The 461,373-nt window shown below is 36.5% G+C and carries 382 protein-coding genes, 4 pseudogenes and 1 other annotated feature (2 of these 387 running past the window's edge); of the genes and pseudogenes, 48 read left to right on the top strand and 338 right to left on the bottom strand.

The genetic code is table 11. From position 1 onward, the window contains the following. A protein-coding gene (locus MKY60_RS05315) for an ATP-dependent Clp protease ATP-binding subunit (RefSeq protein ID WP_340928991.1) crosses the window boundary here: on the bottom strand, window positions 1-364 show its 5' end (the start). It extends 1,772 nt beyond the left edge of the window; 364 of the gene's 2,136 nt are visible here — the first part of the coding sequence; the start codon lies at window positions 362-364; the stop codon falls past the left edge of the window. A 183-nt stretch (window positions 365-547) separates the two neighbouring features. Between MKY60_RS05315 and MKY60_RS05310 the strand changes: the two genes are divergently transcribed. Beyond that, window positions 548-1,243 (top strand): Crp/Fnr family transcriptional regulator, encoded by a 696-nt coding sequence (locus MKY60_RS05310; protein WP_090563589.1) that lies wholly within the window; start codon window positions 548-550, stop codon window positions 1,241-1,243. Window positions 1,244-1,427: 184 nt separating this feature from the next. Here MKY60_RS05310 and MKY60_RS05305 read toward each other — a convergent pair whose 3' ends face one another. Beyond that, window positions 1,428-1,748, bottom strand: coding sequence for a metal-sulfur cluster assembly factor (locus tag MKY60_RS05305; RefSeq protein ID WP_090563238.1), 321 nt, complete (start codon window positions 1,746-1,748; stop codon window positions 1,428-1,430). A 241-nt stretch (window positions 1,749-1,989) separates the two neighbouring features. After that, window positions 1,990-2,748 carry a prolyl oligopeptidase family serine peptidase gene (locus MKY60_RS05300; protein ID WP_340928989.1) on the bottom strand — a complete coding sequence of 253 codons (759 nt, stop codon included), beginning with the start codon at window positions 2,746-2,748 and terminating at the stop codon, window positions 1,990-1,992. Between the two features lie 131 nt (window positions 2,749-2,879). Between MKY60_RS05300 and MKY60_RS05295 the strand changes: the two genes are divergently transcribed. The 3 genes from MKY60_RS05295 to MKY60_RS05285 all read left to right on the top strand — a co-directional run bounded on the left by MKY60_RS05295 (window position 2,880) and on the right by MKY60_RS05285 (window position 5,227). Next, window positions 2,880-3,692, top strand: coding sequence for a Cof-type HAD-IIB family hydrolase (locus MKY60_RS05295; RefSeq protein ID WP_340928988.1), 813 nt, complete (start codon window positions 2,880-2,882; stop codon window positions 3,690-3,692). 22 nt (window positions 3,693-3,714) lie between these two features. Next, on the top strand, window positions 3,715-4,566 hold the full coding sequence (locus MKY60_RS05290) for a DegV family protein (protein WP_340928987.1): 852 nt from the start codon (window positions 3,715-3,717) through the stop codon (window positions 4,564-4,566). A gap of 151 nt (window positions 4,567-4,717) precedes the next feature. Next, window positions 4,718-5,227, top strand: a complete 510-nt coding sequence (locus tag MKY60_RS05285; RefSeq protein WP_093494268.1) for a DUF3231 family protein — start codon at window positions 4,718-4,720, stop codon at window positions 5,225-5,227. A gap of 302 nt (window positions 5,228-5,529) precedes the next feature. On the opposite strand, the gene MKY60_RS05280 is transcribed toward MKY60_RS05285, so the two are convergent. Next, a complete protein-coding gene (locus MKY60_RS05280) occupies window positions 5,530-6,264 on the bottom strand; it encodes a YqcI/YcgG family protein (RefSeq protein WP_241596303.1) in 735 nt (244 codons plus the stop codon). A 168-nt stretch (window positions 6,265-6,432) separates the two neighbouring features. Here MKY60_RS05280 and MKY60_RS05275 point away from each other — a divergent pair, with 168 nt between their 5' ends. Beyond that, a complete protein-coding gene (locus tag MKY60_RS05275; protein ID WP_093494564.1) occupies window positions 6,433-7,287 on the top strand; it encodes a dimethylarginine dimethylaminohydrolase family protein in 855 nt (284 codons plus the stop codon). A gap of 138 nt (window positions 7,288-7,425) precedes the next feature. Here MKY60_RS05275 and MKY60_RS05270 read toward each other — a convergent pair whose 3' ends face one another. The 9 genes from MKY60_RS05270 to MKY60_RS05230 all read right to left on the bottom strand — a co-directional run bounded on the left by MKY60_RS05270 (window position 7,426) and on the right by MKY60_RS05230 (window position 20,950). Next, the gene (locus MKY60_RS05270; protein ID WP_340928985.1) at window positions 7,426-8,868 is read right to left on the bottom strand and encodes an alpha-amylase family glycosyl hydrolase; all 1,443 of its coding nucleotides are present in this window, start codon (window positions 8,866-8,868) and stop codon (window positions 7,426-7,428) included. A 347-nt stretch (window positions 8,869-9,215) separates the two neighbouring features. Then, a complete protein-coding gene (locus MKY60_RS05265) occupies window positions 9,216-9,377 on the bottom strand; it encodes a hypothetical protein (RefSeq protein WP_241596309.1) in 162 nt (53 codons plus the stop codon). A gap of 90 nt (window positions 9,378-9,467) precedes the next feature. After that, complete coding sequence (locus MKY60_RS05260; protein WP_241596312.1) at window positions 9,468-9,830, bottom strand: YisL family protein; 363 nt, start codon at window positions 9,828-9,830, stop codon at window positions 9,468-9,470. A 55-nt stretch (window positions 9,831-9,885) separates the two neighbouring features. Continuing rightward, window positions 9,886-10,782 carry a fumarylacetoacetate hydrolase family protein gene (locus MKY60_RS05255; RefSeq protein ID WP_093494264.1) on the bottom strand — a complete coding sequence of 299 codons (897 nt, stop codon included), beginning with the start codon at window positions 10,780-10,782 and terminating at the stop codon, window positions 9,886-9,888. A gap of 45 nt (window positions 10,783-10,827) precedes the next feature. Continuing rightward, window positions 10,828-12,024 (bottom strand): DUF418 domain-containing protein, encoded by a 1,197-nt coding sequence (locus MKY60_RS05250; RefSeq protein WP_340928981.1) that lies wholly within the window; start codon window positions 12,022-12,024, stop codon window positions 10,828-10,830. 11 nt (window positions 12,025-12,035) lie between these two features. Further along, entirely contained in the window at window positions 12,036-15,749 is a 3,714-nt protein-coding gene (addA, locus tag MKY60_RS05245) for a helicase-exonuclease AddAB subunit AddA (RefSeq protein WP_340928980.1), read from the bottom strand. After that, window positions 15,736-19,230: a helicase-exonuclease AddAB subunit AddB gene (addB, locus tag MKY60_RS05240; RefSeq protein WP_340928978.1), complete on the bottom strand. Its 3,495-nt coding sequence runs from the start codon at window positions 19,228-19,230 to the stop codon at window positions 15,736-15,738. The genes addA and addB overlap by 14 nt, the downstream gene beginning before the upstream one ends. Before the next feature lie 534 nt (window positions 19,231-19,764). Next, a complete protein-coding gene (gene lepB / locus MKY60_RS05235) occupies window positions 19,765-20,316 on the bottom strand; it encodes a signal peptidase I (protein ID WP_340928976.1) in 552 nt (183 codons plus the stop codon). After that, on the bottom strand, window positions 20,309-20,950 hold the full coding sequence (locus MKY60_RS05230; protein ID WP_093494260.1) for a TVP38/TMEM64 family protein: 642 nt from the start codon (window positions 20,948-20,950) through the stop codon (window positions 20,309-20,311). The genes lepB and MKY60_RS05230 overlap by 8 nt, the downstream gene beginning before the upstream one ends. Before the next feature lie 86 nt (window positions 20,951-21,036). Here MKY60_RS05230 and MKY60_RS05225 point away from each other — a divergent pair, with 86 nt between their 5' ends. Beyond that, window positions 21,037-21,768 carry an AzlC family ABC transporter permease gene (locus MKY60_RS05225; RefSeq protein WP_445677999.1) on the top strand — a complete coding sequence of 244 codons (732 nt, stop codon included), beginning with the start codon at window positions 21,037-21,039 and terminating at the stop codon, window positions 21,766-21,768. A gap of 3 nt (window positions 21,769-21,771) precedes the next feature. After that, window positions 21,772-22,080, top strand: a complete 309-nt coding sequence (locus MKY60_RS05220) for an AzlD domain-containing protein (protein WP_093494258.1) — start codon at window positions 21,772-21,774, stop codon at window positions 22,078-22,080. A gap of 639 nt (window positions 22,081-22,719) precedes the next feature. Here MKY60_RS05220 and MKY60_RS05215 read toward each other — a convergent pair. From MKY60_RS05215 to MKY60_RS05140, 16 genes are all read right to left on the bottom strand, one after another. Next, entirely contained in the window at window positions 22,720-22,977 is a 258-nt protein-coding gene (locus MKY60_RS05215) for a CsbA family protein (RefSeq protein ID WP_090563280.1), read from the bottom strand. A gap of 8 nt (window positions 22,978-22,985) precedes the next feature. Beyond that, on the bottom strand, window positions 22,986-24,155 hold the full coding sequence (locus MKY60_RS05210; RefSeq protein WP_093494257.1) for a PDZ domain-containing protein: 1,170 nt from the start codon (window positions 24,153-24,155) through the stop codon (window positions 22,986-22,988). A gap of 86 nt (window positions 24,156-24,241) precedes the next feature. After that, window positions 24,242-25,657, bottom strand: a complete 1,416-nt coding sequence (locus MKY60_RS05205) for a S41 family peptidase (RefSeq protein WP_090563284.1) — start codon at window positions 25,655-25,657, stop codon at window positions 24,242-24,244. Between the two features lie 71 nt (window positions 25,658-25,728). Continuing rightward, window positions 25,729-26,307 carry a peroxiredoxin family protein gene (locus MKY60_RS05200; protein WP_340928972.1) on the bottom strand — a complete coding sequence of 193 codons (579 nt, stop codon included), beginning with the start codon at window positions 26,305-26,307 and terminating at the stop codon, window positions 25,729-25,731. A gap of 1,885 nt (window positions 26,308-28,192) precedes the next feature. Next, window positions 28,193-29,506: a murein hydrolase activator EnvC family protein gene (locus MKY60_RS05195; protein WP_340928971.1), complete on the bottom strand. Its 1,314-nt coding sequence runs from the start codon at window positions 29,504-29,506 to the stop codon at window positions 28,193-28,195. A gap of 22 nt (window positions 29,507-29,528) precedes the next feature. Continuing rightward, window positions 29,529-30,416, bottom strand: coding sequence for a permease-like cell division protein FtsX (gene ftsX, locus MKY60_RS05190; RefSeq protein WP_340928969.1), 888 nt, complete (start codon window positions 30,414-30,416; stop codon window positions 29,529-29,531). Then, complete coding sequence (ftsE, locus tag MKY60_RS05185; protein ID WP_090563293.1) at window positions 30,406-31,092, bottom strand: cell division ATP-binding protein FtsE; 687 nt, start codon at window positions 31,090-31,092, stop codon at window positions 30,406-30,408. The genes ftsX and ftsE overlap by 11 nt, the downstream gene beginning before the upstream one ends. 288 nt (window positions 31,093-31,380) lie before the next feature. Continuing rightward, the gene (cccB, locus tag MKY60_RS05180) at window positions 31,381-31,731 is read right to left on the bottom strand and encodes a cytochrome c551 (RefSeq protein WP_340928968.1); all 351 of its coding nucleotides are present in this window, start codon (window positions 31,729-31,731) and stop codon (window positions 31,381-31,383) included. 50 nt (window positions 31,732-31,781) lie between these two features. Continuing rightward, the gene (locus MKY60_RS05175) at window positions 31,782-32,657 is read right to left on the bottom strand and encodes a YitT family protein (RefSeq protein WP_090563299.1); all 876 of its coding nucleotides are present in this window, start codon (window positions 32,655-32,657) and stop codon (window positions 31,782-31,784) included. 202 nt (window positions 32,658-32,859) lie between these two features. Then, window positions 32,860-34,326, bottom strand: a complete 1,467-nt coding sequence (locus MKY60_RS05170) for a methyl-accepting chemotaxis protein (protein ID WP_340928966.1) — start codon at window positions 34,324-34,326, stop codon at window positions 32,860-32,862. An 82-nt stretch (window positions 34,327-34,408) separates the two neighbouring features. Then, a protein-coding gene (gene prfB / locus MKY60_RS05165) for a peptide chain release factor 2 (protein ID WP_418939770.1) occupies window positions 34,409-35,513 on the bottom strand; the annotation gives its coding sequence in 2 pieces (ribosomal slippage) (window positions 34,409-35,446 and window positions 35,448-35,513; 1,104 coding nt in all). Between the two features lie 246 nt (window positions 35,514-35,759). Then, window positions 35,760-38,270: a preprotein translocase subunit SecA gene (gene secA / locus MKY60_RS05160; RefSeq protein WP_241595631.1), complete on the bottom strand. Its 2,511-nt coding sequence runs from the start codon at window positions 38,268-38,270 to the stop codon at window positions 35,760-35,762. A gap of 230 nt (window positions 38,271-38,500) precedes the next feature. Continuing rightward, on the bottom strand, window positions 38,501-39,058 hold the full coding sequence (hpf, locus tag MKY60_RS05155) for a ribosome hibernation-promoting factor, HPF/YfiA family (protein ID WP_093494251.1): 558 nt from the start codon (window positions 39,056-39,058) through the stop codon (window positions 38,501-38,503). A 114-nt stretch (window positions 39,059-39,172) separates the two neighbouring features. Further along, complete coding sequence (locus MKY60_RS05150) at window positions 39,173-39,550, bottom strand: PilZ domain-containing protein (protein WP_093494250.1); 378 nt, start codon at window positions 39,548-39,550, stop codon at window positions 39,173-39,175. Between the two features lie 143 nt (window positions 39,551-39,693). Then, window positions 39,694-40,188, bottom strand: coding sequence for a C40 family peptidase (locus MKY60_RS05145; RefSeq protein ID WP_093494249.1), 495 nt, complete (start codon window positions 40,186-40,188; stop codon window positions 39,694-39,696). Between the two features lie 178 nt (window positions 40,189-40,366). Then, a complete protein-coding gene (locus MKY60_RS05140; RefSeq protein WP_241595628.1) occupies window positions 40,367-42,055 on the bottom strand; it encodes a methyl-accepting chemotaxis protein in 1,689 nt (562 codons plus the stop codon). Between the two features lie 202 nt (window positions 42,056-42,257). On the opposite strand from MKY60_RS05140, the gene MKY60_RS05135 reads away from it, so the two are divergent. Further along, window positions 42,258-42,398 (top strand): hypothetical protein, encoded by a 141-nt coding sequence (locus tag MKY60_RS05135; RefSeq protein WP_340928960.1) that lies wholly within the window; start codon window positions 42,258-42,260, stop codon window positions 42,396-42,398. Between the two features lie 770 nt (window positions 42,399-43,168). Here the strand turns inward: MKY60_RS05135 and MKY60_RS05130 are convergent. The 15 genes and pseudogenes from MKY60_RS05130 to MKY60_RS05060 form a co-directional block, all read right to left on the bottom strand. After that, window positions 43,169-44,017, bottom strand: coding sequence for a VOC family protein (locus tag MKY60_RS05130; protein ID WP_340928958.1), 849 nt, complete (start codon window positions 44,015-44,017; stop codon window positions 43,169-43,171). A 350-nt stretch (window positions 44,018-44,367) separates the two neighbouring features. Continuing rightward, a pseudogene (locus tag MKY60_RS05125) lies at window positions 44,368-45,279 on the bottom strand (threonine/serine dehydratase); the annotation flags it as partial. 83 nt (window positions 45,280-45,362) lie between these two features. Continuing rightward, the gene (gene leuD / locus MKY60_RS05120; protein ID WP_090563320.1) at window positions 45,363-45,944 is read right to left on the bottom strand and encodes a 3-isopropylmalate dehydratase small subunit; all 582 of its coding nucleotides are present in this window, start codon (window positions 45,942-45,944) and stop codon (window positions 45,363-45,365) included. A gap of 264 nt (window positions 45,945-46,208) precedes the next feature. Further along, window positions 46,209-47,624 carry a 3-isopropylmalate dehydratase large subunit gene (gene leuC, locus MKY60_RS05115; protein ID WP_340928956.1) on the bottom strand — a complete coding sequence of 472 codons (1,416 nt, stop codon included), beginning with the start codon at window positions 47,622-47,624 and terminating at the stop codon, window positions 46,209-46,211. Between the two features lie 19 nt (window positions 47,625-47,643). Further along, the gene (gene leuB, locus MKY60_RS05110; protein WP_340928954.1) at window positions 47,644-48,744 is read right to left on the bottom strand and encodes a 3-isopropylmalate dehydrogenase; all 1,101 of its coding nucleotides are present in this window, start codon (window positions 48,742-48,744) and stop codon (window positions 47,644-47,646) included. A 212-nt stretch (window positions 48,745-48,956) separates the two neighbouring features. Beyond that, on the bottom strand, window positions 48,957-50,498 hold the full coding sequence (locus tag MKY60_RS05105) for a 2-isopropylmalate synthase (protein WP_340928952.1): 1,542 nt from the start codon (window positions 50,496-50,498) through the stop codon (window positions 48,957-48,959). Continuing rightward, complete coding sequence (gene ilvC, locus MKY60_RS05100) at window positions 50,485-51,516, bottom strand: ketol-acid reductoisomerase (protein ID WP_269920480.1); 1,032 nt, start codon at window positions 51,514-51,516, stop codon at window positions 50,485-50,487. Before ilvC ends, MKY60_RS05105 begins: the two co-directional genes overlap by 14 nt. A gap of 144 nt (window positions 51,517-51,660) precedes the next feature. Further along, window positions 51,661-52,176, bottom strand: a complete 516-nt coding sequence (ilvN, locus tag MKY60_RS05095; protein WP_090563328.1) for an acetolactate synthase small subunit — start codon at window positions 52,174-52,176, stop codon at window positions 51,661-51,663. Next, window positions 52,173-53,927, bottom strand: a complete 1,755-nt coding sequence (gene ilvB, locus MKY60_RS05090) for an acetolactate synthase large subunit (protein ID WP_445677982.1) — start codon at window positions 53,925-53,927, stop codon at window positions 52,173-52,175. The genes ilvN and ilvB overlap by 4 nt, the downstream gene beginning before the upstream one ends. Window positions 53,928-54,058: 131 nt before the next feature. Then, window positions 54,059-54,310 (bottom strand) — a binding site (T-box leader). A 114-nt stretch (window positions 54,311-54,424) separates the two neighbouring features. After that, complete coding sequence (ilvD, locus tag MKY60_RS05085) at window positions 54,425-56,092, bottom strand: dihydroxy-acid dehydratase (RefSeq protein ID WP_090563332.1); 1,668 nt, start codon at window positions 56,090-56,092, stop codon at window positions 54,425-54,427. 1,546 nt (window positions 56,093-57,638) lie between these two features. Further along, complete coding sequence (locus MKY60_RS05080) at window positions 57,639-58,070, bottom strand: hypothetical protein (RefSeq protein ID WP_340928949.1); 432 nt, start codon at window positions 58,068-58,070, stop codon at window positions 57,639-57,641. Window positions 58,071-58,384: 314 nt separating this feature from the next. Next, window positions 58,385-60,067 carry a methyl-accepting chemotaxis protein gene (locus MKY60_RS05075; RefSeq protein ID WP_340928947.1) on the bottom strand — a complete coding sequence of 561 codons (1,683 nt, stop codon included), beginning with the start codon at window positions 60,065-60,067 and terminating at the stop codon, window positions 58,385-58,387. 89 nt (window positions 60,068-60,156) lie between these two features. Beyond that, on the bottom strand, window positions 60,157-61,839 hold the full coding sequence (locus MKY60_RS05070) for a methyl-accepting chemotaxis protein (RefSeq protein WP_340928945.1): 1,683 nt from the start codon (window positions 61,837-61,839) through the stop codon (window positions 60,157-60,159). Between the two features lie 153 nt (window positions 61,840-61,992). Continuing rightward, entirely contained in the window at window positions 61,993-63,681 is a 1,689-nt protein-coding gene (locus tag MKY60_RS05065) for a methyl-accepting chemotaxis protein (RefSeq protein ID WP_340928943.1), read from the bottom strand. A gap of 19 nt (window positions 63,682-63,700) precedes the next feature. After that, complete coding sequence (locus MKY60_RS05060; RefSeq protein ID WP_340928941.1) at window positions 63,701-64,453, bottom strand: C40 family peptidase; 753 nt, start codon at window positions 64,451-64,453, stop codon at window positions 63,701-63,703. Between the two features lie 504 nt (window positions 64,454-64,957). On the opposite strand from MKY60_RS05060, the gene MKY60_RS05055 reads away from it, so the two are divergent. After that, on the top strand, window positions 64,958-65,296 hold the full coding sequence (locus MKY60_RS05055) for an SCP2 sterol-binding domain-containing protein (protein ID WP_340928939.1): 339 nt from the start codon (window positions 64,958-64,960) through the stop codon (window positions 65,294-65,296). A 94-nt stretch (window positions 65,297-65,390) separates the two neighbouring features. Here the strand turns inward: MKY60_RS05055 and MKY60_RS05050 are convergent, their stop codons facing one another. The 4 genes from MKY60_RS05050 to MKY60_RS05035 are packed head-to-tail and all read right to left on the bottom strand — an operon-like array spanning window position 65,391 to window position 68,065. After that, on the bottom strand, window positions 65,391-65,741 hold the full coding sequence (locus MKY60_RS05050) for a flagellar protein FliT (RefSeq protein WP_340928937.1): 351 nt from the start codon (window positions 65,739-65,741) through the stop codon (window positions 65,391-65,393). Next, window positions 65,741-66,139: a flagellar export chaperone FliS gene (gene fliS, locus MKY60_RS05045; RefSeq protein WP_090563347.1), complete on the bottom strand. Its 399-nt coding sequence runs from the start codon at window positions 66,137-66,139 to the stop codon at window positions 65,741-65,743. Before fliS ends, MKY60_RS05050 begins: the two co-directional genes overlap by 1 nt. A 36-nt stretch (window positions 66,140-66,175) precedes the next feature. Next, window positions 66,176-67,666 (bottom strand): flagellar hook-associated protein 2, encoded by a 1,491-nt coding sequence (locus MKY60_RS05040; protein ID WP_340928935.1) that lies wholly within the window; start codon window positions 67,664-67,666, stop codon window positions 66,176-66,178. Between the two features lie 18 nt (window positions 67,667-67,684). Further along, window positions 67,685-68,065 (bottom strand): flagellar protein FlaG, encoded by a 381-nt coding sequence (locus MKY60_RS05035; RefSeq protein ID WP_340928933.1) that lies wholly within the window; start codon window positions 68,063-68,065, stop codon window positions 67,685-67,687. A 142-nt stretch (window positions 68,066-68,207) separates the two neighbouring features. On the opposite strand from MKY60_RS05035, the gene MKY60_RS05030 reads away from it, so the two are divergent. Beyond that, a complete protein-coding gene (locus MKY60_RS05030) occupies window positions 68,208-69,017 on the top strand; it encodes a flagellin N-terminal helical domain-containing protein (protein WP_340928931.1) in 810 nt (269 codons plus the stop codon). Window positions 69,018-69,164: 147 nt separating this feature from the next. Here MKY60_RS05030 and pseC read toward each other — a convergent pair whose 3' ends face one another. The 40 genes from pseC to MKY60_RS04830 form a co-directional block, all read right to left on the bottom strand. After that, on the bottom strand, window positions 69,165-70,310 hold the full coding sequence (pseC, locus tag MKY60_RS05025) for a UDP-4-amino-4,6-dideoxy-N-acetyl-beta-L-altrosamine transaminase (RefSeq protein WP_340928929.1): 1,146 nt from the start codon (window positions 70,308-70,310) through the stop codon (window positions 69,165-69,167). Window positions 70,311-70,314: 4 nt separating this feature from the next. After that, on the bottom strand, window positions 70,315-71,121 hold the full coding sequence (locus MKY60_RS05020) for a formyltransferase family protein (protein ID WP_340928926.1): 807 nt from the start codon (window positions 71,119-71,121) through the stop codon (window positions 70,315-70,317). Further along, window positions 71,118-72,461, bottom strand: a complete 1,344-nt coding sequence (locus MKY60_RS05015) for a DUF4910 domain-containing protein (RefSeq protein WP_340928924.1) — start codon at window positions 72,459-72,461, stop codon at window positions 71,118-71,120. The genes MKY60_RS05020 and MKY60_RS05015 overlap by 4 nt, the downstream gene beginning before the upstream one ends. Continuing rightward, entirely contained in the window at window positions 72,458-73,504 is a 1,047-nt protein-coding gene (gene pseI, locus MKY60_RS05010) for a pseudaminic acid synthase (protein WP_340928923.1), read from the bottom strand. Before pseI ends, MKY60_RS05015 begins: the two co-directional genes overlap by 4 nt. Next, window positions 73,501-74,487: a UDP-2,4-diacetamido-2,4,6-trideoxy-beta-L-altropyranose hydrolase gene (gene pseG, locus MKY60_RS05005; protein ID WP_340928921.1), complete on the bottom strand. Its 987-nt coding sequence runs from the start codon at window positions 74,485-74,487 to the stop codon at window positions 73,501-73,503. The genes pseI and pseG overlap by 4 nt, the downstream gene beginning before the upstream one ends. 1 nt (window position 74,488) lies before the next feature. Next, complete coding sequence (locus tag MKY60_RS05000) at window positions 74,489-75,211, bottom strand: glycosyltransferase family protein (RefSeq protein ID WP_340931067.1); 723 nt, start codon at window positions 75,209-75,211, stop codon at window positions 74,489-74,491. A gap of 16 nt (window positions 75,212-75,227) precedes the next feature. Continuing rightward, entirely contained in the window at window positions 75,228-75,953 is a 726-nt protein-coding gene (locus MKY60_RS04995) for an SDR family NAD(P)-dependent oxidoreductase (protein ID WP_340928919.1), read from the bottom strand. Then, entirely contained in the window at window positions 75,950-77,197 is a 1,248-nt protein-coding gene (locus tag MKY60_RS04990) for an ANL family adenylate-forming protein (protein WP_340928918.1), read from the bottom strand. The genes MKY60_RS04995 and MKY60_RS04990 overlap by 4 nt, the downstream gene beginning before the upstream one ends. 1 nt (window position 77,198) lies before the next feature. Continuing rightward, window positions 77,199-77,423 carry an acyl carrier protein gene (locus MKY60_RS04985; RefSeq protein WP_340928916.1) on the bottom strand — a complete coding sequence of 75 codons (225 nt, stop codon included), beginning with the start codon at window positions 77,421-77,423 and terminating at the stop codon, window positions 77,199-77,201. 17 nt (window positions 77,424-77,440) lie between these two features. Then, a complete protein-coding gene (gene pseH / locus MKY60_RS04980) occupies window positions 77,441-77,977 on the bottom strand; it encodes a UDP-4-amino-4,6-dideoxy-N-acetyl-beta-L-altrosamine N-acetyltransferase (RefSeq protein ID WP_340928915.1) in 537 nt (178 codons plus the stop codon). A 203-nt stretch (window positions 77,978-78,180) separates the two neighbouring features. Beyond that, window positions 78,181-78,513 carry a hypothetical protein gene (locus MKY60_RS04975; RefSeq protein WP_340928913.1) on the bottom strand — a complete coding sequence of 111 codons (333 nt, stop codon included), beginning with the start codon at window positions 78,511-78,513 and terminating at the stop codon, window positions 78,181-78,183. Window positions 78,514-78,781: 268 nt separating this feature from the next. Beyond that, complete coding sequence (locus MKY60_RS04970; protein WP_340928911.1) at window positions 78,782-80,980, bottom strand: hypothetical protein; 2,199 nt, start codon at window positions 80,978-80,980, stop codon at window positions 78,782-78,784. Between the two features lie 144 nt (window positions 80,981-81,124). Beyond that, the gene (locus MKY60_RS04965; RefSeq protein ID WP_340928910.1) at window positions 81,125-81,799 is read right to left on the bottom strand and encodes an acylneuraminate cytidylyltransferase family protein; all 675 of its coding nucleotides are present in this window, start codon (window positions 81,797-81,799) and stop codon (window positions 81,125-81,127) included. Between the two features lie 12 nt (window positions 81,800-81,811). Then, window positions 81,812-82,783 carry a sugar phosphate nucleotidyltransferase gene (locus MKY60_RS04960; RefSeq protein ID WP_340928909.1) on the bottom strand — a complete coding sequence of 324 codons (972 nt, stop codon included), beginning with the start codon at window positions 82,781-82,783 and terminating at the stop codon, window positions 81,812-81,814. Window positions 82,784-82,801: 18 nt separating this feature from the next. Next, on the bottom strand, window positions 82,802-83,815 hold the full coding sequence (gmd, locus tag MKY60_RS04955; RefSeq protein ID WP_269915642.1) for a GDP-mannose 4,6-dehydratase: 1,014 nt from the start codon (window positions 83,813-83,815) through the stop codon (window positions 82,802-82,804). Continuing rightward, window positions 83,815-84,930 carry a DegT/DnrJ/EryC1/StrS family aminotransferase gene (locus MKY60_RS04950; RefSeq protein WP_093494219.1) on the bottom strand — a complete coding sequence of 372 codons (1,116 nt, stop codon included), beginning with the start codon at window positions 84,928-84,930 and terminating at the stop codon, window positions 83,815-83,817. The genes gmd and MKY60_RS04950 overlap by 1 nt, the downstream gene beginning before the upstream one ends. Window positions 84,931-84,936: 6 nt before the next feature. After that, the gene (locus MKY60_RS04945; protein WP_093494218.1) at window positions 84,937-85,797 is read right to left on the bottom strand and encodes a sugar phosphate isomerase/epimerase family protein; all 861 of its coding nucleotides are present in this window, start codon (window positions 85,795-85,797) and stop codon (window positions 84,937-84,939) included. Then, window positions 85,794-86,441, bottom strand: coding sequence for a NeuD/PglB/VioB family sugar acetyltransferase (locus tag MKY60_RS04940; RefSeq protein ID WP_093494217.1), 648 nt, complete (start codon window positions 86,439-86,441; stop codon window positions 85,794-85,796). The genes MKY60_RS04945 and MKY60_RS04940 overlap by 4 nt, the downstream gene beginning before the upstream one ends. Continuing rightward, entirely contained in the window at window positions 86,431-87,492 is a 1,062-nt protein-coding gene (locus tag MKY60_RS04935) for an N-acetylneuraminate synthase family protein (RefSeq protein WP_093494216.1), read from the bottom strand. The genes MKY60_RS04940 and MKY60_RS04935 overlap by 11 nt, the downstream gene beginning before the upstream one ends. A 14-nt stretch (window positions 87,493-87,506) precedes the next feature. Beyond that, window positions 87,507-88,256 carry a CBS domain-containing protein gene (locus MKY60_RS04930; RefSeq protein WP_340928905.1) on the bottom strand — a complete coding sequence of 250 codons (750 nt, stop codon included), beginning with the start codon at window positions 88,254-88,256 and terminating at the stop codon, window positions 87,507-87,509. 31 nt (window positions 88,257-88,287) lie between these two features. After that, complete coding sequence (locus MKY60_RS04925; protein WP_340928903.1) at window positions 88,288-89,175, bottom strand: methyltransferase domain-containing protein; 888 nt, start codon at window positions 89,173-89,175, stop codon at window positions 88,288-88,290. Between the two features lie 27 nt (window positions 89,176-89,202). Next, window positions 89,203-90,459, bottom strand: coding sequence for a glycosyltransferase (locus MKY60_RS04920; protein WP_093494213.1), 1,257 nt, complete (start codon window positions 90,457-90,459; stop codon window positions 89,203-89,205). Between the two features lie 65 nt (window positions 90,460-90,524). Beyond that, on the bottom strand, window positions 90,525-91,685 hold the full coding sequence (locus tag MKY60_RS04915) for a glycosyltransferase (protein WP_340928901.1): 1,161 nt from the start codon (window positions 91,683-91,685) through the stop codon (window positions 90,525-90,527). A gap of 53 nt (window positions 91,686-91,738) precedes the next feature. After that, window positions 91,739-92,716: a UDP-N-acetylglucosamine 4,6-dehydratase (inverting) gene (gene pseB, locus MKY60_RS04910; RefSeq protein WP_340928899.1), complete on the bottom strand. Its 978-nt coding sequence runs from the start codon at window positions 92,714-92,716 to the stop codon at window positions 91,739-91,741. 164 nt (window positions 92,717-92,880) lie between these two features. Continuing rightward, entirely contained in the window at window positions 92,881-94,080 is a 1,200-nt protein-coding gene (locus MKY60_RS04905) for a motility associated factor glycosyltransferase family protein (protein ID WP_340928897.1), read from the bottom strand. Further along, the gene (locus MKY60_RS04900; RefSeq protein WP_340928895.1) at window positions 94,077-94,427 is read right to left on the bottom strand and encodes a hypothetical protein; all 351 of its coding nucleotides are present in this window, start codon (window positions 94,425-94,427) and stop codon (window positions 94,077-94,079) included. The genes MKY60_RS04905 and MKY60_RS04900 overlap by 4 nt, the downstream gene beginning before the upstream one ends. Next, a complete protein-coding gene (locus MKY60_RS04895; RefSeq protein WP_340928893.1) occupies window positions 94,428-96,146 on the bottom strand; it encodes a motility associated factor glycosyltransferase family protein in 1,719 nt (572 codons plus the stop codon). Window positions 96,147-96,235: 89 nt separating this feature from the next. Beyond that, entirely contained in the window at window positions 96,236-97,066 is an 831-nt protein-coding gene (hag, locus tag MKY60_RS04890) for a flagellin Hag (RefSeq protein ID WP_340928891.1), read from the bottom strand. 134 nt (window positions 97,067-97,200) lie between these two features. Then, window positions 97,201-97,425 carry a carbon storage regulator CsrA gene (csrA, locus tag MKY60_RS04885; RefSeq protein ID WP_090563391.1) on the bottom strand — a complete coding sequence of 75 codons (225 nt, stop codon included), beginning with the start codon at window positions 97,423-97,425 and terminating at the stop codon, window positions 97,201-97,203. Then, window positions 97,426-97,857 (bottom strand): flagellar assembly protein FliW, encoded by a 432-nt coding sequence (gene fliW / locus MKY60_RS04880; RefSeq protein WP_340928889.1) that lies wholly within the window; start codon window positions 97,855-97,857, stop codon window positions 97,426-97,428. A gap of 12 nt (window positions 97,858-97,869) precedes the next feature. After that, window positions 97,870-98,424 carry a DUF6470 family protein gene (locus MKY60_RS04875; protein WP_340928887.1) on the bottom strand — a complete coding sequence of 185 codons (555 nt, stop codon included), beginning with the start codon at window positions 98,422-98,424 and terminating at the stop codon, window positions 97,870-97,872. Window positions 98,425-98,475: 51 nt separating this feature from the next. Then, on the bottom strand, window positions 98,476-99,363 hold the full coding sequence (gene flgL / locus MKY60_RS04870; protein ID WP_269920530.1) for a flagellar hook-associated protein FlgL: 888 nt from the start codon (window positions 99,361-99,363) through the stop codon (window positions 98,476-98,478). A gap of 15 nt (window positions 99,364-99,378) precedes the next feature. After that, window positions 99,379-100,908, bottom strand: coding sequence for a flagellar hook-associated protein FlgK (gene flgK / locus MKY60_RS04865; protein WP_340928885.1), 1,530 nt, complete (start codon window positions 100,906-100,908; stop codon window positions 99,379-99,381). A gap of 12 nt (window positions 100,909-100,920) precedes the next feature. Beyond that, a complete protein-coding gene (locus MKY60_RS04860) occupies window positions 100,921-101,415 on the bottom strand; it encodes a flagellar protein FlgN (RefSeq protein WP_340928883.1) in 495 nt (164 codons plus the stop codon). A 78-nt stretch (window positions 101,416-101,493) separates the two neighbouring features. Further along, on the bottom strand, window positions 101,494-101,757 hold the full coding sequence (gene flgM / locus MKY60_RS04855; protein ID WP_340928881.1) for a flagellar biosynthesis anti-sigma factor FlgM: 264 nt from the start codon (window positions 101,755-101,757) through the stop codon (window positions 101,494-101,496). Window positions 101,758-102,080: 323 nt separating this feature from the next. Beyond that, window positions 102,081-102,497 (bottom strand): TIGR03826 family flagellar region protein, encoded by a 417-nt coding sequence (locus tag MKY60_RS04850; RefSeq protein WP_340928879.1) that lies wholly within the window; start codon window positions 102,495-102,497, stop codon window positions 102,081-102,083. 45 nt (window positions 102,498-102,542) lie between these two features. Continuing rightward, window positions 102,543-103,166 carry a ComF family protein gene (locus MKY60_RS04845; protein WP_340928877.1) on the bottom strand — a complete coding sequence of 208 codons (624 nt, stop codon included), beginning with the start codon at window positions 103,164-103,166 and terminating at the stop codon, window positions 102,543-102,545. After that, window positions 103,163-104,152 (bottom strand): DEAD/DEAH box helicase, encoded by a 990-nt coding sequence (locus tag MKY60_RS04840; RefSeq protein WP_340928875.1) that lies wholly within the window; start codon window positions 104,150-104,152, stop codon window positions 103,163-103,165. Before MKY60_RS04840 ends, MKY60_RS04845 begins: the two co-directional genes overlap by 4 nt. Window positions 104,153-104,505: 353 nt before the next feature. Next, window positions 104,506-105,348: a DegV family protein gene (locus MKY60_RS04835; protein ID WP_340928873.1), complete on the bottom strand. Its 843-nt coding sequence runs from the start codon at window positions 105,346-105,348 to the stop codon at window positions 104,506-104,508. A gap of 108 nt (window positions 105,349-105,456) precedes the next feature. Next, complete coding sequence (locus MKY60_RS04830) at window positions 105,457-106,044, bottom strand: nuclear transport factor 2 family protein (RefSeq protein ID WP_340928871.1); 588 nt, start codon at window positions 106,042-106,044, stop codon at window positions 105,457-105,459. 130 nt (window positions 106,045-106,174) lie between these two features. Between MKY60_RS04830 and MKY60_RS04825 the strand changes: the two genes are divergently transcribed. Then, the gene (locus tag MKY60_RS04825) at window positions 106,175-107,035 is read left to right on the top strand and encodes a nuclease-related domain-containing protein (protein WP_340928870.1); all 861 of its coding nucleotides are present in this window, start codon (window positions 106,175-106,177) and stop codon (window positions 107,033-107,035) included. Window positions 107,036-107,748: 713 nt separating this feature from the next. Here MKY60_RS04825 and MKY60_RS04820 read toward each other — a convergent pair. Continuing rightward, on the bottom strand, window positions 107,749-108,423 hold the full coding sequence (locus MKY60_RS04820; RefSeq protein WP_090563421.1) for a response regulator transcription factor: 675 nt from the start codon (window positions 108,421-108,423) through the stop codon (window positions 107,749-107,751). A gap of 35 nt (window positions 108,424-108,458) precedes the next feature. After that, entirely contained in the window at window positions 108,459-109,604 is a 1,146-nt protein-coding gene (locus MKY60_RS04815) for a sensor histidine kinase (RefSeq protein WP_340879226.1), read from the bottom strand. 140 nt (window positions 109,605-109,744) lie between these two features. Between MKY60_RS04815 and MKY60_RS04810 the strand changes: the two genes are divergently transcribed. Together MKY60_RS04810 and MKY60_RS04805 are read left to right on the top strand one after the other, a co-directional pair. Beyond that, window positions 109,745-110,380: a YigZ family protein gene (locus MKY60_RS04810; protein WP_340928868.1), complete on the top strand. Its 636-nt coding sequence runs from the start codon at window positions 109,745-109,747 to the stop codon at window positions 110,378-110,380. A gap of 30 nt (window positions 110,381-110,410) precedes the next feature. Continuing rightward, a complete protein-coding gene (locus tag MKY60_RS04805) occupies window positions 110,411-111,580 on the top strand; it encodes a CAP domain-containing protein (RefSeq protein WP_340928866.1) in 1,170 nt (389 codons plus the stop codon). Window positions 111,581-111,974: 394 nt separating this feature from the next. Here the strand turns inward: MKY60_RS04805 and MKY60_RS04800 are convergent, their stop codons facing one another. The 21 genes from MKY60_RS04800 to MKY60_RS04700 all read right to left on the bottom strand — a co-directional run bounded on the left by MKY60_RS04800 (window position 111,975) and on the right by MKY60_RS04700 (window position 141,615). Continuing rightward, entirely contained in the window at window positions 111,975-113,510 is a 1,536-nt protein-coding gene (locus MKY60_RS04800) for a SpoIID/LytB domain-containing protein (protein ID WP_340928864.1), read from the bottom strand. Continuing rightward, entirely contained in the window at window positions 113,511-114,206 is a 696-nt protein-coding gene (locus MKY60_RS04795; protein WP_340928862.1) for an SH3 domain-containing protein, read from the bottom strand. An 18-nt stretch (window positions 114,207-114,224) separates the two neighbouring features. Further along, window positions 114,225-116,780: an N-acetylmuramoyl-L-alanine amidase gene (locus MKY60_RS04790; RefSeq protein WP_340928860.1), complete on the bottom strand. Its 2,556-nt coding sequence runs from the start codon at window positions 116,778-116,780 to the stop codon at window positions 114,225-114,227. Window positions 116,781-118,339: 1,559 nt separating this feature from the next. Further along, window positions 118,340-119,377: an LCP family protein gene (locus MKY60_RS04785; protein WP_090563435.1), complete on the bottom strand. Its 1,038-nt coding sequence runs from the start codon at window positions 119,375-119,377 to the stop codon at window positions 118,340-118,342. A gap of 80 nt (window positions 119,378-119,457) precedes the next feature. Beyond that, window positions 119,458-120,678 (bottom strand): glycosyltransferase family 4 protein, encoded by a 1,221-nt coding sequence (locus MKY60_RS04780; RefSeq protein ID WP_269920547.1) that lies wholly within the window; start codon window positions 120,676-120,678, stop codon window positions 119,458-119,460. Window positions 120,679-120,691: 13 nt separating this feature from the next. After that, window positions 120,692-121,555, bottom strand: a complete 864-nt coding sequence (galU, locus tag MKY60_RS04775; protein WP_090563440.1) for a UTP--glucose-1-phosphate uridylyltransferase GalU — start codon at window positions 121,553-121,555, stop codon at window positions 120,692-120,694. Between the two features lie 27 nt (window positions 121,556-121,582). Then, window positions 121,583-122,650 (bottom strand): glycosyltransferase, encoded by a 1,068-nt coding sequence (locus tag MKY60_RS04770; RefSeq protein WP_340879219.1) that lies wholly within the window; start codon window positions 122,648-122,650, stop codon window positions 121,583-121,585. Next, a complete protein-coding gene (locus MKY60_RS04765) occupies window positions 122,647-123,762 on the bottom strand; it encodes a glycosyltransferase (RefSeq protein ID WP_093496597.1) in 1,116 nt (371 codons plus the stop codon). Before MKY60_RS04765 ends, MKY60_RS04770 begins: the two co-directional genes overlap by 4 nt. After that, window positions 123,759-125,057, bottom strand: a complete 1,299-nt coding sequence (locus MKY60_RS04760) for an oligosaccharide repeat unit polymerase (protein ID WP_241595474.1) — start codon at window positions 125,055-125,057, stop codon at window positions 123,759-123,761. The genes MKY60_RS04765 and MKY60_RS04760 overlap by 4 nt, the downstream gene beginning before the upstream one ends. 168 nt (window positions 125,058-125,225) lie before the next feature. Next, a complete protein-coding gene (gene wecB / locus MKY60_RS04755; protein ID WP_093496598.1) occupies window positions 125,226-126,290 on the bottom strand; it encodes a non-hydrolyzing UDP-N-acetylglucosamine 2-epimerase in 1,065 nt (354 codons plus the stop codon). After that, a complete protein-coding gene (locus tag MKY60_RS04750) occupies window positions 126,287-127,885 on the bottom strand; it encodes an asparagine synthase C-terminal domain-containing protein (protein ID WP_340879216.1) in 1,599 nt (532 codons plus the stop codon). Before MKY60_RS04750 ends, wecB begins: the two co-directional genes overlap by 4 nt. A 13-nt stretch (window positions 127,886-127,898) precedes the next feature. Continuing rightward, a complete protein-coding gene (locus MKY60_RS04745; RefSeq protein ID WP_340879215.1) occupies window positions 127,899-129,308 on the bottom strand; it encodes a lipopolysaccharide biosynthesis protein in 1,410 nt (469 codons plus the stop codon). Beyond that, a complete protein-coding gene (locus MKY60_RS04740; RefSeq protein WP_340928857.1) occupies window positions 129,309-130,040 on the bottom strand; it encodes an acyltransferase in 732 nt (243 codons plus the stop codon). Window positions 130,041-130,053: 13 nt separating this feature from the next. Continuing rightward, window positions 130,054-131,370 (bottom strand): nucleotide sugar dehydrogenase, encoded by a 1,317-nt coding sequence (locus MKY60_RS04735; protein WP_093496601.1) that lies wholly within the window; start codon window positions 131,368-131,370, stop codon window positions 130,054-130,056. Between the two features lie 18 nt (window positions 131,371-131,388). Further along, window positions 131,389-132,402, bottom strand: a complete 1,014-nt coding sequence (locus tag MKY60_RS04730) for a Gfo/Idh/MocA family protein (protein ID WP_340928854.1) — start codon at window positions 132,400-132,402, stop codon at window positions 131,389-131,391. Continuing rightward, on the bottom strand, window positions 132,399-133,139 hold the full coding sequence (locus MKY60_RS04725) for a hypothetical protein (RefSeq protein ID WP_340879213.1): 741 nt from the start codon (window positions 133,137-133,139) through the stop codon (window positions 132,399-132,401). Before MKY60_RS04725 ends, MKY60_RS04730 begins: the two co-directional genes overlap by 4 nt. 79 nt (window positions 133,140-133,218) lie before the next feature. Further along, window positions 133,219-134,334, bottom strand: coding sequence for a DegT/DnrJ/EryC1/StrS family aminotransferase (locus MKY60_RS04720; protein WP_269920558.1), 1,116 nt, complete (start codon window positions 134,332-134,334; stop codon window positions 133,219-133,221). A 73-nt stretch (window positions 134,335-134,407) separates the two neighbouring features. Then, entirely contained in the window at window positions 134,408-135,472 is a 1,065-nt protein-coding gene (locus MKY60_RS04715) for a glycosyltransferase family 4 protein (protein ID WP_090563465.1), read from the bottom strand. A gap of 762 nt (window positions 135,473-136,234) precedes the next feature. Continuing rightward, the gene (locus MKY60_RS04710; RefSeq protein ID WP_340879212.1) at window positions 136,235-136,639 is read right to left on the bottom strand and encodes a hypothetical protein; all 405 of its coding nucleotides are present in this window, start codon (window positions 136,637-136,639) and stop codon (window positions 136,235-136,237) included. 90 nt (window positions 136,640-136,729) lie between these two features. Further along, window positions 136,730-139,231, bottom strand: coding sequence for a phosphodiester glycosidase family protein (locus MKY60_RS04705; protein WP_340879211.1), 2,502 nt, complete (start codon window positions 139,229-139,231; stop codon window positions 136,730-136,732). Window positions 139,232-139,266: 35 nt separating this feature from the next. Further along, window positions 139,267-141,615, bottom strand: a complete 2,349-nt coding sequence (locus MKY60_RS04700) for a hypothetical protein (RefSeq protein WP_340928852.1) — start codon at window positions 141,613-141,615, stop codon at window positions 139,267-139,269. Between the two features lie 166 nt (window positions 141,616-141,781). On the opposite strand from MKY60_RS04700, the gene secA (MKY60_RS04695) reads away from it, so the two are divergent. Continuing rightward, the gene (secA, locus tag MKY60_RS04695; RefSeq protein ID WP_340928851.1) at window positions 141,782-144,151 is read left to right on the top strand and encodes a preprotein translocase subunit SecA; all 2,370 of its coding nucleotides are present in this window, start codon (window positions 141,782-141,784) and stop codon (window positions 144,149-144,151) included. Between the two features lie 142 nt (window positions 144,152-144,293). On the opposite strand, the gene MKY60_RS04690 is transcribed toward secA (MKY60_RS04695), so the two are convergent. Then, window positions 144,294-146,024: a methyl-accepting chemotaxis protein gene (locus MKY60_RS04690; protein WP_340879208.1), complete on the bottom strand. Its 1,731-nt coding sequence runs from the start codon at window positions 146,022-146,024 to the stop codon at window positions 144,294-144,296. 279 nt (window positions 146,025-146,303) lie between these two features. Here MKY60_RS04690 and MKY60_RS04685 point away from each other — a divergent pair, with 279 nt between their 5' ends. Next, window positions 146,304-147,209, top strand: a complete 906-nt coding sequence (locus tag MKY60_RS04685) for an LCP family glycopolymer transferase (RefSeq protein WP_340879207.1) — start codon at window positions 146,304-146,306, stop codon at window positions 147,207-147,209. Window positions 147,210-147,756: 547 nt separating this feature from the next. On the opposite strand, the gene MKY60_RS04680 is transcribed toward MKY60_RS04685, so the two are convergent. The 4 genes from MKY60_RS04680 to MKY60_RS04665 all read right to left on the bottom strand — a co-directional run bounded on the left by MKY60_RS04680 (window position 147,757) and on the right by MKY60_RS04665 (window position 151,001). Continuing rightward, on the bottom strand, window positions 147,757-148,917 hold the full coding sequence (locus tag MKY60_RS04680) for an aminotransferase class I/II-fold pyridoxal phosphate-dependent enzyme (RefSeq protein ID WP_340928849.1): 1,161 nt from the start codon (window positions 148,915-148,917) through the stop codon (window positions 147,757-147,759). A gap of 263 nt (window positions 148,918-149,180) precedes the next feature. Further along, entirely contained in the window at window positions 149,181-149,609 is a 429-nt protein-coding gene (locus tag MKY60_RS04675) for a VOC family protein (RefSeq protein WP_340879206.1), read from the bottom strand. Between the two features lie 93 nt (window positions 149,610-149,702). Beyond that, entirely contained in the window at window positions 149,703-150,686 is a 984-nt protein-coding gene (guaC, locus tag MKY60_RS04670) for a GMP reductase (RefSeq protein ID WP_093496612.1), read from the bottom strand. Window positions 150,687-150,803: 117 nt separating this feature from the next. After that, complete coding sequence (locus MKY60_RS04665) at window positions 150,804-151,001, bottom strand: hypothetical protein (protein ID WP_340928847.1); 198 nt, start codon at window positions 150,999-151,001, stop codon at window positions 150,804-150,806. Between the two features lie 204 nt (window positions 151,002-151,205). Between MKY60_RS04665 and MKY60_RS04660 the strand changes: the two genes are divergently transcribed. Both MKY60_RS04660 and menC read left to right on the top strand, forming a co-directional pair. Then, window positions 151,206-151,361 (top strand): hypothetical protein, encoded by a 156-nt coding sequence (locus MKY60_RS04660; RefSeq protein WP_269915875.1) that lies wholly within the window; start codon window positions 151,206-151,208, stop codon window positions 151,359-151,361. A 93-nt stretch (window positions 151,362-151,454) separates the two neighbouring features. Then, a complete protein-coding gene (gene menC, locus MKY60_RS04655) occupies window positions 151,455-152,561 on the top strand; it encodes an o-succinylbenzoate synthase (RefSeq protein WP_340928846.1) in 1,107 nt (368 codons plus the stop codon). Window positions 152,562-152,773: 212 nt separating this feature from the next. Here menC and MKY60_RS04650 read toward each other — a convergent pair whose 3' ends face one another. Beyond that, window positions 152,774-155,086, bottom strand: a complete 2,313-nt coding sequence (locus tag MKY60_RS04650) for a 5'-nucleotidase C-terminal domain-containing protein (protein WP_340928845.1) — start codon at window positions 155,084-155,086, stop codon at window positions 152,774-152,776. Window positions 155,087-155,355: 269 nt separating this feature from the next. Here MKY60_RS04650 and MKY60_RS04645 point away from each other — a divergent pair, with 269 nt between their 5' ends. Next, window positions 155,356-156,333 carry a proline dehydrogenase family protein gene (locus MKY60_RS04645; RefSeq protein WP_340879202.1) on the top strand — a complete coding sequence of 326 codons (978 nt, stop codon included), beginning with the start codon at window positions 155,356-155,358 and terminating at the stop codon, window positions 156,331-156,333. Between the two features lie 534 nt (window positions 156,334-156,867). On the opposite strand, the gene MKY60_RS04640 is transcribed toward MKY60_RS04645, so the two are convergent. The 3 genes from MKY60_RS04640 to MKY60_RS04630 are packed head-to-tail and all read right to left on the bottom strand — an operon-like array spanning window position 156,868 to window position 160,141. Then, the gene (locus MKY60_RS04640) at window positions 156,868-158,043 is read right to left on the bottom strand and encodes a PepSY domain-containing protein (RefSeq protein ID WP_340928844.1); all 1,176 of its coding nucleotides are present in this window, start codon (window positions 158,041-158,043) and stop codon (window positions 156,868-156,870) included. Between the two features lie 39 nt (window positions 158,044-158,082). Next, window positions 158,083-159,444, bottom strand: coding sequence for a sensor histidine kinase (locus MKY60_RS04635; RefSeq protein ID WP_340928843.1), 1,362 nt, complete (start codon window positions 159,442-159,444; stop codon window positions 158,083-158,085). Then, complete coding sequence (locus tag MKY60_RS04630; RefSeq protein WP_093496619.1) at window positions 159,434-160,141, bottom strand: response regulator transcription factor; 708 nt, start codon at window positions 160,139-160,141, stop codon at window positions 159,434-159,436. The genes MKY60_RS04635 and MKY60_RS04630 overlap by 11 nt, the downstream gene beginning before the upstream one ends. Window positions 160,142-160,483: 342 nt before the next feature. Here MKY60_RS04630 and MKY60_RS04625 point away from each other — a divergent pair, with 342 nt between their 5' ends. Further along, window positions 160,484-161,083, top strand: a complete 600-nt coding sequence (locus MKY60_RS04625) for a transposase (protein WP_340928842.1) — start codon at window positions 160,484-160,486, stop codon at window positions 161,081-161,083. Between the two features lie 23 nt (window positions 161,084-161,106). Here MKY60_RS04625 and MKY60_RS04620 read toward each other — a convergent pair whose 3' ends face one another. Together MKY60_RS04620 and MKY60_RS04615 are read right to left on the bottom strand one after the other, a co-directional pair. Then, a complete protein-coding gene (locus MKY60_RS04620) occupies window positions 161,107-161,904 on the bottom strand; it encodes a gamma-glutamyl-gamma-aminobutyrate hydrolase family protein (RefSeq protein WP_340928841.1) in 798 nt (265 codons plus the stop codon). A gap of 64 nt (window positions 161,905-161,968) precedes the next feature. Then, a complete protein-coding gene (locus tag MKY60_RS04615; protein WP_090565226.1) occupies window positions 161,969-163,045 on the bottom strand; it encodes a branched-chain amino acid aminotransferase in 1,077 nt (358 codons plus the stop codon). Between the two features lie 314 nt (window positions 163,046-163,359). Here MKY60_RS04615 and MKY60_RS04610 point away from each other — a divergent pair, with 314 nt between their 5' ends. Together MKY60_RS04610 and MKY60_RS04605 are read left to right on the top strand one after the other, a co-directional pair. Beyond that, a complete protein-coding gene (locus tag MKY60_RS04610) occupies window positions 163,360-164,985 on the top strand; it encodes a hypothetical protein (RefSeq protein WP_340928840.1) in 1,626 nt (541 codons plus the stop codon). Window positions 164,986-165,210: 225 nt separating this feature from the next. Next, window positions 165,211-166,662, top strand: coding sequence for an S-layer homology domain-containing protein (locus tag MKY60_RS04605; protein WP_340928839.1), 1,452 nt, complete (start codon window positions 165,211-165,213; stop codon window positions 166,660-166,662). A 209-nt stretch (window positions 166,663-166,871) separates the two neighbouring features. Here MKY60_RS04605 and MKY60_RS04600 read toward each other — a convergent pair whose 3' ends face one another. Both MKY60_RS04600 and MKY60_RS04595 read right to left on the bottom strand, forming a co-directional pair. Continuing rightward, the gene (locus MKY60_RS04600) at window positions 166,872-168,014 is read right to left on the bottom strand and encodes a glycerate kinase (protein WP_340928838.1); all 1,143 of its coding nucleotides are present in this window, start codon (window positions 168,012-168,014) and stop codon (window positions 166,872-166,874) included. 189 nt (window positions 168,015-168,203) lie between these two features. Continuing rightward, on the bottom strand, window positions 168,204-168,644 hold the full coding sequence (locus MKY60_RS04595; protein WP_340928837.1) for a C40 family peptidase: 441 nt from the start codon (window positions 168,642-168,644) through the stop codon (window positions 168,204-168,206). Window positions 168,645-168,994: 350 nt separating this feature from the next. On the opposite strand from MKY60_RS04595, the gene MKY60_RS04590 reads away from it, so the two are divergent. Further along, the gene (locus tag MKY60_RS04590; RefSeq protein WP_340928835.1) at window positions 168,995-170,695 is read left to right on the top strand and encodes a methyl-accepting chemotaxis protein; all 1,701 of its coding nucleotides are present in this window, start codon (window positions 168,995-168,997) and stop codon (window positions 170,693-170,695) included. A gap of 297 nt (window positions 170,696-170,992) precedes the next feature. Here the strand turns inward: MKY60_RS04590 and gdhA are convergent, their stop codons facing one another. The 4 genes from gdhA to MKY60_RS04570 all read right to left on the bottom strand — a co-directional run bounded on the left by gdhA (window position 170,993) and on the right by MKY60_RS04570 (window position 176,715). Next, window positions 170,993-172,375 (bottom strand): NADP-specific glutamate dehydrogenase, encoded by a 1,383-nt coding sequence (gdhA, locus tag MKY60_RS04585; RefSeq protein WP_340928833.1) that lies wholly within the window; start codon window positions 172,373-172,375, stop codon window positions 170,993-170,995. A gap of 219 nt (window positions 172,376-172,594) precedes the next feature. Beyond that, window positions 172,595-173,566, bottom strand: coding sequence for an LCP family protein (locus tag MKY60_RS04580; protein ID WP_340928831.1), 972 nt, complete (start codon window positions 173,564-173,566; stop codon window positions 172,595-172,597). Between the two features lie 568 nt (window positions 173,567-174,134). Next, entirely contained in the window at window positions 174,135-175,733 is a 1,599-nt protein-coding gene (locus MKY60_RS04575; protein ID WP_340928829.1) for a M20/M25/M40 family metallo-hydrolase, read from the bottom strand. Between the two features lie 544 nt (window positions 175,734-176,277). Beyond that, window positions 176,278-176,715 carry a HEAT repeat domain-containing protein gene (locus tag MKY60_RS04570; protein WP_090565236.1) on the bottom strand — a complete coding sequence of 146 codons (438 nt, stop codon included), beginning with the start codon at window positions 176,713-176,715 and terminating at the stop codon, window positions 176,278-176,280. 202 nt (window positions 176,716-176,917) lie between these two features. Between MKY60_RS04570 and MKY60_RS04565 the strand changes: the two genes are divergently transcribed. Further along, window positions 176,918-177,118, top strand: coding sequence for a hypothetical protein (locus MKY60_RS04565; RefSeq protein WP_340928828.1), 201 nt, complete (start codon window positions 176,918-176,920; stop codon window positions 177,116-177,118). A gap of 78 nt (window positions 177,119-177,196) precedes the next feature. Here the strand turns inward: MKY60_RS04565 and MKY60_RS04560 are convergent, their stop codons facing one another. The 12 genes from MKY60_RS04560 to MKY60_RS04505 form a co-directional block, all read right to left on the bottom strand. Further along, window positions 177,197-177,991, bottom strand: a complete 795-nt coding sequence (locus tag MKY60_RS04560; protein WP_340928826.1) for a hypothetical protein — start codon at window positions 177,989-177,991, stop codon at window positions 177,197-177,199. Between the two features lie 204 nt (window positions 177,992-178,195). Beyond that, the gene (locus MKY60_RS04555) at window positions 178,196-178,381 is read right to left on the bottom strand and encodes a hypothetical protein (RefSeq protein ID WP_340928824.1); all 186 of its coding nucleotides are present in this window, start codon (window positions 178,379-178,381) and stop codon (window positions 178,196-178,198) included. 24 nt (window positions 178,382-178,405) lie between these two features. After that, window positions 178,406-179,047 (bottom strand): hypothetical protein, encoded by a 642-nt coding sequence (locus MKY60_RS04550; protein ID WP_340928823.1) that lies wholly within the window; start codon window positions 179,045-179,047, stop codon window positions 178,406-178,408. A gap of 109 nt (window positions 179,048-179,156) precedes the next feature. Then, window positions 179,157-180,608 carry a ribonuclease YeeF family protein gene (locus tag MKY60_RS04545; protein ID WP_340928821.1) on the bottom strand — a complete coding sequence of 484 codons (1,452 nt, stop codon included), beginning with the start codon at window positions 180,606-180,608 and terminating at the stop codon, window positions 179,157-179,159. Next, window positions 180,605-180,907 (bottom strand): YwqI/YxiC family protein, encoded by a 303-nt coding sequence (locus tag MKY60_RS04540; protein ID WP_090565249.1) that lies wholly within the window; start codon window positions 180,905-180,907, stop codon window positions 180,605-180,607. The genes MKY60_RS04545 and MKY60_RS04540 overlap by 4 nt, the downstream gene beginning before the upstream one ends. A 21-nt stretch (window positions 180,908-180,928) precedes the next feature. Beyond that, window positions 180,929-181,288, bottom strand: coding sequence for a YwqH-like family protein (locus tag MKY60_RS04535; RefSeq protein ID WP_340928819.1), 360 nt, complete (start codon window positions 181,286-181,288; stop codon window positions 180,929-180,931). Window positions 181,289-181,307: 19 nt separating this feature from the next. After that, window positions 181,308-181,817, bottom strand: coding sequence for a type VII secretion EssA family protein (locus MKY60_RS04530; protein WP_340928818.1), 510 nt, complete (start codon window positions 181,815-181,817; stop codon window positions 181,308-181,310). Continuing rightward, window positions 181,807-184,656 carry a type VII secretion protein EsaA gene (esaA, locus tag MKY60_RS04525; protein ID WP_340928816.1) on the bottom strand — a complete coding sequence of 950 codons (2,850 nt, stop codon included), beginning with the start codon at window positions 184,654-184,656 and terminating at the stop codon, window positions 181,807-181,809. Before esaA ends, MKY60_RS04530 begins: the two co-directional genes overlap by 11 nt. Further along, a complete protein-coding gene (gene essC / locus MKY60_RS04520) occupies window positions 184,653-189,155 on the bottom strand; it encodes a type VII secretion protein EssC (protein WP_445677981.1) in 4,503 nt (1,500 codons plus the stop codon). Before essC ends, esaA begins: the two co-directional genes overlap by 4 nt. Before the next feature lie 33 nt (window positions 189,156-189,188). Then, on the bottom strand, window positions 189,189-190,562 hold the full coding sequence (gene essB / locus MKY60_RS04515; protein WP_340928813.1) for a type VII secretion protein EssB: 1,374 nt from the start codon (window positions 190,560-190,562) through the stop codon (window positions 189,189-189,191). Continuing rightward, window positions 190,549-190,788 (bottom strand): EsaB/YukD family protein, encoded by a 240-nt coding sequence (locus tag MKY60_RS04510; RefSeq protein ID WP_093494092.1) that lies wholly within the window; start codon window positions 190,786-190,788, stop codon window positions 190,549-190,551. Before MKY60_RS04510 ends, essB begins: the two co-directional genes overlap by 14 nt. Window positions 190,789-190,862: 74 nt before the next feature. Next, window positions 190,863-191,156 (bottom strand): WXG100 family type VII secretion target, encoded by a 294-nt coding sequence (locus MKY60_RS04505; protein WP_090565261.1) that lies wholly within the window; start codon window positions 191,154-191,156, stop codon window positions 190,863-190,865. A gap of 1,239 nt (window positions 191,157-192,395) precedes the next feature. Between MKY60_RS04505 and MKY60_RS04500 the strand changes: the two genes are divergently transcribed. The 3 genes from MKY60_RS04500 to MKY60_RS04490 are packed head-to-tail and all read left to right on the top strand — an operon-like array spanning window position 192,396 to window position 195,995. Then, entirely contained in the window at window positions 192,396-193,148 is a 753-nt protein-coding gene (locus MKY60_RS04500) for a DeoR/GlpR family DNA-binding transcription regulator (RefSeq protein WP_340928812.1), read from the top strand. Continuing rightward, window positions 193,145-194,056 carry a 1-phosphofructokinase gene (pfkB, locus tag MKY60_RS04495; protein WP_340928811.1) on the top strand — a complete coding sequence of 304 codons (912 nt, stop codon included), beginning with the start codon at window positions 193,145-193,147 and terminating at the stop codon, window positions 194,054-194,056. Before MKY60_RS04500 ends, pfkB begins: the two co-directional genes overlap by 4 nt. Window positions 194,057-194,072: 16 nt before the next feature. Then, the gene (locus MKY60_RS04490) at window positions 194,073-195,995 is read left to right on the top strand and encodes a PTS fructose transporter subunit IIABC (protein WP_340928810.1); all 1,923 of its coding nucleotides are present in this window, start codon (window positions 194,073-194,075) and stop codon (window positions 195,993-195,995) included. A 120-nt stretch (window positions 195,996-196,115) separates the two neighbouring features. On the opposite strand, the pseudogene MKY60_RS04485 reads toward MKY60_RS04490, so the two are convergent. The 9 genes and pseudogenes from MKY60_RS04485 to ytxJ form a co-directional block, all read right to left on the bottom strand. Further along, window positions 196,116-196,930 (bottom strand): annotated as a pseudogene (locus MKY60_RS04485) (undecaprenyl-diphosphate phosphatase). A gap of 62 nt (window positions 196,931-196,992) precedes the next feature. Next, window positions 196,993-197,730 carry an ABC transporter permease gene (locus MKY60_RS04480; RefSeq protein ID WP_340928809.1) on the bottom strand — a complete coding sequence of 246 codons (738 nt, stop codon included), beginning with the start codon at window positions 197,728-197,730 and terminating at the stop codon, window positions 196,993-196,995. Further along, window positions 197,723-198,643 (bottom strand): ABC transporter ATP-binding protein, encoded by a 921-nt coding sequence (locus tag MKY60_RS04475; protein ID WP_340928808.1) that lies wholly within the window; start codon window positions 198,641-198,643, stop codon window positions 197,723-197,725. Before MKY60_RS04475 ends, MKY60_RS04480 begins: the two co-directional genes overlap by 8 nt. 76 nt (window positions 198,644-198,719) lie before the next feature. Continuing rightward, a complete protein-coding gene (locus MKY60_RS04470) occupies window positions 198,720-199,757 on the bottom strand; it encodes a sensor histidine kinase (RefSeq protein ID WP_340928806.1) in 1,038 nt (345 codons plus the stop codon). Further along, window positions 199,754-200,460 (bottom strand): annotated as a pseudogene (locus MKY60_RS04465) (response regulator transcription factor). Before MKY60_RS04465 ends, MKY60_RS04470 begins: the two are co-directional and overlap by 4 nt. Window positions 200,461-201,363: 903 nt before the next feature. Next, on the bottom strand, window positions 201,364-202,857 hold the full coding sequence (locus MKY60_RS04460) for a class I adenylate-forming enzyme family protein (RefSeq protein ID WP_340928803.1): 1,494 nt from the start codon (window positions 202,855-202,857) through the stop codon (window positions 201,364-201,366). A gap of 207 nt (window positions 202,858-203,064) precedes the next feature. Continuing rightward, window positions 203,065-204,816, bottom strand: coding sequence for a mechanosensitive ion channel (locus MKY60_RS04455; RefSeq protein WP_340879173.1), 1,752 nt, complete (start codon window positions 204,814-204,816; stop codon window positions 203,065-203,067). Window positions 204,817-204,948: 132 nt separating this feature from the next. Next, window positions 204,949-205,764: an STAS domain-containing protein gene (locus MKY60_RS04450; protein ID WP_340879172.1), complete on the bottom strand. Its 816-nt coding sequence runs from the start codon at window positions 205,762-205,764 to the stop codon at window positions 204,949-204,951. 23 nt (window positions 205,765-205,787) lie between these two features. Further along, window positions 205,788-206,120: a bacillithiol system redox-active protein YtxJ gene (ytxJ, locus tag MKY60_RS04445; RefSeq protein WP_340879171.1), complete on the bottom strand. Its 333-nt coding sequence runs from the start codon at window positions 206,118-206,120 to the stop codon at window positions 205,788-205,790. Window positions 206,121-206,281: 161 nt separating this feature from the next. Here ytxJ and MKY60_RS04440 point away from each other — a divergent pair, with 161 nt between their 5' ends. Both MKY60_RS04440 and MKY60_RS04435 read left to right on the top strand, forming a co-directional pair. Beyond that, window positions 206,282-206,788 (top strand): YusW family protein, encoded by a 507-nt coding sequence (locus MKY60_RS04440; protein ID WP_241595386.1) that lies wholly within the window; start codon window positions 206,282-206,284, stop codon window positions 206,786-206,788. Between the two features lie 69 nt (window positions 206,789-206,857). Further along, window positions 206,858-207,331 (top strand): YusW family protein, encoded by a 474-nt coding sequence (locus tag MKY60_RS04435; RefSeq protein WP_340928801.1) that lies wholly within the window; start codon window positions 206,858-206,860, stop codon window positions 207,329-207,331. Window positions 207,332-207,589: 258 nt separating this feature from the next. On the opposite strand, the gene MKY60_RS04430 is transcribed toward MKY60_RS04435, so the two are convergent. Both MKY60_RS04430 and MKY60_RS04425 read right to left on the bottom strand, forming a co-directional pair. Then, window positions 207,590-208,054, bottom strand: a complete 465-nt coding sequence (locus tag MKY60_RS04430; RefSeq protein ID WP_090565297.1) for a divergent PAP2 family protein — start codon at window positions 208,052-208,054, stop codon at window positions 207,590-207,592. 79 nt (window positions 208,055-208,133) lie between these two features. Then, entirely contained in the window at window positions 208,134-208,799 is a 666-nt protein-coding gene (locus MKY60_RS04425; RefSeq protein ID WP_340928800.1) for a Dph6-related ATP pyrophosphatase, read from the bottom strand. A 117-nt stretch (window positions 208,800-208,916) separates the two neighbouring features. Here MKY60_RS04425 and MKY60_RS04420 point away from each other — a divergent pair, with 117 nt between their 5' ends. Beyond that, window positions 208,917-209,252, top strand: a complete 336-nt coding sequence (locus tag MKY60_RS04420) for a DUF5658 family protein (protein ID WP_093494059.1) — start codon at window positions 208,917-208,919, stop codon at window positions 209,250-209,252. 166 nt (window positions 209,253-209,418) lie between these two features. On the opposite strand, the gene MKY60_RS04415 is transcribed toward MKY60_RS04420, so the two are convergent. From MKY60_RS04415 to MKY60_RS04400, 4 genes are all read right to left on the bottom strand, one after another. Next, window positions 209,419-210,450 (bottom strand): M23 family metallopeptidase, encoded by a 1,032-nt coding sequence (locus MKY60_RS04415; RefSeq protein WP_093494056.1) that lies wholly within the window; start codon window positions 210,448-210,450, stop codon window positions 209,419-209,421. Window positions 210,451-210,720: 270 nt separating this feature from the next. Continuing rightward, window positions 210,721-211,422, bottom strand: coding sequence for a gamma-glutamyl-gamma-aminobutyrate hydrolase family protein (locus MKY60_RS04410; protein WP_093494054.1), 702 nt, complete (start codon window positions 211,420-211,422; stop codon window positions 210,721-210,723). A gap of 96 nt (window positions 211,423-211,518) precedes the next feature. Further along, a complete protein-coding gene (locus tag MKY60_RS04405; protein WP_340928798.1) occupies window positions 211,519-212,412 on the bottom strand; it encodes an NAD-dependent epimerase/dehydratase family protein in 894 nt (297 codons plus the stop codon). Window positions 212,413-212,637: 225 nt separating this feature from the next. Next, window positions 212,638-213,117 (bottom strand): metal-dependent hydrolase, encoded by a 480-nt coding sequence (locus MKY60_RS04400; RefSeq protein ID WP_340928797.1) that lies wholly within the window; start codon window positions 213,115-213,117, stop codon window positions 212,638-212,640. 162 nt (window positions 213,118-213,279) lie between these two features. On the opposite strand from MKY60_RS04400, the gene MKY60_RS04395 reads away from it, so the two are divergent. Beyond that, complete coding sequence (locus MKY60_RS04395; protein WP_090565310.1) at window positions 213,280-213,681, top strand: hypothetical protein; 402 nt, start codon at window positions 213,280-213,282, stop codon at window positions 213,679-213,681. 98 nt (window positions 213,682-213,779) lie between these two features. Here the strand turns inward: MKY60_RS04395 and MKY60_RS04390 are convergent, their stop codons facing one another. Next, window positions 213,780-214,442, bottom strand: coding sequence for a ribonuclease H family protein (locus MKY60_RS04390; RefSeq protein WP_340928795.1), 663 nt, complete (start codon window positions 214,440-214,442; stop codon window positions 213,780-213,782). 334 nt (window positions 214,443-214,776) lie between these two features. Next, window positions 214,777-215,814 (bottom strand): helix-turn-helix domain-containing protein, encoded by a 1,038-nt coding sequence (locus MKY60_RS04385; RefSeq protein ID WP_093494045.1) that lies wholly within the window; start codon window positions 215,812-215,814, stop codon window positions 214,777-214,779. A 93-nt stretch (window positions 215,815-215,907) separates the two neighbouring features. Here MKY60_RS04385 and MKY60_RS04380 point away from each other — a divergent pair, with 93 nt between their 5' ends. Continuing rightward, entirely contained in the window at window positions 215,908-216,843 is a 936-nt protein-coding gene (locus tag MKY60_RS04380) for a putative bifunctional diguanylate cyclase/phosphodiesterase (protein WP_340928793.1), read from the top strand. Window positions 216,844-217,244: 401 nt separating this feature from the next. Here MKY60_RS04380 and MKY60_RS04375 read toward each other — a convergent pair whose 3' ends face one another. From MKY60_RS04375 to MKY60_RS04340, 8 genes are all read right to left on the bottom strand, one after another. Next, window positions 217,245-221,132, bottom strand: coding sequence for a S8 family serine peptidase (locus MKY60_RS04375; RefSeq protein WP_340928791.1), 3,888 nt, complete (start codon window positions 221,130-221,132; stop codon window positions 217,245-217,247). 774 nt (window positions 221,133-221,906) lie between these two features. Further along, window positions 221,907-222,758, bottom strand: a complete 852-nt coding sequence (locus tag MKY60_RS04370; RefSeq protein WP_093494040.1) for an STAS domain-containing protein — start codon at window positions 222,756-222,758, stop codon at window positions 221,907-221,909. Between the two features lie 120 nt (window positions 222,759-222,878). Continuing rightward, on the bottom strand, window positions 222,879-223,478 hold the full coding sequence (locus MKY60_RS04365; RefSeq protein ID WP_340928790.1) for a transposase: 600 nt from the start codon (window positions 223,476-223,478) through the stop codon (window positions 222,879-222,881). Window positions 223,479-223,697: 219 nt separating this feature from the next. Next, window positions 223,698-224,627: a transketolase family protein gene (locus MKY60_RS04360; RefSeq protein ID WP_340928789.1), complete on the bottom strand. Its 930-nt coding sequence runs from the start codon at window positions 224,625-224,627 to the stop codon at window positions 223,698-223,700. Between the two features lie 5 nt (window positions 224,628-224,632). Continuing rightward, window positions 224,633-225,466 carry a transketolase gene (locus MKY60_RS04355; RefSeq protein ID WP_340928788.1) on the bottom strand — a complete coding sequence of 278 codons (834 nt, stop codon included), beginning with the start codon at window positions 225,464-225,466 and terminating at the stop codon, window positions 224,633-224,635. 384 nt (window positions 225,467-225,850) lie between these two features. After that, on the bottom strand, window positions 225,851-227,116 hold the full coding sequence (locus MKY60_RS04350) for a PTS ascorbate transporter subunit IIC (RefSeq protein WP_340928787.1): 1,266 nt from the start codon (window positions 227,114-227,116) through the stop codon (window positions 225,851-225,853). 12 nt (window positions 227,117-227,128) lie between these two features. After that, window positions 227,129-227,398 carry a PTS sugar transporter subunit IIB gene (locus MKY60_RS04345; RefSeq protein WP_090565328.1) on the bottom strand — a complete coding sequence of 90 codons (270 nt, stop codon included), beginning with the start codon at window positions 227,396-227,398 and terminating at the stop codon, window positions 227,129-227,131. Between the two features lie 2 nt (window positions 227,399-227,400). After that, window positions 227,401-227,847, bottom strand: a complete 447-nt coding sequence (locus tag MKY60_RS04340; protein WP_340928785.1) for a PTS sugar transporter subunit IIA — start codon at window positions 227,845-227,847, stop codon at window positions 227,401-227,403. 323 nt (window positions 227,848-228,170) lie between these two features. On the opposite strand from MKY60_RS04340, the gene MKY60_RS04335 reads away from it, so the two are divergent. Genes MKY60_RS04335 through MKY60_RS04320 form a run of 4 tightly spaced genes read left to right on the top strand, consistent with a single transcriptional unit; the run spans window position 228,171 to window position 232,713 of the window. Next, window positions 228,171-229,667, top strand: a complete 1,497-nt coding sequence (locus tag MKY60_RS04335; protein ID WP_090565332.1) for a DUF6583 family protein — start codon at window positions 228,171-228,173, stop codon at window positions 229,665-229,667. 34 nt (window positions 229,668-229,701) lie between these two features. Then, window positions 229,702-230,922 carry an ABC transporter permease gene (locus MKY60_RS04330; RefSeq protein ID WP_340928783.1) on the top strand — a complete coding sequence of 407 codons (1,221 nt, stop codon included), beginning with the start codon at window positions 229,702-229,704 and terminating at the stop codon, window positions 230,920-230,922. After that, a complete protein-coding gene (locus MKY60_RS04325) occupies window positions 230,919-232,076 on the top strand; it encodes an ABC transporter permease (RefSeq protein WP_340928781.1) in 1,158 nt (385 codons plus the stop codon). The genes MKY60_RS04330 and MKY60_RS04325 overlap by 4 nt, the downstream gene beginning before the upstream one ends. Next, window positions 232,039-232,713 (top strand): ABC transporter ATP-binding protein, encoded by a 675-nt coding sequence (locus MKY60_RS04320; RefSeq protein ID WP_340928780.1) that lies wholly within the window; start codon window positions 232,039-232,041, stop codon window positions 232,711-232,713. Before MKY60_RS04325 ends, MKY60_RS04320 begins: the two co-directional genes overlap by 38 nt. 329 nt (window positions 232,714-233,042) lie before the next feature. On the opposite strand, the gene MKY60_RS04315 is transcribed toward MKY60_RS04320, so the two are convergent. The 41 genes from MKY60_RS04315 to MKY60_RS04115 all read right to left on the bottom strand — a co-directional run bounded on the left by MKY60_RS04315 (window position 233,043) and on the right by MKY60_RS04115 (window position 284,202). Then, window positions 233,043-233,735: a FadR/GntR family transcriptional regulator gene (locus MKY60_RS04315; RefSeq protein WP_090565340.1), complete on the bottom strand. Its 693-nt coding sequence runs from the start codon at window positions 233,733-233,735 to the stop codon at window positions 233,043-233,045. A gap of 148 nt (window positions 233,736-233,883) precedes the next feature. Continuing rightward, window positions 233,884-235,191: a TRAP transporter large permease gene (locus tag MKY60_RS04310; RefSeq protein WP_090565342.1), complete on the bottom strand. Its 1,308-nt coding sequence runs from the start codon at window positions 235,189-235,191 to the stop codon at window positions 233,884-233,886. Then, entirely contained in the window at window positions 235,188-235,682 is a 495-nt protein-coding gene (locus tag MKY60_RS04305; protein WP_340928778.1) for a TRAP transporter small permease, read from the bottom strand. Before MKY60_RS04305 ends, MKY60_RS04310 begins: the two co-directional genes overlap by 4 nt. 14 nt (window positions 235,683-235,696) lie before the next feature. Beyond that, on the bottom strand, window positions 235,697-236,707 hold the full coding sequence (locus tag MKY60_RS04300) for a TRAP transporter substrate-binding protein (protein WP_090565346.1): 1,011 nt from the start codon (window positions 236,705-236,707) through the stop codon (window positions 235,697-235,699). 143 nt (window positions 236,708-236,850) lie between these two features. Further along, on the bottom strand, window positions 236,851-237,822 hold the full coding sequence (locus MKY60_RS04295; RefSeq protein ID WP_090565348.1) for an aminopeptidase: 972 nt from the start codon (window positions 237,820-237,822) through the stop codon (window positions 236,851-236,853). Between the two features lie 43 nt (window positions 237,823-237,865). Further along, window positions 237,866-238,318, bottom strand: coding sequence for a RidA family protein (locus MKY60_RS04290; RefSeq protein ID WP_340928777.1), 453 nt, complete (start codon window positions 238,316-238,318; stop codon window positions 237,866-237,868). 29 nt (window positions 238,319-238,347) lie between these two features. Next, window positions 238,348-239,808, bottom strand: coding sequence for an alpha-ketoglutaric semialdehyde dehydrogenase GucD (gene gucD / locus MKY60_RS04285; protein ID WP_093494014.1), 1,461 nt, complete (start codon window positions 239,806-239,808; stop codon window positions 238,348-238,350). A gap of 16 nt (window positions 239,809-239,824) precedes the next feature. Then, window positions 239,825-240,754 carry a 5-dehydro-4-deoxyglucarate dehydratase gene (gene kdgD / locus MKY60_RS04280; protein WP_090565354.1) on the bottom strand — a complete coding sequence of 310 codons (930 nt, stop codon included), beginning with the start codon at window positions 240,752-240,754 and terminating at the stop codon, window positions 239,825-239,827. Between the two features lie 498 nt (window positions 240,755-241,252). Then, window positions 241,253-242,683, bottom strand: a complete 1,431-nt coding sequence (locus MKY60_RS04275; RefSeq protein ID WP_269920628.1) for an amidohydrolase family protein — start codon at window positions 242,681-242,683, stop codon at window positions 241,253-241,255. A gap of 26 nt (window positions 242,684-242,709) precedes the next feature. After that, the gene (locus tag MKY60_RS04270) at window positions 242,710-244,266 is read right to left on the bottom strand and encodes a Na+/H+ antiporter NhaC family protein (RefSeq protein ID WP_340928776.1); all 1,557 of its coding nucleotides are present in this window, start codon (window positions 244,264-244,266) and stop codon (window positions 242,710-242,712) included. Between the two features lie 25 nt (window positions 244,267-244,291). Continuing rightward, on the bottom strand, window positions 244,292-245,023 hold the full coding sequence (locus tag MKY60_RS04265; RefSeq protein ID WP_340928775.1) for an FCD domain-containing protein: 732 nt from the start codon (window positions 245,021-245,023) through the stop codon (window positions 244,292-244,294). Between the two features lie 870 nt (window positions 245,024-245,893). Next, window positions 245,894-246,835, bottom strand: a complete 942-nt coding sequence (locus tag MKY60_RS04260; RefSeq protein WP_445677980.1) for a bile acid:sodium symporter family protein — start codon at window positions 246,833-246,835, stop codon at window positions 245,894-245,896. A gap of 156 nt (window positions 246,836-246,991) precedes the next feature. Next, a complete protein-coding gene (locus MKY60_RS04255; protein ID WP_090565362.1) occupies window positions 246,992-247,291 on the bottom strand; it encodes a Zn-ribbon domain-containing OB-fold protein in 300 nt (99 codons plus the stop codon). 4 nt (window positions 247,292-247,295) lie between these two features. After that, entirely contained in the window at window positions 247,296-248,429 is a 1,134-nt protein-coding gene (locus tag MKY60_RS04250) for a thiolase C-terminal domain-containing protein (RefSeq protein WP_090565364.1), read from the bottom strand. Window positions 248,430-248,431: 2 nt separating this feature from the next. Further along, window positions 248,432-249,907, bottom strand: coding sequence for a class I adenylate-forming enzyme family protein (locus MKY60_RS04245; RefSeq protein WP_340928771.1), 1,476 nt, complete (start codon window positions 249,905-249,907; stop codon window positions 248,432-248,434). After that, a complete protein-coding gene (locus MKY60_RS04240; protein ID WP_241595343.1) occupies window positions 249,891-250,391 on the bottom strand; it encodes a PPC domain-containing DNA-binding protein in 501 nt (166 codons plus the stop codon). The genes MKY60_RS04245 and MKY60_RS04240 overlap by 17 nt, the downstream gene beginning before the upstream one ends. Beyond that, window positions 250,384-251,130 carry an SDR family NAD(P)-dependent oxidoreductase gene (locus tag MKY60_RS04235; RefSeq protein ID WP_093494000.1) on the bottom strand — a complete coding sequence of 249 codons (747 nt, stop codon included), beginning with the start codon at window positions 251,128-251,130 and terminating at the stop codon, window positions 250,384-250,386. The genes MKY60_RS04240 and MKY60_RS04235 overlap by 8 nt, the downstream gene beginning before the upstream one ends. A 15-nt stretch (window positions 251,131-251,145) precedes the next feature. Next, window positions 251,146-252,468 carry a TRAP transporter large permease gene (locus MKY60_RS04230; protein ID WP_340928768.1) on the bottom strand — a complete coding sequence of 441 codons (1,323 nt, stop codon included), beginning with the start codon at window positions 252,466-252,468 and terminating at the stop codon, window positions 251,146-251,148. Further along, entirely contained in the window at window positions 252,465-252,959 is a 495-nt protein-coding gene (locus tag MKY60_RS04225) for a TRAP transporter small permease (RefSeq protein WP_093493996.1), read from the bottom strand. The genes MKY60_RS04230 and MKY60_RS04225 overlap by 4 nt, the downstream gene beginning before the upstream one ends. 12 nt (window positions 252,960-252,971) lie before the next feature. Beyond that, window positions 252,972-253,985, bottom strand: coding sequence for a DctP family TRAP transporter solute-binding subunit (locus MKY60_RS04220; protein ID WP_090565375.1), 1,014 nt, complete (start codon window positions 253,983-253,985; stop codon window positions 252,972-252,974). Between the two features lie 4 nt (window positions 253,986-253,989). Continuing rightward, the gene (locus tag MKY60_RS04215; RefSeq protein ID WP_340928765.1) at window positions 253,990-255,297 is read right to left on the bottom strand and encodes a (Fe-S)-binding protein; all 1,308 of its coding nucleotides are present in this window, start codon (window positions 255,295-255,297) and stop codon (window positions 253,990-253,992) included. Then, on the bottom strand, window positions 255,290-256,699 hold the full coding sequence (locus MKY60_RS04210) for an FAD-binding oxidoreductase (RefSeq protein WP_241595337.1): 1,410 nt from the start codon (window positions 256,697-256,699) through the stop codon (window positions 255,290-255,292). Before MKY60_RS04210 ends, MKY60_RS04215 begins: the two co-directional genes overlap by 8 nt. A 300-nt stretch (window positions 256,700-256,999) precedes the next feature. Continuing rightward, window positions 257,000-258,082 carry a CdaR family transcriptional regulator gene (locus tag MKY60_RS04205; RefSeq protein ID WP_090565382.1) on the bottom strand — a complete coding sequence of 361 codons (1,083 nt, stop codon included), beginning with the start codon at window positions 258,080-258,082 and terminating at the stop codon, window positions 257,000-257,002. Between the two features lie 233 nt (window positions 258,083-258,315). Further along, entirely contained in the window at window positions 258,316-259,188 is an 873-nt protein-coding gene (locus MKY60_RS04200) for a Gfo/Idh/MocA family oxidoreductase (protein WP_340928762.1), read from the bottom strand. Continuing rightward, complete coding sequence (locus tag MKY60_RS04195) at window positions 259,185-260,507, bottom strand: hypothetical protein (protein WP_340928760.1); 1,323 nt, start codon at window positions 260,505-260,507, stop codon at window positions 259,185-259,187. Before MKY60_RS04195 ends, MKY60_RS04200 begins: the two co-directional genes overlap by 4 nt. A gap of 59 nt (window positions 260,508-260,566) precedes the next feature. Then, a complete protein-coding gene (locus MKY60_RS04190; protein ID WP_340928758.1) occupies window positions 260,567-261,625 on the bottom strand; it encodes a dihydrodipicolinate synthase family protein in 1,059 nt (352 codons plus the stop codon). Continuing rightward, window positions 261,626-262,642 (bottom strand): NAD-dependent epimerase/dehydratase family protein, encoded by a 1,017-nt coding sequence (locus MKY60_RS04185; protein ID WP_340928756.1) that lies wholly within the window; start codon window positions 262,640-262,642, stop codon window positions 261,626-261,628. An 18-nt stretch (window positions 262,643-262,660) separates the two neighbouring features. Then, window positions 262,661-263,905 (bottom strand): Nramp family divalent metal transporter, encoded by a 1,245-nt coding sequence (locus MKY60_RS04180; RefSeq protein WP_340928754.1) that lies wholly within the window; start codon window positions 263,903-263,905, stop codon window positions 262,661-262,663. A 382-nt stretch (window positions 263,906-264,287) separates the two neighbouring features. Continuing rightward, window positions 264,288-265,907 carry an extracellular solute-binding protein gene (locus MKY60_RS04175; protein WP_241595327.1) on the bottom strand — a complete coding sequence of 540 codons (1,620 nt, stop codon included), beginning with the start codon at window positions 265,905-265,907 and terminating at the stop codon, window positions 264,288-264,290. A 64-nt stretch (window positions 265,908-265,971) separates the two neighbouring features. Then, window positions 265,972-266,847, bottom strand: coding sequence for a carbohydrate ABC transporter permease (locus tag MKY60_RS04170; protein WP_269920637.1), 876 nt, complete (start codon window positions 266,845-266,847; stop codon window positions 265,972-265,974). Window positions 266,848-267,066: 219 nt separating this feature from the next. Further along, complete coding sequence (locus tag MKY60_RS04165; protein WP_340928753.1) at window positions 267,067-268,020, bottom strand: ABC transporter permease; 954 nt, start codon at window positions 268,018-268,020, stop codon at window positions 267,067-267,069. A gap of 343 nt (window positions 268,021-268,363) precedes the next feature. Beyond that, complete coding sequence (locus MKY60_RS04160) at window positions 268,364-269,005, bottom strand: YesL family protein (RefSeq protein WP_340879122.1); 642 nt, start codon at window positions 269,003-269,005, stop codon at window positions 268,364-268,366. 67 nt (window positions 269,006-269,072) lie between these two features. Further along, entirely contained in the window at window positions 269,073-271,343 is a 2,271-nt protein-coding gene (locus MKY60_RS04155; protein WP_340928751.1) for a heparinase II/III domain-containing protein, read from the bottom strand. Window positions 271,344-271,369: 26 nt separating this feature from the next. Continuing rightward, complete coding sequence (locus tag MKY60_RS04150) at window positions 271,370-272,800, bottom strand: extracellular solute-binding protein (RefSeq protein ID WP_090565400.1); 1,431 nt, start codon at window positions 272,798-272,800, stop codon at window positions 271,370-271,372. Window positions 272,801-272,880: 80 nt separating this feature from the next. Beyond that, window positions 272,881-273,942: an alpha/beta hydrolase family protein gene (locus tag MKY60_RS04145; RefSeq protein WP_340928749.1), complete on the bottom strand. Its 1,062-nt coding sequence runs from the start codon at window positions 273,940-273,942 to the stop codon at window positions 272,881-272,883. Between the two features lie 5 nt (window positions 273,943-273,947). Further along, the gene (locus tag MKY60_RS04140) at window positions 273,948-275,765 is read right to left on the bottom strand and encodes a hypothetical protein (RefSeq protein WP_340928747.1); all 1,818 of its coding nucleotides are present in this window, start codon (window positions 275,763-275,765) and stop codon (window positions 273,948-273,950) included. Window positions 275,766-276,322: 557 nt separating this feature from the next. Then, the gene (locus MKY60_RS04135) at window positions 276,323-277,567 is read right to left on the bottom strand and encodes a DegT/DnrJ/EryC1/StrS family aminotransferase (RefSeq protein ID WP_340928745.1); all 1,245 of its coding nucleotides are present in this window, start codon (window positions 277,565-277,567) and stop codon (window positions 276,323-276,325) included. A gap of 15 nt (window positions 277,568-277,582) precedes the next feature. Then, the gene (locus MKY60_RS04130; RefSeq protein ID WP_340928743.1) at window positions 277,583-279,265 is read right to left on the bottom strand and encodes a hypothetical protein; all 1,683 of its coding nucleotides are present in this window, start codon (window positions 279,263-279,265) and stop codon (window positions 277,583-277,585) included. Window positions 279,266-279,835: 570 nt separating this feature from the next. Next, entirely contained in the window at window positions 279,836-282,484 is a 2,649-nt protein-coding gene (locus tag MKY60_RS04125) for a bifunctional 2',3'-cyclic-nucleotide 2'-phosphodiesterase/3'-nucleotidase (RefSeq protein WP_340928741.1), read from the bottom strand. Window positions 282,485-283,007: 523 nt separating this feature from the next. Beyond that, window positions 283,008-283,475 carry a competence protein ComK gene (locus MKY60_RS04120; protein ID WP_340928739.1) on the bottom strand — a complete coding sequence of 156 codons (468 nt, stop codon included), beginning with the start codon at window positions 283,473-283,475 and terminating at the stop codon, window positions 283,008-283,010. Window positions 283,476-283,722: 247 nt separating this feature from the next. Further along, window positions 283,723-284,202, bottom strand: coding sequence for a sigma-70 family RNA polymerase sigma factor (locus tag MKY60_RS04115; protein ID WP_340879114.1), 480 nt, complete (start codon window positions 284,200-284,202; stop codon window positions 283,723-283,725). A gap of 575 nt (window positions 284,203-284,777) precedes the next feature. Here MKY60_RS04115 and MKY60_RS04110 point away from each other — a divergent pair. From MKY60_RS04110 to MKY60_RS04100, 3 genes are read left to right on the top strand one after another with little or no spacing between them, the layout of a single operon-like run. Beyond that, window positions 284,778-287,003: an EAL domain-containing protein gene (locus MKY60_RS04110; RefSeq protein ID WP_340879113.1), complete on the top strand. Its 2,226-nt coding sequence runs from the start codon at window positions 284,778-284,780 to the stop codon at window positions 287,001-287,003. A gap of 19 nt (window positions 287,004-287,022) precedes the next feature. Next, a complete protein-coding gene (locus MKY60_RS04105) occupies window positions 287,023-288,657 on the top strand; it encodes a thiamine pyrophosphate-binding protein (RefSeq protein ID WP_340928737.1) in 1,635 nt (544 codons plus the stop codon). 1 nt (window position 288,658) lies between these two features. Beyond that, complete coding sequence (locus MKY60_RS04100) at window positions 288,659-289,030, top strand: carboxymuconolactone decarboxylase family protein (protein WP_340879111.1); 372 nt, start codon at window positions 288,659-288,661, stop codon at window positions 289,028-289,030. 376 nt (window positions 289,031-289,406) lie between these two features. Here MKY60_RS04100 and MKY60_RS04095 read toward each other — a convergent pair whose 3' ends face one another. The 10 genes from MKY60_RS04095 to kduI form a co-directional block, all read right to left on the bottom strand. Then, complete coding sequence (locus tag MKY60_RS04095) at window positions 289,407-290,030, bottom strand: bifunctional 4-hydroxy-2-oxoglutarate aldolase/2-dehydro-3-deoxy-phosphogluconate aldolase (RefSeq protein ID WP_340928735.1); 624 nt, start codon at window positions 290,028-290,030, stop codon at window positions 289,407-289,409. A gap of 32 nt (window positions 290,031-290,062) precedes the next feature. Then, on the bottom strand, window positions 290,063-291,010 hold the full coding sequence (locus tag MKY60_RS04090; protein ID WP_340928733.1) for a sugar kinase: 948 nt from the start codon (window positions 291,008-291,010) through the stop codon (window positions 290,063-290,065). Between the two features lie 29 nt (window positions 291,011-291,039). Then, window positions 291,040-291,804, bottom strand: a complete 765-nt coding sequence (gene kduD / locus MKY60_RS04085; RefSeq protein ID WP_093493955.1) for a 2-dehydro-3-deoxy-D-gluconate 5-dehydrogenase KduD — start codon at window positions 291,802-291,804, stop codon at window positions 291,040-291,042. 22 nt (window positions 291,805-291,826) lie between these two features. Further along, entirely contained in the window at window positions 291,827-292,591 is a 765-nt protein-coding gene (gene kduD, locus MKY60_RS04080; RefSeq protein ID WP_340928731.1) for a 2-dehydro-3-deoxy-D-gluconate 5-dehydrogenase KduD, read from the bottom strand. Then, a complete protein-coding gene (locus MKY60_RS04075; protein WP_340928729.1) occupies window positions 292,566-293,603 on the bottom strand; it encodes a zinc-dependent alcohol dehydrogenase in 1,038 nt (345 codons plus the stop codon). The genes kduD (MKY60_RS04080) and MKY60_RS04075 overlap by 26 nt, the downstream gene beginning before the upstream one ends. Before the next feature lie 101 nt (window positions 293,604-293,704). Further along, entirely contained in the window at window positions 293,705-295,012 is a 1,308-nt protein-coding gene (locus tag MKY60_RS04070) for a TRAP transporter large permease (protein WP_340928727.1), read from the bottom strand. 1 nt (window position 295,013) lies between these two features. After that, entirely contained in the window at window positions 295,014-295,547 is a 534-nt protein-coding gene (locus MKY60_RS04065) for a TRAP transporter small permease (RefSeq protein WP_340928725.1), read from the bottom strand. A 14-nt stretch (window positions 295,548-295,561) separates the two neighbouring features. Next, complete coding sequence (locus tag MKY60_RS04060; protein WP_340928722.1) at window positions 295,562-296,587, bottom strand: TRAP transporter substrate-binding protein; 1,026 nt, start codon at window positions 296,585-296,587, stop codon at window positions 295,562-295,564. 18 nt (window positions 296,588-296,605) lie between these two features. After that, window positions 296,606-297,574 (bottom strand): C-terminal binding protein, encoded by a 969-nt coding sequence (locus MKY60_RS04055; RefSeq protein ID WP_340928720.1) that lies wholly within the window; start codon window positions 297,572-297,574, stop codon window positions 296,606-296,608. Window positions 297,575-297,607: 33 nt separating this feature from the next. Next, entirely contained in the window at window positions 297,608-298,438 is an 831-nt protein-coding gene (kduI, locus tag MKY60_RS04050; protein ID WP_090565434.1) for a 5-dehydro-4-deoxy-D-glucuronate isomerase, read from the bottom strand. 210 nt (window positions 298,439-298,648) lie between these two features. On the opposite strand from kduI, the gene MKY60_RS04045 reads away from it, so the two are divergent. After that, window positions 298,649-299,416 (top strand): IclR family transcriptional regulator, encoded by a 768-nt coding sequence (locus MKY60_RS04045; protein ID WP_090565435.1) that lies wholly within the window; start codon window positions 298,649-298,651, stop codon window positions 299,414-299,416. Between the two features lie 225 nt (window positions 299,417-299,641). Here MKY60_RS04045 and MKY60_RS04040 read toward each other — a convergent pair whose 3' ends face one another. Further along, window positions 299,642-300,058: a hypothetical protein gene (locus tag MKY60_RS04040; protein ID WP_340928714.1), complete on the bottom strand. Its 417-nt coding sequence runs from the start codon at window positions 300,056-300,058 to the stop codon at window positions 299,642-299,644. A 163-nt stretch (window positions 300,059-300,221) separates the two neighbouring features. Here MKY60_RS04040 and MKY60_RS04035 point away from each other — a divergent pair, with 163 nt between their 5' ends. Beyond that, entirely contained in the window at window positions 300,222-301,904 is a 1,683-nt protein-coding gene (locus tag MKY60_RS04035; RefSeq protein WP_340928712.1) for an Ig-like domain-containing protein, read from the top strand. Window positions 301,905-302,029: 125 nt separating this feature from the next. On the opposite strand, the gene MKY60_RS04030 is transcribed toward MKY60_RS04035, so the two are convergent. The 11 genes and pseudogenes from MKY60_RS04030 to MKY60_RS03985 form a co-directional block, all read right to left on the bottom strand. Continuing rightward, window positions 302,030-303,154: a DUF5050 domain-containing protein gene (locus MKY60_RS04030; RefSeq protein WP_340928710.1), complete on the bottom strand. Its 1,125-nt coding sequence runs from the start codon at window positions 303,152-303,154 to the stop codon at window positions 302,030-302,032. A gap of 219 nt (window positions 303,155-303,373) precedes the next feature. Next, the gene (locus MKY60_RS04025) at window positions 303,374-308,317 is read right to left on the bottom strand and encodes a SpaA isopeptide-forming pilin-related protein (protein WP_340928708.1); all 4,944 of its coding nucleotides are present in this window, start codon (window positions 308,315-308,317) and stop codon (window positions 303,374-303,376) included. Window positions 308,318-308,329: 12 nt separating this feature from the next. Further along, on the bottom strand, window positions 308,330-308,935 hold the full coding sequence (locus MKY60_RS04020) for a class D sortase (RefSeq protein ID WP_340928705.1): 606 nt from the start codon (window positions 308,933-308,935) through the stop codon (window positions 308,330-308,332). Window positions 308,936-309,141: 206 nt separating this feature from the next. Beyond that, window positions 309,142-310,245 (bottom strand): response regulator, encoded by a 1,104-nt coding sequence (locus MKY60_RS04015; protein WP_340928703.1) that lies wholly within the window; start codon window positions 310,243-310,245, stop codon window positions 309,142-309,144. Continuing rightward, a complete protein-coding gene (locus MKY60_RS04010) occupies window positions 310,226-313,336 on the bottom strand; it encodes an ATP-binding protein (protein WP_340928701.1) in 3,111 nt (1,036 codons plus the stop codon). The genes MKY60_RS04015 and MKY60_RS04010 overlap by 20 nt, the downstream gene beginning before the upstream one ends. A gap of 233 nt (window positions 313,337-313,569) precedes the next feature. Continuing rightward, the gene (locus tag MKY60_RS04005; RefSeq protein WP_340928699.1) at window positions 313,570-318,945 is read right to left on the bottom strand and encodes a S8 family serine peptidase; all 5,376 of its coding nucleotides are present in this window, start codon (window positions 318,943-318,945) and stop codon (window positions 313,570-313,572) included. Between the two features lie 238 nt (window positions 318,946-319,183). Further along, on the bottom strand, window positions 319,184-320,431 hold the full coding sequence (locus MKY60_RS04000; RefSeq protein ID WP_445677979.1) for a DUF2628 domain-containing protein: 1,248 nt from the start codon (window positions 320,429-320,431) through the stop codon (window positions 319,184-319,186). 147 nt (window positions 320,432-320,578) lie between these two features. Further along, window positions 320,579-320,641 (bottom strand): annotated as a pseudogene (locus MKY60_RS21170) (zinc-ribbon domain-containing protein); the annotation flags it as partial. 160 nt (window positions 320,642-320,801) lie between these two features. Continuing rightward, complete coding sequence (locus MKY60_RS03995; protein WP_340928696.1) at window positions 320,802-324,833, bottom strand: choice-of-anchor I family protein; 4,032 nt, start codon at window positions 324,831-324,833, stop codon at window positions 320,802-320,804. A gap of 350 nt (window positions 324,834-325,183) precedes the next feature. Further along, window positions 325,184-329,899, bottom strand: a complete 4,716-nt coding sequence (locus MKY60_RS03990; protein WP_241595271.1) for an endonuclease — start codon at window positions 329,897-329,899, stop codon at window positions 325,184-325,186. Between the two features lie 21 nt (window positions 329,900-329,920). Next, on the bottom strand, window positions 329,921-332,614 hold the full coding sequence (locus tag MKY60_RS03985; RefSeq protein ID WP_340928693.1) for a 5'-nucleotidase C-terminal domain-containing protein: 2,694 nt from the start codon (window positions 332,612-332,614) through the stop codon (window positions 329,921-329,923). A 356-nt stretch (window positions 332,615-332,970) separates the two neighbouring features. On the opposite strand from MKY60_RS03985, the gene MKY60_RS03980 reads away from it, so the two are divergent. Next, window positions 332,971-333,642 carry a hypothetical protein gene (locus MKY60_RS03980; RefSeq protein ID WP_340928691.1) on the top strand — a complete coding sequence of 224 codons (672 nt, stop codon included), beginning with the start codon at window positions 332,971-332,973 and terminating at the stop codon, window positions 333,640-333,642. 258 nt (window positions 333,643-333,900) lie between these two features. Here MKY60_RS03980 and MKY60_RS03975 read toward each other — a convergent pair whose 3' ends face one another. Both MKY60_RS03975 and MKY60_RS03970 read right to left on the bottom strand, forming a co-directional pair. Next, entirely contained in the window at window positions 333,901-335,055 is a 1,155-nt protein-coding gene (locus MKY60_RS03975; RefSeq protein WP_340928688.1) for a hypothetical protein, read from the bottom strand. A gap of 44 nt (window positions 335,056-335,099) precedes the next feature. After that, window positions 335,100-336,152 (bottom strand): hypothetical protein, encoded by a 1,053-nt coding sequence (locus MKY60_RS03970; protein ID WP_340928686.1) that lies wholly within the window; start codon window positions 336,150-336,152, stop codon window positions 335,100-335,102. A gap of 185 nt (window positions 336,153-336,337) precedes the next feature. On the opposite strand from MKY60_RS03970, the gene MKY60_RS03965 reads away from it, so the two are divergent. After that, window positions 336,338-337,159 (top strand): SLAP domain-containing protein, encoded by an 822-nt coding sequence (locus tag MKY60_RS03965; RefSeq protein WP_340928684.1) that lies wholly within the window; start codon window positions 336,338-336,340, stop codon window positions 337,157-337,159. Window positions 337,160-337,996: 837 nt separating this feature from the next. Here the strand turns inward: MKY60_RS03965 and MKY60_RS03960 are convergent. The 37 genes from MKY60_RS03960 to MKY60_RS03780 form a co-directional block, all read right to left on the bottom strand. After that, window positions 337,997-339,136 carry an aminotransferase class I/II-fold pyridoxal phosphate-dependent enzyme gene (locus MKY60_RS03960; protein WP_340928682.1) on the bottom strand — a complete coding sequence of 380 codons (1,140 nt, stop codon included), beginning with the start codon at window positions 339,134-339,136 and terminating at the stop codon, window positions 337,997-337,999. Window position 339,137: 1 nt separating this feature from the next. After that, the gene (locus tag MKY60_RS03955) at window positions 339,138-339,770 is read right to left on the bottom strand and encodes an acetyltransferase (protein WP_340928680.1); all 633 of its coding nucleotides are present in this window, start codon (window positions 339,768-339,770) and stop codon (window positions 339,138-339,140) included. Between the two features lie 16 nt (window positions 339,771-339,786). Next, window positions 339,787-340,380: a sugar transferase gene (locus tag MKY60_RS03950; protein ID WP_340928678.1), complete on the bottom strand. Its 594-nt coding sequence runs from the start codon at window positions 340,378-340,380 to the stop codon at window positions 339,787-339,789. 59 nt (window positions 340,381-340,439) lie between these two features. Beyond that, window positions 340,440-341,441, bottom strand: a complete 1,002-nt coding sequence (gene galE / locus MKY60_RS03945) for a UDP-glucose 4-epimerase GalE (RefSeq protein ID WP_340928676.1) — start codon at window positions 341,439-341,441, stop codon at window positions 340,440-340,442. A 7-nt stretch (window positions 341,442-341,448) separates the two neighbouring features. Then, on the bottom strand, window positions 341,449-342,573 hold the full coding sequence (locus tag MKY60_RS03940; protein WP_340928674.1) for a glycosyltransferase family 4 protein: 1,125 nt from the start codon (window positions 342,571-342,573) through the stop codon (window positions 341,449-341,451). Next, window positions 342,570-343,775, bottom strand: coding sequence for a hypothetical protein (locus tag MKY60_RS03935; protein WP_340928672.1), 1,206 nt, complete (start codon window positions 343,773-343,775; stop codon window positions 342,570-342,572). The genes MKY60_RS03940 and MKY60_RS03935 overlap by 4 nt, the downstream gene beginning before the upstream one ends. 37 nt (window positions 343,776-343,812) lie before the next feature. Then, on the bottom strand, window positions 343,813-344,895 hold the full coding sequence (locus MKY60_RS03930) for a glycosyltransferase family 4 protein (RefSeq protein ID WP_340931065.1): 1,083 nt from the start codon (window positions 344,893-344,895) through the stop codon (window positions 343,813-343,815). Window positions 344,896-344,928: 33 nt separating this feature from the next. Then, complete coding sequence (locus MKY60_RS03925) at window positions 344,929-346,026, bottom strand: glycosyltransferase family 1 protein (protein ID WP_340928670.1); 1,098 nt, start codon at window positions 346,024-346,026, stop codon at window positions 344,929-344,931. Continuing rightward, on the bottom strand, window positions 346,023-346,997 hold the full coding sequence (locus MKY60_RS03920) for a glycosyltransferase family 2 protein (RefSeq protein ID WP_340928668.1): 975 nt from the start codon (window positions 346,995-346,997) through the stop codon (window positions 346,023-346,025). The genes MKY60_RS03925 and MKY60_RS03920 overlap by 4 nt, the downstream gene beginning before the upstream one ends. Then, window positions 346,990-348,258, bottom strand: a complete 1,269-nt coding sequence (locus MKY60_RS03915) for an O-antigen translocase (protein ID WP_340928666.1) — start codon at window positions 348,256-348,258, stop codon at window positions 346,990-346,992. Before MKY60_RS03915 ends, MKY60_RS03920 begins: the two co-directional genes overlap by 8 nt. Before the next feature lie 11 nt (window positions 348,259-348,269). Beyond that, entirely contained in the window at window positions 348,270-349,361 is a 1,092-nt protein-coding gene (locus MKY60_RS03910; RefSeq protein WP_340928664.1) for a DegT/DnrJ/EryC1/StrS family aminotransferase, read from the bottom strand. A gap of 24 nt (window positions 349,362-349,385) precedes the next feature. Further along, a complete protein-coding gene (locus MKY60_RS03905) occupies window positions 349,386-350,501 on the bottom strand; it encodes an acyltransferase family protein (RefSeq protein ID WP_340928662.1) in 1,116 nt (371 codons plus the stop codon). Between the two features lie 25 nt (window positions 350,502-350,526). After that, the gene (locus MKY60_RS03900; protein WP_340928660.1) at window positions 350,527-351,477 is read right to left on the bottom strand and encodes a WxcM-like domain-containing protein; all 951 of its coding nucleotides are present in this window, start codon (window positions 351,475-351,477) and stop codon (window positions 350,527-350,529) included. A gap of 2 nt (window positions 351,478-351,479) precedes the next feature. Continuing rightward, entirely contained in the window at window positions 351,480-352,499 is a 1,020-nt protein-coding gene (rfbB, locus tag MKY60_RS03895; protein WP_340928658.1) for a dTDP-glucose 4,6-dehydratase, read from the bottom strand. Window positions 352,500-352,502: 3 nt separating this feature from the next. Then, on the bottom strand, window positions 352,503-353,405 hold the full coding sequence (rfbA, locus tag MKY60_RS03890; RefSeq protein WP_340928656.1) for a glucose-1-phosphate thymidylyltransferase RfbA: 903 nt from the start codon (window positions 353,403-353,405) through the stop codon (window positions 352,503-352,505). A gap of 34 nt (window positions 353,406-353,439) precedes the next feature. Further along, the gene (locus tag MKY60_RS03885) at window positions 353,440-355,269 is read right to left on the bottom strand and encodes a polysaccharide biosynthesis protein (RefSeq protein WP_445677978.1); all 1,830 of its coding nucleotides are present in this window, start codon (window positions 355,267-355,269) and stop codon (window positions 353,440-353,442) included. 28 nt (window positions 355,270-355,297) lie between these two features. Further along, window positions 355,298-356,200 carry a Wzz/FepE/Etk N-terminal domain-containing protein gene (locus MKY60_RS03880; protein WP_340928653.1) on the bottom strand — a complete coding sequence of 301 codons (903 nt, stop codon included), beginning with the start codon at window positions 356,198-356,200 and terminating at the stop codon, window positions 355,298-355,300. Next, window positions 356,197-357,744: an O-antigen ligase family protein gene (locus tag MKY60_RS03875; protein ID WP_340928651.1), complete on the bottom strand. Its 1,548-nt coding sequence runs from the start codon at window positions 357,742-357,744 to the stop codon at window positions 356,197-356,199. Before MKY60_RS03875 ends, MKY60_RS03880 begins: the two co-directional genes overlap by 4 nt. A gap of 13 nt (window positions 357,745-357,757) precedes the next feature. Then, on the bottom strand, window positions 357,758-358,264 hold the full coding sequence (locus MKY60_RS03870) for a tetratricopeptide repeat protein (protein WP_340928650.1): 507 nt from the start codon (window positions 358,262-358,264) through the stop codon (window positions 357,758-357,760). Window positions 358,265-358,432: 168 nt separating this feature from the next. Beyond that, window positions 358,433-360,727 (bottom strand): hypothetical protein, encoded by a 2,295-nt coding sequence (locus MKY60_RS03865; RefSeq protein ID WP_340928648.1) that lies wholly within the window; start codon window positions 360,725-360,727, stop codon window positions 358,433-358,435. A 943-nt stretch (window positions 360,728-361,670) separates the two neighbouring features. Continuing rightward, window positions 361,671-362,291, bottom strand: a complete 621-nt coding sequence (locus tag MKY60_RS03860; protein WP_340928646.1) for a LutC/YkgG family protein — start codon at window positions 362,289-362,291, stop codon at window positions 361,671-361,673. Continuing rightward, window positions 362,284-363,714, bottom strand: a complete 1,431-nt coding sequence (locus tag MKY60_RS03855; RefSeq protein WP_340928644.1) for a LutB/LldF family L-lactate oxidation iron-sulfur protein — start codon at window positions 363,712-363,714, stop codon at window positions 362,284-362,286. Before MKY60_RS03855 ends, MKY60_RS03860 begins: the two co-directional genes overlap by 8 nt. Before the next feature lies 1 nt (window position 363,715). Further along, window positions 363,716-364,447 carry a (Fe-S)-binding protein gene (locus MKY60_RS03850; protein ID WP_445677977.1) on the bottom strand — a complete coding sequence of 244 codons (732 nt, stop codon included), beginning with the start codon at window positions 364,445-364,447 and terminating at the stop codon, window positions 363,716-363,718. A 379-nt stretch (window positions 364,448-364,826) separates the two neighbouring features. After that, entirely contained in the window at window positions 364,827-366,875 is a 2,049-nt protein-coding gene (locus tag MKY60_RS03845; protein WP_340928642.1) for a bifunctional aldolase/short-chain dehydrogenase, read from the bottom strand. Then, on the bottom strand, window positions 366,844-368,466 hold the full coding sequence (locus MKY60_RS03840) for a ribulokinase (protein WP_340928640.1): 1,623 nt from the start codon (window positions 368,464-368,466) through the stop codon (window positions 366,844-366,846). The genes MKY60_RS03845 and MKY60_RS03840 overlap by 32 nt, the downstream gene beginning before the upstream one ends. A 352-nt stretch (window positions 368,467-368,818) precedes the next feature. Next, window positions 368,819-370,603 (bottom strand): L-fucose isomerase, encoded by a 1,785-nt coding sequence (locus tag MKY60_RS03835; RefSeq protein WP_340928637.1) that lies wholly within the window; start codon window positions 370,601-370,603, stop codon window positions 368,819-368,821. Between the two features lie 14 nt (window positions 370,604-370,617). After that, window positions 370,618-372,054, bottom strand: a complete 1,437-nt coding sequence (locus MKY60_RS03830) for a rhamnulokinase (RefSeq protein ID WP_340928635.1) — start codon at window positions 372,052-372,054, stop codon at window positions 370,618-370,620. Window positions 372,055-372,066: 12 nt separating this feature from the next. Then, window positions 372,067-372,708 carry a class II aldolase/adducin family protein gene (locus MKY60_RS03825; RefSeq protein WP_340928633.1) on the bottom strand — a complete coding sequence of 214 codons (642 nt, stop codon included), beginning with the start codon at window positions 372,706-372,708 and terminating at the stop codon, window positions 372,067-372,069. 18 nt (window positions 372,709-372,726) lie between these two features. Next, on the bottom strand, window positions 372,727-373,689 hold the full coding sequence (locus MKY60_RS03820) for a Gfo/Idh/MocA family protein (RefSeq protein WP_340928631.1): 963 nt from the start codon (window positions 373,687-373,689) through the stop codon (window positions 372,727-372,729). Window positions 373,690-373,776: 87 nt separating this feature from the next. Beyond that, window positions 373,777-374,757 (bottom strand): ABC transporter substrate-binding protein, encoded by a 981-nt coding sequence (locus MKY60_RS03815; RefSeq protein ID WP_090565521.1) that lies wholly within the window; start codon window positions 374,755-374,757, stop codon window positions 373,777-373,779. 55 nt (window positions 374,758-374,812) lie between these two features. Then, on the bottom strand, window positions 374,813-375,805 hold the full coding sequence (locus tag MKY60_RS03810; RefSeq protein WP_090565523.1) for an ABC transporter permease: 993 nt from the start codon (window positions 375,803-375,805) through the stop codon (window positions 374,813-374,815). Between the two features lie 17 nt (window positions 375,806-375,822). Then, entirely contained in the window at window positions 375,823-377,301 is a 1,479-nt protein-coding gene (locus tag MKY60_RS03805) for a sugar ABC transporter ATP-binding protein (protein ID WP_445677998.1), read from the bottom strand. A 174-nt stretch (window positions 377,302-377,475) separates the two neighbouring features. Continuing rightward, a complete protein-coding gene (locus MKY60_RS03800; RefSeq protein ID WP_090565527.1) occupies window positions 377,476-378,243 on the bottom strand; it encodes a DeoR/GlpR family DNA-binding transcription regulator in 768 nt (255 codons plus the stop codon). Window positions 378,244-378,262: 19 nt separating this feature from the next. Next, window positions 378,263-378,688: an RbsD/FucU family protein gene (locus MKY60_RS03795; RefSeq protein ID WP_340928627.1), complete on the bottom strand. Its 426-nt coding sequence runs from the start codon at window positions 378,686-378,688 to the stop codon at window positions 378,263-378,265. 145 nt (window positions 378,689-378,833) lie between these two features. After that, window positions 378,834-379,562, bottom strand: a complete 729-nt coding sequence (locus MKY60_RS03790) for an amino acid ABC transporter ATP-binding protein (protein ID WP_340928625.1) — start codon at window positions 379,560-379,562, stop codon at window positions 378,834-378,836. Window positions 379,563-379,583: 21 nt separating this feature from the next. After that, window positions 379,584-380,243, bottom strand: a complete 660-nt coding sequence (locus MKY60_RS03785; protein WP_340928624.1) for an amino acid ABC transporter permease — start codon at window positions 380,241-380,243, stop codon at window positions 379,584-379,586. Window positions 380,244-380,325: 82 nt separating this feature from the next. Further along, entirely contained in the window at window positions 380,326-381,147 is an 822-nt protein-coding gene (locus MKY60_RS03780) for a transporter substrate-binding domain-containing protein (protein WP_340928622.1), read from the bottom strand. A gap of 256 nt (window positions 381,148-381,403) precedes the next feature. On the opposite strand from MKY60_RS03780, the gene MKY60_RS03775 reads away from it, so the two are divergent. Continuing rightward, window positions 381,404-381,967, top strand: a complete 564-nt coding sequence (locus MKY60_RS03775) for a helix-turn-helix domain-containing protein (protein ID WP_340928620.1) — start codon at window positions 381,404-381,406, stop codon at window positions 381,965-381,967. Window positions 381,968-382,453: 486 nt separating this feature from the next. Here the strand turns inward: MKY60_RS03775 and MKY60_RS03770 are convergent, their stop codons facing one another. The 18 genes from MKY60_RS03770 to MKY60_RS03685 form a co-directional block, all read right to left on the bottom strand. Continuing rightward, the gene (locus MKY60_RS03770; protein WP_340928617.1) at window positions 382,454-383,407 is read right to left on the bottom strand and encodes a nuclease-related domain-containing protein; all 954 of its coding nucleotides are present in this window, start codon (window positions 383,405-383,407) and stop codon (window positions 382,454-382,456) included. Window positions 383,408-384,545: 1,138 nt separating this feature from the next. Beyond that, window positions 384,546-385,670 carry an acetylornithine transaminase gene (locus MKY60_RS03765; protein ID WP_340928615.1) on the bottom strand — a complete coding sequence of 375 codons (1,125 nt, stop codon included), beginning with the start codon at window positions 385,668-385,670 and terminating at the stop codon, window positions 384,546-384,548. Continuing rightward, the gene (gene argB, locus MKY60_RS03760) at window positions 385,667-386,446 is read right to left on the bottom strand and encodes an acetylglutamate kinase (protein ID WP_340928613.1); all 780 of its coding nucleotides are present in this window, start codon (window positions 386,444-386,446) and stop codon (window positions 385,667-385,669) included. Before argB ends, MKY60_RS03765 begins: the two co-directional genes overlap by 4 nt. After that, a complete protein-coding gene (gene argJ, locus MKY60_RS03755) occupies window positions 386,409-387,635 on the bottom strand; it encodes a bifunctional ornithine acetyltransferase/N-acetylglutamate synthase (protein WP_340928611.1) in 1,227 nt (408 codons plus the stop codon). The genes argB and argJ overlap by 38 nt, the downstream gene beginning before the upstream one ends. A gap of 18 nt (window positions 387,636-387,653) precedes the next feature. After that, window positions 387,654-388,688, bottom strand: coding sequence for an N-acetyl-gamma-glutamyl-phosphate reductase (gene argC / locus MKY60_RS03750; protein WP_340928609.1), 1,035 nt, complete (start codon window positions 388,686-388,688; stop codon window positions 387,654-387,656). A gap of 143 nt (window positions 388,689-388,831) precedes the next feature. Continuing rightward, the gene (locus MKY60_RS03745; protein ID WP_340928608.1) at window positions 388,832-389,710 is read right to left on the bottom strand and encodes an anti-sigma factor domain-containing protein; all 879 of its coding nucleotides are present in this window, start codon (window positions 389,708-389,710) and stop codon (window positions 388,832-388,834) included. Then, window positions 389,707-390,456, bottom strand: a complete 750-nt coding sequence (gene sigI, locus MKY60_RS03740; protein ID WP_340928605.1) for an RNA polymerase sigma-I factor — start codon at window positions 390,454-390,456, stop codon at window positions 389,707-389,709. Before sigI ends, MKY60_RS03745 begins: the two co-directional genes overlap by 4 nt. A gap of 184 nt (window positions 390,457-390,640) precedes the next feature. Further along, a complete protein-coding gene (locus MKY60_RS03735; protein WP_340879052.1) occupies window positions 390,641-391,315 on the bottom strand; it encodes a hypothetical protein in 675 nt (224 codons plus the stop codon). Between the two features lie 445 nt (window positions 391,316-391,760). After that, on the bottom strand, window positions 391,761-392,135 hold the full coding sequence (locus MKY60_RS03730; RefSeq protein WP_340928603.1) for a hypothetical protein: 375 nt from the start codon (window positions 392,133-392,135) through the stop codon (window positions 391,761-391,763). A gap of 185 nt (window positions 392,136-392,320) precedes the next feature. Next, window positions 392,321-393,223 carry a DMT family transporter gene (locus MKY60_RS03725; protein WP_340928601.1) on the bottom strand — a complete coding sequence of 301 codons (903 nt, stop codon included), beginning with the start codon at window positions 393,221-393,223 and terminating at the stop codon, window positions 392,321-392,323. 15 nt (window positions 393,224-393,238) lie between these two features. Further along, window positions 393,239-394,687, bottom strand: a complete 1,449-nt coding sequence (gene panF / locus MKY60_RS03720) for a sodium/pantothenate symporter (RefSeq protein ID WP_241595183.1) — start codon at window positions 394,685-394,687, stop codon at window positions 393,239-393,241. Then, a complete protein-coding gene (locus MKY60_RS03715; protein ID WP_340928599.1) occupies window positions 394,687-394,944 on the bottom strand; it encodes a YhdT family protein in 258 nt (85 codons plus the stop codon). Before MKY60_RS03715 ends, panF begins: the two co-directional genes overlap by 1 nt. Before the next feature lie 604 nt (window positions 394,945-395,548). Then, window positions 395,549-396,808 (bottom strand): efflux RND transporter periplasmic adaptor subunit, encoded by a 1,260-nt coding sequence (locus MKY60_RS03710; RefSeq protein ID WP_241595181.1) that lies wholly within the window; start codon window positions 396,806-396,808, stop codon window positions 395,549-395,551. Then, window positions 396,805-397,485 carry a hypothetical protein gene (locus tag MKY60_RS03705; protein WP_241595179.1) on the bottom strand — a complete coding sequence of 227 codons (681 nt, stop codon included), beginning with the start codon at window positions 397,483-397,485 and terminating at the stop codon, window positions 396,805-396,807. Before MKY60_RS03705 ends, MKY60_RS03710 begins: the two co-directional genes overlap by 4 nt. Window positions 397,486-397,501: 16 nt before the next feature. Then, window positions 397,502-398,875 (bottom strand): S41 family peptidase, encoded by a 1,374-nt coding sequence (locus MKY60_RS03700; protein ID WP_241595177.1) that lies wholly within the window; start codon window positions 398,873-398,875, stop codon window positions 397,502-397,504. Window positions 398,876-398,991: 116 nt separating this feature from the next. Beyond that, window positions 398,992-399,804: a flagellin N-terminal helical domain-containing protein gene (locus MKY60_RS03695; protein ID WP_241595174.1), complete on the bottom strand. Its 813-nt coding sequence runs from the start codon at window positions 399,802-399,804 to the stop codon at window positions 398,992-398,994. A 628-nt stretch (window positions 399,805-400,432) separates the two neighbouring features. Beyond that, a complete protein-coding gene (locus MKY60_RS03690; protein WP_093493867.1) occupies window positions 400,433-400,873 on the bottom strand; it encodes a transcriptional regulator in 441 nt (146 codons plus the stop codon). A 242-nt stretch (window positions 400,874-401,115) separates the two neighbouring features. Next, complete coding sequence (locus MKY60_RS03685) at window positions 401,116-401,496, bottom strand: hypothetical protein (RefSeq protein WP_340928596.1); 381 nt, start codon at window positions 401,494-401,496, stop codon at window positions 401,116-401,118. A 159-nt stretch (window positions 401,497-401,655) separates the two neighbouring features. On the opposite strand from MKY60_RS03685, the gene MKY60_RS03680 reads away from it, so the two are divergent. From MKY60_RS03680 to MKY60_RS03670, 3 genes are all read left to right on the top strand, one after another. Further along, window positions 401,656-402,054, top strand: a complete 399-nt coding sequence (locus MKY60_RS03680) for a helix-turn-helix domain-containing protein (RefSeq protein ID WP_241595169.1) — start codon at window positions 401,656-401,658, stop codon at window positions 402,052-402,054. A gap of 141 nt (window positions 402,055-402,195) precedes the next feature. Continuing rightward, window positions 402,196-403,776: a hypothetical protein gene (locus tag MKY60_RS03675; protein WP_241595167.1), complete on the top strand. Its 1,581-nt coding sequence runs from the start codon at window positions 402,196-402,198 to the stop codon at window positions 403,774-403,776. Further along, window positions 403,773-406,484, top strand: a complete 2,712-nt coding sequence (locus MKY60_RS03670) for a DEAD/DEAH box helicase (protein ID WP_241595165.1) — start codon at window positions 403,773-403,775, stop codon at window positions 406,482-406,484. The genes MKY60_RS03675 and MKY60_RS03670 overlap by 4 nt, the downstream gene beginning before the upstream one ends. A gap of 88 nt (window positions 406,485-406,572) precedes the next feature. On the opposite strand, the gene MKY60_RS03665 is transcribed toward MKY60_RS03670, so the two are convergent. Further along, window positions 406,573-406,971, bottom strand: coding sequence for a single-stranded DNA-binding protein (locus MKY60_RS03665; RefSeq protein WP_241595163.1), 399 nt, complete (start codon window positions 406,969-406,971; stop codon window positions 406,573-406,575). A gap of 257 nt (window positions 406,972-407,228) precedes the next feature. Between MKY60_RS03665 and MKY60_RS03660 the strand changes: the two genes are divergently transcribed. Beyond that, window positions 407,229-407,657, top strand: a complete 429-nt coding sequence (locus tag MKY60_RS03660; RefSeq protein ID WP_093493856.1) for a YwpF family protein — start codon at window positions 407,229-407,231, stop codon at window positions 407,655-407,657. A 609-nt stretch (window positions 407,658-408,266) separates the two neighbouring features. On the opposite strand, the gene MKY60_RS03655 is transcribed toward MKY60_RS03660, so the two are convergent. From MKY60_RS03655 to MKY60_RS03465, 39 genes are all read right to left on the bottom strand, one after another. After that, window positions 408,267-408,674 carry a hypothetical protein gene (locus MKY60_RS03655; RefSeq protein ID WP_093493854.1) on the bottom strand — a complete coding sequence of 136 codons (408 nt, stop codon included), beginning with the start codon at window positions 408,672-408,674 and terminating at the stop codon, window positions 408,267-408,269. Between the two features lie 152 nt (window positions 408,675-408,826). Then, a complete protein-coding gene (gene fabZ / locus MKY60_RS03650) occupies window positions 408,827-409,267 on the bottom strand; it encodes a 3-hydroxyacyl-ACP dehydratase FabZ (RefSeq protein ID WP_090565592.1) in 441 nt (146 codons plus the stop codon). 25 nt (window positions 409,268-409,292) lie between these two features. Next, window positions 409,293-409,571: a DNA-directed RNA polymerase subunit beta gene (locus MKY60_RS03645; RefSeq protein WP_241595161.1), complete on the bottom strand. Its 279-nt coding sequence runs from the start codon at window positions 409,569-409,571 to the stop codon at window positions 409,293-409,295. A gap of 24 nt (window positions 409,572-409,595) precedes the next feature. Further along, a complete protein-coding gene (locus MKY60_RS03640) occupies window positions 409,596-410,435 on the bottom strand; it encodes a flagellar hook-basal body protein (RefSeq protein WP_241595159.1) in 840 nt (279 codons plus the stop codon). Between the two features lie 44 nt (window positions 410,436-410,479). Further along, a complete protein-coding gene (locus MKY60_RS03635) occupies window positions 410,480-411,319 on the bottom strand; it encodes a flagellar hook-basal body protein (protein WP_241595157.1) in 840 nt (279 codons plus the stop codon). A gap of 74 nt (window positions 411,320-411,393) precedes the next feature. Then, window positions 411,394-412,386: a rod shape-determining protein gene (locus MKY60_RS03630; RefSeq protein WP_093493847.1), complete on the bottom strand. Its 993-nt coding sequence runs from the start codon at window positions 412,384-412,386 to the stop codon at window positions 411,394-411,396. A 205-nt stretch (window positions 412,387-412,591) separates the two neighbouring features. After that, window positions 412,592-412,864, bottom strand: coding sequence for a sporulation transcriptional regulator SpoIIID (locus MKY60_RS03625; protein WP_090565602.1), 273 nt, complete (start codon window positions 412,862-412,864; stop codon window positions 412,592-412,594). Between the two features lie 68 nt (window positions 412,865-412,932). Further along, on the bottom strand, window positions 412,933-413,595 hold the full coding sequence (locus MKY60_RS03620) for a M23 family metallopeptidase (RefSeq protein WP_090565604.1): 663 nt from the start codon (window positions 413,593-413,595) through the stop codon (window positions 412,933-412,935). A 31-nt stretch (window positions 413,596-413,626) separates the two neighbouring features. Beyond that, window positions 413,627-414,571, bottom strand: a complete 945-nt coding sequence (spoIID, locus tag MKY60_RS03615; protein WP_241595153.1) for a stage II sporulation protein D — start codon at window positions 414,569-414,571, stop codon at window positions 413,627-413,629. A gap of 523 nt (window positions 414,572-415,094) precedes the next feature. Beyond that, window positions 415,095-416,390 carry a UDP-N-acetylglucosamine 1-carboxyvinyltransferase gene (gene murA / locus MKY60_RS03610; RefSeq protein WP_090565608.1) on the bottom strand — a complete coding sequence of 432 codons (1,296 nt, stop codon included), beginning with the start codon at window positions 416,388-416,390 and terminating at the stop codon, window positions 415,095-415,097. A 319-nt stretch (window positions 416,391-416,709) separates the two neighbouring features. After that, the gene (locus tag MKY60_RS03605; RefSeq protein WP_090565609.1) at window positions 416,710-416,946 is read right to left on the bottom strand and encodes a DUF1146 family protein; all 237 of its coding nucleotides are present in this window, start codon (window positions 416,944-416,946) and stop codon (window positions 416,710-416,712) included. 243 nt (window positions 416,947-417,189) lie between these two features. Next, window positions 417,190-417,594, bottom strand: coding sequence for a F0F1 ATP synthase subunit epsilon (locus tag MKY60_RS03600; RefSeq protein ID WP_093493840.1), 405 nt, complete (start codon window positions 417,592-417,594; stop codon window positions 417,190-417,192). A 24-nt stretch (window positions 417,595-417,618) separates the two neighbouring features. Then, complete coding sequence (gene atpD / locus MKY60_RS03595; RefSeq protein WP_090565613.1) at window positions 417,619-419,034, bottom strand: F0F1 ATP synthase subunit beta; 1,416 nt, start codon at window positions 419,032-419,034, stop codon at window positions 417,619-417,621. Window positions 419,035-419,068: 34 nt separating this feature from the next. After that, window positions 419,069-419,929 (bottom strand): F0F1 ATP synthase subunit gamma, encoded by an 861-nt coding sequence (locus MKY60_RS03590; protein WP_090565615.1) that lies wholly within the window; start codon window positions 419,927-419,929, stop codon window positions 419,069-419,071. A gap of 44 nt (window positions 419,930-419,973) precedes the next feature. Further along, on the bottom strand, window positions 419,974-421,482 hold the full coding sequence (gene atpA, locus MKY60_RS03585) for a F0F1 ATP synthase subunit alpha (protein WP_090565617.1): 1,509 nt from the start codon (window positions 421,480-421,482) through the stop codon (window positions 419,974-419,976). Between the two features lie 27 nt (window positions 421,483-421,509). After that, entirely contained in the window at window positions 421,510-422,046 is a 537-nt protein-coding gene (locus tag MKY60_RS03580; protein ID WP_090565619.1) for a F0F1 ATP synthase subunit delta, read from the bottom strand. After that, the gene (atpF, locus tag MKY60_RS03575; protein ID WP_241595151.1) at window positions 422,043-422,570 is read right to left on the bottom strand and encodes a F0F1 ATP synthase subunit B; all 528 of its coding nucleotides are present in this window, start codon (window positions 422,568-422,570) and stop codon (window positions 422,043-422,045) included. The genes MKY60_RS03580 and atpF overlap by 4 nt, the downstream gene beginning before the upstream one ends. A 143-nt stretch (window positions 422,571-422,713) precedes the next feature. Continuing rightward, entirely contained in the window at window positions 422,714-422,938 is a 225-nt protein-coding gene (gene atpE, locus MKY60_RS03570; RefSeq protein WP_090565623.1) for a F0F1 ATP synthase subunit C, read from the bottom strand. Between the two features lie 64 nt (window positions 422,939-423,002). Beyond that, complete coding sequence (gene atpB / locus MKY60_RS03565) at window positions 423,003-423,719, bottom strand: F0F1 ATP synthase subunit A (RefSeq protein WP_090565625.1); 717 nt, start codon at window positions 423,717-423,719, stop codon at window positions 423,003-423,005. A 26-nt stretch (window positions 423,720-423,745) separates the two neighbouring features. Beyond that, window positions 423,746-424,120 (bottom strand): ATP synthase subunit I, encoded by a 375-nt coding sequence (locus tag MKY60_RS03560; RefSeq protein WP_241595149.1) that lies wholly within the window; start codon window positions 424,118-424,120, stop codon window positions 423,746-423,748. Between the two features lie 450 nt (window positions 424,121-424,570). Beyond that, window positions 424,571-425,200: a uracil phosphoribosyltransferase gene (gene upp, locus MKY60_RS03555; RefSeq protein WP_090565628.1), complete on the bottom strand. Its 630-nt coding sequence runs from the start codon at window positions 425,198-425,200 to the stop codon at window positions 424,571-424,573. Between the two features lie 1,035 nt (window positions 425,201-426,235). Next, entirely contained in the window at window positions 426,236-427,495 is a 1,260-nt protein-coding gene (gene glyA, locus MKY60_RS03550; RefSeq protein ID WP_245402334.1) for a serine hydroxymethyltransferase, read from the bottom strand. Beyond that, entirely contained in the window at window positions 427,492-428,037 is a 546-nt protein-coding gene (locus tag MKY60_RS03545; RefSeq protein WP_241595147.1) for a TIGR01440 family protein, read from the bottom strand. Before MKY60_RS03545 ends, glyA begins: the two co-directional genes overlap by 4 nt. Window positions 428,038-428,052: 15 nt before the next feature. Next, window positions 428,053-428,493, bottom strand: a complete 441-nt coding sequence (rpiB, locus tag MKY60_RS03540) for a ribose 5-phosphate isomerase B (RefSeq protein ID WP_090565634.1) — start codon at window positions 428,491-428,493, stop codon at window positions 428,053-428,055. A gap of 380 nt (window positions 428,494-428,873) precedes the next feature. Further along, the gene (locus MKY60_RS03535; protein WP_090565635.1) at window positions 428,874-430,178 is read right to left on the bottom strand and encodes a methyl-accepting chemotaxis protein; all 1,305 of its coding nucleotides are present in this window, start codon (window positions 430,176-430,178) and stop codon (window positions 428,874-428,876) included. After that, entirely contained in the window at window positions 430,175-430,621 is a 447-nt protein-coding gene (locus tag MKY60_RS03530; RefSeq protein ID WP_090565637.1) for a low molecular weight protein arginine phosphatase, read from the bottom strand. Before MKY60_RS03530 ends, MKY60_RS03535 begins: the two co-directional genes overlap by 4 nt. A gap of 59 nt (window positions 430,622-430,680) precedes the next feature. Next, window positions 430,681-431,184, bottom strand: coding sequence for a manganese efflux pump (locus MKY60_RS03525; RefSeq protein WP_241595145.1), 504 nt, complete (start codon window positions 431,182-431,184; stop codon window positions 430,681-430,683). Between the two features lie 63 nt (window positions 431,185-431,247). Beyond that, complete coding sequence (locus tag MKY60_RS03520) at window positions 431,248-432,276, bottom strand: L-threonylcarbamoyladenylate synthase (protein ID WP_241595143.1); 1,029 nt, start codon at window positions 432,274-432,276, stop codon at window positions 431,248-431,250. A 68-nt stretch (window positions 432,277-432,344) separates the two neighbouring features. Then, window positions 432,345-432,875, bottom strand: coding sequence for a stage II sporulation protein R (locus MKY60_RS03515; RefSeq protein WP_241595141.1), 531 nt, complete (start codon window positions 432,873-432,875; stop codon window positions 432,345-432,347). A 318-nt stretch (window positions 432,876-433,193) separates the two neighbouring features. Continuing rightward, window positions 433,194-434,057, bottom strand: coding sequence for a peptide chain release factor N(5)-glutamine methyltransferase (prmC, locus tag MKY60_RS03510; RefSeq protein WP_241595139.1), 864 nt, complete (start codon window positions 434,055-434,057; stop codon window positions 433,194-433,196). Then, window positions 434,050-435,129: a peptide chain release factor 1 gene (gene prfA, locus MKY60_RS03505; RefSeq protein ID WP_090565648.1), complete on the bottom strand. Its 1,080-nt coding sequence runs from the start codon at window positions 435,127-435,129 to the stop codon at window positions 434,050-434,052. The genes prmC and prfA overlap by 8 nt, the downstream gene beginning before the upstream one ends. Window positions 435,130-435,982: 853 nt before the next feature. Continuing rightward, window positions 435,983-436,555 carry a thymidine kinase gene (locus MKY60_RS03500; RefSeq protein WP_241595137.1) on the bottom strand — a complete coding sequence of 191 codons (573 nt, stop codon included), beginning with the start codon at window positions 436,553-436,555 and terminating at the stop codon, window positions 435,983-435,985. 128 nt (window positions 436,556-436,683) lie between these two features. Continuing rightward, the gene (gene rpmE, locus MKY60_RS03495; protein ID WP_090565653.1) at window positions 436,684-436,902 is read right to left on the bottom strand and encodes a 50S ribosomal protein L31; all 219 of its coding nucleotides are present in this window, start codon (window positions 436,900-436,902) and stop codon (window positions 436,684-436,686) included. Between the two features lie 158 nt (window positions 436,903-437,060). Beyond that, window positions 437,061-438,344: a transcription termination factor Rho gene (gene rho / locus MKY60_RS03490; RefSeq protein ID WP_090565655.1), complete on the bottom strand. Its 1,284-nt coding sequence runs from the start codon at window positions 438,342-438,344 to the stop codon at window positions 437,061-437,063. A 791-nt stretch (window positions 438,345-439,135) separates the two neighbouring features. Next, complete coding sequence (gene glpX / locus MKY60_RS03485; RefSeq protein WP_090565657.1) at window positions 439,136-440,098, bottom strand: class II fructose-bisphosphatase; 963 nt, start codon at window positions 440,096-440,098, stop codon at window positions 439,136-439,138. A gap of 271 nt (window positions 440,099-440,369) precedes the next feature. After that, window positions 440,370-441,647, bottom strand: coding sequence for a UDP-N-acetylglucosamine 1-carboxyvinyltransferase (locus tag MKY60_RS03480; protein ID WP_090565659.1), 1,278 nt, complete (start codon window positions 441,645-441,647; stop codon window positions 440,370-440,372). Between the two features lie 19 nt (window positions 441,648-441,666). Next, window positions 441,667-442,314, bottom strand: coding sequence for a fructose-6-phosphate aldolase (gene fsa, locus MKY60_RS03475; RefSeq protein ID WP_090565661.1), 648 nt, complete (start codon window positions 442,312-442,314; stop codon window positions 441,667-441,669). Between the two features lie 85 nt (window positions 442,315-442,399). Continuing rightward, window positions 442,400-443,257, bottom strand: a complete 858-nt coding sequence (locus tag MKY60_RS03470; RefSeq protein WP_090565664.1) for a class II fructose-bisphosphate aldolase — start codon at window positions 443,255-443,257, stop codon at window positions 442,400-442,402. Between the two features lie 207 nt (window positions 443,258-443,464). Continuing rightward, window positions 443,465-443,821: a response regulator gene (locus tag MKY60_RS03465; protein ID WP_090565666.1), complete on the bottom strand. Its 357-nt coding sequence runs from the start codon at window positions 443,819-443,821 to the stop codon at window positions 443,465-443,467. A 172-nt stretch (window positions 443,822-443,993) separates the two neighbouring features. On the opposite strand from MKY60_RS03465, the gene MKY60_RS03460 reads away from it, so the two are divergent. After that, the gene (locus tag MKY60_RS03460) at window positions 443,994-444,509 is read left to right on the top strand and encodes a DUF2529 family protein (RefSeq protein ID WP_241595133.1); all 516 of its coding nucleotides are present in this window, start codon (window positions 443,994-443,996) and stop codon (window positions 444,507-444,509) included. 1,062 nt (window positions 444,510-445,571) lie between these two features. On the opposite strand, the gene MKY60_RS03455 is transcribed toward MKY60_RS03460, so the two are convergent. From MKY60_RS03455 to MKY60_RS03395, 13 genes are all read right to left on the bottom strand, one after another. Next, window positions 445,572-447,167 carry a CTP synthase gene (locus MKY60_RS03455; protein WP_090565671.1) on the bottom strand — a complete coding sequence of 532 codons (1,596 nt, stop codon included), beginning with the start codon at window positions 447,165-447,167 and terminating at the stop codon, window positions 445,572-445,574. 218 nt (window positions 447,168-447,385) lie between these two features. After that, window positions 447,386-447,919, bottom strand: coding sequence for a DNA-directed RNA polymerase subunit delta (gene rpoE / locus MKY60_RS03450; RefSeq protein ID WP_241595131.1), 534 nt, complete (start codon window positions 447,917-447,919; stop codon window positions 447,386-447,388). 337 nt (window positions 447,920-448,256) lie between these two features. Continuing rightward, window positions 448,257-451,514: a fused isobutyryl-CoA mutase/GTPase IcmF gene (icmF, locus tag MKY60_RS03445; protein WP_340928585.1), complete on the bottom strand. Its 3,258-nt coding sequence runs from the start codon at window positions 451,512-451,514 to the stop codon at window positions 448,257-448,259. A 39-nt stretch (window positions 451,515-451,553) separates the two neighbouring features. Then, window positions 451,554-452,171 carry a TetR/AcrR family transcriptional regulator gene (locus MKY60_RS03440; protein WP_093493806.1) on the bottom strand — a complete coding sequence of 206 codons (618 nt, stop codon included), beginning with the start codon at window positions 452,169-452,171 and terminating at the stop codon, window positions 451,554-451,556. A gap of 9 nt (window positions 452,172-452,180) precedes the next feature. After that, complete coding sequence (locus MKY60_RS03435) at window positions 452,181-453,320, bottom strand: acyl-CoA dehydrogenase (RefSeq protein ID WP_340928584.1); 1,140 nt, start codon at window positions 453,318-453,320, stop codon at window positions 452,181-452,183. Between the two features lie 126 nt (window positions 453,321-453,446). Next, complete coding sequence (locus tag MKY60_RS03430) at window positions 453,447-454,583, bottom strand: acyl-CoA dehydrogenase (protein ID WP_340928583.1); 1,137 nt, start codon at window positions 454,581-454,583, stop codon at window positions 453,447-453,449. 14 nt (window positions 454,584-454,597) lie between these two features. After that, window positions 454,598-455,449 carry a 3-hydroxybutyryl-CoA dehydrogenase gene (locus MKY60_RS03425; RefSeq protein ID WP_340928582.1) on the bottom strand — a complete coding sequence of 284 codons (852 nt, stop codon included), beginning with the start codon at window positions 455,447-455,449 and terminating at the stop codon, window positions 454,598-454,600. Next, window positions 455,446-456,654 carry an acetyl-CoA C-acetyltransferase gene (locus MKY60_RS03420; protein WP_340928581.1) on the bottom strand — a complete coding sequence of 403 codons (1,209 nt, stop codon included), beginning with the start codon at window positions 456,652-456,654 and terminating at the stop codon, window positions 455,446-455,448. The genes MKY60_RS03425 and MKY60_RS03420 overlap by 4 nt, the downstream gene beginning before the upstream one ends. Window positions 456,655-456,811: 157 nt before the next feature. Further along, on the bottom strand, window positions 456,812-458,968 hold the full coding sequence (locus MKY60_RS03415; RefSeq protein WP_340928580.1) for a (Fe-S)-binding protein: 2,157 nt from the start codon (window positions 458,966-458,968) through the stop codon (window positions 456,812-456,814). A 459-nt stretch (window positions 458,969-459,427) separates the two neighbouring features. Further along, a complete protein-coding gene (locus MKY60_RS03410; protein ID WP_340928579.1) occupies window positions 459,428-460,090 on the bottom strand; it encodes a hypothetical protein in 663 nt (220 codons plus the stop codon). Then, window positions 460,083-460,565, bottom strand: a complete 483-nt coding sequence (locus tag MKY60_RS03405; protein WP_241595121.1) for an ECF transporter S component — start codon at window positions 460,563-460,565, stop codon at window positions 460,083-460,085. Before MKY60_RS03405 ends, MKY60_RS03410 begins: the two co-directional genes overlap by 8 nt. A 6-nt stretch (window positions 460,566-460,571) precedes the next feature. Continuing rightward, a complete protein-coding gene (locus MKY60_RS03400) occupies window positions 460,572-461,162 on the bottom strand; it encodes a cob(I)yrinic acid a,c-diamide adenosyltransferase (RefSeq protein ID WP_340928577.1) in 591 nt (196 codons plus the stop codon). Beyond that, window positions 461,146-461,373, bottom strand: partial view of a bifunctional adenosylcobinamide kinase/adenosylcobinamide-phosphate guanylyltransferase gene (locus MKY60_RS03395; protein ID WP_340928575.1) — the 3' portion only. 174 nt of this gene lie beyond the right edge of the window; only the last 228 of its 402 coding nucleotides appear in the window; its start codon lies off the right edge, out of view; the stop codon is at window positions 461,146-461,148. Before MKY60_RS03395 ends, MKY60_RS03400 begins: the two co-directional genes overlap by 17 nt.

The following is a 461,373-nucleotide window of genomic DNA, read 5'->3' as shown; positions in this document are numbered from 1 at the left end:
CTTCACTATCTTTCACTTGCTTTAATACCGCTTGAAGACGTTCTTCAAATTCCCCTCGATATTTTGCACCGGCGATTAAGGAACTCATATCAAGCTCAAAGATTTCCTTCTCTTTCAATCCTTCTGGTACATCTTTACGCACAATTCGCTGTGCCAAACCTTCTACAATAGCTGTTTTCCCTACCCCTGGTTCTCCAATTAGTACAGGATTATTTTTCGTTTTTCTTGAAAGGATACGAATAACATCTCTAATTTCTTGATCGCGACCAATAACAGGATCCATTTTCCCCTCTTTAATTGCAGTTACTAGATTTCTACCGTACGTTTCTAAAGGACTTTTTTCATCTTGTTGTTTCATTTGCATATGCAAACCTCTCCTTATGAAATTAGTTTGACCTTCTTTGACTATTATAAGTATAAGTCCTTAATAATAACTTTGTAAAGAAATATGGCCAATAGTATTTCTCTAATATATCTTCTAAATATGCTATTATATAAGAAAGTGCACATGAAAACGAATGTGAATGAAGGAAAGGAAGTAATATTTATGAATGAACATAGCTCCAATTCACAGGGTATACATGCACTGTTCGAACAATTTGGAACCAACTTAAAAGTAGATAAGGATCGTCCTGTTTTCTTAGAAGGTGAAAGTGCAGAAGATGTCTACCTCATCAAAACAGGTACAGTACGCATTAGTAAGGATACTGAGAGCGGTAAGATGTTGACTTTACGAATTACAGGAAATAATACATTTATCGGAGAAACATCTATTTTCTGCGAAACTATTTATCATTCTGTCTCAGCTAATGCGATAGAAACAACTCAATTATTAGTATTACCACGCACAACGTTGGAAAAATACTTATCAGATTGTTCGTCTCTCATGATGGAATGGATTCAAGTAATGCAAATGCATAGTTTGAAAAACGAGACTCGCTTTAGAGACTTGTTGCTTCATGGGAAAAAGGGTGCTTTATTATCCACATTAATACGATTAACAAATACTTATGGGATCAAACGGGAGGATGGAAGCATTCTCATTGACTATGCTATGACCAATCAGGAGTTAGCCAACTTCTGTGCGACAAGTAGAGAGGTCGTAAACCGAATTTTAAATGATCTAAAGAAAAAAGATGTGCTATCTTTAGACAAGGGAATGATTACGATTCATGATTTACAGTTTTTACGAACGGAAGTAGAATGTGATAACTGCCCACTTCATATTTGTCGGATTGACTAGTATACGAAGCTGCTGAAATATTTCAGTGGCTTTTTTTATTGGTAAGATTTTATTTGGTTGAGTTCGGAATGGGTTGGGTTTACTTCAAGTTGCTGTGGGAGGTAATCAGTTTAGATTTAGTTGAACTCCATATTAAAAGTCGAATCTTGGATGATTCGACTTTTAATATATACTGTATATTTTATTACCTTACCCCAAGAGCTATTTTAGCGTAGCGGGACATATTGTCTTTTGACCATGGTGGGTTGAAGACAATATTTACATCTGTATCTTTTACTTCAGGTAGTTCACCAAGAGCAGTTTTTACTTGATCGACAATCTGTGGACCCATTGGGCATCCGATGGATGTTAATGTCATTGTAACTTTTGCAATATCTTCATCTGCTAATTGTACATCATATACTAAACCTAAATTGACAATATCAATACCTAGTTCAGGGTCGATAACATTCTCAAGAGCGGCCATCATACTATCCTTCATATCTTGCTCTGTATCTTGACTCATTTTGAAAACCTCCTCTATTCTATTCCGGTTTAACAGGCGGAAATACTACCACCTCAACTTTTCAAAAGAAAATCAGAGGAAATGGTGATAATAAACAGCCTGTAATTCGCCGATTGGTTCGGACCAACAAGATGTTGGTCACTCAGGAATTGCCTGAGTTCTTTTTTCCATTAATGGGGATGAAAAAATTCCCAATAATAGAAGTTTCACTTTATATCTTAATCATATCAAACTCGTCAGTTTATGCCAAACTGTTTGCAAGCCACTGCATAGAAGTTAGCATTCCTTTTCGTGATACTGCATGTCCTGCGGATTTTTCATTCATTAGGACTATATTCTGTTTATCATATTGTTTTCTGAGAGCGGCAATGAATTGGGAAGTTGGTTCATATGGTACAACAGGATCCTTTTCTCCATGCCAGAAAAATAGTGGTGTTTCAATAAGGTTATCCGAATGAATTGATGCATCAAAATTCGATAAGGTGTCGAACATATTCTTCTTCTCTTCTGCATTTAATGGTACTTTGAATCCTTTTTGCTCTACCGATGCAATTTGCGCTTTGGCAAGTTCTACATAACCAGGTGTTCCCATCATAATAGCAGCAGCATCAATCCAAGGATATGCCGTTAAACAACCTAAAGTAGTAATCCCACCCATAGAAGTTCCACCGATACCAATTTTTTGTCCGTTGAAATAGCCACGCTTTTCTAATTCATGCTTAATATGTCCAACTTCTTCAATGGAAGTTAAAACAATTTCCCAAAAACGTAAGCTGATTTCTACATCATCTAATTTCTCGTCTCGTTCTCCATGCAAATGTGCATCTGGTAGAATGACACGACAACCTTGTTGAACAAGCTGATATGCATAATGTAGGTTATGCTCTTTTCCACTTTCAAATCCGTGTAAAAAGATGACAATTGAAGCATCTTTTTTTGTATCTTCTTTATAAATATGTAATAAAGGAATGTTTCCCCATGCCTCGGTTGTTACTATCATTTATATCCCACCTTTCTTCTATTATTATTCTACCAAAGTAATCTAGAGAGTACAAAGAGGCTGATTTTACATTTTGACGTTATTCGTTGAAAACGATACACTTTAACATAAGATAGAAGGGAGTTTTTTTAATGAAACAGCATTTAATCGTGTTAGATTTAGATGGAACTTTATTGACCGATGAAAAAGTAATTTCAGCAAAAACTAAAAACATACTTCAACAGGCAAAAAATGAGGGACATGAAGTTATGATTGCCACTGGTAGACCATATAGATCCAGTGAAATGTATTATAAAGAACTTGGTTTAAGTACACCAATTGTTAACTTTAATGGTGCATTTGTTCATCATCCTAGAAATTCTTCGTGGAAAACTTTACATACTCCGATTGATTTAAAAGTTGTAAAGCAAGTAGTAGAGGCTGTAGAAAGTTATTCCATCAAAAATATGCTAGCTGAGGTACTTGATGATGTGTATTTACATTATCACGATGAAAAAATACTTTCTGCATTTTCATTAGGAAATCCACAGGTTACAACTGGAGACTTAAAGTCTCTTTTGAAAACTGACCCTACAAGTTTACTAATCCATGCCGAAGAAGATTCAGTTGATTTAGTTCGTCAGCATTTAAGAGATGTACATGCGGAAGTAATTGACCATCGTCGTTGGGGTGCCCCATGGGATGTCATTGAGATTGTAAAGCATGGTTTAAATAAAGCCGTTGGATTATCACATGTATCCGAGTATTTGAATATTCCACAAGAACGTATTATTGCATTTGGTGATGAAGATAATGATTTAGAAATGATTGAGTATGCTGGTGTTGGGGTAGCAATGGGAAATGCTATAAGGCCCCTTAAAACTATCGCCAACGAAGTTACTTTATCAAATAACGAAGATGGTATTGCAGAATTATTAATAGAAAGATTAAACTTAACTAAATAATAGAGATACAGGAGGATGGGAAATGAGAATATTTGCTGATAGCGCTACAGATTTACCAAGAGAATTTTTTGAAGATAACAACGTTCTATTAGCTCCACTTAGAGTTCATATTGATGAAGATGAGTATGAAGACATTATTGGTATTGATTCATCTGAAGTTTACGCAGCAATACGGGCAGGAAAGCATCCAAAAACTTCACAAGTTTCACCAGAATTATTTTTACGACTATTTGAGGATCTTGCTAAATCTGGAGAAGAAGGATTATATATAGCCTTTTCGTCGGCTCTATCCGGAACCTATAGTACGGCTATGATGATGCGCGAACAATTATTAGAATCGTACCCAGATCTGAAACTAACGATCATCGATTCACAATGTGCATCACTCGGATATGGTTTAGTATTAAAAGAAGCAGTTAAATTACGTGATGCAGGAATGGACAATGCTCAAATTATTGAAAAAGTACGTTTCCATGCAGAGCATATGGAGCATTTATTCACCGTAGAAGATTTAGATTACCTAGCACGCGGTGGGAGAGTTTCTAAAGCAAGTGCATTTGTTGGTGGATTACTTAATATTAAACCACTTCTTCATGTGGAGGACGGCAAGCTAGTCCCTCTAGAAAAAATTCGCGGACGCAAAAAAGTTTTGAAGCGAATGATTGATATGATGGACGAACGTGGTGATACGATTAGTGAACAGTCAATCGCCCTTTGCCATAGTGATGATGAACCTACAGCACTAGATTTAAAACAAATGATCGAGGATAGATTTCATCCGAAGAGTATTGAAATACATTCCATTGGTTCAACTGTAGGAGCACATGTCGGTCCCGGAACAATGGGTTTATTCTTTTTAAATAAATTATCATAAGAAATGCGAAAGCGCATATGTTTATTTATAAATTGAGGTCTATATTATATGTAGATCCTCTTTTTTTATTGAATGAATACTTTCTCATAAGCTCCACATACTACCATTTACATGGATAATTTCTGTGAAAATGAAAGCAAGGAGTGAAATAATGGGTATCTTAAGTGGAAATCCTAAGGAAGAACCTCTGCATTATGGTGAAGTATTTGCTATTTGGACAAATTTAATAATGAATAACGGGCTAATTGCTGCATACCAGACCTTTTATAATCATGCTGGTGATGACGAGTTGAAAGGGTTAATTGAAGAGTGCGTTAAATCTATGGAAGAAGAAAATAAACAAATTGAGAAAATACTTAAGGTAAATGCTGTTGGATTACCACCCGCCCCTCCTGCTCGACCAGATGCTCGTCTTGAAGATATTCCGGTTGGAGCACGATTTAATGATCCAGAAATTGGCGCAGCATTGGCTAAAGATTCAGCAGCTGGTTTAGTAGCTTGTAGTAAAGTCATGGGTGAAAGTATACGTGAAGATATCGCTATGCTCTATGGCCAGTTCCATACTGCTAAAGTACAGATTGGTGCCAAAATACTTCGCTTAAACAAAAGTAAGGGCTGGTTAGTACCACCTCCTCTTCATCATTTCCCTGGTAAAGGATAGGAATATATGTATTGCTCGTTAGCTAAAAATTAGTTTGAGTTCCGAGTAATAATTCCAGTAGTGCTTTACTGCATAATTTACAAGAAATATATAAAGGCGGGTAATGATTTTTATCACGACCCGCCACTCTATTTTCAATAATCTTGGGTTGTCTAGTAGGACAATTCCGATTACCATCTGTTGCTCCCATTCATCAGCGTTTATGACAGAATGGTATTATCTATAATACTAACTTAAGCTTCATACCTCTATCCTCTTGTTTTTTTCCACAAATATTGCTATATGAAAGCATAGAATAGTTTTTAAACTTGTGATTTATGGTGGAATGGACATTTGCCTTGAATCGGTACAATATCATCACCAATAAAGGATTGCTTCCATTCGTTATGCGTTGGGTCGCCGAAATGGCCGATATCTGGATGCTTAGGTAGCTGATCCCATGCTTCTACACGTTTACGAACTTTTTCACGTGACATAATACCACCTTTTTCAGTACCTTCTAATCCTTCAAATATTTTCCGTGGTTGAAATCCAAGAACCATCGCATTTCCTAGATGACGTGTCTTTCGCTTCTTATATGCTGGAGCATTTCCAAATACAAAAATCGGCTCTCCATTGAATCGGAAATCCCACAAATAGTGATCAGGGTCACGAGGACTGTCTTCTGGCCATTCTACTTCATCAACTTCATGTAAGTATTGAAGGATATCCCAAAATTGCTTTCGGTAATCTTCGATAGAACCTTCTGACTCAAAAGGTTCTACAAATACAAAAAGACCGTGTCTCTTGTAGTTTGGTAATTTAAATAAATCTAGAAATCCTTCTACCGCAGAAGGTAAATTACTCCAGTCGTCTTGATTGATAAAAGCGTAACGGAGTTCACCTTTCAACTCACCATTCATTCCAAAAAAACATGGAAACGTTTTATCCGTTACCGTGTTATGAAAAGTTTCGTATTCTTTATAGAGCCAACTCGGTAAGTCTTTTCTATTATGAAAATCTTCTTTTGTCAATAAAGCTTGTTCCTTTGTAATCATACAATCTCCTCCACTATCTATATCTACATATTCTATACCTAGCCTTTACCCCATGTTAAATTTTCTGAAACAACATTGTTCAAATGAAAATAAATTTCACAAATAGGTTATGAAATGAAAAATCAAGGGAATAGAAAAGGAATGAACCAAGAAAGTGGAGGTAGCCTAATGGTAAAAATATTCAAAGATCAATCTCAAATACAATGTCAAAGTGAATATGGTGAACTTCAAAAAGTCATCCTATGTGAACCTCAGTACATGGAAATTAAAGAAGTGATTAATGACGTTCAGAAAAAATATATAAATAGCAGTATTGATCGTTCACTTGCGATTTCACAGCATCAGATATTTGAACAAACTTTACGAAATGCGGGTGTGGAAGTGATTAAACTACCACCAAGTAAAGATCATCCAGAACAAGTCTTTACTAGAGATATTGGTTTTACTTTAGGTAATTGCTTGTTTATTTCCGAAATGGCAAATCCGATTCGCCAAGGTGAAGAAAAGGTATTAGCAGAGTGGATGAATGAACATGATATTTCTTATAAAAAACTCTCCACACATTCCATCGAAGGTGGCGATGTAATCGTTGACGGCCACCGTGTATTTGTTGGAATTAGCCATCGGACAAGTAAGAAAGCCATTCAAGATTTACAAGAAGAATTACCAGACTTTGAAATTTTCCCTATTCCTTTTAACCCAAAATATTTACATCTTGACTGTGTGTTCAATATCCTCTCTTCCAAGGATGCCTTGATTTACCCTGATGCAATCGACCCGGAAATCGTCGACAATTTGTCCAGTATGTATAATTTAATCGAGGTGAGTGAAAGTGAGCAGTTCTCAATGGGGACGAATGTATTGTCTATCGGGAATAATCGAGTACTTAGTTTACCATTAAATTCTGACGTCAATCATCAGCTTAGAAAGCACGGATATCAAGTAATTGAGGTTGATTTCTCGGAAATCATTAAATCAGGCGGATCATTCCGATGCTGTTCAATGCCAATTGTACGTCAATAACAAAGGATAACATTTTAATTCGGGAAGAATCCGCCCGAAGCAGAAATCATAGCGCTGCTAGTTCACGGAACATTTTTCTTTCTGCTTAATCTAAAAAAACTGTCCACCTTATTTTGTGTGGGGGACAGTTTTTTGCATTTATTTATTCTCTTCATCCATTCTTCTTTGCTTTCCTTTTTTCCAAACTATAATGAGAAATAACATAAACAATAAGTAAGCGATGATCATTGCTGCGATGTAGGCGCTATTTAGACCTTTATCTTCTTTAACTTGATACACTTCGGCTATTTCTCTATCCAGTACTAAACGATAGGAACCATCATCGGAAGCACGTACTGTATCCAACTCAAATAACCCACGTAGTTCTTTATTTTCGCCTATTTCCTCACTCGAAATGTCAATTCTTTTTGTCTCACTAGTGTTATTGATGACAACGATAAATGTTTCTTCATCAGAATATCGTTTGTACACAGCATACCCATCTTTATTTTCTAACAGTTCCATTTTACCTGTTCGCATCGTTTCTGATTTTGTACGAATGGATGCCATGTCTTTTAAATATTCAATTAGCTCTTCATCTACACGGAAATTCATGATTTGATGGCTATCTTGTGCATTTTGACCATTCATCGCTATTTCCGTTCCGTATGTCATATAAGGTACACCTGGTAAGGTAAGAATAGTTCCGATTGCCATTTTAATACGAGTAGGTGGGAACATATTCTCCAAGGCACTATGATACGTAATTCTTTCAGCCAACAAATGATCCACCATTAATAGATTATTTTCATTAGCTAAAGAAATAGATTCTGAAGGTCGATCTGTATTTTTGAAAGTATCCCGGAAACCTAGCATTAGCTTTTCCGAATACGTTAAGTCAAAATCAGCTTCTGACTCCTCGAGAGCAATGACATACATTGGATCGCGAATTTCTTTTACTGCCGCAATTAAATCATTTATAAATGGAGTTGGTGCACCATCTAGCTCAGACAATTTAAATCCATCAATTTTATAGGTTGCTGCAAAATTTACAATTGTCTCAGTAAGAGCCTGTTGTACTTCAGGATTAGTCAAGTCAAGATGCAGTTGACCATTTTCTTTTGATAGTATCCAATTACTTTTCTTGTTATCAGTAGCCCAAGTATGGTTCTCACTATAATTATTTAGAGGAAATTCAACCATAATCTTTAAATCTTGTTCGTGCGACTTGTCTAATAGCTCGTTAAATTCTTCTGGTGTCCCGAATTGTTTTTCTAATTCATCGAAATTTAAAATTCGCTTTCCATCATAAGATTCTGTTGCAAAAACTGGACCTATGGAGATAGTAGTGAATCCCATATCTTTAATGTGAGCCATTTTTTCCATAACACCAAGAAAATCTCCACCAGCGAATGCATTTGGATCTTTGGGATTGACCTTATAATCGTTTGTTCCTAATTTATTGAAGTAACGATCTACATATAGATCGTAAATACTTTCGTTATGTATAGAGTTATTCGTTTCTGCATTACTCTCTTGAGATGTAGTTAAGTATAGGCTACTCATCAGCAATCCAGTTATAATCCATTTTGTTAACTTCAAGGTAAATCCTCCTTTGACGCATATACATATTATTTTATCAAAGCAATGTTTTAATCGCTATCGTTTCGCAATTAAAGCAATAAATATCTATAATATTTAGTCCAAACTGTGACAGGTTTCAAAGTAATCATAAAATCTACTATTTAGGCGATTACTTGCTTTAGGCGAGATTAAAATTGCCCTTAAACGTTTACGGATAGCCCATAAATCATAAATAGAAGCTTATAAAATTCGATATAGCCCTTAAATTCTCCACTTTAGCCCAAAAGTGTAACGAAATAGCCCATAACATCGAACATATAGCTCAATAACATCAATATTCTCTTGCCATAACAAAAAACCACCGATCATTTCGGTGGCTTTTGTGTTTTATGGAATTCTTGAAGGATATGTGATTGGAGTTCAATTTGAGAATCTGGTTTATTTTTTTGTAGATTGCCAATGACAAATGATGCGCCTACAAATGCAATCATAAGTACAATGAGTAATATTAGCAATGTTATTCCCACTTGCCACTCCTCCTCTCTTCTTACCTATCAAAATAGCATAATATTAATAAATTGAAAAGAAGCTTCCACTAAGTGAAAGCTTCCCAAAACTTAAGCTAAGAAGTTGATACCCATTGGTAATTTGAAACCAAGGAAAAGAGCAATAAAGAAGAAAACAAACATTAACACTAAGAAAGTTGTAAATGGTTTTCCTTTTGCCTTTTTCACTAAAGTCATTTCCATCATACCAATTACTAATATGCCTGCTAGGAATTTTAATCCGTAAAGCATTCCTTCACCGAAGTCCATACCTTTGATGAACAAAGCAACTCCAGTAATGATAATTAGGATGTAGAACAAACGTAAAATCATGTGAACTACTTTCGGTTTTGCAATCGCTAATGCTACAAAAAATAGGATTAGTGCGACTACCCAAGTGGTAATGTGTAAATGTGTTGATGCTAAGAAATCCATTTTTTCCACCTCAATTATACTTGTAGTTTACTACTATCCTATTTAGTGTACCATGTTACTCGAATTTGTTCACTAATGTACCTATTCCTTCAATAGAAATTTTGACTATATCTCCTGACTTTAGGAAGCGTGGTGGATTAAACCCTTTCCCTACACCTGCAGGAGTTCCTGTTAATATAACATCTCCTGGTTCTAGGATAACCGACTTTGAAATTTCAGCAATAATTCGTTCAACCGAAAATACCATGTCAGAAGTTTTTCCGTTTTGACGAATTTCATCATTTACTTTAGTGACAACTGCAAGTTCCTGTGGATTTGGTAACTCATCCTTTGTTACTAAGTATGGTCCCATAGGGCAAGACCCTTCAAGACTTTTGCCTAAGAAGTATTGCTGATGCTTCGTTTGTAGGTCACGCGCAGTTAAATCATTGGCAATTGTGTATCCAAAAATATAATCATAAGCTAACTTTTCCGGAATATTTTTTCCTTGTTTACCAATTACGATTGCTAGCTCTCCTTCGTAATCGTAGGAGTTTGTTACATCTGCATGTAGTGAAAGAGTTTGTTCATCAGCTGCAATGGAAGTTGGAGACTTCGTAAAGACAACAAAACTACTTGCAACGCCACCCATTTCTTTCGCATGATCAGCATAGTTTTTACCTACAGCCATAATATTTTTGGGAGTACGCGGAATTGGTGACAGCCATTCGATTTCAGCGAAAGAGCGTTTAAACTCATTTGGATTCTCTGCCTTCAATGCTGCTTCTACTAATTTACGAATTTGTTCGACAAAATCCATCCCTAAATGAACACCTTCTACGATTGTAGTAGGAAATTGGGGTAATACTTGGAGCGTCTCTTGAATTTGTAAAACATCCCATACTGCCTCTTCTTTTTTGACTTTAGGTCCGAAGTAAATTTTGTCATGTAAACGGTAGGATAACAGTTTCATCTTTTGGACACTCCTTTAATAGTTTTGAATCTATCTATTAGTCTATTACAAATTAGTTTCTTTTTCACCTATTTTAGATAAACTATTCGAATAAGTCAGTTTTCTCCACAATAACTCTACTGGACCTTGCTTAAATTTCATAAACCAAAATTCTGCAAACACTATTTGTAACGCGAAAATGCCAACTGCCATCCATGTACCAGTACTTATATCGATTTTTCCGTATAACCCGAATCCGTAGGAATAAAAAATAGTCGTTGCAATAATCGATTGCATTAAATATATTGTCATGGACATCCTACCAGCCTTCGAAATTGGAGATAGTATTTTTGCACCGATTGGAATTGAACAAACCATGGCAATTACGCCTGCGTATGCAATTGCTTGTAGTGGTCCTCCAAAAGTATCTTGAACGCTCATAGTGAACAAGTTCGCTTCTGTTAAGTAAGGAAGCCATTTGATAGCTGTACCTGCTATTAAAGTTACTAACACCGTAATAATCCAAAACAACTTTAACTCTCTTGCCCTCTCAATAAGCTTCCACTTTGCTGCTGCTGCACCTAATAGAAGAAATGGAACGATTGTAAACAGCATGCTTATGATGATTAGACCATTTCCACTCATATATAACCAATCAGCTAATCGTTGAGAGAAAATATCACCCCATGATCCTTGGCCGTATGCAACAATAGATGCTTCAATTTCCTGTATTCCAGTATAAATAACCATGGCATCTGGCTCTATTAGAGAGCCCAAGTAGACTAAACCATTTAATAAACCATTTGGTATTAAGAATAAGAAAATACTTATGAGAAGCAACCAAATTGGCTTTAATCTAATGATGAGTATTAAAACAAATCCCGCTAATGCATAGGTTATCAAGATGTCTCCTGCCCATATAAGAAATGCATGAATACATCCAATTATTAGTAAAACAGACAATCGCCGTACTGCAAATTTGGAAAATGGACTACCATTTGCTTCAGACTTCATATACTGCATTGCCAAACCATATCCAAATAACATGGAGAATAATGGATACACACTTCCTTGTACGAAAATGTCAATCATTTTAAATGTCTCATAATCACTTGGGTTTTGATACCAAGTATATGGATTTATATAAATATATGGAGTATGAAAAAATAGCATATTCACGACAAATATCCCTAGTAAAGCGAACCCTCTCATTACATCTATCGAGATGATGCGCTCATTTACTCCTGTTGGTTTGATTAGCAAGCTTTTTCCCCCTAAAATGACACTGTTCTATTTATGTCAAACAAGTATAATACTTTCTCTTTAATCTCTACTTGTAAAATTGCTTCAATTGCCTGTGTATAAAGTGACAATTGAAGTTGATAACGTTTTTGCATTTCTTGCTGTAATAACGACTCGTTACTAACTAAATGTTTAACTTTATCCGTTTTATAATCCAATAAAACCCAACGTCCATCATCCTCTAAAAATAAGCAATCGACGACTCCTTGAATAATTTGTTTGTCGCCATCATTATCCTCGAGTGCATACGTAAAAGGAAATTCTCTCATAACTTCTTTTGCATTTCGTAAACGTTTTGCTATTTCTGAGCTGAAGAAAGGTACCATTTTGTTTGGATTAATCGCAGCTTGTTCAGCTTTCGTTAAAATTTCCCTTTCAGCCAGTCTTTCTGCAAATAGCAGAACCTGCTCCTCATTTTTTTCTTCGTGAAGATCAACGTTTTGCATAAAAGCATGTACCGCAGTACCTGCTTCTGCCCCTGTCAATTTTGCTTCTTGCTGAAGGAAAAATGGACGCTTCGCAATCTTTTTCAGACTAGTAGGACTAGACATTTGAAAATAGTCATCATCTGATTGGTCCATAAGTTGCTGTATTCTTTTCATCTCACTTACCGTTTGCTTTGATCGTTTAAGAGTAGTTATTTCATGCACGTATGGTGTATCAAAACGTTCCTGAATCTTCTTTAAATATATATTTTGTGTTGGATCAATCAACTGGTCCAATTTAACAGCCTCTTTTTCTTCCTCTTGTACAATATGCTTTAAATCATTTACACATTTAGCGACAATTCTCCAATTCGATTCACTATCCACTATATTCGCTTCATTTACATCCGATAACTGGCGGAAATTTGTATGTCTTGATAAGGCTGGACCAATCCAATCTAAATATCCTTTTGCTTTTGCACGCATATAGTCCGGCAGCATTTCATCACTTAATACGTTTTGGGCATCTTGCCATTTTGCCAATGTTTTTGCTAAATCTTTTATAGATCCAATGAGGTATAAATGCTCTTTTGCACGCGTCATGGCCACATATAAAACCCGCATTTCCTCCGCCTTCAACTCCATCTGCTTTTTTTCTTTCATAGATAAAAATGGCAATGAAGTAAATGAAATACGCTTTTCCGGATCAATTGCTTTAACAGCAAGACCAAACGATTGGTCAAACAAGTAGGACTCATTAAAATCCATTTGGTTAAAAGGTCTACCCATTCCAGCTAAAAAAACAACTGGAAATTCTAGCCCTTTGGATGAGTGGATAGTCATTAAACGAACAACATTCTCCTTTTCACCAATTGCTCGTGCAGCACCTAAATCATCCCCTCTTTTACGCATACGATCGATAAAACGTAAAAAACGGAACAGTCCTCGGAAGGAAGTTTTCTCATAATCGATTGCACGGTCATGAAGAATACGAAGGTTTGCTTGTCTTTGTTTACCATTTGGCATAGCACCTACTATTTCGTAGTAATGTGTATCCAAGTATATTTGCCATATTAAATCCGCAAGTGAACCTCTTCTACTTAAATCGCGCCAATCCTCATATTGAAGTAAGAACCTTTGTAGTTTCTCAGCAGTATCTGCAGACAGTCCCGGCCCTCCGGTAGATACAAAAGTTTTTAATGCATCGTAGAAAGGCTCTTTTGGAGCAGATAAACGGATAAGTGCGAGCTCTGACTCTGTAAGTCCTACAAATGGCGACCTGAGAACGGATGCAAGTGATATATCCTGATAGGGATTATCTATTGCACGAAGCGTATGAAGCATTATAAGAACTTCAATTGCTTCAAAATATCCCTTCGAAAGTTCGGCGTACAAAGGAATACCAGCTTCTTTAAATTGCTCTGTAACCTCTCCTGACCAAGTCATCGAGCGCATCAATATAACGATGTCACTGTACTCGACGGGACGATGAGCTTTTTTCCATGGATCATAGACAGTTTGTTTAGAGTGAATCATCTCGTTTATTTTTGAAATAATATAACGTGCTTCGGCTTGCGATTTTTTTAACTCTTCTTCAGCAATTGCTTCTATCGTTTCTTCCTCTTCCTCTAACGGTTCTGCACTGCCATCTTCTACTTCATATAATAGAGCAAGCTCAACAGGCGTTTCAGTTTCTTCATAGGGTGCTCCTGGCTTTAACGATGCTGCTTCATCATACACAATTTCTCCTACTGATTCACCCATAATTTGACTGAAAATATAGTTGGTTGCATGCAACACTTCCTTTCTACTGCGGAAGTTAGCATTTAAATCTATTTTGATGCCTGAATTAATCGGAAGATCATTGAATGCAAGATATTTCCCTAAAAATAGCATTGGTTCTGCTAAACGGAATCGATAGATGGACTGCTTCACGTCGCCTACCATGAACATATTCCCTGTATTTTCATCGCCACTTTTCACAAACTGTAAAATGGTCTCTTGTAGTAGATTAGTATCCTGATATTCATCTACAAGTACTTCTTTAAAACGGGACTTATATTCCTTCGCAATTTCTGATGGTATAAGTTCACCATTTTCATCCTGCTCGGATAGAATGTCTAGTGCATAATGCTCCAAATCTGAAAAGTCGACTAACCCCTTTTCATTTTTAGCTGCAGTATACCTTTCTCCATAAACTATAGTCAGTTCTACTAGTTTTTGTAGCTGAGGTGCCATTAAACGCATTTCCTCCAAGAGCCGTTCTGGAGTTCGTGTAAAATAATTATCCTTTAAGTCATTAACAATTTTCTTCACTTTAGTCCGTTTGTCTGTCGCTTGATTTTTCATTCCTTCATCACAGGAATCTTTTTTTATGGCTGCTGCTCTTCCCCATTTAATGCCTTGGAAGTAATGAAAAACACTTTGCCACGAGCTATTCTTCATCAAATCTACTGCCTCTTGAATCATTTGCTGATCGATCATAGCAGTTTCTGCAAGTGGTGCTGGCCCATTTGGTTCATTTGCAAGTCTACGAATCTCCTCGGTTACAGCGATCGCTTCTTCTAAATGATGGATGATTGCAAGCTTCAACTGCCCCATAAACGATAGTTCGTCTATAGTCATATCTACTGGCAGATCATAAGCTTCTGGAATTGCCAACAACCATTTTTGGGGCTCTGGATGAACGCGCGAATAGGAATATAGTTTTTCAATCATCACTTCAATTGATTGATCGTCACGATCGGAGGTGAAACTATCAGACAATCGGTACATCGCCTCCGGATTGTCAACATGATAAGCTTCTTCTAATACTTCTGCTAACATATCGTCACGCATGATTGCTGCTTCTGTTTCATTTGCAATACGGAAACCTGGGTCTATCGTTAGCATATATGCATATTGCCGTACAATGTTTAAACAAAATGAATGCAGTGTAGAAATTTGTGCTTTATTTATCAAACTTAGTTGTTTTCGTAAATGATTTGATGTTGGATCGTTTGCTATAGCCTTTTCTAACGCCTCTGCCATTCGGTGACGCATTTCTGCAGCGGAAGCATTGGTAAATGTAACGACTAATAACTCGTCAACATTGATAGGTTGTTCTTTCGCAATAACCTTTTGAATGAGTCGGTCGATGAGGACAGCTGTTTTTCCAGATCCTGCAGCTGCGGAAACGAGCACATCTGAACCCGTAGCCCAAATTGCCTTCCATTGTGCAGCTGTCCATGTTAGCTCTGCTGGCATATTAGGAATGTTCATTTGAACCCATCTCCTCTCGTATTTTTTCTGCTACTATTTCTGGTTGCTCCACTTTCAATACACGTACTTGTTGAGCTGGATCTCCGGGGTCGAATTGGCAAACACTACGATAAGAGCAATAGTTACAAGGCATTTTATCTTTTATTCGGTAAGGTAGAACGCGAGTATCCCCAGCATTCATGCCATTTCCTGCTTGCTCATGCTTTTTACGAACAAAGGATTGTAGCAATCTCATTTGCTCTGGCTCAACTACCTTGGAGGATGATTTCGACAAGTTTCCATCTTTGTTCATACGTACAGGAATCACTTTCGAAAATCCTGAAATCTGGTCGTCCATTTCCATAATTACTTCTGGATCATCGAGTAGTAGACCATTCATTTTGTATGATTTATAAATCGCATCCTCTAATTCTGCATCTTCCATTTCTTTTTGGGACTGAATAAATGGATTATGCATATGCACATATAATACTCCTGCTGGATCAGCATCCTCATGTAGCCATATATCGGCATTTTCAACAGCAACATCTAAATAAGTTAACATTTGAAGAGAAATACCATGATAAACCTCGTTCAAATCAATTCCTTTTTTAGATGATTTATAATCGACAATCCGTACAAACATATTGCCGTTAATGTTAGCTGCATCCACTCGGTCGATTCGACCACGCAATTGCATTTTACGATTACGCTTCAGTGGAATTTCCAAGGCAGGCAGCGCCTCACCAGGACCGAAACCAGCTTCAATAGCAATTGGAACAAAGCTGGATCCTTTAGAATGCTGGCTTAAGGCAATCAATGTATTGGCAACGATTTGCTCCAATTTCCGTTGGATATATCGATATCGATTTGTACTTAATAATAATTGGTGTACAAAAACTGGCACAATATAATCGACTGCTTGTCTAGCAAGTTGGTAGCATTGTGGGCGAGTTAACTGAGACCACTGTAAATCTAAACGCTTCGTTTCATCAGCAATCCATTTTAACGCCGCATGGAATAAGTCTCCCATTTGTGGTGCTTCTAATCTATATTCTGCACGTTCTTCTAGCTTCAGGCCATAAGATGCGTAGTGTGCAAACGGGCAGCTATAATATTTTTCTACACGAGATACACTGGAAATAATCGTTTCCCCATATAGAGCTTCAGTCATCTCTTCATTTAATTTCTCTGTTTTATTGCCATGTATTAAGGGCTTTGTAATTCTTTTTACTAGCTTCGACCAATAAGGATCCATTAAATAATACTGATAAACCGAATGCCACACTTCTGGTAATTCCCCTGTTTCTAGAGCACTTCGAAGCTGCGTAATAACATAAGGCAAAGTAGGTCGTGGGTGACTAATAGAAGTCAGATCTAATTTATCTGTTAGCATATCGCTCGGATCGACTACAGCTACTTCAACAGGCAAATCACTTACCATTTGATGTAGCTTTTTAATATACATGGAAGGTAATAGTGCTTTCCCTTCGTTGTCTGCCATTGGATAAGATACGTATAAGAAATGTGAAGCTGTTACAAATGCTTTATAGATTAAATAATTTTCATCCATCAAGCGCACTTTCGACGTTGGTGCAAGTTCAAATCCAATTTGCATGAACCATTCACGCTCTGTATCAGTTAGTATCCCTTCATGATCCATCCGCTTTGGATAAGCTCCATCATTAACCCCTAGTACAAATGCCGCTTTTATATTCGTTAGACGAATGATATCAACATTACCAACAATCACTTGATCAATAGTAGGTGGAATGCTAGAAAAATCAAGCTGATCATATCCCTCATCTAAAATTTTGGCTACTTCTTCCAAGGACATTTCCTTCTCGCCAAACATCAATACAAATTGGTCGATTACATTTACCCACTCATTCCATACTTGCTCATGTTCGGAAGCGAGGAGTAATTGGCCGTTTTCTTCTTCAGTTTGCTTCAAGCTTTGCAGTTTTTCATATACATTTAGTGCTTCTATAAATGTATAGATAGCTATTGCATAATCTTTCCCTGTTTTACTTTGTTTCAACTGATCGGAAAGGTCTTTGATTGGTTCAACGATCAAATCTCTTATTGTATGGATATCTGCTTGGATACTTTTTTCTTCATCGGTTTGCACTTTGGAATAAAATTCTAAACCACGATATTTTTTATAAACCCAACGTCTTTCATCCCACCATCTATCACCATAGATTCCAAATGCCAGTACAAAATTTTCTAAACGATCCGCACGCTCTCTCCACGTTTTTTTAGGGGCATCTAACGGAAAAAACAAATCCGTCTTCACTGCGCGAAACACTGGTTCATACTTCCAGTCTGTTCGAATTATTTCTAAAATGGTCCGGCTAAGTTCGATTAGTGGATGATGTAACATCGGTTTCTTTTTACTAATGAAAACTGGAATATCGTACTGTGGGAAAATAGTCTCGATCAACCCTTCATACGTATCTGCATCTCTATGCAAGATAGCCATTTCGTTATAACGAACACTTTTTTGTTGCATCAATTCTCGTATTTGCCTTGCTACTGCATGCATTTCTGCACGACGATTGGCAGCTTCTGTTATTCGAATATTCCCTTCTGATTTTGTTTGCAAGGGAGGAAGCTGATCCAGATTTTCCTCAATATGAGCAATTTCTTTTGACATAAAGCGTTTCTGTTCATGCAGATGTACTGCTTTTTCGATTTCAACTTGTTCGGTTTGTGCTATTTCTAATAACCTAGCACATGTATTTGCTGGTTGATAGAATAGCGATTGTTCATCTACAGCATCCTGCAATGATTCAATTGGAAGAGCAATTGTAATACGCTTTACCTGTTTCATTAATTCCGCGATAATCTCTAATTCTCTTGTTGTGAATGAAGTGAAACCATCGATGTATATATCTGTTTTTGCAAGTAGTGTAGAGTCTTTTATTTTGGTTGCTAGTAATGTTAAGTAACCTTCACCGTCAATATAGCTAACTCCTAGTTTTTGTTCCATCTTTTCAAGCATCAGCATTATATCGGAGGATTTATCTATAAGCGTTTTTGGGGCATTAACATTTTCTAAATTGTTTAGGGCATTTGCCATGGTAGAGTAATCCATGCAGTATCTACTAAACTCTTTAAGTAATACTTCGATTTGATCGGTGAATCCTCTTTTTGTTGCTGCTCGCTTAAATAGCGTAAATTCGTCTTTGTGATTTTCAAGCAGACTCCGAATAAGCATACGGTAACCAAAGCCACTTATTTCTTCTTTGGCAATTCCACCTGTTTCTTGAAGAACACGCCACGCTAATCGTTTAAATGTCGTTACCTGTGCTCTAATTAGTCCTGGAAGTCCCGATTCTGCTGCAAGGTCATACTCACTGGAAAATGACATTTGGTCGGGAACTATGTAGAATATCGGGTCTCCTATAGGAGCTCTTTGTAGTTCTGTGATTATTTCTTGGTGGATAAAGGTTGTTTTTCCATAGCCTGATCGGCCACTAACTATTCGTAGCGACAATATTTTCAATCTCCTTTCGGAAGAAATTTTCTTTTGGTTATATGTAAAATAATTATAGGTTGTGATTTTGTTTCAGGTTGACGCATTCCGCGGGCGTTGCCTCAGTCTCCTCGCTGGAAAACATATGCTCCTGCGGTTACTCGGCGCAAAGACATTGCCCAAACAAAGTTTGGCCAATGTCTTCGCTGCGGGATCTTCACCTAACGAAGTTACTCCATTCAATTAGAGAGTAGTTATAAACTATAAGATTGAGCAGAATAAATTTTATAATAACGATAATTGAAAAGGTTAAATAGAGAGAGACATCAAAACCTAAACTTTCACATGTTACTTGCGATGTCATGTTGATTACTTGCGTTCCTAAGGATTTTACTTGCTTTACTATATTAATTACTTGCGCTTACTGTCTGTTTACTTGCTCTCGATGCTAATTTACTTGCGGAACGGGAAATTTATTCAAAATTTGATATAGTAATAAAAAAAACCGAATAATCTCCTATCTCTATTGTACAAAACATACTACAGAGAGGGAAATTATTCGGTAGTGAATTGAGTCGTTGACTGCGAAATCGGCCAGTAACGTGCTTGCACCTCACCAACAATTTTTTCAATATCTACAAAGTGAAAATATCGACTATCCATGCTAGAAATACGATTATCTCCTAAAACAAACAATTTATCAGGTGGAACCCGGTTACTTCCGGTCATTTCCTCTAATTCAAAATTTCCTGTGAAGTTATCATTTGGATTTTCATATGCACTATAAGATTCTAGAAAAGGCTCTTCTACTTTTTTATTGTTAATAAACAACTCATCGTTCTCATAGCTAATCTTATCACCTGGTAGACCAATGACACGCTTTACATAATCTTCACCCTGATCTCCATGGAAAATCACAATATCCATATGCTCGATTTTGGAAAGTTTTGTCACAATCACTTTATCTTTATTATGCAATGTTGGCATCATCGACTGACCCACTACCTCATAATTTGTCACAATGAACATTCTGACGAACATCACGATTAAGATACCTATTACTAATGCCATTAACCATTCCAGCATTTCTTTTTTTACATTATTCAAGACTTTCTCCTCTTTTGTTTTTTCTTTCGCCGCTGATTAAACGAAAATCAGCTTCTACTTTTTTATTTATTCTTTTTTCAATTGCTTTACCAACAAACCATAGAATAGCAATTAGCAAAATGACAATAGCTGTTCTAATAGGTTGAGTGATCAATGCCTTAATGTCTGAACCAATAAAACTGACAACAAAAATCATAATGAGTTTACCTAATGCCAGCGTCCAGAAATACGTATTTTTTTTCATATCTGAAAGTCCCGCAACAATATTGACTAAAGCAGAAGGTGTGAACGGGAAGCAAACGAGTAAAAAGAGTGGTCCAAATCCATTTCTCTCTACCCATTTTATAAGTTTTTGAATTCTCACATGCCTCGTTATAAAACCTAGGACACGAGCTCGTCCATATTTTCGAATCACTAAGAATACTGCATAGGAACCGGCAACCGATCCTATCCAGGATATAAGAAAACCAATCAGTAGACCATATGCATTGACGTTAGCAACTATAAAAACGACTAATGGTAAAAATGGGAGAAAGGCCTCCAAAAACGGCAAGAGGATACCAATTAGTGGTCCTAGTGCTCGATAATCATGTGTTAAATCTGTTAATGTCTCTATTGAAAACCAGTCCGGCATTTGGCTCTCCTCCAAATATGTATATTTATACTATTCCCAATATTACTGTACATAAAACTCACTTCTTATAGTATAATTTGTTGATTATGTATTCAGGTGGTGAACGTTTTGTGAATAATAGATCATTTCTTTCAGGATTAAAGGCTGGAATCAGTATTGCAATTGGTTATTTTCCAGTTGCCCTAACATTTGGCTTGCTTGCTAAAACGACTGGTCTTTCAATTTGGGAAGCCACAGCTATGAGTATCTTCGTTTATGCAGGAGCAGCGCAATATATGTCCCTCACACTCATTTCAAAAGGTGTTGACCCTATTTTAATCGTTTTAAATACGTTTGTCGTTAATATTCGTCACTTCTTAATGACGGCTGCACTGAACGAAAAGATGCAAAGTGAAAAAAGGTGGATCAAAGGTATTTATGCTTTTGGAATCACAGATGAAAGTTTTTCTGTACTAGCTACACAAAAGGATAAGAAAATAGCTACACCTTTTGCATTTGGGGTAGCATTAATAGCTTATAGTAGCTGGGTTGTTTTTACCGCAGTTGGTCATGTCATCGGCGCAAATCTCCCAGCGTTTTTACAAGCAGCTATGTCCATTGCTTTGTATGCCATGTTTGTCGGACTACTTGTACCCTCTATGAGAGGAAATAGAAAAGTAGTAATGCTTGCTCTTTTAGCAGCTATGATTAATGGGTTCTTTTACTGGACTCAGCTATTATCCACTGGTTGGTCCATATTAGTTGCTACACTGGCTTCTTCTATTTTTATTGAAATAATTTATGCAAAACGTGGAAAAAATTTACCGAAAGGGGTATAACAAATGGGTATGTGGTATTGGTGGACATTGCTTGGAATGGCTCTTGTTACATATATTCCGCGAGCGTTTCCTCTCACCTTTTTAGAGGGAAAAGAATTGCCTCCAGTCGTATCAGGTGTATTACGTAATATTCCTTTTGCGGTCTTAGGTGCTTTAATCTTTCCAGCTATTTTATATGTACAACAGGATAATCTATTATTTGGTTTAATAGGAACGGTTGTGGCATTTGGCTTAGCTTTTCTATTTTCAAATGTGATGGTTGTTGTACTTGGTACAATCGGAGTTTTAGCTGTATATAGTTTGATATTTTAATCGTACATAAAATTTATGCCTTTGATTTCCGCTCCGAGCGGACGCTTTCCGTGGGCACGGCTTCAGCCGCTTCCTTTGCTCCTGCGCAAGCTCGTCGCAAAAAAGATTTTCGCTACGCTAAGTCCAGGGTCTTCAGCTCGTGCTGTTCCCACTGGAGTCGCCGCTCTGCGCTCCAATCAACTAGGTCCACTTTATATAAACGGATAAATGGATATAAAACCACATAAATATAGTTTTTTTATCTTATAAGAGTAATGATCAAGTTGACTCTTATAAATAAACTTACCTTCTTCTTTTATTATAAAATAGTATTCCTAATAGGGCAGACAGGTTTTATCCCTATAAAATTTTTATTGATGACTCTTAATATCTCAGCGATATACTTTGCTAATTCTTATAGTTTAGTACTACACATTATATTGATTGGAGTGTAAGGTGGCGACTCCAGCGGGATAGCTTTAGCTGAAGACCCCACAGGGAGCGTAGCGAACGAGGAGGCTAAAGCCAAGCCCGCGGAAAGCGTCCGCCTGGAGCATAAATCAACTTTGTTTGGGTTTTTCTATTAATTACCACTTGTGAAATTGACTAATTTTAATATTTTAATCGCACATAATTTTTAGAACAAAAAATCCGCTCTCGTCAAAGAGGCGGATTTTTTTTATTTTTACTAGTTTTCATATGAGTACTATACCAGAAGCCGATTGTAAGTGATGCAGCGTCGATCATATAAATCCACCATCTATGTGTGTAGCCTGCATAGACTGATGCGGCGAATAATGCAACGGTTAATATTAACGCAACATAATGATTGAATGTTATGCGTGTAAATAATACAACGAGTGCTGCAGGAGCAAAAATAGCCAATATTATTTGAGTTGTGAGTGATAGTGATTCCATAGTTTCTCCTATCTAACTAAGATTAGACCTAGTCGATAATGATCATGTCTAAATAATATGTGCTGACGAAGACGTAATTCTCCATTTGAATCTAATACTTCAAGCCGACAATGCGCGGCATTTATTTGAACTGCTTCATACAATTCCTGTTCATTTTCAACTTTTTGTCCGTTCACTTTTACAATACGTTCTCCTATTAACAGCCCCATTTTCTCTGCTGGAGAACCGGACAGGACACCCGCAATCATAACACCATTCGATTGTGGTGAGACAGCATAATTCCCTGTTTTTTCTTGTTGATACTTTATGATTGTTATAAGCAATCTTGCTATTACTCCAACTAGTAGAGCAATTGCACTAACTAATGGCTCAAAATAACCGAAAGCCGCGATTATCGTTATAACAATCCCTAATTGCCAAACAATTTTTCCGTATCCTGCGAAAAAATGAATGGGTAGAGAATGTTGAGATTTTTGTTGGAAGCCAATTACAAATGGAAATAAAACCAAAGAAAAGGTCGTTTCACCAAGCGAAAACTGCGGCCAATAAGGTAAATAAGTCGGAATGACATCACCAGGAATTATAAGTAATATAGGCAATAGCCATAATCTTTTTACATGATAAACGATTGCTTCTACACCTCTAGCAGTCATCACTAGTTTTGGAGAAGCTTGTGAAGCACCATGTTTTTGAATAAGAACACCTTCAACAATAAGAAGAAGACCCGCTATTATAGCTATTGGAACAATCCCATTTTGTAAAATATCCAAACCAGAAATAGTCCATGAAAATAAGTCTAATGACCAGCCATATGTATACATGGCATAGATTGTTGCCGTACCTAATGCAATTGCGTATACCGCAGAACCAAACTGATACGTAAATAATAATATAAATAATATCATCCACGCGCTATATACCCATAGCCAAGAATTAGGAATAACTAATCCCACAACTACACTGACAACAGAAATAATTAACGCCCAAATTAATCCATCCAACAAGAATTTCTTAGTTTCTGTCCATCCCCATAGTAATCTTGTGCGAAACTGCCTTCTTTCTCTTTTTACTCGAACATATCCGATCAATATCGAGAAGAGAAGCGTAATATATACTGAAGGATGAAGGAAAAAACGTCCAATTCCTTTAACCAATTCGATTAAAATTTCTTGCACCATACGCATCCCCCTCACTTGCAACTATACTTCCTATTATTGTAACAAACAGAGAGGGCTTTGCGTATAGGATTTTCGTATTTACTTTGTTATTTTATATCATGAAGTAAATAACTAATGCCCATTTGGAACTGCTTATCATTTTCTCTACTAGTTTTATAATCCAGAATAGTTTTTGTTAATGACTGAAAAAGTGCATCATCTATCTCATTGAATTTATCCAAGCTTCTCTCCTCTCGATATTTTTCAACTGCTGCTCCCGTATCTTCATCAAAGTATCCATCTTGGCGACTTATATTATAACCAAGTGCACCTAATACTTGTTGAACATACTTTACCTCTTCCCCAAAGTCACCTACACGAAAATTACCTTGATAATATTTTGTATCCATTGTATATAATTCATCAGGTTCGACTTGTAAGTCTGCTTGAATGCCTTTATGATGAATCCACTCTTGTTTTGGAGTAAGCCATTTATGAGTAGAGATTTTAAGCTTTCCACCATTCTTCAGTGGACGTGTTTCCTGAACAGTCCCTTTACCAAAACTTGTTTCTCCGACAATCATCGCACGCTGGTTATCCTTCAATGCTCCAGCTAGCACTTCACTTGCGGAAGCACTTCCACCATTTTGTAATAGCACTACTGGAAGCTTGTTTAGATACTGATTATCCTGTGTTTCAGTATTAAGCATTTCCAAAACACCTTTTGCATCTTGCATATAGGCGAAAGTGGAGCCATTCGGCAATAAAGTACCGATAATAGTAGATACACTAAATAAATAGCCGCCAGGGTTCCCTCTTACATCAATTACAAGCCCATCTATCCCTCGTTCCACTAATGCCTTCGTTTGTTTCTCCCACTCTTCTCCAGTCTTCTCACCAAATAAAGTGATATTCACAATACCAATTGAATAGTCTTCTACTTCATAAATATCACTGGAAACCGTATGCATCGCAATCGTATCACGTTTCATATGTAATTCTACATGGCGATTCTCACTAGCTCGATACACCGTCATTTTCAAGTTAGATCCTTTTTTACCACTTAACAGCTGTATTAACTCTGCCATTGACTTGCCTTCTACTCTTTCTTCGTTCACACGAACAATTTCATCCTGAGATTTTAAGCCAGCTTTAAAAGCAGGCGAATCCTTTAAAGGTGCCACCACGACAAATTTCCCTGCCGAGAGCATAATCTCCGCTCCAATTCCAACTCTTTCTTCTGCAAGTGAAGCCTCTTGATTCGCAGCTTCTTCCTTAGTTAAATACGTACTATGTGGATCTTCTAACGCATCTGCCATTCCACGAATTGCACCTTCAACGAGCAGATTTTCATTTTTAGAGAATACCGCCTCTTTTTTTATTAATTTGAACGCTTCATCAATGACTTGACTATTGCTCACACTTTTTTGTTCTGTAGCTGAAGGTTTCATCAACCACATATACCCGATACCTAAAATAACAACGACTAACAAACCATAAAGAAAAAACCGACTTTTGCGCAAGTTCAACCTCCTACTTTTCCACTAATATATGTGTGAAAACAGGAGTTTAATACTTGCTCAAAAATCGGTTGTTATTTTAAATTACTCACATAGTCTGTCAGCATTTGCTCGTCCATCGGTCCAACAATCTTATTTTGAATGGTTCCCGTAGTATCTATCATATAAGTAGTTGGTATTGTAATCGCTTGATATGTTTCCCCAACTACACCTTCCTCATCTAGAGGTATAGGAAAGCTAAGTGCATAATCTTCTTGAAACGCTTTGACTTTGTCCAGACCAGTATCAGTACTTGTCAAATTGACCGCTAAAATTTCCACATTTTCTTTCTCTGCCATATCTTCATAATAGTTTTGCATATGTGGCATCTCTGCTTTACAAGGAGGACACCAGGTTGCCCAAAAATTTAATACAACTTTCTTCCCTTTATAATCTGCGAGTGTGACTTCCTCACCTGCTAGTGTAGTCAGTGTAAAATTAGGTGCTGCATTTCCTTTTCCTAAGCCCTCGTTTGCAGCATTGTTCGCTAAATCTGTCCCCATTTGTTCGCCCGCAAATGCTTCTTGTTCATCAATATTATCTCTTACAAAGGATATTGTTGCGATTGCTACTAATGCAGCTATAACTACTAGTCCAATAACTTTTTTCTTCATATTATACCTCCTACTGGTACGATAATATTTCACTGCCCTTATTATATGTTATCTGTTGCGTTAAATACGAATTAAATGAGCTCAAATGTGACTATGTAGTGACTTGAATCTTCCATATAGAAACCTTCTAAACTTACGTGCGCTGCCGCACGCTACGCATGAGCCTTCAAGGATGGTCGCTTACGCTCCTTCATCCTTTTTGAAGTCTCATTCTTTTCGCTCATGCGGTTTGGAAGGCACACATCCTATTTTTCACTGATGAAATAGAGTTGAATTTCTAAAGGAACGGATTATCACATTAGTAGTATAAAGATTCCCATCAATAAAAGGATAATTATTCCTTTTCGCAAGTAAAATGCATTTAGAGCAAGTAAATTATCCATACATGCAAGTATTATCTACATGACCGCAAGTATTCAACCTACCTAAGCAAGTAACTTATCATCAGGTAGAAGTTATATCATTAAGAAACTTTCTATCCGGATGTGTGCTTGCCGCACGCTTCGCATGAGCCTTCAAGGATGGTCGCTTACGCTCCTTCATCCTTTTTGAAGTCTCATTCTTCGCGCTCATGCGACTTGTGAAGGCACACATCCTATTTTCCGCCGATGAAATAGAATGGATTTCTAAAGGACGAATTGTCACATTAGAAATATAAGATTCCGTTTATAAATGGATATTTATTCCTTTTCGCAAGTAAATTTGCATCTAGAACAAGTAAACGATCCATATATGCAAGTATTATCTACATGACCACAAGTATTATTCATTCGAACGCAAGTATCCAACCTACCAAAGCAAGTAACTAATCATCAGGTAGAAATTTTATCATTAAGAAAATTTCTATACGGATGTGTGCTTGCCGCACGCTACGCATGAGCCTTCAAGGATGGTCGCTTACGCTCCTTCACCCTTTCTGAAGTCTCATTCTTCGCGCTCATGCGGCTTGGAAGGCACACATCCTATTTTTCACCGATGAAATAGAGTTGAATTTCTAAAGGAACGGATTATCACATTAGTAGTATAAAGATTTCCATCAATAAAAGGATAATTATTCCTTTTCACAAGTAAAACGCATTTAGAGCAAGTAAATTATCCATATATGCAAGTATTATTCATTCGACCGCAAGTATTCAACCTACCTAAGCAAGTAACTAATCATCAGGTATAAATTTTATCATTAAGAAAATTTCTATACTGATGTGTGCTTGCCGCACGCTACGCATGAGCCTTCAAGGATGGTCGCTTACGCTCCTTCATCCTTTTTGAAGTCTCATTCTTCGCGCTCATGCGGCCTGGAAGGCACACATCCTATTTTTCACTGATGATATAAAGTTGAATTTCTAAAGGAAAGAATTAATAAAAGATAACAAATAAATGGATAAAATCCCTATCACTTATGTGAATCTACATCGAGTGCAAGTAAACAATCAATATACACAAGTATCTTGAAGTATAATGCAAGTATTGATCACATGAGAGCAAGTATCCAAATTACCAAAGAAAGTAACAGAGATTTCTCCATGTAAAAGTAAAAATCCTAACTATATGAATGAGCACTGCTGTTCTCTCTTTTATCAACTTAATCTAATTATTGTTTTATAGTACTAATTCGGTTCAATTATAAAGTAATAGCTACTCACTTATTGATTGGAGTGTAACGTGGAGACTCCAGCGGGAATTGCGTGTCCAGGCGAGACTCCATAGGAGGCTCACGGACCGCCCGCGGAAAGCGTCCGCGTGAAACGGAAATCATAGTATTCCCTGTTTACCGTTATCTAGAACTTTTATGAGAATTGTAGTAGAAATACTCTATTAAATTCTAAGACTTTTTAATTCTAAAAAAACAACGCCTCTCCATGAATGGAGAAGCGTTGTTTAAATATTATAAGGAAATATATCTTAATGGGTTAACAGAGTTTTTCGCCATACCTTCCCAGTTTCCTAAATGAATTTCAAAATGCAAATGAGGTCCAGTAGAGTTACCAGTAGTACCAATTCCACCGATAATCTGCCCTTTCGACACAACTTGTCCTTTACTTACTTTAATACTGCTTAAATGCGCATATAGCGAAGTAAAAATTTGACCGTCAATGGAATGAGTTACCATAATTACATTTCCATATGTGCTGAGCGGAGAAGCATAAGAAACAACTCCATCTGCAGCCGATACTACTGGAGTACCAGTACTGTTTGCAATATCAATACCATAGTGAGTTTTTACTACACCATGTATCGGGTGTGTTCGACTACCATATCCAGAAGTGAAGCGTCCAGATGCAGGTCTAGTCCAAGAACCAGCAGAGACATTTGGAATGGCTGAAGAAGAACCGCCACTCGCTGCTTGCTGACGTTTTCTTTCTTCAGCTTCTTTACGTTTCTTTTCTTCAGCTGCTTTTCTTGCAATTTCTGCTATTCTTTTTTGTTCAGCAACAATTTTATTTTGCGTTTCTTGGCTTAAGTTTAGAATCTCATCATATTCTGTTTCTAATACTTCTTTTTCTTCATGTAATTTAGCCTGTTCTACTTCTAACTGATCTACTAAATTACCTTTTGAAGCCTTTTGATTGTCTAGAGATGCCTTTAAACTTACAAGCTCATTTTTACTATCTTCCTGTTGTTGTAGCTTTTTCTCTAGGCTTGCCTGTTGCTCTTCTAATTGTGCTTTATCATCTGCCTGTTCTTTTAAGATGGTACGGTCTGCATCCATCAACGTATTGACTGCAGAAAAGCGGTCAATAAAATCGATGAAACTATTTGCTCCTAGCAATACATCTAGGTAACTAACAGACCCTCCACTTACTTGAACTGCACGGATTCGCTCTTTTAATAGTTCATCACGCTCTTCAATTTTTCTTTCAAGCTCTTTAATTGAAGCATGTAATTTTTCAATCTCAGTTGTCGTTAATTTAATTTGGTTTAGCACTTCAGCAATCTGAGATTCCGTACTAATAATCTTAGTATCCAACTCTTTTATTTGAGCCAAAATTTGATCTATTTTTGATACGTTTTGGTCAATCTTGCCTTCTGTATCTTTAATATTTGAGTCAATACTATTTTTCTTTTGTTCTAATTGTTTTTGTTCGTTTTTTAAATCATCTAGAGTATTAGCTAAAGCACTTGGTGTTGTTATTAAAAGTGCACCTGTAGTAGCTATCGTCATAATTCTTAGCATCCATTTAGACTGTTTTCTCAACACTTCTTGCTCCCTTCAATTTACACTACACACGTAGAAACTTACGGACTGACATAAAACTTCCCCAAACGCCTATGAGTACGCCCATTAATAAGATCAAGCCGTTTACTTGATAAATAAATGGCGAGAAATCTAGCAGTTCAAATAATTTTCCTTGTTTCAATTTTGGTGCTAGCAAGTTAGAAATATTATAGTAGAGTACTGTTACTAACGTGATAGGAACAATAGACCCTAAAATTCCAAGCCACATACCTTCTAAGATGAATGGAATACGTATAAACCAATTCGTTGCTCCAACCAATTTCATAATTTCAATATCTCTTCTTCTTGCAACGATAGTAATACGAATCGTGTTAGAAATTAGGAACATTGCTGTAAATAGCAATGCTAGAATTAGTACTAACCCAACGTTTCTACCCGTGTTCAAGAACGAGAATAAATTTTCTATCTTTCCTTCTCCATACTTCACCTCAAACGTATTATCGAGACGATCTAATTTCTTTGCGACTGTTTCGGTTTCTTGAGGATTTGTAGCTTTAGCATAAAATACATTATGTAATGGATTCTGTTGGTCATATAATCGTAAATCTTCTCCAAAATCTACTACTAATTTACTTAATTCATCACCTTTTGGAGAATATTTTACTTCTGCTACTCCAGCTGTCTCTTTAATCTCTTGCTCTAGTTTTGTTATAGAAGCTTCATCTGCTGTTAACTCAACATAGACTTTAATCTCTACGTCTTTCTCCAAATCATCTGCTATTTTGTTTAAGTTCATCATGATCATGACGAACACTCCAACAAGTAACAATGTAACTGTTACTGCACTTACGGAAGCAAATGTCATCCACCCGTTGCGACTGATGCTCTTTAAACTTTCTCTGAAGTGTCTTCCTAATGTTCTACCCTTCATAACCGTATTCTCCTCCGTATTCGTCTCGAGTGATTAATCCACCCTCAACTGCTATAACACGGTGTCTAATAGTATTAACAATTTCTCTATTATGAGTTGCCATAATAATCGTTGTTCCTCGAGCATTTATTTCTTCAAATATATTCATAATTTCCCATGAAGTTTCTGGATCTAAATTTCCTGTCGGTTCATCTGCAATTACTAGCTGTGGAGTATTCACAATTGAACGAGCAATCGACACACGTTGCTGTTCTCCTCCTGAAAGCTCTGTAGGGAACATTCTTGCTTTATGTTTCAAACCTACTAACTCTAACACATCCATAACTTTTTTGCGTATTACTTTTGGTGTTTCTTCAATAACTTCTAATGCAAACGCCACATTTTCATAAACATTCAAACGGGGTAATAACTTAAAGTCTTGGAATACTACACCAATTTGACGTCTTAAATATGGTACTTTACTGTTTTTGAGACTTGCTAAATTTGTACCATTGATCAAAATATCTCCAGAGGTCGGGCGTTCTTCTCTATACATCATTTTGATGAATGTCGATTTTCCTGCTCCACTTGGTCCTACTACATAGACAAAATCACCTTGTTCAATCTTTACATCAATACCGTTAGCGGCAACAATACCATTTGGGTATTTTTTGTAGACATTTATCATTTCTATCATTATAAACCACCTAATTAGATTCGTCATAAAATGCAACACGCCTATTATAACATTAGAAGAGCTTTTGTTTGTTACAAATAGATTTCAATTTGTAGGTAAATATAGGTAGTTTTTTTGAAAACAAACCTACGTTTTAGCCTAAATAGTAAATTTCTCTTACCTACTTTATACCCTTCTTCAACATACATTCTACACCAATCGTGGAGATTCCTTCTTTTATAGCAATAAAAAAATCAGCTACTCAATAAGAGCAGCTGATTCCATATTTAGGTTTGATTTTCACTATAATTACTTCTTAGCAGCTAACCACTCTGCTACTGCTTGAGCGTCATCACCAGAAATAATTCCACCAGGCATAGCACCTCTACCGTTTTCAATAACGTTCAAAATTTCATCTTCTGATAAGCGTGAACCTACATTATTTAGAGCTGGGAAGTTACCTTGCCCTTCTAAATTCTGGCCATGACAGCTAATACATTTTGCACTAACTATCTTTTCTGCATCTACAGAGGCTGTTTCAGTTGTTGTACCTGAGTCTGTTGATTTATCCGTATCTTTATCGGCATTATCATCACCGCCACCACATGCTACTAGTACTAACCCTGCTCCTAATATTAAAGCTAAAAGTTTCTTGTTCATGTTACTACCTCCCTAAATCGAATTTAGTTTGCATAAATATTATACCTTAGTTAAGATCTTTTGAAACCTTCTCCCAGTACCTCATAGGCGTCCGAAACTATGACAAAAGCAGCAGGGTCAATAGTTTTAATGACATGTTTCAACTTTGTGAACTCTGTCTGATATGCCACAACCATTAAAATTGGTCTTTCTATATTCGTGTACCCACCATAAGCTGGAAGTTTTGTTACACCGCGATCTATCTCGGTATATATAGCATCTCTAATTTCATCTTGTTTATTCGTAATAATATAAATCATTTTGGATTGACTAAACCCTAATTGAACAAGATCAATCGTTTTTGTCGTAACAAACAATGCTATTAGCGCATAAAGAGCCTTCTCAATGTCGAAAACGACTGCTGCACTAAGTACTATTAATCCATCTAATAAGAGGACACTTGTCCCAAGAGAAAATCCTGTATATTTTGTAATTATTTGAGCAGCTAAATCGGTTCCACCTGTGGACGCACCGCCTCTAAAAACTAGGCCTAAACCAAGGCCAACAGTAATTCCGCCAAATAACGCGCCAAGTAATGGATTCATCGTCCATGGTTCCCAATTAGCAGACACTAACACCACTGCTGGCAGCACTAATGTTCCAACTAAGGATTTAATACCAAATTTTGCTCCCAAAAAGATAAGTCCTGATATAAACAAAGGAATATTAAAAGCATACTGCACAAGTCCTGGCTCCCAACCAAAAACTCCTTTTAAAATTGTACTGATCCCACTAACTCCACCTGAAGCGATTTGGTTTGGTAATAAAAAGACGTTAAATGCTAAAGCAATAATAGCTGCGCCAACAATTACATAAACATAATCTTTTGAATTTTTTATGAGGGGATGTGGTTCTTTATATTGTCTACGATTATAATTAGTTTCCATTTCTTATCCTCTTTCACTTAAATACTTGTATTTGCCTGCACTAGTATAACAAGTGAGAAGTAATTTGTGAACTTCAACAAGATAGCGTGTTGACTAGGTAAAGTGAATGAAGTAGAGGATTTTGGATTATATATATGTTATCTCTCAACATTAGTAATTTATACATGAGCAATAATGTATCTCTACATGCTTTTAGTAGCAGCTATATTTTATTAATGCTCTGTGCTTCTTTGTAGGTTTGATCGATATATTTGGCATTTGCCTGTTGATCTTCGGTTATCTGAACAAGTGTTGCGTTGAACTCTTCTACAGTGGCTGTGCTTTCTTCTATAATTGCGGCGAACTCATTGGTACTAATATTAATGGATTCTGTATTATTTGAAATGACATCCACATCGTGTAAGAATTTAGCTAACTCGTTTTGTAAATTCTTCATTGTTTCATGAAGTATGTTAAATGACTTATTCGATTTATCAGCTGTTGCTACTTGAGCGTATATCTGGTTCACTCCATTTTCTAGCTTATTAAGAGCTTCTTGATTGAATTTATTTAATTGATTCAAATTATCATCTATTTTTTCCAGTGACTGATCGGTTACTCCTGCAAGTTTACGGATTTCTTCTGCAACGACAGCAAATCCTTTGCCTAGTTCTCCGGCTCTTGCAGCTTCTATTGAGGCGTTTAGGGCTAGAAGATTAGTTTGTGAAGTAATTTGGCGAATATCACTTGCAAAATTATTTGTTTCATTAATTTTTTCAGAAAGTCCATTAAACGTTTTATTTAATTCTACAAAAAAGACTGTAAATTGATCAATTTCATATTTCATCTTCTCCATCACCGCAGAACCATCCGAAGCATTCCGTTCTGCTAATTCTGCTTGTTTAACAATTTCATGCAAATGTCCGGCCATTTCTTTAACAGAATCAGAAGTTGCCTCTGTATTTTTTACAATTTCAACTACGTGGTCTGCTTGTTTTTGAGAACCAATACTAACTTCTCCAACAGCAACAAGCATTTCTGCCTGCGCATTATTGGTATTAAATGTATTAGTGCGAATTTGCTCTAAATTAGTCGTAATAACAGATACAGCGGTTTCTAATTTTTGATGTAAGGAAGCATCTTCAACTGACTTCACCTTAGCATCTTCTATTAGCTTTTCGACATTAGAGAATAACTTTTTACTTTGTCTTACTTGTAGGAAAATCCCAAGTGCCATAACGAACTGTATAAGAAAAATATTGACGATTCTACCTTCAAATATACCTGAGTTGTCCATTATTACATTATTAATCATAGCTATTACCGACAAAATATAACCGAATATAAAAATACTCTGTTTAGAATGCAAACTACTTAAAATTAGGATAAATAAAGCTAATACAATTGTGGCAACACTCACGACATTAAAAAAACTCATACTTAATGCTGTAATTGCTCCTGCGAGGATAACAAAATAGGGAAAAATAAGTGCAATAGCTGATGCTTTCCTTGCAAATAAATACATGATGACTGATATTATAAATGGAATTGCAAGTGATACAATAATCACGGTTTTCTCTTGAATAATAATTTGTACTAATAAAGCTAACCCAGAAGCCAATCCATAGGCTAAAAATAAAATGAAGTTTTTTCTCCTTAAATCTTCGTTTTTCAACTCATTAATATTCATTTCTACTTCCCCTATCCTTAATATTCTGAAAAATAAAAAAACCGATATTATATAATTATAACATCGGTGTTTAAAACGTCTATTAATTTATTTTTGAACGTAGGTAAGCGTGAATAAACGGATCAATTTCACCATCTACAACTGCATGAACATTACCACTTTCTTCATTTGTACGGTGATCTTTTACCATCGAATATGGATGGAATACATAAGAACGTATTTGACTTCCCCAGCCGATTTCTTTTTGTTCTCCACGGATTTCCAATAATTGCGCTTCTTGTTCTTCGATTTTCAGCTGATAAAGTTTAGATTTTAATAATTTCATCGCATGCTCACGGTTTTTAATCTGTGAACGCTCTGATTGACAAGTAACAACTGTATTTGTAGGTAAATGTGTAATACGAACTGCTGAGTCAGTCGTATTAATATGCTGACCACCAGCACCAGTTGCACGATACGTGTCAATTTTCAAATCTTCAGTACGAATATCAATTTCGATTTCATCTGTGAACTCAGGCATTACTTCACATGAAACAAACGAAGTATGACGACGTCCTGAAGAGTCAAAAGGAGAAATACGAACAAGACGATGAACGCCTTTTTCCGCTTTTAAATAGCCATATGCATTATGCCCTTTGATGAGTAAAGTTACCGACTTAATACCAGCTTCATCTCCAGGTAAATAATCGATTGTTTCCACTTTAAAGCCACGTTTATCTGCCCATCGTTGGTACATACGTAACAATATAGATCCCCAGTCTTGAGACTCCGTACCACCAGCACCAGGGTGCAATTCTAAAATTGCATTATGTTTATCGTATTCCTCGCTAAGTAACATTTGCAATTCAAAATCACTAAGCTTGTTTGTAAAATCTTTTAATTCGTTACCAAGGTCTTCCTGCAGCTCTTCATCAGGCATTTCCTTTATTAATTCCAAAGTCATCTCTAAGTCTTCTTGAGTGGATTCAAGATTACGATACTCTTCTACAATAGCTTTTAATGCATTTGTCTCATTAATCACTTTTTGAGCTCCCTGTGCATCGTCCCAGAAATCAGGAAATGTCATTAGCTCTTCTAATTCTTGAATTCGGACCTCTTTGTTTTCTAAGTCAAAGAGACCCCCTAAAGTCTTTTAACTTGCCTGAAGTTCTATCTAATTCATTACGTACTGTTGCAATTTCTATCATTTGTTGTTCCTCCGACTTTCTTGATTTCATACCAATATTGTACTGTAGCATTAGCATGAGTGTTCGTGTTTATGCAGTGAGACTACTTTATGACTAATGGCATACTATATAAATTAAAATATGACATTAGCTGCATCCCTTTCCAATCTTAACGAAGACCCACATTATGTGGGTCTTTCAGAGGTTGATACAGGATTCCACGAACTTAGACTGTATCTCTTTGCATAGACGCTTCACTTTACTTTATTATTGCACTGCTCCATGACAGTTTTTGAATTTTTCACCGCTTCCACATGGACATGGATCGTTACGTCCGACAGAAACTTGTTTGCGTACTGGTTTTTTCTTCACAGGACCGCTTTCTTCTTTCGGATTTACAGCTTGCCCTTTTGCTACTTCTTCGCGTTCTAGGTTATTCCGAATTTCAGCTTTCATCGCATATTTTGCAACGTCTTCCTGGATGGAATCGACCATTGCTTCGAACATGGCAAATCCTTCACTTTGATATTCACGAAGTGGGTCTGTTTGCCCGTATGCACGTAAGTGGATTCCTTGGCGAAGTTGATCCATTGCATCAATATGATCAATCCACTTGGAGTCAATTGAACGAAGTAATACTACTTTTTCAAACTCACGCATACGTTCAGCAGTCATTTCTTCTTCCTTCGCATCGTAGAATCGAATTACTTCTTCTTTGATTTTTTCGATCATTTCTTCAGAAGATAAATTTTCTAATACCGATTGTGTTATTACACCTTCAGGCAATAAGTTCGCTTGAATATGATCTTCAATTCCTTTCAAACTCCAATCAGCCTTATTCTCAGAGCTTGTATGGGAAGAAACTAAACGCTCAATTGCACCGAATAACATTGACTCAACAAGTGCACGCATATTTTCTGTTTCTAATACTTCATTACGTTCTTTATAAATAATTTCACGTTGTTGACGTAGTACATCATCATATTGTAATAAACGCTTACGTGAATCGAAGTTATTTCCTTCTACCCGTTTTTGCGCTGATTCTACTGCACGGGATACCATCTTCGATTGAATTGGTTGAGTGTCATCCATACCTAGCTTCGACATCATGGCACGCATGTTATCAGAGCCAAACCTGCGCATTAATTCATCTTCCATTGATAAATAGAATTGAGTAACCCCAGGATCTCCTTGACGACCAGAACGTCCACGTAGTTGGTTATCTATACGACGAGATTCATGTCGTTCCGTCCCAATTACTGCTAAACCACCAACTTCAACTACTCCATCGCCTAGTTTAATATCTGTCCCACGACCAGCCATATTTGTTGCAATCGTAACAGATCCTAGATGACCAGCAGTTGCAATAATTTCCGCTTCATGTTCATGATTTTTGGCATTTAATACATTATGCTTAATACCATGTTTGGTTAATAAATTAGAAATAATTTCAGAGGTTTCAATAGCAACAGTACCAATTAGAACTGGTTGACCGCTTTTGTTGCGCTCTGCAATATCAGCAGCTGCTGCTTCGTATTTACCATTCATGGATGCATAGATTAAATCTGCGCGGTCATCCCTTGCAATTGGACGGTTTGTTGGAATCGCAATAACATTCATGTTGTATATATTGCGGAACTCCTCTTCTTCCGTTTTTGCTGTACCAGTCATTCCCGACAGCTTATCGTACATACGGAAAAAGTTTTGGAAAGTAATCGTAGCCATTGTCATCGATTCGTTTTGGATTTCTAAGCCTTCTTTTGCTTCAATCGCTTGATGAAGACCATCACTATAACGACGACCTTTCATTAGACGACCAGTGAATGAATCGACTATTACAACATCGCCCTCTTGAACGACATAGTCGACATCCAAATGCATGGAAGCATGGGCTTTTAATGATTGATTAACAGCATGATTTAAACGAACATGAGTCAAATCAAACAAATTATCTATATTGAAAGCTTTTTCTACTTTTTCTACACCAGTATCAGTTAGTGTTACACCTTTTGTGGATTCTTCATAAGAAAAATCTACTTCTTTTGTTAATGTACGCACAAATGCATTTGCTTGTTTATAAAGAAGTGCTGCTTTGTTGGCTTGTCCTGAAATGATTAAAGGTGTTCTCGCTTCATCTATTAAGATGGAATCAACTTCATCGATTACTGCATAGTGAAGAGGACGTTGAACTTTATCTTCTTTATACAACACCATATTATCTCGTAAATAATCGAACCCAAGCTCATTGTTTGTAGAATATGTAACATCCGCCGCATAAGCTTCACGCTTTTCTTCTTTAGACAATGAATTTAAGTTCAATCCAACACTTAATCCTAGGAAATTATACAATTGTCCCATCTCAGCAGCATCACGGCTAGATAAGTATTCATTGACCGTCACAACATGCGCACCGAGACCAGTAATCGCATTTAAATAAATAGACATAGTTGAAGTTAGTGTTTTACCTTCCCCTGTTTTCATCTCCGCAATATTACCCTCGTGAAGAGCAGCCGCCCCCATAATTTGAACACGGAAAGGGAACATTCCAAGAACACGTTTAGATCCTTCGCGTGCTACTGCAAATGCCTCTGGCAATAAACTATCTAAGCTTTCTCCTTTTGAATGGCGACCACGGAACTCTTCTGTTTTCGCTCGTAACTCTTCATCAGACAATGCTTCCATTTTACTTTCTAATGCTTCTACTTTATCCGCAATTTTCTCTAGGCGTTTTAGTTCACGTTTATTTAAATCGAACACTTTATTTAATACTCCAAGCATCTATTTTCACTTCCCATTTAGTCTTACTCTCCATTTTACCATTCGTTCTAAAGGCACGCAAATAAGGTACACTATTATTTTGAATGCATTTGGAGACTTATATGCATAATGCATAAGTAAAAAGTGGTTCTGATTACTTAGACCACCCATCATTTTACTCGCTAATATCCCATGTAAACGATAAAAACTCTCCTCGTAATGAGGAGAGTTCGGTTTTTGGTTTTAGACGCTTAGTTTGTTTCGATCAAACCATATTTTCCATCGCTACGCTTATAAACAATATGTGTCCCATTAGATTCTGCATCTGTGAAGATGAAGAAATTATGACCAAGCATATTCATTTGAAGTACTGCTTCTTCTTGATCCATCGGTTTTAGGTCAAACTGTTTAGTACGAACGATATTATATTCATCTTCTTCAGTATGATCTGTTACAGCATCTGGTGGATCAATTGTTGCAAAAAATGTTGCTACACCTTCACGTTCACGGAACTTACGATTTACTTTTGTTTTATATTTTCTAATTTGACGCTCTAATTTATCAACGATTAAATCGATTGCAGCGTACATATCTGCATTGCGTTCTTCTGCTCGCAGTGTTAAATTTTTCATAGGAATTGTTACTTCTACCTTTGTTTGCTTGTCGTTATACACTTTTAAGTTAACGTTTGCAGTTGCTTGAATTTCTTCGTTGAAGTAACGGTCTACTTTCTCAATCTTCCCTTCAACGTATTCACGTATTGCAGGAGTCACCTCAATGTTTTCTCCACGAATGTTAAAGTTTAGCATGTAAACTCCTCCTTTAATTTAACTCTATATATATATTTCAACACCACCTTTAAAATATCCTTCTTATTTTAAAGTTTTTATTTATTTTTTGTCGAAACTTGTAATAATTTTTACTTACCTGAGTTCCATCTCTTTACGTCTCCGGTTTTTTAGCTCTCCAATAATCATTTTTTCACTCTCACTATCCCCAACTAACTTTATGCCATATTCATGACCATCTGCTTTTCGGTGGGACCAAACAAATTCTCCTACCATAGAAATAGGATTTGTATCTAAAGTGAAATGTAATTCAACATGATGTAATTGATCGATGGAAATAAATAATTCACTAAACATCTTCAAGCCATTTGGACTGATATCTATAATTTTGCAAATACCTTTGTTTGATAATTCCACTCCATTACTGCCTTCAGTTTGTTTTATTAAACGAAATGTTGCATCGCAAGGTTCTTCAAATGTATAACGAAAATACTCGTTACGGTTATACTTCAAATTCCTTCCTCCTTCCGATGGGTACTTATAATATATTTTTCATTATGCAGAATTAACAAAGAATTATCAAACGATAAGAAGATGTTGGGAACAAAAAAAAAGTTCTACCGTAGATTATACGATAGAACAGATATGTATATGTTTTATTTGTTTACCGCTACTGTTACATCAGCAATTCGTTTAGCTCCCACGTAACGATCTCCCCAATAATATGGATCACTTAATTTATCGATTTTCACACCTTTTGAAGTGGATGAATGGATAAATTTGCCATCTCCGATATAAATACCAACATGTGAGACGCCTCTACCAGAAGTATTGAAGAATACTAAGTCACCAGAAGATAAATCACTTTTATCTATTTTAGATCCTGAAGCGTACATTCCTGAAGAAGTTCTTGGAAGACTTACTCCTAAATCATTGTACACATAGCTTACAAATCCTGAACAATCAAATCCTGCTTTTGTTGTACCGCCACCACGATATTTTGTTCCAATTAAATCCTTAGCTGTTGCTACTAATTCAGATGAATTAACAGAGCTTGCTGCTTCCGTATTTCCTGCGAATGTTGATATAACTAAGAGAACGGATAATGCTAATATAGCCATGACTTTTTGCGACATAGATTTTAAATTCATCGTGTTCCCCCAAGGTTTAAAGTTTTCTGATTATTTCTCTAAACTCATCTTACCACTCTTTAAACCTTTTTAATTTTACAGTTATGTAACAATTGTGTTACAACGAAAACTCAGTGTTTTCAACGGATTACACAAAAAAACCTAACAAGTATAGAAATAATTACTTGTTAGGACTAATTTATATGACAAATCTAGTGCTTGATTTCTCCAAAATAATTGCCTGTTCACTTACATTATTTATCAATTTAGAAAGCATTTCGATTGTCTGAACATTAGATAAAAGCATGTCCTCAGTGTGCTCCATTTGCGCTGTGTTAGATTCGATTGATTCTATTAATGCAAATATGAGTTTCTCAGAAGTATTCTTTTCTTCTTCAATCGTTAAAATAGAATCTTTCATATAATCATTTTGATTTTTGGAATCTCGTATATAGGAAACTATTTTATCCATTTTATGATGCAGCATCTCAAACGTTGCCGCGTTATTTTTGGATGTAGCCAATCCATCAGCAAAAACGCTTGCCATCTGAGTCCCTTGTTGAGTAATAGAATTAGATATCTGATGAATTGTGGAAGCTGTACCAGACACTTCATCTGCAAGTTTTTTTACTTCTTCCGCTACAACTGCAAATCCTTTACCATGTACACCCGACCTGGCAGCCTCTATTCCAGCGTTTAATGCCAATAAGTTAGTTTGCTTGGAAATCGTTTGGACGATTGTAGTCATTCGTGCTATTTCCTCAGTCCGCTCTTGCAGTATTTTTCTCTCTGCATCAGCTTCTTTAAATAATGTTCGTAATTTTGCCGATTCACCAGCAGCATTTTTCAATGCCGATGCACTTTCATCAGCCATTTGTACAGCAATTGTGGAATACTCGGTCAATTCAATTACTTTTTCTGTTACTTCGCCAAAAGTCTGTGAAAACTCCTCTAAAAAGGAACGGATACTTATAGAACTTTCCTTTTGCTTTAGCATACTTCCACTCGTTTCATGAATAGCTAATTTGACGATATTTGTGCTATCTACTGTATTAGTGGAGTATTCTTTTAACTCTGCGCTATTTCCACTCAATTTCTCTGCAGTATATTTAATAGTTTTTACGATATCTATAAGATTTCCTCGCATCTCATTCATCGCTTTCGATACTTCACCAATTTCATCGTTCGCTAAAACTTGTAATGGTTGGCTATTTAAATTTCCTTCAGATATATCTTTTGCAGATAAAACTACTTGTGCTAGCTGGGTTTTAATTTGTCTATTTGTTATTAAAACTAAAGCAAGTGATAGTAAACCTGCTATAAGAAAAGCAGTAACTACAATAACAATGGTATTTTTCTGACTTTTGGACATTTCCTCTATTGAAAGCTGTCGTTTGTCAGATTCATGTTGTCTAGTTTCTTCTAATATCAAAGTCAGGCTAGTGTATTTTTCATTTATAGATTGAAGCTGTCTTCGTTTTGCAACATTTTCTTTATTGACAACCGATTCCTTTAAATTATTCTCGTATGTAGTTTGAATTGATTGTAACGTTTCTAAAAAAGCCTTCCAATCTACATTAGGCATTTGCTTACTAGCTACATTTAGTTGACTTGCTAAACTCTCTTTTGTCAAATTATAATCTTGATCGAACTCTTCCAATGGATCTCCTGCGAAATTGGATATAGCAATGTATAAACTCGCAACCTCCGATCGCATAATATCTATACTTTCCACACTATGTGACGAAGTTTCCATATCGTCAGCTAATTCTTGATTGTGAATTACTTGGATGATTAATAAAACAGCCATCACCCCGAATAAGATAAAGGAACTAAAAATTGCAATTAAATACTTCATTCGCAGTGGAATAACAGACCATTTTTTCATAGGTATTCCGACCTCCCCAGTTGAAATATAGCATAATCCATTAAAGAAATGATTGTGTTTTCTGAAACTTAACATGAACTTTACAAAGTTGATTTTTAAAACTTGGTGTACGTTTAGAGCGATTTTCCGAAATACGTCAATATTTCTCATCATTCACAGACAGTCTAATTCTGTCGAATCTATTCCAACTAGGGCTGGTCGATTGTCGAATGCGCGCGCAAGAAACTACATAATTATCAATATAGCTGGTCTAAGTCGAATTCAAGTAAATTGTGTCAGAGAGGTAGAACAAATAGTTGCTGACCAAAGAGAAGAATCTATAGAGGAAGAAGAGAAAGATTAGAATAAGTAATTTCGAGTGAATTTATTGCGAAGCGGCTGAATTCCAGTAAAAAATCACATTTCTTTGCTCCCAAGTAAACACATAGATTTTAATAATCGGTGGCGGTATGCTGAAGAAATTATAAATGAGGGAGAAGACATAAAATGACTCCGATAGCTCAGAGTCATTACGGACTGTAGACAAACTTAAATTTTGGTGCATAGAGTTGTATACTAAAATCGGCAAGGACCACCACTTCGCTTTCCGTGGGCTTGGCCTCAGCCTCCTCGTCACTGCGAAAACATATGCTCCAGCGGTTACTCGTCGCAAAGAATTGGTCAAACAAAGTTCGACCAATGCCTTTCCTGCGGGGCATTCTGCTAAAGCTGTTCCCACAGGACTCTTCGTGGTGGCCCTTGCCTTATAAACAACTCCTTAAAAGTTTCCACTATATATACTTTTATTTAGAGAAAGAAACTTCTTTAAAGATATTTATTATTACTTATAGCAGTTTATAAAAATACTTTTGTCGTCAAGCTGAAAGAGGCTGGGACAGAAGTAGAAATTTTATTGGATTAGGAGAAAACTTTACTAAATAATGGATATTTAATAAAATTGATTGGAATGGAGGGGCGACTCCTACGGGAATAGCGTGACGCCTGAGACTACAGGCTCAGGCCACGCCCGTGGAAAGCGTCCCTGGAATGGAAATCAATTTTGTGCACAGCAAAAAACAGCATTTTTCTCACAGAGAAAAATGCTGTTTTGGGGTTCTGTCCCAGCCTCTTGCTTTATTTTAAAATTAATTTAATTTTATTTTGGGAAGGATCTTGCACAACAAATACTCCATTTTCTTCCACAATATCTGAACCAATTTCTATGACATTAGTAATTGCAGCTTGTAGCTCTTCGTTTGTTGGAAAAACTACTGAGAATGTCTTTAAACCAACTACGTTCTCTGGTGTAGGAGGAGCGCCAACTCCAGCCCAAGTATTTAAACCAATATGGTGATGATATTTGCCTGATCCCATAAATAATGCTCCAGGATAATTAGGTGTCATAACATCAAAGCCTAATGCGGTATAAAATTTCTTTGATGCATCAAGTTCAGAAACATGCAAATGAATATGTCCCATTACAGTTCCTTGAGGTAGCCCATTCCATTCTGTGTTTGCACCTTCCGCTAAGATACTTTGCGCATTAATTTGTAATGTAGCCATCTCGACGTATTCATTCTCCCATTTCCAGTCAGAATCTGGACGATCACTGTAAATCTCAATTCCATTTCCGTCTGGATCATTCAAGTAAAGTGCTTCACTAACTAAGTGGTCTCCCGCTCCAATGCGAATATTACTCTCTGCAAAGTGTCTTAAAACTGCCCCTAGATCTGCACGTGTCGGTAACAATAGAGCGAAGTGATATAACCCAGTTGTTTTTTGCTGTGTTGGCATTATACCCGAAGGTTGTTCAATAGAAAGCAGTGCATTCTTCCCATCAGCAGTAAGTAAAATTTTGTCGGCCTGTTGCTCTAGTACTTTAAAGCCTATAATATTTTCATAAAATTCTAGTGAACGTTGAAGATCCACTACTTTTAGCTCTACTAAATCTACAAATGTGTGCGGTTTATTATGGTATTTCATTTGAAATCCTCCAGTAAATTTGTTAGTTTTTTAGTTACTTTTCGTAAGTAATTATATTTTTGTTACCTAGTGAAGTCAAGTGATGAGTTTAGGTTAAGTCGATAGAAGAGTGAATCACAAGTTCATGGGGCAGAATCGCAAGATAGTTAGCGAGAATCGCAAAATCTGCGCACCAAATCGCAAATTAACAGGATAGAATCGAAATATAGGGCATGCAAATCGCAAGTTCGGTCTAATGGGGACTGAGTTTTGTTTTGCTGTCGAATATTTTAGTTATTCCCTATATGGATTTGGTTAATCTACAGTATTAAAACACCACTAGCTCAATGGCTAGTGGTGTTCGAGAGTCGTTATTTAGCTAATGGCATACTCGTAGATAGCTGTTGGCATTCGACTAGTTTACTGACATCGATATTGCCACCGCTGACGATTATGCCCACATTTTGGGAGGATTCTGGAATGCGGTTATTCAATACTGCCGCTACAGCTGCAGCTGCCGCACCTTCAATGAGCGTTTTTTCACGTTCAAGCGTGAAGAGAATGGCAGATGCTATTTCTTGTTCGCTCACGGTGATTACATCGTCCACGAGTGCTTGAATAATGTTCATAGTCAAATTGCCTGGTGTTTTCACGTTAATACCTTCAGCGATTGATTTGCCTAAAAATGGTAGCAGACCGTTTCCTTTATAAGCAAAGGCGATTGCAGAAGCGTTTCTGGATTGGACTCCGATAACTCGGATATCAGGACTGATGGATTTCACTGCAAGAAGGGTACCAGCTAGTAAGCCTCCTCCGCCTGCTGGCACAACAATCGTATCTAGCTCTGGACGCTGCTGAAGCATTTCCATCGCTACGGTTGCTTGCCCCTCGATAACTGCCATATCGTCAAAAGGATGGATGAATGTTGCTCCTGTTCGAAGTTGTTCCTCACGAGCAGCAATATACGCTTCATCAAAATTTTGACCGATTAGTTTGACTGTTGCTCCATACCCTTTCGTAGCATTTACTTTCGAAACGGGTGTTCCAAGCGGCATGAAAATCGTGACTGGCACATTTCGTGCTTTACCAGAGAAGGCGACACCTTGTGCGTGGTTACCAGCAGAGGCTGCGATTAATCCTTTGGCACACTCTGCTTCGCTTAGCTGCGATACTTTATTCATAGCGCCTCTAATTTTAAATGACCCAGTTTTTTGCAGGTTTTCTAATTTCAAAAACACATTTTTCTCGGTAATTTTATTGAATGTCGTCGATTTTTTACACGGTGTGCGATGCGCAAACTCCGCTACTTTCTCAGATGCTAGATATAAACCTACAGTGTCGTATGAATTCCCAACAAAACCATCTCCTAATTAGCTATTTTTTTATCTTCGTAAGCTTTTATTTTATCTTCATATTGGAAGGTTAACGAAATTTCATCCCATCCATTTAGAAGCATTTTCTTTTGGTATGGATCAATGTCAAATGAATACACAATACCGTCCGCACCTGTTACCGTTTGCTCTTCTAAATTTACTACTACGTTATACACTTCTTTACTTAACAATGCTTCCACTTCATCCACCGATAACTTTATCGGTAAAATCCCGTTTTTCATGCAGTTATTATAGAAGATATCCGCAAAGCTTGGTGCAATGACTACTCGAAAGCCATAATCCAAAATAGACCATGGTGCATGCTCACGGGAGGAGCCACAACCAAAATTGTCATGTGCTATTAATATAGTAGAATCTTTATATCGTTCATCGTTTAATACGAAGTCTTTAATTGGCTCATCATTTGCATCGAATCGCCAGTGATAAAATAGGTATTTACCGAAACCAGTACGTTCAATGCGTTTTAGAAATTCTTTCGAAATTATTTGGTCAGTGTCTACATTTTTTTGATTCAAAGGTGTTATGACACTTATTATTTCATTGATAGGCTCCATTGGTTTTCCTCCTTATGCATTTACTAGATCAATTTCGCCTTGGAGTAATTGCTTCCAGATCAAGAGTTGAAGTTAACATAAATTGGTCGCATCCTTGCGACAACGGTTAACTGACCTGCATCACGCAGGCCCCACCTTGATCAATTTACTCCTTTAAAAAATCTGTGACATCCGCCGGAGACTTAAGCCAGCAGGGTGTTGGTCACACAGGCGTTGCTGCAGGACGCGGCGATTTTAGCCAGAGTTCCTTTAATACAGTAAGGGTTAAACCCCTGCTGTATTAAGTTGAAATTTGCGAATGTCTACAATATGTCCTTCGATTGCTGCTGCTGCTGCCATTGCTGGACTCATCAGGTGCGTTCTGGAACCAGCTCCTTGACGACCTTCAAAGTTGCGGTTGGATGTAGAGGCGCAGTGTTCCCCTGCTGGCACGACATCTTCATTCATCGCAAGGCACATACTGCAGCCCGACTCACGCCATTCGAATCCTGCATCAAGGAATACTTGATCGATCCCTTCTTGCTCTGCTTGTTTTTTTACCGTTTGGGATCCCGGAACGACAATGGCTGTTACGTTTGGATGCACTTTACGACCAGCAATTACGTTGGCTGCTGTACGAAGATCACTTAAACGTGCATTTGTACAGGACCCGATAAATACATTCGAAATAGCTATATCCTCTAGAGGCATTCCCTGTTCTAGACCCATGTAAGCTAGTGCTTTTTCATGTGCTTGTTGATCACTTGTCTCCATGAAATCAGATGTGAACGGAATATTTTGCGATACACCAGAACCCATAGAAGGATTTGTACCCCATGTTACAAATGGTTCAATCTCATCTGTAGAAATTTCTACAGTTTTATCGTAAATAGCACCCTCATCAGTCGCTAAAGCTAACCAACGAGCAGCTTCTTTCTCAAATGCTTCACCTGAAGGAACATGCTCACGACCTCTAAGGAATTCAACCGTTGTCTCATCCGGGCTAATCAATCCAGCTCGTGCTCCTGCTTCAATGGACATATTACAAATGGTCATGCGCTCTTCCATTGATAGCTTACGAATCGCTTCACCAGTATATTCCACGATGTAACCTGTTCCCATATCAATTCCAAACTTTGAAATAATCGCTAAAATAATATCTTTTGCAGCAACACCATACCCAAGGTCACCCGTTACTTTAATTTGCATCGTTTTTGGTTTAGCCTGCCATAGTGTCTGAGTAGAAAGAACATGCTCTACTTCACTAGTACCTATACCAAAAGCAATTGCCCCGAATGCACCATGTGTAGATGTATGACTGTCTCCACAAACAATTGTTTTACCAGGCTGTGTTAAACCAAGCTCTGGTCCAATAATGTGCACAATCCCTTGGTCAGGATGATCCATATTGGCAAGTGGAACCCCAAATTCTTCACAGTTTTGTTGAAGAGTAGTGATTTGTTTACGAGCGATAACGTCTTTGATCTGTTCTCTATTCCGAGTAGGTACGTTATGATCCATTGTTGCATAGCATAGATCTGGCCGACGAACCTTACGTTTATTTAGTCGTAACCCTTCAAAAGCCTGCGGAGATGTCACCTCATGGAGTAAGTGTAAATCGATATAGAGAAGGTCTGGTTTACCTTCTTCCTCATACACAATATGTTCATCCCAAATTTTCTCAATAATCGTTTTTACCATTTAGTTCCACTCCTTTTGGTTAGACATAAGAAAACATAATACTATCTGATACAAATTCTGAGTCTAATTCTTCTATAACCTTTAAGGTCCATTCCGTTGTAGACAGCACTCGTTTCCCTTTTATTTGAAGGTCACTTGTGAAATTACCGTCATTCAATACATTAAATACCGCCTCTTCAATAGCCGCTGCTTCCGTTTCCATTTGGAATGCTTCACGTAGCATCATTGCAGTTGAAAGAATTGTTGCTGCTGGGTTTGCTTTATTTTGCCCCGCAATATCAGGCGCAGAGCCATGGACTGGTTCATATAAACCAAATCCATCCTCACTCGTACTTGCTGACGGTAACATGCCTAAGGAACCGGTGATTACGGAAGCCTCATCACTTAAAATATCACCAAACATATTTTCCGTAACAATTACGTCAAATGAATCTGGCTTCGTGATCAACTTCATCGCAGTTGAGTCCACAAGCATATGCTCTACTTCTACATCAGGATAGCCTTGTTTTTTCTCTTCGACGATTTCACGCCATAATTTACTAGAATCTAATACATTTGCTTTATCTACAGATGCAAGCTTGCCACGACGGCTCCTTGCTAATTGGAAAGCAGTATCCACAATTCGTTCAATTTCACTGCGTGTATAAACTAAAGTGTCGACTGCGTAATCATTAGTTTTCTTACGTGGCTCTGCAAAATATAAACCACCTGTCAATTCACGTACAATTACTAAATCTACCGCCTCTGCCACTTCCTTTTTAAGAGGAGAGGCTTCAAGTAATGCGGGAATCGCTTTTACAGGACGAATATTCGCATACAATCCAAAATGCTTCCGAATAGCTAGCAGTCCTTTTTCCGGGCGTAAATGAGATGGATTTTGATCCCACTTTGGCCCACCTACTGCGCCTAAAAGGATGGCATCACTTTTACTGCATACGTTTATCGTTTCTTGTGGTAGGGGATTTTCACAAGCATCAATTGCTGCCCCACCGATCAATCCGTATTGCAAGTTAAACGTATGGTTAAAACGTTTTGCAATTGCATGAAGCACCTTTACTGCTGCTTCTGTCACTTCTGGACCGATTCCATCTCCCGGTAATACCGTTATCGTTTTTTCCATCCCATTCACTCCCATTTTTAGATTTAAGTCAAATTCATATGAAAACACGAATATCTATGTGATCTTATCCAATTAGCTTAAGGATTTCGTTGATTGTAGCGCAAGGCGGCGACTCCAGCGGGAACAGCGCGAGCTGAAAGCACCGCAGGAACGCAGTGACGAGGAGATTGAAGCCGTGCCCGCGGAAAGCGTCCGCCTGGAGCGGGTATCAACTATTGTCCTACCGCGGCTTGCTCTTTTATTTGAACGTTTACTAATTGACGATTAATAGCATTGATGTATGCTCTAGCAGATGCTTTCAATACATCCTGAGAAGCATTTCGACCAGTTGTCGTTAAGCCGTTATATGTTAAATTAACAACTGCCTCTCCAAGTGCATCCCGCCCTTTGGAGACAGAAGATACACGATAGTCTAAAATACGAACCTCGCCTTTGACAAGTTTTTCAAGTGTATTGAAAATAGCTTCCACCGCACCTGATCCTGCACAAGTTTCCATTACACTTTCACCAGACGGAACTTTTACTGTAATCGTAGAGGTTGGAACATTGTTCTCATATTGAATGATGAGTTCCTCTAATTCATACACTTCCACTTCTCCACTTTTCACCTGCTGGTCTGTCAATAAAACAAATAAATCTTCCTCACTTATTTCTTTTTTACGATCAGCTAATTTCTTAAATGCTACAAATGCTGCATTTAGCTTCTCTTCACTTAATTGGAAGCCCATTTCCACTGCTCTGCTAAAGAATGCGTGACGTCCTGAGTGTTTTCCAAGCACAAGCTCAGTTGCCACATCCCCAATCAAATCTGGTGTAATAATTTCATACGTTTCCGGATTTTTAAGCATGCCATCTTGGTGAATACCAGATTCATGGGCAAATGCATTTTTTCCGACAACCGCTTTATTTGGTTGAATAACAACACCTGTCAGCTGGCTAACTAGCTGACTAGTACGTTTCGTTTCTTTCAATAAAATCCCGGAATCGGCTTGGTAATAATTATTGCGGATATGTAATGCAACAGCTACTTCCTCCAGTGCCGCATTACCCGCACGTTCACCGATACCGTTAATAGTACCTTCTACTTGAGTCGCCCCATTTTCAATAGCTGCTAAAGTATTGGCAACAGCCATTCCTAAATCATCATGACAATGAGCGGATAATTTCACTTTTTCGATACCTGTTACGTTTTCACTTAAGTATTTGAATAAAGCACCGTATTCAATAGGAGTTGCAAAGCCTACTGTATCTGGAATATTAATCGTTGTTGCGCCTGCTTTAATCACTTCATTCATAATCCGTACAAGGAAATCCTTGTCTGAGCGGGTTGCATCCTCTGCCGACCATTGTACAAGTGGAAAATATTTTTTCGCTAGCTTCACAGATTCAACAGCAATCTCAATTACTTGCTCAGGTGTTTTATTTAGCTTATATTGCATATGGATTGGGGAAGTTGCGATAAATGTATGCAGATGTGGTTGCACGCCACCTTTTAGCGCTTCCCAGGATGTCTCGATATCACTCTTAATCGAACGTGCCAAACCAGTAACAACTGAATTTTTCACTGTATCCGCAATTAGTTTAACTGCTTCGAAGTCTCCAGGTGATGAAGCAGGAAACCCTGCTTCAATAATGGAAACACCGTACTTTTCAAGCTGACGAGCAATTTCTAACTTTTCTTTTGTATTTAGATTAATACCAGCTGATTGTTCGCCATCACGTAGAGTTGTGTCAAAGAATTCAATTTTGCGCACTGGTCACCACTTCTTTCTTGACTTTTTTTCCTTCATTGATGAAAGGCATCATTTCGCGAAGTTTTGCTCCAACCACTTCGATTTGGTGCTCAGATTCTGCTTGTTTAATAGCATTATATTTTGGACGATCTGTTTCGTTTTCTTTAATCCATTCTCTTGCAAAAGTACCGTCTTGAATGTCTGTTAGGACGTCCTTCATACGATCTTTTACGGATGAGTCGATGATGCGTGGACCTGAGACGAAATCTCCCCACTCCGCAGTGTCTGAAATAGAAGAACGCATTGTAGCCATTCCTCCTTCATACATTAGGTCAACGATAAGTTTTAGTTCGTGTAATGTTTCAAAGTAAGCAAGCTCTGGTTGGTAACCTGCTTCTACCAATGTTTCGAAACCAGCTTTTACGATAGCTGTTGTACTACCACAAAGTACTGCTTGCTCTCCAAATAGATCTGTCTCTGTTTCTTCTTTGAATGTTGTTTCTAAAACGCCTGCACGAGCAGCTCCGATGCCTTTAGCATAGGCAAGTGCTAGGTCTTTTGCCACTCCAGTTGCATCTTGATAAACTGCGAATAATCCAGGTACTCCTGCTCCTGCTTCGAATGTTCTACGTACTAGATGACCAGGACCTTTTGGTGCTACTAAGAATACATCCACATCTGATGGAGGAACGATTTGACCGAAATGTACGTTGAAGCCATGGGCGAATACTAGTGTTTTGCCAGCTTTTAATGAAGGTTGAATTTCAGCTTCATAGACAGCTTTTTGTCTTTCATCTGGTAATAAAATCATGATAACATCCGCTTTTTCAGCCGCTTCTTTTACGGAATATACTTCTAAACCATCCTCTTTTGCTTGATCGAATGATTTACCTTCACGAATACCTACAACTACATCAAATCCTGAATCCTTTAAGTTTTGTGCGTGTGCATGACCTTGTGATCCGTACCCAATGATTGCGATTTTTTTGTCCTGTAAAAGTCCTTCGTTGATATCTCCGTTATAATACATTTTAGCCATTGTTATTTCCTCCTCGAATTTGGGTTTTTTATATTATTTTGACTCATTAATCACATCTGCTGATTTACGCGGTCTGTGAGCCCTCTCACTGGAGTCTCCGCCTATAAAGTTTCTAAATACCAAAACTAAAATATTCCAAAGTCATTATTTTAAAATAGATAACTGTGGTGCATTTACTTTTTGTGTCTCTCGAACAAAAGCAGTTACGCCTGTTCTTGTCAGCTCTTTTATGCCATAAGGCTTTAACAAATCAATAAATGCATCAATTTTCTCAGGGCTACCTGTGACTTGGAATGTGACAACATTTTTTCCAGTATCAATAATAGAAGCTCGGAAAGGTTCAATGATACTATTAATCTCTGCTCTTACAGCTGGTGGCGATACGACTTTCAAGAGTGCCAACTCTCTTACAACAATTTGTTTTTCTGTAATATCATTCACTTTTAGCACATCTACTTGTTTTTGCAGCTGTTTTAATAGTTGTTCAAGCTTTTGTTCGTCCTCCACATTTACGACAAATGTCATTTTGGATATTTCAGGATTTTCTGTATGCCCAACAGTGATGCTTTCTATGTTGAACTGCCGCTTCATGAGTAGACCTGTAACACGATTGAGAACTCCGCTTTGATTGATCACGGTTACTGTTATGATTCGTTTCATTCTGGCTTCACTCCAATCATTTCATGTAACCCTTTACCTGGAGCAACCATTGGATAGACACTTTCTTTTTGTACTACTCGACAATCAATTAATACTGGCTCATCGGATTCTAGCGCTTCTTTTAATAGCACCTTCGCATCTTCAAACTTTTCAATTTTATAACCTTTAATATCATAGGCCTCCGCTAACTTCACGAAATCTGGTTGAACCGGAATAAGTGATTGCGAAAATCTTTCCCCATGGAATGTCTCTTGCCATTGGCGAACCATTCCAAGAGCTTGGTTGTTTAAAATAATAACTTTTACTGGAATTCTTAGCTCCTGTAAAAGTGATAGCTCCTGTAACGTCATTTGAAAACCTGCATCACCAACGATTGAAACTACTTTCGCGTTCGGTTTAGCTAGCTGTGCTCCAATTGCTGCTGGGAAACCAAAACCCATTGTTCCAAGTCCACCAGATGTTACCCAGTTATGCGGCTGAGTGAATTTATAGTACTGCGCTGTCCACATTTGATGTTGCCCAACGTCTGTTGTGACAACAGCATCTCCGTTTGTATACTCATGGACTAGCTCTAAAACTTGCTGTGGAAGTAATCCACGTTCCTCACTCGCTTGATAATGAAATGGGTATTGCTCTTTGGAAATATTCAAGCTTTCTAGCCATGCCGCTGTGTTCCCGTTCGGTGAACCTTGCGCAAGTAATGCTTCTAAAGCTTCTTTTGCATCCGCTACGATTGGAATTTCTGTAGGAACATTTTTACCGATTTCCGCTGGATCTATGTCTATATGAACTACTTTTGCGTTTGGTGCAAAGTAGTTTAAATTTCCTGTTAGACGGTCATCGAATCTTGCACCAACATTTATGAGTAAATCACAGGTTTGGATTGCCATATTCGCTGTATACGTTCCATGCATTCCCGCCATTCCTAGGAAAAGTGAATGATTTCCTTCGATACCACCTAACCCTAAAAGCGTGTTCGTTATCGGTATTTGATATTTTTCTGCAAATACAGCTAGTTCATCGGTTGCTTTTGCGAATAATACGCCTGCACCCGCAAGAATTAACGGCTGCTTTGCAGTAGAAATAGCTTGCGCTGCTTTTTGAATTTGTAAAAAATTTGGTTTTGTCGTTGGCTGGTATCCTGGAAGATTCACTTCCTGTGAGTTTTCCTCCGGCGTTACGAACAAACTCGTAGCCATATTCTTAGGTATATCTACGACAACTGGTCCTGGACGACCTGTAGAAGCAATATGAAAAGCTTCGTTAATGATTCTTGGAAAATCTGCTACATCTTTAACTTGGTAATTATGTTTGGTAATAGGCTGTGTTATACCGATAATATCTGCCTCTTGGAAAGCATCTGTACCAATCACGGTTGTAGCAACCTGCCCTGTAAACACAACCAGTGGAATTGAATCCATCATCGCATCGGCAATACCAGTTACTAAATTCGTTGCACCAGGTCCAGAAGTGGCAATCACTACTCCAACTTTTCCTGAAACTCTTGCATACCCTTCTGCTGCATGAATAGCTCCCTGTTCATGTCTGGCAAGAATGTGCTTAATCGGATTTTTGTACAATGCATCATAAATAGGTAAAACCGCTCCACCTGGATAACCGAATATTACTTCTACCTGATGTTTCTTTAACGTTTCAATAAAAATATCCGCACCATTCAATTGTCTAGGAGCCTTTGTGGTTATCGGCTCATCATAAACTTGCTCAGCTTCCTCAACGGTCAACTTCATCATTAATTCCTCCTTTTTATCAAATCGTCCAGTTTACTTAGAAAAGCTTTTCGACTTTGCGCTTTAAATTGCTGAAGTCTAATTTATAAAAAAGAAAAGAATTTCACCCCACACAAATAAACCTTCGTTTTTTGTATAGGGATGAAATTCTTTTCATGGTACCACCCTAGTTCGTAGCGCAACCGCTACCTCGCAGATAGCAGACAAACGCCCACCATCCATTTATAACGAGAGTAGCTAAACTACACCCGGAAGTATCTATTAGGTTTCCCATTCAACACTTCACTCCGAGGGGATGTCGCTAAAGGTTGTACTGTCGGTTCCCACCACACCGACTCTCTGTAAATACAAGATTCCTTTAACTTTTGCCTCATCAATGATTTAAATATTAGATTTAATCAAATTCGCCTTAGCTTATTTGCGTTCTCGAATAAGTTCGATAAAAATTCTTTAATGCAGAACTAAATTAATTCATCAAACCAATTATTTGCTTAACTAAATTAGATTTTCATTACTCCACCAGTGCTTGCTGATGTTACTAATTTTGAATATCTTGCTAAATAACCTTTTTTAATCTTTGGTTCAAATGGTTGTAAGTTTGCTTGTCTGGTAGCTAATTCCACATCGCTAACTTTCAAATCTATTGTTCTATTTGTTAAATCAATAGCGATCACATCATCATTTTGCACTAAAGCAATCGGACCCCCATCTGCAGCTTCAGGAGAAATATGTCCAATGGAAATTCCTCGAGATGCTCCGGAAAAACGACCGTCTGTTATAAGTGCTACCTGAGTTCCTAATCCACGTCCTTGAATGGCGGAGGTCGGAGCAAGCATTTCTGGCATCCCTGGTCCACCTTTTGGACCTTCATAGCGGATAACCACTACATGACCTGCCTGAACGATACCGTCATCAATAGCTTCTTGTGCAGCTTCCTGTGAATCAAATACAATTGCTTTACCAGTAAACTCTTTAATAGAAGGGTCCACTGCACCTACTTTAATAACTCCGCCTTCAGGAGCGATATTTCCGAATAATACGGATAAGCCACCTACAGGACTATATGGATTTTCTTTTCGGCGTATGACTTGATCATTCGTAATTTCTGCTTCTTTCACATTTTCATAGAGTGACTTACCAGTAATCGTTAGCCGATCTGGATGAACCGCTCCAGGAATTTCGCAAAGCTCTTTTATAATGGCACTAACCCCTCCTGCAAGATGAACATCATGCATGGAGTAATCAGATGCAGGCATAATTTTCGATAAATAAGGAATACGCTTAGCAACTTCATTGATCTCTCTCACGTCGTATTCGATTTCAGCTTCGTGTGCAATTGCTAATGTGTGGAGGACAGTGTTTGTTGAACCTCCCATTGCCATATCGAGTGCAAATGCATCATCGATTGTTTCTTTTGTTATCAAATCTCTTGGTTTTACATCTTCTTTAACCATACGTACAAGATGATGTGCCGCCTCTTTTATGAGGCGATGACGTTCATCCGATGTTGCAATAATTGTTCCATTACCCGGTGGTGTCATTCCTAACATTTCCATTAAAGAGTTCATGGAGTTAGCTGTGAACATCCCTGAACATGAACCACATGTTGGACATGCATTTTGTTCAATATCAAGTAGTTGTTCCGCTGTCATGCCACCAGATTTATAAGACCCTACCCCTTCAAACACAGATGTGAGTGAAAGTTGTTTCCCATCAGCTGAAGTACCAGCTTCCATCGGACCACCTGAAACAAATACAGATGGGACATTCGTTCTTACCGCTGCCATAAGCATTCCCGGCGTAATTTTGTCACAATTTGGAATGTAGAACACTCCGTCGAACCAGTGCGCATTAATCACTGTTTCAGCAGAATCTGCAATAAGCTCACGGCTCGGAAGTGAATATCTCATCCCTATGTGACCCATTGCAATCCCATCGTCTACACCAATCGTGTTGAACTCAAATGGAATTCCTCCAGCTTCCCGAATTGCTTCTTTCACGACCTCTGCAAATTTGTTTAAATGCATATGTCCTGGAATAATATCAATATAGGAGTTACAAACACCGATAAACGGTTTATCTAAATCTTTCGTCTTGACCCCAGTAGCGTAAAGTAAGCTTCTATGTGGGGCGCGATCGACGCCTTTTTTTATCATGTCACTTCTCAATTCAATCGCTCCTATACTTTCCGCTTATGTAGCGTTTAGCTTTGCAGCTCTGAATATTAATTCATTGTGAATTTTCTCACAATATTTAATATATTGTTGATATCATATCGCCTTTGAAATGCCGCGTCAACACCCTTTTTTATAATTGTCAGTTATTTTTGAATATTCTTTTTGTTTGTAATCGCTTACATCTGCGATATATCGCATTTCGCAAGAATGAAAAATAATTGTGAACTTTTTTTTAAAATGACGGGAGTATGGAAGATTTTGTTGTTGTCGATGAGCGTGGACAGATGAATTTTATTTTGGGAATTGATATTATATCTGTAGATGGCGAATCGCAAGTTGAATGAGGTAAATCGCAAATCAAACGGGCAAATCGCAAGTTTGGCTTTGTGAATCGCAAATTGCGAGAGGATTTACGGGCAGCGGTTGGAGAATCGCAAGTTGTATGGAGTAAATCGCAAAACAGACGTGGCAAATCGCAAGTTCGGCTCTGAGAATCGCAAATTGCGAGAGGGTTTAGGGACTGCGGACGGAGAATCGCAAGTTGTATCGGGTAAAACGCAAATCAAACAGGGCAAACCGCAAGTTCGGCTTTGCGAATCGCAAATTGCGAGAGGATTTAGGGAATGCGGACGGAGAATCGCAAGTTGTATGGAGTAAATCGCAAATCAATTGGGGCAAACCGCAAGTTCGGCTTTGTGAATCGCAAATTGCGAGAGGATTTAGGACTGCGGAAAGTGAATCGCAAGTTGTATGGGGTAAATCGCAAATTAAACAGGGTAAATCGCAAGTTCGGCTTTGTGAATCGCAAGTTGCGAGAGGATTTACGGACTGCGGACGGAGAATCGCAAGTTGTATGGAGTAAATCGCAAATCAATTGGGGCAAATCACAAGTTTGGCTTTGAGAATCGCAAATTGCGAGAGGGTTTAGGGACTGCGGACGGAGAATCGCAAGTTGTATGCAGTAAATCGCAAATCAATTGGGGCAAACCGCAAGATCAGCTTTGGGAATCGCAATTTGCGAGAGGGTTTAGGGACTGCGGACGGAGAATCGCAAGTTGTATTGGGTAAATCGCAAATCAAACGGGGCAAATCGCAAGTTCGGCTCTGCGAATCTCAAGTTAATAAAAAAACCTTTCTCAACAAAGAGAAAGGTTCAGACTGTAGAGAAACTCAATTTTTGGTGCATAGAGTTGTATACTAAAATCGGCAAGGGCCACCACTTCGCTTTCCGTGGGCTTGGCTTCAGCCTCCTCGTCACTGCGAAAACATATGCTCCTGCGGTTACTCGTCGCAAAGACATTGGTCAAACAAAGTTCGACCAATGTCCTTCCTGCGGGGTCTTCTGCTCAAGCTGTTCCCACAGGAGTCTTCGTGGTCGTCCTTGCCTTATAAACAACTCCTTAAAGGTTTCCACTATATATACTTTTATTTAGATAAAGCAACTTCTTTAAAGATATTTATTATTACTCATAGCAGTTTATAAAAATACTTTTGTCGTCAAGCTAAACCTTTCTCAACAAAGAGAAAGGTTTTTCCGTTACCATAAATTAGGTTTTGCAACCATGAACCATAGCATGATTAGTAATAATAAAATATATTTCCACACGTTAGAGTTTAATTTTTTTATGAGTGTATCAAGATCAATCGTTCCTGCTTGGAATTCACGAATATTAGGCTTAAATGCTTTAGCCAGAAATAATATGGAACTTGCCATAACTAGAATTGTCATAATCACCCATGATGTCGTCCACGGCCAATTTCCCCGCCAAACAAGGAGAATGCCTGAACCAACAAGCACATGACCAGCGTGTTTCACTAGACGAATCGCCGCTTGAAACACCTCTAATGATGTATCTAACATTTCTTTATTTTTACCTTTCATCCTATTTAATAAAGGAAATAGAACAAAAAATGGTCCAATTGATAAAACTGCACTAATCACATGTATGAATATAATAAATGTATACATTTCTAAACAACTCCCTACTGCAAGTATACTTTATTTTCATCGAATCTTTTGTGACGAGTTCAAGAATATTAAAAGATAATTTAGACATAAATAGGGGTGCTCCCTAGTTTTAATATATATTCGATATGGTGTTCCCTAACAATTTGTGATTATCTTTTGTGTAAATTTGCAGGGATATTTTTGCGCAATGTTTTCATTTTGGCACAACGATTTATGCCATTTACTCAACATATAAAGCCCTTCTCGCAACATTCCCCTTCCTTTATGCAAAAAACGACACCTATTGCTAGTACAAATAGGTGTCGTTTCTTGTTTTATATTCTAAAATGACTTACTTCATTTTGTAGTTTTTCTGCTAAATCTGCTAAAGATTGTGCACTTGAAGAAATTTCTTCGTTTGCTGCTAGTTGTTGTTCGGTTGCAGCGCTTGTGTCGCTTGCTCCGTCCGCAGCGTGTGTTGCTAGTGTTTGAACTTGTTGGACACTGTCTGTTACGGAACTTGCTATTTCTGAAATGTGACTTATTGCCATTGTAACGGATTCTACTTTTTGGACTACATCATCTACACTTGCTTCAATTTGTTGGAAGACATTTAATGATTCTGTTGTTTTCGTTATGCCTTCTTCAACTTTTTCTCCCCCAGTAGTAATTGCTTTTACTGCGGAGCCAGAAGCTGATTGGATTAGCTGTACCATTGATGCTATTTCAGAAGCAGAGTTTTTGGATTGCTCTGCTAATTTACGTACTTCTTCTGCAACTACTGCAAAGCCTTTTCCGTATTCTCCAGCACGAGCTGCTTCAATTGCTGCATTTAATGCAAGTAGATTCGTTTGATCAGAAATGTCTGTTATAAGCGATGTAATATTTTGAATCTCGTTGGAATGTTTCGCCATGTTTTTCATGATTTCTGTAGTTTCATTGAAAGTCTCATGAATGGTATTCATTTGGCTAGCAACATTTGTAACTACAGAAGATCCTTGTGTTACTAGTGATCGTACACCATCGGTTGCTTTTAACATGTCACCATTACTAGAAGCAATTTGGGAAACCCCTTCTTGTAAGTCTGTCATGGAGTGCATAGAGGCATTCATTTGCCCAACTTGTTCTTCACTTGCGACCATTTGCGCTTCGGCAGATTTTGCAACCATTTGGGAGGAAGCTAGACTTTCTTCAGAGCTCGCTGATAGTTCTTCCGCATTTGCTGCTAGCTGCATCGACGAATCGCGGACACCAGATACAATTCGTTGTAGATCATTCGACATTTTATTGAACTTTGATGCCATCTCGCCTACTTCATCTCTATTCTTAATAACAATAGGCTCAATCGTTAAATTACCTTCTGCTATTTCCGCGAGACCGTTTGTTACTTTCTTAATAGGTCTAGCTATACTTCTACTGATGAAGTGAGATACAAGGATTCCAATTACAACACTAAGAATAGTAAGTAATAATGTAATAATATTTGACATTGTCACATATGTATCCAATTCTTCTCTTGTTTGACTCGCACTTTTTTCCTCAATTGTTTTTAATTCAACTAATGCTTCACTAATTTCTAGGTTAAGCTGAGTAGATTGAGATGCTGCCTTTTGATACATACCGTTGACCTTTTTCAGCTCAATCATTTCAGTATTTGCTTCATATAACTGTTTGGATTGATCCTGTAACTTTTCTACTATTTCTATTGCAGCTTTATTATTAAGATCTTTAGATAAAGAAGTTATAATCTCCATAACTTGTTTATAATCGGCTTCTAGTTTCTCTACAGACGAAAGCTTACTGAACATTAGATACTCTAACACTGATGTGGACATTTCCTTTTGAATTACTTCCACTTTCTCGACTAGAGACACACGTTCCATTTCTTCATCGATTAGTGAATCATATCTAGTCGACACATCATTTGTTGTCCACATAGACATGACACTCGCTATTATTAATAAAACCAATACTGCTGAAAATCCACCCCATAATTTCTTAGAAATTGTTAGCTTCATATTATCCCCTTTTCTTCTAATAACAATTTATATTTTTTATTAGCGATAAAAGACTCTAAATCCAACTGACGATTTAGAGTCATTGAAAATTATAGTTTAAAATGACTTACTTCATTTTGTAGTTTCTCTGCTAAATCTGCTAGAGATTGTGCATTGGAAGATATTTCTTCGTTTGCAGCTAATTGTTGTTCAGTCGCCGCACTTGTATCACTAGCCCCATCCGCAGCCTGTGTAGCAAGTGTTTGTACTTTCCCGGCACTCTCTGTAACAGAATTAGCCATTTCCTGAATTTGTCCAATTGCAGTCGACACTAGTTCTACTTTTTGAACAACATCCCCTACACTAGTTTCAATTTCATTGAATACATTTAGAGATTCTGTAGTTTTTGCAAGACCTTGCTCTACCTTATCTCCACCAGTTGTTATTGCTTTAACAGCAGATCCAGAGGCAGAGTGAATCAACTGAACCATCGACTCAATTTCAGACGCAGATTTTTTCGATTGCTCTGCAAGTTTACGAACTTCTTCTGCTACAACAGCAAATCCTTTACCGTATTCTCCAGCACGTGCTGCTTCAATTGCAGCATTTAATGCAAGAAGGTTCGTTTGTTCCGAAATATCCGTAATCAGTGATGTAATGTTTTGTATTTCGTCCGAGTGTTTAGCCATGTTTTTCATAATTTCAGTTGTTTCAGTGAACGTAGTATGAATTGTTTCCATTTGATCAGCTACTTCAGAAACAACAGAGGAACCTTTTGTTACTAGTATTTTCACGCCATCTGTTGCTTGTAGCATTTCATCATTACTATATGCGATTTCTGATACGCCTTGTTGGAGTGCTCCCATTGAACTCATGGATGACTCCATATGATTTACCTGTTGTTCACTTGCAACCATTTGCTCTTCAGCAGATTTCGCTACCATTTGAGAGGACGCAAGACTCTCTTCAGAGCTTGCAGAAAGTTCTTCTGCATTCGCCGCTAATTGCATAGAAGAATCGCGGACACTTGATACGATTTGTTGTAAATCTTTCGACATTTTGTTAAAGGTAGTCGCCATTACACCGACTTCATCTCTGTTTTTAATAATGATTGGCTCAATCGCTAAGTTACCCTTTGCAATTTCCTCAAGACCAGCTGTAACCTTTTGAATTGGTTTAGAAATGGATCTACCTATAAAGTATGATATTAAAATACCAACAACAATTGCTAATACAGTTATAATATTAAGTGCTATCGCTGTTTTATCTTCATAATCCTCTAACTCTGTTCTTGTATCTGCCATACTGTCTTCTTGAATTTTTTTTATTTCAGCTAAAATAACAAGTACACCTGCATTTAGTTCAGAAGATTTTGCTGTATACTCTTCAAATGGTTTATTTGCAGATTTTAGCTCAATAATTTTATTATTGTTTTCAAATAACTTTTCTGTTTCTGTTTGAAGATCTTTCATCAACTTAACCGATTCTGCATCAGTAGCTTTTTCAATTAAAGTTCTAGCTGCAGTCATACCTTTTTCTATCTCAGCATCAAACTTATCTACAGCATCTCTCTTACCTAACATAACAAACTCTAAAACGGCTGTTGACATGTCTTTTTGTATAACTATAATTTCCTCTACTAGATTAATTTTAGTTATATCATCATCGAGTAAATCCTTATATCTATCTGTTAATTTTGTTGTTCCACTTTGAGTAAGAATACTAGTTATTACTAATAATACTAAAACCGCACAAAAACCAAACCACATTTTCCTTGAAATCGTTAACTTCATATATATCCCCTTTTTCCTATACAACTACATTATATAAATCCAAGTAACTATACTATTATACATAAATTAAGGGTATTTGGACATATACATTTTGAATCATTTCAGCAAAATATCCTATGCCGTATTAAACGACATAGGATATAAAAACTTAAGCTATATTTTAAAGTGACTAACATTATTTTGTAACGCTTCTGCAAGATCTGCAAGTGCCTGCGCATTGGACGAAATTTCTTCATTTGCAGCAATTTGTTGCTCCGTTGCGGCACTCGTATCATTAGCACCATCTGCTGCAAGTTTTGCGAGTTTCTGTACTTCTATAGCCCCCTGAGAAACTGACTCTGCCATTGCCTGAATTTGTTCAATAGCTGCAGAAACAGATCCCACTTTGTAACCAACCTCTCCTACTGCTTCTTCAATATTTTGGAATACCGTTAAAGATTCCGTTGTTTTAGCGATGCCGGCTTCCACTTTCTTGCCGCCATCAATAATAGCACGTACAGCATCACCAGAAGCACTTTGAATCAGTTGAACCATTGAAGCTATTTCCGTCGCAGAGTTTTTAGACTGCTCTGCAAGTTTACGTACCTCATCCGCTACAACAGCAAAGCCTTTGCCATATTCACCAGCCCTAGCTGCTTCAATAGCTGCGTTTAAGGCAAGGAGATTGGTCTGTTCTGATATATCCGTTATTAAAGAAGTGACGGTTTGTATATCATTGGAATGCTTCTCCATATTTTGCATAATAGTCGTCGTATCATTAAAAGTAGAGTGGATTGTATCCATTTGTTTAGCAACTTCCGATACAACATTAGAACCTTTTTGGACTAGATTTTGTACATCATTTGCAGCATGTAACATTTCTTCGTTACTAACACTAATTTGACCGATGCCTTGGGATAGCTCTGTCAACGACTGGACCGAAGTATCCATATGCTGCACTTGTTCATCACTCGAAACCATTTGAGCTTCGGCAGATTTCGCTACCATTTGTGAGGATGCCAAACTTTCTTCTGAGCTCGCCGAAAGTTCCTCTGCATTAGCAGCAAGCTGCATAGAAGAATCCCGAACTCCAGAAACTATTTGACGCAGGTCTTTAGACATCATATTGAAGGCTGTCGCCATTTCGCCTACTTCATCTTTATTTTTAATCACTATAGGTTCTACGGTTAAGTTACCAGTTGCAATTTCTGTAAGACCTGCGGTAACACGTTTCACTGGTTTTGAAATACTTCTGCTGATAAAATACGCTAAAAGAACCCCTAGTATAACTCCCAATATAGCTAAACAGCTCATAAATATTTTAGCTGAAACCTCATAACCTGAAAGCTCTTCTCTTGTTTTATCCATATCAGCCTGTAAAAACTGCTCAATTTCGCCCAAAATGGATAGCGCATCTGTATTCAGCGTTTTCGATGTTCCAGTTAGTTTATTAACTGTTGATGTATCTTTATTTGTTTGTGCTGTTATTACATCTACATTAATAGCGGCAAACATATCATTTTTCTTATCAAACTCTGTCATCATTTCTAACGCCTCAGGGGAAAACAAATTGTTTCGCAACTCAGCAGTCAATTCAGTAGTTCTTTGCTGATGTACATCGACGTTTTGTCTTGCTGCATCAGTATTAGATACTAAATAATCCAATACTGCACTAGCAGTGTCTTTTTGCGAAATCTCAATTTCTTTCACAAGATTTACCTTAACCGCTCGATCATCCAATAAAAATTGATACTTTTCACTACTGTCGATTATCGTCATAATCGATAAAACCGACACAGTGATTAATAATACTAAAATAGCAACAAAACCAAGCCACATTTTCCTAGCAATAGTCCATTTCATGCATATTCCCCCTTGCTACTTATCTGACAGTTAACGAATTGAATCGATTGAATGAAACAAAATGTTCTTTCCAATATGAGGATTCTAAACTCGCCACTTCTACACCTTTTGACCCCGCATGGATAAATTTATTTTCTCCTAAGTAAACTCCCATATGAGAGATTCCTTGTTTATATGTATTTTCGAAAAACACCAAATCCCCTATAACCGGGACCGCCACATTAGCAGTTTGTGTAAAATAACTATCGCTACTTTGTCTTGTAATATCCAACCCTGCCTGCGAATGAATAAAATAAATAAAACCACTACAGTCAAATCCAGCCATCGTATTACCAGCGTATAAATATGGAATGCCCTCTAAATGTTTTGCAAAATCTACTATAAAAGAGTATATAGCTTGTCCTTCAGTTGATAATTTCATTGCTTGCACAGCATACGGAGCAATAATTAGTTGTTCATCTTTCACCTGAACAGGCGGAACTACCGTTTCCTGTTTAGGCTTTGTAGTCTCTATTGTTTTTGGGTTATTAGAGACTACATTTGTTGTTGTTTTAGTAGCAACTGTTGTTTTTTTCACGATCAATTTCTGTTTAACGTAAATACTATCTTTCTTTAGTTTATTCCACGTTCGAAGGTCATTAACCGCTACTTTATTTATCTTAGCTATTTTTGTTAATGTGTCCCCTTTTTTAACTTCATATAAGGTATTGGCACTAGCAGATGATGCAAATGTCACTAATAAAACCGTTACTATAAGCACTTTCTTGAACATAAAGACCCTCCTTCTATTTAACTATTAACTTCATCATACCATTTCTATTAAATAATCACATTATAATTTTTATTAAATTAAGTCAATTTCATAATGAAGTAATTAGTAGTGAAATCTAAACAAAGTTGATTTCCACTCCAGGCGGACGCTTTCCGCGGGCACGGCTTCAATCTCCTCGTCACTACGAAAACATATGCTCCTGCGGTTACTCGTCGCAAAGACATTGGTCAAACAAAGTTCGGCCAATGTCTTTCCTGCGGGGCTTTCAGCTCGCGCTGTTCCCGCTGGAGTCGCCACCTTACGCTCCAATCAGCGAAGTACACATAAAATAAGCGGATGGATAATTGAATATAATATCACATTAGTATTCTTTTTTTATATTGAAATTAGTAATTATGAAATCGACCAATTTCCCAGGAAATATTAGCTCGTCAATAAGAGGGAAATATGAGAAAATAAATACATGAATGAATATTCACTCACAAATTAGGAGGATGAGTACAAATGAATGAAACATGGCAATTAATTGAAACTACTATGAATGAGAACCCAACACCAATTCAAAACGAAAGTGTACGTTATGAATTCAACTTAACAGGAGATAATCCAAGTGTGAAACAGCTAATCTTAGCAAGTGGAACTGCAGAGGTAACAGATGATACTTCAACAAAAGCAGATTGCAAGTTAACATTGAGCTCGAAAGACTTTATGAAACTACTAGTGGGTGATTTGAATAGCACTACTGCATTTATGTTTGGGAAGTTGAAAGTCGATGGGAGTATTGGGCTGGCGTTGAAGTTGGAGGGGTTGTTGAAGGAATATAAGTTTGAAATTAAAAATTGATGCAATGCACAAATACTATGGAATTAGGTAATGAAATAATTAGTACAAGCATAATAAAACACCGACTTTCATTGATTCGAAAGTCGGTGTATTGTTATTTTTTATTATCGAAATACATACCATCTAAAGTTTGTGTAGCTGCATAAGGGTTTGTGTATGAGGTTTCATGTCGTTTCTTCTGTTGAAGATCTTTAAGGTCTCCTTTTACGACATTCATCACTTTTTCCAATCGCTCATTTATACCTTTATCTAACTCCAGTAAATGATTGTACGAAGCATGTGTAGAAATAGTAGTTTCATCTAATCTCTTGATTGCCTCTTCTCGAGCATCTAGTAAAACATTTATCTGATCGATAAACTCTGTTCGTTCATCATCAGACGGAATTGTAGCTAAATGGGAGAATAAGTCTTCAGATGCGGCTAAAAATTGTTCTACCTCGCCCATTATGCTTGATCTCCAGTAAATTGTTTTTGACGATTTAACTGAATGACCTGTTTCCAAGTGTCCCTAAACTCTAATGTATAACTTTCTACTTCCTCAATAGCTTGTAAATCATTCTTTAAATTGGCCTCAATTAAACGGTGATTCATGTATTCATACATTTGCATCATTGACTTTGAAATTTCAACATTCATATTTAAGGTCACCATAAGCTCTTGAATAATTTTTTGTGCCTTCTGCAAATTAACGTTTTTTTCTTGAATATTTTGTTCAGTAATTGCAACTTTTGCTTTTCCTAAAAACTTTAAGCATCCATTATAAAGCATTAACGTCAATTCCCCTGGTGAAGCAGTACTAACACTATTATTTTTATATGCTTGGTGAACCGATTGTGCAGACAATATGATACAACTCCTTTAATTTAACTCTTTTTAAAATCAGTTTGCTCCAAATTGTGATAAATACGACGACTGAGAGTTAGCTTTATTAATTGCCGACTCCATAGCAGTAAATTGTTTCCAATAACGCGCCTCAACATCCTCTAAACGACGTTGAAATTTTGAAATCCTTTCATTCATATCAATTAAGCTTTTGCCCAATGTATATTGTTGATCCGTTACAGTAGCTTTACCCGCCTTCGCTTCTATACTTTTAGTAAAATCAGAAATAGATGCACGTAAACGCTTCACTATACCCCGTGTATCTTCTACTGCCGTTTTTTCTCCTGGATTGGTAATTGTTTTTACAACTTGATCAGGATTTTCAGTTAATGCCTTACGTAGCTTCTCTTCATCTATAACTAACTTACCTCCATCAGAGTATGCACTCGATGTGGTAATTCCTATCTCGGCTAAAGTATCTATAATATTAGATTCGTTACCAACACGACCATAGATAGAATTTCGCATACCTGATAATCCATTACTTACAATCGAATCGCTTCTTAATAAACCACTTTTTGCTTTTTCATCCCAAAGTTTCTGCTCTTCTTCCGACATATCTTTTCGTTGTTCATCCGTTAACGGAGGAAAATCTCTATATTTCTTTTCCTTTAATTGTCCATTCATACCACTTATTACATCGTTATATTTTTCTACGAATTCTTTTACTTTATCCACCATTGCATCTACATCAGTAGTAGAAGTAAGAGTAGTGTTTGTTGTAGATGTAGCTTTTAGTGTAAAAGTCATTCCGAGTTCTGTAAAAGTATTTGAATTTCTTTCAATTTCAGCTCCGTTTAATGTTAGCTTTGCATTCTTACCATTATCGGCTAGTGCATTACTAGTAAAACCAAATGCAGTTTGGAAAAAGGTACTTCCATCAGTGACTTCGATTTCACCGCCCGCTTTATTCTCCCCAGATGCTTTAGCACTTAATGACATCTGACCTGTTTTTTCATCATAAAAAGCTGATACTCCAGCGTTTGATCCATTAATTTTTGTAACCACATCTGATATTTTATCAGTCGCTTTGAAGTTAAAAGATGTTTCTTTCATAGTCCCATCTGCTTGCAATACATTTAATTTTACTGTTTGATCAGCTACTCCTAAATCAGCCATTGTTGTAGTTTTCGATCGTTTAGATGCATCAGCAATTGTACCCACTCCATAAGCTGCAGAAGCCAACTGATCAATTTTATTGATAGTTACATTACCTTCTGATTTACCAGTTGCTGTTACCGCACCCTCATTAGAGCTAGCAACCTTCTTCATATTAAAGCTACTTGATAATAAGAAGTTATCACTTAAATAATCATCAAATGCTTTTAGTTTCGTATTTACCGCACGATACGAATCACGTTGCCACTCAGTTGTTGTTTTCTTTTGTGTTAATTTATCTAATGGTATACGTTCCGCCTTCATTAATTTCTCTACGATACTGTCGATATCCATTCCTGAAGCTAGTCCACCAATTCTTATACCTGCCATTTCAATTACCTCCTAGGTTTAAATCTTTTCGTCTACAATCATTCCTAAAAATTTCTGCATAGTGTAGAATGCATCTAATAGTTTACGAGGTGGTACTTCCCGAATAACTTCATCTGTTTCCGCATCTACCACTTCTACATAATAGCGGTCTAAACCGTCATGCATGACAAATTTAGAACTACGATTTTGTACTGTCATAAACTCATTCAATGCATCTACCGCTTTTTTTACTTTTTCTTTTGGTATAGAATCTTTTTCATTTGCTTGTTGTTCAGCTTGCATTAGTTGTTTTAAAGAACTTTCTGTATCATTGACTTTCGTCGTTTTCTCTACTGCCTTTGGTATTGATAGAGAAGCTATTGCAAGATCCTTTGTTTGTGCCTGTGCAGATATACGCATACTCGGCTTTCCTCCCATGCTCACTACATTCTTATATATATTATCGGCACTAAATTAGAAAATTTCAGTTTCTAGCAAAATTTTCATATAATATGCCGATAATAACTTTGTAAATAAAATATTACACATGGAGGTGAATTGAATGAAAATACAAAATCAGGCAGGGATCGCCTTTTCTACAAACAGATATCAAAAAAACCAAACCTCTATTACGAAAACGTTAGAAAAACTTTCAGGTGGAGATAAGTTAACACGTGCTGCTGATAACGCATCAGGTCTATCAATTTCAGAAACGATGCGTGGACAAATTAGAGGGCTTTCTCGTGCTCAGCTTAATATGCAAGATGGCCTCTCTGTTCTTGAAACAACTGATGCTGGGCTTCAACATGTAAGCAGCGTACTACAGCGCGTCCGAGAACTAGCTGTGCAATCGTCCACTGACACAATGACCGAAGAAGACCGTGGGGTAGCTCAAGCAGAGCTTGATCAGCTTCTGCAATCAATTGACGACACTGCTGATAAGATGGAGTTTAATACTCAAAATATATTAGGTGATGTACGACCGCTTTACATACATGTAGGTGCCAATACAGGTCAAACTCTTCGCATCGATACAGTAAACGTTAGTACCGCTTCTCTTGGACTAGAAATTGCTAAACTATCCACAAGAGAAGAAGCTGAAGATTTAATAACAAAAGTGGATAATGCCCAATCAATTATTTCAAAACATCTAACAAATACCGGATCTGATTATGAGTCTTTAACACATCATAAAGACAACGTATCGAATATAGAGATTAGTCTTCAAAAATCAGAATCTTTAATCCGAGATCCAGAAATGGCACTTGAAATGATGGACTTCGTTAAGCAAGGTATTCGTCAAAAAGGCGATGAAATGCTTATAAAACAAACGAATGAAAATGTTAGTGATGTATTAAGACTATTTACTTAAATGAACATAAAAAACCAGACAATTTAGTAACAAATAATTGTCTGGTTTTTAAATGTGTATAACTTTCCTTAGGCAAAGAGAATAAGAGAATATCTTTTTTTATCAATATGTTTCTTTTTATTTATGTATTGTTCAGTTCAAATAAACTTACTTAATAACTGCCTGTAGGACCTTAACGACATCCGCTACATCTTCATTTGTCATTTTCGGAAAAATAGGCAGAGTTAGTGCTTGCTCGTACCATTCCTCTGCTTTGGGACAAATGCCTTTTTTGTATCCTAAGTCTTTATAATATGGATGCCAATATACAGGGATATAATGTACATGTACCCCAATATTTTGAGCTCTTATTTCTTCAAATATTTTTTTACGAGATTTTGTTAATACCTCATTATCTAACTGAATGGAATATAAATGCCAACCGGCATCAGTATTTGTAAATTGAAATGGGGTTATTACTCCAGGTATATCCTTTAATAATTCTTCATATAGTGCAGCAATCTCTCTTCTACGTTCGATAAAACTATCTATCTTTTTCATTTGTGATATACCAAGGGCAGCTTGTAGGTCTGTCATACGATAGTTATACCCTAATCCTATCATCTCATAATACCATTCACCCTGTTCCAAAGAATATGGTGTTGTACTAATGCCATGACTTCTAAATAGTTTTAATTTCTCATAATACTCTTCAGAATTAGTTGTGATGACTCCACCTTCTGCTGTTGTGACTGGTTTAACTGGGTGAAAACTAAACATCGTCATATGAGCTTGGGTACCAACCTTATGTCCTTTGTAGTCAGCCCCTAAAGAATGTGCCCCATCTTCAATAACAATCAAATTGTACTTATTTGCAATTTCCATAATAATGTCCATTTCTGCAGGTTGCCCTGTAAAATCTACTGGAATAATTGCTTTCGTCTTCTTAGTTATTTTTCGCTCAATCTCAGTTGGATCAATATTGTAAGTTTTTGAATCTATGTCCGCAAATACTACTGTCCCCCCCATATAACGTACACAATTTGCACTTGCTGCAAATGTTATGGGTGTTGTAATAACTTCATCACCTTCACTAATACCAGCAGCAAAACATGCTCCATGAAGCGCTGCAGTGCCATTTGCAAAAGCTACAGCATACTTTGCCCCTACATAATCAGCGACCGATTTTTCAAACTGTGCAATATTGGGACCTGTAGTTAAATAAGGTGATTTTAATATGTCAACGACTGCTTGTATATCATCTTCATTAATCCATTGTTGGCCATATGGTAAAATTCTATCTCTTTTGTCCATGTAATTATTCTCCTTTACTAAAAGCAGAAACTAACGGAGGATCAATTTTAGTAAGTTTCCCATCTAAAAATTGGTCAACTATATCATTATTATAAGTATTATATACAAACCTTAAATGTTGAGGCATCCAGTCGGTCCCTATCCATAGCTTTCCATTTCCCTTTTGAGGTATATAATTAATTTCTTCCAGCTTTAGTGTGGTTATAATTTTAGTAAGATCATTTGCTACTTGTATTACCGCTTTGCATGCAACGTCATGTAACCCATCACCATATGCCAGCTGTGGAACCGAATGGTGTACAATTTCTCCTGCATCTAGTCGGGATGATAATCTATGTATAGTCATTCCCGCCCAATTTGGTCTTAGCATATAAAACGGCCAAAATAGTGTGGTATTTCCTTTATACCAAGGGGATAACCCACCATGAATATTCCACGCATTTCCACCTAAAGCTTCTAGTAGTTCATCACTTAATTTATGAACTCCATAACTTATGGCCAAATCGAATTGTTGACTTTTTACCCATTCAATCGTTTCTGCGCTGTTTAACTGTTGCATTGTTACATCTAGTGTAGGCAATTCAACTGAAACCATGTCATTACCTTCAAAATGTCGATACTCTGCATCGTCACGATCCTTAAAATGGCTGATAAAGTTTACACGGTCTACAGATTCTAATTCAGCAGGTGGTTGAGGCAAAAATTCTTCTCTCTTTTCCATCAAATGGGCCATTACAAAACCTGTTTTCACTAGTTCATTGACTAAAAATAAATGTCTTGGATGAGAACCTGTTAATAATAATATTTTCATTTTAGAATTTCTCCTTTTTTAAAAAAAGGTCCTTCTAGTAAACTATGCTTCTCTAAAACATCAATTGAAATTGCATAATCCTCTAAGGAATAACCTAAGGTTTTCGCTAAATCTGTTAATCGGTGTTCCCCATCCGAGTAATTAAGTAAAGTTAGAATTTGGTTTAGCTGCTGTCTATTATCGAGTACTTTATTACTTGAGCGTCCTCTTAGAGCTGGTGCATTAATATCTGGATATAAATCATATTTTCCAAGCTTTGGTTCTCCAAAAGGTTTTTTATTGATATAATAACCATTTAGCTCTTGAAGCTTTAGAATATATTCAATTTCATTTAAACTATCTAGTAATGCTTCAATTGTCATCATTTCTTTCGTATCTAATGAATTATGATAACCTGCATACGCACCGTATATCATTTTAGAAAATTGACCAACTGGTAAATTAAATCCAGGTGAGCAATATTGCCTCTCATCAGATCCATAAAGTGGGGTAAATGGACGAATTTGAAATTCTTTTTTGTCATTGTTCACTAGATGATCCATTAGTTCATTTAATGGTGCATTCTGATTTCGTGATTTTTTAAAGCTAATCGGCTTGTCCTTACCACCTAGACATGTTAGTACAGCACCGGAATATAACTTTTCTTTCAGTTCTTCTCCATGTTGATGAAGATACGTAACAGCTCCAATTGTTTCAGGAATAAAAACAAAGCGATATGTAAATTCACGATTCTTCCATTTCTTTATTCTGTTATATAAAAATGTAGCTACAATTGGCCCACTCAATTCATTATTCGCCATAGAGGGATGACATATATATGTACTAATTAAAATCTCTTTCTCCGACTTTCCAGGTAAAATAGCATGGGCATAATTAAGTTCTCCATCAATCTTTTCACTATCAATAAAAACATGATAATTCCCTTCTACTAAACTATCCAATTGATTTTGAGACATGCAAAATCCCCATCTCTCCTTATAATAAGAAATTACATAAGGGATAGCTTCTGGCAAGGTAGGAATCGTATGAATATTTGTTTTCATTTCATCTAGTGAAAGCACAGTATTAACAGGTTCACTATAATTTACAATATGTAGATTAGAGTTTTTCATATTAATAATTTCATTACCATGCTCATCCTTGATCCACGCTTCACGAATAATCCACTCTTTTGGTATTTCCCAGTCAAACACTTCTGTACCGGTCTGTACCCCATGCATTGTAAGAGGTATATACTTTCCTAAAATCTCAATGGTTTCTCGTACACCATCACCAGTAATGCTCCGACATATCGGAAAGAGTCTATCAAACAATTCATCCATTTCGCTTAATTCGTTCATATTAATAACTCCCAACTCAAAGGAGTTCCCTTTTTCACATCATGTTTAATCGTTTTTCCAAGAACTATATCAAAATACTTGGTCGACAAACCAAGTCCAGGTCGCACGTTACGAAGATTTGCAGTAGTTAATATTTCGCCAGACTTCATATCTTCTCCAATGTAAAGTGAACGACGATGTTTAAGAGATGGTTTTTCAGCTTCAGTTGGTCCATATTGTATATGCCCTAAGCTTTGCCAAGCACGCTCTGTTTCCTCTACAAGCATTTTTAGCTCATGTGGCTCCATCGAGAAAGATGAATCTACGCCGCCTTCAGCACGGGAAATAGTAAAATGCTTTTCAATAACTGTTGCACCAAGCGTCACCGCAGCAACTGGTACACCAACACCCATCGTATGATCAGACAGCCCGATTTCAGTATTAAAAAGCTCTCGCATATGTGCTATAGTAGCCAAATTGGAGTTTGCTGGGGTAGCAGGGTATGTACTTGTACATTTTAATAGTATAATTTGGTCATTTCCTTCATGTAGAGCAGCACGAACTGCTTCATCAAGCTCAGCCGCAGTTGCCATCCCAGTTGAAATAATCATTGGCTTACCCGTTCGCGCTACTTTTTTGATAAGAGGAATATCCACATTTTCAAATGATGCAATTTTATATGCTGGTACATCTAATGTTTCTAAAAAATCAACAGCAGTCTCATCAAACGGAGAACTAAAGGCTAATAAACCAAGCTCTTTTGCACGATTAAAAATTGCTTCATGCCATTCCCACGGCGTGTACGCTTCTTTATATAAATTATAAAGAGACTGCCCTTTCCACAAATTCTGATCGGAAGATATAAAAAATTCTTCAGTGTGCACTTCTAGTGTTATTGTGTCCGGTGTGTATGTCTGCAATTTCAATGCATCGACTCCTGCTTCAGCAGCAAGCTCTACTAAATGCAATGCACGCTCTAGTGATTGATTATGATTTCCTGACATCTCTGCAATAATGAAAGGCTTTGTATGGCGACCTATTTCTTTGTTTCCAATTTGTATCATATTATCATCTCCAATATTTCTTGTAGCCATGGATTAGGCTGTCCAACGCCCTCCGTTAACTTTAGACCTCTATCACTTATCTTCATTAAGTTAGTAGATTCTTTCGAAAGTTTATTTAATAAATCAACATATGAAAAAACTGTAACTTCTTCGTACCAACCAATATTTATTACGGCACCTAATGTGGCAGCATATTCCGTTGTAATTCGCTGATTTTCCGCAACCATTGTACTAGAAGAAGGCAGGCCCACATAACAGCGTTCCCAAGTTGTACTACCTCCAGCACCTATTGAAAAATCGACTTGTAACATGAGTTCTGCCATATAATCAATTTGACAATGGAAGTGAAAACCACGCTGTTCACAAGTCATTTGAATTTGTTCCTTATTTATATTACCGTCTCCAGCAACTACGTGTATATTATTAAAGGTTACTTTTGTTTTTTGAAGTGCCGCTAAAATTTTTATTGTTTCATTCGTTGGATCGGTTCCACCCATAAATATAAGTAAATTCTCAACTTTTCCTGTCCTAGTAGGCATATTTTGTCGGGCTTTTATAAACTCATCACGCATAATCAAATAACAAGGCCCAAGTATTTTCTTACACTGAACAGGAACAAGTCCATTATAGCGTTTTTCAAATTGTGGCACGACATTTTGATCTAGCAGTAAATCACAGTCATGCTTACGATTTGCTAAATCGTCTATTACCATTATATTTTTGGTATAAGCACGTAACTTTTGCTCCCAAACTTCATCGATACTATAGTGATCAATAATATATAAATCCGCATACTCCAATAAAGCCACATTTTTAAAACCTTGATTTTCCACAAAGTCAATTAAATTTCCCGGAAGTTCTTTCATCATAAATCGTACATCTACACCATGCTTCGTCAGTTGATGAGCAATTGTCAAACAACGCATTACATGACCACTACCGATTTTTGTTGATGCATCTGTACGAATAATTACTTTTTTCATATTAATTCACCGGCTTTTGTTCAATATGCGCATTCAGTTTCGCCAATTGTGGATTACTTCTCAAAAAATTAATTACTTCAACACTTGAAATAAGTGGATCGTTGAAGTGCTCTGCTACCGCTTGAATTAGTGCATAATCATCATCTGTATCAAGTGTAATTCGAAACTCAGGTGCTTGACGATTATCTGGAACTTTATATGTTATTCCTTTAAACTGGTCTGCAAATTCATAAGCATAATACGTCACATGCTCACGATGACGAGATTCATGTCCTGCTTCATCTATTTTTAGTAAAGATGCATAAGAAATTAACTCTACTGCTAATCCCCGTGGTAATTTTCCTTCTAATAGCACAATATCTTTAGGATTATTCCCCAGTAAAGTAACTATTTCAGATGCCATTTCATAGTCTACAAATGGGCAATCCGATGTTACTCGCATCACATAATCAGGCTCATATTGTTTCACACACTCTACATAACGTGACAACACGTCGTCTTCGGAGCCGCGAAAACAAGTAACGTTATGCTCATCACACCATTCTTCAATTACATCATCTTGTGGCAATGTAGATGTTGCAACAATTACCTGTTCGACACCAACTATTTGCTTACAACGGCATGTCACATAAGTCAGCACATCTAAATGTCCAAGGGGCTTTAAAATTTTCTCAGGAAGCCTAGTTGAGCCAATTCTAGCCTGTATAATAGCAATTATTTTCAAGTAATCACAACCAATCTTATATTGTTCCATTATCTACGTGTACCACTGTTCCAGTAATAGACTTTGCTTTATCCGAAAGTAGAAAAAGAACAGTGCTCGCTACACTTTCAATATCTGTTTCTTTTTTCAAAGAAGTTCTTTGATAAATTCGATTTTTTTGTTCACCCGTTAATGTTGAACTAATAGATGTTTCCATAAATCCCGGCACTACACAATTAGAACGGATTCCTTTGCTTCCCCATTCTCTAGCAGTATTTTTAGAGAATGCTTCCATTGCACCCTTTGTTGCTGCATACATGCTTAAACCTTTGTATCCTGTATGCGCACTAATGGATGATATATGGACAATCGAACCTTGCGTTTTATGCAATATCATATCTCTGATTGCATATTTGGATAAATGCATTGCGGAAAAAACATTTACTTGGAACATCATCTCTAGCTCATCAATATTTAAATTAGAAATAATATCGTCATATGCCATCGCTGAATTATTAACAAGTCCATAAATAGGACCTATTTTGCGAATCTTATCCCGATATAACTGTTTTACACCTTCTACATTTGCTAAATCATAAGATAAAGCTCTAAAACGATCAGGGTATTTTACAAGAAGTTCATCTGCCGACTCTTCGCTTGTTCGACTAATTCCAATTACGCCGAAATCCGTTTCATTTAGTATTTGATAAGCAATTTCTCTCCCGACTCCTCTTGAATCCCCAGTCACAATAATCCACTTCATTTTCTGACCTTCTTTCCAGTTCTTGTACTAGGAAGTTCATCTACAAACTTAATAATTCGAGGAACTTTCCACTCTTGTAGATGAGCAGCTGCATATTTTTTTATAGCTATCTTTAACTCTTTTCCGTCTATTTTACTATCTTTCACAACATCAGCTACAAGTAGTTCACCAGTAACGCTATTCTTTTTAGATTTCACAAGAATATCGTTAACACCTGGTAATTGAATTAGTAAGTCCTCCACTTCAAATGGATTCACTTTATATCCCCCAACATTAATCATATCCGATTGGCGTGACAAAAATTTAAAATGATTTTGATCGACCATTTCGACTAAATCACCTGTATGAAACCATTCATTCTTTTCTTGTACATGAAGTGAAACTCCAAGCAAGGAATAATGAATGCATAATTCATTTTCCGCAGAAATCTTGATCAGTTGTTGATATTCCGCTTTAATCTCAAATTCATCGCCCTTGGCAGCGAATAAACTTCCAGCTTCTGTCGATGCATACACGTTTGTCATTTTTGCATTTGGAAAAATACTATTCAATTTCATTACTAATGCGGCATCAAATTTTTCTCCACCAAATGTTACTCTTTTAATTATAGAATATATATCGTCTTGGAGATAAGGAAGAACATTTCTATAGAATGTTGATGTCGCTGAAATATTCGTCACTTGATATTTTTTTATTAAAGTCGGTATATTTTTCAATGACTCACCGAAAATATAAATCAACGTATTTTGGTTGAGTAATGCTTGAAAAAACACTTGTAATCCCGCCATATGAGTAGGATTATATGCAAAGGCCCATACATCATTTTCAAGTTTATTATGTTTTTTTACGTTTCTTGTGAACGAATGAAAAGTGTGACTTACTTTTTTAGGACGACCAGTCGTACCTGATGTATATAAAGTTAAATGCCATTCTTCTATTGCTTGAATCTGTTGTATAACCTCGTCAAAATGTAAGAAATGACTACTTTCTGTAATCTTACTTGTCATTAATACATTCCCAACATTAAGACCTAATTCGTTAATCTCCTTTTCAGAAAAATCTCCGTCTAATATTTCGATAGGATAATCATATAATAAACTATGAATAATCGATAAAAAGATTTCATATGGATTGTTATCTTGGACATATATATAAGTGGAATAGATTTCCTTATTATTTAAATCATCTAGTAGATTTTCATACGTGTAAATGATATCGTTATGTACTAAAAAAGTTTGTTTCATATTATTTACCATTTATTTTAATCAAAATATCACCTATTGTTTGAATAATTCCATCCTCAAAAATATCAATATCGAACTCATCTTCTAAACGAACTGTTAGTTCCGCCAACATAAGCGAATCCAATTCTAAATCATCTCTCAAATCCATAGAAGGTTCCAATTTCTCAATAGTGTTTTTTCCAGCTTCTTCTCTCATTTCATTTACTATATCTAACAACTCTTGCATTACTATCTCTCCCATTCTTATTCTTCAAATTCGCATATATTTTTTTTAAACTTACCTGCTTTTAACCAATCATCCTTCAAAAGTTCTAACAGATTCATATCGAAAAAAGAACCATTTTTAAAAATATGGTCTTTATACACTCCTACCAACCTGTATCCATGCATTAAATTTAGCTTAACTACATTATCATTTCCGCCCATTACTGCAGCAGTTATTTTATGAAAACCGTATTTTGAAAATATATAATTATAAAAATAAGTCGGTATAATCCCACCATATATTCTATACTTTTCTTCACCTATATAATAACCCCAGCTAGCTCTTTTATTAACAGTGTCAATATCATTTAAACTTATTAAACCTACTAAAACTCCTTTTATTTCGATGATCCAGTATTTATCTGTCTCGGAAATCGATACTCTGTTAAACCATTCTTTCTGCTTGTCAAAGTCCTTTTCTATATCTGTATTCATGAATCTTGTCACATCAGCTTGTGTTCTCCACTCGAGAACTTGAGTGAGATGTTCTACCTTCAGTTTAAGAAAGTGAATCATTATATAACCTCCGCAAACATTTATATTAAGTATATTGCTTTTATCGGTTAAATAATCTTTTTTTTCATGTTAATTCTTTTTAACAAAAAGAGGAAACCATCTATACTTGATAGTTTCCACCTTATTCTGATGTATCTTTTCATGGGTATATATAATTAAATCCATTTACAAAAATCATATTTAATCAACTAAAATTCACATGATTAACTATTTTTTTGCAACCAAATACTTGAACCAGATTTCCCTTCAAACGTATCTCCAAATATCTCTTTATGTTCTAAGATTAAATAATTATTCCACAAATCAATTATAAAATCCTGATTATATTGTAAGAAAGCTCTGAGTAAGTATGCCTCATTCCAAAACCTTCCTTCAAAAATCCATTTTTCAGGATATTCAAAAGGATAAAATATGTCATGAAAATGGATCCTTACCCCGGGTTTCAATTTCGGTAATATTTCAAAGATAATGTAATTTACATCACTTCCAATTTTACTAACATGATAGCTATCAATAAATAAAATATCTCCTTCCATAAGATTAGAAAAAACTCAAAATCTACAAATTGTACTTTTTCATTAAAAATTGTAACTTGCTCATAATCATCTTTCTCAAGTAATGATTCAAGTCGTTCGGGAAAAGGTTCTATAAAAGTGAGTTCCAAATCATCAAGTTGATACGCTTTTTTTATATCAAGCATTAATGCAGAGCTAAAACCTGAAATTTATCCATATAAAAAATCTCCATTCTGCAATTTTACTAATACCAAAAACTATAATGAAGTAATACTTTTTAATATTAAACTTATGAGAGAGTTGTATTCATATTCTTAAGTTTAAGTAGATGTTCTTTTGCTCCTTCATGACTGTCATTTGAAAGTTCTATACATTGGAGGAATCTACTGCTAGCTTCTTCATAACAATTTAGTTTAAAAAATCCCACCCCTATGTAATATAGTACTGAAATCTTATATTCTTTAGTAAAAGTTCTTTGTGTATGTAATTCATCATTACTATCAAAGACATTCAGGAATCTATTCATTACTTCAATGCCTTTTTCTATTTCACTGTTGTCAATTAATATTCTACCTACATAGAAAAGAGTATCTAAATTGTGTTCTACTTTATCAATCCAAATCTTCAATTCTTTAAAATCATTACTTAAAAATAATATTCTAAATAAGTATGTTTTCTTCGACTCAAACTTTCTTATTAAATTTCTTATAAAATTCTCAACTTCAATTTTATTCTTCTCACTTGATTTTTTTTCAAAAAACTGTTTTAGATATAAAAGTTCTCGTATAGATATTTTATCTTCATCGAGGTAATCTTTTAAATACTTCCAATAGGATTCATATAATTGAGTTGCCTCTAATATATTCCCTTTTGCTTCGAATGCTTTTCCTACAACAAAGCTATCTTTCAATTCCCTTTTTATCGATGAATTTCCGACAATTTTATTATATCTTTTATCTGCAAGGTAACATTCTTTTTCGATTAAAGGTTTTATTGGAGAAAACTTCGGATCTACCTCATTATTTAACAATATTCCTAATCCTTTAGCTAAGCCAATTGAGTCAGATTTGTACAATGGTAATTTGTTTTCATTTTTTCTTTTAAATTGTTGTTGTATGTACTTTATTAGCTGTTTCGTATTTCGAGCTTCTATTACCCATGTTGAGTTTATTTCTTCTTTGTGGTAAATCCTTGCACTATCATGTAAAGTTACGGAAGGGACTCCTATGTGCTTAGCTTCAATTATAGACGATGAAAACGGTGTAACATGTACATCCATTTTTCTTAATATAGCCATAAGTGGTTCCTGTGTAGCAAAGGTTGTTTCTACCTTTCCATCTTTTATTAAATTAGAAAGTAACTCTTCACATTGCACCATTTCATTTAAATATTTTCCTTCCATCGCAGGATGGTATCGAATATACCATTTCCACTTTTCGGGTGAATTTTTTATTGTTGCAAATAACCAATGTGGAATATTATCATCCCAACCAATTAGCCCGTATTTCGGTTGTAAAGTTAATAGTATATTAACCTTTCCTTCTTCCATGATCTCTTCTAACTTTTTATCATAATAGCTTACAATAAATTTTTTATCTTCTTTCCATAATTCTAACCAGGGATTTCCTCCTGCGAGTGCTTTATGAACAGTAGAATTTTTAAAACCTTCATTAATTAATTGAGCTTCTCTCCCACTCCAACACCAAAAATAATTTGGCAAAATATTATATCCTTCTGAAGGAGTATAATCCCAATTGTGATAGATAAGTGGAGATTGGCTTCCATGTTGAATATCAACTGTTGGAATTCCTATGTTTCTTGCAGCTAGAATTAGAGGATAAGCAATAGGATTATAATAATTCACTATTAAAACCAACTTTGATTTCTTAATATTTAAAATATATTCATAAAATTCGCTTAATCTTTTTATTTTTGACGTTTCATAATTTATGTCTCCTATGTTAAAACAAGATAATTTGGTATTTAGATTTTCCTCTATATAATCTTTTACTTCCTTAAACATTTTCAGGTACGAAGGCTCATTTACATCTACACTATTTAAAAAGTAATTCAACTGATTTTCAATAGAAAAAGATTCATCAAAAACAGGTGTTTTTTTAACTTTATGTAAACTATATTCCATATTTGATACTTTTAATTTACTTTTTTGAATCTCCTCATGAAATGGTCCTGTTAATCTATGGTACCATTTATCATCCATTAATTTTATTCTGATGAAAGAATCTATTAATACAAAAACATCTATAATATCATTACTTTCAACAGCATCAGCTAGTTCTCTTAAAGCCCCATTTTCTCTCTCAGATGCTTGTGTATGGGCGCTTTGAACTGCATTAGGTAATAGTTCAAAATTTAATTTCATTCTAATCCATGGCCATACATCTACACCATTCATCCTCCACGAACTTACAGGAAAAAGTTCCTCGATTTTGCTGATAATCTCCAGATCATTTTTTGTATTCACCATAGAATCGCATCCTAATTTTAATTATTTCGTATTTCAAAATTATATTCTTATATCAAGTGAGTTCAGTTCTAACAATAGGTTACAGCACCCTATTCCGCCAATATGAAATGTTCCATTCTTACTATCACTGCTTCCTTATTTCCTTTACTTCTTTAATAATATCTCACATAATCTAAAATCATTCATATCATCAATATCTAAAGAACGTTCTTTAGGCATTACAAAACTGTGCGTATCTTCAGTAAAAAATGTTTTTACATCTAAGAACTTGGATACTTTTGCTACGTATATCGCACCATTTAATACATACGATATTGGAAGCTCCTGTCTTCTCAAGATCATTTGTTTTTGTGATAATATAGGAGTCAATTTTTCATCCTTAATCCAATACATCCAAAATGGAGATTTATCTGACTCTGTCACACTTACGCAAATATCCATATTCTTTTCAAGTACATACTTTATACAAGTATCTATATCCTCTACATTTCTTAAAGGGGATGTTGGTTGTAACAAAACTACATAATCAAATCCTTCTAAGTATTCTAGAGCATGTAATACTACATCTATACTTGTAGAATCGTCTTGTGCTAATGAGGCAGGTCTAGTAAAAGGAACTTCGCACCGCATCCTTTTAGCTACTTCTATTATTTCTTCATCGTCAGAGGAAAGAATGACTTTTGATATATACTTACTTTGTTGAGCAGCTTCGATAGTCCATCCAATTAGTGGTTTTCCATTCAAATTTAATACATTCTTTCTTGGCAATCCCTTAGATCCCCCACGTGCTGGGATTACTGCAAGTATTTTAGGTTTCATTAAATTCACCTTCTAATCTAATATCTCTTTTAATCGTGAACTTTCATATTTATCACTTATTAGTATTCCATTTTTTGTTGCAATTACAATCAAATTTGAAAGGCCTAATAATTTTATGGGGATTTCTAACTCATTTTGTGCAAAGACATCATTACAGTCTTGCGATAGTGTGACATTCCCACTAATTTTCGGCTCAATTTTTTCTAATAATATCTCCCAAGTTCCCAAATCATCCCATAATCCATCGTACTCAACAGCTACTATATTTTGTGAATTTTCTATGATTTCATAATCAAAACTTCGTTTAGGAAGGCAACTGAATTGTTTAAGAAAATCATCATAATTAGTTGATATACCTTTACACGTCAGCTCATTTAATACCGTTTTCAAGGGGAATACAAAAACACCACTGTTCCATAAAGCGCCTTTTTTTATCAGGTCTTTTGCAAAATTAAATTCTGGTTTTTCAATAAATCTATCGATTTCTTGTAAATTTCCCGAAATTTTTGGTATCATGTATCCAAATTTAGAAGTAGGACTAGTCGGTTTAATGCCTACTAACCCCATACCGTAATGTTTATTTTTTATTATTTCGGACAGAGATATTACTTTTTCATAAAATGAATAATCAACATATGCATCTGCTGAAACTACCGCTACTACTTCATTTATAGTGGCATCAGTATTGGATATAATGTAGGAACAGCCAAGAGCAATCGCAGCAAATGTATCTCTTCCTTCTGGTTCTTTAATAACTGTTATATCTGGCACTTGATTTGATACTAATTCATATTGTTTTTCAGTTGTAGCAATAATTATATCTTCTTTGTTTACAATGGTTGTAATTTGTCTTATAACTCTCTGTAACATGGATTCTTTCTTATCTTCATGTACAAATAGCTGAAGTAAATGTTTTGGTGTTTGATCAGTAGACATTGGCCATAATCTTTTTCCAGATCCGCCTGATAATACAATGATTTTCATTTACTCACCTCAATATTCTCACTTTTTCAAATCTGATTGAACCATCATTTTCACTAACTCTTCAAATGTTGTTTTAGGTTCCCAACCTAGCACTGACCTTGCTTTAGAATAATCCCCTAAAAGTAAATCTACTTCTGTTGGTCTAAAGAATTTCGGGTCGATTGCTAGTATTACTTTTTTGGTTGCACTATCAATACCTACTTCATCTACTCCGTTACCTTGCCATTCAATATTAATATCTATCTCTTCAAAAGTTTTTTCAACAAATTCCCGTACCGTACGTGTTTTACCTGTTGCAATAACAAAATCTTCAGGATGATCCTGTTGAAGCATTAACCACATTGCTTCAACGAAATCTCCAGCAAATCCCCAATCACGTTTAGCATCTAAGTTTCCAAGATATAAACAATCTTGCAAACCTTTTTTAATTTTAGTAGCAGCAATTGTAATTTTTCTAGTAACAAATGATTCACCACGCAAAGGGGATTCATGATTAAAAAGTATACCATTGCATGCAAACATATTATAAGCTTCTCGATAGTTTACAGTAATCCAATAACCATATATTTTTGCAGCAGCGTAAGGGCTTCTAGGATAAAAAGGCGTTTTTTCTGTTTGTGGTGTTTCTACAACCTTTCCAAACAATTCACTAGTTGAAGCTTGATAAAATTTTGTTTTCTTTTCTAAACCTAATATTCGAATAGCTTCTAAAATACGTAATGTCCCAATACCATCTGTATTTGCTGTGTATTCAGGAGTTTCAAATGATACTTGTACATGACTCTGTGCTGCTAAATTATATATTTCATCGGGCTGAATTTCAGAAATTAATCGTATTAAATTGGTGGAATCCGATAAATCACCATAATGTAAAATAAAATTTGAATTCAAAATTAAATTTTCTATTCTATCAAACTTCTCCAATGAAGAACGTCGAATAAGCCCATGAACAATATAATTTTTTTTCAATAAAAATTCTGATAAGTAAGCTCCATCTTGTCCATTTACTCCTGTAATAAATGCCACTTTCATTATTCACACCTAATTTCATATAATATACTTTGAATAGCTTTTACAATCTCATAAATGTCTTCCTCTGTTAAACCAATATAAGTAGGAAGGTTAAACCCCTTTAGAGAAACCTCTAAGCTTTCACTAATGTCCTTAGCATACTCTTTGTATATTGGCATACTAGATAATGGGTAGAAAAATGCTCTGCTATCAATACCATGTTCTTTTAATTTTTCCAACAACGTATCTCTATAACATGCTTCAATTGTTAATGGAAACAACCAGTTCACATTTGTTCCCTCTTTACATGCTAGTTGTGTCGATATTTCCTCAACATCCTTAAGATAAGTTTTATATAATCTAGAGATTGTATCTCTTTCTGAAAGAATTTGTTCAATTCTATCTAGTTGAGCTACTCCTATAGCCGCTTGAATGTTAGTCATACGATAGTTATAACCAATTTCTTCATGGAAATACTTTTTTTCTTTGCTCATCCCATGATCGCGTAAAATGCGTAACTTTTTCATGATGTTTTCATCGCTAGTCACACACATTCCGCCTTCACCAGTTGTAATAATCTTATTAGCAAAGAAAGAAAAACATCCAATATGCCCAATGGATCCAACTTTCTTTCCTTTATAGCTTGCACCGTGAGCCTCTGCACAATCTTCAATTACATACAAACCATACTTTTTAGATATATCCATAATTCTATCCATCTCACATGGCATACCATATAAATGAACAGGAATAATTGCTTTAGTTTTACTCGTAATCGCTTTTTCAATACTTTCCGGGCTAATACAACAATTTTCTTTATTAATATCAACTATTACTGGTTTAGCGCCTGCATGTAATACTGCATTAATTGTTGCAGCAAAAGTTAAATCAGGTACAATCACCTCATCATCTTTGCCAATATTTAAAACTTCTAAAGCTATATGAATTGCGGTTGTACCATTTGACATTGCTATACCAAATTTAGAACCTATATAGTCAGAAAATTTTTGTTCAAATAGATCAATATACTCTCCAGTACTTGAAATCCAGGAAGAATCATATGCGTCTATCACATTTTGACGCTCAAATTCTGTCAAATAGGGTCTAGATATTGGGTATTTAATTTGTTGTACCAATTTAGCTCACCCTTTCGATAAAAAAGTTTTAATTGTATTGTATTGTTCTAAAATTGATTCAGGTGAATTATTCATGGACTCCAAAACGATAATTGTTTCCTTATTAATATTCTTTAAATAATTTAATTCCTTCATTGTAGGCTGCAAATGCTGGTCATCCGAACCATCATTATGATGAATATGAATTTGCAAAATATTATTTTTAAATTCTGAAATAAATGTGTTGATATCTTCTTTTTCATATAAATGTGTTGCAAGGTTATAATGACCAATATCTAGTAGTATTCCAAAATTGTCATCGTTAACTTCTGTTATCAACTTTCTAAATTCCATAATTTTTGTCATTAACAAATACTTAAACTTTTTTGGATGTCCCCCAGATGTTTCTATTGCAAATTTCACTCCGCATCTCTTAGCGTATAGATTAATTTCTTTGCAAGAAGCAATCAAATGCAAAAATGCTGAATTATATTTATCTTCATCAAATTGTTCCTCAGTGAAAGCAAATCCTTCAAAAAACTTAATCTCATTAGGATCAGCTAACATTCCTGCATGCATTGAATAAATTGGAGCATTTAATTTAACACATAAGTCTATAGCATTTTTTGCCATATTTATTGAAGTATTTCTTATCTCTGTATTTTTAGATGCAATATTTAAAGCTATCGGTTCTAGTAGTGGAGGGAAATAATTGTGAATAACATATTTGTTTTCTTTAAACTTTTCTAATAAGCATTCTAAATCTTCAATATACTGATGCGATGATCCTAATTCTATATTAGTAATATTTAGTTGATTAAATTTCTCTAAAACTTCCTTTAAATCAAAAGGATTTCTAATAGCTGAGGTGGAAACATATATATTCATTTTGAATCCAACTTTCTAATTATTTTTGCTGGTACTCCCGCCACAATTGAATTGCTTGGAATATTTTTTGTAACTACTGCACCTGCTCCTACTATTACATTATCACCTATGACAATATTTTCTTTTACAACAGCACCTATACCTATAAAAACGCTTTCTCCAATTGTTACCCTACCTGCAATTTTTGCTCCTGGAGCAATATGAGAATGTGGCCCTATTACAGTTTCATGCTCAATAATTACCCCAGAGTTTACAATTATATTTTCATTTAAAACAACAAGAGGTCCTACTATTGAAAGAGGACCTATTAAAGTACTATTGTGAACTTTAGAACCAATACCTAAAATAACAGAATTGTGAAATATGCCAATGATTACTTTATTATGGTGTAATAAATGTTCATATAATTGTTTTCTTAAATTATTGTCTCCAATAGCTAACAAACATGCTTCTGTTTTAATTCCATGTAAATTTATCCATTCTTTTTGAATAATAGTATGATTGAAAATTTCTTCATCATTTTTTTTTTTATTTTTATCAACAAAAAAAAGTTCTAAATAACTTATATTTGATTGCTCTAACCAACTATAGACAGATCTTGCATGCCCACCTGCACCTATTATTGCTAAAGTTTTATAATTCATAGATATCGTCTTCTTTTAAAATATGATTTATCGAAAGGCTTGTTTTTACTCTTTTTCCGATATAATTAAAAACCTTATTAGCAGGAATTCCTATATCACTACGCTTTGCAGTTAAAAAATCTTCCGTAAGAATTTCACTTTCATTTATTTCTTTAGCAAGAACTAGCTTTTTTTGCATATTATTTTTCGTAACTTTTTCACTACTAGTAGGTTTTTTAATACCGTCACCTAAGCTTGCCTCAACGAATCTAATTGTCTCAACTAGTGATATTAATTCATTTTTGTCTAATGATGCTAAATGATCTGGCCCTTCCATTGTTTTGTCCAAAGTAAAGTGTTTCTCAATCACTTTAACTCCTAATGGTACTGTAAATGGAGCTATACCTACTCCTTCTGTATGATCAGAATAACCCATTATGATTTGAAAATCTTCAGCCAGATTAGGGATCACTTTCATGTTCACTTCATCAATTGGCGTTGGGTAATTTGAAGTACAATGAAGTAATATCACATCCGTATTTCCTTCACTCCTAATTACATGTAACGCCTCAGTTATCTCTTCAGATGTACACATACCTGTAGACAGCAAAATAGGTTTTCCTAATCTAGCTACTTTTTTTAAGAATAATAAGTTTGTCGTATCAGTCGAACTAATTTTAAAAGCATCAATATCCATTTTTTCTAAATCGTAAAGGCTTTTTTCTTCAAATGGTGTTGATAAAAAAATTAATCCTTTTGTTTCTACATAAGATTTTAATTCCACCATTTCATCTACTGTTAGCATTAGGTTCTCTAACATTTCAAGCTGACTTTCCTTTTTATTCGTAGTTCGTAATTGATAAGGTGCTTTAGAGGCATTGTAAATAAGTAGCTCTTCTGGATAAAAAGACTGAAACTTCACAGCATCTACTTTAGCCTCTGAAGCTTCATCTATCATTCTTTTAGCTAAGTCAATGTTTCCATTATGATTAACTCCAATTTCTGCTATGATAAATACAGGAGATTGGGAGTCTATAACCCTATCAGAAATTCTTATTGATTTATTAAACATAATAACTCTCCTTCTTAAACTCTCCCATAAATATCGGAATATCTAATAATATCATCTTCTCCAAAATAACTCCCTAATTGCACTTCTGAAATAAATAGATTTTCTTCATCTGAAATATTTTCTATTGAATGTTTACAACTTTTAGGAACAAAGATATAATCTCCACTCGTCATACTTTTTATACTTTCGCCAAGTGTTAATTCACCTTTCCCTTTAACAATCACCCAATGTTCTTCCCTATATTTATGTTCTTGTATGCTTAATTTACCTTTTGGATAAACACAAATAATCTTTGCTCTTGTAAAATCGCTTAAAAAAACAGTTTTATAATATCCCCATGGACGATTATAAATTTCTTGTTCCAACTTCTCATCATCTAATAAACTAAAATCTCTATTAGGCTGCCATTTAGAATCTTCTAACAATATTATATGTAATTGTTTTTTTGTCACTACATTTAACAACACTTTTTCCTCGTTAATTATTGGTAAAAATTCTATCTTTGAATCTTTAAAAATATTCACTACTGTTTCAAATTCATCATTTTCTCTTATACTTTTAAAGTTACTATTAACTACTTCCGAAACTTTTGACGACAATGAAATCCCCTCTATTAAAGCCCTTCGAATATCACCATCCGTTAAAGTTCCTATTACTTTATTATATGTATCTGTAACAACAACAAAACCTTTTTGATTTCTATCAATAATAGTTAGAGCATCAAGAATTGTGGCTTGCTCTTCTGCTATATAATTTTTATACACAAAATGCCTCCAATAACTTAAATTATATTTTTTAACCATGTGATTCTCTTCTATTTTTAGTCTTTAAATCGTTACTATCTCTATAGAAATTTACTTCTTCCAAATGTAAGTCATATACATTCTTAATCTCCCTATTTTCATTTAAACTCGAAGATTTTTTAACTACAATTAATAACTCTCCATTTCCTTTTTCGTGTATTTTCATCATATTCCATCCTGTCATTTCTAATAAATCTAAAATATTTTGTTTATGAAAATATGACAAGTGTACTATTCTAAACCAATAATCCTCTAGTGCAGAATGGTACGAATATTTTTTTTGATCAATAGCACTTAAAGACGGAATAGCAATATATATTATCGCTTCATCAGAAGTTTCTTCCCACAATTTTTTTAATACTTTTTTAGGATTATAGAAGTGCTCTAATATATGAGAAAGTATGATTAAATCATATTCCTTTATATTTAAAGGTTCTTCATCATAAAACTCACCTAAAACATTTATTTTACCTGATAACAAGCTTCTGTTACTACTACCTCCAGGTTCAACTGCTGCTAGATAGTTCGTATTAATCTTTTCGGATAATCCTAATAAGTTACCTCCACCACCTGCTCCAATCTCAAGAATCTTATTAACAGTTGAGGTAAACTCTTTTATAAATTCATATATTTCATATCCACGTTTTTTATAACTAAGATCCGTTATTTCTACTGGAACCCCGTAATACTTCTCATATTCATAAGTATAAAAATTATTTAGTTCTTTTTTAACGGGGATAGGATTTAAATAAATGAATCCACATTCCCGACATATTACTGTTCGATAAGGCATTTCAAATTGAACTTTATCTGCTATAATAGAATATCTATTAGAGTTACAAATAGAACAGTTTGTATCTTCAACTTTTGAATAGTCCATTTTTACCTCCGGATTCAACATAGTCAATTACTTTTCCTGCATATTCCCAGAATTTAAAACTTGAATAAAAAAGCTCTCTAGTTTATAAGTATTATATTCTCTATCATATTCTTTATATCTCTCTAACACTTCTTCACTATCTAAATAAAGATCTGTTTTGTCTAATTCTAGTATTTCTATTATTGATTCATTAATTTTTTCTTCAGAAGATTCTAATGGCAAAACAGTTTTATAAGGATAGTCTTCTAAAAAATCACGAATAAATTCATTCTCTTTATTTACAAGAGAAAATATATATCGGTTTGCTAAAAGTAAATTATAAAATTTACTACCTGCAGACGTGCTTAGTATATCCACTACTAGATTAATGTCCGCATTACTTATCAAATCTAACGATTCTTCGAAGGGTACTCCTCCTAAATAATTCACAAAATCATAACTCTTTAATTCATCTAAGAACTTTGAATTTTGCACATCTCCAGCTATTATAAATTCGATGTTCATATTATGTTCAACCAGACTTGCTATAGCTTGAAGTATTTTTTTCAAGTATGTTTCATATGCAGTGTAAATAAAGCCACAGCAAACAATTGTATATTTATTAGTAGTTGCATTCTTGATATTAGTTCTATTAATGCTATTCAAATCATCAGTATCATATCCATTTGGAATAATAGACATAGGTATGTTACTAGTATTCTTTAAAATAATTTCCCCTAATTTTTCATCCACTGTAATAATTCCATCCACCGATTTTAACATTTCTGATTCAAAGTAAGAATTTAACATTACTCCTTCTTTGGAGCGATATTTATTAATATCATTGCCTGTAGCCCAACCGTCTCTATAGTCTACAACAAGCGGTACGCCTGTAACATTCTTCAAAATTGTTCCAACAGTTCCCAATGTAAATGGTGGAATTGTACAATAAATTAAATCTATTTTTTGAGAGTTAATAATTTCCAAACCTTTTATTACAAAATGCATTAACGATCCAATCTCTGCATCAGGAATATGTACTTCATGATAAAATTTCCTAAAATTCTCATCACTTTTTTCATTAGGCTGAATAGAATTTACATAATAAATCTCTAAGTCACTTGGAATATCATTTAGCAAGTTCTGATTAATATTTGGTTGTTTATGCAATTCGGGATTTAATGTAAGAACGATTGGATTCCAGTTCCCATGCTTACTTAAATATTTCACAAATTTAGTAGGTCGAAAAACCCCACTGCTAAATGCAGGTGGGAAAAAATATGTAATAAATAAAACATTTTTCATTCAACAAAACCCCTTCTTCAATTTCTCCATAAGGCTTCTCACTTTTTTTAAAGAGCTTATTCTAATTATTCACTATAAGACAATAAAACTTTCCTTAACTCTCTTTTTGTAAAACTATATTCTTCTATCGTGTATAAACCTGAATTTAATAAGTTTAGATTCTTTCTTGCATCAATATAATTTGAATGTAGATGCAATGCTTTATTAAAGTATTCCTTTGCAAGTTCAAATTCATTTTTACTCACGTAAATAACACCTAAATTATTTAAACTAGCTCCATGATCAGGACTAACAGTCAAGATTTCTTGTATTACTTTTTCTACTTCATTATGTTCTTTTACAAAAATATAATACAAAGATTTTAGAAATAAATAAGATACATATGAAGTATTTGTTTTTGAAATAGAAATACTATCTAAAAGTCTCTTAGCATCTTCCCATTTATCATATCTTATTAGCAATGTAACTAAATCTAGTTTATTTTGATGTGTTGTGCTATCAAGACTTTTAAATTTCTCTTCAATATATATTAAATTATATTTATTTAAAATTATTTTTTCAGCATTATGTGATTTTTCCATGTTGGAAGTTGTATTATTTCGATGTCTTCTTATAAAAGTTAATGGTGATTCCACATGATTTATTTGGTAGCCGGAATCTAATATTCGAAGCCATAAATCTACATCCTCATTCATTTTCATTGATGTATCAAAACCTTTTAATTCAAGTAAGACCTTTCTTTTTATCAATAATCCTGATGGAGAAACTATTGGATTTCTAATTAGTACTTTACAAAAACCCTCGGTACTTATTAAACTTTTTCCTGTAATAGAGTCAGATACTACCTTAGAGCTCTCATCGATTTGGTAGTATCCTGAATAGATGGACTCGAATGAATCTGTTCGCATTTTGTTTAAATAAGTATCTAACAATTGTTCTGAACACTCATCATCTGCATCTAAAAATAATATCCACTCACTTGTTGCTTCTTGAATTCCTAAGTTTCTTGCAACAGATACTCCTTGATTACTACTCTGTTCAATCACTCTAATATTCTTGTATTGATTTGCTAACAAGTTAATAACCTTAAGTGTGTTATCTGTGCTTCCATCATCAATAATTATTATCTCATCTAGCTTTATCTTCTGATTAACTAAGCTCATAACGGCATTTCTTATATACTTTTCTGTATTAAAAGCTGGTATTACCGCAGAAACTTTTACCATAAAATCACCTTCAACCTAATATACTAAAAAATTTAACCAATTGTGATGGAAATTTATCTATCTAAACTTTCAATAACTTCCTTTAACTTGTTTACTGAATACCAGTCCTCATTATTATCGCTAGTATAAGCAAAGCCTTCTGCTAGTGGCTTACCACCTTCTGCAAAACTCTTTGACCACCAAGGAAATTCTGGTTGTATGATATAATAATCATCAAATTCAACTGTTTGACGAGAATCATCCTCCATAATCATAGCTTCGTGTAACTTTTCACCAGGACGAATACCTACAATTTCAATATTACATTCAGGTGCTATTGCTTTTGCTAAGTCCATTACTCTCATGCTTGGAATTTTCGGCACAAAAATTTCACCGCCATGCATACGTTCTAAATTATCTAATACGAATTGTACCCCTTGATCTAACGTTATCCAAAAACGGGTCATTCGTTCATCCGTCACAGGGACTGTACCTGTTTCCTTAACCTTTTGAAAAAATGGTACAACACTTCCTCGACTACCAACTACATTTCCATAGCGAACAACGGAGAAACTCGTTTTCTTCTCTCCTGCATAGGAGTTCCCTGCGACAAATAATTTATCGGAAGCGAGCTTCGTTGCACCGTATAGATTAACTGGGCTACATGCCTTGTCCGTGGATAGCGCTATAACTTTCTCTACTCCGCGATCTATCGCTGCTTCTATTATATTTTGAGCACCATGAATATTCGTTTTCACTGCTTCAAAAGGATTATATTCACATGCATCCACATGCTTCATTGCCGCAGCGTGAATGACAATATCAACACCATCAAATGCTCTCACCAATCGTTCTTTATCCCGTACATCACCAATAAAAAAACGAACCCGTGGATCAGTAAATTCCTGTTTCATTTCATATTGTTTTAGTTCGTCACGACTAAAAACAATTACTTTTTTTACGTCTTGTTCCAGTGCTTTTTTTATGAACTTTTTCCCAAAAGACCCTGTTCCACCAGTAACAAGTATTGTTTTATTTATTAAAACTTCCATAGTCATTATTTCTCCAATCTAATTTTTATCAAAAAAATGCAGTTCTTATTGTTTTTACATTATTTACTCTATCTATATATCGGTCTAAATTCATAATAATAAAGAAAATCCCGCTCTAAATTAAGAGAGGGAAATTTCTTATCATTTAAAATATTTTATTATTATCAAAAAACAAGTTTATTCTTTAAACTGGCTGCATCTAAATAAGGAATTCCCTTTATTTTAGCACCCTCCCAAGATGTATTATATAACTCAACACTCGTTTCGTTCACTTTTCTTTCGAACCATCGTAGGTATGCACTTAAATTTGCTGTTGTATGAATATATTCACCATTATTAGCCAAAACTCTTCGAAATGAAATACCATTAATTACTTTATTTCCTGAAGAAGATGAGATCGAATGGGTGTTATAATCTTTAAAACCTAAGTCTTGACCAAATAGAATAACCTTCTGAAAGCCCATATACTCTAATAAAGAAAACGCAGTAGTTGCCACAGATCCACCCGTCTCTAGTACATCTTCGTTCCTTGCCTTTGCCTCATTCTCTGAAAGTAAATAGCCTTCTTGATAAATAATTACTTTTTGCCCTTTATGGACTCGAGTCATTTCATGATTAGCAGTTGCTAAATAAAAAAGTAATCCTTTATATCCCTTATTCTCTAATTGGTTCACAACATTTATTTGAGTATCTGTAATAATAACTGCATTAGGTTCAATATCGTGCCTCAATAGTGTATTTAAGGCCGATCCAACTGCCAAAATAAAACATTTTTCTTTTGTTTCCTTTAACAATTCAATCGTGTTATCAAGTGAGGGACCAGCTGAGACTAAATAGGCTGATTTTTCTTTAAACATATCTGCAAACTTACTAATAGAATGATCATTATTTTTACTATTGGCTTGAAAATTCTTTTCTAGTTCCGTAGCCAATGCAACATAACTCATTTGTCTGATTTTAATATCTTCCAACACATCGTGAAGTCTATGTTCATGGCCAATTGCTTTCATCCATGGGTTTGGGATAATAACCTTATATTGACTTAAATCCACATTAGACTCTAATCTTATAATTACATTAACGTTTTTATACTGTTCCATTTGAGAGATAAATGGACAAATCTTTAATTCTTTATGTTCCAAAGCTAGTACGATTATAGGTTTCCCTTTATCCAATTCAAGTAATGCCTCTAAATGATACCCTAATCCTAGTCCTACTAAAAAATAGCCTTTTGCATTTTCATCATATTCATTAGCAATAAATTTACGTGCATCCATTCGGGGATTATATTTACTATAAATATAAATATCATTAAGTAGTAATGTAGGTTCTCCATTTTTTGCAGTTTCAATTTGGTAGTTCACTGCCCCTCACTAATTTCATATAAACTACATTCTTCAAAATATGGTCTGATTTCGTATTCAAACATATCAGCAATGATTATAAAGTCTTGAATTCCTAATCCATTATTTACTTCTTGTAAAAACTCATGGATTTTTTCAGGTTCTAAAAGATTTTCTATCCCGTTTACAGCAATAAGGTGGTTTGCATCTATTATCCAACCCATCCCCTCACTAAATTGTAAAATTCTTTTTGTAGCTTCAACAATTTTATCTTCTCTAAGTAAATCCGCAATTTCCTGACAGCCTAGTGGTAAGGCGGTAATATATTCGTTGTAGCTTTGCATTGTCTCTCTTACTAAATCAGTCATTTATTCACTCATCTCCAATTTTTCTTGTAATTGTTTTATTAAATCAGTAGTGTATTGTTGTGTTATATTAGTTACTTTTAGGAGTCTCTTATATAACGTTGTGTTTTGTTCATAAACTCTATTAAATTTCTCCATATCAGTTTCATCCGCTGTCGGAGAGTATTTTTTCATTACATCCATTGTTATAGGAGCAAGTATACTAGAAAGTGGAACAATCTTATATAGTTTATCAAGTTTAACATCATTTTTATCAATTTTTTTTAAAACATCTTTGGAAAAACTGATGTTATTTTTATTTTTTATGAGAGCACTCAGTGAATCATTCAACAGTATCTTTATCTTATCGTAAGTTTTAACTTCTTCCTTTATTTGATCAATGAATAGTTCAACTGAAGTTTTTTGTGGAATTTCTACACTATTTATCTCTGTGTTCTTTAAGTAGTTTTGATCAATATATGTTGTACAAAACTCCTTAAAAGGTATTTGAGTAAATCCATCTAAAAATATTCCACCTTCTGTGCTATTAAATATTAACCCTTGAAGACCATTAGATTTGATCATACCCTCGAAATCTTCTTTCATTGTATAAAAAGCATAATCAGTTAAAACATCCTCACCAGAATATCCCTTCGCGAAAAATAAATCTCTTTTCTTTATGTAAGCATCATCTACAAGAGAGAATGATTTATTATGCTCTGCGTGAGTTTTTTTGTCTGTGTATGCCAAATCTTGTCCAATAAACGTTATCGGTCCCTGTGTAATATACAGACCTATAGCTAGAGCATAATTTGCTACAGATCCTCCACCAGTTATTATAGGAAAATCAGTTTTTAACACACTTTTCATATGACTACTTAAATTATTAGCATCCGCTGATAAAAAATAAAAAGATGGATTATTAAAACTCTCACGTATTTGATGATGATTATACATACTATAAATAAGCTTACTATCTTTAAAAAATAATCCTTTAAAGTGATTATAATTAGGTACACCACCATCGATAGAAATTACATAATCAGGAACAATATTAAAATTTAATAGAGTATTGATTGTAGATCCTGCTGCTATAATAATTACTTTATCTAGAACAAGTCTGAGTTGTTCAATTTGTTTGGTTAAAGATGGTCCTCCAGATACAATCACTACAGGACAGGAATATTTTTTATATAAATTAGATAAGCTTTGATCTATAAATGCGTTTCCCAGGTTAAATATATAATTCTTTTGCCAATCACTTGCATATCTCCTCATAGTATTCTCCATAATTCTATTAATACTAACTCTTTCTTTAATCATAGTTAAGAGTTCCAAATACAGTTCTGGAAATAAATTATTGTAATTTGGCGAACAAATAATATTTATATTACTATATATGTTTAGTTCTTCTATTAATAATGATTTGATAGCTTCTTCATTTGTATCTTGAATATAAACATAATCTATTGACTTCTCTGTCTCTTCAGCATTTGGTATTTTTAAAGGCTCTATTACAATTACTTTTTCCTTTGTTTCCTTTCTATCCATTAGTGCTTTAGCAAAATATCCTTTACCATATCCGAATAAAATAGTTATATGATTTGGTTTATAATATTTATCTACAAATTGCCTTGCTTCTTTTTCTGGATCATATTTACTATGTAAAAAATAACCATTTACTTTTAAAGTAAAATTATGTTGTTTTGTTTCTAACTCTAGAATTTCAAATTTAGGAATCATTTTTGTCACCTCTTTCTTATTATCGGCATTACATTACAAAAATAAAGAAAACCCCTTCTCCAAAGGAGAAGGGGTTTTCAAAATTTCAATTATTGAAGTAATTGAAGAACACCTTGTGGTTGTTGGTTAGCTTGAGCAAGCATAGATTGAGCAGCTTGAGTCAAGATGTTATTTTTAGTGAATGCCATCATTTCTTTAGCCATATCTACGTCACGAATACGAGATTCAGCAGCAGTTAAGTTTTCAGAAGTAGCACCAAGGTTGTTGATAGTGTGTTCTAAACGGTTTTGAACAGCACCAAGTTTTGAACGCTCTGTAGAAACAGTTGCAATCGCATCATTGATAGTAGTAATTGCAGTATTTGCAGAAGTTTGTGAACTAATTGAAATACCCTCTCCAGCAGCTGCACCATTAACACTTAAGCTAGTTGCAGTCATTGAATCAATGGATAAGTTGATTGATTGTCCAGCATTTGCACCAATATGGAATGTTTTACCTGAGAATCCACCACTTAATAATTTTTGAGTATTGAACTCAGTATTATTAGCAATACGTGTAATTTCTTCAGACAGAGCATTAACTTCTTGTTGAAGAGCTGTACGATCAGAAGATACATTAGTATCATTTGAAGATTGTACTGCTAATTCACGCATACGTTGTAGGATAGCGTGAGTTTCGTTAAGAGCACCCTCAGCAGTTTGAATTAAAGAAATTGAATCTTGAGCGTTTTTAGAAGCCATATCTAAACCGCGGATTTGTCCACGCATTTTTTCAGAAATAGCAAGACCAGCAGCGTCGTCTCCAGCGCGGTTGATTTTGTAACCTGAAGATAATTTCTCTAGGTTTTTAGAAGATTGTGATTGGTTAGCTGTTAAGTTTCTGTGTGTGTTTAAAGCAGAAATATTGTGTTGAATTCTCATTGTGAGATTCCTCCTTGAATTTGTTTTATTTAGTTCCACATCCATGTGGAATATGCTTGGTAGAATAAGGTCGGCCGCCCGATTTCTACCTTACAATAGTATTATCGTACTCGATTCAGAATGTTTAATAGTTTTTAAATATTTTTTTTTGAAATTTGTTTAATTAATTCAGGAGAGATATTCAATGATTCTTTATTTTGTTCTTGGATACTCAAATAAACTTCTGACCGATAAACTTTAACATTTTTGGGAGCTATAATTCCTAACTTAACTTGGTCCCCTTCTACGCTAAGTATTTTTAACTCTATTTGATCCCCAATCATGATAGATTCATCTTTTTTCCGTGAAAGGACAAGCATTTAAAGTTTACCCCCTTCAATGGGATATCTTAGTTGGTAGCTGTTTTCGTGCAACACAAGTTGTTTAGCAACTTTTCTTTTATGGTTTATAATGACTGGTGCCTGTAAATTTATTGTTGAATTATTAAACGGCTCTTTTAAAGTCACAATAGAATAAGTGAGAATATCTCCAACTGCTTCAATTTGTAGCTCTTCTTTATCCTCCTCAGATATATCAAATGCATAATCTTCTTTAAAAAGAAATGGTAACGCAATAACGAAACCAATTTCTTTTTGCTTAATAGATTGAAGAATGGCAAAAGGTGAGTCTTTCTCTAAAGGAAGAATAACAAATTCTTTGTTTTCCTCAAAACCAGGTAATCCATTTGAAAAGTGTATAATTTCTGTTTCTTCTATTGTTAATTGGCCAAGAAATTTTGTTTCGATATTCATAGCTAGCTCCTTCTAGACAATAAAGTCTATTTCTATCGATGAATCTTGTAGCATAAACCCGGATACTTTACCAGGAGTAAATTCATGTGTTGGTTTATTGACCTGTGCACTAATTGTTGGTTTTTGGGTTTGTACATTAATATCCAGCTTAGCAGGTATGTAATCTAATTTTACTGATTCAACAGATGGGATGAAGTCTATCCCTAATTTCGCTTTAACTGGGAAGGTATTTTTCTTTGCAATGGAAGCAATCGCATTTGAATTGTGTGCAATATCCATCATTTGTCTACCTTCACTTGCACGCCTTGCAATTCCTTGCATTCCTTTTTGACGACCTTCCGAAGCAAATTTAGATATAGATTCTAATGGTCCTATCATTCCAACATCTCTTCTAGCCTGAGAAGAATCTATTTTCATAACCCCTCTAGTTGTATTCATCTCCACTATTGCAGCTGGTTGTTCAATATGTTGAGTCGCTTTTGGTTGTCGAATAACTTGATTTGGTTTTTCAATATTTAAACCTAATTTAGCAGCTGTTGTTCGAACTTGTAATTGGGGAAAGTTCACTTATCTCACCTCTAAAGAAAGCGTTTGAACTAGGTGTCCAAACGCTTTTAATTATCTTATAAAGTCTACTAATGTTGCTTGAATGATTTTAGCACCAACTGAAAGAGCAGCTTGGTGGATCGATTCTTGAGTAATCATTTCTGTAATAACTTTTTCATAGTCAATATCTTCATTGTTAGATAGTTGTTTAGTCACAATGACTTCTTGTGCTCCGAGTCTGTTTTCCATCATTTCTACACGATTCTGACGTGCTCCTATGTCTGCACGTGCAGCTAAAACAGCCTCTTCGTTATCACTTTTCAATGTTAAATACTTGTCGAAGTCCTTACCTGACTTACTTGGGTCTTTCAAGTCCGTCTCTAACCCGGTAATCATAGCATCTATATTTTGAAATAAATCGAGCCCTTTTGTGTTTACAGTAATTTCTACGCCATCATAAACTTCTATGTTCACATCTTTATTTACACCTGGTGCAGTTGCTGTTGTTAAAAAGTTTGTTCCGTCATGTAATGGTGAATTAGTATTTGTTCCTGAGAAAATGTATTTCCCCCCTACTTTTGTATTCCCCATATCACGTATTTGCTCTTTAATTTGTGTAATTTCTTTTTCAACTTTTGTGCGGTCATCTGGTGTTAACGTATCACTTGATGCTTGTGTAACAAGTTCTTGAACACGATGAAGTGCGATTCCAACTTTATCAAGGGCATCATCTGAGCTATCTAACCAGTTGTTTACTTCTCCTAGGTTACGTTGATACTGTTCTACCTTGTTTAAATCCGTACGATAGCCAATTCCTTTTATAGCTACTACTGGATCTTGTGATGGACGTGTTATTTTTTTACCTGAGTTAATTTGTTCTTGTAGTGTCGCCATTTTGTTATAGCTACCTGACAGGTTACGTAGCATATTATTTGAAAGCATTGATTGTGTTACGCGCATGTGATTGACCTCCTATTATAATCCTACTCGGCCCATGCCGTTGATGATTTTATCTAATGTTTCATCTACTACTGTAATCATTCTTGCAGAAGCGTTGTATGCTTGTTGGAATATAATCATATTCGTCATCTCTTCATCTAAAGAAACTGAGCTGACAGACGCACGATTATTTTCTACAGTTAACTTGATAGTCGCTGAATTATAAGCAAGTCTGACTGCTTGTTCACCGTCTACACCAAGTTCTCCAATCATCGATTGATAAAATGATTGAACAGTTGCATTATCTAGGCCAGCAAGTATTTCTGACTTCATGTTTGCAAGAAGTATCGCATTTGCTCCGTTCCCTTCTTCTTTATCTGTTGAGGAAGAGGCAGCTACTAATGATGAATCACTTTTAAATATAGAATCTACAGAAATATTCCCCGCTGAAATGGTAGCACCTGCTTTTGGCACAAAAAAGTTATTACCTGTATCGCCATTTAAATCGGTACCACCGCGGTGGATTTCATTGAATTTCTCAGCAAAAGCCAAAGCCATTTTATCTAATTTCGCTAACATTTCGGGATAGTAGCCCTCAGCATTTGTCGCATTTGTACCATGACCATACGAATTTATCAATGACAACATTTTGCCTTTATTTAGTTCCATGTCATCGTATGATAATGGACCACCAACTACTGCCCCGCTTCCGTCTACCGTAAAGCCATTGAAAGGTTCAAAGTTATCATTTTTGGACATTCCGGTTGGAGTGAGCTTTCCTGCGTCTTTTCCGTTAACAACTTCTATACTGCCTGTTTTAGTTTTTATCGATACTCTTACGGATCCTTCAGCAATTGCTAATGAATTACCCCCAGACTTTGTATATTCTATTTCAATTGGGAAGTATTGCGATAATTCATCAAGCAAGTTATCACGAGCGTCATATAAATCGTTTGGCATATATCCATTTGGTTCAATTGCTTGTATTTGTTCATTCATAGAAGCTATTTGCTTTAAAATAGAGTTTACATCATCTGTCGATGTAAGTATTTCATTTTTTAAGTTCCCTTGAATATCTGATAATTGTTTATGAATATTGTTGAAGGATTCCGCAACACCAATCCCACGTTGCACTACTACTTTACGAGCTGCCGCATTTTCAGGATTTGTGCTAAGGTCCTGTAGGGATTTCCAGAATTGATCGAGTGACGTGTTTAATCCGAATTCGGAAGGTTCTGCCATGATGTCTTCCATTTGAGAGATTGCATCAGAACGTGATTCCCAATATCCTAGTTTCGTTGTTTCTTGACGATACTGACGATCGATGAATTGATCACGAATTCGTTGGACAGAGTGTGTTTGCACACCTGTTCCGAGGTGACCCGGGATTTTCGGAGCGTTTAGTCCTGTTCCTGGATAACCTAAAGTGGCTTCCATATTCACTCGTTGGCGTGAATAGCCTAACGTGTTTGCGTTGGAGATATTGTGCCCTGTTGTATACAATGCGGATTGCTGCGTATAAAGCCCGCGTTTACTAGTTTCTAGTCCCATAAATGTCGATCCCATGGGTTCGCCTCCTTAAGCTTGTGAGTCGAAGTAGGTTTTGTCCTTTAATGAACCTTTTACTTCGGTTTGTGAATAGTTTATTTGATCTGGCTTTGGTCGTAACATATCGAGAGTCATGTTGACGAACTGAAGTGATTGAAATGTTAGTTTTTGGTTTAGATCGTTTTGATTTTTTAATGTTTCTAATGTTAGTAATAGATTATTGCGTGCTTTTGTTAGCTGAGCTTTTTCCTCATCTGAGTTGGTATTTTCTAAGACAAGTGCAACAGTTGGGTTGTCAGTAGGAGCAATTCCTTTTGCTCGAAGGTAATCCGTTACCTCTAATTGACGCTGTTGTTCTAGCTGTGAAATGCCTGCTACATGTGCCTGCTCGTCCTTGAGCAGTTGGTTTAGACTGTCCATGTCTCCAATTTTAATAGCTTCTGTTTTTTTGTATGCAACCTCTAGCAAGCTTTTGTGAATCATATCTAGTTTCGTCAGAGATTGCAAAATGTTACCAATGGACATGTTTGTAAGCTCCTTTTTATCAATTATGCATCGGCATTAACTTCTTTCAGTTGTCTTTTGGACGCCTACTGATAGAAGTTAGATGCGGTAATAATTTAAGATATTGGATGCTAATTGTTTTGCATCTACTTTGTATGTTCCAGCTTCGATATCTGCTTTGATGGCAGCCACTCGATCTGCTTGTTCTACTTCAATAGATGATTTTGTTTGCATGCTTTTAGCAGCGGATGAAATTTCCAATTGATCCGCCGTTGTTTTAGTTGTCTGTTGTGCTTTTTCAGCTTGTTGTTGATTGCGTTTGTATGGATTTACTTGGTTTAAACCAACGTTTGTTATTTTCATCTAAGTTCATCCTCCCCTCTTCTTGCTTAGTGTCTATATAGTATTTCGGCATTAAATATGAAGTGTTTAGAGTAATTTGAACGATTTGTAAGGAATAGGTCTTGGGAATTAAAGCAGTTAGTGGAATTGAAGGGTCTTTAGGTGGAACTAGTGCTTAGTTGGGTGAAAAAGGATTTTAATTGGGTTGAATCCATGTGCCTTTGGACGGAACTTGGGTAGTTTTTAGTGACCTCATGGCTTTTGTGTAGAACTCATATATCTTTTGAAACTAATTCTAGATTAGAGTTTTCACCTAAGTAAAAACTCCCACACAAAGTGAGAGTTTATTTTCTCTTAATATCTGCATGGTAAGTGCCATGATCCTGGTTTGCTACTTTGTCTCTGAATTCTTTTGCTGCATCAAATTGACGGAGTCCTGATTTTAAATCTTCCGTACATGTTTTACAAAGTTTGCCTTGGTTCGTGATTTTTCCACAGCTGTCGCAGGGATACCCTAAATTTGGGAACATTGCTGGTTGCAGACGGTTTTTGCGTACCCATTTGTGTAATAGTGATTCTTCAACGCCGGTTACTTCTACAATTCGCTCGACTGTTGCTGCACGATTTTCGCGCTTGCGGAGGAAGCGATATACTATTTCGTATTGTTTTTCTTCGTTCATTGCACAGTTGTTACATACTTCTCTCATTCCTGTATAGTTAAAAAACTCGCCGCACGAAGGACAATTTTTTAATTCACCCATGTTGTTACCTCCAGATATTATTCTCTCTTTCATTTTATCGGCAAGTTAGCCTTTTATTAAAGTGATTGCTTCGACTCTTTTCGCTCCTGAGTCCTTTAAAATCTTCGCAGCGTGATGAATGGTAGCACCAGTTGTATAAATATCATCGAATAAAATATAATTTGTTGCTTCGATGGTACTCATTGCCTCGAATAGATTTGTTGTTTTTAAGCGTTCCATTTTTGTTTTCTTTCCTTGTGTTTCAGATTTAGTTTTAACGAGTAATTGTTGATAGGAAACTTGCGCTGCATTTAACAGCTCGTCAACTTGTGCAAATGTACGCAATTCTAATTTTTCTGGATGCATGGGAATAGGGACGATAATTCCTTCTCTCGTCTGAAATGCCTGTTGCAGATTCCCGGCAAAGACTTTAGCTAATGCTACGTCTTGTAGAAATTTGTATTGGTGTAAATATTCTTTCATGGGTTCATTATAAGTGTATAAACAAAAGACTGAGTCGACAGCTCCTTCATAAGGTGTTCCTAGAAAATCGGTAAAATCTATGGCCGACTCTGATACTTCAAATTTCTCGAAGCATCTAGTGCAAGTGGAAGAGTCTAATTGGTTTAAAAAGAGCTTAGACCAAGTTGGTGTAGATTGATAAGGAGTGCCACAAATTAAACAAGTCATGAACGATTCCATCCTTCTATCGCATCCTGCGCTTTATCCATTTCTCTACTAATTCCATGATGAAAGAAAATTATGTCTCCGTCTGGATACTGTGCAGACCTGCCTACTCGTCCACTTATTTGAATGAGTGCACTGGAAGTGAAAATCGGTTGCTCTGCTCCCACTACGGCTACGTGTACATTTTCAATCGTTACCCCACGTTCTAATATGGTCGTTGTTAGTAAACCAGGTATTTGCTTTTCTCTTAATTGCATAACCAGTTCCTTTCTATCTGGGTGTTCAGCGTGCACTCTTGGTAATTCTTCTGGGAAGTTTTCAAGCATTTCGATAGTAGGTAGGAAGATTAGAAAAGGTGTTTTGGTTTCTATTTTTTCATTTATCCACTTTTGTAGTTTGTGTGGAATTTTACCTGTCTTCAATTGTCTGGAGTAACCCCAGAGACTATCGAATTTAGGTACTGGAAGGTCGTGGCCGTGATACCTTATTGTGAGAATGGATTGGTTGGTTGTTTTTAAAGATTTGGTAGGAGTGGCTGTTACATAGTGAATAGCTGCAAGTTGTTTAGCCGCTTTAGTAACTGCTGCTTGGAGTGTTCCGTCCGCATAATAGGGAAAGGCGTCTGCCTCGTCGACAAATACGACGTCGAAGGCATGTTCAAATCGGTAAAGTTGATGGGTAGTGGCAAGCACTAATTCAGCAAATCCTTGTTGGTCTGGTGCACCACCGTACAGTGCATGAATTTTCGTATTCTGGAAGACTTTCCGAAAGCGAGGGTATAACTCTAAAATAACATCCGTTCTTGGAGCAGCGACACAAACTCTTTTACCTGCTTGTAAACTTGCAAAAATGGCGGGAAATAGGAGCTCTGTTTTTCCTGCTCCACATACTGCGTTTAGTAGGTGGGATTGGTTTTGTTCGACACTAGCAAGTAATTCTTCACTTGCCTTTTGCTGAAGTGGGGTAAGTTCCCCGCTCCATGTAAACACATGAGAGTTCGCGCCGCGTGCATGCTGCTTCGCCCACAGGAGCAATTCTGAGCAGCTACTCACCCGCCCCATTCGGATACAGTGGCGACAATAGGTACAAATTTTGTTACAGCGTGCACAGTTGAATGTGTGAAAAAAGGATTGGTTTGTGTTGTGGCATCTATTGCAGACGCTCTTCTTTGATTGCCAAAAAAGGACAGATTCTGTTTTTGTGATGATGCCGGGCTTTAGGTGGATGTAGCCCGAGTTAATGTGGGCGTCGATGACTTCGCGGGGAAATGGGGTATGTTCGCGAAGCCATATGCGGCCGGTGAGAAATTGCTGCAATTGTTCATTCATGGGCGCTCTCCTAATTAGTTATTTTTATACCAACCGAGACCCATTGACCCTTCCCCAAGGTGTGTACCAATTACGGGACCGAAATAGCTGATCGTGAATTCTACGTTTGGCATTGTTGCTTGGAGTTCGTTTTTCCATGCGATTGCTTCGTTTTCGTTGTTTGCATGGATGATCGTTGCTTTAATGTTGAATTTGTTTGAGTCAGCCTGAAGCATGTCCGAGATACGTTTCATCGCTTTTTTTCGCGTTCGGACTTTTTCGAACGGAACAATAACTTTGTTTTCGAAGTGCAGAATCGGTTTTACTTGAAGTACAGATCCAATGACGCGCTCGAAGCCGTTTAGTCTTCCTCCACGATGGAGATGGTCTAGATTGTCGACCATGAAGTATGCTCTCATTGTTTGTTTCATGCTGTCTAGTTCTGCAATGATAGCATCTGGAGTAGCTCCAGTCATAGCCATTTCAGCTGCTTTAAGTACGTAGAAGCCTTGAACCATGCAGGAAATTTCTGTGTCGAATGTGCGTACGTCGATGTCGTTTACCATTTCTCCCGCTTGTTCTGCACCAGCAAGCGTTCCGCTGATACCACTTGAGAGATGGATGGAGATCACCGCATCGTATTCTTTTGCTAGCTGTTCATATGTTTCGATAAACTTTCCAAGTGCAGGCTGGGATGTCTTTGGTAGGGCTCCACCCTGACGGATTTTATCGTAGAATTCTGTGGTGTTAATGTCTATTTCTTCTTGGTAGGTGTCATTTCCGATGACAACGCTTAGCGGCACCATATGAATATTCAGTTGGTCACGAATTTCTTTCGGGATATATGCGGTGCTGTCGGTTACGATTGCTGTCTTCATTTTATAAATCACACTCCTAACTTTAAGTTTACTGAAGTTTTGTTAGAAATGAAAGGATAAAAAAGCCCAAAACATGATATTTGTCATATATGTTTTGGGGAAGTGTGATTATTCAGTTGATTCGCCTATATAGTAAACACTGGAAACTAGCCATTCACTGTTTTCTTTGACGAACACAGTTACTTGGCGACCATTTTGGTCTAGCTTAGCACCTGTATCCATTTGCTCTAGTGAAGTATGGATATTAGAAAATACTTGTGCTTGTGATTTGTCGTATTTAATGATAGTAATGTTTTCGGCCGTACGGATCGTGTCGAAGTCGTGGAAGGTTTCTTCGACTTTCACTTTTTCAGCGTCGTAGTTGAAGCCTTCTGGATTTTTGGAAATCGTGTTCATGTAGCGCTCAGTATCTTCTTCATTGAATGATTCCATGTATTCAGTAAAGGAGTCAATTATAGCCGTTTTTTCTTTATCTGGTACATTAGTCGCTTCTTCAATATTTCCACCAGACAATTCGAACCCTACATTTGTTTCACTTTTGTCTTGCGCACCATGGTCTGTTGTGGCTTGAGTGTTCGTTGGAGCAATGTCTCCTGCAGAATTGGTGTTTTGGTTTTGGGCTGTTTCATCATTGCTATTGCAAGCTGCCAGAGTTAGTGCAAAGGCTGCGAGTGTAATTGTTTGGATTATTTTCATTTATGTCTCCTCCTGCTGAAGGTTATTTTGTCATAATTAGGACGAAAACTCAATTAATATGTTCCTTTTATTAATAGGTAGAATATTCCGCTATTGGAATGTAAAATATAGGTAGAAAGGAGGTAAAGTATTGAATGGACATTTTGCTTTGTTGAACAGGTTGCGTGATGGATCTGGTTTAGGTGATTTTATTCGTGAGGAGATTCGGAAACAAGAAGCTGGAGTACGTGGTGAGGACCGACTTGTTGCTCGGTTGAATGAGCTGCGTTTGCACGGTGAGTTCCGAGTTTTTTCGGATGTTTGTTTGGAGCTTGTTGATTGGAAAGTACAAATCGACTGTCTAGTTGTAACCGACCGATGCTGCATCATACTCGAGTCGAAAAACATAAGTGGAAACTTGTATTTTAATGATGAGATTGATGAATTTTATAAAGAAGAAAATGGAGTAGAATCCCCCATTTCTAATCCATATTTCCAATTGATGCGACATATTCGCTTTATGAAAGAATTTCTACGTAAGACCCATCCACTAATGAAAGTGACTGGTGCTGTCATCATGACCGCTAAGTCCCACCGCATTATGCAAAAGCCTACCCATTATCCCATTTATAAGTTAGAAAGCATGATTGAGAGAGTGACTCAGTTCTACAATAGTTCTGGCGGGACTAGTTTTTCTTGTGAAGAACTAGAGCTTGTTGAAAAGCTCTTGCAGGAGAATAGATCCGATTATGAATATCCCCCACTTTGCGAACATTATCGAATTCCTCCGAGTGAAATACGGCTGGGGGTTGAGTGTCCGAGTTGTAGTGTGCTGGGGATGCGGCGTACAGGTAAAACTTGGACATGTGTCAATTGTAATAAGCGTTATAGGAACGCACATAGGAAAGCTGTTGATGACTACTTTTTGCTTATCAATAATAAGATAACGAATAGACTTCCGAAAATTTTGTATGGTCGAATCTATATATGCGGCTTCGAGAATGCTTGGTAATATGGACTTACACATGCATAAAGCTGGTGGGAAAACTTATTATACGAAGAAGTAGATTATATTGTAGTAATTGTGTTTAGGGTGAATCGCAAATTAGGTGCCTCGAATCGAAAGGTCGCTTGCGAGAATCGCAATATACTTCGGCGTAATCGCAAGGTCGGCACCACGAATCGCAAGTCGAATCCCGATTTAGAGGGATTCGCAAATTAGATGTTTCGAATCGAAAGTTCGCTCCTGAGAATCGCAATATACTTCGGCGTAATCGCAAGGTCGGCACCTCATATCGCAAAACGAATCCCGATTTAGGGTGAATCACAAATTAGATGTTTCGAATCGAAAGTTCGCTCCTGAGAATCGCAATACACTGCGACCAAATCGCAAGGTCGCCACCACGAATCGCAAGTCGAATTCCATTTTAGAATGAATCGCAAATTAGATGCTTCGAATCGAAAGTTCTCTCCTCAGAATCGCAATATACTTCGGCCTAATCGCTAGGTCGCCACCACGAATCGCAAGTCGAAGCCCGATTTAGGGTGAATCGCAAATTAGATGCTTCGAATCGAAAGTTCTCTCCTCAGAATCGCAATATACTTTGACCAAATCGCAAGGTTGGCACCACGAATCGCAAGTCGAATCCCGATTTACACCAAATCGCAAATTCTTCTCAACAGAAAATCCCACTCCAAAAGCTGGAGTGGGATTCATTATGTGTGTTATCGAACTTCAACCCAACCGTTTTTGATGCCAGTTACTACGGCTTGGGTACGGTCGTTTACGTTCATTTTTTGAAGTATGCTTGATACGTGATTTTTCACGGTTTTTTCGGAGATGAATAGTGTTTCTCCGATTGTGCGGTTGCTTTGGCCATCTGTTAGTAATTGTAGTACTTCGCATTCACGTTTAGTTAGTAAATGGAATGGACGACGAATTTCTGTTTGATGGAAGTTTCCTTTGTTTTCACGTTCGCTTAGGCGACGGAATTCTGCAACTAGGTTACGTGTTACTTTTGGATGTAAGTATGACCCGCCTTTTGCTACTACTTTGATGGCTGAGACGATTGCATTGGCATCCATTTCTTTTAGCATGTATCCAAGTGCACCTGTTTTAAGTGCATGTGATACATAGGACTCATCGTCATGGATAGATAGGATGATTACTTTAGCTTCTGGGTATTTTTCTAGTAATTCTCCTGTTGCTTCTACTCCATTTTTAGTAGGCATATTGATGTCCATTAGTACTACGTCTGGTTGATGCTTATCATAAAGACCAAGAACATCATTACCGTCGTCACCTTCTGCTATTACTTCGAAAGAGTCTTCAAAATCTAAAATACGTTTTACTCCCTCGCGAAATAGTTGGTGATCATCTATGATTATTATTTTTGTCATGTTCATTTCCTCCTATAATTAAAACGCCGTATTTACTATTCCTCATTTAATGGAATGCTAAACAATATCGTAGTACCTTTGCCTGGAGATGAAATAATTTTCATCGTTCCCTCTAACAAATCCACTCGTTCTTTCATACCGATTAAACCAAAGGATTTTTCTTTAGCAACCTCCGGATCAAATCCAGCCCCATTATCTTTGACGATAATATTTATTTTTTGTTTCAACCATTCTACTTTCACCGTTGCTTCTGTAAATTTTCCATGTTTAGTTCCATTTGTTAAACACTCTTGGACTATGCGGAAAATGGCTACTTCAAAATTGGTTTCTAGTCGTTTCTCTTCTCCAAAAGTTTGGAAATCAATCTTTCCTTTTGGATTGTATTCTTCGATTGTTGTTATATACTTTCGAAGCGTTGGTATTAATCCTAAATCGTCTAATGCCATTGGTCGTAGGTCGTAAATGATACGACGTACTTCTGATAGGGCATTACGAACCATTGTTTTTAGGTCAATAATTTCTTTCATCGCTTCGTCTCCGCCACGCTGCTGATATGTAAGATTGATTAAATCTGTTCTTAGTAGTACATTCGCTAGCATTTGAGCGGGGCCATCGTGAATTTCCCTTGAAAGTCTTTTGCGTTCTTCTTCTTGTGCTTCGATAATTTTCAAGGTGAAATCTTGTTTAATTTTTGCATTTTCAAGTGCTGCACCTACATTTTTCAAATCGGATGTTAAGTAATTCATGACTATATTCACTTGATTGACCAGATGATCTGCACGTTCAATCATCTCTAACAAGCCCTGTAACCTGCGTTCTAATTCGTCTCTTCGAAGTCTTAGCTGTCGTTCTTCACTACGTTTGATTAGAAGATTTATTTGAATTTCATTTGCAGTTTCGTAGGCTTGGCGAACTTGTGGTTCATCGTATGAGTCAAAATTTTTAGAGACTTCTGCTAAGCGGTTTCTGGAAAGCTTCGATTTCGCTTCAAGCATGTCCCCTTCAATAATAACCGTCTCGATATTTCCACGAATAATTTCTAACTCTACTTTCATTTCTTCAAAGCTTTGTCGACTTTGTTCGCTTATAATGAATATATCCTTTTTCGAATGATCCATCACTTCGACCATTCGATCGAAAATAACATCTAACGATTGTAATTCACTATGCTTATTCGTCATCTGTTTTTTCTCCTTTATGTGCCCAAATGAGTCTTCATTCACTAATGATGACAAGTCCTATTATAGCACTAAGTGACTAAAAATAAATTAAAATTACTTTACAACTATGTTTCAATAGAATCAGGAGGAGAAATATATCTATGAGAAAAGATTACCATACTATTCAAGGCTACGGAGAAAGCGAGATCATTATTCAAAAATCACGTTTTATTACTTACGTGAATCGAGCTGAAACTGAAGAACAAGCACAAGAATTTATTAATAATATTAAAGAAAAGCATAAAAGTGCTAATCATAACTGCTCTGCATACATTATTGGGGAGCATGACAATATACAAAAGGCAAACGATGACGGCGAACCAAGTGGCACTGCGGGAGTCCCAATGCTTGAGGTGCTCAAAAAACAAGGACTTCAGGATACAGTTGTTGTCGTAACTCGTTATTTTGGAGGTATCAAACTCGGTGGCGGTGGACTTATCCGTGCATACGGGAAAGCAACTACGGAAGGAATCGATGTTGCAAAAGTGGTGGAACGTAAGCTGCATCATCTCATGAAAGTCTCTATCGACTATACTTGGCTAGGAAAAGTGGAAAATGAAGTACGTAACTCTGCCTATCCCTTGAAAGAAATTATCTATGCAGATCAAGTCGAAGTCTTAGTATTTACAAAAGCAGATGAAGAAACAGACTTTATAAACTGGATGGCAGAAATTACTAATGGACAAGCGAAAATTGAGATTGTCGAAAAAGAGTTTTTGGAATTTACGGTGAATTGATTTATACTTTTACTATGAGGAGATGAATCTATGAAAAAACTTTCTATTGTAGTATTATTACTTTTCGCTTTAATCTCAGTTCCAACGATCTCTCAAGCAGCAGATTGTCCTTCCATTGTTTCCTGGGATGGAGTACAACTAAAGTCCGGGCAAATCGGCCGAGTTTTGATACAAAAACCAACGACTGTTTATAAAAATATCAATGGAAAATTTGTGGCTTCTAGAGCTGTAAAACCTGGTGAGAATTACAGAGTATACGCCAACAAGTCGACATACTATCATCTTGGTGGCGGGTTATTTATTCTAGACAATAAAGATATTTTGTATCAGACACCATCTAAAAGCAAACTAAGTCAGTTAAACTGTGTGAAAACCACTCCAACTTCTCTTTCAATTGGAGATAACAAAACAACTGCAATAGCAACACTAGATCCGCAAAAAGTAGCTGTTGTAAATGAATTTGGTGCGCCAACTTCCGTTTATCACGATAATTACAATGACTTTTATGCAATAAGCTATATAAAAAATAAAGTAGCATCTATTTATACGAAAGATAAAAGTTATCAAGTAAGTGGAGTTTCAGTAACTAATACTATTGAACAGTTAGAAAATAAACTGGGCACAAACTATGAAACTACGGGAAATACTTATCCAATCGAAATTATTACTTATGATTTACCTAAATATGAAGCAAACTTTTTCATAGATGTGCATAATGATAATAAAATTTCTGCTATCTATTTAATTGATCACGAGATGATTGATAATAATCCTAATTTATATCCAAAAAAATCTACGACTTTAGAAACAAGCTATGAAACTCTTTTATTCGAATTAACGAATGCCGAGCGTAAAGCGCAGGGAGTGACTGTTCTTCAAAACTCTTCGAAGGTTGCTAATGTTGCACGAGGTCATAGTGTAGACATGGGTTTAAATGATTATTTTAACCATGATAATTTAAAGGGTGAATCACCATTTGACCGCCTTTCGAACGGCAGCATACAATATAGAAATGCTGGAGAGAATATTGCAATGGGCTATACGAGTCCCTATTTTGCTCATGAAGCTTTGATGAATTCCTTAGGTCATCGTAAAAACATCATTAGCACGGCTTACACACAATTGGGTGTAGGTGTTTACTTTGCAAAATGGGTCTATGGCTCAATTCCATATTATACTGAGAACTTTATAAAACCTTGATAGATAGGAAGCAGCCCCGAATTATTGTAAAATTCTGGGCTGCCTTTTTTATTAATTTAAACGTAGCAATTTAATAATTGAGCTTTTAGTAGTTTATTTCCGCTCCAGGCAGACGCTTTCCGTGGGCACGGCTTCAGCTGCTTCCTTCGCTTAGCTCAGTCCAGGGTCTTCAGCTCGCGCTGTTCCTACTGGAGTCGCCGCCCTACGCTACAATAAACTATGTCTACTTTTCAAAAACAGACAATTGAAATCATTATTAGCTAAATAAACAAGGTTTATATGGTAAAACGTCCAGATGAAATTAACGATAGTAATTAGAAAAATTTTAGCATCTAAGCGATTCTCTAAAAAGCTAATACAAAAAGGCAACCACAAATGCGGTTGCCTTTTTGCATTAGAATTTCTCGATTGTTGTTCCTTGGTAATAATGTTTCAGAATACGATCGTATGTCCAACCAGCTTCAGCACGTGCTTTTGCACCATATTGACTCATGCCGATTCGGTGGCCATAGCCTTTTCCGTTAACTGTTACTGTTTGGATCCCTGTACTTGTTACTCCTGTTGTTGAGATAATGCCTTCGTTCGTTTGTACATTCACTGAACCATTTGGAACTGTTAGTACTCCCGAAGCTGTTTGAACTGACATTCCGTTAAGTGATGTCACCTCTGAAGAACCTTTAGCACCTTGAATAGCTAAGTTCGTTCCACCTGTTGGTTTACTGAAGGAAATGTCAAACCAGCTTGATTTTAATGATGCATTTTTAGCATCTAAAAATACATTTCTCATAACAGATTCATTGCCAGAAATGGTTTTCTCGCCGGATGAAGTAATTGCGGTTACTGCGGTTACTTCCCCGTTGGATCCACCTTTTGTTAGCTTGATATCTAGTAAAGTATCAGTTGATGCAAACCCGAATTTCTTTAAAATATTTGCCACTGGTATACTAACCGTCCAGTTTTTATAAGGTGATTGTTCAATAGAATCGTCTACAGATACAAAATGTGAAACCTGTGTACTATTCCATACTTCACCAATATTGGCGGTTTTACCACCACTTGTCGAGTAGAAATAGGCTTGAACAAGTTTGCCATTTGCTTTTACTACTAATCCATTAGTAGCTTCTACCGCAGCATTGGTATTTTTATGTTCTGATGAGTAACCTTTGTACATTTGGTCCTTCGTCGTACTGCTTAGAATACCAGCTTTACTTAATGTATAGCTTCGTGCAGCAACTGTCTGTGCTTTTAACGCTTCAATATGCCATGAGGCTGGCGATTCATTCGGAATTACACCTTTTAAGTAGTTTTCCAAATCGAGTCTATTAACGATTTGAACTGTTGCACCTGATTTAACAACATTAAAACTACCACGATATGAACTGCCATTTGATGTCTTTCCTATAGGTAATGAGGGTACATTTGCGACTCTTCCACTTGTAGCTGGAATCCAAGATGAAACACCTTGATCATCCGTAATAGAGTACCATGTTTCCCCACTGGCATTCGTAAATTCATCAACGAAGTTTGCCCCTTGGAAAGCTGTATAAGATTTAACTGTCTCATAATCAGCTGTAGCACCTTTTTTACCCTCAACATTTTTAGTAAATACAACTATTTTTTCATTTCCAGAAATTGCATGTAAAGCATAACCATTTGCCGAATACATAGCTGCTCCTGTTTGATAGATGGATACTTCCCCATTTACCTGAGAAAATGTGACTGGTGTATCTGGTAAAGCATAAAACATTTCATTTGTCGTTAAGTTTTGGAGCTTGTAAACTCCTGATAGGTTAAGAGAAGTTGTAGAGGCGTTATGTACCTCAACTTGTACCTGTTTGGAATAAGTCTCTTGTTTATATGCCAAGGCGCTATTTGTTGAAACAAGGCTAAGCACTGCTACTGATAAGATGGCGATTACTTTTTTCTTCAATTATTTCACCTCAGTCAGCGTACTTAGCACCCAACCTTTAGTACCCTTAGGAGTTTGAACATTATACCAAGTTTCCCCATTTGCATTTTTAAATGATCCTAAATAGGTTAATGTTGATCCTTTAGCTACTGTTTCAAGCGAATTATAGTTAGTAGTTGCCCCTTTGCGAACATTTGTAGCTTGTTTTGTTACAACCTTTGAAGGTATGAACTCACTTGGTTTTGTTGTAGAAACATCGTTTGAGAAGATCCAACCTTTTACAGTTGATGAAACTTCTACACGATACCATACTCCATCTGCCCCTTTATGCTGGCCGATAACAGTTAGTCCTTTGTTTGCTGCAATTGTAGATAGAACTTTATAGTTTCGCGTTGCTCCACTATGCACTTTTGCGCTTGTAGTTGTATAAACTACGGCTGGTGTTTCAGTTGAGGGTTCAGTTGTTGGCGGTGTTACTACAACATTGCCACCCTCTGCCACAGCTTTTTGTAATTGTTTAATAGTCGCATCTTGTGCTGCAAGTTGTTTTTCTAAAGATGTTACTTTTGTTTGTAGTGGGCTTAGTTGTGCTTGTACCCATTCAACGGATGCTAATAGTAAGTTTGAATTTGCTTTTGTTGAAGTTGGCGCATTGATCGTTAATAACAAACTTAGTCCTAGGACTGCACCAACCGTTGCTAATAATTTCTTTTTCATTGGTTTATCTTCCTTCCATTATTGATTGAAATAGTTTTCTAATCCTTTACGAATTCCAGCTGCCGCTTTTTTACGGAAGGAAGTAGAAGCCAATTGAGCTTCTTCCGTCGGGTTAGATATAAATGCCAGTTCCACTAGCACAGACGGAATTTTATTCATACGATTTACATAGAAGTTTTGTTGCTTAACTCCACGATTATAAGTTCCAACTGCTTTTACTAAATCAGCTTGAATACTCTTCGCAAGTGCCAAACTCTTTGGTCCATTAAAGTTAACTGTCGAATTATAATATGTTGTTGTTCCTTTTGAAGTAGAACTAAATGAATCTGCATGAATACTAATAAAAGCATCATAATCAGAACTATTTGAGATATTTGTACGCTCAACCAACTCCAAGAAAACATCACTATTACGTGTTAGCGTTACTGTTGCACCCGCAGCTTCAAGTTCAGCCTTAAGGAATTGAGCAGTTGCAAGATTGACGTCTTTTTCCTTTGTTCCATTTTTACCTACAGCTCCAGGATCCTTAGCACCATGACCAGCATCTATTACTATTTTCTTACCTGCTAAACCTTTTGGAACTACTTTAATCGTTAATTCGTTATTATAATCACGAATGGTGTATGTGTAATTAGGATCGAAAGTGATTAATAATACCGATGTACCACCGGAAACCTTCTCAACTTTCATACTCTTCACACCAGTAACCTTCGATTTAATCTCGTTAATATTTGAGAGATTACCATAAATACGAAGCACGTTTGTTGATGGTATTGAATAAGTAATGTCGAACTTGGATGGTTTAGACCAAACCATATAATTTTGGCCATTTCTAACTTCTGTTCTACCGTTCGTCAATGAAACTGGTGAAATCGGCGCAACATCTGTAAGTACAGAGGCTTGAATCCAGCCCCGTTTTTCAGTTGGTGTTTCGATATTTACCCATCCGTTAAGTGTACGTAATACTCGTACCGGTGAACTTAAATAAATTGTATCTACTTTTTTCGCGGTAGCACTTGCTCCATTATATACTGTAGACGTCTTTGTCCCATATTTAATAGGTAGGTTTGCATTTACTTCGAAGTCTGGAATCCAACCTTGCTTTCCACTTGCCTGGATGTTTAACCAAGTTGTCCCATCGGTTGAAACTAATTTGCTCAATACAGTGAATTTCGTATTCTTTGGTAAGCCTACTAAAACCGCTGAGTTATAATTACTATTTGCATACAGTAAAGCATTAGCACGTAGAATCGTACCTGTTTCCCCATTACCTGGAGTGACTACTGGAGTCTCGTCGACTTTGTCTACTACTGATACAACTGATTGATGTAACCATGCATCTCCATTAGTAGAAGTTACTTTATACCATTTTTCATTCTTACTATCTGTTGCATATTGTGCTGAAACGAATTGATCATTTAACTTCGATTGAGTTACAACATCATAAGTAATTCCAGGACCTGAACGCATATTTGCTACAGAAACGGAAACCTTCAAATTTGTTTCCTCTATAACGATATTTTCTTCTGGTTTTGGCGTTTCAGTCGATGGATTTTCGGGTACAGTAGAAACACTTTCAAATGCGGATGCGGGAATCCAGCCTTTTTTCCCAACAGCATAAGTTACTTGATACCATTTTTCTTTTGAAGCATTTGTAAACTCTTGATGGATTGCTAGTTTTACTCCCATTTGAATCGTTGCCACTGTTTTATAGTTTTTAGTAGCTCCAGAATGAACTGTCGAGGTTTTACTTACAACTTTATTGGCAATTGAGTTATCTTCAAAAGCAGTTGCAAGAATCCAACCTTTTTTCCCAGTGGCATATGTAACTTGAACCCATTTTTCATTGTAACCATTTGTAAATTCTTGATGAACTACTAATGTCGTACCCACTTTTGCTGTAGCAACAACTGTATAGTTTTTTGTAGCACCTTTATGAATTGTTGTTTGATTGATTACTTTCATCGATGTTGCTGTTTCACCAGCAGTACCGTTCAATACGAATAAGTCAGAAGATACCCAGCCTTTTTTTCCTTTGTATTCAACATTGAACCATATTTCGTTAGAGGTATTTGTAAATGCCCCTAGTATTTTAAGTGAAGTGCCAACTGGAATAGTAGCTACTACTTTATATGCAGTTGTTGCTCCACTTCTCATTTTAGAAGCACTAGTCCCTATTTTTTGAGTTGTACCTACATATGAATCTCCAGATTTAGTCGTAGACGCTTTAACTGCTGCAGTAGCTGCTGTTAAATAATCACTAATAATCCAACCTTCCGTCGAATTCAAGGAGACTTTGTACCATACTTCTCCCTTACTATTTTTCTCATTGGCAAGTACAGATACCATTTGACCGGCTTGTACAGATGTTATTTTATCGAATTCTGTACCAGCACCAGTTCTGACATTGACATTATTTTCAGTAAGCAGCGCTTTGTTGCCAACCAATTGTTGAATGTCGTCTAATATTGCAGAAGTTGAGGCTGCATATACGGATGGTGCTTCACTAGCAAGAAGGTTAAGCGGCAAAAGGACAGAAGTTGCTAAAACTGATGATGCGATTACTTTTTTCATTTGTTCCTCCTAGAACGTTTATTTCTTCCATTTTAAAACACAGAATTTCATAAAACAATCCAACGAATGTAATTAAAACCTATGTATTATAAATTTAACATATTTCATAATCTTATGGCATAAGCTAAAAATACCCATTTGTATAACAATAAGGTTACAAGTTTCGAGTTTTCTTGTAATTGAATTGTAATAAGAGAATTTTGTTTCTATGGAGAATAGTGTAAGATTCTAAATTATACTGTCTAATTTGTGAAACGTGCCTTGGCTAATCAAGAGAATAAACCTGAGGGCTTTGGACAGACATTTTGCTATATTATTACCGGGTGAGTTTTTAGTGATATTGATTGTGACTTCCCACAAACCAATATCACTTTTTTCGTTAATCTTATAGTGTTAGTCTGTCTTGCCCCCCTACAACTCTTAGAAACAGGTAAGTGCGTTTTCGGATAACTAGTAAAAGATACTTTCTCATTCATAGAATAAGCGCACGAAGATATAATTTCGTGCGCTATTTCGGTTATTTATTTAACATACATATCCTTATACTTATTGAATGGTTTTATATTAATTTCTCTTTACTTGCTCTCACTTATTGTTTACTCACTCCCGTCTAAGAGTTACTTGCTGTCGTAAAGGATTTACTTATTCTAAGCCTATATTTACTTTCGGACTATTATCTTTTACTTGCGGAAAGGATAACTCTCCCAAATTGCTTTGCTAATTCACAGCCTAAATGTGTAAAATCGAATTACTAAAAGTTGTTTTCTACTCAATAGATCGACTGAATTGGATAGTATCTTTAGATAATCTTGCAAACTCATCTTGTTTTCCATATTGGGCTTGAAATTAATCTATGTATAAACTGATTGTAGTGAAAGGCGGCAATTCCAGCGGGAACAGCGCGAACTGAAAGCCCCTCAGGAAAGACATTGGCCAAACTTTGTTTGACCGATGTCTTTGCGACGAGTAACCGCAGGAGCATATGTTTTCGTAGTGACGAGGAGATTGAAGTCGTGCCCGCGGAAAACGTCCGACTAGAGAGGAAATCAGCCCTGTTCGAATTTAACAATATAATATTCTTTATGAAATTGATTTATTTAACATACATATACTTATATTATTGAATGGTTTGATCTTAATTTATCTTTACTTGCTCTCACTTATTGTTTACTCACTCCCATCCGTGGCTTACTTGCTGTCGTAAAGGATTTACTTGCTCTAAGCCTATATTTACTTGCGGACTATTATCTTTTACTTGCGGAAAGGATAACTTTACCAAACTACTTTTCTAATTCACAGCCTAAATGTGTAAATCGAATTACTAAAAGTTGTTTTCTACTCAATAGATCGACTGAATTGGATAGTATCTATAAGTTCACGCAAATTCAACGTGTTATCCATTTTGAGCTTAATTTATGAATAGTAACTACCTACTAAATTGATTGTAGTGAAATAAATGGCGGCAACGCACGCGGAAAGTGTCCACCTGAAACGAAAATCAGCTGTCATGGTACATATAAAAAAAAGAGTAAGACGAAACGCCCCGTAGGACGCTCATCTTACTCTCCCAATGTTAAATTATTTACATTCTTCGTTTTATTTAGGTCACTTTGAGCATTTTGTCCAAAGTCATCTAGATTCAACTTCAGTTGCTGTTGAATTTCTTCAATAGATTCCTCTTCAGGTATGAAGTAGTAGATACCTCTAATTGTTGCATCATCTCCAGAGATTTGTAGCTGTTCAATTGGAGAAGATTTTAAGTTCTGATACATTTTTATCAGTCCTAAATATTGAGAGGTAGGTATATTTGTTTTCACATTATTTCCGACATCAGCAATCATATCATCGATTTTGGTAATATTACTTAGACTTGTGCCTTTATTGATGATTTCTTGAATCACGTCTTTTTGACGTAAGTTACGCCCCATATCGCCTTGAGGATCAGTTTTACGCATACGTACATAAGCAAGCGCTTCGTTTCCATTTAAATCCATTGTTCCTTCAGTGAACGTCTTCCATTTTAAACTGTCAGTTAACTGGGCTTTAAATGTAAATGGTACATCTACTTCAATACCGCCAACCGTATCAACAATATCCTCGAATCCCTGGAAGTCAGTAGAAACGTAATAGTCTATCTTTAAATCTAATAATTCTTCTACAGCATTGATCGTGTAGTTAATACCACCGTTTGCGTAGGAGTGATTTATTTTGTCTTCATATCCTAGATCAGGTATATATACTTTTGAATCTCGGGGTATACTAACCATTGAGATTTTTTCTGTTTTAGGATTGATGGTCGCTACAATAATAACGTCGGATCTACCGTAAGTAGCCCCTTCTTGGTTTTCGATACCAGCAAGTAAAAATGTGAAAGCTGAATCTTCCGCTATCGCACTTTCAAACTTACTTTTTGTTTCCTCTACTTTATCCCGTTCAAGTGGTTCATACATATTTGCTGTAGCATTTTTTGTCTGTAAAGATAGGTTAGTAGCAAAAACTATCACACCAGACAATAAAAGCATCGAAATAACTAGAACTGTATATAAAATTTTTCTTCTCGTCTTCTTTTTTCGTTTTGTGTGACGTGAAGTAGCCATAATTCTTCCCTACTTTACTGTTAAAATATAATCTAACCAATTATACAAAAATTTTTGTCAAATGTATATCGAAAATACACTTACTTCTTCGTAAGGTTAGACAACAGGTCTTTGACAATGGATACCCAACTGTATTCATTCAATGCCAATTTCCGACCACATTCTTTCATTTCTGAACGATCTGTCTCATCCATTTCTACAAATGAAAACATTGTATCTACTATAGAATCGACATTTTCTGGTTTAGCAACAAGTCCAATATTATTTTTTGTCACGATTTCGGCACTTTCCCCTTTACCGCAATATAATACAGGAACCCCTGATGAAGCCGCAGGGAAAATTTTAGATGGACGTGCTCCTTCAAACAACTGTATATCACGCAATGGGACGATACTTACATCCGTGACAGAAAATAATTTAGGCATTTCTGTCAAAGGTAAATGTCCTAAAAAAGCAATGTTGGTAAGGCCTAATTCTTCCGCTAATTGATGTAGCTTTTCTTCTTCGGGACCTGCCCCAGCAATTAAGAAAAAGGCATTTGGTACCATTTCTTGCATATTCTTTGCTGCATGCAAAATATACTCTAGACCCTGCGCATATCCTAGATTACCACCATAGGAAAAGACAAACTTGTTTTGTAGATTAAACTTTTCTACATATTCAGCATCTTTTTCTCGTGGTTGGAAGAAATTCGTATTTACTCCATTGGGAAGTACAAACACTTTATCTTCTGGCTGAGAGTGGTTAATGATATATGAACGAATACCGTCTGTTGCAGTAGCTATTTTCCATGAATGTTTATATAAAAATGACTCTAGTATTTCTGCAAGCTTTATGAAAAACTTATTTTTTACAAGTCCTAATTTCACTGCGGACTCTGGCCAAACATCGGCAACGTTAAAGACAAACTTTGCTCCTTTTAGTTTCGCACTTATCAAGCCCGTTAGTCCTAAAAATATTGGTGGTGAGTTAACTATAATAACATCTACTTTTCCAGATTTCAATAATCCATAAAATGAACTGAATGTAAATGAAAAATACGAAACTAAACGTTTATAAAAAGTCCCTTTTTTGGAAGGATATATCCAAGTACGATGGACAGGAATTCCATCCCACTTTTCAAACTCATATTTTTTCCCTTTATACTCCTCTGGAATAATTCCGTGAGGATGATGAGGAAAAGCCGTAACCACTTGAATATCATGACCTTGAGCTAAAAGTTCCTTACTTACCTCATATACCCGAATTTGCGGGGCACCCGTTTCAGGTGGGAAATGTTGACACAAATATACAATACGCATTTAAATCACCGTTTTAATCTTTCAATTTATTCTTTAAATAGGCTATTAATGGCTCTTTTAAATCGTCACGTTTTAATGCAAAGTCAAATGTCGCTTGTAAAAAACCTAATTTATCACCTACATCATAACGTTTACCTTCAAACATATATGAGTAGATAGATTCTTTAGCCAACAAGGAATCAATTGCATCCGTTAATTGGATTTCTCCTTTTGCATCTGGTTGGACTTTTTCAAGTTCTTCAAATATACCAGGTGTCAAAATATAACGACCAACAATTGCTTGGTTGGATGGTGCGTCCTGAATAGCAGGCTTTTCCACTAATCTTTTTACTGTATATAAATTATTATCTACTTCGCTATAGTCAACTATACCGTATTTATTTACATCTTCGGTCGGTACTTCATTGACTCCTAAAATACTACTTTGAGTTGACTCATACATATTAATCATTTGTTTTAATGCAGGTACTTCTGCGTCTATAATATCATCGGGTAACAAAACAGCAAAAGGTTCGTTGCCAATAAATTTTTTCGTACAAAGAATTGCATGACCTAAACCAAGAGGCTCCTTCTGACGCATATAATGTATGTCCACCAGATTAGAAATGTTCTCCACTGTTTCTAACAACTCAGTTTTTCCAGTTTTCTTTAATAGTAGTTCTAATTCGATGGATTTATCGAAATGATCTTCCATCGATTTTTTATTGCGCCCAGTTACAATAATAATATCTTCTATGCCAGAAGCAATTGCCTCTTCAATAATGTATTGTAAGTTTGGTTTATCTACAATTGGCAGCATTTCTTTAGGTAATGCTTTCGTTGCAGGTAGAAAACGAGTCCCAAACCCTGCCGCAGGAATAACAGCCTTCTTAATCATATCCAATCACCTTTCTCTTTCTAACGATTATAGATACTTTTTATATAACTCTAACATGTAATGTGCGTTATCAACCCAACTATAGTGCTCTGCTACATGTGATACTCCAGCTTGTCCCATAGCCTCTCTTAAGTCACTATTTTTAGCAAGTTTTTTGAATGCGCTTGCTAATTGTTCCGGACTTTCTTTATCCGTTACAATGCCAGTTACACCGTCTACCACTACTTCTGGAAGACCGCCTACATTAGATACGACTACCGGAACACCACAGGCCATTCCTTCTACTGCTGCCACTCCAAAGCTTTCACTATTTTCTGTAGATGGGACCGCGAAAATAGACATCTTACGGATAACATTAGGGACCTCAGTATTCGGTACTTTTCCAGTAAAGGTTGTAACTGCATCAATACCTAAATCCTTAGTTAGTTGCTCATATTCTGCTCTTTGTGGGCCATCACCTGTAATAAGGAGTTCAGAGTTTGGAAATTCTTTATAGAATAATGCAAAGCCCTTCACTAAATCAGCTATCCCGTATTTATCTTCTAACGCTTTTACAGTTCCAATAATAATTTTGTCACTTGTTTGTTCTTTAGCTGCTTCCGGATAAAAAATATTAATATCTACACCAAAAGGAGTTACTTCTACAAAACGATTCGTATATAAATTTGTTTCTTTAGCCATCACATGACTTGTAGAGAAAATAGCAGTAGCTTTACTTAACGTGAACTCTATCAATTTTTTATTAAGTTTACTCTTTTTAGGGAAATCAAAAATATCTTTTCCCCATACTGAAACAAAATACTTTTTATAATTGACCATCGCACCTAACAAACCGTAGCTAGAAACAAAATGCGAATGAAGTACATCTGGTTGCCATTCTTTCAACATTTTTTTCAATGCTGGAGCTGCCGCTAAATAAGAAGCTTTGCCAGGTAATGACTTTGGCAATACAATAGTCGGAACCAGCTTTGCGTTGTCCTCTGAATAATGATCTTTAAACGTGTACACTTTCACATCGATTCCTTGAGATTGGTAGAATAACGCCCATTTTTGTGTATGAATCGATCTGCTTGGTGCTAATAACGCAATTTTCATTGGTTACCTCCTATTAGTGCATGCGCCGCTTGTTCGGCACGTTCATTCCATGCATGCTTTTGTAAGAAAGTTTGCTGTATATTTTGTTTGTATTCAGCAAACTTTGGTTGTATCGCTTGCATTCCTTCTACAAGACTCCCTGCATCATCACCTGTTAGAACCCCGTAAGGTCCTGATCCTATGAAGTCCTCTTGTGCAGAACAATTGGTAGCAATGATTGGTAGGCCTGCTGTTAAATATTCAACAAGCTTAATTGGCACTGCAAAGTCATTGTAAACAGAACGTTTTCGAGGAATAAATGCAAAATCTACTTCTTCGTATAGTTTTTGTAGTTCTGTCCCGCTGACATGTTTCACTTCAATATACGATTTGTTTAGCTTTTCCTTTTCTAAACTAGTTAAGTCGTTATATTCATCTTCGCGACAAACAATCACTAAATTTCCTAAAACATCGTCTTTGTTTAACAAAGCATAAGCGTCTACCAGTGTAGGCAGTCCATAATCATCATTATTAATACCACCTACATAGATACCTTTGAACGGCTTTTTAATGTTGTCTGAATTAGTTTTAATATCTGCAAAACGTCCACCTGGTGGAAGAGCCATTTTGGAAGCATTTATATTCACGTATTTCCCCATAGCATCACTAGGTAAGAAAACGGTATGAACGTATTTCCCGTAAAATTTTTCTTCCATTTTATAAATAGATTGCATGATGAATTTTTTTATACCTCTTAAAGAATATAATTCATCAAACTTCCAGTATACATCTCTATAAAATACTCCAGTCGGAACTTCATGTTTCTTAAGCATCTGAAATACTTGTTTATCTATTTTCCAATCTTTCGGAATATGGCCAGCATCCGTAAGCCATAATGGAATCGTTTGATTTTCTGAATAACAAAACAATGTGTGCTCTAGTTTTTTATCCTGTAAGAATTTATTCCAAAGTAGACGACGTTCATTTGTACTACCAGAAATAACGACTAATTCAACACCATGCTTTTGCGCATAAGCTTCAAATGCTTTTATCATTTCTACAGGACGAATAGCAGATCCACTTTTGGGATTCGTTGCTATCGTAAATGGATAATATATAAGAATATTTTTCATGCTTTCACCTTTTTCCTCTTCACCTTACTCATAAGGAATGTCCAAATAACGTGAAAATACTGCTCTAATATAAATAATCCGGCAAGAACGACTGTCATCATTATCCAAATTGGATTGAAGAAAAAGTCTGCTGCTCCACCAACAAGTGTTCTTGGGATATTAATGGTAAAGTAAACTGTTAAAGCAATAACGACTGGAGTTTTTGGTAGTCTTAAGAAAGCGATATATAACAGCTGGACAACTGCAGCTACATAAATAATACAAACTATAACTCCAACATATCCAAATGATCCAAAAGCTTCTCCAATAAAAATCGTATTTAATACGCCGCCTGTCCCTTTATCTACATTTTCAGGGAACACATTTTCCATGACCATTCTTGCTGTACGCACCTGTTCAATATCGAATATACCAGCGATAAACGAAGGTAATCCTTTCATCTCCAGTAAAGCGATAGAATGTGAGTACGTATCTAAATGTAAAAAGAAAGGAGATATTTGCGCTAGAATAATTCTTCCAATTGGACCAGAATTATAGGACAAAAAGCTCTCAACTTCTGTTACTCCTTGGATAGCTACATACATGATTACTAATAATACTGTCCCTGAAATAACAAAGGCACTGATTTTCTTCCAATTTAACTTTAGTGTTTGTGTGAATACACCTGCTAACAACAACATGATGACATAAAAGAAAACGGGTGATTTTGCCAAATCGTATGTAGTTATTACTAAAGATGACATAAACAACAAAAAGAATACGATCTTCCAATATAATGCTCTAGATTGTGTTGTATATATAAAAGCAATTATTGAAAGAACCGGAGTTAAGGCGATTGCAAATATATTTCGTATATATACATCAATTCCACTAATTCCTCGTGACGCATCAATACGCATCTTCGCCAGTTCAGATGTGTTTCCTTTTAACAATTCAAATAAAGGTACAGTAGAGGTCTTCAGCATTGTATAAGCTACTGCTAGCACAGATATAGCAGTAAGTGCACCAAAGGCTAATCTAAACAAGCGTCTATTCTTATCTACACTTGTACGAACGGGTTCGTGTAGGTAGCGGTCAAACTCTATTTCCGAATTAAAACCTAATATTCTTCCTACAACCAATTGCGTTAGTGGGAATAAAATCATTAATAATGTCAACAAAATAAATCCAATGATTCGATACTCCTCATGGTCCATTCGTTTAATCATATAATAATCATCAATCCCTAATGCTATCAATAATCCGCCAATATAACTGGAGATAAGGAAAGAATAATAATATATTATGGTAATCATATTTGGCTTTACAAGAGAAAGGCTTCCAGAGACCTTTTTAAAAAGGTATGTGGAAGCCACCACAGTAAAGAGCCATATGCTAAAAATTAACAATGCTCACACCTACTTTATATTCATCAATAACGCCCAGATTTGATCTGTGGGTTTTGCTAGATTATATCAAAAAAATTAAGCTAAATATTCCTTCAGTAACGCTAGCACTTTTTCGGATGTTTTTCCATCTCCAAATACAGGTGTATAAGAAGGTGTTACTTTTTTGTTTACAGCAGCTACTATTTTGTCCGTGTCTGTACCAGTTAGAATATTTGCATCTTCTATTAATGTTTCTACCCATTCAGTTTGATCACGAACTGTTACACATGGGACTTCTGCGAAATATGCTTCTTTTTGAACGCCACCAGAATCTGTAACGATTTTTTTCGCATTAGTTTCTAACGAAAGCATATCCAGGTAACCAACTGGTTCGATAACATGTAAGTTTGGAATTTGGTCTAATTTAAATCCATAATCCTCTAACTTATGCTTCGTACGTGGATGAATTGGCCATACCTTTTTATCTGGGATTTGACTAAATGCATCTAATATAGATTTCATACGATCTACATCATCCGTGTTTTCTGCACGATGGATCGTGATTAATAAATAATCTTTTGCAGTTAGGTTTTCACGCTCTAAAATAGTCGTTGATGATGCTGCTAATTCTTTATTATACAATACTGCATCATACATTACGTCTCCTACATTATAAACGCCTTCGGATATATGTTCGTTTGTTAAATTTTGTATTGCTGTATCAGTTGGACATAGAAGTAATGTAGAAATATGATCTGTTAGTATGCGGTTTACTTCTTCTGGCATTTTCTTGTTAAAACTACGTAGCCCCGCTTCTATATGTACAATAGGTACATGAAGCTTTGCAGCTGCAAGTGCACCGGCAAGTGTTGAGTTAGTATCTCCATATACAAGTACAAAATCCGGAGTTTCAGTTAAAATTATTTCTTCAATTTTAGCTAACATTTCTCCAGTTTGTTTCCCGTGGTTTCCAGAACCAATTCCTAAATGATAATCTGGTTTTGGAATATTTAACTCTTCAAAAAAGATGTCGGACATATTTGCATCATAATGCTGTCCAGTATGAACTATTAGTTCTGTTACTTCTTCACGGATGACACGTGATACTGCAGCAGCTTTTATAAATTGGGGTCTTGCTCCTAAAATTGTAAGAACTTTCATTTTGTAATCTCCTTCATCATTTCAATCATGTCTTTTACGATAAATGAATTAATATTATATGGATGTTCATACTTCTTACCATTTCGTGTGAATTTTAACGATTTTACATATTGCTTATAAGTTGGGTAGATACCGAACCATTCCATTGGCTCATCAAAGTATTTTCGATAAAGGTTTTTCTTCCTATATAGCTTGCGCAAAATAGGATAGAGCATGCCATATTTATTTTTCAACGAATTTTCTGGACCTGGTTTTTGAGGCATTGAATAATAATCTGGATGCATTTTATGCAATGTATAATCGTATAAATATTTTTTATATTTTAAGTCTGCTGGAAGCTTACTGAAGAAATGGATTAACCGATCATCCCATAACGGAAGGGACCAGCCTTGACCAAAATACTCATAAACTCGAACAGAGTTAATGATGAACTTGGATTGTCTTTCTCTCCAGTTCCATTCATCTATTAGTGAAGACACTCGCTCATTCGTGTAATTGGAATACACTTCTATGTCTTCGATTAAACCTCTTCCTATATTCGTGTTTGCATAAGTTTTTTCTCCATTAAGTTCCCATAACCGGAAATGCTTGTTCATGATGAAGGTTTGAATTTCACTCACTTCAAATTCTTTATCAATAATCGATTCATATGGTAAATGGCCACCCGCTAGGTAATCTAGGGAATGACCTGGTAGAAACACAGCATCCTTTAAATTTTCTTCTTGTACTAAAAGCTTGGTACTCGGGAAATCTTGTAAATGTGCAACAGAGACACCATTGCTAGAATACACAACATAGTCTTTCCAGTCCTCCGACTTGTACATGTCTTCCCACATTTTCTTGTCATAAGCAAAGTACTTCCACTTAAGCCCTAACTGATCAGCTATTTGCTTACTAACAGTAGATTCCCCATTACCTGGTCTTCCATATGTAAAAGCAGTAATATTATCTTTTAATCCTCGTTCCACCAGATTTAAAGCGATTAACCTAGAATCATAGCCACCACTAAGTGGGATAACTATTTGACGTCCTTGCAAACGTGTAGCTAAATCATCAAATAATTCATGGAAAACCTGCTCCAATTCTGCAGCAAATGTATCTATAGCAGCTGATTCTTTTTCCAAAACATATGTGTAATAATAAGTTTGTTTTGCATCCTTAGCTAGTTCCACATAAGAAACAGCTGGCACTTGAAGCCAGTCAGCAAAAAGTGTTTTATCTCTAAATACAAACCCCGTTACAAGAAACTCATCTTCTGCCTCTGGCACCATTTTCATGCCTTTATAAGGTGTGATATAGTCTTGAACAATCCAATTGGATACAGAGTCTTGGGAATAGAATAATGGGATAGATCGTTTCATATCCGTCACTAAAGTAGTATTATGTTCATTTGTGAAAACTAAAGCGTACTCCCCATTCCAAGTGGAATATTCCATCGAGGAAAGCTGAGCTGCACTAAATATGCTACCAAAGTTTTCATGGGTGACATATTGATTTTCATAGTAGAAATAACCTCTAAAAAACCCTTCGTACCCTTCGCCTGTAATAGGATAAAAATCTTTATGCCTAAGGTTAATCTTACAATTTCTCGCCATGCCATATCCCCCATTACTTTCTAAAATATTTATCCATTCTAACTACTAATACTAGTACTAAAAATACAATCCATACTCCAGCTATCAACCAGTCATTTAACTCTGTTAATTGAATATACACGATACTCAATGTGGCAGCTATTAACCAAAAGATTGTCCATGCCATCTTAAATCCAGAGAAAGGCACATAGTAAAGCTTCTGACTTTTACGGAACACGATGAACAGAGCCAAACAGTATGACAAAACATAAGAAATAACGGTACCCCAAATTAAGAAAATTGGGACGAATATAAAATTCAATATAACTGAAACAACTGCCGCTATTCCAAATGCTATGGAAATATGTTTTGTCTGTTTAGAGTAAAATATCCCCGTAGAAACAATCATATAATAAAAACTTAAAAATGTTGCTATGGAAATTGGCGCTACGTATTGAAATGCTGTTCTAAAATCCTCGGGCATCACCAAAATTATCCATGGCATAAAAGTGGCTAATGCTAAAACTCCTAAACTACCTATCAATAAAAATGCTGCATATAAAGTAGAAAATAGTTTCGGACTACTTTCCTTATCTTTTAATGACATGGAAAAAGGTCTCCAAGCAAGTTGTATCCCACTAGTCAATAAAGTGATAAATGTAGCGAATTTAATAGCAGTACCATAGAGCCCAACATCACCAATAGTTCCAAACCCTCTAATGAAGTAGTTATTTGCATTAGCAATAATCCAAAACGCTAAAGAAGCAGGTACCAAAGGAGTTGCATAAACAAGTATTTTCTTTAGAATACTCCAATCAAACAAAGGTTTTAAATATATTCTTACTGGCTTTATTAATACTAAGACTATAATAGCTACACTTAATAATCGAGCCAATAGAATCCCTTCAAGTGACGTCCACACGAAAATCAAGAAAAGCAATGACACAACAGCGATTAAAAGCATTTTTGCAACAGTTGTTGCGACAACTCTTTTCGTATGAAAATCATATCTCAATATAGTTAATACGAGTGTGACTATAGTATCCAAACAAAGTGTTCCAAGTGCAATATAAAATAATTGAGATTGGCCAGGAACTTCTAATAGTAATACAGAAAGCCACTCTCCACCAATTAAAAATACAACGAATAATAAAATAACTATGGATATCCTAAAGGTCATAACGGATCGAACATACTTTTCACGTGTCTCTTTGTCTTTATACTCAAAGTAGTAATAGGCCAGAGCCGAATCTGTGCCAAAAATCACTAAGAAAGTAAGCATCGACACATTTGTATCGACGAGTTGAAGCAAACCTACTAGCGATGTATCCACTAAATAATGAGCGTATAAAGGAAAGAGGATGAAAGCTATTAGTTTCGTCCCTACATTCATAAATGCGTAAAGGAGCGAATCCGCTCCTAAACGTTTTAACTGAGAGAACACTTAGAGAAGCTCCTCTTCGGGTACATTTTTTAAGAATTTTGCCGGGAATCCTTTGATCACCGTTTTTTCTTCTGTATCTTTTGTAACAATTGCTCCTGCTGCTACAAAAGTTTCTTCTGCAATTGTGATTCCTGGAAGAATTATAGATGCTCCACCTACACGTGCTCCCTTTTTCACAATTGCTCCTTTGATTTTATCAAAACGAGCTTCAGTTCTACCCATAAAGTTATCATTCGTCGTAGTTACACACGGTGCGATAAAGACATGATCTTCTAAAGTAGAATGTGCTGTTATATATGAATTCGATTGAATTTTAGTACGTTCTCCGATGGTTACAAAGTTTTCTACCGTGACATTACGTCCGATAATAACGAATGCACCAATCTTAACATCTTCACGGACAGTTGCTAAATCAGCGATTAATGTACTCTCACCGATAATAGCTCCTCTATAAATAATCGTATTTGCTCCAACTGTACATTCTTTTCCTAATTCAAGGGGTGGGATTACTTTCGTGATTTGCATCGTGCTTGTCTTAGCTGGTTTTGGTTGCTTTCCAACAACAGCACCATCATCAATTGTTGTACCATCCCCGATAATCGTATTCGCATGAATCGTCACACGATTACCGATACGAACGTTATTGCCTATTTTGGCACCTTCTTCAATTACAGAAAAATGACCAATTGTTGTTTGTTCACCTAGTTCGGCAGTTTCATGTATAAAGTTCATATTCATGTCCCCCTTATAGTTTAATGTAACGGTTTGGAGTTTCGATTCCTTTGAATGCATTACGTGTATCAAAAATAACTTTCGATCTCTTCGCAATGTTTTCATAATCAAATCCAGTATGGTCAGTAGCTAGTACAACGATATCTGCATTATCAAGCATCTCATCAGTTAACTCTGAAGTATGAAGAACTTCACCATTTACACGATAAGATTCGACATGTGGATCTACTGTTTTGAAATCAGCACCATGATGTAATAATAACTCAACTAATTTTAGTGATGGAGATTCACGCATATCATCGATATCTTTTTTGTAAGCTACCCCTAAAAGAAGAACTTTAGCATTACGTAATGCTTTACCTTCATCATTTAAGATTTGCATAGCACGAGTAATAACGTAATCTGGCATAGAGTTATTAATTTCTCCTGCAAGTTCGATTAATCTAGTGTGGTAGTTATACTCACGAGCTTTCCAAGTTAAATAGAATGGATCGATTGGAATGCAGTGTCCGCCTAGACCAGGACCTGGATAGAATGCCATAAAACCATATGGTTTCGTTTTTGCTGCATCAATTACTTCCCAAACATCAATTCCCATTTTCTCACAAAGGATAGCCATTTCGTTCGCAAGAGCGATATTAATATGACGGAATGTATTTTCAAAGATTTTTTCCATTTCAGCGATAGCTGGGCTAGAAACTTTGTGTACATCACCTTCTAATACGCTACTATATAGTGCAGCTGCAACATTGGTACATTTTTCTGTAATACCACCAACTACTTTTGGTGTATTTTTTGTATTAAAGTCTTTATTACCTGGATCTATACGTTCTGGCGAATAAGCGATAAAGATGTCTTCACCTACAGTAAATCCTTGGTCTTCTAAAGCAGTACGAATAATTTCTTCTGTAGTACCTGGGTAAGTTGTTGACTCTAAAACAACTAATGTTCCTTTTTTCGCATATTTAGCAATTTCATTTACCGAACTCTCCACATATGAAGTATCTGGTTGTTGGTAAATATCAAGTGGTGTTGGTACACAAATAGCAACAGCATCCACTGCACTAATAGAACCATAATCAGATGAAGCTGTTAAATGACCAGAGTCTACCATCTCTTTCAAGTCGTTATCTACAACGTCACCAATATAGTTAATACCTTGATTTACTTGTTCTACTTTAGATTCTTGTACATCGAATCCGATAACTGTATATCCAGCTTTTGCTTTTTCTACTGAAAGGGGTAGTCCCACATAACCTAAACCTACAACACCGATAACTGCTGTATGGTTTTCGATTTTCGCTAATAATTCTTCATAGTAATTTGACATATATGTCTCTCCTTTAAATTAACTGAATATAATACGTTTTCCTGTCTCTGATGATTCGATAATCGCCTCAATTAGACGGACAGGGTTATAACCATCAATTCCGCCAACTTCTGGTTCACGATCTTCATTGATAGCTGCAACCATATCTTCAATAATACAGTCATGTCCTTTTTTGCCCCAAGGATCATTTTGTATTTTCGTTTTCAATGCTTTTACTTCATCTTCTGAAAAACCTTCTACATCCCATGTATCAATGAACACTGCATTTTTACCGCTAACTTTCACGCTTGCAGATTCACCGAAAATAGATAGGGATTCTTCCAGGTTTTGTGGGTACACTGTAGTTGCAGCTTCCACCACTCCTAAAGCCCCGCTTTCAAACTCAATTAAAGCAGTAGCTACATCCTCTGTTTCGATGTCGCGGAAACGTGTTGCTACCATACCTTGAACTGATTTAACTGGGCCCATAAACCATAATAACAAGTCTAGATTATGTATGGCTTGATTCATTAGCACTCCACCATCGAATTGTTTCGTACCTCTCCATGGAGCTTGGTCGTAATACTCTTGCCCTCTATTCCAACGGACAGTTGCATTAGCGTGGCTCAGCTTTCCAAATTTACCTGCATCCATTAACTCACGAACTTCCATAATTGCTGGACGGTATCGATTCGGATGTACGATGGAAAGTTTAACTCCCGCTTCTTTTGCAATCTCCATCATTTCTTTTGCATCAGCCGAGTTAAGTGCCATTGGCTTTTCAGTCACTATATGTTTGTTATACTTTGCTACAACCTTTGTTAAAGTTGCATGTAAACCAGAAGGAACACAAATATTCACTACATCAATTTGTGGATTTTCAGTCAACATTTTCTCTAAATCTGTATATTTTAATACATTTTCATCATCTAACACTAATCTATCGGGATTTGTATCACAGATAGCAAAAAGGTTAGCCCCTTCTGCATTTTGAATAGCAGCTAAATGTTTATCTGCGATGAAACCCATACCTACAATTGCAAATTGAATCATACTCTTTTACTCCCTCTAGCTTCTAATATATATTTCCATAAAGATAAAATAAGGATAGCAGCTAATATCCCAAGAATGAATCCTGCGATTGCTCCTTCTAAACCGTACGATTTTGTTTTTGCTACATAGGTAGTTGTTGCAAGTGCAGGCTTCTCAAAAGTTATAATGTCGTTTCTAACACGTTGCTCTGTAGCCAATGCATTTGTTAAGTCCATCTCTGCAGTACTTAATAATGTTGAAAAGTTGTTTATTACCGTTACGTTGTCAGTATCAGTTATAACTTCTTTATAAGACTCAATAGCCGTTTTCAAGGTTGCAATTCGCTCTGCTTGAGCCTTTGCATAAGCCTCTGTTCCTTGAATTACCTTATCATATTGAACCATTAGTCCTTCAAGTAATTGATCATTGAATTGAGTCAATTCTTCTGTGACTTGTTCTTCATTTTCCCCATAAGTTTCTAACTTGATATAACTTCTTGTCGGTACAAATACTTCTGTTTTTCCAGTAAAGTGTTGCCCGTATTTTGTTTGGATATGTTCAGGATTTGTTAAAGCTTCTAATTTTACTGATCCAGTAAATACAGTGCTTTTCCCAACATAATCTCCGCCATTAGGAATTAGCATCGAACCAAGATATCCCAACAAAGCTACTATTACAGGAATAATGATAAACCATACTTTTTTCTTCCAAAAAAATTCTAATGAATCGTACAAACGATATGTTCTATTTTCAGCCATTTCACTTCTCCTTTAAATCTCTTTAACAGGCAGTTAGAGGGAAACGTAAATAACGTCTCCCTCTACTTTTATCCATTCATTATTTACTAGCAAAAAACTCAGCGATTTTCTCTACCACATATTGTTGTTGTTCTTCTTTTAACTCTGGGAACATTGGTAAAGAAAGTGCTTCATTTGCAGCTTTTTCAGCTTTAGGGAAATCACCTTTTTTATAACCTAGGTTTTCAAAAACTGGTTGAATATGCAATGGTAGTGGGTAATAAATCATTGTAGAAACTCCATTTTCATTTAAGAAGGCTTGTAATTCATCACGACGTTCAGTCAGAATCGTATATTGATGGAATACGTGATGGAATCCTTCAACGATAACAGGCGTTTTTACATGATCTGCTACTTTTTCGTTTAGTAAATTTGTGTAGAAGTCTGCATGTTTTCTACGTTGCTCACCCCAAGTATCTAAATGTGGAAATTTCACATTTAATACAGCTGCTTGCAATTCATCTAAGCGACTGTTGTAACCAAGTACATGGTGGTAATATTTCGGTTTACTTCCGTGCACACGAATTACACGACTTTTTTCTGCAATATCATCATTATTTGTAACGACCATACCTCCGTCACCATATGCACCAAGGTTTTTCGTAGGGAAGAAGCTATAAGTTGCTGCATCTCCAAGTTCACCAACTGTAAATTCACCTTGTTTAGCACCAATTGCCTGTGCAGCATCTTCTACAACAAATAGATTATGCTTGTCCGCGATTTTACGAATACTTACCATATCTGCCATTTGTCCATATAAATGAACTGGAATAATAGCTTTTGTTTTATCTGTAATATGTTTTTCAATCTCATTAGGATCTAAGTTAAAAGAAATTGGGTCAATATCTGCATATACCGGTGTTGCACCAGTTCTAGCAATCGCTCCACCAGTCGCAAAGAATGTAAATGGAGTTGTAATAACTTCATCTCCAGGTCCAACCCCCGCAGCTTGTAACGCTATATGAATTGCATCACTACCATTCCCACAACCAATACCATGAGCAACATGACTATACGCAGCAATGTCAGCCTCAAGCTTTTTAACATTACTACCAAGAATGAATTGTGAGCTACTCATAACACCATCTAAGGCTTCTAATACTTCACTTTTTAATGATGCATATTGTTCCGATAAATCTAACATAGGTACTTTCATTTTATCAACACCAACCTATCCATGAATTAAAATCTAATATAAGTTTTAAAGCAATATGTGAAAAGCACAATTATTAATCGCGCTTATACCCAACAACCTTTTGGAATACAGAAATAATAGGTCTGTATTCTTCACTAACGAGTCCAATCTTTTCAGCAATAATTTCAAACGCAATTAATATAAACAATAAGATAAATATCGCCCATCTTAATGTTAATGTTTCAAATGTAATTGCGGCTATACTAAATATTAAACCAAAACCATATATCACCAAAACAGTATCCCGGTGCGTTAACCCTAGGGCTAATAAACGGTGATGTAAATGTGATTTATCTGCAACGGATATAGGTTTCCTATTTACTACTCTTCTTATAATCGCGAATGATGTATCGAAAATTGGTACACCTAAAATCATAATTGGTACAACAAAGCTAAATAAAGTTACACTTTTGTATAAACCAAGTAATGAAAGTATCGAAATCGCATATCCTAAAAACATTGATCCTGTATCACCCATGAAAATTTTTGCTGGGTAGAAATTATGGAACAAAAATCCAAGTGTACTCCCCAATAATATTAGGGAAAGGGTAAGAATTAACATCTTATCTGCTGAGAAAGCTAGGAAAGCAATACTTGCAAACACTATTGAAGAGATACCTGCTGACAAACCATCCAATCCATCAATTAAATTGATGGCATTCGTAATAGCTAATATCCAAAACAATGTAACTACATATGAGAAGATACCAAGCTCAAATACACCAATGAACGGAATATTTAATACATCGATCGTTAATCCACTACCCATTACTGCACAAGCCGCCAAAATCTGACCTAATAGTTTAATTTTAGCCGATATCTCATATTTATCATCTATTATTCCCAAAACGATTATGATCAATGCACCGACCATAATACCTGTAATTTTTGCTTCATACAATCCTGCCACAAAATAACCAGCAATTACTGCTATAAAAATTGCAAGACCTCCCAAACGAGGCATTACATTTTGATGTACTTTTCTTTCAGAGGGTTTATCAACCGCTCCTATTTTATGTGCTAGTTTAATAACAAGCGGGGTTACCGCTATTGCTGTCGCCATAGATATGATAAAAGCAAGAAGTAATTTTATATCCAAATATATCATCCTTGTTTTATTATTTTCAAAAATTAAAGTACAACATTCATTTAGACGTATACGCTATATGAAAGTTTCTTCAATTACTGATTATACTATAAAAATACGCTTATAACCAAATTTAGTATAAAGAAAGAAAAGACTGATTTTTCGTTTATAAATACATAGGAAATCAGTCTTAGTTTCTGGAATTTATAATCCCCACCCTAATGACCTCTTTAAAAACAAACCCCTTCTATTATAACAAGTTATATTTTCTATTCAGTTACCAAGATAATAAAATTAATCCTAAGGTAATTCCTATAAGGATGTGCACGACCTTACGCTACGTATGGACCTTTAAGGACCTGTCGGTAGCTCTCCTTCACCCTTTTTGAAGTCTCATTCTTCGCATTCTTGCGGCTTGGAAGTCGCACATCCTTGGAACCAGTGTTAATAAGTAATTCATTTTCTAAGAAACATAAACTAGAGGTGTTATGTGCATACGGATTGCGGTTTTAATACTAATTACTTCATTATGAAATCGACAAAAACTTGGAAATCGTGACGTCATCCTTAGAAGGCATCCACCTGAAATGTATAGACCTGATTGTTCAAAATACTTGAATATCCGAGTTAAAGTATAAAATTCAATACTTTCTTAGAACAAAAAAATCCTGCAAAACTCACAGGATTTACATCATAGATTATCTTCAAAAAAACAAAGGAGTGCAACAGTAGTCACACTCCTTTAACGAAAAAAATAGTTATAAAGAACTCATATTAAGAGAATTCAGGCCAATTAACTTGATACTGATCTCCATCAATTTTTTCTAGAGTTCTATATTTGAATGGTATTAACTCATCCAACTTAAACTCTTCTAACGCTCTTTCCAAGGGAAGTAATTGAAAACTTTCCTCTTCTTCAAGAATCAAATATGCTCCTACAACTTTACCGTTTTCTTCCGTATTAATACGAATAAAAGCTGGGAAGAACAGATCATTATTAGATTGAATGACAGAAGAAGCTAGTATTACATTTTTACCATCTTCGACAATGTTATCTTGTTCTATTTTATCAAATACCTTTAACGCCCACGCTTGACGCTTATAATACCCTATTATCTTTTGAACATTAGCTTCTACCGATGCGTTAAAATTCTTCGTTTCTTTTTCTTCCGAATCCATGTACTTCCCTCCACAATTAGCAAAAATCCATACAAATTACGTTATCATATATCAATATAGTTCGCAACTTCTAATACTATTTCCTTACTTTTAATCTTTATAAATAGATTGAATGTCATCTATTATGATTTCACCATTCGTTTTGTTAGCATTTTCTGTTTCCATATAACGAACAGGTAATGCCATCTTCAATGGATATGTTAGTCCAGCTGGTACTTCTGTAGAAACAAATTGCCAATCTGTCCAGTTCACATTTTTACTAAAGTCTAATTGAACTGTTTTCCCAGAGGCATCAGTTATTTGAGAGCGTAACCAATGGCCTTTGCCATCTCCTTTTACCCACATACCTATTTTCTTAGCTGGTGTGCTGATTGTTAAACTTGTTTTTGCATCAACATATGCGCCTGATGTTCCAGTAGTACCTGTAAAATCATAAGCTAGTTTAAGAGCTTTTGATCCATCGCGATCATTCGTTACTGATTGCACAGAAACAGTTTTCACTCGATCACCTGAAGCTTCATAGTTGGAGATACCTTTATTGAAAGATTCTAAAATAGTTGGTGCCACATCTCCTACAACTACTGGAATAGTTGTAGACTTAGAACCGTATGTTACAGTAATCGTTCCAATACCATCTTTGTTTGGAGCAGTAAATTTACCATTGCTTATTGTTCCAATAGTAGTCGTCCACTTGAATGCAGCAGGTGCAGTAATTACTGCTTGTCCATTATTCATTCCACTCGCTGTAAGTTGTGCTGTTTTTGCTTTAGCTACCTGTAAAGAGTTTACACTTGTTTTTATACTATCCAATGTATTTGTAACTTTAATATTGATATTTGTTGTTTTTCCATCATAAGTCACAACTCCTGCGTATGTTCCTGGCCCAGCAGTAACTGTTTGTTTACCGTTTGAACTTTTTATAATAGAAGACGTTACTGTACCATTACCAGATACTGCCACAGGATTCATATACTGATCAATACCTTTTACAGGTACAGAAAGATTAGTATAAGTTGCTCCTTGGAAAAGGTTTAAAACATCGGACGCAGGTGCTATTGTTGCAAGTGCACTTGTCTTATATTTACTTATAAATAGTAGTGTATTAGATACAGAGCGTTCTCCACCATCTGAAGGCTTATTGGCTACTGATACTTTATTGGCACCTAGCTCTCTAGCAACTAGAGTAGATGATCCACCACCATCAAATGTCATTGCATATTGTGCACCTAAATCTTTCATGAGTTTAGCAGTATTTTGAAGAGATAAACCTTTACTTGCAGTACTACGACCATCTACTACAATCGTGAAAATACTACCGTCTTTTTTAATACCAACAGCAGTACGTGGTGCGACACCTGCAACTTTAATCGTTTGTAGTGTACCATTTTTCACTAAATGATAACGTCCACTTACGGATTCACGAACATCATTCCATTCAGCTGGAGTAAATGCAGTCGTAATTTCTATTTTGTCACCCACTTGTACTTTTTCTAAAAACTGACTAGCAAAATGGTGACCAGATAGTATAATTTCACCGCTATTTAGTTTTGCATTTCCAACGTTTGTAACATTCTCTGTTACTGTACCTACTAATTTTTCAGATCCATTTAATTTACCAGATTCTACTTTTACTCTAACTTCAGTCCCTAACTCATTAGTTCCAGTAGTTGCTGAAAAGTCTTTTGTGTAGATTACTAGGTGATTTGCGGCTCTTGATCTATTAACTGAATTGATAGCGTATGATTGTCCACCATTTACCGTTACATTCATCGCAACCTTTGGAGCACCGATAATTGCTTTACCATTTGACTTAATCCCTAAAACAGCTAAATCACTCAACGCAGTTTGAGGCGTTGACACGATAGAACCGTCCATCATCATTAAATCAATCGGTTGACCATACTTATCGAAATAATCTCCATTTACTCCACCTACAACATGATAGGAATCATTTTGTACCACACTATTTGCTTGTGATGAAGTAGTTTCAAATCCTTTAATTTGATCTTTTGCTAGTTCTGTTTTCAGCTCAATATTAGACGTAACTCCATCATATTCCAGCATGAATAGTTTCTGTGAACCATTTGAGGAATCGATATCAAAGAACTTTTTACGTACGCCAGGTGCTATCTGAGTAACAGATTGGCTAGAAACCTTACCTATTGTCAAAGAAGGTGTCTTTTCCACAGGAAATAGATTAGAAGCTGTATTCCCTGGTGCCGGTGATGTACCTTGTGCATTTGCTAGTTCTTTTAATTTTGCTTTTGATGGTGTTTTGTATTCTACATAACCAGCCATTTTAGTAATGTACATACCACCACCAAGACCGTATTGTCCACCGTATAAATTATCATAACGGTAAACACGATATTGTTCGCCAGGTTTTAATATTCTTTGAAATACCAAACCATCTGAAGTGCGTTTCCAAAGGTTAATTGGTTTTACAACTTTAATTTTACCTGCTTGTCCTGGAACCATTAAAATTCCATCCCAATAAACTTTAGTTGTTTGTGCTTCTACACGTTCTGTTTGGAATAATCCGCCCATGGCTACAGCAAAAATAATAAAAAGGTATAGCAATTTTTGTTTCATTAAGTTACATTCTCCTTCGCTTCGTTGAGTTTCTCTTACTGCTCAGTTTGTTTTATCGCACGATTTTGCTCAATTGTATATCTCCATAAATTACTTCCATCGTAAAAATATAAATTACCATTTAAGTCTTTTTCTAGGCCGTAAACACCTTTATCTTTCAACCACTCTACTTCTAATGTATCTTTTGTAACTTTAAATAGTTTTCCTTCTACACTTCCATAGATATAGCCGTCTACATTTTCAATAATTTGAGCATTACGGAATCTACCAGATATTAATGGTAATAACTCAACCGTTTTAATATCAGTCCATTCATCTGTATAGACAAATAACTTTCCATCCGCCATACCCCATACTTTATTATCTTTATCTACTATTAGACTAGTAATCATACTTGCACTAAATGGTAGATGGATATACTTTTTGTCCTCCGGGGTACTTCTATTAAAATAGAATAATCTTGCTCCCCTTGGATTTACTTGTTGATTTGCATGGATAGAAGTACCACCAAATATTTGCGTTCCTCTACTAACTAAAGAAACGATACTTTGGTTATAAATATAATTCTCGTAAATATCCATTTCTTCTGTTTCAGTATCGTAGAATGCTAAAGCACCGCCTCCAACACTAGTATCTGGTAAAGTACCAAAAACGATTTCTTTACCTTTATTATAAGGTGCAACAGCAGTTGTACGTTCTTGTCCATATTGGTTCATACGAATAACTTCTTTTGGATTCCAAGTAGCCCATTCTTGTTCACGATCATAAACTAGGAGTCTCGCAAGTGGATATGCCCCAATATATAGTTTGTTATTGATATCAAACATAGATTCAATTTGACTAATGTTACGGTACAATTCTTTGTTACCTGTTTGTACATCATAAACTCCGAGTCCACCAGACATATATCCATTAGCGAAAATTTTAGTACCATCTGAGCTAGAAGCAAGTGTGTACAATTCCACTGGTTGTTCTGGTAATTCAAATTGGTGATAAGTCATTTCACCTGTTTGAGGATTATATTCAAAAATCTGCCCTAAATTATCAACCATACCAGAAAGAACAAATTCTTTTGGTTCTTCAATTGGCTCTTCTACTATTAAATCTTCATCGTTTGGAACTTCTTCCTTAACCTCTTCATCGATTGATTCTACAATAACCGGAAGAGTCTCAACAATTTGAACATCTTTTACTAATTCATTTTTCACTTGTGGAGCAATAACATCTTCTAACGATGGGTCAGTTGGAGTTGCTTCCCCCTTAGAGTCATCTCCACCTTCAGTGATTCCTTCTTTACCATTCTCTTCATCAACCATTGGAGATTCTTTTAAAATAAAGTCTAAATTAATAGCTTCCGTACCTTTCGGCAAATATACACCTAATTCTGTATGCTCTTTTGTTTCAAAATCATATTTTATTAGCTGTTGCGCTTTTGTATAATATAGCGCTTCTTCATTCGGCGAAATAGTTGAAACTGTTTTAGACTTCAATTCAAACTCATCGACAATTTTTAATGTTTTACGGTCAAATACTACTGCTAGATTCGACGGATGTAATCTTGCAACGATATAGTCTTCCGTTAGAACTAAATCCTGTGCATATTTTTCAGACATATATTTTGATGGTAAGAATGAAGTGAAATTTTTCGTATTAGGTTTTTTCACTAATAAATCCATTGGAGAACCAATCGAAACATAAATTTCATCTTTCTCTTCATCTGCTACAATTGCTTTCACAAACTCTTTTCTTTTACGAATTTGACCAAACTCTTCTATTTCTTCTGTTTCTGTATCAAAGGCAACTAGACTTCCTCCGTATGCAGAACCAGCGTATACTTTCTTTCCAGAAACGATTAAATCTTGGATAGATGTATCGCTTTTGTTTGAAAAAATAGCACCATGTTTTTCAAAATCTTCAGTGTTTGGATCATAGCTATATAGTGTGCTAGATACAGAACCACCAACCCATAACTTCCCATTTTCATCTACATCAAGACCCCATGCACTTTTTGAGTCTTCAAGAGTAAAGGTATGTAAGATCTTTTTTGTTTCATAATTGACAACTACTAAAGCTGCGGGAGAACCATGCATGATGTAATAAATGAAATACTCTCCCTTTTCATTTGCTGCAATTTTAGAAGATACAGCTGATGACTTGAAAATCATAGAACCTAAATTCTCGTAGCCTTCTAATACCACTTCTTCTTGTGGTTGTTCAACTTCAATAGTATCTTCTAACCATTCCTCAGAATCACTGTCAACCTCAATGACCTCTTCAACATTCTCTATTTGGTCTTCCGTGGCCTGTGTTTCCTCTGCATAAACTGTTGAACTAATCGGTGCAACTAACATAATGCAAATCATAGATGTGTAAATCTTTCTCATTTTATAACCCCTTTCCCTACTATTCTAACATTAACATCTATTGGTAACATTTAAAACTTATTGTTGTAATATAATTGAAATATTAGTACATTATCTTACAAATGCTCGCTTATACAATTCATGATATAATGAAGTTTGGAATTTAAAAGTAGGGAGAATGAATATTATGTTACATTCTATTAAAAAGATGATATCTGGTGAAACAATTGAATTAAAGCAACTGAATAAAATTGTTTCTAAAATAAATGCCTTAGAAGAATCGTTTTCACTTAAAACTGATAATGAGCTCCAAGCATATACACAAATTTTCCGTGACCAATTAAATAACGGAATTTCTCCAGAAGAATTGATCATTGAAGCTTTTGCTGTCGTTCGTGAGGCATCCAAACGAGTTCTTGGCTTACGTCATTATGATTCTCAGTTAATGGGTGGAGCCGTACTTACTCAGTCACAAATTGCTCAAATGCAGACTGGGGAAGGTAAAACGTTAGTAGTAACGCTGCCTGCATATGTGTTTGGCGCACACGGAAAAGGAACACATATTATTACAGCAAACGAATATTTGGCAACAAGAGACTTCCAACAAATGAAACCCTTGTTTGAATTTTTAGGTTTGACTGTCGGATTGAATATTTCCGGATTGGAAACTGATGAAAAACAAGAAGCATATAATTGTGATATTACATATGGAACGGGTACCGAATTCGGGTTTGATTACTTGCGTGATCATATGATTCAAGGTTCTGATCAGTTAGTTCAACGTCCACTATTTTATGCACTAATCGACGAAGTGGATAGCATATTAATAGATGAAGCAAGAACTCCTTTGATCATTGCTGGGAAATCTAATGCTAGCCTAAACTTATTCCCAATTATGCATATGGTAATTGAGTCTTTTAAAGATAAAGTGGAATATGATTATTATCCAGAAACCAAGCAAATCGTTTTATTGGACGAAGGTGCTGACCGTTTAGAAGAAGCGTTCGGAATTGACAATGTATATGATAGTGAACATCGTGAATTTATGCATATCGCTATGCAAAGTCTTCGTGCTAAAGTAGTAATGCGAAAAGATGTAGATTATATCGTAAAAGACGATAAAATTATGATTGTAGACCCTTATACAGGTCGTGTAATGGAAGGTAGAACATTTAGCGATGGACTACATCAAGCAATCGAGGCAAAAGAAAAAGTTTCATTAAAAGAAGAAAATAACACACAAGCATCGGTAATGATTCAGCATTACTTCCGTTTATATAAACATGTTTCCGGAATGACAGGAAGTGCTGTTCCTTCTAAAGATGAATTTTGGGAAACATACTATTTACGCGTTACAGAAATTCCTACAAACAAACCAAATCAGCGTAAGGATTTGGAGACACTTGTCTATCTAACAAGTGATGATAAAATTAAAAAAATTATAGAAGAAACAAAGAAATACCATGATATTGGTCGTCCAGTATTAATCGGAACTACTTCTATTCAACAATCTGAAAAGCTTTCTATTGCTCTAAAAGAGTTGGATTTAAAACATTCTATATTGAATGCCAAAACAGAAGAAGATGAAGCAGAAATCATTTCTAATGCAGGGCAGTTGCATAAAATTATGCTTGCAACTAACATGGCTGGTCGTGGGACTGACATTATTCTTGGTGAAGGTGTACCCGAATTAGGCGGACTTCATATTATAGGCACCGAGCTACATAGCAGTGCTCGTATTGATATGCAGTTACGTGGCCGCGGAGGTCGCCAAGGAGATCCTGGCAGCACACAATTTATTATTTCTTTGGAAGATGAACTTTTCTACTATTATGACGAAGACGAATTTGAGAAATATAAAAATAAAGTAAAAACTGATCAAACTGGTTTAATACTTGCTCCAAACCCTTCTAAATTTGTTTATAATGTGCAGAAAGTTATTGAAGGCACTCATTTCTCTAGTCGCTCTCACTTATTGAAACTAGATGATATTAATAATGATCAGCAATCAGTTATGTATAATTATCGAGAGAAAGCGTTATATGTTGAAAATATGCAGTCACTAATAATCGATGCTATGCATGAACGCAAGGAAAATCTTATCCAAGAACTTAATGAAATTAATTTGGATAATAGCGAACATGCAGCCATGTGGAATGAAATTATTGATGAGATTAAGATTCTATCAACATTAACTGCAGATACGGACAACATTATGGATTCTACCGACAAGGAAAGTAAAATCGAATTAGATTCATCATTGAAAAAGGTATATAGCCAAGCTATGGATATTGCAAGTACCGTTTCCCTTGAAGAAGACATATGGCCGAATATACAGTCCATATACTTAGAAACTTTAGACAGATCTTGGATCACACACTTAGATAATCTACATCATTTAAGAGAAGGTATTAATATCCGTGGGTATGGTCAAGAAGACCCGTATAGACTTTATGCATTTGATGCTCTTCACACTTTCAATGAAATGTTACAGGCTTTCTTCCGAGATATAATTCGGTATTTCTTACAGCTTAATGCTACAAAAATAGAAGATTAAATATAGGTTATTGAATTTATATAGAGGTCCATAGAACGTCATGGACCTCCTTCAATACTAAAGGCTAACACGACAGAGTAAATTTCATCTCCGTAATGTTAGCCTTATTTAAATTCTCCTTTTTGTTACGCATTTCGATTTCTTACTTAAATCTAGCAACTAGCTCATGCATTTTCTCAGCTTCTTCGTGAAGTTCTAATGCCGACTTCATAATTGATTGGATAGCAATGTTTTGTTCATCGATAGAAGCGTTTACTTCCTCTGTAGATGCAGCTGATTCTCCTGCTACTATAGAAATATTTGTAATTGATTGTACAACTACTTCATTACTAATGACCATTTCTTCCATATCTTCATTCAAGCTATTTAGATTATTTTTTACTTGTTGAATAGACTGAGATAAATCTACGAATGATTGCTTTGTGTCATCAACCGACTTCATTTGTTCATTGGAAATCATAAGCGTTTCGTCCATTTGCTTCTGAGCAGATTTTGTATCTACTTCAATTTCGTTTAATAATTGTTTTACACTATTAGTGGCAGTTTGCGTTCCTTCTGAAAGTTTACGAACTTCTTCGGCAACTACCGCAAAGCCTTTCCCATGTTCTCCCGCTCTTGCCGCTTCGATACTTGCATTAAGTGCCAATAAATTAGTTTGAGCTGATATATCTGTAATCGTATGAACTATTTGAGAAATTTCACTCATTCTAGTTGTGAGCTGCATAAAATCTTCTTGTAGAATGCTAATAACTCTTTGGAAATTATCTGTATTAGTTGCTAAGTATTGAACACTTGATAGTCCATCATCCTGGAGCTTATTCATATGTGCAACATCATCTAGTACGACTGTATATTGCTTATTTGTTTTTTCAATGACGGAAGATAAGCTACTTACTTTATCGATTGCCACCTCAGCTTCCTCTGCTTGAATAACCGCTCCTTTAGAAATTTCAGTAATCGCCAAGTTTACTTCATCAGCAGATGCAGTTGTTTCCTCTGTTATTGCACTTAACATTTCAGATGAATTTTTCATTTGATCGGAGGATAGTCGTGTTTGACTAACCATTTCCTCTAAACTATTTTTCATTTCATTCACATTCTGCGCTAGTTTTCCTAGTTCATCCTTTGTCTCTATTGGTATCAAACTCCCACTTAGCTTTCCTTTTGCTATTTCTGAGGTGAGAATCATAATCCTCTTAATATATGAGGTCATTTTACCCGCAAAAAACCAAAATAGTGCAATTCCTATAAGCAATGCACATACAATTGCAATCACGGATGTATTAAGTACTGCCATAGCTCCCTCATTGAAGTCCATTTCATAAGTACCCGCAGCAATAACCCAGCCCCAGTTTGGATCTTCCATACTATACGTAATTTTTGGTTCTATTTTTTCTGGGTTATTAGGAAGTGGCCAATCATAAGAAACATAGCCTCCACCATCTTTAGCAACTTCAATTACTTCTCTTATAAAATATCTACCATCATCTGTTTGATTGTCATATAAACTTTCCCCTTCTAAGCTCGGATGCACTAGTAATACTCCACTTTCATCCACTACGTAAAAGTAGAAGTTTTCTCCATACTTTGCCGGATTTTCTATGTTTCGTGTTCCATCTTCATTTAAGTTACCTAGAATTTTAGAGGCTGCTCTTTGTTGTGCCTCTTCTAATGTTATGTAACCACTTTCGTATTCTTTATTGAGTTCTTCTATCAAATCAAGAATTGCATATGTACCATTTTGCATCCCAAGTTTACCGATATTTTCTAACTCATTTTTAGACACATTGTAATTGATAATTCCTACAGCTAATAACGGTAAAAAAATTACAACTATAGCTAATAGAACTAATTTGTTTCTAACAGATCTCATTAGTGACACCCCTTTAGCCTCATTATAATAAGAATATTACGAAAAATATATAGAAAATTTAATATATTCAGATATTTTATTCTTAATTTCGACATAAATAGAGAGAATTGCTGTTATTGAGCGTTTCTATTGTCATATCCCATAATAAAATAGGATTTTTTTATTCGTTTAATAAAATCAAATTCTATACATACTAGAAGAAGTTTAGATTAATAATCTGGATCGTGTATTCATATATTTACCAAAAGCCTTTGTAGTTAAAAGAAATGAGGACCATGAATGTCGAAGAAAATAATTTGGATTACTATTATTAGTTCATTACTTATAGGCGGAACAGTCTACGCTACTAGTATTTATAAAAATGTATCTACGACACTCGAGACTATCCACGAACCCGAAATCCGAAAAGTTTCTATCCTTCGAGAAACGGAGGTGGAGCTCGTAGAAAAAGAACCAATCTCGGTATTATTACTCGGTGTAGATGAACGAGAGGCCGATGTCGGTCGTTCAGACACAATTATCGTACTCACCGTTAATCCCTCCCTTGCTTCTATAAAAGTATTGAGTATTCCTAGAGATACATATACGGAGATCATTGGATTAGACAAAATGGATAAATTAAATCACGCGTATGCATTTGGCGGGATAGATATGGCTCTACATTCTGTCGAAAGTTTACTAGATATTCCGATTGATTATGTAGTACAAGTTAATATGGAAAGTTTTTTAGAAATTGTTGATAGCGTTGGCGGTGTGACAGTCGAGAACACATCCGCTTTTGAAGAAAACGGTTATTTATTTGAAAAAGGTCCGATTCATTTAGATGGGGATAAAGCACTTAACTATGTACGTATGCGAATGAATGATCCGCTAGGTGACTTTGGCAGACAAGCTCGTCAAAAGCAAGTTCTTCTGGCCGTTTTAAAGGAAGGAGCTTCTTTTAGCAGTCTGCTCCACTATAAGAATTTGTTGGCCACATTAGCGGAAAACATCCGTACCAATATGACCTTCGATCAAATGATGGATATACAAAAAGGCTATAAGGAGGCACTGACAAATGTTGAGTCTATTTCGCTGGATAGTGGAAGTGGCAAGCGAATGAATAATATTTGGTATTACGTGCCTGAAGAAGAAGAATTGAATGAAGTGACGATGATTTTGAAGAAACATTTAGAGATTGAATAGCAGGAAGTTGATTTGGTGGATTACTTGCGTTTGATTGATCGATACTTGCGGTCATGCTTTGGTTACTTGCGAACGTGATATATATACTTGCGCACACGATTTGAATACTTGCGGTCAGTTGGCGTTTACTTGCGGAAAGGGATAATTATCCATATTCACCAACTTCAAAAGAGGCGGGGACAGAACCCCAAAACAGCATTTTTCTCTGTGAGAAAAATGCTGTTTTTTTGCTGTACCCAAAATTCCAAGACGCTTTCCACGGGCGTGGCCTGAGCCTGTAGTCTCAGGCGTCACGCTATTCCCGTAGGAGTCGCCCCTCCATTTCAATCAATTTTATTAAATATCCATTATTTAGCATAGGTTTCTCCTTATCCAATAAAATTTCTACTTCTGTCCCAGTCTCCCTTTTTTATTCCCGTAAACCATATACATGTCGGTATAACCTTTCTTAATTTACGTGGTCCCACTCCCCTGAGTATACGTACGTTAACATAAACTTAAAGTGCATTAAAAAGACACTAAACAACGTCTAGTGTCTTAGAAATTATTATTTATTTAATGAAAAGAGGAATTTTTCTAGTCTATTTAATCCTTCCTCTAGCACAGTCATGCTGTAGGCATATGAAATGCGTATATAGCCTTCTCCATATGTTGTAAATGCACTTCCGGGAACGACCGCGACTCCGCCCTCCTGTAATAGCTTAGTAGCAAAATCAAATGAATTCAATCCATACTTTTTTATCTCAGGGAAAATATAAAAAGCTCCATTTGGCTTTTCAACAGTTACCCCCATATCCGTTAAACGACTATAGACAAAGTCACGTCTTTTCACATATTCAAAGTTCATTTCAGTCGGTGTATCCTTTGCATTTGTTAATGCCTCAATTGCCGCATATTGAGCAGGTAGTGAAGCACAAATGGTGTTAAACGCATGTACCTTTACTACATGCTCCATCACATTTGTTGGACCCATCAAGAAGCCAATTCGCCAACCAGTCATCGAATGTGACTTGGATACCCCATGGATATAAAATAATTTATCTCGTATTTCCATATAGCTTGCAAAAGAATGATGCTTTCCAGAGAAAGTATTTTCGCTATATATTTCATCAGTTAGCACAAATATATTTTTCTCTTTTATAACATCAACTAATCCATCCATCGTCTCTTTTGTTAGAACAACCCCAGTTGGATTAGAAGGGTTATTGAAAAACATTGCCTTTGTTTTATCCGTAATCAAGTTCGCAAGTCTTTCAGCAGAAGGCTGAAAATTAGTGTCGGTCGTATCTAAATACACTACCTTGGCTCCGCAAAGTTCAATAACAGGCACATACCCAGAATAAGTAGGAGCCGGTAGGATAACCTCGTCCCCTTCTTCTATTATTGTTCGAAATACTGCATCTATCGCTTCGCTAGCACCGTTTGTAATAACTATTTCATTTTGGATATCATACGAGAATCCATATTTATCAGAGAAAAAAGAGTTCACAGCATTTCTTAACTCCAGAAGTCCTGCATTATGCGAATATCCAGTTAGATTTTGTTCAATCGCTCGAATACCTGCTTCTTTTACAGATAGTGGTGTTGGGAAATCTGGTTGACCAATCGTCAAATTAATCGCATCTGGATAATGAACTAATTGATTGGAGAATTGTCGGGTTCCAGGGATTTTCAAGGATTGCGCTCGAGGGTTTATTCGTATACTCATCGTATTATCTCTTCCTTCTATTATTTTTCTAGTATGTTTATATGTAAGTATACTGTAAACAGTATCGGTTTATCATTATATTTTGAATTATTTAGAAAACGAAAATGAGATATTTAGAAAGAATGGAGCCTTTTAAAGACATACTCTGTTAATATTGTTCACGGTTAGTTTTGGACATTACAGGATGCTTGTAGCAGCAGTTTTCACTTTTTTCAAAAAATGGCCATGCAACATATACTAACGTTGCATGGCCTTTTAAATTATTATTGTGGCATTTGATCAGTTTCGTGACTAAATTGCCATTCGATGCCGAATTTGTCTCTTAGGGATCCATAACATTTACTCCAAAATGTTTCTTGGAGCTCCATGCTTACTCTACCGCCCTCTTTTAGTGCGTTAAATGCAGATCTAACCATATCTTCTTCTTTACTAACAAAAGCCAAACTGATATTATTTCCTTCCATAAAAGGTGATCCTGGAAATGTATCAGAGAACATTATATTACTACCATTAATATTTAAGCGAGTGTGTAGAACTAAATCTTTTGCTTCTTCAGGCAGTACATAATCAGGGTTTTGTGGTGATTCCCCAAATGTCATAATTTCTGGTTTTTCTGTCTTAAATACTTCTGCATAAAACTCTGCAGCCTCTCGACAATTCCCGTTAAAAGTAAGATATACATCTATAGCCATTTAGAACACTCCTCTTTTCAAATAATGTTATTATTCAAATAATAAAATAACAACCTTATTGTAACATTGGACCGTCTATAATAACATAAATTTTTAGTAAACTTTATCTCCATTAAAAATAGAGTTTTTCACTATTACATAGTCTACATTACGTATCGATTCTAATTTGTTTCCACCAGAATAAGAAATAGAGGATTGTAAGTCTTGTTCCATTTCTCTTAAAGTATCTTCCAGTGGTCCTTTATACTCTACAAACATTTTCTTACCTTCAACATTTTTCTTTTCGCCTTTTTGGAATTCAGATGCAGAACCGAAATATTCTTTATACTGTTTGCCATCCTTCTCCACTGTAACACCTGGTGATTCTTCATGACCTGCAAATAGAGATCCAATCATAACCATGGAAGCCCCGAAGCGAACGGATTTTGCAATATCACCGTGTGTACGAATTCCACCGTCAGCTATTATTGGCTTGCTAGCTGCTTTTGCACACCAGCGTAGTGCCGCAAGTTGCCAACCACCAGTTCCAAATCCAGTTTTAATTTTTGTAATACACACTTTCCCTGGACCGATACCAACTTTTGTTGCATCTGCTCCAGCATTTTCTAGCTCTCTCACTGCTTCTGGAGTACCTACGTTACCAGCGATGACAAAGCTTTCCGGTAAGTGTTTTTTTAGGTGTTTAATCATATCAATTACTGCGTTGGAATGACCATGTGCAATATCTATAGTAATGAATTCAGGTATAAGTTTCTCTTCTACCAACTGTTCAACAAAAGCGTACTCTTCCTCTTTGACTCCTACACTAATAGAGGCAATTAATCCACGTGACTGCATACTCTTGATAAACGCAATACGTTTTTGTGGTTCAAAGCGATGCATAATATAAAAATACCCTTTTTCAGCTAAATAATTTGCAATATTTTCATCTATAATTGTCTGCATATTAGCAGGTACTACTGGCAATTTAAATGTATGCCCTCCAAGTGTGACTGTAGTATCACATTCAGATCTACTATTTACCACACACTTTGCCGGAATTAATTGAATATCTTCATAATCGAATACGTTATCCATCATTTACACTCCCAAATACGAATATTTATTATCAATTGAACTGAAATGTTCGTCCATTTGGTAATTTACATCATATTTAGTAGTATGTCAATCTTTATGGTGTTCATGTGTCATATTTTAATGAATCTTTTTCTGATTTTTTAAATCTATATGCATTTCGAGTACTTTGATACGATCACTTAATTCTAAAACTGCCTGTATAATTTGATGCTGATCAGCCTTTGACATATATGTATAACGTTCCATCTGATCAACCGTTGCCTCTACCTTTTGTATACTTCGATTCATTACTTGAACTAGATATTCGACAGTCATATTTTATCTTCTCCTTTCATTCTTTTATTGTAACTATCCGTTAAGATATTTCAATTATCAGAATTAACAAATAAATACAACTATGGAATTTCTATAACTTTTTCAATCAAAGAATTCGTTTTTTAGCGATTTTTGATATACAAAATAATTTTTTGATGTTTCATGTCATATTTTATTTTTGAATAATATAATAATAGAAAGGATATGAGGAGGAGATTTTCTATTAACCCAAATCCAGTTGAACAAGAAGAAATGGATTATAGAAATGACTTAGATATACAAGCGTCCCTTCATATGATTTGGGAGGGAGCACCTGTTTCACCATTAGATACGGAGAAAGAGGCGTTAGATCCACAATAATTTCCCCTACAATTGTAGGGTTTTTTTGATTTGTTTTAGTGGCTAGAACATGATAAGTTGAATGATATTAGCTTTAACTAGAGGAGTAAAAAAATGATTATAAAAAAAATGAACTTGCGCCATTTAAAAATGACAATGAAGAATCCATTCGTCACTAGCTTTGGAAGTATGCAAGAAAAAGAGTTTTTCTTATTAGAAGTATTCGACGAAAATGGCAATTCTGGTTGGGGCGAATCTGCAGCTTTCCAAGCTCCATGGTATACAGAAGAAACAGTTCAGACCACCTTACATATGATTAGAGATTTTCTTATACCACTGTTATTGAATAAAGAAATCAATCACCCCGATGAAGTTAGTGAAATTTTTTCCCCAATCCGAAAAAATAATATGGCGAAAGCTACTGTTGAAGGGGCTATTTGGGATTTATATGCCAAACGTAACAAACAGTCTCTAGCGCAAGCCCTTGGCGGAGTTGCTAAAAAAATTGAAGTTGGTATTAGCATTGGCATCCAAACAAGTACGGAGAAGCTATTAGAAGTAGTACATCATTATATTGAAGAGGGCTACAAACGCATGAAAGTGAAAATTAAACCAGGGTATGATATCGAAGTGATTCAAAAGCTTAGAAATGCATTTCCTGTTGTCCCTCTCATGGCTGATGCGAATTCGGCTTATACTCTAGAAGATATAGAGCTATTAAAAAAATTAGACGACTATCATTTACTAATGATTGAACAGCCTTTGGCAAGTGATGATATTGTTGATCATGCTAAGTTACAAAAACAGTTGGATACCCCTATTTGCTTGGATGAAAGTATACTCTCTGTAGAAGATGTACGCAAGGCGATTGAGCTTGGTAGTACGAAAGTAATTAATATTAAAATTGCTCGTGTCGGAGGTCTAACTGAAGCTAAGAAAATTCATGATTATTGTATGGAAAAAGGTATTCCTGTTTGGTGTGGTGGAATGCTAGAGGCAGGTATCGGACGTGCTCATAATATCGCTCTTACCACCCTGCCAAATTTCGCGCTACCAGGTGATACTGCAGGTTCTTCTCACTATTGGGAAGAGGATATCATTTCCCCGGAAATAGTAGTAGTGGATGGTTATATTGAAGTTCCAAAAGGATATGGCATCGGCTTCGAGCCGAATATGGAGGTAATTAAACGTTTTATGTTAAATGAGATTGTATTCGAATAGTATTCTAATCCTTGTATGGCCAAGTAAGAAGAACCGGGTAAAAGACTCCCGGCCCTTTAAGAACATGAACATATATGCCGTTGATTGTAGCGAAGGGAGGACGCTTTCCATGGGCATGGGCACGACCTGAGCTCCAATCTTTGTAATTTAATTTATATTTTCCATACTAAAAAATCCTTTCGCTACTCTAATAGCGAAAGGATTTACTTCTATTACTTTTTCACGTCCACAATACGACCTTCTGTTTTATTGTTAACTGTTTTTAACGTTTTCAACTGTTCTTGAAGGTTCTCCCAGTCTGAAAGTCCAAGGTCTGTAACACGACCCTCTTTATAAATTTTTTCAAATACATCATAGCTATCGCCGCCTTTAGCTGTAAACGCATTTGTGGCTACTACATATTTTTCACCATCTTTAATATCCACAAACGACCCATCCGCTGCTTTGTATTTGATTGATACTACACGTTCTCCAGCAGGTTTCGAAGAATCGAACTCTACTTTTGCACCAGCAACGTGTAAGAAACCACCATTCTCTTTTGGATAAGATTTAAAACTAATTTCAAATGCAGATTTTAGTTCTGCTCCAGTGATTTCCATTGTAGCTAATGTATTACCGAACGGAAGAACTGTAATTACCTCTCCAACAGTAATCGGACCTTGTCCAATTTCTGCTCGAATTCCTCCACCATTTTGTAATGCCATAATAACTTTGTTATCGTATTGTTTTGCTTTTGAAAGCATACCATCAGTAATTATATTTCCAAGAGCAGTCTCATTTTTACGAACACTTGGCTTAGTATCATCACCATCTGTACGAGGTAATTGTAATTCTTCTTCTGCAACTACACCGATTTCTGTTTTATTGATTGCATCTATTTTATCCGAATATGTTTTTAATAAAGAAGCTGCCGTAGGATCTTCTACTTGATCTTTAATCTCAATTAGTTCGCCAGCATGACCGACTACTTTACCGTCTTCATCAAAGTCAACGTCTAGTGTCCCTAAAAATTCACTATATTGTGAAGCTTGTACGATAATAGTAGGATCTTTTTCCTTACCAGTACTATCTTTTTCTACTAATACAGGCTTCTCTAATTTAGTATGACTATGTCCACCAACTATTACATCAATGCCATTAACAGCAGCAGCTAGTAACAAATCATTATCTACTGTAGGGGTGTCATCATAACCAATATGAGTAACTGCAACAACTTTATTGACACCTTGTTTCTCAAACTCATCAACCATTGTTTGAGCTGCTTTTATATAATTAGTAAAAGTTACATCTTTCGGACTAGATATATTAGCAGTTTCTGCAGTAGTTAGACCAAATAATCCAACCTTCTGGCCGTCTATCTCTTTAATAATACCACTATAAATTTGTCCATCTTTTGGTTCTGTTGATACATTTACATTAAATAGCCCTTTTAAATTAGTATCTTTTGAAAAATCAACATTCGAGCTAACGAATGGGAAGTTAGATTTCTCAATAAATTCTTTTAATGCTTTATGTCCTTCTTCGCTACTACCTAAATCAAACTCATGATTACCAAATGTCATTACATCATAATCCATTAACTTCATTAATTCTAAATCTGCTTGCCCTTCAAATTCATTGAAATATAAAGTACCTGAGAAGACATCTCCAGCGTCGATAAGTAGAGCAGAAGGTTTTTCAGCTCTCACTTCTTTAATAGCCGTTAAACGTTTAGGAGCTTGTGTTGTACGTGCATGTGTATCGTTTACATGCATTAACGATAATGTAAAGTCTGCTTTAACTTGTTCACTAATATTTTCAACATATACAAGTAATTCTTTTATAATTGGTGAAGAATCACTTGGTAATTTTTCTATTAATAGATTGATAGATTCAAGTACTTTTAAAGCTTCTTGTTCTTTATTTGCAGCTATGTAAGCTTCGGCTTCCTTCGCTTTCATAAATATAGTAACTGGTACTATTAATTCATCACGTTTTTGATTTGCTGGTTCTTTATATTGTTCTAGTAATAGATCTCGAGGAGCTTTCCCAGTAAAACGATACAAAATAGCAGTACGAGTTTTTAACTGGACAGAAAGTTTATGATACGCTTTCTCTATTTTATCCCAATCTTTACTTATTTCTGCTTGTTCAATTTCTTTCATAATTGGAGCTAAGTACTTGTCAGCATAATTATAAGCATCGATATAAGGAATAATGCCTTTAGTTACACGGTCGTGATATAGCTCATCTAAATTTTTTAGTAATAAATCTTTGTTTTTTACATTGGATTTAACAATTTCATTTCTAGCTTTTTGGTAGTTTGCTTTAGCAGTGTTCAAAGCGGGGTAAAGGTTCTTACTAGTCGCAAGTTTTCCAGCTTGCGCTGGGACTACATAGGAATAAGCTGAGTTTTTAATATCTTTCCTTGCATTGTCAACTACCTCTTGTAATGAGCTATTTGCAAATGATACGCTTGAAACAGAAAATAATGATGTTGCAATTACTGCCGCTACAGCTGATTTTTTAATCTTACTATTTCGCATGTGCTGCCCCCTAAAAATGATTTTGAATAAGTAATTATTGATAATAGAAATTACTCACTATCTCAAAGTTAACTTACTATTTTACAAATGGCAAGTTAATTTTCTGATAATTTGACAGGAGATTTCATATAGATTTATATGTATTAAATAAAAGTATCTTTCCCTTTACTTTGTTTGATAGAAATTTGTCGAACTATGGCTAAAGGAATACTATTTCCACTGTAAAATGTGTTATAATGAATCATCAAAACAGAGATAGGAGCATTACAATGTTAAAAGATTTTTTTATGGCTTTGTCTGAGAATCAAATACTAAATGGTGCGGCAAAAAAATATGGTTTAAAAATGGGTGCTCAGCATGTTGTGGCTGGAACAAACATTGAAGAAACAATAGAGAGTATTAAAAAGCTGAACGCAATGGGTATTTCTTGTACAGTCGATAATTTGGGGGAATTTGTCTTCGAAAAAGAAGAAGCATTAGCTGCTAAAGCACAAATTATCGCAGTAATCGAAGCAATCGAGGAACATCAAGTAGATGCACATATTTCTTTAAAGCCATCACAGCTTGGTTTAGATATTGATTATGACTTCGCTTTAAATAATTTAAAAGAAATTGTACAAACTGCACATAAATATAATACATTCATCAATATTGACATGGAGTCTACCAAACATTTACAACCATCTTTTGATATTTTGGATGAGCTTTCAAAAGACTACGATAACGTTGGAACTGTTATTCAAGCATACTTCTACCGTGCAGTTGAGGACATTCAAAAGTATAAAAACTTCCGTCTACGTATCGTAAAAGGAGCTTACAAGGAGCCTGTTGAATACGCATACCAAACAAAGGAAGAAATTGACAAAAACTATATAGAATTAATAGAATGGCATCTATTAAATGGTAAATTCACTTCCATCGCTACTCATGATCATAATGTGATTAACCATATTAAACAGTTTATCAAAGATAATAATATTCCTTATGATAAATTCGAATTCCAAATGTTATACGGTTTCCGCACTGAGATGCAACAACAACTTGCAAAAGAAGGCTATAACTTCTGTACGTATGTACCTTTTGGACAAGACTGGTATGGCTACTTCATGCGTCGACTAGCAGAGCGTCCTGCAAATATGAACCTTGTTGTAAAACAAGTTTTCAATAAGAACACGAATACAATGATAGGTCTAGCTGCCGGTGCATTTGCACTTGGGCGTATAACGAAACGTAATAAACGTAAATAATGAAGAAGTTGTCTCCCAGTAGAAACTACTGGGAGACATTTTTTTGTCTAATAAAAAAACCGGGCATATAGACACCCGGCCTCACAGAACATAAAACTAGACCTGTTCCTTTTACTAGTTCAGAAATTTCGGGACAGTGTCAGTAAAATGGCACCATCTGTGGAAAGCGTCCGACATGTAACGGAAATCAGTAATATTATTATCATTCAATCTTTCACGTCTTATAAACACAGTGTACACGATATATAATATATATAAAAAAACACCTCACTCTACGGGGAATTGTAGAGTGAGGTGCATTTTCCCTTGTTATCGCTCAAGGATTATATTATTACGCCGTAAATATTATTACCTTCATTCGCTTCGTTTTATCGCTTTGATCGCCGTAAGATCGTTCCCCTATTATGCTTAGTTGCCTGAACTTGTTTCCTTCAAACTCGTTCAACAACTTGAAATGCTATTCATTTGTTAATTTCATAATAAAGGAACAAAATGAGAAAACCGCTAGAGTTTTATTAGAATTTGATGAGAAAACTATTCCCAAGTCACAGAAAGTATTTTTCCAGAGATAGCATGTACCTGTATTGTTGCTTTCGTTTTCTTTTCTTTCGTGCTTTCTTTTGTTTCCTCTGTTTTCGTAGCTGTCATTACAATTAAGTAATATCCACCCTCATCTGTCTTTACAAAGGAATTACTATCTACTGTTCCTTTTTGTTGTTGCTGAGCAATCTTTAACGCTTCATCTGCAGTGATTAAAACTGTAACCGGTTTTTCAGTTACTTCTGTCTTTTTTTCATCTGTTTTCCCTACAGCAATATCACTAGTCTCAGTTTTTTGTTGTTCTTCTGCTTTCGAGCTTTCCGTTTTTACAGTCGTTTCACTTTTAGAAGTTTCTGATTTAGCCGAGTCTGTTTTTGGAGGCGCATTTGTTTTAGATGGCTCATTTTTTGCCGTGTCTGCTTTGTTTGCATCTACTTTACTTGTATCTGATTTACTAACATCTGCCTGAGCTGTATCTGTGTTAGAAATCTCTGTTTTAGTTGTATTCTCTTTTTTTGTTTCTTTTTTAGCATCTTCCTTGGAAGTCTCAACCGGTTTAGTCGTTTCAGATGCCAACACTTCTTTAATAGCATCTTTGATCACTTTTTTAATAGGTTTTTCTTCTGTTTTTACTACTTTATCAGCAGTTGTTTGTTTTGACTTTTTATTATCCGAAACATTAGGATTTTCCACAACTTTTACTTTCGCAGATGAGTCCTTAGATTTTTCAATAATAACTAATTTAGAAGTGCCATTAGATGAGATTATATTACTTTCAACTATTTCCCCTCTAGAAGAGGCTTTAGCATTTTTCGGACTTACTTCAGGACCCATATCTAATACTTCATTAACTTCTTGAGTTTTAACCGGTATTTCTTCAATTATGAACTCATCCGTGTGTTTCAAGGAACTCACATCACCAGTAGTGGCATTCATTTCGACCAAATACACTTGTCCACTTTTTGCAATTATCGCCTCATAAACATCTTTATCATCACTTTTCTTCACTTCAGCTACTTCTGCATCATACATTTGCTCGAGTTGGGTGCGTACGTTCTTTTCGGTCATAAGTAAAGAATCTGAGCCAATGTTGACTACGAATACTATTACTACGATACCGACTGTAGCGATACAAAAGATAAAAGTTCTTTTCATTTTATTAAATTCCATTCACGCACTCCCCCTCATACTCATCATAAGTGACGAACATTAAAAATCCATGAGAATTTGATTAGAAGGAAGAAAAATATGGATGGTTGTACCAAATCCTACCGTGCTTTGAATTGTTAATTTCGCACAAAGGCGATCTGCTATATCTTTGGCGATAGCCATCCCAAGTCCAGTCCCACCTGTTTTTCGATTTCGTGCTTCATCGACCCGGTAAAAACGATCAAAAATTCGATCCAAGTCTTCTTTGGGAATACCATCCCCATAATCCATGATTGAGATAGTCGTTCCTTCCTCGCTTTCTGAAATTGTTGTCTTAATATCTTTTTCGCTATATTTACGAGCATTATCCAAAATGATAAATAGTAACTGTCTTAATTGCTCTATATCAGTATTTACATAGGTTGGTCCATTAACCTTTAATAAAAAGTTTCGATCATATCCAGTTCGCATTGACTTTAAGGTTTCTTCCACTAAAACATTCACATCAATCAATTCAAAATTATGTTGTTGTTTTCCGTTACTTTTTGCCAGCACTAACATTTGCGACACCATTTCTTTCATTCTGCTCGTTTCTTTGATAATTGCCTGAACGGATTCTTCCGCAATTTCAGTATTACTGAAACCATGTCGAGACAATAGTTTAGCGTAACTTTCTATTACTGTTAATGGTGTTTTTAATTCGTGTGAGGCATCAGATACAAATTGCTCCTGCTTTTTAAAGTTTTGCTCCAGCTGCTCCATCATCTCATTAAAAGCAATCCCCATTTGAGCTATTTCGTCTTTTCCATTTGGACGAACCGCTATTTTTTCATATTTTCCTGAAATTCTACTATGAAACATTGTATTTATAAGTTTATTGATTGGCCTCGTAATTATTTTTCCTAATGTAACACTCGATGCCATCATCAGTAACATCCCAGCTACTGTTACACCAAGTAAAATAAGACGAAGGAAATCTAAATTATTCCCCACATCTATTAATTGTTTCATCGTCTGAACTTCTACAACTTCTCCATTTTGCCAAATAACAGGTTTACTTATCGTCAAAACAGGAGTACCTTCAAGACTTCCAATTGAGTACCGTTCATCCTGTTCAAAATAAGGTTGATAAGTAGTTAGCTCTTCAACTGATTGAACAACTAATTGTAGTTCTCCTTTGCCATCTAAGATCCGTATACCTCCACTAGGTGGTATATAGGTGCGCAAAATTGTGGCAGGGTCATCCTTTTCTTGCATTTTACTTAATGCAGTAATCATAGAATCTACATCCGTGTTAAGTTGATTATATTCTGAATCATAGGCCATATCTTCAAATAAAAAATATACACCTATATTCATTAAACCTATGATTAAAAGCGTCAATAAGGTAGAAAATAGATGTATTTTAGTATTAAGCTTCATTCTTTTGCTCCTTCAGCACATATCCAACACCACGGACGGTTTGTATAAAAGAAAGTAATTCGTTTTCTTCTAACTTTTTCCGAACATAACGTATATAAACATCTACAACATTCGTATCCCCATAATAATCAAATCCCCAAACAGCATCTAGTAGCTGCTCTCGCGTCAACACTTGGTTAGGATGCTTCATCATATATAATAGTAAATCATACTCACGAGGCGTTAGATTAATAGATACTCCCGAGTTAGTAATTTCACGTGTTTGTTCATTCAGAATAAGCGTCTGAAAAATATGCACATTTTCATCATGAACAGGAACTGGTGTGGATGATTTAGTAAAACGAATTGCCGAACGCACGCGAGCTAACAATTCCTCAATTTCAAATGGTTTAGTTACATAATCATTCGCTCCAAGGTCCAATCCAGCTACTTTATCTTCTGTATTGTTTTTTGCGGTTAACAAGATTACTGGCGTTTCATCTTCTGTAGCACGAATTCTTCTTAATACATCCAAACCATTTAAACCAGGAAGCATTAAATCCAGTAAAACTAAGTCCCATTGCTGCTCTCGATATTTGATCAATCCGTCTGTTCCCGTATATGCAATATCCACTGTGTATCCTTCAAACTCAAGTTCTAATTGAAGAACACGTGCAATATTTTTTTCATCTTCTACAATTAACACCCTGTCCTTCATTGGAAACACTCCTTTTTCCCTATTTTATCACACAACATAATGCAGTGCAGTTTCATAATATGCCAAGAGCGGAACCTTTACAGGTAAGAGTAAAATTCGGAAAAGGTTGTGAAACTTTGTAGAGGCTTCTCGGAACATTTGCTACTGTAAAGGAAATTTCCCGATAGCTTTAGTATAGAGAATTGATAATTTTATTTTGAGTACAATTATTGATGGAAAATTGAATTTTACTTAATTATTTTAAGTAAGATTGGAATTGTTGTTTATAATAATAAATTTTGACAATTGTAGTTTACCCTATTTTATATTATGGTGTTGTCAAATAGAGGAGGCGAAGTTTAAATGGGTAATATTCGAAAAGTATGGCAGCCCGAAATTTTTTATCATATTACTATGCGAGGAAATCGGATGCAAAATATCTTTATTAATAAAGAGGATTTCATGTTCTTTATACATACGCTATCTCAGGCTCATAAAATATATTCCTTTACAATAATTGCTTACTCTCTTATGAATAACCACTACCAACTACTTATACGTTCTCCAAAAGCTCCACTTTCAGATGTGCTAATTTTCATTAATCAACAGTACTCAAAATATTTCAAGCTTAAATATAAATACTGGGATCAGTTATATGAATCTAGATATTATACAAACATGATTTCTGAGCCCAAAGAGTTATTTAAAATAAGTAAGTATATACATCAAAATCATCTTTACATAAAAAGAACCATTTTAAAGAGTATGGCAAACAATCAGTATAGCTCCTATCAGTTTTATATAAATGAAAAAAAGCAAAAGCCATCTTATCTCGATACAAATTTACTACCAACTTTGATTAAAAAGTATCCTGAATTAAGGACGGAAAATTATAATATATACTGCGAGGATATTCAAATTGAGGAAGAAAAATCCTACCCTCGCCAATATAGTTCGACATAGGTAGGATTTCTCCAAAAGGCTTGTTAAGCTATTGTCTCTTCAGATGGAACTAGTCCAATAACTTGCGCATTCATTTTACTTGCTTCGACGAAAGCATTAAAGATTGGACGCACTGTATCAACTTGTCCTTCCATCATTTCAGGGTGCCATTGAACTGCTACAACAAATCTATTAGGCTCTTCCCATTCTATTCCTTCTATGATTCCATCAGGAGCAGTCATCGACACCTTAAAACCTTTGCCTAGCTCTTTTACAGCTTGGTGATGGAAACTATTAATTCTCAGCTCGTCATTTTGAAAAATACTATGTAATATTGAACCATTTTCAATTCGAACTGGATGAGATGCGTGATGTCTAATTGATTTTGGTACTGAGTGGTTGATCCCCTCCGGTTTTTGAGATGATAAATCCTGATACAGTTTGCCACCGGTTGCTACGGTAAGTAACTGCATTCCACGGCATATGCCAAGTACAGGAATATTCATATCCGATAAAACTTTTCGAGCTAACCTAATTTCATGGAAATCCCTTTTTGGTTCAATAGCTCCTAATCCAAATTTCGGATAATCTCCGTAAAAATATGGATCTATATCAGAACCTCCAGAAAATAATATCCCATCCAATTTTTGAAGAAGAGGAGTCAATGTTTCTAACTCTGTAGTGATAGGCAAAATAACTGGTACCCCTCCTGCTCTTTCAATAGCAACAATATAATCATCCGCAAGCAATTGCCATTCCTGATTTTTTGCACCGATTCCTGCAGCCAATCCGACTGTGTCATCTGATAAATAATTAGCGCATATACCAATTAGTGGTTTCATCGTAAAGTATCCTCCCAAAAACAAAATTAACGCCTCCCTGTGAAGAGAAGCGACTAATAAAACATTATTTTTCTAACTCAACAACCCAGCCAAATGGATCTTCGATAATGCCCCGTTGAATTCCAGTTAACGTATCATATAATTTTTGGGAAAGTTCTCCTGTTTCTCCGTTATTCACGTAGAATAACTCACCTTTCCAGCGTAATTCTCCAATTGGAGAAATAACAGCAGCAGTACCAGTTCCAAATGCTTCGTCCAGTTTACCGTTCAAATAAGCTTCACGTATTTCTTCCATTGAAACTTTACGTTCTGTAATTGGAACACCCCAGTACTTCAACAATTCAATGATAGACTTTCTGGTAATCCCGTCCAAAATACTTCCGTTTAAGGCTGGAGTAACTACTTCTCCATCAATTTTGAAAAAGACATTCATACTTCCTACTTCTTCAATGTATTTTCTCTCTAATCCATCTAACCAAAGAACCTGAGCATATCCTTCACGATCAGCTACTTCCTGAGCTTTTAAACTGGAAGCATAATTACCGGCGGTTTTTGCTGTTCCTGTTCCACCAGCAACTGCTCGAACATATTCACTTTCCACTAAAATTTTTACTGGGTGAATGCCCTCTTTGTAATAAGATCCGACTGGCGACATAATGATGATGAAGCTATATGTTTTAGAAGCCGATACACCAAGATGTGCTTCAGTTGCGATCATAAAAGGTCTAATATAAAGTGATGTTCCGGGTTCTGTAGGAATCCATTCTTTGTCTATTTCGATTAACTGTTTTAAAGCATCAATAGCTAATTCTTCTTCTATTTGTGGCATGCTTAAGCGGTCTGCCGAAATATTCATACGTTTCATGTTTTGCTCAGGGCGGAACAATCGAACAATTCCATCTTCCGAAAGATAAGCCTTCATTCCCTCAAAAACCGTTTGTCCATAATGTAATATAGAAGCAGATGGATCTAATGTAAGTGGCTGATAAGGGACGATACGATGATCATGCCAACCTGTTCCTTCTGTGTAATCAGCGATAAACATATGATCCGTAAATTTCGTTCCAAACACTAGCTGATTTGCTGGTGTTTTCTCGTTTTTCGCTCCATTTTTTGTAAAATTAATTTTTAGATTATTCATGGCATGTTTCCCCTATCAATAAAATTAGTAAATTGCAACAATTTTAAGTGTGCAATATATTATATGCAATTATACTACTTTTACGAAAATTAGAAATACCTTTTTAAAATTATTTTCTAAAAATTTGAAAACTTTTTAAACTTGCTCTCCCAATATAGTCACTGCCTGTTTTTAGTGATATAAATAATTTTAAGACTACCCCGGGTAAATAGGAACACAAATCAAACTATATTATTTATTCATTTCTATTACAAATAATTACTATTAACCGATAAAATAGGTAGGTGAAATCAAATCTTAAGGAGGGTTAAAGAGTGTTCAAATATACTACATACATAATTTTGTTTGCAATTTTATTTGTAAGTTGCTTTACAAACATATCTACTGTCCAAGCTTCTTCTACAATAAATGGACTTTTTGTCAATTTTACTTATGAAGAAGTAATTTTAGAGGATAAAACAACAGAAAAACAATTAGCAAGTATTACCTTAGTTAACAGTGAGGGTAAAACTACAACATTAAATATTGATGAATACGTCCCACTATTTGTTAACTCTACTCCAACAACCGTTGGAGCTTTTAAAGAAGGGATGAGAATAGAAGCGACAGTGAACTTTAGAAAAGTTCATGAGTTAAATGGATTTACTAGTATTGATCAAGGAGAATCTGATTCAATTGGCCGCAATTTAACTGGCACAATAAATAATATAGATAATAATGGTCAGTATATTACTATCAATTTAAAAAACCGACAACAGGCTAAGTATTACATTGATGTTGAAACGCAAATATCCAAAGATAATAAGCTTGTAGATTTAAGCGAATTATATGAAGGAGATCGTGTTAAGCTCTACCTAAGTGATGATGATTCTGATAGGCTTTCTTCTATTGAAATAATTGTAGATGGTATTAAAATCGAACAATTATATAAGGGAACAATTCAAAAGCTAGATAATAAACAAAAGAAATTAACTATAAAAGATGAAAAGGTATATGAAAATTGGCAATGGAAACTTAAATCTGCTTCCAAAGGAAATATTACGTCCAAAACTTTTACTGTTAAGACACCAATTTATCTTGGCAATAAAAAAGTTGACCCTATTGAACTTCATAAATATGTGAATAATGAGGTTTATTACGTAACCATCAATCAATCTGGTGAAGAAATAATTCAAAAAATAATTATTAAGAAATCGAATGAACGTACATATCATGCTAATTTAACTACTATTGATACCTCAAATAAAAAAATTAATCTAGCGAACAAACAAAATATTACCTATCATAATGGAACAATTATTATTCGCAACGGTCGCTTAGTGGACGCTAGTGCATTGACAACTGGAGATGCCAATATAATTACAAATGGGACTAATTCAAATCAATACGCCAACGTAATTCATATTTCTAATAGCAGCTTTAAAAGCTCTAGTTTATCCAACAAATCAGTGTATTTTGGTCAAATAAATTCAGTTGGCTCTTATCAGCTATTAGTCAATAATACAAACCAATTAACAAATAATTACTGGTATTCTACAAGTTTAAATAACTTAAACTTTAGTAATGATACTGTTGTTGTCGAGAATGGTAATGTTTTAACAACTGACTTTAATTACAGCTCTGGAAAGTATGCATATTTTTATGTAAAAGACAATCATATCGTAGCTGCTAGAATTGTTGGTTCATCATATGGCCCTGCTTCTTCATTTACAACTGGACGCTTGATTGGTTCATCGTATAATTGGCTTAATATAAATAATGTAAAGTATTGGAATGCTAGTAGTTGGCAAAATTATGCTTATAATAGTTCTTTTAATATATCAAATACTACTTTTATTAAAGAAGGTCAAGTTATCTCCTTCCATGAATTACAAGAAAATGATCGGTTATTTATTATTCATGACTCTAACTCACATGCTCAAATTATTTTAGTAGATTAAATTTAAACAATTAAATGAATCAATTTCATAAAGAATATTCTATAGTTAAATCCGAACAGCACTGTTTCCGCTGGAGTCGCGCCTGTCACTCCAATCAATGGGATTGTAAAAAAAACGAATAATATATTGCGATTTTAAGTAAACATTCGTATTTTTAAATGCAACAAGTAATTATGAAATTGACTCAAATGTAAAAACAATTTTAGAAAGTAGGAACTAAACTCAATGATTAAATATTTAAAAAAACTGTCCATCCAATTATTAGCCATTCTCTTAGTATTAACTGCTTTGATCCCAGCAGCAAATGCAAACGTTATAGAATACAGCGGAGGAGTAATGGACGAATATGAATATGAAGAAGTATTCTTCCTATATGATATACCTATTAAATTTACAGGAAAAGCAACTGTTACTGAAAAAGAAAACAAAAATCAATTGACATCAACCTATAAATTCACCTTGGCTAGCCCAGATGGTCATAAATTGACACGTAGTGTTGTATACGTTTCAGATTTAACAAAACATGAGGTAAAAGGGCAAACAACGTCAAATACAACAGTAAAAAGTTATAATGAGAAAGTAACTTTAGCTGATAAAACAACATATACATTAGCAGACTATCAATTCTCTCAAGGTTCAGTCGTCGATAACCGACCTGCTACAGACTATTACTCTGGAAATATCATAGCTAGAAAAATTTATAAAAAAAGTTACAAAGTTGACAAAAAGACTATAGAAGAAGAAATAACTGTTCGTATCACTGGGGAAAATGTTGGTTACCAAAACTTTTGGGGATCAACAGACACTCAATTAATAGATTATGAAATAGTGACCCCTTTAGGTACTGCATTTGTGACCAATAAAGTATCCGATAGTAAATCAAGAGTTTTAGAATACGAAGCTCATTCTCCTTCGCTATCTAGTTTTGTCGGGGGTAACTCTGTCATCAGTACTTCCGATATGATTTCAGAATATGAGTACGATATTCCTTATTCTCACTACGCTCGTAGCGGAACAATTAATTTAAACAAGAAAAAATCTCCAACTATTGAGCGTTTAATCGTTCCTAAATTTCGTGACATTGCGAAGCATTGGTCGAAACCTAATATAGAAAAACTATATTCTCTAGGTATTTTTGATGAATCAAGCAATTTCTTTTCACCTGATGCTGCTATGAAAAAAGATCTCTTTACAATAGGTGTCGCTAAAGCCGTTGATTTACGTGTAATGGAAGAAAAAACTAATAAGAGAAAAACATTGAAAAAGCCTTTATTTGAAGACTTAGATGTAAAAGATCCAAACTATATTTATATTGAAAGTGCTTTAAATAAAGGACTAGTTAATCCTAAGAACAAAGAGAAGTTTGGTGCAAAGGATTCAATTACTCGCGCAGAAGCTGTAACGATAATTGTCCGTTCTCTTGGATTAGAAGGACGCGCACCTACTCCTGGATATAAAACTAAATTCATTGATGACAATAAAATTCCAAATGCAGCTAAAGATAGTATTTATATAGCCAGTGAACTTGGATTAATAGACCCAGACAAGAAAAATCGTATTAATGCAAATGAAGTATTAACCAGAGGTAAAGCTTCTCAACTTCTTGTTCGTTATTTAAACTTCTTAGAATCTGATTTAAAACAAAATTATCGTGATGATATATTATACTTCGATTAAAAAAAGCTAGTGTTTCCGTGGAAAGAATAAACCTATTTGTTACCTGTTTTATTCTACTTAGACTGACTTTGTTACAACATTTCATCTTTCCTTTTCTCGGTCTTCTTATGGTATATGACTATTCGCCGATATTTACAATCTTTCTCTAAAAAAAACCCTTCATTACTAGAATCATTAGTAATAAAGGGTTTTTTAAATATATTGATAGTTTAGTTTTTACCTAAAGTTGATAAAATTAAATTCATTGTTTCACTGGTTTTAACTCTCAAGTGAGAAGTAGGATTTTTCATTGCTTTTTCTAGAGTAATCGACTGATTTACTATACTTACCAGCTTTGAAAAATAGAGAGATAAGTTCGGGATACTTAACGGTTCAATATAACCGGATATTAAAATAACTGGTACGTTATGTTTATTTGCAACTTTAGCAATACCAATAGGAGCCTTTCCAGAAAGTGTTTGAGAGTCTGATTTACCTTCACCTGTAATGATGAAATCAGCATTCTTGATATGCTCTTCAAAATTGATTGCTTCCATTACAACTTCAATACCCGGTTTCATATAAACTGGAAAAAATGCTAGAAAAGCACCACCTAGTCCACCAGCAGCACCCGCTCCTGGCAATTTATGTAGTGTAATTTGCGTGACTTCTTCTATTATATTAGCTAGATGTTCTAAATTCTTATCTAGCACCTTTACCATATTTGATGTCACTCCTTTTTGTGGACCAAAAACTTTTGTTGCACCGTTTATTCCTACGAAGGGATTATCCACATCAGAAGCCAATATAAAATGGCAATCCTTTATTCTACCATCAAAGTCTGTTGGATCAATTTCATGTAAATCTCTTAAAAATTGAGGTCCAAGAGGAATTTCTTTTCCATATTTGTTTAAAAACTTCATCCCTAAAGCACGTAACATTCCTGTTCCACCATCATTCGTTGCACTACCCCCAAGCCCTATTATGAACTTCTTGTATCCACGATTTAAAGCATGAAGTACAAGCTCTCCTGTACCAAATGTGGAGGCTTGTAAAGGATTGTTCTCCTCTTTTTGTAATAGCATAATTCCAGATGCTTTCGCCATTTCAATAACACAAGTTTCTCCATCACCAAGCACTCCATACTCCGCCTGTATTAGGCGACCTATAGGATCATAAACCTCGACATCAATAGTGCTTCCTTGAGTTGCTGTAATAAGTGCTTCGAGTGTCCCTTCTCCTCCATCTGCAACTGGTAGTAATACCGTTTCGATGTCCTGACTAATTTCTTTGATGGCTTTATTAATCTCATAAGTTGCTTCTAAAGCAGTTAAGGTACCCTTGAAGGAATCAGGACTAATAACAATTTTCATACTACCACCCTTTTAAAATCATAATAATAAATTCAAACAAACAAATGCAAGTATATGCATAAGAGATTTTGATTTCCGTCCTTAATCATATAAGATTTAAAAAACCGTTTCAGCTATAAGCTAAAACGGTAGTATATGTTCAAATTATTTTTTTGCTACTGTTACGTTCGCTACTCTCTTAGCACCAACCTATTTTTTACCCCAATAATAAGGGTCATTTAATTTATCAACACGAACACCTTTAGATGTTGAAGCATGGATAAACTTACCGCTACCTATGTACATACCCACATGAGATACGCCTCTACCAGAAGTATTGAAGAAAACCAAGTCTCCAACTGCTAGGTTTGCTTTTTTTACAGCTTTCCCACTGTTGTACATTCCCGCTGCTGTTCTTGCTAAATTAACCCCTTTGCTTTTGTAAACATATCCGATATAACCTGAACAATCAAAACCAGCCTTCGTTGTTCCACCATAACGATATTTAATTCCTACTAAACTTTTCGCACTCGATACTATTTCATTGGATGCTACAGTGCTTGCTGCTTCTGTATTTCCTGCAAATGTTCCCGCGGCTAAAACTACAGTTAAACTAAAGATTGTGATGATTTTTTTAAACAAAGAAGTCAAAACTTATGTTCCTCCAAAGATGTGTATTGAAAAATAGATTCAAAATGTTTTCTGAAAATTTCTCTATACACATATTAACACCTTTTAAACTTTATTAACTTTACAGTTGTGTAACAATAACATTACAGAGAATTATACGTTCTAAAAGGTAATCTACTAATACATTAAAAATCTTATAGTTCTATATTAGCTCTTAAGTAACATAAAAGCAGTTTAAAAAATATAACTTGGAAGTAAAATAGTCACATATTTGTGTTAATTCTAATTATAAAGGTATATCTTTTATATCTGTTTCTATGGTATAAATGTTATATAAGTTACATGGAAAGTTAGACAGGAGAGAGTTTAAAATGAAAAATACTTTAACAATGCATTTAGGGATGATTATTGTTGGAATCATTGCTTCTATGCTGTTAATCACTTCGGTTGCGACATACAATACTGCTTATGACGAACTATATAAGGCAGCTGGTATTGAAGCTTACGGGTGCGCAAACATTACTACTGGTTTGATTCAACCAGATGATGTTAAAAAGCTAATTGCTGGTGATACTTCCACCATTGACAAGGTTAGCGAGCAGCTAAATTGGACTACTGCTCATAAAGATATATTTGAAACCCAGTATATTATAGATTTAGATGGTAAACTACTCGCTGTGGATGATAATCTTAAAGAAGATGGCTTTAAAGCTGGAGATCAGTTTTATATAGATAAGGATGCTATTGCAATGTTAGTAGAAATGCAACATTCTACATATTCAGAAGCCTATGAATTTGCCGGCTTAGAAAGACTTTCTGGCTATGCCCCTATATTTGAAGATCATGATCCTTCTAAAGATATTATTGCTATTAGTGTTATTGATTTTGATGCATCTATTGTTACTGATCGTACTTGGGATGTTGTTAGTGGAGGAATACTTATTAGTTTGATTCCATTGATGTTAGCATCATTAATTACACTTTATTTAATTAGAAGAAAAACAAAGCCGCTTTCAGCACTTATTGCACATGCAGCTGAAATTGCAAAAGGTAATTTAACAGTCAAGGACACACATTTCACAAGTAAAGATGAAGTTGGAGATTTAAGTCGAACATTAAATACATTAGCTTCGAATCTACGAGATATTATAGGAACGATACAAAAAACGTCCGTTCAATTAACAGATAATGTCGAAAACAACTCTATTTCACTAAACGAAATGAGAGATGCCATACACCAAGTTTCAACTAATATGAGTGAAACTGTTGCATCAGTAAGCGACGGAACAATTACAGCCGAACAATCATCCAATATTTTACAGAACCTAGCACAAGGTTTACAAAATTCAAAGGATCGTGCAGATACAACAGTGATAAATTCTAAAACAACTATGAACACTGCCGAAGAGGGTCTAACTCGTGCAAGTGAAATTAGTCGTGACATGGATAAAATTAAATCTGCATCCATTGAAACTAGTGAAACAATCGGGCGATTAAATGAAGCAACTACAAAGATTCAACAAATTACTAGTTCTATCTCTGCAATTGCAGCACAAACTAATTTACTAGCACTAAACGCTTCAATTGAGGCCGCTCGCGCTGGTGAGCATGGAAAAGGATTTGCAGTTGTTGCGGAGGAAGTTAGAAAACTAGCTGAACAATCGAATACCGAAGTGGAGCAAGTCGAAACAATCATTAAAGATATTACCGAAAGTATTAAACTAGTAGTAGATTCTACAGAAGAAAGTACGAAGTTAATCGAAACTGGTTCTTCGACTGTTCTTCAAACATCTCAATCATTAAGTGATATTTCTACAGCCGTTGCAAAAACCGTTAAAGAAATATCCATGATTTCTGATATGACAACTACAGAAGCAGATAATTCGAAACAAGTCGTAGTGTTGATCAATCAACTTACTGAATCAATAAAAGAGATTGAACAAGTTACAACATCAATTTCAGCAGCAACTGAACAAACGACAGCTTCAATTGACGAAATTGCAAACCGTTCTAGTGAAACAAATGATATTGCACATCAGTTAAATCAGATTGTAGGTAAATTTAAGCTTTAAGTAAAAAGTAAGAAACTAGGCAAAGGACATGCCCGGTCCTTTAAGAACAGAAACGTAACTAAACTCTATATTGACAGAAGTGGAATGTGGCGACTCCAGCGAGAAAGTCGAGACCCCATAGGTAGCGTAGCGAACGAGGCTCGGCCGCACGCGGAAAGCGCCCACATGAAACAGAATTCACAGGATTATTCGTTCTTTAATGCCCCATGAATCCAGTGTTCTCAGGGCAATTTTATATACTTTCTAATCTATTAAAAAGGAGCAACTCTCTAACTAGAGAATTGCTCCTTTTCTATATTAGTGAATACCATGCGCTACCATAGCGTCCGCTACTTTAAGAAATCCTGCGATATTTGCTCCTATTACTAAATTACCTGGATGACCATAGCTTTCTGCAGCATTATAGCAGCTAGTGTATATGTTCTTCATGACTTGCTTTAATTTCTCATCTACTTCTTCAACCGTCCACGATAAGCGCATGCTATTTTGCGACATCTCCATTGCTGAAACAGCTACCCCTCCTGCATTTGCTGCTTTAGCTGGTGCAAATAAAATGCCACTTGCTTGGAAAGCAAGAATGGCATCTTCTGTGCAAGGCATATTAGCACCTTCCCCTATTGCCTTTACCCCGTTTTGGATTAATATAATCGCATCGTCTTTTGCCATTTCATTTTGTGTAGCACAAGGTAAAGCAATATCACATGCCACTGACCAAATGTCCATGCACCCCTCATGATATACAGCATTTTTATGAACCTTTGTATACTCCTTAATTCTTTTACTATCAAACTCTTTTAATTGTTTGATAGTTTCTACATCGATACCATTAGGGTCATATATATATCCATTTGAATCACTACATGCCAACACCAACGCACCAAGTTCAATTGCCTTCTCCATTGCGTAGATTGCAACGTTTCCAGATCCAGAAACAACTACTTTTTTTCCTTCAAAGCTATCATTTGCTGTTTTCAACATTTCTTCAACAAAATATACTGTGCCGTAACCTGTAGCCTCTTTACGCCCCAAGCTTCCTCCATGATTTGGATCTTTTCCTGTAAACACACCAGCCTCATAGCCGCCCCTTAAACGATTATACTGGCCGAACATATAACCTATTTCTCTCTTCCCAACTCCAATATCTCCAGCAGGTACATCCATATCAGGCCCAATATATTTACTTAACTCGGTTATAAAGCTTTGTGTAAATCGCATTATTTCACGTTCTGACTTTCCTTTCGGATTAAAATCAGAACCACCTTTACCTGCGCCAATCGGCTGCCCTGTCAACGCATTTTTAAAGGTCTGTTCAAAGGCCAAAAATTTCATAATGCTACTATTTACCGTCGGATGAAAACGAATTCCTCCTTTATAAGGCCCTAAGCTACTATTAAACTGTACTCGAAAACCACGATTGACCTGAACTTTTCCAGTGTCATCTTCCCATGCAACTCGAAATGTAATTACTCGGTCAGGCTCCGTAATCCGCTCTAGTATTCCATTATGTATATATTCAGGGTGCTTTAGAAATACAGGACGAAGTGAATCAAATATTTCACGTGTTGCCTGTAAAAACTCTTTTTCCCCTTGATTTCTGTCTTTTACTAACTGGAATACCTCATGTACATAATCATTTGCTTTGCTCTTATATTCTGTATTATTTCTTGTAGTTATTTCCATCCAATTACTCCTATCGTAAAAAATTATTAGTTTCATTATCTCCAAAATACTTTAACTATTCAACATATTTATAAACAAAAAATTATAAATATACAAAATAGTCTTTTTTATAATGTAAACAATCTTAAATTTTTTTTTGATTACTATGACAGTAATAGTTGAAAAAAAAGTAAATTAGGTAATTATGAAATTGACTCATTCGACTACCTTATCATTTTTTTAGTTCTTTCCTAGGTTTGCCTTCAAATTCTGCTTAAGTTCTTCCAGAGAAGCCTCGTTAGGGATAAAATACGACAATTCCTTATTTTCAATTTTACTGTAAATTCTTTTATCTTGTCCCTCCAAGGTTAACGGGACGATAGGAGAATCTTTAATTTCTTGGTATAGTTTTACAAATCCCAAGTAATCAGAGGTTGGCATATTTGTTCTAACATTTTCCCCAACGTTTTCTATTAAATCATCTAGTTTGGTTACACTACTAAAACGTGTAGATTCGTTTAGTATTGCTTGAATAACTTGTTTTTGACGTAGATTACGCCCTTTATCCCCCTCTGGATCTTTTTTACGCATTCGAACATATGCAAGAGCTTCATTTCCTTTTAGTAGCATAGGACCTTCCGTATAGGTTTTCCATTTGAGTGTATCTGCTAGTTGGATATCTACTGTAAACGGCACATCCACTTCAATTCCCCCTAGCGTATCGACGATATCTTCAAATCCTTGAAAATTCGTAGTAACGTAATAATCGATTGGTATTTCTAACAACTTTTCAAGCGCATTTATCGTGAAATTTATTCCACCATATGAATAAGCATGGTTTACTTTGTCTTCTCTTTCTAATTCTTCGATATATAATCTTGTATCTCGAGGAATATTCACCATCGAAATTTTTTCCGCTTTCGGATTAACAGTAACTAATAATAGCATATCCGAACGACCATATTTAGCCTCTTTCTCGTCATCCACGCCTGCTACTAATATGCTAAAAGGAGTGATTCGTAACTTCGTCTGCTCTTCTTCTTCTCTTTCTAAAGGTACATACATTTTAGAAGTTGCATTCTTTGTTTCCTGAGTAAGACTAATAGCAAAAGCGATAACTCCGACGAGCAAAAAAGAAGAAATAACAAGTGCTAACAGAATAATTTTCCTTTTTTTCTTTTGTTTTTGTTTAAACCTTCTTGAAATAGGCATTGTTCTCCTCACTTTATCGTTAGTTTGATTATTCATTCTAATTTAAATACTAACAATATATAATAAATTATAATAGAAATACATTATTATTTCCTTTATAAATGAATCAATTTCATAAAGAATATTGTATAGTTAAATCCGAACTACGCTGATTTCCGCTCTAGACGGACGCTTTCCGCGGGCACGGCTTCAATCTCCTCGTCACTACGAAAATATATGCTCCTGCGGTTACTCGTCGCAAAGATATTGGTCAAACAAAGTTCGACCAATATCTTTCCTGCGGGGCTTTCAGCTCGCGCTGTTCCCGCTGGAGTCGCCGCCTGCCACTCCAGCGGGATCGCTTTTAAAAAAACCAAGAATATATTGCGATATTAAGTAAACATTCGTATTTTTAAATGAAACAAGTAATTATGAAATTGACTCAAATAACTAGGATTAATATATACAGGATAATATGTAATGACGTACGATTTACTGGATGGGATATTAATGCGGTTTACATTAATGAAGTAATAGAGGGTTTCCGTAAAAAAAGACTCCCCTTTTTAGGAAGTCTCAATCGATATATTTAGTACAAACTTCTAATCAAAGCTTCCAACATTACAGGCATCTCTACAAATGCACTATCTACATGGAGTCGTTCAGTTTTTTGGTGAGCATCCTTACCAAATGGTCCAACATTCAAAACTGGACCTTTCAACTTCGCCATGTCGTTAAATGGAATGCTGTAGGTGTCTCCCCATACAGGTGTATTTTTTTCAAATGCCGTCCAGCCCTTACCTTCATCCTCATAATTCACATAACTTAAATCGCAAATTCCGTTGAAATAATGGATTTGATCAATTTTATTGTTAAACGATAAGCTTGATTGCTTCATCAATTCCACTGCATCTTTAATCAATGGATCATTGGAAGTGTTAACTGCTGGGTAGTAAGGTGGTGTGAATAGGATAACTGTTGCTGGTGCTAACTCCTGGCATTGGATCATCAAGTCATCTACAATACGAAGTGATTTTTCTCGGTCATCCCACTCCTCATTTGCTAGCGTTAGTTCTTTAAGATGTTCTACTTGTTCTGTTCCTAATTTTTTATATGCATATTCGAGTAATTCTTCATAGCGCAAAACCTTTACTTCCCCTATGCCCGTCACCTGCTCACGCTCACAAATCATGGAATAGTTTTCGTTCAATGCATGCATTGCCTCTTCTGCAACTTGCTCAAACAAATCCATCACTTCCGAAGCAGTACGTTTCAGTAAAAACACATTATATAATGCAACCGCACGGTAAGGTGTTTGCGTAGAATAAGACAGTTTCAGATCCTTCTGCTGCAATGAAACTGGTAGAGGCGTACTCTCCCCAAGATGCGACTCGCGGAATAGATTATTCCACTCCATCCGTTGGGTTAAAAAGGATGCGATATAATTTGCAGTCATGCCTTTCATAGGTTCTCCCACATGTGTTTCTTTCCCGTAAAACAAAGCGGCTGGCATGATTTTACCAATCGTACCTGTATATATATATTCTGCAATGTCAGTGGGATTTTGAGAAAATGAAGGTTCACTATTTAAAAATAGCTTATAGCTTAATCCGAACTCCTCACGTATACGCACTAAATGTGTAACTGCAGCACGCATACCAGCAGAATTGACTTCTTCATCTGGAACAGTAGTTAAAATAAGATTAATTGGCCACTGCTCAACACTCGCTTTTTCAATTAACTGCATATGTAGAGTAAGCCCCATCTTCATATCCATCGTGCCGCGACCAAACAAATACTTACCAGTTTCCAAATCAGTTCTAGCACCTTCAGGCAATTCTTCTGGATTCTCCATTAACTTTTTTGTTAACTCCTCTGGAAAATATGCAAGCGGCTCCAAAACACCATACTCTTCCGTTTGAACCGTATCAAAATGACTAATCAGCACTATTGTTTCAGTCGCTTCTGGGTGCTTGTATAACGCAGTTACTACTTGTCTACCAAGTCCCGCATCATGCATTTGTAATAGACTTGGATGATTTTGAAAATAGCGTAGTTCCCCTAGCTTTTTCACTAATTTTGGGGCAAACGCCCGCTCTCCCTCTGTTAACGTAATACTATCCCAGCTAACCAATTCACATAACAAAGCCCTTAGTTCCTCAGGTGTACCCCATAATTTGCCCATCATGATTTATCTCCTATCCCCTTCTATATTAACTATCTATTTAAAATATAGGGTCTACCCTATAAACTGTCAATCTATTTCGAATTTTTTATTATTGATACTTATTATTCCTTAAATTTTATATCAATAAATCGCAACTTTATGACGTCATTATTTCCATTTCAGTAGTATATATAATAAATTAGCAATAGTAATTAATCGGTATTAAATACTTACTTGAGTCAATTTCATAATTACTTGTTTCATTTAAAAATACGAATGTTTAATTAATACCACAAATATATTATTCGCTTTTTTAAAAGCGATCCCGTTGATTGAAGTGGCAGGCGGCGACTCCAGCGGGAACAGCGCGAGCTGAAAGCCCCGCAGGAGCATATGTTTTCGTGTGACGAGGAGATTGAAGCCGTGCCCTCGGAAAGCGTCCGCATAGAGCCGAAATCAGCGTTATTCGGATTTAACTATTTAATATTCTTTATGAAATTGATTCACTTTTATAAAAAAAAACAATTGTCCATGTCGACAATTGTTTTCTTTGTAATTCTATACATTATTTTAAGTTAGACCATTCTTTTTCTAACCAAGTTTTGAATTCGTCGCCTTTGTCACCTTCATACGTATCATATACATCGATACGCATTCTTTTTAACTTTGTTAAATATTCTTCAAAAGTATGATCCTTAGGTAAGCTCTTCTTAACACGAACAAACACTTTGTTTGCTCCTTTTACTAATTCAAACTTTTTACGCTTCGGTAATTGTGCTTCTTCTCCAAAATCTAAAAGACTTTGGAATGCAGCTTCTTGTACTTTGTAAACTGGATCATTTGCAAGGCGTGTTCTTAAAATGTCTTTCACCTGATTATGATTGTACATACCTAATTCAACTACTGCGTCATAGCGTGCCTTCCAGCTTGCAGTCCGATTGGCAGCTTTCTTCAGTTCCTCATAATTCTCTGGTAACTCAGTTTTAATAGTTTTTTTACTCATATGATTCAAACTCCTTTATATTCTCTAATTCAGTATTTTCAGCATCCCTTCATTATATACTACTTAAGTAGTATCACCTAATTTATTTCTATAAGAAGGTCTTCCTCATTAAGTCTCATAAACTATATACCCAATAAAACTATTTTCTATCTATTAAACTTTTTCAAGGCGAATGATATACTCCGTTAAAGGAGGGAGAATATTGCGTAATGCTGGTGAATTAAAAAAGTATAAATTTTACCTGAAGTTTAAAGGTGGTAATAATCTGATATTCGAAACGAATACAGATATCCGTACAGCTGAAAGGAACAAAGTGAATGGTGGGCTATTTGTAGATACCGAAAACAATTATACGATCAACTTAGCGCAATTGGAAAGTTTAAATGTCAAAATACTTCATTGAAAATACATAAGAATTACAATCTAACAGACTTCAAGCACATTTCGATTATTTGAAATGTGCTTGATGTTCTACTTTCATTTATTTAATCGTTGCTTTCTTAGCTTGCATCCTAACTAAAACTTCTAAAATCTCTGAAACAATGTCCAAATTTGTACTTTGTCTTCCTTCTAATAATTCCTTATTGTCCTGTCGAATCATCTTGAATGTCCAATTATTATTAGGAGATGTTAAAACATGCATACCTTCGATAACCCAATTGGCATCCTCTTTGAAAAATACCATTAGTCGATTATTATGTATCATACTTTTTAGCGCCGCATCCAATTGACTACTGATACGTTTCCAGTCTTCCCCTAAATTGATAGTTTCCAAGCTCTGCACATCTGTCACTGATCCGGCTTTCACCCAAGCATTGTATGCAGAAGGAGGAACAAAAATAGTTTCACTTACAGTGACAGAGTGCTTTTCTACACCTACTAGCATTCGAGGGTAAATGACATTATTCCAAACATGATCAGGCGCACCGTGAACGTATAACGTATATTCACTTTCTTCGTTTTCTTTACATTCCACTACATGGTCTTTGCTAAAGTAAAAATAACTTTTCTGATTTCCATCTTTCATAATCTCTACAACCATATTAGTACGCGACATGATCCATAAAGCATTACCGAAGTTTTCTTCTAATTTAATTTCCTTATCGACTAAATCAATAAGATTAAGCTCATGAAGTTTTTTATAGGTCTTCTCCCATATCCTTTCTATTTCGTATTTTGTTAGGTGTTCGAAGGGATTAGAAAAGCCTATTAAAGTTTTCGTATTTAACGTTTGCATCATTACAAAAATATCCTGTACTGTAAATGTTGGAATCATTCTTTTCCCTTCTTTCTTTTTTTCTTCTTCTTTTTCTGCTCCGTGTATCTGTCGCTTTTTGGCAATCCAAATTCAGGGAATCGATATTTTACTATATCTATATTTTTATTAATAAAGAAATATCGATGGATGTTAATCGTAAAAAAGCAGTACAAAGAGATAAAATGGAGATGCCGACTATGAATAGTATACTTAGAGCTGAATCTAAGTAGATAAAGGTATAATTGCAGCTAAGAAAAAAGGCAAAGAGAACGGCACTCCTAATATCGGTATTATTCCAACCACATAAAACAGTATTAGGAAATACCCAACTATACCACTTCTGTTTTCCTGGAGTGATTCTAGATTTAAATACGATAATTTAATGTGCTCTAATTTAGTATTATTCATATTAATCTCCCGTCTCAGGACAGATTATTTTTTTATATTCTTATTCATATTCTTCTTTTTCTTTCCCGTTCCACGTCTCTCAAGCATTGGTAACCCAAACTCTGGAAACATTCTCTTTACTATTTCCATATTTTTTTTTATGAAAAAATATCGGTGAATATTAATTGAAAGAAATGCGGTAAATAAAGATAAAATGGACAGACAAACAATGATTAATATGCTTATTCCCGAGCCTGTATAGACAACAGATAATATTATTTGCCCTAATATATAGGAAGCCCCTGCTATTGATGCCCAACCTACTGGAATAGAACTCTTTTGTTGTAACTTATAATATGTCTCATTATAAATAGCCTTCCAGTTCATCCAATTCATACCACCAATTAATAAGATGAACAATATTACATTAAATAAAAATGGAATCAAGCTATCTATTTCAAGATTTATATACAATAATTTTTGTATACTAACGAAATAGACGTAAGTATTGACGACACCATATACACCTAGAAATAAATAATAGGATTTTTCGTATTTATAAGGTGCTATTATATAAATAATTCCCCAAAATGTTATAAAAACTGTAGGAACAATAGCTACTAGGAAAAACGGAAGTGAGAATGGTAGCGCCAAAAGTGGAAGAATTCCAATTAAATATAAAAACACGAGGAAATTTCCGATAATACTCTGCTTATTTTGTTTCGGTGAGTCAAATTTCAAGTATGATGAAAAAGTATTAGTCATTCTATTATTTTCTATTGGAATTCTCTCCTAACTATTTGAACCAAGAAGATACAGAGTCGATAAGGCCTTTAGTCCCTATTTTAATAGCATCTCCAATTGAATCGTCTTTGCCATCATTATTTACATCAAAGATTTTTACCTCACTTAATAACGTAGTTACAACTACACCTGCAATTAACCCCGCTGTAGCACCAGCTACTACCCCAATTGGTCCACCAAACGCGCCGACTGTTGCACCTGCTTGTGCTCCAGCCCATGCTGATGCCGCCATTGAAGCACCTGCAACAGCAACATCCCCTGTAACATTGCCAGCTATTTGACTTGCCGATTCATCATTTTGTATACCATGTATAATGTCTCCACCCGCTGTAGCAAATACACCAATATACCCAAGCTTATTGGTAGAAAAACGAAACGTAGATTTTACACTGGTAGCTGGATCTACTCTTTTAAAAATCTTCTCATAGTTTGTAGCGCTTGCACCAGAATACGTTTTCTTTTTAACTCCAATCAATTCTGGTCTAGTAATCTTAATGACTGTTTTTGTAACATTCTGTTTTGTAGTCCGAGTAGTTCTTGTAATTCCGAAACCTTTGGAAGCCAGTCTTACATCTTTATATGTTGCATGGCCCGCTGTAGCAAACCCTAAAAAATTGGCTGCAGCATTTATAGGCTTCTTTTCCCAATCATTAATATCTAGTCCGACAGTGGTCATAATGCCTTCCCATAAATTCTTTTCTGTATAGGCAGGTGTTGATACTTCCACATTATTCTGTTCTACTCGTGGATCTGAAGCTAGCATATCTATTTGGTGCTGCAAATAGAATTGACCAATCGGTGTTGCATCCTGTACAGAATTCCAACTATCTGCCGGGAAGTTAACATCCGTTAATCCTTCTTCCATTAAATATTCAATATCTGTTAGCCATGCTTCCATATTTAACATGGCTGCCTCTATTAAAAGTAGCGCATTCGTTTGAGTCAAATCGAATTCATTTAGATCGGTAACCGTATTATCCCTAGATGTTCTTGCACTAGTTACGCCCTCCTGTACACCACTGTCATCTAAATGGGGCAGAGCAACTATATCAGAAACAGAATCCATAATGCTATTGGATTCATCTGTCAAACTAGTTGTTACTTGAGAAATTTCTGTTAAACCCTCTTCTACTTCTCCTTCCAAATACGCCTGGCGAATAAAGCCATTGGCATCTGGCTCTAATGCATCGAGTGCGGAATTCATAGTAGTAAGGGTTGTATTAAATAGAGAATTAAACGTCAAAAAGAAATGTAGAAAAGGTAAATGGCAATCATTATAGAACGATCTTATTGCATCTCCCCCCTCCCCTTTAAGCGTTTCCTCCATAGCTACTAAGCCTTGCACAGCGGTTTGGATTGCATTCATTTCTCCTTCAAGTCGAGAGAGCATATTAATATTACGCCCTATACCATCGTGAAACGGATGTACGTCTAATATTTTCATTGGGCTGCCACACTTGTTCCATTGATGGTACACTGCATAGCCGCTGATATTTTTTGATCAGACTCTTCCATAAAGTCAATTGAAGCGGAGGTAGTTTGTATATTTTGGGTTGATAATGTTTGATATTTTACAAGTAATTGGTCCAATTTTATGGATAATTCGTTGAACTTTGTAACGACATCTAGAGTATTACCCGTAATAGGCGGCTCTGCTTTTGGATTCAGCAAATCGACTGCACTAGTCATTTCTCCAATTTGATTTTCCACATCTGCATATACGATTTTAACTTCCGTAGACATAATGCTTTTCCTCCTTGCAAGTTAGTTTGCTTTCACTTGATTTTGACGTTCTTGCTCCGCTCTAAGATTTGCTATTATTTGTTCAATAGATGCAATTTCAGCAATCAATTCACTTATTTTCGCAGATATAGCACTAAACACATTAGAAAATTGACTTCCTGATATATCTACATAGCTGGTATGAATACCCGATTCTCTAATATCGTCAAACTTATCTGCATGAGTTCCCTGCCAAGTAGTGGCAGTAAGCTCTGGCTCTAAACATTTAGGTTCATTCGTATTAAATTCGGATTGTTTACCTTGCAAAGAAGACTGACATGTAGTTAATCTTTGCAGATCTTCCTTCTTTTTAGCTAATAAAGCAATATAATAACCAAGCATATACATTTCCTCCCTTTTTTCATTTGGCTGATTTAGTAGATTCAGAGGTACTAACTAATTTGGGTAAAAGGATAACAAATATTGCAATAATACCAATCCCTACTAATCCTAAAAATATAAAGGTCCTTATCTTTCCGCTAGAGGATTTCTTCTCTCCCATTGGGGAAACCGTTAACTCTGCTTGTTCAGTATCTTTAGCAGAAAACAGCTTTAACTCTGAGGACTTTGCTGTTACGGTACTTTTTTCCCCACGTTCAGCCGTTAAAAACAAGTAAGAAGTATCTCCTCTGTTAGGGAGTTTATTTCTTCCATCAAAATATATATCCACTTGCTTTTTAGGAATTGTATTTTTCATTTCAGTTTTCTTCTTATCATGCAGATAATCGGTGTTTTTCTTAAATTCTAGTTTTTGATAAATCATAGGATCCAAGTCTTCTGCTTTTTTTGGTTCTTCAGCAAGGACGATAAAAGCATTTCCAACGAGCAATAAATATAATATTGGAAACAAAAGACGTAATTTAACTTTCATACGCTTCATCTGCCACAGATGCTTTTAATCTATTATTTTTATTCATAAAATATGTGGTCGTTAGCATCGCTATTGCGATTACCGCTGTTATTACTGCACCCCATATAAAGCTGGTTTCAGGTTCATATTTGATAGACATATAAACGGTAGACAAAACATCTGGAATATTAATATCAGGTACAGCCAGTATTAATAGTGGAATAATGTATAAGCACATCAATGCCACACTAGCAAGCCAACCAACTGATTGTCCGAATTCTAATGCTACACGAATTATTGCTGCACCTGCTAGCAGTAATAAAATAGTAAAGATTGTCCATTCTAGTGCACGATGGTCATTTAAAATGTACATATAGATACTGTAGAAACTAATAATTAGACCAACAATTATGGACAATAAAGCTGTCATAGTAAGTTGAAGCCCAATTGAACCTTCTTTCATCTGATAAGAGAAATATCCGATTAACAAACTACTGATTAATAGAATGATAAACAAAATAACAGGTGGAACTTTCTCCATTTCATCAGAAACGACTGCTTCTCCTTTTACATCTAGTGGGTTCACGAAGTGATTAAATGCATATCCGTTTTCTTGACCATCTACATATGTATTGGCAAGAAATTCTTGAATATCATTATCGAATTCAGACATGACAGCCACATTCGTATCCCATTTTCCACTAAATTCATTCGAAGTGTCTTTTATATTGTCTGCTTTAACAGTTAAGTCGTTTGCATAATCTACTAAACTACTTTGTTTTTGTGATAAGGACTGAATCATTCCACTTAACGAAACTAATTGGTTCGTCACATTTTGTTGACCAGCCATTACTTCCCCTTCAGAAGTAGCTGCCATTGGCTCACCTGAAGGAATCATATTTGCTGGATTTTGGATTTGCGCGAGTAAAATATTTGCTTGCTTGTCAATAGAATTTAATTCATTGATCAACGATGCATGTTGCTGTTCTGCAGTTTCTTTATATCCCGACATAATCGCAGCAAACGTTGTACTTAAATCGGACATTCCTAGTTCAGTTTCAGGAATACTTTCCCCAACAGAAGTCCAACCCTCTAGCTCCAATTCGTTAATATCCACAACATTTTTCAGCAATGTTGTTAAAATTTCATCCTTCAACATAGCATCCTTATTCGCACTATCTCCTCCCTCATTGAGGGTGAATTCAAATTGTTCTAAAGTAGCGTAGTAGGATAACAAAGAACTTGTATCTGTTTTTGCTGCACCTTTTGCGAATAGCTCCTGCAGTCTAGCACGTTGATCGTCCGCCAAACTTGAATTAGCTAAAAGTGCCTCTTCTTTTTGTTTTATTTCCATACCTATACGAACCGTATCCGTTGGGTATGAATTGATAATTTGTTGAACTGATTCATACTCTCTGTAAATAGAGCCATAGTTTTCTAATAAACTCGCATATTCCGTAGAGGCATGTGAATAATCTGTAGTTCCTGTTTGTTTTGCACTAGCCCATGTTGCTTCTCTTTCAGCCAGTAGTGCTGGAATTGAACCCAATTCTGCTTGAAGCCTATCAATTTCACTTATAAAAGTGGAAGTTGGATCCGTTTCTGCTACTTTTGATTTTAAAGAAGTCAGTCCAGATAAAATACTATCTACCTTCGCACGTTCTTGTTCAAGGCCAAGTAAATTAGTAGAAGCTTTCTCCACTGCTTTTTGTTCTAGCTGTTCTTTAATAGAAACAAACTGATTTGGCTCTGTACCTACGGAAGCTGCTGCAAGAACTGCATTACCACTTTTCCCTGCTTCAATACCTTTTTCTAGATTAGATAAAATGGTGTTATTGTAACGATCGATCGCACTACCTTGCACTACTAGCAAGTCCGTAACTTGACGATCTACTTCATTTTTTCGAAGCTCCGATAATGCATTAAATTTTTCTTTATTGGTATCAATAATGCCATTCACTTTTTGAATTTCTTCATTTAATTGGTTATTACTATCCTCTAGCAGTTGTACAGACTGATTGAATTGCTCTGCTTGTGTTGCTGCTGCTGCGTGGATTTTAGCTAAACTATCATCTTGCACTTGCTGTAGTATTTGTCTTTGGGTATTCTGAAACTCCTTATATTGCTGTACATAGGTTATGAAATTGTTCATTTGTAATCCAAACGAATCGGCATTTTCAATACGACTAGTATGTGTATTATTTGCAGATCCGAGAGTTGTTTGCAATGATTCCATTTGATCCTTTTGTCTTAGCATTTGTTCAGCCAGTGTTTCTGATTCTGGCTTATAGTATGCTGACATAGCACTAAGAAATTCTGTTTCTTTTCCTAAAATACTTGTAAACTCTTTTTTAATATGATTCATTTCTTGTGCTATATAGCTCCAGTACAAAGTTGAAATTTTATCATTTACACGGTCTGTTGCTACTTCTATTTCATGCAAAACATGTTCCTTACGTAACCCTGTTTTCTGACGCTGCACCTGGTATGCAAACTCCGCTTTTTGGGGATTTTGTTCATCATAAGACATAATATTTCCCGAGAAATTGGAGGGAATATAAACAATTGCATCGTACTGGTTTGATTTTAAACCGTTCTCTGCTGCCCCCCGTCCCATTACTTCCCATTCATAATCCGAGTCCTCCGCCAAAATGGATACTACTTCTACACCCATTTGAACTGTTTCTGCATCCTTCGTTAAACCCATATCTTCATTTACAATAGCTATGGTACGTTTATTTGAGTTATTCAAATCGAGAATATTAACACCCATTAGTTGGAAAAAAATAATGGGAACAGCTAATATTACTAGAATTCCAGCACCGTATTTTAATAGTCTGGTATTTTTACTTGATTTCATTGTACAATCGTCCTCTCCAACTCACTTAAAGGAATCTTTACTTTTGTATCGTTCCCATTCAAAATATAATGTGCAAATCCAAGCGGAAGTTCCGCTTCTTTGCGCTCATACGCTACTGTAAACAAAGTTTGCTCCGACTTTTTCATGTACACGAGCGCCTGTCTTACAAGCTTCAACTCATTCGTGAAGGCATCATAACCTTTAGTGATTTCTGCATTATTACCAGACATAATGACATTGAAGCCTAAGTGAGCGTAACGCTTCATCAGTTTCGCTAATCTGTCCTGAAGGGTAATATCAGCTACTTGTAAGAATCTCGTATATCCATCGATGATGAAGTAAGAAAGCGTAATCTCTAAAGGATCTCCTTGTTGAATATTTTCGAGGTAAGCCTGTTCGATTTCCGAATAATATTGCTCTGTTCGTGTAATCCATTCTGCCAGATTCTCTTTCGTTTCCAGATAGTCAATTGCATCATAATCAGCAAATTTTGATAATCCTCTATCAAACGAATCAAATATAGTAATGAATCCTGTTTTTTGTTCTAACAGTGTGTGAAGCATCCAAGTTATCGTATTAGTCTTCCCTCTTTGAACCTGTCCAACAAGTAAACAATGACGATTTTTCTTAAAGTCAATGGAGATTGGTAGAACAGTATTTTCATCCAATCCAATTGGAACGATTCCATCCTTTTTCTTACCATCAAAGTAGAAGGAGAAGTTTGTAGATGTAAGCTCCAGTGGGAGCATCGGGATAGGTTTCGGATGACTATCTTCCTGGTGCTTAATTCGTAAACTTTTAACTTTTGCTTTGATGGACTCTAATACTTCATAGTCATCTGATCCACTCGCTGGTAAATAAATTTGCGCAAAATGGGTATCCTCTTTTTTCAGTATTGCTCTACCCGGGAATGGCTCTAAATCGAATGGTACTCTGCCAACTACTGTAAATGACTCTGTCGTATCCATTAAATAATGAACGATCTTCGTTTTTAAGTTATTCATTAAGGACTGTCGAACCGATTGAACTCTTGTCGCTGCCACGAACAAATAAATTCCGAGTGATTGACCATCCCGACCAAATTGAATCAGTTGTGCTTCTAGCTCTTCCATTTCTTCACGGACAATATCATAATTATCAACTACTATATACAGAAGAGGTAACGCCTGCGTTGATAACTTATTGTACATTTGGATGTTACTTACTTCTGATTTCTGGAAGGCAATTTTTCGCTTAGCAATCTCTTCTTTTATAAGCTTGACTAGTTTATCTCTTTTCAGCTCTTCATCGATTGTAAAATAATCTGCTGTATGAGGGAGCTGTCTAAGTGGTAATAATGATCCATTTCCATAATCGAGCAAGTAAAAGTTTACTTCTTCCGGAGACAGGTTTTCTGCTAGCCCCAATATTGTTGAAAGTAATGTATATGACTTCCCATAGCCCGAGGAACCGAATACTCCAAGATTTCCATCCTTTGTCCAGTTATATGCTACCGGTGACTGGCTTTGCTTATCTGGTTCATCGATCATTCCAATTGGGAATCCAGATTGACTAGTAGGAATATCTAGTTGCTTTTCAAGTCGTAAGGCTAATGGCTCTAACCAAGGACTTGCTACTTTTTGAATATTCATTTCAGCAGTTATTTCCGCAATTTTCCCTGTCACTGCCTCCATCTCCGTCATTCCACTTGAATTCTTCTTCACACTTGTAGCTATCCCAGAAAGTGGATACAATCCAAGATCAGTAACAATTGCTACATCCTCTTCTCCCTCTAACACCTCTTCCTTATAAGGGGCCCCGCTCCACGCTGACTGGAATAGTTCATACACTTCATTGTTTCCAACTTGTAAATAACCACGGCCAGTTACAGTAATAGAAGCGGCATCCCCATTCTTCAAAATTTCCTTACTATCCGATGCATCCTGTACCTTCAATGCAACTCGGAATCTCGCGTTACTCCAAATCTGTTCGTCTATAACTCCCCCAGGCTTTTGGGTAGCTAAAATAAGATGTACTCCTAAACTCCGACCGATGCGAGCTGTACTTACAAGTTCTCGTATAAATTCAGGTTCCTCACGTTTCAGCTCGGCAAATTCATCGGAAATGAGGAATAAATGAGGAAGTGGTTCCATCGCCATTCCTTCTTTATAAAGTGTCGTATAATCATCAATATGAGTAACGACGTACTGATCAAACAAACGCTGTCTTCGTTTTAGTTCACTATTTATAGAGGCAAGTGCACGCATACTAAAGTTTTTACTGCCTTCAATATTCGTAATCGTTCCCAACAAATGCGGGATATGCTTGAACGGCTGTGCCATTCCTCCACCTTTGTAGTCGATTAATAGAAAGGCTACTTCATGTGGGTGATAATGAACTGCAAGTGATAATATATACGTCTGTAGAAATTCACTTTTCCCCGAACCCGTTGTACCCGCTAACAAGCCGTGTGGACCATGTGCCTTTTCATGTAAGTTCAATGCCACAAGCTCATTTTTCCCTTTAAAACCTATTGGCACAGCAAGTGATTTTGCTGACTCGTTCATTGTCCAATTTTGTACTATTGGGACGTGCTCAATTTCTTTAACACCGAACATCTCTAGAAAACTAACCGAGTTTGGAATAGAATTTTTTATTCCTATTTGATGATTCAATGTTCGAAGCATTCGTGTAAATCTCTCGTTCGTAGCAGGATCAAATTCATCTAAGTTGAATGGGATATCTACAGCCTTGCCAGCCTCAATGAGAATATCTCCCTCGTGTTCGTTGACGTATCGAATAAGAGTGTGAACGTTTTCGGTCATTCTTTCCTGTGCCGATTCCGCGAAAATAACGGATATACCAAGGTCTTTTGTATTTTTGCTTTCTAAGTATTCCAAGATGACATGCTCAGCAAGCAATGAATAATTGGAAACGAAGAAAACTAAATGTGGCGCAAATATTGTTTTGCCCTTCTGATCATCTGTATCTCGCTCACGAATTATTTCATATAACGAAGACAATAATTGATCCCTAGTTTCCTCGTTATGTATCAATCCTCTTGCATGCATATTCGGCAGTTTAAAATGTGGTAACCATTTCATCCACTCAATTTCGGCATACTCAGCATGATTGAAAATATAAATAAATCTTGTATCATGATAGCTTTGAGAAAATGCCATTTGACCAATTATTTGCTGAAGCTCTCGCTTAATCACTGATTCTTTTCCAGTTAACCCTAAGATACCTTCGGATAATTTAGTTGTAATTGGTGCAGCAGGAATTTCTTTATAGACCTTTTCCATTCGCTGAGCTTGTTTGAGCAAATCATCTATTTCTCTATTCGCTAAATCACCTGAAGAAAGTTTAATTTCATAGCTAGATTTCACGTTTCCTGTTCCTAATCTAAACTCTAAAAAGTCATGACTATCTAAAGTTCTCTCCCAGATTCTACTAGATAAATCACTGGTCATTTGTTTCATCTCTTCAAAACTCGGGAAATGATAGTCCAACACTTTCTTTTGTTTCTCGGAAAGCTCATAAAGTTCTTCTCTCATGTTCTCTAAATACGCTTTATAGACTCGAAGGCGTTTTTCCGCATTCCGCTTATGCTTCTTTTTGTCACGGAAATATTGAACAGTAGAGGTAACTAGTACTGTTAAAAACATAGTAATAGAAATAATAACGAAAATTCCCCTAGGGATAAAAATTGCTACTAGTGCCATCACTACAAGCATCACCAGGGGTGGTGCGATAATGAGCCATAATCCTCTTCCAGAATCATCTGTTTCTTGAGTCGGAAATGTTAATGAAATTTTTTCATCTGGAAGATCATAAATCATTCTAGGCGTACGCCGATAATCAGGATACTTATGCAGAATTTCAGATTCAGGAACATCTATAATAGAAAGTTTCGTTGCAAAAGGAACAGCAGCAGTCACCTCTAGCAGGTCTTTTTGGAGTAATTTCATTTCCATAAAAGCCCACTGAAGCACATCTCCATCAGCTAGAATTGTATTAGATTCTACTATCTTGCCATTTACATATAAAGGACAGCCAAAGTCTTTCTTTATAATCCATCCATCTTTTATTTTGTTTAACGAAAAATGACCGGACTCAACTTTTGGAAAACTTGTTTTAAGTCTTTGAAATGTAGCAATTTCTAATTGGGTATCAAAGGAAACCTCATTATCAAAGTCTATATAGTATGTTTCCGAAGTTAGCGGAGTGGAGGTAATATACAAATGGAGCATTTTTTGTTTTTGTTCAATCGTAAGGCCCTCTTCATCAGTAAGCCTTCCAAATGGTTCATCTCCACTATAAACTGCTAGTCCAGCATCATCCCTTGTTAATGTAATAGGACCATTGACAAAGGGAAATGTCTGAATCGTAATATCATGTTCAATTGCTGGACCAATTGTGAAAGATGTAAAATCATTTTCAGGTACAGTTATTCGCTGATAATTTTCGGCGTAAAACAACCATAGTTGTTGCAATAGGTACACCTTCTTTCGAACCATTTTTATAATTCATCTATCCGTATTTTCTTATTTCTACTTCGGTTGTTCTGTTTGTTGTTCTTCTGCTTGTTTTTGTTCGAGTTCTTGTTGCTCTTTTTGTTTTTGTTCAAGTTCTTGTTTTTCCTTTTGTTGTTGTTCAAATTCTTGTTGTTCTTTTTGTTTTTGTTCTAATTCTTGTTTTTCCTGTTCTTTTTTCTCTAGTTCTTGCTGCTCTTGTTCTTCCATTTCTTCCATTAACTTTTCATATTCCTCTACTTCTTGATCAATTTCATTAAGTAATTCTTGCATTTCTTCACCGGTTATATCTTTATCTGCCTTCACTTCTTCTCTTCTTTTCAACAAACCATAGGTAATTAGCTCGCCATCCTCCATTGCTCTTGCGATATCAACAGCATTCTCTGCTTCTCCACGACCGAGATAAATCCAATATCTTAGATAATCTGCGTCGGTTTGTAATGTAATATTAGAAAGCACATTTTCTTTTTGTTCTTCATCCAAGCGTTCATTCGTAACAGATGAATAAGCAAGTTCGTAAAGAACGATATATGGCATAGACTTAACGCTATAAGGACTTAAAGTTGTAACTACTTGGCTGTAATTTTGACCGAGGAAGGATGCTTGACTATCGATGTATGCTTCGTTTTTTGGCTTTTCGTGTACAAAAAATATGATTGTAAATACAATTGCAGGAATAATAAGTACACCTAGCCCAACCGATAACCATTTGGTAACTTTCCATTTTTTTCGAGGAATCTTCACATTTTCTAGTTCTTTTACTTCTAAGTGCTCCATTTGCTGACTGATGAAGTCGAGTAAAGAATCACTTTCTTTCATGGCCATAATGGTAGCACCTGTTTCTTTGAGTTCGAGAATCTCCGAATACTTCAAATACTCTTCAAATGTGAAAGAGCCGTCTATTGCGGCTGCAACTACGGCTTTTGTTTCTAACCAGACGCGTTCATCATTTGCTTCAAAAGGCGGTAAACTGCCCAATACACCGTAATAAAGAAAAACAGGCTCCATTCCTCTGCTATACACAATATTTTCTGGGGACACGATTAAATTTAAACGAGGATATGGATGTGAGTTAACTTTTTCTACTAATTGGTATGCAAACATCCAACGAGACTTTTCATCCTCTTTTTGGATGTCATCAAATCGCCTAAAGGTCTCTGGGATATCAGCTTGAATAATAAGCTCGTTATCGGTTATCACTATATCTTTTTTAATTTTTGGATTAACTTCTTTTAGAAAAACAACTTCTTCTGTTCGCTTAAATCCCACTCTTTCTTTTTGAAAAACAAAAGTAGTTTTTAGGGGTTCTTCATTTATTTCTGCACCTATACGGTTTTTTAAGTATGTATGTGAATGATTGGCCATCTTTGTAGCTCCTTCAAATAATTTCAATTCGATCACCTGTCGTTATACCACAGTGGGCTAACGTCAAATGTCCAGGGAATATTTTATCTTTATTCACTACACGCACCCAATGGCCTTCGCGTGGAGTTTTAGATATAGAATTGGCCTGCCAGGCAATATCAATCATTTTTTTCATAGTATAATAATCAGAAAGTCTTAAATCTAAGACTTTTCCATCGTATTTAGAAAGATCTACTGTAATCTCTATATACACTCTCTCACCCCAATTAAGGAAAAAGCGCCTTCCTGGAGGAACGACGCTCTACTATTTGACATTCTAACGGTTGATTATCCGCGAATTTGACTAGCAACTTGTTGATCTGCATCTTGCAACGCTTGACCAGCACGGCTTAATTGAATTCCTACTTCACTTAATAATTCACGCATTTCATTGAAATGAGGTTTAAGTCTCTCATATTGCTCAGCGAAGGCTGCACTTGAAGAACCTTCCCACATTGATTGCAATTCACCAATCATGCCATCTAGACGACCAATTTGAGAAGCAACCTCCCCTGATTCATGGTTGTAGCGAGAAGCCATAGCATCTAACTCAGCTGGTGTTACGCGAATAATTCCTGACATTCCATACATCTCCCTTATCTTGAAATTTTGTGGCATTTATAAAATAACTGTGTAGTGCTTTTATAAGGACCCACAGGTACTTCCTACATTGGTAAAAATGGGTAATTGAAGTCAACTAACACCCAATACCCCAACCTCTTACTTTATAAACCTATTTCTATAAATTATTTTTATAAATTTATAAATAGTAAGATTCGTATAACACTATATGACGTAAATTCGTGTTATTAATTGAACCAACTTATTATGAAATTGAGTCTCTATAATAGGCTAAGAAACTGTTTAGAAAAGTTTTTAACTACTTAATATGGTGGAAGTACTAGAAAACTTTTCCTTTAATATAATAAATACCATTACATATTCTTATAGTCAAAAATCCTATAAAAATTTGTAAATTTCAATAGAACTATCAACTCATAGACTTTAGTCACTAAATTTTAACAATTAGATTTGCATAATGTTTTTTTGTTTTCATTTTTTAATATTAGTTTTAAATAATCAAATTATTAATATTAGAAATAAAATGAATTACTTTTTCCTCATTTTTCACAGAATATATCGTGATAATATCTCGGTACAAAGATACTCAAAACTATGCATTTCTATGTCATTGCTTTCCAATTGAAATTTTAAAGAAACATTATATCGAATAGGTATATTATTCATAGTGCACTTCAAAATTATGGAAGTCTAACCTATTTTGAGTATTAGGAAAACCAGGCAAATAGAAACCCGGTCCTTATAGTTCAAAACCTGTATCTAACTTTTTCGAAGTGCTCTGGAGACTTATTGTAATATTATTACCGAATGTTTTTAGAGCAGCTGGTCGTGACTAACTTCACGACCAGCTGCTCTTTTCTCGGTAAGCTTATGACAATTGTCTGTCAGTCTCCCTACCACTACAACTTATGGAAACAGATTAGTGCATTGTATGAACGCGACGCTTTCCTGGGCTCAGTCCGGGTGCTCTCCGCGGCTACATCCTCTTAAAGTCGCAGTTCTTCACTCATCTCCACACCAATTTTGTTACTTCAATATCTGATTATTTTTGGATTATTATTTATCTCTTCCTATATAATGCTCGTATTATGAATGTGGAGTTCGTGATTACTTGATAAATTTGTTATACAAATGATTGTTCTTGAATGAGTTTGAACGTTTTTGATTGATTATAACTATTACTTAGAGTATTATGGTTTTAACAGAAATATAACTATATTCTAGGAAGCGGGTGATGACTTGCTAACAAATGAAAGACATTCCTATATTTTAAAGAAGTTAGAAAAAAAACAAGCAGTAAAAATCCAAGATTTAGTGGATGAAACTGGTGCTTCCGAATCGACAATTCGAAGAGATTTGACTGAACTTGAAAGCCAGCAGAAGCTAGAACGCGTTTTTGGTGGTGCAATTCTGACGAGACACAATTTAATAGAACAAAGCGTAACCGATAAATCTACTCAGAATCTATCCGAAAAAATCCAAGTCGCCCAAGCAGCAGCGGAACTGATTAAAGAAGGAGACAGCGTCTTTTTGGATGCTGGTACCACGACTTTTCAAATGATTCCATTTCTGCAGAACAAAAACCTGGTAGTCGTAACGAATGGTCTGACACTCGTTGATACCTTGAATGAATATGGCATAACCACTTATTTGAACGGTGGATTATTTAAGTCGAAAACTAGTGCATTTGTCGGTTCTCAAACGGTACTGGCTATGAAAAATTATCGTTTTGACGTATGTTTTCTCGGGGTAAATGGCCTGCATGTAGAAAACGGTTATACGACACCAGATCCTGAAGAAGCGGCAGTCAAACAAGTGGCAAGTTCTTTGTCCCGAAATACCTTTGTGCTCGCTGACCATTCTAAAATCAATCAAGTCAGCTTCGCTAAAATCATGGATTTGGAAAATGCCATGTTGATTATCGACAGTATGCCTTCAGAAATACTCGATGATTTCAGAAAAAAAACTTCAGTAAAGTTGGTGCACGAATGATTTATACTTGTACGATCACACCATCAATCGATTATACCGTTTACCTGCCTGCTTTCGAAAACGGTAAACTAAACCGTTCTGAAGAAGTGTATTATTATCCCGGCGGTAAAGGCATTAATGTTTCACGCGTATTAAACAGACTGGGTGTTGAAAGCCAAGCTCTAGGATTTACTGGTGGCTTTACAGGCAGCTATATAGAAAGCTTTCTACAAAAAGAAGGTGTAGCTACTGATTTTATTGAAACTTCACAAATAACCCGGATAAATATAAAAATCAAGTCAGAAAAAGAAACGGAATTAAACGGACCAGGTCCACAATTGACAGAACAACAATTGATGATCCTTACAAATAAAGTAAAAGCCATGAAAAAAGGCGATTGGTTCATTCTTGCGGGCAGCCTTCCTGGCTCTATCCCCGAAAGCTATTTTCTCGATCTAGCTAAGATTTGCAGTGAGAATGGAGTGCGTTTTGTACTGGACACATCGGGTCCCGCACTAAAAAAACTGACAAATGTTCCATGTTTTTTAATCAAGCCAAACCTCGATGAACTGGGCGAATTATTCGATACGAAAATCACAGATATAAAGGCTGCACACTTCTATGCCAAGAGGCTTTTAGAAAACGATATTAGATATGTCATAGTGTCGATGGGCGCTGATGGGGCTTTGCTCGTTACCAAAAATCTGTCTTTAAGTGCAAAAGCACCTATCGGTACCGTCATTAATACCGTAGGATCAGGCGATTCTCTCGTTTCCGGGTTTATCGCTTCCTATTCAAAAGACGAAAATCCTGAAAAAGCTTTTCGGTACGGTGTCGCAAGTGGTAGTGCCACGGCCTTTCGTTCCGATTTATGCGATCAACAAGGCGTAGAAGCATTACTTGAACAAGTAGAGATCACCCCAATCTGACAAAGGATGTGACAGAATGAAAATTATACAATTATTGACAGAGGAAACAATTATACTGAATTTAGATGCCACTTCAAAACAACAAGTTCTGAAAGAACTGACCGGGCAATTAGAACAAGCGGGAAAACTAGTGGACCGACAAGCATTCCTACAAGATATCCTAGCACGTGAAAATCAGAGCACTACAGGTATTGGAGAGGGTATTGCTATTCCGCACGCCAAGTCATTAGCAGTGAAAACTCCAGCTATTGCATTCGGAAGATCTGAACTTGGCCTCGACTATGAATCATTGGATGGCCAACCGGCACATTTATTTTTCATGATTGCAGCCACTGAAGGTGCAAATGATGATCACCTTGAAGCCTTATCAAGACTCGCAACATTTTTAATGGATGAAAAATTCCGTTCCCGTATCCTTGCAGCCAGTTCGAAGCAGGAAGTATTAGAGGCAATTACAGATAAAGAGACGGAAGACGAAGGTACAGAACAGGCATTTGCAGAAAAAGCTGAAACACGGACCGAATCATCCGCTAAAATGATTCTGGCTGTTACAGCCTGTCCAACAGGAATTGCCCATACCTATATGGCGGCAGAGAAACTCAATGAACGTGCAAAGGAACTCGGTATTACGCTAAAAGTGGAAACGAACGGTTCGAGCGGCGTGAAAAACCGTCTGACCGATGAGGAAATTAAAGAAGCTGAAGCAATTATCGTAGCTGCGGATACAAAAGTCGATATGGCTCGCTTTGATGGCAAACCGGTCATCCAGACTGCTGTAGGCAAAGCGATATACGAAACAGACAATTTACTTAATCGTGCGGTGAATAAAGATGCACCGGTCTATAAACATGACAAATCTAAAGATGAAGCATCCTCTAATGAAGGCAAGGGTGGATTTTATAAACATTTAATGAACGGTGTATCTAATATGTTACCGTTTGTAGTTGGTGGTGGTATTTTAATTGCCATTTCGTTTTTCTGGGGTATTAATGCCTCCAATCCGGAGAGTCCCGAATATAATGAATTTGCTGCTATGCTAAATACTATTGGTGGCGGCAATGCCTTCTTCCTTATGGTGCCTGTTCTAGCCGGATTTATCGCGATGAGTATTGCCGAACGTCCGGGATTTGCACCTGGGATGGTCGGTGGACTGATTGCAATTACCGTGACAGGCGTAGAAGGAGCAAGCGGTGGTTCTGGATTCCTTGGCGGACTTATTGCAGGGTTCCTTGCTGGTTATGTGACGCTGCTAGTCAAAAAAGTATTTTCTAGGCTTCCCAATTCACTTGAAGGTTTAAACCCGGTATTATTCTTTCCAGTATTTTCAATTGCTATTACCGGCATAATTATGATGCTAGTCAATCCAGAATTGACCAATGTTTATACAGGTATTTCAAGCTTCCTTGAAAGCCTCGGTGGAACTAACCTAGTGCTAGTCGGATTACTTCTCGGAGGCATGATGGCAATTGATATGGGCGGTCCTGTCAATAAAGCCGCCTATACATTTGGTATTGCTATGCTTGATGCACAGAACTTTAATTTCATTGCTACTGTCATGGCAGCGGGTATGGTGCCGCCACTCGGCGTAGCAATTTCTACAACGCTATTTAAAAATAAATTTACAAAACCTGAACGTGAAGCCGGCAAGACTGCTTATGTGCTCGGTGCTAGTTTTATCACAGAAGGTGTCATTCCGTTTGCAGCAGCTGACCCTGCACGCGTAATCCCGGCTTCTGTTGCCGGAGCTGCGGTCACCGGTGCATTGGTTATGCTGTTTGACATCGGTTTGCGGGCTCCTCATGGTGGAATCTTCGTTATCGGTCTCGTTGATGGAGGAGCGGCAAATATTCTAATGTATGCCATCGCTATTCTCGTAGGTTCCTTTATTACTGCTATAATCCTCGGATTACTGAAAAAGAAAATCGCAGTAGCTGCATGATGCAATACCCCTTAGCTTTCGGATTTCCCCCGAAAGCTATTTTTATTTAGGTATATTTAGTTAATGGTTGATACTTACACCGTTTCTAATATAGCAACAGAGAAAAACAATTTATATCCATTAAAAGAAAATTAGTAGCAATACTCCTACGAAGAAACAATAATAGGTAAAATAAACAAGCTTTCCATTTTTCATAATTCCCATAAACCACTTCATCGCAAAATAGGTCATTAAAAGTGTTGCTATAAACGCCGCTAAATACGGAATTGCTAATTCTGCTTTATTCGGTTCATTTAGAAAATCAGAAAATCCTAATATAACCCCCCCGAGGCTAATAGGAATATACAGCATAAATGAAAATCGAAGTGCAGTATCTTGTTTCATTCCAACAGCAATCGAAGAAATAATAGTTGCACCTGAACGACTAATCCCTGGTGTTAATGCAACAGCCTGCCCTAATCCTACAAGGAAAGCATCCTTAATTTTAATATCACCCTCGCCTTTATTACTTTAATGTTGCGAATCAACCACAAGGCAATCCCAGTTACGAAGAGCATAACCGCAATCGTTGTCATGCTAACACTTTCAGCAATATAATCACTTAATAAAACCCCAAGAACACCCGCTGGAATTGTACCAATGATTATAAAGAAAACAAAACGATAGTCGTCCTTATAACTAGATTTTTTCGTTTTCAAATATAGAATTGAATTTACCGCAAGTCTTACGATATCTTTTTTGTAAATGAAAAGTATGGCAAATAGTGAAGCTGTATTTGTTAATATAGCAAAAGTAAATCCTTGTTCACCTAGTCCCAAAATTTCACTAGCAATCATTACATGCCCACTAGACGACACGGGAATTGGTTCTGTAAAGCCTTGAACTAGTCCAATAATAATCATTTTGATTATTAATAAAATATCTACTTCTCCCATTTTGGCCTCCCAATAAATTTTCATTTTTAGATCAATGCATTAAGATTTCATGTATTCATTTTTCAATGGATATCCACCTTTTTAAAGTAGACGATAGCGGAGATAAAACCAATGATAGATGTAATAAAAATAATGGTATAAGATATTTCCGCTGGGTATGTCGGTTGAAGAGTACCATTTGCGATATCTCCTGCTGCTGCCCATGGAAATAGCGCCCTATGTTCCGAATTTCCACTCATTACGTTAATCATGGTTATTACGATTGTTAGAATAATTGTTGGCACATAATTCTTCATCACAACTGCTATAAGTACAATGGGGGTAGATAGAATAAAAACAAGTATTCCCCCTGTAATAAATCTCCCTAGGTATTCAACTATCAATAAGGTACTTAGACCTTCGAACTGCCCTAATATCCCTAAAAGCAATGTTAATCCCCAAGAAACTAACGACAATAGCATAATCCACATAAATAAGATGACTAATTTACTCATTATATAGCTTATTCGTGACACTGGAATGGTTAAAAGATTTTTCAACGTGTCTTCCAAATATTCACGACCAAATAGATAAGCAGTAATCACTCCATATAAAGGAACACCTATTATTAATACAGTATACAAATTAGTTTCATAAAAAATTTCATCAAATGTAATTAGTTGAGCTGGATTTTCAGTCTTCATATGGACATAGGATGCTACTACCACCATAAAGGGGGCTACCACTGATCCTAGAATACTAATTAAAAACATCTTAGAGCGTTTTAGCTTTAAAAGTTCTGTATATAAAAGATTAACCAATCGTGCCACCCCCAACTAAATTTGTAAAATAGTCTTCTAATTTGTCTTCGCTCATCGTAATCTTAAATACTTCAATATCGTTTTGTACAAATAATTTGTTCATTTTTCCTTGTTGTCCTAAGTAAGAATAAACGCGGATATTACCATCATCATGAGCTTCATAATCATAAATATTAAAGTGCTTCTCTAGGAGCATCACTGCTTTATTGTCGTTAGATACTTGAAACTCTATATATCTACGGTTTCTTTTTCTAAGATCATCAAATGTGACCTCTTCTAAGAGCTTCCCTCCATGAATAATCCCCATCGTATCTGCCAATTGCTCTATTTCTGATAAAATATGACTTGAAATTAATATGGTTATATTTCTTTCTTCAGCCAGAGATTTAATTAGGCGTCTCATTTCCTTAATACCAATAGGATCCAACCCGTTGGTAGGTTCATCTAATATTAAGACTTCTGGATAATGGACAAGAGCTCTTGCAATCCCCAATCTTTGCTTCATTCCTAAAGAATATTTCCCTACTAACTTTTTCGTTTCATCCTGAAGTCCAACAATTTCTAATGCTTCTTCAATTGCATTTTTCTTATAAATCCCCATGATTTTGGAATTAATTAGTAAGTTTTCTTTTGCTGTAAGGTTTTCGTAAAACCCAGGCACTTCAACCATGGAACCGATCCTTCTTAAAATCTCCTTTTGGTTTTTAAACAAATTTTCTCCGAATATTTCGATTTCCCCATTGGTTGGTTTGATTAATCCTAATAACATTCTAATTGTTGTCGTTTTCCCTGCACCATTTCGTCCTAAAAAGCCATATATCTCCCCTTGCTTCACACTCATACTCAAATGATCTACTGATGTTTGGTTGCCATATACCTTCGTTAGATTAGTGGTTTTGATAATCGTACTCATTTTGTAACACCTTCTTTCTGTAATCCTAGTTACATTATAAGTAGGAATATTTAAACGCTTCTTATCTATTTCTTAACTATTTCTTAAATGTGTTCGAGTTGTTTTGTCTAGGAATCGAAAAGCCAAACGTAGTTTTTTGCCATGGAATACTTTCAACCCATATTTCTCCTTGGTTTTTTTCTACTAGTGCTTTAGCGATAGCAAGTCCTAGCCCACTTCCCGCACTAATAAGAGTCCTAGATAGATCCCCTCTATACATTCTTTCGAATACAAATTCAAGGTTCTCTTTTGGTATACCTGGTCCTTGATCCCAGATAAGCAGTTGATACTCATTTGCTTTTTCTATAAGCTCTATCCCTAATGTTTTCCCGACTTTTCCATGTTCCAATGCGTTTTGAATTATATTACGAATGACTCGCATAAGGCTTAGACGATCTGCTATGACATAGCATTTTGTTTCAGGGATACTAATATGTAGCTCTGTATGATCATTCTTCACTTTAGGTAAAAACTCAATTAACAATTCTCTAGCTATTTCAGCTAAATCCAGGGATTCTACTTTCAATGAGATTTCATCTGCATCAAGCTTTGCCATATCAAATATTTCATCGATCAATTGTTTTAAACTATCTGCTTTCTTAGAAACAATCATAAGGTACTCCTGTTTTTCTTTTTCTGAAGTTGCTATATCATCTTGGAGGGCATCAATATATCCAATAATTGAGGTAAGGGGAGTTCGAATATCATGAGAAATACTAGAGAGAAGGCTTCTTCTAGCAGTTTGGGATTTAATTGACTGGATTTGAACTTTTTCTAGTTGTTCAATTAGTTCATTAACAGAAAAAACTACTTCATCAAATAAGGAATTGTCCTGTGCTAATAATCTTGTCTTAAAGTTCCCTTTAATTGCACGTCTTAACTCTACTATCATATGTTTTAGTCTAGCTCTAGAGCGAAACCTTAATATTAAATGAATGAACGTTAAAGAAAATAGTAAAATGAATAATGTCCCTTTGAACAGTCCTATTAATTGATCATTGAGATCAATTAATAAGAGTCCAATAATCACTATAAATTGTAGGATAGTTAGCAGTAAATATTTGTCATGTTTCATATTTTTTCACCTATAAACTTATATCCAATACCCCATACAGTTTGAATAAATTGTGGGTTAGAGGGATCCATTTCTATTTTCTTTCTAAGTTTCCTAATATGAACCATCACTGTATTGTCATCTTCTATATAATTTTTGTCCCAAACATTGCGAAATAGTTGTGTTTTGGTAAATACTTGCTCTGGATGAGAAGCAAGAAACTTCAGTAGGTCAAACTCCATTGCAGTTAAAGATATTTCTTCTCCAGCTACAGTAACTGTGTATTTTTTAAAATCAATGTTTAAACCTTTAAAACTAATGAGATTTTTGTCATGGGAATTGCCACTGATACCTAATTTAGATATCTCCTCATAAGAGCCTTAATTCTTGCGATCACTTCATTAATACTAAAAGGCTTTGTAATATAATCATCTGCTCCTATGCTTAAACCTAAAATTTTATCAACTTCGTGATCCTTTGCTGTGAGCATAAGTATCGGCACATTCGTTTGAATTCTTAGTCTTCTGCATACCTCTATACCATCAATTTTTGGCATCATTAAATCTAAGATGATTAAGTTATATGTATTTATATCAAATAAAGCAAGGGCTTCTTCTCCGTTTGCTGCTACATCTACTCTATACAATTCTCTTTCTAGATATTTTTTCAGCAAATCTCGAATATCTTTGTCATCGTCTGCTAACAGTACTCGAATATCTTCCATATTTTCACCTATTTCTTATATAATTTAATCAATTTCATAAAGAATTTTATATAGTTAAATCTGAACAAAGCTGATTTCCGCTCTAGGCGGACGCTTTCCGCGGGCACGGCTTCAATCTCCTCGTCACTACGAAAACATATGCTCCTGCGGTTACTCGTCGCAAAGACATCGGTCAAACAAAGTTTGGCCAATGTCTTTGCTGCGGGCTTTCAGCTCGCGCTGTTAAAATCCACTTGATAATCAGAACAGCAAGAATTTAATTAAAAAATCAATAATAAAAGTCTTATTGTAATTTAAAAAGAAAAAAAGTTGCTGGGAACCACTATAAATCAGACAAACTAACGCTAATATTGCAAGTGACAAATTTATTATCGCACTTATTTTATTACTGTCCCATTATTCCAACATCATCTGGTGAACTCCTCTAAACATCCAAAAAGCTAGCAGTAATAACCACCCGAAGTTGTTGTTCAAAGAGTTTTTATCGAAGAAAAACTTTATAGTCCCCAAGATTAACACGATATAGATTACATTAAATATAACTCTGATTATCTTATTTTCCAATTTATCCTTTTCTGTCATTTGTCTCATAATTAATATAAATACCTCCTATGGTTCAACAACTATTGAATAAAAATTATAAATATGAATTCTTAAACCATTAATTATATCAATTCCCTATTAAATTCCTATTAAAATAATTTTGATTTATTAATAAATTAAGAAAAACTTATATATGTTGTTTCACAGAAAATAAATTGCACATAAATAAGCTCCTACGGGAATAGCGTGACGCCCGTGGAAAGCGTCCCTGGAATGGAAATCAATTTTGTGCACAGCAAAAAAACAGCATTTTTCTCACAGAGAAAAATGCTGTTTTGGGGTTCTGTTCCAGCCTCTTAGTTAGTTTCGTAATACAGTCTTTAGTACTTTCCCACTTGCATTTCGAGGTAAAACCTCTATAAATTCAACTTCAACTGGTAGTTTATATTTTGCCAATTTTTTCGAACATGTACTTAAAACCTCGTCTTGAGTTAATTGTTTTCCATCTTTTAAGACGACAAAAGCTTTAGGAACCTCTCCGTAAATACTATGTGGAACTCCAATTACTGCAGCTTCTAATACTTCAGGTATCTTATAAAGAACTTCTTCTACTTCAACTGGGAAGACATTTTCTCCACCGCGTATAATCATATCTTTCTTTCGATCCACAATATACAATAGTCCATCCTCGTCCATTCGGCCTAAATCACCGGTATATAACCATCCATTTCTAATTGCCTGACGTGTTGCTTCCTCGTTTTTCAAATACCCTTTCATTAACTGAGGGCCCTTCACAACAATTTCTCCTACTTGGCCAGAAGGGAGAGCTTTGCCATGTTCATTGACTACTTGAATCTCTGTTCCTGGAACTGGTTCTCCAACGGAACCTACTTTAACAAGTGCATAATGGTCCTTTAATGTCGTTGCAGCTGGGGAGTTTTCTGTTTGTCCATATATATTCTGGACTTTCACTTCTGGGAACATTATTTTTATTTTACGGATTAACTCAAACGGCATGGGAGACGCACCATACGTAAATAGTCTTAAATTAGATAACCTTAGCGTTTCCATTTTGGAGCTATTCAACAAAATACTATACATTGCTGGTACACCAAAGAAAACGGTGATTTTCTCTTGTTCCAATGTGTCCATCGTTTGTTCCGGAGAAAATCCCTCTTCAATAACAACAGTTCCACCAGCGTAAATAACTGGAATGCTAAACACATGACTTGCTGCACAATGAAAAAGAGGAGCTACAATTTGCATGCGATCCGTTGAATTTAGTTCAAGTGCCTCAACATATAGCTTCGCAGTTGCTCGAACATTAGCTGCCGATAGCATAACCCCTTTTGGCTTACCTGTCGTACCAGATGTATAGAAGATAACAGTAGTAGTATTTTCATCTATTTTAATTTCATCAAATAATAAACTTTCATCATTTAATACGGTGAGTAGCGTATCTTCTTCTCCTAAACATAGAAGATTATCAAAACAATTCATTGTTTCTGGAATATCGTCTAATATTGTTTGTAAACGAGTATCATATATTAATGCCTTTGCTTCTGAGTGGCTAAATATATAGTTAACTTCTGCTGCAGTTAACTTTGTATTTATCGGTAATATCGTAAAACCACCTAGCTGACATGCATAATAACACGTCAAAAAATAATCTGAGTTTATCATATAAACTGCTATGATATCCTCTTGTTTATACCCTTTCGATTGAAAATATCCTGCAAGACGTTTAGCCTGTTCGAACATATCTTCGTAGCTTGTCTCCCTACCTTTAAAAGAAGTAATTATTTTCGTAGGTTGTTCTTTTGCTAAATATGCTAACCTCTCTGCTACTAACATTCTATTCCCCCTTTTATAGTCACTCTATTTTAATATTCATAAATTACTGAATATTAAAACTTTAATACTATTATACATAAATAGTAGAGAAATCATAACTAATTTCTGTGGTAATCAATAAGAGTGCGGATAGATATATGATCGGGCAAAAACGTTCTTTTCTCAGAAAAAAACTCCAGCGAGATTATTTCTCGCTGAAGCAATTTATTATTGTTCTTCTTTTCTTTTGTCAATCGGTGGTAAGTCCTCGAACGGGTGAAGATCATCCGTCGATGGAATATTATATCCTGTGCTAGGTGAATCTTCCTCATGTGCAGGATTTACTTCATTTACATTCGCTTCTCTAATAGAACTCATTTCATCCATATGAGGACTTGCTCCTTTTAAACTTTGCTCTGTTTTTGTAGGGTCTTGATAATTTTCTTTAAATGATTCTTTCATCGATTCCTTTTCTTGTTGATATTTCTCTTTAGATACTTCTGCATCATCTAAGCTTTTTTCCATTTTCGTTAAATACTTTGTAGCATGCTCTCGACCACCAAGTCCAAATGCAAGTCCGAATGCCAATGCCACTCCTCCAAGAATAAGGATGAATGCTGCGTTAATAATTGAAGCAGCAATACCTAATTGATCTAATGCCATGAAAAACGCAAATGCTAAAATAGCATATTTTGCTACATAACGAAGGAAGTGCGGTGTTCCTGATGAATGCGTCATCACGTTGCCAACTATTTTTTCTACTAAACTAGCTAACCAGAATCCTACAGCTAAAATAATTATTGCTGCAATTACAGAAGGCAAATAAGTAAAGATACCAGTCGCCAACGTTACCATAAAGTCTAATTCTAATAGTTGAAGTGCTTCCACTACAAATAGCAAGATAATAATAACTTGTACAATCGTCCCTAGTAATATAGCAAACGATGGTGCTCCTCCACTAACAGATTTGAATCCCATTTTTCCAAAAATTGAATTCACACCTAATTTTTCTAGTAGGGATACAACTACATCCTTAACCCATTTGGCAGCAACAATACCAACTAGTACAAGAACAATTGCTACGAAAATCTTCGGAAGCATGGTCATAACATCATTCAACATTGCAATTGCCGGGCCAGAAATACCTTCTAAATCTAGAATCTCTAGTGCTGTAATCGATACTGGAATCATTATTAAAACAAATGCAATAATACCAACAATTTTCGATAAACTAGTACCTTCAACGAAAGAAGATAGTTTCCATTTATCCGCCAGTCTATCTGCTCCAGCAGATTGTAATAACTTTTCTATTATGTTTCGAACTAGTTTCGCAACAAACAAACCAATTGCAAATACAATTCCAGCTGATATTAACTTCGGTATAAAGTTGAAAAAGCTTGCAAGCATCCCTTCAAATGGCCCACTTAATCCGTTAATTCCTAATGCATTCAATACAGCGGGAATAAATAACAAGAATATTAAATAATATGCAACTTTCGCTGTAGTTTCCGTCCACTTAGCTTGGTTTTCAGGTTTTGCGTCAATTCCTGCCTTCGCCGAGTATTTATTTAAGTTGAGTTTCGATCCAGCCATTTGAATACCTTTTTTCACAACAGTAGCCAAAACCCATGCAAATAATAATATCAAAGCAGCCTTCAATATGTTCAAGAAAGCTCCAGTCAATCCTGAATACATCGAAACAAATGGTGTTGCCATCGTATTCAAATTTAAAATATTAAAGAATAATACTAATGCTAAAATCAACACAATAACAAATACAACTTTACTAATAATCTTCTCTACGGTCCATTTGGACTTCGTGTTTCCTAAACGTTCATTTACCCGAAACTTTCTCAATAACTTGTGAGTAGCATTTTCCAATACTTTTGCGACGATAAATCCAATAACAAGTACAAGTATTGCTACGATTAACTCAGGTAAATATGATAATGTATCATTCCAATAATAGCGATCTAGCATACTTTTTCCTCCTTCTATTCAACCTTATTTATGTTGTTCACATAATTCAGTTACCCCTCAAGCAGAAAAATTAAACAGGTATACTAAAAAATCCAATCCCACAAGTGAAAGGATTGGATTAACTAAAATCAATTATTTTAAACTATCTATCGCATGTTTTACACTTCCATATGTATCAAAAGAAGTAAAATCAATTCCCGCTTTAACTACTGTCATCGATAAATTAGGACGAATTCCAGAGAATAACACATGAATCCCTAATAGTCCAAGCACATTGTGAATCGTGAATATATGCTGAGCTATTTCCGTATCTATTGCTAAAATACCACTAAAGTCGATAATCAGATGGTCAACCTTTAAACTAGGAATGCTAGGAACTACATAATTTAACAAATGTTGAACACGAGTATAATCAATAGCACCTATTAACGGTAAAACTGCTACCCCGTCTTGAATAGGTACAATTGGTGCAGATAGCTCATTAATTTCCCGCTGATGATCCTTCATTAATTTATCACGATACATTTCATACGCTTGAATAGTTTCTGACATACTTACATCCATTAAATAACAGAATCTATTATTTACTTTAACAACATCTTCTGTAGTTAACCCATGTTCCATTGAAATTTGAGATATTTTTTGCAAAAATAACAACCGATTAATTGCATAAGGTTTTATAACTGCAGAAAATTGATGAAACAACCTCGCTTCTGCTTCCCCGTTCTGCTTACTCCACTCTTTCAGTACTTCTTCAGCTGACTCTTTAGAATCTTGCAGGGATTCAGACAGCAATACCAAAAACTGTACGTTTTTTTGTATAGCATGTTCAAGCTCTTCCTGCGTTAATTTAATACTCAAGTTTTCCAGTGCTGTATCGGTAATATCCCGTATAATCGTCTCTGCATTATCCACTAAATAATTGCTTACTTTTTGTATAGGTTCCATTCCTTTGCTCTAATCCCCAATCTTTATAAAGTTGCTATTACCGTATCTAATGTCTTTTTAGTAATTTTCCAGTGCGATGCATTCCACACTGCTTCTCCATTTGCTATCACAAATGCTTGAGGAGATTGATGTTGAATTCCCAGATCCATAGCTATTTCATTGGATACAGAACGGTGCTCTATCACCTTCACCAAATAGCGGTCCATCTGTTTTTCAAACGAACTGAACTCTCCATACGCATGAGCACTTACGGGACAGGTTGTACTATGCTTGAACACTAGTACTGGTTTTTCACTTGACCGTTCCAAAACTTGCTTCCATTGGTCAACAGATGTAAGTTCCGTATAATTCTCCATTCAATCATACTCCTCCTTATTAGAACGATATGTTTCTTTACCCCATAATACTAATCATAATCATTTATAACTTCAATTAATAAATATACTAAAATGTTTAAGGCATCTATTTTGGGTTATATAATACAGTAGGTTTGAACACCTCGAAAGGAGCCAACTAGATGAAAACCACAAAATTTAAAGTACTAACTTCAACATTTCTAACTTCGGCATTACTTTTAGGAGCTTGTGGAGACAACAATGATGAAGTAGAAGAAAACGAACTCAATGAAACCGAAGTACAAAAACAAGAAGAAGAAACAGCAAAAGAGGACACAACTGTAGAAACTCCAGAAGAACCAAAAGAAGTAGCATTCCAGTCGTTTAATCTACACATTGATACTGCCGATGCAAAAGATGCGGTGGTTGCACAATATACCGCAGAACCAAAAGACTCTCTTTACACTAATGAAAAAGATTCTGCGAACATAGAGGGAGAAGAAGCTAATGAACTTCTTAAATCTGTTCTTGGTGAACTACAACTAAACAAAGATATGGCCGATGAAGATGTTATTCAAAGAGTCACACTTGCTTTTGGTGTGGAGGAATATACAAACTTGAAATTAGAGATTGCTTATGATGATGAAAAAGAAGTTAAAACCTATACAGATAATAAAAATAAAAAATAAATACATTTAACCAAGTTGGACTTTCTAACTTGGTTTTATTTTTATTACGCTATGAAAGGAGTCATCATCTTGAAAACGTCTAAAATACTTAGCACTATAATATTAACCACAGCACTAACTTTAGGAGCATGTGGTGGCAACAATAATGACGAAACAGAAGAGAATGTTCCTAATGGTACAATAGTTAATCCAGAAGAGGATAATCTAGTAGATGAGAATCCCAAAAATGAATATAGCTTCACTAACTTTGACCTTCACATCGATACACCTGATAATACAGATGGTATAGTGGCTCAATACAATGTCGAATCAAAGGAAGCAATATATAGTAATATGCATGCCGCTACCAGTTTACAAGGGGATGCTGCCTATGCTGTGCTCCAACCAATTTTCTTAGAACTACAACCAATGAAAGTAATGAGTAATGAAGAAATAATCCAAAGAGTAGTATCGGCATTTGAAGTAGATGAGTATACGAAGTTTGATTTAGAAATCGAGTATCCAGATGGGGAGATTAAAACTTATAACGACGAAAACCAATAAGTTAAACCGATTTTAAGAGGCTAGCCCCTCTCAAAAGAAACCTACGCAGCGTTGTTCGGGTTTCACTATTTAATATACTTTTATGAAATTGATTAACTTTTTTATTTTTTAAGAAAACCGGGCAAAAGACGCCCGATTCTCTCTGAACAAGAACCTAGAAATGCTTTTTCCAATCACCTAATGGATTATCTTACCTTTTAGAAGAACAAAGCCAGGTTAGAATTCCTATCTAACCTAGCTTTTGAATATAACAATTGATTAATCTTCTAATTTAGCACACAAAACTCCAAAAGCAGTTCCTAATAGCGCACCAGCCATTACTTCTACCGGTTGATGACCCAGAAGTTCTTTTAACTCTCCTTCGCGTTGAACATATTCAAAGCTAGGAAAATTACCAGATAGCGCCACAATATTATCTTCCAAGTCATTTACTAATTGAGCAATCTCACCTGTATGTCTACGAATTCCCTGTGCATCATACATCACTATTACACCGAAAACAACCGCTAGAGCAGTTTCCGTATGACGAGCACCTTTATTTGTTGCGACATAAGATGCCAAAGCCGCTACACCCGCTGAATGAGAGCTTGGCATTCCTCCTGTTGTAAATGCCTGCTTTAAATCCCAGTTACCCGTTAGCTTTTTATGCGTTAAAACCTTCAAGCCTTGTGCTAATCCAATTGCCGAAAGCGCAGTAATAATTCCTCTATTCATTTTCGTCATTTGTATTCTCCACCATTTCAAAATTATATATATTTCCTTCTTTACGATACCCTTTTTCAGTACTAATAATCAAAAAGGTTTAACTTTTTCCTTCGATAGATACTGGCGAGAAAATATAATCACCTCTTACGATAGCTTCTCCAATTTTAACTGGAACCCTTTTAGAAAAAATTGGACCGTCCACAACGACCGTATGAAATTCTCCATTTTCCCCACAAGCATCAATCTCTAAAGCTTCTAGTTCTACTATTAAATCTTTCGAAAATTTTCTCCCAACAAACTCTGCTGGCATCATAGAAGTGTTAACAACTACAATCCAAGCCTCAAAACCTACGTCTAACAACTCCTCAATAATTCTTCGACGTGGCTCCTGCCACAATGGATGCACAGCAACAATACCCGATTTCTCACACGTCTTTTGTACCCATTCTAAGTGACCCTCAAGATCAATATCTCCAAATACACCATGTGTAATTCCTTGAGCTCTGCACTGATCCATTGCATCTATAAATTGACTCTCATAGGAATTCCAACTTGCTTCTTTAATGAACAATGGCACCCCTAAACTTTCTGCTTGAGCCCTCACCACTTCAAGGGGAAGTGCATGAGATTTAGAAATTCCTCCATTCTCTTCAAACATTGTCAGTAACCTTTTTGGTTTCATCGCCATTTTCATTGCACGGTAATAAGCCATTGCAGAATCCTTCCCACCACTCCAAGAACATATAAATGGAATATCTTTCAATCTTGGCACATCCTCTCTTAACTAGTTTCATTGTAATCTATTTTTATAAATACAAGAATATATTCCTCCACTTCCATCACATACTAATAGAAAAACAGGAAAGAGGATTATATCACTTTGCAATCAATTTCTTCTACTTCACCTCGAAATAAACTGATTAATATGGGCATTATCCTGTTACTACTTGCGACTTTCGATGCTCTTTTTACCGATTTTGGAATTCAAAATCATCTTATTACAGAATCCAATCCGATTATGAATACTATATATAATGTTAATGTTGCAGGCTTTTATTTTATAAAAATAGCTCTACCGGTTTTATTAATCGGAATTGTATCCAAGTTGGAATCGAAACCATTCATACTGATTTTATTAAATATAGCAATTTCCCTCTATGTAGGTGTGCTCATGCTTCATTTATTTTGGATTACTCTTGCTTTTATCGGGCTTTAACGGTCTGGTCGATTTACTACGTCCTAAACGTCTTATGATTGTCACCTTCATTAGTTAACCCAAGCAACAAAGAATAAGTGAGACTCGTTGAAGCCTGAATGTTTTATTTGAGGGATGAATTAAACATTGATAGAAGTTTCACTTTCTCGATATGTAAATCCAGCAACTAACTCGCTGCTGGATTCTTTTTAGCATTCCTTTCCTGCTGTTCCCAACGCTTCAATAATGGAAAAGGGTCGTAAGCCCACTCCGTGCGACCGTTAAATTTATACATTCCGTAATGCAGATGTGGCGGGAATTTACCCGAGGTTCCTTCACGACCGTATCCTGAGCTACCAACATAGCCAATGACCGTACCTGGTTCCAAAATATCGCCTTCTTTTAACTCCTTCGTATAACCCGACAAGTGGGCGTAATAATGATAGGTATTATTTACATCACGAATCCCAACACGCCAGCCGCCGTAATCATTCCAGCCCTTCGTTTCTACAATTCCATAAGTTGTTGACTTCACTGGTACACCATAGGAAGCGAATAAATCGGTCCCTTCATGCATACGACGACCGCCCCAACCGCGTCTGTCGCCCCAAGTACTACGGTAACTGTAATTATGCTGAAGAGCCAGTGGAAATGCACGTCCATCAAGGTCTACCGTATTATAATGCTTATAAATTTTAGCATTTGTTATGATCTGTTTAACTGCTTCATCTCGAATATAATATTCCTTCAAGGACTTTTCAAAATCTTCCTCAGTTACCACACGTTCATTCAAGTAATTAGTTAGAGTATACATCACATCTTCATCCTGTTTAAGATCAGCGAAACCATCATTATTCCCATCAAGACCTTTTCCATCAAAGAAAGTTATTGATATAAGATCGCGGTCATCTCTAATTGGATTCAATAAACCAACCCAAAAGTCAGTGGAAAATTGAAACGCCACAACACCATCTCGTTTCGGAAGATCACTTCGAACCTCTTGTAGATTTCGTTCATATTGGTCAATTGCCGCCAAGTAATACCACGGTAGCATTTCACTCGAATACTTTATATAGTAATCCATGCGCATTTCCAAAATCTGCTCCCGCGTTGGTTCCTTCTCCGCTGCTGAAACACTCGTTGAAATCAGAAATGAAAGCACACATGCATAAAAACCTCGCCTCAGCCAGCTACTCAAAGCCAATACCTCCTTATTCATGATTCAAATAGCTTTCCCCAGAAAAAACAATTCATGAATTACATTTTTTAAGTAAAAAAGAGAATAATAAAAACGACTGCAATTAAACAGTCGTTTTAAAGCATAAGCTATCAGGGATCCAATGTTCCTAATATGTTTTAGGCTGACGCTTTACACAGGAGTGATCGATGAGCAATCACCCGAAGCTTCGTTTCCGTTTACATTCTCTTTGCCTCTGACAAACCCTGGAACTCGACAGAAAACCTTTAAAAACTTGTTCTCTGTCTAACTTTATTTCTTACACTCATTTATAAATGCCTCAAATATCGCAAGCGAACTGGTATCATTTTTACTTATTAAGCTCTCTGGATGCCACTGAACCCCCATAACAAATGTGTGATATGTGCTTTCAAAAGATTCAATTACACCATCACTTGCAACACCACTGACGATAAAACCATCTGGCATATTTCGAAGTGCTTGATGATGATAGCTATTCACCTTAAATTTATCCACTCCAACAATTTTACTTAACAAAGATCCTTCTGTCACTTCAACAAAATGAGAACCATGCCAATTTGGAGCCTGCTGATCATGCTGTAATAATGAACCATCTCTTTGTGAATAAATATCCTGATACATATCCCCACCCATCGCAATACTCATAATCTGTGCACCACGACATATCCCTAAAATTGGCTTATTCAATTTCAACATCTTTTGAATAAGTGCTACTTCAAACCGGTCTCGCTCCGGCACAATATTACCCAATCCAGGCAGTGGCTCTTCACCAAACAACGTGGGATCAATATCTCCACCACCAGTTAATAACAGCCCATCGATTGTACTTGCTATTTCCTCTATACCATCCATCTCTAAATTCGGCAGCACAACTGGAACACCTCCGAACTGCGTGATTGCACGAACATTACTCAACGGAACTGATAGCAAATCTTCTTTAATGTTTGACGAAACACCAATAATAGCTCTCACTCAGATCACTCCCCCTGGTAAAACTTTCTGTTATTTAGAATATATGCTTTTTATAAAAACATATTTTAATTTATTGCACCAAACTAATTGTTGTGCCTAATTTACATCCATTTTAGCTAATGCCTCACCTATTAGCCCAGGCAAGTACTCCTTCAAATCTTTAAATTCATAACCTAGAGACTTTGCTTTTTCATTGCTAATCAACCAAGTTTCTGAAATATTGTAAGGTGATCCGCTCTCTTCATCGGTCGTTGTAACAATATTCGCATGCTTCTCAACTTTTTCTTCAATATATTCAAGCAGTTCTCCCATTCTCACGTAACCATTGGAAGTCGCATTAATAGGACCTTCAAAATCAGATTGGCCAACCCATGCTAAGAAATCACCAGCCTCCTCCTCTGATATAAAATCCATAGCAGCCTCTAGGTTGACGAAATGCACATCCTCAAGATCTCTTACTTTTCGAATATAGTAATTTAATCTCTCTGTATAATCATTAAGTCCAATTACAATTGGAAATCTTACTGCTACGACAGGAAAAGGTGAACGTCCAAAAAATGCTGTTTCAGCTTGTCTTTTTCCTTCACCGTAGGAAAAGTCTTCTTTTGAGCCTACATTTAAACTGTATTCAAATGGATTGAAATCCTCTTCAGTAAATCCTTTACCTGTGCTAACTGATTCATAGACAGATTTAGAAGATGTGAATACATACTTTTTCGTTTTCCCTTTAAAAACGTCTATTGCATCTATCGCTTCCTGGGAGGAGTAACATATTTGATCGAACACGATATCCCATTCGGTATCTACAAAATTCTTCTGCATATTGCTAACATCTAGGCGGTCGAACTTTATACGACTCACTTTATCTTTAAAAGGATCCTGCACATTCCCTCGTGAAGCAATTGTTACATCAAACCCTTGCTCCAATAATGATTCGACTAGCTGTACTCCAAAAAACCTTGTTCCGCCTAACACCAATGCTTTCCTCATATTTATAGCCCCCTTATTTGTACATCTTTCTTAACTATCCCACTTCTATTACTAAATCGTCAATTATATATTGCGAGTTTTCTATAAATTCTATTAACTTAAGAAATCTAAAACAATTATAAGTTCCATGGAAAAATTCGTTTTATTATACTAACTGATACGGCTTATTATTATAAAAAACAACTTTTCTAACAAAAAAAGCCACTCTTAAGAGTAGCTTTTTTGTTAAAAATAATTTCCGAATACACCATAGCCGAAATAGACGGTTAGTAGTGATAATACTGCAAATACGAGGTACTCAACTGTGCCACCAGTTCTGGTTGTGACGGGAAATCGAACGGTAATCTTTAGTGGGTATAGTAACTTGATACCGTTTTTCGTCGCCATATCTAATATGTAGTGACTCGCCATACCAATTAAAATTCCTAGGATGATTGAATCATTATCAATAAAAGTATTCAAAAGGACGGCCATTAATACTAAAAACAGTAAACTATGCGTGAAAGAACGGTGTCCGAAGATGGTATTGATCAAGTTTGATAGCACCTTAAATTTACGACCAATTTTACTGCCTCCATGGCAAATATCAGGTATAATTGCTCCTACCACGCCAGCGCCGACTAATAGGACGGGCTCGTAGTTTGAAACTTGAGCAAAAGCAAGACTTGCTGCAAGACCGCCAATGATGTGTGTGTTTCCTGTCATGCTTTTTTCTCCTTCTTCTTGTAAGTCGACTATTATTTTATCCTATTTTTAGTAAGAAAGTTATCGGGCATATGTACTGTTAAAACAATCAAAAAAAGTACAGATAAAAAAGGATTGAGCTTGAAAAGAAATGGGTATATATAGAGAAAGGGAGTGATGATTATGGCAAACGGAAATAAAAGATCTATGTTAATAGGAGCAGCTACAGCACTTGCAGCAGTATATTTCACAAGTAAAAACAATAAAGCACAATTAAAAACTGCAGTAAAAAATTCTAAAACGAAGATTGACTCTATGGTATCTGCTAAAAACACAAAACCAAGTCAAATGACAAAGACGGGCTTCTCAGATCCGAATGATCCAGATGACAATCGTATGGTTGAAGAGGGTGCCATGACAAGCGTTCAATATTATAATGAAAATGTACAAGATGCTAACTCAAAGGCAGAAGCAAAACAAGCTTTCCCGAAATCTCAACAGAAAAAATTAGCTAAAAAAGTAGAATCTTTACCGGAAGACAACAACGATTCACCAGCAAAACAAGAAAATGCAGCACATTTATAGAAATTATGAATATAGAGCAAAGTAAAAACACCATTGCCCCCACAGGCAATGGTGTTTTCAATATGTAGGTAGGAAATTAAATAAATAAAAAAGTAAACCTAATCCTCTACCAACTCAATTACAGCCTTAATCTCAATACCATTCAAAGCCTGTGTCGCTAAGCGATCTGCTTCTCCATTAATCTTTCTCGGCACAAGCTCATACTCAGCCTGAATACCGAAATCTTTTAATTTGGCTTCAATTCGGTCGGCCCACCCAGTTAAATCCCTCTCGATTACAGGCCATTCGCCGTTCAAATGATTGATCACTACCTGTGAATCACCTATAAATCGAACAGGCAAATGATGAACGCCTAGTAAATTCAATTCCTGTAAACCTAAATGCATTGCTGCATATTCTGCTTCATTATTCGACTCCAAACCTGTCGCGGCAGCATTTCGTCTTAATCGATATGCCTTTCCATTCTGCTCATAATAAATAACACAGCCAAGCCCAGAACTTTTCGTTTCGCGATCATATCCGCCATCGAAATACACTACCACATTATGCGGCTCCGTTTCAATACCCATCAAATACCCCTTCAATTCCTTTACTGTCCATGAACTATCGAAACGGTCAACAAAGGTCACCGTCTTTAATCTCCCAGTACGCTCTATATCTTCCACAAACAATAGCGCTTGAGCAGCAGGTACTTCCTCTGAAAAGAAATCCATCTCCGCTCCTCTCGGCGTTTTGTAAACCCACTCAATTCGCACCTTCATCAAGCATTCCTCCTTCGATAGGTATTAGTATTTCCATTGTATATCACATTATGACACTTCTACTGCAATCCAAAAAACCATAATATAAAAAATAGAGGTCGAAAATAGTTTTCGACCTCTTAAGAAAATATCCATTTATGCATATCCTACATATTTCTTTCAATAAATCTAGTATATTAGAAATGCAAAAAGTATTTAATACATCAAATAATTAAGCAATAAGTACTCTTTATTAAAATAAACAATAAGTAATGATTGAGTATATTTCTTAATTATAGAATTGGATTTATTCTATCAATAGAAACTCTATGAAAATTGAAACAAGACTCCCAGTCTACTGTAAAAATTGTTTTTTATTTTGATTAATCGCTTGAATATAAAAAGGTAATTCTTGAAATTCGAAGAAAAACAGAGCTTGTTGATACACTTCTTTGATTTCAGCTATAGGAGCAGCTTTCTTTTCTAAGCATTGGCCTTTGTAATACAAGAACTGGCCATTTAAGAACATAAAAGAACTTTCCTTAGATTTTTGAATTCCTTGGTTTGCAGCTTCAAGTGCAGCATCATAGTCTTTAATGTCATATAAGATTTTACATTTATTAAATAAAACAGTTATTAGAGTTCTATTTATTTTATAATCACTATAATTTTTGTGAATATGCTCTTTTAATATTTTATTAAAATGATATAGACATTTTTGACTTTCACCATTTTCACCATAAACATTGGCGATAGTATTATTAACTTTAATTTGCAAAAATCTAAATTGAATTGTAGTTGGATTTGAGTAATTTAAAATAGCTTTTAAATTTTCTATACACTTTTCTGGTGAAATCATTTTCAAATAGTACTTTGCGGTACTTAAAATATAGTCGAGGTATAAGTTTAACCAGATGTTGTCGTTATCTATCTCATTACTATTAATTATTGAAATTACTCTTTTATAGTTATGTTCTTTTAAGTGGTACTCAATCTCACTTATTAATCCCTCACTTTCCAGAACATTTTTATGAAACAGCATTTCAATAAAATACTCTACTGGGACTTGGAGTTTTAAAGCTATCTTCAATAAAGTATCTATTGCTGGATATACTTCCCCAGCTTCAATGCGACTAATCGTCGATTGTGTACAAATATCTTTTGCGAGCTCTTTTTGGGACATCCCCATTTCAGCTCTAAGTTTACTTATTTCTAAGCCTAAATATTTCATTTCCAAAATATCACCCCATATTATAGAAAAGGACGGTAAAAACATGAAAAAATTATCAATTATCTTATTAATTGTATTAGCAGTAGCTCTATATCCAAACGGAAGCAGTGAAGTTGCTAAATCAATTAAGCAACCTATTACTACCTTCGATTTACCTTTCATTAATTAATCCAATAAAAGTCCAATAAAATTATTTTCCATATATAGTTTTATTGGACTTCTCTTATCAAAACCATTATATAAGGAGACTAACCAATGCAGCCTACAGCAAATCTTGATATATACTCTTCATTACATAAGAATAGCGCAGATACTAAAAATAATCATCAAAAAAATATCATTTCAGATCTTAATGACATTGAAGGAACTGATTGCAATAAAGCATTTGCATCCTCTCAGACTGCACTGGATTTGGACCTTATATATGCAATAGATAAAAACCAATTTGAATTGTATTATCAACCTAAAGTAGACACAAAGAAGGGTTTAATAATTGGAGCAGAGGCACTGATCAGATGGAATCACCCAAAATTAGGGTTAATCCTTCCTAAGGATTTTATTCCATTAGCAGAAAAAACGGGTTTTATTAATACAATTGGCAGATGGGTAAAAAAAAGCGCTTGTGCACAAAACAAAGCGTGGCAGGATGCTATGTTACCTGCTATTCCGGTTTCTATCAACTTATCGGCATCCCGATTTATGGAGAAAGATTTAGTCATCAGTATTCAGGAAACCCTGAAAGAAACTCAGCTTGAATCTCAATATTTAGAAATTGAAATTACAGAAACTTCTATTTTAAAAAACGAAGAAACGGTTTTCTCTCTATTAGATGAGTTAAAAAATATAGGAATCAAAATAGCACTCGACGATTTCGGAACTGGTTATTCTTCTTTATCCCATCTGCATCATTTTAATGGGAAAATCGATATATTAAAAATTGATCGTTCGTTTATACAGGATTTAAGTCTTTCAAAACAAGAGGATGCAAACTTTATTGTACATATGATCATTCAATTATCGAACCATTTAAAAATGGATGTAATCGCAGAAGGAGTTGAAACTATGGAGCAATTGCAGGTATTACAAGACTATAATTGCAACACTGTACAAGGATATCTATATTCTAAACCGTTGCCTGCAAATCAATTTGCCGAATTATTGAAAAAGCAGAGCATAGTTCCTAGTCGTTAAAAAATCTACAAAGGGAAAATCTTTAATTTCATAATTGCCAACACAAGTTTCTCATGCCTTTGGAATAAACGAGTTTATAAATGTCTCTTCTTTCATCTCACAGTGTGCTTTAACACTCTAGTCTTCATTGAAATGGATTAACTTTATGAAAAGAATTCCTCTTTCACGAAACCATACTCCAATGCCTATAATCCAATTAACTATATGCAATTATTTATTTCACCCAAGACAGGTGGGGTGGAAAAATAATTGAAAACTACTATTAGAAGTAGCCCATTTTGGTGTATCTGCTGCTTCTATTTCTCTATGTAAACAAATATAAAACCATTCGATTCGATATTTCTATCGAATCGAATGGTTAATTGTAGTCTATTTTCAGAAATGTTCCCTACTCAGGGACACTATTTATTCCCTTTCCCAGGTTTTACAACAGTTACGTCAAAAGTCAGCGTATGCTCACCATATGTTACAGTAACAGTTGTTTGGCCAGGTCCTTTACCTTTCACGACGCCAGATTTTACAGATGCTACATTATTTTTATCAACATTGTAAGATGCTAGTTTTGTAACGTCCTTTTCTGTCGATTTGTTATCAACAGTAGTTACTTCTTTAATGGTAACTTTAACTTCTTTACCAGGTCTTGTTTCGACCTGATTTTGGTCAATAGTTAGTGTTACTATTGGATTGACAACATCAGGTGCTTTAACCGTAACTTTTACGGTTACCTCATTTCCACCATATGAAATAGTGATCGTCGTCGATCCTTCTGCTTTCGCAGTGACTAATCCATTTGTTACTGTTGCGATGCTTTCGTCTGCTACAACATATTTAGCTTCTGAAGTTACATCTTTCTCTGATGCATCACCATTAGCAAGTGTTGACGTTTCTGTAACCGCTAGTTGAGAAGTTTCACCTTTTATAACAGCTAGTTCTGTTGGGTTAACAGAAAGTGTTACTTCTGGATCCTGCGATTTTACCGTTACATTTACAGTTACATCATTTTCACCATATGACACAGTAATTGTAGTCGTGCCTTCTCCCACTGCAGTAACTAATCCATTTGTTACTGTTGCGATGCTGTCGTCTGTGACAACATAAGTAGCTTCTGAAGTTACATCTTCCTGAGTAGCATCACCTTCTACAGGTTTTGAAGTTTCTGTTACCGTAAGTTGTGCTGTTTTGCCAGATGTTAACACTAGCTCAGTTGGATCAACAGAAAGTGTTACTTCTTGAGCTTCTTTTTCGTAAATTAATGATTCGCCAACATTTCCTGCTGCGTCTTTAATAACTACTTTTACAGCTTCTGTTTCAGCTGTAACTGGGAATGAGAAGCTACCGTCTTGGTTCAAATCAAACTCAACTGCTGCCGATGCTTCACCGTTGACTGTAGCAATATATGAAGCATTTAACTTTTCATTTAAATTATAGTCTAGGCCATATAAATATAATTCTTCATTGTATTCGATATACTTGTCTGTAACTTGACCAGTCGCAACACCTTCTGCAACTGCTCCAGTAATTTCTGGTTTAGTAGTTTTCACGACAATTGGTCCAACATAATCTTGGACGGTTCCTGATGCAGCTACACCAGTGAAGTCAATTGTGTATAAACCATCTGGAATAGTTGTAGCTGGTTCACTGCTCCAAGGTTTATACTGCCCTGCAATATTCAGGTTATAGGACCCAGCACCAAGTGCCGAACCTGCGTGCAAATAACCAATATAACCGTCTCCATATTCTCCACCCTCTGGATTCATAATATCCCAAAGCTCGATATAGTTAGTAGTTACGTCCCCAGTTAATGTGAATGATAGAACAGCAGAATCTTTCACACCATCGCCATTAAATGACAAATCTGTTTCTGTAATCTTGTAATCTCTCAGTTCCGTCGCTTCAGCTCCACCAAAATCTGCAGCAAATGGCAATGAAATTTTAGAACCTTCACCTTGAACGTGAATGTAGCCAAGTATTTCATCCCCAGGTGTTGTAGTTGTTGCTGAAGCTGTTAAAGTTACATTTAAAACTTGCTCACCAGCTAAATTGAATGTAGGCTGGTCAACCGTTACCTGTGCATCACCGAATGATTTTGTGACATCAACTGTAACATTATATTCGCCACCATTACCTTTAATATCTTTTACTTTAATTTGTTTTGTTACTTCAAGATTTTCTTCCAGTGATTGTGGACCGAAAGTAACTGTTCCTTTCAAATTATCCACAATAGCACCATTAGCATCTAATACAGCAGTATCTAATGCATAAGCAAGAATTTCTGGATGTGCTGCTGCATATGCGTTTACACGACCAGCACCTTGTGAGAATACATCATATTTTGCAGTGTTCAGTATTTTTGCCGTATTTGAAAGTGCTACTTTCACATCAAATGCATTCCAAGATGGATTAGCTTGTTTCACAAGTGCTACAATACCTGCAATATGCGGTGTAGCCATCGAAGTTCCTGTTTTACGATCAAACGCTTCATCGTAAACAACTTCAGGGAAATCTGCTTTGTACATAGGAATGGTAGACATTATATTTGTACCAGGTGCACTTACATCTGGTTTAATATCAAAGTTTGGAGTAGATGGTCCTCGTGAACTAGAATCATTCACATCGTCTCCAAGTGTTTTCGTGGAAGCAAAATTACCAAAACTAACCTTTCCTGTTCCCTCTGCCAATGCTGCACGAATTGCTTCTCCGTCAGTTTGAGACATATCAAAAGTCGGAAGGAAAGCAAATGAATCACCAAGGAAAGTGCCTGATGCATTCGGTGCATTTGAACCACCAGCAAAGTTATGAATAATAGTAGCCACTGCCCCATTAGCCTTTGCATTTGCAATTTTATCGACAAATGCGATACTACCACGGGAGATCAAAGCAACTTTTCCTTCTACATCAATTCCTTCAAAATCTGCTACTTCTCCATTTCCAGGTACGGCAACTAAGTCAAACTCACCTTGAAGTTGTGTAGCTAAATCTTGTCCAAAAGTTGTACCCATCAACCCTAGTTGTTTTGTTAAGTTGTATCCACCAACTGTAACGTTAACTTCCCCGTTATACATTGTTTCGGGATTTGTAGTATTACCAACAGCAATCCCTAAACGAGCTGTAGCAGGGGTACCCATTGTTCCACGATTAGGACCCGAGTTACCAGTTGCAACTACCCCAATTGTTCCAGCAATCATTGCATTGTTAATAGCAAATGAACCTGCATCCGTTTCAGAGTTAGCTCCACCACCAAGTGATAGATTGATAACATCCATTTCTTCTAATACAGCTGTTTCAATTGCTTTGACGATACCAGAAGTAGAACCACTTCCATATGCGCCAAGTACACGGTAAGCGTATAGGTCCACTTTAGGTGCAATTCCTTTAATACCGTATTCATTCGCCCCGATTGCTGCGATTGTCCCCGCCACATGCGTGCCATGAGATGTATAGAAAGCACTACCGTTTGCATTAAATTCTGGTGTTCCCGCTGGACGTTCTACAGGAGAGGTTTCTGATGCATCATCATCTGCTCGAGTTCTCGTATAAGTGGATGAGTTCGGTATGAAATTCTTCCCGCCTTTATATATTCCAGCAAATTCAGGGTGATCAGCATCGATACCGGTATCCAGAACCGCTACTTTAATTCCTTGACCTTCAATTCCTTCGGCCCAAAGTTGTTCAATACCTAGGAATGATATACTTGTATTCATTTGAGCTTCTAATGTTTCATCTTTTTTAAGTTCTGATGATTTCGTGGTATTAATTTCTGAAGCATGAACAGTAGTATCTGGTTCGATTAATGTAATCCCTTCAACCGTAAGTAGTTTAGGAATATCATCTGCTTTTACAGTTGCAGCAAATCCGTTTAATACAGTATCAAACGTGTATCCTTGCTTAATCTGAACCTTTTTAGCAGTTAGCTCTTTTTTTACTTTTGTTTGTTGCGCTTTTACATTGCCACGAACCTGATTTGCTCGAGCATTAGAGAATTTATTGCCTTTAACCTGGCTTATCCCTTGTTCTAGTGCCACTGGTTTTTCGGATAAATGTACTATTACTGCAACATCTTGATTGCCCGATACATTTTGTAAACTTTCGTGAAGGGTTGGACCATCTTTAGACAAGCTCAATTGCTCAGCAATAGCCGCCTTCAGTTGAATCGTACTTTCGCTTTGAGTATTCTGCTTGAACGGTTTCGTTTCTTCAGCACTTGCTTGCGAGAATGGAACCAATAAAGAAAGTACCATCATCAAAGCTAGAATACTACTAAAGAACTTCATAAACTTAAACTTCTTCAAATCTCATTTCCCCTTTGTCTTTAATTTCACACTTACCAATAAAGTGTGACACTACCAACTTATCACAAGTAAACTAATACGAATATCGAAATTTCTAAAAATTAAGAAAAATTGATAAATAGTATTAGTAAACTAAAAAAATGCGCAACTTTTGAACCTGATCAAAATACGCATTTTAGTAGTTTATACTTCTAATATATAGGGTGTATGAAAAATCATTACAACTATAAACCTACTTTTAAAACTATAGTTGAATTAGTATTGTAAAACTCACAATTTTTTGCTAAGAATCGTTTACGAAGAGTTTAGACAGTCGTTTCGTTATCTTATTATCAATCTAACGTTATCGTCCTTCTATAACTCTTATAAACAGGAAAGTACGTTTCTGGATAACTGGAGAAAAGATGCTTTTCTAATCAAATAGAAGCGCCCGAAGATACAATTTCGATCGCTATAGTGAACACTATCTATTTTTCTTTATTTCCTCTAGTGTAAAAGAATATCAACTTTTCATCCTTCATTACAGATCCCTTAATCAACAGACGGTTTTATTACTATATTAACTTTGAGTACACGTTATATTGATTGCAGTGGAAGGCGGCGACTCCGAAGGGATCAGTGAGTCAAATGAACCTTCACAACGAACGCGGAGCAACGGTGAAGGTTCATCGCTCACCCCTCGGAAAGCCTCCGCCTGTAACGGAAATCAGCCGTATTAATCATTCTTTCCAGTCCCGTCAACCCTGTTTTCACGCTACATTTTTATATACTATCTTAACTTTGGACATAAACTCCAGTCCTCAACAGTGCTTGCTTTAAAGAACTAAAAGTAGAAATATTGCCAAAATCCACTCCTAACTGGATGGAAGCCTGTGCCACTTCAGGTCGAATACCAGATAGAGAAGTTTTGATGCCAAGCAATTGAAGTACATCTATTAAGTGAAACATTTCATTTGCTACCATTGTGTCCATAAACGTGACAGAAGAAATATCTATGAAAAGCTTATTTATACCAACTTCTACGCATTTATAGGGCACATCCTCCAATAAAGATCTCGCCCTAGTTGTATCAATCTCACCGATAACAGGCAATACTCCAACACCATCCAAGATTGGGATAATTGGAATACTTAATTCATTTATCAAATCTTGTTGAGCATTTAATCTATTGTTAGATAGTTCATAATACCTTGAAGAAAAGCTATGAATAAGCTGATCAAATGCTGTATTAAATAAGCGACTCCATTTTAGTATGTGGGTATTGTTTACTTCATCTAAGTGATCATTTGCAAAGTGCTCCACATATAACCATATCGTTTCACGAGTTTTATTTAGAGCCTGTATGACGTCATGAATAGGAGTATTATGTTCAATTCTACTTTTCGCTACTGTCTCTGCCCATAATAGAAGCTGCTCCTGAAAGCCATTCTCTTCCTCCAAAAAAGCATAGGCAACAGTCCTAATAGTCAAAGCATGCTGTTCCAACAATACTTGATCTATTTCTGGATTTGGATTATTAGAATAAAAAGAGCCATCAAAATCACTTTTTGCGATAAACCATTTACTCGTAATATTACCTGAGTTTTCAAGAATGTAATCATAAAGTTCTTGATCAATCGATGCCATTTTTTCCGCCAACTTTCTTTGAAATCTATTCTACTAATATTATAATTGTTTCGTTTGACTAAAAGAACTTTTTTCTTAGTATGTCCCTGTGTAAGAAACTATTCTGACATTTCTCGACAATTAAGTACTTAACGTGCCACCTGAATTGTGTAGAATTGTTTGATGCACAGGGGTCTTTTTACAAAACTCACAATACTCAGCATTTGTTTTCTTTAGGGGGTGTGGAAGATACTCCTTTAAAACATCACGTTTAAGAAACTTTGGAGCTTCTTTACTTTCTTCAAAGTAAAAGGGGTAAGAGCTATATGGGTACCACTCAAGGCGATTGACTAATGGTTGTTTGGTATTTATAGGGTTGCGGTGTATATATATACTAACAGCTAATAACCCTGAATACGATTTCACTTCTTTTGCAAAATATCTACTTTGATAAATTCGTCCGACATGATTATATCTTTTGGAATAGGATGAAGTATATCTTCGGTTGATGTGTGCCATGATTTTACTTAAAGATTCACTTTCTGTCTTCATCAACAAATGATAATGGTTGGTCATGAAACAGTAGGCTAGCAGATGAAAGGGATATTGATCGTGGGCATATTCGAAGATTCTCATGAGTTCTAACATATCTCGGTGTGAACCAAAAATAGGTAGTCGATTGTTTCCGCGCATGATGACATGATAATACGAATCCGGGTTCAAATTTCTTTTTCTTGTCAATTTTATACCTCGCTTTTCTTAGATTTATAAAGTTATGACTTGATATGTTATTGTTTTAGGGAAGGTAATCTTCGAGGGAGTGAGATTGGGTGTCTTCATACAAGTGTAATGAAAGGTAATATAATTGTCTATAGTTTTCTGAATATTACGCTGCACAGGGACATCAAAAATACCCCCTCCTGCTCAGAGACAGGAGAGAGTATTAATTGTAGTTAATTATCAGAATTGTTTGCTACACAGGGCAGTCAAAGACTTTCTAATTTCTTCCACTGAAAGTCCATTTGACTCCAGCAACTCTTCATCCGTCCCGCACCCCAAAAACCTGTCTGGAACCCCTATTCTAACAACTTTCTTAGGTAATTCTTCAGATAAAATTTCCGAAACAATGCTTCCTAGTCCACCACGTATATAATGTTCTTCCACTGTTACTACTAGTGGAACTTTTCTAGCAGCGTCTATTAACAGTTCTTTATCGAAGGGTTTTAGCGTTGGAAAGTGTAGATGGGCAATTGAAACACCTTCCATTTGTTTGATAACCTCGTTAACACGGAAGGTCGTGCTCCCGGTAGTGACTAATAAGATGTCTGTTCCTTCTGCTAGTGTTTTACCTTTTCCAATTTCAAAATCAGAATTAGGTAGAAATGAAGGAATCGTTTCATCTCTAGTTAGCCTTAAATACATAGGTCCAGCCGTTTTATGCATAGCTTTCATAGCGGAGACCGTTTCACCGGGGTCGCTCGGGGCAATTACAGTCATATTTGGAATTGTTGTCATAATGGCTATATCATCTAGAGAGTGATGTGTTTTACCAGTGTTGCTCGTCAACAATCCGCTATAACTGCCAACTAGCTTTACATCAAAATTAGTCTGGGCAACACTGACTACAATTTGGTCTAATGCTCTTTTCGTTAAGAAAGTGGCAAAGCTACACACCCACGGCTGAAATCCTACTGAGGCTAGACCAGCTGCCACACCTACCATATTTTGTTCTGCAATCCCCATTTGTAAAAAGGAATCTACTGTTTCTTTCTCTATAGAATCTAGACGAGTCGAGTTTCCAAGATCCCCATCTAAAGCAAGGACTCTAGAATCTTCTTTTGCAAGTTTCGCCAATTGCTTTCCAAATTGGTCACGTACATTTATCGACATCTGCTTTAATCTTCCCCCTCTAGTTCAGTTAAAGCCATTTGATATTCCTCATCATTAGGGGCTTTTGAATGCCAGACATAATTATTTTCCATAAAACGAACACCTTTACCTTTTGTTGTGTTTGCAATAATCGCTTTAGGAAGACCATTCACGCTACCCTTCACTTCAGTCAGCACTGCTATTAAATCCTCCATGCTATGTCCGTCTACTTCCCATGTTTCAAAGCCAAAGCCATCAAACTTTCTTTTTCCATAACGCTCTGGGTCCATTCTTTCCTTACCATTTTTCCACCCATATTGCTGCAGTCCGTTTTGATCCATAATAACAATCAGATTATCTAACTTATATTTTTCCGCGATATTTGCCGCTTCCCAAATTTGGCCCTCCTGTGATTCCCCATCTCCAATCAAACAATATACAAAGAAATCCTTTTTCAGCCTCTTCGCACCAATAGCCATACCAACCGCCGCTGATAAACCTTGTCCCAAAGAGCCTGTAGACATATCCAACGCATCTAGTTTGGTCATATCCGGATGTGCCTGTAGTCGTGACTCGTACTGATCAAAAGTTTTCAATTCTTCTTCGGAAATGTATCCTCTCAATGCAAGCGTAGCATAGAGTCCCAAAGCCGTATGACCTTTTGAAAGAACAAAACGATCCCTATCCTCCCATTTTGGACAAGAAGGATCTATAGATAATTGATGGAAAAATAGACTAACTAATATATCCGCACATGATAGCGAACCACCAACATGTCCCTGTTTTTTATAATAAGCAGTGGATAAAATCCTTTTTCTGAGCACTGTAGCTGTAAGCTTTAATTGTTCAATCGATATCAATAAGTACCTCTCCTCATAAAATAAAACTTCAATCAGCTTAGGATAATTCATCCACCGCTGACTTAAAAAATGAACTCAGGCAAATAACGCCGTATCGTGCGGCAATGCCTGAGTTATTAACATTCTGATAATCTAAGCCTCCCAGGAAGCAAGTCTCCTATATTAGGCAAGTCGCGTGGAGATTTCCGTCTAGGTTCTAGGCGAGCAGTTATCTCATAATTAAACTTGTTGCATAGTGCCATATCTTGATCTGGAAGTATTACGACGCATAGGATGTACTAGTTATTGGCGATATTGTAACAAGAAGCAGCAACATCAACCTGCAAGTTAATGCATGCCAAAATTAGCAATTCTCCCTTCCCTCAGAAGGTCACCTAGTAACTTTTAACTAAATAGACTTGTAATGAATCCAATAATAATCCCGATTACACCAAAGTCCGAATCACCAAATGTTGTGTTAGCAAAGCCGAGCTCTCCCAAAACTGGTAATAAAAATGCTGGCAAGAAGCTGATCAAAACACCATTTACAAAACCACCCGCAGCAGCACCAATTCGACCTCCAGTTGCATTACCAAATACTCCGGCACCCGCTCCTGTAAAGAAGTGAGGAACAAGACCTGGGATGATCAGAGGCAATGATAATACACCTAACAGCGCCATACTTATAAGACCACCTGCAAAACTAAAAAGGAAACCAATCATTACAGCAGTAGGAGCAAATGGGAAGACAATTGGTATATCTAGTGCAGGTTTTGCACCAGGGACAAGTTTATCTGCAATCCCTTTAAAAGCTGGCACGATTTCATTTAGAATCATACGTACACCGAGTAAAATAATACTCAAACCAGCAGCAAATGTAATACCTTGCATGATACTAAACATAATAAAATTTTGATCTCCGGAGAAACTAGATACAACATCTGAACCTGCTAAAATAGCTATTATAATGAAGATAGCTACCATTGTTAAAGCAGTAGATATTAATGAATCCTTCAGAAATGCCCATTTCTCAGAGATTTTAATATCCTCTGTGGACTTCGCTTTATTGCCAAACCATTTCCCTATTAAACCAGCAGAAATATAACCAAACGTTCCAAAGTGACCAATCGCAATATCGTCATTCCCAGTTACCTGTCTCATAAATGGTTGACCGAGCGCTGGCATTAAAACCATGAAAAAGCCAAGTAATATGGAGCCGACAAAAACTAAAGTAGCTCCTTCCATGCCAGATGTTCCTAAAACCGCAGATAATAAAGCAGCCATAAAAAATGTATGATGCCCAGTTAAAAATATATATTTCCAAGGCGTAAAGCGTGCAAATAAAATATTCGCAACGAATCCAAATCCCATAATAAGTGCTGTTTCCGTCCCAAACATTTGTTGTGCAATAGCGACAACCGCTTCATTATTCGGAATCACACCTTGAATATTAAAGGCCTCTTCAATAATTCCGCCTAAAGAATCTAAAGAACCCACAATCACTCCAGCACCTGCGCCTAAAATAAGAAAACCTATAATACTTTTAAGCGTACCTGACATTACTTTTGTAGTAGCAGCACGCTGAGCAACGAGTCCGACAAATACTATTAAACCAACTAACACAGCAGGAATGCTTAAAATTTCATTCATTAAGAATTCAAAAAAAGCCATACTCGATCCCCCTTATGTGTTTAATACCGACTCCAATGCACCTCTTATTTCATTTGCATCCGCAATATTTTTCACACTAACAACCTTTACTTTTCCGCCCTCCAATTGTTTAGCAAATTCTTCATTAGTGAAGATAAAATCTGCGTAAATACTAGAAGCAGTAGTAAAATCTGCAGTTTCTACATCTGCTGTAATGCCTTTTTCCTTTAAAATTTTTTCGATTGTCATTTTTAACATCATGCTAGATCCAAAACCCATTCCGCATACTGCTAGTATTTTCATGGCTAATGCTCCTCTTTGTCATTAAATAGCTGTAGAATTTCGTCATTCTCTGTTGCATTTTTTAATCTTTCCAGCGTATCCGCTTCGGAAATCACCTCCGCTATTTTTTGTAAAATGTAAATATGTGATTCACTATTTAAAGCGGCCAAGCCGATTAATACCTTAAACTCTCTACCGGGTGCAAAAGCAACCTCTTCTTTTAAAACAACAATACTAATTCCTTCTTGGATAACCCCATCTTCCGGACGAGCATGAGGCATGGCAACACCAGGTGCTATTAAGATATATGGCCCAAGTTCTTGAATATTACTGATCATTGCATCTACATATGTGACTTCTACTTTTCCCGTTTTTACAAGTATTTCTCCGCAAATACGTATAGCAACTTGCCAGTCCTTCGCTATAACATCTAGCAATATTCCTTCTTCTTCTAGTAGTCTACGAATCAATTTTTTTCTCCTTTGTTGCTTTTCGTATTATATGCATGTTTGAGTTTGAACATGAGAGTGGCAACCTTATCTCTTAGATAGTAAAAGATCTTCTGCACTTTTTTACCCAAGTATGCGTAGACTAGAATTGTTTGCTACACAGGGACAGAAACATACCACTTTTTTGTCGAAAAAAATAGGAATTCCCAATTTTTTTGATTTTTTTATAGATAAAAGTCCCTCAAATATATTTATCTGCTATAATTATTATCAGATACATATGATGTAAAATAATGAAAAGCAGTTATTTGCTACCATATGTGGAATTGAAAGGAAGGTTTTAAATGAAGAAAAGTATATGGATTATCGCAATTATTTCTTTTTTTGTGTTGGCTGGAGGAGCATCTGCTTTTTTCCTAGTGAGCAAAACACCTAAAGAGCAATATTTCTATTCGGAGGTTAAGACAATTCAACATATCCAAGAACTTGTCGAAACACGCTATGAAAATGAGACCGAATGGGCAAAATACGGTACAACTAAAGTTATCGATAGCACATATGATTTATCGGGTGAATATCAAGATGATACTAATCCTGAAATAGAACAAGTGGTAAATAACTCTAATATTGCAATGCGAATTGCAAGTGATCCAAATAAGAAAGAGGTAGAAGCTGAGATCAATGCAACGATTCTCGGCGTGGATGTTGACCCTATTAAAGGCTATATTACAACGGAAGAAATTATTTTAGGGCTTCCTTTTTATGATCAATTACTTCAATTGAAGGATAAAGATTATGGAAACTTAATGCGCGCTATAGATCCAAGTTATGTAGGTAGTGAAAAACTTGGTCTAGAAAATTTCTTAGGTAAAGATAACGTTTTATCCGAGGAGAATATCGAATATCTAAAAGAAGAATACATGATGTATCTATATGAATCATTACCGGAGGAATCATTTACAACATCAAAAGAAAAAATTGATGTAAATGGGAAATCGATTAAAGCAGAAAAAGTATCTATGGCGCTTTCAGAAGCTGAAGTGAAGAAGATTTTAACAGATGTACTTAAAAAAGCACAAAAAGATACAAAATTCAAAAAAATGGTTGAGGATTACTTGGAGAGTTCGTTTGAACAGTTTACTGCTACCGGTATGCCAAACGAAACATTTGAATTTGATGAAGTAATGGAAGATCTAATTAGCTCAGTAGATGAAATTGACCTACCTGATGGTATAAAATCTACTATTTGGCAAGATGCAGATTTAATCGTTAAAAGGGATATTAATATAGAAATAGCAGACCTAGGTAAATTAGAAATTGCTGGCACACAATTACTAGAAGACTCAGCACAAAATTGGAATTATACAATTAGTATGGATGATGAGCCACTACACTTTACAGGAGACCTTACCGCTACCAAAGATGGCACTTATAAGGATGAAATCTCCTTCTTAGATGATAACAAAGTTGGTCTAGTCTATAACGGTGAAGAAAAAGTATCAGGTGATGATAGAACATTCGAACGTAAATTTGCACTAGAGGATGATTACCAACCAATGGAGTTTTTATGGAGTGGAAATTCAAGCTATAAAAAAGACTCTATGCAAGCAAAGCATGAATTCTCGATTGAGTTAGATAGCAATTCAAGCGCTATTATAAATATTAGCGAAGAAAGTAAGATTATTAAAAAAGTGAATGTTCCATCAGATTCAGAGAAAATGGTGAATATCGGAACAATGGATGCCGAATCACTACAACAATTAATGATGGAAGATATTTACCCTGAATTGGAACGCTGGGGAATGAACATAACAGAACAACTCGAACAGGAATTATATTAATAATACCTAATTAAAAGAAATGAGTGGATGCATCTTGATCGATTTGAAAAAGATTGCCTTCTTTACGACTCAATATGGAAAAAGTATTCAGAAGAAGTGGAAATCACTTCTTCTGCTTTTTCTTTTCCCTATTTTTCTGCTAGTTTCAACGCTTGGAATCGTTGCCTCCCTTTTTGTACCGTCGGCTAAAGAAACTATTTCCATTGCTTTTGTGGATGAAGACCAAACTGAAGAAACGAAAATGTTACTGGAATTCATGACCCTTTCTTTAGATAAAGAAGAAGCCATTGAAATAATCTCTATGTCAAAAGAGACTGCAGATTATAAAATAGAGAACAATGAAATAAGTACATACATACTATTCCCTAAGGAGTTTACTAAAAAGCTGTATAAAGGAAAGTCTGTCTCCCTAACGATTGTAGGAAATCCTTCTCGAACAGTAGATAGCTTCATTGTAAAAGAATTAGCAGAGAGTATGACACGTTACATTTCCTCTGCTCAGGCTAATATTCTAACGGTCTATGATTATGCAAGTAATGCGTATATTCCAGAAGAAGAATTAGAAGGACTTATCTTTGAAACATTTATTGAATTTACTTTATATACATTAGGAAGCGGGCAAATATTAGACGAAGAAGTAATCACCAATATAACAACAACTTCCCCTACGAATTATTATGTAGTAGCTGGTTGGTTTATTGCATTTAGTATATGGCTATTCGGAAGCTATTCATTGTTAAGAAAAGAGACACATGTCGCCTTGAGAATACGTTGGAAGTTACTTGGAGTAACATACTGGCATACGAATGTTTCGCAAATAATTGTTGCACTCTTAGTAAGCATGTTATTTGCTACTGTTACTTTAATACCGATTGTTAAATACTTTGCGGTCGAGTTATTTATATTAGATTATTTCCGTCTATTTCTGTTTATTTTATTGTATGGATGGCTTTTATTAGTTAGTTTATCGTTAGTTGATCTATGGATTTCATCTAAAAGAGTAGGATTACTCCTTCAATTTTTCCTGATATTAATGTTGATTGTTTCAAGTGGAGCATTCATTCCTACTATTTATTTTCCTTTATTGTTGAAAAATATACTTCCATTTTTCTTTTCTTTTGAAGTCTTCCGATGGATTGTAGATATTGTGTTAGTTGGACGAAACTACGCAGACTTTACCCTACTAGGAATTCAATCGTTCGTGGGACTGATACTGTTGTGGATCTCTACACAGTGGAAGGATAGGTGGAAATGATGAAAGGTATTTTAGCGATACAAGCGATGAGGCTGCGTAAGGAATGGAAAGTTTTATTAGCCTGGCTTATACTACCTCTTGTTTTCACTGTAATGACTTTCAGTGCGGTAAATAAATTTGGCGATGAGTCAAAGGTACCAATTGGACTAGTAATAGAAGATGAATCTGTCCTTTCTGATGCTTTAGTTCAACGTATTATGAATACAGATTATTTACAAGTTAATAGACTAGACCTTCAAAAAGCTAATGATCTATTAGAAAAACATGAGCTCGATAGTGTTTTTGTCATTAAGGAAGGATACGAGAAAGATATTGTAAGTAATCGTCGTTCTCAGCTTATTGAGGCATATTCATCCAATAGGTCATTTGCTTACTTTGCTGTTGCAGAAACGATTAGCTCATATGTTCAAGAAGAAGCAACACGTACTAAAGCCTCTACGGAAATTAAAAAGTTATATGAAAAGTATGGCTCCAGTGAAGAATGGAATATAGAAGAAATTTTCAAAACGAGTAAAGAAAAACAGGAAAAGAAACAGCTAATTACGACAAGCTTTTCCTTCCAATGGACACCAACTGAAACAGAAATTGAAAGTAGCTCCCTTCTATCTGTATGGGGAATATGGGCTTTTTTCCAAATCATTGCTACATTATTTATTTTTGATTGGATAGTGAAAGCAAATAGTATACAAATAAGGGTGCGATGGACATTTACTAAAATGTCGTTAAATAGCTATATATCCTGGAATTTATTGTTCTATACGGTTTTATTATTTTTTATGGATATAGTCACTCTATCTATTCTTCACTTTCTAGATTTAGCAACTCCAAATGTACGATTAATCATTGCGCTACTTGGTTTCCGGATCACAATAAATATGCTAGCTGCTTTACTTGCTAGAAACTATACTAATAGTTTCTTCTATTATATTAGTTCCATTGCAATCTCCCTTATCCTTACAATATGTGGGGGGGCATTTATCCCAATAGATTCTATTATAAGAAGATGGCCATGGATAGATTCTTTCAGTCCGGTTTATTCATTGTTACATGGTAGCATCGCTTATGCATTTTTAACATTCATTATTGTTATAACAATAGTTAAAGGAGGTAGTCAGCGTGTTGCAAGTAAATTCCCTACAAAAAAGCTATCATAAACAAAAAATATTAAACGATGTAAACCTTATAGTGAAACCTGGTGAAGTTGTCGGGTTAGTTGGAGAAAATGGAGCAGGTAAATCAACTCTATTGGAAATTTTAGCTACTGTGCAACCACAATCTAATGGCAGTATTATATTAGAGGATAAATCTTATTCAAAAGATATTAAAAACATCCGTAAGATTATAGGTTATGTCCCTCAAGAAATTTCTTTATGGGAGGAATTCACTGTAGCAGAAAACTTCCTGTTTTTTGAAAAGCTTTCCTGGAAAAGAAGATCATTAGAAGAATGCAAACAGCTCTGCCTTGATATGCAACTAAACAAATGGGATGAACCAGTGGATTCATTATCCGGTGGAATGAAAAGAAAACTAAATCTAGCAATCAGTCTTATTCATGACCCCATTTTAATCCTTCTCGATGAGCCAACTGTAGGTATCGATATGAAATCTAAAGAAGAGATTGGAAATTATTTGGTGAACTTAGCAAAAAACGAAGGAAAAATGATAATCTATACCTCTCACGACATGAGCGAAATTACCTCTTTTTGTGATCGTATATACTGCTTAGGAAAAGATCCATTCTACGCTGATTTACTAAAATCTAGAGGCATTGCTGTGGAAGAACTGGTATAAGAGGGAGTTCCTTGTCGGGGTTCCGGAGAGTGTCCCAAAAAGTGTCCCTGTGCAAGACACAACTTCAACACTATTCTGAATTGTTTTTCACACAGGGACGAAAATGAAAATCTCCTAATTGTTTGCTACACAGGGACACTTAATAAAAAAAGTAGCCAATTTAACATTTCGGCTACAACAAGATATTTGGTCCTAAGAAACTTATACTTTTCCAGTACGAAGAATTCTATTTCTTTTTGTAGATTTAAAATATTACTAGTTTTAAGATACGTTACTTAAAAAAACCTGATATTCATCTTTTTTTATCCTAAATAAGGGTTTTATTTATATTATTTTTCTTTTTCAAAGTCATCTAATATTTTCTTCCTTACGTATTTTAAATGCTTATACATCTGAGTGAACGATTCATGAGGATCTCTTTTTTTCAACGCTTCATATATAGCTAAGTGATGCTCGATTGTAATGGACGGCTCACGGTAAGTTATCAAGCTATCCGTTTTTTCATGTGTGATAAGAAGGGAATCGATCATCCCTTCAACTACAGGATTATTCGCACTTTGCGCGATAAGCCGATGAAATTCCTTATCTAATTTTCCGTAATCACTATTTGGATTTTCTTGGATTCTGTCAATTGTTTCTTTTATTTTTTCAAGTTGATCATCAGATATTTTTTCAGCTGCAATTGTGACGAGTCCCAATTCTAGAGTCATACGTGCCTCAATAACGGCAGGGATATTATTAATAGACAATGCAAGCATTGCTTTGAACGGACTGCTTCCCACTTTATCATTTACAAATGTACCACTCCGGGGTCTTCTTGTAATAATTTCTAACGTTTCTAAGGACCCTAGAGCCTCACGTAATACTGGACGGCTTACATCAAGTTGTTCCATCAATGCCATTTCGGCTGGTAGTTTATCGCCTGGCTTCAACTGTCCGCTCGTTATCATAAAAATAATTTGTTCCAGCACCTGCTGAGACAAAGTACTCCTACGTATGGTGTTCATTGTATACTCTTTCATCAAATCCCACCTTTCTTTAAATATTTTTGAGATTTTCTATATTACAATTATACACTATAATCCCAAAGGAATTTCACATTACTATGTAAAAAGAGAGTGAAGTCGTTATACCACTACAATCTCTCTTTTATCTATTTCTTCAATTTTTTTAACTTACCCCAGCTAAAGATGGTAGGAATGTTGAAAACCATGGAATATATGTTACTAGCAAAAGGACAATAAGAATGGCTACATAAAATTTGAGCAGATGCGGCATTACTCTTTCCAATTTTACGTTTGATACTTTAATACCAGCAAAAAGAATATTCCCTACAGGTGGTGTAATAGTTCCAATACAAAGATTAAATGTAAGCATGATACCGAAATGTAAGGGGGTCATTCCTAATGCTAAACACACAGGTAGTAGTATTGGTGTGAAAATTAAAATTGCCGGTGTAAGATCCATAAATGTACCGACAAACAACAATAATATATTTATAGCTAACAAAATGATAATTGGATTATCTGAAATACCTAGTATAACGGTTGCCATCATATCTGGGATTCCAGTAAACGACATAACCCAAGCCATAATATTAGATGCTCCAATTAAAAACATAATAATAGCAGACAACTTCGAACTTTCTACCAAAATAGCATAAAATTCTTTTAAGCTAATCGTTTTATAAAATATAGTAGATAAAAGCAAACTATAGACAACTGCAATTGCAGAGCCTTCTGTAGCAGTGAAGATTCCTCCAACAATGCCAAAAACGACAATAATGATTAGTAATAAACTTGGAATTGCTTCAAATGCAACCTTTAGGAATTCATTTAAGGATATTTGCTTTTTACCAACATACCCTTTCTTTTTCGCATAAAAGAATGCTACGATCATACAACTTATTCCCCATAAGACACCAGGAATTAGCCCCCCAAGAAAAAGAGCTGCCACTGAAGTGCCTCCACTTACCAAAGCATATGTGATTAAAGCAGTACTCGGTGGTATCAATAATCCAGTAGGAGCGGTTGCTATATTTATAGCAGCTGTAAAGTTCTCATCATAGCCTTCTTTTTTTTGAATAGGACCCATTATTGACCCCATTGCTGATACGGCTGCTGTTCCAGAACCAGATACAGATCCAAATAGCATATTTGCAACTACATTTGTCTGAGCAAGTGATCCTGGTATTCTACCAGTCATAGCGGTTGCTAAGTTAATCAGTCGAACGGCTATACCACCTTTATTCATAATATTCCCTGCAAGTATGAAGAAAGGAATGGCTAATAAAGTAAAAATATTAATACCTTGAAACATTTTCAAAGCCGATGAGGGAATAGCAGCAGAAAAACCTAATACTTGTGTAATCGCTAGTATCGAGGCAACAATGAGAGTAATTCCTATTGGAATACCGATAAGTAATAGAATAACAATAGTAAAGAAAATCAGTAAACCTGCTGTTACAGCTACACTCATAGTATCCCCTCCTTTTTGCTTTCTGTGAATCGTTGGATTAATTGGATGATATTAATAACGTTATAGACAACTATCAATACGCCACTTATTGGAAGCACAACATAAATCCATTCCATAGAAATATTTAACGTTGGTGATATTTGTATAGCGCCTACTCCAACAACCTGTGTACCTCCAAATAAAAAGACAATAATTGCAATAGTCATGATGAGTAACTCGGTAAAAATAGATAATGCAAACAGCTTTATCCCTGTAAACTTATCCGAAAATATAGATAATTTCATATGGTCTTTTTGACCAAATACTAACGCTGTCCCGAGCAAAGATACCCAAACAAAGGAATAACTCAACAAATCTTCAGATATCGTACTTGGACTACTAAATACATATCGTGTAATCACTTGATAAGTAGCTAGTAGCGTCATAAAAGACAATAAAGCGGCGCAAACACCTGATAATATCTTATCCATTATGTTCTTTACTATTTCCATTAAATACACCTTCTTTAGTTTTGGATTTGTTGAATCTTGTCATAAAGTGGTTGCAAATCTGGGTTGGAGATTAATAATTCCTCTTTAACTGGTTTTTGCATTTCTTCGAATAATCCTTTATCCACAGTGATGAATTCTACACCCATTTCCGTTGCTTCTTCTGTCACTTCAGTAATCCGTTTGTCCCATGCTTCATTTGCAACTTGACTACTTAATTTAAATCCATCTTGGAAAACTTCTCTTTCCTCTGTCGAAAGCGAATCTAAAAAGTCTGTATTTGCAACAAGCATGTCAGTAAAAATCTGATGCTCTGTGCGAGAATAGTATTTTGCAACCTCCCCATGCTTCATATCAACTAGAGCCATCTCAGGATTAGTACCAGCGTCAATAACACGGTTCTGTAAAGCTGTATACACTTCCCCATAAGCCATAACAACAGCTGCCGCATCAAATCCTTGAACGAGCTTCACATTTGCTTCACTAGACTGAACACGAATCTTTAATCCCTTTAAGTCTTCTGGAGTTTCAATTTTCTTTGAAGCATAAAAATTATTTACCCCATTGGAAAACCAAGCCACACCTTGGATTCCTTTGTCAGCTGTAGAATTATAAATTATATCTGTAAATTCTTCATCGTTCATCACTTTACGAAAGCTAGCTTCATCGTTAAATAAATAGGGTAAACCAAAAATCTTATACTCATTCGCAAAAGCTTCCAAATTACTTCCACTCGTAGCAACTAAATCTAGTGATCCCATTTGTAACAATTCGAGTGCCTCCGAATTTCCACCAATTACACCATTAGTAAACAGTTTAATCTCGAATTTATCTCCCATTTCTTCTTCTACATATTCTTTAAATGCGTTTAAACCAAGATAAATTGCATGGTTCTCAGGTTGAACGGTTGCAACACTAATAATTCGTTTACTACTTACCGCTCCATTAGCTGACGCAGAACATCCAGCTAACAATATCATCAATGAAAGACCTAGTATAATAGCTGTAAATTTATTTTTCTTTTTCATTCAGCCACCCCATTCTTTATAGATTAGACATCTAGTTGTAAGCGCTTACTTTAAATACAAAATATATTTCGCAAAAGGAAACTCTTGGTATTCTAACTAGCCTATTCCTAAGTAGCACACCAAGAGTTTTTGCTCAAAATTTATTAAACTAGCAATTCTCCATCTTTCATAATATCTCGCCCATCAATATTACAGGTAACTGTTTTAATAATCATATCTAAATGCAATGGCGAATCGACATGCCCACCAAAATTTAAATTCTTTCCAATACCAATATGGATATTCCCAAATGACCCTTCATCTGGTGCCATATGTCCACACAGGAAATTTTCTTTATTGAGTCCAAGTCCAAGCTCCGCAATATTATAAACAGTTGAATCGTTGAAGTCAGCCAACATCTTACGTAATATATCTGCCTCATGTCCACCGGTTATCTCTGTAATATAGCCGTCCTTCACTGTGCATGTTATCGGTTCTTCGATTAAATTTAATAATGGGTGTGGTATACTTCCATCAAATACCAATACACCGTTTGCAGTTCCTTCAACTGGTCCTAGTGCAACTTCTGCATTCGGAGGAAATGAAGCAGAACCAGGCACGGTTGCCGTTCCATGATCCAGCACAGGTTCACGTCCTTCTATGCTACAAACCATATTAGTACCACCGGGAGCAGTGAGTGTAAATGTTTTGCCTTTATAAAATGGTGCAACTCGATTAACAACTCGTGTAACTTCATCGAAGTCTGCAGTTAGTCCACCTTTTTCGAACATATGAAGAGCATAATCTTGAAGCCCAATCCATCGTAGTCGTCCATTTTTACTTGTACTTAAGCGTGCTTTAGAATGATACAAGGAGTAAGTAGTAGCACCAAATGCAACATCACAATTATTTAATGCTGCAATAACAGCTTCTGTCGGTTCTGCACCATGTCCTTCAGTTGGAGGCATAACAATCATGGAAGTTTCAAAAAATTGTTTGGCATATTTATAAACAAATTCACCAATCTCTCTTTTATCATCATCCGTGATGACCAGTACTTTTTCCCCTTCTTTCAAGTGAGTGATACTCGTAAATAATTGTTTGACACCTAATGGTAGATCGGTCATATTTTTCATCAGTCAGACTCCTTTTGTAGTTATTTTGCGTCTAGCTCATTCATCACACTTCAACAACAATTTCAACTTCTACAGGTGTTCCTTCTGGTAGTGAAGATGTTCCAAGCGAAACCCTACTATGTTTTCCTACTTCACCAAATATCTCAATTGCCAATGCAGATACTTCATCCATCACTTTTGGTTGGTCATTGAATTCAGGAGTACTTGCCACATAACCTTTAATATTAACAATCCTTTTCATAGAATCCAAATTACCTATCATATTTTTAACTGTTGCTAAACAATTTACAAAGGCAATTTTACCAGCATCTTGTGCTTGCTCCATCGTAACTGTATCGCCTACAATCCCTTTATATTTTAATACACCTTCTACTTTCGCTGCATTACCACTAACAAAAATTAAATTTCCAGTTCTGACTCCTGCTTCAAATATTCGCTTATTTGCTTGTGTTGGAAATTTATATCCTTTGCTTTCTAATTTCTCTTCGTAATTCACCCTTACACCTCCATCTTAACGATTTCACTTTATTTAATGAATACTGTTTTAATAGCCGTGTAAAACTCTTTTGCCGCTTGTCCTTGTTCACGAGAGTGAGAACTAGACTGTTTCATCCCACCAAATGGCGCTTGTAATTCTACTCCGGCACTCTCAGCGTTAATACGCACTAACCCTGCATCCATTTCATTTATAAATGAAAGCATATTACTTATTTTTGTTGTAAAAATAGAGGCGCTTAATCCATATTCTGAGTCATTTGCCAATTCTAGTGCCTCTTCAATCGTATCTACTTTCATAAGTGCAAGAACAGGTCCAAAAATCTCTTCTCGAGCAAGTGTCATAGTAGATGATACGTCTTCAAATACCGTCGGCTCAACGTAATACCCATTCAAGCCTTCCTTTTCTACTTTATCTCCTCCAAAGAGAAGTGTAGCCCCTTCTGATTTTCCTTTTGCAATAGCTGAGAGTACTGTGTTTAACTGATTTTCGCTTGAGGAAGGGCCCATCCATGTACCTTCTTCCATGCCATCTCCAATTGTAATGTCTGCCACTTTTTGTAGTAGCTTATCTTTAAATTGTGCATAAACTTCTGATTGGACAATAACTCTGCTAGTAGCTGTACATTTTTGGCCTGAAGATCTTAATCCACCACTAATCGTTGCTTCGACTGCTAAATCTAGGTCTGCATCATTCGCAACAATTACAGGATTTTTCCCTCCCATTTCAAGTTGGTATTTAATACCTCTTGAAATTGCTGTTTGTGCTAGCTGTTTGCCTACTGCGTTGGATCCTGTAAATGTAATCGCATCTATTTCAGTATGATTAGCCATTTCTGTTCCAATTAAAGATCCAGAACCTGTCACCATGTTTAAAACTCCTGCTGGAATTCCTGCATCATGCAAACACGCTATCACTTTTGCACAAGTAACCGCAGTTTCACTTGCTGGTTTAATAACAACCGTATTACCGTAAATAAGTGCTGGTGCCATCTTCCACAGCGGTATGGCTACTGGAAAGTTCCAAGGTGTAATAACGCCAACAACACCAAGAGGTACTCTAGTTGTGAACATAAGTGCTTCGCTATCAGTAGGAGGGATTACATCGCCAATTGGTCGCATTCCTTCTCCTGCGTAATAACGTAAGATAGCTACCCCACGAGCAGTTTCTCCTTTTGCCTCTGCAAATGTCTTGCCCATTTCTTTTGTCATAGCGGTTGCTACTTCTTCTATTCGTTCTTCTAAAATAGTGGCAGCTTTTAGTAAATAATCTCCTCTTACATTTCCAGTAAGCTTGCGCCATGCTTTTTGCGCTTTCCTTGCGGAAGTAGCTGCCTGATCAAAGTCATTGGCTGAAGATAGTTGGTAAAGACCAACTACTTCATCCTTATTTGCCGGATTTTTACTCTCGGCTGTTTCTCCTGTTTCCGAAGCAATCCATTCGCCATTTATATAATTCAAGTACGTATTTTCTTTAGCTATCGTTGTCATTTTAAGGAACCTCCTATTATATAACTCTTGTTGGAGCAGGATATTTTTCCAATGCATGGTCAATAATTTTCTTCAATTCTTCATAATGTTCTTTTTCAACTGTTGCAATTGGCGCCCTAACTTTCGTTGTCACTGGTAGACCAACAATTTGCATACCCGCCTTAATAAGAGAAACTGCATAGCCCTTTTTCTGTTTACGAATCCGGTGAATAGGCAGAATAACGTCTTCATGTAACTCATGTGCAACTTCTTTATTTCCAGTTAAAAGTGCTTCGTAATACATAGCTGAAATATGTGGTATGTAGTTTGAAATTGCCGACGAATACGATGTGAAACCTAAGTTCACATAAGCAGCCATTGTTACTTCTGCTAATGGCATTCCATTAACCCACTCTAAACGATCACCTATTAAATGTGTAAATTCAGTATTAATCTCCATATTTCCTACTCCATCTTTAAACCCTACAAGTTGGGGAAGTTCACATAGTTTCTTAAGTGTCTTGGAATCTAGAATACAATTATCTCTTTGATAGACGATTGCATTCAACTCAGTGCTTTGGATAATCGTTCTTAAATAATCGTATATTCCATCCTGTGAGGGATCAATCAAGTATGGTGGTAATATTAAGTAACCTTCCACACCTAGCTCTTCGGAAATTTTTGCTTGTTCTAAGGCATTCGAGATGTTTCCCCCAACTCCTGTATAGAGTGGCACTTTCCCTTCCGTCCTATTCACAGCAACTTCCACCATACTTCTATATTCTTCATTACTGATTGCATGTAATTCACCTGCTCCACATGCAACGAATATAGAACTTAAACCACCCTCTATTAAAAACTCAATATTTTTCCCTAATGCCTCTAAATCTAGCTTCCCTTCTACATTCATTGGTGCAACCGGAAATCCTAGGATTCCTTTCGGTGCCTGTCTCCTTCTCGTCTTCATACAAATTCCACCCTTCTAATAAACTTAAGAATTATAATTTTCTATAAATTTTATTGTAAGACAATTATATTGTTATGTCAAACCCTTTTTTGAATAGTGAAATAATTCCAATGAACTCATTCTACTTTGTTACCAAAAATACCACTTCTCTATTACAGAGAAGTGGCTCTGGCTTTACTATTAAACGAAAACTTATTTTGTTGAAAAAATTCATTTAAACTAAATTATCTAACTATTATTGGAGTTAATAAGAAATCCAGTTTCTAGAAACTGTGAACAGTTATAGTAGTAACTACTACTTGGCCTGGGTTTCTTACCCCAATATTTTTTCGATAGTCTCGACAATAACTTTTAAAATCACAAAAAGCTCGTTCATCAATTTCTTGATGAACGAGCTTGGTCTTATAATGAATAAATCTAAAGAAAAGCAAATTGTAGCGTATTGTCAGAATAGTGTAGAATTGTTTCTTACACAGGGACGCTTAAATTATGCTCCTTCTACAACAATCCATCACGTACCATTTGTAAAATGTCACTATCAGCACTTAATATATCGTCTTTAGCACGAATAGAAATCTGCTCTGCTGCTGCTTGTGCTTTTCGTATTTCCTCTTTTTCATCTACTGTTAGGATTACTCGGTTTTCCATCACGATGTTTCCATCAATGATAACCGTTTCAACCTCATCCCCACGTGCCGAATACACAAGGTTTGGAACAATATTGCGAATTGGTGTTGTTAACACAGGGAAAAATGTAGGTGAGGATAAGTCTAGCAAGATAACATCTGCTTTTTTGCCTGCTTGTAACGTACCAACTTGGTCATCAATTCCCATCACTTTAGCTGCTTCGATTGTTGCCATTCGAAGTGCCTGTGTGGCGTTAAATACTCTTGGATCTTTATATTTTACTTTGTTCAAAATGGCTGCCATTTTCATCTCATTGATCATATTGTTACAATTGTTACCCGGAGCTTGGTCAGATCCTAGACAAGCCGTTCCCCCTGCGTCTAAAAACTTCTGAACGGGTGGAACCATACCATCGATAATACCGATACTACCAGCACAGTATATTAACTTTGCTCCACTTTTTGCAACCACTTCTGTTTCTTCGTCCGTTGCCTCCGTTAAATGCACAGCTATAAGACGTTCGTTTAATAGGCCATGTTCCTCTAGAAATTCAATAGTTCGTTTACCATACCGTTTTTCGATTTGAAGTACTTCACGATCGCCCTGTGCAACATGCATATGCAGTTTTGTATCTAATCTTTCTGCATGCGCTTGAATTTCTTTCAATAGCTCCAAACTCATCATATCCGGACCATGTGGACCAAGGATCACTGTTATACGTCCATTTTCAGTATTATGATGTTCTTCATATAAATCTAGATTTCGTTGCAGCTTTTCTTGACCAATTGAAGGGTCAAATGGATATAACTCTCCTACTGGCAAATCTCCAATATCATCTGGTATCTCGTTTATCAATTCGGCAAGCCTTGCACGCGCTCCGATCTTTTTATAGTTTTGTACAAGTAAGTCCATTCGACCGTCGTAATCGCAGAAAGTGGTAGTACCTGCTTTCACCCCCTCGATAATATTAACCATGGAACCAACAACGCTTTCTTCTGGACGTAAGTGTTTTTGAAAGGGCCACAGACCTTTTTGCATCCAGTTTGACATATCTTGTGCCACTCCGCGGAAAATACTGATGCCCGTATGAATATGTGCATCTATCAATCCTGGCATGATTAACTTGTTAGTAGCATCAATCATCCGTTCTGCCTTATAATTAGTTAGAATTTCTGTTGATTCCCCGACTGCCTCTATTATATTTCCTTTTATCGCTATTGCTCCATTTTCGATAAAACCAACACCTTTTCCTTCCATTGTAAGAACATGCCCATTATGAATAATCAAATCTACTTTCAACATACATTATCATTTCCTTTCCAGCTATATTAAGAGATTACTTCCTTATTAATTAATACATTTGAATCTCTTCTTTTTACCCTACGATTCAATAAATACAACGCTACTAATAGAACAATAGCCGTTACTATCAATCCAACAAATACATTCTGTGTAAGTCCTGCGGAAAGAAAACCGATTCCTGAAGCAGTCGCAATAACTAAAGCATATGGCAATTGGGTTCGAACATGTTCAATATGATCAGCAGCCGCACCAGTTGACGACATGATGGTGGTATCGGAAATCGGGGAACAATGGTCTCCAAATAAGCCACCACTAATTACAGCACCAATCGCTAGTGCTAAATTGATATCCATCGAAGCAGCCATTGGAACAGCAATTGGAATCATAATTGCAAAGACACCCCAAGAACTTCCCGTTGCAAACGCTATCAATGCTCCGATGATAAAAATAACTAATGGAACTAGGAATGCTGGCAAGTAGTTTCCAACTAATTCTGTAATATACGTACCTAATCCCATCGTAGAAGCGATAGAACCAATCGACCATGCCATAACCAAAATAAGAGGAACAATCATCAACTTTAATATACCGTTCGTTAATTCATCAAAAAGATAAATTAATGATGTTCTGTATCTCAATTTTGCATAGATAATTCCACCAACTGCACCTGCTATAAATCCACAAATGATGGACAATACAATATTAGAATTTAAAAAAGCACCACGAAATCCATTTTCAGCAATATTCCCCGTCCAAAAAATAACGGCAAAAATAGTCCCCATTAATAACCCCATTGGGATCAAAAAGCTAAAAATGTCTGCTTTTGTATTGGATACCATCATCTCTTCTTCAACAGACTCATCTATCATCAACTTATCGTCTTTTCCGTATAGTTCCCCAGTCTCTACCGCACGTATTTCAGCTTTATACATCGGTCCAATATCTAAATTTAAATTAACCACAAATAACACACCAATCATTGCAAATAGACCATATAAATTATAAGGTATCATTTGGATGAACAGTGACCATGGATTATCACTTAAACCAAGCACAGCAATCTGCGTGGCAATAAGTCCAGTAATAAAAGGTCCATAACTACTTATTGGGGACATAGCAGCTAGTGGACTTCCCATTGAATCCAAAATATATGCCAATTTAACACGGGATACTTTTAACTTATCTGCTATAGGACGAGTAACCGTTCCTAAGATTAAAACTGGCTCTGTATAAGAAAATAGGAAAGAACTACCCCATATAAAGTTCTGCGCTTTCTTGCGCGTATTCACTTTTTTTGTAGCCACTTCGGCAAAAGCACGCGCACCACCTGTAACACGTAGAATATTTACAAACCCTCCTGCTAACGTAACTAGCAATAACATTCCCGCATTCCAAGGATCCGCAATCGAAGGTATGACAACATCGGTAATCGAATTTGTAAATCCAACGAATGGATTCCAACCGCTAATTATTGTAGAACCTAACCAAACACCAATGAATAAGGATAAAATTGTCTGTCTTGTCACTATAGCTATTACAATTGCAAGAATTGGTGGTAATAACGATAAAATCCCATACTCCATTTTCTCATCCCCTTTATGAAAATATCTAAATGATAACGCTTTGAATCAGCTTTTGGATATGATCTTTTGTAAGTAAAACTGCTTTCTCCACATCTCTTGCTTTTACCGCCTCTAATATCAGTTCATGTTCGACAAGATGATGTGCATCCCTTAACTTAGTAGCAATCTCTGGAAACTTCTCCTCGAGTCTTAACTCTTCATGTATTAATAGTTTTAACACAGAGTTAAGAAAGCGATTACAAGAAAGTGTACATAACACTTGATGAAAATTAATCGGAAGTAGTTCAGAATTTTCCCCTATACTTATACAATGTTTATGTTGCTTAACCGATTCCTCTAAAAGTCCAATTTCATCATCAGATGCATACTCAATAACTGATTTTATAACCTCTGACTCAATAATCACTCGTACATTTAGTAAATCAATGATGTCTTGTGCATTCTCAGGATCAGTTGCTTTTTTCATTTCGGCTTCAATCTTAAGTCTTTCTACATCACTTTGCATTCCTTCTAATTGGCGTTGTCCTTTTACAGTAAGAATTCTCCCTTGCGAAGAAACTAACTCTGTCCATCCAAGACCGTCTAATTCCTTTAACAATCTACCTACAGATGCCAAACTAATCGAATCACCAAGGTTCTCCATCTTTTCTTTCATAATCCATGATCCAAGTGGCTTTTCTGAATCAGAAAGACATTGTAAAGCGATTAAGTAATGAAAATCTGCTTCATTAGAAAACAGCTCTTTACTCATCTTCATATTCACACCTCCTCCTCACTGATGAGTAGCTATTTGAATTATAATTTATCTTTTTAGTAAAAACAATCATTATTTTCTGAATTAATAGTTTTAATGATGTGTTTTCATAGATTGATGCGACTATTGTCAAATGATATATCACATTGTTTGCGGTTCTTTAACGGAAATTTTGAGCTTCTCCACTCCATTATGTGTTCCACCAAAATCTCATCAGGCATTTTTGACTACGTTAAGAAGCTTGAAATCAGTTTTACTGAATTAAACCTAATTTCCAAACAAGTATCAAGAAGAAAACACGAAAGAAAAAAGCGTAATCCTAATAGGACTACGCTTTCTTCCTTCCCTAATAGGGAATACACTCGGAAAATTTGTATGTTGCTTAGTTAAACCGTAACTGACAATTTTAACATTCATCTCGTCAGTGCAGTTATGTCGTCTAATAGGAATCCATCAGACATTAAAGTGCACTTCCACAAAAAACTTTTTTTCACTTTCAGGTAAAACACGTTGGATAGAAACCTAAATATATCGGTTCCCGACGAGAGTACCTTTCGTCAGTAAAGCAAATTTTCCGCCAAGGCTGTGCAAATCATCCATTGAAGTCTCTTGTAAACTCATAGTTTACCAGTCCCTTCCTACGGTAGTTCCGCCTTGTACTATTTATATACCCCGCTAAAAAGTAATTAAACATCCATTATTAAATTTTTTTTCAAACTTTTTTATGGAAGTTAAGAAAGTTTTTTCATCCATCTCCTACAGTATTATAACTTGCTTTATTAATTCGTAATGCCTCCTGTTCGGTGTGCTTACTTTTCCCTCTTATAAATAGGGCAGAACCTTTTCTCGTTAAGTCCTGAATTGTCTTAGATTTTACACAGGAACGACTTTGTGTTTCCGAGCAAAATAATTCGACATGATAGCTCCAAGCGTCAAGTTGATGACCATATTCACTACTGCTGGAACGGCTGCAAGCGAACTCACATGCTCTAAAGCCAAAGTAGCTGCCAGTGCAGTATTGCAAATTCCAGTTTGAAATAAAATTGAACGTGCCGCTGCTTCCCCTACCTTAAGCACTTTCGCTAAGTAATAGCCACCAAACATCGGAATGGATACCTGAAGTAAAACTGCAAAGGCAATGAGTGGCAGTAGATGTAAATTTTCCTCAAGGGAAGACTGTGCACTTGATATAACCGAAACAATAATTAAAAACAAGGCTAGCTGAGAGAGAATAGATGTATAAGGTTTCACCCTATTGACGCTATGGCTGAATTTCCATTGTAAAAAAACTCCTAAAAATAAGGGAATAAAAACGATATAAATAATATTTAAAAAAATTGCCCAAAACTCAATGGGAATAAGCTGACCTGCAAATAGTTGAGTTAAAGAAGGTGTTAGTACTGGAGATATTATGGTATCTAGAGTGGCCATCGTAATACTTAATGCTACATCTCCTCCTGCTATAAAAGAGAATAAATTAGCTGATGTACCACTAGGAACTGTTCCAGATAGAATAACCCCAATAGCTACTTCTGGATAGTCCCCCAAAAATAAGAAAGCCACTCCAATAGATACCCCAACCATTACAGTCCACTTTAGGATTATTCCAATAAGGGCATTTTTAGGGTGTTTAATCGCGGCGATAAGTTGTGTAGTAGCAAGTTGCATACCCATTAACAGGAAAATTGCGCCAAGACCAAATCCTGTCCAACCTCGAAACCCTCGAAAAGCATCGGGGAAAAAATATGCAATACAAGCCAGTGTCACAATCCAAAAAGGCAAAAAACGCGAAATAATCGAAGCAATAAATTTCAAAGAGTACACCACCCTATACTAAACTAACGGTTTCTCCTACAAACTGAGTATCGCTAATTCTATTATCATTACATTCCAAAAAAATTCATAAATGTGCAAGTGCCTTTGTATTTTTCTTATTCCTAAAAAACCTGTGCTATAAAAGCACAGGTTCATTTATACTTTTTTATAAAGATAAGCCCCATTTTCGACTCGATCCAATTCAACAGTATCTCCAATCGATACATCGCCCATTAAGCGGCCAGTAACCTTAGCAGTTGTATTCATCAGCTGTACCAATACCACATTATATGGAGCAATTTCTGCAAACTCAACGGGTGGAACATGGATTTTTGTGAAACTATATATTGTTCCATGGTCAGAAATCTCTTGCTCTTGTATATCTGAGGTACCACAACTCGGACAGTATATACGTTTTACAACTGTGTCATGCCCGCAGCAAGTATAAACTTTCATGTAATCACAACCTTTCCAAGATATGAACAGCTGAGTACGAGCCTGTCCCACCTAAATTTTGTGCGAGTGCAATTCTTGCACCCTTTACTTGGTTTGGAGCAGTGCCATTAAGCTGATGAACGAGCTGATAAATCTGAGAAAGCCCCGTCGCTCCAATTGGATGACCTCTAGATAACAACCCACCACTTGTATTAACTGGTTTCTTGCCTCCAGGTTTCGTATGTCCAGCTTCTACTGCTTTCCAACCTTCGAGTCTTTTGAAAAATCCTAGTTCCTCTATAGCAATGATTTCTGTCATGGAGAAACAATCATGAATTTCAATAACATCGATATCCTCAGGACCTAACCCTGCCTTTTCGTATGCACGTCTTCCCGATTCCCCAATTGCAGGAATAGATAGCAATTCTGCTGCATCCTGCATTTGGGTAGGACCTGATACAAGTGCAGAAGCTCGTACATGGATACTACTTGGTTTCCTAGAAATGACTATCGCTGCTGCCCCATCAGTCATAGGAGAACAGTCGAATAATCCTAAAGGCTCGGTAATTAGACGAGCATTCATAATTTCTTCGATGGATGTTGCTTTCTGGAATTGAGCAAGTGGATTATTAAGTGCATTTTCTCGATTTTTCAAAGCGACCATTGCTAAATGTTCCTTGGTTGCTCCAGTTTCATGGAAATATCTATGAGCAAGTACGCCGAAAAACCCTGGGAATGTAAGTCCTGCATGCTTTTCATTTGAATCGGTATCCATAGCAGCATTAATAGCCTGCGTTACATCTGGAGTATTTGCATGCTTCATTTTTTCTACGCCCGCTACTAAAACTGTATCGTATTCTCCACTCATTACCCCTAGTATTCCTTGACGTAGTGCGATACCACCTGATGCACAGGCACCCTCTACTTTTGCAGTAGGAATATAACCAAGGCCTAGGTCATTTGCGACGATTGCACCTAATATTTCCTGATTACTCATGCTACCCGCAAGAAAATTCCCTACAAACACTGCGTCAATTTTAGGTCTACCTGCTGCTTCTAGTGCCTGACGACTTGCATCTAATAACAAACTTTTTAAGGTTCTGTCCGAATGATTTCCGAATTTCGTCATCCCCACACCGTGTATATATGTTTTTGTCATCCTTACACTCCTACATGTTGTGACTTCAATTCACGTTTCAATATCTTTCCATATGAACTCTTAGGTAGCGCATCTACAATGTGTATTTCTTTTGGCTTTTTGAAACTTGCTAAATGATCCATACACAAGGCTAGCAATTCAGTTTCCTCGACTCCAACAGTACCATTTAAGACGACATAGGCAGCGATATTCTCTCCCCACTTTTCATCTTCCACACCAATTACGCATGTTTCTTTCACTCCTGGATGCAGATTTAAAACTTCTTCTACTTCACGGGGGTAAATATTAACTCCCCCCGATATAATAACGTCTTTCTTACGATCGACTATATGTAAAAATCCTAATGCATCTCTCCAACCCAAATCTCCTGTATACAGCCACCCATCTACTAGTGTCTCGTCTGTTGCTTTTTTATTGTTCCAATAACCCTTCATGACTAATGAACCTTTGCAAATAATTTCACCGACTTCTCCGTGTGCAACTTCCTCGTTTTCATCGTTGACAATTTTCATATCAACAAAGGGACCGATTTTCCCGCATGACTCGAGTCTATTCGGGAGCTCATGGCGAGGCATCATTGTGATGCACATTGGAGCCTCCACCTGTCCATAGGTTTCCACAAAAATGGTTCCTGCTTTATCCAATGCTTCCTTTAGCTTAGTCGAAGCAATAGGAGAACCGGCCATATTAATGGATTTAAGGGTTTCTAGTTTTGTTGCATCAAATGCTGGATCCTGTATCATCAGATTCACCATCGTCGGCACCATGAAGATAATACTGACTTGATCTTCTTTTAAATGATTCAAAAATTGATCTGATTCAAATTTATCGTAGACAACTTGTGTTAAACCATATAGCCAGGCAACATGACTTAGAAAATTACTGCCATGTGTCAATGGCGCAACATGTCCAATGATATCCGAATAATCTACATTACAGACTTGTGATAATGATAGGGAACCAGCGATCATATTTCGATGACTCAACATTACACCCTTAGGACTACCAGTCGTACCTGATGTATACATAATGGCAAATATATCATCTTCATCTACCTGCTCCAAAAATACTTGTCCATAATGTTCTTTAATAACCTTTTCATACTTTTCCCCTACAGTTAGCTGTGGAAGATTTCCACTAAGTGTAGACAATAGCTCCTCTTCTCCGATAAGTAGGGAAACAGTTGCATCATTTATCATATAGTCCAATTCTTTGAAATGAAGACGGTAGTTAAGAGGTACCTTTATAATTCCGGCATGTGCAAGTGCTACATCCAATTCAATATGCTCTGCTCGATTTTTCATTAATACCGCTACACGATCTCCTTTTTGGATACCTTGCGCATGAAAGTATGCAGATAAAGCTAGGGTTCTTTCTTTAAATTCCTTATAGGTGAATGAACGATCTTTGTCCTTCACTGCAACCTTATCTGGATTGGCATCTGCAGCCTTTAAAGCCAACTTACTTATTGTCTCCATTTAAAAGCCCACCTTTCGAAAATTGAAATACTGGCATTCCCCAAATCTCATCTTCTTTTCGTTGCATTACTACGTCCTCTAACGGGAAAATAATATACTCAATCGTTACAGCTACTGGATTTTCATCTTCTAAGAAATGTCCTCCACTAATAACAGAATCACAGTCTACAAATACACCATGCATGTGAATATCCGTTTTGCCCTGTTCATCATATCCGACAAAACCTGTTGCAGATAATAATTCTACAGGGGAATGCGTACACTTTTTGGCGGAATATTTAATCCGACCTTGCGTTCCATCACGCTCAACCTGAACATAAGTAGCATATTGCAATGACCCAATACATTGAAAGTGAGCAGCCTTTACTCCATGCTCCTGACAAATCTCTTTAATACCTTTGAAAAGATCTATATCTTTTGTCAGACGCCCTACGATTCTCTGAGTTGTAGTGTCATAGACGGATTGAAGGGGAACCTTAACCAATACTGTAACCTCCATCCACTTTCAATACCTGAGAAGTTGAATAGCTAGCCGCTCTGGAGGAAAAATATAATACTGCCTCTGCAATATCGTCTGGTGTTCCCATTCGATCAATAACCTGATCAGATGTATCGTAAGCAATTCCTGCAGTAATCCCTGTAGCTACAGCACCTGGTGCTACCGAATTACATGTAATACCGTACTTGCCTACTTCTTTTGCAATCCATTTCGTAAGAGCAATAACCCCTCCTTTAGAAGCAGAATATGCTGGACCAGAACGACCATTCTTTTCTCCACCAGAAACGACTCCGCCATTTATTCCAGAGATGGAGCTAATATTGACAATACGTCCATAATTGGCGTCGCGCATATGTGGATAAACACATGCTTGACTAAACAAGAAAGTTGCTTTTAAATTGGTATCTAAATCACGATCCCACATGTCGACAGTCATATCTTCTAAATCGAGTCGACTACATGTACCTGCATTATTAACCAAAATATGTATTTCACCAAATTTTTCAATCGTCCTTGCAACGGTTGCTTGGACAAAATCTTTATCTCGAATATCTCCTAAACACTCTAAGTAAACAGAATCCCCTAACTGAGCAATTGTTTTTTCACATGAATTCAAATCAACAAGAACTACATTCGCTCCTTCATTTGCAAGCTGTATAGCAACAGCCTGACCGATTCCACTAGCTGCACCAGTGATAATAGCTACTTCTTTTGAAAATTTCATCCCTTATTTCCCCCTTTATTTTACATTCATTAGATCAGGTAAAAACGTTGATATGGCTGGAACAAATGTGATTAACATTAAAACGATAATAGCCGCCACTATAAATGGTAGTACCCCTCTTGATATACCAATAATATTCGTCTTAGATATACCTGCTGCTACATATAGGTTGAGTCCTACTGGTGGTGTAAAAAGACCGATTGCCAGATTGACTGTCATGAATACACCAAACACGGTTGGATCCATATCTATGAAAAGCATGATTGGCAGTAGTATAGGAACGAATATATAATAAGCTGAAATTGCATCGATAAAAGCTCCTGCGATTAGAAGCAATACATTTATCAATAAAAGAATGACAACTGGATTACTCGAAATCGATAAAATCGTATCACTCATATCACGAGCAATTTGTTCTGTTGTGATTATGTAAGCAAATACCGATGCGGCACTAACGATAATCATAACGACTGCAGTTTGAAGCGAAGCGTCTACAAAAATACGATACATGCTCTTGAAAAGATTTTCTCTTAATACAAATAAGCCAACGATTAAGCCGTAGACTACCGCAACTACAGCTGCTTCCGTAGGAGTGAAAAATCCACCATATATTCCTCCCAAAATGATGAAAGGAATAAATAAGCCCGGCAATGCCCTAACAAATGCTTGCCATCTTTCTTTACCAGAAGCTTTTTGAACTACAGCCTCATCAGCATGAAAAATACCTTTTTTCTCTTCCTTACGACGCACGTAGAATGCAGCAACAATGAATGCAAAACCCATTAGTAATCCAGGAATTACTCCTGCTAAAAAGAGACGGTTAATCGTAATAGGAATCTGATCACCAGCCACTACAGCAAAAACGATGAATGCAATACTAGGCGGGATAATGATACCAATTGCCCCTGAGCTCGCAACCAATGCTCCAGCTGTTTCTTTGGTATAACCACTTTTAACCATTGCTGGTATGAGAATACCACCAATTGCTGCTACAGTTGCCGGACCAGATCCCGATATAGCTGCAAAGAAAACAGCCACTAACACAGTTACAAGAACAATGCCACCTTTTCTATGACCAACCATAGCCTGTGCAAATTCTATTAAACGTTTGGAAATCCCTACATGATCCATAATAACTCCAGCTAATATAAAGAATGGAATGGCCAGTAAGGTAAATTTCGCTACACTTGTGTACATAATATCCGTGACCGCTTCTAAACCGTACAACCCATTTGACGACACTAATACGATTAATGATGAGATCCCAAGTGAAATCGCAATAGGTACACGAAGGAAAATCAGTACAAAGAATGCTCCAAATAACAGTAAGGCAATCATAGTTGCTCTCCTTCCTTAGATGTAGATGCCTGGTCCTTTAGCTGCCATTCCTGCCATCCAACTTGTATTGTGCGCACGATACATAAAATTGCCCCAATTGGAAGTGACAAAGTCATCACCCATGTTGGCCATCCAAGTGCAGGTGTTTTCTGCCCCATATCCATTTGAAATAAAATCGTCTGAATTCCATACCAGAACAGGACTCCAAATAGAACTAATCCACAAATTGTTGAAATGGCAATCATACTGCGTTTCAAAACTTTTCCACCTAGATCATATAAAAGTGTAAAGCCAAGGTGTGAGTAATTACGCACACCCATGGCAGTACCTACAAAAGTAAGAAGGACAAAGAGGTTAATAGTCAATTCCTCTGTAAAAGACAGAGATATCTGAGCAAAATTTCTAGAAATAATATTAGCAAAAGCAATAATTGTCATTGCTAGTAATGCTAAGACTAGAATAATTTCTTCTACTTTATTAAGGATTTTCATCCGACAACCTCCTTATCTCTTTTGGAAAGCTTCCAGTAATTCAGCACCCCATATATCTTTGTATTTATCGTATAGTGGTTGTACCTCTTCTTTAAATGCAGCAAGCTCTTCGTCAGTCGGCTCATAGAACTGCATACCACTAGCTTTTAATTCTTCAATTTGGGTTGCTTCTTTTTCACGTGCCTGCTCAACTTGATATGCTGCCGCTTCTTTCCCTAGTCGATCAAAAAGCTCTTTGTCCGAATCACTTAACGAATCGTATAGTTTCTTGTTCATCCCAAGCACTAGTGGATCATACGAATAGTTCCACAGTGTCATGTAATCTTGTACTTCATTTAGCTTAGATGAATAAATAACGTCTATAGGATTTTCCTGACCATCAATCGTTCCTTGTTGTAATGCAGTAAATACCTCTGAGAAAGTCATCGTTACTGGGTCAGTACCAAGTTCACGGTATAAATCTGTATACATCGTAATTCCTGGTATACGAAGCTTAAGTCCTTTAATATCCTCCGGACCTTTTACTTCACGTACACTATTAGTTAGTTGACGGAAACCGTTTTCTCCATATCCTAAAGCCTGTACTCCTTTTTCAGCTAATACTTTTTTCAGTTGATCTCCACCATCTCCGTTAAATACCGCATCTGCTTCGTCTAAATTGTTAAAAAGAAATGGTGCTGAAGCGACACCGAAACGTTCATCCAAAATGGAGTAAATGATGGTTGAGTTGAAAGTTAAATCAATAGTTCCTTTTGAGAGTCCCTCTACTGCTTTACCGGAATCTCCTCCAGATAACTGTTCATTTGCAAATAGTTCTAAATTAATACGACCGTCACTTTCTTCTGCTAGATCCTTTTTTAGCTTTTCTGCTGCTTCATACCAAGTAGATGACTCGGAAACTGTTACCGACATCTTTAAGTTATACTCCTTATCCTCCGCAGAAGATTCCTCTCCGCCACATGCTCCTAAAAGTAGAACTGCTGATAACCCGATTGTCGTAAAGATGGAACGTTTTAATTTTTTCATTTCCTTACACCCCTTTTTTATAATTGATCATTGATTCGTATAAAAAATCAACGATATGTACAGCCTCCATTTGATCAGATAAACCTTCTTTTTCAATACCAACCTTCATTTGAAGTAAGCAGCCTGGATTGGAAGTCACTATTTTCATAGGTGCGACTTCTATCACCCCTTTCATCTTTTGGGTTAGAATTTTATTCGACATTTCAGGTTGCAATATATTATAAATTCCCGCGGAACCACAACAGCCTTCTGCATTTGGCATTTCCTGAAACTGATAACCAGGTGCTGCTTGTAGTAAGGCTCGTGGTTCCCTCCAAACTCCATTCACATTGCGCAAATGACAAGAGTCTTGATATGTAACAATTGCCGATAATTCATTTTTACTTTGTGGAAGCATTTCCACCATTCCTAATTTCACTAATAGAGATGAAATATCAATAATCTTTTTTGAAAATTTTACTGCATCTTCTGTACCGAGTAATTTCCCGTATTCACTTAGAAACGCTCCGCAGCCTCCAGCATTTTGAACAATATAATCATAGTCATCATGATCGAATGCTCGTATATTTTTCTCAGCATTACGCTTTGCTTTCGGCACCTCACCACTATGACCATGAAGTGCACCACAGCATTGTTGCCCAGAAGGTATCTCTACTTCCACATCTAACATATTTAAAAGTTCGATAGTTCTCTGATTAGTTTGTTGAAACATTGTATCCATGAGACAGCCTGTGAAAAATGCTACTTTTGTTGAAATAGCTGTTGTTTCTCTTTTAGGCTTTTTTAAAGAAATTTTAGGTAGGACTGCTTCCATCTCTTTAAGCTGAGTGGAGAAAAGATCCATAAATCCAATTTTACGAGCGACTTTTTGGATACCAGTTGCCTGATATAAAGCAATCAGCTTCACTGTACCTGTCATTAGCCTCTGATCTGCAAACAGGCCATCAAACGTTACTTTTCTAATTGCCTTTTCTTTCAGAGTGGTAGGTTTTGCATCTTTAATGGCATGTCTTGTCTCCTCTATTAACGTTCCATATTGCACTCCTGCTGGACAAGCCGGCTCACAAGCACGACAACCAAGACAGACATCAAAAGCTTCCTCCACTGACCCATCCCACTTCACAACACCATCTCTCACTGCCTTCATTAAAGCGATTCGACCGCGTGGGGAGTGTGTTTCATCTTGCCCAGTCATAATATAAGTAGGGCAGGCTGGTAAACAAAAACCGCAACGCATACAGTCCATTAGCAAATCCTCTTGTACGTGCTCCTGAAAGCTTTTCTGCATCCGCTCCGCGAGTGCGCTAGCCATACTGCACCACCACCCTTGGTTTTGTAGATTTAGCAAACAACTTCCCAGGATTGCATACATTATTCGGGTCAATCGCTTGTTTAATGGACTTCATGAGCGTGATACCTTCTAACCCTATCTTCCATTCCAAGTAGGGAGATTTCATCTCTCCTACACCGTGTTCTCCAGTAATCGTTCCTCCTAGTGCAATTGCAGCTTCAAATATTTCAGCAAAGGCAGCATCTACCCTTTGCATTTCTTCTTCATCTCGTATATCTGTTAAACAGGTGGGATGTAAGTTGCCATCTCCCGCATGACCAAAGGTGTAAATCTCAACATGGTGCCTTTCTGCAATTCTTTGAATCTCACGAACCATCTCAGCTAGTTCAGAGCGGGGAACCGTAGCATCCTCTAAAATCGTAGTCGGTCGTTTCCGTGCAAGTGCTGACAGTGCACTTCGTCTTCCAGCTTTTAAACGAAGAGCTTCCTCCGTGGAATTTGCAATAGCAGAAGAGGTTGCCCCATTCTTCTTTGCAATTTCAATCATTTTGGCAACATCGGAACTAACTGTCTCTGCTGCTCCATCCTGTTCCATTAATAACATCGCTTCTGCATCGGTTGGCAAGCCAAGACCCATGAATAACTCCACTGCATCCATTGTTCCTCGGTCCATAAACTCAAGCGTAGCCGGTATAATTTTTGCAGCTATAATTTCCGAAACCGTAGAAGCAGCAGCTTCTAGTGAGTGGAAGTAGGCAATCCCTGTTTTCTGTGTCTGTGGTAGTGGTATTAGTTTTAGAGTTATTTCTGTAATAACTCCTAAAGTCCCCTCTGCTCCAACAAGTAAAGAAGTCAAATCATAACCAGCTACATCCTTCGCCAATTTACCACCGGTTTTAATAATGTCTCCATTAGGTAACACAGCTTTCAGTCCCATTACGTAATCCTTCGTTACTCCATACTTGAGTCCCCGAAGACCGCCTGAATTTTCACTAACATTCCCTCCGATGGTGGAAATTTTCATACTGCTCGGATCAGGAGGATAAAATAACCCTCGTTCTTCTACATAATTACAAAGATCCAGTGTTATAATGCCTGGTTGTACATTGATGCACAAATTAGCTTCATCAAAATCTATTATTTGGTTCATTCGATTAAAGAGAAGTACAATTCCTCCATTAGTAGGCACAGTACCAGCTGCTAAATTTGTACCGGAACCACGTGGCACTATTGGAACAAGATACTTCTGGCAGACAAGCATAATTTTTTGAATTTCTTCTGTAGAAGCGGGCGATACAACAGCATCCGGTAATGACTGGAAACCAGCAGCTGCATCATAGCTATAGCTTGTAAGATGTGCAGCAGATGTCTTTATATTTGCATCTCCTACTATTCCTCGAATTTCATCTATCCACAGCAACATTTATTCCCTCCTCTGCGATATTCTTGATAGCGCTTACAAGAATTCTACAAAACTACGAGTTGTTTTAAAATGTCCAATCATCCAATAATTCAGAATATACTGATGTTTATTTTTGTCCATTTGGACAAAGAAAAATCTTCGCTACTCTGATAATTAGAGCTAGTTACTTGTTTTACGGATCGAAAAAAATTTTCGTCAGAGTCATAAAGGTAAACTACATAATTACCACAAAAAAACCATGAATCGAATTCATGGTTTTTGCATCTGTATGAAGAATTTAATCTACCTTTGTCATGGAGATTAAATTCGTTTATAAAGTCTATAAGCAGTATAGATCTCAGCTAGATGTGCTCGATTAGACAATTGCATAGAAAGCATACTTTCAATTTTGGATAACCGATATTTCAAGGTATTCTTATGTATAAATAATTTATCTGCAATTTCCTGAAGACTTCCATTATCATTAAAATAACAGTCCAGAGTATCTAAGAGCTCCAAATCCTCTAAAATGGGCTTAATCGTTCTACTCAAAAAAGTATGGATGCTTTCATCCGAAAGATCATAGTATAAAAGTTCCAATTTAAGGTCTTCCTCAAAAACGATATTTTTCTGTCGGATAGAAATGTTAATAGCGGTCTGCGCCTGTAAAAATGAGGTTTTTAAGTCTCCTTGCTGACCTACTCCAATCGGTTGAAAATCTCCGTATATCTTCATTAACCGTATCTCCATCTTCTCAAAGGATGAAATCAGATGATTTTTCTCTACCTCTGGTATAAAAAAGATTAGTTGCCCTAACCCAGACCGGACGATCATTAAATCTGGATGAATGGTTTGGTTATTCTTCATACGCTCTACTATTTCTTTATCAATATACTGACTTCCCTGCAAGATAGCTATGCGGCAAAATTTTTCGATGGGAAACCCCAATAATTTCGCTTTTTTCTTCGTCTCTGTGTCAGACAGCTCCTTTAAAAAATAATCGGAGACAAAGTACTCCAGTTCCCTGACTGATCGTTCCCTTTGTTGACGAGACAAAAAATCAGTTATAAAAAGTTCTACTACCTTCCTAACAAGCTTTGCATACTTTTCCACTGTTTTAGGTGTACCTGTTATCCCAATAACGCCAATAGCCTTATCTTCAATAACAATCGGCATAACCATACCTGGCCGAACACCTCTTAACTCTTTACTCATTTCTTCCGTCATATGTAATTGTTTAAGACTTTTAATTGATATTGAAGCCCCTTCATGAAACGAATTCAACCGCTGAGGATCTGTACTAGCTATGATGAATCCCGTGCGATCTGTGACTAAAACACTTTGGTCAATAAGCATTGAGAGTTCCTCCACAATTTGCTGCCCTAAAACCTCTAAATTAAACATCTTCAACTCCCCTTTGCGATTAAACTACCTCGCCTATATATTGCATACTACATGAATAATATAATAACACATTTTTTTCTTAATATTTATAATTGTTTGGCACACAGGGACACAAAAAAACACACCCTCCAGTTGAACCCTAGAGTGTGTGTGTTCGAGGTGCCCCTGTGTAAGACACAACTTCAACACTATTCTGAATTGTTTTTTACACAGGGACCGAATTGAGTTAACTTTCAGAATTGTTCCCTGCACAGGGACGCAATCCTTTCTATCAATTCGATAATTTGCTCCGTCTCCTCTATCGGTACTGGTGATACTCCAGTTTCAAAGAAATGCACGACTTGCTCGATTAGTCCGGCGTAGTAAGGCTTCTCTTCTTCCCATAATCGTAGGGAATGAACGCTTTCCTTTGAATGAAGGATTGCTCCAAAACGATTATGCCAGTCGTTTTCTCCTCTGATGATCACATGTTTTCCACTTGCAAATGTCATATGAATTTGTTCACAATCCGGATATGTTTCTATTTTCATGTGTTTAACTTTCGTACCAAAAATTGTTACAACCATCTCTAGTAAGTGAATTCCATACCAAAAGTATCCTGGCATTTGTTGTTGGCGAGGAGTTGGTCCAAAAAAGTAGCCACTCTCGATTTCTGTATTATTAGCTGCAGCTATGACTGATTCTGAAAATCTTAGGGATGATGAACTCATGACTGGAGTGTGATGAACTTTACTGAGATTAATCAATTCTTTCATTTCGTTGCTGCTCATAACAACTGGTTTATCTATAAAAACCGGTTTACTATAGCTAACTACTTTCTTAAACCAATCTAAGTGGTTTCTTCCATCAACTGTTCCAATGATTACTGCATCGACAACAGTCATTAGCTCTTCAACGTCTTCAACTGGTATTACTCCATATTTACTTGTGACTATTTTATAGTAATTAAGGAAGCGCTCACGACTAATAGGTAAATCCTTAGAATACGTTGGGATAGCATGAGTTATCTTAGCTCCTGCAACATAATGTGAAGCCTGAGAATCATTTAATAACTTCGTGAAAATTTCACTATGTGATGTATCCAATCCTATTAAACCTATTTTCATATACTATTCTCCTCACTATTTAATAGTTTGAAAACCTGGCGTGGTCTACCTCTTCTCGACATTTTCTCTGTTCCAATCACCTCTATTAAAGAAGCATCCAACCAAGATTGAACAATTCTATGAGCACTCCTTGGTGTAATACCCAAAACAGAAGCAAGCTCATGGGCCGTAAATTCATTTTTCTTTTTTCTTCGAATTAGAGCAATCGTCTTTTCTATATTCGCTGCATTCATACCAACTGCTTCAGATTGTTGGATTAAGAGTTGATCTGTCACCGCAAGCGGATATTTCATAGGTGCCGCTATATCAATTGGTCCAAATACACTTCTATCTTCACTAACTATATAACAGCTATCTCCGCCGTTTTCTTGTGCTTGAATAAGTGCTACTCTCGCATGAGAGCCTGCCTCTAATGCAGAAAATCCAAATCCAATACCAATGGATAAGGTTACACCTATCTTCTTCTTCAATTCATCTACAATCGGCAACACTTTATACCCTTCTGTAACTCTTTCAAATATTCCACGGTTTGTGACAAACAAATATTCTGTGCTACTTAATGCAGTCAAATAACCGCTCATTTGCTCAGCAAAATGGAGTAACATTCGATATGTAGTATGATTTCTTTTTTGTATTTGCTGCTCTGTCATAAAATCATTTGCTATAGCAGTTGAGTTTTCTATAAAGATTCTTCCTATGATAATTTGCATTTCTTTTTGCTTTCGTTGATTAGTTCCTAATAGCATTCTTTCAATAGACACAATAATATCTTCTTCTGAAGGCTTCAGCCATTCATTTGTAATATTATTATTTGTCAATAATTCACTTACTAATTTCAAGCTTGTAATTACAACCGTAGAAGAACATTTTTCCAAGTTTTCCATATGAAAATTTAGAATCTCGTCCACGTTTTCAAGAGAAACTAAGTTATTGTAGTTATCATAACTAAACGTTTCTTCTACATTTTTTTTTACAATTTCAATATAGTCACTTTGAATTCCATCAAAACTTATATGAGTGAAATTCATTTTATTTTTCATTTTATAAAGTGCTTGGTATAATCCCGCTCCTTTTAACGGTATATAAAATGCTGGAACTTCCATTGGCACCTCTTCTTTAGCGACCAAATATGGAATTCGTCCCGAATAAAATAGACAATCCACTTTATCTCTTAACTCCGCTGTGAATTCTTTTGCTCTATCTATTTCATCAGACAAACGGAAAATCGGTTGTATGGTAGGGAAAAGGTTAAAGCAGCGAACAAGCGTGTCATAAATCCAAGTCGGACCAATTACTCCTACCTTTATATGAGATTTCATATCCTCTTCCTTTCCAGTAGGAAAAGACACATGATTGCTAATGTGTCTTTTCCTACTTTTTATTGGTTTTTATCATTACGAAGAAACTCCTGTACAAATGCATCATCATTTAACTGCGGATAGGTTGCATAAACACGATCGATTTCGTTTGCCTGACCTGGACTTAAAGTTTCATGATCAGTTAAACACCAATTCCCCTGTAGAAGCCCTTGTCTACTAAGCACTTCATTAATCCCAGCAATACTTCCTTTGAATGCATTTTTTGAATCGAAGAATGCAGAGTTTGCATCTGTTACATCCTGCGCAATAGAAAACCAATGTTTATCTATGTCATTATTGAGTCTGGCCAGTTTTATTTTCTCGAATAGCTTTACAGCCTCATGTGTCCATACCGACCAATGTCCTAAAAGACCACCAACTATGCTTTTACTTTCCTTTTTACCTTCTACTTCAAACTGGTATGCTGCAAATAAATCTAAAACAATATTATCGTCATTGCCAGTGTAGAGTGCAATTTCATCTTTTCTTGGAGACGCACAAACCGCTCTTATTACATCTAAGGTTAAATATCTATCAAAAGGAGCCATTTTAATACCGACCACATTATCGACACTAGCAAACTCCTCCCAGAATTCGTAGCTAAAAATTCGTCCTCCAACAGCTGGTTGTAAATAAAACCCAAACACAGGTAATTCATTTGCAACAACTTTTGTCCGTTCAATAAGATCATCTTCTGAATACTGATGTAATCCACCATTACTTAAAAGCACCATATCATAGCCTAGTGCTTTAGCTATTTTTGTCTCTTCTAATGCCTGCTCCGTACCTCCACAAACACCCGCTATTTTTAGAAACGGACGCTGTAGCTGTGCTTTTTCGACTTCTTCCATCGCTAAACGTAAAACAATTTCATATAGATTAAACTGAGGATCTCTAATTTCAAATTGAGTCGTATGAACACCAACTGCAATACCACCTACTCCAGCCTCTATATAGTATCTAGTCAATCTCCTTTGAGCATATTCATCTAATTGTTTATCACTTGTTAATGCTAACGGATGAGCAGGGATAAAGGCACCATCTTGTAAATGTTTCTGTAGTTCTTGTGATAAAGCCATTTAGAATTGCCCCTTCCGTTCCTGAAAGTGAGTTGGTTTATTAATCGTTTCTCCATCATTTGCTACCCAGTCTGCTGTCCATTCAATCATCTCTCTTATGGAGACTCTTGGATATCCAAATAACTTATGTGCCTTACTCGCATTATTTAATAGAGCATTTTCCTTTTCTACTCCATCAAATATTGGAGTCTTCCCTAGCAATTTTCCAAATTCATTGGCAAGCCATCGAACTGGTAACGTTTCTGGACCCGTTACATTTAAAATGGTTGGAGGTGAGCTTGCTATTAATAACGATCTTATTGCATATTCATTTGCATCCCCCTGCCAAATGACATTCACATGACCCATCGATAAATCTAAAGGTACCCCGTTATTCACAGAGCGAGCAATTTCGAGTAAGACACCATATCTCATATCGATCGCATAGTTTAATCTGAATACGGTTAATGGAGTATTATCCTTATGAGAAAAATAAGTAAACACTCGTTCTCTCCCAAGGGAAGATTGACCATACTCGCCAACCGGAGCAACTTCATGCAATTCATCACAGCCACCTGAAGTCAAAGGTACTAATGGGTATACATTCCCAGTTGAGAAAGCAACAATGTTGGCGCCCTTAAAATGCTCTGCTACTCTACCTGGCAGGTATGTATTCATCGCCCAGGTAAAGTGTTCATTGCCAGTTGTACCAAATTTATTGCCCGCCATATATATGATATTTTTTTCTTTCGGGAGCAGTTTCAATTGTTCATCATCTAATAGATCTGTGGAAATTGTTTCGATTCCTGCTTTTTCTAAATCTTCTTTCAATGTTCCATTGGAAAAGCGGGATACGCCGATTACCTTCTTATCTAAACCAGCTTTATCAATAGCTCTTTTAGCCATCATTGCTAAAGTAGGTCCCATCTTACCTCCAATGCCTAATATCAATATATTACCATCTATTTTTCGCATCTCATCTACTAGTGCATCAGATGGTTCGGTCATTAAGTTTTCAAGTTCTTCAACTGTTTTCAAATGAATCCCTCCAATTTCTTATGAGAAAAAGATATTTTTTATATTATTGAATGCTAAATAGATTAAAACTATTAGTCCAATAACCCCTAGGACATTGCTTAATAATTTATTTTTAAGTTCTCCCATAATATTTTTATCATTAGCTACTACTAAAATAGCAATTGCTATAAAAGGCACAACAAATATCGTAATGGCTTGTGCAAAAACAATTAGATTCAATGGAGCAGAACCAAATACAATCCCAATGATAGAACCGAAGAGCATCACTAAAATAATTAGTAGTTTCACCTTCATATTCGACAAGTTGCTGCCAATGCCAAGACCATCCGCTAGTAATGATCCACCAATCGTTGCATTCCCCATCAGTGAAGAAAAGGATGCCCCAAACAATCCGAGCATAAAGACAATAGTAGACCAGTTACCAAAAAGTGGTTCTAACGCTAAGCCCATTTCACTTGCGTCATTAACGATAAGTCCCTGAGGCTTCAAAATAGTTGCAGCTGTAATCATTATTAGGAAAGAAATAAAACCTAGAAGAAAAATTCCTAAAAAGGATTCCTTACGACCACTTGCAGCATCTGTAATTTTCCAACCTTTTTCTTTTACCAAATAAGATTGATATACAGCTCCAACAATGGAAAAGCTTGTTGCAAATAGTGCTATGATTAACCCCATACTTCCTTCAGGTAACACCGGTAAGAATCCTTTGAAAATATCCACTAATGATGGTTGGACTACTATAACAGTGATCAAAAATGCCAGTAACATAATAACTACTAAGACCAGCATCATTTTTTCAAGAATTTGATAAAACTGTTTTGCAAATAATAATCCAATAGATATGAGAGTAAAGATGATAATCCAAATGGTAGGATCCATATTAGTAACTGTAGATATAGCTATTCCTGTACCAATTGCATTACCTGCTTGGAATGATGCGGTAACCAAAAATGCACCAACCCCTATTAATACTCCAGCGAGCAATCCCCATTTTTTCTTAATTGTTTGAATGAAACTATGATCAGCTGCTAAACCAATCCGAGTACTCATTTCTGTAAATACCATCATTAAAATTATAGCTAAAATAATGGTCCAAACTAATTGTGTGCCATATATTGCCCCAATTTTAGAAGATAGCGTAACACTTCCTGGACCTAATACTAAGGCCGAAGTGATTAAAGCCGGTCCAAGATAATTAAATATATTCTTCTTTTTTGAGATTTTACTATCCTTTTCTAATTCTGTTTTTCCCTCCACAACCACACTAATTCCCCCTCTAACAAATTATTCAGAATACTCTATAATTATATTAACTTACCGACAAAATTTATGACATGACTTTAATAAGTCTTTAATTTGGGTGGAGGAATTCTCAAAAAAGAAAAATGCAAGATCCACATATTTTCTAAAGACCCTAGGGATAATAAGGTTACATCATCCCCATCAACAAGAGCTTATAACATGAGAATGATCTCTTTCTGACCGAGCGGGTATGTGAATGTCCGACATAGCGCTCTATCCCCTCCTCATTGAGTCCTATGAGACCGGGGCAAAACCCTATACGTCCGAACAAAAAGCGTCAGCAGTTTTGCAAAATTTTTTATAAAAATGACCTGCTCGCATTAGCGAACAGGTCATTTTTATATTACTTCCATTCTCTTTCTGTATATCCTTTAGATTTGATTCCTTCGTTTGTTTCTTTAATAATCGCTTCGCCACCCTTTGCAAGGTACTCTTCAACTAGTGCGTCCCAGTCAGATATTGGTCTTTGACCAGCGATCATTTTCGATTGTTCGTTGATTACGAATTGAAATAAATCTGTACCTTTTTCTTGGTTTGTTTGTGATAGAACACCATGAGAAGGATCGACATATAACTCGCTCGTTTCAAACATTTCTTGTAATGATGCAGTCATTTCTTTCAACTCTGGTAGTGTATAGCTATCCGCATACGTAATATTTGCATCCTCTGGAACCTGTTCTCTGTTATCCAAGAAATAGGTTGATGGCGCAAGTCCTTCAGAAGAGAACGTTGGAATTTGGACAGGTAATCCATTTTCCATATTATAACCAGTTCCTTCTTTACCTAAATAGAAGTCAAAGTCCGCATTTTGAGGATTTTTTTCCTCAGCCGGGAAATAAGTTTTCCCAAAGTCTACTAACTCTAATGCTCGATATAATTTCCCTTCGTCTTCTGCAAGATTAGCATTTAAAGCAAGAATACCTGAGTTACCTGAACCCATTGTGAATCCTTTCGATTTGTCTGGTGCTTCAAATGGAGGAATTGCTACTAGCTTCGCTTCTGGATTAATAGATAATAATCCATCGAAATACTCCTGTGACATCCCAGAGACACCGCCTACGAAAATTCCAGCTTTACCGGAGTAAAACTCATTATTAGTACTCGCCCAATCAAGAACGGCAAAGTCTTTTGTCATAGCGCCTTCTTTATACAAATTAGCAAAAAATTGAACTAAGTCTTTTCTTCCATCAGAAATGATACCTGGAATAAAATCTCCATCATCATTTTGGTGATACCAAGCATTGAAGTCCCAATATGTTCCCATATTAAAGCTTGGGTTAATATTTTCTCCAATAGCTACTCCATACGTATCTGCCTTTCCATTCCCATCTGGATCTTCTTTCGTAAATGCAATAGCAACTTTCTCTAACTCTTCGTAGTTTGTTGGTACTTCCAATCCTAATTTATCGAGCCAATCCTTACGAATAATTGGTGTAACAGGATATGGGTTGGAATAACGCGGAATTCCGTATACCTTTCCATCTACTTTAAAAGAATTGTAAATATAGTCTGGAATATTCCCTAAAGTTTCGTAATGTGATAAATAGTCATCTAGGGGTAGAAATGCTCCATCTTCTGCCCATTGATAAAAACGGGTATCGCCAGCTTGGAATCCAACTAAATCTGGCATAGAACCTGATGCTACAATGGCAGAAGATTTTTCAACATAATCACCTTGAGGTATAATCTCTGGTTTATAATCTACGTTAAATCGCTCATTTATCATATCTAGACCAGGACTTTTTAATGGAGGTGGATCACCGAAACGGAATGTCATCCCCGTGATTGTATATTTCTCACTATGATCAAATGGATCAACCTGTGCATTTGGAGCTTTTTCTCCTGCAGTTTCATTATCTTTGTCGGTTGTATCTTTCTCATCTGTATTTTCATCCGTACAAGCTACTAACATAAAACTAAGGAAAAGAAGTAGAAAGCTAATCATTAGGTGCTTATTTTTCACATTAACCCCTCCATTTATCTTTTGTAAGGCTTCTTTAACAGCAGTACCGACAATTTTCTAAATACTATCCTTTTACAGATCCAAGCATCACTCCTTTTGCAAAATGTTTTTGTAAGAACGGATAAACAATAAGTATTGGTAAGGTTGCCAATAAAATAGCAGCCATTTGAACCGTTTCTGGAGGCGGTAATGCTTCTACCATTGCTGCATGACCACCTAACGCTGCATTTGGTTCATTTACAATGACAATTTGTCGCAAAATAACTTGTATCGGCCACTTCGAGGGGTCATTCAAGTAGAGAACTCCTGAGAAATAGCTATTCCAATGGCCCACTGCATAAAACAGACCAAATGCTGCCAACGCTGGCTTTGATAAAGGTAAGATCACTTTAGAAAAAATTTGGATATCATTGGCTCCATCAATAATAGCAGCCTCTGTTAGTTCCTCAGGGATCCCTTTAAAAAATTGAGTCATGATGATTAAATTAAATGGACTGATTGCCACAGGTATGATTAGTGCCCACAACGAATTCAATAAACCAGTTTCTTTTACAATAATATAAGTCGGAATCATTCCAGCTGAAAATAGAACAGTAAATAACACTAAAAACAAGATTAACCGTTGCCCAATAATATTTCTTGTTAAAGAGTAAGCCATCGTGGATGTAAAAACTAGATTAACAAATGTCCCTACCACAGTGATATAAACTGTCACCCATAGAGAACGAATAAATTGATCGGACCCTAAAATATACGTATAGGCATCTGTCACCCATTCCTTTGGCCATAAAAGGAAATCACTATTGAGTACATCGCTCACACTTGAAAATGAAACGGAAAAAATGTATAAAAAGGGAAATAGCATCGTAACAGCTATTAATAACAAGAGTATGTTATTAAAGATTTCCATTACCCTTTCGCCACCAGTAGCTTTAAACATAACCTTACCTCCTTACATAATAAGAAAAGCACAAGTGCCTATGTCACAGTCTAAGTTCGCGACATCGTGTCGCAACGACTGTATGACTCACATCGTGTGAGCCTCCGACTAACGCAGGAAGGATTTCGAGTAAAGGCATCCTTTGCCTTTACCGTAAACCTATAGCGAATCGAGGTGCTTTGCGCTAGAGCTAGACAGATAAAGATGAAATATGATTCATTAATATAAGCCATCTTCTCCAAATTTTTTCGCAAGTCTATTGGCAAGAACGACAAGTATTAAACCAATAATTCCTTTAAAAAGTCCTACAGCTGTAGCGAAACTAAAATTAGCCTGCTGAATCCCTTTAAAGTACACATAAGTGTCTAAAACATTTCCTGTTTCCATATTGAAAGGATTCAACATTAAAAAGATTTGCTCGAAACCACTATCCATTACATTTCCCAAACGAAGGATTAGTAAGATAACAATCGTACTCTTTAGTGCTGGTAAAGTTATATGCCATATCTGCCTTAAACGACTAGCTCCGTCTATTACAGCCGCCTCATATAAATGCGGACTAATTCCAGACAATGCCGCTAAAAAAAGAATTGTGCCCCAGCCCGATTCCTTCCAGATAACTTGGAAAATAACTATTGGCTTAAACAAAGCTGGATCAGTTAAAAATGGGATTGGATTGATTTCTAAAAAATTCACTAGAACATTGTTGATTAAGCCTTCACTTCTAAGAAAAATAACAGTTATCCCAACCACGACTACCCAGGATAAGAAATGAGGTAAATAAACAATAGATTGAAGAAATTTCTTATATACTTGATTTCTAATTTCATTAAGCATTAAGGCAAGTACAATAGAGATAGGGAAGGCAAAAAAGATTTGTAACATTGAGATTTGTAGTGTATTCCAAATAACTTGAATAACTTCAGCATCTTCAAAAATTAACTTAAAGTATTTTAATCCGACCCATGGACTATCTGCAAACCCTCGAAACGGGCTATAATCCTTAAATGCTAGAAGAATTCCTGCCATTGGTATATAGCGATATATAAGAAAATATAAAATTCCTGGTAAGATTAGTAGTAACAAATAGCGATCTCGCCATAATTTATTTTTTAATGACTTCTTTTTTCTGTTAGTCGGGATATTATTTGATACGGCTAATGTTGAATCCAACGTATCAATTTTTTTGTTTTTAGTTTCAATAACAAATCTCCCCTTTCTCCAAATACTTTATTGCCTATTAAACTCTTTCAATACATGTATATTACATGTATTTAATAATAATTTAAATTTTACAATAATTCAATATTTTTCTGAAATTATATTCTGTTATCTTCTGCCTTACTTTCATAAAAGTATATTAAATAGTGACTTTGAACCATTTTGATATACGCTAAGGCGGACACTTTCCGAGTGTACACCACCTTGCGCACCAATCAACAAGTTCAGCTTTCTTAACAACAGAATAAAAAATTGGGATACTTCTTAAGTATTAATCTATTAAAATGAATAATAGTTATGAAATTGACTCATGTGCCTTTTTATTTTTCTCTAAGTTCGTAAACATTTTGTTAGAAATCATCATTAACACTAGGCTTATAAGGCTACCTCCGAAAAACGGTAGTAATCCCGGAATTTTAATCATTAAATAATATGGAAAATAGAATCCTAAAACCATTAGGACAGAAAACAAGGGATTAGAAAGAACAATGAGTAAGCAGTTTCTAAAATACTGCTTTAAGGTCAGTTTATATTGAACATAAACTGGAAATGCATAAAGTAAAGCAACTATATAAATAGCACCAAGTATAAAAAAGAATAAAGAAACTATTAATGCCCAGATAGTAGGAATACCACGAAAAAACTGTAAATCCACGTACAATATTAATCCAAGTACCGCCCATGAATAGCCGTATTTATTAGACTTTAAGAATTCCCTTTTATATTCGTTTTTAAAATGAGCGAATACCTTAAGTTCATCACCTTCATCTTGTGCCCACTTTCTGAGTACAGAGAACATTGCTACGGTTGATGGAAAAAAACCTGCAATTCCAGCACCAATTACTATTCCTATCAACCAAAGAATATTTAAATATGCAAGCTTTAATGCCCAATCCATATAATGATATAATGAACCTCTCCATCCAGTAAGTTCCATGTAAACCACCTCTTTAAATGCATTTTTTATTGAAAATTCAGTTATTTAAATACAAATTTTCACTACTTTAAATGAATAGTTCTATTTCATATAATCCTTGCTCCAAATATAATTCAAGCATTTCCTGGGCAATTTGATAGTTTATCAAATGCTTTTCACTATTAACTAATAGAATTGTCGGTTGAGCAGTTTTCAGTGAAATTTGAGTATTCTTTTGAAGTTCAAGTTGTATTTTGGCTCCTATGTCGTTAAATTGAGCAGAGATATTCATTTCCTCAGACGATTGAAAGATATAATCACTTTGTACTTTCAAACAGCTTCCATTTACTACAGAAAACTTACTTAGCTTGCTGTCATCGTTCTGAAATGAAATCCAGCTCTGTTCTCCTTGAAGACCAATTTCTCCATTAGAGGATGTTTGCCACACAGAATCTCTATTTTCATTAACAAGAATATGATCCGTAATGCCTTGACGAGCTATCTCTATATGAAATTGTGACTCTACTCTATTTACTGAATAAGCAAATTCGTTTTTTGAAGCTTCAGGAACAAGCATTGTTATTAAATATTGCAGCTGTTCTTTTTCCTGTGGCACTATCTGTAGATATGAGCCATACTCCTCTGCTCCCTTATGTTGTTCTACACTTATCTTTATATCTTTTGGGTAGCAATTGTAAATGGAAGCAGAAACGTTGTTTCCAACGAATGTGATATGCGTTTCTTCTATCTTCTCTCCTGGCAGTAAATTTTTATCTCCTGCATATATTTGTGCTGTTGTATGGAAAAGAAAGCTAAGTACGCTAGCCTTATCCTCTTTAACAACTTTATCTATAACAAGATAATAGCTATTATCGATATGTACTATCTTTCGCTCCCATTGTGAAATACTCTTGCCATAAGCACCAGCTGCTTCTCCGCTAACAAAAGAATAGTATTCAGATGAATACCAGTCTACAAATTTACTTTTTCCTAATTGAGATTGTCCTTTATTGTTAACAAGCATACTGTTATGCCCTATTGTCCCAATCGTAAAATCTCTCCTTGGCCCTTCTACATAATCCTGATAACCTGGATTGGATATTAGCCATTCTCCTGCAACATGTAATATAAAATTGTTTTGATCAAAATGATTATGATTCTTTGCGGACTGGCTTGAATTGAAAGCTAATAGATGATCATGATCCTTCCACCCACTTCTTAATGAAGCCCAACCTATCGTAGAAAAAATATTGGCGCACCTATTTCCATAGTATTTTTCTGGATCTAAAGGCGCAGGTAGATTATTCGTATGAAGCAACGTTTCCAAATGACTTCCAGAGAATTTATTCATATACCAGCTTGCAATACGATTTTGGTTTTTAGATGCAAGTATCGACATAAGATAAGAAATATCCAAGCTATAAAATGAATCTGAAAAGTTTACAAAGCTCACCTTTCCACCAGTCCCAAGTGAGTAGATGAATAGATCAGGAAGAAAACTAAAATATGAATGCTGGAGAAATTCATTATTTCCAGTTGAACGATGGTACGTATCTACTGCCATTAAAATATGCCTTGCAGCAACATTTAAATACAATAGCCCTTCAATGTCCGGATCCATTAGCCTACTATTTAAGTAATTGCTTATATAAATACAGGAGTTGAAGATGAATGGTTCCACTTCGTCCTTACAATCACTATCTAAGATGGCTAGGGATCCGATAAGCATCGCTACTTGCTTCGATGCAATAATATTATGACTATCATGATTATTAAAATCTATACGGAAAGGCTGTAAACCTTTTGTCAAAATAGCATGTTTAATCATATCTTTCTCGGTGCTGGATAAAGTATGTAAAATTGCATCATATCCAATAGCTGCACCTATTGTAAAATGCGCATTACTTAAATTACCTTCCGCACCTCGTAGCGGAAATTCAAACCATCTTGTAAACGAAGATAGTGCAAGGAGGTACTCCTTTACTTTTTCAGCAAGCCTTTTATCCTTTGTTATTCCATAAGCAAAGGATAAAACACGGATTCTTTCTTCAATAGCTCGAGAATACATCGTCCAAAAAGGATAATCTATATATCCTGGTGGATCTCCAACAGGCTCTAATTGTATTAATGGCAAAGGAATAGTTAGTTGAACAGAGCAACTTGGATAGACGACCGTAAACTCTTTTTCGGCTATGTATGATTCTGCTAATTCCAGTATTTTATACCACGAATTGTTAAAATCAATGCTGCTTTCCAGTTTCCTATCTGCCACTCTTGTTTTCATTTCTTTTAGTTCCTCGTCATTAAATAAAATTCGAGGATGTGGCTTTAATCGCTTAAGATGTTGAGCAAATTTCATCACAAGTGCACCCCTTGAATAACGTTTTAAACGTTATATGTTGCTTGTTTTAAATTAAGAAGCTCTTCTATTCGTTTACATGTATCCTCTGCTTTTTCCATATTGGCCCAGAAAAATTGCATCTCTCGTTCGATTAGTTCAAACTCCTCTATTGTCAGATCAAGATCCCTAATCGTCTTGGATGTTCCCATTACTTCTTTAAAAGCATTATATTGTTCCGGATGAACTCCTGGCTGCAGAAGATTATTATCCTCTGCAACTATGCGAAGCATCGGAATAGTACATCCATTTTGCTTGAGCAAAGTTTGTGCTTCAGTACTTACCATAAAGCTAACAAGTGCTTGTGCTGCCTCTTTAATTTTGCTATTTGCACTAATACCTAAAGCACCACCCAAGAGTAGTGTTCCCGGCGTTTCATTTTGAGGAGGCGGTAAGACGTCCCATTTAATCTTATGATCTCTAAATTCATTCATAAAATAATAGGTAGTCAAAATCATTGCTGCCCCTTCTCGCATAAAAAGATTTTCTGCTAACTCATTACTCCCGTGAGAGAAGATAGGCGATACTTGATGCTTATACATTAAATCACCACAGTAATTCAGTGCTTCTATATTCTCTTTTCTGTTCATTACTGATTTAGAGCGGTCCTCTGCCATGAACAATCCTTTGTTTTGCAACAGAAACACCGGCCACCGATTTGTAGAAGATGAAAAACAAAAGCCATATTCTTTAATAATACTGTCACTTTGTAATCCCTTTGTTGTACGTGCTGATAACTCTAACAAGTCATCCCAGTTTTCCATTTTGAAGTTCTTTGAAATCCCTGCTTCTTCAAACATTCGTCGATTATAGCAGATCATCACTGGTGAAAATACAAATGGCGTAACAGGTACCGTCTGATTATATGTGAACATATCAAACACTTGCTTATAGCTATCCTTTTCTATGTCAACATGTTCTGGTAAGAATGGTTCTAGCATATCTAAAGAATTCGACTCCATTAACTCTCGAAAATGGTAATCAGATACGATAAATACATCAGGTCCATTATCATGCTTTAAGGATTGTGTCAGATTATATATATACTGACTATTAGGCAGTATTTGTAGATTTACTTTTGTGAACGGGTTGAGTTGCTCGAAACGTTTGATAATTTTTCGTATAATTTCGATCTCATAAGAATTTGAAAACCAACCAAGTGTAATAGTTTGTTTTTGTGTATCATTTGGAATAGTTACTCGATTACCTTTTCCAGGTATCTTCTCAATTAGACCTTCCTCTACGAGCTCTGCCAATGCCTTCCTAATGGAAACCCTGCTTAATTCATATACTTTACTTAATGTGTTTTCTGGAAGAATGAATTCACCAGGTTTTATCTTCCCTGAGATAATTTCTTCTTTTAATTCATGAATAAACTTGTTATAGCGATTTTCAAATACACTTTTGCGTTTTAGCAATTGTCACAACTCCCTACTAAATGATTGCTCTACTTTTAATTAGAATAGCATATTTTGCAATGTAAACTTGAAGGACTACTTTAGCTCAACCATTTATCTAGAAAAGTATAGGCGTTTTGGCGAATTTCAGATGGAAAGTCATGTCCAGAGTTCCCTATTAAAGATTGAAATTTCCCCTCTTGTTCCAGCCATTCATATAAGGAGTTAAGTTCAGAAAAGCCTTTTGCTGCCGGTTCCCAATGAGGAAATATGCTGTCATTTTGCCCCATCCACATGAATAAAGGCGTTGGAGCAACTAGAGCAGCAATTTCAGTGAACTCAAACGGGACGATACCTTCATTGATATAATCACTAATCTTAGGTATATGACTGAACCAATCTCTTCTGCCCCAGCGATGTTTCTCAGGATCTTGAGCAAAAAGTGAAAATCCACAACTACAAACTACCGCTTTAACCCTACTGTCGACTCCTGCTAGAAAGAAGCTATTATACCCGCCTAACGAATGTCCAATTGCTCCAATTTTGGAGGTGTCTACTATACTTAGGTCCTCCAACAAGCTAATCCCCTGCCTGTGATCAACAATCATCTTAGCAACTGCTGACCAATTTGGGTGACTTTTATAAAATGCTGCTGTTTGAAATGGCTGTTCATTCTTTAATACTCGATCTCCTGCAGTTATCGTATCTGGCGCTAAAACAACATATCCTCTATTAACAAGCTCCAATCCGTATTGTCTATTTTTCCTACCTGTTGCTGTACTTATGTCTTCCTTTCCACTATCACTAGTTGGATGGAGAGCAAGAACTGCCCGAAATTGCTCCCGATTAGCTGAGTTCAATAATTGAAGTACATCACTTTTGGATGCAATGTTTTCTTCTCCACTAACTTTAGGAACTAAAAGGTTCGCTGGTACCCAGTCCTTGTAAACCGTGGAATAACAGATGTTGATCAGGTAATAACCGGTATGAATTTCCCAGTAGTTTATCTTCATACTCGTTTTAACTAGTGGAGGAAGACCACCTATACAATCTAGCCAGTTCTGCATAATAGTAGATCTTTTCTCATGCCATTCTTTCATATCGCTTACATTATGCAACAATGGTGGAGGTCCATTTTTTTCGATTTCTTTTAATATATACATGGTCTTCATCCCTCCCCAATTTGAATACTGAATAAATGACTTCCACTACCATAGTAAATTCGGCTATCCTTCTGAACAATACCACTGGTAGCGTCCATTGGTAGTGTATGAACTACCTTAGGTTCTACGTAATGTTTCCCTTGTATCTCTACACTGAGTAAAGTATGACTAAGAAGACAGTAGAGCGTGTTAGTTTGTAAATCATAACTAAAACAATTTCGAACAGTTTGGCCCCAGTTGGATAAATCTATTTGGAATAGTATCTGTTCCGTATATGGATCGCAAACGAAGTAAGTACTTTGATCGGTAAGACAGTGGGCACAGTCATACTTGTCAATAAATAGTTGAGTAATTTCACGTGCACCCTCTATCGGAACAAAACTATTTTTAACTTTTTTGGTCTCCCAATTTAATATATATAAACGAGCTTCTTTTTCTCGTGATTCTGCTCCACCAGGTGTCTCGATACTCGTTCCGCCAAGGATATCTCCGGAGCTCAATTCTCCAAGGCTAATCGTACTTTGATTTTCAACTAATGTTTCATGAGTCAATAGATGGTTTTCTTCCGTTTCAATATGATAAATACCTAATGATCCGCCAATCATTCCATACCCAGGAAACCCTCCCCATACAATATGCTCATGATCCTTTAAGGCAATTGCACAGCGAGGTCTATGAATACTCTCTTCCTGTGCAACCAATTTCGGATTTACGCTCCTCCTAAATTTCTTAGTCGTATCAAAAACTAATAATTTCCCTCCTGCGTATGCTGCGCCTATAAGTAAATTCCCATAGGAGGCATAGGCAGCAATATTTCCGCCTCCTCCTTTTTCAATAACCTCTCCACCAAAATTAGTCATTTTTTTCGTGCAGCTATCAAAGCTAAAAAATTGTAGTGGGTGCATAGATGTACCATAAATATAATCATCTGGTCCGAGATAAATAGTAGACAATTTCGCTCCGTCCGAAGTATAACTAAAATGTATAGTTTTAGTTTGTGCTGTTTCTCTGTTGACTAGTTCAATAAGCCCCTTAGATAGGCTGTATCTCTCTATATGATAATTTCCATACTGATACCTATGAATCCTTTGAAATCCTGTACCAGAATAAAAAGAGGGAGATACCTTTTCAACATTTATGGATTCGAAGTCTCCATTTGAAAACTTCATCCATTGTGGAGAACTAGTTTCTCCTATATGTCCATATACAAACCCGTCTTCTCCTAAGTGGATATAGCCAGTGCCTTTTTGTCTTTGAGATTTTATTATAAGGTCTTTTTTCAAATCTCTTTCTAGATGAAAGGCTACTATATTTTTACTTTCCGTTCCAATTCCTATATATGCCCAACCTGATTGATCCACTGCCACACTCCCTGGATACTTTTCGCTATCGTCCACCCTGCCATAATCGATGATTTCTTTTGAAAGAGGCGAATAACGAAGTAAATGACAATGTGGATACGAGGTGAAATAGATATTACGCGCTCTATCTTCCGCAAAGCTAAATCCTACAATTTCTTCCCCGTTTTCAATCCTCTTGTAATAAATGAATTGCTCCAAAAAAGGGTCCAATACCATGAACATATTTGCAGCACCAGTGTAGAATAATCCATCGCTACTAAACGAGGAATAAGGATATTCATCGTTATTTTCCGGGAAAAACACTTGTTTTATATGACCATTTTCAAGATTAACAATAACAACAAACCCTTTGGCAGCAATAACAAACCTGCAGTCACCCTTCTCATTTCTACATAATGCAGCTGTTCTTTCTTCCTCTGCGGAAACTGGAATTCCATGGTCTGTAAATAGGTTTTTATGCACTGTAACCCTCCTTCCAGAATTATTTACTAACTAAATCAATTTCATAAAAACATATTTAATAGTGAAATCCCAACAACGTTGATTTCTGCTCCAACGCGTTACGAAGCTAGCGCAGCGATGCAGAAACAGGCGAACGCTTTCCACTCCAATCAACGAAATAGACTTTATAAAAAAACGAACAAAAAATTATTATATAAAATCAATGTTTGCTTTTGTAATTAAATCAATTTCATAAAGAATATTATATAGTTAAATCCGAACAACGCTGATTTCCGCTCTAGGCGGATGCTTTCCGTGGGCACGGCTTAATCTCCTCGTCACTACGAAAACATATGCTCCTGCGGTTACTCGTCGCAAAGACATTGGTCAAACAAAGCTCGACCAATTTCTTTCCTGCGGGGCTTTCAGCTCGCGCTGTTCCCGCTGGAGTCGCCGCCTGCCACTCCAATCAACGGAATCGCTTTTTATAAAAACGAATAATATATTGCGATATTAAGTAAACATTCGTATTTTTAATTGAAACAAGTAATTCTGATATTGCCTTAATAATCAAGTAATTATGAAATTGATTTGCTATAAAATGAAGCAACTTTATTAATCGCGACAATCATATCTTCTACGTCTTGATCTGTATAGAACTCACTTATATTTAATCGAATGGCCGTTTCTAAAATATTCTCTGCGTTTGGACAGCTTCCTACGGAGTAGTCATAGGTTCCTAGATTAAATGGATAATGGTTATTCAAATATGCCTGTTTCTTTTGAAATATTGGCTGCGCATATATCACCTTCGGAATATAACCCGGTTGGTTTGGAATTCCTTCTTCTGCTAAAGCTTCTGAGAATTCCTCTCTTGAGCACGTTAACTGTTCCAGATTCAGAGTGAGCATATAAAACCAATAGCTGCACCAGCCTTCGTTGGTAATTTTCATCGGATTGATTCCTTTAATAGTAGCGATTCCTTGCTTTAATCTTTCCCCTAACTCATTGCGTCTTGTACAAATCCAGTTAAGTTTTTTCAATTGTGCAATTCCAACCGCACCCTGCAGCTCTGTCATTCGATAATTCGGTGCTAAATATTCTATATCCTTCATAACAGCATCTTCTTGTCTTCGATAATTTTTATCTGCAAATGCATGCGTTGTAAAATAATCAGATTCATTTCCTGAGTTTACAGTCACCATTCCACCGTCACCAGTAGAAATATGCTTAAAATCATTAGTACTAAAGCAGCCATAATCCCCTATGGTACCTGTTAATCGACCTTTGTAAGTCGTTAAATAACTTTGAGCACAATCCTCCACGATCTTGATGTTATATTTTTTGGCAAGTTCCATAATTGGGTCCATATCGCAAGGGTTACCTGCAAGATGAACAACAATTATTGCCTTCGTCTTTGCTGTTATTTTTTCTTCGATTGATGTAGCAGTCATTGTATAGCTATGAGGATCCAAATCAGCGAAGACTGGGATAGCATTTTGGTAGAGAATACCTACCACTGTACCTTGGTCTGTAATAGGACTTGTAATAACCTCATCTCCAGCAGTAACTCCAGCTGCTCCAAGTGCGACATGAAGTGCAGCAGTTCCAGAAGAAGTAGCAACACTGTATTTTACTTGATAAAGATTATTGAAATCCTGTAAAAACTGCTTTACTTTATGACCAAAATGATAAAATAATGTATTTTGCTCTAGTGCCTCCAGTAATTCCTTTGCCTCTTCTAACCCAAAGCGTTGCCCTGTACCAAATGGTGTCGTTTTCACCTTTTCTCCACCATTTAATGCTAATATATTTCCTTCCATTATTAGTCCCCCATATTAAGTTCTTTTCATTTGAACTTGTTTACAATTAACACCAAATCGTTGCACTATTACTTCATCATCTGCTGATGCATAATCCTCAGCTATTGGTATGAGAAGCATAAAATCATTTTCGCCATCCCGGCTAGTTACTTTAATGTCTCCTGAACTCCTAATTCCATTAATTGTAAGCCCACGACGTGAACGCTCCCAATCATTAATTTGCTTACTAGTCCAGAAGGTAAATCCTTGAGTTCTAGCAGTTGTTATTAATTGAACAATGGCCTCTCGCACTTTTGGCTGATGGTAAATATGGTATTGATGGAACAGAAAATGCGCTACACCATTTACGCGCTTCACTCCATCTAAAAATGGTTGAATGACACTAACATCTGATAATGTATTGTGATTTAGATCTTGTGTTAAAAACCCAATTTCTAAAACGTCATATAGTCTATTCTTTTCATCTGCCCAAGCAATTGGAAAATAAGGATGACATGTGCCAAATAAAAAACCAATATTTCCTTTTTTACTTGGACCTCTCGACTGATCCACTTGGATTCCATTGTTTTCACACCAAGTGTATAACTCTCCCCAGCCCTCAAAGCGTGTATAGTGATTTTTATTAGATACAGTATGGTTTGTATTTGTCGTTTTTTCTAACCAGTCTAATTGTGTTTGAAAAGCTTCCGCTGACCAAACCCCTTCATCCTGCTCTAGGGCATTGTAATGAAGGGCAATTTCATGACCATCCTTTTTTATTTGGTCATATATCGAGGAACTGTAGCCGGGTGCAATCATGCACCAGGTAGATTGAACATTTTCTGCTTTCAGCGTATCTAGTGTCATTTGAGCTGATTCATCCACATTTAAATCACTATCATGGGAAATCATCGCAACATGTTGTACATTTGATGGCCAATAGTCTAAGAAGGGAAGTGTTAAACCTTTTCCTAGCACTATTTTTAACAAATGTTCCATTATTACTTCTTTCCATAAGTCAGCATATGGGTGAGGAAAATAAGGCATACCAGTTTCTGTAAATGCACGATCTTGAACCCAATCCAGTTCAAAGCCATCCTCTGCCTTTAAAATTTCCTCATCTAAATTTGCCGTACCATCCGGGGCTGGTATTCCATCCTCTATAACAGGCTTCGTTCCCTGCTGCAAACCAACGATCGTTTGAGGAATCGGTACTGACCAGCGTTCAAGTGTTCCAGAACCATACTTTATTTGCTGTAATGCAGATACTCCCTGCCATGTTTTTGCCTCATCAGCTACAGCACCAAATTCTGTTACGTTTAAATCAGTTTCACGCTTCCAAGGCTCGGCATCTAGAAAACGTAAAGGGGTATGTTGATTTAAAAAGGCAGATAAATCTGCATAACCTTTTTGAGACGCAAGCTTGTTTGAAAAACCTAGTATCTTTCGTATAGAGTCCAATCCCCCATAAGAAACGACAGTCCCACCAGCGTGTATATATTCTAATATTTTGCTGCACGCTTCTTCACTATTTCGGATGTGACTCACAATCAACACGTCAAATGAATTATACTTATCCGTTACATCTAGTTTTTCATATGGGATTCTAAAATGATCAAGAATTTCAAAAATAAAATACTCGAAAAGGTTTTTATTCTTAGACCACTTTAACTCCGCATCCATATCATCAAAAACAACACCAATTTTGGCCATTTTCATATTTCTATCACCCTTCGAAATATATTAATATACAAGTAAATTACATGTATATAAATTTATATAATTTTCATATTTATATTATTTTTATTGATATGATGTAATTAATAGTAAAACTACTAGTATTATATGAAACACCTGTATACAACATGTATTTAAAACAATTATATGTATAATTTTCTGAAAAATCAATGTTTTATTTACTCTTTATATTTTATACTCTTTTTTAGACCAGTCCTCTCTTGCTACCTACTAATTGCTTCTTTATATACAGTTCGTAGTTATTAATCCAGAGCTTTCAGAATTATTTATTCACAAAATCGCCCCTCAGCTCATATACGGGAGGGGGTGTTAATAATCGGGAAATATCAGAATTGTTTGCTACACAGGGACCCTTTATGATTAGTTCACATTAAAATCCCCCCCTTCCGCTCTTGGGCAGAAGGGGGTGTTAGGTGATTGGCAGTATTAGAATTGTTTACTACACAGGGACATAAAAAAACACACCCTCCAGCAGAAACCTAGAGAGTGTGCGAATTGTAGTTAAATATCAGAATCGTTTGTTACACAGGGTCACTTTATGGAATACTTCCCAAAACCATCCGTACCTTCGCCAACATATTTAATGTTGCCATCTGCAGGGATTACTTTTTCTGCTTGTTTGGAAGATTCAAATACGATTGTTGCGTTTGCAGGAAGTGCCGCAAATTTCCAGTTGCCGTCAGCTGATGGATCGATCGTTTGCTCAGCAAGAATATAATCAATAATTGTTTGACGGTTTTCATCTGGATAGATTTCAATTGCTGTTGCATTACGTACTCCTGGGAATGTTCCATTTGCACGGTAGTTGTTTGTTGCTACGATAAACTCTTGTTTTAAATCGATTGGCTTACCATCGAATTGTAAATTTGTAATACGAGATGATTTATCATTTACTAGATTTCCGTCTGCATCGTATTTGGCTGGTTTCGTCACATCAATTTCATATGTTACACCATCAATTACGTCATAATTGTAAGAGCGGAAGTCTGTATTAATAAGTTGTTGATCGCCAGTTTTTGTTGCATCGATTTGGTTGAATTGACCTGCAGACATTTCTAACCATTCTTTTACGTCCGCTCCATTAACTTTAACAATTGCTACTGTGTTGTCGTATAAATATAAATCAGCTACGTTCTTAATGGCTAACTCGCCTTTTGGAACATACGTGTAATATTCAGGGTCACTTCTTGTTCCTGCTTTGAATGGTGCACCAGCAGAAAGTACTGGAAGTTTTTCATTTTCTGTACCTTTTAGTTTTGCTTTTACGTACTCAGTTTGAGCATTTGTTACGATTTGGATAGATGGATCATCTTGTACTTGTGAAAAGTAGCTATGAATGTCAGCTGTTGTTGTTCCAACTGCTTGGCGTACGTATTTAATCGTTCCTTCATGTGCTTCTTTGACAGCGTTCACTATAGTTTTGTCTACATCCGTTGAATCTTTTGCAATTGTACGTACTTCTGCTTTGGAATTCGTTACAGCCCATTCGTTGCCCTTTTTCTCTAACGTTAAGTCAATTACACCTAAATGACTACCAAATTTACCTGGCATTACAACTGGAACACCGTTGATCGTACCTTTATCGATATTTACATTCGTTAAAGAAGCATCAACTTTACCAGGGAACACTTGGTGAGCATGTCCTGTAATAATTGCATCAACGCCTTCAACCTTCGTTAGTAGATATGTTACATCTTCTTCGCCAACCTCATGCTTTGTATCTCCAAGACCTGAGTGAGAAAGAACGACAACTACGTCAGCTCCAGCTTTTTTCATTTGAGGTATAACAGCTTCTACAGCTTGCACAGAATCTTGCACTTTTACTTTTCCTTCTAGATGAGATTTATCCCATTTCAGGATTTGTGGAGGAACAATTCCAGTTACTCCAACTTTGATCGTTGATTTGTCACCTTCTGCATCAACCACCTCTTGGTCAATTAACACATACGGTTTATATAATAATTTACCAGTTGCTGCGTCTTGAACATTCGCATTCACATAAGGGAAGTTTGCATCATCCATTACTTCATCTAAATAATCAAGACCGTAGTTAAATTCATGGTTACCAAAAGTTGCTCCGTCATAACCCAACAATTCCATTGCAGTTACAGATGGATGCTCTTCCCCATCTACTAATTTATCTATAGCTTGCTTGTATGAACCTAGTGGAGTTCCTTGAATAGCATCGCCGTTATCGAATAATAAAGAGTTGCTATTTTCAGTACGCGCTGTTTTAATAAGTGTTGCAGTTTTTGCAAGACCTAAACTATTAGACTCTGTATCTTTGTAGTAATCATAGTTCACAATATTCGTATGAATATCAGATGTACCTAAAATACGTAATGACACTGCATCTTTAGAGCCTGAATCCACTTCTGCTCCTGATGCTTTAATAACAGCTTCTAATTTTTTCAATAAGTCTTCTACCATTGGATACGAACTAGCGGTTGGAAGTTTATCTAGTAAAGGTGCTATCGTATCGATTACCTTTTTAGCTTCGGTTTTATTGCCAGCTGCTAATAACTTTTCAGCTTGAACAACCTTCATATAAACAGTGACAGGAACCATCAACTGATCTCGTTTCGTATTTGCTGGTTCTTTATATTGGTCTAACAATAAATCTCTCGCAGCTTTACCACTAAAACGATAGAGAATTGTTGTACGACTCTTCAACTGAACAGATAGTTTATGATATAAAGTCTCAACCTTCGCCCAATCCTTTGCAGATTCAGCTTTTTTAATGTCATTCATAATAGGAGTTAAGTATTTGTCTGCATAGTTATAAGCATCGATATAAGGAATGATTCCTTTTGTAACACGTTCATTATAAAGAGCGTTTAAATCTTTTAGTAAAACGGCTTTATTTTTAGCATTAGACTTCGTAATAGCAGCCTTTGCTTTCACATAATTATCTTTTGCTTTATTAAGTGCCGGATACAACTCTTTGCTTGTAGCAAGCTTGCCACTTTGGGCAGGAACTACATATGCATAAGCTGCATTCTTCATATCTTTTCTCGCTTGATCCACAACATCCTGCATTGAACTACTCGCAAAACTTACATTCGAACTTGCCAATAAAGATGTTGCTAATGCTGCAGCTACTACAGATTTTTTGAACGTATTCTTCTTCATCCTGTCACTCCCGTTTAATAGATTGTATTCTCCCAGCTTAATTTTCATAAGCCCCTTCCTTAAAGATAATGGAAAAAACAGCCTATTACAACAAGAATATTGTAATAATTTCGTAAATAATGACAAGTACAATGGACACACTTAAAATCCCTTCCATTATTAAATGGAACGAGATTTGTAAAAATCTTTATATAGTTCATATAAGAGAGCTGTCAAAGAAAAACTGGGTAAATAGACGCCCGATCCTTATATTTCAAAACTTGTATCTAACGTTTTCGAAGTACTCTGGAAAGACTCGTCCTTTAGGTCTTTTCTTGGTAATCTTATGGCATTTATTTGTCCTTCTCCCTACTACAACTTTAAGAAACAGGTTAGTGCATTTTACTCAGAGTTCTCAGGAAATTTTTATATAATTTCCTATCACTCAAAAAAAGCATCTGAAAAGTATCTTCAGACGCCACACGATTAAATATTTAGTTAGGAGACAATATTTTTGTACACTTCAATGCCAATTAACTAGCTTCAAGTTACATAAACAAAAGAAACCTTATACAATATGTTCCCTATGTACCTATTTTTTTCGATGGTACATACCATATATATTTAACGAGGTGTGTAGTCTTTGATGTTGTTTTAACAATACATGCTTGGAAGCATTTACAGTGACAGAGATTCCATTAAGAAAATGGATGACTGACGTCCCTTTGCTTAACTCAACCACATAAAAAGGATGATTAAATATCCAAACACACTCCAGATTCCTATAGGACATCGTTGGAAAAGCACCAAAATCATTTGGCTCTATGAGCAACGGTGTCTTTACCGAATAATTCATTAACTTTTTCGTTGCTTTCAAACGTCCCTCCAATGTAGATGCATATCTATTACATGCACCTTCAAGTAAGTTCAATGTACTCTCTTCTGAATAATAAGTTCCATGTGTCGTCACGATTCGCGTTTTCGCCTTATCTTTAAAAACAGGCTCAATTATTAATGTTTGGTTATCAATCATTCCAGAACTTTTTTTAATATCTTTCACCGTATATCCCCCTTTTTTGTCCCCTCCCTGTAAGTACATCCTATCAAATTACAATATAACATACTAGTCTAAATTTACTAAATATATGCAATATTTTAAAAATAATTCCTAATTACCCCTTCTAGTAAAGTGTTATTTAGAATTTGGTCCTATATTAGAAAAACATTTTCTATCCGTTTGGTATAAAGTAACTGAAAAAATTACCGAGAAGTGTCGAACATCACTCTCCAGGTAAAAACTTTAAATCCTATTTTTCAATACTTACTCTCAATTTGGCAAGCATTCTTTCTCGTCTCTTTTTAATGCCTGGTATTGTTATGCCAGCTCTCGTTGCAGCCTGTTGTAGCGAGATCCCTTCCACGAATATCCACATCAATAGCTCTCTCTCTTTTGCATACAATGATTCAATTGCTATTCCCAAATCCTCCCGAAATAAGCTTGTTTCAAAAGATTGTTCAAGTAAAAATGCCAATTTTTCATCCTCCACAGGGTCGACTTGCTCTTCCTGGCGTTTTTCTCGTTTTAATTCATCCAGCATTCCACCGTAAATCGAGCGGTACGCATAAGGTGCAAAATCTCCCCTTTCCACATCGAACCTCACCCATGCCTTCCATAAAGCAATTCTACCTGCCTGTCTATATAACTCGTGATTTTTATATATGCTTAGCTTCCGAATGCAAGCAGAAATCATCGGCTCAAATTGCTCCAATACATATTCAAATTCCATCAACGCTATGTTCCTTTTTGAGTCATGCACGATTCGTTTATTCCTAGGTAGCCTAAGAATAATTAACTTCTTATGCAAAATCTAATGACTATTTAAAAGATTGTAGCGGTGTAAACGTTATACTTTAGTCTATGGAACGGTATGTATTGTGAGGAAGAACAGTTAAAACTGATACAAAGTTTTAAGGATGTCTGGTTCCAGTCTAATTTTGAATTTTTTTAAGAACACGATATATATTTACCTACTATACTTAGTAAAAAAGAGAACTATTAGTGTTTATAATAAACTCCCAATAGTTCTCTTTATAATGCTTGCAAACAAGGGTATGGCTTTTCGACATATAATAGGTAACAGTCTATTAGTTTGAAATTAACAACATTTTACTGTAAAATTAGTATATTGGAATTCTTTCTACTGGTTAATTTGTAAAGACTTAACCTTAGCAGAAACGGATTCTTTTTTTTCGCTATTTTATAAAAAAATCATAAGCATATATTTTTTCATTTATCAATTCATTAAAAATTTGACCCAATTAAATTAGGGTATATATAATATAAACTTTTTAGGAGGAGAACATGGATACAACGGAACCATACTACATTACAGAGTCTAAGTTAGCATGCATAAATGCCGGAATGGATCCGAATGAGATATCGAGACCGAAGAGGTTTTTAGATGAAGAGCAGTTTGCAGCAAAGAGAAAATTTTATAGTGAAATACTATCAGTTGTACGTTTTTTCTCAAATAAGTTACTAGATTCCTTAAAAGGCACCCCCATACTTGTTGTAGTGTCAGATGCCACCGGTTACCTTTTGGAAATCGAAGGGGATGAAACCATCAAGTCTACCATTGAACAATTCGGAATCAAACCAGGTAGCCTGTTCGTTCAAGAAGATACAGGTACAAATGTTGTAAGTTTATCATTGCAGCAAAGACACCCAATTAGCTTGATTGGTGAACAACATTATCATACATTTCTTCATGAGATTGCTTGTTATGGAACAGCATTTCACTATACGGATGACAATAACTTGCTCGGTAGTGTGTCTATCATGATGCCTATCCAATTTCAAAATACCCTTTTCTTAACGATGTTAGCTCAGGTGATTGATTCAATTGAAAGGGAACTATTATTAAGAAAACAAAATAAGAAGCTTAACATTATGAATCAGATTATGTTAAGTAGAACAAGAAATGGCATTGTTATTACGGATGAGAAAGGAATCACGACCGAGTTTAATAGTTTCGCCGAACAAATTTCGAATAACAGCAGAGAAGATGTTGTGGGTAGAAATATTCGTGAATCTCATTTAACGGGAGAATATTTTAAAAAGGTACTGGAACAAGGGGAAATAGTTAAAAATGAGGAAATAAAGTTTAAAGGTGACACAGGTGACCTCATTGTTTGTCTCTTTGACGCACAGCCAATTTATGAAGAAGACAAAATGATTGGTGCCTTTGGTCAGTTCAGAGACATCACTGATCGCTACTTGCTACAGGAAAAATATAATTATTTGGCTTATCATGATGATTTAACGAATCTATCGAACAGAAGACATATAAAAAAAGAGTTAGAGGCCATTATCCAGCAAATATACGATGGTCAGCAACGTACCTTAGCTGTTTTATTCATAGATTTGGATCGCTTTAAAATCATTAATGATAACTTTAGTCATTCTTATGGAGATAAATTCTTAATCGAGGTAAGCAAACGTTTAGGTGGTTCTCTCGGTGAGAACGATATACTTGCTCGAATGGGTGGCGATGAATTTGTCTTTCTACTGAAGGATTTTGTTGATATTGATTATGTCATGAAAAAAGCAGAAGAGATAATTCAACTGTTTCAGCAACCTTTTTATGTTAGTGGAAAAGAGTTACATACAACAGCTAGTATTGGGGTGGCAATTTATCCCGACTCTCCAATTTCAATGGAACAACTCATGGTCTACGCTGATAATGCGATGTATCAAGCAAAATCAGAGGGTAAAAATCGCTACGTCGTTCATTCATCAGAATTATTGGATGTAATGATGGACGAATATATGCTAGAGGTCGATTTAAGAAGAGCATTGGATAATGATGAATTTGTACTACATTATCAGCCCCAAATTAATAACGATACTGGTAAATTAGTTGGTTTTGAGGCATTGATACGCTGGCAGCACCCTACGCTAGGTCTAATACCTCCAGGAAAGTTTATAAAACTGGCAGAAGAAAATGGATTAATAACCCAAATTGGTGAGTGGGTCATCAATGAGGCCTGTTCTCAAAACAAAAAATGGCAAGATAATGGTATGACTCCAGTAAAAATGTCCGTTAATCTTTCCACACAACAATTTCTTACAAGAGATCTTTTAGCATTTATGGAAGAAATGTTGGAACGTACAGCCATTGATCCAGCTTATGTTGTCGTTGAAATTACCGAGTATATGGCAATGGAATACGAATACTCCATTCAAGTACTAGAACAGCTAAAAGCACTTGGTATTGGTATCAGTATTGATGATTTTGGAACAGGATATAGCTCGCTCAATTATCTTAAAAATTTCCCGATTGACTATATTAAGATTGACAAATCCTTCGTAAGTGAAATTATGAACAATGAGAAGGATTCAATCATTGTAAATGCAATCATTACATTAGCTCACAACCTTCGTAAGGAGGTAATTGCAGAAGGAGTGGAAACACAGGAACAGCTTGATTTCCTAAAAAGTCATCATTGTGATATTTCACAGGGTTATTACTTTAGTAAACCACTTCCTGCATATGAAATTGAGAAAATTTATCTAGAACAACATTGATCATAGGAGAGATGACAGCATGCAGACGACTTCTGCCGTATTAGTAGCGAATTTTAAACACTGGGGAATTCATCATATTTTTGGCATTCCGGGAAAGGCAGTATCACCTATATTATTCGAGATATTACACCATGATTTAGAATTTGTATTAAGTAAACATGAAGCAGCAGCAGGTTTTGAAGCTACCGGTTATGCCCTAATGAATCAGAAAATCGGGGTCGCAGTTGGTACTTCTGGACCTGGTGGTACTAACCTGATCACTGCAGCCGGTCAAGCAAAGGCCTCTAATCTACCACTATTAATTATCACAGGACATCCCTCGATGAAAGATACTGGTAAAGCAATGGGTCAGGACTCCAGTCTATTCGGAGCTGATCTTGTAGATATGTTCAGATCTGTTACAAAGTTTAGTGCAAGAGTAGAACGAGGCGATATGCTACAACCATTTCTTCAGCATGCGCTAGAAAAAGCTATGTCCGGTGTAAAAGGACCTGTGCATCTGTCTATTCCATTTGATATTTTGTTGGAACAGATTGAACCATTCCAACTAGATTTACCATTGTCTTATGAAATGATATCTCCTATAACAAACGAAGTAATCGATAGATTAAATCTGGCAAAACGTCCCCTTCTATTCTTAGGAAAAGGTGTTCATTCAAGTAAAGCCTATGATGAAGTACAGCATCTCGCGGAACATTGGAACATCCCTGTCATTACAACTCCAGGAGGAAAGGGAGTATTTCCTTCCAATCATATGCTTTCATTAGGTTCATTCGGATTGGGTGGTACAGACGAAGCAACCGCATACTTTCAGGAGAATGTTGACCTACTACTTGTAATTGGTTCAAGATTAAGTGATATGTCCATTGCCGGATTATCTGAAGGGATGTATCCCGAGCACATCATACACTTCGACTATGATCCAACGTTTATCGGGAAATCGATTCCAGTTCCAACTACTCCAGTTCTTGGTGATATAAAAGGGAATCTGAAAGTTATATTAAAGGATATACCTAAAACAGATAGTTCAGCATTTTTAGCGCCAATCGAGGTGATCCCACTTCAGGATAATAATCCAGGCGAGCGAATCTCTGCAGTCCAAGTATTAAGGGCAATGCGTTACGCACTTCCAGAGGATGCGATTATTTTCGGAGATGATGGCAGCCACTCTTTTTACGGGATTAAGTACTTTGACATTTATAAACCCGGAACTTTCTTTTTTGATGATATTTTTGGTGCGATGGGTAATGGTATTGGCTATTCCATAGGTGCTAAGCTAGCAGCCCCAGAAGAAACAATTGTGTGTTTAGTTGGGGATGGATGCATGTTTATGCATGGTACGGAGCTTTCTACGGCATATAATTATAACTCCCCAGTCCTATTTATTGTTTTGAATAATGGACGATTGGATATGGTGGAAAAAGGAATGCAAAAAATGATTGGCTCATCTATTGGCGGTGTGTATGAAACTCCGCTCAATGTTACTAAATTTGCTGAGTCTATGGGATTAGAAGCATTTACATGTTATAACTCTACTGAATTAACCGATAGTATAAAAGAAGCGTTACATAAGATAGATGTAACGAACAAACCGATAGTGATTGAAGTATTAGTAGATGAACATGAAATTCCACCAACTATGGGGAGGCAATAATATGGAAAATAACAAGCGTTACGAGGCCGGTTTAGATGCAATGGAAGAATTATTTTCACAAGATGTCCGAAATGGTATGGAAGGAATCAAAAATATATCACCTGACCTTTGGGAGATGATTGTGTCCTTTGGCTTTGGAGATCTCTACTCTAGAAATACGCTTTCCTACTCACAAAGAGAAATCATTACACTCACAACTCTTATCACCCAGGGTGCATTCGATCAGCTCAGAGTTCACTTGCAAGCAGCATTAAATGTAGGTCTGTCAAAAGAAGAAATTATTGAGATTATCATTCACTGTGCCGGATATGTTGGTTTTCCAAAAGCTGTTCATGCAATGGGAATTGCTGGGGAGATTTTCGAAGGGGCATAGGAGTAAACTGTCCCTGTGTAAGACACAATTAGCATTATTCAATTCGTTGCGCAGGGATTTTGCTTCACTTACATCAATAAGTACTATTAAATACATATTCAAAATGCCATAGTGCTAACCTCCCTGTTCTCTATCACATCAATTTAGTTTGATATGAGCCAGACACATAACACACAGAATTGTAGTCTATTATCAGAATAGTGTAGAATTGTTTCTTACACAGGGACAAATAATAACTCCACCCAAGATTATTTACTTGAGTGGAGTTATTTTTAAATCTTTGAGCTTTTTGAACTTTAACTTTTTTATAATGTCTATGCTAATCTTATTTAATACTGAATTGAAGTCAATTATCAGAATAGTGTAGAATTGTTTCCTACACAGGGACACATTGTACCCACTCTTTGGTTTCATTTTGAAGTCCAACCCAATCGTTTTCCTCAATGAACTTTTTCTTCACGAGAGAACTTCCAGCTCCAACTGCATCTGCTCCGACTTCAAAATAGCTTTTTACAGTCGATAAGTCTATCCCACCAGTACACATAACTGGTATGTGACTAAGGGGACCTTTCACATCTTTGATAAACTGAGGTCCTAACACAGAAGCTGGGAATAGTTTTACCATCTCAGCCCCTGCTTGAATCGCAGAGACCATCTCACTTGGTGTGAATACACCAGGTACAAAGAATATTCTCTGTTCTTGTGCATACTTGGCTACAGCTTCATCAAAATTCGGAGCAACGATAAACTCAGCTCCAGCTGCTAATGCTTCTTTCGCTTTTCCCACTGTTAGTACAGTTCCCGCACCTATAGAAATATCGGAACTGTATTTGGTACGTGCTGCATTTATAATATCGGCTGCTCGTTCTGTATCCATTGTAATTTCAATAGAACGTATGCCACCTTCGAGTAAGGCATTTATAATGTAATCACTTTTTTCATAAGGAATCTTCCTTAAGACGGGGATGATCGGAACCTGCGTTAATTGTTCGATTTTCATCAAATCACGTTCCTTTCAAAGATGTTTTTATACTATCTCTCAATCACATTTAATAGTCCTAACTTTGCCTGAACTTCTTCTAGATAGGGAAGCCCTTCATTATCTCCTGAAACTTGAACGACCATAGATCCTATTGTATTAGCAAATTCTAAAGTTTTTTCAATCGGCCAGTTTTGAAGCACTCCATATAAAAAACCTGCATCAAAGCCATCTCCAGCACCAACTGTATCCACTACTTTTACAACCTTCGGAGCTTTCGAGTGAAACCATTTTCCATCCAATAATACTGAAGCCCCGTTCTCCCCATCCTTCATCACGATATTTTCAAATGAGTAGTGGCTAAGTTCTTGTATAATCTCTTCCGTCTTAGTAGTCTGGAAAATCAGTTCTAGCTCTTCCTTTCCTGCCAGTAAATAGTCGACATAAGGTAAATAGGATATGATGGTTTCTCGTGCTTCTTCCTCTGTCCATAAACGAAGACGAATATTTGGATCGAAGGACACTTTAACGTCATTTTCTTTTGCTATCTGTATAGCTTTTAGAATGACATCCCGATTATTTTGATTGATGGCTGGATAAACACCTGTTACGTGCAATATTTTCGAGCTTTTTATGTAACCTACAGGAAGAAGATCAGGTGTAATCGTTTCCGTAGGTGATTTATGACGATAGTAAAAGGTCTTCCCAGTCCCAGATTCTTGTACTTCTTTAAAGTTAAGTGAAGTCGGGTAACCTTCCTCTAAAATCACTTCTCCTACATCTATCCCTTCACCTCGTACAGTATTGACGATATGTCTTCCAAATTCGTCTTTCCCTAGACGACTAATCCAACCTGTTTTCAAACCAAGACGAGCACAGCCGATAAGCACATTTAACTCCGCTCCACCAATTTTCCGTTCAAATTGATTGACGAAACGTAATGGGCCTTTTGAAACCGGATCGAAAGTGATTAGTCCATCTCCGATAGAAATAATATCCATTTACAATCTTCCTCTCCCAAAAACAATCATTATCTACCCATCCAACCGCCATCAACGACTAAGACATGACCGTTGACATAATTGGAAGCAGATGAACTTAAGAATACAGCGGCTCCAGCGATATCTTCTGGTGCTCCCCATCTACCCGCTGGAATTCGTTCCAATATAGATTTACTTCTTTCTTTATCATTGCGAAGTGCTTCTGTGTTGTTAGTTTCAATATATCCCGGAGCAATTGCATTAACTTGAATTCCTTTGGAAGCCCATTCGTTTGCAAGTGATTTGGTAAGTCCTGCAACTGCATGTTTACTCGCTGTATAGGCAGGAACATTAACTCCGCCTTGGAATGATAACAGAGACGCAATATTAATGATTTTCCCTTCACCCTTTTCTATCATTCTTCTGCCAATTTCTTGCGATAGGATAAAGATAGAATTAATGTTTACATTCATGACTCTCATCCACTCTTGCTCATCGTACTCAGCTGCTGGTTCACGATAAATAACTCCTGCATTGTTGACTAGGATATCTACATGGTGGTCAGCTAGTACAGGCTGTAGCTGTTCTCGAATTGTCTCAACTTTACTTAGGTCCATTAGGATCGTTTCATATGTACCTCCAACCTCATCGATTTTTGCTTTTGTTTCCGACAAGTTGTCCTGATGTCCGAGTAAAAGTACATGGGCACCTGCTCTAGCTAGACCTACTGAAATACCTTGCCCAATACCAGTGCGAGCACCAGTCACAAGAGCTGTCTTTCCCGTTAATGAAAAAATATTTTGATGATTAGTCATATCCATTCCAACTCCTTTATTATTATCTCCCTAACCAACCGCCATCAACGGCAATTGTGAATCCGTGTAAATAATCTGATGCATTTGATGATAAAAATACGGCTGTACCAGCGATATCCTCTGCTTTGCCCCATCGTCCTGCCGGTATGCGATCTAGTATTTGTTTATTACGAACTTCATCAGCAACGAGTGCTGTATTCATTTCGGTGTCCATATATCCTGGTGCAATGCAGTTAACATTGACGCCTAATCTTGCCCACTCATTTGCCAATGATTTAGTAAATTGCATAACCGCACCTTTACTTGCCGCATACGCTGGAACCGTTAAACCACCTTGGAAAGATAATAATGAGGCTAGGTTTATAATTTTACCTGATCCTTTTTCAATCATATGCTGTCCAACTTTTTGTGCTAGGAAGAATACTGCATTAGCATTGACATTCATAACGAAATCCCAATCCGCTTTGTCAAAGTCAACTGCTGGGGATCTACGCTGAACTCCTGCATTATTGATTAGAATATCAATTTTACCCATCTTCCCAATGATTTCTTCCACCAATTCATCAAACTTTTCTATTTGTTGAAGGTCAAATGATATTCCAATTGCTTTCACTCCAACTGCCCTAATACTCTCGAGATATTCTTCTTGGATATCCCTGGCAATGACAACGATATTTGCACCAGCATGTGCAAGACCTAAAGAAATTGCTTTTCCTATTCCTTTATTTCCTCCAGTTACCACTGCTACTTTTCCTGATAAATCAAATAATGGATTCGTTGTTCTCATCTCCTACATGATCAAATTGATAAAGTACTTTAATCGCTTCAGAAGGTGTCACCAGTAAATCGAAGCCTTCTTTTGCTTTCTCTGGTGGAAACACATGTGTTATCAATTGTTCGAAGTCTAAATTATTCACTAGAATCTGCATCGCAAGGTCAACATCTGTAGGTGTATAGACGCGAACAAACCGAACAGTCAGCTCTTTGAACATCCCTTGAAGCAATTGAAATTCTGCTGGTTTTTTATAAGCCGCAACAATAACAATCTTTCCTTTTACTTTTACTATATCGGTCACTAAATCCAGTACGCTTGGATGTCCTGCACAATCGAATACTATATCTGCACCTAAATTAGACGTAAGTGCTCTCACTTCTCTTTGAATATCATTCTTGATTGGATTAAGTGTATGAAAACCTAACTCTTTTGCCATCTTCAGACGGTCATCGTTTGTTTCAATAACTGTAACTTGTGAAGCTCCGTAATGACGTAACGTCAACGCAACACAAAGTCCAATCGTACCTGCTCCAAAAACCACTGCACGGTCTCCCGCTTGATAACCACCTTGTCGAATCGCATGTACAGCAACTGAAATTGGTTCAACCAATGCTCCAGTTTTTAAAGAAACTTCTTTCGGTAATGGCACAATACAATGATTAGGCACAGCTACATACTCAGCCATTCCACCATCTGAATCTATTCCTACCAATTTTAAGTCTTCACAAACGTGAGGATTTCCTGTATTACAAGGATGACATTTTCCACATGACAACAATGGATTGACCGTCACTTTTTCTCCAACTCCAATTGTCGGGTGCTCACTAACGATGGTTCCTGAGAATTCATGCCCCATTATTAATGGTGATTTTGCACGTGGATGGGTTCCCGCAAATATATTTAGATCGGTTCCACAAATCCCCACGTGGGAAGTTTTTATCAGTGAATAATTTTCCTTTAAATCTGGTTTGGGTACTTCCCTAAAAGAGACATCATTAGGTCCCGTATAGACAATAGCTTTCAAATTACTTCCCCCACTTCGTTAGTAAACATAAATCGGCCATACCGATAACGAATTATCGAAATGACCGATTTACCTTGACTAATGATTTATCATTATCGGCCTTACTTCACTAATCCAAAAAGCTCAGGGATAAATAGTGAAATAGAAGGAATGTATGTAACAATTATCAATATAGCAACTGTTACTACAAAGAACGGTATCAATGGTTTAATGATACTTTCTATCTTCAAGTTTGCGACCTTAGCTCCAACAAATAACACTGGCCCTACTGGTGGTGTGATAGTTCCAATGGACAAGTTAAATATAAGCATAATTCCAAAATGAACTGGATCCACACCAAAGCTCACAGCAATCGGTAAAAAGATAGGTGTGAAAATTAATACAGCTGGAGTTGGATCCATAAACGTCCCAACAATTAACAAGACTAAGTTCATAATCAATAGAATAATATAAATGTTGTCTGTCAAAGCTAGTAATGTATCAGCTATTATGCCAGGTATATTGGTAAAAGCCATAACCCATGACATGATGGAAGATACACCGATTAAAAAGATTACAATCGATGTTGTTCGAGTAGAATCTAACAGAATCCTCGGTAAATCCTTTACCTTAATTGTCTTATAGACAAAGGAAAGTAATAACGAATACACAACTGCGATTGCAGAACCTTCTGTTGCAGTGAAGACACCATAAATAATTCCACCGATTACGATAATAATTAAGAACAAACTTGGAATTGCATCCAGAAATACACGCAATGCTACACGTAATGACACTCTTTCATCACTTTTATAGCCACGTTTTTTAGCCATAAAGTAAGCAACAATCATGCAACCAAGACCCCACATGATTCCTGGAATATATCCAGCCATAAATAATGCAGCTATTGATGTACCTCCACTTACCAAGGAGTAAACAATTAACGTATTACTAGGTGGGATAAGCATACCAGTTGGTGCAGATGCGATGTTTACTGCTGCATTGAAGTTTCTGTCATATCCTTCTTTTGCTTGCAAAGGGCCCATCGTACTACCTACAGCAGCTGCAGCTGCAACTGCTGAACCACTGATTGATCCAAACATCATATTGGCTACAATATTCGTATGCGCTAGAGAGCCAGGTAATCTACCACTTAATACTTTCGCACAATTTATTAGTCTTAACGCTATACCGCCGTTGTTCATGATGACACCAGCCAGTACAAAGAATGGTATTGCTAGTAACGTAAATGAATTGGTACCAGCAAACATTCGTTGCGCTGATGTCAAAAGAGAGTTGTCAAAATCCATAATAGAAATCATCGCTAAGACAGAAGCAATCCCCAAACTTACAGCAATTGGAGCACCGATGATCAATAAAAATGCTACACAGATCAATAGAATAAGCGCGGCTTGCAAAGCTACATCCATTTTACATTCCTCCTTGCAAGTCGCTCTTAGCTTTTGGTGTTGTTGACAGATCAATATCTTCTAAAGATTTTTTCTTTGTTACAATCAAGTAAATACTATTTATACAATAGTAAACAATAAATATTCCGCTTAAAGGAATGGCTGCATATAAATAGCCAACGGGAACATGTAGCGTAGCATTCATTTGATTCCAAGCAAGGCTAGTCGCACTATATCCGCCCATAATAAGAACTAATACAGCAAATACAATTACTACTAACTCGATAAATACTTCCACTCCCATTCTCATCTTGTCTGGAAACTTTTCACGGACAAAATCGATTGCCATATGACCATTTTCTCCAAAGACAAATGCAGAACCAAACAAAGTTAGCCATACAAAACAATATTTCGCCAATTCCTCTGAGAAAACACTTGGGCTATTAAATACAAATCGGGTCACGACTTGCCATGTGACAAGTAACACTAGAAAACTAAATAGTGCTATACAAACAACCGCTAATATTTTGTCTAAAACTTTTTTTACTGTATTCATAAAATCACTCCGACCTATTTAGCAGCTTCTCTTACTTTGTCGTAAAGAGCTTTTGCACCTTCAGATGATAATTTCTCTTCTAGTAACGGTTGCACTGCATCTTGGAATACCTTGATATCTGGCTTATTGAACTCTGCACCATCTGTTTCAGCGTCCGTAATCGCTTTCTCTACTTCCGTATCCCAAAGATTAACAGCATTATCAACCGCTTTCGCAAATCCTTCTTCAAATATCTTTCTATGCTCTTCTGACATTCCTTTTAATAGATCATTATTTATTATTAAATAGTCGGGAATCATCAAATGCTGTGTATAAGAGTAGTATTTAGCAATCTCACTATGCTTTAAGTTCGCATAGATTAACTCATTGTTTTCTCCACCCTCAAGTACTCCTGATTGTAGAGCAGTATAAACTTCCCCTTGACCCATCGGTGTACCGACGCCACCCATTTTTTCCATCATTTTAATATTTGTATCACTGTCAATGATTCGTACTTTAAGTCCTTTTAAATCTTCTGGTGTTTCAATCGGCTTAACATTGTTGTATACATTACGGATACCTCCGTGGAATGCACCAACTACAGACATCCCTTGGTCTTCAACAGAACTATATAGATTCCCTATGATATCTGAATTGTTAAATACGGATAATTGATGATCTTTTGAATCGAATACGTATGGTAGGTTGAATACAACGAATTCATCGTTGAAGTTTTCCATTAAACTACCTGCTACAATGGACATCGAAATTGTTCCTGATTGAACAAGTTCAATCGTTTCGCGTTGGGCACCCAACAATTCATTAGGATACATTTTAATTTCATAGGCACCGTTTGTTTTTTCTTTTAACTCTTCACCGAACTGCTCCATTGCTTTATATTGTGGATGAGTATCTGGTTGATTGAAAGCAACCTTCAACACTTGTGTTTTCTGTGATTCACCATTTACTGCCACAGTTTCGTCTTCACTACAACCAGTTAAAAATGCCGCCATCGTGAAAGCGATTCCAAAACCTACTATAGCTTTTAATCTTTTTTTCATTCTCTACACCCCTCATTTTCAAGTTATATTATTTATTGGATAATGCACTTGTTCCCCTTGTAAAAACCTAACCGCTTCTTCAGCAACTTTTCTTTTTAACTCTTTAGCTGACTCCTCGGAATACCATCCCATATGCGGTGTGCAATATAAATTTTCATGTCTTAGCAGAGGTGAGTCCAAAGGAATCGGTTCGATCTCCGAAACATCCAGTGCAGCACCTGCTATCCATCCTTCTGTTAACGCCTTGTCTAGAGCATTTTCATTGATAATCCCACCACGAGATACATTTATTAAATAAGAAGAACGTTTCATCTTTTGTAATTCTTCTTCTCCTATTAAGTGGTACGCTGAGTCAAGTGGGCAATGGATAGACACAATATCAGATTCTTTTAATAGAGTTTCTAAATCTACAAATTGAACGAATTCAGGTGCACGGTTTATTCTTTCTTCCGTCATCTTGGGATCATAAGCTAAAACTTGACTATTTAGCGCATGCACGCGATTGGCGAAAGCAGTGCCTATTCGTCCGATCCCTATTATTCCCACCTTCTGCTCTGAATGCCGATAAACAGGAATACTCTTTTGGTAATCCCAAACTCCTTGTTTAACCAGTGAACTCATTTGAGATACTTTACGGGTTAGCGTAAGTAGACAAGCCAGCGCGTGATCTGCTACTTCTTGTGTGCCATAGTCTGGTACATTACAAACCTGCACATCGTACTTAGTAGCAGCTTGGACGTCTACATTGTTTACACCTACACCGTATCGGATGACGAGTTTTAAATTCGGACTATTTGCCAGAACATTCTCCGTAATAGGCGCGTATTGGTTGATCCAAACAGCAGCATCCTGGCATTGTTCAATCAAGTCCTGTTCCGTCTTACATTGATTCTTTTGGAACTTAATGGCATTCTTAGTTAGAATCTCTGTCTCAATTTCAATGTCGTAATGATCACAATCTGTAATAATCACAGGGTTATTAGCCACAATTCCACCTCAATTTTTATAAACTAAAAATGGTTATCTAATTTCTTTCATATCAACGAAATCCATATCGTCAAAATCCTGATTTTCCCCACACATTCCCCAAATGAATGTATAGTTGCTAGTACCGATTCCTGAATGGATAGACCAGCTTGGTGATAGAACTGCCTGTTCATTTGCCATTACAATGTGACGCGTTTCAGTAGGCTGCCCCATAAGATGAAAGACTCTCGTATCTTCTTGCATATTAAAATACAAATAGACTTCCATTCGTCTTTCATGAGTGTGACATGGCATTGTGTTCCAACCACTTCCCTCTTCCAAAACGGTCATCCCCATACTTAGTTGACAAGTTTCCAGTACGTCTGGATGGATGAATTGATAGATTGTCCGTTTATTCATCGATTTAATATCACCTAATGGTCTTGCAATAGCTTGTTCCTGGCTAACTTTTACTGTCGGATACTTTTTATGGGCAGGACATGAGTTTATGTAGAACTTAGCTGGATTGTTCGGGTCATTTGACTGAAAGATTACTTCTTTAGTCCCTCGACCAATATAAATACCTTCTTTACTATTAAGCTCCATTTTCTCTCCGTCTAACATAATAACGCCGTCTCCACCAATATTAATAACACCCATTTCACGTCTTTCTAAGAAATAAGATGCTGCAAGCTCTTTTTCAGCACTAAGTGTAAGCGCTTTCTCCTTAGGCATAGCCCCACCGTAAATAATACGATCTACATGACTGTAAGTTAGTTCAATAGAGTCTTCCAAAAATACAGATTCCATTAAAAATTGATCTCTTAGCTTATCAGTTGTATAACCTTTTACATCTTCTGGATGATGCGAGTACATTATTTTCACTTCAAACACTCCTCCAAATAATATTGTTCCACCTAGTGGAACGCTATTCCATAATTAATAATAATATACTTTCAGAATACTTACAATACATATTTTATAAAATCTAAATTTTTTATCATTTACGGTCCTGTCATTTACAAATCATTTTTAATATCTTAAGATTGAAAAGAGAACGCTGCTTCAAGTAGATATAATTTAGGGGTGCAATTCATGACAAATGTACAATCGCTAGAAAGAGCATTAATGTTATTGAACACAATATCTGAGTATCCAGATGGAATACAGATTGCTCGTCTCTCAGAAAAAGTAGGGCTATCTAAAAGTACTATTCATCGTTTACTTTCTACGCTCCTAAATTTGAATTATGTAGCTAAGGTAGAGGAAACCGATAAGTATAAATTAGGTTATCAAGTTGTTTATCTATCTCGAAATATGATAAATAATTTAGATATCATTAATATTTCTAAGATTCACCTAGAGCATCTCTCTAATAACGTAAATGAAACAGTCCATCTATGTATTGAAGATAATGGAGAAGTACTTTATGTAGATAAAATTGAAAGCAATCAGACCATACGCATGTTTTCTCGCATCGGTCACAGATCTCCTATGTATTGTACTGGGGTAGGAAAAATACTCCTGTCTGGAATGTCAGAAGATAAATACAATAAAATTGCTCAAAATACTATTTATACTTCTAAAACAGCTAAAACTATCCAATCTAAACAAGAACTAGATGAAGAAATAAAACTTGTCAAAAAACATGGCTATGCTTTAGACAATATAGAAAATGAAGAAGGAATTCGCTGTATTGCTGCGCCCATTAGGGATTTCCAAGGACGTATTATTGCAAGCTTCAGCATATCTGGACCAACCAGTAGAATGACGATGGAGCGCGTAAATGATGAACTTATTGATAAGGTTAAAGAAACAGCATTGAACATCTCCCAACAATATGGCTATCGTCCAGGAGTTTAGTTATTTCTTTAGATATAAGCACTATGATATAAATTGAAATAGAATAGCTTAACATGCAAAAAGTGGCTGAAATATGATTTCAGCCACTTTTTAATTTTTCGCTTTATAATAAAAATGAGGAAAAAAATTGTTTCCTACAGTGGCACACAAAAATAAATAGAAGTCCTTCCATCGACAATAAGATGAAAGGACTTCTATTTAATGTATTGTTTTTCAGGACACATTCTATTGTATATCTACAACTTCCAATGCTGGCGGGTCGACTGGTGTCGTAATGATTGGTTTAGGAGTTACGAGCGCTAATTTTTTCTTTGAAGGGGTTTCGTATTTTACTTTCGTTGTGTTCTTTTGAACGAAACTGCCTCCACCAACACCGTATAACCCGTTATGTTGACCTTTGTAGCTATACACCCGGTATTCATCGCCTTTTTTCAGTATACGAACAGTCGACAGTGTACCATTGCTTTCCACTTTCACGAGAGGTGTATCTGTTAGAATTGTTACTTTCCCGATTTGTCCTAACTTAAGCTCTGTTTTTCCCCACATTACTTTCGTTGCAGCTAGTGTGTCTGTAGAGAATGCCATAAAAAGTCCAAACACTAATAAAATTGATAATGCTGTTTTTGTTAGTTTTGTAATCATGAATATCTCCTCCAAATTTCGATAATTGATTTCAACTACTATTGTAATAGATATTTTATAATTATGTTATCAATTTCTAAAATAATCCAAAACGACATAGAACTTTAGTACATAAACTGGTAGTATGGTAGGGTGAAAGATTGAAATAAAGGGGGAAGTTTAATTGGTACAAAGAAACCATTCAAACAAGAATATTATCATTATTTTTCTTACGCTATTAATGATGTTGATACTACCTGCATGGGTAGCTGCCGCTCCAACTGATGAAGCTACAAACGTAAGTACTAACAAAACTTGGACTATTACTTTTAATAAGGCGGTAGATCCTACTAGCGTTAATCTCAACTCAGTTTATGTTTTGGATCAGTTTGATGTTAAAAAAAATGGTACAATTACCGTTTCACCAGATCGGAAGAGTGTAACAATTGCGCCACCCGTGGAAGGTTATAATTTTTCCAATACGTATACATTACATATTACGAATAGCATTAAAGATGAAAGTGGTAAACCACTGTCATCAAACAAACAAAAGAAATTTACCATTGAAACTCCCGGTACATATGATATTGTGAATATCGCTTCCGATGGAACAACAAGTTTTGTTAAGTCATATGATTCATACGAAAATGCTTTAACTAACTTGAAATCTAGCCAAGGAATCCAATATAAGGATTCGCTTGTTAAGATTCCAAGTGGATTGGTGGTGACTAGAGCTCACGCCTCTAATGTATTAACGAATATATATTCGGACAAACAGCTTACTAAACCAGTTACATATGTCATTTCAAATACGGAACTACCGTATATAAGTTCCACTGATACTTACGTGGAAGTTAATGTGGCCGGTAAAAACATGTTTATAAGTCAAGAAAATAGTAAATTAATTCCCCAGAATGCTTTAACAGGAAGATCCTATTATTCCGTTTCAAATAGTGAGCTAGTTCATTCGATTTATTCGACTAGTAGCAAAACCTACTCGTCTTATCAAATCGGAGCTGCTCCTGATTTCATGACAGCTGGTCAAAAATATTATAGTGTCGATGGTACACATTTTACAAACACATCGGGACAAGAAATTGGGACAAGCTATCCCTATTTCGAATACCTATCCGCACGGAGTAAAACAACCTATACAGCTGAAGAAATTGATGCGTATATAAGTGCTATGCTCCTAAAACTAGAAAGTGATTATCCAAATAATGTGCTATATCAACAAGCTTCTCAAAAAAGTAAGCTTATTGGGCTTGGTTCTTATCTTAAACAGATTGAAGAAACACAAGATATCAACGCATTATTTATGCTAGCATTGGCACAGCATGAGAGTGCCTATGGATTAAGTAATAGAGCACAACAATACAATAACTTATTTGGGTTATATGTATCCGATAACAATCCACTTGCTAAGTATTTCCCAACAGTCGAATCCAATATTGATGAATTAATTAAGGCCTTTATAAATAAAAACTATCTTCCACCAAACGCTGGTTACGCAAACGGTGCTGTTTTTGGTAATAAAGCAATTGGTATCAATATGAAATATGCATCTGATCCATACTGGGGAGCAAAGGCAGCTGGTCATATGTATCGCATCGATCAAATGATGGGCGGTAAAGATTCAATTACAAAATACAAGCTTGGAATTACGAATACATCAGGTTTAAACGTTCGAACTGGACCTGGAACGGAAAATACGGCTGCGTATAGATATACAAAAGCTGGAATGCCAATCACTATTTTAGATGATAATCTACCAGAAGCTGAGTGGATTAAAATTCTGTCTGATTCGGTGGATTATGAGGAACTATATATCCATCGTGACTATGTACAGGAAATTCCAGTTAAATAACATTGAGTCCACTCAAGTAAATACTTGAGTGGTTTTTTAGTCCCTGTGTAGGAAACGATTCTGAATTGTTTCCTACACAGGGACTAAAAAATGCTAGTATCCATTTAGATACTAGCAAGGTTAATCTATAGAACTAATTTGAGATTCTTTTTTGTTTTAGTATTTTGATAATAAAGAATATTGTCTTTAATAAACATTACTTCAGAATGGATTGAGTTGATTTGCTTTTTTTCTTTTCCATTTAGCTTTACCTTATATAAATAGCCCCCATTAGAATAGTTGCTATAGTATATCCATTGGCCCTGAATAGCAAAGTATGGAACTTTATCTCCTAGAACTTTTGTTTTCTTTAAAGTTTTTTTATCCATTTTATATAATAGGTTGTCTTTAGAATCGGAATAATAATACATTCCATCTTTTTCTACCATATTATTCATATTGTGAAAGTAATTGAATTTAGAGCTTGTAGCTACTGGATATGCAGTTTCATCCCATTGATGATTTACTTTTAGTTGCTTAGTATTTTTTAAAAAGTAATTATAATGAACACTTCCGGGCTTATTTGGGACCGGATCATCCCACGTGGTGTCGACATGATAATATTGACCATCTATCTTTACCATATTCCAAGAATGATTTCCGCCATTCGCAATCCCTGTTACTTGTATAGTTTGTACCCCTACCATATTAAGTATCAATGCCATTGACTTTGTATAACCGTCACAAACAACGATTTTATTTATAAGGGCTCCATAAGCTTCATAGGAATCATCGGAAACATTATTTTTTAAGAAGTTATCATAATCGTACGCAACAGATAATACGAGGTAATCGTGAATGCTCTTTACTTTTTCAAGGTCACTCATGCCCTTTCTGATATTTTCTTTTATTATTCTATCAACTTCCATGTTTACCTTTTTGTTTTTCTCTAAAATGACTTTTCTGTCAGCTTTGTATTTAAAGTTTATCGTTCCGTTTGAAGAAGCAGTTAGCCCATTGTAGTATGAGATAGAAGGATTATTTGCTACTGCCTGATTTACTATTTTTCCAATATCCTTATAACTAATTTTACTAGCATTAAAGGTCGTATTTGTTTCAGCATTTAGCAAACTTTTTACGATATTGTCATATGCCGTTTGTTCCTCGGACTTTGTGATAGTCATGGAAGAGGGTGCTGCTGCAAAAATATGCATTGGGGTAATACTTAATAGCAATACGATAGCAATAAGTAACTTAAATATGTGGTTCATCTTGACCCCTCCAGTTTTAAATTAATTATATTAAATATTACTATAACTATCATCCATAAATAGTTCTAAAATAATATTTATAAAATATAATTTCAAAGGAGAAAGTCCTAATATCTTTAATGTATAACTAATTATAAGGAATATATACCTAATCATAAATAAAAAAGAGAACTATTAGTGTTTGTCGTAAACTACTAATAGTTCTCTTAATATTTAATATTATGCTTTAAACGTTTTTCTTCTATTGAATGCTATCCAAAGACCAACTAGGATGGATGCAATACCACCAAATATTGTACCTATTGGGTAGGCTTCTCCTGTTTGAGGAAGGTAGTTTCCTCCACTAGTTTCATTTATCGTATTTGAATCATTTAGATTTCCAGCTTTTTCTGGCGTACTTGGTTCTCCATTAACATTGGAGTTACCAGTATTATTAGGATTTCCTGGGTTGCCTGGGTTGCTTGGGTTGCTTGGGTTGCTTGGGTTGCTTGGATCTCCTGGGTTACCTGGTTCGCCTGGGTTACCTGGTTTACCTGGTTCGCCTGGTTCTCCTGGTTTACCTGGTTTACCTGGTTCACCTGGGTTACCTGGTTCGCCTGGTTTACCTGGTTTACCTGGTTCGCCTGGGTTACCTGGTTCGCCTGGTTTACCTGGTTCGCCTGGGTTACCTGGATCTTCTGGGTTACCTGGGTTACCTGGTTCGCCTGGGTTACCTGGATCTCCTGGTGTTCCCCCACCACCTGTTGAAATTCTAGCATTTGTTTTTTCAAGTGTAATGGTTTCTTCCTGTTTCTCAATAATTTCAAATGCTACTGGTGTTTTGTCTAACTTATATCCAGCTGGTGCTTTTGTTTCGATTAATTGATATTGTCCAACAGGTAAGTCTTTTAAACTAATCTCACCATTGTCGTCAGTTGTTAACTTCTCCAAATCTATTCCAGTAACAATATCAAACAAAGGATTTCCGTCTTTATCTACATCAGTTGTGGCTTTCTTTAATTCAAATATTGCTCCTTTAAGCTTTAAAGATTTATTTGAATTATATTTAGTCAATGTAACAGAGCGATTTGTTTTACTATTTTCAACTGTTAGTTTTTGGATCGCTCCATTTACCCCTGTTTCCGAATCAAGTACAATTGTTTTTTCAACAGGATCAAGAAGATAATCCTTATGCGCTTCTATCTCTACTAATTTGTACGTATCATATGGTAAATTAGTAAATGTTGCAATTCCATCCTTTGTTGTGGCTGTGTTTTTAATTGAACCATCTTCGTTAGAAAGCTCAAATTTAACACCGTCTATAAGAATCGAATCATTAGATGCATCCACTTTAGTGATAACAATTTCGCCTTTACCACGTGCGTTTTTCATTGTTACCTCAGTGAAAACTGTTTGATTTTCCTTGATTTCAAAGATATCGGTTTTTTTGCTTGCCCCAAAAACATAATTGTTTGGTGCTTTTGTTTCTTCAAAATAGTAGGAACCCGGAACCAAATTATTCACAGCTATTTCTCCATTGAGATTCGTTGTAAGACTAGATAACTCATTATTATCTTTATCTTTCACAATAGTTCCGTGTTGATCGTATAATGTAAATTCTGCACCTGCTAATGGTTTATCATCATTCACATCGACCTTTGTTAGTTTAACTGCTTGATTAACTTTTTCATTAATTACTTCAACAACTATGTCTTCATTTCCAGTTAATAGTATATCCGTGTCAGCACTCATTGTGAATGGTATATTTGCAGAACCAACGTATCCAGCAGGAGTAGTCGTTGTGTCCTCTTTAATAACATAGTCTCCATAACCAACGTTTGCAAATTCAAAATAACCATTTATACCAGAAGTTGCTTCCTTAATGATATATTCCTTATTCGCGATTTTTTTAATTAACTGAAACTTAACTCCAGAAAGTTCCTCTATAGAAGAAGTGAGTGTATCTTTCCCTACTTTTTGAAGTTTTACTGTTCCTTTATTAGCTGATGCAAAAGCATTTGATCTACTAAATTCAAAATTATCTTTAAATTCATCTTCATTTTTCTGGTTTTCACTCGTAGCGTCGGAAAAACTATATGAGATTTTCGCTAGATTATTAAACGCCTCGCCTTTTAGACCAAGAACGAATGTTTTATACCTTACTTGAACTGCTTTTTTTGATAAATTTCCTAGGTTCAATTTAAAGCTACCATCACTATTTACAGTTAACTCTGTACTTGTTGGTTTAACCCAAGTAGTCCCTTCGCTTACGCCTTTAGTTTCGCTTATCGACATAACAGCAATTTCGATAGAATCTGAAATAAGCATTAAATTATTAGAAGGTGTATCTGTTAACACGACTTCCCCTATATTAGAAAGTGATTTATTTACATCTATCGTCCACGTCAGTGATCCCTCACTAGAATTTGAGTTACTAATGCCTTTAGAAACGAGATGATTTGAATCATTTACTTTTACGGGGTTAGATAGTAATTTATGCGTTATCCCTTTAGTTTCAAAGCTTGCACTGTTCAGGTAATTAGATTCATTAGTCTCACCTGCTGCATCTAATTGCTCTTTACTAATACCAATTATATTGTCTGAGTCTTTTGTTTTGTATTGAACATAATAGGCTTTTTTGTTTTTACTGCTATCTAAATCAGAAGCAAAAGTTAAAGTGAAACTTTTCTTATCAGGGCTTACTAATACGGTGTAATCAGTATTTTTTACAAGAGCTTCTGTAGTCCCTATTGTTCCGTTTTCATCATTTCCGCCCTCTGGAGTGAAATCATATATAATGAACGAATCTTCTATAATTTCATGACCAGGTCCAATATTATCCTTTAAGATAGCACCTTCAATTGGCTGTTTATTGAAGTTAACTTTAATACCCCAAGTAAATAGTTGATTTATATAATCATATTTCCCTGCTTTACTACCGTTATTAACAGTCGTTGTTGAGGGTGTATAAGTTTTTGATTCAGAAACTTTATACGTGTTTCCATTATATATCCAGCTAGCATTTGCAGTGTTTGTATATGCTTTAGCAACAACTCCTGCTGTTTCAATATCATAGTCGGTTGTATACTTAATCGTTGCGGTTTGACCTTTTGCAATATTACCACCAGTTAACTCAAACCCTTTAGATGCATCTGTTATGGATATAATCTGATCAGTCATACCAGTAACTGTTAAACCAGTTTGATCAAGCCCCTTCGTAAGCGTTTGGGCGCCTTCACTAAACAAATCTTCAAAAGTTAGATTACTAATTGCTTCATTATCCGCTTTAATTGTAATTGTCCATGTTAGTTTTTGGGCATTTAAATCTAGTGAATAATCTTTAGTTAAAATCCCTTGATATACGCGATGTCCTGATGTTTTTGTAATCGTTCCATTTGTTACAGTGTTCGTAAGATTTCCATCTTTTCCTGTATAGAAATCTTTCTGATTTAGAACATCGTATTTAGCTTTATAAGTAATTCTATACGCATCCGTAATCTCATTTTTGAATTTCAATTCGAAACCTTCAGGAACGGACTCTACCACGTATAACGAATCGCTAATTTCTACTCCATTACCAGTTGTCACTAATCCATCTACCACATCCATTTTAAACACTTTAATAGTTGATAAATCGATATTTTGTGGCCCTGGGTAAGTATCTTTGATATTGTAGTTTGATTCGGTTGGTGCTGGGATTTTAGCTAGATTATAATTGTACTTTATTTCCCAGTTCGTCTCATAGTTGTTATTAACTTGACCGGCTATTTTATTCTTTGCAAGAACTTCACCATAAGTAATACTTTGTGAACCTTTTGCAGTCTCTGTCGATGGACCATTTGTTAATATAGCAGTATTAGTAAATGATTGATTTCCTGCGAGACTTTCTGCTACTACTTTTGTTTTGTATGTGATCTTGTAGGCATTATTTCCATTCAAATTTATATCAGAAAAATTGGAATCCGTAAGATGAGAAATTCCAGCACCTGTTTTATTGATCACGCCGTTTAAACCAACATCATATTTTGCTACCTGAACAGATCCTGCCACTATTTCATGCTTGTTATCTGGAGTATCCTCTACAGTGGCAGCCGTTAACTGCTTTCCAGCTTCGTTAACCCAAATTTCCCAGTCAATTATTCGCTCTCCATCTACTATTTTAAAACCTTTGTTTGCCTTCGATGTTTTGTTATTACTAGTTGATGGTTTAAACGTTAAAGCTATTACTTCTGTTTCGTCTAGATTATTATCTTTCGGAATGATAATATCTTGAGATAACTCATCCCCAGAAAGAGAGAATGTTGACTCGAACTCCATAACAATAGGGTAATTAGAATGAGCTTGTTCAGGTGTTATATCATTCTTTAAAATTACTGTAACCTTTTGACCTACTGTTTCATAATTAAATTCTGGATTACCAGGTTCTGTAACTACAGTTCCACTGAAGTTACCGAAATTTAATACAGATGGTGGAAGTTCGAATATGAAAGAATCTCCAGCAACATATTCCTTGTCCGTTAAGTCAACATCAAAAGCTAAATTGTATTTTGCTACCTGATTTTGCTCTAACTCCATCGTTAATGCTGATGCAGCAGTGAGTTCTTCTTCATCAATCTTTAAACTAAATTTCATAGAATTTACTTTTATAGATTGAGCAGCCATAAGTGGATTCGAATTTAAAGATGTTACTTTAGCATCTTTCTCCTCTTCCTTTAATTCCTCAGAATCAGTTTCTTCTTTTGACTCTTCTGTAACAGGTTCTGAAACTGGCTCTTCAACTGTAGGCTCTGTAATTGAGTCTTCTTTTACTGGAGCAACAGTTTCCACTCCTTCTACGCTAATGGATCCTGCAACATCCTCCAATTGGTTTGGTGCGATAGTTACGGTAATTAGACCATCAACCGAAATTGTGTAGGAGCCTATATTACCTGTTAGAGTACCAGATGTTGCTGCATCTAATTTAAGTTCACTTTGGTATGTGTATTGAACTTCTGTTTCTTCATTACCTGCAACAAAGCTCCATGGAATACTTGCATTGCCAGCTTCGTCTACTGTGACTTCGCCAAATGTAAAGCTTTGACCGAGTGCTGAACTAGTATCATTATTTGCGCTTGTTGTAATTGGTCCTATAAAACTTTGCAAGACTAATAGAAATACTAGCGCTATAAAACTTATCTTCTTCATAGCTTCCCCCTGTTATCGTTTGTTTTTTAACTTTGCTTGAACGATTAACCGGTCGGTTGGATTTTTTTTGCCGAGTGGGGTGCAGGTTACTAATGTCAAGAGGGGTTCTTGTCCATCATCTAGGACTTCTATTTCTGTTCGATCTACAACAAAGGTGCGTACAATTTCAAATTCGTAGTTGCCTGACTCTGTTTGTATGTCCACACTATCGTGAAGTGTGAGCTCGTCTAATCGATTGAATTGTTTTCCATGCGTTGTAGACCGATGCCCTGCCAGCCCAATATTATGAATACCGAATTGTTTGTTGGGTTCAATCATGCCGATTCCTTTTGTTAAAGAATTTGGAGTTACCCCGTCAAAAATCATCATTTCCAAATCAATTTTTGGGATTCGAATGATCCCTCTTGTACCATCTAATAGTCCTAGCTCCTCATCATCGGGATTTGCTTTAACTTCTATTGGCGATACCGCCTCTTCATCGAAACTAGTATTACCCAGATTTTCAAAAGCCTCTATAAGCTGCTCCTGATTCGTATCAAAAAACTTCTTCTCAATCTGCGGATAAAACAGTAGGAAGAAACCAAAAAGTAAAAAGCAAATACTGATGATTCTCCGCAATTTTACATCTCCTTTCCAAATTAATACGTTCAATTCCTTTGTAGGTATCGCTAAGTTCTCCACATTATTGTTGGTGATTCTATCTTAAGATGTTTGAATTTTGTTCTCAGAAATACCCACTTAATAGTACCTATTTAGCACTGAACAATTTCTGAACAAATATAAAAACACTTATTCCCTATGAATTGGAAATAAGTGTATAATTATTATTCGACAAAATGCCCATATGATTTCTTTATTTTAATTGGTACTTCAATACTTAAGTCATCTCTTAATCTAGCTTCAATCATTTTATAAAATTCTTTCATCTTTTGACTATTCTCCATATTTTCATATAAAGCCAAAAGATTGTACATATACATTTCATTATAGCAATCGAGCTCAAGCATTTTGAGCAAACACTCTTCTATTAGAAGGGGATTCACTTCACCAACAGAGATTATTTGTTCTAAATACTGCAGAACTGATTGCCTTAAACGCTGTTGAATAGGAGTGACCCACCTAAAATCTGCTTCCTCCAAGAAATCACCTTGATATAAAACGAGAATTTGTTCCACCTCGGAAGATTCCATTTTGTTATCCTTTAATAATCCTTCTAACACTGTACAGTCACTGTCTATCAACAAGCCTAATGAGTAGTGATCGTTATTAAACTGTACAGCATCTTCTAGACCTTGTTCTTTAAATGTCTTTCTAAGTTGGTACACCGTTGTATGAAGTAGCTTAGCAGCTTTTTCAGCATGTATATCAGCCCAAAGCTGTTCCATGACAATTGCTTTATGAACAGGGGCTCCATGATGCTGCCATAGAAATAGAAAAAGTTCTTTCACTTTCTTCGTGCGCCATTTAACGATATTTTGTTGACGGTCCAATAAATGAAAGCCACCGAAGGTTTTCATATAAAAGTTAGCCTCTTTAAAAGCTACCTTTTTTTTACTTTCTTTATATAGATCTAACTTTTCCTTCAGTCTCTCAATGGCTCTTTTAAGTCGTTTCTTATTTAGAGGTTTCAACAAATAATCAACAGCATTCACTTCAAATGCTTGTAGTGCATACTGAGCATGTGCGGTCACAAACATTATTTCTATATGACTGTATTTACTTCTAATAATTCCCGCTAGTTCGAGTCCATTTACTGCACCCATTTCCATGTCTAGAAAGATTACATCAACATCCATTACTTCTAGTTGTTCCAAAGCAAAATACGGGTTTGTAAACTTTCCAACTACCTCGACGCCACCCAATTCTTTTAGCATTATTTCATTGAAGTCTAAGGACATTTCTTCATCATCAATTAATAATATTTTCATTGTTATTTACCTCTGGCAATCGTATTGTTATTTTTGTTCCTTTCCCTTCTTCGCTTTCAAGGTGTAAAGTTACACCTTTTATAAGTGATAGCTTCTTCAATGGATTGTTAAAACCGATTCTGTTATTTTTGCCTTCTAATAGTTCTTGTTGTTTTTCAAGGGGAATGCCAACACCGTTATCCTCAATCGTTATTTTGATGTTGGACAACTCTCGCTCAATTACCAGCTGTAAAGTCCCTCCATCTTGTTGTTTAGAAATACCATGCTGTATCGCATTTTCAACAAGTGGTTGTATAGTCATTGAAGGAATATATGTTTCAATTGTGTCGTCAATATCATATTGAATAGACAGTCTGTCGCCAAAACGCATTTGTTCAATTGCTAAATAGGATTGTACTAGTTCTACCTCATCTTCTAACGTTACTAGTGAATGATGACCCTGAAAATCTAATTTTGCACGGAAGTAGATAGCTAGATGCTGCAGGGCATCTCGTGTTTTTTCTACATCTGTGTAGCTTAAACCAATGATCGTATTAAGAGTATTATATAAAAAATGGGGTTTTATTTGTGCATAATAGAAACTTAACTCATGATTTAAAGCATCTTGGGCAGATTTTTTCATCAATAATAATGATTCTACACGAGCTTTTAACTCATCTAAATTTACTGGTTTTTGTAAAAAGTCATTCGCACCCATCTGGAAAGAAACGACTAGATCAGACAATTGTCCAGCAGCTGTTAATATTATAATAGGTAACTCAACAAGAGCATACTCCTCCCGTATAGCTTGAGATAATTCATATCCCGACATATTTGGCATCATTAGGTCCACAATGATTAGATCGATTGAACGTGTTTTTATGATATCCAATGCTTCTGTACCACTATTAGCAGCAATAACATTATATTTCAACGAGTGAATCATATTTATAAGAACTTTCAAGTTTGCAGGCTCGTCGTCTACTACTAGAATGGTATAAGTTTTTGTTCCTGTCACTTTGTCAGATACGACTGTCGCAGCTTGAAGCTGTGTTACTTCTGTTGTTTCAGGGGTACTCATTTGCTCTGGCCACATTAAGCGTTCCTTCACTTTTTGTTCCACTATCTGTTGTTCGCTCGCAAGAGGAACTGTAAAAGTAAAGCAGGAGCCCTTCCCAATTTCAGAGGAAACCGAAATACTTCCTCCAGAACTTTCTATAATATTTTTTGTGATGCTTAGTCCTAACCCAAGACCTTTGGCATCTCCTGATCTACTGCTTTCAATTTGATAGAAGGAAGAGAATATCAATTCCAAGTGTTCTTTTTCTATCCCCTTTCCAGTATCTGTTACCGATACGTGCATATGAGTTCCTTTTACTTTCGCATCAATCGTAATGCTTCCTTGGTTCGTATATTTAATCGCATTATATATCAGATTAAAAAAGACTTGTTTAAGCTTTTGTTCATCTATGTATATTAGCGGAAGATTCTTTAATGCATTATTTTCAAGACTTATCTGTTGAATCGGTGAGATTAAGTAACTCATTTCAGCAAGTACTTCTTCAACTATAGTAATGTTCACTGGACGTGCAACTGTACGAATATTTCCATTTTTAATGTTGGATACAAATAATAGATCCTCTACAATACTTGCCAATCGTTTACCAACATTATGTATTAAAATAACATTTTCCTGTTGTTGACGCTTTAAGGGACCATTGATTCCTTCCAATAAGGACTTAGACAGATTTATAATCCCATGTAATGGCGTGCTTAGTTCGTGTGATGTCTTAACTAAAAATTCATCTTTTAGTCGGTCATACAAAAGGAGCTCTTCGGATAGTGCCTCCACTCTTTTAAAAGCATCTTGATAGCGATGACTCACCAGTAAGGACAAGCTAAATATCATGAGCAAACATAAAGCCGATAGCAAGCCTTTAACTTCGATTTCCAAAAGGAATTCTAAACCTAATACCAATCCATAACACATAAAGGTAGTCACCGTCAGTAACAAATACTCGGTATCCTCTTTCTTTCTAAAAAAAGCCCTCATCAAAACGATGAAAATATAAGCAAAGCATATAGCTAAAAGCAAAACAATTAAAACTTGTCTAATCTGCATTGGATAATATTTAGTTGGTACAAAAATGGAATTATACATACTATATTTAAGTATTTGCATAAAGAGCAAACTGCTTAAGACAATGACTATTATTTTATTTACATATTGTTTAAACAAATGGTAAACAAACAACATGAAAAATAGCACGACTAAATGGATGATCAACAACTGTAATCTAGTCTGTTCTTTAGCATCAAACTCAGGAAATACTATAAAAAATAAATACTCGTTCAGCATGGAAGTATATAAACCAAGAGCGATACAAAATAATGCAAAGAACAATTCGTATATATACTTTTTCCGTTGTATAAATGTGAAAAAGTGAATTAACCCTAACAGCATATATCCTGAAATGATCATCATTTCGATAAGCCTGTCCAATTCATGTTTAGCTATTATAGTTTCAGCCGTTCCAAACTTAAGGGGATGGATAATTCCACCGGTATAATAAGTTAAATTAGCAACTTGCACTACAATCTCCAGTTGTTTATTTACACTTTCGCCTATAACTATATATTTTCTATTATCATATATGAAGTCTTCTTTATTCTTTGTAGGATTTCCTGCTCCTCCAACTTCTTTGCCATTTATATAAAACTTGCTGGAGTTACGGATGGCGTATGCCTTTATCCCATAAGACCCTTCCTCCGGCACATCTATAAGCAGCCGATACGTACCTATTCCATGTGGACTACCATCTTTCAAACTGGTATTCCACTCTCCAGGCACTGTTATTTGCTCTCGTATTTCTTGGGAACTAGCAAAAACATCGTGATTAGGATTGGGAACGATTAATTGATCGGGATAAAATTCCCACTCCCCATTCAGCTCTATAACTGGATCATTTTCCTCATCCCAATCCTCCAAAGTTAAAACTCCATTTTGTATTGGAGAGGTATGAGAGTTTAATGATTGAAATGGGTTAACTATATATATCAATGTTATAAGAAAGATACTAATTGATAGAAGGATGGAAATTTTTCTTTTCACTAATTGACACCTCCATTTCCAAAATACTCCTTATCTTACTGTACAAGAAAAACAATTATATTTACAATCATATTTTTCAGATACTCCATTAGAAAAGTGTTGTTCCCTGTGTAAGATACAATTCTGAATTGTCTCTTACACAGGGAACAACAAAATAAGCCCTCTCCTCAGTAATATCGAGAGGAGTGGGCTATTGTTTAACTATCAGAATTGTTTGCTACACAGGGACCATTTTATGCAGGCATCAGAATTGCTCCAGCATCTTGTGGCATCGATTCTAAAATCGGTACTGAAAGTTCAGGACTTGGTACTGTTGTTTCTGGATTTGGCGTCAAGGAATCAGGACCAGGGACCACAGTTTCAGAGCCTGGAATAATAGATTTGAAGAAGCTTGCTTCTGAAACATTTACATTTACTGTTAGTTCGTGTTTACCGTATTGAACGGTAATCGTAGTGCTTCCTGCTTTTTTCGCTCTGATTAAACCACTGTTCACTGAAACTATTGCTTTATCCCCTGGAGTATATTTTGCAGCTGCTGTTACATCTCTTTCAGTTGTTTGACCATCTGGAGTTGTTGTTACTTCTTTAATTGCCACGCGTATCTCTTTTCCAGCTTCTAACTCGATTTGTGTGTTATCTGCCACTAGTGTTACTTCTGGTGCTGCAACTGTTACATTTACAGTTAAATTGTTTTCACCATAGCTAATATTGATCGTTGTAGCTCCGGCATTTTTTGCTCTGATTAAACCATTCGTTACAGAGACCACCGAATTATCTGCTGCTTTATATTTTGCAGATGAAGTCACGTTTCTTTCAGATGTTTTGCCATCTGCTGTTATTGTTATTTCCTTAATAGTTAGTTGTGCTTCCTTTCCAGGTTCCAATTCAATTTGAGAAATGTCTGTAAATAAAGTTACTTCGGGTTTTGTAACCGTTACGTTTATAGTTATTTCATTTTTACCATATTTCGCAGTGATTGTTGTACTTCCTGCATTTTTCGCTCTTACTAATCCATTCGTTACAGTAGCCACTGCTTTATCTGCCACTGTATAGGTCGCAGCTGTTGTTACATTTCTTTCGGTTGTTTTTCCATCTGCTGTTGTTGTTACTTCTGTAATTTTAAGTTGGGATTCTTTTCCTGATTCCAAACTAATATCTGGTTTGTTGGCGGTAAGTGTTACTTCTGGTTCTGACACTGTGACATTAATAGTAACTTCATTTTTGCCATATTTAGCAATAATTGTTGTGCTACCTACACCTTTTGCTGTTACTAAACCTTTGTTGACTGTAGCTACTTTATTATTTCCAGATTTGTATGTTGCCAGACTTGTTATATCGGACTGTTTTGTTTTTCCATCTGCTGAAGTGATTACCTCTTTAATTGTTAGTTGTGCTTCTTTTCCTGGTTCCAAATTAATTTCTGTTTTGTTTGCAATCAAAGTCACTACTGGCTCTGTAACTGTCACACTTATAGTTACTTCTTGTTTACCATACTTAGCAGTGATTGTAGTTTCCCCTGCTTTTATTGCTGTTACTAAACCATTGCTCGCAGTAGCAATTTTACCATTCGCTACTTTATACGTTGCAGCCTTTGTTACGTCTACTTGCTTTGTTTTTCCATCAGCTGTTGTTGTTACTTCCATGATTTTTAGCTGAGACTCTTTTCCTGGCTCCAAATCAATTTGTGTTTTATTCGCAGTTAGTGTCACTCCTGGTTCTGTTACCGTTGCATTTACTGCTAGCTCATTTTTTCCATATTTAACTGTAATAACTATACTTCCTGCATTTTTAGCTGTTACTAATCCATTTTTCACTGAAACTACTTTATTGTCTGCTACTGAATACTTGGCAGCACTTGTTACGTCTGTCTTTTTCGTTTTTCCATCTGCTGTTGTTGTTACCTCTGTTATTTTCAGTTGCGCTTCTTTTCCTTTTTGCAAATCAACTTGTGTTTTGTTAGCCGTTAAAGTTACCCCTGGTTCTGTTACCGTCACATTTACTGTTAGCTCATTTTTACCGTATTTAACAGTAATTGCTGTACTACCTGCATTTTTAGCTATTACTAAACCGTCTTTTACGCTAGCCACTTTATTATCAACGACTTTGTAAGTTGCTGCTTTTGTCACGTCTTTTCGTTTTGTTTTTCCATCTGCTGTTGTTGTTACTTCTGTAATTTTCAATTGTGCTTCTTCTTTTGGTTCCAAATCAATTTGTGTTTTGTTAGCAGTTAAAGTTACTCCTGGTACAATAACTACTGGATCTTTTACAGTCACATTTACTGTCACTTCATTTTTACCATGAGTAATAGTAATTGTAGTAGAACCTTTTCCTACCGCAGTTACTAATCCATTTTCAACTTTTGCAATACTTTCATCTGCTACAGAATATGTAGCTTCTGAAGTTACATCTTTATTAGTTGCATCACCTTCTACAGGTGTAGATGTTTCTGTTACAGTAAGTTGAGACGTTTCTCCAGCTGTTAAGTCTAGCTTAGTTGGATTAACAGAAAGTGATAGAACTGGTTCTGGTACTTCCGTTTCTTTTTTGTAAATTAATGCTTCGCCAACATTTCCTGCCGCATCATTAATAATTACTTTCACTGAATCTGTGTCAGCTGTTACTGGGAATGTAAAGCTACCGTCTTCATTCAAATTAAATGAAACCGCTGCTTTTGCTACTCCATTTTCAGTGGCAATATACGAAGCTTTTAATTTGTCATTTAAGTTGTATTCTAAACCGTATAAATATAATTCTTCATTGTAATCGATATATTTGTCTGTAATTTTCCCCGTCGCTATGCCTTCCGTTACTGCTCCAGTAACTACTGGTTTTGTAGTTTTTACTACAATCGGACCCACATAGTCCTGGACAACTCCTGAAGCTGCAAGTCCAGTGAAGTCAATTGTGTATAGGCCGTCTGGTATTGTTGTTGCAGGTGCAGTACCCCATGGTTTGTACTGTCCAGCAACGTTCAGGTTATATGATCCTTTTCCAAGTGAAGCTCCTGAATGTAAGTAACCGATGTAGCCGTCACCATATTCGCCACCTTCAGGGTTCATGATGTCCCAAAGTTCAATATAATTTGTTGTTACGTCCCCAGTTAATGTAAACGAAAGAACTGCAGAATCTTGAACTCCGTCTCCATTAAATGATAAATCTGTTTTTGTGATCTGATAGTTTTTGATTTCAGTTGCTGTCACTCCACCAAAGTCAGCCGCAAATGGCAAGGAAACTTCTGAAGACCCACCGTTAATGTTGATATATCCCAGTATTTCAGAACCGTTTGGTGCAGTTGCTTTAGACGCAGTCAATGTAACTTTTAACACTTGCTCTCCAGCAAGATTGAATGTCGGTTTGTCTATCGTCACTTTTGCATCACCAAAGGATTTTGTTACATCCACTGAGACGTTATAGTTTCCACCTTTACCAGCAATATCTTTCACTAAAATTTCTTTTGTTACTGATATATTACCTTCTTTAAGTGATTGTGGACCGAAAGTAACTGTCCCTTTTAAGTTTTCTACTACTGCTCCAGTACCATCTAACACTGCAGTATCTACTCCATAAGCAAGTATTTCTGGATGTGCTGCTGCATATGCATTCACACGCCCTGCACCTTGAGCAAATACATCATACTTCGTTGTATCCAAGATTTTAGCAGTATTAGAAAGGGCTACTTTCACATCGAAAGCATTCCAATCAGGATTTGCTTGTTTTACAAGAGCAGCAATACCTGCGATATGTGGTGTTGCCATTGAAGTTCCTGTTTTACGATCATATGCTTCACCGTAAACAGCATCAGGGAAATCTGTTTTGTACATTGGAATTGTGGACATAATATTTGTTCCAGGTGCACTTACATCTGGTTTAATATCAAAGTTTGGTGTAGAAGGGCCACGTGAACTGGAGTCATTTACCTCATCTCCAAAAGTATTCGTAGAAGCGAATTTACCAAAGCTAACCTTTCCTGTTCCCCCTGCCAATGCAGCGCGGATTGCCTCGCCATCAGTCAAAGACATATCATAAGTTGGAAGGAAGGCAAAAGAATCCCCCAGGAATGTTCCAGAAGCATTTGGTGTATTCGATCCGGTTGCAGAGTTATGAATAATCGTAGCAACTGCTCCATTTGCCTTTGCATTCGCAATTTTATCGACAAACGCGATATTTCCACGAGCAATCAATGCCACTTTGCCCTCCACATCAATTCCTTCAAAGTCTTTTACTTCCCCAAGGCCAGGTACTGCCACTAGGTCAAACTCACCTTGAAGTTGTGTAGCTAAATCCTTTCCAAAAGTTGTACCCATTAATTGTAGTTGTTTTGTTAAGTTGTAATCTCCAACCGTAACTTTTACTTCTCCATTGTGCATCGTTTCCGGATTTGTAGTGTTACCAACCCCAATCCCTAAACGTGCTGTAGCAGGAGTACCCATTGTGCCGCGGTTAGGACCATCATTACCTGTTGCGACAACTCCGATAGTACCAGCAATCATTGCATTATTTATAGCAAATGATCCTGCATCCGTTTCAGAGTTTGCTCCACCACCAAGTGAAAGGTTGATAATGTCCATTTTTTCAATAACAGCTGTATCTATTGCTTTCACAATGCCTGAAGTTGATCCACTGCCATATGCTCCAAGCACACGATAAGCATAAAGGTCTACTTTAGGTGCAATCCCTTTAATGCCATATTCGTTTGCTCCAATTGCTGCGATTGTTCCAGCAACATGCGTGCCATGTGATGTATAGAACGAACTTCCATTTGCATTAAATTCAGGTGTTCCCGCTGGACGTTCTGAAGGTAATGTTTCAGATGCATCATTATCTGCACGTGTTTTTGTATAAGTCGATGAGTTTGGAATAAAGTTCTTTCCGCCTTTATAAATACCCGCGAACTCTGGATGATCAGCATCAATTCCTGTATCTAGTACCGCAACTTTAATGCCTTGTCCTTCGATTCCTTCACTCCAAAGCTTTTCAATACCTAAGAATGAAATACTTGTGTTCATCTTAGCATCTACTTTAGGATCTTTTTTAATCACAGATGACTTTGTTGGTTTTGTTTTTTGTGGTTCCTCTGACGCGTAAACAATTGTGTCTGGTTCCACTAATGTTACTCCTTGAACAGTAAGTAGTTTTGGAATGTCACTCGCTTTAACCGTTGCTGCGAAGCCATTCAACACTGTGTCAAAGGTATATCCTTGTTTAATACCAATATTTTTTGTTGTTAATTCTTTTTTGACTAGTGTTTGTTGTGCTTTTACTTTTGTTCTCACTTGGCTTTCTTGTGTGGTCGAGAAAGCTTTTCCTTTTAATTCGCTTATTCCTTTTTCAAGAGCTACTGGTTTCTCAGATAAATGTATAATTACTGCAACCTCTTGGTTACCAGATTGGTCTTGTAAATCTTTGTGTAGCTTTGGCCCACCATCTATTAAATTTAATTGTTCCGCGACAGCTGATTTTAACTGCATCGTACTCTCGCTTGGTGTGTTCTGCTTGAATGGCTTTACACCTGAGTTTGCAGAAGCAGTCATTGCAGGACTAAGCATCGTAAAGATCATAGCTAGTACCATAAAAGCACTAAAAAATTTATTTAAAAACTTTTTCTTCAATATAATTCCCCCTTTTCCCAACCTAATTTACTTTACGAAACTATAAGTTTGGCCCCTTACCACTAATGCTTTTTTAAGAAAATCGCTTCCTTCCTATGAATGGTTACTTATAAAGTAATTTTCATGATGTAATATCATTTCTACTATATGTGCTAGTCCTGGTGGCTATGACATGTCCCTATCAAAAAGGTCCCTGTGTAAGATACAATTCTGAATTGTATCTTACACAGGGACCAACTCAATTACTAACTAAAGACTTATCAAATATGTAATTATATTCGCTTGTGATTACCTCATTTGGATTAAACTTTTCTACAGAACCATTTAAAGTGGTAACCTTCGCTAATCCGTCTGGTGTGAATTGGTACATTTCCGTTCCTATTATGCGAGCACCAGTTTCGTAGAAAAGCTCCATCCAGCCATCATGGTTAATATCGTAAAAGTATAGAATTGGCGCATTCTCTGCAGAAATGGTTAAGGGCGTCATTTCAAGCTCATCAAACTCTACTATGATCTCTACATTGTCATTTGAGTAATTGCTACTTTCTTCTGGCCCACCTCTAAAGGAAATTGTTTCTAAGATTCCATCATTATTTACGTCGATTTTCTTAGTAATAAAAAAATCAAACATACTGGGTGCTTGTAATGCAGTAATATAGGAAGGTTCATTAGAAAGAGTCTCCGAATTTGTTTTTACCGATTGATCTTCAGCCAAGTACTTTTTAGACTCCACTTCACTGTTAAAAAACTTCCACTCTTCTTTTTGAGGTTTCAGTATATGGATGAATATAGATTCGTTATCTTGGAAGTTTTCTCCATCTACAAGAGTTGTTATTTGAGTTACCCGGACTTTAACTTCTTGTTCTGAAATCGATAGAAATTCAAAATCCTTAAGTTCATATGCCAAGTCAAACTTTTCAAATAGGTCACTTAACATTTTTTTGGTTTCAGCAAAAGTTGTTTGCTCCGCATGTGTATACACCATAGACATATACTCATCCATATTCTCATTTTCAAGAGCCTGTATATTATCTTCAAGCACTTTCTTAATCTCAAATTCAATATTATAATCTGGCTCTGACTCTTTTATTTTGTTGTTAGTTGGAACAAATCTGCCCATGTTCATTACTATTAGTAAATACACTCCTATCCACACAATTGTTCCAAAAACGCCTTTCCAACTGGTACCACCTCGCAACTGAATTTCGTTCTTTAATAACTCCACATCACTAATATTACTTTCCGATATTTCTCGAGTTCTTTTTAATGCATGGAGACGGTAAAAATTATTACCGGTAATTCCGACTGTGAAAGAAACAGCTAACCCTATCACAGTATTAAGAATGACCTCATCTATTCCTAATACTTTACCTAAGAGGTTAATTACTATAGAAATTCCTAGAATCGAAAATACTGGCTTATACATTTTCCTATAACCAAACCAAAAAAGTGGAAAGAAAAAGGCTACCCAGTTCCATGTATTCAAACCTTTTGACCATCTTCTTATGTAATAGTGTTGCTTTTTTTCACCTATAAATAATCTAAGTACTTGATTATCAATTTCAGGTTTATTTCTATTTCTTCTCTTGTTAGGAGTGGATTCTATGCCTTCTTTTATTAAAGCTATCTCTTTACCACACGTTGAGCAAAACCTTGCAACATCGGTTATTCTAGAACCACATGAAGCACAAAACAGTTATATTCCTCCTATTATTCTTTTACCCCTTCCATATAATATGCTTTTGCATTTTCGGTATTCCACTAAAATTGTTTGCAACACAGGGACAAATCAAAAACGCCCCTGTGTAGCATACAATTCAGAATTGTATCTTACACAGGGACAATCATCTATTTTATCAGTTTGCTACTCCAAATTCATATACAGCTATTGTTCCTGATACTTCATGTGTAGCTGCTAATATTGCTTTGCCAGTTGGACTTTCTGAAGCTGGTATAAATTGTAATCCTTCTGGAGAAACGTCCCCTGCAACCTTTGCAGTGAAGTCCCTGCTTGAAATTAGCGTTACAAACTTAGGTGCGTTTATATCTGTTAAATCATAAACCATAATACCGCTGTAACGTTCTAAAGCGATAAATCCATAAGTTGTGCCATCAATTTCACCTACTACAGCTGTTTCTGGCTCAGGCCCCTTATCATCGCTACGATTATCTACTTTAATGTCATCGCTATTTGTATTGAAATATTTTGGTGTTTTCTCAGCAATAATTTTTTCAAATTCACTTCCGCTGTCATATACCTGCTCCATCGTTACTGCATCAAAGATGGAGAAACTACGACCACCATATCCATAGATTGCATCATATGCTGTACTAGCTTTGTTTAAACCATTTTCCGTTGTAACTTTATATCCATCTAAAGTAGATAGATCAAATGCATCTAACTCTGCTTGTGTAAATCCTTTATAATTTGCTTCTGTTAAAGCAATTGGTAATGTAAGATCAGCTAACTCTGAAACTTCGCTATATCCTCCATCATCAGCATAATCACGAGAGTCACCTTCGTTTGGAGTAATGATGTATGTTTTACCAGCCACCGTAAATGTATCAATAGCGTCTGGCATATGGAAAGTTAGAATTGGTTGTTTGATAATGTCCGCTTTTTTATCGTCTTTATTTGCATCCATTTCAAATCCTTCTACAGAATGGTCAATGACTCCAAGACCTCTTACATGAAGAATTGTATTCGTTTCAAGATCTACTGTAGCAATTGCATTATTTTCTTGTAAAGTTACATAGGCAGTTTTACTATCATCAGAAACAGTTACGTATTCTGGTTCTAGTTGCTCTATGATTGAAGCCCCTTTATAAGAAGTACGAACTTTTTCATCCAACATTGTCTCTGTAAAGTTAAGTGTTGTTGCAGTTAATGTTGCTACATCAATAACGGAAATAGAACCTTTTGGATCGATAGTTGTATCCTTGTTTGGTTCACCTTCGTTAGCAACAATTGCTTTTTTACCATTTGGAGTAAATGTCACCATATCCGGCAACGCTCCAACTTCCACATGCTTCACATATTTCCCGTCTTTTGTAGCAAATATGATATAACCCGGGTCTGTTTTTTCAGCATAAGCAGCAATTGCGATTAAATCTTCTGTAGGATGAGACGCAATACTTGTTATATTCTTAACTCCTGGGATTCCATAATCTTCAACAACTACACGCTTTGTAGAATCAAGTTGCTTAAATGTCCCAGACTTTACATCTGCAAAATTAAGGATATCAAATCCACCAACTGCTCCATTTGTAACAAATCCTTTGTTGGTCGCAACATCGTATGCTAAAATTTCAGTTCCTGTTTCACCTTGACCGCTGTCATAGCGCGCAATTTGAGAAACTTTAAATTCCTCTGGATTGGAGTTATAAAGCGGTGGCTCAGTTGTTGCTACTGGAGCTGGTGTTGTTCCAGGATCTTCAACGATTTCTGGTTCCGGATTTACAACTTGTCCTGCAACATCAACGATACGACCTTCAATTTTTGTTGGAATCGTTGATAAAGTTTTTAAATGGTCGGCAAAGTTTTCCCAATCTGAAAGACCTAGATCCTTTACTTTTCCTGCTTCATAAATTTCTTTGAAGACATCATAGCTATCTCCGCCTTGAGCTGTAAAGTAATTCGTTGCCACTGTGTATGTTTCTGTGTCTACTATTTTTGTGTAAGTACCATCTGCATTTTCATAAGAGATAGAAACGACACGTTCGCCTTTAAGTTTAGTAGAATCGAATTCTACTTTTGCTCCGGCAACATGCAGGAAACCACCGTTTTCAAGTGGGTATACACCTACACTCGTTTCAAATGCTTCTTTTAATTCCGCTCCTGTAATCTCCATTGTAGATAGTGTATTACCGAAAGGAAGAACTGTAATTACTTCACCTACTGTAATTGGACCTGCATCAATACTAGCGCGAATTCCTCCACCATTTTGAAATGCCATTATTACTTTTGGATTAAGTGACTTAGCTTTTACCAACATGCCATCAGCAATAAGATTTCCTAGTATTGTTTCGTTTTTGCGTACACTTGGTTTAGTATTGTCTCCATTCGTTCGAGGATTTTCTAATACGACCTCTGCACTAACACCAATTTCTTCACCAGCAACCTCATCTACTTTTGGTTTATATGATTCTAGTAATTTTTTTGCTTCTGCATCTTCTGTGAATTTACTAACCTCAATTAGTTCTCCATTTTGAGTAACAACTTTTCCGTTTTTATCAAATTCCACATCAAGTGTACCTAATAAGTCTCCTTGGGAAGATGCTTGTACGATAATCGTTTTGTCCTTTGTTGCACCAGTTTCATTTTTATCCACAACTACTGGAGCTGCTAGTTTTGTATGACTGTGACCACCGATAATAACGTCAATGCCGTCTACTTGAGCAGCTAATGCTAAGTCATTATCAATTGCTGGGTTGTCATCGTAACCAATATGGGTAACTGCAACAATTTTGTTCACTCCCATATCTTCAAATACTTTTACTGCTTTTTCAGCTTCTATAATATAATCTGTAAACGTCACTTGTCCTGGGCTAGAAAGACCTTTCGTTTCTTGTGTCGTTAGTCCAAAGAATCCTACCTTATCGCCATTTACTTCTTTAACAATACCATTATAGATTTTTCCATTTTCAGGTGCGCTTGATGCTATGTCACTGAACAGACCTTGTAAATTTTCATCTTTCGAAAAATCTACATTTGCACTAACAAATGGGAATTGAGCACCTTTTATAAAGTCAGCTAATGCTTTATGGCCTTCTTCTGAAGAACCAAGATCAAATTCATGATTACCAAAAGTCATTACATCATATTCTGCGAGATTCATAAATGCTAAATCGGCAAGACCTTTATATTGATTAAAATATAGAGTTCCTGAGAATACATCTCCAGCATCTACTAATACGGCATTAGGGTTTTCTGCTCTTTCTTTTTTAATCGCTGTAATACGTTTAGGTGCAGTCTCTACCTTTGCATGCGTATCATTTGTATGCAGTAAAGTAAGTTGGAAGTTTTTATTAGTACCTCCGCCATTGTTACCGCCGTTATTTTCTCCCCCAGTGTTCCCTCCACCTGGGGATGGATTAGTTGGCGTTGTTGGGGGTGGGGTTGGAGTAATGTCCATACCAGCTTTTTTAGATACTGTATTTATTTCTTCTAGTAACTCTTTCACCATTGGTAAAGTACTAGTTGATGGTAATCTTAGCTGTAAAGGTTTGATAGATTCTAATACCTTTTTAGCCTCTGCTTGTTTTCCTTCAGCTAGTAATTTATCAACTTGTTTCACTTTCATATAAATAGTTACAGGTACCATTAACTGACTACGCTTCATGTCAGCAGTTTGTTTATATTGGTCTAATAATAGATCCCGTGTAGCTTTTCCAGTAAAACGATACATAATTTCAGAACGGGTTTTTAGTTGGATAGATAATTTATGATACAGTTTTTCAACTTGTTCCCAGTCTTTTGTCTGTTCTGCTTTTTGAATATCTGCCATTATCGGATTTAAATATTTATCCGCATAATTATAAGCATCTATATAAGGGATTAATCCTTTCGTTATTCTTTCGTTATATAAATCATTTAAATCATTTAATAGAGTACTTTTGTTTTTAGCATTAGATTTTGAGATTGCCTCTTTTGCTATTTGATAGTCTTTTTTAACCTTATTCAAGGTTGGATACAAATCCGCACTAGGGACAAGTTTTCCATTTTGAGAGGGTACTACATAAGAATAAGCAGCCTCTTTCATATCTTTTCTTGCTTGATCTACCATTTCTTGTAGCGAACTACTTGCGTAGCTAACATTTGTAGAAGTTAATAAAGTTGTTGCAAGAACAGCTGCCATTACCGATTTCTTTAACGTATGGTTTTGCATAATTTCCCTCCTAAAATTAGTTGAACAATACTATCTCTATCTAAAGCTCTCCATTTTTTAATAAATAGAATAACAAAGTCGCCACTTAAATATAGGTCTAATAGTTATTAACTTCAATCGCATAACTGTAAATAAATTGTAAATACTGTTTTACATGTATTTACAAAAAGGTCCCTGTGTAAGATACAATTCAGAATTGTATCTTACACAGGGACCAAAGAGGTTAAATTCTCAGAAGTTAAATAGAAATGTCTTGTAACAGCTCGGTTGAAATTGTTTGTTGCACAGGGAGCAAGCTGATAAGCTACTCCCAAAAACATTTGTAAAAAATTTACTATCATGTAACTTAATTATTTCCAAATCAGGTTTACCCATTCTGGATGATCAATGAACGGATTGCGGTTTCCTTGCCATTTTTGAATGACATTGTTGCGATTACGTTCAAATTCATCAACTGGGTCTTGCTCATGCCATTTTAATAGGGTTGAAAGCTTTCCATGGTAGGGCGCACTTCCATTACCTAGCTTTTCGTTTAGTTCTAAATCTACTTTATCTCCTTGTTCATAACGTGTTGCCATGTAAAAAAGGATTCGTGCTACATCACCTTTGACACGATTTGGTGGCTCAAACGAGTTAGAAGCTCGTTTACATTCGTCACAATTATTTACCGGGCTGCCACCGTTATCAAAATCTAAGTTTCCTCTTGAACTATTCACTTGTACGTCTGTAGGTCTAAGATGATGGATATCGGTTCCTGGTCCTTTACTTGTGCCGAAGTCTCCATGTGATTTTGCCCATGTGTGTTCTCTATTCCACTGTCCTACGTTTCCACCATTGGCAGTTTTAGAACGTGGTACTCCAGAGTAAAACAATATGACATTGTTTGTATTATTCGGATCCTCATCCGTTTCTCGTAATGCTGCCCATACTTGGTCATAAGAAAGCTGTGTATGGTCGTCAATTATTTCATATAGTGCAGTTTTTAAAGCTTGACCTTCTTTACCAATAGCATCTTTATAATAGACATCAATAGGTGAGCTAGCGGAAGTTACAAGTACACTAAATCTTGTCGTTACACTTTTTTCGCCGTCTGTAGCGGTAACTCCTACAATATGGCTTCCTTCTGCAAGTGTTAGTGTTAACATAGACCCTGCTATCGTTCCTAACGTAGAAGAAAAAGTTAGTACTTGGTTTTCTGGATCTGCGAAATGATCTGTTAATAAGATTGAAATAGACTCACCAGGTTTAATTGTTTGACTTGGAATATTATTCTTTACTACTGGCGCTTGGTTTTCACCAGGTAAAGAAGGAACCACAATGGGTTCCCCTTTCGAATTTGTGAATTTAATATTTTTGCTATCTGCACCATTAATGAAATCAAATTCTTGAATATTCTCAGCGCCTCTAATTTCTTTTACGTTCGTACCATCAATGATTAATTTTTGGACATTCGTACCTTTGAAATCCATCATCGCGCCAGCGTTTAGTGGTTTAATCGTTACAGTTTGCTCTGCAAAGCCGTCTCCATGGAATTCTGCATAAGCACTCGTTAACAGAATGCCTTCTGTGATTTCTGATGCATCGTCAATTGTGATAGATACGCTAGGTTTACCAATAGTAAGTTTCTTTGTTTGAAGATTTTTGATATTGTATGTTTTTTCAGCTGTAATCGGTGTAACAGCATCATCTGCAAATATATCAATTTGTACCATTACTGGATCATGGTCACTTGCACGTCCTGCCATATCGGTAAAGTCTGCATTGATATGAAGAATATCGATTTTCGTTTTATTTTCTAAGTTCTTTGTGACTAAAATATGATCTAATACTTGTGAGTTTCCTTGATATAGGTATGTGTATCGATCTGATGTTTCCACTTTATTAATCATGTTTGTCATGTGTTCACCTTCATGAATTAAAAGTGCATTCGCAAATTGATAATCGTTAAAGTCACCCAAAGAAACAACATTTGCATCTGGGTTTTTCGTTTTAATATCTACAACAAAGTCAGAAACGATTGTTGCAATGTTTTTACGTTGTACTTCACTGTCATATTTTGGTGGTTGAATGGATCCGAATAATGGTGTATCACCACTTTTAGAGTTCCAATGATTCGCGATAACGATGACACTTTCACCTTTAAAGTCAAATTGTGCCGCTAAAGGTTTACGGCTACTATTAAATGCGCTATTTGTTGGATCAATACGACCTGGGTTAAGTGTTAGCTTGCCATCTTTGTAACCAACAGCATTAGTTGCATTTCCACCAGAAATACCTTCTGTCAACTTTACTCGTTCTGGATTATATAGGAATCCAACACGAATATTTGCATTTGGTGCTCCGCCGTCTTGGTTGTTCACTGGGTCAATATTTACATATTTGTAGTTTGCTCCACCAGCAGTTTTAATTGCAGCAATAAGTCTTATATAGCTTTGATCTGCCTTTGAATCTCCAGAGCTTTCTCCGTTATTATCTTGTACTTCAGTTACACCAACAATATCAGGACTCTGCATATCAGTTGCAATTGCTCTTGCTAATTTACGTGCTTTGTCGTCTGTAGTAGATGTTTTATTATTCGAGAAGTTTTCTAAGTTATAAGATGCAATTGTTAACTTATCTTCTGCGTTCACAATTGTTGTTTTTTCTGGTGTTGCATTTCCTTTTGTATGGGCAGCTTTCATTTCATTTAAAGAGACATAAATTTTAAAGTTTTGGAACGAATAACCCACCACTCCAGTAATCGGCCCTTTGAACTTATCCCCAGTTGCTACTTCGAAATCCCGCCCAGGTCCATTTGGTTCTAAGCGGAATTGCACGCGGTTTGGATTTTGATTGTCCTTTTCATATAAAACTCCACCATGTAGGGAGTTCGTTGGAGCGCTTTCCAAAACAGTTATCAAATCACCATGCTCTTGAGGCGCTACCGCTTTCACATTTCCAACTTGCACGCGCATTCCTTCGATACTTTCCCAGAAATCGATTGCATCTACGGTTGGATTGAAAACTGCAAGATTGTCGCTATCAATTTTTGCTAGAGACATTTTCGTTTCATCGATTAAGATTGGAGCTGGTAAAGCTACGCCACTTGTAATAACTTCCACTTTTCCACCCTGGTCATTTCTAACATTAATTTGCGTTGTTTTTAAGTCTGTTGTTTGACGATCAGCATATCCGTCATATGCAAATTCACTTACTTTCCCAGTAACTGATACCAAATCTCCTACTTTAATCGGCCATGTGTTTGTTCCGCTGTAAAGTACAATGGCTTCAGAAGTATTTGGATTCGTATCCGCTAGCTCATCCGGTGTTTGGATATGATAGTAGGTTGCCCCATTTAACAAAAACGAGTAAGTCACAACTCCTTGAATGCCTTCTACTGTTTTATTGTCAAAAGAAGTGTGGTGTCCCGCTCCTTGGATATCATGAATTTGAAGACTATCCGTAATTTTATACTCGAATGTCTTCACTTCCGAAGTACCTACTGGAGTAATTGCTACTGCTTTAAGTGTGGTGTTTTCTTTAATCTCGATTGGTGTTGAATATTTTGCGCTATCCTTTGTCGGCTCTGAACCGTTTAATGTGTAATGGATTTCCGCATTCGCCGTCGTTGTAGACAACGTTACAAAAGTAGATCCATTGAATGTTCCACTACCAGGAGTTGCAGTAACGGGCTGTAGAATGGAACTGTCCTCTACAATATCTTGAACTGAGCGAGGGATAATTTGATAATCAGCATCATACTGTTGAACAATACCAGTAATAGATTCGTACGTATTCCCTACATCTAAGCCTAGTGAACTGTTTTCATCACGAACGATGAACTCTGTCATTCCATCTGTTGCAGTATAGTTTAATGCATTTACTGCAGTTATTGTAATTTGTTTTGCTTGAACAAGAAGGGATTCATTGCTTTCATTCACCTCTGCTCCTGTTACAACCTTAGGAGTTGGGGTTCCTACATTTTCTTTTTTGCTAACTATCGTCGTACCGTCTAATTGAAGAAGTCCACGGAATTCCGCTAATTTCCCAGTAAGTGTTACTTCATCTCCTACTGCCGCAGGCAAACTTGAAGGACGTATTGCAATACCATTTGCAGCATCTTGAACTGAAATTGAATTTTTTAAGTTTGCAGCCACTATCCCTTTAATAGTAACCGTTTGACCAATAGCTGTATTACGTGCTTCTCCAATGGACAAAACCCCGGTTTCACTAATAACTGTGTAAGTGAATGCAGAAATTGGACTGCTTACTAGACCTTCTTTTACTGCGATTGCTTTAATTGTAATATCTTTGTCGATAACAATCGGATTTTCATATTTCGTACTTGAGCTAGTTGGATCAGATCCATCTGTCGTATAGTAAATGAAAGCTCCTTCCGTGTTAGTCGATAATGTAATTTCTGTGTCTGCTGGAACAGCCGATGATGGCATTGAAACCGTTACAGCTTCTACTTGGGTTTCTCCGGGATCAGGGTCCCCAATGACCATTGTGTGGGAGCCTAAATTGGAGGAATCGTCTTTTGGCAGTGTCGTCCATTCTGCTGGATTAAAAGCGTCATCGATAATTGTGTCTCCAGCAACAATATTACTATTTCGGACAAGCGTTACATCTTTACCATAGTCTGCAGATGAACCAACTTGCCCAATGGAATCAATGATTGTACCTGACTTCTTTAAAACGACAGGGTCATTTCCATTGAAATTAATAACAGAATCGTTTGCCTGGTTTCCCTTACTTTGAATATCTGCATTTGCATCATTATGATATAAAACATACGTATCATTATTAGCTAATGTACCTGTTAATGAGACTTTATTAGCAGCCGCAGCTGCTCCATTTGTATGAAGTTCAAGTGAATAAACACTTAAATCAACTGCTGCTCCAGTTCCATTGTAAATTTCAATGGCCTTATTAAAGCTGCTACCTTCAATATACTCTGAAATTATCAAATCAGATGTATTTGATACGGCTACTGCTTTCGATGGTAATACAGGGAATACTAAACTAGCTACTAAACTGGCAGATAAGAAAACATTTATGGATTTTTTCAAATTCCTTTTACGCATCTATAAATTCTCCTTTGTATGTTAAAGAGTAGTTTCTCCATCAACAATGATCCCATCTATGTCCACACTTTTTCCGTTTGCCTCGGAAAGTTCAAGGTTACCTTTAACTGTAATATTTGTAAGTGCTAAATTAGTAGAAGGAATACCTTTTATCGTTAAATTTCCTTTAATAATGGCATTTCCAAGGAAGCTGACATCTGTAACCGAAACCCTCACATCGCCGTTATAGATTTTTGGGGCTTCTACTGTTCCTGAAAAGTTCTTCGGATCCACATCTCCACCTGGATATTCATTGTCTGGAGTTTCATCCTTCACATCTACAATCCGTCCTTCAACTTGTGGGTTAACTTGTCTAATGCTTACTAAGTGCTCACGGAAGTTTTCCCAATCAGATAAACCTAAATCGGTTACTCTACCGTTTTCGTACGCTTTTTTCAATACATCGTAGCCGTCTCCACCTTTAGCAGTAAAAGCGTTCGTTGCAATGGTGTATGTTGCATCCTCTTTTACTTCTGTGTAAGTTCCATCAGCATTTTTAAACTGGATGGAAGCAACACGTTGTCCAATTGGCTTAGTGGAGTCATAGCTGACTTTAGCACCGGACACATGTAGGAATCCTCCGTTTTCTTTCGGAAATTCTTTCAAGCTGACTTCAAATGTTGCTTTTATCTCTGCACCTGTAAGTTTCATCGTTGCTAATGTATTTCCAAAAGGCAGGACGGTGATCACTTCACCAACTGTAATAGGTCCTTGATCAATAGCAGCTCGAATACCCCCGCCATTTTGGAAAGCCATAATGACATCTTTGTTGTATTCTCTTGCTTTTTTCAGCATGCCGTCCGCAATGAGATTCCCAAGGGCAGTTTCGTTGCTTCGAACACTTAAACCACCAGTACTAGAACGTGGATTATCTAAAGCATTTACTGCGATTGCTCCAGTCAGTTCATTTTTTAATGCACTAATTTTAGATGAATACTTTTCTAACAGCTCTTTTGCCTTACCATCCTCAGCTTGGTCGTTAACGCTAATTAATTGACCAGCGTGTTTTATTACTTTTCCGCTTTTGTCGAACTCGACATTTAATGTTCCTAAAAACTCACTATATTGATAAGCTTGTACAATAACCGTCGGATCTTTTGCTTTTCCTACTAAATCCTTATCTACCACAACTGGTTTATCTAATTTGGTATGACTATGACCTCCAACAATTACGTCAATGCCAGATACTTTAGCTGCTAACTGTAAGTCATTGTCATATTGCGGATTATCATCATAGCCAAGATGCGTCACCGCAATTACTTTGTTTACTCCTTGCTTTTCGAACTCGTTAACCATTTGTTGAGCAGCTTTCACATAATCTGTAAAACTCACTTTGCCTGGGCTTGAAATATCCTTTGTTTCAGCAGTCGTTAATCCAAACAACCCTATTTTCTGTCCATTTACCACTTTAATAATCCCGCTATAAATTTGACTATTCTTCGGGTTACTTTGTATTTTTACATTAAATAATCCTTTTAAATGCTCATCCTGTGAAAAATCAGTATTCGCAGCTACAAACGGAAAATTAGCTTTCTTCACAAAGTCTGCTAGTGCTTTATGTCCTTCAGCACTCGAGCCCAAATCGAACTCATGATTACCAAAAGTCATCAGATCATATTTCATCATATTCATGAATTCAACATCTGCTTGTCCCTTGAATTCATTGAAATACAATGTTCCTGAGAAGACATCTCCAGCATCCACTAATAATGCATTTGGATTTGCTTTCCTATATTCCTTTATAGCTGTAACACGTTTGGCCACATTATCTAATTGAGCATGTGTGTCATTTGTATGCATAATGGATAAGTTGAAGTTTGCCCCTGAATTTCCTCCTCCATTATTTCCTCCACCACCGTTTCCACCTCCGTTATTTCCACCACCTGTTGTTGGAGGAATAGTTGGCGTGGTAATTATGATAACTCCCGCTTTTTTACTTACTGTTTCTAATTGCACTAAAAGTTCTTTGATCATCGGCAAATTATTCGTAGTCGGCAATCTATAAAGTAACTGTTTAATAGATTCTAGTACTCTTCTTGCATCTTCTATTTTTCCTTCTGCTATTAGTGTGTCTGCTTCCCTTACTTTCATATAAACAGTTACCGCAACCATTAATTGATCACGCTTTAAGTTAGCAGGATCCTTGTATTGCTTTAACAATAAATCCCTAGCAGCTTTACCTGTAAAACGATATAAAATGGCAGTTCTACTTTTTAATTGGACAGATAATTGGTGATACAACTTTTCAATTTTAACCCAATCTCTTTCTACCTCAGCTTTCTTGATATCTTCCAAAATAGGTGTTAAATACTTGTCCGCATAATTATAGGCATCAATATATGGCACTAATCCTTTTGTAATACGTTCATTATATAAATCATCTAGTTCTTTGAGTAAAGTACCCTTATTTTTAACATTTGATTTTAAAAGAGCATTTCTTGCTTTTTGATAGTTTAATTTTGCCAAATTCAATGTTGGATACAATTCTACACTTGTAGCAAGTTTTCCATTTTGAGATGGTACTACATAAGCATAAGATGCTTCCTTCATATCTTTCCTTGCCTGATCAACTAAGTCTTGCAAAGAATTATTAGCCAAACCGACACTAGTAGAAGTTAATAACGACATTGCAAGAACTGAAGCTACTACGGTCTTCTGTACTCTATTCTTTCTCATAAGTTCCCTCCTATATTCTTTAGCTGTTCGCTTATCCTATTTAATACAGGAGAAATTTATGAATATAGAATTTATTTTTAAAGATCAGATTAAATAGTGAAACTCGAACAACATTGATTTCTGCTTCAAGCGGACGCTTTCCCCAAGCAAGGTTCAACCTCATCTGCACCCACATTCTACTGATAATAGATGATTGTTACGAATAAAAAATTTATTAGATTCATATAATCAGAGAGAAGAACTCGCTAGAAATAAGTATCAAAGGAGGAAAATCACTGAATTGTACAAACTGTGGTCACAATCAGGTTACTGGGAAGTTTTGCAGTTTATGTGGAACTAAATTGGAGGAACTTCTTTTGAATGTCGACAGTGTTGCTTCAAGAACAAAATCTGTAAAACCTAATGTCCATGTAGAAAATATTAAAAGAAAAACTAAAATATATAACTCATATTTTATTCAACAACTAAAAAAACCTTCTCATGCATACAATCAAGGAGAAAGTGAGTTTATAAGTAGTCTTGTAAGTATTATTTTATTTACTGCACTTGTTACAATATCTCTATTTTTATTTTCAAATAATTTGAATTGGAGCGATTCACAAGGCTTTTTATCGTTTTTTATGGAATCTTTTTTACTTACATTCTTTATCATAGGACTTGTAATATTTTCTTCTTTCCTCATTAGCAGTTTTTTTGGTCCACAGTATTCATTTAAAGTAATTATCAGTTTTTATGGGGGACAATTGTCTGCACCCATTGTCTTAGTAACTGTTTCCATATTTCTAATGCTTGTAAAATCATTTAGTTATGGAAATGCAATTTTAACTATATCCCTAGTTTTTAGTCTTTTTATACTGCCACTCTATATAATTAGTTTTTTGCTTACAAAAAAACCTTCTGGTGTTGACCCCCTCTACGGATTTGTTCTCTATATTGCTACTTTTACAGTTTTAATGATACTTTTCGTCACTATTGTTGGGAATTCTAAAATGATTGAGTATTTTAATAATATTAACCATTTGTTTTAAATATTCGACTTGTTCCTGTATTCAACACTATTCTAATTTATTTATAACACAGGGACCATAAGCATTCAAAACACCTTCGATAAACGAACATGATTAGCATGTGCCTCCAATCGAAGGTGTTTTAATTGTGTGCTACACAGGGATAAATAACATGTGTTCACAAAAAGTCCCTGTGTAAGATACAATTCAGAATTGTATCTTACACAGGGAACAAGAACATAAAATTCCCTTCTAGCCTAAGTTAGAAGGGATTATTAATTAGTTTATTGAATTATTTTCCACAAAGGAATTAACTCCATTTCCTGAAATACTTAATGCCATATGATCTTGGTTCACAATTCCATTAGTCTTGGTAATCACGAATAATGAAGCTTTGTAATTGAATCCAACGTCTGTAGAAACGAATTCAACGATTTGAAGAGTATCTTCATCTATATACTTAATCTTCACTACAGCATTTTTTCCAAAACCATCATTAAATGTAATGGTACCGGATAGCCCTTTTTTAAATTCATGACCATAAGAAGGATTATGGAATGTAAATTCTAATGTGTCTGAAATAGATAAACCATTTGACCCCTTATCATTTAAATCTATTTGAGTTGAAGCAAATGCACCTTCGTTAATTGTTGTTGTAGCAGGGTTGTTTTCGTTCACTGCCCCTTCCCCGTTTATACCGTCTTTGCCGGGAGTGTATTGATAAGCAACAAATGAATTAGCCACTTCTTGTAGTAAGCTTACAGACCCAAGTGTCCAATATCCTTTATTATCAACAATTGTTGTTCCTACTAGTATGTCATTTCTATAAACTTTTACTCGATTGCCAGGTTGTGCTGTACCGCTTATATCGTAAGAGTACCCATCAAATGTTAAAGGTGAAGTTACAGGATTTTGGAATACTACTTCAGCATCTTCAGTAACATCTACTTGAATGTTCCAAGTAGAATGGTTATCTATCCGTGTTTCATAACTAACTTCTACTTTATCCCCTTTAGATAGAGCCTTTTCGAAAACTTCTTGTGAAACTAGTTCCCCATAGATAAAGAATAGATCATTAGCATCCCATTTATATTTATAGTCGCCAGTAAAAATGTAATCATCTTCGGTAGTGTTCACTTCACTATCAATAGTCAACATATAAGGGCCATCAACATTTTGAAGCTGATAAAAATGTGTAATTCCTGCTTTTTTTGTATTCTTATTACTATCTATTTTTTCTATTGTTGGTTGGACATATGTGACTGATGGAGTTTCAGCACTAAAACCATACGCAGCTGCTATTATGATTACAAGATTACCATTTTGGTCTGCAAAGCCAATCGTCTCTTGACCACTTTCTACGCTTTGACCGTTTATAGAAGTAATTACTGCTGAAGTAGAGTTAGTTGCTGTCTTTTCATTTGCTTCTTCCAAGCTAACTTTAACTTTCCCAGTATAAGCACTACCGTCTAAATTAGTTAGCTTAGCTGTGTATATTTTAGAATTAGTTGTTCGAGATATGCAGTTTTCTTATCGGTTAATGCAATACCTGTTGTATCAGGAACAGCTTCTGTCTTAAAGTTCAATTGGTTTTCTTTCCAACTTACCGTGTAATTTGTATTAGCGTTTAAATCAGATGTATTTAATATTACCGATTTTTTGTCCTTGGATAATTGAGCTGATTGGACAGTTTCTCCTGAAACTTTAAATTGCCCTGCCACTAGACCTTCTAATGGTATATGGTAGGCTTTAGAGAAGTTAACTGTTACGTTATTTTTACCATCAGATGTTATGAACAAAGGTTGTAAAGGTAAAGAGTTTAATGTTTCATCATAGGCTTTCGTTAGGAATGTTCTAAAAGTAAAATTCTTACTTTTGTTAGCTATGTAAGAGTTAGCTTTGTCTAATTCTAAGGAAGCTTCTAACAATTTATTGTCTTTAATAAATTCACTCGCTTGATCGAGATACATTTTAACCGTCACATCGTTTTTGACATCTTGAATTAGTTTTTCCATGGTTGGTTTGACTTGATTACGAATACCATCTCTAGTAGTTTGCCCATATACTCTATCTAATAATTTTACTTGTTTTCTGTATTCTGCTGTTGCTATATGGTATGCAGCTTCTACACTACTAAGATTTGCTGAATCTATCGCAACTTGCAAATTACTTGTTAACTTCGTAATTTTCTCACTAGAGGTTATAGCATCTATGTAAGATTGTGCACGTTTCACATGAATTTTCGGCTCCACTAATTTAGCTTGAGCATTGAGTTGTTCAGATTTAGATAACTTGATAGCAGCCTTTTCAGCAGCTGCAATAGTTTCTTTTGTCGTATTATATTGCTTATATGGGCGAGTTCTAAAATCAGCAGATCCCTCTTTGGAAATTGCCCATTTTAATATAGTACCTGCATTTTGTGCATCTGTAACTAATTGTTTTATGTTTGTTGATGCACTTACTTGTGGGGCGGCAATAATAGAAAGAATAGTAGTTATTGCTATAACAAATTTCAAAGACTTTTTCCTCATAATAATTTGCCTCCATACTAAGATTGTTTATACATCGAATTAATCTATATGATTGTATCATGTAAATTTAATCAAACTTATTTCTTAATATTGGAAGTGATAGTATTAGGGTAGTCTTTCTATCAGCTAGTAACATTGTGTTATACTTATAGTTAATCACGCAGAGAAGAAAGGAACTAAAAAATATGACAAATTCTCCTAAAACATATAAAACTGAAATCGATTTTTCTACAGACTGGGAAATACCCGCAGCTGAGAAGTATATTTTCCAATACTTCCATCAACAATTAGAAAATTTAGAAGCAAATCAACTACATATCCATGGAGTAAAATTATATACTGTGGATTCCGGAATTGTCGTAACAGCTATTTTAAGACATTCTTTGCCCAAAAAATTACGTCTGGAGCAAGTGGTTTTAGTTGTAAAAGATAAAGAAGGGAAAGAACTAGCAAAGAAACAGTTTGACATGGAGTTGTTTGGAGAGTTAGAAGCATGTAATGCAAGACCGTGGAATTTCCTATTTGAAATGGAAGATTTACTAGTACCTTATGATGAAATAGTAAACGAAATGGATTTTGAAATGGCATTCGAGTATTACGAGAAAGTTGTAAAAGACTTCGAATTACACTTAGATGATAATTGGAAGAATGGACTTAATGAAGATCAACAAGGATATGTATACAATCTAGTAGCTTCATTAGAACCAATTAAAGAGAACGAAATCTCAATTGTTGGATTCCATTTCCATGAATCAGATGACGCAATTAATATTTATATCATCATTCGTAATGCATTTTCAGATACATTAACAATTGAAAATCTTCCTATTCAACTATTTGATGCTGCCGATGATATGGTGTGTAAACTCGGATTTCCAATCGGACAATTCGAAATTGCTTCTAAGCAAGCACGTCCCATTAGCTTATCTTTCTCAAAAGATGTATTCATGAAAGAGAATCCAGATTTCAGTTCTTGGAGAATTGAAATGATTCCCCAAACTTTATAATCATGAGTAAAACCGTAAAAGAATCACTCTTTTACGGCTTTATTGCTTTGGCTTCAATTCAAGATATTACCAATTGCCTTCCAGTAGTTTTATTTTTTAAGCCACAACCAAAATCATTTGTGATAATGGTAAAAAGGTAACGAACGTTTCAATGGGCTAACTATCACCCATTAACTAGGTTCAAGCAAATACTCGCATCTACTTATACCGGTTCTATAACAAGTTGATTGTTCATAACCCTTTCCAACAAAATTCATTAATTACGAAAGCATGCAGTCATTCGTGATACTTCTTTTCTACTTGTTCTAAGTTTAGAGATAACTGCTTTTGTAAGTGCAATTGTCTTCGCTTGGATTATCGTACTTGCACCACGATATCGTTGAACCCGGGAAGTTTGATTTTTCGTATATACTAATTGGACTTTATACTTTAATTTTTCCTAAAAGTTCAACCTATTTAGAGTTGCTTCTACTTTTGCAATTTCCATTTTTACATTGTTAAGTGGTTCCGATGGCTGAGTCATTTCATTGTGGAACCCTCTACAGAAATTTCCCATTGCAAAACATTTCCTGAGTACAATTGCTGATAATGCCACTATTGGTAGAACTTCAATCTTAATAGTTTTCGCTATAAATTTTACCTCAGTTTGTCAGCTAGAGTGTACCAATGAATTTCTTGTCATGAGGTAAGGTAAGTTCCTCGTTAATGAATGTATCGTGATAGTCTCAAGATACTTCAAAAAGAGAAAGGTTGTGCATTAATTGCTTACCTAAATAAAAAAAGGAAACACTTGGTTATCAAATCCCTGTGTCCCCTTTTATATTCCTTTCAAACTAATCATTTCAATTTATCCAATAAAACCTTAATTACTCTCTCTTGTTGTTCAACCGTCATCTTCGAATCTGAAGGCAAGCTGATACCACGTTCAAATAATACCTCACTTACCACTTCATCTTCACCATGAGCATAAAACTTACATCCTTCAAAAACAGGTTGTAGATGAAGTGGTTTCCATACTGGTCGGGCTTCAATATTTTCTTCATTAAGAGCATCGATTAAATCATAAGGGCTAATTGATATCTTCTCAGGATCTAACAATAGCGCACTTAACCATCTGTTTGAATAAGTATCTTCTAATTCAGGCATCATCGTAACACCAGCAATTGATCCAAGCGCTTCTTCATATCGAGAAAATATGGCACGTTTCTGTGCCACACGGTCATCCAATACTTCTAATTGACCGCGTCCAATTCCAGCTAGTACATTACTCAAACGATAGTTATAGCCAACTAAACTATGCTGATAATGCTTTGCAGCATCCCGAGCTTGAGTTGCTAGGAAACGTGCATGTTTCAATGCGTCTATATCATTGGAAACAAGCATTCCTCCTCCAGAAGTGGTTATAATCTTGTTACCATTAAATGAATAAATACCATATTTTCCAAATGTCCCGCTTTTCTTTCCTTTATAAGTAGAACCTAACGATTCTGCAGCGTCTTCCACCATAGCAACATCATAACGATTACAAATTTCCATTAATTCATCCATCTTAGCACTTTGGCCCAATAAATTTACTATAATGACTGCTTTCGGTAGCCCTCCTTCTGCATCTGCTTCAACAAGTGCCCTCTCCAAAGCTTGTGGAGACATATTCCATGTATCAAATTCTGAATCTATAAAAACCGGAGTAGCACCACGATAAACAATCGGATTCGCACTTGCAATAAATGTTAAAGTTGAACAGAAAACTGTATCTCCCACACCAACACCCAATAAATTAAGTGCTAAGTCAATTGCCGCAGTACCTGAACTAACAGCAGCTGCGTCTTTGATTCCTACGTAGTCAGCTAGCTCTCTTTCAAAGCCATCCACGTTTGGTCCAAGAGGAGCAATCCAATTTGTTTCAAATGCTTCATTTATGTACTTTTGCTCGCTTCCTCCCATATGTGGGGAAGATAATAAGATTCTCTCACTCATTTTAAAAACCTTCTCTCTTAATCACTTTAGCTGGAACCCCAACTGCCGTGACATTAGATTCAATATTAGATATTACAGAAGATCCCGCCCCAACAGTTGTCCATGAGCCAATTTCAATGCCAGGTATAATAGTCGAACCAGCTCCTACATGACTACCTCGTCCAACTTTCACATTTCCAGTTAGTATAGCACCTGGAGATATATGAGTGAAATCCTCGACTACGCAGTCATGCTCTACTACACTATTTGAATTAATGATAGTATGACAACCAATTGAAGCATCTGCATTTACTATTACTCCTGGCATAATAACGGTTCCATGGCCAACATTAGCAGAATTACAAACTATGGCACGCCTATGAACAATTATTGCATATTTCTCATTGGCAATATTTAAGCGTTCAACAATACGCTTTCTAATAACGTTTGACCCAATAGAAATAACTACTTTAACACCGTCAGTCAAGAGGTCTTCAACAATGGCAAACGGTCCTTTGATAAGATGATTTTCATGAAATCTCTCTTTATATCGGTCGTCTAGCTTTGCAATTACACTACTACCTTGAGAAAGTATACAATCTTCAATTACCTTTGCATGTCCACTATCTCCAATAAGAATAATTTTCTCCAACATGCATACCTCCGCTAAGTTAGTCTTTTTTTCCTTCAAACTTCTTCATCGTAGCCTGTCCTTCTTGACTTATGCCTTCGCTGGTAAACACTTTCTTCACTGTCATAAATAATATTTTCATATCCAGCCAAAACGATTGATTTTCCACATACCAAACGTCTAACTCAAACTTCTCTTTCCAAGAAATTGCATTTCGTCCATTTACTTGTGCCCAGCCAGTAATACCCGGACGAACATTATGTCGCTTAGCTTGTCGTTTATTATATAGAGGTAAATATTCAACTAATAATGGTCTTGGACCAACAAAACTCATATCACCTTTGAATACATTCCATAGCTGTGGTAGTTCATCTAAACTCAATTTCCGAATCACCTTACCAAATGAAGTTAAACGAACATCATCTGAAAGTAACTCGCCATTCTCATTTCGTTCATCCGTCATGGATCGAAATTTATACACAAAAAAAGTTTCTTCATTCAAACCAGGTCGTTCTTGTTTGAATAAAACTGGGGATCCTAATTTCTGTCGAATTAGAAGTACTGTTATACTGATTACAGGAAATAATATAAGCAACAATAATAAGCTACCAATAATATCTATTAATCTCTTCATATACTTGTCTCTTTTAATTTTATTTTCAAATACAAAATCTCCAAACAAATGGCTCCTCATTATTTACTTGAGTTCTTTTCCCATCTCCAAGAATCCTTACACATTTCTCTTAACCCTCGTTCCGCCTTCCATCCAAGTTCCTTTTCTGCTTTAGACGAATCCGCAAAACTTACCGCAATATCTCCAGGTCTACGCTTCATTACTTGATATGGAATCTTTATGGAATTTACCTCTTCAAATGTCTTTACTAAATCTAGAACAGAGTATCCTCTACCTGTTCCTAAATTAAAAAGATGGTTACCCAAATGGTTATTCAAATAATTAAGTGCCTTTAAATGTCCATTCGCAAGATCCATTACATGGATATAATCTCTTACACCTGTACCATCATGTGTGGAATAATCATCACCTAAAATGTTCAAATGTTCTCTTTCACCACTTGCAACCTGTGTGATATAAGGCATTAAGTTGTTTGGAACTCCATTAGGTTTTTCTCCAATAGTTCCAGATGGATGTGCACCAATTGGATTAAAGTATCTTAATATTGCAATACACCATTCAGAATCAGATTTTGATAAATCCTGAAGCATTTCTTCAATCATTAGTTTTGTTCGGCCATATGGATTGAGTATAGAAGTAGGTGCACCCTCATGTACCGGAGGCCATGTTAAGTCACCATATACTGTAGCGGAAGAACTAAAAACCAGTTTTTTCACATTTTTTCTTTGCATTTCTTTTAGTAAATTAATAGTCGTCCCAAGGTTCTGGTCAAAGTATTTAAGCGGTTCTAGAACAGACTCTCCAGGTGATTTTAATCCTGCAAAATGAACGACTGCATGAAACTTATGAGTGTCGAATATCTGTGCTAATTCATCCTTGTTCCGTAAATCTGTGGACCAAAACTCAATTTTCTTTTTACACAGTTTCTCTATTTCTCCTAAGACATCAATAGAGGAATTGCTGAGGTTGTCTATAATAATACATTCAAAACCATTGTTTGATAATTCTACAACTGTATGACTACCGATATAGCCTAAACCACCTGTTATAAGCACCTTCATGTTATTTTCACCTATTTCTTAATACATCATCATATATTTCATTATATTCTTTCAAGACATTTTCTATTCTATAAGGTTGTACTGTACTATATGCGGTTAGACCCATCTTCTTTCGCAACTTCTTATTATTCAGCAAAGAAACAAAAGAATCTACAAGTAGCTCATCCTTCTCATGAGGTATTATAAATCCACTCTTATTACTAATGATCAAGTCCCTTAATCCACGAGTATCTGAAACTATACATGGAATACTTGCAGCCATCGCTTCCATAATGCTTTTTGGAAGACCTTCACGATGAGACAACAAGCTTACAATATCAGTAATCCCTAAAAGTTCAGCTACATCATTGCGGAAACCTAGCATGTGTATATCTTTCAAACTATGTTCTTGAATATACTTTTCAATTTCTGTTCTAAGTTCACCATCACCAATAAGTAATAAACTTGCACACGGACTTCGCTCTTTGATTATCTTCCAATTTCGTAATAGGAATATATGATTCTTATTTTGATTAATCTCTGCAATATAAGAGATTACAGTTGCTTCTTCAGAAATTCCTAATTTAAGTTTAAGTACCTTCTTATCTTCTTCATTACTTCGATTTTCTATTGGATCAACTCCAACACCATGTACATAGTGCACAGAGTTTTCACTAAATCCCATTTTTAATGCACGTTTATAATCTTCTTCATTTATTGTTATTAGATGATCTGTCCAAAGAGCTGCCAGTCGCTCCAACGGATAGTAGGTGAGCCAATTTAATAATGGGGCTCCTTTATAAAAGTGGAAACCATGAGCTGTGTAAATCACTTTTCCACTCGTTGAACGACGAAAAGCCATCCTAGTCAATAATGCTGCAACAGGAGTATGAACATGAACTAAATTAAACGACTCTTGCTGAAATAATGACTTCAAATTTCTGTACGCTTCTAAATTATCCTTACTAAATGGACCTCTAGTAAATGGAACGTCAATACAAATAAAACCCATATTCAATAAATCGTTTTTTCTTAACTCATCACTTGCCGCTGCTGCATAAACTTCGTATCCCATGCGTTGTAAATATTTCATATACGGAATATGAAAAGCTGTTAAATGTCGATAAACAGAGGCAATAAATAATACTTTCATTCAATTGTCTCCTTCATTTTTAATGACTTTCTCTGAACTAATTGTTCACCATAGACTTTTGCAAAAACGATAAATAAAGGTACCCATCCAACCATTCTTAACCTAGCAGCAGTTCCGATATTATCATTAAAAATTCCAATAAGCATAAACCATATAATACTATTGATAATTAAAAAATATGCAAATTTCGACAATTTCTTTCTCAATTTAAAAATCTTATATACAATAAAAAGAAATAAAATTGACTCTGTAAAAAACAATAAAACAGTACTAATTCCCGTAAATTGCCATGGAAAAGGACCTAGTGAATTACTAATAACACTATAGATATAATTGAGATAGAATAACCCGACATTTGATTGATCAAGTGATATATACATTTGGCTTCCACCAGCATATATTTCTAAACCATTTTCTCTATATGCAAATACATCCTCTAAAGATAAATTTACTACAGGAAATCTATACGACTTGAGGAATGAATATACTATTGAAAATCCCGCAAAAGTGAATAAAAATAATATCTTAATTCTTTTCTTACTAGGTTTTTTACTGATAAATAAAAGATAGAGAATCAATGCTGCTAAATAACTAAGTAGAGCATATTTACGATATCCCATAAGCATCCATAAAGAAAAACATAATAATACCAAATTAATCATTTTAAAATATAAGTTATTTATTTTCAATATATTTAAAGTCAAGTATATAGAAAACATATAGTAAAATACAATCCAAGAATCTCTAATTATTGAGAGATTTGAATTTAATAAGAAGCTTGGATAAAATGCCAACATAACAATAAGTATTTTATAAACTATAAAACTTCTTTCCTTTTTATGTATTATTGATATTATTCTTAGACATACGAGTAGTGTTAATAAGCTCCCTAGTAAATTAAATATTTTTAGTATGAAGACTTCCTCTGTATGAAACATTTTCAAAATTAACCCTTGTACTTTTGGATGGATACTAGTTAGTATAGCTGGAAGATCATTAGCTACATTGATTGCTTCTTGATAATAGAATTCTCCATCATCTCCACCACCAAAAACAGGCAAACCTAGACCACTATACCCTGCAAAAATACTTATATAATAGATTAGAGTAGAAGCAAAAAAGTAAGTCAATGCATAAAGTATTATGTAAAGCATATATTTATTTTTATTTTTATTCATTTTTATATCCTTTGGATATTCCAATTAAAATATTCTCCCTTGTAGACAAAGTTAATATTCCTTAAAGACTTGTATATAATTCAATATATTTTTTTGCCGTATTTTCTATTTTATATTTAGAAATATTTTTTTTCGAGTTTTGAATTAAATCTTCTCTTAAACCTTGAATCTCTACCAAGTCAACTATAACCTTTGCCAGTTGCTTGGAGTTTCCCTTTTCAAATAGTATACCCGCATTTCCCACGACATCTCTTAAGCCGTCTACATCAGAAGCTATTACTGGTAATCCACTTGCCATTGCCTCCACCGTAACTAAACCAAAACCTTCCCAATGAGAAGAAAGTAAAAAAATGTCACAACTTTTCATAATTCTAGCAACATCAGGACGTCTACCTAAAAAGTGAACATTATTATTATTATCTTTATTAAGTCCTGCATATTCCTTTACTTTCTCAAACCTTTCTCCATCACCGACGAAAACAACATGGTAATTATCCGGCAGTAATTGTACTGCTTTTATAACTGTTTCATGGTCTTTTTGATTTCTAAATGCTGCGACCATTAAGACAACTATATCACCTTCTGTTATATTCTTGATTAATTGGCCACGTGGCAGAGGTTGTGCTTCAATATAATTGTCCATATTAATACCATTTTCAATTACTATAGTTCTTGCAGAAGTCGACGGAAGATATTTATTAAGATGATCTTTGGTAGACTTTGTAATAGCTATTATTCCGTTGTACTTCGAATACATCCAATAATCGAGTATTTTCATAATTTTTATATCTCGTCTACGATTATAAGTATTATGTTCGGTAGTTACTATTTTCGTATACTTGTTATTAATTGTTTTTGTTATTGCAACGTACAATTGTGGACCATATAAATGACTATGTACTATATCAAAATTTTTAAGTAATAATGTTTTAATAACCTTTATATGAGATGGATGATAGAATTTATCTGTTTTCCCAAAATGAACCGGAATTCCCATATCTAATATTTTTTCACTATAAAAATCTTTCTCTTTAGTAAGGACTAGCACTTCTGATTTTACTCCATATTTATTCATTTCTTCAAGTATATCAACTAGCATCTTTTCAGCTCCCCCACTTCTTAATGTAGGGATAATATGTAGCACTTTCAAAAGCTCACCTCTTTTATGAATTCAGTATTATTCGGCAAGGTATATTTCTGTTAACTTCGCAACTAAGTTTTCCATGCTAAACTTTGAGTCTATCAATATATTATCTCTACCTTCTCTTGAAGGGATGTGAAGACTATTCATAATTCTTTCTGCCCAAGCATTCGCACTATTATTTAAAGATTCCATATTGATATTATCTGTTATCATTACTTCAGAAGAAATTGAATCAGACATCAAACATGGCAATCCAGATGCTTGCGCCTCAATCAACGTTATTGGAAACCCCTCAAAATAAGATGGGAAAATAAAAAAATCCATAGCTTGCATCAAATCAGATATATCTTCTCTAGCACCTAACATGATTACCGAATCATATAACCCATATTTAATAACTTTTTCTCTGATATCATTCTCAAGTTCTCCAGCACCGATTAATAATAGAACAACATCTTTTCTTGTTTTATAGATTTCCAAATAGATATCCAATAAAAATAAATGATTTTTAGGGAAAGAAAGTCTACCTACATGACCAAATACAAATTTATTTTCGATATTTAAATTAACTCTAATCGTTTTTCTGATTTTATGATTGAATTTGAATTTTTCTACATTTATTGCATTTGGTATTAATTCATACTTTTTTATATTTGAACCATACATATACACTGCTGCTTCAGTAGAGCATGCTATTAAATAATCAGATTTCCGTATAACTCTTCTTCTGTTAAAAAAATGAAATAATTTAATTCGAAAATTTGACCCCTGCCATGCAGAGTGGCTGTGTATAATTATATCTCTATTATAATTTTTTGTTGCAGCTATTATTGGAGTAATATAACTGCAAGTATTTAAATGAAAATGAATTTTTTTGTATTCTGGATGTTCTTTAAAAAAGTTATTGATTTCAATATAGTTTTTTAATAAATTTTTTTTTCTAGGAATCATTTTATAAATTTTACCACCCAATGATAAAATTTCTTTTTCAAAAACTATATTTTCTTCAAAAGTAATAAAATCAAATTGAATTGTACTACGATCAATATTTCTATATACATTCATAATAAATGTTTCTATGCCACCTAATGTAGACGACATTCCATAATGTAATACTCTTGTTATAGTCATCTTATACCTCTACTTTTTTTGAAACCAGTATGCCCTCTTTTTAGTAATTTCTTGTATAATTCATTAACGCCTATAATTAATCTAGGTGCTATTTTCATAAAAATAAAAATATCTAATAAATGAATTTTTGGGGTTTTCTTTACTATTTTTTCACGGTATTCCTTGTAATACGAACTCTTATTAAAATAAAAATAGCAAGTAGCCGATATATAGATATTGTCTAATCCTTTATCAATATCTATCTTGTACTTTTCACCAAAATCTTCGAGAATTTGAACTTGACTATCTATCATTTTTTTAAATTTCTTTTCACCACTACTAAGTGAATTTGGAGAAAGTCGATAAAAAACTAATGCTTTATTTAAGTAAGCAACTTTATGTCTCTTAGCAATTTCTAACCATGTCGGATAATCCTCTATATAATACTTTTTATTGTACCCACCAATTCCAATAAGAATTTCTCTTTTAACAATAGCAGTGGGAGCTGGTATGAAATTTCCCTTATCAATTAAATCCTGTAAAAGGCTAAATTCAGATGAACAGTTTCTTCTATCGTCATTGATATATTTTTTATCTAGAATATTATTCCCTGCATAAATATTACTATAAACCATTGCATACTCTGAATTACTTTCTAAAAAGATTGTTTTTTCCTCAATATTTGTTGGAAACATAATATCATCTGAAGCAAACAGACACATATATTTTCCATTTGCCAAATTTAATCCTTCATTACAATTATATATTAATCCTTTGTTCTCTTTACGTGCCAAATATCTTAATAAAAATCTTTCTTTTAATTTTGGTAGCCATTTTTCTATTATTACAATCGATTGATCCGTTGAAGCATCGTCAATTAAAACAAGCTCAATATTCTTATAAGTTTGATTTATTATTGACTCAAAGTATTCATCTAGATACTTTTCATGATTATAAACAGGAGTAAGTATTGTTACTAATGGTTCAGTCATTTTTTAATTCACTCCTTTTGAATAATGTGCTTTTAAATAGCCATATCATTATTATCAAATAAGCAAGGTAATTTAATGCATATGCTTGGGTTACACCTATTAAACCATTATTCTTAGTCAATATAATAGTAATGATGTAAAAACTTATAGAACAAATGATTTCTGTAATAATATATGTCTTCGTCATTGCCTTAGCAATCATTAAAAAAGCCAATGACCAACTTGTCATTTTCAAAAAATCACCTATAAGCTGAAAAGCAAAAAGTGACCTCATTTCTATAAATTCTGGTGTAAATAATATAGTTATGATGAAATCGCGAAGAAAATAAATCATCAATGCAGTAATGAGAGTAAACGGTAAAATAATCTTATAACCAGAAAATATTTCTTTTCTTATTTCGCTTGATTCTTGTAACTCAGACAACTTAGGCAAATAATAAGTTGAAAAAGCAGTTGTCATCACCATTAAATACATAGTAGAAATCATCCACACTGACTGCCAACGCCCTGCCTCTTCTAAAGAGAACTCTTTAATTAAATGGTTTCTAATAGCGATTTGACTTATTGATACGGATAGTACTGAAACAATAGCCATGAGGGAAAATGCGAGTAGTTTTTTAAATATTTCTTTTTCAATATGAATATTCATATTAAATTGTAAATCAAGCTTTTTCTTTACTAAAGGTAGAGTAATCACTATCACTATTGATTGAACTATAATCATAGATAACAAAGCTCCAAAAAGCCCAGTGAAAATTGTCAAAAATGATGTAACAAATAATGACAATATAGAGCTACATATGTTAATTGCAATAAAAAGTTTAATCTTTTTAATACCATTAATAATTGAAAGTAATATTATGTTAAAGCTAATTAAAATCAGCGTGATTCCTAATAGCTTGAATACTTTGCTAAATTCCACCGTCTTTAATATCCATTCCGATAAAAACGAACTTCCAAGAAATAAAAGTACACCACATATAACAGAGAAAATAAAAGTTATAATAAATGATGCACTAATAAAATCATTTCTTCTTTTAATATCTGTTTCATGGAACTCTGCTACATACTTTGTTACACCTGAACTAATAGCCCCATTACCGAAAGTAGTTATAATGCTCAAAAAGTTTTGAAACTGCCCTATTAATGCAATCCCTGCTGGACCTATATACACAGCCACTACTTTATTAACGATTAAGCCAGACAATAACTTTATTACTGTAGATAAGCCGGATAAAAGACTTGTTTTAAAAAAGTTCATTTTTGTCCATCCTATCTAAAGTTATTTAACACTCGAATAATTTCAGCTGTTTCTTCATTTGTTTGTACTGGCGATATTGGAAGACTAAGTATTTCTTGGTGAATTTGTTCAGAAATCGGAAAGCACTCTTGCTTCATTTCTTTATATGCCTCTTGTTTATGCGGAGGGATAGGGTAATGTATAACCGTATGTATACCATTGTCTAATAAATATGATTGCAAACGATCTCTTTCCTTTGTACGTATTACAAATACATGCCAAACTGTTTGCTCAGTATTAATCGGATTATGTGGAAGAATGATAGTTGAATTAATGATTTCTTCAAGGTACTTTTTAGCAATAATTCTTCTCCTCATATTATCTACATCTAAATATTGCAATTTAACAAGGAGTAATGCTGCTTGCATTTCATCTAGACGATGATTGTAGCCTTTATATAAATTTTCATATTTTTTATGTGAACCATAGTTACGTAATGCAATTAATTTTCCTGCCAATTTATCATCATTAGTAGTAATAGCTCCCCCATCACCTAGTGCTCCAAGGTTCTTTCCAGGGTAAAAACTAAAGCCAGCAGCATCCCCTAAGTCCCCTGTTCTTTTACCATTATAAATAGCTCCATGTGCTTGAGCTGCATCTTCAATTACCTTTAACTGATGTTTTTTAGCGATTTCTAAAATTGGATTCATCTCAGCTACAAGACCATATAAATGTACAACCAAAATAGCTTTTGTTGATGAGGTAATTTTTGAATCTATTAAACTATGATCTATATTATAAGTCTCTAGATTTGGTTCCACTAAAATTGGAGTAGCTCCAACTTCAGAAATAGCTAAAATCGAAGCAATATATGTATTGGACGGAACAATAACTTCATCCCCTGGTCCGATTTCATATGCTCTCAAGATTAACTTTAATGCATCTAAGCCATTACTTACTCCGATACAATGGCGTACACCACAATAAGCAGCAAAATTTTGTTCAAAAGTCGTTACTTCCTCACCATTAATATACCAACCGCTATCAATTACTCTTGAAGTGGCTTCTTTTAACTCTTGAACATATTGTGCATTAATTTTCTTTAAATTTAAGAAAGGTATCATTTCTCATATACTCCTAATAATATTTTATACTTTCACATAATTCACTTTTTTTTGATTTGGAGATATTTTCACTTTATTAATTTTAACTTTAAACGGAATTTCATAATACTTGTAGATTAAATGACTTGCTATTAAAGAAGTAAGTAATGTAAATAATATAAATACACTTGGATCACTGTTTATTATTGGTAAATGAGTAGCATATCTTAAAACTAATTGATGAATCATATAGAATGAAAAACTAATTTCACCTAAATATATCAATCTATCATTTGACAATAACTTTGAAATATATCCCTTTTGAAAAGCAAATACACAAATTATTAATATCATTATAGGTTGATAATATCCCCAGAACCTCAAAGTTTGGTGCACATTTTCATGAAAATAAAATGCTAGTATAAATAGTAGAATAGCCGTTACTTCCATAATAGTCATGAAATGGAAAGAATTGATTATAAGTAAACCTGTTTGCTTAACTCTTATAAACAATAAGGCAATAATTATACCTATAATAAAATCTAATATTCTAAAGGTAGGTAAAATGTAGAATAACCAGTGAGACAACTCACTATCTCTCATATACCACACAAGAATTAATCCACTTACATACACAAAACAAATAAATAATAACAACCACATTTTTTTACTTATCTTTATTTTCTTCATCACAAAATATATAAGGAATGGGAACAATACATAAAAAAACATTTCAACTGAAATACTCCAAGCAGGTCCATTAAATGAAAAATAGACACTTGGAACTGGAATAAAACTCTGCAACATTGATAGATTAATTATTCCAACACCCAAATAATTTAATGGTTCTTTGAGTATTCCACCAATAGACAAAGGAATTGCTATTACAAATGTAAGTAAATAAACTGGATATATCCTTGCGATACGCGCTTTATAAAAAACTTTTATTTTTTCTATATTAATTTCATTAAATTTTTCATAATAGTTATACGTCAGTATAAAACCTGAAAGAATAAAGAAAAATGTTACTCCTAAATATCCCTCGTAAAAAAATTTTTCAAAGATCCACTCAGTTTCATTGAAATTACTCAAATAAGCTAAGTGGGATACAAATACTGCTAATGCAGCAAAAAAACGAAAAGATGTTAATGGCTTGATCAAAAATATACACCCATTCTACTCAGTTTTATATAAATTCTATCTTATCTTTAAAGTTTTTATTACACAATTGACATATATATTGTGAGTTTAATTTATTTCCACATTCACACACATATCCTCGAAATACCGCCGGATTCCCATACCATAGTGTATACGGTGGAACATCTTTTGTAACAACTGATCCTGCGCCAATCATTGCATACTCTCCTATAATATTACCTGCGACTATTGTTGAATTTGCACCAATAGATGCATAATTATTAATAATTGTTTGAGCAAATTTCTCAGGATACCTTTTTGATCTAGGGTTTAAATCATTCGTAAATACAACGCTGGGACCAATAAATACATTGTTCCCAATTCGTACTCCATCCCATATATGAACACCCGATTTCACTGTCACATTGTTTCCCAACACGACATCATTCTCTATTAGTGTGTGATCATTAATGTTGCAGTTTTCTCCAATCTCAGCACCTGGGAAGACATGCGTATATGCCCAAATCTTTGTGTTTTCTCCAATATTATTCGTTTCTACTAATGATTTTTCATGACTAAAATAATTATTTGAAATAGATTTTCCTTTTATGGAAGTTCGAAAGTCATCGAAATTTCTTATGTAATCTTCTTCCTTATAAATATCACTCGCTAGAACCATTAAAATGCAATCCTCACTAAAATTATGCATTTCATGCCAAACCATTTTATCAACTAGAATTCCCTGATCCGGTTCATTCAATATATGCTCTGATTTCACATGACCATCATCTAAAATCACTTTACAAGAACCACTTACACATACCAATACTTGTTGAAGTTCTAGATGGGCATGAAACCCTCTCGGTAACTTTGGATCAACATTGTAAATATAGTAAACTCTCTTAATATTAAACGGTATATTCTTAATAGCTTCTAAAGATATGAGTGAGCCTCTCTCATCACCTATCACTTGAAATTTCATATTAGAATTCTCCATACTCACACATCCTTCTTCGAATACTTTTCAATATACCATTCTATTGTTTTCACAATTCCTGTATCAAATGTTTCTTCTGCTCTCCACCCTAATTCACTTTCAAGTTTATGCGCATTTATTGCATACCTAAAATCATGACCGTGTCTATCTTCTACAAATTGAATTTGCCCTTTATAGCTTGTAGATTTTGGTATTCTCTTATCTAAATACTCACAAATTGTATGAGCAATTTCTAAATTTGTTAGCTCATTTTTGCCGCCTACTAAATAAGTGTCTCCTAATTTTCCATGATGAAATACAAGATCAATTGCTTTACAATGATCTTCTACATATAACCAGTCGCGAATATTAACTCCTGAACCGTAAATAGGAAGTATATCCCCTTTAATCGCATTGCGTATTAAAGTAGGAATCAGCTTTTCATCATGCTGTTTTGGTCCATAATTATTGGAACAGTTTGTTGTAACTACATTTAGTCCATATGTATGAAAATAGCTCCTCACAATCATATCTGAGGAAGCTTTACTTGCACTATATGGACTATTTGGAGCATATGGGGTATTTTCTGTAAAGAAACCTTTTGTTCCCAAAGTACCATATACTTCATCTGTTGAAATATGCATAAACCTTGAATCAAGATACTCATCTTTGTATAGAAAAGGAGCTACTTGCCAATGAGTTCTTGCAGCTTCGAGTAAATTTAAAGTGCCTAGCACATTCGTTTCTGCAAACAAAGAAGGATTTTTTATAGAATTATCTACATGAGATTCTGCAGCAAAATGAACAACATGATGTATATCATACTGCTCAAACAATTGAGTAACCATTTTATTATCTCTAATATCGCCTTGTATAAATTTATAGTTCTCTTTGGTAGTAACTTCATTTAAATTTGAAAGATTCCCTGCATAAGTTAATACATCTAAATTTAAAATAAAATAATCTTTATATTTACTTACGAAATAAGGAACGAAATTGGATCCGATAAAACCTGCTCCCCCAGTAACTAATACTGTTTTCATGATTTATAACACTCCATCCATATCCTGTGAAAATCGTTTGGGTTCATTCGCAATGTCTATTAAGTACTGACCATAGTTAGATTTTATTAAAGGTTTAGCTAGTGCTATTAGTTGACTTTTATTAATATAGCCCATTCTATAAGCTATTTCTTCAATACAAGCAACTTTAAAACCTTGTCTTTTTTCTATTGTCTCTATAAATAGTGATGCTTCCAATAATGAGTCGTGAGTACCAGTGTCTAACCAGGCGAAACCTCTCCCTAGTAATTCTACTTTTAATTCTTTTCTTTTTAAATACTCTTTATTGATATCTGTTATTTCTAACTCTCCACGCTCTGACGGTTTTATCTTTTTTGCAATTTCTACCACTTCATTATCATAAAAATATAAACCAGTTACAGCAAAATCTGATTTTGGCACTGTTGGCTTTTCTTCAATTGACTTTGCATTGAAGTTATTGTCAAACTCAACAACTCCAAATCGTTCAGGATCCTTTACTCGATATCCAAAAACAGTAGCCCCTTTTGAACTTTTCGCCACTTTTTGAAGAATAGGAGTGAAACCTTGTCCAAAAAATATATTATCACCTAATATGAGCGCGACACTGTCTTTCCCTATAAAGTCTTCTCCAATTAGAAAAGCTTGAGCAAGTCCCTCTGGCTTTTCTTGTACTCGATAGCAAAGAGAAATCCCTAGCTCACTACCATCTCCTAAGAGCTGTTCAAACATGGGAATATCAGCAGGAGTTGAAATAATAAGAATTTCCTTTATTCCTGATAGCATTAATACTGAAAGTGGATAGTAAATCATCGGTTTATCAAAAATAGGAAGTAACTGTTTAGAAACCGACCTGGTAAGTGGATATAGCCTTGTCCCACTTCCCCCTGCTAAAATAATTCCTTTCAATAATAACACCTCTTTATCAATTAAACACCCTGTTCTAAACAGTTGTCATATTTTTTTTATTTACGATACTTTCTTTATTGGCAATTTTGATAAGTGTGTGTTTCAAGTTATCTTCAGTCATTTCCAAAAGGCACTCAAGTATCTTATTCATTTCTTCTTTGTTAATTGGTGTTGCTTTTCCAATATGAATTTTAGGGAAAACATGACTGCTTTGTATTTCATTTTCATTTAAGAGCTCTTCATATAGTTTTTCACCAGGTCTAATACCGGTAAATTCGATTTTTATCTCATCTTCAGTATACCCTGATAAACGTATGATATCTTTTGCTAAATCTACAATTTTAACTGGTTCACCCATATCAAGCACGAATATTCTTCCATTATTCGCAAGTGTACCTGCTTGAATAACAAGTCGTGATGCTTCCGGAATTGTCATGAAGTAACGGGTCATCTCAGGATCTGTTACCGTTACAGGTCCCCCCTGCGCAATTTGCTTTTTAAATAAGGGGATAACTGAACCGCGGGAACCAAGTACATTTCCAAAACGGACAGCTGCAAACTTTGTTTTACTTTCTTTTGCTAAATTCTGTACAACCATTTCTGCAAATCGTTTTGTCGCTCCCATAACATTTGGAGGATTTACTGCTTTATCCGTTGAAATCATGACAAAATAACCTACACCAAAGGTGTCTGCAGCTTCTGCTACATTTTTAGTTCCAAAAATGTTATTCTTCACAGCTTCAATTGGATTGTATTCCATCAACGGCACATGTTTATGAGCGGCAGCGTGGTAAATAACATCTGGTCTACATTCAGAAACAATATCAAATATTCTATTTCTGTCTTGTATATCTGCTATGAGTGGTATTATTTCTGTTTCCAATGGCATATTTTCACGAAGTTCCATATCTATTTGGTAAATAGAATTTTCACCATGTCCTAATAAATAAATCTTCCTCGGTTTAAATTTTAAAACTTGACGACAGATTTCTGATCCAATAGAGCCTCCTGCACCAGTTACTAATATAATCTTCCCAGTTAATTTATCTGATATAGAATTCATATCTAGCTCTACTTCTTCACGACCAAGTAAATCTTCTATTTTCACTTCGCGCATTTCATTTACAGACAACTTACCAGTCATGACAGCCTCTATACTTGGCATGATTTTAACTTTTGCATTGGTTTTAGAGCACTGCTCAAAAATCGATTGAATTTCACTTTTTTTTAATGAGGGTATCGCAATTATAATATGATCAATAGCATTTATTTCGACAACTTTAGGAATATCTTTAATCATACCTTGAACCGTTATACCTAATATTTTTAATTTCAATTTTTTTATATCATCATCTACAAATGCAACAGGTATTAAATTTGAGTTTATAGATTGTCTCATTTGCTTGGCCAAAATTGTACCAGCTTGTCCAGCACCTACAATTAGAGCCCTATGTTTATGAATTTGTCCATGTTGCATTTTTTGTTCATTTAATACACGTAAAGTAAAACGAGAGCCTCCAATTGCAATAATATGTATCATCCAAGTTACTGCCATAACGCGAAAAAATATTTCGCTATGAACTATATATTGAATAATACTAGCAGCACCAATAGATATTGTCACTGAATAGACAATTGTCAATAATTCGTTAACTGAGGCCACACTCCATATTCGATCATATAAATGAAAAAAGTAAGCGGCTACGTGATGCGATACTAATAATGTCACAGCGCTTAGTATTAAAGTTGGTATCGCATAAAATTGACCTCCTGGATTCATAATTAAAAAACCCAGGAATATAGAAGTCACTACTATAAAGGAATCTAATATAAAAAACGCAAATAATCTTAGGCGATATCCCAAGATAACACCTTCTTCCTACCCCTTTCACCTATTTTGAAGGAGCTGATTGTATCCAGTAATTTCTAAAGAAAACCAAAGCAAGACCAACTAACAAACCTATTACAAATCCTATTGTAATATTTAAAAAAGGACTTGGACTGCTAGATTTCGTTGGTAAAGATGGTTTGTTTATTGTTTTAATAAAAGACTTCGGATTAAACTGTTCTGCATTCGAAAGAAAGTTTTGTAAATCAGTATAAGATAAAGCATATTCTTCGGATTTACTTTTTATATTTGACTGTAAATTCATTAGTTGTGTTTGTAATTCTCCATCAATCTTTCCAAACTCCTGTTCTTGTTCACCTGTTAAAGTAAACATAGTTTCTTCTGGTAGTAAGGTTTGCATTATAAGTATCGGAGATAGGTTATTAGTTTGAATTATAGAATTGTATGACTCTATTAAATTTTGTAGTTCTTTTTCTACCTTAGTACTTTCTTCTTTGTAATAATTAGACTGTTGAATTAATTCTGTTTTCAATTCATTAGACATTTTTTCAATTGTAGTTTCTAAATGTTTTGATAGGTGTGTTTGTGCATCGGATGGATTATTAGCTTTATAGCTAATATCAAGAAGAGTACCATCAGGTCTAATTATCGTATTTAATTTTTCTACATTTATGTGATTGTTTGTATCAGCGGAATAACTTAATCTTTCTACTAAAATAACCGGATTAAATTCGCCAGAAATATATTGAATAACTTTCTCATTCACATCAACGTTGGAGTTATTTGTCATTTGAATAGTCGCGTTTGACTCATACGTTTTGTCGATTACAAAAAAACTTATTATCGAAGCTATCAACACCATAACTATAACTGAAAGTGCAATAATTTTTTTTCCAGCCCAAACAGTTTCCAGCACTTCTCTTAAACTAATCACTTCATCGTTCATGTTGACCCCTCTTCTTGTTCATTTTGATTGTTTGCGTATAATACTGCACCAATAATCAATGGTGCTACTGTCAATCCAATAACTGAATCGTTAAACAATGCTTGTATTAAAAATGCACCAAACCCCATAGAAAGAGCGATATAGTAAGGATTTATTTCACGTAATCTAAATAATCCTTTTATTATATTTATTGAAAGTATTATTAAAATTCCCACAAATCCAATGAATCCTAGTATTCCCGTTCCCCATAGAATTCCTAAATAAAAGCTATGTGGCTTGTCAACTAATATCCAATCCCAATATAATTGACTACGTTTTTCTAACTCATTTTGCGGAAAATGAAATAATACAGTGTCTAATCCATATCCCGTTAACGGTTTGTCCTTCATTAGTTCTAACATTGTTCCCCAAATATACAAACGACCTGATCCAGCACCGGTTGCTTGTTCTGGTAACTCTGGTAAAGAAAACACTTTATCGGATGCATATGCTTTACTATCTAACAAATTTAAATTGAGTGCAGCTGATTTGCTTTCAAAAGGATTGTATTTGACAAACGTTCCAATCGATTCATTCCAAATCCCACTATTCTTTTGTGCCAAAATAGTAAGTACTCCAGAAGCTAATACAAAAAAGATTGCAAAGGTAATCAATCCTTTTTTCCAGTTATCTTTTAAAAACAATAATACAAGCATAAATATACTCATTACCACAAAGGCTAAAAAACCACTGGTAGAAATTGATACTAATAATGTGGCGAATGCTGCAAGCGCAGTTAGTATATTTATAATTCGAAGTTTATTACTCTTTTCAAAGATCGCTATAGCTAGAAAAATCATAATCGTTATTCCTGATATACCACTCATATAATTCCATTGATTAAGTGTTCCTGTTAATATAGATCCTTCATTAAAAGGCTGTTTAGAGCTATCAAATATTGTTAGTACCGATTGGAAAACTTTGTTTGTTAAAATATTCTTCCCGTAAAAAGTTAATAAAGAAATGATTAAGTTAATCCAAACAAAAGGATATAATGCCACTAAAATTGTTTTCAATATATTTTTAGGATATTGTATATTTATTGCAACTAACATTAATAGTGAAAAACAAATATACGTTATAGCACCATCATGCCGATTGTATACCCCCCAAAGTGCTATATGTTTATACTCTGCAAAGATTGTGGAGAGTATAATAGCAACCATGAATAAATATATTGTAGGTGTTAATTTCGACTTATTGATTTCGTAATTTAAAAAAAGTAATTTATATAAAAAAGGTACTGTAGTTCCAAGTGTTATAACAATTAAAACCACAAATTTAAAATATGTAAATATATCAGACTGATAGGCTGTTCCATCTACTCCAGTACTCGAAATTATTGGACTAACAAATACCTCTGTTTTTATCCCAATAAGTAAGGGTATTACCACTATAGCAAATATCAATAGTCTATATATAAATCTATCTATTCTTTCAATGGATTGCCTGTCTTCTTTAATATCTCTCTCTACTCTTACCCTATTCATGTTTAATTGAGCCATTATTGTTCCTCACCTACTTATCTTCAATTTGTTCTAGCAATGAAGTTAACCGAGATTGATATTCTTCGTCACTAGATAGAGCCTTTGATTGTTCTATTACAACTTTGGCATTATTAAGTTCTTCATTATTTGCTAATATATACGCATATTGGTACATAAACTCTTTATCCTCAACAAATTTAGGAAATAAATCTAAAGCACGCGTATACATGATCTTTGCAGATTGATACTCTCCAACATTTAAATAAGCCAACCCTAATTGGAATGCTATTTTATAGTCGTTAGGATTTTTTTTTTGCAACTTTTCTAAATCTGGAATTACTTCTTCCATTTCTCCTCCATTTTGTCTTTCAGTTACTTGTTGTAGTAAGGAAAAGTCATTTAACAATTCTTCGTTTTGTTTATTGGCACTATTATCAATCCAAATAAAAGAAACAATTATTGTAAATATGAGGATAAATAATATTAATTTTAAAATCCATGATTCCTTATTTTTTTGCGAAACTTCAAATTTATTCATATAATTTACAAATTCCTTTCTATTAATAGGCAGTTGAATTATAACATATTTAAGTTTTTTTTTCTACTTACCCTCTGTCCATCTACTTTACCTAAATTTCACATAAAAAAGAGTGCAGAGATTAATCTCTGCACTCTTAAAATGTTCAATTGTAGTTCAATTTTGTAATTAGAAGCTTACAACTTGACCATTAATTGATTGTTTTAGAACTAGACCGTCTTGATTTGTAACACCATTAACTGAGTTAATAGCACGGTAGTTTGAATTAGCTAAATTAAAGATTGGAGCACCAAGAACTTGATCTGCATATGAGATACCAGTAATTAATACCGCATTTGTAAGATCAGCTGGAGCAGCTGTGTTATTAGCAGTGTTTAAAGCAGTTGCTTTAGTTACTGTTAAAGTAGCAGTTTTACCACCACCAGCGATAACGATATTTGCATTACCAGTTGTTGATAGAAGCACATCATATAAAGCATCGTGAGTAGTATTTAGTACAAGTACATCTCCTGCATTTAAGAATGAGTCAGCAGATGTTGTTGCTGTTGCTGAATCAATAACAGATACACTATTCAAACCAAATGTACCTACATAAGCAGTTGCTTTTGCAACATTATCAGTTGCTACAGCAGTAGTACCTGGTACAGCACCATTTGGAGCCACTTGAACTACGTCAAAGTTGTTTGTACCATTAGTAACATTACGTACTGCTACTTGGTAAGTACCATCAGCATTCACTTTTGCCTCACCAAGTTTATTAGTACGATTTCCTACTGGGTAAACTTGAACTGTATATCCTGGTTGAGCTTTTCCTTTGAAAGTAAATGTAGAACCTTCATATGATAAACCAGAGTTAGCAACTGTGATTCCAGCAAATGTTACATCATTAGTAATATTGAATGATGAGATTGATTTAGTGTAATAGTTAATTACAAATGTATCGTTGTAAGAGAATGCTTTAGCAAATTGTGCTTCAGTTGCTCCAACCCCGTTAACTTGGAATAAGTCACCTGATTTTACGATATATGCTTTTTTATCGTGGAATAGGATTTTTTGAGTTGCATCATAGAAAGAATCTGCATCAGCAGTGATAGAAGCTGTAGCGCCATCAGTTGCTTCAGGATAGAATGATACATCTCCTAATTCTTTCGTTACAGTACTTCCAGTGTTAGTAACATAAGTTACAGTAGGTTTTGCAGTTTCAAAAATTGCTCCGTTATTTGTAACTACAAAATCAAGAACTCCGTCTACACCAACAAATGTTGTTGCAGTTGCTGCATTAACTGAAACTAACTCAGCACTTGAAATGAAAGTATTAGCAGAAACTGTCCCTAAGTTAATAGTAACTTGACCTGTAAATGGAGTACCATCAGCATTTGTCATTTTCACTGAGTAAGAGCGAGCTTTACCGTTTAAATAATGAGCATCATCAGTTTGTGCAGAAACAAATGATGTGTCCGCTGCTGCAGTTACTTGATATTTAGCAGTTGTAGCTGCACCATTGTAGTGAAGTGTATATTCTTTGTTATTTTGTAGACCAGCTAATGTTAAAGTAACTGATTTTCCATCTGCATTTAATGTTGCTGTTGTAGCAGTAATTCTATCATTACCACCAACGAAAACGAATTGGCTAGCAGCAAAGTTTGCAACTGCGCCAGGTGCTTTTGATAATTTAACTACAACTGTTTTACCATCTGCAGATGCAGAAGTAACTGAAAGTGCTGTTAATGGAAGAGCAGTTAATGCGTCATCATAAAGTTTTTGTACATCCTTTTTGAAAGAGAATTTCGCTTCTTTCAAAGTAAGGTTATATTCAGCTTTGTTTAATTCAGCTGCTGCTTCAGCAATTTTACCTTCTTTTGTGAAAGCTGCTGCTTTATCTGCATGCATTTTAACTGTAACGTCATATTTAACGTCATTCATTAATTTTTCGATTGCTGGTTTAACTTGGTTACGAATTTCATCACGAGTAGACTGTCCGTAAACACGGTCTAATAAAATAACTTGTTTACGATACTCTTCTGATGCAGTGTGGTAAGCTGTTTCAACTTTACCAAGATCACCAGATTTGATAGCTGTATTAAGTGAATCAGTTAAAGCAACGATTTTTGTACTTGAAGTAAGTGCATCGATATAAGCCATCGCACGGTTAATCTGAATTTTTGGTTCAACAAGTTTTGCTTGAACGCTTAATTTTTCAGTTGAAGATAATTTTTCAGCTGCTTTTTCTGCTGCTGCTACTGCTTTTTTAGCTGCATTGTACTGAGCTGTTGGAACTGTTTTGAAATCTGCAGAACCTTCTTTTGAGATAGCCCATTTTAATACTGTACCTGCATTTTGTGCGTCTGTTGCTAATTGGTTTACGTTTGTTGCTGCGTCAGCTTGTTGCACTGGTGCTGCTGCAACGAATGCTGTAGCTGCTACTGCAGTTGAAGCTGCAATTTTGATAGCTTTTTTCTTCATAAACTTGTGATCTCCCTTCGCTTGTGTGGTGCAATTTTTTGTAGTGTGTAATGCCGGTCGCTGATCGCGTCCAATATCGTCACCCTAACTAATATATGAGTATACAAAACTCATATGCTAAAATCAACTAAAAATCGTAAAAGATTACCAGTTTTTTTCGAAGATGACATTTTGGAAGCACCAAGGACACTATTACATATTCCATATTACAGTAATGTAACCAATAACGCTAGTTTTTTTTCTGAATAATTTTTACTATTTTTTAATTAGTAGATTTCCTCAATTTTATTTCTAATCTTGAAGTATATTTCGTAAAATCTTTTTAAAATTTATTAAATTAAATACGTGCATTTTATAAAAAATGTGTTATGATGTACTGTATAGAAGGTTACTTATAGATGTGTAACGCCGTAAACTTGTTTGTACATTCATTAGTGTGCAGCCTTCTACTTCCTTCGTTTTATCGCTCAAGAAAAGAAGCATCTGAACATCGGATGCTTCTTTTCTTATTTTATCAGTGCTTTGTTCTATTGATCAAAGCACTTTTTTATTTGGATAGCAAATACTAGTCGACCTATCAGACCGCCATTATCTCCTAATGCTAACCCTATGATTGTCTCCTCTAACTTTCAAGTGCTGGATAATAGGTGCAAATAATGAATTTCATAATATCTTTTGTTTAATTTCCGATAGAAGATGGATTTGATTCATCACTGATCCACCGATAATGATACGATCGTGCGTATGCTAGTTTCATTAATATACTCCTTGAGCTATTAAATATGCTATTATCTCAGCATGTTTTTACCTACTTTTTATTTAGTAGAAAAGTATCCTGTATTGAATAGAAGGAACTACAGTAGAATTGTTTAAACATTTTTGCCCATTAAAGTTATGTTACAGAATCCAATGATGGTAATCTCGTTGTTAAAAATCTATTTATTTAGATATCTTCATCAATTAAAACGTAAATAGTTCGTAATGGACCATGAACTCCTACTACTAAATAACTTTCGATATCGGCCGAGTTGCTTGGACCGGTAATGTAATTAATACAGGTCGGAAAAGGTTCTCCTTGTTTAATACGTTCACTTAAGGTTCTCATGCTTTCCTGTAATCTTGGAATAATAGTATTTGTTGGGATTAGTACGATATGGATTTCCGGTAACAGGCTGACAGATCTTCCTTTGTAATGTTCGTTTAGCAGGATGACTGTGCCAGATTCAGCTAATGCATGATCACAATAGGAGAGTCCAATTGTTGCTTGTTCTGCATTTTGGATATTTTGGGAGCCTAGTGTTGGGTTCCAAGGTGTTGTATTAGCTTGGAGCCATTGATCTAATTCCGCGTTTCCTCTTTCTATAGAAGAAAGTACTTTTTCTGATGGTATATCTTTTGTTAGTTCAGTTAAGGTTTCGATAAGGTTTGTTTGTGTTGTTTCTATTATATCTGCTCGAATCAACTTGGCGGATTCAATGAATACTTGTTTCAAAGAATTTGTTTTAAGTGCGATATAAACACTTGAAATAGGTAGTTCCACTTTGTTTCTTTGTAATTTAGTCACTCTTCGTTCCCTCCCGTTCTTTCATCCAGTCCCGGAAACGACTTTGTTTTGGTGTGGGGAAGTCCCGACTATTCGTCCATTCTTTTAAAAGACCAGGACCATTTGATATAGTTTGTTTGTTTTTTAGTAGCATTTTGAGACTAACTGCGGCCATTTTAGAGCCCCCTGTATAAACAGAGTTTGTAGATGCACCGAAACCAAACGCTTTCATCATAAGCCGTTCACTAATAGGTGCTTTCCCTTCTGTTTCTACTATTACTTGGCGATGTTTAAGTAGTAGGTTATGCAATGGGATTTTCACTGGACAAACATCTGTACATGCTCCACAAAGTGTTGATGCGTATGGTAGTTCTTTGTGATCCTCGTAGCCATCGAGTAGCGGAGTGAGTACTGCTCCAACTGGACCTGGATAGATAGAGCCATATGCATGACCACCGATATGACGATATACCGGGCAAACATTTAAGCATGCTCCGCAGCGAATGCATTGGAGAATTTCTTGAAAGTCAGTACCTAGAATTTTGGAGCGACCATTGTCTACGATAACGACATGTAGCTCCTCTGGTCCATCGACTTCCTCTTGCTTTTTAGGTCCTGTCAGTAGCGTTACATAGCTTGTAATTCGTTGTCCGACAGAAGCTCTTGTTAGTAAAGACACCATAACGTCTAAGTCTTCGAAGGTGGGTACGAGCCGCTCCATACCCATGACAGTTATTTGGGTTTTAGGGATAGTCGTGACTAAGCGGGCATTCCCTTCATTCGTTACGAGGCAGATTGATCCGCTTTCTGCGACTCCAAAATTACAGCCTGTTATCCCTAAATCAGCTTCTAGGAATTTTTCTCGAAGTGTATAGCGTGCATGCTTCGCTAGTTCTTCTGGATCTGCTGACTTTTTGTAATTTAGTTTTTCCACAAAAACGTCTCGGATTTGTTCTTTCTTCTTATGTAATGCGGGCACAACTATATGCGATGGCGGGTCATAATCATCGATTTGAAGTATATATTCCCCTAGGTCCGTTTCCACTACCTCGCAACCTATTGACTCAAGTGCAGCGTTTAGTCCAATTTCTTCTGTCACCATCGATTTGGATTTGACGATTTTTTTGGCGTTTTTTTGTTGTGCGATTTGTTTAATATAGTTCGTTGCCTCTACGTCATCCTTTGCGAAGAATACATGACCTCCACTTTTTGTTACCTGTTCACTGAATTGCTCTAAATAGTGTGCGAGGTTATTTACGGTATGTTGACGAATTTCTTGCCCTGCTTCGCGCCATTTTTCCCATTCTCCAAGTTGCTCGGTTGCTAAGTCTCGCCTTGTTCCAAGTCCATCCTGTGCACTAGAAACTGCTTTTCTCATAAAATCATTATTTAACTCGGATGTTAGACGTTGTTTGAATGGACCTGGTTTTATTTTGAGTGGCATTTTATCCCTCCATTCCTCGGTTAAGTACTTCTGCGATATGCAATACTTCGATGGCCTGTTGTTCTCTGGAAAGTCGCCCACCAATATTCATGAGACAGCCACAGTCCGCCCCTATTAAATAGTCCGTATTAGCTTGTTTAATATTTTCCACCTTTTCTTTCACCATTTCTGCTGAGATATCTCCCATTTTGACGGAGAATGTACCACCAAAGCCGCAGCACTGACTTTGGCCAGTAAGTGGCTGGATTGTCAGGTTGTCTACATTATTCAATAGAAGCTTTGGCTCTTCTTTTGCTCCGAGTAGTCTTGTCATATGGCAGGATGTATGGAAGACTGCTGCTCCTGGAAGTGATGTATCTATTTTTGTTACCCCTAATACATGGACGATGAATTGGGTTAGTTCGTATGTTTTGGATGCGATTTGTTTGGCTATTGCATGCCATTTAGGATCATCCCGGAAGACGTGTTCATATTCTTTAAGCATTAGTGCGCATGAGCCAGAAGGGGTGACGATATATTCGGCGTGCTGGAACGTTTCGAGCAAATGGATCATTGCTGGTTTTGCTTCGTGCACATAGCCACTATTGTATGCTGGCTGGCCACAGCATATTTGGGCTGGTGGGAAGTCGATTTTACAACCGAGTTTTTCGAGTAGTTCTACGGTTGCGATGCCTACGTTTGGTTGGAATAGGTCAACTAGGCAGGTGGAGAATAGGGTGACATGTATAGTCATAGGTGGTCTTCCTTTCTGAAAAAGCCGCTTCTTGTGGAAGCGACTTTTTGGTTTATCGGTCTTTAATTGAGAGCATGACATATTTATAGCTATACTACCCGGATGTGTGCTGCCGCACGCTACGCCTGAGCCTTCAATGATGAGTCGCGTTGCTCCTTCATCCTTTTTGAAGTCTCATTCTTCGCGCTCATGCGGCCTGGAAGGCGCACATCCTATTTACCAGTTAGAAAAGGTAAATACCTTCAATTAATCTTGGAATATAAAATGACTAACATGTATAAGCTTCTATCACTTTATAAAATAACTAAATTGGTACATATACTTACACTCGTGAGCAACACTTATGCAAATATATATGCAAAAACTCATCAATATAACATCAACGAGTAAATGCTGCGGCTACTCCTCCGTCTACGGTTAGCATACAGCCGGTTGTTTTGGCTGATTTACTTGAGGCGAAGTAAGCTATAGCTTCTGCGATGTCTCTTGGGTAGATGTTTTCTTTTAGGACGGTTCGCTCTCTGTAGTGATTTTCTAGTTCGTCCGGTTCGATGCCATATGCAGCTGCTCGTTCTTCGCGCCATTTCGATCCCCAGATGGCAGAACCTTGTAGGACTGCATCTGGCAATACAGAGTTTGCTCTGATTCCGAAATCTCCACCTTCTGCAGCTATACAGCGTGCAAGGTGGACTTCGAGTGCTTTGACCGCGCTATAAGCAGATGCATTTTTGCCGGCATAGATAGAGTTTTTGGAGCCGATGAAAATCATGCTGCCACCTGTTCCCTGTGCTTTCATCACTTTAAATGCTTCTCGTGAGACGAGGAAGTATCCTGTTCCGAGTACATTCATATTTAGATTCCATTCTTTTAAGGTTGTTTCTTCGAATGGACTGGATGTAGCAAGACCTGCGTTATTTACCAGGATATCTACACCACCATATGTGCGATTTACTAATTGGAATGCAGCAATAATTTGATCTTCATCAGTTACATCCATTTTTACTGCTGTTGCTCTACCTTCTCCGTATGCTGAATTTATTTCCGAGGCAACTTTTTCTGCTCCTTCTAGGTTTAAGTCGGCTAGGACAACATGTGCTCCTTGAGAAGCTAATAGACGGCATGTTTCACTACCGATTCCTCCTGCTCCTCCAGTGACGAATGCAACTTTTCGAGAGAACTCGGCTTCTTTTGGTGCAAGTGATAGCTTATAGAGCTCCAATGGCCAGTATTCAATAGAAAAAGATTCTTCTGCAGAAAGAGATGTGAAACCACCAAGAGCATCTGAACCTTTCATGACAGAAATAGCTCGGTGGTAAAGTGCGCCACTCACAAGGGCAGATGCCTTGTCTTTTCCAGTGTTAATCATCCCAATTCCTGGGATAAGGATGACCCTAGGTGATGGGTCGAACATGTTATCGTCTGAGGATGTATAAGCTTCAAAGTAATTTCGGTATTCTGCTTTGTACGTTTCAATACTTGTTTTAATCGTATCTAGATTTCCATCCCAGTTTATGAAAAGTGGGACTCTTTTTGTGTGCACTAAATGATCTGGACAGGCTGCTCCTACTTGGGAAAGTAAGGCAGCACGTTCGCTATTGACGAATTCCAGTACTTCGTCTGAGTCATCATATGTTACGATTTGACCTTGGTTTGTTGAAACGAGTCCTCTTATGTATGGAAGGATTTCGTTTAATGTCTGAAGTCTTTTTTCTTGAGGCACTGTTTCTGTTGATTGTCCTCCGAATGCAGGATGTTGTTTTAATTTGTGATCAATATAGGCTTTTGCTTCATTAATAATGTCGATTGTTTTATCATAGCTCTCTCGTGCAGTGTCTCCCCAAACGACTAGACCGTGTTTTTCCATTAGGACTAGCTCAGCATTCGGATTGTTTTGTACACCTTCTGCAATCATTTTAGATAGGAGAAAACCAGGACGTATATATGGGACCCATACGAAACGGTCTCCGAATATTTCTTTTGCTATTTCCCCGCCATTTGGTGCACAGCAAATACTGATGATGCTGTCGGGATGTGTATGGTCTACATGTTTATATGGAAGAAACGCATGTAAAAGTGTCTCGATGGAGGCACGTGGATGCGATTTGTCGAGCATGCAATGACTTAAATAGTCAACCATTTCTTCATCTGTCATATCTCCGCGGTGTTGAAGTGGAAGAATATGTTCTAGTTGAAGTGCAGTAAAGTTGGATTCCTTCATTGTTGCGAGGTCAGAACCGCTCCCCTTTACCCACATTACTTCGACTTCGTTACCTCGAAAATCGGTTGCGGTTGTTTTGAAGGAGGTATTTCCCCCACCCCAGTTACAAACGCGACGATCTGTTCCGATTAAGTTCGAGCGGTAAGTAAGTTCTTCTAATGTATTGGATTGTACAGATTTATCGGATGTGTTCCATAGGTTTTCTATCATATTTTTTCTCCCCTTTCAGGTGGTTTAGGTCGTGCATTATAGATGATTGCTCTGTGAAAAATGTGCTGAGCTGTTTGTACATATCAAATAATTGGTTGTAAATGTTGGCGTTATCTTTGTTCGGTTTATAAATGATTGTTTCATTGGACGCCATATGTCGGATAGCTCTCGGATAGGAGTCGTATGCACCTGCTGCAACTGCTCCTAGGATAGCTGCTCCTAATGCTGGTGCTTGGTCGGTTTGTACAACAGTTATTTCTTTTTGCAGGATGTCTGCATAAATCTGCATAAGTAGGTTGTTTTTATTTGGTATACCACCTGTTGCGATTACTTGGTTAATAGGGATTTCGTGCTTTTCAAATAAATCGATGATGACCTTTGTACCGAAAGCTGTTGCTTCAAGTAATGCTCGATATACTTCAGCTGGTGTTGTAGAGAGTTTTTCTCCAACTAGGACACCCGATAAAGTTGTGTCTACATATGGAGTTCTGCAGCCGTTATGCCAATCGAGTGCCAGAAGACCACTTTGTCCGGGTTGAAGTGCCTTAGCTTCATCGGTAAGTGTTTCAAAATTCGTATGATAATTTTTTAGGAAGTGGGCAAATAAATCCCCCACTGCTGCCTGCCCGGCTTCGTATGCAAAGTAGCCTGGTAGGATACCATCTTCTACGACACCACTAATACCAGGGACTAACACTTCTTTCTCGCTAAGTAGTAAATGACAGGTCGACGTTCCCATGACCATGACGAGCGTGCCTGGTTCACTTACTCCGGCTCCGGGAAGTGCCGCATGAGCATCGATGATCCCTACAGCAACTGGAGTTCCTTCACGGAGTCCAACTTTTTTACTCATTTCTTTTGTTAATGTACCAGCGAGTGTGCCGGATGATTGAACGTTCCCTTGTAATTTTGTTTTGTATATATTGTTTAAGGCGGGACCGATTTTTTGTAATGTTTCATTGTCGATAAATCCTGTTTCTTTATGCCATGTCCCTTTGTAGCCTGCAGAACAGCTGTTTCGAATAAGATTTCCTGTTAGTTTTGAAACGACCCAATCCCCCGCTTCGAGGAATAGATGAGTTTGGTTAAAAAGTGTTGGATCATCGTTTGCGATTTCTAACACTTTAGGAATCATCCATTCCGATGAGATGGTACCTCCGTAACGCTTGATCCATTGTTCTTGCTGTACGATTTTGTTTAGGTGTTTTGCTTCGTCTTCTGCTTCGTGGTGCTTCCACAGTTTGACGTATGCATTTGGGTTATTTTCATGCTCTTTTGTTTGGCATAGCGGGTTTAGATTTTCTTCGACTGGTAGGATGGTGGATGATGTGAAGTCTAGTCCAATACCTACGATGTCGTTTGGGTTAATTTCTTTTATTACTTCCGGGATTGAGTTAATGAGTACGTCAAGGTAGTCTTGTGGCACTTGGAGTGCAGTTTCTTTGCCTAGAGTACGGTTATTTAAATGCCCAGTGATGACGCCATGGGGGTAGAGTGTCACACTAGTAGCGACGATATCGCCGTTTTCGATGTTCACTAATATTACACGTCCTGATTCGGTTCCATAGTCAATGCCGATTGCATATTTCATGGTTTCACCTCTCTACTATCTTTCAAAAGTTAAATTCATAACCATTAAAAATAAATTCCGAAAACCCTTGATTTCCGTTGCAGGTGGACGCTTTCCGCGGGGGGGAGCGATGAGCCATCACCGTCGCTACGCGCACGATGTGATGTCTCATCTGTCTCCCTTATCCCGTCGGAGTCGCCACCTTCCACTCCAATCAATAACGTAGGTAGTACTTAACATGTTAATAAGAATTAAGAGATTCTATTAGACACGAAGAATATACAGTATTATCTAGAGAATCCACAGCAGACCCTTCGCGAGTTAGAAACTGATTATGAATAGCAACACTGTAGCTGCACCCTATTTACTTAACTTATTTATATAACGGGCCGAAGTTTTGGCATGCTTGGTAGTCGGCTGCTTCTGGTTGGTCGGTGCCGAACATGTTCCATGCGCTTGGGCGGAAGATGCGTGAGGCTTCGACGTTGTGCATGTTTACGGGAATTCGTAAGATGGAAGCAAGTGTTATTAGGTCGTCTCCGATATGACCGTAGCTGAGAGCACAGTGGTTGGCTCCCCAGTTGTTCATGACGGAGTAAACATCAGTGAATGCACCTTCGCCAGTTAGGTTTGGAACGAACCAAGTCGTTGGCCATGTTGGATCTGTACGTAGGTCCAGTGTGTCATGCATGTCATTTTCAAGTTCAACGGTGTACCCTTCAGCAATTTGCAGCACTGGGCCAAGTCCTTTTACGTAGTTAATACGGGCGATTGTTACTGGCATATCGCCTTTTGTTGTGAAATCACTTGAATAGCCGCCGCCTCGGAAGTATTCTGTTGATGCCGGACGGAACTGAACGTTTTCTAGTGTTTCTTTTACTTCTTCGTCTGTGATATCCCAGAACGGTTTCATGACAGGTTTGCCGTCTATTTGTTGGCGACCGGTTCCATCAAGTGCTGCAGAACCCGAGTTAAGTAAATGGATGATTCCGTTGGCAGCTTTTCCTGTGAGTTCTTTTCCGGTTACACGTTTTACTGCATCTGGGCTCCAGTACGTGCGCACGTCTGCAAAAACTTGTGCAGTGTTTGTTAGTAGATTGCCCATTGCCATTGTGACACCATTTAAACTATCGTTTTCCGTTGCAAGAATGTATGGTGCGCGTTTGCCATTCCAGTCAAAGGATGAGTTTAGGAAGGTTTCCATGAAGTCACCGTTCGGGAAGTAGTCCGTCCATTGACGCTGCCCTTGGAATCCAGCGATAAGTGCATTATGACCATTTGCTTCCTCTTCAAAGCCCATTTCTTTTAGTTTGTCACTGCCAATCATAAGGTCACGAGCGATGAGCGTCATTTTAATAGACCGTTCCCAGTCACTACGTTTTTCTTCATCTGTACGTTTGAATTCTTCTTTGTTTATGTCTTCACCTATGGTTAAGTTCTCGTCTGCCCATTGAAGTGCTTTTTCGTATTCTTCTTTGTCGTAAATTTCTAGATCCATCCGGCGTACAAATTCACTCATGTCGATGTACTCATTACGCATGCCTAGGTATTCCTGAAAGAAGTCGTCTTTTACGATACTTCCTGCAATTCCCATGGAGACAGACCCCATAGCGAGATATGATTTTCCTTTTAACATTGCTGCTGCAAGGCCAGCTTTTGCGAAACGGAGAAGTTTTTCTTGGACGTCTTTAGGGATAGTTGGATCTCCCGCATCTTGAACGTCATGCCCGTATATTCCGAATGCTGGTATCCCTTTTTGGTTGTACCCGGCAAGAGAGGCTGCTAGGTAAACTGCTCCCGGTCGTTCTGTTCCGTTGAAGCCCCATACTGCTTTCGGAAGATGCGGATCCATATCCATTGTTTCACTGCCGTAGCACCAGCAAGGAGTTACAGTAAGTGAAACGCCGACTCCTTCTTTTTTAAACTTCTCGGCTGCTTGTGCTGCTTCAGCTACCCCACCTATACAAGTATCTGCAATGACGCATTCTACCGATTCCCCGTTATAGTATTTAAGGTTTTCGGATAGGAATTTTGCGACGTTGTTTGCCATATTCATCGTCGTTTCCTCTAAGGATTCACGTACCCCTCTTCTGCGACCATCAATTGTTGGACGTATTCCTATTTTCGGTAAAGATCCGATATAACGTTCTTTTGTCATGAATAATTCCTCCATTACATATGTAGTAGTTGTTGAAATCGATCGATTGCTTCTTGCCATTCGGTATTGTGCTGTGGTTCATATTGTTTCATCTCGAAAGAGTTTGCGACAAGTTGTCGTCCTTCTTCGATTGAGTGTAGTTCTCCAAGCGCTCGCAGTTGGGATAATCCGTTACCGATAGAGCTTGCTTCGGTTGGTCCAGTATGGACTATTTTGTTCGATGCATTTGCGATAAATTGGCATAGATTTGTATTTTGTGTCCCGCCTCCACCGATGTAAATGTCGGTTGTTTTCGTATTCGTGATTTTTTCTATTTGTTTGATTGTGTATGCGTATTTTATAGCAAGGCTTTCGATGAAACAGCGGATATGCTCACCGGGTGTGATTGGAACCTGCTGATTTGTTTGCAAGCAATATTTCTTGATTGCCTGCAGCATCGATACTGGGTTAAAGAAAAGGTCGTCATCTGGATCGATGAATGTGTTGAATGATTTTGCTTGTTGCAGAGCATTTATTTCTTGTTCGTATGTGAAATGGATTCCTTGTTGCTTCCATTCTTCTCGGCATTTTTGAAGAATCCAAAATCCCATGGCGTTTTTTTGAAATCGGTATTGCCCTTCGCTCGTTCCTTCGTTTGTAAAGCTTTGCTGAAATGCTTCTGCTGTTGTGATTGGTTCTTTTATTTCCTTTCCGATTAGCCCCCATGTTCCAATACTGATGAATAAGGCATTTGGTCGTTGGATTGGTAGTGCAGATAATGCGCAGGCTGTGTCATGTCCTGGTACAAGAGCCATTTGGATGGTAGGATGGTTCTTTATCGTAGCTACCATTTGATGCGGCATTTCGATTGGTGCGAATGGGAGTGTTTGATTGAAAAAAGTTTGTTGAATATTTTTGTCCCATTGTTTGTGTTTGTTAACTAGCTGTGATGTTGAGGCTATAGTGAATTCGTTCAGTTTGACGCCTGATAATGCGTGCATAAGTAGGTTGGGCATCATAAGTATTTCGGTAGTTTCGGTTAAGTATTGTGGGTATTGACTTTGGATGGCCATCAGTTGAAATAATGTGTTTATGGCAGAAATTTCGTTACCGGTTTGTTCAAATAATGTTTGGGGTGGTAATTGTTTTGTAGCTTGTTGGACATATTGGACGGAGTGCGTGTCTCGGTATGAAAATGGTTTGGAGACGAGCTGTCCGGTTTTATTTAATAATCCAAAGTCTATACCCCATGTGTCGATGCCTAGTGATTTGGCAGGTGACGTTACTTTATTGAGACCTTGGTTTAGTTCTTTTACAAGATTCCTGTAGTCCCAGTAATAATGATTGTTTTCATGAACTGGTTTGTTTTGGAACCTGTGTATTTCATTCATCGTGAGCGTTTGCCCGTTAAATTTTTGGGAGACTAGGCGACCGCTAGATGCTCCGAGATCATAGGCAAGTACTGTTGTCATTGTGATTCCCTCCTATTCCTTTAGCAATTTCGAGCGATATCTTTCTGCTGAAAGGTTTCGAAGGTCCTCACATTCTTGTTCAGTCAAAACTCGTGGACCACCGAAAATGGAACTAATAGTATATACTTTGGCGGATTCTTCCGTTAGTTGCATGAAAAAGTATGCTTCTTTCATCGTTTTCCCTAATGTTAGAACACCGTGATTACGCATAATGATGACATCTTTGTCAACGAGTTCTGCTACTTTTTCTGCAAGTAGATTGGTCGTCGGTATGACGTAATCGATGTAACCCACACTCTTGACCATCGCTGGAAAATCTGGAAATAAAGGCGGAATGTCTTTGCCAGCAGAGGAGACGCCTACCGAATAGGACGGATGTGCATGAAGAACTGCTTGGATTTCCTCATTTTTACGGAAGCATTCTAAATGCATGAGTACTTCGGATGATGGGCGAAGATTGCCTTCGATTTCTCCTGTTGTAATATCGACTTTCACCCACTGATGAGGTTCTATTTCCTTGAGATCAAAGCCACTTGGAGAGATGTACATGTAACCTCCATCTCGCATGCTGAGGTTGCCGCCTGCTCCTACTACTAGGCCTTGGTCTACTAATTTATGTGCATATTTGTTTAGTTCTTCAATGACTTTAGACATTTAGTTACTTCCTTTCTGCTAGAGTGCTTTAGCGATGCGTTCTAATGTTTCTGTTTGTTGGAGCATTTGTGCATGTGTATATGTTGGTGATTCTTTGTTTTCGATAGCCTGGTGGAATGCTTTTATCTGCTCGATATAGGCATTTCCAGTTTCTTTGACGGTATGGGTTTCATTGTTTGAGTGGTAATGGATGATCCCATCGTAATTGTTTTGGTCAGCTCTGAAAGCAAATGGTAGTTGCATCGTTCCTGCTGTACCGATAATATCAATAGTTTGAGTCATCGGTCCGTAAAAGCTTGCATCAAACTGGGCAAGGATCCCGGATGGATAGCTAAGTTGGACAGCTATATGTGTATCGATTGCTTTTTTTGTTTTCCCCTGTAAAGCTTGGATGTTTTTTGGAGTTTCTTCTATTAAATAGTTCAGTACATTTACCGGATAACATCCAATGTCATTTAGTACCCCTCCCCCAAGATTTGGATCGAGGCGAATGTCATCGTCCCAATTTTCCATCGTGAAATGGAAACGGGCACGAATCGTGAGTATTTCCCCAATTGTTCCTTCTGTTATCAATTGCTTTGCTTTTCCTATTTGCGGATGAAAACGATACATGAAAGCTTCCATTAGGAGTACATGATGCTTTTGGGCTGCTTGTTGAAGTTCTATTAAATCTTTTGTAGTGAGCACAATCGGCTTTTCACACAGGACATGTTTGTTTGCTTGGATTGCAGCAAGTGCCCATTGTTTGTGATATGCATTCGGAAGTGCTATGTACACTGCATCCACATCAGATGATTCGAGAAGCGCTTCGTATGACTGGAATGTGTTTGGAATATGGAATTGCTGAGCTAGGGATTCTGCTTTGCCACTACTACTTGCTATTGCAGTAACTTCATTGTTTGGTGTTTGTATGATCGCTGGAATAACTTGCTGTTTAGCAATGTTCGCAGCGCCTATAATTCCCCATCGCAATGACTTCAATTTGTTAGCCTCCTTTCTTTTGTGTTGCAATTTGTTACTGATTCTATGTAAGCCACCAGTAACTTTTTGCAACAGGAATGCTGTGTTTTATTCGTAAATTGCGTTTTGCACTTCTTCTGATTCAATATTGTCTTTGTCGTACCAGATGAAGCCTGTGTCAATTGTTTTTTCAACTTCTTTTCCGTTCATCGCATCTACTGCAGCTTTTACTGTTTCGTAACCGATGCCGACTGGATTTTGTGTTACTGCCCCAGACATTAAGCCACTTGTAATTGCGTCAATTTGTTGTTTCCCCGAGTCAAAACCGACAACTACAAGTTCACCCGATTTGTTTAGTTCTTGTACAGCGTTTACAACACCGATTGCAGAGCCTTCATTGGAACCGAAAATTCCTTTTAAGTCGCTATGCGCTTGAATCATCGCTTTTGCAAGGTCGGTAGATTTAAGATGATCTCCACCACCGTATTGGATGTCGACGATTTCTATATTTGGATATTTGGATTCAATTTGTTCTTTAAAGCCATCACGACGTTGTACTCCTGTTACGGAGGTTTGGTCATGTACAACTAGTGCAATTTTTCCTTCTTCGCCGATGAATTCAGCCATTTTGTCTGCAGCCAGAGCCGCTGCTGCTTTGTTATCGGTAGAAGCAGTTGCAAGAGGAATATCACTTTCTACTCCTGAGTCAAATGCAATAATAGGTATTTCACTTTTTTGAGCTTCTTCTAGTAACGGTGTTGCAGCTTGCGAGTCAAGTGCCGCAAAGCCGAGTGCATCAGGTTTTTTGTCCAGTGCCGCGCGGAGCATTTCTATTTGTTTATCCACTTGTGATTCACTTTCTGGTCCTTCAAAAGTAATTTCTACATCAAATTCCTCCGCTGCTTCTTCTGCCCCTTGTTTTACTGCTTGCCAGAATTGATGCTGGAATCCTTTGGAGACAATCGCTACGTATGGTTTATCGCCACTTGGTTCTGATGTTGTGCTAGAATCAGCTTCCTCTGCATTACATGCACCTAAAATCGTAGAAACAGCTAACATACTTCCTAAAATCCATGACCTTTTCTTCATTTATTTCTCCCCATTCCCTTTTATATTTAACGTCACTTGGACGATAGACCCTTTGTTATTCTTTGCGTCTTCTGAGAATATCCATATATACTGCTAGAATAATAACCATGCCGACTACGACCGTTTGCCATTCTTGCGGGATAGACATGATGCGTAGACCGTTTGTTAGAACGCTCATAATCAGTGCACCGATTACTGTCCCAACGATTGTTCCTTTCCCTCCACTAAGGGATGTTCCACCGATAACAACCGCTGCAATCGCTTCCAATTCATAGCCTTGACCTAATGCTGGCTGGGCTGAATTTAAACGAGAAGCCATGATAACTCCAGCAATTCCTGTAAATGCTCCTGCCAATGAATAAATAGTCACTTTCCAGAAATCCACGTTCACACCTGAAAGTTTTGTCGCTTCTTCATTGCTTCCAATTGCGAAATTATAACGTCCTAAAATCGTTTTTGATAAAATGACCGCTCCAATAATTGCAGCGAGGAAAAATATTAGAACTGCATTTGGAATGTCCACTCCCGGAATTATTGAGCCAAGTGCAATCTTTGTGAATAAAGCATGGTCTGTGAAATAAATTGGTGCTGCCCCTGAAATAACTAGTGCCAGACCTTTTGCAATCATCATCATTGCAAGCGTGGCAATAAAAGGAGGAATCTTCATCTTGGTAATTGCAATACCACAAAGGTAGCCACAGATTGCCCCTGTTGCAATACCTGCAAAAACACCGACAATCAATGGTAAACCTGCATTGACAATGACTACTCCGGAAATGACCGAGGATAAAGTCATTACTGTTCCTACTGAAAGGTCAATTCCGCCTGTAATAATGACAAATGTAGCACCAAGTGCAAGAATTCCAATTACTGCAGTTGATAATAAAATACCGATCATGTTGCTCCATTGTAGAAAGCTATCTGATGCAATTGAGAAAAAAATAACTAAAACTATTAAACTTCCAAATGCTAGAGTTTGTTGAATAGCACCTGGCGGTATGACTTTTTTCTTTACTGGCTCTTTTTCAATAATTGTATCCACGTTCATTTACTTCACCCCTATTATTAGTGGAGCTGTGTTGCATACTCCATTATTTTTTCTTGTGTTGCTTCTTCCGAGGAAAGTACCCCTGTGATTTTTCCCTCTGACATGACGACGATCCGATGACTCATTCGTAAAACTTCAGGTAATTCAGATGAGATCATGATGATTGATTTCCCACTTGCTGCAAGCTCATCTAGTAGTTTATAAATCTCTCCTTTTGCACCAACGTCAATTCCACGTGTTGGTTCATCGAAGATTAGAATGTCGCAATCCCTTTGGAGCCATTTTGCAATAACGACTTTTTGCTGATTGCCTCCAGAGAGGAGTCTAATCTCTTGATCTACAGATGGAGTTTTAATCTTTAGACTCTCGACGTATTTTGTAGCTGTTTTTTTGATTTTGGAATCGCTTACAAAAACTGAGTTCGTTTGGTAGTCTTTTATAGTTGCTAGTGCAATGTTCGATTTGACGTCCATGCTGACGAGTAAGCCGTATTGTTTTCGGTCTTCTGATAAGTAGCCGATTCCTTGTTTCACGGCGTCCGCTGGTGATTTTATTTTGACTTCTTTGCCATGAAGGTTAATCGTTCCATTTGTTGATGGATCAGCACCGAATAGTACTCTAGCTACTTCTGTCCGTCCTGCACCCATTAGCCCAGCAAATCCAAGTATCTCTCCTTTTTTTAAATCGAACGAAACATCTTTTAACAGGTTTTTGGTGGAGATATTACTTACCTTTAGTACTGTTTCTTTTTCTCCAGAAGCAATGTTTGGCTTCGATTCTATGTATACATGTCGGCCAACCATCAGTTGAATGACTTTGCTCATTTCCGTTTCTGATGTCTTTAGGGTGTCCACGTATGTTCCGTCTCTCATAACCGTTATTCTGTCAGAGATTCGCTTAAGTTCGTCCATTCGATGAGAGATATAAATGATGCCGACGCCTTTTTCTCTGATGCTAGTAATAATGTCAAAGAGTGTATCGATTTCGGTTTCTGTCAGCGCTGTGGTTGGTTCGTCCATGATGAGTATTTTCGAGTTGAATGAAAGTGCCTTTGCAATTTCTACCATTTGTTGCTTTGCTACGGTTAAATGACGCACTTTAGTTTTGGGGTCTAAGTCTAAGTTGAGTTTGTTGAAAAGTTCTGCTGTTTGCTTATTCAGCTGTTTGTCGTTTACAAGTAAGTTCATCGTTCCCTTTGGTTCACGTCCGATGAAAATATTTTCTGCAACTGTGAGGTCTTTCATCAAGTTGAGTTCTTGATGAATGATGGAAATACCAAGTTCTTGTGCTTGTTTTGGAGAATGAACTGTAATATCTTTCCCTTGAAGATTGATTGTTCCTTCGTCTTTTGGATAGATACCTGTAAGGATTTTCATTAGCGTAGACTTTCCCGCACCATTTTCCCCAACGAGCGCTAGTACTTCCCCGTATTGGAGGTCGATTGTTACATCGGATAATGCTTTGACACCCGGGAACGATTTGCTAATATGTTCCATTCGTAAAAGAGGCTCCACTTTCATCCCGCCTTTTTGTTGTTTGATATTTGTTTATATTTGTTTTTCTTTGATTGTGTTGATTATAAAATAGATATTTAATAAAATCAAGTGGTTTTTTTATAATTCTGACTATTTAATTCGTAATTTGGTTATTACACGATGCGCAATGAGGACTCAACCCAATTGCGCATAGGAAATTTTTATGTTTTTTTCTTCGAAATACTTTAGATATGTTTTATTTGCTAGATCATCAATGATTATCGTATTAATAACCTCTTCTTTTTCGATGTGAGCAAATGCTTTTTTGTTGAGTTTTGTATGGTCCAGTAGGAGTATTTTTTGGTCTGCCATCTCGATCATTTTGCGTTTGACGATTGCTTGCTGCTCGTTGGAATCACTGATTCCCCAGTCTTTGTGTAGACCCTTGCAAGAGAAAAAGACTTTGTTTACGTGATAACGTTCCAATGTGCTAACAGTAAGTGGCCCTACTAAAGATAAGGAAGTTGGGGAAAGGTTACCACCAGCTACTATAACTTGAATATGTGTTTGGTTGGCTAGTTCAGCGGCTACTCTAAGCGAGTTTGTAAGCACGGTTATTTTCTTATTGGGAAGTAATTTAGCTAGGTAGAAAGCAGTAGAACTAGCATCGAGGAATATGATATCGTCCTCTTGTATTAGAGTAACAGCTTGTTTAGCGACCGCCATTTTTTCTTGTTGGTTCATCACTTCACGTTGGAAATAAGGAATATCCCCTTCTTCCTCCTGTGTAGAAATGGCTCCACCATGCGTACGAGCTAATTTATTCTCTGATTCTAGTTTCTCTAAATCACGGCGGATCGTCTCCTCCGTCACCTTTAGTAGTTTGCTCAGTTCAGATACACGGGCGGTTTTATTTTCATTGACAATGTTGATGATTTTTTTATGTCTTTCCGGAACTAACATACTTGGATTCCTTCTTTCTTTATGTGATTACGCCTTTTTTAAGAATAATATTGGCATAGAGCGCTTGCTCGCTAGTCGCGATGATTGCGTAAGCTTGTTTGGCTTGTTCATAAAAGCGGAAACGTTCGAGTTTCGCAGGTGTGACAGTTTGGTTATCTGTGTTTTGGAGGATTTTCTCGTATTTCTTCCAAATCGGTGGTGCGGAGGTTTCTGGTCCATGCATCATATAAAAAACCGATGAATCCGCATATGTGTCGAGTGGCATGAGCGTTAGAATTGCTTCAAGTATTTCAGGAATATGGAGTCCGTCCAGTCTTATTAAATTTAGCGCGTGTGATGCAGCCGGGAAATTACCATCTGCGATGACAATTTCATCTCCATGCCCCATTTCCATAAGAATTTTGAGGAGATTGGGCGAAATACAGTGCGGTATGTTTTTAAGCATGTGGTTTCTCCTTTGTTTGTTTTTGTTTTATTATATGATACCAAAGATTTTTAGGAAAGGAAGTGTTTTTTTGTTGGGGTTGATGAGGGTAGGACTAAGTGTACTGGGAAGGTGTTTTATTCAAAATAAAAACCACTAGATTACTCTAGTGGTTAAGGACTTTTGATAGGAAGTCTTGGGCACGCTGTGTGTCTGGGTTGGTGAAGAATTTAGCCGGTGCTGCCCGTTCAACTATTTTTCCTTCTGCCATGAAGACGATTTCGTCGCAGATTTCTTTGGCGAAGCCCATTTCGTGCGTTACGACAACCATGGTCATGCCGTCTTTTGCTAGTTTACGAATAGCATCAAGCACTTCGGTTACCATTTCAGGGTCGAGTGCTGATGTTGGTTCATCAAATAGCATGACTTGCGGGTCCATTGCTAATGCTCGCGCAATGGCTACACGTTGTTGCTGACCACCGGAAAGTCTGTTTGGATAGGCATCGAATTTGTCTGCTAAGCCAAGGGAAGCTAGTAGCTCTTTCCCTCTTTTTTCAGCTTCTTCTTTGCTCATTCCTTTTACTTTTATAGGTGCCATTGTAACGTTTTCTAATGCGGTTAAGAATGGGAATAGGTTAAAGCTTTGGAATACGAAGCCGATGTTTGTGCGGGCTACGTTGATATCTATTTTTTTGTCATGGATGGAGATGCCGTCCACTGTTATTTCCCCATTATCTACCGGCTCCAATGCGTTTATAGTTCGGATTAAGGTCGATTTCCCTGCTCCACTTGGGCCAATCAATGCGATAACATTCGATTTTGGTACTTCAAGCGAAACGTCGGTTAGGACGTGGTGGTCGCCGAAGCTTTTGTTAACATTTTTGATAGTGATCATTTGGGTACACCCTCCTTAACGTTATGCCTCGCCTTTTAGTAATCGTTTTTCGAAGTATCGAATGATTAACGATAGGCTGAATGTCATGATGAAATAGATTAGTGCGACGAATGTCCATACTTCAATGGATCGGAATGATGTTGCCACTAAGTTTTTTGCTGCTAGCGTTAATTCGGATGCTGCTATTACAGATATAAGTGATGAATCTTTTATTAGCATGATGAATTGTGATGCAAGCGGCGGCAATACTCGTCTAAATGCTTGCGGTAAAATAATGTGAATCATTGCTTTTGTATGGGACATACCTAATGAGCGAGCTGCCTCCATTTGTCCCTTTGGTACACCTTGAATACCAGATCGAACTATTTCCGCGATGAATGCTCCAGCAAACAGGGAAAGACCAGTAATTGAACCCCAGTAGGAGCCTAATGAGAAAAATTGTCCAAGTACGTAGAAAATCCAGATGAGTAGAACCAGTAGTGGTACCCCTCGCATTATTTCTATGTATGCGGATGAAATGATAAATATGATCTTGTTTTTAGAAATACGTCCGAGTCCAAATAGAATGCCTATTGGAATTGCTAGAAGGATGGAAATCGCAGAAATCTCAAGCGTTTTCAGCGCACCTTCGATGAACACGTCCATATTTCGACTTATGACACTCCAGTCATATTGATACATAGTTGTTCCTCCTCTAAGTTGGCTGAGTGTTTTGCAAGAATATGCACTGAGTAGATATTTGATCACTACTCAGCGCTAGTCCCTATTCCTCTACTACTTCATCTAACCATTCAGAAGATTCGAACCATTTTGCACGTGATGCAAGTTCTGATGGACTTCCAAGATAGCTGCTTAAGAATGAGTTAACCCATTGAATTGTTTCGAAATCATTTTTCTTAATTGCAATCCCTAAGTTTTCTGTAGAAATTAAACCTTCAAGTTGATTTACAGCATCGCCGTTACGTAATTTCCATACAGCAATTGCAGGCTCATCGTATACTACAGCTGCTGCTTGGCCTTGAGCCATTGCTGCTGCAGCTGCTGGGAAATCTTCAAAGTCCATGATTTCTGCGTTTTTAAATACATCTTTTGCAAGTAGAGCACCAGTAGTTCCGATACCAACAGCGATTTTAGTTCCTTTAACATCTAGTTCCTGCCATGTTTTTGTTTGTGTATCATCCCCTGGAACCATTACTGCTTGACCAGTTTGGAAATAAGGATCTGCAAAGCTAACCGCCAAAGCACGACTACCTGTTATTGTCATACCAGCGAAAATCATGTCAACTTCCCCTGTTTGTAATGCTGGAATCAATCCGTCAAATGTAAATTGCTTGTACTCCACTTTCACTCCAAGTGCTTCTCCAAGCGCATTTGCGAAATCTACGTCATACCCAACAAAGTCACCATCTGGATTTTTCATATCAAATGGAAAATATCCTGATGACATCCCGATAATTAGTTTTTTCTCTTTTAATACTTTTTGAATTGTGGAGTTTTCTGTTGAAACTCCACCACCTGAATCATTGCTACATCCAGCAATGATTAACATGGTAATCATTAGTACTGCCATTAACCATTTCTTCATAAACTTAACCCCCGTTTTTTTATTCAGTTCCCCTTATGAAACTATTGAATTATTAGTAGTATAAATTATTATTATTCACGTGTCTACATAAAAAATAATTAGTTATAATATTTTTATTATTGATTCTATTAGAATAAAAGTGCAAAATAGATTATGTATAGTTGTATTATATGCTTTTTATTATAAGATTAGTATTTTTTGATTTTAATATCATAATGTTTTATTATTCTGTATATTGTATCTTTATTCAAAAGGAGTGTTTAAATTGGTTTTTCCCAAAAGTGAGGTTGGTAAACGGATTAGGTATTTACGCAGATTTCAAGGATTGACTTCCGATGAATTGGCGAAAAAAGCTAGTGTGAGCCAGAGTATGATTTCTCAAATAGAGCGCGGACAAGTATCCCCCTCTCTGGAGACGTTATGGAAATTAAGCCATAGTTTGAAGGTTCCTGTGTTTTCGTTCTTTGAAGCAGAAGAAAATAATGCAGTAACTTTGACCCGAAAAGGTGAGGGTCATTTCATAAAACGTGTGCGACCAAATGTCGGATATGAGCTTTTGTCACCAAGTTCAGGCAAGCAGATGAGCTTTTTTAAGATGACTGTGTCGCCAGGTGAGAGCACTGATGATCCACTTATGTTCCATGGTGGCGAAGAGTGCGGTCTAATGCTGGTTGGTAGTTTGAGGATTGAAATTGAGGGCGAGGTTTACCTTATCGATGAAGGGGATAGTATTTACTTTGATAGCTCGCTGCCGCATCGTTTTATGAACGATGGGGATACCGATGCGATTGCTGTTTGGACGATGACGCATGATTTTTAGGTTTTTGGGAGGTCCTTCGTGTGAGCGGAGGGCTTTTTTGGTTGGGTGTGGTTTGATTTACTTGCGGAGTGAGTGGGGTTACTTGCGTTCGTGGTGGATTTACTTGCGGAGTTAGGGGTGGTACTTGCTCTCGATTGATGGTTACTTGCTTTGGTTGGTGGTTTACTTGCGGTCTGGGGTTATATGGAAATTTTACAGATGCAGTTGGCCTTTCGCATGGGCGAAAGCTTCCTTTTAGTTTTACTTGCGGAGCGGGAAGGGTTACTTGCTTTCGTGGTGGATTTCTTGCGGAGTCGGGGGTCGTACTTGCTCTCGATTGGTGGTTACTTGCTTTAGACAGAGGTTTACTTGCGGTCTGGGGTTATATGGAATTTCTTATGCAGTTCGGTATTTACTCTCCTCATAGAATATTAAATTTGTAAGATATTTACTTATATATGAATTTTATTACACATAAAAAGATCTTCTATTAGGTACAGAAGATCTTTATTTTATAAATTCCATTTTATATTTAGCATCTTTGTATTTACCAGTTTTGATTAGATTTGCATTTTTTAGGATTCTGTTCGCTTCGTACATATTATTTAGATTTAAAAATTGGCGACACTCTGTATTGGAGATGGAGTCCTTGTATATGAGAAAATATTCTTTTATGGTTTTTATATGTGCATTAGTGCTGATATTTCTGCATTTAGGACATATCCAGTGACGGGCAACTTTTTTCATTCCGACAAGGTTACAGATAGTACATCCTACTCCTTTGATGATGTCGTCAGGATTAATTGCAAAGTGTTGTGCTAAAGGGAATGGTTTGTAACTGGTGGTTTTGTTTAGAATAAATCTTTTGAGGCTGTCAAGCACTTCTAAGGAAAGTGGGGAATCATGCGTTTTCAATTCTCTTAAATAGGATCTGATTTCATTACGGAATAGTACGGTTGTTTCATTTGGAGGGGTTTTGATATAACTGCTAGTAAAAGGAAAAACAACTGCACCGTAGATAGGTAGCGAAAATCCTCCGGTCTTAAATATAACATTCAGCTGATAAATATACTCTTGGAGTTGAATCTCTGGACTGTCGAACGAGTTTCTTACTCCAGTTGATAATGTTCGGCTCAGCTGATATGGATGAGATTTAAATTCAATTTCTCCCTGGATGTTTTTAACTTCGAATATCACAGCATAATACTGTGTAATTATTAAGATATCCATTTGAAATAATGACTCTCCGAATAGTGAAATGTTGTGAAAGGCAAAGAATTTGTATGGAAGTTTAACTTTTTGAAGAAAACTCATAACTGCTTCTTCGCCTATGTCTCCTGCAATATTGCGATTTAGGTCTTCTCGGAGAGTGAGATATTTGGGATGGTTTTTCTTCAGTCGTTTGTTTAACGAGATAAGTGCTTCCATATATAGCGTTTGTGCATATGGTTTTACTATCATTTTATCACCTCGAGGATAGATTAGCATATTTAGTTTAAGTCTACTAGAGCTACTACAGAAATTGCATTTCAACGGGAATTTTGAGGGGAGAATCGAATTTTGTTTAAGAAATGAGATTAAGAACTGAATTGTTTCTCATATTACACAATAATATTAGTTGATTCTAGGAATATTATTGTATTATTTTGATGCTAAATTTGCAGTAGAGTTTATAGAATCGGTTTTCACACTAAAACGGGATTATTTTGGGTTTAATGCAGTTAGCTTTTCGCATGGTTTTTGCTTTTTACTTGCGGAGAGATGCGGGTTACTTGCTTTCGCGGTGGATTTACTTGCGGAGTTGGGTTGAGTACTTGCTCATGATCATAGGTTACTTGCTTTCAGTGGAAGTTTACTTGCGTACTGGGATTAATCGGATTCTTTTCAATGCAGTTAGCTTTTCGCATGGGCGAAAGGCTTCCTTTTTGGGTTTTACTTGCGGTGGGATGGGAGTTACTTGCTTTCGCGGTGGATTTACTTGCGGAGTTGGGTTGAGTACTTGCTCATGATCATAGGTTACTTGCTTTCAGTGGAAGTTTACTTGCGTACTGGGATTAATCGGATTCTTTTCAATGCAGTTAGCTTTTCGCATGGGCGAAAGGCTTCCTTTTTGGGTTTTACTTGCGGTGGGATGGGAGTTACTTGCTCTCATGGTTGATTTACTTGCGGAGTCCGGTTAAATACTTGCTCATGATCATAGGTTACTTGCTTTCAATAGAGGTTTACTTGCGGACTGGGACTATTTGGATTCTTTTCAATGCATTTGGCTTTTCGCATGGGCGAAAGGCTTCCTTTTTGGGTTTTACTTGCGGAGAGATGGGGGTTACTTGCTTTCGTGGTGGATTTACTTGCGAAGTCCGGTTGAGTACTTGCACATGATCATAGGTTACTTGCTCTCAGTGGAGGTTTACTTGCGTACTGGGACTATTTGGATTCTTTTCAATGCGATTGGCTTTTCGCATGGGCGAAAAGCTTTCTTTTTAAACTTGCGGACCGGGGTTATTTGGAATTTGTTGCTGTATACATTAAAGGACCTGCCGGGATAGCAGGTCCTTGGTTGTGAATAGCGGTTCGCTGAGCGCTTTAATTCAAGTGTTTATTAAGATAGGATGGTTTTTAAGATTTCGACGGCTTGGTCTATTTCTTCGGTTGTTACGGTTAGTGGTGGCAGGAGACGGATTACGTTTGGTCCTGCCGCTACTAGTAGTAGACCTGCTTCGTCGGCGGCTGTTATGTAGTTTGCAACTTCTTCTTCGCAGACGATTCCTAGTAATAGACCAGAGCCGACTAGTTGGTTGGTTGGTAATGCTTCGTTTAATTTCTCGATAAAATAAGCAGATTTTTTATTCACTTCTGCTATAAATTCTGGCACAAATACATTGTCTAGAACTGTTTGTGCGACGGCTACCGCTAGAGGATTTCCTCCGAAGGTCGTGCCGTGTGTGCCTGGACCCAATGTGTCGTGTAGTTCTGCTGTTCCGAGCATGGCTCCGATTGGGAAGCCGCCACCAAGTCCTTTGGCTAACGTCATGATGTCAGGTTTTAGGACTGTTTGCTCGTATGCATAGCGGGTACCAGTACGAGAGATGCCTGTTTGGACTTCGTCTACTATGAGCAAGATTCCATTGGCTGCGCATATGTCGGAGATGGCATGAGCGAATTCAGGTGTTATTTGGTTAACGCCGCCTTCCCCTTGTATTACTTCGAGCATGATCGCGCCGACTTCATCATCGATTACTGCTTCTAAGGCAGTTACGTCGTTGAAGGGTACAGTACGAAAGGTTTCAAGTAATGGACCGAAGCCGTTGCGTACCTTGTCTTGGCCAGTGGCGGACATGGCGCCGAATGTGCGTCCGTGGAATGATTTTTCAAATGTGATGATGGTATGTTTCCCAGTATGTTTGCGGGCTAGCTTGATAGCTGCTTCGTTCGCCTCTGCTCCGCTGTTACAAAAGAATGCGTGTGCGAAGTGTGTATCGTTTACAAGTGTTTCAGCTAGTTTTTCTTGTTCTGGATTTTCGAACAAGTTAGATATATGCCAGAGTTTTTCACTTTGCTGCTGAATCGCTTGAACTATCGCAGGATGAGTATGACCAAGACTGAGCACGGCTATACCACTTGTGAAATCGAGATAGTCTTTTCCAGTGTCGTCGGTAACGATGGTACCCTTTCCTTTCACAAGGTGAATAGGTCGGCGAGTATAGTTTTGGAATAAAGAGCTCATGCGTATACCTCCTGCTGCAAAATTGTTGTGCCGGACAGTTGATCGCCCACGATTTGGACGGATGGTATGCCTGCTGCAAGGCAGTCAAGTGCTGCTGTTACTTTTGGAATCATTCCTCCGTAAATATCACCAGAAATAATCCAGTCTGTAACTTTTTCAGAGGTAACAGTTTCTTGTATCTCATCATCTATTTTTATACCTGGAGTGTCGGTAACGAGTTGTAAGCTTTCCGCTTTTATTGCTAAAGCAATTTCGCTTGCTACAGTGTCGGCATTAATGTTAAGTGGTTCTCCATCTGTCGTGCAGCTAATACTTGAAATGACTGGAGTGATCCCGTTTTTCAGCAACGTTTCAATAAATGAGGTATTGACTTGCTGTACTTCTCCGACAAAACCGTACGTTGATTTGTCTAGTATCGTGCACTGTAATAATTGGTTATCGTATCCGCTAAGGCCTATTGCTTGGATACCGCTTTTATTCAGTTGATGAACTAGTGCTGGATTTACTTGACCAACTAGAGTAGATTGGACAATTCCAATTGCTTCAGCGGATGTCACACGTATTCCGTTAATGGATGTGGTCGATATTCCGTTATTAGCAAGAGCTTTATTGATAGCTGGGCCACCACCGTGGACAATTACGATTTCATGACCCGTTGCTTGAAGTTTTTTAAAATTGGCGAAGAAGTTTTCATTTAACCCATCGAGCATGCTACCGCCCAGCTTGATGACGATGCTTTTAGGAGCGGTAAGTTGCGTTGATTTGGACGTAGTCATATGTCAAATCGCACCCCCATGCAGTTCCTTGACCATTGCCTTGATGTATATCGACGAAAATCTTGACTTCTGGTTGCTTCAAATAAATGATTAAATCATCTTCTGAGAATGGAACAGGCTCTCCATTTTCCACTACTTTAGTTGTGCCAAGTAGGATTGTAATAGCGTTAGGGTCGATTGTTGCACCGCTATAGCCGACTGCAGCGATGATTCTTCCCCAGTTCGCATCATTTCCGAAGATGGCAGTTTTTACAAGCGGAGAACCTACTACGGTTTTTGCTATATTACGGGCTTCTATGTCTGTAATAGCACCTTTTACTTCCACTTCAATTAACTTCGTTGCGCCTTCCCCGTCTTTGGCGATCATTTTAGCTAGATCCTGTGACACAGTGTGTAAGGTTTGCACAAAGTTTTCCCAATCTGGATGGTCTGGAGTTAACGAATTGTTTTGTGCCATTCCATTTGCCATCACGATAACCATGTCATTCGTAGATGTGTCGCCATCTACGGTAATTGCATTGAAAGTCACGTCGGTGATAGCTTTTAGTGCGTCCTGAAGATGGTTGGATTCTATATTTGCATCGGTTGTAATAAAACCGAGCATAGTTGCCATATTTGGTTCGATCATGCCAGAGCCTTTTGCCGTTCCTGCGATAATAACCTCTTTACCATCAATGATTGTTTGATATGTTGTATTTTTTGTTACGGTATCTGTAGTCATGATTGCTAGAGAAAAGTCAATTGCACCTTCTAGTTCATTTACAGGCTCTAATGCTTGGATACCTGTTGTTACTGGTTCCATTTTCATGAGCTCCCCTATTACTCCAGTGGATGCAACGCCAATAAGTGATTGATCAATCCCTAGTTTTTCTGCTGTGAGTTTTTGCATCATGTATGCGTCCGCCATACCTTGTTTGCCTGTGCAGGCATTGGCATTTCCTGCATTGACGATGATTGCTTGCATTTTACCTGTTTCATATACAACATCTTTTGTGATAAGTAATGGTGCAGCTTTGATGGCATTTGTTGTGAAAACTCCAGCTACACTTGCAGGCACGTCGCTAACAAGTAGTGCAAGATCTTTTTTCTTATGCTTTAAACCGCAATGGATTCCTGTTGCTTGGAAACCCTTAGGTGAAGCGATGTTTTTGTAGGAGATGCTTTTCATCGTCATCGTTTTAGTAGTCATCGGTTTTTCCTCCTCTGTCTAAATGAATAGTGGGACTTGCTGAAGACCTGTCGTTTGGTTGAGATTAAATTGCACATTCATATTTTGAATTGCCTGGCCGGCTGCTCCTTTTACGAGGTTGTCAATGACCGAAACGATTGTTGCACGATTTGTACGCAGGTCGACTTTCACGTGAATATCGCAGAAATTTGAGCCGTATACTTGATTGGTACCGAATTTGTTCGATTGTTCAATGATCCGGACAAATGGATGGTTGGCATATGTCTCTTTTAATGCGTTTATCAGTTGTTTCTCACTAACGTTTGGCTTCAGAGATGCATAACTTGTCGCTAGAATTCCTCTAGTCATTGGGACAAGATGGGTCGTGAAAGTTATGGGTGATGTTATACCTGCAAACATACTGATTGCCTGTTCGATTTCCGGTATATGTTGGTGTTGATGTATTTTGTATATAGCAGTGTTTTCATTTGTTTCGCTAAAGTGCGTCATTTGAGACGGTTTGTTCCCCGCTCCTGACACACCACTTTTTGCATCTATAATGAGATTCTCCCCGTCGATTAAGTTTTCCTTTAATAGGGGCAATAATGAAAGCAGTACTGCTGTAGGATAGCATCCTGGATTTGCGATTAGACTTGCTTGATTAATTAAGGCTTCATTCCACTCTGTTAGACCATAAACACTTCTATCAATTGCGTCTAGAGGAGCCGGTGTTTTTTGGTACCACTGCTCATAGTCTATTGGATTTTTCAAACGGAAATCACCAGATAAATCGATAAGCTTTGGTCCTCTTCCTATTAAAGAAGGCAATATCTCGGAAGATACCCCTGAGGGAGTACTCGTAAAAATAACATCGTATTCTGTTAGTCTATTATGTTCGATTGGTAGAAGCGCTTGGTCGTAAATATTCATTAAATGTGTATATTTATTCGAAAATTGTATTCCTTCTTCTGAAGAAGTGAATAAATCAATATACTGGGCTTCCGGATGATTATGCAATAGCCTTATCAATTCCAGACCACCATAACCCGTTGCTCCTATAATTCCTATTTTCATACCTATCACCTCAACAGTAAGATAATGACTAGTATAATACTGCATAATTATAAAGTCAATTGTATTTTTTGTTATTTGCTGAATATTTATCTGATGAATAAAAGAAAACAACTCCCCTTTACTTTTGCAAAGGAGAGTTGTAATTAGTTATTTGAATTTTTATTGTTACCATTGCCATTGTTTTTATTAGAACTGTTTCCGTTATTTGATTTGTTATTTACTTTTTCTTCGTTCTTTTTCTTTTCTTGACCTGGAATATTGTTAGCATTATTTGTTGGTTTAGTTTCTTTTGTTGGTTGTGTTGTATTGTCTTTCGGTTTATCTTTAGCTTCCTTATTGTTTACTGGTTTTTCAGTTGGTGGAATCTTTTGCTCTTTATTTGTTGCTGGTGTATTTGGGTTTGGTGATTTTTCTTCTTTTTTAATTTGTCCGGGAGCTTTTGTTTTTTCTTCTTTAGGTTGAACGTTTTTTGGTTTTGGTTCAATAGGATTCTTTGATGAAGAAGGTTTTTCTTTTTTCACTTCCTGGACCGCTTTTTCAATTTGTTTTTTGAGCTTCGGTTTATCTTCTTTTTCATAAACGGTGGTGACGGCAAGTTCTTTCTTGTCAGTACTTACTCGTTCTACTGCTTTTGCTAACACCAAGTCGATTGATTGACCTTCCCATTCTTCTGTTGTACCTGTAGATGGGTGTAGGGACATGACATTACCTTCCTCGTCTACCCCAATTTCAATAGTCGAATCACCTTCCACATGTATGTAGGCATAGGCAGTAGTGTTCTTGGGAAACCATGATGCAACTAAAAATATGAGGAGGACTGCTGCTATTAAAGCTGGCGCTATGAAAATTGGTTTCATAGGTCTTTTAGTTCTGGCCGAAGCAATTAAATGAAACTCTGCTTCTTCACCTATTTGAACGTCTGCAATAAGTGGAACTCCACGAAGAAATTCACCATCTTCTGTAAGAAAAATGGTATAGGTCGACTTCTTTTCGCAAACAACGCCTCTATAGTTGCGCATCATATGATTTCTCCTTTCACGTAGTCTTTTATATAAACGAAGTCACTGTTTAATAGTAGTACGACAGCAATGATGTATTTTCGTTGCCGTTCAAGTGTCTTTCTCGATACTTCTACTAGTGCTTCTATTTCTTTCAAAGGTAGTTTTTTAGTTTTTATTAATAGTTCGTATAACTCTTCTGAGTCAGCAATAATCTGAGCAATTTGAAAGGCTGTTTTTCTGGCGTCCTTATGCTTAGGTGCTGCTTTTGTCAGTTCGTCAAATGACAAGTTGAAGCTGGTTAATAGTTTGCTATATTTTATTAGTTCTTCCCGTCTTGACTCCGTATATTGTTCTTCTGAATATGTAGTTACTGCATGCTGCTTTAATAAAAAATGTTCATCCTCCGAATTATTTTCACTGCCATCGAAGAGTAGTTCTTTTTTATGTCGGACTGTTTCTTTTCGAATAAAGTCTGTGATTCGTCTTTTTATAACTAAGTGTGCAAAGGTTTGGAAAGACGCATTTTCAGTTGGATTATATGCATTTATCGCTTCATGACATCCATTTAAGGCAATACTGAATTCCTCATCCTGCTCATCAATAGTTCTTTTACATATGAAACTAGCTGTTTTTTTCAAAAAAAGGGTATGGGCAAGAAGGAGGTCGTTTAAAACCTCCTTATCACCTGCCTGCGCCTTCGTTATAAGCTCTTGCATATTTTGTTTTGGTTTTGTTTTGAATAGACCCTGCACAATTGACAAGAGCATACATACCCTCCGTTCCCATGTTTCCCTTAGCCTACCATTATACTTTAGCTGAGTGGAGAATGAAAAGCGGTCCTATTTTTGTTTTTATATTTTCATAGATTATTAGACGAAATGAAAAGTATCTACACGATTTATTTCATCATTTAAAAATAGTGTTTTATTTGAAATGGATTTATTTTTGGTCTTAGTTCTTTTTGTTTTCGTGTTTTTCAGCTTTGTGTTCTTCCTTTAAAGCTTTCTTTTCTTCTTTATGCTCAGCTTGTAGTGCTTTACGTTCTTCTTTTTGTTCTTGTTGTAGTGCTTTTCTCTCTTCTTTTTCAGCTTGTTTAGTTTCTTTTTTTGGTTGTTCTACTACAGGTTTTTCTTCAACTGGCTCTTCTTTAACAGGTTCTTCTATAGGAGTTTCAACAACAGGTTCCTCTGTTTTCGGCTGTTCCGTCACAGGGGGCTGCACTATAGGATCTTCCTGTTTTGGTTCTTCTTCTTTGATAGGTTCTGTTGTTTCTGCTTGTTTTGCTTCAAATTTTGCAATGGCACGTTCTGCATTACGTTTAATTGCCGCTTTAGCAGTCTCATTTCCGGCATTTTCATAAGCTTTGGATAGTGCTGCTAAGTTTCCAGCTGTGTATCCTTCTGGAATTTCAATATCCAATCCTACTGAATCGCCAGTTGTAACAACAGGTGTGACAGTGTCTGGTGTAGATGTTTTCGGTGCTTCAACAGTTTCAGTTTCTTTTTGGTTAAGTACTTCATTCAAATCTACCGTATCAAACAGATTTTCGTTTGCCCACGCATAACTTGCTCCAGTTACCGTCATTGTTGCTACTAGTAGTGCTGCTCCAGTTTTCTTGAATTTCATCTGCATTGTCTCATCACCTCGTATTGAATTTGCCCTTTTTGTTCGGACACTTAATTATTCGAGGGGCTTGTCTTTTTTATGGGGGTCGGATGGATAAATTTTATTTTTAGTTGCGATTTGTTGGTGGTTTACTTGCGGTTGGTGGGTGGTTACTTGCTTTCGTGATGTGGGTACTTGCTCTTTAGCTTGATTTACTTGCGGAGCAGTGGCTTTTACTTGCGGAACGGGATATTTATCCAGATTATTGGTGGTGTACTTGTTAAGGGCATTTCTTCTGCTGGTATACTTGCGGTCGCTTGGTGGACACATGCTCTCATGATGTGGGTACTTGCTCTTTGGATTGGTTTACTTGCGGAGAAGTGGCTTTTACTTGCGGAACGGGATATTTATCCATTTCCTTATCATAAAAAAACGAACGCGAGTTTAGCGTCCGTTTTATGGTGTATTATATTTCATTTTTGTGGAGTACTTTCATGCCTTGAAGTAGTGTTTTGGCATCTGCATTTAAGTATTGATTTATTTCTTCATTCAGAAATAATTCCGGGTTGTTGTTTACTACTAGTTTGAGTCCTGTGAGGTCAAATTTAGTAGCGTATGTGTTTATGGAATAGATTACGGTCATTTCGTGACGGCTTAATGATTTTTCACCTGTATCTTTTTTCTGTTTGATGAGGTCAAACATTGCTCTAGTGTTGCCACGTAAAAGTTGTCTATTTTTTGTTAATATATCTATATTTTCTTCAATATACTTTCTAGCTGATACTAAATCTAAGCTATCTATGCATTTATTTAGTTGTTTTAATAGTTCTTGAAAGTCCATTTTCTTGCTCGCCCCTTTTGCAAAGTAGCCTTTATGTAAGTATAGGCTATAAGATTCCTTGTGTATATGGACACTTTGCACCTAGAAGGACACAAAATATAACCTTTCAACATGATTTCGTAATTCTAACTCGATACTATTGAATTACATTTAAGCTCTATTAATAGGGTCAAAGTATCATTTTTTCAACTTTGTTTTCGTTTTTTCCATAAATCTTCTACGGCTCCTGAACCTAGCATGACACCCGCTACGATTAAGACAAGTCCGAAGAAATGATTAAGGTGTAACACCTCTCCCAAAAATAACGCAGAAAGAATTAATGCAAACATAGGGTTTAAATTCATGAATATCGCTGCTTTTGTTGCACCAGCTTGTCCTACAGCATAATTGTATATAAGATGGCCAATTGCCGTACATACGATAGCAGAAGCAAAGAAAATCCACCAAAAGGACGGTGTGGTTTCTGCAAATAGTTTAATTGCACCGGGCTCTTGAATGAGACTAATGATAAGTAGGATTACTGCACCGATTAATAGCATATAAGCTGTGAGTAATCTTGGGTCCAGTGTTTTAGAAGCTTTACTTACCACCATAAAACTTAATACTTGAACAAATATCGCTAGGAATACATAGAAATCTCCTAGATTTGCTCCCATAGTTTCACTTCCAACTAGGATCGATACTGCAATGCCAGCTAGACCAAACACTAGTCCTAACCACTGCAATTTTGAAGGGAAATATTTCAAAATGATCGCTGCTGATATTGCTGTCAGCATAGGTCCAGTTCCTAATATTAATCCACCGTGGGTTGCACTTGTAATGGATAATCCCATATTTAAGAAATAGTGATGAGCTACTACATTGCTGAATGCTCCGAGTAAAATGTATTTCCATTCACTGGACGTTGGTTTACGCAGTAGTTTCATTTCCCATAAAATTGGCACTACTACTAAGCCCGCCGTTAGTATTCTAAATGCAGTCAGTGTTACGGGTGGGACTTCTTCCACCATAAACTTGAGTAATGGTACGTTAGCTCCCCAAGCGAACATGACAAATACGAGCATTACGTATATTTTCCAGTGTTTCATTTGAGGATCTCCTTATTAGTATATATATTTTTTTCTATTGATCAATAAACTGAATGACACATAGGCAATTAGCGATAGGACAACCGGTATTACCACCGTATGTATGTCAAATAGATTGCCGTATGCTTCGTTGTAAAAATGGAGTGCAATATAGGAAACGATTCCAGTAATCATCGATGCGATTGCTCCGTATTTATTGCCGTATGACCAATACAAGCCTAGCACAATTGGCCAAATAAAGGCTGCCTCAAGTCCACCAAAAGCAAATAAGTTTAAGAAGATTAATAGTTCTGGTGGGTTCAATGCTAATAAAAAGACAATAGTACCTAACAGTGTTGTTACTCCAAAACTTAAGTTTTTTACTCTTTTCTCGGTTGCATTTGGGTTTATATAGTTAATATATACGTCTTTTACAATAGAAGAACTCACTAGAATGAGAAGGGAATCTACCGTTGACATGATTGCAGCAAGTGGAGCAGCAAGTACTATCCCAGCAAGCCATGCAGGTAATACTTTCAGTGCAACAAGCGGAATCACTGTGTCTGCCACTTCAATCCCCGGCATTACCGGGCGAGCAAAAATTCCGATAAGATGCATATTCAGCATAATAAAACCAGTGACAAGTGTTCCAATTACTAGCGCGCGGTGCATCGACCGTGTATTTTTATAAGACATTGCACGGACTGCCATTTGTGGTAGTCCCACAACCCCGACTCCTACAAGTATCCAAAATGATGATACATAGGCGGCAGATAAATTGCCTTCATTACCGTATGGAGTAACCAAGTTTGGATTTTCGTTCAAAAGGTCTTGCATAATATTCGGTATTCCTCCGCCGGCGATAATGACTGCGATCAGTAGCACGAGCGTCCCAATGACCATAACTCCACCTTGGACAGCATCCGTCACCGCCACTGCTCGGAAACCACCGATGACTACGTAAACGAGTACTGACACAGCGAAAATAAATAATGCTGTTGTATACTTCATGCCAGTTAGTGACTCGATTAAACGACCGCCACCAACCCACTGAGCTGTCATTGCGGAAAACAAAAAGATAATGATACTAGCAGCTGCAAGTAATACAACCGCTTTACTATTGCTGTAGCGCACTTTCAGAAAATCGATTAGTGTAATGGCATTATATTTTCGAGCTAGAATAGCAAACTTTTTCCCAAGAATAAGCAGGACAAAATAACTCGTCACTACTTGTGTCATCGCAAGTAATACCCAGCCAAAGCCCATTGTGTATGCAGTTCCTGGTCCCCCTAGGAAACTCGAGGCACTACCATATGTTGCAACCATTGTCATGGCCAACACAAATCCTCCAAGCTCACGCCCACCTAAAAAGTACTCCTGTAAAAAGCCACCTGACGACGATTCTAATTTCTTACTTGACCAAAAGCCAATGAAAAAAATAATCGCAAGAAAGATAACCATTGGGATGATTACTTGTATATTCATCATTCATCCCCCTCATCTTCTAATGAAACATCCTTCAACACAAATTTCACAAGTACAATAACGGTAATTGCCACGAGGATAAAACCAACTATACAGCTATAAAAAAACCAATCTGGAAAACCAAGAATATACGAATACTCCTCTACCGGCTTTGAACCAAGCCCATAAGCAAAGCCAAACCACCATATAAAATGCACAATCGCGAGCGCAACACCAATCAGTGCCTCCCGATGTGCAATCTTAAATCTAGGATCCATCTCTACCACTCCTACCGTTCATATTGATTCACTCTAGTATAACTAAGATAAATTCAGTTGTTAATAGGGGGAGGTGAAAAGATGGAGGATGGAGAGGATTTAGTCTTTTGTGTAAACACCAATTTCATTGTTTACTTGCTCTCGATGATTGTTTACTTGCGTTCACCGTATGTTTACTTGCATTCGATATTAAATACTTGCGGATTGACTCTGATTACTTGCGCTCGTATCAAGCTTACTTGCGTTCAGGATAATTATTCCATAAAATTGCTCACACCGAGATCGAGATGTGGGACACTCACTTATAACCGTTGCATTCTCATTTGGATTGATTCGCTTTCGTAAAAACACCAATTTCATTGTTTACTTGCTCTCGACTGTTGTTAACTTGCGTGCAACGTATGTTTACTTGCTTTCAAATATTAAATACTTGCGGATGGACTTTAATTACTTGCGCTCGTATCAAGTTTACTTGCGTTCAGGATAATTATTCCATAAAATTGCTCACACTGATATGTGGGACTCTTGCTAGGTTCCCTTGTATAAACGTAAGTCCCTCTCATACAGATTAAAACCGGAAAGCGTAATGCTCTCCGGTTCGTATTTATTTATAAGTTAAGTATTTTACGTAGTCTTTCCAGCTGACAGATTTTATACTGTTCCAGGTCGGAAGGTCTATTGGAAATGGTAGGAATACTTCTGCGTCGTCTGTTTTTTGGTCTGCATTGAGGACGACATTACCATTGCTTAGTCCTTCAGATAGGATGGCATGTTGTTTTAGATCGAATGGGACGGTAACAGGAGTACGGGCGATTTTTCCGTCACTTGTGAGTGTGTATACTTCTGCTACTTTTTTGGAACGGTTTAGTAGCCAATTCGATTTTATTTGTACTGCATTTTCTGCATGGTTCGTTATGATTACTGAGTTAAGATTTGCCGCAAAAGGCAAGGTTTCCAGTTGTTCTGCTAGCTGAACACGAACTTCGTAAACAGGTTCGTCAATTTTATGTTCAAATTGTTCGTATGCTGTGAGCCATTTAGATGCGTTTGCGGGTACCTGTGTTTTGCTCGATACGCTTCCTTCTACTACTCCTTCACGGTGGGTTGAGTAGTTTTTCACTAATTGACCTTCTTGAATGTCGTGCCATTCCGACTCTTTTACGTAAGTGATGACGGATTTTTCATTTGCATATAAGTGTATGAAATATTTGCCGTTGCGTTCTTCGATAGTCGAAACAGTACCACTTATTGGGCTTAATAAAGAAAGTTGGGATGAATCTTGTGCTAGCTGTGCATCGACGATTTGAAGTTTACGTTCTACTTCAGCCAGTTTTTGCTTTGCTTCAGCTATACCATGAGCAAAGTTACCGTCTTGGGTTACATTGACGTCGACTTGAACATTTACATCCACGATCTCATCTGCCGTTCCTCCAGTTGCTTGACCATCTCCTGAGGAACTTGAATCTGCTCGAGAACGCTCTGATTCCAGATCACTAATAATGGTATGCAGCTCTGACTGCTCCTGCATAAATGCCTGCTGCTCTGTTTCCCATAATAAACGTTGGTCTTCAGCAGAATCAGTCCGCAGTGTGGCAAGGTCAGTACCTTCCTCCACAGGGTCCCCCTCCATGACAATGAAATCATCAATAGCTTCAACATCTATCGTAACAGTTACCTCATTTGTAGGAACTACTATAGCTTCTTTTTCTAGTTCTTGTGCATACGTATTTTCATGCACAACGTTATATTCACTAACGTAAAATGTTCGACTGATTTGGCTTTTATCGGAATAGATTAGGATTGCATTCGCGCCGATAAAGGTAGAGACAACTATGGATATACCAATAGTTAACCATTTATTCATTTGGTTTGCCCTCCTTCAATCCATAATTCAATTGGGAGTACTTCAAAGCCCGCTGTGATTAAGGCCAAAATCATTTGAATTCCTAGTAATAGTAGAAATAGATTACGAGTGGACATCGCAGTAAAAGCTCGTAAAAAGTGAAACTGAATAGCGATTATTAACCCTGTAATTAGGGATAATTCGTTAAAGAAATAATTGACATACGATTGTTCTATAAATGTTGCTGCTAGTGGACCAAATGAAAGGACCGAATAGTCCGTTGCATAGCCTACAACAGCATATAAGAAATAGTTAATTGCTTTTTCCATTAATAGAAATGCTACGACGAATAATTGTAGTATAGCTACTTTTGATAATTCCACTTGTGTAATTTTATGTAAGATAAACGCAATTACAAAGAAATGAAAGCCCATGTATAGTAAAGACCAAAAGATAGTTCCTATTAAAGATATAATTCTAGCAATCGTAAAAGTATCTTCGTAGCCGTTGACAAAAAGAGCCGTTAGTTCTTCCGTATGTAATCCCCAAATGTCTCGTAGGGCAAATAATAGGATTCCAAAGATTGCTACGAACCATACGCGACTCTGAAATCCTCGCATCGTTGCATCTTCTTTTAACGATACAATGAGATCATTTCTATTAAAAAGGTATTTCCAAAATCGAAATTCAAAAAACATTCCAGTGTTCCCCCTCTTATGGTTGAACAGTTACTTCCACATAAGCACCATTTTTCATCATGATTCCTGCATTCGATTGGAAAGTCGGATGGATGAGTAGTAGATAGGCTGCCCCTTTTTCTAGCGGTGCTGTTGGTGTGACAACGAACTGTTTCGATGATTTTAGGTCAATTGTGACAGGAACGGTATTGGTAGTTCCTAGTTTTACTAATTCCACTTTTTGCGTTGCATTTTGTACTACATTGCTGGAAAAAGTAATGGTAAATTGTTTCGTTGTTGGTAAATTATGTAATGCGGACATCTTTTTATAGTTTTTATTTACTTCTATTAATGCATCTCTATGTGCTTTTACTAATTCGTGTCCAACTTCAGTTACAAAGTGCGGATTTACTCCAGTTTTGTGAATAATAGTGTCCTTTGGTCCTGTGAAATTCGCTATCGTCAGCTTTAATATAGATCCGTCAGAAAGACTAAAAAATGATTGCATCGAACCTTTTCCATAAGTCTTCTGCCCGTATAGAGATGCTGAGTTTTGGTCTAATAGCGCTGCTGCAGTCATTTCGGACGCACTCGCACTATATCCGTTTACTAGTACTTTTGTATTCGCAGGAAATAACGAGGATTGCTTCGTCGATTTAGTTAAAGTAGACTCACTAGTTGTAATTATTTTGAATGCATCAGGACTGTTAGGAAATAGTCCAATAAGTTCTTCTGCTGTATGTACATATCCTCCGCCATTATTGCGCAAGTCTAGTATAAAAGAAGTCGCACCCAGCTTTTGTAGATCAACTTTTGCCTTTTGAACAAGGACTGTTCCATTATCTGAAAATGAATTCATCCCTATATACCCAATATTGCCTGCTAAGAGTTCTTTTGTTACGACAGGAATCGTAAATTTCTTACGTATTAAGTTATACATTTCTTTCGTATTATTGCTTTTCAAAACCTGTAGCTGGACTGTGGTTCCTTCTTTACCCGTAATGATCGAGGAAGCTTGTTGAATTGCCATACCTGTTGTAGATATACCATCGATTGAAAGAATAATATCACCAGGTGATATACCAGCTTGCTGTGCTGCTCCTCCTTCAAATGTGCTGACAATTTGAATTCCAGTCACATGTTCTTCAATCGTCACACCAATTCCAGTCGTTGTGTTATTAATAGAGTTCGTGTACGCCTCAAATTCTTCTCTCGTAAAATAGGTAGAGTATGGATCTAACTGCTCCATTATATCATCAATAGAATCTATTTCTTCTATACTAGAGGGTATTTCTCCTTTATAGTGCACTCTAACTAAATTTTTTACTTCATCTAGCGGTGTCGCTAATGAAGAAATCGGCGCTGAGATCAACCCGATAATGATTACCGCTAGGACAGTAAACCTCTTCATCCCATTTCCCCCTTTTATGTATCTATAAACCTATCTTAACTGAAACTTACTAAAACTGCATAAATTTCTATACAATTAATAAAACAACCGTCAATAACAACAGTTGCCTCACCTGATTATTTGAGTAGTTGCAGAACACCTTGTGCTTGTTGCATATGCAAGCTTAGAACATATTGACTGGCTTGCATTAATATATTAGCTTTAGTGAGCGCCATCATTTCTTTTGCAATATCTACATCTCTAATTCTAGATTCTGCTGCAGTCAGATTTTCTTCCATATTAACTGCATTATTGTAGGCGTGTTCCATTCGATTTGCATAAGCTCCCATTTTAGAGCGTTCATTCGATACTTTTTGAATTGCTTTATCTAGTTCTCCCATCGCCTTATCTGCATCATCTCTCGTGGAAATGGACAAATCCTGTATACCAATACTGGTGGACCCCATATTGCCAAATGACAATTCGATATATTGTCCGGTATTTGCACCAGCCTGAATTTTAAGAGAGGTTTGAGATCCATCTAATAACGGCTTTGTATTAAACTCAGTATCTTTTGAAATTCTTGTTACTTCTTTTTTTAGTTCTTCGAATTCTAATGCTAATTGATCTCGATCTTTGTCGGTTAACGTATCATTTGCGGATTGAACACTTAGTTCTCTCATCCTTTGTAAAATAGAATGAGTTTCATTTAGAGCACCCTCTGCAGTTTGGACAAGGGAAATCCCGTCCTGGATATTCCTTGCTGCTTGTCCCAGTCCGCGAATTTGGGCACGCATTTTTTCTGAGATAGCTAGACCTGCAGGATCATCACCTGCTCGGTTGATACGGTATCCAGAAGAAATGCGTTCCATCGACTTATTTACCTGTGCCCATTGAGAGTTCATGTTCCGTAAAATAGATAGTCCAGTAGCATTCCAATTTCCAAGCATTATATCAGCTCCTTTTTGGTCCAGTTATCTCGTATGAAAACCGTCATTTCTATTTAAATAACCACGTTCTTTGGCAACAATACGTCCTCTTTATAGCAAGACTCTCACTTCAAGGGTTGAGTTTGCGATCAACTCACCGTAAAATCCAAACTTATTCAGACCAGCACGATGTTGGTCACTCGAGTATTGCCACACGATGCGATGCTATTTGCCAAAGTTCAAATTAAGAAAAATCTGACTGTTGCTTCCCTTTATTCATTATATCGCCTTTATTGAAAATTCTTTTAGCTTTCTAGAACTCTACGAAATAAATTGTCTGATAACGATTAATTCTTTACGGATTTGGGAAGAATAAATGTAACTTTTGAGATAGCTTTACGACAAATATAATAATCGAGTTATTTCCCGGGAAATTGACAGGAAAGGAGCTTTTGTAAATGAAAATCGACAAGTTTGGATTAAATTGGGGGGACATTTTGTTTGGGGTACTTGGATCAAGTGGTTTTGTGTTGTTCCTTTACTTCTTCTCATCTCTTTAAATTGGAATGCACATAAAAACACCTATCGAAATATTCCTATTCGTTAGGTGTTTTCTAATTGATAATGTTATACAATGTAACAGCCCCCATTAGTGTTCTTTATACATTAGCAGTGTGTTGAATAATGACTCATCTCTAGTTGTCAAAGCAAAGTCAATCATGCGCTCTACGTTTTGTTGTACTAGTAATTGGATGATTTCCTCGGTTCCTTCAATTGAGACTTCCTGTGAATCGACTTGGTTTGCTTCTTCTAAAATTGTTTGTAAATGTGTATGAATATCTGACACAAGCAATAATTGATAGAGCGGCAATCTTATAAACCTGTTCCCTTTTTGAAATACGAATACTTCCGACAAATTCTCCACCTGCAACGTTTGTGCATTTAAAATAATTTCTTTGCCCTCCACTGGTATAAAATGAAATAGCTCATCATCTTTCCTTATGGAAAAATACTGATAGGCAAATACCATCTTAATGCTGTTTCCTTCAAACTTCGTATAAAATGGTTTCATTAGTTGTACTAGTATCATATTCTCCTCTCCTTTAATAGAATTTTCTGATTACTTTTAGTTTATCACATTTTCTCATTTTCGTGTAGTTAATGGCATTAAAAATATAATTAGCAAGCAAAATATGATTTACTTGTTTTCCCCACCTAGATACTTCCCCCTATCACTATTTGCTTGCTAAACGGAAGAGTCTTCCACATTGGCACCGAGATGTTTCTCATAAAAAAAGGAATGCAATATGCATCCGCTTTTGAAAGATAATTTTATTTCACTAGAGTTCTTGGTCTATTCTTTCCTTTTGCTATTGTAAAATAGCCAAAGGATTGCTCGTTGTATTCGAAGATAAACGTTTGAAATACTTTTTCAAGTACTTTTGTTTGGTTTGACTGCTCTTCATGTTCTAAATAAAAAGATAATAGGTTAGCTTCACAATCGAGTAGTAAATCATAAACAGTGAAATCTTCCGCAACAATTTGATCAATATGTGTCATTTCTTTTTCACGATATCCACTAAAATACTCAATATACTTTTTCTTAACACCAATGACTTTTATTTTTTCCTTATTTCCCCTTGAATGATTATCCTGAAACTCAAATAAAGACGGTATGTAAAATTGTATTCTTTTGATAGCTACCACTCCCATTTATATTGTATTTATTCCTATATTTCTCATTTATGTTATTCGATGTATATATCTTATACTATATTTACTTGTGCTTTTTACGAATATCTCCAATTTAGCGATTTTCATTCATTGCGCTCCTAATTTCGCTATCGTAGCATTGTATATGGGGGGATGAATATGGCATTTGGAGAGCAGTTGCGTGCTTATCGTGAAAAGCTAGACATAACACAAATGGAAGCTGCTAAAATTCTAGGCATTGATCACTCAGCATTATCAAAATATGAAAAAGGTGATCTTGGTATTTCCATTGAGTTATTAATGAAGATAAAAGACAAATATAATATCCCAGATGATCAATTTTTATATATGCTCCAAGATAAACGCTATAAAAGCAATGATCCTATTTTGGAGGCTAAGGAGAGTAAAACAAGATACATAGAAACTTTTCAAGAAGAGTATGTGAAGGAAATAATTCACTTAAAAGAATATCGGGATTTTACCATGGATATTGTTAATTTTGCCAAAAATGACAAAGACCGAAGAAAATACATTTTAAATCGACTAAATAAAGATTGAAGCTTTTACTTACATCATGATAAGTAAAGGCTTTTTCTATTATTACTATCCTTTTAGTCAAATTGTTTTAGGTTCGGCTTTTAATCAGCAAGCTTTATACGTATAATGGAAGGAAAGCCTTTTTTCTTAGGAGAGATCCGTTTGAACCCTACTTCTTATCAAAAACTTGCAACCCATTATAATAAACAGATTCACCAGTCTATGGATACGATTGCGAAGAAGCTACATCCTGCTTTATTGGACGATGAGGAGCTTGTCCGTCGTGCCGCTTTTTTTGTGCGTAACGGTGCTGTTTCTATTACTAATTATTTACCCCAGGAACATCGGGTCGATTTTACGATACGCGATGTTACAAATATTGAAGTGAACTATCATATCTCAAAAGATAACTTTCACTGCCCATGTCCTATACATAAGCCGTGTAGACATATTGTGGCAGCTGTTTTTTATTTGTATCAACAAAATGATTCTTTGTCTACTTGGATTTCTGAATGGCGTTCGCAGGCAGACCAGGTCCAATTGTCTTTGCTAAAAGATGAACGTAGTCCAAGAAGTTGGGATATTATTGTTGAAAACTTTTTCCGTAAATTTATTGCTAATTACCCACCTACTAGTTTTTATTTACTTGAATTTGCTATTCATGATTTGAAATCTCAAATTCGGAAGTCTCGTCCATTTGAACGCGAGTGGCAACCTATTTTTGACGTGTATGTGGAACTTTCTATACTCATCAAGTCCTGGCCATATATTGAACCTCTTGCTCAGTCGAATATGCAAAATCGAGTCCTTCATTTTTTAAACGAATACCTTGCGGAGCTGAATGATCATTTAAACCAACTATCATCGAAGCCTCGTATGTTCGCAGCAGATCCATTTTACGAAGAAATAATGGTTCGAGTTCATCATTTTTACTTCGATATGGAAAACCTTGTACACTATCGAAAGCAAGTATATCTTTCCTTTTGGGATGCGCTCGTAACAGACAAGAATACAAGAATGAAGGAAGTAAAATATTTAGAGGCACTGGAGACTATAGAAGATGATATGCCATTAAATATGGTGCTACCATACTTTTACTTAACCTTGTCCATGACCGATGAGCTATTGTTAGCTGCGGAAAAAATGGAAGGAAACCAGCTACTTGAGTGGGTAGAAGTATGTGAAAAGGCACTTCAGACTGGCAAAAAAGAATTAGGTACTAACCTAGCTCGAAAACTACTACCTCATGTTTCTTATTACTTAAACGAGGTAATACTAAACCCATCTCGTGTTATGCTCATTCGTCGTTTAGAGCTATTATTTGAGATGGTTCAATTACAGCCTACGGAGTTAGAAAAAGTATATCAATCATTTGGTCTGTATGGCCTACAGTCTTATTCGAACCTACTCATTAAGGAAAAGCGTTACTACGATTGGATGGCTCTCCATCAATCGGCTAATTCCTCAATAGAATATGCGGAAACATGTGGCCTATCTATTATTAAAGAAGAGGCTCCAGATGTTTTACTTCCACTTTACCATGACTATGCAATGCGTTTCATTCAAGAAAAAAATCGCTATAGCTACAAACAAGCTGTTCGAATCTGGAAAAAAATGAAACAAGTTGCTAAGAAATCGAATGACACTGACTATTGGAATGCTTACGTCGAAAATGTTCGCGAAAAGTATCGCCGTCTTCGTGCACTGCAACAAGAAATAGAGAAAGGAAACCTACCATTATGACTCAGCCTTTATCTATTACAAAAGAATTTTCTTTAAATATTCATCCGTTAGAAAACGGACAGTTTCGATTAGTTTCGATAAATATACCGGCAGAGAAGTGGGTGCCATCCTTATATTTGAACCACCGAGAAAGCTTTTTCGGTCTCAATGCTCAAATTGAGGATAATGCACTTATCGCTTCTCCTGTTGAATTAGTTGAACTTTTTTCTAGAAAAATGAATCCATTCACATTATTTGACGGTGTCAATGAAGATTCAAATAAATGGTTAGAAACATTTAAAGATACAGCAAAAGTTTGGGCAACTCCTGATTTATGGAATTTCATAAACGTAGAAGGAAATGACCTAAAAGTTACTGCTCCAATAGATGATAGTGGGCAAATGCTTCTTGTTAATGCTGTTAAACAAAAGCTGTTCCAAGCTGGGCTATCTATGGAAGACATAGAACCCCTTATACCGTTTTTCCAACAAGGTGGCTGGCCAATCAAATCTCAGGCTACTCATCCAAGCTTATTAGTCGCACTAAGATTGTCAGAACCAGAAGCTATGGAAGATACATGGTTGTTAGAAACGGTAGTTCGAGGAAAAAAAAGCAGTGTATACTGGACACCAGCATACCGAAAGAAATCATTATCCATTAGTAAAGCTCTTCCAGATAAATGGGTTGAATTTAGTGATTTTATAGAGGAAACACAGTCGAAAATGTTTTCTCTTATTTCTTCAATTGATCAAACGAATCCAAAAACATTCTATTCTTCTACATTAACTGATGAAGAAGTGAGGATGTTTCTTCGTGATGACTTAGTGAAACTGCAAGCACTCGGATTTGAGATTGTTCTTCCTGCTTGGCTGAAGGCGGTAAAAGACACAAAAATGCGTGTTAAAACAGTCGCTAAAACGGCCAATTCATATAAAACTACTGCAGGTCTAAATGAAATACTACAATTTAACTGGAGTTTTTCTTTGAACGGACAGGAAATTTCAGCCGATGAGTTTCAACAGATGGTCAATGAAAATCGTTCCTTTATACAGGCTGGCAATGAATGGTTCCGTATTGATTCCGCTTGGATGCATGAAGTTCGAGAGCTTATAAGAAAATCAGAGGATGAGAATTGGACTGTGAAAGAATTGCTGTTTCGCGAAATTCCTGAAGAACTTGCACTTGCACTTGATGAGGAAGAAGAAACTGATGTGGATCCGTTATTTGAATTTGAGATGCAGAAATCATTGCAAACGATTATGACACAGCTCTCGGAGAAAAAAGGTTTCCCTTCCGTGGAGATTTCTCCTAATTTGTTGACGACTTTACGCCCTTACCAGCAACAAGGATTAGAATGGCTCGTCTTCATGAGAAATGAAAAGTTTGGAGCTTGCCTTGCAGATGATATGGGGTTAGGAAAAACAGTACAGTTGATATCTTACTTACTGCATGTCCATGAAAATACTGAGCAGCCAACACCTTCGCTGATAATTTGTCCTACTTCCGTGTTAGGAAACTGGCAAAAAGAAATAGCAAAGTTTGCACCTTCACTTAAAGTGCAGACACACTACGGTTCTTCTCGAACAAAAGAAATTGATATGACATGTGATGTTGTACTCACTACTTTTGGAACTGCTATGCAAGATGTTGATTCGCTTTCTGAAATCGTATGGACTAGTATTACGCTGGATGAAGCACAGAACATTAAAAATATGCATACAAAGCAATCACGTGCTATTCGAAGGTTAGCAGGTGCGCATCATATTGCGCTAACTGGTACACCTGTGGAAAATAGATTATCAGAGCTATGGTCTATCTTTGACTTTATTCATAAAGGCTATTTAGGTTCGTTCCGTAAATTCCAAGAAAATTATATAGCACTTATTGAACGAGATAATTCTGACGCAACGAAACATAAATTAAGACTTAAAATTCAGCCTTTCCTATTAAGAAGAACGAAGCAAGATCCTGAGCTTCAGCTTAACTTACCAGAAAAATTGGAACAACGAGAGTACTGTGCACTTACTACAGAGCAGGCAGCATTGTATGAATCACTTATACAAGAAACTGTTAGTAAGCTTGACACACTGACTGGTTTTGAGAAGAAGGGTCTCATTCTGAAAATGCTAAGCAAGCTGAAGCAGCTTTGTAACCACCCTGCTCTCTATTTAAAAGAGCCCTTTGATGATGCCGAGGATATGCTTGAACGTTCCGAGAAGCTAGCTCAAATTGTTACACTTGCTGGAGAAATTGCAGCACGTGGTGAGCAATGTCTAATCTTTACTCAGTATATCGGGATGGGACATTTACTACAGCATTGTTTAACAGAGTTATATGAAATAGATGCCCCATTTTTGACTGGTAGCATGCCTAAAAATCAACGGGATCATTTGGTGGAAGCATTCCAAGCAAATGAGTTTCCCGTATTCCTGTTATCTTTAAAGGCTGGTGGAACTGGCCTAAACTTAACTGCGGCAAGCCATGTGCTCCATGCCGACCGGTGGTGGAATCCTGCAGTAGAAAACCAAGCAACCGATCGTGCATATCGTATCGGACAAACAAACTTTGTTCATGTCCATAAGTTCATTACGATCGGAACGATTGAAGAAAAGATTGATAAACTCTTAGTTGAAAAACAGTCGCTATCGGAAGAGTTAATACATTCTAGTCAATGGATCACTGAAATGTCGGATAATGACATAAAAGAGTTGCTTACACTGTCTCTCTAATAGTTTTATTAAAACCCTGACCAAGAAAATTTCGGTCAGGGTTAACTCTTTTGATAATCATTGAATAAGATTGCGGCCTTATCAATCATTAAACTGGTAGTTGGTTTGGTGGTGTTACTGGAAATTCAAAATCACTCTCATTATTCTTATTTGTCTGTTGTACTGATAGTTCTTCATCTCGTTTCTTTGTTGCTAAAAATCGGATGTCCTCCACAACTATTTCTGTAACGAATACCCTCTCTCCCTCTGCCTTCTCATACGATCTTGTATTAAGCCTACCTGTTATCCCTACAAGAGACCCTTTACCACAATACTTGACGGTTGTTTCAGCGAGCTTCCCCCAAATCGTACATAACACAAAGTCCGCTTCATCACTTTTATAGCTTTTATTCACCGCAACTACGAAACTAGTTTGCGTCCTCCCTTCTAACAAATGCTTTAGTTGTGGAGATTTCGTCATACGTCCGATTATCGAAACAGTGTTCAATCTGTCACCTCCTTTTCTAAAGTTAGCCCTATCATACTGGCAGTTTAAATTGTTGGCAAAAGCTCACAATTCAATTTTAAAGTCCTTTTAAAGTACAAAATAGATTTCTTGAAATCTACTTTCTTATAAATTACTTCTATATCAGCTTTTCTAATTTTTCAATTTGCTATTTTTGTAGTTTAGCCTATTATTTTTTCCACCTAAGTCACTATGTTATAATGGATACTAATTAATGCTTTTCCAAAGGGGATTTGTGCATGAAAACATTCAAAATGATATCAGTCAGTATTATTTCGGAAAATGAAGAAGTTCCAATAACAATAGAGGATGGCATCGTGATTAACCAGGAAAATTCTAGCCGTTCCTGGATATTAGAACTATTCACTGATCAAAAATACGAAAACTATTTTAATGAATTAAAAACTTCTAATAAGGTATATGATGTTAAAGTTATTATCTCTTATCCAGAAAACGAACCGGCTCATTTTGAAGTGGTAACCTATTCTGTTAAACAAATTGGCAATCACCTTTCCGTTTTGCTTAGGGGTACATTGAAACGAGTTAGAAGAAAATACGCTGAATCATTGCTATCAGAACTAATCGAGGAAGGATTAACTGGCGAAGATTTACTTTCTAAATTTGAAAATGATATGAAAACTCGCCCTGCCTTGAAGAAAGATCAATAAAATCATCAATAAAAAAGGGTTCTTTGTCAAATAACGTTGGTGAACAATTTTAAATGTTGAATTGATGATCATTGAATTATATTAAGGCAGATTAGAATGTCAGAGAAACTGGCTTTCTAAACAATCTTTTTTTATAGTGAATCGAATACCCTGTTTCTTTCCGTTACAGATGGCGCTTTCCGCGGGCACGGCTTCAGCCTCCTCATCGCGAAAACCGCGCTCCTGTGGGGTCTTCAGCACGCGCTGTTCCCACAGGAGTCGCCATCTTTCACTCCAAGAAACCTTAAGTGTACTTTAAATTGAGTGAAAGCTTATAACCTAAAAATGCAGACTAAGCTACTTCTAAGTGTGGTTGTCTTAAATCAGATTCAACTGGCTTGAATTTTAAAGTGATTTAATTTTGAGTCTTGAAATGAGCATTCTAATATCTTTAGTAATTGACAAGTGGGTTCCCTCCAAGATGATGGTTTTCGACGACTTTAGTTCTACGGGGAGCTTCACTTGTTTTCTATTTAAAATAGTTAGTGAAGTTCCATCACCAACATTATAAATTATAGAACGAAAAAAGATGCTGACCCTAATTTTAGGAGCCAGCATCTTTTTCAATTACTATAAATTATTGTCTTTATCGTTTGTCATTTCGTCATCATCGTGTTCAGTGCTTGGTTCCTTAATCCATTTACCGTCTGCATTTGGTACATTTCCATCTCCTGTACCTGATCCAGCACCGCCAGTACCATTCCCACCATCAACATTATCATTGATACCTGGTTGACCTTCAATTGAACCGTTATTCATTCCGTTATTGTTTGTTCCATCGTTCATGGTTCCATTGTCTAAGGTCCCATTCCCACCATCATTCATTCCGTTATCTGTGGTTGGCGATTGTGTATTTACATCGTTTCGCACATCCTCCATTGGAGTTTCATTGTTGTCAGGGATGGCATCATCTGTATTATTACACCCAACTAATAAAAAAGAGCATAAAGCTACAGCAGGAACGGCTTTTTTCCACATAAAAAAATTCCTCCTTTCTTAGATATCGTCATCACTTTTTTGTGACTTACGATAGGTTATCCAAGAAAAAAGGAACTATCCTATGGCATTTATGCCTGTTTTTGCAAGATATAATATAGAGTATAAGTTGAAAAAAATGTGAAAAACTACTATTAGTCGTTATTGACTATTGGACCTAAGGCAAATAATATATCTGCCTCACAAACTAATTCTCCATCTACTGTTGCGATTCCGTGGCCTTTTCCCATAGCTCCGCGAAGTTTTGTCAATTCAACTTCTAGTTTTAATTGGTCTCCTGGCTTCACTTGTCGTTTAAAACGACAATTATCAATTCCAGTAAAGAAAGCAAGTCTTCCTTTATTTTCTGGAATTTGAAGAACAGCCACTGCTCCTACCTGAGCAAGAGCCTCTACAATCAGTACTCCTGGCATTACTGGATATCCTGGAAAATGACCATTGAAGAAATCTTCGTTAATCGTTACATTTTTTAATCCTACCGCACGCTTTCCTTCTTCAATTTCTAGAATTTTATCTATCATAAGAAATGGATAACGGTGAGGTAAAATTGCTTGAACTTGCTCTGTTGTTAACATGGAATCATCCTCCAAAAGATCATTATTATTTGCCATCTTTAATATCAATCATATGCTGGTAAGTATCCCATTTTAATGCGTCCATTGGTTCACCATCACCTAGTACGCCATAGCCAATCATTAGACCTGCCATAGCTGCTCCAGCAATAAATAGAATTACCAGTAGTATACGCAACCATATTGGGAACATGCGGATCTGGACCCATTTGGTTGTTCCAGTTGATGTTGCTTGTTCATGTACCTTTTCTTGTTTCTTTTCTAATCTTCGCTGTTGTCTAGCAGAAATTTTACTTTCTTCTGTCATAAACACAACTCCTTACACAAATAATTATCTAATGCCATTAATAAGACCCAGCATTTGGTCCGCAATTGTAATGGAACGGGCATTGAACTGATAAGAACGTTGCGCTGTCATAAGATCCGTCATCTCTTTAGATGTATCCACATTTGACAACTCTAACATACGATTTGCCATAGCTATTTCTCCACGATCTGCACCTAAAAGATCTGTCATAATATCTTCTGCATTTAAACCTAATTCTTCTAGGTTATCAGGCATGGCAATATATGTTGCAGATAAATGCTCCATTGCATTCGGCTTTTGAAGTACAGAAACTGCTAATTCACGTTGTTGTGTAGTACCATCTGGATAAGTTGCTGTAAGAATTCCTGTTTCATTTACAGAGAAATCCTTAACACCATCAGGAATGGTAATTACTTGTCCATCTGAATTTGCGACTGGATAACCATCACCGTTCACTAACATAAGCTCTCCATTTTCCATTGGTGATACATAAAAGGCACCTTGACGAGTATAGGCTGTCTGCTGACCATCTACGCCATCTGGCATAAGCACGTTAAAATATTGCTTTGGCTCTTGAAAAGCAAAGTCTAAATCGCGGTCTGTAGATTGGAGACTACCTTGCTTCCAGTTCATTTGTGTTTGTGCAAGTGCTGCACCAACGCCATAACGAATTCCTGTAGGAGAATCTCGTTCTACTCTATCTAATTTATCATTATTAAATTGTTGGTATAATAATTCTTGGAATTTAGCATCTTTAGCTTTGTAGCCATGTGTACCAGTATTGGAAAGATTATTCCCTATAATATCTATTTGGCTTTGTAGTTGCGACATTGTATTTGTCGCTGTAATCATCGTGCGTAGCATTTAAGCCTACCTCTTTTCGTTGTTAAAGATTGAAATAGCTATATTTAATTCACACGGCCCACTTCGTTAACAGCTTTCTCCATACTTCTATCGTATGCTTGCAGTACTTTTTGGTTTGCTTCAAATGCACGATAAGCCGTTAACATATCTGTCATTGTTCTAGCAGTGTCCACATTTGAACCTTCGATATATCCCTGTTGCATCGAAAAAGTAACATTATCTAAACCATAAGCAGATGGTAGGTCAGTTCCGTCTACTGTTTGGAATAAACCGTTATCCTGCTTTACGAGTCTATTAGGTTGCGTAGAAAATGATACACCAATTCGAGTTACTAAAGCATTGTCAACAAAAATCTGACCACTTGAGTCTACTTGGAAATCATCATTTTGTAGCTGAATCGTTTGTCCCTCGGAATCCAATACATACAGACCTTGGGGATTAGTTAAATATCCTTCACCGTCTAACGTAAAATTTGCATTTCGGGTATATGCTTCCCCTTCAGTGGGATGCTGCAAACGGTAAAATACTGCTCCTGTTTGCCCAGTTTCTTCATCAACTGGTAATGAACCATCGATTAATGCAATATCTGTATTTAAATCTGTTTGCAGGAGTTGTCCTTGTGTCATTAATGCCATTGTTTCTTGCATGTATACACCCGTACTAATTGCACCAACTTCAGAAATATATTTCCCGGTAATAGGATCTTTTGTAGGAATTTGAGTAGGTCCTAGTCTGGACATTAGCATATCTGGGAACGAGCGAATCGTAGATTGATCTGCCTTGAATCCCGGTGTGTTTGCATTAGCCATATTGTTTGTTAAAAGTTCTGTTCTACGCTGTTGTGCAATCATTCCTGATGCAACTGTATTAAATCCGCGAAACATAAGAGAGCCTCCACTTCAGTTTAATGCAAACTTAGTATACGGGTATTTTTTTGCACTCCGTAGACACTTCGCATTTATCTTCTTGATATTTTGTCAATATTATCTAACATAATCCCAGTTCCTATTGCGACACAATCCATTGGGTTTTCAGCTACAAATACCGGTACTTTTAACTCTTCCATCAATAAATGATCCATACCATGTAAAAGTGCTCCCCCCCCTGTTATAATAACTCCGCGATCAATAATATCTGCGGACAACTCAGGCGGTGTCTTTTCTAACACATTCTTTGCAGCCTGTACAATACCCGTAACGGATTCTTTCAAGGCTTTTTCTATTTCATCAGATTTAATAGTTATCGTTCTAGGAAGGCCTGTCACCATATCACGTCCACGAATGTCCATCTCCTCGTGACGACTATCAGGAAAAACGGTTCCTATTGAAATTTTAATATTTTCAGCAGTACGTTCCCCGATTAAAAGCTTGTACTCTTTTTTAATGTACTGAAGAATGTCATTATCAAAAACATCTCCTGCAATTTTAATCGATTCACTTGTTACAATATCGCCCATGGAAAGTACTGCAACATCTGTTGTACCCCCACCGATATCGACAACCATGTTACCACTTGGTTGGAAAATATCCATCCCTGCTCCAATTGCGGCTACTTTTGGCTCTTCTTCTAGATAGACTTTTTTCCCACCAGATTTCTCAGCTGCTTCGCGTATTGCTTTTTGCTCTACACTAGTAATATTTGTAGGACAGCAGATTAAAATGCGAGGTTTTGATAAAAATCCTTTAACATTTAATTTATTGATAAAATGCTTTAGCATTGCTTCCGTCACGTCAAAATCAGCAATAACACCATCTTTTAGTGGTCGAATTGCTATGATATTTCCTGGAGTTCTCCCGACCATTTTTCTAGCTTCTTCACCAACCGCAAGTAGCTTTTTTGTACTTCTATCTATAGCAACGACAGAGGGTTCGTTTAAAACTATCCCTTTTCCTTTTACATGTATCAAAACATTTGCTGTACCTAAATCAATTCCAATATCCTTTGCAAACATTACTGTTGTTTCTCCTTCCCAGCTAAACACATTATGTATATTAATCGATACGTCTCTAACTTTATATTTTATCATAGTTTTAATTGAATTACACTTTATTTAGCAATAATATTTGAGAAAAAATGGTATGTAATTCGTGTCTAAACTACTAGTAATTGTGCAACTAAATATTTGCTAATGAATAAGAAAAAGCCGTGATCAATTACTAATCACGACCTCTTCTATCTTCTTTTTTCGTTTTCCACTTTCTTTTCGTCGCTTCTCCACCTCGTAAATGCCTGACCGATTTATGATACGCTAAAATTTCTTTTACTTCTTTTGCCAGAAGCGGATCTACTAAGTGGAGTCTTTCCGTCAAATCCTTGTGCACAGTGCTTTTGGAATGACCGGTTGTGCTTGCGATAGCACGGACAGTTTTTTTGGTCTCAATGACCATCTCACCTAAACGTATGCATCTATGACGAATCGTTTCGTGCACTAACTCTTCCTTTCGTTAGTAAAGGAACACTTTCCATCAATTTATGCATACGTCTTAGCTATTATGAATCAAAATGCTAGTAAGGTCTCTGGATTTACTAAAACACCATCTTGTAGTACTTCAAACTGTAAATGAACACCAGCAGTCGGGTTCCATTCATTTTCTGTTGCCGTTGCAAGCGAATCACCTTGTTCTACAACGTCTCCAGCTTTTACTAGAATACCAGTGACAGAGCGATATTTAGTTACCATACCATTTGCATGTGACAAGACGATTTCATCCCCAACAAATGGATCTAAATTGACTTCCTCTACTTTTCCACTCATTGCAGCAACTACTTCAAATGGCTCACTATTCATAGATAGAGATACACCAGTATTCATCACATAACTATGATCGAATACGAGTATCGACTTTTCACGAGTCGACTCATCTGCTTCCATATCGTAATAATGCTGTACGATTTCAACACTATCTAGCAGAGTCTCTTTAAAAGGGTATTTCATCGATTCTGCTTGGGCATTGGTTTCAATCGTTACTGAATCGGGGTCCTTACTTGCATCTGTCCATTCTGAATCCTTGACAGAATCATCACTGACATACACATTGTAGCCCCAAATCATACCTACAAAAGCTACCGAAAATCCGGCATAAATTAGTGGCCAAAACCATGGCTTTTTCGGGTTATTGTTCTTCTTCTGAGAAGTATTGTTCTTTTGTTCTTCTCTCATTTTCATCACCTCTATTTGCATTGTTTGCAAATCAAGGAGATTTTAAACATGGTGAGAATTTTTTTATTTCTGTACCTTTATAGTAATGAAGTAAAATGTCCGCAGCCAGTACAGATTCGTTGGCGAGTACCTCGGCACCATACTGACTCATCCCTACCCCATGGCCATATCCTACTGTATCTACTACTACTTTATCAGATTGAAACGTTATGGTGAAATCAGTAGAGGGTAGACCCAAGAGTGTTCGAACTTCTCGGCCTGTCCACGATTTTCCATTCATTTCAACCGATTCTACTCGGTTCGTATCTGTCTTTAGTACTTTGATAGTTTTAGGTATGTTTGAATTCCATTTCATATTAAATGCTTTCGACCATTCCCCATGTGTGAATTCAAATCGCTTTGTCCTATTTGGAGCATACATTTCCTCCGATTTACTTGGCACAGATACTAAGTAAGGAATCACATTCCCACTATAATTTTCCGCACTTTCCGTTTGACCGTTGCTGGAAGAAAAGAACATCGCTGTGATTAGTTGATCTTTGTAGACGATAATTTCCCCTTCTGTCGCGTCAATCACCTTTTTAAGTTTGTCCTCATATTGAGCGAAGGAATCCCCCCACTTCTTTTTCCGATCTTTCTCACCAACATAAACTTGTTTTAATACTGTTTTATCTATTGGTTTTTGACCGTAATTCGTATCTCTTAATACATATGTCCTTGCTGCTATAGATTGTGCCTTCAATGCCTCTTCATGAAACGTAACCGGCATTTCAGCTGCCACCACTCCAAGAACATAAGTTTCTAATGGAATCTTCTCCTTAACCCCTTTCACTTCGATTAGTATTGGACAAGCAATTTCGAGTTCCGATGTTGGCGCTGGCACCGTTTCTTCTTGTGTTGTTTTTTCTTTTATTAATAAAAACGGTAAAAACAAGAGGGCTACGCATAAGATTATAAAGAGTATGTTTTGTTTCATAGAGATACTATATGCTCGTTTGGACGGGCTCATGATTTTATTTAGGAGATAAACTATTTATAAGGTAAGTACTCAGAGAGATAAAAAACGATGTCTAATTTAAGAGTGAGAAACGTTTACTTGCTTTCGAATGTGCTTTACTTGCGCTCCATAGGAACATACTTGCTGTTTGTTATAAGTTACTTGCCCTCCTCGTTCGTTTACTTGCTTTCAATCTTGATTTACTTGCGAAACGTAAAATTTATCCATTTAGAATGTCAATTTGAAGTTAACCATTGGATATGTGGACATCGCCCATCTGTTTGAAATATATATAAGGTGAGATCACATCTTCCTAATCATTTACTTGCTCTCGTATTTAGTTTACTTGCGTTTATCGGACTTTTACTTGCTCTACTTTCTAAGTTACTTGCTCTTATGGTCCATTTACTTGCGGAGCGGCTAATTTCGACAAAAATTGCAATTTGTGGAAAATGAAAAAAGCACTACACATGTATACATGCGTAGTGCTTTACATATAGTATTAAACCAATTGAACTTTTTTCTCAGCAGTTTCGCTACCGATGCGTTCAATATCAGCGCCTAAAGCTGCTAATTTTTTGTCAAAATCGACATATCCTCTATCTAGGTGATAAAGCTCTGTAACGCGTGTGATTCCTTCTGCAACTAAACCAGCTATGATAAGTGCTGCTGCCGCTCTAAGGTCTGTCGCTGCAACTTCTGCACCTTGTAAATCGGATGGGGACTCCATAATGACCGAACGTCCTTCGATTTTCATGTTACCATTCATTCTGCGGAATTCTTCCACATGCATGAAGCGATTTTCGAAAACTGTTTCCGTTATGATTCCTGTTCCGTGAGCAGTCATCATCAATGCCATCATCTGGGATTGCATGTCTGTTGGGAAACCTGGATGCGGCATCGTTTTAATGTCCACAGATTTTAGATTTCCTTCAGAGCGAACACGAAGACCTTGTTCCTCTTCGGTAATTTCAATGCCCATTTCTTGCATTTTAGATATAAGTGCTGTCATATGTTCAGGTACTGCATTTTCAATGAGTACATTACCTTTTGTTATTGCTGCAGCAACCATGAATGTTCCAGCTTCGATACGATCTGGTATGATATGGTGTTCTGTGCCGTGTAGTTCTTCCACACCTTCAATACGAATTGTGTCGGTTCCTGCACCTTTTACCATTCCACCCATTTCGTTGATAAAGTTAGCTAAATCGACAATTTCAGGTTCTTTTGCTGCATTTTCAATAATTGTTGTACCATCTGCTAATGCTGCAGCAGTCATAATGTTCTCTGTTGCGCCTACGCTTGGAACGTCTAAATAAATTTTGGCTCCCTTAAGTCGTCCGTTTGTAGTTGCCTCAACAAATCCATGTCCAAAGGATATTACTGCACCCATTGCTTCGAAACCTTTTAAATGCTGATCAATAGGACGTGAGCCTATTGCACAACCTCCAGGAAGTGCTACTCGAGCAAATCCATTTCTCGCTAAAATAGGACCCATAACAAGTATAGATGCACGCATTTTACGCACATACTCGAATTGGGCTTCACTTGATAATTTCTTTTGTGAATCAATGATAACTTCATTCTTTTCTGGATTATAACTGACTTCTGTATTTAAACTTTTCAATACTTCATTTATTGTCAAAACATCTGCAAGTGTTGGTACATCTTTAATAACGTTTTTGCCTTTAGTCGCAAGTAGAGCTGCAGCTAATACTGGTAGGACTGCATTTTTCGCACCTTCTACTCGTACTTTCCCGTTTAACGTTTGGCCACCTTTTACAACGATTTTGTCCACTACTTTCCCTCCGCGTTCATTATCCATTTGCTTTATATAAAAGAATATGTATGATGTCAATTTTAGGTATTCAAAACAATATTCATCATACAATGTAATTAGACTATATACAAGCATCTAAAACACTATTTTTGACCTTTTCCATAATTTTTCTTGTTCTATTATACGTATTACCCAGTCTTTTCGTGTAGATAATTTTAAAATACCCCTAGCATATGCAGGTAAACCTGTTTAAATAAAAAATTTCCCAGGAAATACGTGAAGATTCTACATGCTCATACAAACTTTTCCATAATTTGCATGAGCATATAGGATCTTCTCACTCGAATAAGAATGGCAATTGGTTTGACCAACTCGTTAAATTCAAGAAAAAGTTTGCAACTATTGAGCCAATCATAATACTAGTTAAAATATAAAATAGTTGTGCTTGAAATACACGATTTTTCTTTATTATTTTGTCCATCATTAGTGCCTGTAACGCATAGAAAGATATTCCAATAAAAAAGATATTGGCAAGTATAGCAATTAGTGCTTGTTCACTATTTAATAATCCCATGATAATCCTCCTATTTTAGGCAATAGTAAAAAAAGCAGACAGAATTTAATTCTGCCCGCTTCATTTAAATCAAATTCGCCTAGGCATTTAGCTAAGAGTTGTGCAAGGATATTAGCCTATGTCATATACATTTCCATAGACCAATTATCCTCCAAGCCACTTTCGTACTAACACGATAAATTGCCTTTCAAATTCTGTCGCTTCGCCAGAGGCATTAAGATTATCCTATAAAAAGAAATAAGCTTAAATATTACCCTCATGAACGTTGATACGATTCATCGCACGTTTCAAGGCAAGCTCAGCGCGGTTGAAGTCAACCGAGTCTGATTTACCTTGAAGACGTTCTTCAGCACGTTTCATCGCTTCTTTAGCACGAGCTAAATCGATACTTGAAGCAACCTCAGCTGATGTTGCTAAGATCGACACCTTTTCAGGTCGAACTTCCACAAAACCACTGCTTACTGCTACGTACTCTGTTTTTGCCTCTTTTTTCAATTTTATTGCACCTGCTACAAGTGGTGCAACCATTGGAATATGGCCAGGTAAAATACCGATTTCACCAGATGCTGTTTTCGCGATAATCATGTCTACTTCAGAATCGTATACCGGGCCGTCGGGAGTGACAATATTGACTGTAAGTGTCTTCATATTTTTACCTCCTGGTCCGATTTATTATACTTCTACGCCCATGCTTTTCGCTTTTTCTACAACTTCTTCAATGCGTCCAACTAAACGGAATGCATCTTCTGGTAAATGGTCATATTTTCCATCAAGAATTTGTTTGAATCCTTCTACAGTTTCTTTAACTGGAACGTATGAACCTTTTTGACCTGTAAATTGTTCTGCAACATGGAAGTTTTGAGATAGGTAGAACTGAATACGACGAGCACGGTTAACTACTAGCTTGTCTTCATCTCCTAATTCATCCATACCTAAGATTGCGATAATATCTTGAAGCTCTCTGTAGCGTTGTAACGTATATTGCACTTGACGTGCTACATCATAATGCTCTTGACCTACGATTTCCGGAGAAAGCGCACGTGAAGAAGAAGCTAAAGGATCAACCGCTGGATAAATACCCATCTCAGATAATTTACGTTCTAAGTTTGTAGTCGCATCTAAGTGAGCGAATGTTGTTGCTGGAGCTGGATCCGTATAGTCATCGGCTGGTACATAAATCGCTTGGATAGATGTAACTGAACCAGTGTTTGTTGACGTGATACGCTCTTGTAATTGACCCATTTCAGTTGCAAGTGTTGGTTGGTAACCAGCAGCTGAAGGCATACGACCTAAAAGTGCTGAAACCTCAGAACCTGCTTGCGTGAAACGGAAGATATTGTCGATGAATAGAAGTACGTCTGCACCTTGCTCATCACGGAAATATTCTGCCATTGTAAGACCAGTTAAAGCAACACGCATACGTGCGCCAGGTGGTTCATTCATTTGACCGAATACCATTGCTGTTTTCTTAATAACGCCTGAATCACTCATCTCATGGAATAAGTCATTTCCTTCACGCGTACGCTCTCCAACACCAGCGAATACAGAAATACCGCCATGCTCTTGAGCAATGTTATTAATAAGTTCTTGAATAAGAACTGTTTTACCTACACCGGCACCACCGAATAGACCGATTTTACCACCTTTAATATAAGGAGCTAATAGATCTACTACTTTAATACCTGTTTCAAGAATTTCAACTTCTGTAGATAGGTTTTCAAATGTTGGAGCTTGACGGTGAATTGGATCACGACGTTCTCCAACTGGTACTTCTTCCCCTAAGTCAATAACTTCACCAAGTACGTTGAAAACACGTCCTAAAGTTACATCACCAACTGGAACAGAAATTGCTGTACCAGCATCAAATACCTCTGTACCACGCTTAAGGCCGTCCGTAGATGACATTGCAATAGTACGAACTGAGTCATCTCCTAAGTGTAACGCTACTTCTAATGTTAAAGTTGTAGGCGCTTCGTTTGGACGTTCAATCGCTACAGTTAGTGCATTATAGATAGCTGGTAAATGGCCGTTGTCAAACTTAACGTCAACAACTGGACCCATTACTTGTAGTACTTGTCCTTTGTTCACTACTGTTCCCTCCTGTCTTACTTTCTATCTAAAACTATTCTAATGCCGCTGCGCCGCCGACAATTTCCGTAATTTCTTGCGTAATTGCTGCTTGACGTGCTCGGTTGTATACTAATGTTAAATTGCTGATCAAATCAGCTGCATTGTCTGTCGCGGATTTCATCGCAGACATACGAGAAGCATGCTCACTGGCTTTACCATCGAGTAATGCACCGAAAATCAGGCTTTCCGCATACTGTGGAAGTAATACTTCTAGAATTGCTTCAGGTGAAGGCTCAAATTCATAAGAAGCAGTTGTGCCTGTTTCTACTGCAATATCCGTAAGTGGCAGTACCTTTTTCTCCGTTACTTCACTGGAGATAGCACTGACAAAGTGGTTATAGTACATATAAAGTTCATCATATGTACCATCCGTGAACATACCAACAGCTTTGTGCGCAACTTCTTTGATATCAGCAAAAGCAGGTTGGTCTGGTAAGCCGACTACTTCCCCAATTACGTTAGAACCACGCTTTAGGAAGAAATCACGTCCCATACGACCAATTGCGAAGATTACATACTCTTCTTTTGAAGAATGTCTTTCAGCTATTGCATTAGCTACAGCACGAATAACATTACTGTTATATGCGCCAGCCAAACCACGATCAGCTGTGATGACAAGATATGCAGTCTTTTTAACAGGACGAGAAGTTAACATTGGATGTCCACTATCACTAGTACCTGATGCAATTGCACCAACTACTTCTTGAATTTTCGACATGTAGGGAACATATGCTTTCGCATTTTCCTCCGCACGGTTCAATTTAGAAGCAGAAACCATTTGCATAGCTTTTGTTATCTGACTTGTTTTCTTTGTTGACGTAATTTTACTTTTAATGTCGCGTAATGATGCCACTGGTATTTCACCACCTTATTGTTTTTTTCACTTAGACAAAGGAATTATTCAGATATAGCGAAAGTTTTTTTGAATGCAGAAATTGCATTGCTCAAATCTTCATCTGAAGGAAGGTCTTTAGTCGTGCGAATATGATCTAAAACATTTGTGTGGTTTGAATCTAACCAGCTTCCAAGTTCTGCTTCAAAACGAGTAATATCTTTCACTGGAATATCGTCTAAATGGCCACGTGTTAGAGCATATAAAATCATTACTTGTTTTTCCACTTTAATCGGGCTGTTCAAGTCTTGTTTTAATACTTCTACTGTACGCACACCACGGTTAAGTTTAGCTTGTGTTGCAGCGTCAAGATCTGATCCAAATTGAGAGAATGCTTCAAGTTCACGGTATGCAGCTAAGTCAAGACGTAGTGTACCCGCAACTTTTTTCATTGCTTTAATTTGTGCTGATCCACCTACACGAGATACGGATAATCCGGCATTAATCGCTGGACGTACACCCGAGAAGAATAAATCAGATTGTAAGAAGATTTGACCATCTGTAATTGAAATTACGTTTGTTGGAATGTAAGCAGAGATATCTCCAGCTTGCGTTTCAACGAATGGTAATGCAGTGATTGAACCTGCACCAAGTGTTTCATTTAACTTCGCAGCGCGCTCAAGTAAACGGCTGTGTAAGTAGAATACATCCCCTGGATATGCTTCACGGCCTGGAGGACGACGTAGAAGTAATGAAAGTTCACGGTATGCAGCTGCTTGTTTAGATAAATCATCATACACGATCAATACATGCTTACCTTCGAACATAAATTCTTCTGCCATTGTTACACCAGCGTAAGGAGCTAGGTAAAGTAATGGAGCTGGTTGTGATGCAGATGCAGTTACAACGATTGTGTAATCTAAAGCACCTTTTTTACGAAGTGTTTCTACTACATTACGTACAGTCGATTCTTTTTGACCAATAGCAACGTAGATACAAATCATATCTTGGTCTGCTTGGTTAAGAATAGTATCGATTGCAACTGATGTTTTACCAGTTTGACGGTCACCGATGATTAACTCACGTTGGCCACGTCCGATTGGTACAAGTGCATCAATCGCTTTAATACCTGTTTGAAGTGGCTCATGTACAGATTTACGTGCCATAACCCCTTGTGCAGGACTTTCGATTGGACGAGATTTTGTAGTTGCTATAGGACCTAGTCCGTCAACTGGTTGGCCAAGTGGATTGACAACGCGGCCAATCAATTCTTTACCAACTGGAACTTCCATAATACGGCCTGTTCGACGTACTTCATCGCCTTCTTTGATGTCCGAGTATGGTCCAAGGATAACGATACCAACGTTGTTGGCTTCCAAGTTTTGCGCCATACCTAAAACACCAGTTGAGAATTCTAAAAGCTCTCCAGCCATGACATTGTCGAGGCCATGAGCACGCGCGATACCGTCACCAATCGTGATTACCGTACCAACGTCGCTAACTTTCATCTCAGATTCGTAATTCTCAATCTGCTGCTTAATCAAGACACTGATTTCTTCAGCTTTGATGCTCATGTATGTCACCTCTCATAATTCATAATATTAACCGATCAAGTTACGTTTTAAGCGATCTAATTTAGTACTTAGAGTGCTATCGTAAATGCGGTTTCCGATTTGAACACGCATTCCACCTATAATTGATGGATCTACAATGTTTTGAATATTTAAAGATTGTTTACCTACGTTTTTAGCAAATGCAGATGATACGTTTGCACGTTCTTCTTCTGTAAGTGCACGTGTAGTATATACTTTCGCTTCAGCAATACCTTGTGCTTCATTCGAAAGAATCATAAATTCAGAAATAATGTCGGATACTTCTGCTAATCTCTTCTTATCAATTAGCACTAAAAGTGTATTGATAACAATAGGGTTCGCATTAGCAAAAATTTGACGTACCAACTCTTTTTTCTTGTCTAGAGATAACTTTGGAGAAGTGAATAAAGTTTTCACATCTTTGTTACCATTCCAAACAACTTTAAGTTCACGTAAATCATTTTCGACTGCTTGTACTTCATTCTTTTTTGTTGCTAACTCGAACAAAGAGATTGCATAACGCTTAGCTACAGTTGAATTACTCAATTAACCTCGCCTGCCTTCGCAATCGTTGCCTCGATTAGCGCACGATTATCTTCTTCCGAAACTTCTTTTTCAAGAACTTTCGACGCTGCAAGTACTGAAAGTGAAACGACTTCTTCACGTACTGCTGCAATCGCTCTTTCTTTTTCTGTATCAATTTCACGGATAGCAGATTCTTTCAAACGGATAGCTTCAGTACGAGCAGTTGTGATAATTTCCTCACGAGATGCATCGCCTTGCTTTTTCGCATTTTCTACAATCGCTAAAGCTTCCGTACGTGCTTCTTTAAGTAAGTCACGTTGTTCTTCCAGTAAACGCTGTGATTCTTGGCGACTATTTTCAGCTGCTGCGATTTCACTTGCGATTAACTCTTCACGTTGAGTCATAATCCCCATAAGTGGACCCCAAGCTACTTTCTTCAATAGAACCATAAGTAAGATGAAGAAGAATAATGTTGCAAAAATATCCAAAGTATTCAACCCATCGCCATGGCCACCAGCACCAAGTACAAGGTAATCAAAAGACACGATTGTTTCACTCCTTTCAAACGCTAATAAGAGATCTTGCTTCTATTATTTAAATAGTGATCATTGTTTTCTAGTTCATATGTTTTGTTACTCATAAAGAGAATGGCGGATTAGGACCCGCCATTAAGACTTGCTTTTACTTATTATTTGTTTAATACGATGAACGCGATAACTACTCCGATAATTGGAATCGCCTCAACTAATGCTACCCCGATGAACATAACTGTTTGTAAAGCTCCACGTGCTTCTGGTTGACGAGCGATACCTTCTACTGTTTTTGAAACGATTAAACCGTTACCAATACCTGCACCAAGTGCTCCTAAACCTACTGCTATAGCTGCTGCTAAAAGACCAACTGAACCTACCATTGTGTAATTTCCTCCTTGGAATGTTGTTTTTATTTTTTTCTGCTTAAGAATCTAAACAGTTATATTAATGGTCTGCTGACACTTTATGTGACATATAAACCATTGTTAACATAACGAAAATGAATGCTTGGATTCCGCCTATAAATAGTGAGAAACCTTGCCATGCCATTGCTGGGATAATTGCACCAACAAAACCTAAAGCACCATAGCCTGTTGCTAAACCTGCGATTAGTCCTAAAAGAACTTCACCTGCATAGATATTACCGTAAAGACGAAGACCGAGTGTCAACGTATTTGCGAATTCCTCGATAATTTTTAATGGGAATAAAAACGGCATTGGCTTTAAGTATGTATCTACTGCGTAGCCCTTCATACCTTTCATCTTTATTCCATAATAGTGCGTTAAAATGATAACCATTACTGCTAGCGTCATAGTAACTGTTGGATCTGCCGTTGGGGATTTCCACCATAGAACTCCATCATATGAAATGGAGAATGGAAGCCCTAATACGTTCGCTACTGCGATAAACATAAGAAACGTTATTCCAAGAACATGGAAACGTCCGCCAGTTTGCCAGTCAAAGTTACTTTTAATGATCCCTTTCACGAAGTCCATTATCCACTCCATGAAGTTTTGCATACCAGTGGGCTTCATCTTTAAGTTTCTAGTTGATAAAAAGGCAATCAAAAATACTATCAGTGAAGTCACTGCTAACATTAATATGTTGGACCAGTTCCCTGTCATCCCTAGAAACTCAAATGTGGGATTTGCATGTTCCACGATTAATTCACCTCTCTTTCACATTCTCATTGCTGATTTTTTACAAGATACATAATACGTTCTACAACAAGTAAAACATAGGGAATCATTAATCCGATAACTGTACTGATGAGATGGAAATACTCTGGAAGGGCAAGTGCAATTGCTACAGCGGCAACACCCGAAGCGAATCGTAATGTTGTACCTAAACCTGCTCGTCCTTTTCCACTTTCAAGCACACGATCAAATTTCTCCATTCTACGGACTAGAATCCAGAAATTATACAAACCAAATAAAGAACCAAGTGCCAAGCCTGCAAAAATTGTCGAATAAGGTGTTAAACCCCAACCTAGCGCACAAACTGCAAGCAAAAAGAACATATACTTCTTTTGCTTCGTAAATATACTTTGCATTTCTAGCATTGATCTTTAATCTCCTGAATCATATTTTCGAATGGTAGCAACTACTGTTAACTTGCAACTGTAAAGTTTACAAGAAAACATATTACTAGTATTACTGGAGTGGTTCTATTATCCCTTTCATTCACATCTCAGTGAATGAGTTAGAACCGATAAGCTGTGAGAGAATCGCAGAATACAATGCTTTCCCTTTAAATAGGACGTCTAAGTACGACGTAAAAAGAATCCTCACAGTTTTTCCTTATTAAGTAAAAACTGTGAATCTAGTAGAAAGTTAATCTGACGAGTGTTTCAAGCATGAAACCCCTATCATGATTATCCTTTGTAAGCATACAATAGGGGCAAAATGATGTCAATTGCTTAGTGAGAAAAACTTAGAATAGTAAATCTTCCCGACATTTTATTGACAAATTTAAAAATTTCACTACAATTGGATAATTTTTGAAAACAATATTATTTTGTACCAAACAAACGGTCACCGGCATCCCCTAATCCAGGAACAATATATCCGTGATCATTTAGTTTTTCATCTAGAGCTGCGATATAAATATCTACGTCTGGATGTGCTTTTTGAAGAGCTTCCACTCCTTCAGGTGCTGCGATTAAACACATAAACTTGATGCTAGTCGCTCCACGTGTTTTAAGAGAGTTAACCGCTTCTATAGCTGAACCTCCTGTAGCAAGCATAGGATCAACTAAAATAAAATCACGTTCTGCTACATCTGCAGGAAGCTTCACGTAATATTCCACCGGTTTTAGTGTTTCTGGATCGCGGTAAAGACCAATATGTCCTACTTTTGCAGCAGGAATTAACTTAAGAATTCCATCGACCATTCCTATTCCAGCACGTAATATAGGAACTATCCCTAATTTTTTCCCTGCAAGCACTTTAGATTTTGTAAGTTGAACTGGAGTTTCTACTTCTGTTTCCTCCAATGGCATTTCTCGCGTAATTTCAAACGCCATGAGTGTAGCAACCTCATCCACTAATTCACGAAACTCTTTTGTACCTGTTTTTACATCGCGAATATATGTAAGTTTGTGTTGGATAAGAGGGTGATCAAATACAAATACTTTTGGCATACAGCAGCATCTCCTTCGATTTTATTTAAATTCTATTAATTATACCAAAAAACGTGAGATACAAACAGTAATCCCACGTTTTTAATATTGCGTCTATTTTCTCCAAGTCTAGATGTTTGTAAACCACTATTGAGAGTAAGTTAAAGGTCTTAGTAATATTTTCTTCATGACTATGCGCTGCTCAAATTCTAGTGCCTCTCTTCTAATGGAAATAACTATCTATAAATATGAGTATTTTGTTTGTAGATAGAGGTTAATGGTGGTTTGGAAAGGGTTCTCAAGTAAATTTCTATTGAGAGCAAGTAAACAACACAGCACGACAATAAATTATTATCTCGCAGTAAAATTTCTTCTTATTGGCAGTTCCTAATCGGATATCCGCTGCCAAAAGTTATGGTAGGATTAAAGAGCTCAGAGAATAGAGCTACCTTTGTAATAAATTTCCGTTTCGCAAGTAATACTTCTTCGAGAGCAAGTATTTGAATAAGGAAAGCAAGTAACTGGTAGAGGAGGGCAAGTATACTCCTAATCAGCGCAAGTAAACAACACGACACCGCAAGTAAATGGTTCTTTTGCAGTAAAATATCCGCTTGACACTTCCTAATCGGTTTGTGCTGACGCAAATCTAGTCACGGTGGGATTTAAGAGCATAGAGAATAGAATTATTTTTGTAATAAATTTCCATTTTGCAAATAAAACCTCTTCGCGAGCAAGTATTTGAATAAGGAAAGCTAGTACCAGCTAGAGGAGAGCAAGTAAACTCCTAATCAGCGTAAGTAAACAACACGACACCGCAAGTAAATGATCATGTTGCTATATAATCTCTCCTTATAGATTCAGACTTACTATAATTAGTAAGGAAATTAGGAAAAAAATGAATAAATTGTCGATTACTCGGTTTCTTCAGTTATTCTGGTGACTTACCTGATTGTTCAGGTGGTTCTCCCCTAGATTCTTCATAACGTTTACCGGCAATATCAGTACACAAAAAAAGCCAGCTACTGTAGTGAAGTAGCCGGCTTTAATACTATTTATTTATTCGTATAATGGGAAGTTGCTTGTTAATGTTGCAACTCTCTCTTTTGCTTCTTTTAGGACTTCTGCATCCTCAGTATTTTTTAATAGTTTTGCAATGATAGATGCGATTTCTTTCATTTCTGCTTCTTTAAATCCACGAGATGTAACAGCTGGTGTACCGATGCGAACACCTGAGGTGATGAACGGACTTGCTGTATCAAATGGAATTGTATTTTTATTGACTGTAATTCCAACCTCGTCAAGTACATGTTCTGCTACTTTACCAGTTAGCTCAAGAGCAGATACGTCTAGTAGCATAACATGGTTATCTGTACCACCAGAAACGATACGGATTCCTTCTGCAGTTAGACTGTCTGCTAATGCTTTAGCATTAGCAATTACTTGTGCTTGGTAATCTTTAAACTCTGGTTTTTGAGCTTCACCAAACGCCACAGCTTTAGCTGCAATTACGTGCATTAATGGGCCACCTTGAATTCCCGGGAAAATCGTTTTATCAATTTTCTTCGCGAACTCTTCTGTAGTTAAGATCAATCCACCACGTGGTCCACGTAATGTTTTATGTGTTGTAGATGTTACAAAATGCGCATGTGGTACTGGGTTAGGATGAAGACCAGCAGCTACTAAACCTGCGATATGAGCCATATCTACAAATAGGTAGGCACCAACTTCATCTGCGATTTCACGGAATTTTGCGAAGTCAATAGTACGAGAATATGCACTTGCTCCAGCAACGATCATTTTCGGCTTATGCTCTAACGCAATAGCACGAACTTCTTCGTAATCGATTAGTTCCGTTTCTTTGTTAACACCGTACTCGATAAAGTTATATTGAATACCACTAAAATTGACTGGAGAACCATGTGTTAAATGCCCACCATGAGACAAATTCATCCCTAGGATTGTGTCGCCCGGCTGTAGTGCAGTCATGTAAACTGCCATATTAGCTTGAGAACCTGAATGTGGTTGCACATTGGCGTGTTCAGCACCGAAAATTTCTTTCAATCGATCGCGCGCAATATTTTCCACTACATCGACATGCTCACAGCCACCATAATAACGTTTACCAGGGTAACCTTCTGCATATTTATTGGTCAGTACAGAGCCTTGAGCTTCCATTACAGCCTCTGATACGAAGTTTTCTGATGCGATTAACTCAATATTCGATTGTTGACGCTTTTTCTCTGCTAACATTGCCTCATATACTGCTGGATCTTGTGATAAAATTTTCTCCACTATTCGTTCCTCCTCCAAATTCATCCGTAAAATGCACGCTCTCCGCCAATTAGCTTAGGACGTGTTTTCGCAATCGATACGATTGCTTCCCCAATTTTTTTTATGGACAAGCGAATTGGTACAGCTACTGGCTGAAGCTGCATACCAATCAAGGTTTGTCCTATATCAATGCCTGCATGTGCACTTACATGCTCGACTACAACAGGGTCATTAAAATGTGTGTATGCAAATGCAGACATAGAGCCACCTGCACGAACTACTGGAATAACTGATACTTCTGGTAATCTATATAGTAATTGAGTTTTTCTTTCCATTGTTATGGCGCGATTAATATGTTCGCATCCTTGAAAAGCCAAATGGATATTGTTGCGGTTTGCAAATGCTTGTAAAGGGGTGAATAAAACCTCGGCAACTTCTAAACCGCCTGCAGTTCCAATTTTTTCACCAATAATTTCTGAAGTCGAACATCCAACTACAAACAAATCATTTTCATGAAACACTATTTGCTGCTCCACTTCTAAAAGAAGCTGTTCGATTTGTTCTACCCACAAACTTTTTGCTTCCATAAGGAACCCCTTCTTCTATGCGTTTTCTATTTCTGTAATTTTTTCTACTCGACGTAAATGACGTCCACCTTCAAAATCCTGCGCAAGCCAAGTTGAAACTATTTCTCTTGCAAGCCCTGCTCCAATAACACGCTCACCCATTGCAATAATGTTAGAATCGTTATGATTTCTAGTAGCCTTTGCAGAAAATACATCATGAACTAATGCACAACGGATACCTTTTACCTTATTTGCAGCAATAGACATTCCTATACCAGTACCACAGATTAAAATACCACGATCGAAACTACCATTTGCCACACCTTCTGCTACTGGCATTGCAAAGTCTGGAAAATCAACAGAATCATTACTTTTTGGTCCAAAATCTTCATATGATAATCCTAATTCTTCAAGAAGCTGCATAATTTCCTGACGAAGATTATTTCCGCCATGATCGGAAGAAATTGCAATTTTCAACTCGTTCCCTCTTTTCTGTTATCCCGGTTTAACAGTCTGTAGAATCCCCACAATTTTTCAAAAGAAAATTAAAAGAAACAGGTGAAGGATAAACAGCCTGTAAATCCAGATTGATTTAACTAACCATCAATGGAAGATGAAGAAAAATCCACTGTTGGAAGTTTCACTTTATTACTCCTTAACATCATACCATTTTTCTATATAAAAAAACACAACTCACACAAAGTGAGTTGCATTATTTTCGTTAAATTTGACTAGTTTACGAAAGTTTTAATGAAAAAATTTAAAAGAACAAACAATAATCATTAAAAACCGAACATTATACTGTTTTAACCTAATTAAGTTCGTGTTTCATTTCTAACTTTAAATTCCATTCAGAATTAGTTTGTTTTCCGATCAAATTGAGATATTACTTTAAATAACTCTTCCGATTGTTGCTTTAATCCGAATGATACGGATTCAATTTGCTCAATGGAACGAGCTTGTTCATCCGTAGCACTGCGAACCTCTTCTGCTCCCGCGGATGTTTCTTGGGCAATAGCTGCTACTTCTTGTGACTGGCGCGCCGTACTTTCTATATTTGTTAATTGTTTTTCCACTAGAGAGGAAATTTCAACCACCGATTCCGCCATCTCATGAATCTTTGCAGACATTCCTTCAATTGCTTCATTTGTTTCGGAAACACGTTTAGCTTCCCCAACAGCAAAGCTTACTTGGTCCGTCATCTGATGAACGACTGTTTGTACATCTGTTTGTATTGCTAATATCAATTCAGAAATACCTTGTACTGCTTTAGCACTTTCATCCGCTAATTTACGAACTTCCTCAGCAACGACAGCAAATCCTTTACCGTGTTCTCCAGCACGTGCTGCTTCAATAGATGCATTTAGTGCAAGCAAATTCGTTTGTGCCGCAATATCTCCAACCAACTGTATAATACTTTCTACTTTCCCTGCATTCTCTTCTAATTGATGAACATTTCCAAGGGCAGCCTCATTACCAGAAGCAATTTTTTGAATCCCGTTTACTAACGATTGAATAACATCCGTAGTTTGAGATAAACCTGTTATCATTTCTTTAGATTGTTCAGAAGATTTTTCTGCACGAAGATTTACCTCTGAAGCTAATACTCGTACGTCTTCTACTGATTCAGCTGTTTCTTGAACTGCTACTGCCGACTGCTCAGCGCCTTCTGAAATTTGGGCTATCGTATGTGCGATTGCTTCTGCTTGCTCTGAAGCCGCGGATGATTCTACTGAAAGCTGTTGTACTGTTTTATTTGTTTTGTCAAAGTTATCTTCAATACTTTGCACCATTTCTCTTAAATTCACTAACATAGACTGAAATGCGATAGCTACCGACTGTATCTCATCTTTCGATTTCGGTACCTCGACATCAACACCAATTTTTCCTTCTGAGGCTAATATTGCGACTTTTTCTAAGTTGAATAAAGGCTTGATAAGAAGACCACTGAAGAAATAAGCTAGAATACCAGACCATAAAATTCCAAGTGCATATGTCGCAATTTCAAATCCCCAAGAATTTGTTGCTCCATCAAACAATAACGGTTGTATAAAGCGGATAAATAAAGCACTTGTTGTATACGTAATTAATGCCAAAATAGCTACAAATAGCACAATCTTCTTTTGAAGACCAAAACTGTGCTTTTTCTTTTTTTCGTTCATCCCATTTCCCCCTGTAGTTTTTTCACTAGTTCATCTGTTAATACTTGTAGTTCTCGCAAAGTATTTTCATATGTAAACAAATCTCCCCCATATGGATCTGATACATCCTTGACATCATCAGGGGTTACAAACTCTTTGTACATATACACTTTTGAAATTGCATGAGGGAAACCTAAAATAATTGCGTGTTTGTGAGAGGCAGTCATTGTTAGGATAAGATCTGCCCAGTCTACTAGCGTCTCATCTACCGCAGATGAAGTATGCGTAAATGGAATCATTTCCTTTTCTAATACTAATTGGCTGTTCCGAGATATATGTGCGCCTTGCGTAGCATAGATGCCAGCAGAGCGAACCCCCATACCATCGATGTTTCGAGACTTTAATAACGCCTCGGCAATTGGACTCCGACATGTGTTACCTGTACAAACAAACAGAATATTCATAGATCTATTTCCTCATCTCTAGTATATATTAATTAGTCCTATAATTGTTTTAAAAATTGTTAAATATTTCGTAACGTGATAATACCCATCAACAAAATAAGCACTCCTGCAAGTCTTAAAATAAGCGCTCGGTTCATAAATGTATGTTTAAATATAACCTTTTGCGCTATAAATACGGCAATATAGGAAAAAAATCCGGCACTTAATATAAATACAAACTTTTCTAATTTAAGCATACCAAACGAAACACTTACTGAAAAGGTATCTAAACTCGCAAATACCGCAAGTAAGTAAGGAGACAGAAGTGGTACCTGTTTTGGAGATTGAGCTAAAATCATTTGTAATCCTACTAGCGACAAAAGGATACCCGATAAGTAAGGACTTGCATACGCCAAATAGTTCTGAACGACCACACCTGCATAATATCCGATTAACGGAAAAAGCATATGTAATGATGCCACCCATGCAGCCAGTGTAAAAATTTGCTTACGATATACGACCAATGAAAATAAAATAAGTACGTCTACAGACATTAAGGCGCCTGCTAAAATTTCACGCCACAAAAAAATCTCCCCCGTCTATTTGCATATTTAAATGTATGCAAGTAGACGAGCGAGAATACGATATTAGATATGAAACCATTTACCATTTGCTGCTTTTTCTAGACGATTCATAATTGCCATTCCGACTCCTTCTTTAGAGAGAACTGGCACTAGAATAATATCGACATCTGTTTCATCACAATTTCTTAAAGCCTGATACAGTAAGTGTCCTGCATCACCCAGTTGATTTTCTTTACCTAATGAAAAGAAGTAGTCTCCTTTTATCTGACTAAATAAATCACTAGCGATTATCGCTATTTTTTTCTGTTCACTATGTATTTTTTTTACTGCTTGTTGGACTTTCGTTATAGAATTTTCTATTAAATAGACCGGAGAATCAGGTGCATAATGTGCATATTTCATACCTGGCGCCCGAGGTGCGTCCTCATGATCTGTTGATTTTGCTACACTAACTTGCCCAATCACTTTTTCTAACATTTCTTTCGTCACTCCACCTGGACGAAGAATTGTAGGTGTTTCACTCACAAAATCTATTACAGTAGATTCTAATCCTATGCCTGTTGTTCCACCGTCTAAAATAAGGGGTATCTTTCCAGCTAAATCATGGAATACATGCTCCGCTTTTGTGGGACTTGGTTTTCCACTTTTATTAGCACTAGGAGCAGCAACAGGTTGCTTTAATTGTCTCAATAACTCTAGAGCTACACTATGTTCTGGCATTCTAACTCCTACTGTTTGTAGACCAGCTGTCACATTTTTCGCCAAAGTATCTGGTTTCAGTGGCAGGATCAGTGTTAATGGACCTGGCCAAAACATATCCATACATACTTCTGCAAGTTTTGGTATATCGTGAGTAAATGCACTTATCTCCTCTTTGGAACCAATGTGGACGATGAGTGGATTATCTTGTGGTCTGCCTTTAGCTTCAAATATTTTAGCTACAGCTTCTTCGCTTGTGGCAATCGCACCCAATCCATATACAGTTTCAGTTGGAAAAGCTACTACTTCCCCTTTTGTTAATAAATCCACAGCCTGTGTATAACTCGACTTATTTGTTGATAGATTATCCACAATTGTAATTGTAGTTTTCATGTTAGTTTTGCTCCTTCCCTCTGCACTTATCCACAAAATGTTGATAACTTTCAGAAAATTGTTAGTAACTATGTGGAAAACTTCTTTTTTAACCATTCCCATACCCAGAATTTAGGTTTTTCCTCTTTCACTTCTTCTTTATAGCATACCTTTGGAAAAAGTGCGCACCACCAATTATCCCCTCTTGCATTACCAATAGATATAACAATCGATTCTGTCATCACTTGGGAAGAGATTCCTTCGTTCCAAACTTTCGGCGGAAAACTTGCCAGTCCTTTAGTAATTGTAATATTAGTGTTTAAAGAACTTGATAGTTTCTCAATAGCTTGCTCTAAGTCGTTATACGTTTTTTGTGGATTATTTTCATAGTTTAATAAAATTGGTTCTATGTGGTGTTTCACGTCATTTTTCACTTGTTGGTCTTCGATTGTATTGCTATTAGCTATTAGTCGGAAACGAATACCTTCTACTTCTTCTCCTTGTTGAAATAGTAAAAACAAACAGAATTGAATTAGTAATAGCATCCATACGAAGAAAATCACTGCATCTATTTGTTTTCCAATGCTCGGTGCTTTTTTAATCTCGTAATCTGGTAACATATAACATTCCCCCTTAGGAACATTGTTACCAGTAGATTCATATTTTATTCAGTGATTGAGTGAAATCTTAAAAATTAATTATTACTAATTACCGAAATCCCCAAAAAAGTTGATTCTCACTCCAACGAACTTTCATGTTTTGAACCAAGTTTAACAATGTGGAACAGGCGGACACCTTCCTGCTGGGCTTTTAATTCGTGCACCTATCGCTTCGCTATCGATGCAAAAAAACATTTGCTGTTCCCGCTAGAGTCGTCACCTTGCGTTCCAATCAACAATGGGACCATTGAGGGCAAAATTAATAAATGTTCGCTTTAATTATGAGTTTGACTTTATTGTACAAAAAACAAAGCGATTTTTTTGATTAATATCCTGTACGATTTCCACATCTGCTAACGGGAAGGCATTTTGAAGCATTTTTTGGACAGCTGGACCTTGGGCATAGCCAATTTCAAAACCTATGAAACTTGGAGCATTCATTATTTCAGGAAGCTTTTCTGTCATTTTTCTATATAACTGTAGACCATCCTCTGCAGCAAATAGAGCAAGATGTGGTTCATAATCTATCACAGTGTCCGACAAGCTTTCAGCTTCATGTGATCCGATATATGGAGGGTTAGATAGTATAATATCCCATTTTTGATCTGCTATAGGTGCTATTAAATCCCCTTGCTTAAATTCTACTTTCGCCTTTAGGCGTTCAGCATTCTTTTTAGCAACGACCAAAGCTTCAGTGGAAATGTCTGTTGCAGTCACCTCAGCACTTGAAATTTCCTTCTTGACTGTTAAAGCTATAGTACCACTGCCAGTTCCAATATCAGCAATTTTTAATGTTTTATGTTCCTCAAATAACCTAGCGACTCTTTTTTTGACTTCTTCAATCAGTTCTTCTGTCTCTGGTCTTGGAATCAACACATGCTCATTAACTAGAAAATCACGACCATAAAAAGTCTCTTGTCCAGTGATATATTGGAAGGGACGACCAGTTGCGTGTTCTTCTATATAAGCCCAGAAGGTTTGATAGGCTTCTGGAGTTATTTCATCGTATATAGTCATCATTAACTCGGAGTAGTTCTTCTGCAAGACATGCTGCAATAAGTAGCGAGCAACTTCTTTTTCACGTTTATTTTCCTCTAAAAAAGAAGAAGCCCGTGTTAGGGCCTCAAAATTTGTTTTACACATTTGTATCGTTCATTCTCTCTAATTTCTCTGCTTGATCTTCCATTATTAATGCATCGATCACTTCATCCATCTTACCTTCTAGGACCTGATCGAGTTTTTGCAAGGTCAATCCTATGCGGTGATCCGTTACACGATTTTGTGGATAGTTATACGTACGAATACGTTCAGAACGGTCACCAGTTCCTACTGCTGATTTACGTACTGCATCATATTCCGCTTGCGCTTCTTGACGGAATTTATCCGCTACGCGGGCACGCAGAATTTTCATTGCTTTTTCTCTATTTTTGATCTGCGATTTTTCATCTTGCATGGAAACGGTAATTCCTGTAGGTAAATGCGTCATACGAACCGCAGACATTGTTGTATTTACTGATTGTCCCCCAGCACCTGATGAAGCGAATGTATCTACACGAACGTCCTTCTCATGAATATCCACGTCTACTTCCTCTGCTTCAGGTAGTACTGCAACAGTAGCTGTAGAAGTATGAATACGACCGCCAGATTCTGTTTCTGGCACACGTTGTACTCGGTGTGCACCATTTTCATATTTCATTTTTGAGAACGCATTTTTTCCATTAATCATAAAAATGATCTCTTTGAAACCGCCAAGACCAGTTGGATTAGATTCCATAATATCTATTTTCCAACCCTGAGTTTCTGCATATCTGCTATACATGCGGAACAAATTCCCTGCAAATAACGCAGCTTCATCTCCACCAGCAGCCCCTCGAATCTCCATAATAACGTTTTTATCATCATTTGGATCCTTTGGAATCAACAACAGTCTTAGTCGCTCTTCCAATACTTCGATTTGGTCTTCTAATTCACCCACTTCTTCTTTTACCATATCTCGCATATCTGCATCTAGCTTTTCCTCAAGCATTTGCTTCGAGTCTTTATATTGGCTTTTAACTTCTTTGTATTCACGATATGCATCTACAGTGTCTTGCAAATCCGATTGTTCTTTTGAATATTCTCTTAGCTTATTAAGATCATTGACCACTTCTGGATCACTAAGCAATTCATTTAAATTATTGTAACGATCTTCTACCGATTGTAATCGATCAAACATCGAGCTCACCTCGTTCGTTTAAGTCTATATCATTCCTATTATAAAGAAAAAGTAACTTTCTCGCTACTTTTTCTGTAAAGGTTGGTTGGAAGTCTTCCTATTTTTAAGGAAAACTGGGCAAAAAAGACACTTAATCCTCTAAAAACAGAAACGTAGATATGCCGTTGATTGTAGCAAAGGGTAGAAGCTTTCCGTGGGCACGGCTTCAGCCGCTTCGCTCAGTCCAGGGTCTTCAGATCGCGCTATTCCCACTAGAGTCGCCGCCCTGCGCTCCAATCCCCTAGGTCCACTTTAATCAGATAATTGGATATAAAACCACCTAAATATACAAGTTTTATCTTAAAATAAGTAATAATGAAATGAACTCTGTTAAAAGATAATCTACTTGCTTCTTCCATAATAAAATAGTATACCTAATCGGACAGACGGTTTTATCACTAGATTAACTTTAATTGCTCTTCTTATCAAAGCGATAAGCTATGCTATATCTTCGAGTATAGTACTACGCATTATCTTGATTGTAGTGGACGGCGGCGACTCCAGCGGGATGAGTGAGACAGATGAGAGATCACAACGACGCAAAGCGACGGTGATAACTCATCGCTCCCCCCGCGGAGGCCAACAGGAAGTTGGTCACGAAGGCGTTGTGGCCCACAGGATGTGGGTTATGCAATCGTTGCTGCAGGACGCAGCGAACTTAGATTGCCTTCCTTTTGAGAGGTGGCGCTCTTAGCCTTCGTTCCTTTGTAACCGACTGAAACGGAAATCAGTAGTATTATTTAAATCTTTAAGAATTCATACATTCTTTTAAAAATCCACTTCACAGAAAAAAGTGAAGTGGATTTACCGTATCTTAAAGTGGTGGATTACCGTGACATTTTCTGCATACCGGATAGTAGGAGTCGTTGCCGCCTATATGGATTTGTTCGCCAGTGTAAACTGGTTTGCCGTGGTCGTCTACCCGTAGGTTCATGATTGCTTTTTTGTGACAGAACCAGCATATAGTTTTCATTTCTTCAATTTTGTCTGCGTAAATAAGCATGTAACGGCTACCTTCGAAAAGTTCATTTTGGAAGTCATTTTTCAGTCCGAAGCCCATTACCGGAATGTCTAATTCATCGACTATTTTGGTTAGTTGTAGAACATGTTCCTTTGTTAAAAACTGCACCTCGTCAATTAAAACGCAGTATGGCTTTGTGGATTCTGCCTGAACTAATTCAAGTAGGTTCGTTTCATCATAAATAGCTGTTGCTTTCCTTTTCAATCCAATTCTACTAGACACATGACCGACTTCGTCACGAGTATCTATTCCTGGTGTGAATATTAAAACAGGCTTGTTTTGTTCCTCGTAATTATGAGCAACTTTTAAAATTTCGATTGATTTACCACTATTCATTGCTCCATGTTTATAAAATAATTGCGCCATGATTTATCTCCTTGTGTACTATGTATTTCTTCTATTCATTTATAACATACACTTACTGTTATCGGAAATCATATTAGCCTTAAAACAAAAATACCTGTAAAGCATGAAGCCCTACAGGTATTTCGGTATTAGTTTTCTTGGTTTTCTTCTTTAATGCCGTATTTTTTGTTGAAGCGATCCACACGGCCATCAGCTGCTGCGAATTTTTGACGCCCAGTGTAGAATGGGTGACATTCGTTACAGAACTCGACTTTAATGTCATTTTTTACAGAACCAGTTGTGAATGTGTTACCACATGAACATGATACTGTTGCTTCTTTGTAATCGGGATGAATTCCTGCTTTCATCTCTATCTCTCCTCTCGCCCTGAACCATCTGGAACAGAGTTGGTTATGATACTGATACCTTACACGATCCGATTGATGTCAATCGCATATGTAGCAGAAAATTGTGATGTTACGATAAATATAATATCATCTTTGGATATTAAATGCAATTGTTTAGTTTAGAGTGTTACTTTTCCACTGCGATGTGCTTTCATTTCTACAGCTAATTGTTCAAAAAATCCTTCGTTTGTTTTTGATTGGCGAAGTTTTCTTAAGAAACGTTCTGCGAAGTCAGATGAATCGGAGAATGTCTTACGAATTGCCCAAAGTTTGTCCAGTTGTTCTTTGGGAATTAGTAACTCTTCTTTTCTTGTTCCGGATCGACGAATATCGATTGCTGGGAAAATACGACGTTCTGCAAGGCTTCTATCTAAATGAAGTTCTAAGTTACCCGTCCCTTTAAATTCCTCATAAATAACTTCGTCCATACGAGATCCAGTATCAACTAATGCAGTAGCAAGAATTGTTAAGCTTCCACCTTCTTCAATATTGCGTGCTGCTCCAAAGAATCTTTTTGGACGATGGAATGCTGCTGGATCAATACCACCTGACAGTGTACGACCACTTGGCGGAATAACTAAGTTGTACGCACGAGCTAAACGTGTGATGGAGTCCATCAAAATAATCACATCGCGTTTATGTTCAACTAGTCGCATTGCTCTTTCAAGTACGAGCTCTGCCACTTTTACGTGATTTTCTGGAACTTCATCGAATGTAGAGCTTACTACATCAGCTTTAACGGAACGCTCAATATCAGTTACTTCTTCTGGACGCTCATCTATTAATAAAACAATTAGCTCTGCATTTGGATGATTCGTTGTAATTGCGTTGGCAATTTCCTTAATAAGTAATGTTTTACCAGCTTTCGGTGGTGCCACAATCAATCCACGTTGCCCATAACCAACAGGAGCTACCAGATCCATGATGCGAGTCGATAGTTTATCAGGAACTGTTTCCAATACGATATGACGATCTGGATATAAAGGTGTTAACCCTGGAAAATGTACTCTTTCCTTCGCTACCTCTGGATCTTCCCCGTTTACTAATTCTACATGCAGCAGTCCATAATAGCGTTCACTTTCTTTTGGCGGTCGCACTTTACCCGTTACTTTATCCCCGTTTCGCAGATCAAATCTTCTAATTTGAGAAGCAGAGATATAGATGTCTTCTGAACTAGGTGAATAGTTAATCGGACGTAAGAAACCGAAACCCTCTTGTTGAATAATCTCTAGTACGCCTTCCATGAAGAAAAATCCTTCTTGTTCAGCACGAGACTTTAGAATTGCAAAAATAAGTTCTTTTTTTGAAAGTTTACTATATGCGGCTACTTTAAATTTTCGCGCAAGTGCATATAGTTCTTTCAGAGTCATGTTTTCTAACTCATTAATTGTTGTTTGTGTCATATGGAATGCACCACTCTTTATTATATTTTATTGTTTAACTCAATTTGATAATAGTATTGTAAATTATGAAATTCGAATAAGGTTGATCCCCGCTTCAACGCACTTTCATGTTTCGAAGCTAGTGTATCATTGCAGAAACAGGCAGACGGCTTTTCCGTGGGCACGGCTTCAATCACCTCGGACCAACAGGATGTTGGTTACAAAGGAGTCTCCACACGTGACATACTTTGCCTTTTGTTTCTCTTAAACGTTCCTGCTGGGCTTTCAGTTCCTCCTGTACTCACTGGAGAAGCTATCTTAAGCTCCAATCAACAAAATCGAATTTTATAAAAACGAAAAAACAATTATATTATCACGTAAATACTCGTGTTTTTTAATTGAATTAAGTAATTATGAAATTGACTCGTTTTCTAATAATTGAGATGTTGAAGAAAGAAGTTTTATAAGAGGTTACCCGACGTCCTTGGATTGGTCACAGGGTAAAACATAAGGAAAGATTCTTATTTTACATATTTAGACAGTATATACTTATTAATAATTATCTGTCCAGCTTCAGTCTTGCGTACAAAGGAAAAGAACACCTTTATTGAATACTTCTAGCGCTTTTCGAGTGGTCACAGGATGTGCTTCAAACGTTCGGCGCGACACGATGTTGCGAACTTAGTCTGTACTCCTATGTAGGCGCTTACGCTTACTCGCTACCAAGCTCCAGACTTTAAGAAAAGACCTAGGGCGTCTTTTCTTAAAGTCTTCCAGTGTTTTTCACTGCTGAGCGGCATCTGACGCTTTTCTTATAGAACTAAATTTGGTTTTTTATTTAAGCTGTGACGACCTTCAACAAATCGAACTGTACCTGATTTAGCACGCATAACGATAGAATGTGTTGAACTGAAGGCACCTTTGAATTGTACTCCACGAAGAAGTTCTCCATCGGTAACACCTGTTGCCGCAAAAATGGCGTCATCACCTTTAACTAAGTCTTCCATACGTAAAACTTTATTTACGTCAAGACCCATCTTGATGCAACGCGCTAGCTCTGCCTCGTCTTGTGGTACAAGTTTCCCTTGAATTTCTCCACCTAAACATTTTAATCCGACAGCAGATATAACTCCCTCTGGAGCCCCACCCATTCCGAATAAAATATCTACACCTGTATCATCGAATGCTGTATTAATAGCCCCGGCAACATCACCATCTGTAATTAGCTTTATACGTGCTCCAGCTGCTCTAATTTCATCAATGATTTTTTGGTGACGAGGACGGCCTAGAATAGTAGCCACAACATCTTCAATGTTTTTATTTTTTGCACGAGCAACTGCTTTTAGATTATCTAAAACTGATGCGTTAATATCAACTAAACCTACAGATTCAGGCCCTACAGCAAGTTTATCCATATACATATCTGGAGCATGAAGTAAGTTTCCACGATCGGCAACTGCAAGTACCGCAAGTGCATTCCAACCGCCTGACGCTACGATATTTGTACCTTCTAAAGGATCAACTGCGATGTCTACATGAGGACCATCACTTCCAAGACCAAGTTTTTCACCGATATATAACATCGGCGCTTCGTCCATCTCTCCTTCTCCGATTACAACTACGCCTTCCATGGGAATTGTGTCAAAAACTGTACGCATTGCAGTTGTTGCTGCATCATCCGCTTCATTTTTTAACCCTCTACCCATCCAACGTGCAGATGCGATTGCTGCTGCTTCTGTTACTCGAACCAATTCCATTGATAAACTACGTTCCATAATAATATAAGCCTCCAGTTTTGCGATATCCGAATTCCGAACTGTATTTCTTCCTGTACCATTGTAGCATATTTGTCAAATTTAATAAGTGACAATTATCAATAAAATGCATCTATATCACACGAATACAAGAAATCTAACCTTCGACATTGACAATTGCTTTTTCGTTCCAGCATACACAACAATTACGGCTAATTAAAAAGTCACAAGCAAATATATGTGTAACTATTTAGTGCATCCTATATATGTGAATCAAATTATCGATAGAATATTAATCGGTATTTACTTCAATTTCTTTTATTTCTACCCGTCTAATATCTGCACCTAGTCCTTGAAGCTTATCGACTAATGAGCTATACCCACGTTCTATATGAAAAATATCTTGAATTTCAGTTTCCCCATCGGCGATTAACCCCGCAAGAACAAGCGCTGCGCCAGCACGAAGATCACTTGCACGAACGGTAGCAGCTTCTAAGCTTACTGGGCCTGTAATGATTGCTGTTCTTCCATCCACACGACCATTAGCATTCATCCGACGCAGTTCATCGATTTGTTTAAATCGAGCAGAATAAATAGTATCTGTGATTACAGAAGTACCTGTTGCTTGGGTCATCAATACAGAAAAGGGTTGTTGTAAATCAGTCGGGAAACCTGGATATACCAATGTTTTTACGTCGACAGGTAACATTTCTTCCACTTTTGGGATTACAATCTTTTCTTCGTATTCTTCCACCTTCACACCCATTTCGCGAAGCTTGGCAGTTAACGCCTCCACGTGAAAAGGAATCACATTGTCAATGGTCACGCCGTCTCCAGCGACTGCTGCCATTATCATAAATGTGCCGGCTTCAATACGATCGGGAATAATCGTGTGCTTTGTACCATGTAATTCTTCTACACCGTCAATCCGGATAACATTAGTCCCAGCACCCTTGATATTCGCACCCATATTAGATAGTAAAGTTGCTACATCAATAATTTCTGGTTCTTTTGCTGCATTTTCAATAATCGTACGACCTTTTGCTTTAACAGCTGCCAGCATAATATTAATGGTAGCACCTACACTTACAACATCTAAATAGATTTTTGCGCCAACTAAATTTTGCGCACGTAGATAAATAGCTCCATGTTCATTTGACACCGATGCGCCCAATGCTTCGAAGCCTTTAATATGTTGATCTATAGGTCTTGGTCCTAGGTGACAACCGCCAGGTAACCCTATTGCTGCTTTGTTGAATCTTCCAAGCATGGCACCCATCAAATAGTAAGACGCACGAAGTTTCTTAATGTTACCATTCGGAAGAGGCATATCCTCCACATTTGTCGGATCAATCGTCATTGTTCCATTCTCAAATGTTACTTTAGCTCCTACTTCTTCTAAAATTTCTTTTAACGTCCAAACGTCTAAAATTTCTGGTAAACCTTCAATAGTTACAGGGGAATTTGCCAATAAAGAAGCAGGTATAAGTGCTACTGCACTATTTTTTGCACCACTTACTTTAATGGTTCCTTGAAGGCGTTGTCCCCCTTTTATTTTATAAACTTCCATACAGTTCTCCTTCGTCTTGTTACTCGCTTTTACGATTGTTCCAATCCGCTAGAAATCCTTCAATTCCTTTGTCTGTCAAAGGATGATTGAATAGTTGTTTTAGTACCTTTATAGGTGTTGTTGAAATATGTGCACCGTTTAAAGCAGCATCCGTAATATGTTGTGGATGTCTAATTGAAGCTGCAATAATTTCAGTATCGATATTATGAATATCAAAAATCTGTGCAATTTTTGCGATCAATTCCATCCCATCATGACCGATATCGTCTAAACGTCCTAAAAATGGTGATACATAAGTTGCCCCGGCACGTGCAGCAAGCAGTGCTTGGTTAGCACTGAAAATAAGTGTTACATTCGTTTTAATACCTTCAGAACGGAATACAGAACAAGCTTTAAGACCTTCTGGAGTCATCGGTAGTTTTACAGTAATGTTCGGTGCAATGGCAGCAAGTTCTCTACCTTCTTTAATCATACCTTCAGCATCTAGAGCTATTACTTCTGCACTCACTGAACCATCTACTAACGCGGTAATTTCACGAAGGCGATCGTGGAATGAGATATTTTCTTTTGCTACTAGCGATGGATTCGTCGTTACTCCTGATAGAATACCCCATGCGTGTGCTTCTTTTATTTCGTCAAAGTTGGCTGTGTCGATAAAAAATTTCATATGAATAATATCCTCCTCATGATGGAAAAACAGGAGAAGGTTCTTTTGAACACTTCTCCCCTGTAGCTATTTTTCTTACTTATTATTAGGCTTTGTTTGAGCTTCCAAATTCACGCATTTTGCCAATTACTGTTGCTTTAATAGCATCACGTGCAGGTGTCAAATATTTACGTGGATCATATTGCTCTGCATCAGAAGCTAAAAAGTCACGAATCGCTTTAGTTGCAGCAATTTGGTTTTCTGTATTTACATTGATTTTCGCAGTTCCAAGTGAAATAGAACGTGTTATATCATGTGTTGGTATACCTGTTCCACCGTGTAAAACAAGTGGAAGATCAGCAAGTTTTGAAATTTCTTCCATTTCTTTGAAACCTAAGTTTGGTTCTCCTTTATATGGTCCATGAACAGAACCTAAAGCGGGAGCTAAACAGTCGATTGCTGTACGTTTTACAAGCTCTGCACATTCTGCAGGATCAGCGTAAATAACTCCATCCGCAATAACGTCATCTTCTTGTCCGCCAACTGTTCCCAGTTCAGCTTCCACAGAAACATTGCGCGCATGTGCATATTCTACAACTTTAGTTGTAATTTCAACGTTTTCTTCAAACGGATGATGAGAAGCGTCAATCATTACAGATGTGAACCCAGCATCAATTGCTTCTTTACATTTTTCAAAGCTAGAACCATGATCTAAATGAATAGCCACTGGTACGGAAATTTTATAAGACTCGATTAGTCCTTTTACCATATATACGACTGCAACGAAGCCACCCATATATTTTGCAGCACCTTCAGATACACCTAGTATTACTGGTGATTTTTCTTCCTCAGCTGCTAACAGGATTGCTTGTGTGAACTCTAAATTGTTAATGTTAAATTGCCCTACAGCGTATCCTTCTCTTTTCCCTTTTTCCAGCATTTCTTTCATCGAAACTAAAGCCATTGAAATGGACCTCCTCTATTTGCTTTTGCACTCCAAAATTATCTTTATTTCTATTTGACTTACTGCGGACACCAGTAGACTGAAGTAGGAATTTCCCTGTGTAAAACAAGCAACAGCAGTCCTATGTAGTAACTAAATGGTATCTTCTACTTTCTTCCTACATCATAACAAAAACAGGCGATGTTTTCCACTGCCTGCTGTTCCAACTTATTTCAGGAGATTATTAACAGAATCTCTTAGTTCAAAAACATCAAATGGCTTAGTGAAATAAAGAGAGGCTCCTAATCTCTGTGCTTGTTCTATGAAATTCAACTCTCCGTATGCGGTCATCATCATGACGGGGAGATCGCTCCATTGTTCTTTGATTAATTTTAGAATTTGAATTCCATCCATACCTGGGATTTTCATATCTAGTAAAACTCCATCAATTTTGTGCTCATTTATAAGTTCTAAAGCTTCATACCCATTTGCTGCTAAACTGACTTCATATCCTTCTTGTGTAAACACTTCTTTCAACAATAATCGTATTCCTAACTGATCATCCACTATTAAGATATGTTTCATGACATGCAAACCCTTTCTTTATTAATCCCATATTGTATTATACGATATCGGCTAGTGCTTTCCCTCTTTTTTTTAAAAAAATTTCCATTTCTTTCTGTTTTATTACCCACAAAAAAGTAATAGCATACGGAATGACAAACTTTGTTTTATAATAAATGAGAGGTGAATTACGATGAAAATGTTAACAACGCAACTTTCTGGATTAATGCAAAGAATCTCTAGTTCAGAGGAAGAAAGTATTGAGGAAACTGCTCGTCTACTTGCACAAGCCGCTGCTAGAGAGGGAACAGTTTTTTTCGCTACTTTTGGAGAAATGAAAAGTATTTCGATTAATGCACAACTTGCAGCTGAGCCTTTTCCATCAATGCAAACCTGGTTACCCGAAATCGAACTAACTAGCACTGACCGTGTCTGGATTCTTACTCGTTCCTGTTATGACGAAGAAGCTTTAGCCTTAGCTAAAAAATTGAGTGAGGAATATATTCCTTTTGGTGCATTAGCAGCAGAACCAGAAGGCCATGATAATAAGCTAGCTGATCTTGCCTATACATATATTTCAACAAAACTCACAAAAGGACTCCTTCCCGCCGAAGATGGAACCCGTATTGTGCTCCCCCATGCTTTAAGTGGTTTATTTGTATACGAAGCAGTAAAGATGAAGTTAAACGAGATGTTAATAGGTGAATAGTTCACAAAAACGCCTAAAGAGTTTTTTCTTTAGGCGTTTCTTTGTATAGTTTTCCCATTTCGCAAGTATTTACAACTTCAGCGCTAGTATTGTTAAATCAAACGCAAGTAAGGAAGTTCTGAGAGCAAATATTTTCTCGTTGAAAGCAAGTAAACAATAGTTGTAAGCAAGTAAAGCTTTTGACTATTGTAGGAATTGTATATTGTTTAATTTATTTTTAGAAATATAAGATGTACACATTCAATGCGCATGAGGAAGAAGAATGAGACTATTAAAATGGGATGAAGATGCGCATACCTAGCTAGTGGTAACATGAGAAAATCATATACATTATCATTTACTTGCGGTGTCGTTTCGTTTACTTGCTTACATTAGAAATTTACTTGCTGTCCTACGTTAGATACTTGCTTTCCTTCTTCATTTACTTGCTCTTTATGAAGATTTACTTGAGAAATGGAAATTTCATACAATCAAACTCAATTCTTTTGGAGGCTAATGCGTACTTGTGGCAGCACACATTCGTCCAGAATATACAGAATCTGTTAACCAATTAACTGAGTAAGTAAAAAAAGAGGATTACTCATTAACATGAGTAATCCTCTTTTATAATCTATATTGGCACTTCTGCTTTTCGTAGCTAAACGGCGCCCTCCACATTGCTAGATTGGCCAGTTACAGCGCCTAGCACCTCGAGTCGTTTCAGAATACCCTATAAAGTCAAAGGACGCCTTTACCGTTATTCTTCCAACGCTTGCTCCTGCGCAAAGTTCGTCGCAGAAGAACGTTGTCGGGGCTGACATAGGCGCTTCCGCTTTTCTACTTTGTCCAGTTCCAGACTCCAGCTGCTCGATCGCTTCAGACTTTTAGTTAAGGCAAAATACGCCTTTCCTTTCAAGTCCTCCAGCGCTTTTCGCAGCTAAACGGCGTCTTTCACATTTCTAGATTGGCCAGCTATAGCGCCTAGCACCTCGAGTCGTTTCAGAATACCGGATAAAGGCAAAGGCCGCCTTTACCGTTATTCTTCCAACGCTTATCGGTGCTGACATAGGCGCTTACGTTTTTCTACTCACCAACTGATGCTTTGATGAAGTCGCGGAATAGTGGTTGTGGACGTTGTGGACGCGACACAAATTCCGGGTGGAACTGAGAAGCTACGAAGAATGGGTGATCTGGTAGCTCGATGATTTCGATTAGGCGACCATCTGGGCTTGTACCAGAGAACACAAATCCTGCTGCTTCGAATTGCTCACGGTACTCGTTGTTGAACTCGTAACGATGACGATGACGTTCGTATACAAGTTCTTCTCCGTATGCTTGATGAGCTTTTGAACCTGGCGTTAATTTACATGGATATAATCCTAAACGAAGTGTTCCTCCAAGGTCCTCTACATCTTTTTGTTCTGGCAATAAATCGATAATAGAATGCGGAGTTGTTGGATCTAACTCTGTAGAATGTGCTCCTTGAAGTTCTAGAATAGAACGTGCAAATTCAACTGTTGCCAATTGCATACCTAAACAAATACCTAAGAATGGCACATTGTTTTCGCGCGCAAATTTAGTAGCAGCAATCTTTCCTTCTACTCCACGGTCTCCGAATCCACCAGGGACAAGAATTCCGTCTACATCGCCAAGGATTCCCCCAACATTTGCTTCATTCACTTCTTCAGCATTTACCCATTTCACTTCAACGTCTGCATCAAATTTGTAGCCAGCATGTTTCATTGCTTCTACTACTGAAATGTATGCATCTTGAAGCTCTACGTATTTACCAACTAAACCAATACGAACTTTTTTCGACAATGATTTTACTTGGTCTACTAAGCCGATCCAATCTGTCATATCTGCTTCAGGTGTTTGAAGTTTGAAATGATCCACTACAATTTGATCTAAATGTTGTGCCTGTAAATTTAATGGGATTTCATATAAAGAATCCGCATCAATACATTCAATTACTTCTTCTGGTTTAATATCACAGAAAAGCCCGATTTTATCTTTCATATCTTGAGGAACTGGCATTTCCGAACGAAGTACAATTACGTTTGGTTGAATACCTAGACTACGCAATTCTTTAACACTATGTTGTGTCGGTTTTGTTTTCATTTCTCCTGCAGCTTTGATGAATGGCACTAAAGTACAGTGAATATACATTACATTATCGCTACCAACGTCACGTTTCATTTGACGGATAGTTTCTAGGAATGGAAGAGATTCGATATCTCCTACTGTTCCACCGATTTCAGTAATAACGATATCTGCATGCGTTTCTTTTGCAGCTAAGAATAAACGCTCTTTGATTTCATTTGTAATATGTGGAATTACTTGAACTGTTCCACCATTATAATCTCCACGACGCTCTTTTCTTAATACAGATGAGTACACTTTACCTGTTGTAATATTAGAGTATTTGTTCAAGTTGATGTCGATAAAACGCTCGTAGTGACCTAAATCTAAATCTGTTTCTGCTCCATCATCTGTTACGAAAACCTCTCCGTGTTGATATGGACTCATTGTTCCAGGATCTAAGTTGATGTAAGGATCGAATTTTTGGATCGTTACGTTTAGTCCTCTATTTTTTAATAAACGACCAAGTGAAGCAGCCGTGATCCCTTTGCCAAGTGAAGATACAACCCCACCAGTAACAAAAATAAATTTAGTCATTATGTGTTCCTCCTAATGTAATATCTAGTCCTCCACCACAACCGATGAGAACATTGTCTTATTTAGTATGCGTTAAACATTCAAATAAATAAGAGTGTAGCAATAACAAAAAAACGCTCCGCCTGCTTCTTCGCAGGGGAGCGCATATGCACATGAGTAATGTCTCTTCAAAAAGAGCCCAATAAAATCTTATAGCGTTTAAGAAAATAAGTCAAGAATTATTCTTCGTCTTCTTCGTCTAATTCCTCATCGATTTCAAACTCATCATCGTCTTCATCGATTAAGTCTTCTTCAATCACTTCATCAATGTCTTCTTCTACAAATTCGATAACTGGTTCGTCGTCATCGTCATCGTCCTCATCGTCATCTTCTACAAACTCGTCGAATTCTTCTTCGAATACGATTTCGTCCTCATCTAAATCTTCTAAATCATCATCTACTACCTTATCTTTCTTTTTACGAACTTTTACGGTAGGCGCTGATTCTTCTTCAATTTGTTCTACTGGATACCATTCTCTAAGGCCCCATTGGTTTTCAGCAATTGCCAAAAAGCGCCCATCAATATTCATATCTGTATAGAATTGAGGTTTGCGAGAAGCCATTTCCTCATCAGTAAGCCCATTATAATGTTGAATGTCATCAAATAATTCTTTTAATGTTAATGAGTTTTTTTTATCTTCTAAAATCGCAAATGCTAGATCGATTAACGATTCTTCTTGTAGTTGTGTTGTTGTCATTTCACGAAATTTCAAATCGTGCACGTCCTTTCTATGTTCGTTTGCATACTTTTCATTATATACACACAAGTATGTTATATGCTACATTCATTTATTCTTTTTGAAAAGAGAAATTTTACTTCCTACAACAGTAAACAAATAAAACGATATTAAAAGCAATGGAATTGAGGCTAGTTGTTTGTTATATAGAAAAATAGTAAGTAGTAAGAGAATTATAATGACCAAAATGTGAACAGGTTTTTTCATCCAACTTCTCCTTTACTACATACTAGGTATATTATACAAAAAAATAGGAAAAAAGTGTTCCGATATTCATCGGAACACTAAACTTTATTTTTCTGTAACCAATCTTTTACATATTTCGACGATATTGTCCGCCAACTTCATACAAAGCATGCGTGATTTGACCAAGACTTGCCTTTTGAACAGTTGTCATTAACTCTTCAAAAATGTTACCGCCAGTAACAGCAACTTGCTTCAAGCGAGCAAGAGCTTCTTCTGCCTCAGCTTCATTTTTTTGTTGGAAATTTCGAAGATTGCTTATTTGTGTTTCTTTTTCTTCTTTTGTTGCGCGGGCAATTTCCATATTATTAATATCCTCTTCGGAAGCAGGATTAGGATTTAAATAAGTATTTACCCCGATAATAGGCAGCTCGCCAGTATGTTTTTTCATCTCGTAGTGCATAGATTCTTCTTGAATCTTTCCTCTTTGGTATTGCGTTTCCATTGCACCAAGTACACCACCACGGTCATTAATACGATCGAATTCAGATAGAACAGCTTCTTCTACTAGGTCTGTCATTTCTTCTACAATGAAAGCACCTTGTAGAGGATTTTCATTTTTCGAAAGTCCATGCTCCTTTGTAATAATCATCTGAATCGCCATTGCACGACGGACTGATTCTTCTGTAGGAGTTGTAATTGCCTCATCATAAGCATTCGTATGAAGCGAATTACAGTTATCTTGAAGTGCCATCAATGCTTGTAACGTCGTACGAATGTCGTTAAAGTCAATTTCTTGAGCGTGTAAGCTTCTACCAGATGTTTGTACATGGTATTTCAGCTTTTGACTGCGTTCATTTGCGCCATATTTGTCACGCATTACAACTGCCCAAATACGACGAGCAACGCGTCCAATAACAGTATACTCTGGATCCAATCCATTCGAGAAGAAGAACGATAAGTTAGGTGCAAAGTCATCTATATGCATGCCGCGGCTTAAATAGTACTCTACATAAGTAAAGCCATTCGACAGCGTGAATGCCAGTTGCGAAATTGGGTTTGCCCCTGCTTCTGCAATATGATACCCCGAAATAGACACTGAATAATAATTACGAACCTTTTGGTCAATAAAATATTGTTGAATATCCCCCATCATTCGAAGTGCAAATTCCGTTGAGAAAATACATGTATTTTGACCTTGATCCTCTTTCAATATATCTGCTTGAACAGTTCCTCGAACAACCTGTAATGTAGTAGTCTTAACCTGTGTAAACTCATCTACAGTAAGTGTACGTCCCAGTTCTTCTTCCTTTAGATGTACTTGCTGATCAATCGCTGTATTCATGAACATCGCTAGAATAATTGGAGCTGGACCATTTATCGTCATTGAAACAGATGTAGAAGGTGCACATAAGTCAAAGCCATCATATAACTTCTTCATATCCTCTAATGTACAAATACTAACACCAGACTCTCCAACTTTTCCGTATATATCCGGACGATGATCAGGATCTTCTCCATATAGTGTCACCGAGTCAAATGCAGTCGATAAGCGTTTCGCATCGTCATCCTTCGATAAATAATGGAAACGACGATTTGTTCGTTCAGGTGTTCCTTCTCCTGCAAATTGACGTTTCGGGTCTTCTCCTTCTCGTTTAAACGGAAAAACACCTGCCGTATAAGGAAATGAACCTGGTACATTTTCTTTATATACCCAGCGTAAAATTTCTCCAAAGTCTACGAATTGAGGAAGTACTATTTTGGGAATTTTTATTCCTGATAAGCTTTCTGTACGAAGAATTGTACGAATCTCTTTATCTCGAATCTTTGTGATAAATTCGTCCCCAGTATAAGCTTCTTTTAAAGTAGCCCAGTTTTCTAGAATACGTTTAGATTCTGCAGTCAGTTCATCCCGAACACCTGTAGCTAATGATTCGAGAGATTGGACTAGTACGTCGTCTGAAGCTTTTTCCTTCACTTGCTCGATTGCACCTTCAAGCTGGAAAAGTCTTCTTGCAAAGCCAACCTGTTCTTCAGACTTGCGATGATATCCTCGGACAGCATCCGTAATTTCACGTAAGTAATAGCGGCGATCATTCGGTATGATAACGTTCTGCTTTTGTGTTTTCACAAATTGGTCGTAAGATGTCTCCCAGGCAGATCCTGTCTTTTCATTTAACGTAGCAACAAGTGCTGCAAATAATGAATTTGTTCCTTTATCATTAAACTGACTTGCAATGGTTCCATAAACAGGCATCGTATCTAGATCATCATGCCAAAGCTCTCGACTACGTTGATATTGCTTTTGCACTTGGCGAAGTGCATCTTCTGACCCTTTACGCTCAAATTTATTGATAACGATTAAATCAGCATAGTCAATCATGTCTATTTTCTCTAATTGAGAAGGTGCTCCGAACTCGCTGGTCATTACATACATCGATACATCCGATACATTTGTAATTTCCGCATCCCCTTGTCCGATTCCACTAGTTTCTACAATAATCATGTCATAACCAGCAACTCTTACAACGTCTAATACATCAGCTAGTGCTCCTGATAATTCTGTACGTGAGCCTCTAGTAGCTAGACTTCTCATAAATACACGCTTGTTGAATATTGCATTCATACGAATTCGGTCTCCCAGTAGGGCCCCACCTGTTTTTTGCTTTGTTGGATCAATAGATAGAACAGCAATTTTTTTATCTGGAAGCTCTTGTAGGAAACGGCGAATTAATTCATCAGTGAGCGAACTTTTTCCCGCTCCACCAGTACCTGTAATACCAAGTACTGGAGTACCTTTGGATAATTGCTTTGCTTGCTTTAGCATTTCAACCGCTTCTTCATTATGCGTTTGATGTGCCTCTTCTGCTACGGTGATTAAATGGGCAAGTACCTCTGGATTCTCCGTAGTAACGTTTGCAATTTCTTCTTTTACCCCATTTGGTTCTGTTGCTACATCACATTCCATTAGGATTTGATTGATCATTCCTTGTAATCCTAATTTACGGCCATCCTCTGGTGAGAAAATGCCGGAAATACCATATTCTTGTAGTTCTTTTATTTCTTTCGGAATAATTACTCCGCCGCCCCCGCCAAAAATACGGATATGTGGCGCACCACGCTCGACGAGTAAGTCTTTCATATATTTAAAATACTCAACATGCCCTCCTTGATAGGAAGATATGGCGATTCCTTGTACATCCTCTTGAATTGCAGCATTTACTACTTCCTCTACAGAGCGGTTGTGTCCTAGATGAATAACCTCTGCTCCGCTAGCCTGTAAAATGCGACGCATTATATTAATGGATGCATCATGTCCATCAAAAAGACTGGATGCTGTAACGAATCGCACATGATTTTTTGGACGATATACTTCTACAGTAGACATGCTGATATTCCCCCTTGTTTGTATGTGAACGTGTTTGTTTTATTTCATCCCATGAAGTAATAATTCGATTTGTAGCTCTGTGAATTGGTCAATCGTATATTCCTTGCGCAGTGCCCATCTTCTGAATGCCCACATTTGTCCTTGAACGACTAATGTATGTGCGTAAAGATGTGCCTGTGCGTCTGTTAATTCAAGTTCCCGTGCTTGAATACAGCCAATAATTATTTTATGGAAGATTTCGACCATTTCTAATTCTTTCGCTAGTACATATTCCAGCGCACCTTTTGGGAGTGACTTAGATTCTTGATACATAACTACGAACTCGTCTGACATATCATCGATTACGCCGTAGTAGTGACGGATCGCTGTTTTTAAGTCTTCTGCAGTACCATTTTCTAAAGTAATTTGCGACAATCTGTTGTGCACTTCATTGTAAATACTGTCACAAACCAGATAGAGAACGTCTTCCTTTGTACGAATATATTCATACAAAGTCCCTATACTAAAGCCAGCCTCTTTAGCTATTTCTCTTGTAGTTGCGCGGTGAAACCCTTTTTCTTTGAATAAAGTAACGGCTGCACGAATCATTTGCTCTCTTCTTTTTTCAATAAGATTCTCATCTTTCACCGATGTCTTTACTTCATGTTTCTTTTCCATAGACATCGATTACTTAGTTAACATACGAGAAATTACTAATCTTTGAATTTCTTGTGTTCCTTCGTAAATTTGCGTAATTTTTGCATCGCGCATATAACGTTCTACCGGATAATCTTTCGTATAACCGTATCCGCCAAATACTTGAACAGCTTCAGTTGTTACCTTCATCGCTGTATCACCAGCCATCAGTTTAGCCATTGCCGACTCTTTGCCATATGGTAGACCATTTGACTCTAACCAAGCAGCTTGATATGTAAGTAAACGAGATGCTTCTATTGATGTTGCCATATCTGCAAGCTTGAAAGATACCCCTTGGTTTGCAACGATCGGTTTACCAAATTGAACACGTTCTTTCGCGTAATTTACCGATGCATCTAGTGCACCTTGTGCAATTCCTACAGCCTGTGCAGCAATGCCATTTCGTCCGCCATCTAATGTTTTCATAGCGATAATGAACCCTTGCCCCTCTTCACCAAGAAGATTTTCTTTAGGAATGCGGCAATTATCGAAAATAATTTCAGTAGTTGGAGACGAACGAATTCCTAATTTTTTCTCTTTTTTACCAACAGAGAATCCTGGGAAATCTGCTTCTACGATAAATGCACTAGTTCCTTTATGCTTGGATTCAGGATCTGTTACTGCAAAGACAACGTATATGTCAGCAATTCCACCATTCGTAATAAATATTTTAGAGCCATTTAATACATAATGATTGCCATCTAATTTTGCAGTAGTTTTCATACCGCCTGCATCTGAACCAGAACCTGCTTCAGTTAAACCATACCCACCAATTTTTGAACCTTCAGCCATTGGACGAAGATACTTTTGTTTTTGCTCTTCATTGCCATATTTGAAAATCGGCCAACCTGCAAGCGATGTATGTGCAGATAAAGTTACGCCTGTAGACGCACAAACGCGTGAAAGCTCTTCTACAGCGATACAATATGCAAGATAATCGGAACCGATTCCACCGTACTCTTCAGGCCAAGGAATTCCTGTTAAACCTAACTCAGCCATTTTGTCGAAAATCTCACGGTCAAAACGTTCCTCTTCGTCTCGTTCTGCAGCTGTTGGCGCTACTTCATTTTCTGCAAAGTCTCTTACCATTTTACGAATCATTTCATGTTCTTCCGAAAGTTGAAAATTCATTGTATATCCCGCCTTTTTTGGTTTAAGTTTGGTTGTTTTTTGGAGCAACTTGATGGGTCTCTCGGATTCTTATGTTCTTCCGAAAATCTCTATTTTATAGAATAGAATTGCTTTTCAAATTTTAGTTTAATGAGTTAAGTGCTTCGCGATCACGATGCGTTGAATTTCACTTGTGCCCTCGTAAATTTCGGTGATTTTTGCGTCACGGAAATAACGTTCTACTGGGTAATCCTCTGTATAGCCATAACCACCAAATACTTGAACTGCTTCAATCGCAACGTCTACTGCTGTTTTGGAAGCGAATAGTTTTGCCATCGATGCTTCTTTGCCGCAAGGAAGTCCTTGTTCACGAAGGCTAGCTGCGCGGTAGACTAGTAATCTTGCTGCTTCCACTGCAGTTCCCATGTCAGCAAGCTTGAACCCTCCCCCTTGATTCGCTGCGATTGGTTTACCGAACTGCACACGCTCTTTTGCGTATCCAACAGCGGCTTCGAAAGCAGCTTCTGCAATTCCTAGTGCTTGTGTTGCAATTCCAATACGCCCGGTGTTTAGGTTGGCCATTGCTATTTTAAAGCCTTCACCTTCTTCACCAAGTCTGTTTTCAACTGGTATTTTCATATCTTCAAATGTAAGCTGGACAGTTCTAGATCCGTGGAGACCCATTTTTTGTTCGTCTTTTCCAACGATGAATCCTGGTGTATCCTTCTCGACTATAAATGCCGTAATACCTCTTGAACCTAGTGATGAATCAGTCGATGCAAAAACAATATTTACATCTGCTTCTCCGCCATTTGTAATAAATACTTTAGAGCCGTTTAATACATAGTAGTCATCTTTTTTGACAGCTTTTGTTTTCAAAGCGCCTGCATCAGATCCCGCAGATGGCTCCGTCAAGCAAAACGCGCCTAAATATTCACCAGTCGCAAGCTTCGGAATGTATTTCTCTTTTTGTTGTTCATTACCAAAATATAATATTGGATTTGTTCCAACTGAAGTATGAACGGAAAGTATTACCCCTATTACCGCACTCACTTTTGAAAGTTCGTTAATTGCAATTACATAGCTTGTAAAATCCATTTCAGAGCCACCATATTGTTCTGGAACGGTGATGCCCATCAAGCCTAGTTCTCCCATTTTTTTCAAAATATCTCGTGGGAACTCTCCCTGCTCCATTTGTTCAATAAAAGGTTCAATTTCTGTTTTAGCAAAATCCCTGACCATGTTGCGCATCATTAGTTGTTCTTCAGTAAATTTTAATTCCATCTTAAATGCCCCTTTTATTCGTGGATATAAAAACCTCTACCTGTTTTCTTTCCTAGCCATCCGGCTTTCACATATTTACGTAACAACGGACATGGACGATATTTACTGTCACCAAATCCTTCATGTAAGATTTCCATAATGTAGAGGCAAGTGTCTAGACCTATAAAGTCCGCTAGTTGTAGGGGTCCCATTGGGTGATTCATCCCCATTTTCATCACATCATCAATAGCTTCTTTTGTTGCAACACCCTCATATAGCGTGTAGATCGCTTCGTTGATCATTGGCATTAAAATGCGGTTAGATACAAATCCAGGAAAGTCATTTACTTCTACTGGAACTTTGTTTAGTTTCTTCGTCATTTCTTCAATTGCTGTATATACTTCATCCGATGTAGCGAGTCCACGAATGATTTCCACTAGCTTCATTACCGGAACAGGATTCATGAAATGCATCCCAATTACTTGCTCTGGACGATTCGTTGCAGCAGCAATTTCTGTAATCGGTAAAGAGGACGTATTTGTAGCCAAAATTGTATGAGCCGGTGCAATTTCGTCTAGTTGTTTGAAAATAGACTGTTTTATTTCCATATTTTCGACCGCAGCTTCAATCACTAGGTCAACATCGTTAGCATCTTCTATAGATAGTGACATTGTAATTTTATTTAGAACTGATTGTTTTTCATCTTCCGTCATTCGACCTTTTTCAACATTGCGAGAAAGATTTTTACTAATTGTTTGGATACCACGATCGTAGAATTGTTGTTCACGATCATTCAGTTTTACGTCAAATCCTGCTTGAGCACATACTTGAGCAATTCCAGATCCCATCTGACCTGCTCCTATTACCAATACTTTTTGGATATTCATGCTTTATTGCCTCCTGTTTTTGGAACTTCGATCATGATGGCATCTCCTTGACCGCCACCGGAACAAATTGCTGCGATACCGATACCACCGCCACGTCGCTTTAATTCATATGCAAGAGTTAATATGATTCGTGCACCAGATGCTCCTATTGGATGACCAAGTGCAACTGCTCCACCATTTACATTTACTTTTTCTTCGTCTAAACTAGCTAACTGGTTACTCACTAATGCAACAGCTGCAAATGCTTCGTTTATTTCAAATAGATCGATATCCTCTAATGTTTTACCTGTTTTCTCTAGGATTCTATTAATTACTAATCCAGGTGTTTGAGGGAATTTTTCAGGTTCAATTGCTACTTCTGCATGCCCAAGAACATACGCTAGTGCTTCTTTTCCAAGTGACAGCGCTTTTTCTTCGCTAGTTAATACGATTGCACAAGCACCATCATTAATACCGGGTGCATTACCTGCAGTGATTGTTCCTTCTTTTCCGAATGCTGGCTTTAGATTAGCAAGGGATTCTAATGATGTATTACGACGTGGTGATTCGTCTTCTTTTACAACGATTGGTTCACCTTTGCGCTGTGGAATTTCGACTGGAACAATTTCTTTTTCTAAAACTCCATTATCCATAGCTTTCAATGCAAGATCATGGCTTCTAAACGACCAAGCATCTTGTTTTTCACGAGATAGCTCAAACGCTTCTGCTGTCGAATTTCCGTATGTCCCCATATGAACATTTTTAGGATGGAATGAACAAGACAGACCATCATAAACCATACCGTCGACCATAGTCGCATCCCCCATGCGCAAGCCGAATCTACCTTTTGGTAAATAGTAAGGTGCATTGGACATCGATTCCATGCCCCCTGCTACAATTATTTCCTCGTCACCAAGTCTGATCAATTGATCTGCAAGTGTGACACTTCGCATTCCAGAGGCGCATACTTTATTGATTGTTTCTGTTTTTACTGACCAGGGAATTCCTGCTTTAGTTGCTGCTTGTCGAGAAGGTATTTGCCCTTGGCCTGCTTGTATAACAGTCCCCATTATTACTTCATCCACTTGCTCAGGGTTAATGCCTGTACGATTTAGTGCCTCTTTAATTGCTACTCCGCCAAGATCTGAGGCAGTTAAAGCACTCAATGCTCCTCCAAACTTACCAAAAGCCGTACGTGCTCCATCCAAAATAACTGTTTTTGTCATGTAGATCCCCCTTTTCGTTGTATGCGCTTTCAACTTTGTAAAAAATAAAAAACGACTGAACGCTCGCTCGATTTCATTAGTAAGAAAAAAGGGAGTAAAATTTACTCCCTTGCTATTTAATAATAGTTTACGAAACTATAAGACTATTTGCAATATACTATTGAACGATAGGCTCTAAATCTTCCTCTTCCACAGGTGGAATGAATTCTCCAAATACCGATTTCTCCAGAAGTTCAGCAATATCATATGTGCCAACTGTTTCTTCAACTTCCTTCGCTTTCGTTCCATCTGATAACATTGTTAAGCAATAAGGACATCCAGAAGATATAATTGTTGGATTTACTTCTAATGCTTGTTCTGTACGAGCTACGTTCACACGGTTTCCAACATGTTCTTCCATCCACATCAGTCCGCCACCAGCTCCACAGCACATACCCGTTTCGCGATTGCGATCCATCTCGACTAACTTAACGCCAGGGATTGCTTTTAATACCTCACGAGGTGCATCGTATACATCATTGTAGCGTCCTAAGTAACATGAATCATGGAAAGTAATGGTTTCTTCCACTGCGTATTGCGGTTTCAAGCGACCTTCTTGCACTAAATCATATAGCATTTCTGTATGATGGAGCACTTCTCCGTTCCATCCAAAATCACCATATTCATTTTTAAAGATATTATATGCATGTGGGTCGATCGTGACAATCTTCGTTACCCCTGCTTTTTCAAATTCTGAAATATTTGATCCTGCAAGCTCTTGGAATAGAAACTCGTTCCCTAAGCGACGTGGTGTATCCCCAGAGTTCTTTTCTTTATTACCAAGAATAGCAAATTTCACTCCTGCTTCGTTCATCAAATGTGCGAAAGATAATGCAATTTTTTGCGAACGGTTATCAAATGATCCCATCGAACCAACCCAGAATAGGTATTCAAATTCTTCTCCCGCTTTTGAAACTTCTTTCACTGTTGGAATATGGATATCTGGACGAGCATCTCTCCAGTTTTCTTTCTCTTTACGATTAAGTCCCCATGGATTTCCTTGGCGCTCGATATTCGTCATTGCGCGTTGTGCATCAGGATTTACTTTTCCTTCTGTCATTACTAGGTATCGGCGAAGGTCGATAATTTTATCTACATGCTCGTTCATAACCGGACATTGGTCTTCACAGTTACGACAAGTTGTACAAGCCCAAATTTCTTCTTCAGTAATGACATCTCCAATTAGAGATGGGCTATACATATCTTCAATTACTGCACCTTCTGCTCCAGCAGCCATCGCAAGCTGATTGCCTTTTGTTCCTTGGAAAGCTAGTGCTGGTACCCAAGGTTTTTTCTTCGTTTCTATTGCTCCAGTAAATGTTAAGTGATCACGCAGCTTCACGATTAAGTCCATTGGAGATAGCATTTTCCCTGTTCCAGTTGCGGGACACATATTCGTACAGCGTCCACATTCCACACAAGCGTATAAGTCAATCATTTGTGCTTGTGTAAAGTCTTGAATACGACCAACCCCGAACGAAGGCATTTCTTCTTCAGCTTCTGGGTCTTCGTTTTCCTCTTCTTCAAAATTGATCGGACGTAATCTACCAACTTTGTCTAAACGGTGGAAATATACATTTGCTGGTCCTGTGATTAAATGGAAATGCTTTGATTGTGGTACATACACTAAGAATGACAGTAGGAATAATAAATGTACCCACCACATGATATAAAATACCGTTATTGCAGCAGCTTCAGGTAACCAGCCAAAAATAAACGCCATAGAAGATGCAACTGGCTCTGACCAAGTTGCTTCGTGACCATGCCAAATCATTGCCATACCGTTACCAACTAAAACGGAAACCATCAATCCGCCGATGAAAATTAGCACCAAGCCACTTTTCCACCCGCGCTTTAAGCGAACTAACTTTTCAATATAACGACGGTAAAATGCCCAAACGACAGCAACTAAAATTACTAATGTAACAATTTCTTCAAAAAACGTAAACGCTGGATACAATGGTCCAAGCGGTAAATGTGAACCAGGTGCTAAGCCTTTCCAAATAAAATCAATAGCACTTAGTTGTACAAGTAAGAAACCATAGAAGAACATAACGTGAATTGCTCCACTCTTTTTATCTTTTAATAGTTTCTTTTGACCAAAAACATACACCCAAATTTTGCGAAGTCTTTCCTTCACATTATCTTCAAATTCGACTTTCTTCCCTAGTTTGATGTACGTATATCTTGTTTTCAACAAATATGCGAACAATCCTAAAGCATACAAAACTACTGCGATAAACAGTACCCAGTTTGCGATTAACAATGGATTCATCTTATTTCTCCCCCTCTGAGTTGTAAAATGATTTTATGAATAGAATAATACATTAGATTCTTTAACTAATATATAAGTAATTCCATATTAAAACTGAATGAGCATTCAGTCAACAGTTATTTATTCGGATTGATGCGAATTTTGTATTTTTTTCTGTAAATTGGATGTTTACTGAAGTTAAAAATTTATCGTGTAGGAATACGTTCTATACGAAAGTAATGCCAACTTAAACGAGAGATTCCCACTTTCCAAGATCAAAATTATGGAATAATTATCCTTAAAGCAAGTAAATTCAATACAAGCGCAAGTAATCATAATCAATCCGTAAGTATTTCTATATTGAAAGCTAGTAAAGCAACGGAGAACGCAAGTAAATGACTGGCGAGAGCAAGTAAATTAGTTAATATCCTCCTTATACGAAAGAGGGAGCATATTTCTCCAAAACAAAAAGCCATCTCCTTATGAGATAGCCTCAAAATAATCGCCAAAATGAAGTTTTGCTTCTTTTTCTTTAATAATATCAATTCCAAGTAACACAGTTGTAGCTGGTCCTGCAGATTTTTCTACATCCCAATCAACTAAATAGTCTTTCAGCCCAAGTCGTTCACATTCGCCTTTTATTCCGGTAGATCCTACTGGCCACACCTGATGCACTAGCCCTCGACTTATTGCTTCACTAATTTTTTTCAAGTCAGCGATTTTATCGCCATCGCTAATGACTTCTTCACCGACACTTGGCTTGCCATAAACATACCAGCGAATTTCATTAGAGTTTTCAATTTGTTGCTCACCTAGTATTGTCACAGCGATTGCTGACTGTAGCGTTTCCACATTGGTCTCACTGCTGCCGGTAATTTCCGGGCACTTTACACCGACTTCGTTAAATAGCTTTTCTATTCCGACGACATATTTGCCCCAGCTTTGATTTCCTGAGAAGTTATGAACTACTATGGATACTGGAGTTGCTCCAGCTGCCCATTGTTCTAGTAATGCGACTCTTGCTGCGAAATAGGAAACGATTTCGTCTGGTGTTGAAACTATGTCAGCCTTTTTTTCGCCGATCCCTGCGGAGTTATCCGTCGTCAAAACAAAGCCATTTGGCAATAAAATAGCATTACGCATGAGTTTTCATCCGTTTCATTACTCGCTCCACCACTGGTGAGACAATCATAGCAATTGAAGCATTTAATATAGTCGCAAGTGTGATACCTGGAAGTGCCGCCGCAAAGAATGCAGGTGAAATGATCCAGTAAAACGGAAGGGTTGCTAGCACACTATTTGCAAAAATAAAGAATATCCATTTCCATGCATGATGCCCTGCTTTGTGTAACTTAGTGTATACGAATAAAATGACGAACATTTCTGCAGCAATGATTAAATGCAATGGACCTAACGGAAACCCTGCAAATAAAGAGGAAGATAAATGACCAATTAACGATGCTGCTCCCGCATAAATTGGAGGCAGAAAGGATACTGATATAAGTGCAGGTACTGTATCCATGGCAGCACTTCCGATGCCAACTGGAACCTTAATAAATGCCCCGATTGCACATAGTGCTGAAAACATAGCTGCAAGTGTTAGTAATCGAAGTTTCATATATTGTTACTCCTTTTCTTTCTTCTCGCTTCCTACGTTTTTAAATACTTTTGCACTTCGTACGTATTCAACGTCCGATACGTTTTCTCTCACATTTGCCACGCGAGCTGCTGCAAATAAATAATCGGACAAACGGTTTAAGTAACGTTGTACTACTGTTGGTACATCCTCTTGTGTTTTCGTTAACGTCACCGTCAAACGCTCTGCACGTCTAGTAATTGTGCGAGCTATATGAAGTGTTGCAGCAGCGGGAGTTCCGCCTGGTAGGATGAATCTCTCCAAAACTGGACCTTCTTCTACTAGTACATCGATTCTTTTTTCCATTGCATCGATTGCTTCGTCCGTCATTTTATATACACGACGATTTGAAACATTTGCAAGGTCTCCACCACAGTCAAATAGCTCATGCTGTATCGTTTCTAAATCTTCTAAGATATCCGCAAATTTTGCTGGATCTAGCTCTGTTACTGCTTTTCCAATAAATGAATTCACTTCATCAATTGTTCCATAAGCTTCCACTCGGATATCGTCTTTGTCCGTTCTTCCCCCGATCAAACCTGTTTGTCCTTTGTCTCCAGTTTTAGTGTAAATTTTCAATTTGCTCATCTCCCTTTAATGTTTGTGAAATACCATACCAAATTCGTGTTACACGTGATGCCTTTGTAAAAAGCTGCTGATAAAATCGACCAACATCATCCCGAAGTTTGCGCATACTTGCATCCATCGGTACAATTCCACGTCCGATTTCCGTTGCTATAACTATTACTTCCGCTTGTTTATCCCATATTTCCAATTTTTCGATTAACTT

Origin of the sequence: Psychrobacillus sp. FSL K6-1415 (genome assembly GCF_038003185.1) — a bacterium.
GTDB lineage: Bacteria > Bacillota > Bacilli > Bacillales_A > Planococcaceae > Psychrobacillus > Psychrobacillus psychrodurans.
Note: the sequence above shows the minus strand (reverse complement) of the source record. Positions and strands in the feature narration are given on the sequence as shown.

What these genes read in the sequence shown, in the direction of transcription:
- MKY60_RS05310 (WP_090563589.1), top strand. Translation starts at nt 548, where the DNA reads ATGAATGAACATAGCTCCAATTCACAGGGTATACATGCACTGTTCGAA.
- MKY60_RS05305 (WP_090563238.1), bottom strand. Translation starts at nt 1,748, where the DNA reads ATGAGTCAAGATACAGAGCAAGATATGAAGGATAGTATGATGGCCGCT.
- MKY60_RS05300 (WP_340928989.1), bottom strand. Translation starts at nt 2,748, where the DNA reads ATGATAGTAACAACCGAGGCATGGGGAAACATTCCTTTATTACATATT.
- MKY60_RS05295 (WP_340928988.1), top strand. Translation starts at nt 2,880, where the DNA reads ATGAAACAGCATTTAATCGTGTTAGATTTAGATGGAACTTTATTGACC.
- MKY60_RS05290 (WP_340928987.1), top strand. Translation starts at nt 3,715, where the DNA reads ATGAGAATATTTGCTGATAGCGCTACAGATTTACCAAGAGAATTTTTT.
- MKY60_RS05285 (WP_093494268.1), top strand. Translation starts at nt 4,718, where the DNA reads ATGGGTATCTTAAGTGGAAATCCTAAGGAAGAACCTCTGCATTATGGT.
- MKY60_RS05280 (WP_241596303.1), bottom strand. Translation starts at nt 6,264, where the DNA reads ATGATTACAAAGGAACAAGCTTTATTGACAAAAGAAGATTTTCATAAT.
- MKY60_RS05275 (WP_093494564.1), top strand. Translation starts at nt 6,433, where the DNA reads ATGGTAAAAATATTCAAAGATCAATCTCAAATACAATGTCAAAGTGAA.
- MKY60_RS05260 (WP_241596312.1), bottom strand. Translation starts at nt 9,830, where the DNA reads ATGGATTTCTTAGCATCAACACATTTACACATTACCACTTGGGTAGTC.
- MKY60_RS05255 (WP_093494264.1), bottom strand. Translation starts at nt 10,782, where the DNA reads ATGAAACTGTTATCCTACCGTTTACATGACAAAATTTACTTCGGACCT.
- addA (WP_340928980.1), bottom strand. Translation starts at nt 15,749, where the DNA reads ATGAACATTCCTAATATGCCAGCAGAGCTAACATGGACAGCTGCACAA.
- MKY60_RS05230 (WP_093494260.1), bottom strand. Translation starts at nt 20,950, where the DNA reads ATGCCGGACTGGTTTTCAATAGAGACATTAACAGATTTAACACATGAT.
- MKY60_RS05225 (WP_445677999.1), top strand. Translation starts at nt 21,037, where the DNA reads ATGTATTCAGGTGGTGAACGTTTTGTGAATAATAGATCATTTCTTTCA.
- MKY60_RS05220 (WP_093494258.1), top strand. Translation starts at nt 21,772, where the DNA reads ATGGGTATGTGGTATTGGTGGACATTGCTTGGAATGGCTCTTGTTACA.
- MKY60_RS05215 (WP_090563280.1), bottom strand. Translation starts at nt 22,977, where the DNA reads ATGGAATCACTATCACTCACAACTCAAATAATATTGGCTATTTTTGCT.
- MKY60_RS05210 (WP_093494257.1), bottom strand. Translation starts at nt 24,155, where the DNA reads ATGGTGCAAGAAATTTTAATCGAATTGGTTAAAGGAATTGGACGTTTT.
- MKY60_RS05200 (WP_340928972.1), bottom strand. Translation starts at nt 26,307, where the DNA reads ATGAAGAAAAAAGTTATTGGACTAGTAGTTATAGCTGCATTAGTAGCA.
- ftsX (WP_340928969.1), bottom strand. Translation starts at nt 30,416, where the DNA reads ATGAAGGGTAGAACATTAGGAAGACACTTCAGAGAAAGTTTAAAGAGC.
- ftsE (WP_090563293.1), bottom strand. Translation starts at nt 31,092, where the DNA reads ATGATAGAAATGATAAATGTCTACAAAAAATACCCAAATGGTATTGTT.
- cccB (WP_340928968.1), bottom strand. Translation starts at nt 31,731, where the DNA reads ATGAACAAGAAACTTTTAGCTTTAATATTAGGAGCAGGGTTAGTACTA.
- MKY60_RS05175 (WP_090563299.1), bottom strand. Translation starts at nt 32,657, where the DNA reads ATGGAAACTAATTATAATCGTAGACAATATAAAGAACCACATCCCCTC.
- MKY60_RS05170 (WP_340928966.1), bottom strand. Translation starts at nt 34,326, where the DNA reads ATGAATATTAATGAGTTGAAAAACGAAGATTTAAGGAGAAAAAACTTC.
- secA (WP_241595631.1), bottom strand. Translation starts at nt 38,270, where the DNA reads ATGCTTGGAGTATTAAATAAAGTGTTCGATTTAAATAAACGTGAACTA.
- hpf (WP_093494251.1), bottom strand. Translation starts at nt 39,058, where the DNA reads ATGCTAAACTTTAACATTCGTGGAGAAAACATTGAGGTGACTCCTGCA.
- MKY60_RS05145 (WP_093494249.1), bottom strand. Translation starts at nt 40,188, where the DNA reads ATGAATTTAAAATCTATGTCGCAAAAAGTCATGGCTATATTAGCATTA.
- MKY60_RS05140 (WP_241595628.1), bottom strand. Translation starts at nt 42,055, where the DNA reads ATGAAAAAATGGTCTGTTATTCCACTGCGAATGAAGTATTTAATTGCA.
- MKY60_RS05130 (WP_340928958.1), bottom strand. Translation starts at nt 44,017, where the DNA reads ATGAAATACCATAATAAACCGCACACATTTGTAGATTTAGTAGAGCTA.
- leuD (WP_090563320.1), bottom strand. Translation starts at nt 45,944, where the DNA reads ATGGAGCCTATCAATGAAATAATAAGTGTCATAACACCTTTGAATCAA.
- leuC (WP_340928956.1), bottom strand. Translation starts at nt 47,624, where the DNA reads ATGGTAAAAACGATTATTGAGAAAATTTGGGATGAACATATTGTGTAT.
- leuB (WP_340928954.1), bottom strand. Translation starts at nt 48,744, where the DNA reads ATGGAAAAAACGATAACGGTATTACCGGGAGATGGAATCGGTCCAGAA.
- ilvC (WP_269920480.1), bottom strand. Translation starts at nt 51,516, where the DNA reads ATGGCTAAAATGTATTATAACGGAGATATCAACGAAGGACTTTTACAG.
- ilvN (WP_090563328.1), bottom strand. Translation starts at nt 52,176, where the DNA reads ATGAAACGAATCATAACAGTAACCGTGATCAATCAAAGCGGAGTTCTC.
- ilvB (WP_445677982.1), bottom strand. Translation starts at nt 53,927, where the DNA reads ATGATGAAGTTGACCGTTGAGGAAGCTGAGCAAGTTTATGATGAGCCG.
- MKY60_RS05080 (WP_340928949.1), bottom strand. Translation starts at nt 58,070, where the DNA reads ATGTATACATTTATTATATTCATACATGTGATTAGTGCAGTTTTATCA.
- MKY60_RS05075 (WP_340928947.1), bottom strand. Translation starts at nt 60,067, where the DNA reads ATGAAGCTAACAATTTCTAAGAAATTATGGGGTGGATTTTCAGCAGTA.
- MKY60_RS05070 (WP_340928945.1), bottom strand. Translation starts at nt 61,839, where the DNA reads ATGAAGTTAACGATTTCAAGGAAAATGTGGTTTGGTTTTTGTGCGGTT.
- MKY60_RS05065 (WP_340928943.1), bottom strand. Translation starts at nt 63,681, where the DNA reads ATGAAATGGACTATTGCTAGGAAAATGTGGCTTGGTTTTGTTGCTATT.
- MKY60_RS05060 (WP_340928941.1), bottom strand. Translation starts at nt 64,453, where the DNA reads ATGTTCAAGAAAGTGCTTATAGTAACGGTTTTATTAGTGACATTTGCA.
- MKY60_RS05055 (WP_340928939.1), top strand. Translation starts at nt 64,958, where the DNA reads ATGAATGAAACATGGCAATTAATTGAAACTACTATGAATGAGAACCCA.
- MKY60_RS05050 (WP_340928937.1), bottom strand. Translation starts at nt 65,741, where the DNA reads ATGGGCGAGGTAGAACAATTTTTAGCCGCATCTGAAGACTTATTCTCC.
- MKY60_RS05040 (WP_340928935.1), bottom strand. Translation starts at nt 67,666, where the DNA reads ATGGCAGGTATAAGAATTGGTGGACTAGCTTCAGGAATGGATATCGAC.
- MKY60_RS05035 (WP_340928933.1), bottom strand. Translation starts at nt 68,065, where the DNA reads ATGCGTATATCTGCACAGGCACAAACAAAGGATCTTGCAATAGCTTCT.
- MKY60_RS05030 (WP_340928931.1), top strand. Translation starts at nt 68,208, where the DNA reads ATGAAAATACAAAATCAGGCAGGGATCGCCTTTTCTACAAACAGATAT.
- pseC (WP_340928929.1), bottom strand. Translation starts at nt 70,310, where the DNA reads ATGGACAAAAGAGATAGAATTTTACCATATGGCCAACAATGGATTAAT.
- MKY60_RS05020 (WP_340928926.1), bottom strand. Translation starts at nt 71,121, where the DNA reads ATGAAAATATTATTATTAACAGGTTCTCATCCAAGACATTTATTTTTA.
- MKY60_RS05015 (WP_340928924.1), bottom strand. Translation starts at nt 72,461, where the DNA reads ATGAACGAATTAAGCGAAATGGATGAATTGTTTGATAGACTCTTTCCG.
- pseI (WP_340928923.1), bottom strand. Translation starts at nt 73,504, where the DNA reads ATGATACAAATTGGAAACAAAGAAATAGGTCGCCATACAAAGCCTTTC.
- pseG (WP_340928921.1), bottom strand. Translation starts at nt 74,487, where the DNA reads ATGAAAAAAGTAATTATTCGTACAGATGCATCAACAAAAATCGGTAGT.
- MKY60_RS04995 (WP_340928919.1), bottom strand. Translation starts at nt 75,953, where the DNA reads ATGAAGTGGATTATTGTGACTGGGGATTCAAGAGGAGTCGGGAGAGAA.
- MKY60_RS04990 (WP_340928918.1), bottom strand. Translation starts at nt 77,197, where the DNA reads ATGAAACAAACTTTTTTAGTACATAACGATATCATTTACACGTATGAA.
- MKY60_RS04985 (WP_340928916.1), bottom strand. Translation starts at nt 77,423, where the DNA reads ATGCAAGAGTTGTTAGATATAGTAAATGAAATGAGAGAAGAAGCTGGA.
- pseH (WP_340928915.1), bottom strand. Translation starts at nt 77,977, where the DNA reads ATGATTCACTTTCTTAAACTGAAGGTAGAACATCTCACTCAAGTTCTC.
- MKY60_RS04975 (WP_340928913.1), bottom strand. Translation starts at nt 78,513, where the DNA reads ATGGAAGGAGATATTTTATTTATTGATAGCTATCATGTTAGTAAAATT.
- MKY60_RS04970 (WP_340928911.1), bottom strand. Translation starts at nt 80,980, where the DNA reads ATGGTGAATACAAAAAATGATCTGGAGATTATCAGCAAAATCGAGGAA.
- MKY60_RS04965 (WP_340928910.1), bottom strand. Translation starts at nt 81,799, where the DNA reads ATGAAACCTAAAATACTTGCAGTAATCCCAGCACGTGGGGGATCTAAG.
- MKY60_RS04960 (WP_340928909.1), bottom strand. Translation starts at nt 82,783, where the DNA reads ATGAAAATCATTGTATTATCAGGCGGATCTGGAAAAAGATTATGGCCA.
- gmd (WP_269915642.1), bottom strand. Translation starts at nt 83,815, where the DNA reads ATGAAAGTGGCATTTATTACAGGAGTAAATGGACAAGATGGAGCTTAC.
- MKY60_RS04945 (WP_093494218.1), bottom strand. Translation starts at nt 85,797, where the DNA reads ATGAATATATATGTTTCCACCTCAGCTATTAGAAATCCTTTTGATTTA.
- MKY60_RS04940 (WP_093494217.1), bottom strand. Translation starts at nt 86,441, where the DNA reads ATGAATTATAAAACTTTAGCAATAATAGGTGCAGGTGGGCATGCAAGA.
- MKY60_RS04935 (WP_093494216.1), bottom strand. Translation starts at nt 87,492, where the DNA reads ATGTTTAATAAATCAATAAGAATTTCTGATAGGGTTATAGACTCCCAA.
- MKY60_RS04925 (WP_340928903.1), bottom strand. Translation starts at nt 89,175, where the DNA reads ATGGACTATTCAAAAGTTGAAGATACAAACTGTTCTATTTGTAACTCT.
- MKY60_RS04920 (WP_093494213.1), bottom strand. Translation starts at nt 90,459, where the DNA reads ATGAAAAATGTTTTATTTATTACATATTTTTTCCCACCTGCATTTAGC.
- MKY60_RS04915 (WP_340928901.1), bottom strand. Translation starts at nt 91,685, where the DNA reads ATGGTAAAAGTTTCTGCGGTAATACCAGCTTTTAATACAGAAAAGTAT.
- pseB (WP_340928899.1), bottom strand. Translation starts at nt 92,716, where the DNA reads ATGGAAGTTTTAATAAATAAAACAATACTTGTTACTGGTGGAACAGGG.
- MKY60_RS04900 (WP_340928895.1), bottom strand. Translation starts at nt 94,427, where the DNA reads ATGACTGATTTAGTAAGAGAGACAATGCAAAGCTACAACGAATATATT.
- MKY60_RS04895 (WP_340928893.1), bottom strand. Translation starts at nt 96,146, where the DNA reads ATGATTCCTAAATTTGAAATTCTAGAGTTAGAAACAAAACAACATAAT.
- hag (WP_340928891.1), bottom strand. Translation starts at nt 97,066, where the DNA reads ATGAGAATTCAACACAATATTTCTGCTTTAAACACACACAGAAACTTA.
- csrA (WP_090563391.1), bottom strand. Translation starts at nt 97,425, where the DNA reads ATGCTTGTCCTTTCACGGAAAAAAGATGAATCTATCATGATTGGGGAT.
- fliW (WP_340928889.1), bottom strand. Translation starts at nt 97,857, where the DNA reads ATGAATATCGAAACAAAATTTCTTGGCCAATTAACAATAGAAGAAACA.
- flgL (WP_269920530.1), bottom strand. Translation starts at nt 99,363, where the DNA reads ATGCGCGTAACACAATCAATGCTTTCAAATAATATGCTACGTAACCTG.
- flgK (WP_340928885.1), bottom strand. Translation starts at nt 100,908, where the DNA reads ATGGGATCGACATTTATGGGACTAGAAACTAGTAAACGCGGGCTTTAT.
- MKY60_RS04860 (WP_340928883.1), bottom strand. Translation starts at nt 101,415, where the DNA reads ATGTCCATTGGTAACATTTTGCAATCTCTGACGAAACTAGATATGATT.
- flgM (WP_340928881.1), bottom strand. Translation starts at nt 101,757, where the DNA reads ATGAAAATAACAAACGTTGGTTTAAACCAAGTAAATCCATACAAACGC.
- MKY60_RS04850 (WP_340928879.1), bottom strand. Translation starts at nt 102,497, where the DNA reads ATGGGTGAATTAAAAAATTGTCCTTCGTGCGGCGAGTTTTTTAACTAT.
- MKY60_RS04845 (WP_340928877.1), bottom strand. Translation starts at nt 103,166, where the DNA reads ATGACTTGTTTAATTTGTGGCACTCCTTATCAATCTACACCAACTTGG.
- MKY60_RS04835 (WP_340928873.1), bottom strand. Translation starts at nt 105,348, where the DNA reads ATGAAGACAGCAATCGTAACCGACAGCACCGCATATATCCCGAAAGAA.
- MKY60_RS04830 (WP_340928871.1), bottom strand. Translation starts at nt 106,044, where the DNA reads ATGAAAATAATCCAAACAATTACACTCGCAGCCTTTGCACTAACTCTG.
- MKY60_RS04820 (WP_090563421.1), bottom strand. Translation starts at nt 108,423, where the DNA reads ATGACAAAAATAATAATCATAGATGATCACCAACTATTTCGCGAGGGA.
- MKY60_RS04815 (WP_340879226.1), bottom strand. Translation starts at nt 109,604, where the DNA reads ATGACGAATAAGCATAGTGAATTACAATCGTTAGATGTTATTTTCGAT.
- MKY60_RS04810 (WP_340928868.1), top strand. Translation starts at nt 109,745, where the DNA reads ATGAGAAAAGATTACCATACTATTCAAGGCTACGGAGAAAGCGAGATC.
- MKY60_RS04805 (WP_340928866.1), top strand. Translation starts at nt 110,411, where the DNA reads ATGAAAAAACTTTCTATTGTAGTATTATTACTTTTCGCTTTAATCTCA.
- MKY60_RS04795 (WP_340928862.1), bottom strand. Translation starts at nt 114,206, where the DNA reads ATGAAAAAGAAATTATTAGCAACGGTTGGTGCAGTCCTAGGACTAAGT.
- MKY60_RS04790 (WP_340928860.1), bottom strand. Translation starts at nt 116,780, where the DNA reads ATGAAAAAAGTAATCGCATCATCAGTTTTAGCAACTTCTGTCCTTTTG.
- MKY60_RS04785 (WP_090563435.1), bottom strand. Translation starts at nt 119,377, where the DNA reads ATGGCTACTTCACGTCACACAAAACGAAAAAAGAAGACGAGAAGAAAA.
- MKY60_RS04780 (WP_269920547.1), bottom strand. Translation starts at nt 120,678, where the DNA reads ATGCGTATTGTATATTTGTGTCAACATTTCCCACCTGAAACGGGTGCC.
- galU (WP_090563440.1), bottom strand. Translation starts at nt 121,555, where the DNA reads ATGATTAAGAAGGCTGTTATTCCTGCGGCAGGGTTTGGGACTCGTTTT.
- MKY60_RS04770 (WP_340879219.1), bottom strand. Translation starts at nt 122,650, where the DNA reads ATGAAAATTGCGTTATTAGCACCAAGCAGATCGATTCATACACAAAAA.
- MKY60_RS04765 (WP_093496597.1), bottom strand. Translation starts at nt 123,762, where the DNA reads ATGAAAAATATTCTTATATATTATCCATTTACGATAGCAACGAATCCC.
- MKY60_RS04760 (WP_241595474.1), bottom strand. Translation starts at nt 125,057, where the DNA reads ATGATTACCATAATATATTATTATTCTTTCCTTATCTCCAGTTATATT.
- wecB (WP_093496598.1), bottom strand. Translation starts at nt 126,290, where the DNA reads ATGAAAGTTCTTACAATTTTAGGAGCAAGACCCCAATTTATAAAAGCT.
- MKY60_RS04750 (WP_340879216.1), bottom strand. Translation starts at nt 127,885, where the DNA reads ATGGCGAGAAATTGTAAGATTAACCTTAGGCATAAAGATTTTTATCCT.
- MKY60_RS04740 (WP_340928857.1), bottom strand. Translation starts at nt 130,040, where the DNA reads ATGAACTTTATACATGAAACTGCCGAACTAGGTGAACAAACAACAATT.
- MKY60_RS04735 (WP_093496601.1), bottom strand. Translation starts at nt 131,370, where the DNA reads ATGTCAAATTACTATGAAGAATTATTAGCGAAAATCGAAAACCATACA.
- MKY60_RS04730 (WP_340928854.1), bottom strand. Translation starts at nt 132,402, where the DNA reads ATGATTCAATTTGCAATTGTAGGTATGGGTTTCATCGCAGATAAACAT.
- MKY60_RS04725 (WP_340879213.1), bottom strand. Translation starts at nt 133,139, where the DNA reads ATGGCTGAAAATAGAACATATCGTTTGTACGATTCATTAGAATTTTTT.
- MKY60_RS04720 (WP_269920558.1), bottom strand. Translation starts at nt 134,334, where the DNA reads ATGAAAGTACCTATGTTAGATTTATCGGAACAATATGCATCATTAAAA.
- MKY60_RS04710 (WP_340879212.1), bottom strand. Translation starts at nt 136,639, where the DNA reads ATGGATTCGGAAGAAAAAGAAACGAAGAATTTTAACGCATCGGTAGAA.
- MKY60_RS04705 (WP_340879211.1), bottom strand. Translation starts at nt 139,231, where the DNA reads ATGAAACAAAAATTGCTATACCTTTTTATTATTTTTGCTGTAGCCATG.
- MKY60_RS04700 (WP_340928852.1), bottom strand. Translation starts at nt 141,615, where the DNA reads ATGAGAAAGATTTACACATCTATGATTTGCATTATGTTAGTTGCACCG.
- secA (WP_340928851.1), top strand. Translation starts at nt 141,782, where the DNA reads ATGTTACATTCTATTAAAAAGATGATATCTGGTGAAACAATTGAATTA.
- MKY60_RS04690 (WP_340879208.1), bottom strand. Translation starts at nt 146,024, where the DNA reads ATGAGATCTGTTAGAAACAAATTAGTTCTATTAGCTATAGTTGTAATT.
- MKY60_RS04685 (WP_340879207.1), top strand. Translation starts at nt 146,304, where the DNA reads ATGTCGAAGAAAATAATTTGGATTACTATTATTAGTTCATTACTTATA.
- MKY60_RS04680 (WP_340928849.1), bottom strand. Translation starts at nt 148,917, where the DNA reads ATGAGTATACGAATAAACCCTCGAGCGCAATCCTTGAAAATCCCTGGA.
- MKY60_RS04675 (WP_340879206.1), bottom strand. Translation starts at nt 149,609, where the DNA reads ATGGCTATAGATGTATATCTTACTTTTAACGGGAATTGTCGAGAGGCT.
- guaC (WP_093496612.1), bottom strand. Translation starts at nt 150,686, where the DNA reads ATGGATAACGTATTCGATTATGAAGATATTCAATTAATTCCGGCAAAG.
- MKY60_RS04665 (WP_340928847.1), bottom strand. Translation starts at nt 151,001, where the DNA reads ATGACTGTCGAATATCTAGTTCAAGTAATGAATCGAAGTATACAAAAG.
- MKY60_RS04660 (WP_269915875.1), top strand. Translation starts at nt 151,206, where the DNA reads ATGAGGAGGAGATTTTCTATTAACCCAAATCCAGTTGAACAAGAAGAA.
- menC (WP_340928846.1), top strand. Translation starts at nt 151,455, where the DNA reads ATGATTATAAAAAAAATGAACTTGCGCCATTTAAAAATGACAATGAAG.
- MKY60_RS04650 (WP_340928845.1), bottom strand. Translation starts at nt 155,086, where the DNA reads ATGCGAAATAGTAAGATTAAAAAATCAGCTGTAGCGGCAGTAATTGCA.
- MKY60_RS04645 (WP_340879202.1), top strand. Translation starts at nt 155,356, where the DNA reads ATGTTAAAAGATTTTTTTATGGCTTTGTCTGAGAATCAAATACTAAAT.
- MKY60_RS04640 (WP_340928844.1), bottom strand. Translation starts at nt 158,043, where the DNA reads ATGGAATTTAATAAAATGAAAAGAACTTTTATCTTTTGTATCGCTACA.
- MKY60_RS04635 (WP_340928843.1), bottom strand. Translation starts at nt 159,444, where the DNA reads ATGAAGCTTAATACTAAAATACATCTATTTTCTACCTTATTGACGCTT.
- MKY60_RS04630 (WP_093496619.1), bottom strand. Translation starts at nt 160,141, where the DNA reads ATGAAGGACAGGGTGTTAATTGTAGAAGATGAAAAAAATATTGCACGT.
- MKY60_RS04625 (WP_340928842.1), top strand. Translation starts at nt 160,484, where the DNA reads ATGGGTAATATTCGAAAAGTATGGCAGCCCGAAATTTTTTATCATATT.
- MKY60_RS04620 (WP_340928841.1), bottom strand. Translation starts at nt 161,904, where the DNA reads ATGAAACCACTAATTGGTATATGCGCTAATTATTTATCAGATGACACA.
- MKY60_RS04615 (WP_090565226.1), bottom strand. Translation starts at nt 163,045, where the DNA reads ATGAATAATCTAAAAATTAATTTTACAAAAAATGGAGCGAAAAACGAG.
- MKY60_RS04605 (WP_340928839.1), top strand. Translation starts at nt 165,211, where the DNA reads ATGATTAAATATTTAAAAAAACTGTCCATCCAATTATTAGCCATTCTC.
- MKY60_RS04600 (WP_340928838.1), bottom strand. Translation starts at nt 168,014, where the DNA reads ATGAAAATTGTTATTAGTCCTGATTCCTTCAAGGGTACCTTAACTGCT.
- MKY60_RS04590 (WP_340928835.1), top strand. Translation starts at nt 168,995, where the DNA reads ATGAAAAATACTTTAACAATGCATTTAGGGATGATTATTGTTGGAATC.
- gdhA (WP_340928833.1), bottom strand. Translation starts at nt 172,375, where the DNA reads ATGGAAATAACTACAAGAAATAATACAGAATATAAGAGCAAAGCAAAT.
- MKY60_RS04580 (WP_340928831.1), bottom strand. Translation starts at nt 173,566, where the DNA reads ATGCCTATTTCAAGAAGGTTTAAACAAAAACAAAAGAAAAAAAGGAAA.
- MKY60_RS04575 (WP_340928829.1), bottom strand. Translation starts at nt 175,733, where the DNA reads ATGATGGGCAAATTATGGGGTACACCTGAGGAACTAAGGGCTTTGTTA.
- MKY60_RS04570 (WP_090565236.1), bottom strand. Translation starts at nt 176,715, where the DNA reads ATGAGTAAAAAAACTATTAAAACTGAGTTACCAGAGAATTATGAGGAA.
- MKY60_RS04560 (WP_340928826.1), bottom strand. Translation starts at nt 177,991, where the DNA reads ATGATTCCAACATTTACAGTACAGGATATTTTTGTAATGATGCAAACG.
- MKY60_RS04555 (WP_340928824.1), bottom strand. Translation starts at nt 178,381, where the DNA reads ATGAATAATACTAAATTAGAGCACATTAAATTATCGTATTTAAATCTA.
- MKY60_RS04545 (WP_340928821.1), bottom strand. Translation starts at nt 180,608, where the DNA reads ATGAAAATATTAGACGTACATCCGTTTCACGATGGTATAGGGCGTAAT.
- MKY60_RS04540 (WP_090565249.1), bottom strand. Translation starts at nt 180,907, where the DNA reads ATGTCTACGGAAGTTAAAATCGTATATGCAGATGTGGAAAATCAAATT.
- MKY60_RS04535 (WP_340928819.1), bottom strand. Translation starts at nt 181,288, where the DNA reads ATGCTTGGTTATTATATTGCTTTATTAGCTAAAAAGAAGGAAGATCTG.
- MKY60_RS04530 (WP_340928818.1), bottom strand. Translation starts at nt 181,817, where the DNA reads ATGAAAGTTAAATTACGTCTTTTGTTTCCAATATTATATTTATTGCTC.
- esaA (WP_340928816.1), bottom strand. Translation starts at nt 184,656, where the DNA reads ATGAAATCAAGTAAAAATACCAGACTATTAAAATACGGTGCTGGAATT.
- essC (WP_445677981.1), bottom strand. Translation starts at nt 189,155, where the DNA reads ATGGTTCGAAAGAAGGTGTACCTATTGCAACAACTATGGTTGTTTTAC.
- MKY60_RS04505 (WP_090565261.1), bottom strand. Translation starts at nt 191,156, where the DNA reads ATGTCAGGAATTATTCGCGTAACACCAGCTGAGTTAGATGCTATGGCT.
- pfkB (WP_340928811.1), top strand. Translation starts at nt 193,145, where the DNA reads ATGATTTATACTTGTACGATCACACCATCAATCGATTATACCGTTTAC.
- MKY60_RS04490 (WP_340928810.1), top strand. Translation starts at nt 194,073, where the DNA reads ATGAAAATTATACAATTATTGACAGAGGAAACAATTATACTGAATTTA.
- MKY60_RS04475 (WP_340928808.1), bottom strand. Translation starts at nt 198,643, where the DNA reads ATGAGTACGATTATCAAAACCACTAATCTAACGAAGGTATATGGCAAC.
- MKY60_RS04470 (WP_340928806.1), bottom strand. Translation starts at nt 199,757, where the DNA reads ATGAAACATGACAAATATTTACTGCTAACTATCCTACAATTTATAGTG.
- MKY60_RS04460 (WP_340928803.1), bottom strand. Translation starts at nt 202,857, where the DNA reads ATGTTAGTAGCAGAGAGGTTAGCATATTTAGCAAAAGAACAACCTACG.
- MKY60_RS04455 (WP_340879173.1), bottom strand. Translation starts at nt 204,816, where the DNA reads ATGCTAGATCGCTATTATTGGAATGATACATTATCATATTTACCTGAG.
- MKY60_RS04450 (WP_340879172.1), bottom strand. Translation starts at nt 205,764, where the DNA reads ATGGAACCTATACAAAAAGTAAGCAATTATTTAGTGGATAATGCAGAG.
- ytxJ (WP_340879171.1), bottom strand. Translation starts at nt 206,120, where the DNA reads ATGGAGAATTATACGGAACTTACATCTGTTGACCAATGGAAGCAAGTT.
- MKY60_RS04440 (WP_241595386.1), top strand. Translation starts at nt 206,282, where the DNA reads ATGAAAACCACAAAATTTAAAGTACTAACTTCAACATTTCTAACTTCG.
- MKY60_RS04430 (WP_090565297.1), bottom strand. Translation starts at nt 208,054, where the DNA reads ATGACGAAAATGAATAGAGGAATTATTACTGCGCTTTCGGCAATTGGA.
- MKY60_RS04415 (WP_093494056.1), bottom strand. Translation starts at nt 210,450, where the DNA reads ATGAATAAGGAGGTATTGGCTTTGAGTAGCTGGCTGAGGCGAGGTTTT.
- MKY60_RS04405 (WP_340928798.1), bottom strand. Translation starts at nt 212,412, where the DNA reads ATGAGGAAAGCATTGGTGTTAGGCGGAACAAGGTTTTTTGGAGTACAG.
- MKY60_RS04400 (WP_340928797.1), bottom strand. Translation starts at nt 213,117, where the DNA reads ATGACAGGAAACACACACATCATTGGCGGTCTTGCAGCAAGTCTTGCT.
- MKY60_RS04395 (WP_090565310.1), top strand. Translation starts at nt 213,280, where the DNA reads ATGGCAAACGGAAATAAAAGATCTATGTTAATAGGAGCAGCTACAGCA.
- MKY60_RS04390 (WP_340928795.1), bottom strand. Translation starts at nt 214,442, where the DNA reads ATGAAGGTGCGAATTGAGTGGGTTTACAAAACGCCGAGAGGAGCGGAG.
- MKY60_RS04385 (WP_093494045.1), bottom strand. Translation starts at nt 215,814, where the DNA reads ATGAAAGGTAAATCGAAGGTAGTAATAGGTTGCTTAATTGATTTAGCA.
- MKY60_RS04380 (WP_340928793.1), top strand. Translation starts at nt 215,908, where the DNA reads ATGCAGCCTACAGCAAATCTTGATATATACTCTTCATTACATAAGAAT.
- MKY60_RS04370 (WP_093494040.1), bottom strand. Translation starts at nt 222,758, where the DNA reads ATGGCATCGATTGATCAAGAACTTTATGATTACATTCTTGAAAACTCA.
- MKY60_RS04360 (WP_340928789.1), bottom strand. Translation starts at nt 224,627, where the DNA reads ATGTCGATAAATGTACGTGACCAATTTGGAAAGCAATTGGCGAAACTT.
- MKY60_RS04350 (WP_340928787.1), bottom strand. Translation starts at nt 227,116, where the DNA reads ATGGCTTTTTTTGAATTCTTAATGAATGAAATTTTAAGCATTCCTGCT.
- MKY60_RS04345 (WP_090565328.1), bottom strand. Translation starts at nt 227,398, where the DNA reads ATGAAAATACTAGCAGTATGCGGAATGGGTTTTGGATCTAGCATGATG.
- MKY60_RS04335 (WP_090565332.1), top strand. Translation starts at nt 228,171, where the DNA reads ATGAAGAAAAGTATATGGATTATCGCAATTATTTCTTTTTTTGTGTTG.
- MKY60_RS04325 (WP_340928781.1), top strand. Translation starts at nt 230,919, where the DNA reads ATGATGAAAGGTATTTTAGCGATACAAGCGATGAGGCTGCGTAAGGAA.
- MKY60_RS04315 (WP_090565340.1), bottom strand. Translation starts at nt 233,735, where the DNA reads ATGAAAGAGTATACAATGAACACCATACGTAGGAGTACTTTGTCTCAG.
- MKY60_RS04310 (WP_090565342.1), bottom strand. Translation starts at nt 235,191, where the DNA reads ATGAGTGTAGCTGTAACAGCAGGTTTACTGATTTTCTTTACTATTGTT.
- MKY60_RS04305 (WP_340928778.1), bottom strand. Translation starts at nt 235,682, where the DNA reads ATGGAAATAGTAAAGAACATAATGGATAAGATATTATCAGGTGTTTGC.
- MKY60_RS04300 (WP_090565346.1), bottom strand. Translation starts at nt 236,707, where the DNA reads ATGAAAAAGAAAAATAAATTTACAGCTATTATACTAGGTCTTTCATTG.
- MKY60_RS04295 (WP_090565348.1), bottom strand. Translation starts at nt 237,822, where the DNA reads ATGAAAAATATGACCGATCTACCATTAGGTGTCAAACAATTATTTACG.
- gucD (WP_093494014.1), bottom strand. Translation starts at nt 239,808, where the DNA reads ATGACAACGATAGCTAAAGAAAATACGTACTTGAATTATATAAATGGC.
- kdgD (WP_090565354.1), bottom strand. Translation starts at nt 240,754, where the DNA reads ATGAAGACGAGAAGGAGACAGGCACCGAAAGGAATCCTAGGATTTCCG.
- MKY60_RS04275 (WP_269920628.1), bottom strand. Translation starts at nt 242,683, where the DNA reads ATGTTGAAAGTAGATTTGATTATTCATAATGGGCATGTTCTTACAATG.
- MKY60_RS04270 (WP_340928776.1), bottom strand. Translation starts at nt 244,266, where the DNA reads ATGGAGTATGGGATTTTATCGTTATTACCACCAATTCTTGCAATTGTA.
- MKY60_RS04265 (WP_340928775.1), bottom strand. Translation starts at nt 245,023, where the DNA reads ATGAAGATGAGTAAAGAGCTGTTTTCTAATGAAGCAGATTTTCATTAC.
- MKY60_RS04255 (WP_090565362.1), bottom strand. Translation starts at nt 247,291, where the DNA reads ATGAAAGTTTATACTTGCTGCGGGCATGACACAGTTGTAAAACGTATA.
- MKY60_RS04250 (WP_090565364.1), bottom strand. Translation starts at nt 248,429, where the DNA reads ATGACAAAAACATATATACACGGTGTGGGGATGACGAAATTCGGAAAT.
- MKY60_RS04245 (WP_340928771.1), bottom strand. Translation starts at nt 249,907, where the DNA reads ATGGAGACAATAAGTAAGTTGGCTTTAAAGGCTGCAGATGCCAATCCA.
- MKY60_RS04235 (WP_093494000.1), bottom strand. Translation starts at nt 251,130, where the DNA reads ATGAAATTTTCAAAAGAAGTAGCTATTATCACTGGTGCAGCTAGTGGA.
- MKY60_RS04230 (WP_340928768.1), bottom strand. Translation starts at nt 252,468, where the DNA reads ATGATTGCCTTACTGTTATTTGGAGCATTCTTTGTACTGATTTTCCTT.
- MKY60_RS04225 (WP_093493996.1), bottom strand. Translation starts at nt 252,959, where the DNA reads ATGAAAATCCTTAATAAAGTAGAAGAAATTATTCTAGTCTTAGCATTA.
- MKY60_RS04220 (WP_090565375.1), bottom strand. Translation starts at nt 253,985, where the DNA reads ATGAAAAAATTAAAACGTTCCATCTTTACGACAATCGGGTTATCAGCA.
- MKY60_RS04215 (WP_340928765.1), bottom strand. Translation starts at nt 255,297, where the DNA reads ATGGCTAGCGCACTCGCGGAGCGGATGCAGAAAAGCTTTCAGGAGCAC.
- MKY60_RS04210 (WP_241595337.1), bottom strand. Translation starts at nt 256,699, where the DNA reads ATGTTGCTGTGGATAGATGAAATTCGAGGAATAGTAGGAGATGCAAAT.
- MKY60_RS04205 (WP_090565382.1), bottom strand. Translation starts at nt 258,082, where the DNA reads ATGTTTAATTTAGAGGTTTTAGGGCAGCAAATTGTGGAGGAACTCTCA.
- MKY60_RS04200 (WP_340928762.1), bottom strand. Translation starts at nt 259,188, where the DNA reads ATGAAAATAGGTTTAATAGGATTGGATACATCACATAGTGAAATTTTC.
- MKY60_RS04195 (WP_340928760.1), bottom strand. Translation starts at nt 260,507, where the DNA reads ATGAAATCTCATATAAAGGTAGGAGTAATTGGTCCGACTTGGATTTAT.
- MKY60_RS04190 (WP_340928758.1), bottom strand. Translation starts at nt 261,625, where the DNA reads ATGGCTTTATCACAAGAACTACAGAAACATTTACAAGATGGTGCCTTT.
- MKY60_RS04170 (WP_269920637.1), bottom strand. Translation starts at nt 266,847, where the DNA reads ATGTTTAAAGCTACTGGTGGCGAAAGGGTAATGGAAATCTTTAATAAC.
- MKY60_RS04160 (WP_340879122.1), bottom strand. Translation starts at nt 269,005, where the DNA reads ATGGAACTTACTGGATGGAGAGGTTCATTATATCATTATATGGATTGG.
- MKY60_RS04155 (WP_340928751.1), bottom strand. Translation starts at nt 271,343, where the DNA reads ATGAAATTTGCTCAACATCTTAAGCGATTAAAGCCACATCCTCGAATT.
- MKY60_RS04145 (WP_340928749.1), bottom strand. Translation starts at nt 273,942, where the DNA reads ATGTATATATTAAAAGAAATCGAAAAAAATGGACCTCCACCATTGTTG.
- MKY60_RS04135 (WP_340928745.1), bottom strand. Translation starts at nt 277,567, where the DNA reads ATGGAAGGAAATATATTAGCATTAAATGGTGGAGAAAAGGTGAAAACG.
- MKY60_RS04130 (WP_340928743.1), bottom strand. Translation starts at nt 279,265, where the DNA reads ATGAAAATGGCCAAAATTGGTGTTGTTTTTGATGATATGGATGCGGAG.
- MKY60_RS04125 (WP_340928741.1), bottom strand. Translation starts at nt 282,484, where the DNA reads ATGAAAATTAAGCTGGGAGAATACAATCTATTAAACGGGAGTGACAGG.
- MKY60_RS04115 (WP_340879114.1), bottom strand. Translation starts at nt 284,202, where the DNA reads ATGGAATTTGAATATGTATTGGAGCAATTTGAGCCGATGATTTCTGCT.
- MKY60_RS04110 (WP_340879113.1), top strand. Translation starts at nt 284,778, where the DNA reads ATGGATACAACGGAACCATACTACATTACAGAGTCTAAGTTAGCATGC.
- MKY60_RS04105 (WP_340928737.1), top strand. Translation starts at nt 287,023, where the DNA reads ATGCAGACGACTTCTGCCGTATTAGTAGCGAATTTTAAACACTGGGGA.
- MKY60_RS04100 (WP_340879111.1), top strand. Translation starts at nt 288,659, where the DNA reads ATGGAAAATAACAAGCGTTACGAGGCCGGTTTAGATGCAATGGAAGAA.
- MKY60_RS04095 (WP_340928735.1), bottom strand. Translation starts at nt 290,030, where the DNA reads ATGAAAATCGAACAATTAACGCAGGTTCCGATCATCCCCGTCTTAAGG.
- MKY60_RS04090 (WP_340928733.1), bottom strand. Translation starts at nt 291,010, where the DNA reads ATGGATATTATTTCTATCGGAGATGGACTAATCACTTTCGATCCGGTT.
- kduD (WP_093493955.1), bottom strand. Translation starts at nt 291,804, where the DNA reads ATGACTAATCATCAAAATATTTTTTCATTAACGGGAAAGACAGCTCTT.
- kduD (WP_340928731.1), bottom strand. Translation starts at nt 292,591, where the DNA reads ATGAGAACAACGAATCCATTATTTGATTTATCAGGAAAAGTAGCAGTG.
- MKY60_RS04070 (WP_340928727.1), bottom strand. Translation starts at nt 295,012, where the DNA reads ATGGATGTAGCTTTGCAAGCCGCGCTTATTCTATTGATCTGTGTAGCA.
- MKY60_RS04065 (WP_340928725.1), bottom strand. Translation starts at nt 295,547, where the DNA reads ATGAATACAGTAAAAAAAGTTTTAGACAAAATATTAGCGGTTGTTTGT.
- MKY60_RS04060 (WP_340928722.1), bottom strand. Translation starts at nt 296,587, where the DNA reads ATGAAAAAAAGATTAAAAGCTATAGTAGGTTTTGGAATCGCTTTCACG.
- MKY60_RS04045 (WP_090565435.1), top strand. Translation starts at nt 298,649, where the DNA reads ATGACAAATGTACAATCGCTAGAAAGAGCATTAATGTTATTGAACACA.
- MKY60_RS04040 (WP_340928714.1), bottom strand. Translation starts at nt 300,058, where the DNA reads ATGATTACAAAACTAACAAAAACAGCATTATCAATTTTATTAGTGTTT.
- MKY60_RS04030 (WP_340928710.1), bottom strand. Translation starts at nt 303,154, where the DNA reads ATGAACCACATATTTAAGTTACTTATTGCTATCGTATTGCTATTAAGT.
- MKY60_RS04025 (WP_340928708.1), bottom strand. Translation starts at nt 308,317, where the DNA reads ATGAAGAAGATAAGTTTTATAGCGCTAGTATTTCTATTAGTCTTGCAA.
- MKY60_RS04015 (WP_340928703.1), bottom strand. Translation starts at nt 310,245, where the DNA reads ATGAAAATATTATTAATTGATGATGAAGAAATGTCCTTAGACTTCAAT.
- MKY60_RS03995 (WP_340928696.1), bottom strand. Translation starts at nt 324,833, where the DNA reads ATGCAAAACCATACGTTAAAGAAATCGGTAATGGCAGCTGTTCTTGCA.
- MKY60_RS03990 (WP_241595271.1), bottom strand. Translation starts at nt 329,899, where the DNA reads ATGCGTAAAAGGAATTTGAAAAAATCCATAAATGTTTTCTTATCTGCC.
- MKY60_RS03985 (WP_340928693.1), bottom strand. Translation starts at nt 332,614, where the DNA reads ATGAGAAAGAATAGAGTACAGAAGACCGTAGTAGCTTCAGTTCTTGCA.
- MKY60_RS03970 (WP_340928686.1), bottom strand. Translation starts at nt 336,152, where the DNA reads ATGAGGAAAAAGTCTTTGAAATTTGTTATAGCAATAACTACTATTCTT.
- MKY60_RS03965 (WP_340928684.1), top strand. Translation starts at nt 336,338, where the DNA reads ATGACAAATTCTCCTAAAACATATAAAACTGAAATCGATTTTTCTACA.
- MKY60_RS03960 (WP_340928682.1), bottom strand. Translation starts at nt 339,136, where the DNA reads ATGAGTGAGAGAATCTTATTATCTTCCCCACATATGGGAGGAAGCGAG.
- MKY60_RS03955 (WP_340928680.1), bottom strand. Translation starts at nt 339,770, where the DNA reads ATGTTGGAGAAAATTATTCTTATTGGAGATAGTGGACATGCAAAGGTA.
- MKY60_RS03950 (WP_340928678.1), bottom strand. Translation starts at nt 340,380, where the DNA reads ATGAAGAGATTAATAGATATTATTGGTAGCTTATTATTGTTGCTTATA.
- galE (WP_340928676.1), bottom strand. Translation starts at nt 341,441, where the DNA reads ATGAAGGTGCTTATAACAGGTGGTTTAGGCTATATCGGTAGTCATACA.
- MKY60_RS03940 (WP_340928674.1), bottom strand. Translation starts at nt 342,573, where the DNA reads ATGAAAGTATTATTTATTGCCTCTGTTTATCGACATTTAACAGCTTTT.
- MKY60_RS03925 (WP_340928670.1), bottom strand. Translation starts at nt 346,026, where the DNA reads ATGACTATAACAAGAGTATTACATTATGGAATGTCGTCTACATTAGGT.
- MKY60_RS03920 (WP_340928668.1), bottom strand. Translation starts at nt 346,997, where the DNA reads ATGACTGAACCATTAGTAACAATACTTACTCCTGTTTATAATCATGAA.
- MKY60_RS03915 (WP_340928666.1), bottom strand. Translation starts at nt 348,258, where the DNA reads ATGAACTTTTTTAAAACAAGTCTTTTATCCGGCTTATCTACAGTAATA.
- MKY60_RS03910 (WP_340928664.1), bottom strand. Translation starts at nt 349,361, where the DNA reads ATGATACCTTTCTTAAATTTAAAGAAAATTAATGCACAATATGTTCAA.
- MKY60_RS03900 (WP_340928660.1), bottom strand. Translation starts at nt 351,477, where the DNA reads ATGGAGAATTCTAATATGAAATTTCAAGTGATAGGTGATGAGAGAGGC.
- rfbB (WP_340928658.1), bottom strand. Translation starts at nt 352,499, where the DNA reads ATGAAAACAGTATTAGTTACTGGGGGAGCAGGTTTTATCGGATCCAAT.
- MKY60_RS03880 (WP_340928653.1), bottom strand. Translation starts at nt 356,200, where the DNA reads ATGAACGATGAAGTGATTAGTTTAAGAGAAGTGCTGGAAACTGTTTGG.
- MKY60_RS03875 (WP_340928651.1), bottom strand. Translation starts at nt 357,744, where the DNA reads ATGGCTCAATTAAACATGAATAGGGTAAGAGTAGAGAGAGATATTAAA.
- MKY60_RS03870 (WP_340928650.1), bottom strand. Translation starts at nt 358,264, where the DNA reads ATGAATAAATTTGAAGTTTCGCAAAAAAATAAGGAATCATGGATTTTA.
- MKY60_RS03865 (WP_340928648.1), bottom strand. Translation starts at nt 360,727, where the DNA reads ATGAAGAAAAAAGCTATCAAAATTGCAGCTTCAACTGCAGTAGCAGCT.
- MKY60_RS03855 (WP_340928644.1), bottom strand. Translation starts at nt 363,714, where the DNA reads ATGCCACTCAAAATAAAACCAGGTCCATTCAAACAACGTCTAACATCC.
- MKY60_RS03850 (WP_445677977.1), bottom strand. Translation starts at nt 364,447, where the DNA reads ATGACTATACATGTCACCCTATTCTCCACCTGCCTAGTTGACCTATTC.
- MKY60_RS03845 (WP_340928642.1), bottom strand. Translation starts at nt 366,875, where the DNA reads ATGATAGAAAACCTATGGAACACATCCGATAAATCTGTACAATCCAAT.
- MKY60_RS03840 (WP_340928640.1), bottom strand. Translation starts at nt 368,466, where the DNA reads ATGAAATATGCAATCGGCATTGACTATGGAACCGAATCAGGACGTGTA.
- MKY60_RS03835 (WP_340928637.1), bottom strand. Translation starts at nt 370,603, where the DNA reads ATGACAAAAGAACGTTATATCGGATCTTTACCGAAAATAGGAATACGT.
- MKY60_RS03830 (WP_340928635.1), bottom strand. Translation starts at nt 372,054, where the DNA reads ATGACAACAGTACTTGCCTATGATCTCGGAGCATCTAGCGGTCGCCTA.
- MKY60_RS03825 (WP_340928633.1), bottom strand. Translation starts at nt 372,708, where the DNA reads ATGTCTAAAGTCATTGAAGAACTAAACAAATATGCACATAAATTAGTA.
- MKY60_RS03815 (WP_090565521.1), bottom strand. Translation starts at nt 374,757, where the DNA reads ATGAAGAAAAGGTCATGGATTTTAGGAAGTATGTTAGCTGTTTCTACG.
- MKY60_RS03810 (WP_090565523.1), bottom strand. Translation starts at nt 375,805, where the DNA reads ATGAACGTGGATACAATTATTGAAAAAGAGCCAGTAAAGAAAAAAGTC.
- MKY60_RS03805 (WP_445677998.1), bottom strand. Translation starts at nt 377,301, where the DNA reads ATGGAACATATTAGCAAATCGTTCCCGGGTGTCAAAGCATTATCCGAT.
- MKY60_RS03800 (WP_090565527.1), bottom strand. Translation starts at nt 378,243, where the DNA reads ATGTTAGTTCCGGAAAGACATAAAAAAATCATCAACATTGTCAATGAA.
- MKY60_RS03795 (WP_340928627.1), bottom strand. Translation starts at nt 378,688, where the DNA reads ATGCTTAAAAACATACCGCACTGTATTTCGCCCAATCTCCTCAAAATT.
- MKY60_RS03790 (WP_340928625.1), bottom strand. Translation starts at nt 379,562, where the DNA reads ATGATCACTATCAAAAATGTTAACAAAAGCTTCGGCGACCACCACGTC.
- MKY60_RS03785 (WP_340928624.1), bottom strand. Translation starts at nt 380,243, where the DNA reads ATGTATCAATATGACTGGAGTGTCATAAGTCGAAATATGGACGTGTTC.
- MKY60_RS03780 (WP_340928622.1), bottom strand. Translation starts at nt 381,147, where the DNA reads ATGAAGAAATGGTTAATGGCAGTACTAATGATTACCATGTTAATCATT.
- MKY60_RS03770 (WP_340928617.1), bottom strand. Translation starts at nt 383,407, where the DNA reads ATGATAGTAAAACCATATGCACAAACGCTATATATGGAAGCACTTATC.
- MKY60_RS03765 (WP_340928615.1), bottom strand. Translation starts at nt 385,670, where the DNA reads ATGAGCTCTTTATTCCAAAACTATACTCGCCGACCTATTCACCTTGTG.
- argB (WP_340928613.1), bottom strand. Translation starts at nt 386,446, where the DNA reads ATGACTACGTCCAAATCAACGCAACTTACCGCTCCTAAAAGCATCGTC.
- argJ (WP_340928611.1), bottom strand. Translation starts at nt 387,635, where the DNA reads ATGACTACTAAAACGATGACGATGAAAAGCATCTCCTACAAAAACATC.
- argC (WP_340928609.1), bottom strand. Translation starts at nt 388,688, where the DNA reads ATGAAAATAGGAATTATAGGAGCAACGGGTTATGGTGGTCTGGAATTG.
- MKY60_RS03745 (WP_340928608.1), bottom strand. Translation starts at nt 389,710, where the DNA reads ATGATGCGCAACTATAGAGGCGTTGTTTGCGAAAAGAAGTCGACCTAT.
- sigI (WP_340928605.1), bottom strand. Translation starts at nt 390,456, where the DNA reads ATGCTCTTGTCAATTGTGCAGGGTCTATTCAAAACAAAACCAAAACAA.
- MKY60_RS03735 (WP_340879052.1), bottom strand. Translation starts at nt 391,315, where the DNA reads ATGAAATTCAAGAAAACTGGAGCAGCACTACTAGTAGCAACAATGACG.
- MKY60_RS03730 (WP_340928603.1), bottom strand. Translation starts at nt 392,135, where the DNA reads ATGGACTTTCAAGAACTATTAAAACAACTAAATAAATGCATAGATAGC.
- MKY60_RS03725 (WP_340928601.1), bottom strand. Translation starts at nt 393,223, where the DNA reads ATGAAACACTGGAAAATATACGTAATGCTCGTATTTGTCATGTTCGCT.
- panF (WP_241595183.1), bottom strand. Translation starts at nt 394,687, where the DNA reads ATGAATATACAAGTAATCATCCCAATGGTTATCTTTCTTGCGATTATT.
- MKY60_RS03715 (WP_340928599.1), bottom strand. Translation starts at nt 394,944, where the DNA reads ATGGATCCTAGATTTAAGATTGCACATCGGGAGGCACTGATTGGTGTT.
- MKY60_RS03710 (WP_241595181.1), bottom strand. Translation starts at nt 396,808, where the DNA reads ATGAATAAATGGTTAACTATTGGTATATCCATAGTTGTCTCTACCTTT.
- MKY60_RS03705 (WP_241595179.1), bottom strand. Translation starts at nt 397,485, where the DNA reads ATGTTTTTTGAATTTCGATTTTGGAAATACCTTTTTAATAGAAATGAT.
- MKY60_RS03700 (WP_241595177.1), bottom strand. Translation starts at nt 398,875, where the DNA reads ATGAAGAGGTTTACTGTCCTAGCGGTAATCATTATCGGGTTGATCTCA.
- MKY60_RS03695 (WP_241595174.1), bottom strand. Translation starts at nt 399,804, where the DNA reads ATGCTTGGAAATTGGAATGCTACTGGACTATCTATTTTACGGAACATG.
- MKY60_RS03690 (WP_093493867.1), bottom strand. Translation starts at nt 400,873, where the DNA reads ATGATACTAGTACAACTAATGAAACCATTTTATACGAAGTTTGAAGGA.
- MKY60_RS03685 (WP_340928596.1), bottom strand. Translation starts at nt 401,496, where the DNA reads ATGGGAGTGGTAGCTATCAAAAGAATACAATTTTACATACCGTCTTTA.
- MKY60_RS03680 (WP_241595169.1), top strand. Translation starts at nt 401,656, where the DNA reads ATGGCATTTGGAGAGCAGTTGCGTGCTTATCGTGAAAAGCTAGACATA.
- MKY60_RS03670 (WP_241595165.1), top strand. Translation starts at nt 403,773, where the DNA reads ATGACTCAGCCTTTATCTATTACAAAAGAATTTTCTTTAAATATTCAT.
- MKY60_RS03660 (WP_093493856.1), top strand. Translation starts at nt 407,229, where the DNA reads ATGAAAACATTCAAAATGATATCAGTCAGTATTATTTCGGAAAATGAA.
- MKY60_RS03655 (WP_093493854.1), bottom strand. Translation starts at nt 408,674, where the DNA reads ATGTGGAAAAAAGCCGTTCCTGCTGTAGCTTTATGCTCTTTTTTATTA.
- fabZ (WP_090565592.1), bottom strand. Translation starts at nt 409,267, where the DNA reads ATGTTAACAACAGAGCAAGTTCAAGCAATTTTACCTCACCGTTATCCA.
- MKY60_RS03645 (WP_241595161.1), bottom strand. Translation starts at nt 409,571, where the DNA reads ATGACAGAAGAAAGTAAAATTTCTGCTAGACAACAGCGAAGATTAGAA.
- MKY60_RS03640 (WP_241595159.1), bottom strand. Translation starts at nt 410,435, where the DNA reads ATGCTACGCACGATGATTACAGCGACAAATACAATGTCGCAACTACAA.
- MKY60_RS03635 (WP_241595157.1), bottom strand. Translation starts at nt 411,319, where the DNA reads ATGTTTCGCGGATTTAATACAGTTGCATCAGGAATGATTGCACAACAG.
- MKY60_RS03630 (WP_093493847.1), bottom strand. Translation starts at nt 412,386, where the DNA reads ATGTTTGCAAAGGATATTGGAATTGATTTAGGTACAGCAAATGTTTTG.
- MKY60_RS03620 (WP_090565604.1), bottom strand. Translation starts at nt 413,595, where the DNA reads ATGAGAGAAGAACAAAAGAACAATACTTCTCAGAAGAAGAACAATAAC.
- spoIID (WP_241595153.1), bottom strand. Translation starts at nt 414,571, where the DNA reads ATGAAACAAAACATACTCTTTATAATCTTATGCGTAGCCCTCTTGTTT.
- MKY60_RS03605 (WP_090565609.1), bottom strand. Translation starts at nt 416,946, where the DNA reads ATGGGATTATTAAATAGTGAACAAGCACTAATTGCTATACTTGCCAAT.
- MKY60_RS03600 (WP_093493840.1), bottom strand. Translation starts at nt 417,594, where the DNA reads ATGAAGACACTTACAGTCAATATTGTCACTCCCGACGGCCCGGTATAC.
- atpA (WP_090565617.1), bottom strand. Translation starts at nt 421,482, where the DNA reads ATGAGCATCAAAGCTGAAGAAATCAGTGTCTTGATTAAGCAGCAGATT.
- atpE (WP_090565623.1), bottom strand. Translation starts at nt 422,938, where the DNA reads ATGGTAGGTTCAGTTGGTCTTTTAGCAGCAGCTATAGCAGTAGGTTTA.
- MKY60_RS03560 (WP_241595149.1), bottom strand. Translation starts at nt 424,120, where the DNA reads ATGCTAGAAATGCAAAGTATATTTACGAAGCAAAAGAAGTATATGTTC.
- upp (WP_090565628.1), bottom strand. Translation starts at nt 425,200, where the DNA reads ATGCCAAAAGTATTTGTATTTGATCACCCTCTTATCCAACACAAACTT.
- glyA (WP_245402334.1), bottom strand. Translation starts at nt 427,495, where the DNA reads ATGAATTTGGAGGAGGAACGAATAGTGGAGAAAATTTTATCACAAGAT.
- MKY60_RS03545 (WP_241595147.1), bottom strand. Translation starts at nt 428,037, where the DNA reads ATGGAAGCAAAAAGTTTGTGGGTAGAACAAATCGAACAGCTTCTTTTA.
- MKY60_RS03535 (WP_090565635.1), bottom strand. Translation starts at nt 430,178, where the DNA reads ATGAACGAAAAAAAGAAAAAGCACAGTTTTGGTCTTCAAAAGAAGATT.
- MKY60_RS03530 (WP_090565637.1), bottom strand. Translation starts at nt 430,621, where the DNA reads ATGAATATTCTGTTTGTTTGTACAGGTAACACATGTCGGAGTCCAATT.
- MKY60_RS03520 (WP_241595143.1), bottom strand. Translation starts at nt 432,276, where the DNA reads ATGAAAACTACAATTACAATTGTGGATAATCTATCAACAAATAAGTCG.
- MKY60_RS03515 (WP_241595141.1), bottom strand. Translation starts at nt 432,875, where the DNA reads ATGTTACCAGATTACGAGATTAAAAAAGCACCGAGCATTGGAAAACAA.
- prmC (WP_241595139.1), bottom strand. Translation starts at nt 434,057, where the DNA reads ATGTGTAAAACAAATTTTGAGGCCCTAACACGGGCTTCTTCTTTTTTA.
- prfA (WP_090565648.1), bottom strand. Translation starts at nt 435,129, where the DNA reads ATGTTTGATCGATTACAATCGGTAGAAGATCGTTACAATAATTTAAAT.
- MKY60_RS03500 (WP_241595137.1), bottom strand. Translation starts at nt 436,555, where the DNA reads ATGGCGCAATTATTTTATAAACATGGAGCAATGAATAGTGGTAAATCA.
- rpmE (WP_090565653.1), bottom strand. Translation starts at nt 436,902, where the DNA reads ATGAAAGCAGGAATTCATCCCGATTACAAAGAAGCAACAGTATCATGT.
- rho (WP_090565655.1), bottom strand. Translation starts at nt 438,344, where the DNA reads ATGACACAAACAACAATTAATGAGTTAGAAAACATGACTCTGAAAGAA.
- glpX (WP_090565657.1), bottom strand. Translation starts at nt 440,098, where the DNA reads ATGGAACGTAGTTTATCAATGGAATTGGTTCGAGTAACAGAAGCAGCA.
- MKY60_RS03480 (WP_090565659.1), bottom strand. Translation starts at nt 441,647, where the DNA reads ATGGAAGTTTATAAAATAAAAGGGGGACAACGCCTTCAAGGAACCATT.
- fsa (WP_090565661.1), bottom strand. Translation starts at nt 442,314, where the DNA reads ATGAAATTTTTTATCGACACAGCCAACTTTGACGAAATAAAAGAAGCA.
- MKY60_RS03470 (WP_090565664.1), bottom strand. Translation starts at nt 443,257, where the DNA reads ATGGCTTTAGTTTCGATGAAAGAAATGCTGGAAAAAGGGAAAAGAGAA.
- MKY60_RS03465 (WP_090565666.1), bottom strand. Translation starts at nt 443,821, where the DNA reads ATGAAACATATCTTAATAGTGGATGATCAGTTAGGAATACGATTATTG.
- MKY60_RS03460 (WP_241595133.1), top strand. Translation starts at nt 443,994, where the DNA reads ATGAAAATGTTAACAACGCAACTTTCTGGATTAATGCAAAGAATCTCT.
- MKY60_RS03455 (WP_090565671.1), bottom strand. Translation starts at nt 447,167, where the DNA reads ATGACTAAATTTATTTTTGTTACTGGTGGGGTTGTATCTTCACTTGGC.
- icmF (WP_340928585.1), bottom strand. Translation starts at nt 451,514, where the DNA reads ATGTCTACTGTAGAAGTATATCGTCCAAAAAATCATGTGCGATTCGTT.
- MKY60_RS03440 (WP_093493806.1), bottom strand. Translation starts at nt 452,171, where the DNA reads ATGGAAAAGAAACATGAAGTAAAGACATCGGTGAAAGATGAGAATCTT.
- MKY60_RS03435 (WP_340928584.1), bottom strand. Translation starts at nt 453,320, where the DNA reads ATGAATTTTCAACTTTCGGAAGAACATGAAATGATTCGTAAAATGGTA.
- MKY60_RS03430 (WP_340928583.1), bottom strand. Translation starts at nt 454,583, where the DNA reads ATGGAATTAAAATTTACTGAAGAACAACTAATGATGCGCAACATGGTC.
- MKY60_RS03425 (WP_340928582.1), bottom strand. Translation starts at nt 455,449, where the DNA reads ATGAATATCCAAAAAGTATTGGTAATAGGAGCAGGTCAGATGGGATCT.
- MKY60_RS03420 (WP_340928581.1), bottom strand. Translation starts at nt 456,654, where the DNA reads ATGACAAAAACAGTTATTTTGGATGGAGCACGTACGGCTTTTGGTAAG.
- MKY60_RS03415 (WP_340928580.1), bottom strand. Translation starts at nt 458,968, where the DNA reads ATGAATCCATTGTTAATCGCAAACTGGGTACTGTTTATCGCAGTAGTT.
- MKY60_RS03410 (WP_340928579.1), bottom strand. Translation starts at nt 460,090, where the DNA reads ATGCGTAATGCTATTTTATTGCCAAATGGCTTTGTTTTGACGACGGAT.
- MKY60_RS03405 (WP_241595121.1), bottom strand. Translation starts at nt 460,565, where the DNA reads ATGAAACTTCGATTACTAACACTTGCAGCTATGTTTTCAGCACTATGT.